The sequence below is a fragment of the Streptomyces monticola genome (assembly GCF_042665355.1).
Classification (GTDB): Bacteria; Actinomycetota; Actinomycetes; order Streptomycetales; family Streptomycetaceae; genus Streptomyces; species Streptomyces monticola.
Genome location: NZ_JBHTCF010000002.1, coordinates 1 through 454643, shown reverse-complemented (window position 1 = coordinate 454643; position 454643 = coordinate 1). Strand labels below are relative to the sequence as shown.

Sequence of the window (454643 nt, the reverse complement as noted above, 5' to 3'; positions counted from 1 at the left end):
GACAACGCCACCTGGGAAGAGCTGGTGATCATCCGTGCCGAACGCAGCTGAGCGCCCGCGCCGCGTCACGGTCGACCGCGACGGGCCGCTCCTGGTCGAAGGACCCGTCGAAGTGGTGGCCGATGACGGCAGTGTCGCCGTGTCCCGGCGCTTCACCGTCGCGATCTGCACCTGCCGCCGCAGCCGCACATACCCCTGGTGCGACACCAGTCACCGGCGGCGGGTGAAGGCCACAGACGGCGAACACCCTGACCGACCGTGACCACGACTGCCGCCCTGGAGGGAGGCCCTGCCATGACCACCCGAACCGAGCCGCCCGTGACCACCCGCCCCGAATCCCGCCGACGCAGCCCCCAACTCCCCCCTCCGCGCGGCGAGTTGTCCCGCGCCGTGATCGCCGCCCTGCGCGACGGCCGCCGTGCCCTGCCCGCACCGTCCCGGGCACAGCAGGCCGACCCGTACGGAGACGATCTCCAGCTCGCTCTCTACCTCCTCTACGAACTGCACTACCAGGGGTTCGACGGCGTGACCGACGAGCGGGAGTGGGACCCGGAACTGCTTGGCTTCCGGCGGGCACTGGAGCAGCGTTTCCTCACGGCCCTGCGCGCCGACGTACCCACAGGTGCAGGCGAGAGCGACGGCGAGGACGCCGACGAGGCCCTGGCCGCGCTGCTCGTCGAGCCCGTCGGGCACGACGAGGCGAGCGTCAGCCATCATCTGCGGCGCGACGGCGAGATGTGGCAGCTGCGCGAGTACGCGGCGCTGCGCTCCCTCTACCACCTCAAGGAGGCCGATCCGCACGCCTGGGTCATCCCCCGGCTGCACGGCCGGGCCAAGGCGGCGATGGTGGCCGTCGAGTTCGACGAGTTCGGAGCCGGCCGCCCCGAGGACATCCACGCGAACCTCTTCGCGGAGCTCATGGCCGATCTGGGCCTCGAGACCGATTACGGACGCTACGTCGAGATCGCGCCCGCCGAGGCCCTCGCCACCGTGAACCTCATGTCCCTGTTCGGTCTGCACCGCGCGCTTCGCGGTGCCCTTGTCGGGCACTTCGCCTTCGTCGAAGTGACCTCATCACCCGGTTCGCGGCGGCTCGCCGAGGCCCTGCGCCGGGTCGGCGCGGGGAGCGCCGCGCAGCGGTTCTACGACGAGCACGTGGAGGCCGACGCCGTGCACGAGCAGGTGGTACGCCGCGACGTCATCGGCGGCCTCCTGGCTGCCGAACCCGCTCTCGAAAGTGACGTCGCCTTCGGCGTCCGGGCCACCGGGTTCCTGGAGGACCGTCTCGGCGTGCGGCTACTGGACTGCTGGCGACAGCGGCGCAGCGCCCTGCTCGCGCCCTGCCCCGCCACCGTGAGCGGGCCGCCCGCCGCCTGAGGGTGATCTCAGGGACTCACCAAGCCGGCTGCGGGACAGTAGTGTCACGGGAGCGGCCTGAGACCGACCCAAGACCAGTCACGCCAAGTCCGGTCGCGCACAGCCCAGTTGTACGCGGTCCCGGAGGAGTCCTGTGGCGGAGGCGGAGAATGTCGAGGTCGTAGTCGTAGGGGCGGGCATGTTCGGTGCGGCGGCCGCCAAGTACCTCAGCCGCGCCGGGGCCGACGTCCTGGTCGTCGGTCCCGGAGAACCGGAGCGGCACGCGACGGCCGGACTGCGGGAGTTCGGCGCCCACTTCGACGAGGCCCGGATTGTCCGGCGCCTTGGCTGGGACCGGTTCTGGGGCACGGTGGACACGCGCTCCACGGAGCGGCTTCGTCACATCGAGGCCGAGTCGGGAACGGCCTTCTTCCAGGAATGCGGCGCTCTCGCGCTGATGGCGCAGTCGCACGCGGGCCAGGTGCAAACCATGCTCCGCGAGAGCGCGGACGACAGCGACAGCGGCAGCGGCGACGGCAACAGGAACGGGAACGGCGGCGGCAACGGCGTCACGGTGGAACGGATACCGGAAGCAGACTTGCGCCGGGAGTTCCCCCCGCTGGGACTGCCGCCGCTGCAGGGCGGCGTCGAGGGGCTGTTGGAGCGCAAGGGGGCCGGGTATGTGAGCCCACGGCGCCTTGTGCAGGCCCAGCTGGATCTGGCCGTGGCCGCGGGTGGACGCCTGCGGCGCGGTTCCGTGACCGCTGTGCGCAGGGACGAGTCAACAGGCCTGTGGCGCTTGTACGTTGAGGGCAGCGGCGCCACCGGATCGACGATCGGAGCCGAGAAGGTACTCGTCGCCGCGGGGTCCCTGGTGAACCAGAGCGGCGCCCTGCCCCCGGGCCACGCGCTCGATCTGCACGCCTTCACCGAGCCCAATGTGTTCTTCGAGCTGGACGGCACTCAGCTGGATCGGTTCATGGGCCTGCCCGCTGTGGTGACCATGGATCCCGAGGACCGGGGCGACGCCAACCTGTCGCACTATCTCCTGCCGCCCGTTCGCTACGCCGACGGCACATGGCGCATGAAAATCGGTCCGGGGATGCAGCCCATCGTGCGTGAACTGCGCTCCGCGCAGGAGATGCTCACCTGGTACGCCGAGCAGCGGATCACCCCTGAACAGCGCGATGTTCTCACCGAGTTGATGCGCCTGATGGCGCCCGGTCTGGAGCCGGTCTCCGTGCGCGAGGCCTGCTGCATCATCGACAAGACCCACTCCCACCACCCCTACATCGGGCATCTGGACGAGGACGGGACGCTCTCCGTGGCCGTCGGCGGCAACGGGCGTGGGGCCCGTGGTTCGGATGAGATCGGACGGCTCGCCTCGCGCGTGGTGCTGGGGCAGCGGTGGGACTTCCCCCTCCCCCAAGAGGTGGTCGCGCCGCAGCGCGCGGCGCCACTTCCGCGCGGCGCCGGCTCCCGGCCGGAGTTTTCCGTACCGCCCTTCGGGCTCTGCTGACACTTCAGTGGCGAGACGGCGGGCCGTCGCCTACTTCGCCTCCCTCCGATAGGCGCGCAGGCCCCGCTTCTCGTAGTTGGCGAGCGCGTGGGGATGATCGCGGGTGTCGGTATGCAGCCACACCCGGCGCACCGCCTCCGCTCCGACCGGCCGGGTCGCCCACGCCTGCCGCAGCGAGAGCGTCAGCGCGTAGCCGCCAAGGCCCTTGCCCACGTACTCGGGCAGCAGACCGAAGGCGGTGACCTCCACGTCCCCGCCCTGCTGGGGTTCGAGGTACGCGACACCGGCCGGCTCCGCACCGTGGACGACGATCCAGTACTGGCGCAGCGGATGGTCCCGGAAGTGGGTCTCCCATTGCGCCGCGGTACGGGTCGACTCCTGCCAGCCGTACGGATCACCCACCCGGGCATGCACCTCACGCACGAGCGGGGCATCCGACTCCAGGCGCCGCAGCGAAAGGTCCGGCACCGGGGCAGCGGGCCGCAACTGGGCTTCGTCGGTCATCTCAAGGTAGCTGACGACTCTCTCCATCGGCCCAACATACGCAACCGCTTCGGCGGGGCGACGGCCCTGACGGCCCTGACGGCCCTGAGGAATGATCAGTCGGGCAGAGCGGTTGGCACAGGCGCGGCCCTGACTCGGTGCGGTGCAGCGGCTGTTGAGAGAGCCCCCTCCACAAGGAGATACCGTTGAGCAGCCCTGACCCCCGGTTCATCACCTTCGACATGTACGGAACTCTCACGGACTTCGCGATCGGGCCCGCCGCCAGAGAGGTCATCAAGGATGTGGCCCCGCCTGCGAAACTGGACACCTTTCTCCACCGGTTCAGCAGTTACCAGCTCGACGAGGTGATGGGCGGCTGGCGGCCCTACGACGAGGTCGTACACCGGGCCTTCGAGCGGGCCTGCCGGAGCACCGGAGTGGAGTTCCGGCCGGGCGATCCCGCCAAGGTCTTCGCGGAGATCCCGGAATGGGGACCGCACCCCGATGTGCCGGAGCCTCTCGCGAAGCTCGCCGAGCGCTTCCCGCTCGTCATCATCTCCAACGCCGCGGACAGCCAGGTCGGTTCGAACGTCGCGAAGCTCGGCGCCCCGTTCCACGCGGTGTACACGGCGGAGATGGCCCGGGCGTACAAGCCGCGGCTGCGGGCGTTCGAGTTCATGTACGAGCAGTTGGGCTGCCGGCCGGAGGAGACGATGCATGTGTCGTCCAGTCCGCGCTACGACCTGCAGTCGGCGACCGACCTCGGTGTGCGGGACAGGGTGTATCTCAACCGGGGGACCGAGCCGTCGGCGCCCTTCTATCACTCGTACGAGGTCACGTCTCTCGCCGGAGTGGCGGAGATCCTGGGCGTATGACCACGTACGAAATCGTCATGGCCCAGCGGTCAGAGGCTTCAGAGACTGGCGAGCAGGCCGTCAAGCGGTGCGGGTACACGGTCGGGTTCGAGGGCCTCGACGAGAACACGGCCGTAATGGATCTTGCGGCCCTTCTTCGTACCGAGGAAGCGCCGCAACTGCTGCTGCGGGGCGCGGCCCAGTTGTGCGGGCTGACGCAGGAAGGTCTCCAGGGCGCGCACATCGCCCTGGGCCCGGACAAGCTCCTGCACCCGGGGCACGCCGAGGGCGCGGATGAGTTCGTCCTCCAGGTCCGCCGCGCAGACGAAGAACTCCTGCTGCACCGCGCCGGCCCGCTCCAGGCCGCGGGCGTAGTAGCGGCGTTCCGCCTCGTCGCACAGTCCCGCCAGGCGGAGGCCGAGGCCGGGTGGGCCGAGGAGCTGGGTGAAGCGCCCGACGCTCATCGCGCCGCCGATCGACAGGACGCAGACTCCTTCGGCTGCCAGGTCGCGGCCGCGGCTCGCGGCCAGCGCGTCGACCGCGGCGACGTCGCTCGGCCCTTCGAGCAGAACGACCGCCCGTACGGGCAGTCGTTCGGCCAGCTCGCGCGCAAGGTCGCCGGGGCCGCCGGCCGCCCATGCGGTGACCGCCTCCCGGAACGTCTCCATATCGTTCATGACAGGAGTCTCCGCTCTTTTCGGCCGCCGGGACAGGCAATTTCCGCCGCTGCGCCGGTCAGCCGTCACCGCCGGCAGAGGTCCAGGGGTGGAGCGCCGGGGTGCGGTCCTCGATGGCCTGTGCGGCGTCCAGGAGCAGGTCCTCCTCGAAGCGCCCGCCGATGAGCTGCGCTCCGATGGGCAGCCCGTCGTGGAGGGTGACGGGGAGGGTGACGGCGGGGAAGCCGAGGATGGGGACGGCTGTCATCGGCCACATGGCGGGGAAGAGGGCGAAGACCCGCTCCTGGCCGGCCAGGTCCGCGTCCTGTTCGAAGGGCGGCTCGGCACATACGGGAGTGAGCAACAGCCGGTCGGAGCCGAGGAGTTCCTGCAGGCGCGTGATGAGGGTGGCACGGCGGGCCCAGCCGTCGATGTAGGTCTGCAGCGAGGGCTGCTCGCCCCACAGCGTGGCCGCGGCGGCGAAGTGTCCGGCGAGGGCGGTACGGATCGCGTCGTCGCCGAGCTGGTCCACCACGGGGAGCAGGGAGCGGGTGTCCTCGGTGATGAGCAGGGACCACAGGCGGCTCGCCTCGGCGAGCAGCGGCATGTCGTCGCGCTCGTCGAGTTCGTAGCCGGCGTCCTCCAGGTGTGCGGCGGCCTCGGTGAGGGCCCGGTCCACGGCCGGGTGGTTCTTGACGGTGCCGATGCCACGTACGACCGCAACCTTCAACGGGCCTGTGGGGCGCGGCTGTTCGGTCCGCGCAGGCAGGACGGGCACGCCGTGCGGGGTGCGCAGGTCGGGTGTGCTCATCGCGTGCAGGATGAGACGGGCGTCGGCGACGGTCCTGGCGAGCGGGCCCTGCACCGCGCAGGAGTGCACGGTGGGCGGGAAGTCGAGCTCCCTGGGCCCGTGCGGGGTGTCGACCCGGGCGGGCGGCCCCCAGTCCGAGACCCGGCCGACTGTGGGGCGTACTCCCACCACTCCGCAGCAGGCTGCGGGGAAGCGGATGGAGCCGCCGATGTCGTTGCCCTGGGCCAGTGGCGTCATGCCTGCAGCAAGGGAGGCGGCGGCTCCGCCGCTGGAGCCGCCGGGTGTGCGGCTGTGGCCCCACGGGTTGAGGGTGCGTCCGTGCAGGTCGTTGGTGGAGAACCAGCGCAGCGAGAAGGCGGGAGCGTTGCTGCGGCCGAGCGGGATCGCACCGGCGTCGCGCAGAGCGGTGACGCAGGCGGCGTCACCTTCGGCGATGTTGTGGGCGAAGGCGGTGACGCCGTTGGTGGTGGCGTGGCCCCGCTGCTCGGTGTTGATTTTGATCGACACCGGAATCCCGTGCAGCGCTCCGAGTTCGGCACCGGCGGCGGCCTGTTCGTCGGCCCGGCGCGCGGCCCTCAGGGCTGCGTCGGGGCGGACGTCGACCAGCGCGTTCAGCTCCGGGTTCACCTCCTCGATGCGGCCGAGGCAGGAGCGCACCACGTCGACGGCGGAGATATCGCGCTTACGGAGGGCGGCGGCGAGTTCGGTGGCGGGGCGCTGCCACAACTCGCCGGACGGGGCGGGCTTGGCGGCGGGCTGAGCGGGCGTGTCTGGATGTCTCATCGGAACCTCTTCACGGGAGGGTGCCGGGCCGCGGCAGAACGCCGCCGGGTGTGCGCGGCGGTACCGGCCCGGCGGGGAAGCCAAGGGAGGACACGGGAAGGCAAAGGAGGGAAAGCAAGAGCGGGAAGGCAGGCGAAACAAGGAGGCGGAAGCGAGACAGGGAGGCGGAGGCGCGGCAGGCGGCGCGCGCCCCGCGAGCACCGTTATGCAACGGCGTTTCATCTCGGGCAGAGCCTGCTTCCACCCATCGCCGCCTGTCAACCCCCTCCGCACTCCGCTGAGTTGCCCAGCCCTCCGCCCCCCGACTTGTTCAGCCCTTCGTGCGCTTCTGCGGTGAGCCGTTCTGCAGGAGGTCGATGGCGGCGAGCGCGGCCCGCGCTCCGCGCTCGGCGGGCCAGCCCTCCGGGTCCTCCAGGGTGGCCAGCCAGTAGCCGCGGAACAGCAGGTGCAGGATGTCAGCGCCGAGCTCACCGGCGGGGAGTCCGGCCTCGCTCACCAGCTCGTTCAGCTCTTCGTGGCCGCGGCGGGCGGCTTCGCGCTTGGCCTCCTCCACCTCCGGTCCCGCACCGGGGCCCGCGCCGGCGATCTCCATCCGCAGGCGCCGCTGTACATGGTCGTCGCCCTCCGTGGTGCACATCCAGCGGGCGGCGGCGCGCAGCTTGTCCTGGCCGCTGAGGCCGTCGAGTTCGGCGTCCATCTGCTGCCCCCAGTCCTCCTCGGACCGGCGCAGGGCGTTGACCATGAGGGCGGCGCGGTTGGGAACGTAGTTGGTCACCATGGCCGTGGATCCGCCGAGTTGCTCGGCGACGGCGCGGATGGTGACGGAGCGGACGCCGCGCTCGCGGGCGACCTGGATGGTGGCGGCGGCGATCTCGTCGAGTCGCCGTGCCTCGTCTACCTCGATCGGCATGTCGCAGACCTTAACGCAGAGGGTTGACCCCGTTTACAAGGAGCTGCAATGTTGTCATACAACGCCGTTACATGACGCCGTTACATCTCATTCTCAGCCCGTTGGCAGCCCGTTGGCATCTCGTTGGACTCCCGTCGCCGAGCTCATCGGATCCCCTCTCCCCGCCTCCCGGAGGCCACCCACATGCCCCTTCGCCATGTCCGGACCGGCCCCGGTCCCGTACCCCAGCACGCGCAGCAGCATCTGGTGCGGATGCGCGACGGAGTACGGCTCGCCACCGACGTCTATCTGCCCGAGGCCACCGGAACCACCGGAACCACCGAGATCACCGGGACCACCGGGACCACCGGGACCACCGGGACCACCGAGGGCGACGCCGCGCACCTCGGCGCGGGTCCAGGCTTTCCGGCCGTCCTCGTGCGGCTGCCGTACGACAAGAACAGCCGGTACGTGTACTTCGACAAGATCGCCGCCCTCTTCACGGCCCGCGGCTACGCGATGGTCGTGCAGGACGTGCGCGGCAAGTTCCGCTCCGAGGGCCAGACCCTGCCGTTTCTGCGCGAGCCCGACGACGGGTACGACACCATCGACTGGATCATCCGACAGCCCTGGTCCGACGGCCTGGTGGGGATGTTCGGCGACTCCTACTACGGCTTCACGCAATGGGCCGCCGTCGCCGCCGAGCACCCCGCGCTGCGCGCGATCGTCCCCCGGGTGACCACCGTGAACTTCAATGCCACCGCACAGAGTTCACCCGACGAAGCGGTCGGGCGGCCGGTGTGGCTGGAGGGCATCGAGTACTACGCCCATTTCTGGGTGGACCAGGACGCGCACGAGTACGAACCGGACCGCTCGCTACGCCCCGTCATCGAGCAGTACGAGGAGGCCTTCCGCGTCATCGGGGCGCGCTCGGCCTGGTTCGACGCGGTCGCACCGCGCTACACCGATCTCCTGCCCGCCCTCGGCCGCCACCCTTTCGACGCCCGGCCGGTGCCGGTGCTGCACTGCATCGGCTGGTTCGACAACATCGTCATCCCGCATCTGCGGGACTATCTGGAGCTGGCGGCACGGCCGGGCTGGGACGCCGTGCAGTATCTGTGGGCCGGCGCGATGGACCACGAGAACTACCGCCTGGAGCACGCGCCGGTCACCGCGGAGAACGACCACGCCACCAACGAGGACGCACTGGCCCGCGCACTGCCCGATTACGCGCATCCGGCGCTCGACTTCTTCGACGTGTTCCTCAAGGGCACCCGGCCCGTCTCCACCCTGCCCAAGGTCAAGTGGCAGCTGGGGCACGGCGATTGGCGCACGGCGACCGCCTGGCCGCCGCCCGAGGCCCGGGAACGCACCTTCTGGCTGAGCCGGCCCGAGCGTGCCCCGGGGCCGCTGCCCGGAGGCACGCTCACCGACGCCCCCGATGCCCCCGACGGCGGGCAGAGCCGCGCGCAATGGGCCTACGATCCCGCGGCGCCGGTGCCCTCGCTCGCCCCCAACTCCTTCGCTTGCCTGCAGAGTTACCCCGACCTGGCGCCTGTCGCCGAGCGTGAGGACGTCCTCGCCTTCAGCGGTCCCGTGCAACGCGCGCCACTCGACCTGGCGGGGCCGATCACCCTGCACCTGTATGTCACCAGCACCGCCCCGCGGTACGACGTCTTCGCCAAACTCCTCGACCTCTCCCCCAGCGGGCAGGCCCATGTGATCGCCCGCGGTGAGGTGTCGGTACGCGGCGACCTGGCGCCCGAAGAAGTACGTATCGACCTCGGTCACACCGGCTACCGGCTGCGCTCCGGACACCGTCTCGCCCTGACGGTCGCGAGCAGCGACTACCCCATGTTCCTACCGGCCTCGGGCACCGACGACAACCCCTGGACCACGCTCACCGCGAAGCCCAGCACCCAGACGCTGCGCACCGGCGGGGCGAGCCCTTCCCGACTGACCGTCAGCGCCTTGTCACAGCGAGGCAGTTGAGCGACCACTCCCACTCCTGGCCCGCCTCCCCCAGCCGCTCTCAATGAGGAGCCACCCATGCATGCTCCCCGTACCACCACCGCCGCCCTGGCGTCCCTGACCTGCGCCCTCGCCCTGTCCGCGTGCAGCGGCGGCGGTTCCGCGGCCAAGGCGCCGCAAGAGGTGAAGCTCACCACCACCACACCCGCCGCGGGAAAGCCCCTCGACAGCGTCACCTGGAATCTGACGACGGGCGAGCCGACCACCCTCGACCCGGCCAGGGTCGGCGACTACTCCCCCAGCACCGTGGGCTCCAACCTGTGTGAACCACTGGTCAGACTGAAGGCCGACTACTCCTACAAACCAGGCCTCGCCACGTCGTGGCACCGCCCCGACAGCAGGACCCTGGTCCTGGAGCTGCGCAAGGGTGTCACGTTCTGGAACGGGCGCCCCATGACGTCCAAGGATGTCGTCGCCAGCCTGTTGCGCCAGCGCGACCCGGCCACTCAGGCTGTCACCCCGCAGGCCTTCACCGCCGTCTCCACCATCAAGGCCACCGGCAAGCACCAGGTCACCGTGCGGTTCAAGGCCTCGGACCAGCTGTTCGTGAAGTATCTGATCGGCGGCTTCGGACAGGTCAGCGAGGCCTCGTACCTGAGGAAGGCGGGCAAGGCGTACGGCACGGCCAAGGGCGGTCTGATGTGTACGGGCCCCTTCGAGCTCACCCGGTGGGAGTCCGGGGAGTCCATCACCGCCGTGCGCAACGACGCCTACTGGGACACCTCGCTGCGGCCGAAGGCCAAGAAGCTGACGTTCAAGTTCATCACGGACCAGTCGACCCTCACCAGCGCCCTATTGTCAGGCCAGATCGACGGCAGCTATGAGATCCCCTCCACCACCGCCAGGGCGCTGCGCGACTCGAAGGCCGGTCACCTCTATTACGGGCCCTCCGCCCAGACCGCGTACCTCTACCCCACCAGCGGTGCGTCGCCCCTCGCCGACCGCCGCATCGCACGGGCGCTCTCCCTCGTCCTGGACCGGGACGCCCTCATCAGGAACGTCTATGACGGCGCCGCGCAGAAGCTCAAGACGGTCATCCCGTCCATGGTCTGGAAGAACAGCAAGGCCGCCGATGTCTACGCCAAGGCCTACGACCGGCTGCCCGCCGTCCCCGCCGTCGATCTGGCCGGGGCCAGGAAGCTCGTCGGCGAGGCCGCGCCGAAACAGCGCACCATCAGCATCGCCATGCCCGCCGGCGACCAGCAGTCCCTGCAGACCCTCACCTTCCTCCAGGCCGGCGCCAAGAAGATCGGCCTGAAGGTGGATATCCGGCAGCTCCAGCCGACGCAGATGTCGAGCCTTTTCTACGACCCGTCGGTGCGCAAGGGACTGGACGCGACCGTGGTCGTCGGCTACGTCGAGATACCCGACCCCGTCACCTACGCGGAGCTGTTCACCGCCCCCGGCTCCCCGCTCAACTGGATCAACTACCGCAACCCCAAGGTCACTTCACTGCTTGAGCGGGCCAAGGCGGCGGAAAGCGTCGAGGAGAACGCGAAGTTGTTCGGGCAGGCCCAGGCCCTGTACTCGGACGAGCTGCCCATTGTGCCGCTGGCCTGCCCGTACGAGCGCGTGTTCCTCAACAAGCGGCTCAGCGGCGCCCCCGCCTCCTTCGCGTACATCAACATGCCGTGGGCGGCCCACCTCGGCGGCACCGGCGAGGGGTCGTCATGATCTGGCGCTTCGCCGCCCGCCGCACAGCGGCCCTGGTGGTGACCGCGCTTGTCGCCAGCGTCCTCGTGTACGGCGCGCTGTTCCTGGCACCCGGCGATCCGGCGACCCTTCTGATCGGCGGTGGCAAACCCCCGAGCGCCAAGCTCCTTGCGGAGATCCACCGCCAGTACCACCTGGATGATCCGTTCCTGCAGAGCTACTGGCGCTGGCTGACGCATCTGCTGCAGGGCGACGCCGGTCAGTCCCTCAGCTACAAGGACGCCGTCACGCATCTGATCTCCGAGCGCATCGGCAACACCCTCTTCCTCGTCCTCTACGCGGCCGTGCTCATCGTCGTGCCGGGTGTCGCCCTGGGCACGCTCGGGGCGCTGCGCGGCTCGGTCGGCGACACCCTCGTCACCGTGCTCACCACCGCCCTGATGGCGGTGCCCACCTTCGTGATGGCGGTCCTGCTGATCTGGGGGCTCTCCGTGCAGGCGGAGGTGTTCCCGGCGTACGGCACCGGCACCGGTTTCACCGGGCGCCTGCACCACCTCACCCTGCCCGCGCTCGCGCTCGCCGCGACCTGGCTCGCCTACGTCGCCCAGGTGACCCGTTCCGCGGTGCGCACCGAACTCGCCTCGGAACACGTCCAGACCGCCCGCAGCCGTGGCATTCCCGAACACTTCGTCGTACGCAGACACGTGCTGCGCAACGCCTCCGGGCCGATCTTCTCCGCGTCAGGAGTCGCCGTCGCGGGACTGATCGCCGGATGCTCCATCGTCGAGCAGGCCTTCGGTGTCAACGGCATCGGCGCACTGCTCATCCAGAGCGCCGCGAAACAGGATCTGGCCGTGGTCCAGGCCCTCGCCCTGATCACCGTGGTCGTCTTCGTCGGGGTCAACACCCTCGTCGATGTGATCACGGCTCTGCTCGATCCCCGTATCCCGCTGGGAGGCAGCGCGTGAGTACCTATCCACTCGCTTCCCTGGGCGGGGAGTCGCGTACGGGCCGGCTGCGCGCCCTGGCTCGCGGCCGTGGTGGGCTCATCGCCGCCGGGACGGTGGTCGCCCTGGTCGCGCTCGCCGCCGCCCTGGCGCCCGTCCTCGCGCCGTACGACCCCGACGCGGTGGATCCCGCCGCCGTCTATCAAGGCAGTACGCCCGCGCACTGGCTCGGCACCGACGACACCGGCCGCGACATCCTCTCCCGGCTCCTGTACGGCGCCCGCCTGAGCCTGCTCGCGCCTCTGGTGGTCACCGTCACGGCGGGCCTGGCCGGAACCGCCCTCGCGATCAGTTCCGCCTGGCTCGGCGGCTGGTACGACCGTCTCGTATCCGGCCTGCTCACCGTCGCGTTCGGCTTTCCCGGCCTGATCCTCGCGGTTGTCGCCGCGGCCGTGTTCGGCGCCGGGCTCGGCGTGGCGATGGTGACCCTGTCGATCGCGTATCTGCCCTATATGGCCCGCACCGTGCGCGCCGCCGCCCTGCGCGAGCGCCATCTGCCGTACGTCTCCGCGCTCGGCATGCTCGGCATGTCCGGATGGCGTATCTGCCTGCGCCATCTCGCGCCCAACCTGATGCCCCTCGTCCTGGTCCAGGTCACCACCGCGTTCGGCTACACCCTCCTGGACATCGCCGCGTTCTCGTTCATCGGGCTCGGCGCACAGCCGCCGGCCTCCGAGTGGGGCCTGATGGTCGCGGGCGGCGCCACCGGCATCCTGGCCGGACGGCCCGAACAGTCCCTCTACGCAGGCCTGGTGATCGTCGTCTTCGTCATCGCCTGCAACCTGCTCGGCAACGGCCTGTCCCGACGTCTGCTGGGAGACGAGCGTTGACCACTCCCCCGCCAACTCCTGTGCCTCTGCTCGTTGTTCGCGGTCTGCGCGTCACCCTGCCCATCGGGGGGCGGCCACGTCCCGTCCTGCACCACGTCGACCTCGACGTCCCGGCCGGGAGCGCCCTGGGCCTTGTCGGCGAGTCCGGCTCCGGCAAGTCCCTCACCGCCCGCTCGGTCCTGCGCCTGCTGCCGCCCGGAGCGGGCACCGACGGCGACATCCGCTTCGACGGCGCCTCCGTCACCACCATGGACTCCGCCGCGCTGCGCACGCTCCGCTCCCGTGACATCGCCATGGTCTTCCAGGACCCGCGTGCCCATATCAACCCCGTGCGCACAATCGGCGACTTTCTCACCGAGGCCCTGATCAGCGCCCGCGGCATCCGTCCGCGTACGGCCGAGGAGACCGTCACCGCCCTGCTGCGCGATGTCGGCATCGACGATGCCCCGCGCCGTCTTCGCCAGCACCCGGCCGAACTCTCCGGCGGCCTCCTCCAACGCGTCATGATCGCCGCCGCCCTTGCGGGCGAGCCGCGGCTGCTGCTCGCCGACGAACCCACCACCGCGCTCGACGTCACGACCCAGGCCGAGGTCATGGCCATCATCGACGAGGCCCGCGCGGAGCGTGGCCTTGCGATGCTGTTCATCACCCACGACCTGGCCCTCGCCGCCGCCGTCTGCGACCGTATCGCCGTCATGTACGCCGGTTCGGTGGTCGAGGAACTGCCCGCCGATCAGCTGCACAAGGCGGCCCGTCACCCCTACACCCGTGCCCTGCTCACCTCCCGGCCGCAGCCCGGACCCACCGCACAGCCCTTGCGCGCGATCGGCGGCCGCCCGCTGTCCGCGTTCGAGGCCGGACCGGGGTGCGCCTTCGCGCCCCGCTGTCCCTCCGCGCAGCCACTGTGCGACACCGAGCGGCCGCGACCGCGGCCGGTGGGCGACGTGGTGGCGGCGTGCCATTTCCCGGCCGAGTCCGACCCGACGGCCCGACAGGAGCACCTCACCCATGAGTGACCCATCGACGACCGCCACACCCTCTCAACCCGCCCTCAGCGTCAGCGAGTTGCGCAAGGCGTTCGGGGACTTCGTCGCCGTGGACGACGTCAGTCTCACGCTCGCCCCGGGCGGCTCCCTGGCCGTCGTCGGCGAGTCGGGCTCGGGCAAGACGACGACGGCCCGCATGATCGCCGGTCTGGAACGGCCCACCGCGGGAACCGTCCTCCTGGACGGGCGGGAACGAACCGGCGGCCGAAATCGTACCGCCGAGCGCAGGCGTTCCGCGCGGGAGATCCAGATGGTCTTCCAGGATCCGTACGCCTCACTCGACCGGCACCAGCGCGTCCGCGACTCCCTCGCCGAGGTGGTCGGGCTCCACACCGGCCTGCGCGGCGAAGCCCTGGCGGGACGGGTGGCCGAACTCCTCGACCAGGTGGGCCTGGACGAGCGGCAGGCCGCCGCGCTCCCCCGGGCCCTGTCCGGCGGGCAGCGTCAACGCGTGGCCATCGCGCGGGCGCTCGCGGTCCGCCCGCGCATCCTTGTCCTGGACGAGGCGGTCGCGGCCCTCGATGTCTCCGTACAGGCGCAGATCCTCACCCTGCTGCGCGAGATCCGCGAACAGACGCGGGTGGCCTACCTGTTCATCACCCACGACCTCGGGATCGTGCAGCACGTCTGCGACGACATCGTGGTCATGCGGCACGGCCGGATCGTCGAGCGCGGCGCGACCACGGCGGTCCTGTCCGAGCCCCGGGATCCGTACACCCGCACCCTCCTCGACTCGGTGCCGCGGCCGGGCTGGAAGCCGAGGCGGCGCAGCAGTACGCCGTCGGCCCTCGCCGAGACGGCCTGACCTGGCCGGACCTGACCTGGCCGGACCGACCCGGCCCGCACTGGCCCGGCGCGAATCGTCCTCAATTCACCTCAGCCGAAAGGCACTTCCGATGTCCCACTCCTCCGCTTCCTCCCGGCCCTTCGCCCCGTCCCTCACCTACGCCTTCGAGGTCTGGGCGGAGGTCGCCCCGCCGCTGCACATCGGGCACGGCGACGGCGAACGCACCGAGTTCACGCCCATCACGGGCGGCCGTGTCCACGGGCCCCGGCTGAACGGCACAGTGCTCGCCGGTGGTGGCGACTGGTCCAACACGCGCGGCAAGGTCATCGAGTTGGAGGCGAGGTATCTGATCCGCGCCGACGACGGCGCGGTCATCGATATCGTCAACCGCGGCTTCTACCACGAGGGCGGCGACACCTTCGACCAGTTCGACGGTGATCTGCAGGTTGCCGGAGCGGGCCACTACTTCCGCACGTCGCCCGCGTTCCGCACCGACGCCGCCGCGCACCGCTGGCTCGCCGAGACGGTCTTCGTGGGGCTTGCGCGCGAGGAGGACGGGCACGTCGTCATCCGCTTCTACAGCGTCGACTGACGGGGCAGGCCCTCTGGGCGGTACTTCAACTGCCCCTCGCTTTAGCGGTACTTCAGCTGTTCTTGTCGCCCCGGCCGGTCCCGGCGCCGCTGTCGTCGGGCCCGCCGCCGTGGAACTCGTCGCTGCGCTGCGCTTCGGCCTGGGCGAGCAGGGCCAGCAGAGAGGCCACCGTCAAGCCCGCCTCGGCCTCGGCCGGATGGCGCAGGACCTTGGCCGGCTCGATCCGGTAGGTATTGCCCCGTCCCTCACGCGTATGGGACAGGAAGCCGCTCTGCTCCAAGTCGAAGATGATCTTCTGGACGGCTCGGTCGGTGAGCCTGCAATGCGCGGCGATATCGCGGATGCGCGCGTTCTGGTCGTCGGCGATCGCCGCCAGCACGCGCGCGTGATTGGTGATGAACGTCCATCCTGTGTGCGGTTCCGGCACTCCACCCATGGACCAATCGTACGCCTAGCGGTTCGTGTCCTGAAACACACGAACTGGACTTCACGTATCTCTTGACGCACATTGCCTGCTGCGGCGACCCTGTATGCGGTGCAACTGCCCACGAACGCAGGGGGGATGGCCATGGCCGAGTCCGCAGACTCCGGAACCGAGCAGGTCGGCAGCTGCGGAAGAGGAGCCGCCGCCGACGCGCATCGGCTGCCCGGGCTGAGGATCTTCAGCCGTACCGTGGGCGACCGGACCGTGGTCAGCGTGCGCGGCGAACTCGAACTCGCCACGGACCACCGCCTGCAGCGCGCTCTGCGTACGGTGCCCGTCGGCTCGGACGGCGGCGTCGACCTGGATCTCCATGGCGTCGAGTTCTGCATCTGCTCCGCGGTCAACATCTGGTTCAGCACCAGACAGCAGGTTCTGGACGCGCCCCGGACGGCGGGCGCCGACGACACGAGCCCCCACGAGGCCCACGCCGTGGGCGGCGACGGCACCGAACGCGCCGCGGCACACCTCGACATGTCCGCGGAAGCCCTGCGACTCGAACTCGAGCAGCTGCGGCGGGCCATGCAGAGCCGCGGCACCATCGATCTGGCCCGCGGCATCATCATGGCCGCCTTCACGGTCAGCCCCGAGACCGCCTGGCAGGTCCTTGTCGCGACCTCGCAGAACACCAACACCAAGCTGCACCACGTGGCCCAGCAACTGGTGGACACCTCCACCGGAGGCACTCCCCTGCCCAAAGACATGCAGGATCAACTGTCCGCCGCCATCGAGCAGCTGGCCGCCGCCGAAGGTTCTTCGCAGCCCACCGCAGCAGCCCCCTGACCTGCGCGACGCGCCGGCATGCGGACACCTGTGCGCCCTGTGCGCATGGCGTGCACATCCCGTGCCCACTGCCCTCCCGGCGATCACTCACAGAGATCGTCTGACTAGCCTGATCTCACCAATCCATGCACGGGGGATCTCATGGCTCAAGGCTTCGGCGTACAGAGCGATGCGCTGCGTACGTACGCCCGCAACACCGAACCGGACGTCGGCCGGATCCAGCGGATCCGCAACCACATCACCCAACTCGAGCTGTCCGCGGGCACGTTCGGCAAGCTGCCCGAGTCCGACTCGCTGAAGTCCGACTACGACGCGAAGCAGGACGAGTCGCTCAGGGACCTGGAGAGCGCGGCCGAGGCCCTGCAGCGCATGGTCGACGCGGCGCGCGAGACCGCGGACCGCTACGACGGCACCGAAGTGCACACCGTCTCCACCTTCGGCGGCGAGTGATCGTGGACATACTCAGCCGCCTCGGCGTCAGCATCTCGGGGCCGTTCTCCGACACCCTCGACGAGATCATCCGGGGGATCATCAAGCAGTTCGGCCTCGAGGACGACCTGGAGAAGGTCAGCGGCGACAACGAGAAACTCGCCGAGACCGCCGCCGACTACCGGCAGGCGGCCCGGGATCTGCGCGGCGTCGTGCACGACCTGGAGGCCGAGCGGTCAACACTCCTGAAGGTGTGGACCGGTGAGGCCGCCGAGGCGTTCCGCCGCAAGTCGCTGGCGTTCGAAGAGGCGCTCACCGGCGAGGCCGAGGACATGGACACCATCGCCACGCTCCTCGAAACGGCAGCGGAATCCTGCGCCATGGCCGAGCAGCTGATGATCGACCTCATCGTCGAGATCATCGAGATGGCCCTCGCCGCGGCGGCCACGACGGCGATCCTGTCGCTCCTGACGGCCGGAGCCGCCGCGGCGATCGGACCGCTGATCGCCGCGGCCGGTATCGCCCAGAAGGCGCTGAAGGCCGTCAAGATCACTGCCAATCTGGCCGACAAGCTGAGCGATATCGCGCGGCGGCTGCAGGCGGTCAGGCGTGCCCGCAAGCTCGCGGAAGAGCTCAAGAAGCTGGGCGCGGGCAAGAAGAAGGCCGAGGACGCCTACCGCAGGGGCCTCGACCGCTACCGCGGCAAGGTCGACGGCGTCGAGGGCGGCAACCAGGCCGACTTGGCGCAGTACGCGGCCTACCAGGCGGCCAAGCGCGGCATCAAGAAGGGCATCGTCACACCCATCGTCGGCCAGGATGTCGGCGAACCCCTCGGGCAGGCGTACCAGGAGTACGGGCCGAGCGGCGCACCCGGCGTGGCACCGAAGGAACCGACGGCCTACGATCAGCGGCCCGCGTCGCAGAGTTTCGACCAGCGGATGGCCACGAACGAGACGGCCACCCAGCAGAGAATGCGCCAGGACTTCGGATGACCCGCGGCGGGGGCGAAGGCACAGGGCACGTGAGAGGACTCGTATGACATCGGCCAGGACGGACGCCGCACTCCGGGAGCGGGCGATGACCGTGCTGCAGGGGGACCGCGTGGCCCACCTGCAGCCCGTGGTCAGCCACTCCCAGATGCGCAGGACGCCGAGGCGGCTGCGGCCGCGCCCCCGCGTCCTGGCCAACGGCGGCCGCCCCGCGCCGCTTTCCGCGGGGCAGCGGACAGCGGCGGGCCTCGTCGGCTTCTTCTCCTGGGTCACCGCCCCGCTCGACTTCCTCGGCGATCTGCTCCTGATGCCCTTCCGCGGACTGGCGTGGCTGTGCCGGAGCAAGGAGAAGCGCCGCCGGGAGAAGCACCTCAACGGCGGCTGGGGCAGCGCGGCCGGAGGTCTCGCAGCCGCGGCGAGCGTCCGGGGAGGCCGCGTACTGGCCGTCGGCGAGCGGCAGGTCAGCCTCGTGTACGCCGGTGAGTACGAGGCGGAGACCGGCTGGTCCGTCCCGCGCGACCAACTCGCAGGCGTGGAGCACGCCGACTGGGACACCCACCACGAGCAGCGGGCCACGCTGCGGTTCCACTTCCGGGACGGGTCCTGGTGCGACGTGATCGCACAGGGCGGCGGCTGGAGGGCCCTGGTCGACGCCCGCTAGGCGTATCGGCCCGCAGGGGCGATCAGGAGCGCCTGCCGTGGACGGTCAACCGGGCAAGTCGCTGACGCCGGGCCCCACTTCCGGGTATCAGCGGCGTGGGGTCACAGGACGATGACGGTGCGCTCGCCGGGTGCGTCCTCGTGGGCCCAGGCGGCTTCGACCTCGGCGAGCGGGAACGGGTGCGGGCGCACGGCCATGGCACCTGCGGCGATCGCGGCGACGAGCTCGGTGAACTCCCGCTGCATCACGTCCATGGCGACCGCCCCGAAGCCGCTGCCCAGGACGCGGAACGCGTTGGAGCGCAGGGCGTGTCCGGACAGGGTGATCGCGTCGCCTCCCACGCCGCCGATCTGCACCCAGTCGAGCAGGCGGGTGTGCTGCGTACGCGCCCCGAGGACGGCGCCCATGGCGAGCTCGGTGGGCGGTCCCCACACATAGTCGAGGACCACGTCGACTTCTGCGGCGGCCCGGGCGAGCGCGGCCGTGGTGGCGTCCTCGTCGGGGGTGAGCTGGACGATGTCGTCCGCGCCTTCGGCCGTGAGCTCGTCGAGGCGGGTGCGGTTGCGCCCGGCGGCGATCACACGCCCGGCGCCGAGGTGCTTGGCGACCTTGACGGCCGTCGATCCGGCGTTGCCGGTCGCGCCGTGCACCAGGACCGACCGCCCGGCCTGGAAGGGCACCCGGGTGCGCAGCGCGGTCCACGAGGACAGGGCCGGGTTCATGGTGGCGACCAGCACCGCGGGATCGGCTCCGTCCGGGACGGGGACGGCGGTGGCCGGGTCGATGACGATGCGCTCGGCCAGGGAGCCGGCGCCCATCGGCATGACGAAGGCGAGGCTGCCGTCCGCCCGGCGGACGACGGCGTCGGCACCGGCCAGGGCGGGAAGCGTCTTGGGGCTCGTGTAGTGCTTGCCCGCGGCGATTCCCTTGGTGGCGCGGTGCACGCCGACGGCGAGGACGTCCACCACCTCCTGGCCGGGGGCGGCCTCGGGGGCGGGAACGGTACGGAAGTGCGGCGGCTCGTCGAAGGACTCCACGAGCGCAGCGTTGATCATGGACATGCGCGTTTCCCTTGCGTGATGCGTGCCTCCGCCAGGTGGACGGCACCGCAAACCGATTAGATACTATTCCGTATCTAATTGCTTCGAGCGTACGACGGCGGATTAAGATACGCAAGCGGATCTAATGATGGAGGAGAGCCTTGCCGAGCGAGGTATGGAGGCAGTGGTGAGCGAGCAGCACACGGCGGACACCGCCACCCGGCGCAGGGGGGCCGCCCTGGAGAACGCGATCACCGATGCCGCCTGGGACGTCCTGACCGAGCAGGGCTACAACGGCTTCACCTTCGAGGCCGTCGCAGCGCGCGCGGGCACCAGCAAACCGGTTCTCTACCGGCGCTGGCCGCGGCGCGAGGACCTTCTGATCGCCACACTCGCCCGGCACTGGAGCCCGCTCGACATTCCCGACACCGGCAGCCTGCGCCAGGACGCCCTCACCTTCCTGCGCACGGTCAACGCCGAGCGCAGCCGCATCGTGATACTCCTGCGCGTCCAGCTGGCGGACTACTTCCGCGAGACCGGCACCAACTTCGCCGGCCTGCGCAGCCGCCTTCACCCCACGGACCGGACACCCCCCTTCGCGCGGCTCGTCGACCGCGCGGTCGCACGCGGCGAGCTCGTCGATACGCCGCGGCCCCAACGCGTCGTGAACCTGCCCTTCGACCTGCTGCGCCACGACATGCTGATGAACATGGACGCGGTGCCCGACGAGACGATCGTCGAGATCGTGGACACGGTGTGGCTGCCCCTGCTGGGCCTGACACCTCAAGACGCCCCACGCGCCACCAGTAGGGCTCACAACTCATAAGGGCGACGGGGCAGTTGCGCGGACGCCGCATGTACAACGGTGGTTGTAATAAGTGCAACTACCGTTGTACTGTGCGGCTGTAGCCGTCGCAAGGAGCGCCGCCGATGCCGTCCCGTGAACGCGATCAGCCCAGCCCCCGCGAGGCCCTCTCGGCGAAGCGCCGGGCCACGCTGGCCGGGGCCCTCACCGTCTTCGCGAGAGACGGGTACGCCCGTGCGGGCATCGACACCATCGCCGCCGAGGCGAGGGTCTCCACGCGCACCCTGTACAACCACTTCGGCGGCAAGGCGGGGCTGTTCCAGGAAGTGATCCGGGACAGCGCCACCCGTTACGCCGAAGCCCAGATCGGCATCATCGACCGCCATCTGCGTGAAGTCACCGACCTGCAACGGGACTTGGCCGACTTCGCGCACGCGCTGCTCGCGCCGATGCCCGGGCACAGCGCGCACGAGGCGCTGGTACGGCAGATCAGTGCCGAGGCCGAGCACCTCCCGCAGGCCGCGGTGGAGGACTGGTGGCGCAGCGGCCCCGCCCGCTTCCATCACGAACTGGCCGGGAGATTCCGGGCGTTCGCCGGGCAGGGGCTGCTCCGTACCGCTGACCCGGAGCGGGCCGCCGAGCACTTCGCCCTGCTGGTCTCCGGTGGCACACCACCCTTCCGGAGAGCCGGCGGGCCGGCCGAGGCCGGGTCGGCGGAGTCCGTCGCGGCCGGTGTGCACGCGTTCTTGTACGGCTACGCGGGCTGACGTCCCGCGGAACAGGCCGCAAACCCGGCCGGCTCCGACTTCGACTCCGGCTCCGGCTCCGGCTCCGGCTTCGACACTTCCTCATCCGAGAAAGGCACACCCATGCGCACTCGGCTCTTCGGCAACACCGGCCTTCGTGTGTCCGAGTTCTTCCTCGGCACCATGTCCTTCGGCGCCCCCGATACGGGCACCGAAGGCCTCGACACCCACCGTCGCGTCCTGGACGCCTACGCCGAGGCCGGCGGCAACACCCTCGACACGGCCAACTTCTACCAGGACGGCCGCGGCGAGAGCACCGTCGGCGAACTCCTCGCAGGCCGCCGCGACGAGTTCGTACTCGCCAGCAAATACACCGGCCCGCGCAGCACCACGGACCCGAACGCCGCCGGCAGCCACCGCAAGAACCTGCGGCTCTCCCTGGAGCAGAGCCTGCGCCGGCTCGGCACCGACTACCTCGACATCTACTGGGTGCACATCTGGGACCGGCACACGCCCGTCGAGGAGACCATGCGCGCCCTGGACGACGCGGTGACCTCGGGCAAGGTCCTCTACGTCGGCATATCGGACGCCCCGGCGTGGGTGATCACACATGCCAACACCCTCGCCGACTGGCGCGGCTGGACCCCGTTCGCCGGCGTGCAGGCCCCGTACAGCCTGCTCCGCCGGGACGTGGAACGCGAACTCCTGCCCATGGCCGAGCGGTTCGGGCTGACCCTCGCCGCCTGGGGCGCCCTGGCCCACGGGGCACTCGCCGGCGCCGGGACCGCCGGCGGGCCCGAAGCCGGTGCCGGTCCCGGTGCCGATACCGGCCGGTGGCAGCGGGAGCAGCGGGTCCGGTACACCCTCAAGGTCGTCGCAGAGGAGCTCGACGTACCGCCGGCGCAGGTCGCCCTGGCCTGGCTGCACGGCCGGTCCCATGCGGTCCACCCCATCCTGGGCGCCGCCACTCCCGGCCAACTGGCGGAGAATCTGGAGGCTTTGGCCCTGGAGCTGCCCGCCGAGGCCCGGGCCCGCCTCGACGCCGCGTCGGACATCGCCCTGGGCTTCCCGGCCGACTTCATCACCACGGTCGGCCCGGACGTCTTTCCCCAGGACCATGCCCGTCTCGACGCCCGGGTCTGACTCCCTCCCTCATGCCACTGCGGGCCGGTCAGCCGGGCAGGCGCAGCGTGGCGACGGCGCCGCCGTCCGGGGCGTTGTCCAGGCTCAGTTCGGCGCCGAGCAGCCGGGCCTGCCCCAGCGCGATGGTCAGGCCGAGGCCATGACCCGAGCCGCGCTCCTTCGCACCCGTATGGAAGCGGCGGGGCCCTTCGCGCAGCAGGTCGGCGGGGAAGCCGGGGCCGTGGTCGCGTACGACGACGGTGTGGCCGTCGACGGTGATCCGCACCGGGACGCCGCCATGGCGGTGGGCGTTGACGACGAGGTTGCCGACGATCCGTTCGAGGCGGCGCGGATCGGTTTCGACGGTCCCGGCGGGGTCGGCGTGCCGCGTATCGGCGAGGGTGACCTCTGTGTCGAAGCCGGTGCGTGCCACGGCCTCGGCCACGACCTCGCCCAGCGGCACATGGGCGCGGACCGGCTGTTCGGCGCCGGCGTCGAGGCGGGAGATCTCCAGGAGGTCCTCGACCAGGCCGCGCAGATCGCGCACCCGGGCACGGAGCAGATCCTCCGTCTCGCCGGGCGGCAGCAGGTCGGCGGCGGCCAGCAGACCGCCGACGGGGGTGCGCAGCTCGTGGGCCACGTCTGCGGTGAACTGCCGCTCGGTGCGCAGCCGTTGGCCGAGGCTGTCGGCCATGAGGTCGACGGTGGCGGCGATCTCGGCCACCTCGTCGCCGCCCTTGGTGGGCCCGGTCCGTGCGTCGAGGTCCCCCGTGGAGATCCGCTCGGCGGTCTCGGAGACCCGCCGCAGCCGACGGGCGAGCAGCCCGGCCCCGTAGGCCGCCAGCGGCGCGGCCGCCGCCAGCGCGACCAGCGAGGCCACCGTCATGGTCGCGTCGAGCTGGCGCAGGGTGTGGAGGTCCGAACTCATGTTGACCTGGACGGCGAGCACCGGGCTGCCCGGGCCGCCGGTGCGCTGGGCGGCCCAGACACTCGGCCCCAGATTGTGGTGGATGCGCCCGTCGTAGGCCGTATGCCGGTCGCCGTCGGACAGGGTGCGCAGTGCGTTGGGCAGTCCGGCCGGATCGATCTTGGCACCGTCCGTGAGGGTTCCGGTGCGCCGGTAGACGTCCATGGCCGAGTAGACGGCGTTGCCGGCCTGTCGCACCGCGCGTTCACGGATGTCCATCGCAATCCACACGTGCACAAGGACGCCCACCGCCGCCGCGACCAGACAGGCCGTGGCCGCGGCCAGTGCGGCGATCTTCCAGCGCAGGGACGCGCGGACCGGCCGGAGCCGGCGGAACGGGCGCACCGGCGTCAGCGCCTGAGCTTGTAGCCGAAGCCGCGGACCGTCTCGATCCGCTCCCGGCCCAGCTTCCTGCGCAGCCGCTGCACACACAGGTCCACCACGCGGCTGTCGCCGTCCCAGCCGTACTCCCAGACGTCGCGCAGCAGCGTGTGCCGCTCCAGGACGACGCCCGGACGGGCGGCGAACTCGAGGAGCAGCTTCAGCTCGGTCGGGGTCAGCGCCACCGGGTCTCCGGCGACGAACACCTCCATGCCGGCCGTGTCGATGGACAGATCCCCGAAGACCAGGGTCTCCCCCTCGGACGGCGCGGGCCCTGTCGCCTGCTCGCCCCCGGCTCCGGCCCCAGGAACGGGAGCGGGCGCATACGTCGCCCGCCGCAGCAGCGAACGGATGCGGGCCACGAGGACGTACGTGTCCACGGGCTTGACCACGTAGTCGTCCGCTCCGGCCTCCAGACCGGCGACGACATCGAGTCCATCGCCGCGGGCCGACATCATGAGGACGGGCACCAGGCTCGTCTCCCGGACTCTGCGGCACAGGCCGATCCCGTCGAGACCGGGCAGCATCACATCGAGAACGAGCAGGTCGAAGCTTTCCCCGCGGAACAGCTCGAGCCCCGAGAGGCCGTCGGCCGCGGCCTTCATCTCGTAGCCGTAGCGTTCGAGGGCGACGGTGAAGGACCGACGCATCAGGTCGTCGTCTTCCACCAGCAGGACGCGCACGGGAGGCGCGGAGGCTTCGGCCGGGATGGACGAGGACACGGGCGGATGGCTCCTTTCGGATACGGCGGTTCGGGTGCGTGAGGGGCCCCGCCGCGCATCCGCGCAGCCGACGGCCTCAAAGGAACGATACGGCAGACACCGGACACGGCGACCGCGTCGCGCAGAGCGTCCCCCACCAGCCAACCCCAGGTCAGAGCGGTGACTCCGGCCAGGATGCCCGGCGGACGTGAGCACTGATCGACGGGCAACCAAGCGCTCCCTGATACCCACCCGATACAAATCCCGCGCGGTCACGGACAGGGGCTGCGCGTCAGCGCCGAGCCCGCGTCCGCGTCAGAGCCGAGCCCGCGTCAGAGCCGGGCTGGCGTCAGTGCCAGGCTGCGAGTACCGCCCTGATCGAGGCCTCCAGGATGTCGACGCCGGCGTGGAGCTCGTCCTCGCTCGTCGTGAGCGGCGGCGCGATCCGGAAGATGCCTCCCATGCCGGGCAGTTGGACGATGTTGAGGTGCAGTCCGCGTTCGAGGCAGGCCGTCGTGACGGCCTGGCCGAGCGCGTCGGCGGGGGTCCTGCTCTCCTTGTCGGTCACCAGCTCGATGCCCTGCAGCAGGCCGCGCCCACGGACGTCGCCGACGACCTCGTAGGTGTCGCGCAGTGTTGTGAGGCGGTCGGTGAGCTGGTCGCCCAGCTTCGCGGCCCGGTCGACGAGACGGTCGCGCTCGATGACGTCCAGGACGGTCAGGCCGACGGTCGCCGCGAGAGGGTCGGAGACATGGGTGGTGAAGAAGAGGAAGCCGCGGTCCCGGCAGACCTGCTCGATGTCGCCGCCGGTGACCACGGCCGCGACCGGCAGTCCGGCCCCCAGCGTCTTGGAGAGGGTGAGGATGTCGGGGGCGACCCCGTCGCGCTCGAAGGCGTACATGTCACCGGTGCGTCCGAGGCCGGTCTGCGCCTCGTCGAGGATCAGGAGCATGCCGCGCTCGGCGCACATCTCCTTGAGGCGGCCGAGGTAGCCGGGCGGCAGGTCGATGATGCCGCCGGACGACAGGATCGGCTCGACGATGCAGGCGGCGAGCGCGCCCGTCGACTGCTGGTCGACCGACGCGAACCCGTAGGCGAGCTCGGCCTCCCAGTCGTAGGAGCCGTCGGTGCGGCGGAACGGCGAGCGGTACGCGTTGGGCGTCGGCAGGGTGAGGTTTCCCGGCAGGGCCGGTCCGTATCCGCGGCGCCCGGCGGAGAAGGTCGCCGCCGCGGCCCCTGACGTCATGCCGTGCCAGGACCGGTCGAACGAGACGATCTCGTACTTGCCGGTGTAGAGCTTGGCCATCTTGAGGGCGGCTTCGTTGGACTCCGCGCCGGTCGTCAGGAGCAGCGTCTTGCTCAGGGTGTCGGGCAGGGTCGCCGCCAGCCTCTTGGCCAGGTTGACGACCGGCCGGCTCAGCATCCCGCTGAACAGATGGGACAGCGAGCCGACCGACTGGGAGACGGCCCGGACGATGTCCGGGTGCGCGTGTCCCAGGACCGCGCTCATCTGCCCGGAGGTGAAGTCGAGGATCCGCCGGCCGTCCGCGGTGAACACGGAGCTGCCGGCGGCGCGGTCGATGATCTCGCGGGTGAACTCGCCGCCGTAGCGCACGAGATGCCGGTCGGCTTCGGCCCAGAAGGACTCGTCGGGCGGCGAGGTGGGGGCGGACGGTACGGCGGGGGCGGAGGGCACGGTGGTCGTGGCCGGCACCGTGACGCCGGCCTCGTTCGGAGCGGGAGCAGCCATGCCATCGACCGTAGGCCGCGTCCGAGCGACACGTCCATCTCACAATTCCGGCTGTCCTGTTCGGTAAAACCGCACAACAATGGGGCAGATGATGAACCCCTGGAGGCTGCGGCTGCTGAGCCAGCTGGACACTCTCGGCACCGTCCGGGCGGTGGCACAGGCCGCCAACCTGAGCCCGTCGAGCGTGTCCCGGCAGCTCGCCGTGCTTGAGGCCGAGACACACACCCAGCTCCTGGAGCGGACGGGCCGCCGGGTCCGGCTGACCTCGGCCGGGCTGATCCTCGCGCGGCGGGCACGGGCGATCCTCGATCACATGGACGGCGTCGAGGCGGAGCTGCGCGGCTTCGGCGAAGAACCCTCCGGCCTGGTGCGGCTCGGGGCGTTCCAGAGCGCGATCCACACCATGGCCGTGCCGGCGGTGACCCGGCTTGCGCGTCAGCATCCGCATCTCGACATCGAGGTGCTGCAGCTGGAGCCGCACGAGAGCGTGCCCGCGCTGCGCGTCGGCGACGCGGACATCGTCATCACGACCACCGACTTCGACGAGCTGCCCCTCGGCCCCGACCTCGACCTCGTACCGCTGGCCACGGACCCGGTCCTGCTTGTGGTCCCGCCCGATCACCCGTCGGCCGGACGCGGCACCGTGGACCTCGCGGCCTGCGCGGACGAGCCGTGGGCGTTCGACATGCCCCAGTCGTACATGGCCAACCTCGCGCTACGACTGTGCCGTCAGGCCAGGTTCGAGCCGCGGGTGGTGGGCCGCTTCGGCAACTACATGATGACCCTGCAGCACGTCGAGGCCGGCCTTTCGATCGCGCTGCTTCCCGGCCTGGCGGTCGACCGCCGCTATCACGTCGCCACCAGGGAACTCGCGACTCCCGTGACGCGCACGATCACGGCTGCGATCCGCCGCGGTTCACCGCCCCGCGCGGCGGTGCGCGTCGTCCTGGACGCGCTGCGGCATCTCCCGGACCTGCCTCAGACGGAGTCGCCTTAGCACCTCCGCGCGCCTCCATACGGAGCAATACCGATACAAACGCACCTTTCAGCGGGTAGATGGTCCGCCAGAACACCTCGACCACCTCCCCGTCTGATCGAACCCAAGGTAGGCGTGATGCGCAGGTACCTCCTTCCGTGCGTGGCTGCCGCGATGTGTGCGTGCCTCGTGACCGTGCCGGCCACGGCGGCAGCCGCGGCCACGGACAAGCCGCTCGACGGCACCGCCGGAGTTCCCCAACCACCGGACCCACTGACCGAATTGGAGATGAAGAGACAGGCCAAGACGTTCCACACCTTCGGGAAGATGGGGAACGCGCACGCCGAGACCTCCAACTTCGCCGGCGATGTGTTCTCCGGTGAGAAGGATCCGCTGAAGCTGCGCGAAGGCCTCAAGAAGGCCGACGCGTCCCTTGACAACCTCCTGGCCATCGCACCCGGCGGATCCCCGGCGCACCGCGCCGCCTTCCCCGGTCTCGCCGAAACCGTGAAGGCCATCAAGGCGGAGAACCGCAAGCTGGCCGAGGCGCGCGCACGGGACGACTTCCCGGCACTCGTGGCGGGCGGCACGACCATCACGACCCAACTGAGCCTGCTCACGGCACAGGTCTTCACCGCGTTCGGCTTCGGTATCGCCCAGGGAGTCCTGGAGGGAATCTTCAAGCCCCCGAAACAGCAGACGCCGCAGACGCCTCAGGCACAGCAGCCACAGCAGACGCAGCAGCAGACGCCGCAATCACAGCAGCCGCCACAAACATCGCAGGCACAGCAGACACCGTAGGCGCGGCCGCCGCAGCCAACGCGACCGACGCAGCGGGCGCCGAGGTCCGCGGAGAGCTGTCGGTGGCGTATCGGCGGTGACGGTGTTCTGTCGGCCGCATATCGGTGAAGGTTGCGACTCTGGGCGGGTGGGGTGCTCTCCCTGAGCACCCCACCCGAGCGCAAGGAGCCCGTCACCGTGTCTTCCGCATCCCAGAGCCGTCCGTGGGACGTTCACCGGCTGCCGTCCGCCGAGGGCAACACCTTCCTGGTCACCGGGGGCAACACCGGGATCGGCTACTTCGTCGCGGAACAGCTCGCCGCCACCGGCGCCTTGGTCGTACTCGGCAGCCGGGATGCCGCGAAGGCCGGCGCCGCCATGACCTCGATCCGCTCGCGCGCGGCAGCAGCGCGCGTACGCCATCTGCAGCTGGACCTCGCCGACCTGTCGTCCCTCAAGAGCGCCGTGGACCGCCTCGGCCTCGATCATCTCGACGGCGTGGTCCACAATGCCGGGGTCGCGCTCGACCACCCGCCGCGCCGGGAGACCGCGGACGGCCACGAGCTGATGTTCGGCACCAATCACCTCGGCCACTTCGCGCTCACCCAGTGGCTGGCTCCCCTGCTGACCGCGGCGCCCGCGGGCCGCGTAGTGACAGTGGGAAGCTTCGCGGCCCGGTCCGAGCGACTGGACCTGGGCGATCTCCAGTCGACCCGGAACTACCGGCCCAAGCACAGCTACGGCCGGTCGAAGCTGGCCCAGATGAGCTTCGGCTTCGAACTCGACCGCCGGCTGCGGGCCGTCGGCAGCACGGTCCTCAGCGTCGTGGCCCACCCCGGCGGCGCGCTGGACGGCCTCACTCCCTCCCGCCCGCCGGTACACGTGACCACCACCGGCGAGCGGCTTCGCGCGCTGCCCGCCCGGCTGTTGGTGCAGGGCAAGGAGGCCGGAGCACGGCCCGTCGTACGTGCGGTCCTCGACCCGCGGGTGCGGGGAGGGCAGCTGTGGGGGCCGAGGGTCTTCGGCCTGCGCGGCACACCACGGCTTGAGCCCGTCCCCGCCCACATGGCCGACCCCGCCGTCGCCGCTCGCCTGTGGGCTGCCGGCGCTGAACTGGCCGGCACCGACCCCGACCTCGGGTTCCGGCAGTGAGTACGACGCCCCCTCAAGCCGTGCAGGCCTCGGCGATCGACAGGCTGTCCTCGTAGAGGTGGTGGCGGGTGATCCGGCCGTCCTCGACGGTGAGGTGCAGCGCGAACGGGCCCTCGAAGGACTTCCCCGTCGCGCGCACGGTGCCCGACACGTGCCCCATCAGGACGGCGTCGGTGCCATCGACGAGGAAGGTGTCGACGGAGGCACGTGCGTCCTCGGGCACGGTGTGCTCCATCAACTCCGTGAACTGGGCCGCGCATTCGGCGCCGGTGGACCGGGGGCGGATCCACGGGACGACGGGGTTCTCGGCGAGGAGCCAGTCGACCTCGTCGGCGAAGAGCTCGATGAGCCGCCCGGTGTCCCCGGCGAGACGGGCGGCAAGGAACTCCTGCACTCCGGCCCGGGTGGCATCCGCGACGGAGCCCGCATCGGTTGCCGAACCCGGCGTGGTGACAGTGGTGGCGGTGGACTTCAAAGACATGGCGCTCTCCTTGCGGCTGCGGCCGGACCCGGCGGGGGTTCCCGTCGATGTGCCCGATCGTGCCGCCGGAGAGGGAAACGGTCGATTACCCCGGGGGTAATGGGCGGCTACCCCGGGGGGATGCGCGCCCCTCACCCACCACGCGCACGCGGACCGCGAGTTGACCTTGTACCGGAACGCGTTCACTCCCTTCTGTGACGTTCCGTGAAGCCGTTGAACTCTGCACGGGAGATGTGCCGCATGGTCACATCAACGGGCCGTCCGGTGTGCGCGTCATAGGCGTATGCCCGTTTTCCGGCGGAGCGTCGGGCGGCGTTCCGGTGTGCGTTTCATGGGAGACGTGAAGGTCCCGCCGTATCTCTGCACGCGGGGCGCACGCGATGTGCGGGCTTCGCTCCAACTACACGTCGCACAGGGCGACTTGGCTCGCCAAGGCCCTCACGGACGTGCTTTCATCCAGCACGCAACGGGGGTCACAGCAGACTCCACGCGGTGCGACACGTACCCACGTACCCACATACGCGGTGACGAACGCACCGCGTTCCCTTTCACGGATCCACTTCGTGACCAGAATGCAGAAAGGCGCATCATCAACATGAGCATCGAGACCCGCGAGATAGCCGACGCCGACCTCGACAACATCGCGGGTGGCCTCAGCGTCACCGGCAGCGTGGACGGCCTGAAGATCACGGGCACTCCGGGCCCCGGCGGCGTGCCGGTCGTGACCGGCAGCGCGAAGTCCGCCTCCCTCACCGTGTCGGACATCCAGATCCCCGGCCTGGGCATCGGTGGCTGACATCAGGCAGCACCCGGGCTTCGCCGCCGCTCTGACACGGCGCTGAGCCGCTGGGCCCCGGGGGCCGTGCTTGCTCCCGGGGCCCAGCAGTGCAGCGCGTAAGGGCCAGGGGCGCACCTCGTGAGGGCCGGCAACGCAACTCGTGAGGGCCGGCAGCACAGCGCGTGAGGGCCTGGAATGTGCGTGACCTTCAGGCCGGCCGGGCACTCCTCTGCGGCTGCTCGGCCGTGGGCCGTGTGTCCGGCCCCGCGGCCGCGCCGGCCCCTTCTACCCTCGCCCTCATGGCTCCCCCTTCCGACGCCGCTGCCGCCCGCCTGACCCTTCCCGAGGAGTTGCTGCTGCTCGCCCTCGATCCCGGGTCGGGCCGTGTCCAGGGCCTCATGTGGGTGCGGTACGGGATGGCCGCCGCCGCCCTGATGGAGCTGGAGCGGGCCGGTGCGGTGCGGCCGGAGCACGGGGGCAAACGGTTCAGGGTGACCGGTGCGGCCCCGGCGTCCGACCCTCAACTGAGCGATGTACGGCGCGCCTTGGACCCGGCCGACCGGCCCCGCACCACCAGCTGGCTCGGCCGTCGGCCGCAGAAGGATCTGGTCGAGGTGTACGCGCAGCGCCTCGCGGCCCGCGGGGCGGTGCGCGTACACCCCCATCGCACGCTGCGTTTCTTCCCCTCCACCCGCTATCCCGTGACCGACCGTGCCCTGGCCGCCGCGGAGCGGGCGACGGTGGATGCGGCGGCGGAGTCGACGGCGAGCTCGGCGGCGGGCGGTGAGTCCGCGCCCGCCGACGCCCGTGCCCTGCGGCTCGCCGCGCTGGTCGGCGCCGTACAACTCGGTCGGCGCCTGTACCCCGGAGCCGGTCACCGTGCCGTGCGGCACCGCCTCACCGCCCTGGCCAAGGCGGACTGGGTGGCGAACGCGGTGCGCAGCAAGGTGACCAGCACTCAAGGGGCGATGGCGAGTTCGGGGGGTGGGGGCTAGGAGGTGCCCCTCGGCCGCCGGTTCAGAGCAGCTGCAGTGGCCGGATCGTCGAGCGTGTGGCCGCCGCCTGCCGGGCGGTGGGGCAGAACGCCGCCTGCATCACGTCGACGGAGATGCCGACCTGGTCGACCCAGTCGCCGTTGACGTTGGTGCTGACGGTCTTCGCCCCGTCACGAAGGCCCATGGTCCATGACTGCGAGCCGTGGATGGTGCCGACGTGACCCCACACCTGGACACCGCAGGACAGCTTCTGGCTGATCACGCCGAGTCCGTACCCGGTGTCCGGGATCCAGTTCTTGGTCGGGACGGTGGTGAACATCTCCTTCTGCTGCGCGGCGGGCAGCAGCCGGCCGCCGAGCAGCGCGCTGTAGAACCGGTTGAGGTCGCCCGACGTGGAGATCATGTTTCCGGCGGCGCCTGCCGATGTGGTGTTCATGTCGGTCACGTCATGGACCGGGGCCGCGGGGTCGGTGAGGAGCAGCTTGGAATAGTGCCGTGCGTGCGGCCCGTTGATGGTGGCGCTCTCGCCGGGCACATAGGTGTTGACCAGGCCGAGCGGCGAGGTGATCCGCCGGTTCACCTCGGTGGCGAGTGAACGTCCCGAGACCCGCTCGACGATCATCCCGGCGAGGATGTAGTTGGTGTTGGAGTAGGCCCACGAGGTGCCCGGTGCGAAGTCAGGTGCGTGCTTCATCGCCAGCGCGACGAGTTCGCCGGGCCGCATGCTGTCGTAGCGGTGATCGAGGAAGCCCTGGCCGACCAGTCTGGCCATCATGTCCGGGTCGTTGGTGTAGCTGAAGACGCCGCTGGTGTGGTTGAGCAGCTGCCTTACGGTGATCTTGCTGCCGTCGTGGCCGTTGCCCTTCACCACGCCGGGCAGCCACTTCTCGACGGTGTCGTCGAGGCGGAGTTTCCCTTCGCCCGCGAGCTGCAGGAGGACGGTGGCGGTGAAAGTCTTGGTCGCACTGCCGATCCGGTAGCGGTCGAAGGGCTGGCGCTTGCGTTCGGTCGCGGTGTCGGCGAAGCCGGCCGTGCCGAACCACGGGACGTTGCCGGCGCTGACCTCGGCGAGGATGCCCGGGGCTCCTCTCCCGCTCACCGCGCGGTCGAGCACACGCTGGACAGCGTCATTTCCCTGCACGGACGCCGCAGGTCCCTCCACGGGCGCCCCCGACGCGGCCGGTGACACGACCATGGTCATGACCGCGGCCATGACCATCGCCGAGATGCCCGCGATGAGGGCGGGGACGGTTATGGGACGACGGAACATAGGGCTTCCTTCCGTAGCGAGGCCGACGGCTGCATGCCCTCGGCCGGTGCTTGCGGGAAGCGTCATGGTCCCCAGTTGCGGCGCGTCATCGCTAAGGCGGGCAGCACGAAATCTCGTGCACCGATTGGTGTCCGGCACGAACCCGCATCGCCGGCATCGGCGTTCCGCAGGCGGGCTCGCCGGCAGCGGGCGGAGCCCCTTCAACACGCCGACAGCGTCAAATGTGGCCTACCACACCTTTTTTGGAGCAAATCGGAAACACTGGTAGATCTTGTACGCATGTTTCGAGCCGCATACATACCTCGCCACCGGAAGCCGAACCGCCGTGCGCCAAGGGCCGCGCTGCGCGCAGGAGTCACAGGCGGTGTCCTGAGCACCGCCGCGGCGATCGGCACCACCGGCTTCACCACCGCCGCACAGCAACCCGCCGCGAACGTCATCGAGATGGCCCCGCCCGCTCCCGCGCACGCCGACGAAGCCGGCCGGGTCCCCCACGCCCTCAGGGGCGCGGCCGCAGACATCGCTCTCCAGGCCGAGCAGAACGCCGCCACCCGGCACGCGGCCAAGACCGCCGAGCAGTCGAAGAACGAGGCGATACGCAAGCAGGCCGCAGCCGAGAAGGCTGACAAGGCCGAGAAGGCCAAGAGGGAAGCCGCTGAACAGAAGGCCGCTGCCGCACAGAAGGCGCGCGAGCAGAAGGCCGCCGATGCGAAGGCCGCCGCCAAGACGTCCGCGGCCGCCTCCTCGAAGGCCACCGAGCAGCCCACGCCCCGTCAGCGCCCCAAGCAGCACACCGGCAAGGCCACGGCCAAGTCGTACGGTGCCCATGGCGGCACCGCTGCCACACCGTCCGCCCCGTCGGCCTCCGCCCCGGCGAGCGGCAGCGCCGCTTCCGTCATCGCCTTCCTGCGCGCACAGGTCGGCAAGCCCTACGTCTACGGCGCGAGCGGCCCGTCCGCGTACGACTGTTCAGGCCTGACCCAGGCCGCCTTCAAGACGGTCGGCGTGAACCTGCCGCGCACCTCGCAGGCCCAGTCGTCGACCGGCACTTCCGTATCGCTCTCCGATATCCGGCCGGGCGACCTGTTGTACTGGGGCGGCAAGGGCTCCGCGTTCCATGTCGGTGTCTACATCGGCAACGGCCAGTACCTCGACGCCGCCAACCCCCGCTCGGGCATCTCCGTCAAGAGCCTCTCGGGGTACCCGGCAAGCGGCGCCGTCCGCCTCATCTGACCCGCCCCACCCGGACGCAAAGGCGCGCCCCCGCGTGGGCCGCGGGGGCGCGCTCCTGCTGTGACTTCACCACTTCCACGAAGGCCCCACCCGCATGTGCGGAGGTCCTGCGCTTACGCCCGCTTGCAGCCGAGCCCGCCGACCACCACGCTGTCGCCCGACTTCCCGCCGTAACCGCTCAGGCAGTGCCAGTCCTTGTCGTTGGTCAGGATGCGCGCGCCGACGAAGTGCCCTTCAGGGCCGCGGCAGTCGGTCGCGGTGACCGCGCCCTTGAGCTCGGTGTTCTCCTTGGCTTCCGCGCACGTCCACACACCGGGCACGTCGGCCGATGCCGCCGCAGCGGTTCCCGGGACGGCGAGGAGGCTCATTCCGGCGAGGCCAACAGCAACAAGGGTCTTGCGCATACACGTTCTCCCTCTGGATCGGACTGGATCGGACTGGATCGGACTGGATCACGATGGATTCAGACGACGGTGCGCATTGATCACAGCATCGCCCGCGGCGCCGTGCGAGCCGTGGCGGCCAAGCGGGTGGCCCCGGACGTCGTGGCGCTTCAGACGCCGCAGTGCCGGGTGAAGAAGGACCGTACGCAGTCGCGCACCAGCGGCACGGCTTCCGCCGGGTCGAGCGGGCCGACCAGCTCCGTCCGCGCGGCCGCGCTCATCAGGCCCGCGCGTTCCAACTGCGGGGCCATCGCGGCGTAGTCGGTGAAGACGCCGTGCGTGGCGTGCTCGATACGGCGCAGTTGCGTGCGGCCGCCTGGGCGGTTCAGGAGGGGTGACCAGGAACGCTCCATCGCCTCCCGGCCGGGGAAGCCGTCGGTGCCGGCCAGGAGCAGGGGCCGGTCCACGCCGTGGCGGGCGACGGGGAAGGGCTCGCCTTCCGTACCAGGAGCGGGCGGTGGGTGGTCCAGATAACCCTCCAGGTTGATGGCCGCGTTGACGCGGTGATCCTCGTACATCGCCTGGGCCGCCGCGGTGCCCCCGGCCGAGTGGCCGTACACGCCTGCACGCCGTAGATCCAGGACCCGGTCGAGGCCGTACGGAAGACCGCGGCCCGCCGCATCCTCGATGCGACAGCCTTCCAGGCGATGCAGTTCGTCCAGGACGAACCGCAGATCCGCCACCCGTGTTCCGATCATGGTGCGGAAGGTCTCGGGGTCCTGCCGTGGGTCGCTTCTCAGGGCGGTGCCTCGTACGGTCTCGTCGCGGTACTCCGTCGTACCGGGAAACTCCACCTCGCTGGCGTCGCCGGGGTGGTCGACGGTCACCACCACCCAACCGTGACTGGCCAGTTCCTCGGCGGTGATGGTGCCGAGGTTGCGGGAATCACCGCCGCCGGGGCTGTAGATGAGCACCGGCCGCCGCCCGGGCAGCGCGGGTGCGCCGCTGTGGGCGTGCGTCAGGGTCGCCGCCCAGTCCACGCCCTCCTTCGGCAACTGCGGGTGCAGATAGAAGGGGACGAAGTCCGCGAAGGCCCGGGCGGCACCCGGGGTCATCTGCGGCGCCCGCCTCCCACCGCCGCCACTGCGGGCCGGATAGAACACCGTGGCCATGACCTCCCGGAATGGAAGGGCGGCGTCCCAAGGATCGGGCCGTGCGCGGTCGACCAGATACAGCGAGGTGAGCCCGATGCGGTACGGCCCTGTCGGTTGCGGCAGGCGCACGGTCATGCCGCGACGCTTCCTCACCGCCGACCCGGCCGCCGTGCCCGTCTCCCCCACCGCGTGCGCCCCGCCCCGCAGCGTCATCGCCGTTGCCAGTACGGCCGAAGCGACAACGGACCGCCGCCTCAGCCTCGCCCGTCCCACGCCCGCGCGGCCCGCACCCGCGCGTCCCCCGTCTCGGGAACCATCCCGGTCACTCATCGAACCCCCATGGAATCGATCACGCAATTGATCGGCACGGGCGCATGCTGGCGCGACACCGGGCGTACGAGCGATGGTTGAGGCCAGGACCGAAACGATGGCACCGCCGGGAGAACCGTGATCCGGATCCACCTCAGCGCCGCCGACACCGCGCGCATACGGTTCGCTTCCCGGCCCGCTCCCCTCCAGGAGCTCAACACGGCCTTCATGGCGCTGTTCCGCCATGACGACGGTCTCCTCTTCGGGCACTGGAGACGCCGGGTCCTCAACAGCCTGCCGCAGGAGGTCGAAGCGCTGGGAGACCTGGTCCCCGCAGCCCGTGCACCCCGCTTCCTCGATGTGTTCAGCGACTCCCTGGAGGACGGCCTGGACACGGTCCGCGCCACGCCTCCCGCACTGGTCCGCGAGGAACTCACGCGTGTCTACGCCGGCCACCGCACCCCGGCCCCGCCCTGGATCCGCGATCTGCACAGGGGCGGTCCGGAGGCCTGGCTGGTGCTGCGCCGGGCACAGCACACGGCATTCGAATCGGTGCTGCGTCCGGTCTGGCCCCTCGTGCAGGATCTGCACCGGGCGGAGTTCACCCGGCACGCCCTCGCCGTGGCCGAACACGGCATCGGCGCCGCACTCAACGGCCTGATCCCCGGAGGCCAACTGGCCGACGGTGTCTGGCAGTTGCCCGCGCGATACGAGGGCAACGGAGAAGGGGACATCAAGCCGGCCGGCCGTGGCCTCCTGCTCCTGCCGACCTTCCACTGGACCGGTCATCCCCTCGTCGCCGATCTGCCCGGTCGCCCCGTCGTCGTCACGTACCCGGCAGGACCGGGGCTGCCGCTCCCCCGGTCCGGGACGGCGGATCCGCACGAGGCGCTGGCCGAGGTCCTCGGCGCCACCCGCCTCCGTATCCTGCTGCTCCTCACGGAGCCGCACAGCACCAGCGGGCTCGCCCGGCGCCTGGGCGTCAGCAACGCCACCGTGTCCGCCCACACGGCGGCGCTCCGCGGCGCCGGTCTGATCACGACGGCACGCGTCGGCAAGTCGGTCCTGCACGAACGCACCGCGCTGGGCGGCCTGTTGGCGCACGGCAACCACGCGTAGGGCCACCCGCGTCCATGGGTGATGACCTGAAGTGCCCGGGCGCCGGAAGCGACCGGGCGACCGCACGACCGAGCGGATGAGGAGCGCGCACCCGTGGCCACCGTCCCAGCGGACCGCGAGAGCACAGGAAACCGGGCCCTGCTGCTCGTCCTGTGCGGCACGATCTTCCTTGAGGGCAGCGATGTCGCCATGCTGGCCGTCGCCGTCCCCACCATCCGCGCCGAACTCGGCCTGACCACCGGCGCCGCGGCCTGGGTGATGAGCGGTTACGTACTCGGCTACGCCGGTTTCACCCTGCTCGGCGGCCGCGCCGCCGATCTCCTCGGCAGACGGCGGATGTTCCTCACCTGGCTCGGCGTCTTCCTGGTCTTCTCCATGCTCGGCGGCCTCGCGGACAACGCCTTGACGCTGGTCGTGGCCCGGTTCGTCACCGGTGTGGCGGCGGCCTTCATGACACCCGCCGCCATGTCGATCATCACGACCTCGTATCCGGCGGGGCCGCGGCGCGACAAGGCCCTCCTTGTCTTCGCCGGTGTCGGCGCCGGTGGCTTCTCGCTCGGCCTCGTCATCGGCGGGCTGCTGACCGGACTCGGCTGGCGCTGGGTGTTCTTCGCCCCGGTCTTCCTGGCCGGTGCCCTCCTGCTCGCGGCGCTCAGGCTGCTGCCCGCCGAGCCCCGGTCCGGCCCCGTCGAGCACGGCTTCGACCTGGCCGGTGCGGCCGTCGCCGCCGCCGCGATGCTGCTGCTCGCCTACGGCATCGTCCGCCTTGAGCACGGCGGCGAAGGGCTCGGCCTGACCGTGGGCGCGCTCGCCGCCGGGCTTGCCCTCGTGGGGGCGTTCATCGCGATCGAACGACGCGCCAAGGCACCGCTCATCCGCCTCGGGATCTTCCGCGAGGCCGCGATGGTGCGGGCCGATGCCGCCGCGCTGCTCTTCCTGGGCGCGTTCTTCGGCTTCCAGTTCATCGTCACGCTCTACCTGCAGGAGCTGCGCAACTGGTCCTCGCTGCAGACCGCGATCGCGCTGATCGCCATGGGCTGCGACGCCGTCCTGGCCCCCACCCTCACCCCGCGCCTGGTGAAGCGCTACGGCAACGGGCGGGTGATCTTCGGTGGCTTCGTCCTGGCGATCGTGGCGTACGGGCTCTTCCTGCCGGTCGGGGTGGAGTGGTCGTACGCGGCGATGTTCCCGACCCTGATCATCGCGGGCACCGCCTTCGCTCTCGCCTACGGTCCGCTCACCATCGCGGCGACCGACAGTGTGGCCAAGGAGGAACAGGGCCTGGCGGGCGGGCTGTTGTACACGTTCACCCAGTTCGGCTCGGCGGTCGGGATCTCCGCGGTGACCGCGGTGTACGGACTCGCCGTGGCCGGCGCCGACGGCTCGGCGGACTCGGTCCTCGACGCCTATCGCACCGCGCTGGTCGTACCGGTCGTCCTGGTGTTGCTGGGGGCGGCGGTCACCGCTCCCGGCCTGCGCGCCGCCGGGCCGCGCGCCTGAGTCGCGCACGCCCGACGGCTGACGCACCGACCCGCCCACCCGCCGGTCCTCACGGGAAGGCGGGGCGGCCGGCACAGGGCGCAGTCCTCTACGTCCTCTACCCGGGCCGATGCGGCCGCGGGTAAGGCCCCGGCTGGTAGCGGGCGTAGCGTGCCGGGGTCGTCGGGGAGGCCTCCTTGGCAGCGGAGTTGAGGGCCTCGGCCGAGGTGTCGGGCCAGTGGCCGGTGCGCACGCGGTCGTGCAGGGTGTGGACCGCGGCGGCGAACTCGCCGGTGGAGAAGGTGCAGTGGCCCGCGTGGTTCACATACGCCTGGCGGAGCAGGTGCGCGCTGCCCGAGCGGGTGGCGGCGCGCCGGTAGGCGTCCTCCGTCTGTACCGGGACGAGGGCGTCGCCGATGGTGTGGGTGTTCAGCTGAGGGCGGGTGAGGCGGCCGGTCAGGCCCGTCGTCCGGTCCATGTACGCCACCGCTTCACGGTCCGCGCTCAACCGCGGGGCCTGGCCGAGGGAGCGCAGATCGCCGCCGAGGGACAGCCCGGCCGCCTTGTAAAGCGCCTTGACCTGGCGGTAGTTGGCCGACTGGCGGAGCATACGGCCGTAGTCCACGCCGGTGTTCCAGGACATGCTGCCGCCCGCGCGGGTCTCGGCTTCCTGGCGCCATACGAAGGCGGGGGCCGCGACCAGGCCCTGGACAGCCGGGTACTGGGCGCGTTCCTGCGCGACGTGATCGTCCGGGTCGGGGCGCGGCTGTCCCGGGTCGTTCCATGCGGGGATGTTGTGCAGGGCCGCGGCGAGGGCGATACGGGCCCGGCCCGTTGCCGTGCCCTGTGCCTGTGCGGTGGCGCCTGCCAACTGCTGTGCGGCGTCGGCCGCTTGGCGCTGGTCCGTGAAGTCGGCCAGGGGCAGATCGGCCGACGGGGCGAGGAGGGTCTTCAGGGCGAAGGTGGCGTCGAGGGTGCTGTTCCAGTTGGCGACGCCGCCGTGCACGAGTCCGCACATCGACAGGGAGCCGTCGACGCGTCCGGGATGGCGTTCGGCGATGGCGGTGGTGACCAGACCGCCGTACGACTCCCCCCAGGCGAGCGTCGTCCGGGCCCGGCCGACCCGGCGCGTGAACGTGTCCAGGGTGTGCAGCTGGTCGGGCACGGCCTGCTCCGCGGCCCAGCCGGTACTGGCGTAGGAGGAACCGGCGAGCGCGTAGCCCTCGGCCATCAGCAGTGCGCGGGTGTCGGCGTCGGGTGCGTTCTCGGCCGGGTTCTCGCTGCCCGCCGGGCGGTAGCCGTGGCTGAACAGGAGCACGGTGCCGTTCCATGCGGCGGGCACGTCGATGACGTAGGACGCGCCGGAGTCCAGGGTGCCGGTGAGGTGACGGTCCTCGGGGGCGGCGGTCGCGGGCGGGGTCGCGGTGAGGGCGAGCAGTGTGGCGGCGGCCGCCACGGCGGCGTGCCGGGCCCGTGGGCGCGTACGGCGTCCGGCGGGGGCGCCGGGGGAAGTCGGAGTCATGCCGGGGAGGCTCCTTGGGCTCGGGGGCCGGGCGTGGCGGAGTCCGGATCCGTAGGGGTGGCGGTGGCGGTGGCCGTATCCGTGTCGGCGGGGCCTTCCGTGAGCCGGTCGCCGCTCGTCTCCTTGATCCGCCACAGGGCCGCAAGGGTGAGGACGGCAGCGGCGATGAGCAGGAAGGCGACCGGGGCGCTGCTGTCGTACGACGCGACCAGGGAGCTGGCGATGAGCGGCGAGAAACCGGCGCCGATCAGGGTGGCCGACTGGTAGCCGAGAGAGGCCCCCGTGTAGCGCACCCGGGTGCCGAACATCTCCGTCAGGAGCGGCGCGAGTGGGCCGTACATCGTGGACTGGGCGATGCCGTGGCCGATGACGCAGGCCAGGATCAGCAGGCCCGGTCTGCCGGAGTCGACGAGAGCCAGGAGCGGGAAGGCCGTGGCGCCCGAGAGCAGGGCGCCGACGGCGATGACGGGGCGTCTGCCGAAGCGGTCCGAGAGCAGGTTGGCGACGGGCAGCGCGATCAGGGCCGTGGCGGAGGCGAGGGTGACGCCGAGCAGGGCCTGGCCGCGGGTGTAGCCGTGGTCGGTGGCGTACGCGATGAGGAAGGTGGTCAGGAGCGACTGCGCGGCGAACGGGGCGATGCCCACGCCCGCGCCGAGCAGCACCGCGCGCGGCTTGCGCAGGATGTCGAGCAGCGGCGCCCTGTCCGTGGCCCCCGCGACCCCTGTCGCCTTCTTCGCCCCCGAGGCGCCCTTCGGCTCCTTGGCCTCAGTGGCGCGCTTCGCGGCGGCAGCCGTGAACAGCGGGCTCTCCGCGACGCTCAGGCGCACATACAGGCCCACGCCCAGCAGGACCACGCTCAGCAGGAACGGCAGCCGCCAGCCCCAGCTGCGGAACTGGTCGTCGGGCAGGGCGGACAGTGCCGTCACCACGCCAACGGAGACCAACGAGCCCAGTGGCGCACCGAGTTGGGTGAAGCTGGTCCAGCGGCCGCGGGGGCGGTCGCCGGCGTGTTCGGCGGCCATGAGGGTGGCGCCGCCCCACTCGCCGCCGATCGCGATGCCCTGCACGACACGGAGCAGGACCAGCAGGACGGGTGCCCACATGCCGATCGCCGAGTAGGTGGGCAGCAGGCCGATGAGGAAGCTGGCACCGCCCATGAGCAGCATGGTCAGGAGCAGCATCGACTTGCGGCCGAGGCGGTCGCCGAAGTGACCGAAGACGATGCCGCCCAGGGGGCGGGCGAGATAGCCGGCGGCGAAGGTGCCAAGGGCCGCGATGGTGCCGACGGCGGGGTCCGTGTTCGGGAAGAACAGGTCGTTGAAGACGAGGGCGGCGATGGTGCCGTAGACGAGGAAGTCGTAGAACTCCACGGCTGTGCCGAGCAGTCCGGACAGGGCGACTCTGCGCAGCTCCCGGTCGGAGGTCCGGGTGGGGCCCGGAGCGGTCATGGCCCGGCCCCCTAGGCGTAGAAGCGCGAGATGGCGCGCAGGACGGCGGCGGGCTTGGGTCCGTTCTCGATCTCGATGGCGCCGTCGACGGCGATCTGCACGCCGTCGCCCGCCACGTCGTCGGCGCTCGCGAGGTGCGCGCTCAGGCGGAGCCGGGAGCCGACGGGCACGGGAGCGGGGAAACGCACCTTGTCCAGGCCGTAGTTGACCTTGGTGGTGACGCCCTGGACGTCGAGGAGGTCGGTGAACAGCGGGATGAACAGGGACAGCGTCAGATAGCCGTGGGCTATGGGGGCACCGAAGGGGCCGTCGGCGGCACGTTGCGGGTCGGTGTGGATCCACTGGTGGTCGCCGGTGGCATCGGCGAAGGTGTCGATGCGCTCCTGGGTGATCTCGATCCAGTCGCTCACGCCCAGCTCGCTTCCGGCGAGCTTCTTGAGCGCGGCGAGACCGTCGACGGTCAGGGTCATGGAGGGCTCCTTGTACGGCTGTTGGGTGCGGGAGAGCGGTGGCGCTGGGTACGGAGGTACTGGCAGCACCGAGGTGCGGGGACTGCGGAAGCACTGGACGTACGGAGGTACGGGGACTGCGGAGGCACTGGAGGTACGGGAGTGCCCGGGAGTTCGTGGGGACGGCCGGCTCAGGGCGTGCCGTGGCGTTCGCGCAACAGCGGCTTGCGGAGTTTCCCCGAGGCGGTGCGCGGCAGCAGTTCACCGGCGATCACCAGGGACCGGGGGGTCTTGTACGAGGCGAGCCGTCCCGCGAGGAAGGCGCGCAGGTCGTCGAGGGTGGGCGGTTCGCCGGGGTCGGCGGGGACCACGACGATCCGTGGCACCTCGCCCCAGTCGGCGTCGGGTACGCCGATGACGGCGCACTCGGCGACGGCCGGGTGGGCGCCCGCCGCCTCCTCGACCTCGGCGGGGTAGATGTTCTCGCCACCGGAGATGATCATGTCCTTGAGCCGGTCGACGACGGTGAGATGGCCGTCGGCGTCGGCGCGCGCGATGTCGCCGGTGTGCAGCCAGCCGTCCCGCAGCGCGGCGGTCGTCGCTTCGGGCCGCCCCCAGTAACCGGCCATGACATGCGGCCCGTTGACCAGGACCTCACCCTCCTCCCCCACCCCGGCCTCGCTGCCGTCGGGGTGCGCGAGGCGTACATCGGTGAAGAAGTGCGGAACGCCCGCGCTGCCGGCCTTCCTTGTGGCGTCCTCGGCGTCCAGGAACAGGACACCGGGCGATGCCTCGGTCATCCCGTAGCCCTGCTGGAAGAGCAGACCGCGGCGCTGGTAGGTGTCGATGAGCGGCCGTGGCACGGGCGCGCCGCCGCACAGCAGGGTGCGGAGCGAGGACAGGTCGGCCGACGGCCAGCGCGCGCTGGCGGCCATGCGCTCGTACATCGTGGGGACGCCGAACATGGTGGTGATCCCGTGCCGCTCGATCAGGTCGAAGGCGTCGTCGGCGTCGAAGGACTCGACCAGGACACAGCTGCCGCCCTTGAGCAGCACGGGCAGGGCGAGCATGCCGAGCGCCGCGGTGTGGAAGAGCGGTGCGGACACCAAGGCCCGTTCGTCGGCGGCGAGTTCGGCGTCGACGAGGACGTTCACGGCGTTCCAGGTGAGATTGGCGTGCGTGAGCATGGCACCCTTGGCGCGGCCCGTGGTGCCCGAGGTGTACATGATCAGGCAGAGGTCGTCGGGCCTTACGGGCTCGTCGAGCGGAAACGGTACGTCAGCGGCTGTGGACGCAGACGTGGCTGTGGCGAGCAACTCCTCATAGGCCGGGCCGATTTCCACCGTGCGGAGTCCGGAATCCGGCGTGGGCACGAGCGGGGCGAGCGACGGCGCGTGCAGGAGCAGGCGCGCACCGCAGTCGTCGAGCTGGCTGCGGATCTCGTCCGCGGCCAGGCGGGTGTTGAGGGGGACGAAGACCGCGCCGAGCAGTCCGCAGGCGAAGAGCGTTTCGAGGTACGCGGGGTGGTTGGGGGTGAGGCAGGCGACCCGGTCGCCGCGCTCGATGCCGGCGCCACGCAGGGCGTACGCGAGCCGGGTGCTGCGCTCGTTGAGCTCGCGATAGGTGTACGAAGTGCCGTCGTGGACGAGGGCGGTGCGGTGCGGGGTCTTGCGGGCGCGGCGGGCCGGCCAGGAGCCGAGTCCCTCGTTGCGCATGGCGGTGCCCTCCCTTCTGGTGGGCTCTGATGGGCCGCTTCTGGTGGGCTCTGACGGGCTGATGCTCAGCCCGTCACAGGCCGAGGAGCCGGACCGCGTTCTCCTTGAGGATCTTGGGCCGGACATGGTCCTTGATGTCGAGCTTGGCGAAGTCGGCCAGCCAGCGGTCCGGGGTCAGGACCGGGAAGTCCGAGCCGAACAGGACCTTGTCCTGGAGCAGGCTGTTGGCGTACTTGACCAGCTGGGGCGGGAAGTACTTCGGGGACCAGCCCGACAGGTCGATGTGCACGCCCGGCTTGTGGGTGGCGACCGCGAGCGCCTCGTCCTGCCAGGGGAACGACGGGTGCGCCAGGATGATCTTCAGGTGCGGGAAGTCGGCGGCCACGTCGTCGACGTGCAGCGGATTGGAGTACTTCAGGCGGATCCCGCCGCCGCCTGGCAGGCCCGCGCCGATGCCGGTCTGCCCGGTGTGGAACAGGGCGATGGTGCCGGTCTCCTCGATCACCTCGTAGAGCCCGTACGCGAGGCGGTCGTTGGGGAAGAAGCCCTGGATGCTGGGGTGGAACTTGAAGCCCCGCACCCCGTACTCCTCCACCAGGCGCCGTGCCTGGCGCACCGCCGCCTTGCCCCGGAAGGGGTCGAGGGAGGCGAAGGGGATGAGGACGTCGGAGTGCGCCGCGGCGGTTTCGGCGATCTCTTCGTTCGGTACGGGCGGGGTGCCGGTGGCGGACTCGGCGTCGACGGTGAACACCACGGCGGCCATGTCGCGTTCACGGTAATAGGCCGCCATCTGCGCCACGGTGGGCTTGCGTTCACCCTCGACCTTGAAATACGCGCTGGAAGCGTCATGGAGGTCGTCGCCGAGCGAGGCGCCGCCGGAGGCCGAGACCTCGGCGTGGGTGTGGACGTCGATGGCGCGCAGCCCTGCGACGTCCATCGGGCCCGCACCGGCCGCGGGGTCCGGGGCTTTCCCAGTCGCGGTCATCGGGGTTCCACCGGTCGCGGGCATCAGGCCTCCACCGGCTGCGGAGCCGGGATGCCGACGGTCTGGGTGGCACCGGCCAGGCTGTGGCGCCAGGCGGCAGCGATGGTCTCCGGGCGCCAGCCGCCGTCCGCGTAGGCCGTGTTGACCTCCTGGGGGTGGGACCACAGGGAGAGCTTGTCGCCGCCGATGCCGATGCACTGCCCGGTCACCCCGCGTGCGGCGTCGGAGGCGAGGAAGGCGACGAGCGCGGCACAGTCCTCGGCCGTGCCGAAGCCCTCGCCCTTGCGCAGCGCGTCCGGCAGCGGCGTGCCCTGGCGCAACGCCTCGACGTACGGGGCGAAGGCGGGAATGGTCTCCGTCATGGCGGTGGCGGCGACCGGCACCACGGCGTTGACGGTGATGTCCGCCTTGGCCAGCTCCATCGACCAGGTGCGGGCCATGGCGGCGATCCCGGCCTTGGCCGCGGCGTAGTTGGTCTGCCCGAAGTTGCCGCGCTGCCCGGCCGGCGAGCCGACGAGGACGAGGCGGCCGCCCTCGCCCTGCTCGCGCATCCGCCGGGCGGCGGCGCGGGCGCAGGTGAAGGTGCCGCGCAGGTGGGTGCTGATGACGTCGTCGAAGTCGTCGTCGGACATCTTCCACAGCACCCGGTCGCGCAGAATGCCCGCATTGGTCACGAGGATGTCGAGGCGCCCGAACTCGGACACGGCCCGCTCCACGAGCAGGTCGGCGGCTTCGCTGCCGCCCACGGCAGCGGCCTGCGCCACGGCCCGTCCGCCCGCCGCAGGACCGGCGGCCTCGGAGACGGCCTTCGCCGCGCTCTGCGCGAGCTCCTCGTCGAGGTCGTTGACGACGACGTCGGCTCCGGCGCGGGCCAGGGCGATGGCGTAGGCGAGACCGAGTCCGCGCCCGGCTCCGGTGACCAGGGCGACCTTGCCGGTCAGGTCGACGGAGCTCGGACCGGAGCCGGGGGCGGCACCCGAAGCGGCACTCGCGTCGGAGCCTGCAACTGCACTGGTTTCAGCGGGAGTTGAGGGGGTGTCGGGGTGGGGCACAGCAGTCCTTCCGATGGCATGCGGGCCGTCGGGCCGACGCGGCTGCAAGCCGTCGCGGCGTCGAGGCGTCCAACGAGAAGGAAGCTAAGACCAATAATTGTTGTCGTCAATAGTTGTTGTGCGATGAGGATCTGGGGCATGCTGACCAGGGCGGCGGCCACCGGCCCCACCGCCCGCACCCTGCCCGCCGCCCGCCCGGCCACGACCTGGAGAACGTCATCAGCAGCGAACCCACCCCCAGGACCCCCTCCGCACGGCCCGTGGACGCGGACGAGCCATGGATGCGCGCGCTGCACACCGACACCGGCTATCTCCTCTACCGGCTCGGCCTGCGCTCCGGACAGCTCTTCAACGCCGCGCTGCAGGAGTCGGGTCTGCGGCTGCGGCACTACGCGCTCCTGCGTTACCTCGCGACCGTCGAGGGGGCGCTGCAGCGCGAGTTGAGCGCCGCGCTCGGCTACGACCCGAGCGCGATCGTCGGCCTCGTCGACGACCTGGAGGAGCTGACCTTCGTCGAGCGCGCCCCGTCGCCCTCCGACCGGCGCAGCCGCATCGTCGTCCTCACCGAGAAGGGCCGGGCCTTCCTGCGCGACACCGACGACGCGAGCCGCCGCGTCACGCAGGAGCTCACCGAACCGCTGTCCGCGCGCGAACGGGAGACATTGCAGGCGCTGTTGGCGCGGGTGGCCGAGCACGGACCGAGCTGACTCCGCGCCGGACCCACGTCAGCGCGGGTGAGCCGGATCCCTCAGGACCGGTGAGACCGGATCCCTCAAGACCGGTGAGCCGGATCCCTCAAGACCGGTGAGACCGGATCCCTCAAGACCGGCTGGCCTCGTACGCGGCCGAAGCCACCGCCAGGTCCTGCCACGCCATGCCCACGCCCTTGAACAGCCGGGGCCGGCCGGGCTCGACGGCCACCTTGCCGGAGACCAGACCGGCCAGGTCACCCGCGATGTGGTCGGTCCGGAACGCTCCTTCACCGAGCGGGATGATCACGTCCCCGGCTTCGTTCAGCGCCGCCGCCCGGCTCTCGACCACCAGGGTGGAGCGGCGCACCAGGCCGCTGTCGACCTCACGGGCCTCCGGTTCGTGCGAGCCCATGGCGACGACGGTGGCGTGGCCGGGCACCAGTTCTCCGGCGAACAGGGGCTCGCGGGCGGTGGTGCAGCAGGCGATGACATCCGCGTCCGCGACCGCGTCGGGCCCGACCGCCGAGGCTTCGAGACCGGCGCGGGCACACTGTTCGAGGAACGCGTCGCGGCGCCCCGCATGCCGTCCCACGACGCCGACATGCGTGATCGGCCGCACGGCCCGCACGGCCTCGACATGGCCCAAGGCCTGCGGTCCCGTGCCGAACACGACGAGGCGGGACGCCTCGGGCGCGGCCAGGTGGTCGACGGCGACGGCGGAGACGGCCGGGGTGCGCAGCGACGTCAGGGCCGTTCCGTCCATCAGGGCCACGGGGATCAGGGTCTCGGCATCGAGCAGGACGTAGATCGCGTTGATCCGCGGCAGGTTCCGGCTCGCGTTCCCCGGCGCCACGGAGGCAAGCTTGACGCCCGCGTACCGGCCGAGCTGGGCGGGCATGAACAGGAGCTGTCCGGCGGGGACTTCGGCGACGGTGCGGGGCGCGGACGCGTCGAGCCAGGACGTATCGCCCCGCAGGGTGTGATCGAGCACCTGGACCGCGCGGTCCATGGGCAGGAGGTGCGCCAGGGCATCCGCGTCGATCCGCGGCAGCGATCCAAGGTCCGATTCCATGGACGTAGCCTCGCATCCCGGGCGCGTGCCCCGATCACCCGGACCCGCGACTCGCGCCGTTACTCACAACCCGCGAATCACTACCCGCGACTCAGGACTCGCGACTCAGGACTCGCGATTCGCGCCGATCAGGGCCGCGCGTCCTCAGCCCTGGCGCTTGGCGACCGTGAGCAGCACGACGGAATCCTCGAGGGCGACGAGTCCGTGCATGGCGTCGGGCATCACCACAAGGTCGTACGGCGCGGCCTCCCAGAAGTCGTCGCCGACCGTGAGGCGGACCCGGCCGCGTACGACGATGACCGTCGCCTCCCCGGGATTCTCGTGCTCGGCGAGGGATGTCCCGGCGCCGAACGCCATCAGGGTCTGGCTCAGCACGTGCCCCCGACCGCCGACGACCGTCCTGGCGCTGCGGTCGGCCCGCGACTCGGCGGCTTTACGCAGCAAGTCCTCGGCGAGGGGCCCCAGCGAGGAGATCTCCGGGGCGTCGCCGGTGGCGGGTGCGGCACTCGTGTCATCGGCCATGAGGCCACCCTGCGCACCGCCTCCCGCGGCCGCACCCGGAGCATGCTCCAGACGGGGCAGGCCGGGAACCGTCGGACGGCGGCGCGAAGCGGGGCGCGAGCTCAGGCGCCCGGCGCCGGTACCTGCGCCTCGGCCGCCTCGAACGTCTCGCCGTTGCGCGGGACGCCGATACCGCGCCAGGTGAAGGGGGTGCCGTTGGCGGTGTTCATGTCGGCGCCGTCCATGAGCTGGAAGTGGACGTGGGGTTCGGTGCTGTTGCCGGAGTTGCCGCACTGGGCGAAGGCCTGCCCGGCGCGCACGCGGTCACCCTTGGCGACGGTGAGCGAACCGCGCTTCAGGTGCGCGTAGAGCGCGTACGTACCGTCGCCCAGGTCGAGGATCACATGGTTGCCGACCACCCGGCGGGCGCCGCCCAGGAAGCGGCCGACGGCCTCGACGACCAGGAAGTAGACGAGCGCGGGCCAGGACGTACGGCTGAGGTGGTCACGCTGGCGGTCGTCGGCGCTGACGACGGTGGCGTCGGCGACGGCGAGCACGTCCGTGCCGTAGGCGGGGAAGTCCTCGTTGCGCCGGGCCAACGGCCACCAGCCGAAACCGGGCCGGGCGCCCGTGGCCGGCTCCGCCACGATGTCGATGGCGTACGCCTGCCCCAAGGCGTGCGTGCCGTGGCTCGGCACCTTGTCGGCCGGGCTGTTCAGGGCCCGCCAGCGGCCGGTGACCGGCGCGGCGACCGCGGCCGCCGCGGCATCGGGCCCGGTCGCCGGGCGCACATGCGCGCCGGCCGGCCGGCGGTTCACGCCCAAGGTGAGCAGTACCCACAGGCCGAGCGGTACCCACGTCCACCCGTACGGAATCTCGACGAAGAAGCTCACGACGAGCAGCGCCAGGTAGACGAACAGGCAGACGCGGGCGGCGCGATGCGAGAACTTCCGCAGAGGCAAGGGCAGGCCCGGTGACTTGGACCCGGACGTGTTGGGCGCGGACTTGGACTCGGGCTTCATTGCTTCGTTCCCCCTCGGGTGGGCCGGGCGCGGTGGTCAGCGCCCGGCGGCGGTCAGCATCACCAGCAGCGGTACGACCCGTTCGGCCGGCACCTCGTAGCGGCCGCGGGCGGCCGCGCGGAGCCAGCCGGCGGCGGTCAACTGCCGTAGGTGGTGGTAGATCTGGCCGGTGGTGCCCGTTCCGTCGAGCCCGGCGAGTTCGGCGGCGGTGCAGCGGCCGCCGAGGATCTCGCGCAGCAGCCGCAGCCGTACGGGCTGGCCGAGCGCCGCGAACGACTCGGCCGCATCCGCCCAGTCACCCTCGAGAACGGCGTCCGTGACCAGGCCGTACTGCCATTCGTAGCGCTTCCCGGCGGGTGTCCTGACGGCGCCGGTGAACAGCACACCGCCGTTGTCGGCACCCAGCGCGGCGAGTTGCTCCTTGAAGCCGTTCAGGGCCCACAAGTCGTCGCCCGGGTCCCGCTGGGGCGAGGGTGCGGGACTCTCCCCGTCGGCCGCCCGCTCCAACGCGGCAAGCCGGCGCGCCAGCTCGTCGACACGCTGCTCAAGATCCACGAGTAGAGGTTACGTAATTACGTAATTCTTAGCAAGGGTCGGCGGAGCACCGCCCTCAACCGCCCTCAGGCCCCTTCCAGAGAACGGCAAGGTGGCGCGCATGCGTCTGTACGGGGCCGCGGGCACCGAGGAACTTGAGAACATGCGCCGAAGACCTCGCCACTACCGGTGGTACGAAGCCTTGACCAGTGACGGGCCGCCCGGGAACTGGGCGCAACAGTGGCCGTCGACCGTCACTTGGTGCCGCTACGAACACAAGGCTGTCCGGGAGAACCCGGCACTGCACATGGCCGCGTGCTCCCACTGCGGGTCCGGGGAACATGCGGCATGCGTGTGTCCGCGACTTGAGGTCCTGGACGTGAACACCCAGAGCACCGACACGAGTTGAGGCACCCCACTGCGGTGCCGTTCCCCTGAGGCGCCCCTACGCGTCGAGGACGAGGTCGGACGTCGGCACGGACTGGCAGGTCAGTACGGAGTCCTCCGGCAGCCCTTCGTCGGGCGTCACCAGATGCGCCGCCTTGCCGGAGAGCACCGGGCAGGCGCAGTTCTCGCACTGGCCGACGCGACAGCCGCTGGGCAGCGTGAGACCGGCGCTCTCGGCCGAGGTGAGCAGCGTGCCGGAGGGTTTGGTCCAGCGCACGGTGCGGCCCGAGCGGGCGAAGGTGACGGTGAACTCCGCGTCGTCCGGCAGGGTTATCTCCTGCGTGGCCGCGCGGAACCGTTCGCTGAAGATCTCGAAGGCGGGGACGCCGAGGGAGCGCAGGCCCGCGGTGAGGGAGTCGAGCATCGGGGCCGGTCCGCACAGGTAGAAGCGGGCGCGGCGGGCGATGAGGTCCGCGGGCAGGGCCTCGGCGGTGATGAAGCCTTCGTGGTCGTAGTCACGGCCCGGGACGTCGCCGGGTGCGGGCGCCGCGTAGTGGTCGATGACGCGCAACTGGCGGATACGGCCCTGGAGTTCGCGCAGGCGGTCACGGAAGGGGTGGTCGGCGGAGTTGGCGTTGCCGTAGTGCAGGACGACTTCGGGGACGGTGCCGCCGGTGGCCGCCAGGGTTTCCAGATAGCTCAGGAAGGGCGTGATGCCGATGCCGCCGGCGAGCAGGACCACGGGGGCGTCGGTGTGGGTGGGGATCACGAACGTGCCGCCGGGCGCGGCCAGGTGCAGACGGTCGCCGACTTTCAGGTCCTGGTGGACGTACGAGGAGAAGGCGCCCTCGGTGATGTGGCGTACGGCGAGGCCGTAGGCGCGGCGGCCGGGGTCGAGGGCCGCGCCGGTCAGGGAGTAGCTGCGGGCCCGCGCCGGTTCCTGTGGGGTTCCGTCCGCGTTCTCGGCGCGTACGTCGAGGTGCTGGCCCGGCCGGTAGTCGGGCAGGGGGCCGCCGTCCGCCGCCTCCAGGCGCAGGGTGCGCACGCCGGGCCCTTCGTCGCCGAGCGCGGTGACCGTGAAGGGGCGGGTGCCCGTCCAGGTGCCGTCGGCGGGCGCGGGGGCGATACGGCAGGCCGCGGAGCGCAGCGGCACGGAACCGCTGAGCGGATCGGAATCGGCGTGGTCGACAAGCCGGTTGAAGTTGCCGCCGGACGCGGACAGCGGGTCGGTGCCGGGCAGGCCCAGGTCGGTCGCGCCCTGCCACCAGCCGTACTCGCCGACCACCACCGACGGGTGCAGCGAGTCGTCGAAGCGGGCACGGAGGCGGATCGACCCGTTCCGGGTGGTCAGTTCCAGCCACTGGCCTTCGCCGATGCCGTGTGCGGCCGCCGTCTCGGGGTGCAGGTCCACCGAGGGGTCGGTGGCGCGGCGGCGCAGGGAGCTGACGGAGCGGTGCTGGCTGTGCAGGAAGTAGCCGTGCTTGGCGCAGGTCAGCACGAGCGGGAAGGAGGTGTCGGTGGGGGTGGGTTCGCGGTGTTCGGGCACGGCCGGGTAGCCGTGGTCGTGCAGCCGCTGCGAATACAGCTCGACGCGCCGGGTGGGAGTGTTGAAGCCGGTGACGAGCCCGGCGTCGTCCTGGGTGGCGTACTTGCGGTGGGCGAGCGGGCGCGGGATGCGCACTCCCCCGGGCTGCTCGCGCAGGTCCTCGACCGTCAGGCCGAGCGGTTCCAGCTGCCAGTTCCAGGCCGCCTCGATATCCCCGTCGAAGAACTGCTCGCCCATGCCGAGGCGGCAGGCCAGGTCGAAGACGAACTCCGTGTCGGAGCGTGACCGGCCCTGCGGCTCGACCAGCTGCGGCCGCAGCTGCACCTGCTCCTGGGCCCGGTGGCCGATCTCGAAGCCGAAGCGCAGCGCCTCGCGCTCGTAGGCGCTGTTCACGGGCAGGACGATGTCGGCGGTGGCGCTGGTCGGGTTGGCGAACAGGTCGAGGTGCACCTGGAATTCGAGCTGCCGCAGGGCTCGCGCGACCCGGTCCGAGTCCGGCTGCGCGACCACGAGGTTGGAGCCGAATCCGATCAACGCCCTTACCGCATAGGGCTGTTGGTCCTCGATGGCCCGGCACAGATCGCCTGCGTTGACATAGCCGAACGAGGGCGGCCCCAGGGGGTGCTTGTCCAGGCCGAGCGCCTTGGCGCGCTGCTCGGGGACGAACTGGCCGAAGTGTGTGGCCGCGTTGTACGGCGGCGGGGGCGCGACGTGGTTGCCGCCCTCGGCGTCGAAGGACCCGGTCAGCGCGTACAGGGTGGCAAGGGCCCGCTCGGTCTGCGAGGCGTTGGCGCTCTGGCCGACACCGGTCCAGCCGTAGTACGTCACCGAACGCGCGGCGCCGATCTCCGCCGCCAGCTCCCGGATCTCCCGCTCGGGTATCCAGGTGGTCCGCGCCACCCGCTCCGCGGGCCATTGCGCGCAGGCGTCGGCGTACTCCTGGAACGCGGGTACGCACTCGACGACGCCGCCGTCCGCGGTCTTCACGTCGACGGTGCCGAACAGCGCGAACCGCTCCGGCCGCTGTGCCGCCTGGCGGGTGTCGTACGCCTCGACGAGCCCGGTGTCCAGGTCATGGACGACGAACCCCTCCACGACCTCTCCGGCGCCCCCGGCCCTCTCGGTCCTCTCGGCCCTCTCGGCCAGCTCATCCGCGCGCAGGAAGCGGCCGGTGTCGCGGCGTACGAGGAGCGGGGCGTTGGTCCACGCGCGGACGAACTCCTGGTCGTACGTGCCCTGTTGGATCAGCAGATGGGCGAGGCCCAGGGCGAGCGCGGCGTCCGTGCCCGGCCGCACCCGCAGCCACTGGTCGGCCCGCAGGGCGCTGGTGGAGCGCCGGGGGTCGACCACGGCGAGTTTCATGCCGCGGGCCTGCGCGGCGGAGACGGCGGCGGACTGGGCGAGCCAGGTCTTGGCCGGGTTGAAGCCCCACAGCAGCGCCAGGTCGGCGTGGGCGTAGTCCGGCGGCGGCAGAGGCGCGCCGAAGGTGAAGGCGTGGGCGAAGTCCTTGTGCCAGTTGCAGATCTCGGCGCTGTAGACGGTGTTGGGGCTGCCGAAGTGGCGTACGAAACGCTCGATCCACTCGGTGGCGTCCGACACGGCGGTACCGCTCGGCGTGGCCACGGCGAAGGCGACCGCTTCGGGCCCGCTCTCGGCCGCGATGTCCGCGACGCGGCAGGCGATCTCGGCCATCGCCTCGTCCCAGGAGATCTCCTGCCAGCCCGGGTCCGGATCGGTCTTGGGGTTCGTACGCCGCAGCGGCGTGGTCAGCCGTCCCGTGCTGTGCGCGATCTCGGGCGCGGACCGTCCCTTGGGGCACATCGCGGCCCCCGTCGGATGCTCCGGGTCGGGACGCACTCCGGTCAGGCGGCCGTCCTCGACGGTGAAGATCGCCCCGCAGCGGGATTTGCAGAGCGTGCAGTATCCGCGCTTTTCCTCGACCGCCATGAGAGACCTCCGCATACGTCCGGCGTCGCTGCCTCCCCCATGAAACCTCCATTTGATCGATCATCTCGGCCGCAGAAGACCTGTATCGGGCGCGGAAGGTCCGCTGCGGAGGGCGCTGCCGGGGGCCCAAAGACCTGCGCGGCCCGGTCGCGGTCGGGCCGCCGCCGGGGCTTGCGAAGCGGACTAGTGGTCCGTTACGGTTCCGCTATGCGGACTGGCGGTCCGTTTCGAGTCGTCGACGTGAGCCATCGATCCGAGTGGTCGATGTGAGCAGTCGATGTGAGTCATCGAGCAGAACGGGGTCGTTCGACCATGCCCATACCCATGCCTGCGACGGCCGCGCCGGTGCCGACGGCACCGGCGGAGCTGTTCCGCCACGGACTGCGGCTGCTGCTGGAGAAGAACATTCCCGCCTGGGTCGACCTGTTCGACGAGGACTGTGTCTTCGAGTTCCCCTTCGCCCCACAGGACTGGCCCGACCGCCTCGAAGGCAAGCAGGCCGTCGCGGACTACATGCGCCACTATCCCGACCACATCGACCTCCACAACTTCCCGCGGGTCGAGATCCACCAGACCACCGCCCCGGAGACGATCGTGGTGGAGATGCGCGGAGTCGGGCGCCTGGTGCAGACCGGACGCCCCTTCGACATGACCTACATCGCCGTGGTCACGGTCGACGCCGGGCACATCACCTCGTACCGCGACTACTGGAATCCGCTCGCGGTCCAGGAGCCGGGCCTCGACTTCACGGAGAACCGTTGAGAACTCCCGCTATGCCCACTGCCTCCGCCGACTCCGCTGCCTCCGCCGACTCCGCTACGACGCTCGTCATCGGGGCCACTGGGACCACCGGCAGCCGTGTCACCGCCGGGCTTGTCGCCGCGCACCATCGCGTCAGAGCAGCGAGCCGGCGCGCCACCCCGGTCGCGGGCGCGCAGGCGGTGGCTTTCGACTGGTACGAGCCGTCGGGCCACGACAGCGTCCTCGACGGCGTCGGCCGCGTCTACCTCGTCCCGCCCGTCGGCGCCTCCGACCCGGCCGCGGTCATGCTGCCCTTTCTGCGCCGAGCCCGCGCGGCGGGCGTGCACCGTGCGGTGCTGCTGAGTTCATCGGCGATCCCCGCAGGCGGTCCGGCGGTGGGCCAGGTTCACGAGGCGCTGCCCGGCATGTTCGGGCAGTGGGCGGTGCTGCGGCCGTCCTGGTTCCTGCAGAACTTCACCGGCGCCATGCCGCACGCGCGCAGCATCCGCGAGGACGGGGCCATCCTCACCGCCACCGGAGAGGGCCGTGTCGGGTTCATCGACGCGGCCGACATCGCCGCCGTCGCCGTAACCGCGCTGACCACCGAGCAGGCCCCGAACACCGACCTGATCCTCACCGGCCCGCAGGCCGTGAGCTACGGCGACGTCGCCGCGACCATCACCGAGGTCACGGGGCGGCGCGTGGAGCACCGGCACCTGACGTTCGAGCAGCTGCGGGACCGCTGGGCGGCCGAGCTCCCCCTCGACTTCGCCACCATGCTGGCCGGGATGGACCGTGCCATCGCCGAGGGAGCCGAGGACCGCACCACGGACACCGTCCGGCGGATCACCGGCCGCGCGCCGGGCACGCTCCGCGCGTTCGTCGAGCGGGAGTTGCGCTGAGCGGGAGTTGCGCTGAGCGGGAGTTGCGCTGAGAGAGACGAATTCGACGGAGCCTCGGCTGACCTGCAATTCTTCAGCGCACCGCGTACAACGCCACAACGCCACAGGTGACGATAGGAGGCCCCCCGTGGCCCAGCGCTCCGAGCGGGCGGACGCCCTGCGCAACCGGGAAGCCGTACTGACCGCCGCCGACGCCCTCTTCGCCGCCAGCAGCAGCCCGCACAGCGTGTCGATGGACGACATCGCCGCGGCCGCGGGAGTGGGCAAAGGCACGCTCTTCCGCCGCTTCGGCGACCGGGCCGGCCTGATCGGCGCCCTCATCTCCGCCCGCCTCGAACCGCTCCAACAGGCCGTGCGGAAAGCGCAGGAAGCAGAAGGGGCCTCGCCCCGGCAGCGGGTGAAGGATCTCCTCGACGCCTCGTTGCGGTTCAAAATCGAGAACCGGCATCTGATGGCCGCCGCGGAGGACGCCGGGGTCAGCAGCCCGTACCAGGCCGGGCACTACGGATGGTGGCACGAGACCCTCCGCGCGGAACTGGACCAGGTACCCGGCGTCCACGACGCGGCGTTCACCGCGCACGCGCTGCTGGCCGCCATCCGCGCCGACCTGGTGGTGTACCTGGTCGACGAACAGGAGACGGCACCCGAAGACCTGCGGTCCTCACTCGCGGCCCACGTCGACGCCTTGCTCGGCACCAGCGGCACCGGCGACGAGTCCTAGCCGATCGATCCAGAGGGGTCCGACCGTCGCACCTCGAAGTGGAAGCATCCGTACTCCAGTGCCCTGACCTGCACGAGCACCACGTCCGGGTCGCTGAACGCAGCGTCGAAGGCCGCATCGAAGCCGGCCGTGGCGTCGGCCGGAATCTCCAGCAGGCGGCCACCGGCGATACGGCCCCGGGCGTCATAGCGACGCACGGTGCGCAAGGCGCTCGGCCGGGCGAAGGGGTACGTCGCGCCGGGGGTGAACCCTCCGCAGTCATCGGCGTGGATGAAGACGGGACCCTGCTCGTCGTAGGCGCCCGGATCCACCCCCCTCGCGGCGGCCCAACGACGCAACGGGGCATACGAGACAAGGGCGATCCGCTCGCCGAGCGCGATGGGGCGCAGGCAGCAGCGCAGCGGCGAGCCCACGTCGTCGTGGGTCGCGATGTACGGGGCGCAAGGGCGGCCCGCGTCATCGGCAATCCGTAGTTGCCTGAGAACGGCCGCGTCAATGGGGAGCACGGTGTACCTGGTCATGTGCCCATGCTGGTTCGGCGCACGTGCGGGTGCTGGCGGTAAACGGACGTCACACTGCCGCATGCCCGCGCAGCCCGGGACGACGACCCCATCCACCGACGCTCAGGCCACGGTCTTGCCGTCCTGCCGGCGCACCATCTCGTTGATCCAGGTGGGTGCGAACGGGGACGTGCAGCCCGGGGACGTCGGGTAGTCCTTGAGCACTTGCAGGCGCTCACCGATGCCGATGGCACGGGCACGGTGCTCGGGGTGCTCGATCCCGATCTGGGCGAGGCAGTGGTTCATGGCCCACTGCAGGCGATCAGGGGCGTCCTTCATCTCCGCCTCGATGAGGTCGAGCAGCCCGGCCAGATCGAGGCCCTCGGGCTTCTTCGCCACGCGTTCCGTGGTCAGTGCCCAGCCGGCGCTCGCGACCACCGGATCCGGATCGGCACACCAGGCCACGCGCAGCTCTTCGGCGTGCGGGCTCTTCTTGACCACGTAGTTCACGAGCCAGTCGTGGACCTTGGGTGTGCGGGCCTCGCGCAGCATGACATCCAGCTCGTCACGGCCGAATGCCTTCGGGCGGCAGATCAGGAGCGCGAGGAGCCTCGCCGCGGTGTCCTCGGACTCCCAGAGCCGGACTGCGAGTTCCTGCTGTGTCTTCAGCCGCTTCGCGAGCGCGCGCAGCTTGCCGAGGTTCACCCCGTGATCGTCACCGTGCTTCTCGTTCACCGCGCGGACCTTGGGGTCCTCGAGCCCGGCAAGCTCGGCCATCACTTCAGTCATCACCTCGGCCGGCGCCCCGGCCGGTGTCGTCCCGGTCACCTCTGCCTCCTGTCCCTTGCCCCCTGTCCCTCATGCGGGATCAGCCTATGACGGCGACCGGCTTCCGGCCCTGCGCAGCGGGCTGTCACGGCCCGCTGTGGCACGCGCCACGAGTACGTTCCTCGCCATGGACGAACTGGCGTCACTCAGGCGGGCCGACGGCCCCGTCACCCGCAGCCGGCTCGTGCGGGACCTGACCGCGCTCGGTCTCACCGTCGGCGACATCGTCATGTTCCACACGCGGATGTCCGCGATCGGATACGTGGCGGGCGGCCCGCAGACCGTCATCGACGCCCTTCGCGAAGTCGTGGGCGTGCAGGGCACGTTGATGGTGACCTGCGGCTGGAACGACGCCCCGCCCTATGACTTCACCGACTGGCCGCACGCCTGGCAGGGCGCCCTGCGCGCCGAGCATCCGGCCTTCGACCCCGCGCTCAGTGAGGCGGACCACGGCAACGGCCGTCTCCCCGAGGCGTTGCGCCGTCGGCCGGGCGCCGTGCGCAGCCGTCATCCCGACGCGAGTTTCGCGGCACTCGGAGCGGCGGCCACGACACTGATGGCCGATCACTGCTGGGACGCCACGACCGCGGCCGCCACCTGTGCCTGGTGCTGGGTCAGCGACTGCTCCAGGACGAACGGAACGCCGAGCGCCGGCAGGCTCTGGAAGCACTGCTGAGTGAGGTGGAGCAGCGCTAGGTCCTCTTTCGCGGCCGTTGGGGCCGGCCGTCCTGTACCGGGCCGCGGGGCCGGAGGGCGGGTCGGCCGGCCTTGGCGTGACGACGTACTTTGGGCGCCAACGGGAGATCGGAGGATCGATGGGCATCGGGGCCCGCCCATGATCTTGCACCGGCAAAGGACCGTCTCATGGATACACAGCAAGCTCGGGACGTACAGGTAGATCAGGACGCAGCGGACGCACCGGACGTACCTATCGCGCAGGACGCGCAGGACACCGCCAAGCGGCTGCGGGCGATCACCGACGAGCTGTCGGACCGTTTCTACGAACGGGCCGACGTGGTGCGGACACTGGTCGTGACACTGCTCGCCGGCCGGCACTCGCTGGTGCTCGGCCCGCCCGGAACGGCCAAGTCCGAAATGGCCCGGGAGCTTACGAGCCGGTTCGAAGGAGCGTCGTACTGGGAGATCCTCCTGTCGAAGTTCACCGCGCCGACAAGGATGTTCGGCCCCATCGACGTCGCCGCACTGGCCCGGGGCGAGTACCGCCAGGTCTACGACGGCCGCGCCACGACCGCACATGTCGCGTTCATCGACGAGATATTCAAGTGCTCCACCGCGGCGCTGAACGAGACGCTCGGCTACCTCAACGAGCGGATCTACCACCCCGAGAGCGGCGGCGAGCCGATCCACTGCCCCCTGATCGGGGCGATCACGGCGAGCAACGAACTGCCCGGCGGCGAGGACACGGCCGCGATCTACGACCGGCTCCTGGTGCGGATCGAGGTCGGCTACCTCACGGACCCATCGAACTTCGCCGCCCTCGTCCGCTCCGCCGTCAGCCGCCCGGCGCCGCCGCCACGGACCACTCTCGAACTGGCCGCGCTGCAGTCCGCCGTGACCGAAGGAGTTCCCGCCGTGCACGTCCCCGACGCGATCGTGGACGCGGTGTGCGCGCTGCGGGCCGCCCTGCGACGCAAGGAACTCATCGCCTCCGACCGCCGCTGGCGGCAGGCCGTCGGACTGCTCCAGGCGTCCGCGTACCTCGACGGCCGTCCGGCGGTCGCCGAGACCGACCTGTCGGTGCTGACCCACGTGCTGTGGGACTCCCCCGCCCAGCGCCCGGCCGTCGAGCGCGAAGTGCTGCAACTGGTCAACCCCGACGCCAAGGAGGCGCTCGACCTGGCCGACGCCGTCGATGAGCTGGAGGCCCAGCTCGACGCCATGGCCGGGCAGTCCCGCGAGGCGCTGAGCGACTGGGTCATCAAGAAGGCTCACAACCAACTCGCCGTGGCGGGCAAGCGGCTGGAGAAACTGCGCGAGGAGGCGGTCGTCACCGGCCGTTCCACCGCCACCCTCGACCGCATCACCGCCCGCCAGCGCGCCGTCCGCGCCCGGGTTCTCACCGAGGCCCTCGGCCTGGACGCGAGCATGGTGCAGGCCCAGCTCCAGACACGAGGGCACTAGGCGGAGATCAGAGCGTGAGGGGATCAGGGCGGGAAGGGAGCAGGGCGGGAGGGGATCAGGACGGGAGGGGATCAGGGCGTGAGCGAGACACAGACCAAGCTCGACAAGCTGGCGAGCGGGGCCGGGCCGTGGCTGAGCGTGTCCGCCGCCGCTCCCGAGCTGCACACCGCGGCCGTCGTCGCGGACCGGTTCGACCGGCTCACCTGGCGCGACACCTACGAACAGTCGGCGGCTCTGCGCGAGCTGGCAGAGGAGCTGGCCGAGCGCGACAACCACGCCGCCGACCAGTCCGCTGACGGCACCGGCGACAGCACCGTCAGCCCCATGACCGACCTTCTGACCGACGCGTTCCTCGCCGCCTACAAGGTCGCCCCGCGCGTGCGGGAGCGTACGGAGATGGACCCCTCACGGCTGGTCAACCACCAGGCCATCACCGCGCTGTTGGCCGCACCGGAGTTCGCAGGCCTGCGCCGGGAGACGGCAGGCGACCCCTACGCCGCCGCCATGGCCGTACTCGCCCAGGCAGGCACCCTGCGCCGGATCCTTGAGCGCTCCCAGGAGGCCGGGGAACAGGCCGAGCGGGCGCGAAAGGCGAAGCAGGACGCCGAGGACGCGGCGAGCGCCGTCGTCGAGGCGCTCCGGCAGGCCGCTGACGCGGCCGACGAGGACGGCACCGTGCCGGATCCCGCCTCCGACGCCGTACGACAGGCGATCGAGGACGCGAAGGCCGCCGAGGCCACCGAGCAGCGGGCCGCCCAGGGCGTCGCGCAGTTCCTCGCGGCGGCGGCCCCCGGTATCCGGGCCGGCGCGCGCGACGCGGCAGCCAAGGCCGCCGACGCCGTGCGCGAGGAGGCCGCGCTGATGCGGGCCTGGGGCGTCGGTCCCGGCGAACTGGAGCGCATGCCGTTCGACCGGCGCGCCCAGCTCGCCGAGCGGCTGCGCACCGGCCGTCTCGCGCAGTGGGCCGAACTGATCGGCCGCTTCCGGCAGATGGCCGACGGTGAGCGCGCCCACAAGGTGGAGAACGCCACCGGGGAACTGGTCGGCGTCACGCTCGGCAACGACCTCTCGCGCGTCATCCCCTCCGAGCTCGCCAACCTCGGACTGCCCGAGCTGCGTGCGGTGTTCGCCGTGCGGTACGCCGCCGGGGAGCTGATGCTCTACGACAGCCAGGGCGAGCAGACCACCGGGCGGGGCGCTGTCATCGCGTGCGTGGACACCTCGCATTCCATGTACGAGGCGGGGCCGGGCGGCATCACCCGGGAGGCGTGGGCCAAGGCGTGCGCGCTAGCGCTCCTCGACCAGGCCCGCCATGCCGGACGCGACTTCGTCGGCATCCTCTTCTCCGCCCCCGGCAAGATCCAGGTATGCCGCTTCCCGGCCGGCGAGCCCGCCGGCATCGACCGGGTTGTCGACTTCGCGGAGACCTTCCTCGGCGGCGGGACCAGCTATCAGACGCCGCTGTCGGCGGCCGGCGAACTCCTGGAGCGGGAGTTCAACGACGCCTCCCGCATGCGCGGCGACATCGTGATAATCACCGATGACGACTGCGGCGTCAGCGAGGAGTGGCTGCGCGGCTGGAACGACGCCAAGCACCGGTTGGGCTTCCGGGTCTTCGGCGTGGTCATCGGCGCCCCGCGCGCCGCCGCAGCCGACTCGGTCCTGGAGGCACTGTGCGACAACCTCCGCTCCGTGGAGGACCTCACCGACGTGCACGCCGCCGCCGACCTCTTCCGCGTCATCTGACCCGGGAGCCCCCAGGCAGCCCCGGCGCCCCGGGAGCCTGAAGAGGAGTCATCCCGTCAGTTCCGCCAGCACCTCCTCCAGCCACCGCACATGGGCCTCAAGGGCATGCTCCTTGCAGCCGTGGACGTGGTCGAGGATGCGGTTCATCCGGGCCCGGTCCACGCCGGGCAGCCATGGCTCGTCACGGATCTCCCGCGCGCGGAAGCGTTCCGTCTGGGCGCGCCGGGCCGCCAACTCGGTGCGGATCAGGGCGATCTGCTGCTCTTGGGTGCCGAAGATCGCGAAGGTGTAGCGCATGAGGAACTCGGGGTCGCCGAAGTCGGGAGCCGGGGTGTAGGGCTCGGCGAGCCGGGTGTGCAGCTCGCTCAGGCCCGCGTCGGTCGCGCGGTAGACCTTGGAGTCGGGGCGGCCCTCGTTGCGCTCCACCGTGTGGTCCACCCAGCCGTCGGCGGACATACGGGCCAGGGTGCGGTAGATCTGGCTGTGCTGATGCGGCAGCCGCACCATGCGGCTCATCTCGCTCTCCAGCCATCGCTTCAGGTCGTAGCCCGTGCAGGGGCGCATCGCCACGAAACCGAGCAGCACATGCTCGAACTTCATCTCTGTCCTGCCATCTCGTTCGGCCGTCTGGTCCGGCTGTCTGGTCCGGCCGTCTCGTTGTGCACGGCCCACGCCTATGACACTAGTCACCTATGGCACCGAGCACCTATGCTCGCTCCGCCCACATGGGCACCCTGCCATCAGGAGTCCTCATGATTCTCCCCGCGAGACTTCTCCCCCCGAGACTTCTCCTCCCGAGCCTTCGGCGCCGAGCACGCAGGCTCGGGCCGACGCTCGCCCTCGCCGCCGCGTCACTCGCCCTCGCCGCCCCCTCACTCCCCCCGCAGCCCGCCCACGCCGCGCCGCAAGAGCGGCCGACCCTGGTCCGCACGGCGGACGGCTGGGTCCGTGGCGAGCGCACCGACGAGGGCCGCCAGTTCCTCGGCATCCCCTACGCGCAGCCCCCGACGGGCCAGTTGCGCTGGCGCCCGCCGCGCCCCGCCGCCGCCTGGGACGGCGTACGGGAGGCGACCGCCTACGGCAACGACTGTGCGCAGAACACCTACTGGGCCCCGGGCCACGAGAAGCAGCGCACCACCGAGGGCTGTCTCGACGTCAACGTCTTCACCCCGGCCGCAGCTCACCGGACGTCGCGACTGCCGGTCATGGTGTGGATCCACGGCGGCGCGAACATCGGCGGCGCAGCGCGCGACATCCTGCCCGACACCTTCGCCCGCAGGACCGGCACCGTCGTCGTCACCCTCAACTACCGCCTGGGCGCCTCGGGTTTCCTCACCCTGCCCGGCACCACGGGCAACTTCGCGCTGCTCGACCAGCAGCAGGCACTGCGCTGGGTGCAGAACAACATCGGCCGCTTCGGCGGCGACCGGCACCGGGTCACCCTCGCGGGCGAGTCGGCCGGCGGCGGCGCCGTCTGCAGCCAGCTCGCCGCACCGGGCAGTCACGGCCTGTACCGGGCGGCCATCATCCAGAGCGGCGCCTTCGGCGACTGCGCGGGCCGGCCGCGCGACCGGGCCGAGGCTGCAGGCCTCGCCTTCGCCAAGAAGCTGGGCTGCACACAGCCCTCGACTGCCGCCGCCTGCCTGCGTTCCCGGCCCATCAAGGAGGTCCTGGACGCCCAGGAGGGCACCGGTGCCTCGGACTGGACGTACACCACCGGCACCCAGGCCCTGCCCGAGCCGCCCGCGGACGCCTTCGCCGCCGGCCGTGCCGCGCGGGTGCCCGTCATGAACGGTGCCAACAGCCACGAGGGCTTGGTCTTCGCGTACGACTCCTTCGACCGCTGGGGCCGCCCGCTGACCAAGGACGCCTATCCCGGTGCCCTGACCTCCGCCTTCGGTGAACACACCGGCGCCAAGGCCCTCAAGCGCTACCCGTCCGGCACCTACGAACGGCCCGGCTATGCCTACGCCGCCGCCTTCGGCGACCAGCTCTTCGCCTGCCCGGCACTGCGCGTGGACGCCGCCCTGGCGCGGCGCGGCCAGGTGTACGCGTACGAGTTCGCCGACCGCAGCTCGCCACTGTTCGCGTCACTGCCGCAGAACGCCGACTTCGACTTCGGCGCCACGCACGCCGCCGAGCTGAACTACCTGTTCAAGCCCTACGGCCGCGCCGCCGCCTTCGACGCCGGACAAAAGGCCCTGTCGGCCCAGATGACCGCGTACTGGGGTTCGTTCCTGCACGGCTCACCGCCCGGCGCACCCGGCCAGCGAGACATGCCCGAGCAGAGCCGCGAGCCGGGCCACGTACTGCAGCTGCGCACGACGTCAGCGGGCGGCACCACCACGACGCCCCACCTCGCCCAGGCCCACCACTGCGACCTGTGGGACGACGCGTCGGCTACGCCCTAACCCTTGCCGGTGCCGTCGGCCGCCGCCGCGCTCGCGAGGTTGGCGCGCTCGATCTCGGCCATGTGTTTCTCGGCCCAGACGCGAAGCGCGGCGAGCGGTTCCTCCAGGGTGAGGCCGAGTGCGGTCAGGCGGTAATGCACCCGCGGCGGCACCGCCGTCGCCTCCACCCGACGCGCGACCAGACCGTCGCGCACCAGGCTCTGCAGCGTCGTGGACAGCATCTTCTGTGAGACACCGGGCATCCGGCGCCGCAGCTCGGCGAAGCGGACCTCGGCCGGATCGGACTCCGCGAGGACCTTCACGGTCATCGACGTCCACTTCGTGCCGATGCGGTCGAGGAGGCGACGGGTCGGACAGTCGGGGTCGAACAGGTCACCCCGCAGCGCATCCGTCGTCTCCCGCGCCGCGGGGCCCTGAGGGGTGTTCACCTCGTCCTCACCACCTGTCGTGAGCGTGCGTCATCGGCACTGCCTCGGGAGTCACCTCGCCCTGCCTGGTCACCAATGGTTACCACAGGAGGCATACGCTTCTGCTGGCAATCCGTCAGCACCGGGCGTGCCGCCTGCCGCCCCGGGCCGCCCCCCCCCCGGCATTCAGGGGGCGAACACCTGGGTGTCGTCGGCGAACGCCTTGAACTCCAGGGCGTTGCCCGCCGGATCGAGCAGGAACATCGTCCACTGCTCGCCGCTCTGCCCCTCGAAGCGCACATACGGCTCGATCACGAACTCCGTCCCCGCCTCGCGCAGCCGGTCGGCGAGCCGGTGGAACGACGGGACCGCCAGGATCAGACCGAAGTGCGGTACCGGGACGTCATGGCCGTCGACCGGGTTGTGTATGCGCGGCGTGCGCTCGGGTGCGAGGTGGGTGACGAACTGATGGCCCTGCAGATTCCAGTCGATCCAGGTGTCCGCGCTGCGGCCCTGCTCCAGGCCGAGCACATCACCGTAGAACCGGCGGGCGGCGGCCAGGTCGTCGACCGGCATGGCCAGGTGGAACCGCGGGATCGGGGAGTCGAGAACGCTCATGGCGCTGCCTGCCTTCCTGCTTCTTCGCATGCTTCGGCTTCTCGGGTTCATCGAACTCTTCGGATTCTCGTCGTACTCGTCACCCAACGACTGTGACCCAGAACACAGTTGAGGTTGCGCTTAGGTCAGGGTGAACGCTCCTCGTATCGGCCCGGCACCGGACCGGGCACAACAGACCGAGGAGAGCGATATGTCCGCCACCGTTTCCACCACGACCACCACCGTTTCTCACCAGACGCACGACCGCCCGGAGCTCCAGAAGACGATCGAGGAGCTCGTCGAGACCGGTTTCGTCGGCATCCAGCTCCGGGTGAACGACGAGCGCGGCGAGTGGGTCGGCAGCGCCGGGGCCCGCGAGCTGGGGCAGAGCGGCAAGGCACTGGCCGACGGGCACTTCCGTATCGGCAGCACCACCAAGAACTTCATCGCCACCTCGCTGCTCCTGCTGGCGGCCGAGGGCAGGATCGGCCTGGACACCCCGGCCGGTGACCACCTGCACTGGTTCGGCCTCGACCCACGGATCACCGTACGGATGCTGCTGCAGCACACCAGCGGGATCTTCAACCACACCGGTGAGGTCAACGCGGACGGGACCCTTGAGCTGGGGGTCTCCATGCCCTACGGACCCGAGGGGAAAGCGTGGCCGGCCAACCGGTTCAAGACCTATCAGCCGGAGGAACTGGTACGCCTTTCGCTGTCCAGGCCGGCGCGGTTCGAGCCGGGGACGGACTGGAGCTACGCCAACACCAACTACGTACTCGCCCGCCTGGTGATCGAGAAGGTCACCGGCCGCTCGTTCGCCGAGGAGCTGCAGCGGCTGATCCTGGGACCGCTGGGGATGACCGGCACCGTGGCGCCGGGTGCCTCGCCGGAGATCCCGGAGCCGTACAACCACAGCTACTACCGCTACGAGGACGCCGGTCAGGAGAAGACGCTCGACATCAGCCGGCAGAACCCCTCCTGGGCTGCGGCCGGTGGTGACATGATCTCGACGACTCAGGATCTGCACACCTACTTCTCCGCGCTGATGGGCGGCAAGCTCCTGCCGGACGGGCTGCTTGCCGAGATGCGCACACCGGAAACGAAGGCCGGCTACGGCCTGGGGGTCTTCGTGCAGGACTTGGGCCCGGGCGGCGGCACCGTCTTCCACCACAACGGCGCCATGGGGGGTTCGGTGGCGCTGATGTACAGCACCGCCGACGGCAGCAAGACCCTGACCGCCGGACTGACCTGTGTGGACGACGCCGAGCTGTCCATCGGGGCAGCGTTCCAGAGCGCACAGGAAAGGCTCCTGGGTCAGGTCTTCGGCGGCGGGCAGACCGATGCGACCCAGCCGGCGGGCTGAACACCCGTGACCCGTACGCCCCGTGGCCACCGGAGCCGAGCACAAGGCAGGCTGAGCTGATGATGCACGGAGTCACGATCGGGCAGGCGGCGGCCTTCGTGGGCGTCACGGTGAAGACGGTGCGGCACTACCACAAGCTCGGCCTCGTCGCGGAGCCGGAGCGTGACAGCTCCGGCTACCGGCGGTACGGGTCGGAGACCCTGCTGCGCCTTGTGCAGGCCCGCACGCTGGCCGCCGCCGGGGTGCCGCTGGCCGAGATCGAGCCCCTGCTCGACGCCGACGCCGCGCAGTTCGCCACCGCGCTCGCCGACGTCGAGCGACAACTGACCGACCGTATCGAGGAGTTGACCGCGCGGCGGGACACACTGCACCGGCTCGCCGACGGCAATCGCGCTCTGCTGCCCGATCGTGCCGTGGCGCTCCTTGAGCGGATGGCCGACCTCGGCTTCCCCGCGGACGAGGTGGCGGCCACCAGGGAGGGCTGGGTACTGGCCAAGGCCCTGGTCCCGGAGGGCTTCGACGACTACCTCGGCGATGTCGAGCTCGCCCTCGAAGACCCCCGGGGCGTCGCCCTGATCAAGCGCGGCATCGAAGCCGCGTCCTGGGAGCCGGACGACCCGCGCATCGAGGAGCTCGCCACCGCCATGGCCGACCACTATCTCGCCAACCCCGCACAACTGAAGATCGTGACCGGCCTGCAGGCCCGCACCGAGGCCGCGACCCGCTACAAGATGATCGCCCACCACGGCGAGGAACCGGGATCGGCCGTGGCCCGCATGGCCGCGCTGATCGAGGCCAAGCTCCGCGCCGCCGGCATCCGTATCCCCTGACCTGATCCCCTGACCTGATCCCCTGAGCTGATCAACTGAGCTGATCCCCTGACCTGGTCCCCGTGACCTGTGCGCCCGACCCGTCAGCCACTGATCCGGCGCTGGAAGGCGAGGAGGCGCTCGCGGGTGCTCGGCAGGGTGAAGGACCACATCTGTTCACGGGTCTCCTCCCGCAGGACGTCCTCGTGACCGCGTCCGTCGCCCGCGGTGCGCAGGGTCTGCTTGGTGCGGCGCACGAGTTCGGGCTCCACGCCGTGCACACCCGCCGCCAGGGCGTGCGCGGCGGGCAGCAGCTCCTCGTCGGGTACGCAGCGCAACGCCAGGCCCGCGGCGGCCGCCGCCGCCCCGTCGAGCCGCTCGCCGAACAGCACCATGGCGGCGGCCCTCTGCGGCCCGACCAGGCGCTCCAGCATCCAGGTGTGCCCGCCCCCGGGATGCAGCCCGATCTTCAAGAAGCGGGTGTCGAACCAGGCCGAGGCCGCGGCCAGACGTACATCACAGGCCAGCGCGAGATTCAGACCGGCCCCGACCGCGGGCCCGTTGACCGCGGCGATGGTCGGCAGCGGCGAGCGCGCCACCCGCAGGAACCCGTCGTAGACCCGCCGCACTCCGGAGGCGTCGTCGCCCGCGGCGGCCAGGAGGTCCGCCAGATCGGCCCCGGCACAAAAGGCCTTGCCCGCTCCGGTGATGACCACAGCGGTCACATCGGATTCGGCCTCCAAGTGGTCGAAGGCATCGACGATACGGTCCACGAGCGCGCCGGAGATGACATTGCGCCGGCCGGGATCGTTCAGGGTCAGGGTGGCGGTGCCCTGCTCCACCGACATCTCCAGGAGATCACTCACGGCGTCCTGCCTTCCTCGCTGCGTCCCACGGACTCGTGATTCTCGCCCTGCGCGAGGCGGGGTGACCAGCGACTTCCTGGAGACATTCGCCACGGGGCGAGCTGCAGCCCGGTCACACGGCAGGGCGCCTCACCCGGAGCCGTCGCCCTTGAGGCCGTCGCCCTTCAGGCCATCATCCTTGAGCAGATCGAACTCCTCCAGGAGCGCTCCGATTTGCGTGGACTCAAGGCGGTGCAGCAGGCGCTTGCGTACGAACTCGGGGCCCGGGAGGGTCAGTTCGGCACCGTCGCGCAGTCGGCTGGTGGCGGCCAGCAACGCCCGTACGTCGTAGGTGGAGTTGAAGACCTCGGGCACACCGCGTTCGACGTCCAGAAGCCGGTAGGCGGCCTCCATTCCCGTGCGCACGGAGTACTCGGTGGTGAAGATCGTGTCCCGGGTGGTTTCGGCGAACTGGCCGATGAAGGCGAAGTTGACGGCGCCCTCGGGCACCACATCGGGGCGGTCGCCCGCTCGCCGGGGCGCGAAGAACGCCGTGACGTACGGCATCATCACCGGGACGCACCGGGCGCCGGTCTCCGCGAGTTCGGGGATCTCGTCCACGGGAACACCGAGGTGGTAGAGCCACTCCTGGGTGATCTCCGCGCCGGTGCACTCCTGCATCGGCTTGCGCACGTAGTCGCCGGGCCGGTCGACGAAGAGGGAGTAGAGCCAGACGACGATCTGGTCCGGCGGCTGCTGCTTGAAGTGCGGCTGCCGGTTGACCGTCCAGCTCATCAGCCAGGAGGAGTCCCTGGCGGTGACGATGCCTCCGGTGACGACCTTCCCGCTGAAGGGGTCCCGCTTGGCGATCTTCTGGATGTGGCGCGGGATGCGGGGGTCCAGGGTGGTGACCGTCGCCGACTCCCACTTGCTCTCCTGGATGTTCCCGCAGAACACCTCGGGGCGTCCGAAGGACGGGTCCTTGGCGGCGATGCGCCGCCACAAGTCCCAGGCAGGCGCGGGCCCTTCGTCCAGACGCGCCGCGGTGTGATGGTCCCCGTTGTCGGAGTTCTCGGTGAGCGAGCCGATCGTCGCGCAGACCAGATCGTCCTCGCCCAGGTCGACACCGCCGTCCTGGCCGTCGGCGGTCCAGTGGATACGGGTCGCCAGTTTGCGTCCGGGCGCGAGGTCGAAGTCGATGTCGGTGACCTCGGTGCCGAAGCGGAAGGTCACGCCCTGGTCCATCAGCCAGCGCGTCAGGGGCAGCACCATGGACTCGTACTGGTTGTACTTGGTGAACTTCAGCGCCGACAGATCCGGCAGCCCGCCGACGTGATGGACGAAGCGGTGCAGATACAGCTTCATCTCCAGCGCGCTGTGCCATTCCTCGAAGGCGAACATGGTGCGCCAGTACAGCCAGAAGTTGCTCATCAGGAAGTCCCGGCCGAAGACCTCGTTGATGCGCTTGCCCTCCAACTCCCCGCGGGAGGCGAGGAAGATCTTCACGAGATCCTTCTGCGCACGGTCGTTCAGGGCGAAGAGCCCGTCGGTGCCCGCGTCCTGGCCCTGGCGTTCGGTGACGCGCTGCAGTGAGGAGTTCGGGTCGTCCTTGTTCAGCCAGTAGAACTCGTCGAGGACCGACGCCCCCTCGACCTCGAGGGACGGAACCGAGCGGAACAGGTCCCACAGGCACTCCATGTGGTCCTCGAGCTCACGGCCGCCCCGGATGACGAAGCCCTTCTTCGGCTCCTTGATCCCGTCGAGCGCTCCCCCGGGCAGCTTCAGGCGCTCCAGGATCGTGATGCGTTCGCCGGGGACCTGCGCGTCGCGTACGAGGAAGGCGGCACCGGCGAGCGAGGCGAGCCCGGCTCCCACGAACCAGGCGGTCTTCCGGTCGGCTCCGGCCGGCTTGCGGGGCCGCGCGAACGCCTCGTAGTTCCCGTTGCTGTAGTACACGCGCGCTCCCTCGCTCACCGAACCGGCCCTGCCATGGCAGTTCCATTCACCTCTTGCGCGCCGCGCCCCGCACACCGCCGGGACCGAACGGGTGGCACCGCGGCCGCGCCGTCCGCCGCGGAACGACGGCCGCTTGTCGAACTTGAGAGGGGTGGCCGCAGCGGAGATCAGTGAGGCGGCTCGGAATCCGTGCCGAACAGCAGCGCCGCCACGGCCCGGAAGGCCTCGGCCGGATCACGGTCCCCGACCGGCCCCGCGAGTGAGCCGCTGAGCAGCAGGGTGGCGAAGCCGTGGGCCAGTGACCAGGCCGCGACACCCGCGAGCCGGGCGTCGTCGCCGCGGCCCGGCTCCGAAAGGCCGGCCACCCCCTGCCGCAGCCGCTCGCCCGCACGGGAGCGGGCCCGCACCAGGTCGGGGTCGTCGGCGTGCACCAGGTCCGGGCGGAACATCACCTGGAAATGGGCCGCGTGCCGCTCGGCGAAACGGACGTAGCCCACGCCCATCTCGCGGATCTCCGCGGACTCGGCGAGCGACGCCGCGAGCAGGTCGTACCCTTCGGCCGCGATGGCGGTGAGCAGTCCGGCGCGGTCCTTGAAGTGATGGGCGGGCGCGGCGTGCGAGACGCCGGCACGCCGCGCCAGATCGCGCATGCTCAGGGCGCCGGGACCGCTCTCGGCGATGACGTCAAGGGCGGCCGCGATCACCGCTTTCCGCAGGTCCCCGTGGTGATAGCTGCGCGCTGCGTTCATGGGGCCCAGCGTACGCAGAATCTAGTCATTGACAAGTTCGCGGCACGACGCGCAATCTAGCCACTGTAAAGATTGGTGGCAGGCGACCCAGGACGAGGAGTCCGACATGACCGTGGAACCGAGCAAGGCCAGGCAGATGTGGCACCTCCTTGAGCCCCTGCATGCCGTCCTCTACTACGCGCCGGAGAGTTTCGAGGAGGCCGGAAAGCTGGGGTACGGAACGCGGGAGCGCTGGCCCAGCTACGTCCCCTTCCGTGCCGCCCCCCTGGGACCCGCGAGCCCGGCGCTGGTCGCGGCCACGTTCTACAGCTTCAGCCCGCGGATGGTCACCGAGTACATGGCGGCCGCCTGGGACATCGCCTCGCCCGCAGAGGTCCTCGCCGCCCGCGAGCGTGCCGTCGACCGGGCCTACCGCTCCCTCTTCGGCGACTCGGTGCACGGGGGCGAGTTCGCCGAGGCGGCCCAACTCGCCCGGCGCGCAGCGGAGTCGGCGGATACGGCGGGCCACCCGCTGGCTGCGGCCAACCAGTCCCTGCCCTGGTCCGAACTGCCGCACGTACAGCTGTGGCAGGCCGCGACGATCCTGCGCGAGCACCGCGGCGACGGCCATCTGGCCACGCTGGTGACGTCAGGGCTCGACGGCGTGGAGGCGCTGGTCTCCTTCGCCGCGATCGGCGCCGCGCCGGAGCAGACGTTCAACAGCCGCCGGTGGAGCCCCGAGCAGTGGGCGGCGGCCCGCGCACGTCTCGGCGCGCGCGGCCTCCTGGCGGCGGACGGCACGGCGACCGAGGCGGGCCGGGCACTGCGCCAGGAACAGGAGCGGCGCACCGACGAACTCGCGGCGGGACCGTGGGAGGCCCTCGGCGCCGAGGACACCGAACGGCTCTCCGGCCTGCTCGGCACACCATGGGTCACGGTGATCGGCTCGGGTCTTCTGCCGCGGGAGACGACCCTGGGCATCGGCAAGGTGTAGGGCCCCGTCCGCCGCTGCGCGCCAGCTGCACCGCACTCCGGCGTCAGCGGCGGGCCCTGGGGCACCTGCAGGCGGTGTGCTACATTGCGGTTAGCACTTGTGTACGCCTCTTCGCAGGCGCCGGTGCCGGAATCATCTTCTTTCCCTCTGCACCCTGTACCGCTGACGCGGTATCGCTGATGCGCCCTCTTCTTCCGTCTCTCTGACGACCGGCGATCAGATCCAGCACTACTCGATTCCCCGGCACCCTCTGCTTCCCGGCTTCCCGGCTTCCCGGCTTCCCGGCTTCCCGGCTTCCCGGCTTCCCGGCTTCCCGGCTTCCCGGCTTCCCGGCTTCCCGGCTTCCCGGCTTCCCAAGTGTCCGGCTGCGGGCCCTCTTGCCCGGGCGTGATGTCACCGCCCGCGCCGAGCGCCGCAGCACACCATCCGCATGCCTTCTGTGCGCATGCCACATGCCCCTACCTGCGCATGTTTCCGAAAGGACTCCTCATCATGACCACCACACTTGAACACCCCGCAACCACCGAATCCACCATCACCACCACCACCGCCGACACCGCCACTGACACGGCCACAGCCACCGACACGGCCACAGCCACAGCCACCGCCACCGACACCGGCACCGCGAATTCCGTACCCGCGCAGCGGCAGGCCTCGTCGCACGCTCTCGCCGGGATCCTGGACCTGCCCCCGAAGGGACCCGGCTACCTGCGTGTGCAGGGCTGCCTGGCCGGATCCAAGGACGTACAGGTCTCCGCCGCGCTGATCCGCCAACACCGGCTGCGCAAGGGCGACTTCGTCGAGGGCGTCGGGGCGAAGCCGCGCGTTCTCGACCGCATCGAGCAGGTCAACGGCCGCCCGGCGCAAGCGCTCCGCGGACGGCCGCACTTCGGTGATCTCACCCCGCTCCATCCACAGCAGCGGCTGCGCCTCGAACACCCGGCGGGCCCGCTGACGACACGGATCGTCGATCTCGTCGCCCCGGTCGGCAAGGGCCAGCGCGGCCTGATCGTCGCGCCGCCGAAGACCGGCAAGACGGTGCTGCTGCAGCAGATCGCGGCAGCCGTCGCCGCCAACCACCCCGAGTGCCATCTGATGGTGGTGCTCCTCGACGAACGGCCCGAGGAAGTCACCGACATGGTGCGCTCGGTACGGGGCGAGGTGTTCGCCTCGACCTTCGACCGGCCCGTCAAGGAACACATCGCGCTCGCGGAACTCGCCGTAGAACGCGCGAAGCGCCTGGTCGAGCAGGGTCAGGACGTCGTCATCCTGCTCGATTCGCTGACGCGGCTGTGCCGGGCGCACAACAACGCCGCCGGTTCCGGGGGCCGCACGCTCTCCGGGGGCGTCGACTCCGCCGCGCTCAGCGGACCCAAGCGGTTCTTCGGGGCCGCGCGGAACACCGAGGAGGCCGGCTCCCTGACCATTCTCGCGACGGCTCTGGTGGAGACCGGGTCCCGCGCCGACGACTACTTCTTCGAAGAGCTCAAGAGCACCGGAAACATGGAGCTCCGCCTCGACCGGTCGCTCTCCGACAAGCGGATCTTCCCGGCCATCGACATCACCTCTTCCGGTACGCGCCGCGAGGAACTGCTGTTCCCTGCCGCCGAGTTGAGCGCCACGCGCGGACTGCGGCGGGCACTGGACTCCCGCGGCGGCGGCCAGGCCTCCCTTGAAGTGCTGCTCGACAAGCTCCGCCGCACACCGGACAACGCGACTTTCCTGCGCGAGATCCAGGGCACGGTCCCCGCGACGTCGTAACCCCGCCCGGCACACCGTCCGGCCTTCCTGCGGTGTCCGGCCTTCCTGTGGTGTCCGGCCTTCCTGTGGTTTCCGGTCAGCGCCCGGGGCCGAGCTCCGCGTCGATCGCCCCCTGCAGCAGCGCGCGGGCGCGCCCCCGCTCCAGGGAGCCGCTGTGCCAGCGCTCGCTGAGGCCTTCCACCAGTGCGGTCAGTCGCTCGGCGACCGCGTCCGGATCGGCGTCATGACGTGCGGTCCCTGCGGCCTGCGCCGCCCGTACGAGGTCGGCGATCTCCCTGCACCAGACCGTCGTCGCCTCGCCGAGGTCCTCTCTGAGGGCGGCGTCGAAGACGGCGCTGGCCCGCAACTCGCCCCAGGCGATGCTGTTCTCCCGCACCTCGTCGCTGTCCTGGAGTTCGAGGAGCAGCCGCTGTTCGAGCTCGCGGCGCGGGTCGTCGGGCGTTGCGACGGCATCGGCGTCCGTATAGGAGCCCGCCCGGTCGCTGACGAACTGCAGCGTGCGCCCGACCAGACCGGCCCGGTCCTTGAAGTGGTAGTAGATCAGCGCCGTGGAGACCCCCGCCTCGGCCGCGAGCTTCTCCACCCGCAGACCGCGCACCCCGTCGCGGGCGATGACCCGCACCGCCGCTTCCAGGATCGACACTTGCCGGTCGGCCATCTCGGCTCGCTTCACCTTCACTCGTACTCCCAGGCCCCGGCACGCACGCGTCGCGCGACGCCGCGAGGCCTCTGACTGCATTTTCAGTCAATACGCAGGATATCGAGCCCGTCGACCCGGTGCGGCGCGGCGGTCCTCTCCGCGTGTACCCCGCCGCCGGTGCCGGTGAGGTCACCGGGCGTGATCGAGCCTGATCTCCTCGCAGCCCCTGCTGCTCTCTTCCCGCATCAGCCCCTGCGCTGTCCCGCACAGGCCCTGCCGCTCCCCCGCATCAGCCCCCGCTGCTCTCCCGCACCACCAGTTCGTACCCCGCGGTGATCCTGCCGTGCGGGGCCTCCGGGTCGCCCCCACCCTCGCCGCCTACGGCGAGATATTCGACGCGGGCAAACTGCCCTACTGGTACGCCAACAGCTTCATCACCGCCACCCTCACCACCGCGCTCACGGTGCTCACCGCCTCGCTCGCGGCGTTCGCCCTGTCCCAGGCGCGCTTCCGGCTGCGCCGCGCCGCGTTCGTGCTGCTGCTGGCCGGGCTCATGATCCCCGGGCAGGTCCTGATGATCCCGCAGTTCCTCGCGCTGCAGTCGGCCGGCCTGCTCAACACGTACTGGGGTGTGGTCCTGCCCCAAGTGCCCAATGTGGTCGCGGTGTTCGTCTTCAAGTAGTTCTTCGACGGCATCCCTCGCGAGCTCATCGACGCGGCCCGCGCGGACGGCGCCGGCTGGCTGCGGACGTACGCACAGATCGTGATGCCGGTCTCCCGGCCCGTGATCTCCGCGGTGACGATCTTTGTGTTCGTGGGGGTCTGGAACAACTTCCTGTGGCCCCTCCTGGTCGTCACCGACCCGGAGATGATGACCCTGCCCGTCGGACTGAACTCCGTCCAGGACGTCTTCGGCGTCCCCTACGCACAGCTGATGGCCTCCGCCGTGCTCGCAGCGCTGCCGCTGCTCGCGGTCTTCCTGCTCTTCCAGCGCCGCATCGTCGAAGGCATCGCCGGCACCGGCCTCAAGTAGCCGTTCCCGTACGGCAGTTCACGCCACCCGTCAGTACGCCCGCACCCTGTCGCCCTCCGAGAAGGGCCCCCGCACATGCCGCACACCGCACGGTTCGTCATCGACCCCGAGTTCGCCGTCGGCGACGTGGACCCGCGTCTGTACGGAACCTTCGTGGAGCACATGGGGCGCTGTGTCTACACCGGCATCCACGACCCCGGGCACCCCACCGCGGACCCCGCCGGTTTCCGCGGCGACGTCGCCGACCTGGTCCGGGAACTCGGCACAGGCCTGGTGCGCTACCCCGGCGGCAACTTCGTCTCCGGCTACCACTGGGAGGACGGCGTGGGTCCCGCCGCCGACCGCCCGCGCCGCCTCGACCTGGCCTGGCGCTCGATCGAGACCAACCAGGTCGGCACCAATGAATTCCTCACCTGGGCCCGGCAGTTGGGCCTGGAGCCGATGATGGCCGTGAACCTCGGCACCCGCGGCATCGACGCCGCCCGCGCCCTGGTCGAGTACTGCAACCACCCCGAGGGCACCGCCTGGTCGGACCTGCGCATCAAACACGGGGTGCGCCGGCCGCACGACGTCAAGCTGTGGTGCCTCGGCAACGAGATGGACGGACCCTGGCAGACCGGGCACAAGTCCGCCACCGAGTACGGACGCCTCGCCGCCGAGGCGGGCAAGGCCATGCGCCAGGTCGATCCGGCCATCGAACTCGTCGCCTGCGGCAGCTCCAACGCCGGCATGGCGACCTTCGGCACCTGGGAAGGCGAAGTCCTCGAGCAGACCTACGACGAGGTCGACTACCTCTCCCTGCACGCCTATTACGAGGAATTCGACGGCGACCGCGCCAGCTTCCTCGCCTCCGGCGCCCACATGGACCAGTACATCTCCGATGTCGTCGCCACCGCCCACCATGTGCGCGCCGTGCGCCGCGCCAAGAAGCACATCAAGCTCTCCTTCGACGAGTGGAACGTCTGGTACGCGGCGCGCTTCCCCGGCGAGCGCAACCTCGCCACCGCCGAGACCCCGCGTCTCATCGAGGACACCTACAGCGTCACCGACGCGGTCGTCGTCGGCTCCCTGCTCATCACGCTCCTGCGGCACGCCGACCGGGTCGCCGTCGCCTGTCTCGCCCAGCTCGTCAACGTCATCGCGCCGATCCGCACCGAACCGGGCGGCGCCAGCTGGCGCCAGACCACCTTCCACCCCTTCGCCCAGGCCGCCCGCCACGCCCACGGCCGGGTGCTGCGCACCGAGAGCTCCGGGCCCCGCATCGAGACCGCCCGCCACGGCGAGGTGTCCGCACTCGACTCCGTGGTGACCTACGACGAGGACAGCGGGGCCCTGACCGTGCTCGCCGTCAACCGGGACCAGTCGCGGCCCCTGCATCTGGCGGCGGCGCTGCGCGGTGGCGCGGCGGGATACCGCCTCGTCGAACATCTCGTCCTGTCCGACGACGACCACGACGCCGTGAACACCGAGGCCGAGCCCGACCGTGTCGTACCGCGCCGGGCACGGGGCACAAGCGTCACCGCCGAAGGGACCCTGGAGGCGCAGCTGCCGCCGGTGTCCTGGAACGTGATCCGCCTCGCCCCCGCCGTATAGCCCCCACCTGCCCACCGACCCCATTCCCTACGAGACCGTCCCCCCCCTCACCCCTGGAGCGTCCGATGTCGGCACCGACCCGCGCACCCGCACGTCTGCTCCGCCCGACCGCCCTCCTCGTCCCGCTGCTCACGCTGCTCGCTCTCCTCGCGGCCCTGCTCACCGCGCTCACCCCGGATGCGGACGCCGCCACCGGCACCCCGCTGCGCGACGGCACCGCCCTGTACCCGAGGGCCGTCCGCCTCGCCCACACCCCGGGCGCCGAGGGTCGCGTCCTCGCCTCCGTCGTCACGTTCTCCGGCAACGACGGGATCGGCGCCGTCCACGAGAGCACCGACGACGGGCGCAGCTTGCGCGAAGTGGGCACGGTCCGTGACCCCGACGCCGCCGGCGGCCAGGGCCTGTGCTGCGCGACGCTGTACGAACTGCCGCGCCAGATAGGCGACTTGCCCGCCGGAACGCTGCTGTGGGCGGCGTCCGTCGGGCAGGACGAGGCGAACCGGCGGATGGCCCTGCGCGTCTTCAAGAGCACGGACGTGGGCCGCACCTGGAGTTATCTGTCCACCATCGCCACCGCACCGAACGACCGTGGCCTGTGGGAGCCGGAGTTCTCCGTCGACGCGTCCGGCGCGCTCGTCGCCCACTACTCCGACGAGACCGACCCCGGCCACAGCCAGAAGCTAGTGGCCGCGCGCACCACGGACGGCCGCACCTGGACCGGGCACCACGACACGATCGCCAGCAATCCCGCCTCCGACCGGCCCGGCATGGCGGTGGTCCGCAAGCTCGGCGACGGCACCTACTTCATGTCGTACGAGATCTGCGCGGCCGCGGGCCAGTACGTGTGCGTGGTGCACTACCGCACCTCGTCCGACGGCTGGAACTGGGGGGATCCCGCGCACCTCGGCTACCGGCCCGAGACCGCCGACGGCAAGTACTTCAAGCACGCCCCCAATCTCGCCTGGGCGCCCGAGGCGGGCAATCCCAAGGGCCGGCTGTTCCTGATCGGGCAGGTCCTGCACAACCGCGACGACAGCCGCGCCGAGGGCAGCGGCCGCACCGTATGGGTCAACAGCGCGGGCGGCGCCGGGCCATGGCGGGAGATCCCGGCCCCGGTGGCGGTGGAGTCGACGGTCGTGGACCACTGCCCCAACTACAGCTCCAGCCTGCTCCCTTCGGCCGACGGCAGCAGCCTCCTAGAGGTGGCCACCGACTGGGACGGCGGTGTCTGCCGCGCCTGCTTCGCCGCGGGAGCGGTGCCGCCCGGCCGGTGATGCCGTACGGACGGTGCTGCGGCACGGACAGTGGCCTGGGGCGCGGCGGTGCCACTCGTCCGGGCGAGTGTGCCCGGGTCCGGAGCGGGCAAGGTCGCTCGATGAGAATGATCACCGATCTTCGAGCGGCGGTACGGCGTGGGGGCGCCGCCCTGTGGAGCCTGCTGGCGCCCCGGTCGCGCCAGCAGGCCGAGATCGTCGCCGGCCTGTGCAGGGAGTGCGACGCCCGTGTCCGCGCCGGGGCCGCCACGGAGCACTCCGTCGCCCCGAACGCGTTCCTCGTCGACCTGCCCTCGCTCAGCCACCGTCAGCTCACGGCGACCGGCGGGTATCTGCCGCGGTATCTGGCCGCCGAGGTCCGCCGGCACGCGAACAAGCGGGGCTATGTCTTCACCGGGCCCGTGGGGATCGTGCTGCGGCCCGCGGACGGGGGCCGCACCGGCAGGTTCCGGATCCGCAGCCGGGTGGTGCCGGTGCGCCTGCCGAGGTGAGAAGACCCGCTCGCGTGCCGGGCCCCGAGCGGGACCTCGCGGTTTGAAGGGGCAGGTGGGGGGCACGCGGAAGACTCCCCGCCCCGCAGCCGGCGGAGAGCGGAACGGCGGAGAAAGGTGCAGCCACCATGCCCGCAGGATCGAACAAGAAGCGCGAGCGGCAGTACGAGCACGTCAAGGAAGGCGCGCAGGAGCGCGGCGAGTCGACCCGTCGCGCCGAGGAGATCGCCGCCCGCACCGTGAACAAGCAGCGCGCCCGCACGGGTGAAGCGCGCCGGGCGAGCAGGACATCCACGCAGGACCCGAAGTCGGCCCCCCAGCGGGGCGGCGAGCGCTCGCACTCCGGGGCACAGGGACCGACCAAGGACCAGCTGTACGCGGAGGCCAGGAAGCGCAACGTGAAGGGGCGTTCCTCCATGACGAAGCAGCAGCTTCAGAGCGCCCTCGGACGGTGACTTCCCCCGCGGCCGCCGGGCGAGCCGCGTGCGCCGCGTGAGCGACCGATGGGCGGTCTGCGGTGGCGCGTGCGCCCTGCCGCCAGTAGCCAGGAAGGGACCGTGAGGGTACGGCCCTTTCGCGGACCCGGCCGGTACGGACGTACGGCAGAAGGCAGCAGCAGGGCATGGCACGCGCGGCGCTCTTCGACGTGGACGGCACGCTCGCCGACACCAACCATCTGCATGTCGTCTCCTGGTGGGAGGCGTTCCGGCAGGCGGAACACACGGTCGCGATGCCCGCGATCCACCGGGCCGTGGGGCTCCCGTCGGAGGACCTCATCGAGCAGCTGCTCGGCGGACCGTGACCGCGGCCAGGACGACACGATCAGCGCCGCGCACAAGGCGCTGTACGGCCAGTACTTCGACCGGCTCATGGCCTTCCCGCGGGCCGGCGACCTCCTTCGCGCCCTGGCGGCGGACGACTGGCGGATCGTCCTGGTCACCTCCACCGGCGGGCCCGAACTGACGGCCCTGCGCCGGGCGATCGACGCCGACGACGTCATCCACGAGACGGCGAGCGCCGACGACGTGTCCGAGGGCAAGCCCGATCCGGAGCCGGTCGAGCACGCGCTCGAACTGGCCGGGGTCCCGGCCGAGCGGGCCGTCTTCGTGGGCGACAGCGTGTGGGACATGAAGGCCGCGGCCCGCGCCGGTGTCCGCCCTGTCACCCTTCTCTCGGGCGGCATCCCCCGGGCCGACCTGGCGGAGGCCGGTGCGGACGCCGTCTTCGCGGACCCCTGCGACCTGCTGTCCCGCCTGGCCGACAGCCCCTTCGGCGACGGAGCGTCCTGGTTGCCTTCGGCACAGGAGGGGAACTCCTCGCCCATGCCTTGGACCACAACCGAGCCCCCGTCCTGGAAGCTCTCGCCCGCTACCGCAAGGACGGACAGCTGGCCTTCACCCCGCCGGGACACAAGCAGGCCCGCGGCGCCGACCCCGAGGTCCGCGAGATCCTGGGCGACGCGGTCTTCCACGGTGACCTGCTCGCCTCGGGCGGCCTCGACGACCGCCGGATGCGCAGCAAGGTCCTGGTGCGGGCCGAGGAGCTGATGGCGGACGCCGTGCACGCCGAGCACACCTTCTTCTCCACCTGCGGCAGCTCCTTGTCCGTCAAGGCCGCCATGCTGACCGTGGCGGGACCGCACGAGCAGCTGCTGATCGGGCGGGACGCGCACAAGTCCGTCGTGTCGGGACTGATCCTGTCCGGCATCGAGCCGGTCTGGGCCGACCCGCGCTGGGACGCGCGGCGCGGCCTCGCCCACCCGCCCTCGGCCGCGGACTTCGAAGAGGCCTTCGCCGCGCACCCGGACGCCAAGGGAGCACTCGTCACCAGCCCGACGCCGTACGGCGGCAGCGCCGATCTGCGCGGCATCGCGGAGGTCTGCCACCGCAACGGCCGCGCTCTGATCGTCGACGAGGCGTGGGGCGCGCATCTGCCCTTCCACCCCGAACTGCCCTCCTGGGCCATGGACGCCGGTGCCGATGTCTGTGTGACGAGCATCCACAAGATGGGCAGCGGCCTGGAGCAGGGTTCCGTCTTCCATGTCCAGGGCGAGCTGATCGACCCCCGGGCTCTGCAGGCGCGCGCCGCCCTCCTGGACACCACCAGCCCGTCCACGCCGATCTACGCCGGACTCGACGGCTGGCGCCGCCAGATGGCCCTGCACTGATATGAACTCATGTCGGGTGCCCTGGAGTTGGCCACGGAGGTGCGTGCCGCCATCGAGCGGATCGACGGCCTGCACGTCAACGACCGCGCCGACTTCTGCGGCCCGGGGCTCGCGGACGCCTTCGACCCGCTGCCGGTGGTCGTCGACGTCAGCGGCCTGGGTACGACGGGCTACCGCGCCGCGGACCGGCTGCACGAGCGCCGCGGCATCGACACGCATCTGGCGGACCACCGCAGGATCAGCGCGCAGATCACCCACGCCGACGACCGGGAGACCACCGGCGCACTGCTCGCGGCGTTGCGCGATCTCGCCACTGCCGCCCCGCAGTTGAGGCCGGCACCGCGGGTGGACGTGCCCACGCCCGCGGAGCTGCGCCTGAGCAGAGCTGCCTGCCCCGCGACGCCTTCTTCGGCGCCACCGAGGACGTACCGGTCGCGGAGGCCGCCGGGCGTATCACCGCGGAGATGATGACGCCGTACCCCCCGGGCATCCCGGCGGTCCTTCCCGGCGAGCGCCTCAACGAACCGGTCCTGCGCTGTCTGCGCACAGGCCTCGCGGCCGGGATGAACGTGCCGGACACCGCCGACACCACGCTCACCACGGTGCGGGTGGTCGCCGAAACCTGAGTGTGCACCCGCCGTGGCGGCGTGGAACGGGCGGACAACCGGACGCTCTCGGACACGGCGCCCGCGGCGCGCTCCCGCCGCCAGTGGGCGGACCAGCGCCGTCCCCGGCAACGGGCGTGCGCAAGGGCCCAGTTCGAGACGCGGCGGTGGCGCCCGGTCCGGTTTGGCCGAGTCTGCGCGTAACGGACCCCGCGCGTCCTCCTAGGGTGAAACGGGAACTGCGGCGTTCCCAATGGGGAGGAACCCATGAGTGTCACCGCGCATGGTACGTACCTCATCAAGAATCAGAAGAGCGGGCATTACCTCACCGCCAAGGGCGCGAGCAAACAGGCGTCCGCGGACATCGTCCAGGAGGTGCTGCGCGACTGGCCGGGGCGTTCCTGCCAGGCCTGGCGCGTGGAGCCCGGCCCCGCGGGCCATGACACGTTCCGCCTGGAGAATCAGCTCAGCGGACGCTATCTGCAGGTCCGGCGGCTCAGCACGGAGCGCGGGGCGGCGATCGAGCAGGCGCAGCTTGAGGAGAACAGCCCGGCCTACAAGGGCCAGACATGGCGGCTCTCGGACACCGGCCGCGGCCTCTTCCAGATCGTCAATCTCCACAGCGATCTGCGGCTGCACATCCGTGACGACAAGGACACCTCGGGCGCCCCGGTCGACCAGTGGCCGGAGTCCCAGGGGGACAGCCGCGGCTACCAGCTGTGGCAGCTGGAACCGGTGGAGCCCCGCGGGATGGACACGGCGTTCGACGCCCTGGTCGGCACCGCCGTCGAACCGACCGGCAACCTCCTCACCGCCCTTTCCACCGGCGTCAAAGCCACCCTCGAAACCGTCGGCGGCGTCTTCGGCACCGTCTCGCGCCTGGTGCCGGGCATCGACCACACGCCGTTCGTGCGCTTCTCCGGTTTCCGCGGCGGCGAGTTCATCCGGTTCTCGCAGCGCCACCGCGTCGAGGCCGGGCCGCAGCGGATCATGCGGCGCTTCCCGCATCTGCCCGAGGAGTTCCGCGACGGCTTCCAGTTCGTCATGGCGGCACCGCGGCGCAGCCACCACGACTACATCGGTGTCGGCCACGAGCGCTATATCGAGTTCTCCGACCGGCGCAGCGGCCACCCGCACCCCTGGGACGAGCTGTTCCCGCCGGAGATCGTCAAGGGCGAGGAGCTGTCGAACCTGATCGCCGTGGTGCCGGCCGCGCACGACGACTCGCGCTATCTGGTGTTCACCCGTTCCGGGATGCTGACGATCGAGGGCCGGCTGCCGCTCGGCACCGGCCACACGCCGTTCGTCGAGCCCGTCAGTCTCGACTTCCTGCCGGGCGAGTTCCAGGAACCGGACTCCGTGACGTCCGCCGTCATCGGTGACGAGGTGCACTTCTTCGCCACCAAGGGCGACGAGTTCACCGTCTTCACCTGGGAGAAGGTCGTCCAGGGGCCGAGCAGCGTCCTTGAGGCCTATCCGTACCTGCTGGGGCTCTGGGTCTAGTACGACCCGAGGTCCGGTGCGCCGGGCCGGGCCCGCGCGACGCGTCGCCGCAGCGGCGCGTCGCACGGGTGCGTCACAGTTCCCGCAGCGCCGGCAGCAGCTCCTGCTGCGCCCACTTCATGAACGGCTCCTGGTGGTCGCCGCCGACCTGCACGAGGGCGATCTCCGTGAACCCCGCCTCCACATAGGGGCGTACGGCGTCCACGAAGGTGTCGACGTCGTCGCCACACGGGATCGCCTCGGCGATGTCCTCGCGCCGTACGTACTGCGTCGCGGCGTCGAAGGCGGCAGGCCCCGGCAGCTCGGCGTTGACCGGCCAGCCGCCGACCGACCAGCGGAACTGCTCGTGCGCCCGGGCCACCGCCGCCTCACGGTCCGTGTCGAAGCAGACCGGCAGCTGGCCCACGCGCGGCTTGCCCGAGCCGCCGTGACGGTCGAAGGCGTCCACGAGTTCCGTCTTGGGCTCGGTGGCGATGACCAGGTCGCCGAGGCGTCCCGCGAGCCGGCAGGAGTGCTCGCCCGACACGGCGATCCCGAGGGGCGGGGTCTTCTCCGGCAGGTCCCACAGCTCCGCGTTCTCCACGTCGAAGTACGTGCCGTGGTGGTTGACGTTGCCGCCGTCGAAGAGCGCCCGGATGATCTCGACGGCCTCTTCCAGCATGCCGAGGCGGATATGCGCCGCGGGCCAGCCGACGCCCACCACATGCTCGTTGAGGTTCTCCCCCGACCCGAGGCCGAGCCGGAAGCGCCCCTGCGAAAGGAGCTGCATCGTCGCGGCCTTCTGCGCGACGACCGCGGGGTGATAGCGGGTGGTCGGGCAGGTCACGTACGTCATCAGCGGGATGCGCGAGGTGGCCTGCGCCGCGGCTCCGAGAACGCTCCAGGCGTACGGGGAGTGCCCCTGCTCGCTCAGCCACGGGAAGTAGTGGTCGGAGGTGACGGAGAAGTCAAAGCCCGCCTCTTCGGCCTGCACCACGTGCTGTACGAGCTCACGCGGGCCGGCCTGCTCGGTCATCATCGTGTATCCGAAATCAGCCATGTTGTACACGTTGCGTGTGAGGCCGGTCTGAAACCTTCCGGTGGACCGTTCGGCGGTGACCCGGAACGCATTCCGGAACGCATGGAAGGGCGATGGGCCGGGCACCCGGCCCCTGAGCGACGGCACTGCCGATCGCTCGCCGAACGATCCGGAAACCGATCCGGAAACCGATGCGGAAACCCCGCCGAAGGAGGCTTTCCCGTGCTGCTGGCACACCCCGTCGTGCTCGAGGATCTGGTGGAGCGCTACAAGGCCCTCGCGCTCCTTGGCGCGGACCAGGGCGGCCCCGGCGGGCGGCAGGAATACGAAGACGTCGCCTACAGCCTCTGCGTGGCCACCGGCACCAGCGATGTCGACGCCGCCGTGGTCGCGGCCAGCCACCAGCTGCCCGGCGCGCGGCCCACGGACGACTCGATGGTGACGGCCTAGGCCCAAGGCCTCCGCCTCGGCCGGCGCCCACCGGGTCTCACCCCACGTCGCCGGTACGGCGCTTGCTGCGCCGGATACGCCACCACAGCGTGACGAGCAGGCCCCCGCCCAGCGCGACGAGGGCCATGAGTGCCTGCCGTGGGCCGTCGGACTCCGCCGACGCCGCGGCCGGGGCGGCCTTGCTCCCCGCGTCGCCCGTCACCGGCTTGCCGTCGCTGCTCGCGCCGCCACGGTTCGCGGCGGGCCCGGCGGCCCCCTGCTCGGCGGCGGATCTGTCCGCCTCGCGTGCAACGCCGCCGCAGCCGCTGAACCCGGCGTCCTGGTCGGCCCGTACGCACACCACGGGGTCCCACCGGAACTCCTCGCCGGCGCCGCCGCGCTCACTGGCGTCGGCCGCCGCGAGGGTCGAGCGCACCGTCGTACGGCCGTACCCGTCGAGGCTCGCGCCCCACATCATCCAGTCCTGCTCCACGTGGGCCAGGGGCTGTGAGTCCGAGGGCTTGGCCTCGCTGGGGAGCATCTGCACGATCTCGGCGTCCGGGTAGGCGCGGTCGGTGCGATTGCGCACCGTCACCTCGTAGGAGACGCCCTTGCTCCCGCCGGTGCCGGCACTCTGCTCGGAGGGGACGCGGCGCACCGTGACGGCGAAGGCGTCATCCACGGCGCCGACCCTGCCGGGCTCCGCGCCCTCGCCGCCGTCGTGGCCCGAGCCGTGGAGCCCGTCGGGTCCTGCGTCGTGGCCCGAACCATGGCCCGAGCCGTGCAGCGCGTCGGGTCCCGCGTCATGGTCCGAGCCGTGTGCTCCGCCGTCGTGAGGGGAGTCGGCCGCTGCCTGCCCGGCCCCGCCCGGGGCCGCCGTGGCCAGCGCGGCGGCCAACAGACCAGCCACCAGCATGTGTTGAGCCCGGCCGGGGTTCCTGCCCATCGGATCTCCGATCTCGTGTACGTCGTCGGCTGCTGGTCACACAACTACCGGCGCGCCCCCACGGCTCTGCGGCACCACGCTCCGGGGCGGGCTTGCTGCCCCTCGAATGCGCCCGGTCAGCGCACACGATCCGCACGACGTCCTCACGTGAAAGGGCTTGCTCTCGCGCCGCCGCCGAAACGAGAGTCGGCCTAAAGCTCACGCAGACCAAGGCAACGCGCATGGACCGGCCACAGGCCCGGCTTCCGGCCGACCCACGGCTCACCGTCGTACCGGTGGCCGACGGCGGTGAGGGGGCCCTCACCCTCGCCCTCAGCGGTGAGCTCGACGTGCACACCGTCGACACGCTCTGCGCCGTGGCCATCAGCCGGATTCACGAAGGCCGGCGCCATCTGCGGCTCGACTTCACTCAGGTGACCTGGTGCGACAACGCGAGCCTCTTCGCCCTCCTCGGCCTGCGCGCCGCGCTCCACGCCGCCGACGGCAGCCTGGGGTTCACGGCCTTCAGCAAGGCCATCGACGAGTCCATCACCCGCAACGGCCTCGGCCACGAGTTCCGCCCCTAGTCGTGAACTCCTTGGACCCTTGCACCCCATGAGCCCCATGCGCCCCATGCGCCCTTAGGACAACCGGACCTCTCCGTCACTTGTGCAGTACGGCGATGCCCAGGGGTCGTTCTCCGGCGGCCAGCCGGGAGGTCTTGCCGGTCTCGACGTCGACGACCGTGATGCCGTTCCAGTACCCGTCGCGGGTGAAGCCGCCGGTGACATAGGCGGTCCGTCCGTCCGGTGTGACGGCGACGTCCTCGTGCGGTCCGTCCAGCGGGATCACCCGCTCCTCGCCGTCCTTGTCGCGCACCGTGAGGGACGGGCCCTTGTCGGCCGACGGGTCGATGGGACCGGTGCCGACGGCGAAGAGAGTGCCCTCGGCGGTGATGGTGGCGCCGTGCTGGTGGGTGTTCGCGGTCATCCGCTCGATGGCCGACTCGCCCGTACGCGGATCGAGGACCACCAGGCGCTCGCCTTCGAAGGGCAGCAGCAGCTTGCCGTCGTCGGGGCGAACGGCGGCGTAGTGCGGCTTGAGCCAGGACCCGAGGCCGCCCTCGGTGCCGTAGGGGGCGACCTCGTACCGGCGCGGTGTGCCGCGTCCTTCGCCGTCGCCGTCCGTGGGGACGACCGTGACGTCGAAGGAGTCATGCCCGGTCGCGTAGACCTCGCGGCCGTCGCGGGAGACATCCACGTCGAACGGGCGGCGGCCCACGGCGGCCGTGTCCGTCACCTCGCGCGTACGGGTGTCGATGGTCTCCAACACGCCTCTCTCGCCCGGCACGTTGACACCCACGTAGACATGCCCGCCGTCCGGCGCGAGCGCTATGCCCATGCCGCCGCCGCGGTACTCCCCGGTGTCCGCCGGGCCGGAGTCGGTGGCGTACGGAACGAGGTCCTGGCGCTCGCGTGTACGGGTGTCGACGACGGCGACGCCCTCGGCGGTGGCGACCCAGGCCCGGCCGTCCGCGCCGACCGTCAGGCCGTAGGGGGCGGTGCCGACCTCGACGGTGTCCACGGGGCCCTTGTCCGGGTCGACGAACGTGACGGTGTCGGAGCCGAAGTCGGCGACGAGGAGGGTGCCGTCGGGGGTGCGTCCGGTGGGCTCCGCGTCCGGGGCGACGCGGGCGACATCGCCGCCCCCATGCCCGTCCCGGCCCGAACCGCCGTCGCCCGCCGGGCCGTTGGTGGTGGCGCAGGCCGAGAGCAGCACGAGGGCGGCGGCGGCCAGGGCGACAGGGGTGCGGGCCGCGCCGCGGACCGGCCGCGTCACCGGACGGCCCTCAGCAGACCCGCGATCCGGCCGAAGCCACGCCGCTCGGCGTGTTCGAGGGCCGTGACCCCGTCGCCGTCCGGCAGCGCGGGTGAGGCTCCGGCCGTGATCAGCAGCTCGATGATCTCTTCGTGCGCCGGGCCGCCGTCACCGAGGATCACCGCCTCCAACAGGGCCGTCCAGCCGAGGTCGTTGACATGGTCGACGTCGATGTCGGTCTCGTGCAGCAGCGCGCGTACGTAGGCGACATGGCCGCGCTCGGCCGCCGGGATCAGGGCGATGCCGCCGAAGCGGTTGCGCACCGTGAGGTCGGGCCCAGCCGGGAGCAGCGTGCGCATCATCGCGACGCTGCCGGTGACTCCGGTGACCAGCCAGGCGCTGTCGTTGCGCTCGTCCTGGGCGTTCGGGTCCGCACCGGCGGCGACCAGGACACCGGCCGCGTCGACGTGGTCGTCCGCGGCGGCGATGAGCAGGGCGGTGCGGCCACGCTCGTCGCGCGCTCCGATGCCCGCTCCCGCGTCGAGTGCGGCCCGCACGGCCGCCGCGTCGCCACGGGCGGCGGCGCCCAGGAGGGCCCGGTCGTGCTCGTTCATGCGCTTCTCCCCAACTTCTGCCGTGTCACAGGCTGCGGCCCGTGCGGCCCCTGCGTGATCCACCCCCTGTTGATCCATTCTGGCGGCCGCCGGGGTGCGGGCCGTCGCCGTAGCGGATGCACGGGGAGCGCGGAACGGCCGAGGCCGCCGTCGTCCGATCGGTTGATGCGGCGGGGCCACGGAACGTGCTCGACCAACGAGTTTCGGCTGCGCCCGAAAGAGATGGAGGGCCCGCCTCCCCCTGGCCAGCATCTCTCGTGGCAACTACGGACGTGAGTACGCGAGTACGCGAGTGCAGGGGGCAGCATGCCGATCAAGAAGAGGGTTGGGCGAGCCGTGGCCGTCGCGCTCATGGCCACGGCGGGTGTCGCGGTCGCGGGCGGTTCGGCGGCAGCGGACGAACCCGGGAGCGGTGGTCCCGGTGGCGGCTTCGCCGCAGCCGAGAACCAGGGTTCGCCAGGAGGGGGCCTGGCTCCCATGGGCGAGAGTGGTGGCAGTCCAGGAGGCGGCGTCGCTCCCGCCTACGACGACAACGGCGACGGCGTCTATGACCTGGTCACGCCCGCTGTCGAGCAGGGCGCGGAGACGATGGTCGAGAGCGCGGAGTCGCCGCCTGTGGAGAAGTGGGGAACCACGCCCAAGGGCGAGAACACGGGCGCACCCGGTGGAGGGCTGGCCCCCGAGGGCGAGAATGACGGCGCCCCGGGCGGCGGACTCGCGCCGACGGGCGAGAACGGCGGCTCACCGGGGGCCGGGGTCGCGACGGTCGGCAATTTTGCCGGTTCCTGAGCGGCTTGCGGGAAGTCCGGTGCGGTGCGCCCCGAAGGGGCGCGGGGAACTGCGCGACCAGCCACGACGCACCCGCAGGTGGCATACCGGACTTCCCGCGGAGCGCTTCGCGCACGAGAGCGGTGCCGAGCAGCCGGCACGCGCAGAGCGAGTTCGGCGCAGTGTTCCGCGAGGATGCCGAGGTCTTCGGTCACGTCACCGGGGCGCCTCCGCAGTGGATGCATCCGCCACCTCGGCCTCGATCGCCAGGAGCCGCGTGTGCCGGCGGACCCGCGAGTACTTCTGCCGCGTGCTGTGGCCGTCCCACTGCACCCGCGGATCCGCCACGTCGACGATCTCGACGTGCCGGAACAGCGGCAGATCGTGCGGCGCGATGTGCCACGACATCTGCCATCCGCCGGCCACCAGGAACAACACATGCCAGCCCTCGGCGTCCACGTCCGTGGCGGGCGTCATGACCGCGCTGTCCGGATGGAGAGCGGCGAGCCAGGCGAGAAGATGAGCGCGCTCGCGGTACGCGGCGTCCCGCTCACGGTCCGCGGTGGCGGCCTCGGCGGCGAAGCTGTCGGCGTGCCGCTTCCAGCGGGCCTCGGCTTCCTGCTGCTCCTGGAACTCGCGGGCGAGCTGGGCGACGTACACGGCTTCGGCCATCCCCGCGCTGGGACTCCTATGGGTCTTGAAGAGGCGGCGGACTGCGCCGATCACGCGCCTGCGCGCGGACCGGGCGGGAACCGGTTCTCGGCCGGGTGTGGACATGGGGTGCTCCTGGCGTGGTGCCGGGGTGGGTCCCTTGGTGGGCCCCTTGTCCGGAGTGGGGGGTTCCTGTGGTCTTCTGCCCTGCCGCATGGCCTATGCCACCGAGATGTGTCAGTTCGGTGGTTTGTGTACGGGGAGTTGGCCGATGTGTGATGCCGGAGCGGCTGGTTGTTGAGAGTGGGGCCTACGGCTGCCCAGGGATCCGCGACGAGCGGCACCACCGACGCGGCGACCCGCACCGGCCACCGGACCACCGGACCACCGGACCACCGGACCACCGGACCGCCGGACCGCCGGACCGCCGCAGCGGGACAGCGGGGCATCCGATGCGGCTTACGGACCGAGAGCCGCCCCCCCACATTGCATATTCATGCGCAGTGATGCATACTTTCCTCATGTCCAAGGTCCTCACCTCCCTGCCCGCCGGCGAACGCGTCGGCATCGCCTTCTCCGGCGGACTCGACACCTCCGTCGCCGTCGCCTGGATGCGCGACAAGGGCGCCGTCCCGTGCACGTACACCGCCGACATCGGTCAGTACGACGAGCCCGACATCGCGTCCGTGCCCGGCCGTGCCTCCGCGTACGGCGCCGAGATCACCCGTCTCGTCGACTGCCGTGCGGCGCTGGTCGAGGAGGGCCTCGCGGCGCTCGCCTGCGGTGCGTTCCACATCAAGTCCGGCGGGCGCGCGTACTTCAACACCACGCCGCTCGGCCGTGCCGTCACCGGCACGCTGCTCGTGCGGGCGATGCTGGAGGACGGGGTGCAGATCTGGGGCGACGGCTCCACCTTCAAGGGCAATGACATCGAGCGGTTCTACCGCTACGGCCTGCTCGCCAACCCGCATCTGCGGATCTACAAGCCCTGGCTCGACGCCGACTTCGTGACGGAACTCGGCGGCCGCAAGGAGATGTCCGAGTGGCTGCTCGCGCACGGTCTGCCCTACCGGGACTCCGCCGAGAAGGCCTACTCCACGGACGCCAACATCTGGGGCGCCACCCATGAGGCCAAGACCCTGGAGCACCTGGACACCGGCGTCGAGACCGTCGACCCGATCATGGGCGTGAAGTTCTGGGACCCGTCCGTCGAGATCGACACCGAGGACGTCACGATCGGCTTCGAGCAGGGCCGCCCCGTGACGATCAACGGCAAGGAGTTCGCCTCCCCCGTCGACCTGGTCATGGAGGCCAACGCCATCGGCGGCCGGCACGGTCTCGGCATGTCCGACCAGATCGAGAACCGGATCATCGAGGCCAAGAGCCGCGGCATCTACGAGGCCCCGGGCATGGCCCTGCTGCACATCGTCTACGAGCGGCTCGTCAACGCGATCCACAACGAGGACACCGTCGCCCAGTACCACAACGAGGGCCGGCGGCTCGGCCGTCTCATGTACGAGGGCCGCTGGCTCGACCCGCAGGCGCTGATGATCCGCGAGTCGCTCCAGCGCTGGGTCGGCGCCGCCGTCACCGGCGAGGTCACCCTGCGCCTGCGGCGCGGCGAGGACTACTCGGTCCTCAACACCACCGGCCCGGCGTTCAGTTACCACCCCGACAAGCTCTCCATGGAGCGCACCGAGGACTCGGCGTTCGGCCCGGTGGACCGGATCGGCCAGCTCACGATGCGGAACCTGGACATCGCGGACTCGCGGGCCCGGCTCGAGCAGTACGTGGGTCTCGGCCTGGTCGGCGCGGCCGGCCACCCGGCCACGATCGGCGCCGCGCAGGCGGCCTCGACCGGTCTGATCGGCGCCATGGACCAGGGCGGCGCCGAGGCCATCGCCTCGCGCGGCGAGGCCACGGAAGAGGACGTGATGCTGGACCGCGCCGCGATGGAGTTCGGCACGGACTAGGACCGGCAACCGGCCGTATACACCCGGGCGGCGGGCCCCGGCGGACTCTGTTCCGCCGGGGCCCGCCGCCGCGTTCCCGTCGCCCTTTCCCTCACCGTCCGACCGGGCTTGGCGCGACCGGGCTCGGCGCGACCGGATAGTCCGGCAGGGACACCGTGCTGCTGACCTTCTCCCCAACCCTGAGCATGGCGTTCAGGAGCAGCGGGCGGGAGAGCAGCGTGTTGCGCAGGCGTATGCCGGTGGCCGTACCGGGCGCGAGGAACCTGCCCGTGCGGTCGCCGCCCGTCTGACAGCCCTGGGCGTACTTGCGCAGCCTGTCCTCGTACCGGGCGAAGGCCGTGCGGTGGTCGCCCTGGGCGCGTGCGAGTTCACCGGCGAGCACATACGCGGCGACCACTGCCGTACCGGTGCCCATGCCGCCGATGGTGGCCCCGCAGGCGGCGTCGCCGACGAGGCAGACGCGCCCCTTGGACCAGGTGTCCACGTCCGCCCGGCTGATCGAGTCGAAGTACAGGTCGGGCGCCCGGCGCAGCGAGGCGAGCAGCTGGGGCACCTGCCAGCCGAGGCCGGAGAACGCCTCGTCGATCAACTGCTTCTGCCGGCCGACGTCGTGACGGTCGTACGACAGCTCCGGCGCGGCGAAGACGAAGAACGCGCCCGCCCGCGCCGGGTCGCGATGGTCGACGCCGACGGAGGCGAACCGTCCCGGGACGTTGAGGCCGACCGAACCCTCCGCCACGCCCAGGTCGTTGGGCAGCTGCCAGGTGGCGGCGTAGTAGCCGAGGTGGCTCACGTGGTCACGCTCCGGGCCGAAGGCGAGGCCGCGGATGTTGGAGTGCAGTCCGTCGGCGCCGATGACCAGGTCGAAGTCGCGCGGGGCCGCGTGCCGGAACTCGACCCGCACGCCCGTGGGGGTCTCGGTGAGGCCGGTGACCGAGTCGCCGAAGAGGTACTCGGTGCGCGGAAGGCTCCGCTCGTAGAGGATCCGGGCCAGGTCTCCGCGCAGGACCTCGATCTCGCCGCCCGCGAACTCGGCGGGAAGACGCAGCCGTGTCCGGCCCTGTTCGTCGACAAAGCGGATCGGGCTGCCGCCGGTCTGCACGGCGCGCAGCGCGGGGAGCAGGCCCATGCGGTCGAGGACGGTCAGATGTGTTTCGCCGCGGAAGTCGACGGCCTGACCGCCTTCGCGCAGGGCCGGGGCCAGTTCGACGACGGTGGGCTCGAAGCCGTGCTGTCCCAGCCAGTAGGCAAGGGCCGGGCCCGCGATGCTCGCGCCGGAAATGAGAACGGTCCTGGTCATGGATTCCTCCGCTCGAAAACTGTGTCCCTCGGACACTGATAATTACTGTGTACTCTAGACACAGTTAGTTGGGCAAGCCCTGCAGGACGCGGCACAGGAGGAGCGGCAGACATGAGTGGCGAGCGGGGCGAGCACACCGGCGTGGCGCGACTGCTGTGGGGGCCGCACCCCAAGCCCGCGCGCGGCCCCAGGCCGACCCTCGACCTGGAGCACATCGCGCAGGCCGGGATCGAGATCGCCGACTCGGAGGGTCTGGCGGATGTGTCCATGCAGCGCGTCGCCGCCCAACTGGGCGTGACCAAAATGGCGTTGTACCGCTACGTGCCGGGCAAGGCAGAGCTGGTGGCGCTGATGGTGGACACGGCGATCGGCCCGTACCCGGCACAGAAGACGCGACGTGGCGACTGGCGCACCCAACTGCAGGACTGGGCACGGCAGTTGGTCACCGTCTTCGGGCGGCACTCCTGGGCGATCGAGGCCACCGTGGGGCCGCGGGTCATGGGGCCGGGCGAGCTGTCCTGGCTGGAGGGCGCGGTCTCCGCCCTTGACGGTACGGGCCTGAGCGGCGCCGAACGGATGGACGCCGCCGCCCTCCTTGCCGGTCATGTGCGCGGCATCACGCAACAGGCCCGCGCGGCAGGGCCCGAGGGCAATCCGGAGGCCCAACTGGGCGCTGCCATGGGTGATCTGATGGCGGATCACGGTGAGCGCTTCCCCGCGCTCACCGCGGCCCTCGCCGAAACGGCCCGGTCCAGGGGCCGGGGCCAGGACCAGGCGATGGAGTTCGGCCTGCAGCGCATCCTGGACGGCCTGGCCGCCCTCATCGAGGAGCGCGCGACGCGCTGACCGGCGGCTCTCCCGCTCGGTGGTCAGCGTGTGCTGTCCACCTGGCGGTCCCCGCACCCGTACGGGCACCGCTGGAGCGACGTCAGCTCTTCGTGAGGCCTCGGCTCTCGGCGTAGGTCCGGGCCACGTCCTCCGGGTCCTTCTTGTCCTTGTCGACTTGACGGTTGAGTTCCGTGAGGTCGGCGGTGGTCAGGGTGGCGCCGAGACGGGCCAGGGCGCGGCGGGTCCTGGGGTCGGCCTTGCGGTCGGCGATGAGCGGCACGACGTGCTGGCCGGGGACGAGGTTCTTGGGGTCGCTCAGGACCACCCAGCCGTTGGCCTTGATGTCGGTGTCGGTGGTGAAGAGGTTCGCCACGTCCACGTCGCCCTTCTTCAGGGCGCCCTTGACCAACGGGCCGGAGGAGTCCAGGGACTTGAACTCCTTGAACTCCACTCCGTAGACCTCCTTCAGGCCAAGCGCGCCGACCGCGCGCTTCTTCACCTCGGGCGCGGCGCCGATGACGAGACGGTCACCGACCGGGGCCAGGTCGGCGAGGGAGCGCAGGTTGTACTTGGCGGCGGTCTCGCGGGTGACGGCGAACGCGTCGGAGTCCTCGGCCTTTCCGTACGAGAGGACCTGGAGGCCGTCCGGGAGGGCGACGGTGAGGGCGTTCTGCATGTCGCCCTCTTCCCTGGCCTTCGACTTGGGGGCGATGTAGTGCAGCAGGGCGCCCTGGTATTCGGGCAGCAGGTCGATGTCGCCGCCCTTGAGGGCCGGGATGAGGATTTCCCGGGTGCCGAGGTTGGGGCGGACGCTGGTCTTGATTCCGGCGGCGTCGAGGACCACGGCGTAGAGGTGGCCGAGGATCTGGTTCTCGGTGAAGTTGGCCGTTCCGATGGTGATGCCGCCCTTGCTGGAGCCGGCACCGGGCCCTGTGCCCTGGCCTTCGAGCGAGGTGATGCCGCTGCTGCAGGCGGCGAGGGCGGGGACGGACGCGGCGGCGGCGAGACCGGTGAGAAGAGTACGGCGGTTCATGGGGCTGTTCTTCAACGGGGGCTCCTAGGCGGGGCGGTGGCGGAAGACGATGCGCTGGACGGTGGTCAGCGCCAGGTCCAGGACGACGGCGACCAGGGCGACCAGGACCGCGCCGCCGAGTACCTGCACCAGGTCGCGCTGGGCGAGACCGTCGAAGACATAGCGGCCGAGTCCGCCGAAGCTGACGTACGCGGCGATGGTGGCGGTCGCGACGACCTGGATGAGCGCGAGCCGCAGTCCCGTCATGATCAGCGGCAGCGCGAGGGGCAACTCGACCTGGAACAGGACCTGGTGGCCGCGCATGCCCTGCCCGTAGGCCGCGTCCTTGACTTCGGGAGCGACGGCGCTCATGCCCGCGTAGGTGTTGGTGACGATGGCGGGTACGGCGAGTGCGACCAGGGCGATGTAGACCGGCCACATGGACAGGCCGCTGGCAAGGAAGACCAGGACGACCAGGCCGACGGTGGGCAGGGCACGCCCGAAGGACGCGAGGTTGACGGCCACGAAGGCGCCCTTGCCGGTGTGGCCGATGAGGAGGCCGACGGGCAGGGCGATGGCGGCGGCCACGAGCGTGGCGAGCAGGGAGTATTCGAGGTGTTCGGCGAGGCGGTGGGCGATCCCGTCGGGGCCGGTCCACTGCTCGGCGCCGGTCAGCCAGGCGGCGAGGTCGGTGAGGAGTTCGTACATGGTCAGGCGGCCCTCTGCTTCCGGCGGTTCCAGGGGGTCAGGGCGTATTGGAGGCCCACGAGCAGCGCGTCGGCGACGACGGCGAGCAGCAGGGTGAGCACCACTCCGGCGATCACGGGGGTGGGGAAGTTGCGCTGGAAGCCGTCGGTGAAGAGCTGGCCGAGACCGCCGTCGCCGATGTACGTGGCGACGGAGACCAGCGAGATGGACATGACCGTCGCGATCCGTACACCCGCCATGATCACCGGCAGGGCCAGGGGCAGTTCGACGGTGAGCAGCGTGCGCAGGGGGCCGGTGCCCATCGCGGTGGCGGCCTCCTTCGTGCGTGCGGGCACGGAGTCCAGGCCTTCGACCGTGTTACGCAGCAGGACGACCAGGGTGTAGATCGTCAGGCCGATGACGGTGGTGGTGCGGGTCAGGCCCGAGACCGGGAGCAGCAGCACGAAGACCGCGATGGACGGGATCGTGAACAGGACGTTGGACAGGCCGAGCAGCAGGCCGCGCAGGGCGCGGACCCGGTGGGCCAGGACGGCGAGCGGCAGCGAGATCAGCAGGCCGAACAGGACGGCCGACAGGGCGGCTTGGAGATGGGAGAGGGTCAGGGTGGTGAGGTCGCCCGCGTGGTCGGATATCCACGCCCATTCGATGGTCATGCGGCCACCCGTGCCCGGGTGTGGGCGCGGCCCGCGTGGTTCTGGATCTCCTCGCGGGAGGTGACGCCGGTGAGGACTCCGTCCGCGTCGACCCGGGCGACCAGGCCGGTGGGTGAGGCGAGGCTCTCGTCGAGGGCGGCGAGCAGGGAGTCGGTGTCGCGCAACGGCCGTACGGGTGTGGTCTGTTCGCCGTCCCGCCAGGCTGTGGGGCGGCGGTCCGGGTCGAGTTCGAGAGTCCAGCTGCCGCCTTCGGGTGCGGGTGCCTGCGGCAGATCGGCGAGGGTGGTGAGGGAGAGGAGTTTGAGTCCGCGTTCGGCGCCGAGGAAGGAGGCGACGAAGGCGTCGGCGGGGCGTGCGAGGAGTTCGGCGGGCGGGGCGCACTGGACGAGGTGGCCGCCGGTGCGGAAGACGGCGATGCGGTCGCCGAGGCGCACCGCCTCGTCGATGTCGTGGGTGACGAAGACGATGGTCTTGCCCAACTCCTTCTGCAGGGACAGCAGTTCGTCCTGCAGCTGGGTGCGTACGACCGGGTCGACGGCACCGAAGGGCTCGTCCATGAGGAGTACCGGCGGGTCGGCGGCGAGCGCGCGGGCGACGCCGACGCGCTGCTGCTGACCGCCGGAGAGCTGATGCGGGTAGCGCTTGGCGGTCTCGGCGGGCAGGCCGACGGTTTCGAGGAGTTCGGCGGCGCGCGCCCGCGCCTTGCGCCGGCCCCAGCCGAGCAGCAGCGGCACGGTCGCGACATTGTCGAGGACCGTGCGGTGCGGGAAGAGACCGGACTGCTGGATCACATAGCCGATGGCGCGGCGGAGTTCGGCGGCGTCCTGCTCCCGAACGTCACGGCCGTCGACGAGGACGGTCCCGCTCGTCGGCTCGACCATCCGGTTGATCATGCGGAGCGTGGTGGTCTTGCCGCAACCGGAAGATCCGACCAGGACGGTGACGCCGCCCGCCGGAAGGTCGAGGGTGAGGTCGTGAACGGCCGTGGTGCCGCCGGGGAAACGCTTGTGCACGGACTGGAACTGGATCATGGGTGGCACCCCTTGCCTGGGTTGCATAGTGTCATGCAGAGTTCTTGGTGCCTGAATAGATTGTCAATGGCCCGGCGTTAATCACTGGTTACGGATGGCCAACTGGCAAGACCCGGCGACCGAGTTGGGAGGATTTTGCACGTGTTTCCGTCTCACGTTGTGGATACTTCGGCCGATGCGGACACCACTGGAGCCGATGCGGACACCCCAGGAAAGGACGCCCCCATCGTCCTCGACGGGACCGCCCTGACCGTCGCGGACGTCGTACGCCTCGCCGACGGCGCCGGACATCCGGCCGCGGAGCCCGGTGCACTGCGCCGCGCCGGCCGGTCCCGGGACGCGGCCCGGCAGATCGCCGAGTCCACCCACGTCTACGGCCGTTCGACCGGAGTGGGCGCCAACCGGAACGAGGCGGTGCCCACCGGGGCGGCCGTCGGACACGGCCTCCGGCTGCTGCGCAGCCACGCCGGGGCCATCGGCGACGAACTGCCCGCCCGCCAGGTCCGCGCCATGCTCGCCGTGCGGGCCAACCAGATACTCGCCGGCGGCGCGGGCCTGCGCCCCGGCGTCGTCACCGCCCTCTGCGAGGCCCTCGCCGCCGGCGCCCACCCGGTCGTGAACGCCTACGGCTCCGTGGGCACGGGAGACATCGCGGCCCTCTCCCAGCTCGGCCTGGCCCTCGCGGGCGAACAACCCTGGCGCGGCGGTTCCGGCCCCGCCCCCGCCCCCGCTCCCCTGACCCTGGACAACAACGACGCGCTCGCCCTGATCAGCAGCAACGCCCTGACGCTCGGTCAGTCCGCCCTGGCACTCGACGAGTTGCGCCGGCTCCTGGCCGCCACCCAGGTGGTCGCCGCCCTCTCGCTGCTCGCGGTCGACGGCTCCTACGAGGCCTACGCCCTGCCGGTCCACCAGGCACGGCCGCACCGCGGCTCCACCGACACGGCCCGCACGATGCGGCTGCTGCTCGGGGCCCCCGACCGGCCGGGACCGCCGAGCGGCCGGATCCAGGACCCGTACGGCTTCCGCTGTCTGCCTCAGATCCACGGCCCGGCACAGGACGCGGCCGACACCCTCGAAGAGGTCCTCACCGTCGAGATCAACGCCGCCGCGGAGAACCCGCTGATCTCCGCCGACGACCTCGCCGCCTACCACCACGGCGGTTTCTACCAGGCCCAACTCGCCCTGTCCCTGGACCATTTCAGACTCGCCCTGACCCAGGTGGCACGGCTGTCCACCTCCCGCCTCGCCACGCTCAACGAACCCGCGTACACCGGTCTGCGCCCGTTCCTCGCGGGCGGCGAGCCCGCGTCGTCGGGCGTGATGATCCTGGAGTACGCGGCGGGCGCCGCCCTCGGCGACCTACGCGCCCACTCGGCACCCGCATCCCTCGGCCACGCGGTGCTCTCCCGCGGCGTCGAGGAACAGGCCAGCTTCGCCTCACTCGCCGCCAGCCAGACACAGCGCGCCTGCTCCGCGTACCGCCTCGTCGTCGGCTGCGAACTCGTCGCCGCGGTCCGCGCCCTGCGCCAGCGCACCCTGCGCCCCGACCCGCAACTCCCGGTCGCCCGCGCCTTGGCCCTCGCCGAGTCGGCCCTCGACCCGGACCACACGGACCGGCCCCTCACCGACGATGTGACGCGCGCGGCGGCGCTGCTGGACGAACTCGCGGGCATCGGCACCGTCGGCTGAGGCGGCCCGGAAGCGCTTCGGAGGCGATCCGAAACCGGTGCCGGTGGCCGTCCGAAACCGGTGCCGGTGGCCGCGCCGCGGCCCATAATGGGCAGCCGCACACGGACCATGAGGGACGGGGAACGAATGGCGCGGCTGCCGGATCCGCAGGGCTCACAGGCCATTTTGATCGGCTGCGACACCTACGCGGAACTCGACCCCATCCCGGCGATCGCCAACAACCTGTCGGACCTGTCCAAAGTCCTCGCAGAAGCCGGCGGATTCCGGCAGGACGCGATCACGGTCATGGCCAACCCCCGCCATGCGGGCATGGTCGGCCCGCCCCTTCAGGAGATGACGGAGCAGGCGACCGACACCCTGCTCCTGTACTACTCCGGCCACGGGCTCGTCGGCGAGGACGGGCAGCTGCACCTCGCCCTGTCGGACACCGCGCAACGCGAACTGACCACATCGGCCCTGCCGTTCGCGAGCGTACGCAACATTGTGGGCCGCAGTCCGGCACGGACCAGGGTCCTGATCCTGGACTGCTGCTTCAGTGGGCGCGCCATGAGCGGTTTCATGGGCACTCCGCTCCCCGACCTCGCCGCACTGAGCGAAGTCTCCGGTACGTTCACGCTGGTGTCGGCCGCCGGCAACGCCATGTCCCTCGCTCGCCCCGGCGAGCCGTACACGGCCTTCACCGGAGAACTGATCCGGCTGCTCAAGCAGGGCATCCCAGGTCCGGAGGAAGTGCTGACGCTCGGAGCCATCGCCGCCGAACTCCGGCACAGCATGGCCTCTTTGGGGTATCCGCAACCACAGGCGCGGGACGTCAACGGCGTCGGCTCACTTCTGGGCCTTGTCCGGAACCCCGCGTACGACCCGACAGCGACTCCGACGAGCCAGGACGTAGCCCCGGAACCGGTGAGCGAGGCCGTCGCCCAGGAACCGGCGGAAGCCGCCGCTGTTGCGCCGTCCCCCTCCGTCTCCACGCCCGTCGCCACATCCGTCGTCACGCCCGGCGAGGCGTCCACCGACCGCGACGTGGACGACACGGATGACGTCGAATGGTCCCCCGACGCCCCCGCCACAGTGGATCTGCTGCACCGCGCACCGGCGGCGAAGGTGCTCGCCCTGCGCCTGATGGAAACGCAGCACACCGAACCCGGCACGTCGTTCCTCGTGCATCTCGACGGCCCGTGGGGCAGCGGCAAGAGCAGCCTGCTGAACCTCCTGGAGGAACAGGTCGACGACCATTTCCTCGTCGTACGGTTCGACGCCTGGCAGCAGTCACGGCTCGCGCCCGCGTGGTGGTCCCTGCTCACCTGTCTGCGTCAGCAGGTGGCACACGGCCGAAGCCGGTGGCTGCGCCCCTTCGTCCGGATCCGGGAGACCGCCGCGCGGGCCCGCAGGACCGGGGCGCCCTACGCCATGGCCGCTGTCGTCGTGGCCCTGGTCGCCACTGTGCTCGGCTATCTCATCTGGCCGCAGAAGCCGGGCCTTGCCGGATGGGAACAACAGGTCAAGGCGGCCACGGCGCTGCTCGCCGCGCTGGCGACACTCGGTGCCGGGGCACTGCTCGCCGCCCGTCTGTTCCTGTGGGACTCGGTGCGCGGAGCCAGACTCTTCGAGCAGACCCAGGCCAATCCGATGGCGGACATCGCCGCCCACTTCCAGTGGCTGCTCGGGCGCGCGGGCAAGCCGGTCGTCTTCTTCATCGACGACCTCGACCGCTGCGAGCAGGCGTACGTCGTGGAGTTCCTGGACATGGTGCAGACCCTCGTACGCACCGTGGGGCCCTCACGGGACGGCGGAACACGCGCCGCGGCCTATGTCGTCGTCGCCGCGGACGGCACATGGCTCAGGCGCAGCTACGAGACCGCGCACGAGCCGTTCATCGACTGCATCAACGAACCCGGCAGGCCGCTCGGTTATCTGTTCCTGGACAAGCTCTTCCAGCTGTCCCTGCCGATGCCGGCCCTGTCGGCGTCGGCCCGTTCCGAGTATCTGGACCAGATGCTCAGGATCACCAACTCCCGGAGACCCACGGCTAGTTCACCCCTCCAGGCACCCCACGAACCCGACGCACCCGACGCACCCGACGCATCCCAATCATCAGAGGCGCCGCCGCGGCCGCGCGCCGGCGGGGACGTACTGGAGCGTCTGCGGCGATTCGAGGAGGGGCGTGCGCAAGCGGTGTACGAGGCGATGCAGAGCACGGCCGAGCGCAGCAGGACAAAGCACACCCTGCGGAAATTCGCGTCCGTACTCGGCGACAATCCGCGGGCGGTCAAGAAGTTCCTCAACACGTACAGCGTGCTGCGCCCCATCCGCTTCCTGGAGGGCATCCACGTGGATCCGGACGCGCTGGCACTGTGGAGTCTGATCCGGGTGCGCTGGCCCTACGTCGCGGACCACCTGTCGGCCTGCCCGGAGGCGGTCCAGGGCATCGTCGAACCGCTGTGGCTCACCGAGCACTTCCCCGAACCGCTGCGCGCCGCGGCGGAGTCACCCGAACTCCAGGCCGTCGTGACCTCACCGGACGGCGGACCGCTGACCCCGGAGCTGATCCGCCAGTGCTGCGGTGTACGCCGGGCGAGGGGCACGGGCTAGGACGGCCACCCCCTGTCCACGCCGTGCGTCACCCCGAGAGCAGCCGGGCGAGTACGGAGGTGTGGCTGACGTCCGGGTCCTTGGCCGCGGTCAGGAGCGTCACCTGCGGGTGGTCGCGGACCAGGGCACGCAGTCCGGCGAGTGCGTCGGCGGCGGGCTCGGCGGCAAGCTCGGCTTCGTAGCGCCGTACGAACTCGTCGTAGTCCCCCGCGTCGCTGTGGTACCAGCGGCGCAGTTCGGTGGAGGGCGTGAGGTCCTTGGGCCACTCGTCGACGTGGGCGTCGGCCTTGCTCAGACCGCGGGGCCACAGCCGGTCGACGAGCACCCGCACCCCGTCGTCCGCCGACGGCGCCTCATAAACCCGCCGCACCCGCACCCGTCCCGCTCCTGCCGCGGCCATCTCAGCTCAACTCCCTTACGCGCGCGCCCGGTAGGGCCTTCATCGCCAGTGGCCCATGCCCCCATGGTCCTCATCCTTCAGGCCCGAGGCGGACGGAGGCGCTTTTGGCTACGCCGAACGGGGCGCGGCGGCCCGGGGCCCGCCTCGTTGTGTCACTGATCACGATGACCGGCGGGACTGCCGGGCTCTACGATACGTGACCGCTGCACCTATCTCCGCGTCCCTGAACCCCGCACCCTGTCTGCCGAGGAGACGAATTCCGTGACCACCGGTGTCGCCGCGCGCGAGAGTTACTTCGAGCGGACGGGCGAGCATCTCTACAAGCCCACGGCTCACGCGGGAGGCGCGTGGAGCGCCGACGAACAGCACTTCAGCCCGCTCGCGGGGCTCATCGTGCACGCGATGGAGCGGCACTTGGCGACGCGCCCGGCGACGCAGCCCGGGAATTCGGCGCTCGCGCGGATCAGCTACGACATCCTCGGCCGCATCGCCCTCGACGAGTGCGAGATCAGCGTGGCCACCGTCCGCCCCGGCAGGACCATCGAACTCCTGGAGGCGACCGTGGTCATCGGTGGCCGCCCGGTCGTCCGCGCCCGCGCCTGGCTGCTCGCGTCCCTGGACACCTCGTCCGTGGCCGACAGCCCCGACGAGCGCCTCCCCGCCCCCGAGGAGTTCTCCCCCTGGGCGATGGGCGAGCAATTCCAGGGAGGCTACGTATCGTCCATCGACGTCCGCCGGAGCCTTCCGTCCCGCAGGGGTCGCGCGGCGGCCTGGGTGTCCTCGCTCGTCGACCTGGTCGCGGGAGAGCCGAGCAGCGCGCTCGCCTCGTACATCGCGCTGGTGGACACCGCGAACGGCATCGCCGTGCAGCAGGACCCCACCGCGTGGATGTTCCCGAATGTCGATCTGACGATTCATCTGCACAGGCAGCCGCAGGGCCCGTGGACCGGTCTGGACACCACGGCCACCTTCGGCCCGTCAGGACAGGGCCTCACCAGCAGCGTCCTGCACGACGTGAACGGGCCTGTCGGGCACGCGGAACAGATCCTCACGGTCCGGCCGCAGACGTCGCCCCCTTCCCTCGCTTGACCTCAAGCTTGGTTCAGCTCCTACCTTCATGGTCATCGGCACCAGCCGCCCGTCGTAAGCCAAGGAGGCAGTTCCCATGACCACGTCCACGACGACGTCCACGTCCACGTCCACCACCACCGTTCCCGAGAACTACCGCAACGCCGTGATCGCCCATGTGATGGTCGACGGCGCCGCATCCGCAATCGACTTCTACGCCAAGGCATTCGGCGCCGAAGAGCTGTTCCGTATCGACAGCCCGGACGGGCGTATCGTGCACGCCGAGGTGAGCATCCACGGGTCCACCATCATGCTGGGCGACGCCGACGGCCCGCTGTTCAGCGCACCAACCGCTCTCGGCGGCACGACAGTTGGGCTGCACGTCTTCGTCGAGGACGTCGACGCGCTCGCACAGCAGGCCACCGCGGCCGGGGCGGAGCTGCTGCAGCCGCCCGCCGACCAGTTCCACGGCGACCGTACGGCCATGCTGCGGGACCCCTACGGCCACGTCTGGGTCTTCCTCACCCACCTGGAAGACCTGACCTCGGACGAGGTGACGCGCAGGGCCCGGGAACTCTTCAGCTGAGCGTCGAACGGCCTGACGGCCTGACGGCCTGACCGGCGGGGGCCGCGAGGGCGGACGGGCTCCGGACCGTCTTGCGTAGGGACATCACCCGTTCCCTTGCCTGGAGTTGGGACATGGCACAGCGGAGCCGCCGCGCTACGACCCGCCGTGGTCGATGCCCGCCGGTTGCGGCACTGACGACCCACAACCGCTATTGGGCCCGGGAGTTGAGGGGCGCGACCGGTTGCGGCGTCCTGTTCGTCGCGGCCCTGCTGCTGCTCGACTGGGCCGTCGGCGACTTCACGGCCCTGCGCGCCTGCCTGTGGACCGGCCTCGGCGCCCTGCTCTTCGCCGTCCTGGCACCGGCCCGCATCAGCGCCGGACCGGATGTCTGCGAGTCCCGTGGACTCTTCCGCACCCGCCAGGTGTGCACGGCCTGCCTGGTGCCGGTCCAGGTCTCCCCCCCCGGTATCTCACAGCGCCTCGTCCTGCGGGATCTGCACGGCCGGCGCCTGGAGATCGATCCGCGGGTGCTCGTGGCCCAGCTGTGGCGGATCGACCGCTACGGCCTGCTGTTCACCCAGCACGAGCAGGCCACCGTCTGACGGTGCGACATGAACGGGCGCGGGCCGAGCAGTTGGTGACTGCTGTGCCCGCGCCCTCGGCCTCAGCTCGGCTCGGGCTCAGCTCGGCTCGACTCGGCTCAGCTCAGTTCGGCGAACGCCTCGACCGCACGGGTCTTGCCCGTGACCACGATGACATCGCCCTTCTCGACGACCGTCTCGGCGGTGGCGTAGGTGAAGTCCTCCCCCGGCCGTTTGATGCCGATGAGGCGTCCGTCCTTGGTGGTGAGCAGCAGGCTGCGTTCCCCGAACCGGGCGTGCAAAGACGCCTCCACCTGTCGTACGGCGGGGTCGGTCTCGCCGTACGACTGTGCCCCCTCGGCGACGGCCACCACGTGCGCGTGGGCGAGGCTGAGCCCGAAACGCTCGGCCCGTTCGGCGAGGCGTCCCAGGTCGCTGCGGCCGTGCAGCAGGTCGTCGATGAACTCCCGCCGGAAGGCCTCCTCCTGGCGTACGGCCAGGCGCTGGGCCCGTTCGTAGCCCTCGGCCAGCGCGTCGACGACCTGCTCGACCAGGGCGAGTACACGCTCGGCGGCACCGGCACCGGCCGCGGCTCCGGCCCTTGGCCAGGCCGCGCGGGTCGCCGCCACATGGACGTTTATCAGGGAGCGCAGGCTGTGCCCGGCCTCCGCGGCCGCTTCGCCCGCCGTCCTGCGGGCCTGGAGTTCTTCCCTGTTGAGGCGCCGCCCGGTGCGGGCGACTTCCGTCAGCAGCTCGCCGTACCCGTCGAGGTACTGCTCCGACGTCTCTTGCCCTGTCACTTCATTCTCCGGGTATCTGCTCCGGGCGACGGCAGGATGCCGCGCCCGCGGGACGGTTCGTGCGCGGGTCGTGCGGGGGCTTGTGCGAGGTGTGTGCGCGGTTCATGCGAGGGCGAAGTAGCGCAGCCACACGTACAGCAGGGAGATGCCGACGGTGACAGCGGTGACGACCAGACCGTACTTGGTGAACTGCCAGAAAGAGATGGGCTGTCGGTTGCGCTCGGCGATGCCGAGGACGACGACGTTGGCGGAGGCGCCGATGGCGGTGGCGTTGCCACCGAGGTCCGCGCCGATCGCCAGGGCCCACCACATGACGTGGCTGCCGCTGCCGCCCATCGCCTCGATCAGGTCGCTGGTGATGGGGGCCATGGTGGCGACGTAGGGGATGTTGTCGACGATGCCCGAGAGCCCGGCCGAGGCGCCGAGCATGAGCATCGAGCCGTCCAGTTCGTTGTCGCCGATCGCGCTCGCGAGGGACTTGGAGACCTCGCCGATCACACCTGTCTCGATCAGGCCGCCGATCATGATGAACAGGCCCGCGAAGAAGGCCAGGGTGGGCCATTCGACTTCCGCGAGGACCTCGCCCGTCTCCACGGTGGAGACCGCCACCAGCAGTCCGGCGCCGAGCAGCGCGACGATCGAGGGCTCGTAGTGGAGCACCGGGTGCAGCACGAAGCCCGTGACCACCAGGGCGAGGACGATCAGGCCCTGGATCATCAGCCTCGGGTTACGGATGGCCTCGCGCTCTTCCAGGGACATGACCTCGTCGGCGCGCGCCTCGTCGTGGACGAAGGTCTTGCGGAACATGAAGCGGCACAGCGCGATCAGCACCACGATCAGCACGGCCGACAGCGGCGCCATGTGGACCAGGAAGTCGTTGAAGGTCAGGCCGCCCCGGCTGGCGATGATGATGTTCGGCGGGTCACCGACCAGGGTGGCCGCGCCGCCGATGTTCGAGGCGAGCACCTCGGCGATCAGGAACGGCGCGACCGGGAGCGCGAGCCGCTCGCACACCAGGAAGGTGACCGGGGCGATCAGCAGCACGGTCGTGACGTTGTCGAGGAGTGCCGACGCGCAGGCCGTGATCACGATGAGCATGACCATGACCCGGAACGGTTTCGCGCGGGCCCGCTTGACCGACCAGATCGCCAGATACTCGAACATGCCGGTCTTCTTGAGGACCCCGACGATCATCATCATCCCCAGAAGCAGGAAGATGACGTTCCAGTCGACCCCGGAATGCTCCGAGTAGAACGCCGACTTGTCGTCGGTCGCCCCGATCGCCAGCATCAGCGCCGCTCCGCCGAGAGCGGCGGCGACGCGATGGATCTTCTCGCTGATGATCAGGGCGTAGGCGCCGACGAAAACGGCGATAGCGGCCCAGCTCTGCCAGTCGTTCACGATCCTCCGATGAGTTCTGCCATCAGGCGGGCTGCCGTGCCGGCGCCCACCGGACCGGCCTGGTCGCCGTCGCGTTCGATGACGGCGACCAGCGGTGTGTGCGTACGGGCCATCAGCGGAGGGGGCGCCTCCCTCGCGTCGTCATCCGTGGTCACGGACGGGTAGGGCCCGGCGAGTTCATGTGCGCGCATGGCCGTTGTCCTTGCGTGGTTCCGTCTGCGCGCCGGGGACGTCCGTCTGTGCGCCGGGCCCGGCGGCGGGGCCGGTGGCGTGTTCCGCCCCGGCGTCGCTGTGGCCGGAGGGGATACCGGCCAGCTCGTCGACGTGGAAGAGCCGGGCGATCGGCACGTCGGTGCTGCTGTGCGCGATGATCGACACGGCGATGCAGACCGCGATGAGGGTGAAGGCCTCCTCGCGCTGCGGGATTCCGGCCTGCAGGACGAGCAGCCCGTACACCACCGAGGCGAAGCCCTTGGGGCCGAACCAGGCCGCCACCAGCTTCTCGCGCCGGTCGAAGCGTGTGCCGATCAGCGAGAGCAGCAGCGAGGCCGGACGGATCAGAACGATCGCCAGGACGACCACGACATATCCGCCGACCGACAGGTCACCGAACAGCTGCGGGGTCAGCAGCGCGCCGAAGACCAGCAGCGCCGCGAACTTCGCCAGCTCCGCCAGCGCTTCGCCGAGCGGCTCGAACGCGCCCTTCGACTCCGGGGCCACGGCGGCGATGACCGCTCCGGCGGAGAAGGCCGCCAGGTAGGGGTTGGCGTGGGTGAGGTGGCACAGGGCGTACAGGATGATGCCGGTGGCGAGCGGCAGCAGCTGCTGCAGCTTGGGCTCCGCGCCGAGCAGCCGGAACCGCACGAGGCCGTTCACGAACAGCGGCAGCAGCACGCCGAAGCCCAGACCGAGCACCAGCTCCAGTGCGATCTTCCCGAAGGACGCCTCGGCGTGGCCGGCCGTGGGGCCTGCCGCCGCGATGAAGATGAGCACCACGGGCAGGGCGAGGCCGTCGTTGATCCCGGACTCGACATTGAGCAACTGCCGCAGCTTGGAGGGCACTTCTTTGCGTCCCACGATCGCCGAGGCGAACACCGGGTCGGTCGGCGCGAGCACCGCACCCACCAGGAAGGACGTCGTCCAGTCCAGGCCCGCGAGGTAGTGCGTGATCAGTGCCATGCCGATGAAGGCGAGCGGCATACCGAGGCCGAGCGCACGGGCCGGGTTCTTCCAGTTGGCCCGCAGTGCCTTGAACGAGACGTGCATGCCATCGGTGAACAGCACCGCGAACAGCGCCAGGTCGGCGGTGACGGACACGATCTCGCTGTCGGGCGTGACATGGATGAGGCCCAGGAAGCCATCACTGACGATCGCCCCGCCGACGAGGAAGAGGAGGGAGGTCGAGAGCACCGTTCGTGCCGCGAGTCCCGACAGCAGCACCGCTGTCAGCAGTGCCACCCCGAAGACAGCGATGAGCACCATGGCGTACGCCCCGTTCGACTGAGTCACCTAAGACCCCGGAGACGACTGTCCCCGGGATCGCCCGACCAGACTTCCCGGCACGCCACGGCGGACCTTACACGTTCAATACGCGGCATTGACAGGTTCCTGGCGGGCACCGACAGCGAGTTCGCCTTGCCGGAACCCGGCGATGACAAGTCGCCTACGCGTGGGGCGAGCCCGCTCCGGGCGTGCGCCAGACGAAGACCTCGGTGGCGGGCGGACGTTCGGAGAACCGGCCGGAAGGGGACGTCCAGCGCAAAAGGCTCCGCAGGTCCGCCTCGAACGCGTCGACGTGCGGGCCGAACAGGTGCGGCGCCGCATACGACATCGAGAACACCCCCGCCACGACATCGTCGCTCGTACGCTCCAGCGCCTGCCCGCCGGGGATGACATGGCGCGCAGGACCGGAGAACCCCGCGCGGGCGAACACCTCCGCCTCACCGCCGGGTGTGCCCTGCGGCAGCACTCCGCGGCCCGCTCGCCGTACGGGTCCCAGATAGTGCCGGATCAGTTCCTCCATGGCCGTGTACGGCACCGGCGGGTGCGGCAGACCACCGACGGCTCGCCTCTCCGTCCCCGCCTGCGCCTCCGCGTCCGTCCCGGTGCCCGGCTCCGAGCCCGGCTCCGTGTCCGGCTTCAGATCCGGCTTCAAGTCCGAGATGTGCACGAGCGCGCCGCCGGGCCCGAGCATGTCCCGGACCGTCGCCGCCACCAGGTCACGCTCCATCCAGTGGAAGGACTGGGCGAAGGCCACGACGGTGAACGTGCCGAGACCGGCGGGCAGTTCCTCGGCCCGGGCCCGCACCCATCGCGTCTTCCCCTCCGCCCCTGCCGCGGCTGCCGCACACCGGGCCTCGGTGATCATTCCTTCGTCCGGGTCCACGCCGACGACCTCGCCGAAAAGGTGGACCAGGCGCAGGGCGACCGTGCCCGGACCGCATCCCACGTCGATGAGACGTCCGCGCCCGTCGGTCTTCAGGACCTCGGCGAGCACGTCGGCGAGGCCGGGTGCGTACGGCAGCCGCCCACGCCCGTAGTACTCGGCCGTGCCCGCGAACAGCGTCTCGTCCCACTCCCAGCCCTCGCCCACACCCCCGCACCGCCTTCCGGTCAGTCCGAGAGGCCGCCGAAAGCGAACTCGTTGCCGTCCGGGTCCTGGTACGTGATCTTGCGCATGCCTTCCGCGAAGGTCTCGCGTCGTACGGGCGTCAGACCCCGGGCGGCGATCCCGGCGACGCGCGTGTCGAGGTCGTCGACGAGGACGGTGTGCAGGGCGCTGCCGGTCTGTCCGGGGCGCTCGACGATGTACACGTACCGGTGTTCCGCGAGTTCCCAGACGGCTTCCGTGTCGTGCGGGAAGAACGCGGGAGCGGCGCCGAAGAGCCGTTCGTACCAGGCGAGCGCCGGGGCGTAGTCGTTGACGGGGATGCCTGCGAAGAGGTCGACGGCCATGGCGCCCAGGGTAGTCGGGCCCGGGCGGCAGGGGCCGGTGCGGCGCCCGAAAGCCCCGTCTGAACTCTCAGCAGTGGGTGAAGACATGGCCCTTCGTGCCCGCGGGCCTGACGTCGCGGTCGCGCAGGGTCACGGAGAGGCGCGGGCCCCAGGTGCGGCAGGCGGCGGCGTAGTCCTTGCGCGTGTACTCGACGGCGAACACCTTGTCGTCGTAGGCGTCGGCGAAGTCACCGCACTCGTCGAAGGCCGCGCACTCTTCGACGACGGCGAAGTCGAATCCGATGCGGTCGCGCTCGGGCAGCAGGTCGGTGGTGTTCTTCTGCGCGATGGCCAGTCCGCGGGAGTGGGCCCGCTCGGCGAGCAACTCGGCGAAGGCTGCGGCATGCCCGGCGGTGAGGAGGCCGTCGGAGCGTTCGTAGGAGTCGAGATTGTCGGGCTCGACGGCGTCATGGCCCGCCTTGGCGCAGCCGTCGATCCAGGGGCCGACGATCTCCATCAGGGCCTGGCGTTTGCCCGGGGTGGACAGATCGAGGAGGGGCTCGTCCCAGTCCTCGTCGACGACCGGTGAACCGTCGGCGTCCTTCAGGAGCAGCTCGGGGTGGTGCTTTCGCCACCAGTCCACGGCGTCGCCCGGCTGTGACTGGAAGGCGTTGACGTAGCAGACGTTGTACAGACCCTGGGCGGGCTTCGCTGTGCGGTCGCGGGAGACCGCCCGGACGGCTTCGTCGGGCGGGTAGGGGCCGCCGAGCTGATAGTCGAAGACCATGTCGGCCCGGGGCGGACGGACGGCGTCCGGGCGCTGCGAGGAAGGGGCGTCGTTGCCGGAACCGGCGGCACAGGCGGAGACCAGGAAGAGGGCGGCTACGGAGGCGGTCAGGCGCCTGAGGCGGCCTGAGTGGCATGGTTCACGCGTTTTGAGTGATTCACACGGTTGATGCGATCGGTGCAGTCCTGGCAGTCGGTGCATGGGGAGCTTTCGTTCGGACCGGCCCGCCGCGGGTGCGAAGCTGATCTCCAGCACCTCGCGAGCAGGCACATCGCAAGTAAGCACATCATTGACGAGAACACCGTGAACAAGAACTTCGTGAACAGGAACAAGGAGCTGACGTGAGCGAGCCGACGTCCATCGCCCTGCAGCAGGAGATCGCCCGGGACCTGCAGGTCGCCGAGGCCTTCGAGGCCGCGCACGAGATCGAGCGCCGGGTGGCCTTTCTCACCGCGCAGCTGACCTCCACCGGTCTGCGCTCCCTTGTGCTCGGCATCAGCGGCGGCGTCGACTCCACCACCACCGGCCGGCTGTGCCAGCTCGCGGTCGAGCGGGCCAGGGCGGCCGGGTACGAGGCGTCGTTCTGCGCGATGCGGCTGCCGTACGGCGTCCAGGCCGACGAGCACGACGCACAGCTCGCGCTCTCCTTCATCCAGGCCGACCGGGTGCTGACCGTGGACGTCAAGCCGGCCAGCGACGCCGCGCTCGACGCCGCTCTGGCCGCCGGTGTGACCTTCCGCGACGCCCACCACCGGGACTTCGTGCACGGCAACATCAAGGCCCGGCAGCGCATGATCGCCCAGTACGCGGTGGCCGGCGCGCACGACGGCCTGGTCGTGGGCACCGACCACGCGGCCGAGGCGGTTTCCGGGTTCTTCACCAAGTTCGGCGACGGCGCAGCCGACCTGGTGCCGCTGACGGGCCTGACCAAGCGCCGGGTGCGTGCCGTCGCGGACGCTCTCGGCGCGCCCGCCGAGCTGGTGTGGAAGACCCCGACGGCCGACCTGGAAACCCTCGACCCCGGCAAGGCCGACGAGGACGCGCTCGGGGTCACCTATGACGACATCGACGACTTCCTGGAGGGCAAGCCGGTGGACGAGCGGACCTTCACCACGATCGTCCGCCGTTACCGCCTCACCGAGCACAAGCGTCAGCTCCCCGTGGCGCCTTAGGGCTCCTTGGGGCTCCCAGGAGCCCTGAGGCGCAGGATCAGTGGGCGCCGCTCAGACCCTGGGCGAAGCCGCCGTCGACGGGGAACTCGACGTTGGTGCTGAAGGTGGCGTCGGCGGCGAGGAACAGGGCGGCCGCGGCGACCTCTTCGACCGTGCCGTTGCGCTTGAGCGGGGTGGTCTGGCTGCCCTGCTCCTCGAACTCGCGGCGTTCTTCCTCGGTCAGCCCGGCGACGCCCATGGTGGGGGTCTTGATGTAACCGGGAGCCACGATGTTCACGCGGATCCGGCGGGGCAGGAACTCGGCCGCCAGGACATGGGCGACCGCGCGCACGGCCTCCTTGGAACCGGAGTAGGCGGCCAGGCCGGGGAAGATCAGGTCGTTGGCGACCGTGGTGAAGACGATCGCGCCGCCGTCGTCGAGCAGCGGCGACAGGCTCTGCACAGTGAAGAAGGCGCCCTTGGTGTTCACCGCGAAGGCACGGTCCCAGGCTTCCTCGGTGACCTCATCGAGGGTCTGTACCTCCGCGATGCCGTGGTTGACGAAGAGATAGTCGACCCGTCCGAGCTTTTCCCGGACGGTGTCGGCGAGAGCCCGGATGTCGGCCATGCTCGCCGCGTCGGAGCGGACGACATGTGCGGATTCCGACTTCAGCTCGGTCCGCGCCTCCTCGATCTTCTTCTCGTTGCGGCCTGTGAGGACAACCTCGGCACCTCCGTCCAGGAGCGCTTTGACGATGGCCAGTCCCATACCGTGGGTACCGCCGGTGACGACGGCCTTCTTGCCTGCGAACTTGCTCATGATGACTCCCTGATAAGTGGGTCTGCGGGGCTGTGGGTCTGCGGGGCTGTGGGTTTGCGGGGCTGTGGATTTGCGGGGCTGCGAGGGAATCGCGGTGCCTGGTTTCCCGGTGCCCACACACTGCGGGGCGGGGCTTGCGGTCCTCTGTCGATGCGCTTGCGAAGCCCTGGCGGGCCGACCGGTGATCGGCTGGCTTACGGTGACCGCATGCGTTTCGGGGTGCTGGGTCCGCTGGCCGTCTGGTCGGAGGACGGTGAACTGGTGGGGGTGCCGGAGTTCAAGGTGCGCTCGCTGCTCGCGGCTCTGCTCACGGTTCCGGGGCAGGTGGTTTCCGCGGACCGTCTCGTCGACGAGGTGTGGGGCGACGCTCCGCCCGCCAACTCCGCAGGCGCGCTGCAGACATTGGTGTCGCGGTTGCGCCGAGCGCTCTCGCAGGGCGGAGGACGCGAAGTCGTGCGGCGCCGGGCCCTGGGCTACGCCCTGGAGGTGCCGGACGAAGCGGTGGACGCCGGCCGTTTCACCGCACTCGCCGCCCGGGCCCGCACGACTGTGGACCCCCGGGAGCGGGCCGGTGTACTCACTGAGGCCCTCGGGCTCTGGCGCGGGCCCGCCTTCGCCGACTTCCAGGACGAGCCATTCGCGCGTGCGGCGCTCACCCGCCTCGAGGAGCAGCGGCTGCTCACTCAGGAGGAACTGGCGGAGGCACGCCTGGAGTTGGGCGAGCACGCCCTGGTGGCCGGAGAGCTGGGTGCCATGGTGGAGCGGCATCCGCTGCGTGAGCGGCTGCGCGCCGCCCATATGCGTGCGCTGTACGGAGCCGGCCGCGCGAGTGAGGCCCTGGACAGCTACCTGGATCTGCGCCACCGCCTGGACGAGGACCTGGGCCTGGAGCCCGGCCCCGAACTGGCCGCGCTGCAACGGGAGATCCTGCGTCAGGATCCGGCACTGCGGGCCGAGCCCACGCCGCCCGCGGCGCCGCGGCCGCGCACCAATCTGCCCACCCCGGTCGCCGGCCTGATCGGGCGGTCGGAATCCGTGGACGCGGTGCGCGGCCTGGTGGAGTCCCATCGGCTCGTGACCCTGACGGGGCCCGGCGGGGTGGGCAAGACCCGCTTGGCGCTGGAGGTGGCGGCCGGACTCGTCGCGTCCTTCGCCGACGGGGTGTGGCTCGTGGAGCTGGCGTCGCAGACGTTCTCGGACGAGTCCCAGGACACCGCGACGGGCGAGTCGCGGGGCGCCGCGACGAACGCCTCCCGAGGCGCCGCCACCGGCGAGAAACTGGCGGAAGTCGTGGCCGCGACGCTAGGAGTCCGGGATGACTCCGGCTCGGGCCCGCTGCCCGGCGAGCGGCCGCGCCCGCTGCTCGACCGCCTCACCGACGCCGTGCGCGGCCGGCGTCTGCTGCTGGTCCTGGACAACTGCGAGCATGTCGTCGGAGCGGCTGCCGGACTGACGCAGGCACTGCTCCACGGAGCACCGGACCTGCGGATTCTCGCCACCAGCCAGGAGCCGCTGGATATTTCGGGCGAGCGGCTCTGGCCGGTCCAGCCTCTCGATCTGCCCGAGGCGTCGGCACGGGCCGCTGAGTTGCGGCAGTCGAGCGCGGTGCAGATGTTCCTCGACCGGGCCGTGGCCGCCGCACCCGGTTTCGCGCTCACCGACGACAACGCCGCGGCCGTGGCCTCGATCTGCAGGCGGCTCGACGGGATTCCGCTCGCCCTTGAGCTGGCCTCCTCACGGCTGCGTGTGCTGGGTGTGGGCGAGCTGGCGGAACGTCTCGACGACCGGTTCAGGCTGCTCACCGGTGGACACCGCGAGGCCCCGGCGCGGCAGCAGACGCTGCGCGCGATGATCGACTGGAGCTGGGAGCTGCTGACCGCGGCGGAGCGGACGGTGCTTCGCCGCCTCGCCGTCCATTCCGACGGCTGCACTCTGGCGGCCGCCGAGGAGGTCTGCGCCGGCGACGGCGTGCGGCCCGGCGAGATCCTGGATCTGCTGACCCGCCTGGTGGACCGGTCCCTTGTCGTGGTCGCTCAGGACGCCGACGGGCCCCGCTATCGACTGCTCGAGTCGGTGGCGGCGTACAGCCTGGAGCGGTTGCGCGCCAGTGAGTACGAACGCGTGCGGCGCGTCCACGCGCGCTATTACGCGGCGTTCGCCGAGCGGGCCGACTCCTTCTTGCGCGGCGCCGATCAGATGCGGTGGCTACGGCGCCTGGACGCGGAGAGCGCCAATATCCGCGGCGCGATCGACGGGGCCGCGGCGGACGGCGACTGGCCGCTGGCCCGGAACCTGGTGCATGCGATGGTCTGGTACTGGTTTCTGCGCGGCCGCCTGACCGAGGCCGAGCGCTGTCTGTCCATGGTGCTGTCCCTGCGCCCGGCAGAGGGCTCGGGCCGTGGGGAGGGCTCGGGCCGAGCAGAGAATGCGGGCCGTTCGGATGGCCCGGGCCGTCCGCAGGACGCGGACCGTCCGGAGGACCCGGACCTCTGCGCGACCCTCGCCTGGCACACCGGGATCGGTCTGTTGTCCGGCGCCCCGGACACACCCGTGCGCGGCAGCCGGAAACCTCTTGAGCTGTACGACGACATCCGCGACCCGCGCGAGCGGACAAGGGCGGGCTGGCTCCTCGGGTTCGCGGTCACCAGGTTCGGTGACCTCGCGGTGGGTGAGGAACTGGTGGACCGGTTGCTGGCCGACTCCCGTGCCCTGGGCGACGGCTGGGCCAGGGCGGCAGCGCTCGCCACGCGCGGCATGCAGACATATGTGTGCGGGGATCTGGCGGCCTCACGCAGGGCGGGCGAAGTGAGTCTCGCGCTCTTCCAGGAGGTCGGTGACGCGTGGGGAGGGCTGCAGGCGACGGCGGTGCTCGGGCGGCTCGCGGAGATCGAGGGCGACTACGCCGAAGCCGCCCGGCAGCATGAGCAAGGGCTGCGCATCGCCGAGGACCTGGGCCTGTGGACGGATGCGTCGATGCGCTGGTCCGAACTCGGCCGGATCGCGCTGCTGACCGGAGAGCACGCCCGGGCCGACGAGTTGCATGAGCGGGGCCGGCGGCTTGCCGTCGAGCAGGGGGACAAGCCCGCCGAGGAGTTCGCGGAGCTCGGCCTTGCGCTCGGCGCACGGCGGCAGGGGCGGCTCGATGCCGCCGAGTCGTATCTGCGCAACTGGCTCGGGTGGAACCGGCAACTCGGCGCGGAATACGGGACCGCGCTGATCCTGGCCGAACTCGGCTTCGTCGCCGAGCTGCGCGGTGCCGCCGGTACCGCTCTGTCCCTGCATCGCGAAGGTCTGGCCGCGGCCCGGGAAACCGGTGACCCACGGGCGGTCGCGCTCGCCTTGGAGGGCCTCGCAGGGGCGCGAGCGCTGGCAGGTGACGCCGAGCACGCCGCGCGGCTGCTCGGGGCGGCGGCCTCGGGCCGCGCCTCGGTGGGTGCGCCGCTGCCTGCGGCCGAGCGTGGGGACGTGGACCGGGTGACGGCCGCGGTACGTGCGGCACTTGGCGAGGCGGGCTTCGCGGCGGCATTCGAGGAGGGTGCCGCCGCGGACGACGTGACTCAGGATCCGTCAGATCCCTGAGCACCGTCGAGACGCCGTGTCGGACCGCCGAAGGCCAGGACAAGGGTGCGGGTGGCAAGGAGCCAAGTGCCGTTCACCTTGCGGAAGGTGTCCTGGTAGTGGCCGACGTTCGCCGGTGCCGGGGGCGGCACCAAGGCGCCCGGCACATGGCCGTCGATTCGGTAGGTCGCGAAGTACGTGGTCGCCGACGCGGTGTCGGGGGAGTCGACGGTGACCAGGATGTTCGTACACATCCGCCGGGACAGTCGATCCGCCGGCCGCGACCCGAAGTACGCCCGCAGCGCCTGGCGCCCTTCGATACGCCGCTCACCGGACGGCCACTCCCACACCCCGTCGGGGATGAAGAGATCCGCGATCGTGCCGGGCTCTCCGAGGTCGAGCCGGTGGACAAGCTCCAGGATCAGGCGTTCGCACGCACGCTCCGCCAGCAGGCGTTCCGTCGGGTCAAGATCAGTAGTTGGCATACGGATTCCTACCAGCCCGGCCTGCGGGCCCGCGAGCCACAGCACCACCGGGCCACCGGACCACCGGGCCACCGGGCCACCGGGCCACCGGGCCGCAGCAGCACCACAGCCCTGGGCCTGCCCGGTCGGCGTGGGCAGGCCCAGGTCTCTGCTCAGAACCGGTGACGCGGGCAGGCCCGGGTCACCGCTCGGAACCGGTGCCTCAGAACGCGAGCGCCGCGCTCCCCGCCACCGCCGCGCGCAGCTCGCACGGGTTGCCGAAGGTGGTGGACCAGGAGACCGTGCGGCCCTCCCAGACACCGGCGACGGTGATCACCCTGGGGTTCCACTCCTTGGTGCAGACGGTGCCCGGGTCGGTGTCGACGAGTGCCGCCAACTCCCCGCCCACGCCGCGGACTTCCGTGCACGCGGCTTCGGCGGCCGGGTGGCTGCCGGCGGCGCGGGGTGCGCAGGTCAGGGTGACGGCGCGGTCGACGGTGGCCGTGGCGGCGTCCTCGCCGTACCCGACGCTGAGGACCAGGTCCGAGGGCGCGTAGAGCCCCTTGGTCTGCGGACTCGGGCTTTCCGCGCGCGGCGCGCTCCCGGCCTGCGCCGTGCCCGCCGTCGTGGCTAACAGGCAGGCCGCGACGGCGGCGGTCGTACCGAGGGCCTTGAGGGTGTGCTTCATGAGTCGACTCCGTTGCGTTGCGGGTGTGTTCCTTGCGGCACGGAGTCTTGCCTGCGCGGAGAGTGACCACCAACTCGATGTACCAATAACCGGACGGATGCGTTCGATAATCGGTGGCCGATTGCCGAACGGACTGCTCAGGCCGGGTTTACGGGACCCGCTCAAGTCGTCGCACCTGTGCCGGGAATGTGGTGGTTCAACCCAGAACTACCCCTGACCTGCATCGACGCACGGCCGGCGCGGGATCCAGGCAGCGCTCTTCGTCCGGAAACCACCCCTCACCCAGCTGGCACAACAGGCCCTGATCTCCTCATGATTGACGTTCTTCATCACCCTCCATGACGCTTCAAGGCTCTTCATGAGGGACCGCACGGCACTTAGGGGGACGGAGCGCATGGAGACACGGGAGCAGCTGCTCGGGGCGGTACGGGCGCGGGTGCGTCAGGCGGCGGAGGCGGGAGTCGCCGCCACCGTGCTCGACGCCGCCGCGACCGCGGAGGCGCACGGCCTCGCCCAACTCATGGACGGCGCGCGGGACTTGGCGGCCGGTTACGCCCTGGGCTGCTTTCACCTGCTGCGTGCGAACGCGCTGCCCGCCGCGGACGCCGGGCCGGACCGCGAGGCCGCGCTGCGGTACTTCCTGCCGCCCTTCATCGCCGGTGCGGGCGGCATCCCGGCGTCGCTGTACCCGCAGCTCGCCCAGCGCGCCGCCCCCACCGCACGGCAAGTCTTCCAGCGCGCCTGCGCCACCGGCGCCGATCCGGCGCTGCTCTCGACCGCCGTGACCCTGTGGCGGCGTATCGCGGGCAGCGTCGGCGACAGTCATTCCGGTTATGTCGCCTGGCAGTCCGCGCTCGCCGGGGCCCTGCAGACCCGGTTCGAGCGCAGCGGAGATCCGGCCGATCTGGACGAGGCCGCGACGGCCGCCCGGGCCGCACTGCACGCCGTGCCGCCCGGGGACGCCAACCGCGCGGGGTGCCTGTCCAATCTCGGCACCGTCCTGCGCACCCGGTTCGCCCACGGCGGTGACACGGCCGATCTGGAGGAGGCGGTCGAGGTGAACCGCGCCGCCGCCGGGTCCGTGCCGCCGGAGCACCCCGACCACCCCGGGCTGCTTTCGAATCTCTGCGTCGTCCTCAGGGACCTCTACGACCACTCGGAGGATCCGGCGGTCCTGGACGAGGCCGTGGAGGCGGGCCGCGCCGCCGTGCAGGCCGAGCCCCAGGGGCATCCCCAGCGGGCCGATGTCCTGTCCAACCTGCGCCGCGCACTGCGCAGTCGGTACATACGCACCCAGGATCCGGCGGACCTGGACGAGGCCGTGAGCTGCGCCCGCCAAGCCGTCGAGGCCGCTCCCCCCGGCCACCCCGATCACGCCGAACACCAGCAGTTGCTGAGCGGTCTTCTCTACCAGCGCCACGACCGTACGAAGGAGCCACGGGACCTCGACGAAGCCATCACGACCGGCCGCGCCGCCCTCCGGGCCACACCGCCCGGTCACGCCGACCGGGCCGCGAGCCTGTCGAACCTCGGCAACATGCTGCGTACGCGGTTCGCCCACACACAGGACCCGCGGGATCTGGCGGAGGGCGTCGAGTCGGCCCGTGCCGCCGTCGGCACCGCCTCCGCAGACGACCGCGGGCACGCCGGGCGTCTTTCCAACCTCAGCCTCGTCCTGGAGGAGCGGTTCGAGCAGACGGATGATCCGGCGGACCTCGACGAGGCCGTGGCCGTGGGCCGTGCCGCCGTCGAGGCCGCACCGCCCGGGCACCCGGACCGCGCCCTGTGTCTGGTCAACCTCAGCAGGACCCTGGACACGCGGTCCACGCGCAAGGGCACTTGGCAGGACCTGGACGAGGCGATCGAGCTGTCCCGTACCGCCGCCGGGACGGTTCAGACGGGCCACCGCGACGCGGCCGTTCCGCTGTCCCGCCTCGGCGTCCTCCTGGGCCGGCGATTCGAGCTCAAGGACGACCCCGACGACCTCGCCGAGGCACTGGCAGCGGCCCGCGCCGCGGTCCGGGCGGCCCCCGGGCACTACGCCCGCCTGGCCGACCTCGGGATCGTCCTGCATCAGCGATTCGCGCGTACGGGAGACCTCGCCCATCTGAACGAGGTGATCGAGGTGTGCCGTACCGCCGCGGGGCTCGTCAGGCCCGACGACCCCCAGCGCGTCGGCTGCCTCACCAATCTCGGCCTCGCGCTGCACGGCAGGTTCGAGCGCAGCGGAAGCCTGGCCGACCTGGACGAGGCCATCGAGCTGTACCGCGCCGCCGTCCGGTCCGCCCCTCAGGGCCGGCCGTCGGTCCCGGCCCTGCACAACCTCGGCGACTCCTTGCGGACCCGGTTCGCACGTACGGGAGATCTCACCGACCTCGACGAGGCCATCGAGGCGGGCCGTGCCGCCACCGGATCCATGCCGAAGGACCACCCCGACCGCGGGGCCGGGCTGACCAACCTGGGCCTCGCCCTGCGGGACAAGTACGGACGCACGGGCGACGCACGGCTCCTGGACACGGCGGTGGAGGCCTGCCGCGCCGCCGTAAGGGCCCATCCCGAGGGGCACCCCGTCCTCGCGGTCTGCCTGAACAACCTAGGCACCGTCCTGAGAACGCGGTTCCACAGCACAAGGGACCTGGTGGATCTGGACGCGTCCGTCGAGGCCGGCCGTGCCACCGTCCGGGCCACCCCGGGCGACCATCCCGACCACGCTCTGCGCCTGACCAACTTCGCGTCCGTCCTGCGGGAGCGCTTCGAGCTGACCGGCGACCCCGCGGACCTGGACGAGGCCGTCATGTCCGGGCGGACCGCCGCCGACAGCGTGCCGCCCGATCACCCCGATCACGCCATGTGCCTGCTCGACCTGGGCATCGCGCTGCGCAAGCGGTACGAACTCACGCGCCGGGCGGAGGATCTGCGCGAGGCGCTGTCCGTCTGTGAGCAGGTGACCGAGAACACGGCCACGTCACCGCGCCGACGCATCGGGGCCGCCCGGGTGGCCGCGGACCTCGCGGCTTCCGCGCAGCCCTCGCTCGCCGCCGCGCTCCTCGAGAAGGCGGTCCGCACACTGCCGGAGGTGGCGGGGCGCCGGCTGCGCCGCAGCGACCAGCAGCACGTACTCGGCAGCAGCACCGCGGGCCTCGCCGCCGACGCGACCGCACTGGCACTCGCGGACACCGAGGGCGACGCGCGGGAGCGGGCGGTACGGGCACTGCGCATGGCGGAGGCCGGGCGCGCCGTACTGCTCTCCCAGGCCCTCGACGCCCGCAGCGATCTGACCGAACTACAGCAGCGGCACCCGGAGTTGGCCGAGCGCTTCGTCCACCTCCGCGAGCGGCTCGACGAGGAGGGCGGGACGACCGGGGGCGCGTCCGGCGGGCACGACCTGACGGACACCGGGAGCACGGCCGGCGGCCAGAGCTCGGCCGGGACCGGAAACACGACCAACAGCCACGGATTCGCGCACAGCGCGAGCACAAGCGGCGGCCGCCGGTTCTCGGGGGCCGGACGTGAGCGGCACCGTTTCGCCACGGAGCTTGAGGAAGTCATCGGCCGTATCCGCGCCTGTACGGGCTTCGCCGACTTCGGTCTGCCGCCGAGCCTCGACACGCTGATGGCCGAAGCGGTGCACGGCCCCGTGGTGACGTTCAATGTCAGCCACTACCGCAGCGACGCCCTGCTGCTCACCCGGGACGGCGTCAGCGCGCTCCCGCTGCCCGCGCTCACACGCAGTGCGGTAGTCGAGCGGAGCAACACCTTCCATCGCGCGCTCGCGGAGGCGACGGCGCCGGCCGGTGACCGGATCGGCGCGCAGCGGGAGCTGTCCGGTGTGCTCGCCTGGCTGTGGGAGGCGGCGGCCGAACCCGTCCTGGCCGCACTGGATCTGACGGAGCCTCAGGGCGACGACGGTGAGCCGCTGCCGCGGGTGTGGTGGGCGCCGGGCGGACTGCTCGGGCAGTTGCCCCTGCACGCCGCCGGACACCACACCGACCCCGGCCCGCGGCGCCGTACCGTCATGGACCGGGTGGTCTCGTCGTACACCCCCACCATCCGCACCCTGCACCACGCGCGCGCACGGCGGCCCCGGCCCGCGAGCGACTCCCAGTCCCTGATCGTGGCCATGCCGACCACGCCCGGCCGGAGCCCGCTGCCGCACGTACCGGAAGAGGCCCGCCGCGTCCGGGCGCTGCTGCACCATCCGCTCCAACTCACCGGCGCCGCACCCACGTTAGAAGCATCCGGGGACGGCCAGATGAACGCGGCCGACGGTGACATCCCGACGACGGCCGGTGTCCTCGCCCGGCTGCCGCAGTGCGCCATCGCCCACTTCGCCTGCCACGGCGCCGACGACCGCACGGACCCCTCGCGCAGCCGGCTGCTGCTGCACGACCACGCCACCACGCCGTTGACCGTCGCCGCGCTCGCCCGTACCGATCTGGACCGCGCGCAGCTGGCCTATCTGTCGGCGTGCAGCACCGCGGCGGTCCGCAACCCGCTTCTGCTCGACGAGGCCATCCACCTGACCAGCGCCTTCCAACTGGCGGGTTTCCCGCATGTGGTGGGGACTCTGTGGCCGATCGACGACCGGCTCGCGGCCGAGATCGCCGAGTCCTTCTACCTCCACCTGAGCACCGGGACGCCGAGGTCCCCCGACCCCGGCCGGTCCGCCGTCGCCCTGCACCACACCATCCGCGCGGTACGCGACCGCTACCCGGCGACCCCCTCCCTGTGGGCGGCCTACCTCCACGCGGGCGCCTGAGCGCGACGGCACCCGCGCCGATACCCCCGCGCCGCACCCCCACAGCGGACGTCGCGCCGGTACGAGCGAGCCGGGTGCGCCCGGCGCGTACGGCCGACGCGCCGGTCCGTTCCGGGCGCTCGGCCGTCAAAACCCGTTCGTTACCCGGAAGTTGGCGTGCCGCCGTCTTCCCGTCCCGGTCATTTTGTGATGGCGATGCACCTTGTCGTGGCCGCGACCAGCGCGAACACTAGTGAATATGACGACCGTTGTGCTTGTCGGGACGCTGGACACCAAGGGCGACGAATACGGCTGGCTGAAAGAGCGCCTTCGGCGCCGGGGGGTCGAGGTGCTCCTCGTCGACGCCGGGGTCGTGGGGGAACCCCGGGTGGAGCCCGATGTCCCCAGAGCGACGGTGGCGGCCGCGGCGGGCGCCGACCTGGAGCGGCTGCGCAGCGAGGGCGATCGCGGGACGGCGGTGACGGCGATGGCCAGGGGCGCGGCGGAAGTCGTCGTGCGGCTGCACGAGGAGGGCCGACTGCACGGCGTCCTGGCCATCGGCGGCAGCGGCGGTACGTCGATAGCGAGCCGGGCGATGCGGGCCCTGCCGCTCGGCGTACCGAAGTTGATGGTGTCGTCCATGGCCGCCGGTGATGTCTCGCCGTATGTCGGGGCGGCCGACATCGCCATGATGTACAGCATCGTCGACATCGCCGGCATCAACCGGATATCGGCGCCGATCCTGGCCAACGCCGCGGACGCGATGGCCGGGATGGCCGCGGGCTATGCCTCCGCGCGGCCCACGCGGCAACCGGTCGAGCCGGCGGCGGGCGGGCGGCCGCTGGTGGCGGCGTCGATGGCCGGTGTCACCACGCCGGGTGTGGACGCGGCCCGCGCACGGCTGGCCGAACTCGGCTACGAGGTCCTGGTCTTCCACGCCTCCGGCTCCGGCGGCCGCTCCCTGGAGACGCTGGCCGAGCGTGGTCTGTTCGCCGGTGTCCTCGATCTGACGCTGAGCGAGCTGGCCGACGATCTGGTCGGCGGCATCCTGACCGCGGGCCCGGACCGGCTGCGGGCCGCCGGACGCGCCGGACTGCCCCAGGTGGTGAGCCTCGGGGCCCTGGACATGGTGAAGTTCGGCCCGCTCGACGCACTCCCCGAACGCTTCGCCGACCGCCTGATCCGGGTGCACAACCCGTCCATCACGGTCATCCGCACCACGCGCGCGGAGTGCGCGGAACTGGGCCGCCGGGTCGCCGCCAAACTCCGTGCCGCGACCGGCCCGACCGCCGTCCACATCCCGCTGCGCGGCCTGTCCACCCTCGGCCAGCCGGGCGGCCCCTACCACGACCCGCCGCTCGACGAGGCCCTGTTCACGGCGCTGCGCGAGGGGCTGCGCGGCAGCGCCGTGACCGTTTGTGAATCCGCCACCCACATCAACGACCCCGCCTTCGCACGGGCGGCGGCCGATCATCTGCACACACTGATCGGCAGCGCGCAGGCGACGCGCCTGAGCGACGCCTCGTAGTAATTCCTGCGAGAGGTCTGGACCGGCGCCGCGCGCGGTGCTGTCGTACGGGACGCACCAGCTCTCCAACGATGGAAAGAGGTGGGGATCCCATGCCGAACCCACGCCGAGCACCCCGATCACGCCGTCTGCTCACCGCCGCCGCCCTGACCCGGAGCACCGTGCTGACCCTCGGCTTCGGTTCCGCACCGGGCGCGGCCGCATCGGGCACCCAAGCCGCGATCGACACCCAGGGCATCCACACCGCACCCGGCGCCCGGGCCGCCGACTGGAAGCCCGAGCCGCCGCCGATGACGACCCCGTGGACCCATGACGTCCCGGTCGACCAGCCGCTGCCGGAGTATCCGCGCCCCCAGCTCACCCGCCCCGACTGGGCCAATCTCAACGGCATCTGGGACTTCGCCGTCACCGCTCGCGACGCCGGGCAGCCCACGGACTTCCCCGAGCAGATCCGCGTACCGTTCCCCGTCGAGTCCTCGCTCTCCGGCATCCAGCGCAAGGTGACCGCGAGTGACCGGCTCTGGTACCGGCGCACCTTCACCGTGCCCGCCGGCTGGGACGGCCGCCGCGTCATGCTCAACTTCGGGGCCTCCGACTGGGAGACCACGGTCCGCGTCAACGGCCGCCAGGCGGGCGGGACACACCGCGGCGGCTATGACTCCTTCGGCTACGACATCACCGCTCTGCTCACCCCGGGCTCCCCCAACACCCTGGTGGTCTCGGTCCACGACCCGACTCAGACCGGCGGTCAGGCGGTCGGCAAGCAGCGCATCAACGACGTCGCACCGCATCCCGGCGGCGGCATCTTCTACACCGCCGCATCGGGCCTGTGGCAGACCGTCTGGCTGGAGCCCGTCGCCCCCGCCCGTATCACCCGGCTCGATCTCGTGCCCGACCTGCAGCGCGACGCCCTCAAGGTCACCGTCCACGGCGCGGGCCTGTCCGGGCACGCCGCCCGGGTCACGGTCTCCGACGGCGCCACGGTGGTGGGCAGCGCGACCGGGCCCACCGGGAGCGAGTTCACCGTGTCCGTGCCCGAGCCCCGTCTTTGGTCCCCCGACGATCCCTTCCTCTACGACGTCAAGGCCGAGCTGCTCCAGGGCGGCAGCGCCGTCGACACCGTCGGCAGCTACGCCGGCATGCGCTCGATCGCCCTCGCGGACGTCAAGGGCGTCGAACGCCCGGTCCTGAACGGCGAGTTCGTCTTCCAGACCGGCCCTCTCGACCAGGGCTACTGGCCGGACGGCATCTACACCGCGCCCACCGACGCCGCCCTCAAGTACGACCTGCAGGCGCTCAAGGACCTCGGCTTCAACATGGTCCGCAAGCACATCAAGGTCGAACCGCAGCGCTGGTTCCACTGGGCCGACAAGCTGGGCCTCCTGGTGTGGCAGGACATGCCGTCGATGGACAGCGGCAAGACCCCCGACGCCGCAGCCCGCACCCAGTGGGAGGCCGAGTACCACGCCGTCATCGACCAGCACCGCAGCTCCCCCGCCCTGATCATGTGGGTCAACCAGAACGAGGGCTGGGGCCAGTACGACCAGGCCAGGCTCACCGACGAGGTGAAGGCCCGCGACCCGTCCCGGCTCGTGAACAACATGAGCGGCGTCAACTGCTGCGGCTCGGTGGACGGCGGCAACGGCGACGTGGTCGACCACCACATCTACGTCGGCCCCGGCAACACCCCGCCAAGTCCTTCCCGTGCGGCGGTACTCGGCGAGTACGGCGGCCTCGGCTACAAGGTGCCGGGCCACGAGTGGTACCCCGGCGGCGGCTTCAGCTACGAGGACCAGCCGAGCCTTGCGGCCCTGAACAACCGGTTCACCGGACTGCTCGGCACGCTGCGCACGCACTCACTGCCCGCGGGCCTTTCGGCCGCCGTCTACACCGAGACCACCGACGTGGAGAACGAGGTCAACGGTCTGCTCACCTACGACCGGCAGGTCATGAAGGTGGACACCGCACGCGTCCGCGCCGCCAACCGCGCGCTCATCGACGCCTCCCGCGACCCGGCGACGCCCGCCGCCCTGCCGGTGGGCCAGTATGTGTCGCTGCGCGTGACCACACCCGGCTACACCAACCGCTATCTGCGTCATTACGACGGCCTGGCGCGCACCGACGTCGTCGACGCCGCCAGCGGTGATCTGCTGAAGCGGGACGCCACCTGGAAGGTGGTCAAGGGCCTCGGAAACCCGCTGTGTTACTCCTTCGAGTCCCGCAACTACCCGGGCGAATACCTCCGACACCGCGACCACCGGGTGCGCCGGGAGGCGGGCTCCGGCGTGCTCTTCAGGGACGACGCCACCTTCTGCCCGCAGCAGGGCAGCGGCGGAGTGCGCCTGTCGTCGGCCAACTTCCCCGGCAGCTACGTCCGCCACATCGACGCGGAGGTCTGGCTCGCCACCCCCGGCGGCACACACGCCTGGGACAACCCCGCCTCCTTCACCGAGGACACGACATGGTCCGTCGCCTCCCCCTGGGCACCCTGAGTCCGGGCCGGGGCCGACGGCCGCTGCCCGCCGGGTGGCCTTGCTGACGTACTCAGGCAGGCGCGCTCAAGGCGCTGACGGGGACGGAGGCGGGCCCCGCGTCGGGGACTCATCGACGGCTTCCGGCCCGAAGGTCCCGCACTGAAGGGGACTTCCGGCCCCCGACAGCGCCTTTGCCCTGCCTTTACATTTCGCTTAGTCGCCCCACCGGGTGCGACGCACACGGACCGACGGAAGGCCCCAGTGAGCGCACCCAGCAAGCCCACCTCCCGTGGCAGGAAGATCGTCGTGACGGTGATGGCCGGCATCGTCGGCCTCGGCCTCCTGAGCTCCCTGTCCTGCAACGCCGACACGTCCGCGGCCGGCAAGCCCGCACCCGCGCCCGTGCCCGTCTCCGTCTCCGTCGACGCCGGTCCCTGAGTCCCGACCCGAGTCCCGACCCGAGTCCCGATCCAAGTCCCACGACGAGATCCAAACCGCCAACTTGCCGCCTATCGTGGTCGGTTGAGACGGACAGGGTGAGAGCGGCGAGGGCAGGGCCAACGCTGCGGGGGGCGGTATCCATGGGACGGCGCGAGGAACTGCTCGCCGCGGTGCGGGCGCGGGTGGAGCGGGCCGAGGCGGGAGACGCCTCGGCGGTCCTGGAGGCGGCGGCACATGCCGAGGCGCACGATCTGGCCGGGCTCGTCGGTGAGAGCCAGGCCGGCCCGGACGCCCTCCATGTCCTGGGCCGGCTGCACCATCAGCGTTCCCTCGCCCTGCCGGAGGCCGCCTCCGGCCAGGACCGTGACGAGGCCGTCCGGTTCTTCGCCCTCTGCTACGCCCGCGGGACCGGCGCTCCCCCGCCACCGCTTTTCGACGCCGTCTCCGAACGGGCCGCCGCGAGCGCCGGAGACCTGCTCCACCGTGCACTGCTGTCCACGGATCCGATGCTCCTGAAGTCCGCCGTGGCCCAGTGGGAACACATCACGGACGGCCTTCCGCCGGAGCACCCCAAGCGCGCCTCGTATCTGACCTTTCTCGGGCTCGCGCTGCAGGAGCGAGAAGAACGCACCGGAGAACTCGGCCGCCTCGACGAGGTGGAGGAAGCAAGCCACACCGCCACCTGGGCGCTGCCTCACGACTATCCCCAGCGCGCCTGGCATCTGCACGCCCTCGCGGTCGCCCTGACCAGACGCCATGAACGCACAGGTGAGTTCAAGGACATCGACCGGGCGGTCAGGGCGGGCCGTACCGCCGTCGACAGCGCCGCCCCGGACGACGACGACCGCGCCACCTATCTGTGCGACCTGCGCCTCGCCCTGCTGGAGCGGTACCACCACTCGGAGAGCCCCCTCGACCTGGACGAGGCGATCGAGGTGGCGCGTGCCGCCGTGTCGGCCACCGCGCCGGACGACCCGCGGCACGCCTTGTACCTGCTGCATCTCAGCTCCGCCCTGTCCGGGCAGCAGTTCCCCCGCACCTGGGACCTCGCGGACCTGGACGAGGCGATCGAGGTGGGTCGCGCGGCCGTGGAATCGGCCACCGGTGACGATCCGGGTCGCGCCTTCTATCTGGCCAGCCTCAGCAGCGATCTGGGCAAGCGATTCGAACGTACGGGAGGTCTGGCCGATCTGACGGAGGCGGTGGACACGGGGCGCGCCGCAGTGGAGTCGGCGCGCGCGGACGACCCCCACCGCACCTTGTACCTGGCCGGCCTCTCCTCCGTACTGGAGCAGCGATTCGATCGCTCGGGGAAGCTGGCGGACCTGGACGAGGCGGAGGAGGCGGGCCGGGCCGCCATCGCGGACACCCCGTACGACGATCCAGGTCTCACCACCTACCTGGACGCACTTGGCATCATCATGCGGCGGCGGTTCCTGCACACGGGACATCTCGAGGATCTGGCCAAGGCTGAGGAGGCCAACCGGGCGGCCGTGCGGGCCACCCCCGAGGACGACCCCGCTCATGCCGTGTGCCTGACCAACCTCGGCCGCACCCTTTTGAGCCGGTACCAGCACACGCAGGAGCTCGGCGACCTGGACAAGGCGGTGGAGACGAGCCGCGCCGCCACGCGGGCCGCTACGGCCGGCGATCCCCGCCATTCGGTGTATCTGTCCAATCTGGGCGCCGCCCTGTGGACGCGGCTGTTCCGCACCCAGCAGCGGGACGACCTCGATGAGGCGCTGACCGTGCTGCGGCAGGCTTCCGAAGACCCCATGGCGCCTGCCTGGCTGCGCGTCCGCGCCGCGCGTGTGGCCTCGTATCTGGCGGCGCCGCTGGACTTCGGCCATGCCGCCGATCTCATCGACCGGGCCGTGCGGCTGCTCCCTGAGATCGCGCCCCGCCGGCTCCTGCGTACCGACCAGGAGCACGCCCTCGGCAACACCTCCGGCATCGCCGCCGAAGCGATCAGCCTGGCCCTTGCCGACACGAGCGGCACCGCGGGCGAACGGGCCGCACGCGCACTGCGCCTCGCGGAGGTCGGACGCGCCGTGCTCCTGTCCCAAGCCCTCGACACCCGCACCGACTTGGCGGAGCTGCACGACCGCCACCCCGAGCTGGCACGGCGCTTCACCAGTCTGCGCGAGCGGCTCGACCAGGACCCCACCGCAGTCACCGCGACCGCCGGCTACGACCCCGGTGCGGCCTGGCGGGAGCGCCATCTCCTTGCCGCCGAGCTGGAAGACGTACGCGCCGCCATCCGCTCCCGCGAAGGGTTCGCCGACTTCGGCCGGGCGCCCACCACCGACGAACTGATCGCCGAGGCGGCGCACGGGCCCGTGGTGACGTTCAACGTCAACGGACTGCGCAGCGACGCGCTGCTGCTCACCCGGCACGGCATCACGTCCTGTCCGCTGCCCGATCTCACCTTCGATGCCGTCACCGAGCGCATCAGCGCGTTCTACGAGGCGTTGGCCGCGGCGACCGCGCCGGATCGCGACCGGATCGCCGCCCAGGGGCAGTTGAGCCGGATCCTGGAGTGGCTGTGGGACGCCGCAGCGGAACCCGTCCTGTCCGCGCTCGCCGAGCAGGGCGTGGCGCCGGCCCCCGAGACGCCCACCGGCCGCAGCGGTCGCTTGCCCCGGGTGTGGTGGGCGCCGGGCGGGCTGCTCGGCCAACTCCCCCTGCACGCCGCCGGATATCACACCGAGCCGGCGGGCGGCGGGCTCCGGCGCACCGCACTCGACCGGGTGGTCTCCTCCTACACGCCCACCGTCCGCGCCCTGCGCCACGCCCGCGCCCGCCGGCCCCGGCCCCTCGCCCACTCCCGTTCCCTCATCGTCGCCATGCCCGCCACTCCGGGCCATGCCCCTCTGCACCACGTCTCCGAAGAGGTCCGCCGCATACGGGCACTTCTGCACGGCCCGGTCCAGCTCACCGGTCCCGCCCGCGCGCACGCCGCCGGCGACGCGCGCACACCGCCCGCGATCGGCACCCCCACCACCGCCCGTGTCCTGGCTCAGCTGCCGCAGTCCGGTATCGCGCACTTCGCCTGCCACGGCACCAGTGACAGCGCGGATCCCTCACGGAGCGGGCTGCTCCTGCACGACCACGCCACCGCACCGCTGACGGTCTCCGCCCTCGCCCAGGTCGACCTGGACCGGGCGCATCTGGCCTACCTGTCGGCCTGCAGCACCGCGAACCCGGGCGACGGTCGGCTGCGCGACGAGGCCATCCACCTCACCAGCGCCTTCCAGCTCGCCGGCTTCCCCCACGTCGTCGGAACCCTGTGGCCCATCGACGACCGCCTCGCGGCCGAGATCGCCGAGTCCTTCTACACCCACTTGGCGCCCGGCCCACCCGGCACCCTCGCCCCCGACCGGTCCGCGGCCGCCCTGCACGCCACGATCCGGCAGGTACGCGACCGGTATCCCGCGACTCCCTCCCTGTGGGCGGCGTATCTCCATGCGGGCGCGTGAACGATCCCAAGTGACGTGCGGTGAGCGGCAGTTGAACCGCCGGGTGTCTGGTCCTACGCGTCGACGGCGCCGCCCGTGGGCGGATGCGCGGCCGTCGTCTGCTCCTTCGTCAGGGCGGCGGTGACCGTGCGCGCCAGGAGCGGGTCGGCCGGGAGCACGTGGGCGGCGAACCAGCGGGCGGCCGCGGGGTCGGGGGACGGCTCGACGAACTCGGCGCCCGCGTAGTCGTCGAGCGGAGGGTCGTAGACGTATCCGCAGACCACGCCGTGGCTCACCAGACGGTCCAGGAGCGTGTCACGGTCGTGGACCAGGAGCGGGACGCGGAAGAGGGCGTGAATCTGGTCGTGTGCCGTGCGGTCGCGCAGCGCCGGTGAGGCCCAGGTGGTGCCGGAAAGGAGCGTGACACCGGCGCGGCGCCGGGTGAGATCGCCGTCGATCCGGGCCAGGCGCAGCGCCAACGGCCCCCGCACCAGGGCCCCGTGGCGCGTCCTGTAGTCGTGCAGATCGACGCGTATCCATGGCTCGTACGCGGCCAGGCCCGGGGCCGCCTTCGCGCTGGCGGTCAGCATCGGCGCGTGCAGGGGCATCCGGAAGCCGTCGCGCTCGAGCAGGCCGAGGCGCTGCATGGTGCGCCACACGGGCCGCACCAGGCGCAGGGAGCGCACGGCGGAACGCGCCAGTGGCCGCAGTGTCGCGGACAGGTCGGCGCCGATGCGGCCGGGCACCAGGAGGTCGTCGCGCAGCAGTTCCAGTTCGCGCCGGGTGCGGGCGTCCTCGACGGCGAGGAAGCCGCCGGCCCGTGCCGCCACATGCTTGGACAGGCTGAAGGCGGCGGCCTCGCCGAAGGTCCCGATCGGCCGGCCGTCCACATGGGTGCCGATCGCGTGCGCCGCGTCCTCGAAGAGCGGGATCCCCAACTCGTCGCAGCGCCGCCGCAGTTCGGTCATGCGGTCCGGCATGCCGTACAGGTTCGTGGTCAGGACGGCGTCCACGCTGCGCCAGGTCGTTTCCGGTACGGCGGCCGGGTCGATGTTGCCGTCCCACACCGACACCGGCGCGTGCACCGGGCGGAGCCCTGCCGCGAGGACCACGAAGAGGATCACGTCGTCGTTCACCGGCGACATCAGCACCCGCGCGCCCGGACGGCACCAGCGCCGCAGGGCCAGATAGAGGGCGAGGCGGGCCGAGGGCGTGTAGACGCATTCGCGTCCGAGCCGACGCGCCATCAGTGTCGCGAGCCGTGTTCCGTACGACATCGTCACCTCGTCCTTCGAAGGGCGGTCGGATCACCGTGGAAAGGGGGTTCCTGAGGCGCTGCGCAGCGTGCCGGCCGCCTTCAGGAGCCGGTCCGCCGGCTGCCGTAGCGCGGGATGGGCCAGGACCGTGTTCCGCAGGCCGCGTACCGGCCTGCGCCACATGCGGTGGGCGAGGGCGACGGGGTGCGGGCGGGCGGCGAACCCTTCGCCCACGCGCAGTTCGCGGGTCTTGAGCCAGTCCTTGTACTGCTTCTCGCCGCGCCCCAGGTCCATGAGGGCCACGCCGTCACGGCCGGCCGCCGCCATGCGCAGATGCATGAGCAGCCCCGGTGAGTAGTAGCGGTACGCGGGGTCGTACGCGGTGAACCAGCAGGCGAACACGGTGCGCGAGCGCGGCCCGAAGTGTGCGGCCACCGGCTGCTCGCCCGCGTACAGGACGGACAGCACACCGGTGAAGTGCTCTTCGCGGACCTGGAAGAGATGCTCCACGAGGGCCACGATCCACGCGCGCGCGAACCGGTCCATACGGCCGGTGCGGCGGTACTGCGCGGACTTCCACCGCATGAGCGTGCGCAGGACCCGCGGGTCGCGCTCGTCGAAGACGAACCGCAGCTCCCCTGTGTCGCGCTCCGGGCGGCGTTCCTTCTTCAGGGTCGTCTTGGCGAGGCCGGGGTAGGCGCCGCGCAGCCACTGCGCGTATCCCAGCTCCTCGCTCTCGGGCTTCAGGTCGATCGCGGGCGAGGCGAAGGTTCCCGTGACGTAGTGGCCGAACGGCCTCTGGTCCTCGACGAGATGGTCGAACTCGAAGACGGAGAGCCCGCAGGCGCGCAGCAGTTCCTGGGCGTCCCAGGTGACTCCGGGGCGGTGCACCAGCGCCTGGAGGTCGGAGAGGCCGAGGCCCATGGCGCGGCCGATGCCGAGGGAGTTGCGTTCGTACGGGAAGAAGCCCACGGGTTCCGCGTGCTCGCGCAGGACGGCCACCTTCGCGCCGGCCCGGTGGCGGCCGATGCCGGCGGTGAACTCCGGTGCCAGAAAAGGGTTGGCGTAGTCGGGCGACTCGTCCATCGCCCGGTGCCAGGCGCGGCGCAGCGGCGCGCTCAGCGCGTCGGCCCCGTGGATGGTGATGTCCACCTCAGATCGACCGCCCGTCCGGCGTCGGCGCACGGCTCGCGCTACCGGCCGGAAAGGCGTGTGGACTTCTGCCCCCGGATCGCCTGCTCCTGGATCGCATCAGCGACCGCTCCCCCCATGACGCGCCGTTTCCGCACGGCAAGGACCAAACGTCGCGAAGCAGTACGCACGCTGTCAAGAGGTCCGGCCACAGCGCCGTGTCGCGACCCGAGGGGCGGCGGGGGCGGCGGGGGCGGCAGGGTTCCGGGGCCTCCACATGCAGCGGTGAGTGGCCGGTGCCACGATGGATGTAACGGTTAGTGAGCTCCGTGCGCCGGGGAGCGGCCATGAACAGCACTCACGTACGCGCAGCCACCGCCCTCACGGGAGCCCTGCTGGCGGGCGCACTCGTCGGCGGGTGTGTCAGCAAGAGCGATACCAGTTCCTCCACGGACTGCGACAACGACACGTGCAAGGTCACCTTGTCGGGCAGCGGTGCCGCGGCGGACGACGTCTTCGGGCACAAGCTCTCGGTCAGCGACGTCACGGACGACGCGGCGACGGTGCACGTCGGCTCCGACAAGGGCAGCGCACGCGAGGGCCAGTCCGTCGAGGTCGGCTCCTACCGGGTCCAGGTCGTCGACGCGGCTTCCAAGGACCACCAGGTCACGGTCGAAGTGACGCGCCGCTGACCGGATCCGGGCGATCTCCCGGACCGCACCGGGCCGCATCGGCCGCGCAGGCAGCGGGCTGTTCGTCAGGCTATTCGTCGATGACCGCGGTGGCCTCGACCTCGACCAGGAGGTCCGGTTCGCCCAGGGCCGCAACGCCGAGCAGGGTGATCGGTTTGACCGGATCGATGCCCAGCCGGGCCGCCGCCCGGCTCACGCCTTCACCGAGCAGGGGCATCTTCTCCGGACTCCAGTCGACGACATAGACGGTCAGCTTGGCCACGTCGTCGAAGGATCCGCCGATTCCGGCCAGTGCCGTGGCGATGTTGACGTAGCACTGCTCCACCTGAGCGGCGAAGTCGCCCTCGCCGACCGGCCGGCCGTCCGCGTCCCGGGCGACCTGCCCGGCGAGGAACACCAGTTTCGAACCGGTGGCGACCGACAGCTGGCGGTAGACCTCGGGCTTCGGCAGCCCATCGGGATTGACCAACGTCACGGTCACAGCCCCTCCTTGGGGTCACAGGCGACAAGATCGGCGTTCCGCGAAAACATCGAAAGCATAGCGCTGCTATGTATTGTGGCGCCATGGCGAGAACGAAAGATCCGGTGGTCCGCTCCCAACTCCTCGACCGGGCCGCGTACATGCTCCGGCAGCGGCAGCCGGTCACCCTGCGGACACTGGTCGCCGGCACCGGCGTATCGACGATGGCCGTCTACACCTACTTCGGCGGCATGGACGGCCTGTGGAAGGCGCTGCGGCAGGAAGGCTTCAGCCGCCTGGCCGCCAAACTGGCAGCCGTCTCGATGACTTCGGACCCGGTGCGCGACCTCGCCGCCCTGGGGGCCGCCTATGTGTCCAACGCCCTGGAGAGCCCCGACCTGTACCGGGTCATGTTCGACGCGAGCTTCGAACTCGAAGACGCCGACGCCGCGGACGAGGCGCTGCACTGCCTCGTCCGCGGCGCCGGACGGGCCAAGGCGGCCGGGCGCTTCCGCGACGACGTCGACCCCCTGGAACTGGCGACTCAGAGCTGGACCATCGGCCACGGACTGGCGTCACTCGTCGCGACGGGCCCTTTGCCGCATGAAGCACTCGCCCACGCCGTGCCGATGCTGACCGCGCTCTTCGTCGGCGCCGGCGACGATCCCGGCCGATGCCACCGCTCCGTCAAGCGCGGCTGGGGCAAGACGCCTGCGGCCACCACCAGTTGAGAGGGCGGGCCGCCGGAGCGGCGGCTACCGCTCCGTCAGCGGGCGGTAGACGGTGAGCGCCTCCGGGAGCTTGTCGACACGGAAGGCGCGGGGGGCCCGTGACACTTCTCCGTCGTAGGCCATCCTCGTGCCCTCGCGCAGTCCGGAGACATGGAGCCGGCGCGCGTGCGTCGCGGCGTACAGGCGGGTCCTGGCCACTCCTCCCGCGAGGGCGGTGGCGAGCAGGCGGGTGCGGGCGAAGCGGCCGCCGTGGGCGATCCGTACGTCGAGGAGGCCGTCGGCGAGATCGTCGCGGCGCACCGGGGCGATACCGAGGCTGCGGTAGGCGCCGTTGCCGGCGAAGAGCAGCCACATCGCGCGGCGGCGCCCATTGACCACCGCCTCCAGCGGGCGTGCGGTGCGCAGGATCCTCGCCGTGCCGTAGAGCGTCGCGGCCGGGCCGCCGATCTTCGGTGACCACTGCTCTCTGAACCGGACGAGATCGGGGTAGGCGCCCAGGCTGAAGGTGTTCAGGAAGTAGACGGGCTCGGGCCCCGGTGCGCCGGTGCCGCCTTCAGGCGATTCGGGCAGCGGCGTCACCCGGCCGACGTCGGCCCGTACCGCGACGCCGGCCGCGACCGCGGCACAGGCATCCGCCACCGTCTCGGCGCCGAGGTCGGCGGCGAAGTGGTTGAACGTGCCGCCGGGCATCACCATCAGCGGCACCTGGAACTCCAGGGCCGGCGCCACGGCCGCGTTGATGGTCCCGTCGCCGCCGCAGACGCCGAGCACTCCCCCGCGGCGGGCCGCGTCGCGCGCGGCCTCGGCGATCACCTTGGGCAGCGGGCCCGAGGCCGCCTCGTAGATGACAACTTCGGCGCGCGGCAGTGCGGCCTTGATCTGCCGTACCGGGTCCATGAGTTGGGGCTGCGCCCCGGAGGAGGGGTTGACGACGACATACAGGCCGTCGCCGTCGGGCAGTGCGGGCGCGTCGGTACGCGGCCGGGCCGGCGGTGGCAGTTGGGCTCGCGAGGGCACCAGGCCGCGTACGGCATACGCCGCTCCCACGCCGAGAGCGGCGCCCACCAGGACGTCGCTGGGGTAGTGCACGCCGGTGTAGATCCGGGAGAACGCCACCGAGGCCGCCACGGGTGCGAGCGCCGCTCCCCAGCGGTGCGACTCCAGGGCCGCACCGGCGGCGAAGGCCGCGGCGGACGCGGCGTGCCCGGAGGGGAAGGAGCTGGTGAGGGGCTGGCGCGGCAGGTGGCGTACGACGGGCACGGCGTCGAGGACGGGCCGCGTGCGGCGCACGGCCCCCTTGCCCAGGGTGTTCACGGTGGCCGAGGCGAGCGCCAGGGAGGCCACGCCGCGCACAGCCGCCCGCCGCCCACGGGAGCCGCCCACGGCCCACATGCCGACGGCGATGCCGCCCCACAGCAGCCCGTGGTTGGCGCTGCGGCTCAGCCGCGGAAGGACCGGCTCCGCACCCGGCCAGGAGCGCTCGGCGACGCGCCGGAACAGGGAGTGGTCCAGGGACCTGAGCAGCGTACGAGCCTGAAGCCTCGGCGTTTTGCGCATAATCCCCCTTTTATACCTGCACCGTCCGGCGGGGTCGCGGCGGGGGCCCGCCGAGGCTGGACGGGAGGGCCCGCCGAGGCTGGACGGGAGGGCCCGCCAAGGCTGGACGGAAGGGCCCGCCGAGGCTGGACGGAAGGGCCCGCCGAGGCTGGACAGGGGGGCTTGCGACTCACCGGTGCGGTTCGGCCGTGGCGCGCCACCCTCCCTCAGGGCCAGCCCAACTCCCCGCCAAAGGCGGCTTGTTGAGCGGCAAGGCTTGGGCAAAGTGGCGTACCGGACCTGGACAGTCCGGAGTGCCTGCGTGCTACATGTAACTCGCGCAGATCGTCGACTGTATGCAGTCCTGGTGCGGGTCTGGAGGCCCGCCCGCAGCTGTCCGCAGCCGACGGCGTCAAGGAAGCCGGACAGGGGGCGCACTGACCAGTCTTCCCGAGCTCCACGACAAGAGGGGCGACATGAGCACTGACGTAGCACGGCATCCGGCCGCCGCCGGATACCGGGAAGTGACCGACAGCAAGGGCCGCGTCTACCGCATCGGCGAGACCGACCGCGAGATCCTGGGGCACTCACGCCGGCTCATGGTGTGGCTGCCCTGGGCCGCGATGATGGCCATCAGCGTTTTCGAGTACGCCTACGGGTCGGCCGAGGACACCCTCTCGCGCGCCCATGGCTGGACGCAGAGCGACACCTTCTGGATCCTCAGCGTCTGGACGTTCTTCCAGGCCGGCGTCTCCTTTCCGGTCGGCTGGATGCGCGAACGCGGCATCCTTTCCGCCCGCAGCGCGATGCTGGCCGGTTCCGGGCTCGCCCTGGCCGGCTTTCTCTCCCTCTCCCATTTCGACAGCGTGTGGCCCGCCCTCATCGGCTTCGGCCTTTTCGGCGGCGTCGGCTCCGGATTCATCTACTCGACGTGCATCAACATGGTCGGCAAGTGGTATCCCGAACGCCGCGGCGGCAAGACCGGATTCGTCAACGGCGGATTCGCCTACGGCGCCCTGCCGTTCATCTTCGTCTTCAACTTCGCCTTCGACACCGGCAATTACCGCACCGTGCTCGATCTGATCGGCGTGTACGTGCTGATCCTGACCGCCGTCTGCGGCTGGTTCTTCAAGGATCCGCCCAAGAACTGGTGGCCCCACTCGATCGACCCGCTCACCGCAGGGCAGACGAACGCCAAGACCGCGCGCAGCCTCGCCAAGAACCCGCCCGCGGCCCGTCAGTACACCCCGATGGAAGCCATCAGGACCGGGCAGCTGCCGCTCATCTGGCTCCTCCTGGTCCTCACCGCGGGAGTCTCCATCTTCGGCATCTCCTTCCAGGTGCCCTTCGCCAAGGACGTCGGATTCGGGCCGCTGGTCGCGGCGCAGTCGGCGGGAATCCTCGCCGTGGTCAACGGCGTCGGCCGTGGTGTCGTCGGCTGGCTCTCCGACATCTGGGGCCGCAAGAACGCCCTCATCTTCGTCATCCTGGTCCTCGGCTTCTCCCAGTTCGGGGTGCTGTGGACCGGAAACATCAACAACGAAGCGCTGTTCCTGGTGTTCGCGTTCTTCTCCGGATTCGGCGGCGGCGCCTTCTACCCGATGTTCGCCGCGCTGACCCCGGACTACTTCGGCGAGAACAACAACGCCACGAACTACGGCATCGCCTACAGCGGCAAGGTCGTCAGCGGCCTCTTCGGCGGCGGGCTCGGCGCCACCGCCGTGGCGGCCTGGGGGTATGACGGCGCCTACCTCCTGGCGGGCGGAACCTCCCTGGTCGCCGCCGCACTCGCCTGCCTGCTTCGCCACCCGGGCCGGCCACGGGGCGGGGGCCAGGCAGCGCTCCCCTAACGGCTCCCGCGGCGGCCGGGATACGGCTCCCCCGATCCGCGCGGCCGGTCAGCCGCCCACACGACCGGCCGTGCGCCCGCCCCCCGCTCGCCGGGACCTCAGCGCGCGGCCGGCGCCACCAGCGACTCGGACCGTCCCGAGCGGCGCAGGGCCTCGGCGACGAAGCCGTTCGCCTTCAGCTCTTCGACCAGCTCGCGCAGGAAGGCGACGGTCTCCGGGCGCCGCTCCCTGGTGGTGCCCACGGCCTGCTGGATCTGCATGAACCGGTCCTCGATGAGGCGGACTTCGGGGTGCGCGCCGGCGAACTCGGTCATCGGCTGACGGATTCCGGCCGCGGCCTCCAGGCCTTCGGCCTGGAACACCGCCACGCCCTCGTCGCCGCGTACGACCGTCGCATGCCGCAGGGTCCGGGTGAGGAACAGATCGTAGGCGGATCCGCGCTTGACGCCGATGCGCACACCGGTCCGGTCGACATCGGCGGCCGTGGCGATGTCCGAGGCCCGGGGCACGGCGAACACGCCCTCGATCACCACATACAGCGCCGTGAAGGCGACCTCGGCCTCCCGCGCCGGATCGACCGCCAGAAAGCACAGATCGGCCCGGCCTTGGGCCATCGCCTCGTACGACTTGCGCGCCGCGTCGAAGCAGAGCAGCTCCACCGGCACCCCGAGCCGGGCGCCGATCTCGTGCGCGATGTCCACCGTCACCCCGCCCGGGTCCGCCGGTGTGCCCTGGGCGAGCACCGGGTTGCCGAGGTTGACGGAGACCCGCAGCGCACCGGTCGGCGCCAGGTCCTTGGCGAGGGCAGCAGTCGTGATCACGGGGCGAGTGTAGAGCGGCCGCCGCATCGTCACGCCAACCGGTGCCCCGCGGCCGCTCTCCGGTCCCCGGGTCCTAGGCCCATCGGCCCTCGCCGGCCCACTCCGTCCGACCGATATCAGCGTGCCGCGCGCTTCTTAGGATCAGCGCCATGGACACCACCGGCACCACCAGGGGCACGGTCGGCGACGGCACCGGCGGCACCAGTACGGGCGGCACCGGCGGCGCAGGCACAGAAACCGGTACCGGCACAGGCACCGGCAGCACCGACGGCACCCTCGACGAAGCCCTGCAGCGGTTGCATGCCACCGGGCCCGAGCGTCTGGGGCGGCTCACCAACCACGCGCCGATGGCTGTGGAGGCCCTGGCCGCACACGGCCGGGGCGCCGCGGTGCACCGCTGGCTCGATCTCTACTCACACAAGCTCGAGGACTTTCCCGCCCCGCTGGAGCCGGTCACCGGCGCCAACTGGCGGACCGCACTCGGTGATCCACGCCGGGCCGCCGACTGGATCGCCCACTTCGAGCGGCAACTGGCCGAGCAGCCCTGGCGGGAGGTGCTCGCCACGTGGTGGCCACGGCTGCTGCCCGGTCTGTACGGCGGCTCCACCCACCCCGTGATCCGCGTCGGTCACGCCGTACGCACCCTTTTGCGCAGCGAACCGGACACGGGACCGGGCAGCGAAGCGGAGGGCCGCCCCACGCCCCGCCTCGCCGAACTCGCCCACGGGCTCGGCTATTGGGCCGCCCGCCACCACCCCGTCACGGGGATCGCCCCGCGCCCGGGTGCGCGCACCGCGGCCGCCGCCCTCGACGCGGTCCCGCCCGTCGAGAATCCGCAGGGCGGCTTTCCTGACCGCCTCGGCAAGGTCACGGCCCTGCCGGTATGGCCCTCTGCGGTCACAGGTCCTGACGACGCGGCCGGACGTCTGGCCGAGCTCGTGCGGGCCGCGACCCACCGCTACGCCACCCACGGCCACGGCGACGCGGTGATGCTGGTGCACGCCGCGACGGCACCCAACGCCGTCCAGCGCACCCTGCCCGCGCTCCCCCACGCCCTGTGGGAGCCGAGTCTGCACGCGGCATGGACAGCGTCGGCCGCGGTGACCGCCATGTACGCGCCGCGAGAACCGGCCGCGTACGAACCGCCCGGCACGTTCACCGCCGAGGAGATCTTCGAGCGGGCCCTGGCCCACGGCGACGAACACGTCATCAAGTTCACGGACACGGCCCTCGACATCGGCGATCCGCCCGCCCTGGCGGCGGCGGCCCGCGCCATCGAACTCGGCGAACCTCTCGCCTAGCGCACCCGCAGGTGTCCTGCCGGACTTCCCGCGCAGCGCTCAGCCGGGTTTGATCGTGCCCAGCTGTACGAGGAGCAGGACGAGGCGGTAGGCCTGCGCGAAGTCGGCCGCGGTGAACGCGACCGTGCGGCCGCCCTTCGCACGCGTGACTCCCGGTACGAGCGTGGCCAGGTCGGCTGTGACCGGACTGTGCAGGTCGACCTCGACATCGAGCGGCCCCGCCAGGGTCAGCGGCGCCACCTGGGCCCGCCGGGTGATGGCCTCGGCGGCCGCCCGGCGCAGCCGCTCCCGGGCTTCTTCGGGGTGCAGGGCGACCGCGGCGGCCTGCCCGAGCGCCTGCTTCACCGCGACGGTGAGCGCCGAGGGCAGCAGCTCGTGCAGTTCGGCGCAGGCGACGTCGTCGCCGCTGAGCAGCACGACGGGAGCGCCGAGCGCTCCGGCCATGTGGGCGTTGAGACCGATCTCGCCCAGGGAACGCCCGGCCACGCGCACGTCGAGGATCGCGTCGCTCATGGTGTGGGCGAGGACGGCGGGACCGGCGCCGGCGCGGGCGTGGTAGCCGACGAGCACCACGGCGTCGGTGTGTTCGTCGAGCCCGCCGAGCATGCCCAGCGGGCGGGGTTTTCCGCGCACCAGATGGGCCCGCCGGTCGAGTTCCTCCGGCAGCAGGTTGCGAAAGGGGCCGTGCGCGTCGACGACCCATACCGCGGCCCCGGGTTCGGCGTCGAGGACGCCGGCGATCACGGCGTTCGCCTCGGCCGTCATCAGGGCCCGGCCGCGCTCGTAGTCGTAGCGATCCGGCTGCGTCTCGGCGCCATGTACGACCCCCGAGATGCCCTCCATGTCCACTGAGATCAGCACCTTCATGGGCCCGGGAGTCTAGGGGGCCCCGGCGGTCACGGCACGGGTCGTCCCGGCATGAGCCGGGACCATCCGGCGGGCACAACGGGCATATGACTGCAATGAGCCGCATAAGGCTACGTACAGATGTTTTACGGTATTCACATGCCAGAGCGGACTGATCAAGAGCACACGCGGACGTCGCACGGGGCCCATGGACGGGCACCCTCCAGGGGCGAGCGGTGGCAGCACTTCAAGGACTCGCCCTTTCTGCCCGCGACCGTGTTGCTGTTCATCCTGGCGGCCGCCGCCGGGCTGTTCGCCGGCAGCTACACGTACTCGATGGCGAACCCCACGCCCCGCCATGTGCCCACAGCCGTGGTGGGCGCGCACGATTCGGTGCGCGGCAAGGAGTTCCTGGCCGGGATGGAGAAGGCGCTCAACGCCTCGCTCGCGACGGAGCCGTACGGCACCTACGCCGAAGCCGAGCGGGCGGTCGACGAGCAGCAGGTCTTCGCGATCCTCGACGTGCACGGCCAGGACCGGGTCACGCTCGCCGTCTCCAGTGCCTCGGGCGCCTCGGTGGCGCAGCTGCTCGCGCAGGCGGGGCCCCAGGTGGGCCAGAAGGTCGGGGTGCCGGTCACGGTCAAGGACATCACGCCGATGCAGCCGGGCGACCCGCGCGGACTGGCGATCTTCTACATCTCGCTCGCAGCCGTGATCATCGGTTTCGTCGGTGCCATCCAGCTGAGCGTGCACGCCCGTGACCTCAACCCGCTCGAGCGGATCGGCTTCACGATGGCGTACGCCCTGCTCGGCTCCTTCACCATCGCCGCGGTCGTGGACTGGTGGCTGGGCGCGGTGGATCTGCCGTTCGTGGAGTCCTGGCTGATCCTCGCCCTGACGATGTTCACGTCGGGGATGGTTTTCACCATGTTCAACACCCTCTTCGGACGGTGGGCGATGCTGCCGACCTGGGGCCTGATGGTGCTCCTGGGCAATCCGTCGTCGGGCGGTGCCGTCTCCTGGCCGCTGCTGCCGTCGGTGCTCGGCCACATCGGCCGCTGGCTGCCGCCGGGCGCCTCGGTCAACGCCCAGCACACGGCGGTGTACTTCGGCGGCCACCAGCACGCCTTCCCCTTCCTGGTCCTGGCGGGGTGGGCGCTGGTGTCGTGTGCGGTGTTCTGGTTCTGGCGCCATCGCCACCCGGGCGGCCGCGCGGCGGCCCCCGCGCACGCCGCGGATGCCGCCGCGGCGGCCTGAGTTCGGCCGCTGAGCGAGGGCCTGGCGTTCAGCGGGGGCCGGGGGTGCCGCCCGGCCGTCGGCCCTGGGGTGAGGTGTCGTCGGGCGCCATGCTGTCCGCCCCCTTCTCGGCGGGGGCGAGCAGCATCGCGAACACGGCGCGCAGTTTGCCGGCGGTCTCGCGGGAGAACATGCCGACGAGCGCGCCGAGGGCGGTCACTCCGTACGGGTTGATGTCGCTGGAGGAGGCCATCGTGGTGGTCAGACCGCCGCGCAGCACGAAGTACACGATCAGTGCCAGGCCCGACCCGGCGAACGGTTCGAGCACGTACATCAGCACCCAGCTGCGTCGCAGGCCGCGGTTGCCCACGTACCAGTAGAGCGAGCGCAGGGTGTGGATGACCGCGCCCAGGCCGCCGACCGCGGCGACGACGATGAACAGCCGTGTCTCGCGCAGGAGATGGGGCGACCAGAACAACACCCGTACGCGTACCGCCTGTTCCGCTTTGTGGACGGCGCCGGGCTGGGCCGCGGGCGGCCATGCCTGGACGAGTGCGACGCCGAGCGTCAGCGCCATGAGGACCAGCAGGGCCGCCAGGAGGATGATGTCGCGCACCCCCGCGTACTGCTCGCCCACGGCCGATGGAGCAGGGGGCGGATCGTCGCCTTCCTCAGCACTCATGACGGCTCAAGCGCCGCTTGGCGACCGCCGCGGCGGCCTGGGCGCCGACCTCGGCGTCGTAGGGCTTGGCCGCGAGGGTGACATCGGAGCCCGCCGTCGAGAAGGACTGCTGCCGGACGGTGTTGCGGACGGCGGCCATGAACAGCCTTGCCGCATCGGAGTCCTCGTCGGAGACGAGGCGTGCGGGGCCGTAGAGCACGAGGCGGTCCGGGTTCGTCAGGTTGATCAGCGCCGACAGGCCGATGCCCAGGGCTTCGCCCGTTCTGCCGAGCACATGCTCGACGTGCTTGCGGCATTCGGCGCTGGACAGCAGTTCCAGAGCCGCGTCCAGGTCTTCGGCGGGCTGGTCGGTCAGACCGCGGATCTCGGCGGCGATGGCGTCGGTGCCGACGACGCTCTCCAGGCAGCCGCTGTTGCCGCAACTGCACGGCGGGCCGTCCGACTGCACCACGACATGGCCGAGTTCGCCCGCGCAGCCCGCCGCCCCGTGGTGGATACGGCCGTCGAGCATCAGACCCGCGCCGACGCCCTGGTCGAGGATCACCGCGGCATCCGTACGCCCCGGCCGGTGGCCGGTGTAGGAATGCTCCAGCTGAACGAGCGCGTTGGCGTCGTTCTCCAGGACGGTCGGCAGTCCGGTCGCCCGGCGCAGCGGCTCGGCGAGGGAGAAGCCCGACCAGCCCGCGCCCGCGGCGTAGTTGGGGGCGGAGACGATGTCGCCGCGGGCCGCGTCCACATGGCCGCCGATCTCCACTCCGAGGCCCACCCGGCCCGCCGCCGCCGGGGCCCGGGCGGCCGGGGCCTCATCGAGCAGGTCGCGGACGAATTCCGCGAGCACCGTGACCGCTTCGTCGGCGTTCCAGACGGGCTTCAGGTCGCACTGGACGCGGGCGAGTGAGGTGCCCGCGGCGTCGGTCACGACTCCCCAGAGCTGCTCGGGCCTGACCTTGACACCCAGGAAGTAGTCGAAGTCCGCGGGCTCGACGGCCTGGGGCTCCGGTTCGGGCTCGGGGCGGTAGAGGCCGGACTCCTCCAGATACCGCCGGCCGCGGGGAGTGACGTCCCAGGCGTTCTGCCGCCACTCGCGCCGCTTCCACACCACATCGGCATCGACGAGCTTGCGTCCCACCCGGCTGATCTCGGTGATATCGACATCGAGCCGGGCGGCGAGCTGGGCATTGCTCTGGCCCGGCTGCCGGGCCACCTCGACGAGAAACTGCGCGGCGTGCCCTTCGGGGTCGAGCGAGAGCTGCAGCGCGGACGGCAGCCGGTGCAGCGCCCAGTACGTCACATCGATCAGGCCGAGCAGGCGGCCACGCTGCTCGACTGCCAACTCACCCCTGCCGTCCCGTAATTGGCTTCCGTACCTGCGGCGCAGTCCTTCATGGGCCGCCTCAAGGGCCTCCTCGTCACCGGCGAGCGAGGCGTCCGTGACCATCATGCCCAGCGAACTGAACAGCCCTTCGGATATCTCTTCCGCAGATTTGATTTCATCGATCAAGCACTGGACCTCGGTCGCCCGGTCGTATCGCTGGCGCCTTCCGTCACTCATGCCACTCCCCCGTTCCTCGATCTCCAAATTGACCGACCTTTCCAGGGTGGAGGCATGCCAAGTGAGTGTCAAGTGATACCGACTTGATCCTTTCCAAGCGGCCATGATCCGCCCGCCCGCACTAGCCGTTCTCAAGTTCTCTACGAATATGCGGAGCGTTCCGTTAATATCTGGTTACACGGTACGGGCCCGGGGGGGACCATGAACGAAAACGTGGCAGGAAACAGTGGTGGGCATTCGATCAACGGCATTCTCCTGCCCACCGACCCGGCGGATCTCTTCATCGTTCTCTACGATCTCCTCCCGGACCGCCCGTTCCGCGGACTGACGGCGAACCAGTGGTACCGCGACGAGACCGTGCACCACCTGGCGGCCCAGATCTGCGAGGACGTGACGACCTACGGGAACGCCGACACCGCCCTGATCAAGGAGACGGTCCAGCAGTACGGCCACCAGGGCCTCTTCACCGCGCTCACCGGCCTCGACCAGGCACTGGCCACCACCAACCCCTTCAATGGAGCGCGCTGCGCATCCGCCCTGAACAAGATCGCCCGCAGATACAACGAAAAGAATCAGCTCAACGACCCGGACGGCCCGACCGCCGGCAAACTGCTGCCCCGTTGCACACGCCCGGGAAAATTGGTCGCGCAGCCCACGGGCAAACCCGATTTCTTCAACGTCCATCGCGTCACGGCAGAGAACTGCAGGAACGTACACCACGTCGGATTCAAGCAGCGAAACGGCGCACATTTCACGGGAAAGAAAGCGATTCCTATAGGCTCCGCCCCATTACTGGAGAGCTACCGCGACCTCCAGTTCGAATTCGACGTGAGAGACGGAATCACCTATTACAAGGTGTCGCCGGTGGACGAGCGACTGCGTGACCGCATCAACCACGTGGTCAAAAAGCTGGACGACTCGGGTGCGGAGATCGGCGTGATGCCCGAGAGCACCCTGTCCAACGCGCTCGCCGCCCACTGGGGCACCCACCTCGGCCAGACCCCCGAGGGCAGCCGGCTGCGCTGGATACTCCTGGGCACCGGACCGCTGGGCGAGGGCGACCCGCCCCCCAACCGCGCGGTCCTCGTGGACCGCTCCACCGGCGAGACGATCCTGACCCACGACAAGATGCACGGCTTCACCATGGGCCAGGGCCAGGCGGACCGGTGGCAGCTGCCCGAACGCCCGGAACACGAACTGGCCGCCGAGTACCTGGAACACGGCGGCACGGTCACCGTCGCCGAGACCGCCATCGGCAGGGTGGCGGTCCTGATCTGCGAGGACGTCAAGCAGTCCACCGACTGGGAGGCGCCACTGCGCGCCTTCGGCGTCTCCCATCTCTTCGTGCCGCTCTTCTCCTCACCGATCAGCAACCAGATGCCGCCGCGCTGGGACGTCCAGGCCGCGGCGCGCTGCGTCGAGGTCGTCGGCGCCTGGGTCGTCCTCGCCAACAGCCTCGCCGTGGGCGCCCACATGGAGCACCTCCCGCTGGAGACCTGCTTCAACACCCTTGTCATCGGCCCGCGTCTGCCCCGGCCTCTGGACAACGGCGACTGCGACGCCCAGTTCGGCCGCTCGGAGAACGGCACAGAGCTGGCCCGCGTCGTACGCCCCGACCACCAGGGCAGGGCCGCACGGGGCGACCCCGAGGAGGGGCCCCTGCCCACGGTCCAGCGGGGCGGAACCGGTTAGGGCGTGTCTGCTGTTCGGTCGTCCGGTCAGCGGTATACCCAGTCCGGCGCCCACACGTCGTGCGGGGTTCGCGGGCCTGCGGCGCGCAGATGGTCGCGCAGCGCGGTCAGCACGGGATGCCGGTCTCCGCTGCGGAACAGCAGCACGTGCGGGTAGACCGGGGTCGGGTCGTGCATCGGGATACGCCGTAGATCGTGGGTCTGGGGCCACAGGTACCGGTCCCCGCTGCCGACGAGGGTGGCCAGCGAGGGCGAGTCGGCCAGCGCGTCCATCAGGGCCTCGTCACCGAAGTTGGGGCCGAGCGCGTCGATGCTCAGGCCGAAAGCCTCGGACAGCGCCTGGTAGAACGCCGCCCACTCCGTGCTTGGCCTGATCCCGGGGATCCAGATGCGGTGGCCGGCCAGGTCCTCAGGACTGACCCAGGGCGCGTCAGCCAGCGGGTGACCGGGCCCGACCAGGAGTTCCAGGGGTGCGTCCAGGAGTCGCTCGGCGCTGATCCCGGCCGGGACCTGGTCTGCCGGCAGGGCACGGAAGGACGCGTCGACGGTCCCTTCGAGCACCGCCTGGGCGGCCTGGGCGGCGTTCTCCTTGCTCAGTGTGACCGTGTCCAGGTTCGTCTCGGGGTGGGAGCGGTAAAACCGGTAGACGGCCTGGGCCGGGGAGATGCGCCGATTGAGGACATCGACGCGCAAGGGACGGCTGCCGGGGCGCACGGCCTGCTCGGCCTGCTCGATGGCCGCCAGGACCTTCTTGGCGTGCGGCAGGAAGACCTGCCCGTCCAGGCTCAGCCGGGAGCCTCGGGAGGTCCGCACCAGGAGCGTCACCTCGATGTGCCTCTCCAGGGCCGCGATCCGCTTGGAGACCGCCTGCTGGCTGATCCCCAGCTCGTCGGCCGCAGCCTGGAACTGGCCGGTCTCAGCGACGGCCACGAACGTCCGCAGCGCTTCAACATCCACGCTTCCACCCTACTTTCACAACCGTTGGTTGTGTCTGGAGTGGTGCAGGGTTGTTTGATCGAGCGTTCTGCGCGGTGGTGGGATCAGCGCATGTCTACCCGCACAGAGCAGGTCATGTATGTCCAGACACCTGAGTTCGCGCGTCATGCGGAGCGAATCGTGGAGGTGACCGATGCGACGTCTCGACTGAACGTGCTTCCGTTCAGCGACAGTGAAGGTCGCGCGGCACTACTTTCTGTTGTGTTCGGCAACCCGCTGCCGGAATCGGTGATGATCTACCCGCCGTTCTTTACCGAGTTCGGGCTGAACACGACGTTCGGGGAGAACGTCTTCGTCAACCAGGGATGCACCTTCATGGACAAGGGAGGCATCCGTATCGGCAACGGCGTCATGATCGCCCCGAAGGTCAGCCTCATCACCGGAGGCCACCCACTGTCCCTGGCCGAGCGCCGCGAGTACCTCTCCTTCGCCCCGATCGTCATCGAGGACGACGTCTGGATCGGGACGGCTGCCGTGATCACGCAGGGGGTGACCGTCGGTGCCGGTGCGGTGGTCGGTGCCGGTGCGGTGGTCACTCGTGATGTTCCTGCCGGCACCGTGGTCGCGGGAGTGCCCGCCCGAGTGATCAAGACGATCGACTGAGCCCGGCCGGGCTGTCGGCCCGGGTGCGCCACACCTCTGCGGTCCGATCCTGATGCCTCGTCACGCTCGGCTGACCGACCAGCAGTGGGACCGTATCCGACCTCTGCGGCCCTCCAGTTCCGGTCTTCGTGGCAGGCCGTGGGCCGATCATCGCCGCAGTGCTGGTCTGGGCTCGCATCTGACGGACACGCCTTAGCGGCCCCCACGGGTGACGCAGCAGACGGGCCCCCGGCAGTGCCGGGGGCCCGTCGTAACACACGGAACCAGGGGGGGATCGATTCGCCGTGTCGTTCTGTTCAACGCGCACCGAGCAGAAACGTCACGGCCCGCACGCGGATCCCTCAACTGCGCCGTGCACAATGCCCCCATGGATCAGGGGTGGGCGGCCGTGGTCGCCGGAATCGTCGGTCTTGTGGCCGCACTTGGGGGCGCGGCGGTGGGCGGGCGAGCTGCCGTGCGAGGCGCCCAGGTCAGCGGGAACGCGGCGCACCGGCTCTGGCTGCGGCAGGAGCGGACCCGTATCTACGAGCAGGTGCATGCCGCGTATGCGGACGTGGCGATCGAGGTCCCGCGGGTGGAGCAGGCCCTTCGGCGTCGCGAGGCACCGAGTGACGCCGATACCGAGGAAATGCGTCGCGCGTGGGCCGCGCTGAGAATCGCCTGCGCCGGCACTCAGCTTTTCGGCCCCGGCGAAGTGGTCCTTGCCGCGATGGAGCTGCGGCGCCTGAGCACACGCTGCCGGAGCAATATCGAGCGCTGGCGGGAGGCCGTCGCGGACGCGTGCACGGACGAGGAGCACCGGCGGTTCTCGGACCGCGGCGACGAGCACCGCCTCGCACTGCGCCGCAGCCACGAGCTGTTCATGCAGCAGTGCCAGCAGGTGCTCCTCGGAAGCGTCCCCGAAGGGACGGCCGCCGACTGACACCGCGCGAGGTCCATGACTGTACTGTCACGGCCGTCCGTCACTGTCACCGCAGTCCGTCCCTCGTTCGGCGTCCGGGGATTGCGCCCGGCCGTGCTGCCTCACAGGCTCGGTCAAGTGGCCGCCCGTGCACGCCCGTGCACGTCCGTGGACAGTGACCCGAGGTGACCTCGTATGCCTGACGCAGTACGCCTGGCGCGAGCCGTGGCCGCCACCGCACTCACCCTGGCGGCGGCGAGCGCGTGCTCCTCCGGCGGCGCCGCCTCGTCGCCGGCCGCGACGCCCCCGGCCCGGGAACCGGCCGCGCGATTCGCCCCCACCGATCCCGCGAGCACCGGCGCGAGCCCTGGCGACGGCAGGCTGGAGGCGGTCTACGAGCCGGGCATGACCAAGGCCAATCAGCGCGAAGAGGCGACCCTGTCGAAGAACAAGGTCCTCGAAGGCATCGCGAAGTACGGCAACGACCGGATCCGCCTACCCTACGTGGTCGGCGTGACGGCGGCCAACTGCGGCGGTGACGGCGACGCGTCCTGGCGTTCGTTCCAGCACGAGATCCAGTTCTGCTACGAGTTCGCGGAGAGCGCCAGGAAGATCTACGAGAAGGCGGACGGACGAGGTGACGGGCAGGGCAAGAAGCCCAGTGCCGCCCAAGTCGACGACAGCGTCGCCGGATTCACCAACGGCATCGTCTTCCACGAGCTCGGACACGCCCTCATCGACATGTACGACCTTCCCGCCACCGGCAAGGAAGAAGACGCCGTCGACCAGCTGTCCGTGCTGCTCCTCGCCACCGGCGACGACCAGCACGCCCGCTACGCGCTCGACACCAGCAAGGCCTGGGGCGGCTTCGCCCAAGCCGACGAGGCCGACGGCAGCGCGTCCAAGCGCCTTGAGGCCTACGCCGCCGAGCACTCCCTCAACGCCCAGCGCCACTTCAACTGGGCCTGCTGGCTGTACGGCTCGAACCCCAGGGCCCACGCGGAACTCGTCCGGGACAAGGACCGTCCGGGCGGCGCGCTGCCCGAGAGCCGTGCCGGAAGCTGCGCGAACGAGTTCAACCGCATCAAGAAAGCCTGGACCACGCTGCTCAAGCCGTATGTGAAGTAGAGGGCGCCGCCCTGCCGTTGGTCTCCTGGTCGGCTCGGCGCGGCGGCCGTGATCACATAGCGCGGTGCCGACCGCGCCAGGAGCGGTGAGGTGGAGCACACACGGCAACTCCAGCAGGATGAACGCGAGTACGCCACGCGCCAGGCCCGGCTCGAAGCGCGGCGCGCGTACTACGCCACTCTCAGTGCCGTCACTTCCGCAGTGTCAGGCCCCGCTGTGCCAGGGTCTCCGTCAGGATGCGGATCGCCTTGGGGCCCACGCCGTGCAGGGCCAGGAGTTGCGACTCGGTGTGCTGTGCCACCTGTTCAAGGGTCGTCAGGCCCGCGCCGGACAGCGCCCGGGTGGCCGGGCGGCCGATGCCCGCGGGCAGGTCGCCCACCGGGCCGTCGGCCGCCGTCTCCGCCGCGGTGAGGGAAGCGGCGAGCCGCTTCGGGGCGCGGCTGGACCATGCCGCCCTGAGGAGGGCGTTCAGGTCCTTGCCGTTGATGTCGGCAAGCGGGACGCGGAAACCGATCGGCGTGCCCATCCGCACGAGGCGCTCACCGCTGGGGTGTGCGGCCACGGCCGCATCGGCCGCGTCGTCGGGCAGCTGCAGCTGGACGTGCCCGTCCTGGGTGAGCGAGACGAAGCCCTTGCCCCGTACGGAGAAGGCGACCATGCCGAAGTGCGTACCCTCCTCGACCTCCGGGAGGGCGAGGGCGGACTTGCGCAGGTGGGCCAGATTCGTCATGGGCGGAGTCTGGCACGGCTCTCGCGCCGGGTCCCGGCCGCGGCACGCGGTTCCCGCTCGGCCCGCCCCACTGCCTTGCCGCCGCCCGCACCGCGTAGCGCCGCCCGCGCCGAGTGCCGCCGCCGCGCGCCGCCGTCCGCGCTCACGGCCGGCCGAGCCGTCCCTGATCCTCGACCGGCTCGTCCTGCGGGCTGCGCGGCGTCGGCACCGTGGCCGTTCCCGTCGGCGTGGCCGCGGCGGCAGCGGCAGCGGTCCTGCGGTGGGTGAGACGGGTGGCGATGGGCTCTGTGTAGCGGGCCGTGAGCGGGCCGATGATCACCAGGATCAGGACGTACGCGGTGGCCAGCGGGCCGAGCGACGGCTCGATTCCGGCGCTGACCGCGAGTCCGGCGATGACGATGGAGAACTCGCCGCGTGCCACCAGCGTGCCGCCCGCGCGCCAGCGCCCCTTCTCGGACACCCCGGCCCGCTTGGCCGCCCAGTAGCCGGTGGCGATCTTCGTGCCGGCGGTCACGACGGCGAGGACCAGCGCCGGGAGCAGCACCGCGGGGATGCTGGAGGGGTCGGTGTGCAGGCCGAAGAAGACGAAGAAGACGGCCGCGAAGAGGTCCCGCAACGGGCTGAGCAGGTTGTGTGCGCCTTCGGCGACCTCTCCGGACAGAGCGATGCCGACCAGGAACGCCCCTACGGCGGCGGACACTTGCAGCTGCTGTGCGATACCCGCGACCAGGATGGTCAGGCCGAGGACGACGAGGAGCAGCTTCTCCGGGTCGTCACTGGAGACGAAGCGGGAGATGATCCGGCCGTAGCGCACCGCGAGGAACAGCACCAGGCCGGCCACGCCGAGTGCGATGCCCAGGGTGACGCTGCCCGCCGCGAGACTCACTCCGGCGAGCAGGGCGGTGATGATCGGCAGATAGACGGCCATGGCCAGGTCTTCCAGGACCAGGATGCTCAGGATGACCGGGGTCTCGCGGTTGCCGAGCCGGCCGAGATCGCCCATCACCTTGGCGATCACTCCTGAGGAGGAGATCCAGGTGACTCCGGCCAGGACCACCGCGGCCACCGGCCCCCAGCCCATGACGAGGGCCAGGGCTGCACCGGGCAGGGCGTTGAGGGTCGCGTCCACGAGACCGGCGGGATACTGGGTCTTGAGGTTGGTGACGAGATCGCTGGCGGTGTATTCGAGACCGAGCATCAACAGGAGCAGGATCACACCGATTTCGGCGCCGATCGCGACGAATTCCTCACTCGCTCCGAGGGGCAGCAGGCCGCCTTCGCCGAAGGCCAGACCGGCGAGCAAGTACAGGGGTATCGGGGAGAACTTGAAGCGTCCGGCGAACCGGCCGAGCAGACCGAGGCCGAGGATGATCGCCCCGAATTCGATGAGAAAGAGCGCGGAATGCATCGAATCAGTCCCGTCCCAGAATCGTGGCGGCGGCCTCGACGCCCTCGCGGGTGCCGATCACGATGAGGGTGTCGCCGCCGGCGAGACGGAAGTCGGGTCCCGGTGCGGGGATCGCGTCCGCTCGCCGCAGTACGGCCACGATGGACACCCCGGTCTCGGTGCGCATCCGCGTATCGCCGAGCACGCGCCCGTTCCAGTACGACTGTCCCGACAGTTCGACCCGCTCGGCCACCAGGCCCAGGTCGGTGGTGTGCAGCAGGTTCGGGCTGTGGTGCGAGGGCATCAACGCGTCCATCAGGGCCTCGCTCTCACCGGCCGTCAGCTTCAAGGAGAGCGCGCACTCGTCCGGATCGTCGTCGCGGTAGGCGTTCACGGTCCGTGCGCCGTCCCGGTGCGCGACCACCGAGACCCGGCGGCGCTCACGGGTGGTCAGGTCGTAGCGCACCCCTATCCCGGGCAGCGGTGTCTGGCTCAGACGTGGAATGGGCATGGTGAATTCCCCTGATATGGACGGCAGTTGCCCTGCCGGTACGTACGGCAGGCCCGGTGGGAAGGCTGTTGCCGTCTGCTCACCGGGCCCTGTTTGCCGTTACTTTACCGAGTGCCGGATTCCGCACTTTCAGGGGCCTTTCACCGGTACGGAGATGGCCTGGGCGAGCATCCGCAGTGGGGCGCCCGGGAGAACACTATGAACGCAATGGCCAGAGCGTGGGCTTTCCTCTCGCTCCTTCCTAGCATCGGCGCGGCCGCGCAACGGTGCGCCATCGAGGAGGAGCACATCCCATGGACCGTCAGCCTCATTCCCCCGTACCGAGCCCTCACGTACCGCCATGGCCCGCACCGGGCGCCCGCCCCCTTCGCAGACGGACCGCCGCCCGGCGCCGTACAGCGATAGCTGTAGGGGCAGCGGTCAGCGTGGCAGGGATCGTCGCCGGTACGCTCACCGGTCCCGCCTCCGCCTCATCCCCCGCCTCCGCGGACGCGGCCGGCGGGCCGGTATCCGCCGCCTGTCCCACGAACCTGACCGGCAAGGCCACTTGCTACACCGGCCGGGACGCCCAGGGCGCCCACTACGCGATCGCCGTCCCGAAGCGGTGGAACGGCTCGCTCGTCGTGCACGCCCACGGCGGGCCCGACCTCGGCGCGGGCTCCGACCCCGAACGCAGCACCGGCGATCTGGAACGCTGGTCGGTGATGGTCGACGAGGGCTACGCCTGGGCGGGTTCGTCGTATCGCCGCGGTGGCTACGGGACACGGATGGCGGCCGCCGACACCGAGAGCGTGCGGCGCCTGTTCGTTGCTGAGTTCGGCAGCCCGCGGCGGACCTTCGTGCACGGCCAGTCCTGGGGCGGCAACGTCGCCGCCAAGGTGGTGGAGACCTATGGGGCGAAGGCGGCGGACGCCTCCCCGTCCGGCTCACACAGGCGTGGCCCGTACGACGGGGCCCTGCTCACCAACGGCGTGCTCGGCGGCGGTTCGCGCGGCTATGACTACCGTGTCGACCTGCGCGCGGTCTACCAGTTCTACTGCCGCAATCACCCCCGGCCGAGCGAGCCCCAGTACCCGCTGTGGCAGGGGCTGCGCGCGGACTCGGACATGACCGCCGCAGGCCTCCGTGCCCGCCTGCAGGAATGCACGGGTTACGCCTCCGCGCCGCAGGAGCGGACAGCGCTGCAGCAGCGCAATCTGGACGACATCCTCGCCGTGACGGGAGTTCCCGAGCGGGCCCTCGCTTCGCATCTGCAGTTCGCGACGTTCACGTTCCGCGACATCGTGCACGACCGCCTCGGCGGCCGGAATCCCTTCAGCAATCGCGGTGTCCGGTATTCCGGGTCGCATGACGACGAGGCGCTGAACGCCGGTGTCGAGCGTTTCTCCGCGGACGCGAGCGCCGTACGCGATCTGTCGTACGACAGCGACCTCACGGGCAAGGTCGCGATTCCCGTGCTCACGCTCCACGCCATCGACGATCCGACGGCGTTCGTGGAGCACGAGGCGGCCTACCGCGACACCCTTCGGGGCGCCCACCGGGACGAGTGGCTGCTGCAGAGCTTCACGCGGGAGCAGGAGCACAGCGCGCTGAGCGACTCGGAGTACGCCAACTCCATGGCTGCGCTTGCCGGTTGGGTGCGCACCGGCGCGAAGCCCACTGCGCGGTCCCTCGCGGCATCGTGCCCGGCCTTCGACCGCACCTACGGCACCGGCTGCTTCCACGACGCGGACTATGTGCCCGGCTCCTACGCCTCGCGGGTCAACGCCCGCCCCGGCGGCCTTCGTTGGCCGGCGATGTCGGCCGCCCAGGAGCGGGCCTGGAGCCGGATCGAGGGGGTGGGCATCGCGCCCTGAGCCGTGCCCGCCGGGTTCGGGGCGCCGGGTGCGGGGGAACGGCTCCTGCGTGACCTCTCCCCGCACAAGCCCCGCCCGGCGCCCGAACGTCCTCGTCTTCTTCACCGACCAGCAGCGCTGGGACACCACCGGGATACACGGCAATCCGCTCGGCCTCACACCCGTACTTGACGGACTCGCCGGTGACGGGGTCGGCGTCGACCAGTCCTTCACCTGTCAGCCCGTCTGCGCGCCGTCCCGCGCGAGCCTGCAGACCGGGCAATATCCCACAACGGCAGGGGTGTTCCGCAACGGCCTGGCCCTGCCCCGCACCGCGCCCACGCTCGCCCGCAGTTTCCGGGACGCGGGGTACGCGACCGGCTATATCGGCAAGTGGCATCTGGCGGGCGACCACACCTCGGGCCCGGTGCCCGAGGAGGACCGGGCCGGCTACGAGTACTGGCTCGCCGCCAATCTCCTCGAGTTCACCTCGGACGCCTACGAGACCACGCTCTACGACCACGACGGCACCCCGCACCACTTCGACGGCTACCGCGCCGACGCGCTCGGCAGCGCGGCGATCGACTTCATCGAGCAGGGCCGGGGCCAGACACAGAGGCAGGACCAAGAGCAGGAACAGGGGCAGGAACAGGACCGGCGGCCCTTCTTCCTGTTCCTGTCGTTCCTGGAGCCGCACCACCAGAACTCCCGTGACGACTACCCCGCCCCGACCGGTTACAGCGAGCGCTACGACGACCCCTGGGTGCCGTCGGATCTCGCGGCGCTCGGCGGCGGCAACTGGCGCGAGCACCTGCCCGGGTACTACGGCATGGTGCGCCGTCTCGACGAGGTGCTCGGGCAGATCGTCAACGCCCTCGATGAACAAGGCGAGTTGGAGGACACGGTCATTCTCTTCACCTCGGACCACGGCTGCCACTTCAAGACCCGCAACGCCGAGTACAAACGCAGCGTCCATGACGCCTCGCTGCGGGTGCCGACCGTGCTGCGTGGTCCGGGGCTTCGCGGCGGCGTACGGCTGCCGGACCTGGTCAGTCATGTCGATCTGCCGCCCACCCTCCTGGACGCGGCCGGGATACCGGTGCCGGACCACATGCAGGGCCGCTCCCTGCTGCCGCTCCTGAGCGGCGCGGACCCCGACTGGCCCCCTGAGGTCCTCGTCCAGATCAGCGAGTCGGAGGTGGGCCGGGCGCTGCGTACCGACCGGTGGAAGTACGGCGCCACGGCACCCGGCCTCGACCCGTGGAACGACGCACGCGCCGACACCTACGAGGATGCCTGTCTCTACGACCTCCATGCCGATCCGGACGAGTTGACCAACCTCGTGGACGAGCACGCCCACGACCGCGGCCACGACTGCGCCCACGAAGGCATCCTGGCGGAGCTGCGTGAGCGGCTCGCCGAGCGCATCGTCGCCTCCGGCGAGCCCCGTCCCCCGATCACGGCCCGAAGGACCGCCGGCGCGGAGCGGCGGTGAGCACCCTGTCGTACCCGGTGCCGGCCGCCCCGTAGACTCGACGCCCGTGGCGGACACCCAGTACGAAGACCTGTTGCGACTGGTGCTCACCTCCGGGACGGCCAAGGCCGACCGGACGGGCACCGGCACCCGAAGTGTCTTCGGGCACCAATTGCGCTATGACCTCTCCCAGGGGTTCCCGCTGGTCACCACCAAGAAGGTGCACCTCAAATCCATCGTGTACGAGTTGCTGTGGTTCCTGCGGGGCGAGTCGAACGTCGGCTGGCTGCACGAGCACGGCGTCACCATCTGGGATGAATGGGCCGACGCGAACGGCGACCTCGGCCCGGTGTACGGCGCGCAGTGGCGCTCCTGGCCCACGCCGGACGGCAGGCACATCGACCAGATCAGCGAGATCCTCGACACGCTGCGTCACGACCCGGACTCCCGCCGGATGATCGTCTCCGCCTGGAACGTCGGCGAGCTGTCCAGGATGGCGCTCGCGCCGTGTCACGCCCTGTTCCAGTTCTATGTCGCCGACGGCAGGCTCTCCTGCCAGCTGTACCAGCGCAGCGCGGATCTGTTCCTCGGCGTCCCGTTCAACATCGCCAGCTACGCCCTGCTCACGCACATGGTGGCGCAGCAGGCCGGTCTCGAACCGGGCGACTTCATCTGGACCGGCGGCGACTGCCACATCTACGACAACCACGTCGAGCAGGTCACCGAGCAGCTGTCGCGCACGCCGTTCGAGTTCCCCGGGCTTCGGCTGCGCCGGGCGGACTCGCTCTTCGGCTACGCCTACTCCGACGTGGACGTGCACGGCTACGAGCACCACCCGGCGATCAAGGCTCCGGTCGCGGTATGAACGTCGGGCTGATCTGGGCGCAGACGCCCGCCGGCGTGATCGGCGCGGGGAACACGATTCCGTGGCGGCTGCCCGAGGACATGGCGCACTTCAAGGCGACCACCCTCGGCCGTCCGGTGGTGATGGGGCGCAGGACGTGGGACTCGCTGCCGCCGCGTTTTCGCCCGCTGCCCGGCAGGCCCAACATCGTGGTGACCCGCGATCCACAGTGGAGCGCCGAAGGCGCGCAGCGCGCCGGGTCCGTCCCCGAGGCGCTGTCACTGGCGGCCGGGAAGGCGATGGAGAAGGCGGCCGAGCCGGCGGCTCCGGCCGACACCGTGGCCGTATGGGTGATCGGCGGCGGAGAAATCTACCGTGCCGCCCTGGGGTACGCCACGACGCTCTCGGTGACCGAGGTCGACGCGGCGGTGGACGGGGACACCTACGCCCCGGCCCCGGACTCGGCATGGAAGATCGCAGAGGACCAGGGCTGGCAGTCCTCGGCCACCTCCGGCCTTCGCTACCGCATCCGCGGCTACATCCGGGTCGGTCAGCCCGCCGCCCTCATCGATACCTGAGGCACCGCAGTCAGGCAGACGGACGGGGCAGGATCCGCTCACGGCCCCTGCCCCGCATGAGCAACCAGCCGAGCAGTGCCGTCGACACGGCGCCTCCGCCCAGCGCAGCGAGCGTGGCCACGAACGTCGGCCCCCGCAGCGGTACGAGGACGGGCCCGGACGCGGTCTCGAGAAGGCAGCCCTCCGCGACCATGGACGTGCCGGCCCAGTCGGAGCGGCCGAGGCCGCTGTCGAGGCACTGCTTGGCCGTCCACGCGTCGTAGGCGCCCCACGCGACGAGCCCTGCGCAGCACAGGGACACCACAGCCAGGACCGCCACCTGCCACCGTAAGTTCCGCGTCATCCCGGCAGCGTAGTCACAGGCGAAATCGGAACTGTGAAGATTCAGATGTGCCGTCCCCATGGCTCCTTGTCGATGTCTGGTGCATCCTGCGCGCCATCAAGACAGCTCGGCCCGCAACCCGATGCACGCAGCGTGATGAACGCACAGTGATCAACAAGGAGGGCTCCTCGTGGAGTTCGGCATCTTCCTCAACGGATTCATTCCCGGACCTGCGGCCCACGACCGCCCGTCCGAGCATCTCGCGCTGATGCGGGAGATGGAGCTCGCGATCAAGGCCGACAAGCACAACTGGAAGTACGTCTGGTTCGGTGAGCACCACTCGCTGACCGAGTACAGCCATATGTCGGCGCCGGAAGTGATGATGGGCTACGTCGCCGCGCGTACCGAGCGCATCCATCTCGGCACCGGCATCAACAGCCTTTCCCCGCGCAAGGAGCACCCGGTGCGCTACGCCGAGCGCGCCGCGATGCTCGACCACATCACCGAGGGCCGGTTCGAGTGGGGCACGGGCCGCGGCGCCGGCAGCCACGAGGTGGCGTCCTTCAACATCATGGACACCTCGTCGACGAAGGCCGAGTGGGACGAGGTCGCGCCCGAGATCGTGCGCATGTGGGAGCAGTACGACTACTCCTTCCAGGGCGAGCACTTCACGGTCCCGACGCCGCACAACATCCTGCCGAAGCCGTACGGGCACTCGCACCCGCCGATCTGGATGGCGTGCGGCAACCCGCCGTCGTTCGCCAAGGCCGGTTCGCTGGGCATCGGTTCGATCGCCTTCAACTTCGAGCCGATCTTCGAGCTCAAGGGCCGTATCGACGCCTACAAGGAGGCCGCCGAGAATCCGGTCCAGATCCTCGGTGACTACCAGAACAACAACGTCATGATGACCAACACCGTCATCTGCCTCAACGACCGCAAGCGCGCCCGCGAGATCGCCATGAACGCGGGCCTCGGCTATCTGGTCACGCTGGTGAACCTCTACCACGACACCATGCCGAAGTCCCTGGACGCGATCACCTGGCCGCAGCCGCCGATCGCCCTCGGTTCCCTCGGCGGCGAGGAGATACTCGACCAGGTCATCGCCGCCGGGCTCATGCTGTGCGGTACGCCCGACGAGGTCTGCGAGCAGGTCGCCGCGTACCAGACCGTCGGCTGCGACCAGGTGGTGTTCGGTCTGACCGGCGGCATGACCTTCGAGGAGCACCTGGAGATGCTGGAGGTGTTCGGCGACAAGGTGATCCCGGAGTTCGACACCAACCCGGAGCACTCGACGGCCGTCTACCGCCGGGGCGCGAAGGGCCCGAAGTACCCCTCGCACAACCAGCCCGTCGCCGCGGATCTCAAGCACACCGTGCTCCCGGAGAACGCGATCCTTCCGATCAGGCCCTGACGCCTCTCGTCGTCGCCCGTGGTGCGGCCGCGCCCGCGGACCTCTTGACGAGGGCCGGCGCGGCCGTACGGAGCAGTGCGGGAGGTGGGGCGTACGGGCGCTGCCTAGCGTGAGGCCGTGCCGCAGAACCATGAGACGCCCGAGACAGCCCCCGCCGGGGTGCCCACCGCCGCGTACCGGAATCTGATCGTGGCGACGGTCGGGTTCACGCTGACCTTCTGGGCCTGGGATCTGATCGCGCCGCTCGGCAGCGCGTACAAGGACCGGCTGCAGCTGAGTTCCTTCCAGCAGTCGCTGCTGGTCGCGGTGCCGGTGATCGTGGGCTCGCTCGGGCGGATCCCGGTGGGGGCGCTGACCGACCGCTTCGGTGCGCGGCTGATGTTCCCGCTCGTCTCGGCCCTGACGATCCTGCCGGTGCTGCTGCTCATCCCGGCACGGGACTCGTACGCGGCGATGATCGGTGTCGGGTTTCTGCTCGGTCTCGGCGGTACGACGTTCGCCATCGGGGTGCCGCTGGTCAACGCGTGGTTTCCGCCCGCCCGGCGTGGCTTCGCCATCGGTGTGTTCGGCATGGGCACCGGCGGTGTGGCCCTTTCGGGTTACTTCACCCCGCGGATCGCGAAGCACGGCGAGAACCTGCCGTTCCTCGTCGTGGCGGGGGCGCTCGCCGTCTTCGTCGTCGTGGCCGTGCTGCTGATCCGGGACCGGCCCGACCGCAAGGCGCCGACGCTGTCGTTCGGCGCCCGCCTCGGGCAGGCCGGGAAGCTGCGGGTCACCTGGGAGCTGTCGGCGCTGTACGCGATCGGGTTCGGCGGTGTCGTCGCGTTCGGCGTGTATCTGCCGACGTATCTGAAGACCTGGTACGACCTGTCGCCGACGGACGCCGGGACGAAGGCCGCCGGGTTCGCGGTCGTCACCGTGCTCAGCCGGCCGGTCGGCGGCTGGCTGGCCGACCGCATCGCACCCGCGACCGTCACCGCCTGGAGCCTGGCCGTCGTCGCTCTCTTCGCCGTCGTCCAGGCCTTCGACCCGCCGCTCGCGCCCCTGGGCACGATCTGCTTCCTGACCATGGCGGCCGGTCTCGGCGCGGCCAGCGGCGCCGTCTTCGCCCTGGTCGCCCAGGTGGCCCCGATGGCTCAGGTGGGCAGCGTCACCGGGATCGTCGGCGCGGTGGGCGGTCTGGGCGGGTTCGTGCCGCCGCTCGTGATGGGGGCGATCTACAGCGCGAAGGACTCGTACTCGATCGGGTTCATGCTCCTGTCCGATCTGGCGCTCGCCGGCTGCGTCTACGCGTACGGGCGGATGCGCGGCCTCACTCGTGACGGTGATGTCCCGGGGGCCGCCGGCGGGCGCTGAGGTCCGCACCGCGTGCCACCGCCCTCCCGACGCCGGGCCGTTGGTCGGCTTCCGTCGCTTTCCGTCATCCGGGGGCATGTTCGGGCAATGTGACGTGGGGTGGTCGTCGATACGCAATAGTGGCGCGCTCACCGGCTGTGAGGGGAGGCGGTGGCGTGCTCCGCATTCGACGACGCGTGGCAGCCCCGCGGGAGGGGCTGCCGCTTGTTTTCGTTGTCGTTGCGACGGCAGTGGCGCTTGAGCACCTGGTGGCCGGTGTGGTTTCCGTGACGATGGGCGCGTTGCTGCTCGGACCGCTGTTCGCCGCTGCCCGGCTCGATGTCCGCGCCACCGCACGGGTGGGCGGCTGCGTTCTCGCCGTCGGGGTGATCACGGGTCTGGCCACGCTGCGGCTCGCGCCGCACGACGTGGCGGTGCGGGCGATGGTGCTCGCGGCGGGTGGGCTCCTCGCCGTGTACGCGGCGCGGCTGCGGGCGGCGCGCGAGGCGGCGCTGGTGCGGGTGGGACAGGCCGTGCAGCGTGCCGTGCTGCCGCCGGAGGCCGTGCGGACGGGCGGCATGGATATCGCCACCCGCTATGTGTCCGCCGCACGGGAGGCCGTGATCGGCGGGGATGTCGTCGTCGCCGCCAACTCCCCGTACGGACTTCGGGTGGTGGTCGGGGATGTACGCGGTCATGATCTGCACGCCGTACGCCTCGCGGCGACAGCGGCTGCCGCCTTCCGTGATCTCGCCTATGTGACACCACGGCTGCCCGATCTCGCGGCCCGTCTCGACGCCGCCATCGGGGCACATCTGACCACCGAGGACTTTGTCACCGGAGTCATCGCCGAGTTCGCCCCCGGCGAGGTACGCCTCGTCAACTGCGGCCATCCGGCGCCGCTGCGGATCAACTGCCGCCTCGAACCCCTCGAACCGGCCGAGCCCGCACCGCCGTTGGGCCTGCACCCGCGGCCGCGGCAGCAGCGCTTCCGCCTCGCGGACGGGGAGCGGCTGTTGCTCTACACCGACGGCCTGATCGAGGCGCGCAGCCCGCAGGGAGCCGCTTTCCCGCTGGACGAGCGGGTACGCGAGGCGCTCAGCCGCCCGGCACTGCGGGACTGTCTCGACGCCGTGCACGATCTGGCCGTCGCACACGCGGACGGCCCGCTCACCGATGATCTGGCCCTGGTGGTGTGCCAGCCGGTCCCGGTGGGCGCGCTGCCGGTACTGCCGTGCCCACCGGGCGCGCAGGCTCAGTTGCCGGGGGGCACCGAGGCGCACATGCCGCAGAGCGCGGCGGCTCACTTGCCGCAGGAGGACCCGCTCGGCCGGTGGCCCGGGGGCAGTGCCGTGCCGCGCGCGTAGGCGATGCCTTCGTCCCACGCCAAGGCGAAGCCCTCCTGGAAGGCCTGGTCGTACACGGTGTCGCCGAGGATGTCCCGGGCGCCCCGCTCGCAGGCCTGCCGGGCCGCGCGGAAGTGCGGTGACGCGGAGTGCGGGCTGCCGCCGACATGCCGCCACAGGCCGTGGGCGACGCCCTGGAGACGTGCCGCCCGCCGGGTGCCGCCGACGGCGAGCGTCGCCGGGGCCAGTACGTCCAGGATGACCGCGCTCATCAGGGTGTCGCGCAGGGCCTGCGGGCCTTCGAGGGCGAGCTGGGCGCTGGTGACGGCCTCGGCGTGGCCGCCGCTGCCCAACTTGCCGAGCGCGCACAGGTATTCGGCGATGGACGCGGCCCATACCTCGCCCTGGGCCGCGCACTCCGCGCGCAGTCCTCCCATGAGGTCGGCGACAGCGGCGAACTCGCCCTCCTGCGCCAGCGCGTAGCCGAGCGTGAGCCGCCCCATCACCCAGAACGGGTGCGCGTGCCGCCCGGGCGCATCGGCCGGCCACCCGGCCAGGGCGGCGACGGTGGCCCGCTGGTCGCCGTAAAGGGTGAGGCGGGCCGCGGTCAGCTGGGCGGCGGCCAGGGCCGCGCCGCTGTCGTCACCGGGGCGGGCGAGTGCGGCGCACTCGGCCGCGGCGCGCTCGGGCAGGTCCGGATCGCCCTGGACGTTGGCGAGATAGCCGCGCACCCACACCGCTTTGACCCGGTCACGCACCGCCTGCAGGTGCCCGCTTGCCGAGGCGGCCCCGGCCGGATCCGGTACGGGGGCGAGCGCCAGCGCGCGGTCGAGGAAGTCGCAGCCCTCGCGCAGAAATCCACAGCAGAACCAGAAACACCACAGGGCCCCGGCCATACCGACCGCGGCGCCGGCGTCGCCGTACCGCAGATGGCACTCCAACGCGGCCCGCAGATTGGCGTGTTCCACCGCGAGGCGCGCCGACCACTCCCGCTGGCGCGGCCCGATCCAGTCGTGGTCCACCTGCCGGGCGAGGCGCAGATAGACCTCCGCGTGCCGCAGCTGTACGGCCTTGTCCTCGCCGAGGCCCGCGAGCCACTGCGCCCCGTACTCACGCAGTGTGTCGAGCATCTGGTAGCGGCCGGCGCGGGCGACGACCACCGACTTGGAGACGAGTCCGGCGAGCACGGGGCCGATCCGCGCGGCGCTCAACGGGCCGCCCGCGCAGACCTGTTGTGCGGCTTCCTCGTCGAAGCCGCCGCTGAACACCGAAAGGCGCGCCCACAGCAGGCGTTCTTCGGGGGTGCACAGTTCCAGGCTCCATCCGATGGCCGCACGCAGGGTGCGATGGCGCGGGTGCGCGCCCTCGACCGGGTCGGCGGTATCGGCGGCACCGGCGGCACCGGCACCTTCCACTCCATCCGCTCCATCGGCGCCGAGGATCTCAAAGCGCTCGTGGATACGGGCCGCGAGCTCCGCGACGGGCATCTGACACAGCCGCGCCCCGGCCAGTTCGATGGCCAGGGGAATGCCGTCGAGCTTGCGGCACACCTCCGCGGCGGCCGTCCGCTCGGCCGCCGTGAAGGCAAGGCCCAGTGCGGCGGCCGCGGCCCGCTGCTCGAACAGCGTCAGCGCCTCGCACGCCTCGGCGGCCGTGTCACCGCGGGGGCCGGGGACGGTCAACGGCCCGAATGCGAGGAGCCGTTCACCGCTCACCCGGAGCGGCTGGCGCGAGGTGCACAGGAAGTGCACACCCGGTGCCGCGGCGGTCAGCCGGCGCAGCAGGCGGGCGCATGGCTGCACGAGGTGCTCGCAGGTGTCCAGGACAAGCAGCAGGTGTTTGTCCGCCAGCCATTCGGCGAGCACTTCCGGCATGGGCCGCACGGTCTGGTCGGTGAGGCGCAGCGCCTCGGACACCGTCAGGGCGAGGAGCTCGGGGTCCTGGCTGCGCAGCGGCGACAGCTCGGCGAGCCAGACCCCGTCGGGGAAGAGGCGGCCGGCATCGCGGGCGGCCCGCAGGGCGAGGCGGGTCTTGCCGATGCCGCCGCCCCCGGTCAGTGTGGTGATGCCACCGCGGGTCAGCGTGGTGATGCCGCCGCGGGTCAGCGTGGTGGTGCCGCTGCCAGTCGGCGTGGTGATGCCGCCCGGACGACCGGATGCGCCGACGGCGCCCGCGGCCGCCTGCCCGCCGCCGCTCAACAGCGCGCTCAGAGCATCGAGTTCACGCTCACGTCCGATGAGGCCCGTGGTCTCCTGCGGCAGGTTGCCCGCGCTGGGACGCCCCTTTCCCGTCATGCGCTCTCCCCCGCTCTCCGCCCCGGCCGGCCGCCATCCCAACAGCCGTCCCACAGCTTGCGCGGACAGTCTTCACGACCGCCCGGCCGGCCCGGAGCCTTGTGCGAGGGCTGTCCGGTGACCGGCCGCAAATGCGCGTACAGGACCGGTAGCGGGCGGATGCGGACTGCTCCTGCACGCTTCGAGGGCCGGTTACGGCGGCAGGGAGCGGCAGGGATCAGACCCCGGCAGCCGGTGCCGCGCCGAGCAGCCGGGTGCGGAACAGATCGAGGACCTCGTCGAGGGCCGCCCGGGTGGGCTGGCCCGGCTCGTCGACGAGATGCTCGGTGAGCACGGAGTGGGGTTTCATGACGCCCTCGGGGTTCGCGTCGGCATCGTCGAGTTCCACCGCGGTGAAGGCGTCGCCGAGTTGCTCGCGCAGAAAGGCGAAGCGGTCGCCCGGCACCAGGCCGTCACCGCGGAACCGTAGGCCGAGCACGCGCAGGCCGTCCCGCTCGCACCGGCCCTTGACCACGGCGAGTTCATCGGCGGAGATGTCGATGCCGCGAGCGGCCCGCCGCCGCCCGAGCGCGAGCGGCAGCGAGGGCTGGGACAGGACCGGGGCGAGCAGCCGGTCGTCGGTGGCCATCGCCAGGGCGAAGCCGCCGGTCAGGCACATGCCGACCGCGCCGACACCGGGGCCGCCGCAGCGCTCGTGCTCCTGGGCGGCCAGGGCCCGCAGCCAGTTCACCACGGGTGAGCTGCGCCCGGTGGCGAGCACGGTGAACTCCCGGCTCACGCACACCTTCAAGGCGGTCGAGGCCAGGTAGAGCCCGGACTTGACCCGGCCGTGGGCCTGCGGGTGGGCGTCACGCCCCGGCCTGCCGAACAGGACGGGAAGCACGGCGGTGCAGCCGATGCCGGCCACCTGCTCGGCGAAGCGCAGCACTTTGGGCGTGATGCCCGGGACTTCGGCGATGACGATGACGGCCGGCCCGCTGCCGCGCCGCAGGACGTCCCGGGTGGTGCCCTCGTGGGTGAACGTCGTCCGTTCGAAACCGGTCAGATCGTGATCGCTCATGGTTAGCCCCGCCCAAGTCGTCTGCTGCGTGCGGTCGCCACGAGTTCGCCGACCGTTGCCAGCTTCACACGTGGCCGGCCGTCACGGTGGCCTCTTGCCTCCTCCGCACGGTTGATCGCGGCAAGCCCGCGGGCGTCGACGACCTGGCGGTTGCGGCGCCGGGCGAGACGCGGAAACGCTTTGGGGGCGTACGCGGGTGTGGGCAGCGCACCGGCGACGGCGTCGGCGAGCAGCGTGCCGACCGTCTCGGCGGCGCAGCCGCGGTTGGTGCCGATGCCGCCCGAGGGGCCGCGTTTGATCCAGCCCACGACGTAGGTGCCGGGCCGGCCGAGAACGCGTCCGTCCTCGTGCGGCACGGTGCCGGTGGCCTCGTCGAAGGGCAGTCCCGGAATCGGGGCGCCGCGGTAGCCGACCGCCCGCAGGAGCAGCCCGGCCGGTATCTCGAACTCCGCCGCCGCGGTCGCGAGGTCCGCCTCCGCCGCTGCTTCCGCTGGCGCTGACCCCGCCTGCGCCGCTGCTTCCGCCGCGCCCGACGTGACGCGTACGCCGCGCAGGCCGTGTGCGTCGGCCGCCCCCGCGGGGTCGCCGTCGACCGCGGCCACCGGTGCGGAGTGGAAGCGGAAGACGATCCGCCGTCCCGGTGCGGGAGCGGGCGCGTAGTCGGGTGCCGCGCGGGTGACGCCCTGCAGGACGGCGGCCTTGTCCCCGGGTCCGGCGGCGTCGATGGCCGCTCCGATGCGCGGATCGTGGTCGTCCACGAGCAGTTCGACGCCGTCCAGGTGCTTGAGGGCGAGCAGTTCGGTGCGGGTGTAGGAGGCGTCCTCGGGGCCGCGGCGGCCGAGCAGCACCACCTCGCGGACGTTGCTCGTGCGCAGCGCCCGCAGCGCGTGGTCGGCGATGTCGGTGGCGGCCAGGGCGTCCGGGTCGGAGACCAGGATGCGGGCCACGTCGAGGGCGACGTTGCCGTTGCCGACCACGACGACGCGTTCCGCGGACAGGTCGACGGCGTCGGGGGCGACCTCCGGATGGGCGTTGTACCAGGCGACGAAGGTGGTCGCGGAGACGGTGCCGGGCGAGTCCTCACCGGGGATGCCGAGCCGCCGGTCGGTGGCGGCGCCCACGGCGTAGATCACCGCGTCGTGGTGCGCGGCGAGTTCATCGGCCGTCAGGTCGCGCCCCACTTCGAGTCCCAGCTGCAGCCGGACCCGGGGGTGGGAGTGGAAGCGGGCGAAGGTCTCGCCGACCTTCTTGGTGGCCGGGTGGTCGGGCGCCACGCCGTAGCGCACGAGACCGCCCGCGACCGGCAGCCGGTCGATCAGCGTCACCTCGGCCGAGGTGTGCAGGAGGAGGTCCTCGGCGGCGTACATGCCGGCGGGACCGGTGCCGACGACGGCGACCCGGATGGGCGCGAAATCGGACGGCAGGCTGCGCTCGAAGACCGGTGCGCCCCAGACGTGGAAGTTCGGCCCGGGGTCGGCCGGTTGAGGTGCGCGCTCCTCGGCGGCGCCACCGGCGTCCGCTCCGGTGCCACCGCCCTCGTAGTACGCCGCGTTGATCTCGGCGTACTCCCGCTGCGCGGCGGAGAGGCTGTCGGTCGGGAAGATCGCGTCCACCGGGCAGGCGTCCGCGCAGGCGCCGCAGTCGATACAGGCCTTCGGGTCGATGTGCAGCAACTCCGTGCTCCCGAAGGCCCGTTCCTCCGGGGTCGGGTGGATGCAGTTGACCGGGCACACCGCGACGCAGGTGGCATCGCTGCAGCAGTTCTGGGTGATGGCGTAGGGCATGGTGGCGTCGTCCGGTCCGCTCAGATCAGGTGGGCACGCTTGTAGAAGAACAGCGCCGGCTTGGTGAGCAGGCGGGCCGAGGCCAGGAAGTCCATCAGACCCGAACAGCTCGACCGCATCATGGACTTGTGGTGCTCGTTGGCCTCCGCCTCGGCGAGGGCGCGCTCCTGGTCGAGTCCGGCGTTCGCGTAGACACCCTTGTTCACCATGCTGGTGACGATGACGTACGACGCGATGGCGATCACAAAGGCGTTGATGTGGCGGCGCAGCGGGCCGGCCTTCGCCAGGCGCTTGCGGGTCTCGTCACGGGCGAACTTCATGTGCCGCGACTCCTCCACCACATGGATGTTGTTGATGGTGCGCACGAACGGCACGACCCGCTCGTCCCGCATCCAGTCGCGCTGCATGACGTCGAGGACCTCTTCGGCGACGAGGATCGCCGCGTACGCCGCCTCGCCGAACGCGAGGGTCTTGAAGGCCCGGCCGAGCTCGACGGCCACGCGGTGCGGGCGGTACGGCGGGGCGCCCAGCTTCCGGGCCCCGCGCGCGAACATGATCGAGTGCCGGCACTCCTCGGCGATCTCGGTCAGGGCCCACTGGAACTCGGCGCTCGTGGGGTCCTTGGCGTAGATGTCCCGCAGCACCATCTGCTGCAGGATCATCTCGAACCAGATGCCGGTGCTGGCGACGGAGGCGGCCTCGTGCCGGGTCAGCTCCTTGCGCTGCGCCTCGCTCAGTTCCTTCCAGTACGCCGTGCCGTAGAGGGTGCTCCACTCCGGGCTCGCGCCGTGGAAGTCCTTGTCCAGGGGTGTCTCCCAGTCGACCTCGGTGGCGGGGTCGTAGGAGAGCGTCGCGGCCGAGTCGAGCAGCCGCTGGGCGACGTCGTCCTGGGCGGGCGGGTTCTGTGCACCGGACCTGGGCCGGGTGTCGGGCCGAACCGTGCTGCTTGCCATGCTGCGGCTCCTCGCGTCGTGCGTGGGGGTACCTGGTTCGCTGCGGGGGTCGGGGCTGTGGCCCGCCGGAGGGGGGCGGCGGGCAGGGGTGACGGGGGGCGGCTCAGCACCCCGCCCCGCTTGTTAGACGGAATGTATAACAAGCCTCCCCGCCCGGCCTACCCCTCGGTAAGAAGTCCGTTCGCCCTGCCTCATCCGCCTCTGGCGAGCGGGGAGTTGGCGTCGTCTCCACAGGCACGCCGCACGCGCCCGGCCCACCGAGGGGAGCGGAAATCGGAATGCCTCAAAGAATGCGTGCGCACGCACTGAATTCCGCAGAATAATTCACCGGCCGCGGACCGGGATTCCGGAATAGGGGCCGACGTACGGCGGTTTGACCGAACGCAGGCAGCGTCTACGTACAAGGAGCTGCAACCCGATGTTCAAGAACCGAAACTCCACCAAACTCACGGCTGACGAGGCGCTTCCCGGACGCGCAGAGCTTTCTGTCGTCGTTCCCGAACGTCACGCGATTCTGGGCACCGCACTGCTCGGCCCCTATCCCGAGGGGTATGAAATCGCCGAATTCGGCGTGGACTGCTATTGGTCGGGCGAGGCCGCGTTCTGGGACGCCCCGGGCGTGTGGACCACGGTCGCCGGATATCAAGGCGGCGTGACACCGTTCCCCACCCCCGTCGAGGTGCTCACGGACCGCACGGGTCACACCGAGTCGGTACGAGTGGTGTTCGACCCCAGGGTCACTTCCTACGAGGCGCTCCTGGAGATCTTCTGGGAGCGGCACGACCCCACCCGGCCCTTCGGCCCGAACAGCCAGGCCAGGTCGTCGATCTTCACCCGGAGCCTCGCACAGCAGGCCGCGGCCGAGGCATCGCGTGAGGCGCTCCAGCAGCGTCTGAGGCGCCCGATCGCCACGGAGATCGTGCCCGCACAGGAATACCCCTTCTATCCGTCGGACGCCTACAACCAGCAGTATCTGGCGGGCAGCCGGGCGCGGCGGTGAGCAGCCGCTCCAGCTGCCTGCGGGCGGTTCTCGCGACGGTCAGCGCACCGGGGCCTTCCGCCACGCGCTGACCCCGAGCCTTCCCGTGGTCCCGAGGTCGAGTTCCGGTGTCACCGTCACGGCGGGGGCACCGGACTTGGCTTCGATCCGGACGTAGGGGACGTTCACCGCGGTGCCGGAGCCGGTGGTGTTGCGCCACATCAGACCGGAGGTCGCGGCCTCGCCCGGTATCAGGGCGAGCGGGCGGGCGGGGGCGTCGAAACCGCTCACCGTGGCGATACCGCCGCTGCCGCGCAGGATCTTCACGCCGGTGACGGGCTCGCGGTTCTCGTCGAGGAGCTCCAGGAGCGGATGGCCGTCGAGGTGGTACGCGCGGGTCCCGCAGTTCTCCAGGCGCAGCCCCACCACGCGCAGCCCCATGGCGGCATCTCCCTCATCTGCCGTGACACGGGCTCCGGACCGCGGGCAGCGGAAACCCTCGGCACCGGCCGCGACGAACTCCTCGACAAACTCCACTCCGCCCGGACAGCGACAGGCCACGGGGGCGGGAGGGGCGCATCCGGTTATTTCAGCAAGGATCGTGGCGTTACGGACGCGACGCCGGCCACACCACCGGTCACAGACACGTCACAAGTCCCGGACACTCGCCTCCCGTTCGGCCCTTGCGGCCGAACTTGCCCCACGCCGGTCACTTCCAGCCGTACGTGTACGCCGCGACCCAGGTGACCTCGAGCTGGGCGCTGCTCCCGGGCGCCGCTCCGGGCCCTTCCAGGGCGCTCTCGTTCTGCATCACCCAGGACAGCGCGGTGTCGGGGACGTTCCGGGTGTCGTGTCCGATCTGGCGGCCGTCGACGAAGAAACGCACATGGCCGGGGGTCCACTCGGTCGAGACGGTGTGCCATCGCGTCCAGTCCCCGGCGCCCGGGAAGTAGCCCTGTTCGCCCCCTCCGCAAGGGTGGTGAAAGGCCGTCAGCTCGCCCGTCCACTCGCCCTCGGGGTGGTCCATCTCGCAGCCGGCGCCGTAGTGCAGCCAGGCGGACTTGTATCCGGGGGCGGGCCTGGTGACCTTGATGCGCGCGCTGTACTTGCCGTACTTCATCTGCATCACCGCGCGGGGTACGACCGCGGCGGAGTGCACCGGCCCTCCGTCCTGGGGCCGCCACAGCCGGATACGCATCCGCCCGTCACCACTGGGCGCGGGTCCGACGCTCACGGTGTCCTCCGGGTGGTAGACGCCGACGACATCGCGGTCACGGTCGTTGGCCGTATCGCGCCACCCCGTGGGATACGCCCACCAGTTGTCGCGGTACTTCCCGCTGAGGCCACCGCAGTACGCGGCCTGCGTGTCGGGGGCGTGGTCGCAGTCGCTGAACGCTCCCAGCGGCACCCGGTCGCCGTTGAAGTCCTCGGCCACGACCTGCCAGAACGGTCCGCAGTCACCGCGCGGGAGGCGGGTTTCCGCGGTGCGGCACGCGTCGGCCGAGCGGGGCGCACCGTCGGCGGCGGGCGTGAACAGCAGGGCGGCGATGAGCGCGGCGCCCACCGTGCCGGCCAGGGCGGTCCTGCGTCGCTTGGGTACCGAGTGAGCGCCCATCGGGAGCCTCCCTTCCTGGAGGGCCGACATCCTTGCCCCACGGGCCCGGCCACCGCCAGAGGTGACGCACGGGGCGCCCGCCGGAAGTGACGCACGGACGCCCGCCGCGCGGATGGTCCTTATGGGTCAGGCCGAACGGGATGTTCGCACAGGCGGGCGACGAGTTCGGCGCGCACGGGTGACGGTGCGGCGGTGGTACGACGCGGGCGGCGCGACCGATGACTTGATACGGGGGCGGGGTTCCCCGGCTCCCGCCCCCGCTCACCCAGCTCACGCGCCCCGGAGTGCCGATGCCCTGTCGCCCGTCCCGTCCGTCCCGTTCGCCCCGTCTATCCCGTCTGTCCCGTCTGTCCCGTCTCTCCCCCAAGCCCCGCCTGTTCTCCAGGACTCGCCGCTCCCCCAGGACTCGGCTCACCGCTGCCGCTGTCGCCGGTCTGGCCCTTTTCGCCACCGCGCTGCCGGCCCAGGCGGCGGCACCCGGGCCCGGGGACAAGGACGGCAAGAAGTACCGGGAGTACGTCGCTCTCGGCGACTCCTGGTCCGCCGATGTCGCGCTCCTGATGAACGTGTCGAGCGAGCACACGCCGTACGCCTGCTTCCAGTCGACGTGGAACTACCCGAAGAAGGTGGCCAAGCGGCTCGATGTGGCGACGTTCCGGGACGCGACCTGCGGCGCCGCGACGTCCGACGACTTCACGCGCGCGCAGGAGATCAACCACCTGGGCATCGCCAAGGGCACCAACCCGCCCCAGTTCGACCGGCTCACGCCCACCACCGATCTCGTCACGATGGGCATCGGCGGCAACGACGCGGGGCTCGCGGGCGTGGCGGGTTCCTGCTTCAACCTGCTGCCCTCCCTTGAGCCGCTGCCGGGGCTCGCGCTGCCCGCGCCCTTCGGCGGCCAGTGCAGGAAGGGCTGGGTCAAGGGCGGTGTCGATGAGATGTCACGGCGCATCGCGGGCATGGAGGACAACGTGTACGCCGCCCTGAAGCGCACGCACACGCTGGCACCGAAGGCCACGGTCCTGCTCGTCGACTACCTGGCGGGGGTGCCGACCGACCACGGCTGCTATCCCTACGTACCGGTCAACGACGGCGACCTGATGTGGATCGGCGAGAAGCTGAAGGAGATCAACGCCTCGCTCGCCCGGGCCGTTTCGCGCGCGAAACGGGAGGTCAAGGGGTATGACGTACGACTCGTGGACACCTACTCGGGCAGTGTGGGCCACGACGTCTGCCAGTGGCCCGGCACCAAGTGGGTCGAGGGCTTCGTGCCGCTGACGGCCAATCCGCCCGGACTCGCGGTTCCGCTGCACCCCAACGAGCTGGGCGCGGACCACCAGGCGGCCATGGTGCTCAAGGAGGTGTCGGCGGGCAAGGCCTAGGCAGGGGCCTTGAGCTGCCCACCCCGCTCGCCGCGGCGCCGCGGCCGGACGCTAGCTTGTGGTGTTCATCAGTCGAGTTCGTCAGTCGCGGTCGAGTTCATCAGTCGCTTGGTCGCTGTCGAGTTCGTCAGTCACGCAAGCGGCGCCGCGGCGCCGTGATGTACGGGGGCCCCTTGTCCATACCTCCGCCGCCCCAGGGCGGCCACCCGCCTTTCGGCCCGCAGGGCCAGGTGCCGTACGGGCAGCCGGTTCGGCCGGGCCCCGGTCCCGTGCCCCCGCCGGCCTCCGCCTCCCCCTATGGCTATCCGTATCCCGCGCAGGCGCCGCAGCCCATGGCTCCGCCGCCGCGCCGCGGGCGTAACCCCAGCACCGTCATCGGCATCATCTGTCTCGTCCTGGGCCTCGGGTTCCTCGCCACGATGCTGCTCCTTGGCCGCGGCGGCGAGGCCGCCCGGGTCGGCCGGGACGCCAAGGTCGGCGAGTGCCTGGAGCACCGGGGCACCCGCGGTGACCCGGTGCTCTTCGTCATCGACTGCGGCGACGAAAAGGCCGACTTCCGGCTCGTGGAACGGCTCTCGTCCGTCGGTTCGGACGGAAAGTGCCGCGCGGGTCTCACCCGCTACGAGGAGAGCCGCAACGGGCGGGTCGTCATGACGCTGTGCCTGGCGCCGCCCGACGCCAAGTAGCGCCAAGTAGACCGGCGATCAGCGCAGTCCACGGAGCCCAGGCCCATGCCGTGCGTGCAGTCCATGCAATCCATGCAATCCATGCAATCCATGCAATCCACGCAGTCCGTGCAGGGCGACGCGGATCTCCGCGCCCTGCGGGTCGGCATGGGCCGTCCAGTGGGCGGACAGCCGCAGGGACCGCCCCGGCGAGGCCGTGCGGCGCAGTTGTTCGCGGTGCAGGACGCGGCCGTCCTGGGTGACCTCGATGAGCGCTCCCGCCGGCGCGGGCACGGGCGGTTCGAGGCGGAGCAGGAAGTGTCCGTCGGCGGGTTCGTCGGCGTGCGGGGACGGCAGCCGGTTGGGGGCGATCCAGCGCAGGGGCGGGGCCACGTCGATCGCGGGGCCCTCGCTCGGCGCGAGCGTCTCGTGGTGCAGCCAGCGTCGTACCGCCGCCGCGGCCGCGCGGCCCTCGGCTGCCGCGTACGTGGCGGGTTCGACGGCGTGCAGCAGATTGCCCGCGGCGAAGACACCGTGACCGGTGGTGCGGTACTCGGTGTCGATCTGGGGGCCCCGGGTGCCCGGGTCGAGGCGCAGGCCGCCGCGCCGCGCCAGTTCGTGGTCGGGGATGAAGTCGCCCGTGAAGACGACGGTGTCGCAGGGCAGATGGACGGTGGCACCGTCGCTGCGGCGCACGCGGACACCCGACAGGCGGCCGTGGCCGGTCAGTTCGGTCACGGTGGTCCCGGTGAGCAGCGGGACGAGGTGGTGCAGCCGGGTGGCGGCGGCGCGCAGGCGCGGTGCCTGGGCGGCGGGGGCGTCGGTGATTTGCGCCGCTACGGTGACGCCCGCGCGCCGCAGGGTGTCGATGGCCGCGTACGCCACTTCCTCGGCGCCTACGACGACGGCGCGGGTGCCGACGGGGTGCCCGAACAGGTGCACCGCTTGCTGGAGTTCACCGGTGGTGTAGATCCCGGCGGGCCTGCTGCCGGGGACGAGCCGGGCGCTGCGGGGGCGTTCGCGGGCGCCGGTGGCGAGGAGGACGGCGCGCGCGGTGATGCGCTCCAGGCCGTCGGGCCCGGTGACGTCCAGGGTGCGGGGTGCTGTGAAGGCGGTGGCCGTGACGCCCGTACGCAGCACGGCTCCGGCGTCGAGTGCCTGGTGGATACGGCGGAGCGTGAAGCGGGGTCCGCTGGTGAGCGGGGTGCCGAAGCCGCCGTGGTGACAGTGGCGCGGCACACCGCCGGCGTGCTGTTCGCGCTCCAGGACCTCGACGGTTCCGGCGTCCGCGGCGGCGAGATGAGCGGCGGCGGTCAGGCCGGCGGGCCCGGCGCCGACGACCAGGACATCCACGTGCCGCTCGGCGCGTCCGCTCACGTACTGGACTCCCTTTGCTGTTCGAAGAGTTCGCGTACCGCGGGGCCGCAGTAGAAGCCCTGGCAGCGGCCGGCGCGTGCCCGGGTGCGGCGGCGCAGTCCTTCGAGGGTGGTGGGCGGGACGAGGGTGTGCAGGGCGTCGCGGATCTCGCCGCGGGTGACGCGTTCGCAGTGGCAGACGATGCGGCCGTACTCGGGGTCGGCGGCGATGCGGTCGGCGTCCTGGTAGGGGCGCGGGAAGGCTTCGCCGAGGTTGGGCATGCGTAGGGGTGCGTGGTCGACGGGCGGGCTGAGGTGCAGGCCCGCCTCGGCCAGGAGTCCGGTGACGTGGGCGGCGATCGCCATGGACGCGGTGAGGCCGGTGGAGCGGATGCCGCCGACGGTGACATAGCGCTGCTCCCGCCGGAGCCGGATGCGGTAGTCGTCCTCGTCGGTGGCGGCGCGCAGGCCTGCGTAGCCGGTGGTGACCTCCTCGTCGAGCAGTCCGGGCAGGATGCGGCGGCCCTGGCTCCGCAGGGCGGCGAGACCGTCGGCGGTCGACTGCGTGGCTGTCTTGTCCCGCAGGTCTTCGGCGGTCGGCCCGAGCAGCACGTTGCCGTACACGGTGGGCGCCACCAGAACGCCCTTGCCGAGCGCGGTGGGTACGGGGAGCAGGATGTGCCGGACGAGGTCGCGGGCGAGCTTGTCGAAGACGAGCAGCTGCCCGCGGCGCGGGGTGACGGTGAAGGTGTCGTGGCCGAGCATCCGGTCGACGGTGTCGGCGTGCAGGCCCGCGGCGTTGATCAGCCAGCGGGTGCGCAGATGGCCCCGGCTGGTGTGCAGCAGGTGACAGCCGCCCTCACCATCACCGGCGCCGTCGCCCTCCCCGGCGCCCTCACCGTCATCGGCGCGAACGACCTGCTCCACCCGGCAGTTGAGATGCAGATCGACTCCCGCGCGTACCGCCTGGGTCGCGTAGGCCAGGGTCGTCGTCCAAGGGCAGATGATGCTCTCGTCGGGCACGACGAGCGCGCCGAGCGCACCCGGGCCGAGACGGGGTTCGCGGGAGCGCAGCTCGTCGGCGTCGATGAGGTGGGCGCGGTCGTAGCCGTTGCGCTCGGCCTTGGCCAACAGCCCTGGCAGGGCCGCGTGTTGCTCCTCGTCCCAGGCGACGAGGAGCGCGCCGACCGGTTCGACGGGAATGCCGCAGTCGGCGGCGTACGCGGCGAGGCGACGCTGCCCCTCGCGTACCAGCCGGGCTTCGAGCGTGCCGGGGCCGGCGTCGAAACCGGTGTGCAGGATCGCGGTGTTGGCCTTCGAGGTGCCCTCGCCGACGTCGCCCGCCGCCTCGACGACGGCGATACGGAGGCGGTGGCGGGCCAGTTCACGGGCGATGGCCGTGCCGACGACTCCGGCGCCGATGACGGTGATGTCGTAGGGGGCGGCCGCGGTACCGGCCTCGGGCAGCGGGCCGGTGGTCGTGACGGTGCCCGGGGGCGCAGTGCGCGTACTCATCACGGCTTACGGTCCAGGAGTGCGGCCACTTCCGTACGGAAGGCGCCCAGGCGGTGGGCCGCTTCGTCGGCGCCGATACGCGGTTCGTACACCGCGGCGGGGCGGCGGGCGGGGACGACATCGCCCAGGGAGAGGGACGGATCGAGGCCGAGGCGGGCCACGGCGGCCGCGCCCAGGGCGGTGGCGTCGGGCAACTCGGACACCTCGACGGGAAGTTGGAGCAGATCGGCCTGGGTCTGCATGAGCAGGGCCGAGCGGGTCAGACCGCCGTCGACGCGCAGCGTGCGCACGGGTTCGCCGAGGTCCGCAGCGACGGCGTCGGTGAGCTGGGCGACCTGGGCGGCGATGCCCTCGCACAGGGCGCGCACCAGGTGGCCGGGGCCCGTGTCCAGGCCGAGCCCTGTCAGGCTGCCGCGGATGTCGCCGCGCCACCAGGGGGCGGCGAGGCCGGCGAGTGCGGGAACGAAGGTGACGCCGCCGGTGTCGGGGACGGCCGAGCCGACCGGGTCGAGGTCTTCGGGTCCTGCGATGACGCCGAGGTCGGTGAGCCAGCGGACGGCGGATGCGGCCGTGTACACCTGGCCGTCCAGGCAGTAGCTGCTCTGTCCGGCGAGGCGCCAGGCGACACAGCTGACCAGGCCCGAGCCGCCGCGGCGTGGGACGGAACCGGTGGGGGCGAGCAGGAACGCCCCTGTTCCGTAGGTGCATTTGGCGCCGCCCGGCTCGGTGATGTCCTGGGCGAGCAGGGCCGCCTGCTGGTCGACGAGGAGTCCGGTCAGCGGCAGTTCGGGGCCGAAGGCGGTGGTGGTGCCGACGGGCTCGGTGGCGTCGACCACGCGCGGCAGCCGTTCACCGGCGAGCCCGAACAGGTCGAGCGCGCGGGGCGACCAGGTGACGGAGTCCAGGTCGAGGAGCTGGGTGCGGCCCGCGGTGGCGGCGTCGGTGACGAAAGCGCCGGTCAGCCGGTGCACCAGCCAGGCGTCGCTGGTGGTGACGACGCCGCGCCGGGTGAGGTGGCGGCGTATCCACATCATCTTGGGGGCGGCGAAGTACGGGTCCAGGGGCAGACCGGTGAGCTGCCTCAACTCTTCCGCGTATACGTCGAGTTCGGTGCACAGGGATTCCGCGCGGCGGTCCTGCCAGACGAGGGCGTCGGTGAGAGGTTCACCGGTGTCCGGGTCCCAGGCGAGCACGGTCTCACCCTGGTTGGCGAGACCCACGGCGACCACGGGTTCCCCGGCCTGGGCAAGGGCCAGCCGGCCGGCGTCGACGACGGATCCGAGGAGTTCGTCCGGGCTCACCTCGACGCGGCCCGCGGGCAGATGGCGGGGACGTACGGGTGCGGAGCCGGAGCCGATGACGCCGCGCTCCGGGCAGACGACCAGGGCTTTGGTGCCGGAGGTGCCCTGGTCGACGGCGAGCACCGGCCCGGTCACGGCCGAGCCGGTCACGGCCGAGCCGGTCACGGCCGAGCCGGTCATACGCGCACCGCACAGACAGCCGCCCACGCAGCGACACAGGCAGCCGCACAGTCAGAGGTGATCACCGCTGGAGCGTGCTACAGCGGCCGCGCGACCGTCAAGACCGGACACATCCTCGCCGCCGCCTCCGCGGAGGACCGACCCCGGTCCCACGGAGCGCCGGGCCCCAACTGCACTCCCTGCGCACCGGGTTGACCGCACTCCGTCACTAAAATGCAAACCGGCGCGCCAAAGTGCTACATCTCGATCAGGACAGATTCACAATCCTGGCCAGAATTGGAACCTTCCGCTCTACACTGATCGCCGACCAACAGCGTGACGCCATAGGCGAGTTGGGCCAGCAAACGTCCCCGCGGCGTCCATGGTCCCGCTCCGCCGTGCTCGTTCCAGGGGATCCATGCCAATGCCGCAAGCCCGCCCGGTGTACCACCCGGCGGGCCACGACGCTCCGCTCCGCGCCGTGCTGCAGGACCTGAAGGCGGGCCGGTGGGTCTCGACACGGAACCTGCTCACCGAGACGCCCGACTGGGGCCTGTGGACCCAGCGCACCCAGATTCTGGCGGCCGCCGTGGCCGGCTCCGACGTGGTGCGGACCTGGCGGCAGGAGGAGCCGCGCAGCGTCGTGGCGACGGTGCTGCACTGCCGGGTCGCCGTTGAACGGGCACTGCGCGCCCACCGCGCGGGCCACCGGCAGACACCGACGCTGTGGCGGGAGGCCGCCGACGCGTGCCGCCTCGCCTCCAGCACCTCGCCGGAGGACCCGGTCCCGTGGATCGGCCTGCTCGCGCTCGCCCAGCTCGACGAGGGCCAGCGCTGGGAGGAACACCGGCTGCCCGCGCCCGAACCCATGCTGTTCCCCGGGCCCTGGCAGCTGCTCGCACAGGCCGACAAGCGCGATCCCGGCAACCGGGAGGCGTTCCACCGGATGCTGCAGTTCGCCTACCAGCGCCGCCCCGGCGCTCCGCTGACCGCGGCGCTCAACTTCGTGCAGTGGGCGTCGGCTTCGGCCCCGGCGGGCTCGGCGCTGCACGTACTGCCGCTGTACGCGCATGTGGAGCGCTACCGCCGCGAGGGCGGCAGCGAGCGGGCGCTCGATCTGCACTGGATCACGGAGGACGCGACGCGCAACGCGCTGCGCGCCCTGCATCTGTGGTTTGACCACGCGATGCCCGGCTGGATGTCGCTGCTCGACCTGAACCATCTCGCGCACGCTCTCTGGGGCGCGCACCAATTCCACGACGCGTTAAGGGTGTTCGAGGCACTGGAGCCGTTCTTCACGGTCGTGCCGTGGACGTACCGCACCGCGGTTCCCGGTGACACGGAAGCGGCCACCGATCTGTTCGTGCAGGCCCGCGCCCGCTCCTACGGCGCCGCCAAGGGCCACCGTCGCCGCTCCTGAGCCACCTCCCCGGATGAACCACCTCTCCGAACGCACCCCACCACTCCCCCAGCCCCAACCCCCAGGAAACCCACCGGAGGTACGCGCGTGTCCCGCACCACCAAGTCGAGTCCCGCCCCCGCGGCTCCCGTCCAGGACGAGGAGCAACGGCTCAGAGAACTCGGCTATCAGCCGGTCCTGGCCCGCCGCATGGGCGGCTTCGGCAACTTCGCGATCAGCTTCTCCGTCATCTCCATCCTGTCCGGCTGCATGACGCTGTACGGCTTCGGCCTGGGCACCGGCGGACCCGCGGTGATGCTCTGGGGCTGGCTGGGCGTCGGCCTGTTCGTGCTCTGCGTCGGCCTGGCCCTGGCCGAGGTCACCAGCGCCTACCCGACCTCCGGGGCGCTGTACTACATGGCGGACCGGCTCGGCGGACGGCGCTGGGGCTGGTACACGGGGTGGCTGAATCTGCTCGGTCTGCTCGGCGCCATCGCGGGCATCGACTACGGCGCGGCACTGTTCACCGGGGCCGTGCTCGACCTGCAGTTCGGCTTCACCGCGACGCCCGGCTCCACCTTTCTGATCTTCCTGTGCATCCTGCTCCTGCACGCGGTCCTGAATCTCTTCGACGTCCGCCTGGTCAGCCTGCTCAACTCGGTCAGCGTGTGGTGGCATCTGGCCGGTGTGGCCCTGATCGTCGGCGCCCTCGCCATCGCCCCCGACAGCCACCGGACACCGTCCGAGGTCTTCGGTCACTTCGTCAACGACACCGGCTGGTCCAACCCGCTCTACGTCGCGGCCATCGGCCTGCTGCTCGCGCAGTACACGTTCTCCGGCTACGACGCGTCCGCGCACCTCTCGGAAGAGACCTCCAACGCGTCGGTGTCGGCGGCGCGCGGCATCGTACGGGCCATCTGGGTCTCCTGGATCGCCGGATTCGTGCTGCTCGCGGGCCTCACCTTCGCCATCAAGGACTACGCCGCCACGGCCGCGGCCGATGTACCGCCCGCCCAGATCATGATCGACGCCGTCGGCACATCGGGGGCCACGGCCCTGCTCCTCGTGGTGATCGTGGCCCAGCTCTTCTGCGGCAACGCCGAAGTGGCCGCCGCCAGCCGCATGGTGTTCGCGTTCAGCCGCGACAAGGCGCTGCCGGGATCGTCGCTGTGGCGCAAGGTCAGCACCCGCACCCAGGTGCCGGTGCCCGCGGTGTGGCTGTCGGTCGGCCTCGCCGGCGTGATCGCGCTGCCGTCTCTGTACTCCGCGACCGCGTACGGCGCGGTGACCGCCATCAACGTCATCGGCATCACTCCGGCCTACGCCATCCCGATCTTCCTGCGCCTGCGCGCGGGTGCCCGCTTTCAGCCGGGGCCGTGGAACCTGGGCCGCTGGTCCAAGCCGATCGGCTGGATCGCGGTGTGCTGGGTGGGCTTCGTGACCGTCCTGTTCTGTCTGCCGCAGTCGGCCCCGGTGACCGTCGACTCGATGAACTACGCCTCCATCGCCCTGGCGGTGGCCCTCATCCTGGCCACGGCCTGGTGGTTCGCGGCCCGTCGCAGCTACAGCACGCCGTCGGCGTACGGCTCGCAGCGGGAGCAGGAGGAGATCGCGGAGGGCATCGTCTGAGGAGCACGCGGGCTCACCGGACCACTGACCCCGCACCATTCACTGCTCACCATTCATTACTCACCACTGACCACTGAGCCGCGAAGTCACCCGGTCCTCCGATCGCCGCCCGGCCCATCCTTGGGCCGGGCGGCGTGCGTTGGGCCCGGCGGCGTCCGTTGGGCCGGGCAGCGTGCGGCGGACCGGACGGCGTGCGGTGGGTCACCACATGGCGCCGGACCACTGTCCGTGAACCCCGGGCATGGGGCCCGCGCCCATGTCGTAGGCCATGCGGTCCCGCCTAATCTCCAGCCGTCGCCGTGACTGGAGGGTCCCTGATGGTCCTGCCCACCGCACTTCCCGCGCTCAGCCTCGCCCTGGCCGCCGCCCTGACCGCGCCCGCCGCCCCCACCTCCCCACCTGCGGCGCCGGGCGGAGCGTGCGAGCGCACCGCCCCGGTGCTCCGCGTCCCAGGGGCCGAGCATCAACGCACCGCCTGCCTGGACGAGTTGACCACGGCGGGCACGGTCGCCTCCGGGCACACCGATCCGGCCGACTGGGCGGGCCTGACGCCCGCGGGCCTGGCCACTCCCAGCGGGGTTCCGGGTCTCCAGATCGACGGCTACTTCCCGGACACCTCGGCCACCAACACCAATCACGCCTGGAACCACGACGCGCAGTTCGTGCTGCGGCTTCCGGACCGCTGGAACGGCGGCCTGGTCGTCTCCGGGACGCCGGGCAACCGGGAGCAGTACGCCAACGACCGCGCCATCGGCGACTGGGCGCTCTCCCGCGGCTATGCCTTCGCCGCCACCGACAAGGGCAACACCGGTCCGGCGTTCCACCGCGACGGCGACCGGCCGGGCGACGCGATCGCCGAGTGGAACCGCCGGCTCACCCAACTGACCCGCGCCGCCCGCTCGGTGGTCACGCAGCGCTATGGGCGCCCGGCCACGCGCACCTTGGCGACCGGAATGTCCAACGGCGGCTATCTGGTGCGCTGGCAGCTGGAGCACCACCCGGAGCTGTACGACGGCGGCGTCGACTGGGAGGGCACGCTCTGGCGCATACAGGGGCCGAACCTGTTCACGTTCCTGCCTGCGGCACTACGGCACTACCCCTTGTACGCGGAGGGCGGCCCTGACGCGCCGCGCGCACGCGAAGCGCTGCACGCGGCGGGCTTCCCGGCGGGCTCGGAGTTCCTGTGGCCGTACCACCACCGCACGTACTGGGATCTGACGCAGCGGATCTACCGCGAGGAACTGGACCCGGGCTTCGACGGCGCGACCGAGGCGGGCACGCCCTTCTGCGCGCCGGGCACGACGGCCTGTGACGCTGACTACGACTACGCCGCGCGCCCCGATGAGGTACGTCGCGCCGTCGGCCGGATCGCGCTGACCGGCCGGATCGGCAAACCACTGATCACCGTGCACGGCACGCTGGACGTACTGCTGCCCATCGGGCGCAGCGCCGATGCGTACGCGGACATGGTGCGCGCGGCAGGACGTGGCGGCCTGCACCGCTCGTACCGCATCGAAGGCGGCACCCACACCGACGCCCTGACCGATGTCTTCCCCGACCGTCTGCGGCCGTTGGTGCCCTGCCACCGCTCGGCCTTCACGGCGCTCGAACGATGGCTCGGCGACGGCCGACGTCCCCCGGCAGGGCGCACGGTCCCGAAGCCGCCCACGGCGACCCCGGCGCAACTGCTCACCCACTGCCCGCTCTCCGGTGTGCGTTACCCGGCCCCCGCTCCGTGAGCCGACCACGGCCTGAGTGACCCGGGCTCCTGAGCGGCCGGGCCTCCTGAGCGGCCGGGGCCTCAACTCCTCGCCTCTCCTCCGCACTTCCGATCTAGCGCGGTTCCGAGATACGGAATATATTTTCCACGATGTCGCGATGCAGGTGACACAAATGACCGCACCTGATGCCATTCCGCGCACCCTCGGAGAGGAGAGACCTTGCTCAGCCCTGCCCCGCTGCTCCGTCGTGCCGCCGCCGAACTGACCGGCACCGCGGCCCTGGTGGCCATCGTCGTGGGATCCGGTATCCAGGCCGCCGAACTCAGCCCCGACATCGGGATCCAGCTGCTGGCCAACTCCCTGGCCAGCGCCATCGGCCTGGGGCTTCTCATCATCCTCTTCGGGCCGCTGTCCGGCGGCTATCTCAACCCCGTGGTGACGCTCGCCGCCTGGTGGGCGGGGCGACGCGACGGCTCGGGCCCGAGCGGGCGGGACGCGGGCGCCTATGTCGGCGCGCAGCTCGCCGGGGCGGTCGTGGGCGCGCTGCTCGCCGAGGCGATGTTCGGGCGCACGGTCATCGCCTGGTCGACACGGGAACGCATCGGTGACCGCCTGCTGCTCAGCGAAGTCGTCGCCACGGCGGGCCTGGTGCTCCTCATCTACGGCCTGACGCGCATCGGCCGGCCCCAGCTCACCCCGGTGGCGGTCGCGGCGTATATCGCGGCCGCCATCTGGTGCACCTCGTCCGGCTCGTTCGCCAACCCCGCGGCGACCGTCGGACGCGCCTTCACCGACTCCTTCACCGGTATCTCCCCGGCCTCCCTGCCGGGCTTCGTCGCGGCCCAGATCGCGGGCGGCCTGATCGGCCTCGGTCTCGGCGGCGTCCTGTTCGGGCGCTCGCGCCAGGTATCAGAGGGCCTGCGGCGCGTACCGCGCGAGGATGTTCCGGATCCGGTTCGACCGGTCGGACCGGGCGGGGATCGTCCCCAGGAATCGCCGCAGGCCGGCGGCGGACGCCTGGTCGAGTGCGAACGGGGAGAACGTCAGCTGCTTGTCGAGCGCGTTGAGAGCCCACAGCTGTCCGAAGGGCTTGTCCTCGCGGATGGCGAGATCGACCAGGCGCGGCACCAACTCCGGGTTGGCGCGCACGCAGAGGGCGGCATAACCGGCGAGCCGTAAACCGCGGTCCGTGGACTCCAGGTAGGGCACCGGGTCGAGTTCCGCACGCCCGCGCAGTTCGCCCTTCATACGCTCGACGATCTCCGTCATCGCCGTACTGCGTTTGCCTCCGCTCGGCATCGTGAGACGGGCGGCGTTGTATTCGTGGGCCAGCTGCCCGATGACGTCGGGGGGGGTTTCCTCGGGTCCGGGTCCGGGTCCGGGTCCGGCTTCGCTTTCGAGTTCTTCGGCGAGAACGCGCGTGAATCCCTCGTGCAGATCTGCTTCCGCTTCTTCGAGTGCCTCTTTGAGTTCTTCCGTCGTCCGGCCGCACTCCTCGACCTGTTCCTTCGCCTCTTCGGCCGCCTCCTGCACCGCTTCCAGCTGCCGCCGGAAGGTCACTCCGAAGGCGGAGACCTCCGAGAAGAACACCCCGGCCAGGAGCGCGATGACCGCCAGGCCGATGGCCACGATGGGCGGATCCGCACTCGATGAGTGGCGGCACACCTCCACCACTGTCCCCTTGCTCGTCAGCTTCTCGTCGCAGATCCGCACGGCGAAGAAAGTCACCGCGAGGCCCACGAGAAGGAGCAGGACGAGGAGACCGGCCAGGATTTTGGTCCGCCGGTGCGCGGCGGCTCTCTCCTGCGTCAGGGGACCCGGCGTCATAGGACTGGGAACCTGCGTCATAGGACCTCCCGAAGCGGGTGTCCCTTTTCGGGTGACGTCACGGTAGTCCGCGCCGGGCGAATTGGCGCCGCACGTGAATGCGTATTCCCCACCACTGGCCCGCAACTGTTGGCCCCGCCGGGCCGTGAAACGACGTAGGGAGTTCACTCACCGGCCAGGCACGCGGCGCATGACCGGAAACGGCCCCTCAGCCGGAAGCCGCCCGACCGCTTCATGCCGCCGCTTCATGCCGCCGATTCACGCACCGACTCACGCGGCCGATTCACGCAGTCGATTCACGCAGCGGACAGCTCGGCCGCATAAGGCGGTTGGGCCCCCGGCCGCGAGCAGGTGACCGCCGCCGCGCGGGCCGCGAAGGCGAGGACGTCGCGCCACTGCTCGCCGTCCAGGGCGCGGGAGCCGGTGAGGGCGCCGTGGGTGTCCAGGCGGTGCAGGAGGGCGGCGTTCACGGTGTCGCCCGCGCCGATGGTGTCCACGACCTCCACCCGCTCGCCGGGCACCGACAGTTCACGGCCGTCGCGGGTGAACACCGTCAGACCCGCGCCGCCCCGGGTGAGCACCACCGCGTCCGGGCCGTGCGCGAGCCACTCCTTGGCGGAGGCTGCGAAGTCGTCCGACTGCGCGAGCCACGCCGCGTCCTCCTCGGACAGCTTGAGCAGCGACACGGACGGCAGCCAGGAGCGGAACCGGGCCCGGTAGGCCGCGGGGTCCGCGATCAGTCCGGCGCGGATGTTCGGGTCGAGTGCCGTGAACGTGCCGCGTCCCGCCTCACGGTGCATCAGCTCCTCGTAGGCGCTCGCCCCGGGCTCCAGGACGAGGGAGCACGTGCCGAACGACAGCGCGCGCGTCGACTCCGGCAGCCGCTCGGGGAGTTCGAAGAGACGGTCGGCGGCGCCTTCGACATGGAAGCTGTACGCGGCGGAGCCGTCGGTGGCGAGATGCGCGACGGCCAGCGTCGTGGGCTCATCGCCGCGCTGCACCAGCGCGGTGTCGACGCCGTCGGCCGCGAGGGCGCCGAGCAGCGCCGCGCCGAAGTGGTCGGTGGAGAGCCGGGAGCAGAACGCCGCGGGCGAGCCGAGCCGGGCCAGGGCCACGGCCGTGTTGTAGGGGCCCCCGCCGCGCTTGGGCAGCAGCGCGGGCAGCTCGTTCTCGGCGGCGGGCCCCGCGGGGACGAGGTCGATGAGGGCTTCGCCGGCGACGACGATCATGAGGTGCCTCTTTCTGACGCGACTGGTGCGGCTGGTGCGGCTGGTGCGGCTGGTGCGGCTGTTGCGGCTGTTGCGGCTGTTGCGGCTGTTGCGGTTCGGGGGCGGGTGCAGGTCCGGGGACGGGTACGGCTCAGTTGCCGCAGCCGCACGACGAGCGGTGCACGAACGTGCACGGCAGCCGTACGGTGCGCGGCGCGCGGTCCGGTTCGGCGAGCCGGTCGAGCAGCAGCCGCAGCGCGGTGGCGCCGATGTCGCGGCCGGGCTGCGCGATCGCGGTCAGGCGCGGCTCGAAGAGATCGGCCCAGGAGAAGTCGTCGAAGCCGGCAAGGGCGATGTCACCGGGCACGGCGAGCCCGGCGGCGCGCAGGGCGCCGAGCGCCCCGATGGTCATGGTGTTGTTCCCGGTGACCAGGGCGGTGGGCGGCTCCGGCAGGCCGAGCAGCCGGTGTGTGGCCGCTTCGGCCCCCTCGGCATGGGAGTTGCCGCCGACGATGAGTCCGGGATCGTACGGCAGGGCGGCCCGCGCGAGGCCCGCGCGGTAGCCGGCGACGCGCTCGGTGGTGGTGGAAAGGCCCGGCAGCCCGGCGACCAGGCCGATCCTGGTGTGCCCCGACTCGGCGAGATGGCCGACGAGCCGGGCGACGGGCTCCTCGTTCTCGGCGCAGACCTGGTCGTGGCCGGCGTCGACGAGACGGTCCAGGAAGACGGCGGGAATCCCGTACCGGCCGAGATGGCCGAGCAGGGCGTCGGGCCGCGCCGACGGTGCGACGATCACGCCGTCGACACGGCGCTCGTGCAGCAGCCTGACCGCCTTCAGCTCGTGCTCCGGGTCGTCGTGCGGGTCGGCGATCAGCAGGCTGTAGCCGCGCTCCAGAGCGCTGGACTCGACTCCCTGAAGGATCTCCGTGAAGTACGGGTTGCTGATCGCGGAGACGGCGAGCCCTATCGAGTGGGTGCGCGAGGTCACCAGCGAGCGCGCCAACGTGTTGTGCGTGTAGCCGAGTTCGTCGATGGCGGCGCGCACGGCGTCGCGGGTGGCGGGGCGCACCGGCCGGGTCTCGTTGAGGACATGGGAGACGGTGGCCACGGAGACGCCCGCGCGCCGCGCCACATCGACCATCGTCGCCATCCGCCCGCGCCCTCCCCGCACTTGTGCCGCCGTACGCCCACTGCCGTACACCGGCCGCCGTCCACCGGCCGCCGTCCACCAGCTTCCGGCCGCCGAAGCTACCTCATCGGACACCGACACGTAAACGCTTACGTCGGCGATCGCGCCGGGTCCCCCGGTCACGGCGCGGGCACCCGTCACCGGGCCCTCTCCCGCGGCGCGACACAGAGGTGAGCCCATGCCCGCACAGCCGGCCACGCCCCGGCCCGAGCCCGGCACCGTCACCACCGACGTCCCCGCACGCCTTGACCGGCTGCCGTGGTCGCGCTGGCACTGGATGATCGTGGTGGGCCTGGGCACCGTACGGATCCTGGACGGCCTCGAAGTCACCGTCGTCGGCAATATCGCCGGGCGCCTCGCCGAGGAGGGCAGCGGCCTGGACATCAGCGCCGGGCAGGGCACCGGGATCGCCGCGGCCCTGTATGTGGCGGGCGCCTGCTGCGGAGCGCTGTTCTTCGGCCGGATGACCGACCGCTACGGCCGCAAGAGACTCTTCCTCATCACACTCGCCGTATATCTGGCGGCCACGGCCCTGACCGGGCTCTCCTTCCACTCCTGGTGGTTCTTCGCCTTCCGCTTCCTGACCGGGTTCGGGATCGGCGGCGAGTACGCGGCCATCAACTCGGCGATCGACGAGCTGATCCCGTCCGCCTACCGCGGCCGGGTCGACCTGATCATCAACGGCAGCTTCTGGCTGGGCGCGATCGGCGGCGCGCTTCATTCCGTCCTGATGCTCAACACCTCGGTCTTTCCCGCCCACTTGGGCCGGCGGCTCACTTTCGGCCTCGGCGTCGTCCTCGGCCTGGTGATCCTGCTCGTACGCCGCAACGTGCCGGAGTCGCCGCGCTGGATGTTCATCCACGGGCCGGGGCGATGGCGCCGACCGGCTGGTCTCCGATGTGGAGCGGCGGGTGACCGAGGAGACGGGGCACGCGCTGCCCGAGCCCGAGGGGACGATCACCATCCGGGAGCGGGAGTCGATCGGGCTCCTGACCGTCGCCCGCACCGTGTTCCGCTCCTACCCCCGGCGCACGGTCCTCGGGCTTTCCCTCTTCATCGGGCAGGCCTTCCTCTACAACGCCATCACCTTCGGATACGGCGCGATCCTCACGACGTTCTTCGACATCCCGCCCGACCGCACGGGCTATTACTTCGCGGTCATCGCGGCGGGCAACTTCCTTGGACCGCTGCTCCTCGGGCCGCTCTTCGACACCGTGGGGCGACGGCCACTGATCGCCGGCACCTATCTGCCCAGCGGGCTGCTGCTGTTCGGCACGGCGTGGCTGTTCGACGGCGGTCATCTGTCGGCCTCGACGATGACGGCCTGCTGGTGCGTTGTGCTGTTCTTCGCGTCGGCCGGGGCGAGCAGCGCGTATCTGACGGTGAGTGAGATCCTCCCGATGGAGACCAGGGCACTGGCCATCGCCTTCTTCTACGCGGTGGGGACCGCGGCCTGCGGCATCACCGGGCCCCTGATCTTCGCCCGGCTCACGGAGTCGGGGCGGGTCGTGGACACCGTGCTCGCCTTCCAGCTGGGGGCCGGGGTCATGACGGCCGCGGGTGTGGTCGCCGCGTTCCTGGCGGTCGCCGCCGAGCGCCGCTCCCTCGAATCGATCGCGCGACCCCTGTCGGCGGGCGGCGAGGCGTCGGGCCGGCTCGCCGCCCGCCCCTGAGCCACGACGGCACGAGCCGGGCACCGCCGCGGACCGCCGACCCATCAACCACGCCTGGGCCGACACCAGTTGATGCGGACCACCTTGATGCGGACCACCTTGATGCGTACCACCTTGATGCGGACAGCCTTGATGCGTACCACCGCACCCGGGCGGGGAGTAGGTGCCCCATGGGCCTCCCCGTGATCCTCGACTGCGACCCCGGGCACGACGACGCGTTCGCCATCATGCTGGCGGCGGCGCACCCCGCGATCGACCTCCTCGCGATCACCACGGTCGCGGGCAACCAGACCCTCGCCAAGACCACCCTCAACGCCCGCCGCGTCTGTACGGCCGCGGGGATCAAGGGGGTCCCGATAGCGGCGGGGCGCGACCGTGCGCTGCATGGAATCGCCCCGGTGGCGGCGGGAATCCATGGCGAATCAGGCCTCGACGGGCCCGACTTCGGGGAACCCGTCGTGCCGCTCGACCCACGCGGCGCGCTCGCCCTGACCCGCGACACGCTGCTCGCGCATCCGGTGCCGGTCACCCTGGTGCCGACCGGACCGCTCACCAACGTCGCCGCGCTGCTGCTCGCCCACCCCGAACTGGCCCCGCGGATCGAGCGGATCGTGCTGATGGGCGGCTCCACGGAACGTGGGAACACCACTCCGGCGGCGGAGTTCAATATGTTCTGCGACCCGGAGGCCGCGGACATCGTGTTCTCCAGCGGCCTTCCGGTCACCATGGTCGGGCTCAACGCCAGCCATCAGGCCCTGGCCACCACCGAGGTGGTGGCGCGGTTCGCGGCGCTCGGCACTCCCCTCGCCCGTATCTGCACCGATCTCCTCACCTTCTTCGCCGACCGCTATCACCAGGTCTTCGGCTTTCCCGTGCCGCCCCTGCACGACCCGCTGACCGTGGCCCACCTCATCGCCCCGCAGGTGGTCAGAACCGTTCCCGCCGCGGTCGCCGTGGAGTTGGCCGGCCTGCATACGCGCGGTGCCACGGTGGTCGATCTGCATGGCGTCACGGGCCGCCCGCCCAACGCGGATGTCGCGGTGGAGGTCGACGCGGACGCCTTCTGGGACCTGATCCTCGACGCGGTACGGGCGCTCGGGAGCGGTCCGCCGCACTGAGCGGCACCGTGCCCGCGCTCTCGCCCGCATCCACCCGCCTGCCCTCCCGCACACCCGCCCCCACATCCGCCGTTCTACCGTCCGTCACCCAACTGCCTTACGCTGCCGCCTCATTGGGGTGACAGACGGTGCCGCCCGGGCGGCCGTGACGGAGGAGCAGCATGAAGCGAACGGTGCGTACGACGCTCGCGGCGGTGGCCGTGACCGGACTTGCGGTGGGTGCGGCGGCCGGTGCGCGGGCCGAGGGCGCCGCCGACACCACCGCCCCCGCGGCCGCCACGTCGTACGGCACCACCACCGGTGTCGGTGTCCACAACGCGTACGAGAAGGACAAGTACCCGTACTTCGCCGACGCCCTGGACTCGGGCGCGGCCATGCTCGAACTCGACGTGTGGACCAATGTGTTCGGCTCGTCGTGGCGGGTCTCGCACAGCAATCCGCTCGGCAACGACAACAACTGCGAGAACGCCTCGTCCGCCGCCGAGCTGCGCACCAAACCGCGCAACCAGAACCTGGCGGGCTGCCTCTCCGACATCCGCGCCTGGCACGACGCGCACCCCGGGCACCGCCCGGTCCTCCTGAAGGTGGAGCTCAAGGACGGCTTCCAGGCCAACAACGGGCGCGGGCCCGCCGACCTCGACGCGCTCCTCGGCGCGAAGCTGGGCGACGCCCTGTACCGGCCCGCCGACCTGGCCGGCGGACACGCCACCCTCGACGCGGCCGTACGGGCCGGCGGATGGCCCCAACGCGCCGATCTGGCGGGCAAGTTCCTCGTCGAGCTGATCCCCGGCACCGTCGAGGAGGGCAACCCGGCGGACAAACTGTGGACCGACCGCGAGTACGCCACGCACCTGCGCAACCTGGCCGCGGCCGGCCGGCTGCGCCAGGCGGCCGCCTTCCCCGCGGTCCACAAGGCGCAGGCGGGCGATCCCCGCGAGCGCTACAGCGACGCGTCCCTGCGCCCCTGGTTCGTCCTTTTCGACGGCGACGCGTCCGCGTACGCGAACGGCACCGTCGACCCCCGCTGGTACGGCGAGCGCAACTACTTCCTGGTCATGACCGACGCCCACAACGTGCCGCCCGCCATCGACGCGGTCCGCCCGACCGAGTCCCAGGCCCGCGACCGCGTCACGCTCCTTGCGGGGCGGTACGCGAGCGTGGTGTCCGCGGACTGGTATCCGCTGCCGACGGTCCTTTCGATGGTCGTGCCGCGGGGTGGTGGGAGTGCGGCTCAGGGCTGAGCGATCGGGCGTGCGGCTCAGGACCGAGCGATGAGCTGGCGGGGCGGAGACGGTCTACCCCCGGCATGAGCGACCCCGAAATAGGAGACCACTCCCGCCCCGCACGAAAGCAGGCCCCCATGACCGCCACCGGCCTCCACGACTTCCTCAAGGCACATGTCAGCAGCGGATCGGTGCCCGGCGCCGTGGCGCTCGTCGCGCACGGCGACGACGTCGAGGTGCAGGCGGCCGGCTGGACCGACCTCGAGGACGGCACACCGATGGCACGGGACTCCCTCTTCCGGATCGCCTCGACCACCAAGCCACTGGTCGCGGCGGCCGTGCTGATGCTGGTCGAGGACGGCACGATCGCGCTCGACGACCCGGTGGAGAGGTGGCTGCCCGAACTGGCGTCGCCGGTCGTCGTGCGCACCCCGGACGGTCCGGTGGACGACGTCGTTCCGGCCGTACGCCCCATCACCGTGCACGATCTGCTCACCTTCCGCGCGGGATACGGATTTCCCTCCGACTTCTCGCTGCCCGCGGTCGCGCCGCTGTTCAGCGTGCTCAAGCAGGGCCCGGCCGAACCGCACTCGGTACCGGCGCCGGACGCGTGGATGGCGGCCCTGTCCCGGATTCCGCTGCTGCACCAGCCGGGTGAGAGCTGGCTCTACAACACGTGCTCGGACATCCAGGGCGTCCTGATCGCCCGGGCGTCGGGGCGTTCGCTGCCCGAGTTCCTCACCGAGCGGCTCTTCTGCCCTCTGGGCATGGACGACACCGGATTCACGGTGCCGGCCGGCAAGCGCGACCGGTTCACGGCCGCCTACCGCCCGGCCGGCGACGGCCTGGAACTGATCGACACCCCCGACGGCCACTGGTCCCGGCGGCCGGCCTTCCCGTCCGGCGCGGGCGGCCTCGTCTCGACCGTCGACGACTGGTACGCCTTCGCCCGCATGCTGCTCGCCGGCGGCAGCACGGCCTCGGGCCGCAGGCTCCTGTCGCCCGCGTCCGTACGGCAGATGACCACCGACCAGCTGACCCCGGCCCAGCGCGAGGCGAGCGCGCTGTTCATCGAGGGGCAGGGCTGGGGCTACGGCGGCTCGGTCGACGTGGCGCCCACACAGCCGTGGAACGTGCCCGGCCGCTACGGCTGGGTCGGCGGCACCGGCACCACGGCCCACATCGTGCCGTCGACGGGCACGGTCACGATCCTCCTCACCCAGCGCGAGATGACCGGCCCCCAACCTCCGGTGATCATGCGGGAGTTCTGGGGATTCGCGGCCGGAGCCTGAGGAAAGTTCCCCCTAAAACGTGCCGGAATTACCCCTATAAAGAACCTGATTCATTCCCCTTCGGCAAATGCCCATAAGAAGGTCGGCAGGTCGGTACGGAACGACCACCGAAAGGGAAGGCATGAGATCTCGCATACTCGGCGTGGCGGCCACCACCGCGGTCCTCGTCACCACCACCAGCATGGCCCAGGCCGTCGCGGCCCCCGAAGCCGCGACGGCCGCCGCCTGTTCCTGGACGAAGACCCTGCTGCCGTTGCCGGCGGGCAAGGCCTACGGCGAGGTGCAGGCGACGGGCCAGGGCGGCGCGGCCGGCGGGACACGGCCGGAGTCACAGACGAATGTGCTCCCGCAGGTGACCTCCTGGAAGGACGGCAAGGCCACCACGTACGAGCACTCGAACATCATCTACATGACGGTGATCGACCGGAACAGTGCCGGAGCCGTGGTCTCCAACGGATCCGTCAACTGGTTCGGCTATACGTCCAACCTCGTCTACGTCAACCGGGACGGCAAGATGGAGCCGCTGCCGCAGCCGGCGGGCTACAAGCGCTCCAAGGCCCTGGGTATGGCCGCCGACGGCGACATCACCGGCTACTCCTACGAGCTGAACGGCGACGCCAAGAAGAAGGTCCTCGTGCGCTGGCCGAGCGACCGCCCCGGCGAGGTCCAGGTCGTCACGACTCTGCCCGACGAGTCCTACGTCCGGGTCGGGGACGGTGACGGATCCGTCGTGTACACCGACGGCAACGGCAAGGACATCCTGCGGCGCCCCGACGGTGGCACGGTGGAACTCAAGAAGCCGGAGGGCGTGCTCTACGGCCTGCTCCCGGACGACATGTCCAACGGCCGGGTGGTCGCCGCCGGCGACTACAGCGGAGGCGGCCGCGTCGGAGTCCTGTGGGAGAGCGACGGAACTCCGAAACTGCTGCCGCAGTCGGTCGGCCCCAACTTTGAGTACCGCATCAACTCCAGCGGCATGATCGTCGGTTACACCACCAGCCTCAACTCGTACGAGCCGAACAACGACGGCTTCCAGGTCTGGCAGCTCGGCACCTATACCGGCCGGGTCGGCGCCAAGGGCGACATTCCCAGCGCGGTCGGCGACGACGGCACCGTCGGCGGCGTCAGCGTGAAGGACACCACCAACGGCATCGGCTACGGGCCTCCGGCCGTGTGGCGCTGCTCCTAGCCGCGGTTCAGCCGGCGGAAGGGCGGGCGCGTACGTGCATGCGCTCGCCCTGGGGGCCGTACAACGCGAGCCATTCCACGGGGTGTTCACCGGCGTTGGCGACACCGTGCGGGGTACGGGTGTCGAACTCGGCGGCCTCGCCCGCGGTGAGGATCAGATCGTGCTCACCGAGGGCCAGCAGGAGACGGCCGGAGAGGACGTACAGCCACTCGTAGCCCTCGTGACTGCCCTGGGCGGGGCGGCCGTCCGGGCCGTAACGGGTGGCGTTCGGGGCGGCGGGCAGGATCTGCTTGTACGCGTGCAGTCCGCCGAGATAGCGGGTGAGCGGGATCCAGGTCTGGCCGTGCCGGGTGAAGGGCTTGGCGTGGATACGGGGGTCGCCGGTCTGCGGGGCGCCGACCAGGTCGTCCAGCGGCACACCGTGCGCCTTGGCCAGCGGGAGCAGATGCTTCAGGGTCGGCTCGCGCAGACCCGCTTCGAGGCGGGAGAGGGTGCTCACCGAGATGCCGGTCGCCTCGCTGAGCTGAGACAGCGTGGTGCCGCGGGAACGGCGCAGGGCACGCAGGCGCGGACCCACTTCGCTCAGTACGTGATCCAGGTCGCCGCCGCCCTCCCCCGCGCCCATGTCCTGCTCCGCCGCGTCGTCGCTCATCGCACCTGTCCTTCGTCCGTCCGGCGTCCGCCCGGTCCGCCGGTCCCCCGGCCTCTCCATCCATTTGCCGCTCCGGCAAAGAACTTTGTCAAGGCGGGGAGAGCGGACGCACCGTTGGCGACATCGAACGGAGGTAGCGCGATGAGCCAGCGCAGAGATCGCAGAGATGCCGGGCAAGAGACCGGGCACGTGCAGGGCGGAGCGGGGCGGTACGACGTCGTGGTGGCCGGAGGCGGCGCCGCAGCCCTCAGCGGCGGCCTCACTCCGGGCCGGGCCGTCGCGGCCCGCCGCGCGGCCGGTGCTGCGGGAGACCCGCTCTCCGTGATCTTCTCCCCCGCGAATGAACGCGCCGTGTGCGACAAGGTCATCGGCGTCGGCCGCCACGGCCTCTAGCCCTCGCCCGCACACTCACCGCCCCTTCCGCCTCTGACGCCCTCTCCCTTTCCCCATCACTTAAGGAAAGCCATGACCCACGCCCACACGGAATCCGGAACCACCCCCGCCCCCACCGACACCCCCTCCCCCAAGGACTTCTGGGAGGCCCGCTACCAGGCCGGCGGCGATCGGCTCTTCAGCGGCCGCCCCAACTCCGCACTCGTCCGCGAGGTGTCCGGGCTCGCTCCGGGCCGGGCCCTCGACCTGGGCTGCGGCGAGGGCGGCGACGCGCTCTGGCTCGCCGCGCAGGGCTGGCAGGTCACCGCCACCGACATCTCCTCCACCGCCCTGCGGCGGGCCGCCGCCGCCCTTGAGGAGGCTGGCGTCGCCGACCGCGTCACGCTCGAAGAGCACGACCTGGGCCGGACGTTCCCGCAGGGCCGCTTCGACCTGGTCTCGGCCCACTTCCTGCAGTCCCCCGTCGAGCTTCCCCGCGAGGAAGTGCTGCGCAGGGCGGCCGCTGCGGTCGCGCCGGGTGGTGTGCTCCTCGTCGTCGGCCACGCGGCCTGGCCCGCCTGGGTGACCGAGCCCGACCCGTCCGTCCACTTCGCCACTCCGGAAGAGGTGTACGAGTCGCTCCAACTGCCCCCGGGAGACTGGGAGATCCTCGTCAGCGAGACCTACGACCGACCGGCGACCGACCCCGACGGACAGCCCGCCACACGCTCGGACAACACCCTCAAGCTGCGCCGCCTCTGAAGGCCGGAGCACCCCATGGGTCGCTCACCCGCCGGCCGCGCCGGGCGCCAGATCCCCGCAGGCCGGGGGCAGGACCGGGGTACCGCCGGGACCGCTCGGGCCGCGTTCGATGTCGGTGAGCAGCCGCTCGATGGCACGGGTCGCGGAGGGGCTGCCCAGGGAGGTGGCGAGGGCCAGGGCCCGGTTGGCCCGGCGCCAGGCACGGCTGCGGCGGCCCTTCAGGTGGTCGACGAGAGCGAGGCCGTACTGGCCGAGGGAGCGGATCAGCAGGTCACGGCGTGCGGCCGGCTGGCTCAGGGCGCAGCGGATGCACTGCAGGGCCTCGGCGAGTTCGCCGCCACGGGCGTGCGCGATGCCGAGGGCAAGGTGGCTCAGGGCGGCGGGCGGGCCGTGCACGGGGTCGGCGGGCACCATGTGGACGGCCTCCCTGAGCAGCCCGAGGGCACGCTCGGCGTCGCCCGTGCAGAGCGCCACCATGCCCTGGACATGGGCGACATGACCTACGGTGGCGACGTCTCCGGCCATGACGGCGGCCGTCCACGCCTGCCGGAGGAGGCCCTCCGCACCCTCGGCCCCGGTGCTGGCGGCCAGCCAGCCGGTCAGGCACAGCACCCGGGCCCGCAGCGGGCTCGTTTCGTCGGACAGCGGCAGCAGCCGGTCGAGTACGTCACGGCCGTCGGCGGCGTTGCCGCACACCGCCCACCAGAACCACAGGTCGAGGGCCATGCTCACGGCGAGATCGGCCTGTGTCGCGTCCCGCGGTGAACGGCCGAGGGCGGCCTGGATGTTGGCGGCCTCGTCGCGTATCAGGAGCGTCGCGCGGGCGTGCTGTCCGCCGCGCCACAGATCGTGGGCGGTGGTGGCCAGGCGGCTGTACCAGAGCAGATGCCGGTCGTCGGCCGCGCCGCTCTCGGCGGCCGCGTGCAGCCGTTCGGTGCCGAAGTCGCGGGCCACGCGGGTCATCCGGTAGCGCGGCGGCAGCACGCCGCCCGCCTCCCGCACGGGTTCCAGGATCGCTGCGGCGGCGAGCCTGGCCAGACAGGCCGGCACGTCGTGGGGCAGGACACCGCCTCCCTGGCAGAGGAAGACGGCGGCGTCGAGCGCGAAGTCGCCCCGGGCGACGGAGAGCCGGGCCCACACCAGGCGGGCGGTGCGGTCGCACAGCGCGTACTGCGCCTCCATCGCGGCCCGCAGCGAGCGGTGCCGGCGTACCGGCAGTTCATCGGCGCGCAGCCAGCACTGCCCCGCCTCGATGAGCTGCGCCAGGCGCACCGGCGCCATCCGCGGCACCTGGGCGGCCGCCAGGACGAGGGCGAGCGGCATCCCTTCCAGATGTACGCACAGGGCGCGCACGGCGTCGCGGTCCGCGCCCTCTGCGGTGAAGCCGCGGCGGGCCGCACGGGCCCGCCGTAAGAAGAGCTCGACGGCCGGTCCGTCGCCGCCGTCGGGCGCCGTCACCGGCAGGGCCCGCAGGCGGAGTACCTGTTCGTCGCCCAGGCCGAGCGGCTGGCGTCCGGTGGCGAGGACACGTAGGCCCGGCACGTGCAGCAGCAGAGTCTGGACCAGGTGGATGCACTCGGCGTGCACGGGGTCGAAGTCGTCCAGGAGGACCAGGACGCGCCGGCCGCGCAGCAGGCCGACGGCCGCGGGCAGACCGGCCTCCGGGTCGGCGCCGAGCGCCTCGTTCAGGGCGTGCAGGGTGGGGCGCCGCTCGGGCCCCTCCTCCCAACAGGCCACCCGCACCACGTTCTTGAACCGGGAGACGGCCGCAGCGGCGAGGCTGCTCTTGCCGACCCCGGCCGGGCCCACGACGGTGACCAGGCGGCCCGCGGCGAGGAGTCCGCGCACCGCCGCGAGTTCACCGTCCCGGCCCACGAGAGCCCTGCGGGCCCCCGCTCGCCCTGTCCTGCGCCCCTTTGCCCCCTGCTGGTGCTTGCGCACTCCCCTGCTCCCGCTCGACACATGCTCCGCACGGCGCTGTCCACGCCGGCCAGGACCGACTCACCATCCCCTGCAGAATCGTCACTGCGGTAGAAACGGCGAAACGTCCAACTCCGTTTCGCCTCATGCGGTATCGAGCGGCCGCCGCGTTCCACGCAGCACAGCGACGTCCAGGCACTGTGTGCGATTTCCAGGTGTGCGGCTGCGGCTGCCGGTCGGCGCGAACACCGCCCGGACTCCTCACCCTCCGGGACGTGTGCGAGGCTTCGGACCGACCGGAGGCACGCACAGGCGAGACAGGGGAGATCCGCAGATGTCGCAGCAGCCGCAGCGCGTTCAACCGCCCGTGAACAAGCGTGTGGTGGCGGTCGGGCTCGATCCGCGCACACTGGACTACAGCAAGATGTCTCCGGAGATCGACAGGGAGACGCTGATCGCCCGGGTCGACGCCGCGGGCGACGCGATGCGCGAGGCCGGGTTCGACGGAGTGCAGTGTCTGGTCGAGCCCTCGCCCGACGCCGCCGAAGCGGTACTGCGCGAGTGCCTGGAGAAGGAGTCGTTCGGTCTGGCGATGATCGGCGGCGGGGTGCGGATGATGCCGGAGCACACCCTCCTCTTCGAGCGGCTCGTGAACGTTCTCACCGAGGTCGTCCCGGGCATCCGCTTCTGCTTCAACACCTCCCCCGAGGACACTCTCGCCGCCGTACGGCGCTGGATGGACAGCTGACCCGTCCGGTCCGGCCGCACCACCGCCCGACCCGGTCCTCATTCCCGGCCTTCTGTGACGGGTGCGACATGCATGGCCCGGGTTCCATGGGGTAGCCACGGCTCACCAGCACATTGAGACCGCTCAGCCACGCTGTGCGGCGCCGGGGAACTCAGAGGAGGGGCCGCGACCATGACGACGGGGATCAGCACCTACGCGGGTGCGGCCTTCGAAAGCCGTGCGTACACCGCCGCGAGCGCCAGGGAGCTGGTCTCCGAGTTCCTCGAGCACCTCGATTCGGCCGCCGCGCTCACCGTCACTGCCGAGGCCCTGGGCGCGGCCCGGCTCGTGGTCACCGAGCTCGTCACCAACGCGATCAAGTACGCCGCCGGCCCCTGCGTCCTCGAACTGGAGCTGACGGGCGACGCCCTGACCATCAGCGTGTGGGACACCGACCCCGGCCTGCCCGCACCGACCCGCCCCGACGCGACTCGCCCCACCCGGCACGGCCTGGAGATCGTCCAGGCCCTGTGCCGCGAAGTGACCGTGGAGCAGCTCGCCGGCGGCAAGCGGGTACGGGCCCGGCTCGCCCTCGCCTGATCGCTTGGTCGCCCGAGCGCGGCACGCGCGCGTGGGGCGAAAAACCCGTACCGGTGCCCGGCGGACCGGGCATAGCATCCGCCCATGCCCCGCCCTCACGGATTCACCTACGACTCACGCGCCGACGGCACCGTGCTCATCACCCACCACGGCCGGACGGCGGCGACACTGCGGGGTGCCCGCGCCGAGCAGTTCCGGGCGGAGGTGCGCTCGGGCGACGCCCAGCTGGTCATGGCCCGCTGGACCGGGGCCTACAAGCACGGAAATGAACGTATGGCCCGTAATCACCCCCGTAACCACCGCTGAGTGCACCCGCCTCCGGGTACGTTCCGCTCAGGGGCGGGTGAACGCGCGCTCCGGGCCCGCCGACGGGCCCGCGCGAAGGAGGAGATGACTCGTGAGCGGGTACGCGGAGGCACTGTTGGAACGCGTCGAGCAAGCACGGGCCAAGGTGGCGGCCGCGGTCGCGAAGGACGATCCGTACGCCCTGGCCGTGGCCCAGGACGACCTGGAGGACGCCCTGCGGGTGGCCCGGCGGCACGGGCTCAACGTGCGGGACGAGGACGAGGGTTGAGGGCCACAGTCCGCGGGCACGGCTGAGGACGGCGACGGCCTGGATCACCGGCTTGGGCAACGGGACCGGGCGTGAGCGAACCTGACTTCCCGACCGCCACCCGAGTGTTCTACGACACCGTCGCCGCCGACACCGTCAGGCTCGTGGCCTGCCACTCGGTCATCCATCCGCCGTACAGCCAACTGCGGCGCGCCCTCGCCGAGTTCCACCGGGCCCTCGCACCCTGCGGGTATCTGCTGCTCGGGTTCCAGGCGGGCGTTGGCCTCAGAAGTGGGTGCCGCCGTCGACGCGGATCTCGGTGCCGGTGATGAACGCGCCGTCCTCACCGGCCAGCATCGCGACCACACCGGCCACCGACTCGGGCCCGGCGAAACCCTGGCCGATGGCCGGGGCCAGCTTGGCGAAGAGGCTCATGTCGGCGTCCTCCGGCAGACCGGGCCCCGCGTTCGCGGCGCTGGTGCCGCTGGCGTCGGTCATCCCGCTGGCGATGGACCCGGGTGCGACGCACACCGCGCGCAGCCCCTGCTTGCTGTATTCGCTCGCGATGGCGTGGGTCATCGACTGGATGCCGCCCTTGGACGCCGCGTACGCCGCCATGTAGGGGTGGGCGAAACTCGCCGACGTGGACGAGAAGTTGACGATCACCGGCTTGTCGCCGCGCAGGAGCGGCGCGAGCGCCTCGCGGATCACCAGGAACGTGCCGGTGAGATTGACCGCGATGACCTGGTTGAAGAACGCGAGGCTGGTGGCGTGGGTGTGCGAGGAGCGCAGGATGCCCGCCGCGTTGACCACCACGTCCAGGCCGCCGAGGGTGTCGACGGCGGCGGCCACACCCTTCTTGACCGAGCCCTCGTCCGCGATGTCGAGCAGCGCCGTGGTGAGGCGGTCCGCGCCGCCGGCCTCGGCGGCCGCGGCGAAGGTCGCCTTCAGGCCCGCCTCGTCGATGTCGGCGGCGACGACACGGCCGCCCTCGGCCAGGACACGGTGAACGGTGGCCTGGCCTATGCCCGAACCGCCGCCGGTGATGAGGACGCGGCGGCCTTCGAAGCGGTTCATGATCTCTCCCGGTGGTGCATGCGTGCCATGTGTGGGGCCGGACGGCCGACCGGCTGCCACCGTACGCCCGGATGGCACATTTTGCCATCACGACAGATTGCGCCATTCTGGCGTGCGCGGCGTAAACTGCGGGCCGTGAGCAGTCACCGTCCGACGCCCCCGAAACAGCCGCCCACGCCCCCCAAGCCCTCCCTCACCGAGCGCCGCAAGGCCGCCACGCAGCTGGACATCGCCCGCGCGGCCGCCGCGCTGTTCGCCGAGCGCGGCCCCGACGGCACCACGGCCGAGGAGGTCGCCCAGGACGCCGGCGTCGCCCTGCGCACCTTCTACCGCTACTTCCGCAACAAGCAGGACGCGATCGGCCCCCTGCTCGCGGGCGGCGCGGACCGGTGGCGGGCCCTGCTCGCGGCCGCCGACCCCGGCGTACCGCTCGCCGAGTCCCTGGAGAACGCGGCCACCGAAGCCCTGTCCGTACCGGATGAGCGGGCGAAGGAGGGACTGCTGCAGACCCGCGGGCTGCTCCGCGCGGCCGCGGGCGACCCGGCGCTGCGGGCCGTCTGGTACCGGGTCAACCAGGAGTCGGAGGAGCAACTCGTGCCCGTGGTCGCACGCCTGGCGGGTACCGGAGCCGACGCCCTCACCACCCGTCTCGCCGCGGCCGCCGCCACCGACGCGATCCGGATCGCCCTGGAGACCTGGGCGCACACGAACGGCCCGACGACCGGCACCGGCTCCCCCGCCGATCTCGCGGTGCGCTGCCTGCGTGAACTCATGGGCGGAATGCGACTGTTGGACGGCAAGGGCCGCGGCAAGGACGAGCGCAACCGCTAGGCGGTTCGCTTCGGATCGGCCGGCGGACCAGAGGCGGCGATCTGGGCGGCAAGGCGGTCGGCGGCGCTGCGGGGCTCGCGGCCGAGGAGTTCGGCAAGGAGCGGGTCGGCTTCGGCGAAGTAGCCCGCACAGCCGGCCTCGTACCAGCCGCGCAGGAACCGGGCCACCTGCTCCGGCACACCGGCCGCGATCTGGTCGGCGATCCACTGTTCGTCGTCCACGACGATGCGCTTGACGGTGCTGCCGGTGAGATCGGAGGCGATCCGGGCGAAGTCGTCGAAGGTGACGGCGGTCGGTGCCGTCAGGTTGACGGGGCCGTCGAAGGTGCGGTCACCGGCGAGCACGACGGCAGTGGCTTCGGCCACCTCGTCACGGTCGACGTAGGGGACGGGGCCGTCCTTCGGCTGAGCGATCACACCGGTCCGCTGCCACGGTCCGAGTACCTGGTCCAGGGTGCCGTAGGCGCCATTGCGCAGGGCGGTCCAGGCGACTCCGGTCCCGGCGAGGATCGCTTCGGTCGCGATGTGGATCTCCGACGGCGCGTACGGGTTGCCGGGGACGGCGCCGTGCTGGCTCGTGTAGAGGATCCGCCGGGCACCGGCCGCCACCGCGGCTTCGATCGCGTTGCGGTGCAGGCTGACGATGTCGTCGCCCGGGGCGCCGCCGGAGACCACAAGGACCTGCTCGGCGCCCTCGAAGGAGTGCCGCAGCGCGGCCGGATCCTCATAGGAGCCCTGGCGCACCCGCACGCCGCGGTCGGCGAAGTGCCGCGCCTTGGCGGTGTCGCGGACGCTGACACCGATCTGGTCGGCGGGTACGCGCGTGAGGAGGCGCTCGACGGTGGCGCCGCCGAGCCCGCCGGTGGCACCGGTGACAACGATCATGGCTGGGCCCTTCGCTTAAGTTGACCCGTGGGGTCAGTTTCGTATCCGATCACGACCGTAGGTAAACTGACCCGGTGAGTCAAATTACGCCCCGGCTGCGCGCCGACGCCCGCCGCAATTCCGAACAGATCCGTTCTGCCGCGATCGGCGCCTTCCAGGGACAGGGCCTGACGGTGCCGCTGGATGAGGTCGCCAAGGCGGCAGGGGTGAGCAAGGCCACGATCTTCAACCGGTTCGGCGGGCGGATCGGCCTCATCGAAGCCGTCATCGAAGAGGTCGTGGCGAGTGAGCTGTTCGCCCTCATCGACCGCACTCGCACCATCGACGGCATCGGCGAGCGGATCGCGTACTACCTCACCGCGATCCGCGACCTCCAGTACCGCCAGCCCGCCTTCAACGACGTCCTGTTGCAGACCTATCCGGACTCGCGGCAGCTCATGGAGATCTGCCGGGTCGGAAGCGAGGCCAACGAAGAGCTCGTCGCGGCGGCGCGGGCCGCCGGCGTGCTGCGGCCGGAGTTCACGGCGGGCGACCTCTACGCACTCGTCGTCGACAACGCCCTCGCCCTCAAGCACGGCGAGCGGCCTCACCGGGACGACTACGACCGCCGCACCGTGTATCTCCTGGACGGAATCCGCGGGCGCTCGTCCGCTTCCGGGGAGCGCTCGTCCGCTTCCGGCTGACGCTGACAGCGCCCTGCGGGGCGGGGCCGCCCCGAGGCGTCATGGACGGCGGCGGCCGGGGTGCGTCACGATGGCGGGCAGACAGCTGATCAGTACGTCACGCCCTCCGGCGCCGACGTCGTGCATCGGCCGCGCGCATCGGTCTGTTGCACGGGCCGCGGCGTCGGTCTCTGGAAGGGACCTGCCTCGTGTTCCCGTCCCAGCCGACCCCGCCCAGGCCCCGGCCCGCTGCGCCGCCGGACACGCGTTCCGCCCCACCGGGTGCGCCTCCCCCGGCCGCCGACGTCGTCGTCATAGGCGGCGGTGTGATGGGGACGAGCATCGCCTTCCATCTGGCCGAGGCCGGAGTGCGCGACATCGTCGTGATCGAGCGCGACGAACTCGCCTGCGGAAGCTCCGGCAAACCCATCGGCGGCATCCGCGCCCAGTTCTCCGACCCCCTCAACATCCAGCTGGGAAGCCGCAGTCTGCGCGCCTTCCAGGACTTCCCGCGCCGCCCCGGCGCCGACATCCGGCTCGACACCGTCGGCTATCTGTTCCTGCTCACCAGCGAGGAGCAGGCCGCCGAGTTCGAGACCGGCGTCGGGATCCAGAACGATCTGGGAGTTCCCAGCCGCATGGTCGATCCGGCCGAGGCGCGGCGCCTTTGCCCGTATCTGAGCACCGAGGGCCTTGTGGCCGGTACGTACTCCCCCGCCGACGGCCATGCCCGCCCCGGTCTGGTCGTGCACGGCTACGCGGACGCGGCGGCCCGTGCGGGTGTCCGGCTCATCACCCGCACGCGCGTGACGGACATCGAAACAGCCGGAGACCGGATCACCGCCGTGCGTACCGACGGCGGGCCGATCGCCTGCTCCACGGTGATCTGCGCGGCGGGCGCCTGGTCGGGGCAGATCGGCGACCTGGCCGGTGTCGACCTGCCGGTACGCCCCGTGCGCCGCCAACTCGCCTTCACCAGGCCCCTGTCGCCCCCGGCGCCCCGGATCCCCTTCACCATCGACTTCGCCTCGACGGCCTACTTCCACAACAGCGACGACGGGCTCCTCTTCGGCCTCGCCGACCCGGGTCAGGCCGAGGGCTTCGACACCGCCTGGACCCCGGAGTGGCTCACCCTCTTCCGGGACGCCGTACGCCGACGCGCCCCCGAACTGGCCGGGTTGGAGACGGCGGGCGGCTGGGCCGGACTGTATGAAGTCACCCCGGACCACAACGCGCTGATCGGCCGCAGCGGCCAACTGCCGGGCTTTCTCTACGCGACCGGGTTCTCGGGACACGGCTTCCTGCAGGCCCCCGCGGTCGGCGAGATCGTGCGTGATCTGTATCTGGGCCGTACGCCCTTCGTAGACGTATCCCCGCTCAGCGCCGACCGGTTCCGGGCCGGCGCCGGGCTCCGCCCCGAGGCGCATGTGGTGTGAGACCCGCCGAGGAACAGCCCGAGGCGCACGACGGCCCGGGTCCATCCCAATCCACCCCGGTTCGACCAAGGCCCACCCAGGGAAGAGGCAGATCCGTCGATGATCAGTCAGTGGCAGCTGCGTGCCGCCTTCGCCGCGCGGCTCTCCGACATGTACGGGCGGGAGGTCCCCGCCTACACCACGCTCGTGGACGTCTCGCGCGAGGTCAACGAGGAGGCCCTGCGCGCGCGTGGTGCGGATGCCGAACGGCTCGGCTCCATCGGCCGGGTGACCGCGGAACGGCACGGCGCCATCCGCGTCGGCACCCCCGCCGAACTGCGGCAGGTCGCCCGGATCTTCGGCGCGCTCGGTATGCGTCCGGTCGGCTTCTACGATCTGCGGGAGACGAAAGGCAGCGCGGTGCCCGTCGTCTCGACCGCGTTCCGCCCGGTGGACCACGACGAGCTGGCCCGTAATCCGTTCCGTGTCTTCACCTCCCTGCTCACCCCCGCGGACCCCCGGTTCTTCGACGCCGGACTGCGTGCGCGTCTGGACCGGTTCCTCGCGGACCGTGAGCTGTTTCCACCGGAGCTGCTCGCCCTGGCCGACCGGGCCGAGGCGGAGCGTGAGCTGCCGGACGCCGAGGCCGAGCGGTTTCTGCAACTCGCCGTCGAGGCCTTCGCGTTGTCGCCCGAGCCGATCGACAAGGCCTGGTACGAGACGCTGGAGCGGGTCTCCGGCGTCGCCGCGGACATCGGGGGCGTCCGCAGCACCCACCTCAACCACCTCACCCCGCGCGTCCTGGACATCGACGAGCTGTACCGGCGGATGACCGGGCGCGGTATCGAGATGATCGACACCATTCAGGGGCCGCCCCGCTGGAAGGGCCCCGATCTGCTGCTCCGTCAGACGTCGTTCCGCGCACTCGCCGAGCCGCGGGCCCTGCGCACCCCGGACGGCCGGGTGACCAGCGGCGCACTGCGGGTGCGGTTCGGTGAGGTCGAGGCCCGCGGTATCGCCGTCACCCGCAAGGGCCGCGCCCTGTACGACCGGCTTCTCGCCCTCCTCGACGAACAGACGGCTCTCCGTCCCGGGGCCGACCGGGGCGAACTCGCCCGCGCCCTGTGGACCGAGCACGTGCCGGGCAGCGAACACGAGCTTGCCGCACGGGCGTTGGCGTACTTCACCTTCCGGGTCGCCCCCGAGCGGCCACGGGACGGCGGCCGCCCGCCCACCGGCATCGCGGATCTGCTCCGGGACGGCTGGATACGGGCCGAGCCGATCGTCTACGAGGACTTCCTGCCCCGGTCCGCGGCGGGCATCTTCCAGTCCAACCTGAGCGGCGAGGGATCCAGGGACAACGCCAAGGAAGGCGCCGCCTACGACAGCGCCTGGCTCTCCGGAGCCCTGGGCCGTGAAGTCCTCGACCCCTACGCCCTGTACGCACGCCGCCAGCATGTCTCGCTCGCCCAGGTGGCCCGCGAACTCGGCCTGGGCGACGCCCCCGGCTGACCGGCCGCCCCGTCTCTGTCCCACGCACCTGTCCGCTGCCCCTTCCCACCCCCAGGGAGCGTCATGACCCGCACCGTCCTGCCCGCCACCGCGGAACTGCGCGACCGTGCCCGCGCCGGTCTGGAGCGCATCGGCGCGAGCGTCCCGGAGGGCAGCGGCCTCCGGGCGCGCACGCCCATCACCGGCGAGGACCTCTTCGGCCTCGCCGCCACGACGCCCGCGGCCGCCGAGGCTGCCGTCGCCGCCGCCCACGAGGCGTTTCTGACCTGGCGCACCACCCCGGCACCGCGCCGCGGTGAACTGCTGCGCCGCCTGGGCGAGTTGCTGCGCGAGCACCAGGGAGACCTGGCCGACCTCGTCACCGTCGAGGCGGGCAAGATCCGCTCGGAGGCGCTCGGCGAGGTGCAGGAGATGATCGACATCTGCGACTTCGCGGTGGGCCTGTCCCGGCAGCTCTACGGGCGCACCATCGCCTCCGAGCGGCCGGGGCACCGGCTCGCCGAGACCTGGCATCCGCTGGGTGTCGTCGGTGTCATCTCGGCGTTCAACTTCCCCTGCGCCGTGTGGTCGTGGAACACGGCCGTGGCCCTGGCCTGCGGGGACACCGTGGTCTGGAAGCCGTCCGAGTTCACTCCGCTGATCTCGCTGGCCTGCGACCGGCTGCTCGCGCGGGCCGCCGACGAGGTGGGCGCACCGCGCGATGTGCACCGGCTGCTGCTCGGCGGCCACGACATCGGTGAGCGCCTCGTGGACGATCCGCGCGTCGCCCTGGTCAGCGCGACCGGCTCGACCCGGATGGGCCGTGCGGTCGGGCCGCGCGTCGCGGCCCGCTTCGGCCGCAGCCTGCTGGAGCTGGGCGGCAACAACGCGGCCGTCGTGGCACCGTCGGCGGATCTCGATCTGGCGGTCCAGGGCATCGTCTTCGCGGCCGCGGGCACGGCGGGCCAGCGCTGCACCACCTTGCGCCGTCTGATCGTCCACCGCGATGTCGCCGACCGCCTCGTGGCACGGCTGAGCGCCGCGTACGCGAAGCTCCCCGTCGGCGACCCGTTCGACCCGGACACCCTGGTCGGGCCGCTGATCAGCACCGGGGCCCTGGACGGAATGCTGGACGCGCTCGCCCGGGTGCAGGCCCTGGGCGGCAGGCTTCTCGCGGGCGGACAGCGGCGCCTCGCGGATGCCGCGCCGCAGGCGGCGTTCGTGGAGCCCGCCCTCGTCCGTGTCGACGAACAGAGCGATGTCGTACGGGAGGAGACCTTCGCGCCGCTGCTCTACGTCCTGACGTACGACACCTTGGAGGAGGCCATCGCCCTGCACAACGGTGTCCCGCAGGGCCTGTCGTCGAGCATCTTCACGCGCGACCAGCAGGAGGCGGAGTTCTTCCTGTCCGCCGAGGGCTCGGACTGCGGGATCGCCAACGTCAACATCGGCACGTCGGGGGCGGAGATCGGCGGGGCCTTCGGCGGCGAGAAGGAGACCGGGGGCGGGCGCGAGTCGGGCTCCGACGCCTGGCGCGCCTACATGCGCCGGGCCACCAACACGGTCAACTACTCCGGCCGGCTTTCCCTGGCCCAGAACGTCAGCTTCCTGTAACGCGGCACCGCTCGCGCCGGAGGAGTCGTCAGTCGAATCGCGTCAGTTCGAGCGCTCGGACGCGATCACGGATCTCGATGGCGTCGACGAGTGCCGTATGCCGTTCGCACCGCTCCTGTAGCTGCTCGGCGGCGTCGGGCTCGGCGACGGGCAGGAGCGTCGCGTACAGGGAGCGCAGCAGTGTGTTGGGACTGAGGGCCGCAAGGCGCGTACGGAACCGGTGGTCGGCGGCGGCGAAGGCGGCCGGGTCGGGTTCGCGGGCGGCCTCGGCCAGGTCCGCCAACTCCCCCCGGAGCTCGGCGATCTGGGCCGGTGACGCGTGCCAGAGGGCGTCCTCGGCCAGGAGCGGGTCCAGGGCGTCGCGGATCCGCCGGGCCTCCTGGGCTCCCGCGCCGTCCGGCTGGTGAGCGTCAAGGGCGAGCACGGAGTTGCCCAGGCGGCGCATGGGTGACTGCGCGGCGGCGAACAGGCCGCCGCCCGGACCGGGGCGCACGGTGACGAGGCCGCGTGACTGCAGCAGCCGCAGGGTTTCGTTGAAGGTGCCGACGGACACCCCGCAGGCGGTCCGGAGCTCCTCCTTGGTGCCCAGGCGTGCACCCTGGTCCGCTTCCGCGACCATCGCCGCGATGCGGTCGGCGGCGACCTCGGCACGGGAGGCCGCGCCGCGTTCCCAGTCGCCGCGGCGCAGGGCGGGCGGCTCTGTGCCCCCTCTGGTGTCGTCTGCGGCTCCCACAGCGCCTCCCCTCCTCAGAGCTATTGATTATGGCCAATAGCATCGCACCTCTTGACGTTCTTTGGAACCCTCCTACATGATCACCGTAATCATCATGATGAATGGGAGGGACGCCATGATGACCGAACAGGACTTCCGGGATCTGATGGCCGAGGTCTGCGCCCCGGTGACCGTCGTGACCACCACCGAGGACGGGTCGCCCCATGGGGCGACCGTCAGCGCGTTCGCCTCACTGTCCCTGCGCCCGCCGATGGTGTCGGTGGCCCTGGACCGCGGCTCGGGGCTCCTTGCCCGCATCCTGGCGACCGGCCGCTTCGGGGTGAACGTGCTCGGCGCGCAACAGGCCCCGCTGGCGCTGCGCTTCGCCCGCCGGCCGGCCGACCGCTTCACCGGCATCCGGTGGGAGTACGACCACGGGCTGCCGCGACTGCCGGACGCGCCGGGCTGGCTCGCGTGCGAGCTGACCTCGACGGTCGGGGGCGGCGACCACCTCCTGCTGTTGGGCACGGTCGTCCGCGCCCGTACGGCCACGGCGGCGCCACTGGTCTACGGCCACCGCACCTTCGGCACGCACTCCGCGTTCACCTCGGTCGCCTGACTCCCGCCAACCCTCTGCCTGTTCCACCTGTTCCACCTGTTCCACGCGCTCTACGTGTTCCACGTGCTCAAGACCATGGAGACAGACATGACCATCACCGACACCGCCGCCCCGACCGCCACCGAGCTGGTGGCACGGGCCACCGCGCTGCAGCCGCTGCTGCGCGAGCACGCCGCCCGGATCGAGACGGACCGCAGGGTCACCGACGAGGTGATCGACGCACTGACGGACGCCGGGCTCTTCAAGCTGACCGTGCCCCGGCGCTTCGGCGGGTACGAGGCCGACATGCGCACCCAGCTGGACGTGTCGACCGCGCTGGCGGAGGGCGACGGTTCCACGGCATGGGTGGTCGCCGTGATCAACACCTCCAACTGGCTGGCCGCCCTGTTCCCCCTGGAGGCCCAGGAGGAGGTCTTCGGCACCGACCCCGACGCACGGACCACCGGTGTCTTCAGCCCCACCGCCACCACCCGCAGGGTCAAGGGCGGTTGGCGCGCGTCAGGGCGCTGGTACTACAACTCCGGCTCCTGGCACGCCACTTGGGCCGTCCTCGGGATGCCGCTGACCGACGAGGCCGGCGAGGTCGTCGACCAGGCGATGGTCCTGGTGCCGCGTACCGACCTGGAGATCGAGGACGTCTGGTACGTCGCCGGGATGCGCGGCACCGGCAGCAACTGCGCGATCGCCGAGGACATCTTCATACCCGAGCACCGTGTCATCTCCGTACCGCGCGCGATCGACGGCGAGCTGCCCACGGTGCACGGACCGACGGGGCTGTACCGCTCGCCGTTCGCACCGCTCCTCGCCCTGGGCCTCGCAGGGCCCCAAGTGGGCCTGGCGCGCGCCGCGTTGAAGCTGGTCACCGGGAAGGCCGCGACCAAGCCGATCTCGTACACCTACTACGAGACGCAGGCCGATTCGGTGGCCGTGCAGCTCCAGATCGCCGAGGCGGCCCTGCAGATCGATACCGCGCAGCTGCATCTGCACCGCGCCGCCGCCGATATCGACGGGGCCGCCGCACGCGGCGGCGACCTCGACACGCTGACCCGCGCCCGCGTCCGGGCCGACAGCGGTCACGCCATCAAGAACGCGCTCGACGCCATCAACACCCTGCTCAACGCGCATGGCGCCGGCGCCTTCGCCGACACCAGTCCCCTGCAGCGCATCTGGCGGGACGCGAGCACCGCCGGTCGCCACGCGGCCTCCACGCCTGCCGTGGGCATGGAGATCTACGGCAAGTTGCTGCTCGGCATCGAAGAGCGGATCACGCCGTTCGTCTAGGACACCGGCCCGGCAGTCACCCGGAGACGGTCCCGTCGCACCGGGCCCCACAGCGGGACCGCTTGCGGCTCAGCCGATGCCCTGGCGGTCCGCGTGCAGCGCGAACTCACGCCGCTCCACGTCCGGTTGACTGCGGCGGACCGCTTCTTCGAGCCGTGCGCGGCGGGCGGCGAGCGCGGCGCGGCGGCCGTCGGGGACAGAGCGGTCGAGAGCGTCGAACAGCGCGGCGAGACGGCGGGTGACCTGGGCCGAGTCGATGCCGTAGTCCTGGATCTCGGACAGGGCGAGATCCAGGAGTTCGGGCCACTGGGGCGTGGTGACGACCAGGCGCACCACGCCCTCGCCGTCGCGGTGCACGAGCATGCCGAGGGGACGGCGGGCGAGTGCCGCGAGCAGCACCTGGATGCGGTCGAGTGACTGGACCGCGGTGGTGGGGTCGTTGACGGCCGCGGACAGGGCGCGGACGGCGATGTCGACGAGCTGGCGCAGACCGAATCCGACGTCCTGCTCGGTGGTGCGCTCCACCCCGATGTCGACGACCGCCTGCTGCAGGTCCGGGCCGGGGTCCGGACCTCCGCCGCAGACCAGGAAGAGCGGCTCCCCCGGGCACAGGTAGTCGCCGGCCTGCGGCACCAGGTGCAGGGTCAGGCCCTGGCGCTCGGCGAGGCGGACGGCCCGGTGCTCGTGCACCGCCTGCAGCACTCCGGGGCGTCCGCGGTGGGCGAGGACGGCGGCCTGCGACAGGTCGCAGGTGTGCGCCGGCTCCTCGCCGGCGCCGTCGGCGCCGGGCAGCGTCTCGATGAGGCGCAGGCTCTCGCGTGTGACCCGGTCCATGACGTGGGTGACGCGCATCAGGCGGACCGTCGAGTTCACATACACCACGAAGAGCACCAGGCTGGCGACCATGAAGCCCATGGCCAGGGAGGCGCCGACGTAGGGGACGACGGTGTCGTTCGCGTCGTTGCCCGACGCGTACTCCTTCTGCACGCGCAGCGTGTACAGGAAGGTGCACAGGAACACCGCGAGGGTCGTCTTGGTGACCCAGCTCTCGATGTAGATGCGCACCACGCGCGGGGTGAACTGCCCGGCCGCCATCTGCAGCGCCACGAGGGAGATGGAGAAGACGACACCGATGAAGGTCAGCATGGCCGAGCTCATGGTGCCGAGGGCGGCCTTGGCCGCCGCTCCCAGGTCGGCGGCGGTCCGCAGGAACCACAGGTCGCGCAGGTCCACGTCCTGCCAGCGCTCGTCGAGCTCGTAGATGAAGGTGTCGAGCTGGATGGCGCCCGACGCGAGGGCCCAGCCGCCGATCAGGCCGATGAGCGGGACGATGAGCAGCGAATCGCGCAGGCGCTTCCGCAGCCTGGGCAAGAACTTTCTGGGCGTACGCGGCATATCGCCCATTATGGAAGCCTGTTCATCGACGGCGTAAGCGACATGCGCACCCCGCACACCTCCAGCCCCGCCCCGGACTCAAGGCTTCCCACGCACCGCGTGTGGCATCTCATACACCCCTAGTCACAGGGGCCCCTCGCACCCTAGGGAGCGTGCCTCGTACACTCGACTGCCGCTGTCACCCGACAGCCTCTTACGTACCCGAAGGAAAAGGACCGCACGGTGAGCCCCGCAGACACTGCCGACGCCCCGATCTACGCCGACCTCGTGGAGGAACGCGGCGACATACCGACCGAGGCGCGCGAAGCCGCCGAGGAGACCCTCCGCGAGGCCGACCGCGTCCTCGACTTCAGCACCCTGGAAGTACCCGCGGCCTGATCCGCACCGGCACGCGCGCGTGCCGTCGACGGGGGTCGGCGCAAGGCGCCGAAGCAGAAGAACGAGAAGCACGAGAAGAAAAAGAAGAGAAGCAGAAGGACAAGAAGACCGACCAGAGGGGTCGAGGCCCGCACAGCAGGGCAGCTCCTCCTCCGGCGGATCGGGGGCCCAGACCACCAAGAGCGCCGGGCGGCCGCGTGTGAGCACGCGGTCCGCCCGGCGCTTTCGTCTGCCTGGCGCTTTCGGCTGCCCGGCGCCCCGCACCCGGCTCCCTCCACCCCGTCACCCCCACCCTGTCGCCCGCATTATTGGCAATGGTTTTCATGTGCTAGTTTCACTGCCTGCCCGCTTTGCCAGGCCATTACCTCTGGACTGCCGTGAACCTGCCTGCCATATTCCCCGCCGCGCTTTCCCGGCGACGGCTCCTCGCCGCGCTCACCGCAGCGGCCGCCGTACCCCTCATGACCGGATGCTTCGCGCCCTCTGCGGGGAGCGAGGGCGGGGACGGCGGCAAGCGCATCCGCGTGGCGATGATGCAGCCGCCGCGCTCGGGGCTCTCGCCGCTCAGCGACGACGCCTTCAAGCTGTCGCGCTGGTCGGCCGCCGAGACGCTCGTACGTCTGGACGCCGACGGGGACCCACAGCCGCTGCTCGCCACCAAGTGGACGCAGAACGACCGGACTTGGACGTTCACGCTCCGCAAAGGCGTGACGTTCCACGACGGCACCGCGCTCACGCCCCGCGCCGTGGTCCGTTCCCTGGAGCGGGCCGCCGGGGCCTCACCCAAGCCGCGCATCCTGGACGGTGTGCGCCTGAGCGCCAAGGCCGTCGGGGACAAGGTCGAGATCACCACCTCCCAGACCGACCCTCTGGTCCCGCACCGGCTCTCCTCGCCCCAGTTGTCGATCCTGGCGGCGAAGGCGTACCACACCAAGGCCGTCGACCCGGTCGGCGCCGGCACCGGGCCGTTTGTGATCTCGAAGGTCAACGGCACCGCGTCCGCCGCCCTCGACCGCTACGACGCGTACTGGGGCGGCCCGGCCAAGGCCCCGGGCATCGATGTGAAGTTCGTGCCCGACGGCACCGCGCGGGCGGCCGCACTGCGCAGCGGCGAGGCCGACATCGTCGAGGCCGTACCCGTCGCCCAGGCCTCCCTCCTGGAAAAGAACCAGATCACCGAGGTGCCGATGCCGCGCACCAACACCCTTTACCTGAACACCACTTCGGGCCCGTTCCGGCAGGCGTCCCTGCGCGCGGCCGCGCGGGAGGCGCTGGACACCGAGGCGCTCGTGCGGGGTGTGTACGAGGGCCGGGCCGACCGGGCCGACGGTCTGCTCGGGCCCGCCCTGCCCTGGGCGGCGCAGCTGCGCGACACCGCCGAGGGCCGCGCCGAGGCCGCGGACCCGGACGGTGCGAAGATCACGATCGGTACGTTCACCGACCGCGCCGAGCTGCCCGAGGCGGCGGCGCTGCTGCAACAGCAGCTGGAGAAGGCCGGGTTCGAGGTCGAGCTCGACGTGCGCGAGTACTCCGCGATCGAATCCGACGCCCTGGAGGGGAAGTTCGACGCCTTCGTGCTCTCGCGCGCCACCGTCCTGGACTCCGGTGACCCGGCGGCCTATCTGTACAGCGACTTCGCGTCGGACGGTTCCTTCAACATCTCCCAACTCGGCGACAAGGGCGTCGACTCGGCTCTGCGCGCGGCCGCTGCCGCACCGGCGGGCGAGGAGCGGCGCGAGAAGGTCATGGCGGCCGAGGAAGCCGTCCTCGGTACGGATGCCGCGCTGCCGCTGCTGCACGAGCGGGTCGTCCAGGGCGACGCCGTCGGCGTGGTCGGCTCCGTGAAGGACCCGCGCGAGCGTGAGCTCGTCACCCGCTCCACGTACATCAAGTGAGGCTCTGGTGAGGCGAGTCGGCACACAAGTGCTCGCGGCCGCCGGCGGCCGTGCCGGTGCGCTGGTCGTGGTGGTGGGTCTGGTGGGACTCCTCCCCTGGCTGTCGGGCACAGATCCGGCCCTGAGCGTGCTCCGGGCCCGCTCGGCCGAACAGGAACCCACCGCCGAGGCGTTGCAGGCCGTACGCGACGACCTGGGCCTGGGCGAGGGACCGCTGACGCTGCTCGGGCACTGGCTGTCCGGCCTTCTGCGCGGGGACGCGGGCACCTCGTGGGTATCGGGCACGGAGGTGCTGCCGGGCGTGCTGTCAGGACTCGCCGTGTCCCTGACCCTGATGGGCGCCTCGCTCCTGGTGGCGCTGCTGATCGCGACGGCGCTGTGTGCCCGCATGGTCGTACGCGGAGCACGCGGCGCGCTGCCCCAGGGCGCCGGCGGCGGTGCGGGCGCGGCGATGCTGGCCTCCGTACCCGAGTTCCTGATCGCGCCGGTCGGACTCCTGGTGCTCGGAGTGTGGGCCGGGCTGCTGCCCACGTCGGGGTGGACCGGTCCGCGCGACATGGTGCTGCCCGCCCTGGCGATGGGAATTCCCGCCGGCGGGCTGCTCGGCCGCCTGGTGGCCGACGCGCTGCCCGGGGCGTTCGCCGAACGCTGGGCCGAACTGTGGCGCGTGGCCGGGGTGTCCACCACACGTATCGCCCTCGGTGGTCTGCGCCGCGCCGTGCCCGCCGTGGCGCCGCAGCTCGGCCTGGTGGCGGTCGGTCTGACCGGGGGCGCGGTGGCCGTGGAGACGGTGTTCGCCGTTCCCGGCATCGGGCGCGCCGCGCTCGGCGCCGCCAAGTCGCAGGATCTGCCGCTGCTGCAGGGCTGTGTCCTCGCCCTCCTGGCACTCGGCCTCATCGCGGGCGCCCTCGCCCAGCTGCTTCGCCGCAGGCTGCTCGGGCCCTCTCTTCGTGACGCGGCACTCACGCTGCCCGCGCCACGGCCCGCCGCCGCCACCGCCCTTCGCGTCCTCGTGCCCGCCGTGCTCGCGGCCGCGCTGCTCGCCATGACGGTGTGGGGACTGCTGCGGGACCCCTTCACGGTCGACACCGCCGCCCGCCTCGGAGCACCGTCCGCGGCCCACCCGCTGGGGACCGACGCCCTTGGCCGTGATGTCCTCGCCCGCCTGGGGCACGGCGCCGCGGCCACCGTCGGCACCGCCGCCGCGGTCACGCTGGCCGCCGGGCTCATCGGCCTGGCGCTCGGCTTCCTGCCCGCGTTCAGCGCGGGAGTCGCCGATATCGCCAACGCCGTGCCGCCCGTCCTCGCGGGGCTCCTCGTCGCAGCGGTCACGGGGCCCGGCACCACGGGCGCCGCCCTGGCCGTGGCCGCGGTGTCCTGGCCGCCGCTCGCCGCGCATGCCGCGACGCTGGTGCAGGAGGTACGGGCCTCCCGGTTCCTGGCCGCGCAGCGCGCGATCGGCGCCACCCCGTCCCGGATCCTGCTGCGGCACGTACTGCCCGCCGTGGCCGCGCCGGTGGCCCGGCACGCCGTCCTGCGGCTGCCCGGCACGGCCCTCGCACTCGCCGCGCTCGGCTTCCTCGGCCTGGGCGCGCAGGCACCATCCCCCGAGTGGGGGCTGCTGCTCGACGAGTCCCGCTCCTATCTGGAACGCGCACCCTGGGCCGCGCTCGCACCCGCGGCGGCGCTGGCCGCCCTTGCAGGGCTCGCCGTGTCGTTGGCTTCGCTGAACCTTGCGGGAGCGAGGACGGCGGCGGGCACGGGGACGGGGGCGGAGACGGGGGCGGAGACGGGGGCACGTTGGGGAGTTCGCTCGTGGGTGCGTGGCGCGCGGGTGCGTGGCGCGCGGGTGCGTACGGGGACCGCTGTGACGGTCACGCCGAGTGCGGAGGAGGGTGTCGGTGGACGGCTCTGACGGTCTGAGTTCTCTGAGTACTGCGAGTACTGCGAGTACTGCGAGTACTGCGAGTGCACTGAGTTCTGGTACCGATGACGCCGCGCAAGGTGCCGCCCCGGCGCTGCTGTCCGTGCGTGATCTGTGCATCACCCTGCCCGCGCCGCGCGGCCGACAGGGCGGAACTGCGGTACGCGGGGTCGAGTTCGCTCTGCCCCCGGGCCGGGTCCACGCGCTGGTCGGTGAGTCGGGCGCCGGGAAGTCCCTGACCGCGCGGGCCCTGCTCGGGCTGCTGCCGCACGGGGCCGTCGCCTCGGGCAGCGCGCGTCTGGACGGTACGGAGCTGCTCGGCGCGGGGCGGCGGGTGCGGTCGCGGTTGTGGGGGCGCGCCATCGGCTACGTACCGCAGGACTCCCTGTCGGTGCTCTCCCCCGTGCACACCGTGGGGGACCAACTGGCCGCGTCCCTGCGGTCGGTGGCCGGTCTCGGGCGGCGCACCGCCTGGGAGGGTGCCGTCGCCGCGCTTGAGCGGGTGGGGATCGCGGATGCGGCCCGGCGTGCCCGCTCGCATCCGCACGAGTTCTCCGGCGGTATGCGCCAGCGTGCCGTGATCGCCCTGGCCACCCTGCACCGGCCGTCGCTCCTGGTCGCCGACGAACCGACCACGGCGCTCGATCCGCTCGTACAGGAGCAGGTCCTCTCGCTGCTCGCCGAACAACGGGCCGTTTCCGGCGCCGCTCTGCTTCTGATCACCCACGACCTGCCGCTGGTGGCCCGGCACGCCGACACGGTGACAGTGCTGCACGCCGGCCGGGCCCACGAGTGCGGTCCGGTCGCGGACGTGCTGCGGGCGCCGGAATCCGCGCACACGGCGGCGCTGCTCGCCGCTGCGCGCGGCCATCGTCGCCCGTCTGCGTCGCCGCTGCCGTCGCAGTCGCCGTCGCCGTCGCCGTCGACCGCGAGTGAACCGCTCTTGCGTGTGCGGGATGTGACGGTACGTCATCGTCCACGGCGGCGTGGTGAGGAACCGGTGCGCGCGGTGGACCGGGCGTCCTTCGAGGTCGCGCCCGGCGAGACGCTGGCCCTGATCGGGGCCTCGGGTTCAGGCAAGACCTCCCTTGCCGAGGCCGTGCTGCGGCTGCGTGAACCGGCGGCCGGTTCGGTCGAGTTCGCCGGTCAGGAGCTGACCGGCCTGGGCGGGGCGGCGCTGCGCCGGGTGCGGCCGCTGCTGCAGCCCGTCTTCCAGGACCCGTTCGGCTCGCTCAGCCCACGGCAGCGCATCCGGGACGCCGTCGCGGAGCCGCTGCGGGCACAGGGCCGCTGGGACGCCGCCGGCGGGCCCGCGCGCGTCACCCGACTCCTCGAACAGGTGGGCCTGGACGACTCGTACGGCGACCGCCGCCCGCACGAGCTGTCCGGCGGGCAGTGCCAGCGGGCGGGGATCGCCCGGGCCCTGGCCTGCGAGCCGCGTCTCATCGTGCTCGACGAGGCCGTCTCCGGACTCGATCCGACCATCCGGGCCGGCATTCTCGGCCTCCTGACCGATCTGCAGCGCGAGTTGGGCCTCGCCTATCTCTTCATCACCCACGACATGGCTCTCGTCCGCGGCTTCGCCCACCGGGTGGCTGTTCTGCGCGAGGGCAGGATCGTCGAGGAACTGGAGGCCGCCGACCTGACCGTCCACGGCGCTCAACACCCGTACACCCGGGCCCTCCTGGCAGCAGTACCCGAGCTGCCCACGGCCACCGGACCCCGGACACCCACCACCGCGACGGCCACCCACCCTCAACCGCCCGGCACCCGCACGGCCACCCACCCTCAACCGCCCGGCACCCGCACGGCCACCCACCCGCAGCCGTCCGGCACTGTGGCGGTCACCGACTCGCAACCGCCGGGGCGCGGGGCGGAGGCCGAGCCGCACCAGCCCAGTGCCGACATGGACGCGGGCCCGCAGCCAAACCCGGACCGACCCGGAGCTGACACCAGTCCGCAGCCGCGTCCAGGCCCAGTCGGGGCAGCCGCCAGTCCGCAGACGTCCTGGACCCGACCGAGCGAGTGATCCGTATGCCCCCGACTCCCGCCGATACCGACCCCGTTCCCGATACCGACCCGGTGCCGGCGCGTCGTCCGCGTCGGGTGCCCGGTGCCGCAGCTGTGCGTGACTACCGGGCGCTGTCCGCCGTGTCGCGGCTGCTGGTGTGGAGCCAGTTCACGTTCAATGTGGGCTTCTTCGCCGTACTGCCCTATCTGGCCGGGCACTTGAGCGGTGCCCTGGGGCTGGCCGGCTGGCTGGTCGGGTTCGTCCTCGGTCTGCGCACCTTCAGTCAGCAGGGGCTGTTCGTGGTGGGCGGCGCGCTCACCGACCGCTTCGGGGCGCGCCCCGTGGTCCTTGCGGGGTGTGCCCTGCGCATCGTGGGCTTCGTCTGGCTCGGCCTCGCGGAACAGGCCTGGAGCGCGGTGGGAGCGGTACTGCTCGTGGGGTTCGCGGCGGCGCTGTTCTCCCCGGCGGTGGAGACGGAGATCGCCCGGCAGGCGGTACGTCATGAGACCGCCGACGGCGTCCCCCGTACCCGGGTCCTGGCACTGTTCTCCGCAGGCGGCCAGGCGGGCGCGCTGCTCGGTCCGCTCCTGGGGGCGGTGCTGCTCGCGCTGGGCGGGGCGCAGCACTTCCGGCTTGCGTGCGGGGCTGGCGCGGTGGTCTTCGCCGTGGTCCTGGCCGCCCACTGGCGGCTGATGCCGTCGTCCCCGTCGTCCCTGTCGAGCCCACCTCGGAACGCCCCTCCCGGCACACTGCGCGAAGGGCTTGCCCAACTCCCGCGCTCCCGTGGCTTTCTGGCCCTCACCACGGCCTACGGCTGCTATCTGCTCGGCTACAACCAGCTCTACCTCGCACTGCCCGAGGAACTGCACCGCGCCACGGGTTCGCAGGCGGCCCTCGCCTGGCTCTTCGCGCTGTCCTCGGTCCTGGTGGTCGTCGGCCAGCTGCCGCTGTCCCGCTGGGCGGCGGCCCAGCTGACCTGGGCCGCGAGTGTACGCCTCGGACTCGCCCTGATCGCCGCCTCGTTCGCGCTTCCCGGCCTGCTGGTGCTGCTGGTGCCGGCGAGAGGCCCCTGGGGCGCGGTCGTCTTCGTCGTACTCCTCACCCTCGGGCAGATGCTGGTGGTGCCCGCCACCCGGGCCTGGTTGCCGGATCTGGTCGGCGACCGTCACCTGGGCCTGTTCACCGGAGCGTTGTCCTCCCTGTCCGGACTGCTCGTGCTCGCCGGCGGCGCTCCGGCGGGTGCGCTGCTCAGCGTGAGCGGCGCGGCGCCGTGGCTGGCCCTCGCTGTCGTGCCGGTGGTCGGGGCGTGCTGTGTGCCCCGCCGACGGGACCGGCGTACCGGCACAGGCACGCCCACGCCTACGGAGCCGCTCATCGGGGCGCAGGCACGGGCGGAGAAGCGGACCGACGCCTGACCGGCCGACCTCTGACCGGCCGATCCCTGACGGACCGACCCTTGTCACACCGACCGCTGTCAGACCGACCGCTGTCACACCAACCCCTGTCAGACCGACCCCTGTCAGACCGACCCCTGTCCATGATCGTGTCCGGCTGTCATGATGCGTCACGGACAGCGGGCCAGTATCCGGCCCGGATCCCACGCTTCGGGAGCGCGAGTTGTGACGGGCGACAAGCGGGTCTTCACCGTGGGCGGGCGGCCGCTGCACGAGCGCCTCGCCGAACAGCTGCCGCGCCATACGGAGTCGGTGCTCGCCGAGCTCACCCGGCGGATCCCCGCGTACCGGCTGTTGCCCGGCGAGCAGCTCGCCGGGGACATCACCCGGATCATCCAGCACACCCTGAAGTCCTTCATCGGCGTGCTGCGCACCCAACGCCTGCCCGAGCAGGGCGAGGTGGACCACCTGCGGGAGTCCGCGGCGCGGCGGGCGGAGGAGGGCATTCCGATCGACATCGTGCTCACCGCCTACCACGTCGGTTTCCAGGTGGTGTGGGAGTCGGTGACCCCCGAGGTGCGGCCCGACGAGGTCGCTGACGTCCTGGCCGTCAACTCCCTCATACTGCGCTACTTGGAGCGGGTGACCCCGGCGGTCGGAGCGGGCTACCTGGACGAGCGGCAGACGATGTCCGACGACGAGCACTCCGCGCGCTACACCCTGTTGTCCGCGCTGCTCGACGGCGCGCCCGCCGACGCGGAACGGACCGGTCTTCCCCTGCCGCCCTGCTATCTCGTCCTCGCGGTCGCCATGGCCGAGCACCCGGACGAGCAGCGCGAAGGCGTCGATCCCACGGTGGCGGGTCGGCGCAAACTGCGCCGTCTGCGCGTGGAGTTGGAGCGCCAGACAGGCGGGCCCGTGCTCGCCTCACTCACCCCGCGGGGCGGCATCGCGCTGCTGCCCGCCGAGGGCCCGCCCGAGGAGCTCGGCGGGCGCGACTGGGAGCGGCTCGCGCGGACCGTCACCGATGTCGGGCGCGCGGCCGGGGCCCGGGTGACGGCGGGTGCCGTCGCCGCCGCGCCGCACGGGGTGGCCGCGGCCGCCGCCACGGCGCGTGAAGTCCTGGACGTGGCCCTCGACTTCGGCCGCCCGCCCGGTCTCTACCGGCTCGACGACGTCCTGCTCGAGTATCAGCTGTCCCGGCCCAGCGTGGCACGCGACCGGCTCGCCGCGCTCCTGGGCCCGCTCGACGGCAACGAGGAACTCCTGCAGACCCTCACGGCGTATCTGCGCCACGGCGGCCGCCGCCCCACCGCGGCCGCCCTGCACATCCACCCCAACACCGTGGACTACCGGCTTCGCCGTATCACCGAACTGACCGGCGCCGATCCGACGCGGGTCACGGACGTCGCGCTGCTGCGTGCGGCCCTGGCCGCCCGGGCGTCGTCGGAGTGACGGCGCCCGGGAGCCGGGAGCCGAGAGCCGGGAGCCGCAAGGCCCACAACCGTCACCCGTTCGTTCAACGGGCCGCCGCCGCGACCGCCTTGCCGAAGGCGACCATGCCCCGCTTATTGGGGTGCAGCGGTGCGGCCACCTGCGCGGGGATCAGTCCTTCGAGGTAGCGGTCCTCGCGCGGGGCGCAGATGTCGTGGCCGACGGTGAGCTCGGCGAAGTCGACGAAGCGGGCGCCGCGCGCGGTGGCCTGCCGCTCGGCCGCCGTACTGATCTTGTTCATGACGCTCTGCAGATAGTCCGCGTCGCGGGGCCACACGGGCTGGGCGGGGTGGCAGCCGCCGGGACGGATGTAGGTGCCGTACCCGGTGACGACGATCTTCGCTTCGGGTGCGCGGCGCCGGATCTCGTCCAGTGCGGCGCCGAACTTCGGGGCCCACTGGGCGACGGCCTCGGCGAGCTGGTCCCGGCCGCCCGCGGTGAGCCGGTCGGCGCAGGAGACGCCGGCCGGTTCGGGCAGGACGTTCATACAGCCGAGCGCCTGCTGGAAGAGCCCCGAGTCGTTGGCCCCGATCGTGACCGATACCAAGTCGGTCCCAGGGTTGAGCGCGTCAAACTGCGGGTCCAGGACGCCGAGCCTGCGCCCCGCCAGGTCGGCCGTGGTGGCGCCGGAGCAGGTGACGTCGGTGAGCCGGGCGCCGAGCTGTTGTGCGGCGACGGCCGGGTAGTTGCGGTCGGAGCGCAGGCACAGCAGGTTGGGGTCCTGGTTCGGCACCAGCGGTCCCGCGGCCGCGGAGTCGCCCAATGCCACGTATTCCAGGGCTTCTTGGGCCCCGGCCCCGCTGTCGTCCTGTGCTCCCGCCGGCGCCACGGGCCCGGCCATCGCCGCCCCCGCCGCGACGGCCACGATCCCGGCCCTCAGTCGCCTGCCCAGCTTCATCCGCTGACCTCCGCCTCGTTGTTACCCGCAGGTACTCACCCCACATCTTGGCGGCGCGGGGCCCGGCGGGAGGTGGGACGACGTCCAGAGTCGGGTGGAGGTGTTTGTGAGAGTTCACAAGACGCGCCGCCCGCAGCCACCTAGTTGAGGCCCTGGCCACGTCCCACCTCGGTCACCCCGCCGACCCCACCGGCCGCCGGAAGAGCGCCGTCAGCAGGAACGTCTCCCCGAAGGCGTCCGAGTCCGCGGACTGCTCCCGCATGGGGCGCAGCTCGATCTCCCGGTAGCCGGCGACGGAGTCGGCGGCGTCCCCGAAGAGTCCGCGCAAGGTGTCGGGCGAATAGGCGAGGCCGCCCTCCAGGCTGCCGCGGCGGTAGAACTCCTCGTCGTCCAGTTCGGATCCCATTCCGCCTGCGGCGAAGCAGGTGAGGGCGAAATGGCCGCCGGGGGCGAGCACACGGTCCAGGAGCGCCAGGTAGCCGACCCGGCGGTGCGGCGGCAGATGGTGCAGGCAGCCCGAGTCGTACACCAAGTCGTAGGACCCGGGCGGCAGTTCGGCGCTGAAAATGTCGGCGCAGTGGAAACGGACGTCGACGCCCGCCGCGCGCGCCCGCTCCTCGCCCCACCGCAGGGCCGCGGGCGACAGGTCGACGGCGTCCACGGTGAAGCCGCGGGAGGCGAGGTGGACCGCGTTGCGGCCCGGCCCGCAGCCCAGTTCGAGGACGCGTCCCGGTGCGACGATCCGGCCCGCCTCAAGATGGTCCACGAGGTTCTCATCCGGTTTGTCGACGAAGAACGGCACCTCGCGGGAGCGGTCGCCATAGAACCGGTCCCACCAGGCGGAGCCGTCCCGCGTCCACCGGTCCGCGTCCGGCGTGAAGAGCCGGTCCAGCATGGCCAGGACATCTTCCGTGGTGCGGATGTTCCGGTTCATTCATGACCTTCCCGAGAGTCGAGAGCCGATATCCGAGAGCCGAGAGCCGAGGGCGTTTCCCGCGGTCGGGATTTTATCGGCGATACGGACATCAGCGCAGGTCAGGAGCAGTTGAGCGGGTACTCGGGAGAGGCCGGAAAGTCCCACGCCTGCGTCTTCGGCGGGCTCTCGCGCGCACCGCTGCCCAGCACCCCGCGACCGCGCCGGACTTCCCTCCGCGCCCCCGCCACGGACGCGCACGGCCCCTTCCCGGATCACCGCCGGGTCTCTGTTTTCCCCTTGGGCGGGTGGCTGTTCCCCTCCTTGGGCGGGTGGCTGTTTCCCTCCTCGGGCGGGTGGCCGTTTCCCTCCTTAGCCATGGCCCGCGGTCCGCCCTACGCTCGGCCCCACCGAGCCGGAGCCGGGGAGGGCGCATGCAGTCGGTGGCGATCGTGGGAGCCGGGTTCAGTGGTCTGTGCATGGCCCTTCAGCTCAAGCGGGCGGGCCGGGGGAAGTTCACGGTCTTCGAGAAGGCCGGGGACATCGGGGGCACCTGGCGCGACAACACGTATCCGGGGTGCGGCTGCGATGTCCCCTCACAGCTCTACTCGTACTCCTTCGAGAAATACACCAGTTGGAGCCGGCGGTATCCGGGGCAGCCGGAGATTCTGGGCTATTTGCGGTCACTGGTCGACAAGCACGGACTGCGCCCGCATATCCGTCTGAACACCGAGGTGACCAGGGCCCGTTACGACGAGGGCGGCGCGCGCTGGGAGGTGCTGACCGCCGATGGGCGCCGTGAGTTTTTCGACGTGGTCGTCTTCGGTGTGGGGCAGCTCAACCGGCCCCGGCTGCCCGATATTCCGGGCCGCGAGGAATTCGCGGGCACCGCCTTTCACTCCGCGCGCTGGGACCACGGTCATGACCTCACCGGGAAACGCGTGGCGGTGATCGGCAACGGATCGAGTGCCGCCCAGCTCATCGCCCCCGTCGCCCGGCAGGCGGGCCGGCTCGAAGTCTTCCAGCGCACCCCGAACTGGGTACTCCCCAAGGCCGACGCCGAGTTCCACCGGGCGACGCGGCTCGGCCTGCGGTGGCTGCGGCCCCTGCAGAAGGCGTACCGGAGCCTGATCTATCTGCGCGCGGAGTCACTTCTCTACCCGGCACTGAAGAACGGCTGGAGCGCCCCGCTCGTACGACGGATGGCGCTCAGGCATTTACGGCAGCAGATAGACGATCCACGGCTGCGCGCAAAACTCACCCCCGACTATCCGGTGGGCTGCAAACGGATCGTGATCGACAGCACCTTCTATCCGGCGCTCAACCGGCCCGATGTCGATGTCGTGACCGAGCGGATCACACGGATCACGCGCACCGGAGTGGAGACGGCCGACGGCCTTGAGCACCCCGCCGACACCGTCGTATACGCCACGGGATTCGAGACCACCCGGTTTCTGGCCCCGGTGGAGGTGTACGGGCGCGACGGGCGGCTGCTGCGGGAGGAGTGGAAGGACGGGCCGGAGGCCTATCTGGGTGTGGCGATGCCCAACTTCCCGAACCTCTTCTTCCTCTATGGCCCGAACACCAACCTCGGGCACAACTCCATCGTCCTCATGATCGAGTGCCAGGTGGGTTATGTCCTGGCCTGCCTGCGCGCGCTCTCCGCCCACTGCGCCCGCTCGGGCCGGGCCGGTATCGAGATCAGGCCCGAGGCCATGGCGGCCTACCGGGCCCGCCTCGAACGCGCGCTGCACGACACGGTGTGGGAGGCGGGGTGCGACAGCTGGTACAAGAACGCAGCCGGCCGGGTGACCAACAACTGGCCGATGTCCACGGTCCGTTACCGCCGTCTGCTCCGCACTCCCCACCCCCGGGCCTTCCGCTTCACGCCCGCGCGGGCGTGAGCCCGGCCCGGCAGATGTGACCGGCTGGCGCGGCGGGCAGATGTGGCCGGCAGATCTGGTCGGCAGATCTGGTCGGCAGATCTGGTCGGCAGACGTGACCGCCAGACGTGACCGGCTACGCCGACGGCTTCGTCGCGCGGATGATCGCCGAGTGCATACCGTCGGCGACTTGATGGGTCGGGACCAGTTCGATCCCCTCGAATCCGGCCGCCCGGAGGCCGCTGCGGTACTCGGCGAAGGACAGCGCGCCCGCGATACAGCCGACCAGGCTGCCCCGCTCGGCGCGCTGAGCCGGGCTGAGGCCGTCCTCGGCGACCACGTCGGAGACGCCGATACGGCCGCCGGGCGTCAGCACCCGGAACATCTCGGCGAAGACGGCGGGCTTGTCCACGGACAGGTTGATCACGCAGTTGGAGATCACGACGTCGACGGTCTGCGCGGGCAGCGGCACGGACTCGATGGTGCCCTTGAGGAACTCGACGTTGGCGGCTCCGGCCTTCCTGGCGTTGGCCAGGGCGAGGGCGAGCATCTCCTCGGTCATGTCGAGGCCGTACGCCTTGCCGGACTCCCCCACCCTGCGCGCGGAGAGCAGCACATCGATGCCGCCGCCCGAGCCCAGGTCAAGGACCCGTTCCCCCGCCCGCAGTTCGGCCACGGCCAGGGGGTTGCCGCAGCCGAGTGAGGCCGCGACGGCATCGGCGGGCAGTGCGTCCCGGTCGTCCGGCTCGTACAGGCCGGACCCGAAGCTCTCGTCGATCTCCACCGCCTGCGGACCGCAGCAGGCCGCGCCACTCCCTTCGGTGACCTTCAGCGCGGCCGCGGCGTATCCGGCCCGGACGGTCTCCAGGACCTCGGACTTCTCGTTCACGTCAGCCATGGTCGGTTCCCCAGCTTTCACTGTATCGACAACTGTGGAATTAAGAATGCCACTGATTCGACGTCTGTCAACATAGAGGATTGCCGAATCAAGAGCCCGAGCCGCCGACGGCCGCCGTGGCACGCCTACGATCGCGCCCATGAGCGGAGAGCAGAACGCGGGAGGTCACAGCGCCGGAGGCGACGGCGCGGGAGGCCATGGCGCACGCGATGCGGCAGGTGACGCGGAGGAGTTCTGCGCGCGCGTCCAGGCCGCCGCGGGCACGTCGTACCGGTCGCGGCGGACGGACCGGGGCTTCGACCTGGCGGTGGACGTCCCACAGCCGGGCCGGCACTCCCAGAAGGTGCACACCTACCGGGTCGGGCTGCACGCGCAGGAGAAGACGTTCGAGATGACCGACGTCTCCCGTACCGACGAACGCGGTCCGGGCGGGCTCAAGGGGCGGACGGTGGAGTCAGGACGGTTCCGGTCCCGGACATGGAGCCGCTCCCTGGACGGCTCGGAACGGCACTCCTTCTCGACCGCCGACGGCCATCGCCTGATCCGGGGCGTGGCCGAGGAGCTGGGCTGGCAGGAGAGCAGGCCCGCCGGCGCAAAGGCCGGCCTGGCCTTCGGAGTGATCGGCGGCCTGTGGCCCTCGGCACGCTGATCGCCCTTGCCGTTGTCTTCTGGCCCTGACCTTCTCGCCCTGATCTCCGAGGTCGCGCAGGTCAGGCAGTCGGCTCAGCAGCCACTACCACCCATGCCGTACCGCGAAGGTGGCAGGAACCGGGAACGTACCGTGAGGGTTTCGGCGGTGATCAAACCAGCGCGGGACGACCCCCGCACGGCCCACTTTTACCTTCTTTGTCAGCGCCGCTCGCCGCTCGGATCCACCAGTGCCACCGGTGCCCGACGGCGAGGGAGCGTCTGAACGCGACCACGACAAAAGAGGGGAACATCATGCGTATGCGACACGCACTGGCAGGTGCGGTTCTGGGAGGGGCGCTCGCCCTCGGAGGCGCGGCCGTGACGGCTCAGGCGGCCGAGCCCGCGCCGTCACCGGCGGTTTCCGTCAACGAAGCGAAGGCCGTTCCGGCCAGCTGGCACTTCTACAAGGCCTACTGGACCGCGAACAACTGCCACAACGCTGGCAAGGCTCTCGGCGGCACCTACAAGTGCACTCCCGGAACGGGCCATGACGGCGAGTACAAGTGGTTCCTGTACCGCTGGTACTGAGCCGCTGGTGATGTCGGGGGTGCTGGCTCCGGTCCCGCCGGGGCCCTGAATCCGGCGCCTGCGTGCCAAGAGGCCGGGTCGCCCGGGAGTGAGAGTCCCCGGGCGACCCGGCCCTCAACTTCCCAGCGGCGCAGCCGTATACCCGAGAGCGGCGACGGCCTCGATGATCCGCGCGGGTGCCACGGGGCCGTCGAGGACGACCACCGTGCGGCCGCGGAGGGTGTCGGTTGCGCTGGCGGCGACACCGGGCAGGTCCTCGACACGGTCGTCAACGAGCAGGCCGCAGCCCGGGCAGTCCATCCCGGTGACGCTGAACTCCAGGCGGGCAGGGGTCATTTGGCGCCCTGCCCCGCCCCGGCGCCGGACCCCGCGCCGGACCCGATCCCGGTCCCGGCGTGGGTCCTGTCCCCGTCCCCGCCCCCGTCACCCGTGAACCGGATGCGGCCGCCGTACATGCCCATCCCGCAGCTGAACGACATGGTGCCCGCCTTCGGAGAGCCCAGGTCGACGGTGGTCTCGCCGGTGACGGGGAGGATCTTCCGTACTCCCAGGCCGGGCACCACGAAGGCGCGCACACAGCCGCCGCTGTCCTTCGTGGCCACGACGAGTTCCGTCCGTACTCCCGCCTTTGCGGTGATCGAGGACGGACGGTAGGAGTCCGTGCGCGCCTGCACGGTGATGGTCTGGCTGCCGTCGGCGTGAGTGCGCACGGGCTGCGCGGGCTCGGTGGCCGCCGACGCGGGGCCGCCTCCCGCGGGCCACCAGCCGCCGAGCCGCAGCCCGGAGCCGAGCGTCCACACGGCGACGAGCAGCACCAGCACACCCGTGACCAGGGTCAGCCGCCCCTGCCAGAGCCGCGCGGCGGAGCGCAGGAAGAAGCCGAGCAGCGCGAAGAGCGGACCGGTGCCGAGGACGAAGCCCGCGAGAACCGCGGCGCCGCCGGTCACGGACCCGGAGGTGACCGCGATCAACTCCACGCTGAGCGTGACCCCGCAGGGAATCAGCACGGTCAGGAATCCGAGCACGGCGGGCGTGGTGACGGAGGCGGACTTGGCGCTGCGCCGCACCCGCCGGCCCCACGCGGCGGGCGGCCGGGGCACGAAGCGGCGTACGAACGACACCCCGAGCATGTCGAGGGCGAAGAGGACCATCAGGGCCGCCGCCAGGACGAGCAGCACGGCCTGGGTACGCGGACCCGGCTGTACGGCCGCACCCAGGAGCCCGAGGGCCGCACCGAGCAGGGTGTGGGAGACGAGCTTGGCGCCGAGGAAGGCGACCACAGGGGCGAACAGGCCGCCGCCCGGCGGGTGCTGGGCGGGACCCTCCTTGGTCCGGCGGCCGACGGCTCCGGCGAGGAGCCCTCCTTGTACGGCGGCACAGGAGGCGCCGCCGGCGAACAGGCCGGTGGTGACACCGGTGACGAACAATGCGGTGGTAGAAGCCATTGAAGTCTCTCGTGGTGGTGGCCGGAGAGCACTGCGCGCGCAGTGCGTGCGGGCATGCCGAGGCACCCGCGGCCCGAACGTGCGGGGCGGGTGCGGGAGTTCGGCCTAGGTCCGGCTCACACCGAGAGAGAGCGGGTCGGGCGCCCGCGGCCGCGCACAGTCGTCGCACGCGGCGGCCCGGGTGCGTACGAGGAAATCGGCGCCGGCCGACGGGAGTTCGGACGGCGCCAAGGCGGGGGCGGCCAGCGGGGCGGGCGACTGCGCGGTGGCCAGCGGACACGCCTCGCTGTGCAGGGTGCAGCCGTCACCGGTGCCGGCGCCATGGGCGTCGGCGTGCTGGTGGGGTGCGGGAGCGTGGGCGGCGGCGTCGACGTCGGCGTCGGCAGGAACGCGGGCAGCGGCGGGCGTGTGCGCGGCGGCACCATCGGCGTGACCCGTCGCGCTTCCGGAGCCCCGGACGTGCCCCGTCATGTCCCCGTCGTGACCCACGTCGTGGCCCTGGGCCACGACGCCCATGGAGCCATGGGCCCCGCTCACCACACCCTCGTGCCCGTCACCGCCCAGCAGATACCCGCAGGCCAGCAGCACGCCGACCACCAGGGTGGCGAGCGCGGGGCCGGGGCGGCGGGTGCTGCGGGGCTCCATGGGCGCGATGCTAGCCAGCGGTCGCGGCAAGGTCCCGGCAGACCTCGGGAAGTAGCCGCGAACCTCACGGGCGACGTACCCGACGCACCGCCCCACGTGCCGGTCGCCGTACCGCCCCAGGCACCGGTCGCCCTACCGCCCGGCGGATCGGCCCCGTTCCCCTCCCACGGGACCGGCCGCCTACGATGGCGGGGCAACCGCGCTCACACGACGGGGTTGTCCCGGACCGGGAGGGGCTGCCAGTGATCATCTTTGGTACCAAGGGCTACGTCTACCAGCTGGCCATGCTCACGCTGGTATGCGGCAACTGCGGCAATCCCGCCGCCCATTCGCTGCGCAAGCACGTCACGAAGTTCACGCTGTTCTTCGTGCCGCTGCTGCCGATCTCGACTTCGTACCGCACGCAGTGCACGTTCTGCGGCACCGAGCACAAGGTCCCCAAGGATCAGGCCGACGGCATGATCGCCCAGGGCACGGGCACGGGCCAGCAGAACCAGGGTGCGTACGCGCCGCCGCAGCAGGGACAGTCGCACGGCAACAACCCCTACCAGTGAGCGCGGCGCCGGCCCGCGTCGGCCAGGGCCGGTAGACGCACGCCGTGAGCGGTGTGCGCACCGACCAGCCGAGCGTCTCGTACAGCGCGCAACCCTCGTCCGTGGCACCCAGGACACTGGCTGGAGCAACGTCCTGGTGGGGCCCTTGGGCGGGGCGGTACGCGGCCGGAGCCAGGCGAGCCGGTACGCGGCCAGGCCTAGGCGAGCCGGTACGCGTCCAGGGCCAGGGTCACTTCGATCACGTCGCGCGGCCGTGACAGCGAGCGTGCCGTCAACTGCTCCACGCGGCGCAGCCGGTTGAAGACAGTGTTGCCTCCTTCGCCGCCGCCCTCGCGCACCTCTCCGACCGTGGGGCCGCTCTGCCCGCGGGCTGCAGGTAGCGCAGCACCCCCGGCCCGTGACGTCGGACCTCGGCCGACGGCTACGGGCCCAGTACGGCTGTGCAGTCCTGCCAGGCCCCCGGGGTCAGCAGCGGCCGGATCCTGGTGAACAGGGTCAACAGGCCGGCCCCGCAGCGCTCGCGGAAGTCGTCATCGATCCGGGCGATGTCGAGTTCGTTCGCCGCGGTGAGTTCCGCGAAGTCGCGCTTCTCCTGGAGCGTGGGGGTGTGGCTGCGGCCGGTGAACCGGTCCCTCAAGCGCATGTCGGGAGCGGTGAGCACGGGGTACGTGGCCCGGCGGTCGCAGCTCGCGTAGAAGTAGACGACAGTCTCGGCTTCGGCACCTATCGCACTTCTCAGGCGCCCTCGCTGGTCCCATGGCAGCAGGGCGGGGGCGAAGCCGTCGGTTCCGTAGAACGCGTGGCACAGACCGGCGAGTTGCAGGGCCGGGCGTGCGCCCCAGAGGGAGAGCTGCCGGGCTACGCGGTCCAGGTGGGACAGGAGGGTGCCGCCGGGGTGGGCGAGCGTATCGGCTCCCTGTTCGCGCAGGAGTCGCCGCGCGGCTTCCGATGTCCGGGCTGATATCCGGGCTGATTCCACGGTCACGCTCCTCACACGGTGACGGCGACCGCCGCCGTGACGCCCACCGCGACGATCACGCCGCGCAGCACAGCGGGCGGGAGGCGTCGGCCCACCTTGGCGCCGAGGAGGCCGCCGAGCGTCGAGCCGAGGGCGATCACGCCCGCCGCCGCCCAGTCGACCTCGGCCACCACGACGAAGAAGACGGCCGCGACGCCGTTGACGAGAGCGGCGAGAACGTTCTTGAGGGCGTTCAGACGCTGGAGGTCCTCCCGCAGGAACGTGCCGAACAGGCCCATGAGCAGCACACCTTGGGCCGCCCCGAAGTAGCCGCCGTAGATCCCTGTGCCCAGGACCCCGGCCCACACCGGGACACCGCCGTCCCTGTCCCCGCGTATGTCCTGGCGGCGCGCGAGCCACTTGCCGAGACGGGGCTGGAGCAGGACGAGAGCACAAGCCAGCAGGATGAGCACCGGCACGGCCGCGCGGAAGGTGTCCGCGGGCAGGGTGAGGAGCAGCACCGCCCCGACGATCCCGCCGACGAGCGCCGCGGCACCGAGCCGCAGCAGCCGCGGCAACTGCCCTTTGAGTTCACGGCGGTAGCCGTAGGCCGCGCTGATCACACCCGGCACGAGTCCGATGGTGTTGGAGACATTGGCCATGACCGGCGGAACACCGAAGGCCAGCAGGGTGGGGAAGGTGATCAGGGTGCCGGAGCCGACGACGGCGTTGATGCCTCCGGCCGCAACGGCCGCCGCGGCCAGGGCCACTGCCTCAAGTGATTGCACAGGTCGCCTTCGAGATCGTTTACGAGTGCTTGCGGGTGCTTGCACGTACGGGGCTTACAAATACGGGGCTTACAAATACAGGCGGTGGCAAGTGCGGGGACTTACAAGTACGTGCGGGTGATCACGGGTGGGGTCGGCACCCGGCGGGCATTTCCGCTCGCCGTCCGGAGCGGCGGGCGGGGGCCGGCCGGGTTGCCGCCCCGGCGCCCGGGCGGCCAGAGAGATCGTCCCGCCGTCCAACCACCCAGTCAATCCTCAGGTTTTCTTACCCACCTCCAAGCTATACCTTTAACCGGCATGACCCTCGACGACCTCCGCGTCTTCATCGCCGTATGCCGCAGCGGCAGTCTCAGCGCCGTCGCCCGTGAGCTGACCTGCACCCAGTCCGCGGTGAGCCAGCACATCAAACGCCTGGAGCGCGAGACCGGGATCGCGCTGCTCGAGCGCCATCCGCGCGGAGTGATACCGACCTCGGCGGGGCAGCTCCTGCACAGCGCGGCGGCAGGCGGTCTGGGCGATATCGACCAGGCGTTGCGCCGCCTGCGGGACCTGGCGAACGGCGAGGGCGGCGCGGTGCGGATCACCACCGGCGCGACCACCGTCCGCCACTTCATGTCCGAGGCGGTGGTCGCCTTCCGCCACCGCTACCCCAAGGTCAGCCTGGAGTTTCAGACCGCGCACTCCAGCCGCAGCTGCTTCGACGCGCTCCTCGCCGGCGGCCTCGATCTGGCCTGGATCACACTGGGCGAGCCGGTGCGCGGTATCGAGCAGCGGCCCGTCGTGGAACTGCCCTGGGTCCTCGCCGTCGCCGCGGACGACCCGCTGGCCGGCAAGTCCCGTATCGACATCGCCGACCTGGCGCGCATCCAGTTGATCGGTCTGCCCGAGAACGCCACTTCCCGCCGCCGTCTGCACGCCTGGCTCGCGGCGTCCGGTATCGAGCCGGCCTCGGACACCAGCGTCGCCGACTGGGACACCGCGATCCTTCTGGCCGAACTCGGCCTGGGCCACGCCCTCGTCCCCGACCTGCCCGGCTGGCACGGCCCCGCCCACCCCGGCCTGCGTCTGATCCCCGTCCCCGAACTCCCCACCCTCTGGACCGGCTGGGCGGTACGCCGCTGGGACGCCATGTCCCCGCTCGCGCGGGCCTTCGCCGACACGGTGGAGGAGAACTGCGACAAGGTCTTCCCGGCCGGAACCGCCCTTAACGAGGCGTGACGAGCGGTTCCGACTCGCCTGGGACTTGGGGCCGGACCGCGCTCACAGCATCCGGCGCCACGCCCCAACCGGCCTCCCGTACAACGCACTTGGTCTGGACATGGCCGTACCGCCTCTCCTATGCTCCGCCCCGACTGGTCTTGAGAGCGCTCTCACCCACCCTGTTCCACCCCCACATCACTGGAACGACGAAAGGGTCGCCACCGTGAGACGCAATACCGCCACACGTATCGCCCTGTCCTCCTTACTCCTCGTCGGCACCTGGGCGGGCGCCGTGCTCGCGCCCACCGCTGCCGCCGCCCCCGCCCCCGAGCCGACCGCTCCCCCGGCCTCCGCCGCACTGCTCGGCGCCATGCAGCGCGACCTGGGCCTCGACCCGGCGCAGGCGCGGGCCCGGCTCGCCGCCGAACGTACGGCGGTCACCACCGAGCGCACCGCGAAGAAGGCGGCCGGGGATGCCTTCGCGGGCTCCTGGTTCACACCGGCCGCCGACGGGGGCCGTCTGACCGTCGCCGTCGCCTCCCGGGACAAGGCCGCAGCCGTACGGGAGACCGGTGCCGACGTGCGCGTCGTCGAGCGCGGCGCCGCCGAGCTGGCGGCCGCGAAGCGACGTATCGACGCGCTCAAGGCCCCTGCCGCCATTGCCAGTTGGCATGTGACACCCGAGGCGAACCGCGTCGTCGTGAACGTCGTCGCAGGCCACCACGACGACAACGATGTCCGCCGGTTCCTCGGCGAGGCCCGCGCCACCGCACCCGTGCGGGTGGCGACCGTCGCCGCGGCGCCGCGCACCTTCGCGGCCGGGACCGTGGGCGGCGACCCGTACTACACCGGCAATGTGCGCTGCTCCATAGGCTTCTCCGTGCACGGCGGGTTCGTCACGGCCGGGCACTGCGGACAGGCGGGCGCGGGCGTACGCGGCTGGGACGGCTCGGACATGGGCACCTTCCAGGGCTCGTCCTTCCCCGGCGACGACTACGCGTACGTCAGCATCGGCCACGGCTGGTGGACCGTTCCCGTGGTGCTCGGCTGGGGCACCGTCTCCGACCAGCTGGTGCGCGGGTCCAACGAGGCGCCCGTCGGAGCGTCCATCTGCCGCTCCGGGTCCACCACCCACTGGCACTGCGGCACGCTCCTGGCCAAGAACGAGACGGTCAACTACAGCCAGGGCGCGGTGCATCAGATGACCAAGACCAGCGTCTGCGCCGAACCCGGTGACTCCGGCGGCTCGTTCATCAGCGGCGACCAGGCCCAGGGCGTGACGTCCGGGGGCTGGGGCAACTGCGGCGGGGGCGGCGAGACCTGGTTCCAGCCGGTGAACGAGATTCTCGGACGGTACGGGCTGACGCTGCACACGGCCTGACGCCCTGCTCGCGCCCCTGCCTCAACTCCTGGTACCCGGGGGCCGGTTCACACCCGGCCGGCCCTTCGGGCACCTCGGCCCCCGTGGTCTGCCACTCCCGCCAGACGGCAGACGGCGTCCAGGCCGCGCACCGCGCCGGGTGCCGCGCCCGCGGGCAGCACATAGGAACGCAGGCCCGCCCCGGCCGCGCCACCGTCCTTCGCCGGGTGGTCCCCCACCATCAGCGTCTCGCCCGGAGCGACGCCCAGCTCGGCGCAGGCATGATGGAACATACGCGGATCGGGTTTCTCGCTCTCGTGCTCGTACGAGTGCACCCAGGCGGAGAAGTAGCCGTCGAGGCCGTGCCGGGCGAAAGTGGGGCGCAGATCCCAGCCCACGTCGCTGAAGACTCCCAACACGAGCCCCGCGCCCGACAGTTGCTCCAGTGTGGCCGCGCTGTCCGCGTAGGGCACCCAGTGGTCCGGGGAGCGCAGCTGGCCGTAGAGGGCGTCGGCGGCCGGCGCGAGGGCGGGCACCGAGGCGTACCAGGCGGTGAAGGCATGCCGGTGCGCATTCGCGGATACGTCGCGGGCCTGCTGCGCGGCGATCACCTCCGGGTCGGCGAGGCCCGCTTCAAGTCCGTCAAGCAGGGCGTCCATCTCCATATCGCCGACAGGCCTGTTCAACGCGGCCCGGATCCTGTTCGCGTACGAACCGATCTGGAACAGCGTGCCGGAGAAGTCGAAGAGCACCGCCCGCACCGGAGCCGAAGCCGGAGCCGTAGTCGGCATCCCTCGCCCGGGGTCGCGGAGCGGGCCTTCGGGGCCGCAGACGGGGATCTCGTACATGCGTCGTTCCTATCGCACGGCGCGGTCCGGAAGAGGGCCCGGACGGGAACCGTGACGATCACCACGCCCGGCGACGGCACCCGGCGCGCACCGGGGCGGCCGCGTGGCCGTGCGGCGTCGTGCCGTGTATCCACCCTCCGCCGCGGGCAGGTACGGGCCGATCGGACACAGCACACAGCACACAGCACACAGAGCACCGCACACAGAGCACCGCACACCGCACACCGCACTCGGCGGCACGGCACACCGGGAGGTCACGATGGGGAACACGACGGGCTGGGAGTTCACCGACGACCGGGGCCACCTGGTCACGGCGTTACGGCGGCCCGCCCGCGTCGTGGCCTACATACAGGCCGCGGCTGCCCTGTGGGACCACGGCCTGCGCCCCGTCGGCGCGTTCGGCTCGGCCCATGACCGCGCCGACTCCCTGGACCGCGCGAAGGCGGGCGAACTACCCCTGGACGACCCGGACTTCGCCTACTTCGGCGCGGGCGGCGCACTGGACGTGGATGCCCTGCTCGCGTCCGGCGCCGACCTGGTGGTCTGTGTGACCTACGGCGGCGGCCAGCTCTACGGCATCGGCCCCGAGGCGGCCAAACGCCTGGAGGAGCAGGTGCCGTTGGCGGCGCTCGACATCGGGCAGGGACGCTCCCTCGACCAGGTCAGGGAGCGTTGCACGGAACTCGCCCGGGCGCTCGGCGCCGCCCCCGATCCCGCCGCCGACGCGGAACTCCGCGACGCCGAAGCACAGGTACGGGCCGCCGCCTCGTCCCCGACGAGCCCCCGGGTGCTCGCCCTGTCCGGTGCGGACCAGGACACGGTGCATCTGGCCAGGCCGCACGCCTGGCCCGATCTCGCGGCCCTCGCCTCCCTGGGGGTACGGCTGTGCGAACCGCCCGCGGAGGGCGGCGTCAACTGGGCGACGACTCCATGGAGCGAGGCGACGGCACTCGCCCCCGACGTGGTGCTCAGCGACGCCCGCGGCAACGCCGCCCCGGGCCACAACCCCCTGGCCGCGACGGTCACCACCGTCCCGTGGAACCCCGAACTGCCGCCCAGCGCACGCGCCCACGCCCGCTACCTGCGTGCGGTCGCGGCCGCCCTTGACACGACAGGTCGGACGGGAACCGTCTGACACCCCCGGGAGTCGCATTCGCTCGCGCTCCGCGGCACCCACACCGGCCGGCCGACGAAGGCGGCGAGCCGGGTGTAGGCGTCGGCGTCACCGGCGACGGCCACAACGGGTGCGAACGGGCCGCTGTCGCTGCGGTCCTCCGCTGAGCTTGTTCTTCAACTTCTTGGCCAGTCATCCCAACAGGGCGGACTGAACATCTCGTGGTGAGCCTCCAGCCACTGCTGGATGCGGTCCCAACGCTGCCAACCACCGTGCTCGGACAGCGCCCGGGTGTAGACGGGGTCACCAGCCGTCATCTCGATCACGCTGTCGTTCAGGTCGGTCGTGTGCGGGACAGTCCCGAAATGCGCTTCGAACCAGGTCGCTCACCTGGGCATTCGCCGGACGTCGAGGCGGCCTTCGTCTGATCAGGTGCTCCGACCAAGGATGCGCGTGACCACGACGAAGGCCGTGAAGGTGGGTCTGCTCCCTGATCATGTTCGGGGGAGGCGTTCGCGAAAGCGTCCCGCTTCCGGGAGGACTTTGCGTCCCGCACGGGAGCAAGGGGGCCCCGCACACGTCCGGAGCCCCCCCCGGCACGCGGATGCCGGCCCAGCCGCGGCCGGCATCCGGGGGGTTCGTCAGACCCGCTCGTCCCCACCTCGAGCGTCCTCCGGTCATCGGATCCGACGGCAGTTTCACAGCATCGACATAAGGGCGGCAATTGACCTATTGCGCCACAAGGGTGGCCTCGGACATGGATCGGATGAACACCAGTCGCTTCAGGCTGTAATCAGTCCAGGTCAACTCGGCGCCGGCCGCAGGGGAATTCGGGTACCGCATTCGAACGAACCGGTCGAAGATCCAGCGATCGTGCGTTGACCGTACGGGGGTGTGTCGGCGCCCCCACCGGCCTGCAGCTACCGTTCCGGCATGCCAGAACTCCAGCTCCTGCGCCCCGACCACGCCCCCGCCCTGCTCGCCTTCGAGCGGGAGAACCGGGCCTACTTCGCCGCGTCGGTGCCGGACCGCGGGGACGCCTACTTCGCCGAGTTCGAGCAACGGCACGCCGCCCTGCTCGCCGAACAGGCCACGGGGCTCTGCTACTTCCATGTGCTCGTCGACGGCGACGGCGCCGTACTCGGCCGGATCAATCTGATCGATGTCACCGACGGTGAGGCCGAGTTGGGCTACCGGATCGCCGCAAGCGCGGCCGGCCGCGGCCTCGCCACGAGCGCGGTCCGCCAGGTCATCACCCTGGCGGTGCGGGACTACGGCCTGACCTCGCTGCGGGCGACGACCAACCTCGACAACCCCGGCTCGCGCGCGGTCCTTGAGAGGTCCGGTTTCGTGCCCACCGGGGAGCTCATCGCCCACGGGCGTCCGGCGATGAGTTTCGTACGGGATTTGAGGGTGGGGGTTGCCGGTGCGGGCGGCTAGCTTGCCCATGACGCACCTCTCCTACGAACCGTCTGCCCGTCCCACGTGAGCCGCCCGGCCGCCGCCCCTCAGGCGACCGCCCCACAGGAAGACCCGCGCCGTGCCTCGCAGAATCCCCGAACCACCCTTTGAACTGGCGGACCTGATACCGGAGTTCGCCGAACTCGCCAGGGAGACGACCCTGCTCTACCCGCGCAGCGGCGACCCCGATGTGCGCGAGAGCTCCATCGGCGGGCCGCTGCTTTGGCCGGCCGCCGAGTCCTGGCCGTACTGCGGGCAGGTCGGGCACTGGGCCCCGGGGCCCGGCCTCGTCGCGGGCGGTGTGATCACGCCGGGTGTGGTGCCGATGGTGCCGGTCGTCCAGCTGTACGCACGCGACGTACCGCGTCTCGTCTTCCCCGAAGGCAAGGACGTACTGCAGCTGGTGTGGTGTCCGCTGCTGCACCCGGAGGACCCGGCAGGGGCCGCGCTGCCACGCCTCTACTGGCGTACGGAGGCGGAGGTCGACGCGGTGGAGGTGCTGCGGGACGTGCCCGAGTCCGGTGAGGACGAGTGCGACGAGGACTTGATGCCGCGGCCCTGCACCGTCTGCCCCACACCCGCGGTCGACTACCCCAAGCGGGATCTGCCCAGGGAACTCGAACTGGCCCTGGGCCCCCGCCTGCGCGAGATCGAGAACCGCTTCGGCTGCCACTACTCCGATGTGGCCTCCGCGCTGCAGAACAAGGTCGGCGGCTATCCGGCCTGGGCCAAGGCCCCGAACTGGCCGCACTGTTCCCGCGGCCATCGCATGGAGCATCTGCTCAGCATCACCGGCGAGCCCCGCAGCGGCCGCTGGCTCCCGCTTGACGAACACCACCCGCACTCCACCGAACCCCTGTGGCGCTCCCCCGCGGACCCGGCGGTGATGGATTCCCTCGGGCCCGATATGCATCTCGGCGACGAGGGCGGCATCTATCTCTTCCTCTGCCGCGCCTGCCCCGAACTGCCGTACGCTCACCGCTTCGACTGCTACTGACACCGCTGCCGGCGGTGAACGCAATTGCGCAAGGGAGAGGCACATGGCGGACGCCAGTCCGTTGAGCTGGATCGCGCGGGACTTCGAGGCGCACTGCCTGACACTCGCCCGTGGCCTGAGCGGACGGGAACTGCTCCTTCGCCTCGGATGCTCCGCCGAAGATCTGCTGGACGTCGGGGACCACGGACAGGCCGACGCCCTGCGGTGGGACGGCGACCACTACTGGGACTGGGGCATCGCGCACTCCGGCGAGAAGGAGAGCTGGGCCTTCGCCCTCGAACCGGCCAGCGTCTGGGCGTCCGACTCCGCACGCCTCGCTGCCGCCTCCCGGGACACCGCGGTCCTGTGCACCTCCAGCGCCGACGCGATGACCTGCGTCGCGTACTGGGAGAACGGTGAACTCGTCACCGCCTTCGAGGACATGGCCGCGGAAAAGCGGCACGAGGGGGGCGGCGTCGACCCCGACCGCCTGGTGGACCAGATGCGCCGGGTCGGCCTCTTCGATCCCGCGCGCGCCACCCGTCTCGGCGTGGGTCTCGACCTGCTGTACGAGGTCACGGGCGTGACCCTCACGCCCGACGATGTCTCGATCGGCCTCGCGGGAAAACTCCCGGCCTTCGACGACGACTCCGACGAGTCGGATGAGTCGGATGAGTCGGACGGGGCGGACGGGGCCGATGAGCCGGGCCAGATTGCTGCCACGGATGGCGCCGGCGCCGGTGGCGGCGTCGTGATCGGGCCCGTCGGCGGGCCGCCCACCACCGGCAGATGGGTATCCGGCGGCCGCGTCTCCCACGGCCTCGGGGGACAGCTCGACTCGGCGTTCTGACGGCAGGGGCGGTGGTGTTCAGGCGCCTTCTGCGGTGTCCGGCGCAGGAGGCAGCATGATCTCCACCGCCGCCGGCACCAGAGCCACCTGCTGCGGCGTCCAGCAGTCCGACTGTTTCGTGGCCACGAACGCCCGGCACCAGCGGCACTCCAGGTTGGGGCCGTCCATGCCGTCCAGGCCGCAACAGCCGTTGGTACGGCTGCGCTTGGCGGTCGTCTCGACATCCCGCACGTCCGCCTCGGCCAGGACGATGCCGGTGAGTCCATGGCGCGGGGAGATCGTCACGGGCTCCCACTCGGAAGGGGGCCGGACATGGGCGAGGCTCTCGGCGGGCGGCTCGTAGGCGAAGGTGCCGGGCGTCATGCGAGGCGGGCACTCCTTGTCGCCCCGCATCTCGTACGGCGCGGGCGCCTCGTCGATATCGGGCAACGGCACCTCGCGCACCGGGCGGGTCACTTCGCCGTGGCAGCGACGGCAGCGGAAGATGAACACCGGCCCATCTTCACGCCGGGCCCGGACCCGGCGCACCCGAATTCTTCCGCCCGGGGTGGCGTCGATATTCGTTCGCCTCGCACACCGCACCCCCGTACCGTGACCCGGTCGATCTAGAAAGCCGACACCAGCACCAGCACCAGCACCAGGCAAGCGAAGGACGGGACCAGCGGTGGAGCAGCACAACGGATGGGCGGACGAGGGCTTCGGCGCGGTCGCCGACACCTTCGCGCGGAACTTCACCGACTTCCCCGAACTGGGCGCCGCCGTCACGGTGTTCGCGGGTGGCCGCAAGGTGGCCGAGCTGTGGGGCGGGGTCGCGGACGAGCGCACGGGCAGGCCTTGGGAGCAGGGTACGGCCGTGCCGGTCTTCTCCTGCGCCAAAGGCCTCGTGGCCGTCTGCGCCCATCTCCTCGCACAGCAGGGGCAGCTCGACCTCGACGCCCCGGTGAGCCACTACTGGCCCGAGTTCGCGCGACACGGCAAGGAGGACATCACCTGCCGTATGGTCCTCGCCCACCGCGCCGGGATCCCCGCGCTCGACGCGACGCCGGATTTCAGGGAGATCGCCGCCTGGACGCCGGTGGTCCGCGCCATGGAGGAGCAGAAGCCGCTGTGGGAGCCGGGCACGGCGTACGAGTACCACGGGCATGTCCTCGGCTTTCTCGTCGGCGAGGTGATCCGGCGTATCACCGGCCTCACCCCTGGCGCCTACTTCCGCCGGGCCGTGGGCGATCCGCTGGGTCTGCGCGCCTGGATCGGCCTGCCCGCCGAGGAGATGGAGGGGCGGGCCCGCCTCGTGGAGGCCGAGGGGCGCCCCGCGATGCCGGGCCCCGAGCACCTGCTGACGCGCATCGTGACGATGAACGGCTCGCTCGCCTTCCCCGGCCTGGACGAGCCGCACGGCTGGAACGATCCGGCGCTGCTGGGCATGGAGCTGCCCGGTGCGGGCGCCGTCGCATCGGCGAGCGGCCTCGCGGGGCTGTACGCGGCGGCCGTGACCGGAGTGGACGGCGGCTCCCGGCTGCTGTCCGAGGCGACGGTGACCGACGCGGTGCGTGAACTGTCCTCCGGCAAGGGCTGGTTGGGCTTCGACGCGGGTGCCCGCTGGGGCTCGGGCTTCCTGCTCGACTCGGAGTCCTTCCGCCCGCTGCTCGGCGCGCGCAGCTTCGGCAACGACGGTGCGGGCGGCCAGTTCGCCTTCGGTGACGACGAGTTCGGCGTGGGCTTCGCCTATGTCGCCAACCGCATGATCGGCCACGGCGACGCCCGGGCCAACCGGCTGATCGCGGCGGTGCGGGAGAGCCTGGTCGGCTGACGGCCCACTTCAAGGGGAGGGTTTCTCTATGGGACCCACCCACTAGAGTGTGCCGCCGAAGCAGTCAGCTCCCGCGGAGGAGGCCGAGTTGGCCACGTACGAAGAGCTCGTCGACAGCGCGGACACGCCCGCCGCACAGGCAGTGGCCGGCCCGCGGCCACCGCAACAGCCGCCCTCGACGGGCTGCTTCACGTCCGTGGACGACGTCGCGGCGCGCCTCGCGGAGACCGGCTATCTGGCCTCCGCGGCCGTCGCCACGACCGTGTTTCTCGCGGACCGGCTCGGCAAGCCTCTGCTCGTCGAGGGCCCCGCCGGGGTCGGCAAGACCGAACTGGCCAAGGCCGTGGCCCAGGTGGCGGGCGCGCGCCTCGTACGGCTGCAGTGCTACGAGGGCGTGGACGAGGCGCGGGCGCTGTACGAGTGGAACCACGCCAAGCAGCTCCTTCGGATCACCGCGGGCCGCGACGAGAGCTGGGACGAGACGCGCACCGACATCTTCAGCGAGGAGTTCCTGCTCGCCCGCCCTCTCCTGACCGCGATCCGGGGCAACGACCCGAAGGTTCTGCTCATCGACGAGACCGACAAGGCCGACGTCGAGGTGGAGGGGCTGCTCCTCGAGGTGCTCAGCGACTTCCAGGTGACCGTGCCCGAGCTGGGCACGGTCACCGCGGCGCGGCGCCCGTTCGTGGTGCTCACGTCCAACGCGAGCCGCGAGCTGTCCGAGGCGCTGCGCCGCCGCTGCCTGTTCCTCCATATCGGCTTCCCCGACGAGGAGTTGGAGCGCCGTATCGTCCGTCTGAAGGTGCCGGGGCTCGACGCGGCGCTCGCCGAGTCGGTGGTACGCGTGGTCGGCGCGCTGCGGGCGATGGATCTGCGCAAGGCGCCGTCGGTGGCGGAGACCGTCGACTGGGCCCGCACGTTGCTCGCCCTGGGTGCGGACACCTTGGACGAGACGGTGGTACGCGACAGCCTCGGCGTCATCCTCAAGCATCAGGAGGATGTGGTGAAGGCGGCCGCCAAACTCGACCTGGGCGGAGTATGAGCAGGCCGTCCGCGGCCGGCGATCCCACGGCCGAAGCCGCCGCGGCCGACGTCGAAGCCGATGTTCCCGCAGCCGATGCCGCCGCAACCGATGCCGCAACAACCGGTGTTCCCGCGCGCCTGACCTCCCTTGTCCAGGCCCTGCGGGCGCACGGCATCCGTATCGGCACCGGTGAGAGCGTGGACGCGGCACAGGCCATGGCGGCGCTCGGACTCACCGAACGCGAGCTGCTGCGCGAGGGCCTGGCGGCGGCACTGCTGCACCACCAAGGGCAACGAGCCGTCTTCGATCCGGTCTTCGACCTGTACTTTCCCCGAGCGGTCGGCGCCCCGGGGCGGGCCTCCGACGACGACAGGGACACCGGCCCCGCGGACTCGGACGCCACGGCGCCCGGCCTGCACCCCGACCGCGAGGCCCTGCGCGAGCGCCTCGCGGCCGCGCTCGCCGCCGACGACCAGGCGCTGCTGGCCCGGTTGGCGGCCGAGGCGGTGGACGCGCTCGGCGGTTACGGCGCCACTCCCGGCTCGGACGGCTGGTCCTCGTATCAGACCCTCGACCGCCTTCGCCCCCAGACCCTGCTGGCCCGTGTCCTCGCCGCACTGCGCGCGGGCGCCGCTCAGGACGAGTCGTTCACGGACCGTCTGGAGGCCGATGAGATCCGTGGCCGGATCGAGGGCTTCCGGCGGCTCGTGGCGCTCGAAGCGCGCCGCCGGGTGGCCGAGCGGCGCGGCGCCGACGAGATCGCGCGCCGTGCGGTGGCCCCGACGGCGGACCGGGTCGACTTCCTGTTCGCGCACCGCGACCAACTGGCCGAACTGCGCCGGACGGTGCAGCCCCTGGCCCGCAAACTGGCCACGCGGCTGGCCGCCCGCCGCCGACGTGCCGCGCGGGGCCAAATCGATCTGCGGCGCACCTTGCGCGGATCCCTGTCGACAGGCGGGGTGCCCATCCGCCCGGTCCTGCGCCGCCGCCGGCCGGCCCGGCCCGAACTGGTGCTGCTGTGCGATGTGTCCGGTTCGGTGGCGGGCTTCGCGAACTTCACGATGCTGCTGATCCAGGCGCTGCACGACCAGTTCAGCAAGGTGCGGGTGTTCGCGTTCGTCAACCGTGTCGACGAGGTGACCGGTCTCCTCGGCCACGGCCGGGCCGACCCCGAGGGCCTCGGCACCCGCATCCTGACCGAGGCGGCGGTGACGGGCTGGCACGACAGCAGCGACTACGGCAGCGCCCTCGGCGAGTTCACCGAGCGCTACCCGGACGCGGTGGGCTCCCGCACGTCGGTGTTCATCCTCGGCGACGCCCGCACCAACATGGCCCCGCCCAACGCCGAGGCTCTGCGCACCCTTCGCGACCGGGCCCGCCGCGTGTACTGGCTGAACCCCGAGCGGCGTTCGCTGTGGAACACGGGTGACTCGGCGGCAGCGGCGTACGAGGAGGTCGTCGGCATGTACGAGTGCCGCACGGTGGGCCAACTCAGCGCGCTGGTGGGACGGTTGCTGCCGATCTGACGAGCCCCCCGCGAGCGCCTGCGGCCGAGGCGGGGCGCCTGTGTGCCGTCAGTCGGCGGCGCCCGCCGCCCGGCACACCGCGCACGAGTCCCTGCCGCCCCATTCCGCCCAGCCGAAGTCGGCGGGGACCAGTGGGCGGCCGTCCAGTTCCTCGCGCACAGCCGCGCGGTAGCCCCACACGGCGGCGAGGTAGGGGTGGTAGACGGCGTGGTAGGCGGGCGAGTCCTGCGCGGCGCCGGTGGCCACCACCCGGCGCAGCGCGCGCAGTTGCACGAACATCGCCTGCCCGGCGCCGGCCACGGTGGTGGAGCCCTCGATGAACAGCCGCTCGCGTACGTCGTATATCCCCGCGTCGGTCAGCGCGGCCCGGCTCGCCGTCTCCAAGTCCCCCTGTTCGCCCCGGCCTTGGGCGAGTTCGCGCAGGCGTGTGTGGCAGGTTCCGGTGGCGACGATGAACTCGTTGTAGACGGCGCGCCGCCGCGCCTCGACGGTGCGGTCGTTCTCGTGCCGGTGGCGCAGGAAGTCCGCGAGGACGGTGCCGGAGATGGCGATCAGACCGCCACTGCCCGTCGCGATGAGCGTCCCCCAGTCCACCCTGCCCCCTCCCGTACCGGCCCGCACCGCTGCGGCGGTGACGCAATCTAGCCTGCGCGTGCGCTGCCGGGACAGGCGGGGTCCCGGCACAATGAACGGATGCGCGCTCACCGCACCGTGACCGTGGTTCTCGTCCTGCTGTGCGCCTGGCTCCTGGCCCCGCAGACGGCCTTGAGCCGCGCGGCCGTCGAAGTGCGCGGCGGCGACCGTATCTACAGCGACCGCGGCGGCCGCTGCACCGTCGGCTTCAACGCCCGTGGCGGGGAGCACCTTTACGCCCTGGTGTCGGGCCACTGTGTGCAGGGCGCCGCCACCTGGTTCGCGGATCCCGCCCTCACGGTGCCGATCGCCGAGACCGGGAAGGTGAGCTTCCCCGGCGACGACTTCGCGGTCCTCCGCTACACGAATACGTCGGTGTCGTACCCCGGCGAGGTCAGCCTCGGCCCCGCGGGCGTACGGGACATCACCGGCGCCGCCGCCCCGTCGGTGGGCCAGGGCGTATGCCGCACCGGCGGCGCGACGGGCTACCGCTGCGGCACCGTCAGATCCCTCAACGTCACGGTCTCCTATCCCGAGGGCACGGTGTACGGACTGTTCCAGGCCACGCTCTGCGCCGACCCGGGCGACGGCCACGGCCCGGCGTTCAGCGGCACGAAGGCCCTCGGCCTTGCCGCGGGCGCGAGCGGCAACTGCGCGTCCGGCGGCTCGTCCTTCTACCAGCCGGTTACGGAGGCCCTGTCGGCGCACGGCCTGACGCTGTACTGAGCCCCCTCCCGGAAACCGCGCCCCCGGGCCCCCGAACGGACGGCTGACCCCGGACTCCCTCAAGGACGACTGCCCCTGGGCTCCCTCAAGGACGGCCGACGACGTGCACGCGCAGTGCCCTGCCGGTGGCGGGATCGGCCGTCTCCCGCTCAAGGCGCATCCCCAGCTTCGCCATGATCCGTTCGGAGGCGTCATTGCCGGTCTGGGCGATGCTGACCACGCGTGACAGGCCGCGCTCCTCAAGGCCGAAGCGGAGTGCGGCGCGGGCCGCCTCGGAGGCGAGTCCCTGGCCCCAGTGGGCGCGGCCCAGGCGCCAGCCGATCTCCACGGCGGGCAGCACCTCGGGCAGGAAGTGCGGCACGGTGAAGCCGGTGAAACCGGCCAGTTCACCGGTGGCCCTGACCTCGACGGCGAACAGGCCGAACCCCTCGCTCCGCCACTCCCTCTCGATCGCCTCGATGCGCTGCCGCGTCTCGGTCTCGTCGCGCACCGAGCCGTCGGCGATCCACCGCATGACCTCGGGGTCGGCGTTGATCGCGGCCATGGGAGCGACGTCTTCCGGGCGCCAGCGCCGCAGGATGAGCCGGGGGGTGTCGAGCGTGATCACCCGGCCATCCTGCCGCACTGCTCCGTACGGTGCCCTGCACATGCGTACCTCCGCCGCGCGGGCCAGCGTGGCAGGCATGGCAGATGAAACCTCCACGTCCGGCACCGCACCGTCAGGGCCCGCGGGCCCCGTCGACCTCCGGGCGCTCGCCGACGAGCACCTGACGAAGGCCCGCAACGCCGCCCACGAGCGCAGCGCCCATCTGGTGCTGCGTTCCGGACCGCTGCGGCAGAGCGTCATCGCGCTGCTGCGGGGAGCCGCCCTGGGCGAGCACGAGTCACCGGTGGCCGCGAGCCTGCAGGTGCTGCGCGGGCAGGTCCGGGTGACCGCCGAGTCCGGCACCGAACTGACCTTGAGCCAGGGCCACTTGGGCCCGGTCCCGGCCGAGCGGCACGACCTGGTGGCGATCACGGACGCGGTGGTGGTTCTCACCACGGTCACGAACGTCTCGTAACGCCACCAGGGCGCCGTAGTCACAACGCCGTAGTCACGACGCCGTGGTCACAACGCCGTAGTCACGACGCCGTGGTCACAGCGCCATCGTCACAACGCCGCAGTCACAGCGCCGTAGTCACGCACCCTCACCCGGCGACCTCGCGCCGGAAAACCTGCCGCGAGCCGCCTTCCGGGCCCGCCTCGGCGGGCTCGGCGGGTGTGAAGCCGAGCCGCTCGTAGAAGGCGCGGGCTCCGCTGGTGACCGCGCCTGGGTGGTCGGCGCCGAAAGTGATGACTTCGACCGTGCCGGGAGCGCGCACCCAGCGCCGTTCCGCCTCCGCCATCAGGGCACGCCCGGCGCCGTGTCCGCGGATCCGCTCGGACACGACGAGCCAGTGCACGTGGTACGCCGAGGGCTCGGCGCCGAAGAGCAGCCCGCCGAGCAGCTCTCCTCCCCCGCCCGTGCTCTGTGAACTCGTCTCCGCCACCAGGGCCTTGCCCTCCTCGATGTGCTGCGTGACGGCCTTGTGGAAGCCCGGTTCGCGGACCATCGGCCCGAACCAGTGCTCCACTTGCGCGGCGAGGTCGAGGAAGCCCCGGAGGTCGTGGGCGCGGGCGAGTCTGACGGTGGCGGTCATGGGGGCACCTTCTCAAGCGCACCCCACGAGCATGCACCGCCCCCCTGCGCGGGGATCGCCGCCCTCACGTCACCGCCGCGCCCAGCGCCACGAATCCGCAGATCAGGACGAAGAGAATGGCGAGCAGGGGCCAGACGAACCGCAGGTACTTGTCGTAGCCGACCTTCGCCAGGGCGACGCCGCCGATGGTGACGGCCGTGGTGGGCACCCACAGGTTCATCCAGCCGCTGGCGGCCTGCCAGGCCGTGACGACGACCGCGCGGGAGACGCCCGCGAAGTCGGCGAGCGGGGCCAGGATCGGCATGGCCAGGGTGGCGTGCCCGGAGGTGGAGGGGATGAGGAAGGCGAGCGGCAGGTTCACCAGGAACACGATGACCGCGAAGAGACCGGACGACGTGCCCTTCACGATGCCCTCGATGGAGTGCAGGACCGTGTCCGTGATCTTGGAGTTGTTCATGATGACGGTGACACCGCGGGCCAGCATGATCACCAGCGCCGGGGAGATGAAGTCCCCCGCACCCTGGATGATCGTCGAGCTGAGCTTCTGCTCACCGAAGCGCGCCACGAGCCCGACCAGGACGGCCGCGCACAGGAAGAGGGCCGCCAGCTGCGGGAAGGACCAGTCGAGTTCGAAGCCGTACGGCTTGGCGTCGGCGTCCCCGGTGAGCGCGCTCGACCACGGCACCACCGAGAAGATCATGAAGGCGAAGACCAGGCAGAGCATGACGAGGACGGCCTTGTGCAGACCGGTGAGCTCGGGCACCTCCTCGGTCTTGGCGGCGGACTGCTCACGGTCGCCGGGCAGGAAGCCGCACACCGAACGGCCCGGGTCCTTCTGCACGCGGGTCGCATAGCGCACGACGTAGGCGATGGTGACGGCGGTGAGGACGATCCACATCACGAAGCGCAGGACGATGCCGTCGCCGAGGGAGATATCGGCCGCCGATGAGGCGACACCGGTGGCGAAGGGGTTGACGGTGGAGCACAGGACGCCGACGCCGGCGCCGAGGATGGACGCGCCGACGGCCACCATCCGGTCGTAGCCGAGGGCGAGCATCATCGGTACGAGCAGGCCGTAGAAGCCGAGGGTCTCCTCGGCGAAGCCCTCGACGGTGCCGAGGACGGAGAACGCGGCCATCACGCCCGCGATCAGCAGGGCACCGCGGTTGCGAAGCCGGTGCGCGAGCCGGGCGATGCCGCGGTCCAGGGCGCCGGTGGCGAAGACGACGGTGATGAACGCGCCGATGGCGAGGACGAACAGGAACACGCCCGCGCTGCCGTACAGCGCGCCCGACATATCGGGCCCGACCACGCCGCTCTTCTCGTCCTGCACGCCGTACAGGCCGTTGACCGGGGAGAGGAAGAGATCGTTGAGACGGTCGACGAAGCTCTGGTCCGAGTGGACACGGTGGTAGGTGCCCTGGACGGGCGCGCCCTGGTCGTTGCGTTCGTACTGTCCCGGCGGGATCAGGAAGGCGAGCAGCCAGACGGCGACGGTGACGATCGCCAGGACGGTCAGCGCGCTGGGGAAGGTGAACTTCTTCTTCCCCTCGGGCCCTTCGGGCGACAGGGACTCGTCGGCCTTCGTGGTGCCGCCGTCGGCCGGGGTGCTCACCGCTGGGCTCCCTTGCCGAAGTCATCGGCGTACTCGCGTACGAAGGCGCACATCGCGTAGACGGTGTTGCGCAGTTCGGAGAACAGGACGCGTTCGTTGGGGGCGTGCAGGTTGCACATGCCGTCCTGGGCGCCGAACAGCAGCACTTCGGCGTCGGGGGCGGCCTTGGCGAGACCGTTGACCAGCGGGATGGAGCCGCCGGTGGCGACATACCCGCAGTCGGTGCCCCAGGCCTCCTTGAGGGCGGCGCGGGCGGCCGCGTAGGCGGGCCCGCCGGTGGCGGCCTCGTAGCCGGGTCCGGTGTCGCCGGGGGTGACAGTGAGGGGGACGCCGAAGGGCCGCAGGGAACGCAGATGGTCGACCAGCTTGGCCTGCGCCTCCTTGGGGTCCTGCAGGGGATGGAAGCGGAGGTTCAGTTTGGCTCTGGCGTACGGGACGACTGCGGACGCGGCGTTGTCGACGCTCGGGGCGTCCAGGCCGATGACGGTGATGGCGGGTCCGCTCCACAGCCGCTCGCCCAGATCGCCCGAACCGAACAGCGGCAGCTGGCCCTGGATGCCGGCGAGGGAGCGGAACTCGTCCTCGGTGTAGCCCGCACCGGTCCAGGGCTCACGCCGCAGACCCTCGACGGCGACGTCTCCGTGGACGTCGTGCAGGGTGGCGAGGGCCTTGATCAGGACGAGCAGGGCGTCCGGTGCCGCGCCGCCGAACTCACCGCTGTGGCGCGGTTCGTCGAGGGTGCGGACCTCCACGACGAGCTCGCTCGCACCGCGCAGGCCGGTGGTGAGGGTGGGGGTGCCGGGCCGCAGATTGCCCAGGTCGGCGATGACCATGGCGTCGCAGGCGAAGCGCTCGGGGTCGCTGGGCGGATAGTCGTCGAAGGGGCTGCCGTACTCCTCCTGCCCCTCGAACACGATCTTGACGCCGACCGGCGGGCGCCCCTGGAAGGCCCGCAGCATGCCCAGATGGGCGATCACATTGGACTTGTCGTCCGCGATGCCGCGGGCCCGCAGACCGCCCTCGACCGGGGTGGGTTCGAAGGGCGGTGACAGCCACAGCTGTTCGTCGCCGGGGGGCTGTACGTCGTAGTGGCTGTAGAGCAGGACCGTGGGCGCGGCGGGGTCGGGGGGCGGGATCTCGGCGTAGACGACCGGCGCGGTGTCGGGCAGGTCGATGCTTTCGATGTGCTCGACCCCGGCCTCGCGCAGCAGCCGCACCAGCAGGTCATGCGCCTGCTGCACCGGCTCCTTCGGGTAGCCCGGGAAGGAGATGGACGGGATCGCGGCCAGCCGCTCCAGGTCGGCGCGCAGGCCGTCCATGAGTGCGTCGACCGTGGCGGCGAGGTCCTCGGTGTCGTCCTGCATCGGATGCGGCACACCTCTCGTCCGGCGGGATGCTCTGGTGCGTACGCACCCTTAGTGGGTGCACGTGGCTATACGTACGCGTTTGTGAGCATCGCGGAACTCGGGCGCAGTCGCATCCGGGCGGACCGGCCCCGGACTCCGGGCGCCCGCAACGAGCTGGACTGGCGAGGTCGCCGCGTGCGCGGCGCTCCGGCCGTACGGGTGAACGGGGGCACGGGTGAACGGGGGCACGGGGGCGCGGGTGCACGGGGGCACGGGTGCACGGGTGCACGGGGCAATCGAGGTGAGTGCGGCGATCGGGGTGGTCGGAATCTCAGCGTCCGCGGGCCGCCCGCAGCAGATGCAGGGCCGCCTCGGGCAGCTCGCGGCCCTTCGGCCAGACCGCGTGCAGCAGCCGCCGCAGCGGTACGGCCGGGTCCACCTCGACCTCCACGAGACGGCCCGCGTCCACGTCTTCTCGGACGGCCAGGGCGGAGAGCACCGCGGGGGCGACGCCGCGGGCGGCAGCGCTGCGCAGCGGGGCGGTGGAGCCGAGTTCCAGGACGGGCACGGAGACACCGTCGTAGGGGCGCAGCGCCTTCTCCAGGGTTTCGCGGGTGCCGGACCCGGATTCGCGCAACAGCAGCGGGGTGTCGGCCAGTTCGGGCCCGGACAGCGGCCGTCGCCGCCGTGTCCAGGGGTGGTCGGGGGCGACGACGACCGCGAGCCGGTCCCGGCCGACGACGGAGCGGTGCAGGTCGTCGGGGACGCGGGGCCCCTCGACGAAACCGAGGTCGGCCTCGCCACGGCGCAGCGCCTCGACGACGCCCCAGCTGTTGGTGACGCTCAGACCGACATGGGCGGTCGGCGCCTCCTCGCGCAGGGTCACGAGCCAGCCGGGGACGAGTTCCTCGGCGATGGTCAGGCTGGCGGCGACGTGCAGCTTGTTCGACTGGCGTGAGCGCAGCGCCGCCGCGCCCTCGACCAGGGCGACCGCCTGCTCCAGTACCGCGCGCGCCCAGTCGGTGACGACCGCGCCGGCCGGGGTGAGCCGTGAGCCGGAGGTGGAGCGGTCCAGGAGGTGCAGGCCCAGACGCCGCTCCAGGGTCCGCATCCGCGCGCTGGCCGACGGCTGGCTGATCCGCAGCCGGGCGGCGGCCCGGCCGAGGCTGCCGGTCTCGGCGACGGCGACGAGCAGCTCCAGGGCGTGCAGATCGGGCAGGGGGCGGTGGGCGGTCGCGCTGTCGCGGGCGGCGCGCGGTTCGCGTTCGGTCCGGTCGGTCCGGTCGGTCCGTTCGGTCATCGGGACACTCTCATAGAGGAACTCTATGGCCTGCCCCCAAGATCGCCTCTACCGGCGTCACCTGCACCGGAGCAGGCTGAGGACCATGGCCCTCACGACGGAACGCAGCAGGTCGCAGTCGGCGGACGGCTCCGGCGACGGGGCGGCGGACGGATGCGGCGACCCGTCGTCACCGGTCGCCGCTCGCCCTGCCCCCGCGCCGGGAGCCATCCGCCGCAACGCCCCCGGACTCGCCCTCGCCGCCGGCGGCGTCCTGGCCGCCGCGACCGTGCATGCCGTGCTGCCGGCCGTGCCGATGCTCACCGCCGCCGTGGTCCTGGGTATCGCCGCCGCACACCTGCCGGGTCTGCGGGCGACGGTACGCGGCCGGGCCCGGGGCGGCCTCTCGACGGCCGGCAAGCGCCTGATGCGCGTGGGCATCGTGCTGCTCGGCCTCAAGCTCGGCGTGGGCGATGTGCTCGGCCTGGGCTGGGTCACTCTGGTGATGGTGCTCGGCGTGGTGTTCGCGACGTTCTTCGGCACGCTGTGGCTCGGCCGCAGGCTCGGCCTCCCCGGTGACCAGCCGCTGCTCGTCGCCACCGGCTACGCGATCTGCGGGGCCTCCGCGATCGGCGCGGTCAGCGGGGTGCTCGGCAAGGACGAGAAGGACGAGCGGCACGGCTCGGATGTGGCCGCCTCGGTGGCCCTGGTCACCCTGTGCGGAACGCTCGCCATCGCCGTACTGCCGCTGCTGCAGCCCGTACTCGGCCTGGACGCCACCCAGTTCGGGCGCTGGGCGGGGGCGAGCGTGCACGACGTGGGGCAGGTCGTGGCCACCGCACAGTCGGCCGGTCCCTCGGCCCTGACGGAAGCGGTGATGGTCAAGCTGATCCGAGTGGCGATGCTGGCCCCGCTGGTCGCGGGAGTCGCCCTCAACTACCGGCGCCGCCGCCCCGCCGCGCAGACCACCGGGGGCCGCCGCCCCGCCTTGGTGCCGCTGTTCGTCCTCGGCTTCCTCGCGATGGTGGGCCTGCGCAGCACCGGCGTGCTGCCGTCCGCCGTACTGAACGGCGCCGACACGGCACAGCAACTCCTCCTCGCCGCCGCCCTGTTCGGCCTCGGCACAGCCGTGCACCTGCCCACCCTGGCCCGCTCCGGCGCCAAGACGGCCGCCCTGGGCCTGGGCGCATGGGTGGTGGTCGCCTCGGCGAGCTACGCGGGCGTGCTCCTGACGACCTGACGGCGGGACGGGGGCGGCGGGGCGACGGGGATGCAGACGGCGGTGACGTTGTCGGCTCCCCCGGCGTGCAGCGCATGGCCGACCAGGGCGCGCGCGGCGCTCAACTGGTCTTCTCCGTGGCCCGGTCCGGCGCCGTGGCGGGTGAGCGTCTCGCGCAGGGCGGTGGCGTCCGGGAGATACCGGGTCAGGCCGTCGGTGCACAGGAGCAGCCGCCCCGGCCCCGACGGCCGCAGGCTGCGGATCCGGGGTTCCGGGTCCGGTGCTCCGGCGCCGAGCCAGGCCGTGAGGGCGTCGTGTTCGCCCCGGTCGTCCTCGGACAGGGCCGCCGCCGGCCCTTCTTCCGGCAGCCAGTAGGCGCGGCTGTCACCGATCGAGGCGGTCCACAGGCCCTGCGGCCCCGCGATGCCCGCGAGGTACGTACAGGCCGGGGCGCCGTCCGCCGCGGCGAGGGCGGCCACGGCCCGGCCCGCACGCGCGGCCGCCTCTTCGAGCGCATGCTCCGGCAGGCGTCCCTCGTCGAGCCGGGCCACGAGTACGCCCGCGCCGGCCTCGGCGGCGACCTGGGCGGCGCGTTCGGCCCTGGGCGCCATGGACACGCCGTCGCAGACGACGCCGACCGTCCAACTGCCGGTGACCGTCAGGGCCATGGCGTCCGCGTTCACACCGCGCCGCAGGCCGCGGTCACTGACTCCGGCGGCACCACAGGGCGCCGTGATCTCCATATGCGCGCGGAACGCGGGCCGCGCCGCGCCGCAGTCCCAGCAGTGGCCGTCGGGGGCGACGGTCCCGCCGCACTCCACGCAGTTCGGGGTATCGGTCATCGACCCCGGATCCTCTCAGACCCGGCCGCCTCCGGACCACCGGGAACGAACTCTCCGCCTCCCGCCCGGCGTCGGGGGATCACCACCAACCGCAGCCGGTCCACCGCCGCCACACTCACCCAACAGCCCCCCGTTATGTTCTTCGCGGTCCTGCATTGAAGTCTCCGCCTAGGAACGGATTCCGCAGCCCGCAGGCGGCAGGCTGTCGGTGATGAAGGCTCTGACCAAGCCGGCGACGGCACCGGGCCGTTCCATCAGCAGCATGTGATCGCAGTCGGGCATCGTGACAAAGCGGCTGCCGTCGATGGTCTCGGCGAACGCGCGTTGCAGGTCGGGCGGGGTGAGGGTGTCGTGCTCGCCGGTGAAGACCAGGGTGGGCACACCCGCCAGGCCGCCGGTGAGGGCGGTGCGCGTTCCCAGGGCGCGGGCCAGCATGTACTCGGCGTGCGGCCGTTGGGCAACTCTCAGCAGGGAGCGCCGGAAAGAGCGCAGGGCCAGGTCACGGCGGTGGACCCGGCGGCTGTCGTCCAGGCAGAACATCTCCGCGGAGACAGCCGCGACGAAGCCCTCCGTGTCACCGTTCGCCAGGAGTTCGCTGGCTTTGCGGTAGCGGGCGAAGGGGGTGTCGGTGAGGTGGGCGGGAACGCCCCCCAAAAGGAGGCGGGCGCAGCGCCGGGGACGGCGCTGGGCGTAGCGGAAGGCGAGGACCGCGCCGTGGGAGTAGCCGAAGAGGTTGACGCGCGGTACGTGCAGGTCGTCGACGATGGCGTCGAGCGCCGCGTCGAGCAGCGTGAGGGTGTGCTCGGGTCGGGGCACGTCGGAGTCGCCCGCGCCGGGCAGGTCCGCGGTGAGCAGGCAGGACACGTCCGTCAGGGCGTCTTCGAGCTGCACCCAGTCGTACATCCCCTGGAAAGCACCGCCCAGCGCGATCAGCGGTTCGGACCGGGCAGCGGTGGGAGACACCAGGCGATAGCTGCAGGACAGGCCGTCCACGATCAAAGTGCGTACGCATTGCATGGGCCGGTCCCCCGCCTCAGGCCCTGGTGAGGACGAGTACGGCGTTGTGGCCCCCGAACCCCAGCGAGGAGCTTGCCGCGCACGCAAACCGTGCGGGGCGGGCGGCGCGGGCCACCACGTCGACAGGCACGTCCGGATCCTGCACGTCCAGGTTGACTGTCGGGGGCACCAGCTGCTCCTCCAACGCCAGGGCGGTCAGGGCGGCTTCGATGCCGCCGGTCGCGCCCAGGGCATGTCCCGTCATGGCCTTGGTGGACGTGACGAGCGGACGGTCGCCGAAGACGCGGTGCAGGGCCGCGCTTTCGACGAGGTCGTTCATGACCGTGGAGGTGCCGTGGGCGTTGACGTGGCCAATGTCCCCGGCAGCGACCTCGGCGTCGGCCAGTGCGGCCCGCAGGGCCGCTTCGATGCCCTGTCCGCTCTCGTCGGGGGCCACCGGGGACAGGGCGTCACTGGTGGAGCCGTACCCGGCCAGGTGCGCGCGGACGGTGGCACCGCGGGCCCGGGCGTGCTCCGGGCGTTCCAGGACCAGCAGTCCGGCGCCCTCGCCGACGACGAAGCCGTCCCGGCCGGCGTCGAAGGGCCGGCAGGCGGCGGCGGGGTTGTCCACCCGGGTGGACAGGGCCCGCATCCGGCAGGTGCTGGCGAACATCAGCGGTGAGCGCAGGGCCTCCGCCCCGCCGGCCACGGCGATGTCGCAGCGGTTGGCGCGCAGCCAGCCCAGAGCGGTGCCGATCGCGTCGGTGCCGGAGGCGCAGGCCGTGCTGACCGTCAGGCTGGGCCCTCGCGCGCCGAGGTCCTGGCAGATGCCGCCGGTGGCGTTGTTGGGCATGCTCAACGGCGCGACCTTGGGGGCGACCCGGCGGGCCCCGCGCTCGCTCAGGACGGCCTGCTGCTCGTCGTAGTAGAGCAGGCCGCCGTGCGCCGTGCCCACCACGACCGCGACGCGGGCACCGTCCCAGGTTTCGGGGTCGAGCCCCGCGTCGGCGACGGCTTCACGGGCCGCGATCACAGCGAACTGGGCGAAACGGTCCAGAAGCAGGGTGGCCCGGCCGAGTCTGCCCTCGAGGTCGAGCCCTTCCACCGTGTACATGAAGTCACAGGGCAGGTCGCGCAGGGATGCCAGGCTGCGCACGCCCCGGGGGGACAGGGCGGTGGTGACTTCGCGCCAGGTCTCCTTGGCGCTGTGCCCCGCCGCCGTCACCAGACCGATACCGGTCACCGCGGCGGACCAGGAGCCGCAGCTCTGCGCCATCAGGCCACCGCTGCCTTGGCGCACACCGCGTCCACCAGCTGTCGCACGGTGCTGCGCGACGTCAGCTGCACATCGTCCAGGTCGACGTGCAGTTCGTCCTCGAGAACCAGCCGCAACTCCTCCAGGGCCAGGGAGTCGATGTGCAGCCGGTGCAGCGGCTGGTCAGGGTGCACCGCCTCCGGAGCAAGCCGGTACATCCTTACCAGTACGGCGATGACCCGCTCTGCGACATCCATCAACTGCTGCTCCTTCTGGCGCTGGTCGCGGTCCTATATAGGTTTAACGCCAACCCGTACGCGAAGTGACGCCCACCGGCCCCGATCAACCGATCGGGACAGCACTTCGGGGGGACCACGCGGCTGCCGCGCCCCAGAAGAGCAGCCGCGCGAAGACGCACGACAAGCCGGGGGACGCATCCGACAAGCCGACGGACCGCGTCACGGAACCTCATGGACCCACCAGTTCCCCCGGGCCCTCCCCTCCCTTTGACCTCATGGCCAACAGCACGCGTATCTGCTCCCCACCGCCGCGCCCAGGGGCTGACACGTTCACCCGCGTCCACTCACACTCTGCTCGTGAGCACGGGACAAGTCGCGCCTCTCGGTGCGGTAGCCGCGTTACTGGGGACGATTGTCGGGGCAGCCGGGGCGATCCTGGCCGCTCTGGCCGGCGGCAGGGTGCAACTGCGCGGGCAGCATCAGCAGTGGCGCCGGGAGATGCGCCGCGACGCCTACGCCGGGACCTCGATCCATGGCGAACACGCGCCCAGGGGCGGAAACCGACAGCTCGAACGCGCGATGTTCCTGTCCGCGTTCGCCGCCCTCCACGTCCCCGCATCCTGCACCCACTACGACCACTGCCGAACCAGAGGAAAGACCCACACGCAAGCCCTCCTCCGCCTAGCCCGACACCGCATCAGCGTGCTCTTCGCGATGCTCCGCGACGGCACCTTCTACGAACACCGAACACCGAACGCCTCGCCTCGCTTCGCTTGACGAAGGACATAGAAGCACCCCCCCGCTACCGCCCCCGGCGCCGCCCAAGACCCCGGTGGAGGTACTCGCCCCGCTGTGCCGCCTCCCGTAGTTCCGTCTCCTCGGCCTGGCGGCGGCGCAGCCGGTCGGCTTCCTGGTGGCGTGCGCGGGCCGCCGCGGACTCCTCGCGTCGGCGTGCCCGCTCCGCTTCCTCCACCGCGTGCCGACGCGCGCGCTCGGCTTCCTCCGCGGCTTCCCGGCGGGCCTGCTCGGCGTCCGCCGCCTCGCGCTGGCGCACCACGCGCTGCCGGTAGTCCTCCACCACGTCACGGTGGTGTTCGTAGGCGACATCGGAGCGCAGTCCCGACTCGCGGACGAGGTCTCTGATGGTCGGTCCGCCCGGCGCCCCGGGCGCGTGCCCGGAAAGGAGCCGGTCGGCCGCCTCGATCAGTGCCGCGCGCTGCGGCGCCCGGTCCACCCTGCCCACGCCCACCTGCCGCTCACCACTTTCCCTCGGCTGCGGCCCGTGCGGCCGCAGATGCGGTCGGTACGGGCGGCGGGGCCGCCGTGCATCGGCGTCACCACGGCGCCACCGACACCGTGGGGCACAGACTTACCAGCCGTGCGGGACGGCTCTCAGCGTTTCGCCGATCAGTACCACTGACGTGTGACACGCGATGACGCGCGACCGCTTCACGAGCCGGTTCCGTCCCGTTCCGACCGCTTCCCACCGCGTTCCCGCCCCGTTGCCATCGCCTTCCCGCCCCGTCGCCATCGCCTTCTCATCGCCTTCTCATCGCTTACGCCCCACCACCAGACGGCACTTGGGGCTGCCGTCGGGGCGGCGGCCGAACTCCTCGAGCGGGTACAGCTCGACCGCGAAGCCGGCCCGCTCCAAGTCGCCCCGTACGCCGGACAGGGCGAACGTGCGGTAGTACATGACGAAGGGCGGGCGCCACACGAGGTTGCGTACCCGCATCACCGCGTCGAAGCCGAGCAGGGACCAGTGGAGCGGTGAGCCGAGCGGCGGCGGGGCGCCCAGCGGGAACGCGAACAGGCCTCCGCTGCGCAGCGCGCGGTGCACCTCGCCGAACAGGACGGGGCGCTCCTCGGGCAGGAAGTGCCCGAACGCGCCGAAGCTCACGGCAAGATCGAAGGCGTCACGGAAGGGCAGCGCGCGGGCATCGGCCCGCACCCACCGCACCTCAGGACCCGCCGCGCCCGCCTGCTCCCCTGCCGCACCGCGGGCCTCCTCCAGCATGCCGGCGCTGAAGTCGACCCCGGTGACCTGCTGTTGGCAGACCGTACGCAGGACCCGCAGACCGGCGCCGGTGCCGCAGCACACGTCGAGGCCGGAGCCGAAGTGGCCGAGGCGGGTCAGGGCCGCGCCGGTCGCGTCCAGGTAACGGTCCGGCGTACGGAAGGGGGTGTGGTCAAACTTCGGGGCGAGGAGGTCGTAGCCGCGCTCGACGGAGGACAGCGCCTGCACGGTGAGTTCGCGGAGGGTGGGCCCCTGGGAGGTGAACATTCCACCCACCCTAGCCAGCCGCGGGCACCGGCCACGGGCATCGACCACGGGCATCGACCACGGGCAACGGCCACGGCACCGGCCGCCGATCCCGCGGGGGCCCTCACCCCGCTACTGACTCTCCGTCAATTTTCCTGACGCGTAGCTTCCCTCCCTCTGCTACCCATGCGTAATTTGGCATGAGCACAACTTCTTGTGGTCCGGGCCGCAGGGCGTACCACCGTCTCCCACCCATGAACTCCCTTGAGCCGCAAGGAGATCGCCCGATGCTGCCCAAGTCCCGTGCCACCCGCGGGCTCCGCCCCCTCGCCGCCCTTCTGCTGGCCGCCGCGGCCACGCTCGCCCCCGCCACCGTCGCGCAGGCCGATTCCGCACCGAGCAGCGGCTGGAACGACTACGCGTGCAAGCCGTCGGCCGCCCATCCGCGCCCCGTCGTCCTGGTGCACGGCACCTTCGGCAACTCCGTCGACAACTGGCTGGCCCTGGCCCCGTATCTGGTCAAGCGCGGCTACTGCGTCTTCTCGCTCGACTACGGCCGGCTGCCCGGCGCCCCGCTCTTCCACGGGCTCGGCCCGATCGACAAGTCGGCCGAGCAGCTGCGCGCCTACGTCGACAAGGTCCTTGCCGCGACCGGTACGCGCGAGGCCGATCTGGTCGGGCACTCGCAGGGCGGCATGATGCCGCGCCACTACCTGAAGTTCCTCGGCGGCGCCGACAAGGTGAACGCCCTGGTCGGTATCGCGCCCGACAATCACGGCACCACTCTGCTCGGTCTGACCAAGCTGCTGCCGTACTTCCCCGGCGCGGAGGACGTGATCGACGAGCACACCCCGGGCCTCGCCGACCAGGTGGCCGGATCGGAGTTCCTGACCAGGCTCAACGCGGGCGGCGACACGGTGCCCGGCGTCAAGTACACCGTCATAGCCACCAAGTACGACCAGGTCGTGACGCCCTACCGTGCACAGTTCCTCGACGGCCCCGACGTGAACAACGTCCTGATCCAGGACAAGTGCGCGGCCGACTTCTCGGAGCATGTGGCGATCGGCCTGGCCGACCGGATCGCCTATCACGAGGTGACCAACGCGCTCGATCCCGCCCACGCGACCCCCACCACCTGCGCCTCGGGCGGCAGTTGAGCCGCGACTGCCGATGGCGCGACGGGCCACGACGCACCCGCAAGTGCCCGGGCGGACTTCCCGCGGAGCGCTCAGCCGTGTGCGGTGTCGATGACACAGAACCGGTTGCCGTCCGGGTCGGCGAGGACGACGAAGTCGGCGTCCGGCGGATAGCGGTCCCAGTCCACGCGCCGGGCACCGAGTGAGACCAGGCGCTCCACCTCGGCCGCCTGGTCGGCGGCGTCACCGGCGTACAGATCGAGATGGACCCGCGGGTGCGGCTGCACCGGCGTCTCGCTGTGCCCGAGCGAGAGCCGGGGGCCGCTCCCCGCGGCGGGGACGAGGACCACCCAGTCGTCCTCGGGCTCCTCTCGCGGTACGTATCCCAGGGCCCGCGTCCAGAAGGCCGTGGCGCGCGCCACGTCCGTGACGCCGAGGACGATCGATCCGATGGTCAGCATGGGGCGAGTGTGCCGCAGGGCCTCCCGGCCGCCCGGGAGGCCCGGGCGCGGGAGGCTCGTTCAGCGGGTCGCTTCCACCCGGTCCACCGCGTCCTTGGCCTCCTTGAGGCCCGCGCCGGTGACCTCGCGGTACACCTTGATGGCCTCGATCTTCCTGCCCCGGTCCAGGAGGTCGGTGACGCGGCTCAACTCCGTTCCGAGCGGGTCGGGTTCGCTGATCCCCAGGTGCGCCATGACGGCGTCGAGCTTGCGCTCCACGCGGGCGACGCGGCGGTCGGCCCGCTCGATCTTCCGCTCGATGAGGCCACTGCACAGCAGGGCGGCGACGAGCACGAAGAAGAACGCGGAGGAAAGGGCGGTCATGTCCATGGCCGACGATCTTAGTTCAGCACTGGCGCCGGCGCCGCCCTCGCCCCCGACGCCGGTTCAGGTGCTCACAGCCATACGTTGTCGTTGACGGAGCCGAGACCCGTACCGGACAGGCGGCGGTGCAGGGCGATGGCCTGGTCCTCGGTCAGGGACGAGACATGGTCGGCGGCGGCGCGCAGTACGTCGCCGTGGTCGTCGAGCTCCTCGGCCCGGTCGGGCGGCAGCAGTTGGGGCGACTCGTGGGTCCAGCACAGCAGCTCGCTCACGATCCGGCGCTTGCCGTGCTGCTGGGTGGCGAGGGCCGGCCGGTCGATGACGTAGGCCCACACCAGCTCCTTGAGCAGGTCGCAGGCGGCCCGCCGCTCGGCGGGGATGACCAGGCGGGCCCCGTAGCGGATCGCGGCGCCGCCGCCGACCTCCAGGGTGATGCCGCGCGTGAAGTAGTCGATGAGGTCGGCGGTGCGGCGGTTGACCGCGACGGCGTCGGTGTGGCTGCCGGTGTAGGGGGCGGGCACGGTCAGTCGCTTGCCGATCTCGGCCATCAGCTCCTGCGCGGCCGCCCGGTCGAAGTGCTCGCCGGTGCGGGCCCGCTTGTGCTGTACGTAGTCCAGGAAACGGCGCAGTTCGCGTTCGGTGTCGCCGCCCGCGGTGCCCGGCGGCGGGAACAGCGAGGCCAGCGGGATATGGCCGGTGCGGTAGAAGTCCTCCACGTCGTGGCAGGCGTAGGTGACGTCGTCGGCCCAGTCCATCACCTGTTCCTCGACGGGCACGGCGGCGTTCTCACGCCCGGCCCGCACCCAGGTGAAGGCGGCCAGATCGGCGTCGTAGACGCCCCACTTGACGTTGCGTGCCGGGTTCTCCTCGTACGGGGCGCGCTCCCAGGGGTACTTGGTGGAGGCGTCGAGGCAGGCGCGGGTGAGGTGCAGCCCGCGGTGGCCCGGGTATTTGTGCGCGGCGAGATAGGTCAGCACGCGGAACGTCTGCGCGTTGCCCTCGAAGCTGTCCAGCTGCCGTTCGGGGCCGCGCAGTTCGTCCATGGTGGCGCGCAACGCGGTCTCGCCCGCGTGGCCGAAGGGCGGGTGCCCGATGTCGTGCGCCATGCAGGCCGCCTCGACGAGGGCCGGGCTCGGCCCGCCGTAGCGTCGTTCCAGGCGTTCGGCCATCCGCCGGCCGAGCTGGGCCACCTTCATCGAGTGGGTGAGCCGGGTGTGGTACGCCCCGAGTTCACCGCTCGCCACGACCTGGCTCTTTCCCGCCAGGGCCCGCCACTGCGTGGAGTACAGGATGCGGTCCACGTCGTGCTCGAAGCCGGAGCGCTGCCCGACATCGGACACGCGGCGGTTCAGGGAGTGCTGTTCGAGGTCGTCGTCACTGTATTGGGCGGGGCGCATGGCCGGATGGTACGCCGCCGCGATGGATCACGGGAGATAGCGTTCGACTGCGGCCGCACCCTCTTCTTCCAGAGCGCGCCGGGCCCGTTCCAGCCGCTCCGGAGTGGGTTCACGCCCGGACAGGCGCACCAGGTCCTCCGGGTCCACGGGGTGCTCGGACCCCGTGTGCAGCCTGTCGTCGGGGGTGTGGGATTCGTTCATGATGCCTCCTTCACCCTCACGTCCGTCTTCCCTCCACGGTACGGCTTTCCTCCCGAAGAGGACCCTTATCCGCCCCTCACCCCGGTCCACGCACAATGCGAGCAGGAGGTTCGCACCATGGCACCGGAACCGACACCGCAGAACGGAAACGGCAAGGCCGGAACCCCGCAGCACCACGGCCGGGACTCCGGCTCGGACGGCAGCGGGCACGACCGCCGGGACACCGACTCGTACGACAGCCGGTACGACAGCTCGGACGGCACCTGGGACGACAGCTGGGACGCCATCGAGCTCGATGAGGACTTCGTGCGCTCCGCCCCGGCCGCCGAGCCGGCGGCCCGCACCCGGATGCTGGCCGCCCGCTGGCGCCGCGAGGGCGCACCACAGCCGGAGCCATGGCGCTCGGACGAGCCGCCTGCGGGCTGGTTCTGGAGCCGGGCCCGCAAGCGCCGGTGGCGGCGCTAGGCGCTCCGCGGGAGGTCCGGTGCTTCAGCTGCGGGTGCGGGTGCGTCGTGGCTGGTCGCGCGGTTCCCCGCGCCCCTTCGGGGCACGACTGACCCCGCCGGGGCTTCGTTAACGCCCGTCGGCGTCCAAGGTGCGGACGAATTCCTGGACCAAGGAATTGAAGGCCTCCGGGCGCTCCATGTTGGGGTAGTGCGCGGTGCCCTCGATGCTGGTGGCGCGGCCTTCGGGGACGATGCGGGCGAGGCGTTCGGCCATGGCGAGGTGGTCGTCGGAGTCCAGGGCCCCGTTGACGGCGAGCACCGGGACCGTGATCTTCGCGGCGCGGCTCCAGGTGTCGGCCACGGGCACCTGCCAGTCCGGTTCCGCGGCGGTGTGCTTGCCGATCGTCCGGGCCTCCATGTCCCGCAGCAGGCGTACGACGTCCTGGTCGACGTCGTCGAGGGTGCGGTGCGGTCCCGCCGCGAACCGCGTGAAGGAATTGATCCAGGCCGGTACGTCACCGGCCGCCAGAGCCCGGCCCTGCTCCTCCTGAAGGCCGGTGTTCCAGGGGTCCACGAACTCGGGTTCGCTGGTGCCGACGCCGCTGACGATCACCGCGCGGACCAGGCCCGGGTGTTCGAGGGCGGTGTCGACGGCGATGGCCCCGCCCATCGACACCCCCACGAGCACGGCCGGGCCGACGTCCAGGTGCCGGAGGAGCGCGGCGAGGTCGTCGGTGTGCCGGAAGGGCCGACTCGCGTTGGCGGAGCCGCCGTGGCCCCGCGCGTCCGGGGCGATCACCCGGAACCGGCGGGCGAGGAACGGCACTTGGCGCTCCCACATGCGGTGGTCGACGAATCCGCCGTGCAGCAGCACGAGCGGGCGGCCGGTGCCGCCGGTGTCGCGGTAGACGAGCGGTCCGTCCTCGGTCGCGAAGGAGTGCATGTCCGCGGCGTCGAGAGGACGCCCTTCGAAGTCGGTCGTCGAGGTCGTCACGGGCGCATCGGGCGTCACTGAGTCCGTCATGACAACCAAGGTGCCATCCGCTTGGGATTTTGACAACCAAGGTGTCATCATGGCCGGGTGACCGACACCGACCCACCCCTCGCACCCGACGCCCTCGCCCATCGCCTGACCGAGGTGTTCACCTTGGTGGGCCCGCTCTACCGGCGCGTGCAGCGCAAGGTCGAACAGGCCGAGCCGATCGAGGGCATCTCCGTCGGCGTACGCGCGGTACTCGACCTGCTGCGCGGGCACGGCCCCATGACCGTCCCGCAGATGGGCCGCGCGCAGGCGCTGAGCCGCCAGTTCGTGCAGCGCATGGTGAACGACGCCGCCGCACAGGGACTGGTCGAGGCCGTGCCCAACCCGGCGCACCAGCGCTCCTCACTGATCCGGCTCACGGCCGAGGGCGAGGCCGCCATCACCGCGGTCACAAGCCGCGAACACACCCTGCTGCGCGAGGTGGGCGGCGACCTCACCGATGCCGAAGTGACCGCCTGCCTGCGGGTGCTGCGCGAGATGCTGGCGCTCTTCGATCATGTCGATGTGAACTGAGTCGGCTTGAACTGGGTCCAGATGAACTGAGTCCAGGTGAACTGGGTCCAGATGGGCTGGGTCCAGATGGGCTGGGTCCAGATGGGCTGGACCGAGGTGAAGCATGGAGCGGGGCTGCCCCGCTGAAGCCCGCACCCTGGGCGGAGCGCTCAAGCCCATACCCCCGGCGGGGCGCTGACGCGGGTACGGCTCAAGCCAAGCGATGACGCCGCTGCCGCTCAGGCGGGGCGCTCCGCCCGACGCTCCTTCCCGGTGCCCGCCTTCCTCCTGGGCTCCGGCTCGGCCCTTCCCGTCCCCGTCCCCGCGTTCTCACCCGGCCCCGGCTCAACCGGCGCCTCCGTCACCGCCTGCAGAGCGCGAGCCGAGCGGACCGTGCCGGACGAGGGGCTCCAGGTGGTGGTGCCGTCCTCGATGCAGCGCAGCAGGATGCCCTCGCGCAACCCCCAGGGGCAGATGGCCACTTCGTCGACGCCTGTGAGTTTCATCGTGGTGTGGGCGACGATCGCGCCCGCGAGCGACTGGCCGGCGCGGGCGGCGGAGATCCCCGGCAGGGCGGAGCGCTCGGCGCTGGGCAGCTCCGCCAACTCGTCGATGGCGCGGCGCAGTTCGCGGCGGTCGAGGGTGCGGGGCGTGAACGGGCCGTAGCGCCCCGGCGGCGCCCCGCACAGGCGGGCCAGCTGCTGGAAAGTGCGCGAGGTGGCGACCGTCGTACGCGGAGCTTCCCACCGTATGCGGGCCGCGGTGTCCCGCAGCTGGTGGCGTACATGGCGGCGCAGCGCCTTGATCCGCCGCAGCGGGGGCGGGTCCTGGGCGCCGAAGAACTCACGCGTCAGGCGTCCCGCGCCCAGCGGGAGTGACAGGGCGAAGTCCGGCAACTTGGAGCGTCCGAAGGCCACTTCGAAGGACCCGCCGCCGATGTCGAGCATCGCGAGGGGCCCGGCACGCCAGCCCATCCAGCGGCGCGCGGCCAGGAAGGTCAGCTCCGCCTCCACCTGGCCGGGCAGCACATGAAGCTCCACTCCCGCGCGCGAGGCGACCTGGCGGAGGATCTCCGTCCGGTTCGGGGCGTCCCGCACGATCGCGGTCGCGAAGGCGAAGGGGTCGTCCACGCCCCAGCGCCTTCCTTCCGCCCGCGCGGCGCTCACGGCGTCGACGATGCGCGCCACTTGCGCTTCGGGCACATGCCCGCCGCGGTCGACGTGTTCCGCCAGGCGCAGTGGCCGCTTCGCGGTGTGCACCGGTAGTGGCACGGCCCCATCGGTGTCCGCGATGACCAGGCGAGCGGTGTTCGATCCGACGTCCAGCACTCCCATACGCATTCCTACCCGGTACCCGGGAAGCGCGCCGTCATGCGGACGGCGGGCGTGCGGTCGTGGTTGCAGCAGCAAGTCCACGTTCTCCCAGACAGCTCCCGGACACCGTCCGGACGACTCCCGGACATCTTCCATACGTCTTCCGGACGCCTCCCGGACACCTCCCGGACGTCTTCCAGGTTCGCCAAGTGCCGGGCACAGAGTGCGAGTCGGTGGCGCTACCTCGCGGAACGGATGCGCAAGCGGGACCTCATCTCGCGGCGTTCCTCGCTCGCCGCACCGCCCCACACGCCTTCGGACTGGCCGGTCTCCAGGGCCCAGTCCAGGCAGCGTTCGGCGACCGGGCAGCGCCGGCACAGCTCCTTGGCCCTGCGGGTCTGCTCGACGCTCGGGCCACCGTCCCCTACGGGGAAGAACAGTTCGGGATCGACTTCAGCGCATGCCGCGTCCTGCAGCCAGTCCAAGGTGTCCAGAGTGCGCACGGTCACTCCTCGCACAGGCAGAACGGGTGGCCTACGGGCTCGGCGTAGACACGGAAGCCGCGTTTGCCGCCCTCGTCGTCGGTGTCGAGCGCCGTGGCACCGAACACGAGCACCTGTTCCTCGGCGGAGTCCAGGTCCGGGACGTGGAAGTCCAGGTGCAGCTGCTGCGACTGGTCGTCCGCGCGCGGCCAGTTGGGGGCGCGGTGGCCGGGCGCGCGCTGGAAGGCTATGCGGTGGCCGCCGGGTGCGTGGAGGTCGTACCAGCCGTCCGTGTCCGGGTCGGGTTTCGCCTCGCCGCCGATGACGGCGGCGTAGAACGCGGCGAGCTCCGGCGGGTCGGGGCAGTCCACGGCCACGAGGCAGTACTTGGCGATGGGCATGAAAGTCCTCCGTAGGGTGCTGAGTTGTCCGGCGGGGGCGCGTCAGGCGGGCGACTCCTCGGTCCCCGTGCCGTCGGTGTCCTGCCTGCGGGCGGTGCCGCCCTCGTCCGTGTCGGGGACGTCACGGGTGTCGTCGTCCGTCTCCTCGTCGGCGCGCTCCTCGGCGCGTTCGGTGTCCCCTTCCCAGGGGTCCTCGTCGAGCCCTGCCTGCTGTTCGGGCAGGTCGCGCGGGACCGGGTCCGGCGGCGGGTCGGCGCTGTAAGTGCGCTCGGGGTGCGCGGGCCGTGCGGTATCCGCGGGCCGTGTGTCGGCCATGGTGTCCTCCGGGTCCTTCGATACGAATACGGCGATCTGTCCGTGGCCCGGTACCCCGCATCGGCGCGGGGATGCGTCGCGGAGTTGTGCTGACTTCAACCACGGGTGGCCTGCCGCACAGGCGGTCCCGGGCGGTTCATGTCTTCGACGCGGTCACGTTCCACGGGGCCGGGCGGCGCCGCCGGGGACGCCTCCGCGGCGCGCAGGACCGGACCCCGGCCCCGGCCCCGGCCCCGGCTCCGGCTCCGGCTCCGGTCACTCGTAGGCGTCTGTGACGCAGTCCGCGCGGCAGCCCGCGTGGTCGTAGCACGTGCGCAGGGCGAGGGCGGCTTGGTGACGGGGTACGTGCCCGTGGCCGAAGTGATGGTTCATGATCCGTACGACATCGGCGACCAGGACGATGGCCGGCTCGTCCGCGGCAGCCGACCTGCGGGCGGACACGATCGCCATGTCCGCGGCGCGCAACAGGTCCCTGCGGTAACGGTCCGCCAGATACCGGTGCGCACGGCGCGGCGAGAAGGGCAGCCGGATCCAGCCCCGCCACAGCACCCCCGCCGCGATCAGGGCCATGCCCGTCGCCACGACCACCAACTCCCCCACGGCTCCCCCGCCCACCGGGCGGCGCGCCCACGGCGCGCCCGTCGGCCGCGATTGTCCCAAGGGTCGGCGGATGCCCCAAGGGGGTCGGCCGGGTGGGAACGCGCCGCCGGACTCCAGCACGGGGGCGGGCCCGCAGCGCACACCGGGTTCACCTCGCCGCCGCCCGGGAGGAGCCCTGCTCCTCCGCCACGGTTCCGCCCGCCGTCACCAGTACCTCCCGGCGGGCCCCTCGCACGGGGCGGGCCAGGAGGGGTGCCACTGCCAGGGCGGCCGTGAGCAGGAAGGCCGGGCCGAGGCCGTGGTGGTCGGCGAAGGCGCCGAGGGCCGCAGGGCCCGTGAACGTGCCGAGGCCGAGGAAGAAGACGGTGGCGGTGAAGCCGGTGGAGGGGCGCTCGGCGAAGACGTGGTAGCTCCCGACGGCGAACGGGCCGGCGCCCATCACGCACCGGGCGGCCTGCGTCCGGAGACCGCGCAGGGACTCGACGCGCTCGCCGGCGCGGATCTCGTCGTGGTCCCGGCCTGCGTCCTCGACGGGTACGAGCCGCCGCACCTTCCGCGGCGTGCCGGAAGGGCCTGCGTAATCGCCGTGCCTCGCCCCCCCCGCGTCCCCCGCATGAACCGCATGAACCGCATGAACCGCGTCACCCGCATGACCCGCGGACTGCCTGTGCCTGCCGCTCAGGGGCCGACGGCCCGCAGTGAGACCCACAGGGCGAGCGTCGACAGGGCCAGCGCGGCGGGAGTGGTCAGGAGACCGAGCCGGGTGAACTCCTTGAGGTCGATCTCGTGGTCGTGCTGGTGGGCGATGCGGCGCCACAGCAGGGTGGCGAGGGAGCCGGTGTAGGTGAGGTTGGGGCCGATGTTCACGCCGAGGAGCACGGCGAGGACCGCGCCGGGTCCGGACGGCGCCGCCAGCGGGGCCAGGGCGAGCACGGCGGGCAGGTTGTTGATCAGGTTGGCGAGGAGCGCGGCCACGACGGCGGTGCCGAGCAGCGCCGGCAGGGAGGTGCCGTCGGGCAGGACGTGGCCGAGCCCGTCACCGAGGCCGTTGTCGATGACGGCACGGACGACGATGCCCAGGGCGAGGACGAAGGCCAGGAACGGCAGCTGGGCGGAGCGCACGATGCGGGCCGGTGTGGTGTGCCGGCGGGCGAGGGCGCGAACGGCCATGACGGTGGCCCCGGCCGCGGCGGCCCAGGCCGGGTCGGCGCCGAAAGCGGAGGCGACGGCGAACCCGGCGAGGGTTGCGGCCACCGTCACGAGCGCGAACAGCGGGGTTTCCGGCCGCTCTTCGGGAGTGCCGCCGGAGTCCGTGAGGGCAGTGGCCGCGCCGAGGTCGGTCGTGAGGTCGGCCGCGAAGAAGCGCCGGAACACGCCGTACTCGACGGCGATCGCGACCAGCCAGGGCAGCAGCATCAGCAGGGCGAAGCGGGTGAAGGTCAGTCCCGTCACGGTGAAGGCGAGCAGGTTCGTCAGGTTGGAGACGGGCAGCAGCAGCGAGGCCGTGTTGGACAGATGGCCGGCGGCGTAGACATGGGGCGTGGGCCGGGCGCCCATGCGTGCGGCCGTCGCGAAGACCACCGGGGTCAGCAGGACCACGGTGGCGTCCAGGCTCAGGGCCGCTGTGATCACGGACGCGAGGGCGAAGACGGCGCCGAGCAGCCGGTGCGGGCTGCCGGCCGCCCAGCGCGCCATCCTGGTACCGCAGGCGTGGAAGAGCCCTTCGTCGTCGCAGAGCCTGGCGAGAACGAGGACGGCCGCGAGGAAGCCCACCACCGGTCCGAGCCGCGCGGCCTCGTCCCGCACGTGTTCCAGCGGGATCGCCCCGGCCACGATCACCACTCCGGCGGCCGGCAGGGCGAAGGCCGCTTCCGGCCACCGGAAGGGGCGTACGACGGCACAGACCAGGACGACGACCAGCGCGACGGCGGCCAGGGCTTCCATGAGCATGATCCCGATCATGCCCGTACGGCACCCGTTCCCCTGGGACCGGCCCCGTCGCCCCCCCCCCCGGCGGGGAGCTCAGTCGGCGGCGGGGAGCTCAGTCGGCGGCGGGCGCCGGGGCCTTGGCCGGAGGCGGGTCGTCGGCGGTCGTGGTGTGGGTGGGAGCCGAGTCGTCGACCGGGATGTGCACCCACGCCGCCTCAGACGGCACACCGCGGTCGTCGACGGCCATGACCATGTACCAGCCGGGCGGCGCGAGGGCGGGGCTCTTCGGGAGCGTGACCTTCACGCCGTCGGATGTGCGTGTGAAGTCCAGGGCGATCGAGCGCTGTTCGACGTTGGTGACATGCGTGAAGGCGCCGGGGCGCATCAGCCGCATCTTCTTGATGGACGCGGCGTTCTTGCTGCGGTAGCTGAGCGAACCGCCCAGCTTGACGCTGTTGCGCCCGCCGTCCGGCGAGCGCAGCTCGGGGCGCTCGCCGCCCTTGTGGAGATAGGGCGGCGTGTAGATCTCGATGCGCTGCTCGAAGGTGGACAGCTTCGAGTTGGCCTTGTCGGCGAAGAGGGAGTCGGAGCCGAAGGTCATCACACGCCCGTCGGGCAGGAGCAGCCCGCCGGAGTGGTAGTTGCGGCCCACGAGCGGGTCGGCCGCCTCGTCGAAGGCATTGCGCTCGGGGTCGTAGAGCGCGGCCTTGAGGACGTTGGTGGCGCCCTTGCCGCGGTAGTCACCGGAGCCGTTGGTGGTGAGCACCTTGTCGTCGGGCAGGATCACGCTCGTGGGATAGCGGGCCTTGGCGTACAGCGAGGGTCCTTCGGTGAAGCGGGGCGACTTCGCTTTCAGATCGGCCAGGCGGGTGCGGTCGGTGGACTTCTCGGACTCGCCGACCCCGCCGCCGCCGAGCACCAGGTACTTCTGCCGCTGCGCGGGCGGCAGCAGCACGGACATGGAGGTCTCCAGGACGTCCGGGTCGCTCATGCCGGGCACCTCGGTGAACTCGTTGCTGTCCAGGTCCCACAGGCCGGGCTCGCGGCCCTGGTCGTCCGGGCCGTACCCGGCGTTGGAGCCGGTGTAGAACAGCCGGCCGTCCGAGGCCAGGAACAGGGCCGGGTAGGTGGGAAAGAAACGGGACTTGGGCAGGTAGCGCCACTTCTTGGTCTTCGGGTCGTAGATCTCGTTCTTGCCCGGGACGACCTGTCCGATCTCGTCGAGGCCCGACACGGACAGGACCTTGCCGTCCTCCAGGGTGGTCAGCGTCGGATACCAGCGCGCCTCGCCCATCGGGTCGACCTTGATGTACCGCTCGGCGACCGGGTCGAACTCGTAGGTGTCCTTGATCCCTTGGAAGTCCTTCTTGTCGAAGGACAGCTTCTGGGCGATGCCGTAGATGTTCTGCTTCTCCTCGCCCTTGAGGCCGGAGATGTCGTACTGGTCCTGGGCGCCGGTCTGGTGCTCCTCGCCCTTTTCGAGGGCCTCCACATAGACGCGGGCACTGCTGGCGGTGACCTTGGCCTTGCCGGTGACGGGGTCGATCTTCTTCTTCGCGCGCGGTACGAGCACGCTGCTCTGCGAGGCGAAGGTCTTGTCGCTCTCCTGGCCGGTGAAACGGGTGCCCTTGGGGAGGGTCTTGGGCTCGTCCGGGTTCTCGTTGTAGACGATCATGAGGCCGCCGGCCTTCTGCACATCGCCCTTGAGGGTTTCGTAACGCTGCGTACCGCCTGCCACCAGCAGGTTTCCGTCCGGGAGTTGGGTGTGCCCGGCACAGAACAGGTCGTTGGGCGTGGAGACGTTCTCGAAGGTGTTCTTCACGGGGTCCCACAGGACCGTGCGGAAGGTCTTGGCGTCGAACATCTTGGCGTTGTTGCCGGAGCCCGCGATGAGCAGCACCTTGCCGGTGTGCAGGAGAGCCGCGTGGATGGTGTTGATGCGGTACTGCTCGGGGACGTCGACCGTCCTCCAGTGGCCGTGCTCCTGTTTGTACTCCGGCTGGTCGATCTCGTACGCGTGATACTGCGTCGACGCGAAGTCGTAGACCGCCGGGGCGTTGGTCGCGGCGAGGACCAGCACGACGCCGCTCCCCAGCAGGACACGGGCGGTACGACGGCTCGGGCGGTATCCCATCAAACGGCTCCCCATACGGCGTGCCCCATACGGCGTGCGGCACTCGGCATACGACGGTCAACGCCCCACCCCGGGGACGTTATGTGCGTTTTGCACTCTAAGCCGCTATAGGGACTTTAGCCCTCGGCGACAGTAGGGACTTTCGTCCCTTCTTGGCCGTGGATGCGTCGCCCCACCCACCCCATGAACCCCAATCACCCCTGGCGCCACGGATGTTGGGCAGATCTCACCCGCACGATGGAATGTGCGAAGGGTGACACCGAAATTACCGTAGGTACATGACAGGACGATCGCGTGCCGTCTCGCGGCACGCAGCACGCGCGGCCGCTTCGGCGTGGGTCGCCCTGCTGCTCGTCCTGGGCGGCGCGGAGCCCGCCGCGTCCGCGCCGGTCGCCGAGCCCGCCGCCGAGAGCGCCACCACACTGGCGCCGGAGTGCGAAGGCGAACCGGCCCCCGCCTCGGGAGCACCCCGGCGCACCCTGCGCCCGGCCCGCACCGTGCACGTCCGCACCACGTACACGGCGCTGTTGCTCCGGCCCGCCACGCGCGCCTCGCACCCTCGTCCGCCGTGGCCGGGGCACCCGTCCATAACGCCCGCTCCCGCACCCGACTGCGCCGCCGCCCGCGCCCGCCACACGGCCCTGCGCTGCTGACCGGACCGGCGCCCCGCCCCTCTCGGGCCGGCGCTTCCGGACCCCCCACTCAGTACGGCAGCGAAGGTGCCTTGCCATGCCCATCGACCCTCAGCGCGCGATCGAAGCGTACGTACGCGCCCAGACCCAGCCCCTCCAGCGCCGGACGGCCACGCCCGAGCCCGCTCGCCCACGACTCCCGCAACCCTCCGCCCCTGACACCGCCGCGGTCCGGGAGGCCGCCCCCTCGGCCGTCCCGCAGGCCGCCACGGCCGCGCGGCGCCGCTCCCGGCGCCGCGCGGGAACCCGTATGCGGGCACACGGCCCCGGCCTCCTCGTCCGCCTGCTGTCCCTGCTGCGCCATCTGACCACGGCACGCAGGAGAGAACCGACGGTGTGAGGGGTACGGACCTCGGGTGCCCGGCTGCTCGGGCGCTCGGCTACTCGGGTGCCCGCCCACTAGGGCGCTCCGGTCAGGAGCTCCGTGGCGTTCCGCTCAGCACCCGCACCGCACGGTCGAAGGCCGAGTCGCGGTGCCGGCTGAACTCCTCGTCGGTGAAGACCGGTTCCGGCAGGTGGGGCGGGATGCCACGGCCGTCGAAGGTCTCGCCGGTGCGGGTGCTGAACTCCTCGTTGGGCAGCAGGATCCGCCAGCCGTTCGGCAGGCGGCGTGACAGCGTGTCCGAGAAGACGCCCTGCGTGGACCGGCCGATCCGCACCGTGCGGCCGGGCCGGTCCATGAGCGCCTGTGTGAACGTCTCGCCGGCGCTGACCGTGGATCCCCCGGTGAGGAGCGCGACCGGTCCGGTGTAGCGCGGTGCGGCCGCGGGGTGGACGTACAGGCGCTGCGGCACCGTGAAGCGGGTCGGGTCCGCGGGGTCGTTGCGGGCGCGCTTGGCGTAGGCGAGGTGGGGGCGGTCCGTGAGGCGGGCGGCGAGCCGCAGCCCGAGGGCGTCCGAGCCGCCGCCGTTGATCCGCAGATCCACGATGAGGCCGCGCAGGCGTGCGGTGCGGGCGGGCGTGAGGATCTCGTCCAGGGCCCGGTCGAGCTCCGCGCTGTCCGCGGCGAAGGTTCCGCTCTTCGTGTAGCCGCTGAAGCCGGAGATCCGCAAGTAACCCCGGCCGTGCGGGAGATCGGCGTACGCGATCCGTCCCCGGGCGAAGTCCCGCAGCTCACGGCCGCCGAGGTCACGGCCTTCGACATACGTCTTGACGCGCCGGTCCAGGGCCTCGCTCGGAGCCTGCGTGCCGGGCCGCACCTGGGTGAACGTACGCGAAGGCCGCCCGCCGAGTACGGCCACATGCGCGTCGTGCAGCGGACTGAGCATCTCCTTGAACACGGAGAAGAGTTCGTCCTCGGTCGTCGAGGCGTCGATCCGCGGCCGGTGGCGCTCGCGCTGCGCGGCCCAGTCGACGCCCTTCGCGCGGAAGAACGGGTAGTTGTCCTGGAACGTCTGCCAGAAGACATCGAAGGCCGCCACCGGCCCGGTGGGTTCCGATCGCGTGCAGGCCGCGGGCAGCCGCCCGGCGCGCCGCAGCGAACGGTGGCCGGTCGAGCCGTCCACCTGCAGCGAGGCGCGGGCCGGGTCGGCGGAGACGCGCAGCGTGAAGGCCTCGCCGTCGTCGCCGCGGTAGCGCACCGCCCCGCCCTGCCCGCCGGTGCGGTGCGCCACCATCCCCTTCAGACAGCCGACTTGGGTGACCTGGTACTCCTGCAGCCGGTCGGCGTCGCGCACCAGCACCGTGCCGTAGCCGTCCATGCGCCACACCTCCGGCGGTGAGGGCCGGGGCGCGGTGAGCCCGGTGGGGGCGGCGAGTCCGGCAGCGGCCACAAGGGCCAGGAGGAGTCCTTTGGTCATGGACTCCACGGTGCGGGCTGCGTCGGCGCCGCACCATGGGGACGTCCGCCACGTGGACCTGGGGTTTTCCCCACCTCCACCGCGCACACATGGCCATCTCCGCCCCCCCCGCCCGCCCCCTTGGCCAGATACTTGCGTTACCTGTCCATCTGGCCAGTGGTTGCCGCCGCGGCGGTCCCGCAGGATCGAGGACATGAACATTCTCTGGATCTTCGCCCACCCCGAACAGCGCTCCCTGAACGCCTCGTTGCTCACCGAGGGGCTGACGGAACTCGACGAGCTCGGGCACGAGCACGAGGTGTCCGACCTGTACACCATGGGCTGGAAGGCCGTGGTCGACCGCGAGGACTTCGAAGGACAGGACTCCCAGGGCGCGAGCGAGGAGCGGCTGTTCGTCGGGGACGCGCAGGAACAGGCGTACAGCAGCAGCCGGTTGAGCGCCGACATCCGTGCCGAGCAGGCGAAGCTGGCCCGCGCCGACGTGGTCGTCTTCCAGTTCCCGCTGTGGTGGTTCGGGCCGCCCGCGATCCTCAAGGGCTGGTTCGACCGCGTCCTGGTCCAGGGCTTCGCGTTCGGCGTCAAGGACGAGGCGGGCGCGACACGGCGCTACGGCGACGGCGGGCTCGCCGGGAAGCGGGCGCTGATCGTCACCTCGGTGGGCGCGCGCGAGTCGTCGTTCGGGCCGCGCGGCATCCACGGGCACATCGACGAGGTGCTCTTCCCGCTCCTGCACGGCACGTTCTGGTACACCGGTATGGCCCCGCTCGCGCCCTTTGTCGTGTACGGCGCCGACCGGATGACCGAGGAGGGCACCCGCCTCACCGCCAAGGCGCTGCGCGAGCGGCTGCGCACCCTGGAGCAGGAGGAGCCCCTCGCCTACCGCTACGAGCAGGGCGGCGACTACGACGAGGACCTGGTCCTGCGTCCCGGCGTGGCGCCCGGCCTCAGCGGGGTCGCGGCGCACCGGGCGGGCCCGCACGAGGACCCGCCCGGCGCACCCGGCGCACGCCGGGCTCAGGCCGCGGAGACGCAGAACGCGGAGTCTCAGCCGACGGAGTCCTCGAAGGCCGTGCCCGCGGCCCGGTAGCCGGCCACCTTCGCCTGGACGTCGGCGGGGCTGAGGACCTGGTCCTTGACGTGCAGGACATAGTCCACCTGCTGGTCGTACGAGCGCGGCTCGGTGCTCGGCTGGCCGTTGAGGTCGATCAGCCACTGGTTGAAGTAGATGCCCATGGGCCGCTCGGGCAGGTACTTCGCGTCATGGGTGCCGAACAGCTGCCCGTCGACGTAGTACTTGATGCTCGTCGCGTCGATCGTGAAGACCAGGTCGTGCCAGCCCGCGAAGCTCGTACGCGACTCGGTGTGCTGGTTGACCGCCTCCCACGGGTCGGGACGGTAGGTCTCCCATGAGGTGGTGTAGAGGATGTTGGCGGGCTCGCCCCAGCCTCCGTTCGGGAGGTACTCGAAGTCGTACTCGGAGTAGTCGTCGGCCATCGGGGCCGTCAGGTCGTTGAGGGCGAAGAACGTCTGCACCACACGGTCGCCGTCGGGCCCGGACCGCGGGCCGTCGGTGAACTGCACGCGGGCCGCGTAGGTGCCGTTCTTGAACTTCATGGATTTGGTGAGGAGTTCGGTCTGCTTCGTCGACGCGGCGGTGCCCGCGGTCGATGTCTCCAGGTTCATCAGGGAGTTGTCGCCGTCCTTGGTGAACGTGATGTTCTCCGGCGCCCAGGTGGCGCCCGGCACACCGGGGCCGCCCGCGTTGCCGCGCACGGTCCAGCCGTGGGCGGCTATCTGCGGGTCGGTGTGGGAGGTGTAGGCGAAGTCGTCGAAGAGCGTCTCGCCCGCGGCGTTCGGTGCGGGCGCGGGCGCGGCGTCGGCGCTCGCGGCCAGGCCGGTCACGACGAGCCCGGTGGCCGCCACGACGGATACGGCGGTGCGCAGCCTCCGTGCGGCGGCGCGGTGGGTTGCGGTCATGGTGTCTTCTCCTTTGTGGGGGTGCGTTCCTCTGTGGGGGCCTCGGCGTCGAGGGGGCGGTGGGGCACGCCGAGGGCGTCGAGCCGTGCGCCGTGGGCGCGCAGCCGGGGCAGGAAGTCGTCGCCCCAGTCACTGGGCCCGGTCCAGGTGCGGTCGGCAAGGGCACACAGACGCGGGAAGGAGAGGTACTCGATGTGGCTGGGGTCGGTGACGAACTCCGTCCACACGTTTCCCTGGGCGCCGATCACCCGGGCGCGCTCCTGGGGGTCCCAGTGCGGTGGCGCCGGGTCGTGGCCGTGCACCGCGCGCAGACCGACGACGGCGCCGGGCTGTGCGGGCGGCTCGCTCGGCTCCGTGGACTGGGCGTAGTCGAAATAGGTGGCCCGGTGGTCGCCGGTGATCACGGCGTGACCGCGGCGGGCCGCCGTGCGCGCGTGGGCCGGGTCGCGCCAGGTCATCACCGTGAACCAGGGCGGCAGTTCGGCCCCGGTCTCGGCCCAGGCCGTGGGCGTACGGCCGTGTTCCCTCAGGTGCCGCCCTGCCCGGGTCAGGAACCAGGCCCGCAGCGCGCCGGGGCCGTCGAGCCCCTCCGCCCGGATGCGGTCGTACGCCGTGGGGGTGCGGGCCCACTCGGTGGTGGGGCACTCGTCGCCGCCGATATGGACATGCCGGGAGGGGAAGACATCCATGACCTCGTCGAGGACGTCGCGGCAGAAGGCGAGGGCGCGGTCGTGAACGCCGAGGACGTTCTCGCACACACCCCAGTCCGTCCACACGCCGAGCCGGGCACCCGGGTCGTTGCCGAGCTCGGGGTAGGCGGCGAGTGCGGCCCGGGTGTGGCCGGGCAGCTCTGTCTCGGGGACGACGGTGACGCCCCGTTCCGCGGCGTAGGCGACCAGGCCGGTCAGCTCGGCGCGGGAGTAACTGCCCTCGTGCGGCGTCGGGTCGTAGGTGGTGCTGCCCGCGGGCCCGGCCATGGAGCGCGGCCGGCGCGAGCCGATCTCGATCAGGCGCGGGTAGGCGGGCACGGGCATGCGCCAGCCCTGGTCGTCGGTGAGATGCAGATGCAGCACGTTGAGTTTGTGCAGCGCCAGGAGATCGACGTACCGGCGCAGATACGCGGCCGGCTGGAAGTGCCGGGCGACGTCCAGCATGGCGCCGCGCCAGGGGTGCCGGGGCCCGTCGGTGATCTCCGCACACGGCAGCGGCCAGGTGTCGCGGCGCTGCGGAGTGCCCAACAGGGCCTCGACGGGCAGGAGCTGGCGCAGGGTCTGGACGCCGTGCAGGAGTCCGGCGGGGCGGCGGGCGCGCAGGAGGATGCGGTACGGGGTGACGCTCAGGTCGTAGCCCTCGTCTCCGGGCCCACCAGCACCCACGAGCCGGGGGTCGAGGGCGAGGACCACATCGCCGGTCTCGGCGGGGGTCAAGGGCAGCCCGGTGGCGGGGGCGAGCAGGGTGCGCAGCAGGTCGAGGGCGGCCTGCGCGCCGGGGTCCGCGCGCACCGTGGTGCCGTGGTCGAGCGTGAAGTGGCCGGGGAGCGGGGCGAGTCGGGCGGGGCGTGGCACGAGGTGCGGCGGTGCGGGCAAAGCAGCCTCCTTCGTGTCGGCCGGTGGTCGTCACTCGGCCCGTGGTCGTGACTCGGCCCGTGGCCGTCACTCGGCCCGTGGCCGTCAGCCTTTGACGGCGCCGGCCGCGAAGCCGGCGGTGACATGGCGCTGGAGCAGCAGGAAGACCACCAGGGCCGGCAGCGCGAAGAGCGTGGAGGCGGCCATGGTGGCGCCCCAGTCGGTGCCGAAGGTGTTCTGGAAGGACGACAGCCACACGGGCAGCGTGCGGCTGTCCTGCTGTTTGATGATCAGGAAGTTGGCGTAGGCGAACTCGTTCCAGGCCGTGATGTAACCGAACAGGGAGGTCGCCATCAGGCCCGGGGCGAGCAGCGGGAAGGCCACCCGGCGAAAGGCGCCGGCCCGGGTGCAGCCGTCGACCTGGGCGGCCTCTTCGAGTTCGGGCGGGATCGCGGCCAGGAAGCCGCGCAGCACCACCACCGTGAACGGCAGCGTGATCATGAAGTAGACCAGGGTGAGGGTGGGGAGGCGGTCCAGCATGCCGGTGTCCCTGGAGATGATGTAGACGGGGATGATCAGTGACTCCCAGGGCGCCATCTGGGCGAGGAAGACCATGAGCAGGAACGCCCGCCGCCCCTTCCAGCGAAGCCGGGCCACCGCGAAGGCGGCGCCGAGCGCGACGAGCAGGGAGAGCAGTACGGCGCTGAGGGTGACCAGGAGGCTGTTGCGCCAGAACAGCGCGAAACCGTCGGCGCCGACGGCGCGCCGGAAGTGGTCGAGGGTCCAGTGGGCGGGCAGGAGTTGGAGGCTCGCCGACTGGATCTCACGGGTGGGTTTGAAGGCGGTGGCCACCATCCAGTAGACGGGGAAGAGACAGAGCAGGACGGTCGCGGCGGCGGCCGCGTGCAGGGGAAACCGCCGGATCTGCGTACGGGTACGGCCGCGGGTCACTGTTCCGCCTCCTGTCGGAGGAGTTGGCGGAAGTAGACGATCAGGACCACGGACATCAGTACGACGGTGACCATGGAGGTGGCGGTGCCGAGGTCGTAGCGCTGGGCGGACAGCGCGGTCTGCACGGCGTAGACCGGCAGGATCGTGGTGGCGTCGCCGGGGCCGCCCCTGGTCATCACCCAGATCTGCACGAACGCCTTGAACGTCCAGATCACTTCGAGCGAGACGACGAGCAGGAAGACGGGGCGCACGATCGGAAAGGTGACGGAGCGGAAGATCCGCCCGGCGCCCGCGCCGTCGAGCCGCGCCGATTCGTACAGCTCGCCGGGGACGGTCGTCAGCGCCGAGTACAGCGTGATCGCGGCGAACGGCACGGACTGCCACACGATGAGGAGCACCAGGATCGCGAAGGACGCGGGGCCGTTCGCGAACCAGGCGTAGCGCTCGAAGGACTGCCATCCCAGGCCTGTGAGGGTCTGGTTGACGATGCCGAACTCCGAGTGGAACAGCCACTGGAACACCGTGGTCGCCGCCACCACGGGCATCGCCCAGGCGAGGACCAGGGAGCTGAGGACCGCGATACGGAAGCGGCGTCCGAGGCGCTCGGTCATCAGCGCCACCAGGGTCGCGATGACGACGATGAGCGCGACGTTGACGGCCATGAACAGGAAGGTGCGGCGCACCACCTCCCAGAAACGGGGATCGCCGAGCAGGGCCCGGTAGTTGGCGAGCCCGACGAACTCGGCGTCACCGAGGATGAGTTGGCGCAGGCCGAACTCCTGGAAGGAGATCACCAGTGCCCGCACGAGCGGATAGACCAGGAGGTAGAGGGTGCCGAGGACGGCGGGGGCGATGAGCAGATAGGGCCAGGGGTCGCGGCGCCGTCCGGCCCGTGGGCCCGGTCCGCGGCCGGTGGCGACGGGCCGGGTCCGGGCGGTGGGCCGAGGGAGGAGTTCCCTGGCGGTCATGAACTGCCCTTCATCGCCCGGGTGATGGCGGCCGACGCCGTGCGGGCCTCGGTGCGCGGGTCGCCGCCGGTGAGGACGGCGGTCATGTAGTCCTTGACCGGGTTCTCCGCCTCGACCGCGGCCCAGCCGGGGGTGTTGGGCGTGGCGTGGCCGTTCTTGGTGGCGCCGACGGCCATGGCGGCGGCGCCGGGGTCGTCGGCGACGGCGTCGGCGAGGGTGGTCTTGTTGGGTACGTAGCTCATGGCGGCGGCGAGCTTCTTCTGCCAGCGGTCGCCGGTCAGTTCCTTGATGAAGGTGTACGCGGCGTCCTGCTTGCCCGACGCCGCGGGCACGATCAGGTCGGAGCCGCCGGTGAAGACCGCTCCGGGCTGCCCGGCGCTCTTGCCGGGGATGGGGAAGAAGCCGAGCTTGCCCTTGAGGGCGGGGTTGGCCTCGGCGATGACTCCGGCGCCGCCGGGGGTGGCGATGACCTGGGCGACCTTGCCCGCGGCCATCACGTCGGCCTGCGGCGGGTCGTCCTCGTCGGAGTCCTTGGGGCCCTTGCCGAGGTCCTGGAGCCGTCGGTAGAACTCCATGCCGCGCAGGGCCTCGGGGGTGTCCAGGGCGCCGGTCCAGGTGCCGCCGGACTCGGTGGCGAGGTCGCCGCCCTCGTCCCAGATGAACCCGGCCAGGGCGTACCACATCTGGCCCGGCAGATATATCCCCTGGATGTCGCCCCGGTTGAGCTTCTTCGTGGCGGCGATCCACTGCTCGCGGGTCCTGATGTCCTGTGCGTCGACGCCTGCCTTCTTGAACAGGTCGGTGCGGTAGATGACGACGCGGTTCGCCGCGTAGTAGGGGATGCCGTACTGCTTGCCCTCGTACGCCCCGGGCTCGGCGAGGCCGTCGAGCCAGTCCTCGCCGCCGAGTTCGGCGACCTTGTCGCTGAGGTCGGCCAGGCCGCCGCTCTGTGCGTACTGGGCTACCTGCGTATTGCCCGCCTCGATCACATCGGGGGCGTCCTCACCGGCGAGGGCGGCGGTGACCTTCTGGCCGATGCCGTCCCACTCCTGGATCTGGATCTTCACATCGATATCGGGGTGCGCACGCTCGAAGCCGGCGGTGAACTCCTTCTGGAAGGCGGCCGAGACGCTGTCACGCATCAGCCATACGTCGAGGGTGGTGGCACCGCCGGAGCCGTCGGCGGAGTCCGGGGCGCCGCAGGCACCGAGCGCGACGAGCGCCAGGAGGGCGGTGGGAGCGGCGAGCAGGCGGAGATTCACGGTGCACCTCTATGGGATCAGACCTGACCTCTACTTGACCAGTTAAGCCAACTGGATAGCTCACCTGTTGGCGAGGGAAGAAAGTGGCATAGACCAATGAGGTCGTCAAGTACCCGCGCACACACGCCTTTTGAGGCGGAGCGGAAGCGATCACGCGCTCCCATCCCTCCGTACCAGTGGTTAAACTCCCCTTGACCAGCAGCCCAGTTGGGGACCTGACATGGCACACTGGTCAACAGCAGCGCACCGACGGCACCGGGCGGGGAGAGGGCGGCACATGGACACAGAAGCACCGGGGGCGGTTCTCAAGCGGGAGCGGGTGCGCGAGGTCATCCTGGAGCTCATCGAGTCCCGGGGCGCCGGTGACCCGATCCCCTCCGAACGCAGCCTGTGCGCTCAACTCGGCGTCTCACGGCCCACGTTGCGCGCCGCCGTCGACGAACTCGTGGCGTCCGGTCTGCTCGTACGCGAACACGGCCGCGGCATGTTCGTCGCCCCTGCCAAGATCACCCAGGAGCTGGTCTCGCAGCAGCACACCATGAGCGTCCCCCAGGCCACCGGCGCCTGGACCAGCCGGCTCCTCGAGTTCACCACCGTGCCCGCGGGCGCCCGGGTCGGCCGCAAGCTGCGCCTTTCCCCCGCGGCCGGCATCGTCTACGTCGCGCGCCTGCGTCTGGTCGACGGCGCCCCGATGGCCATCGAGCATCTGCACATACCCGCCGCCCTGGTGCCCGGTCTGACGGCGGAGGAGCTGGAGGGCGGCGATCTGTACGAGCATCTGCGGGAGCGGCACGCGGTGCGGGTGCATGAGGCGGTGCAGGCCATCGAGCCCACCGTCGTGACCCGGGCCGAGGCGGATCTGCTCGACGTGCCGGAGCTGTCGCCCGCGCTGCTCTTCGAGCGCCTGACCACCGACACCGACGGCAGGCCGGTGGAGTATGTGCACTCGCTGTACCGCGGCGACCGCTACCGCATCGTCTCCCGCCTCTCCCTCGACCCGGCGCCCGCCGCCGGAGCCTCCGCGCCGCCGCCGCGCGAGGGCCACCACCCGGGCATCCCGCCGGGCGACTTCGCCCACCGCGACCCGATCAGGTCCTCGACGGTCGGGGACGTCCAGGAGGCCGACCGCTGACACCGGGCGCGTGCGCCCACCTTGTGGGCGCCGGTCACACCCGTCACTGTGGCCCCATGGATCGCTCCGTCTCGAACTCCCCCCACGCCTCCCGCCCCCACGACGGACCGGGCCGCCCGGCGGCCGGTCTCGGCAGGCGCCGCTTCCTCGGCGCCCTGACCACCGCGGCCGCGCTCGCCACCCTGCCCGCCGCGAGCCCCGCACCCCGCGGGCCTTACACGGCGGGGGACGCCCGGCCGCTGCCCGGCGGAACGCACAAGAAGCGCGCCGCCCGCCCCCTGTTCATCGGCACCTACACCTCACAAGCGGGCGGCGGCACGGGCATCGCGTTCGCCACCTACGACCCGGGCAGCGGACGGATCACCGCGGGCTCCACCCTCACCGGGGTCGACGACCCGTCCTACCTCGCCGTGCACCCCTCGGGCGACACCGTGTACGCCGTCAACGAGCAGGAAAAGGGCGGTGTCACCGCGATCCGCCTCTCCCCCGACGGCCCTGGCGAAGTGCTCGGCCGGCGCGACACCGGCGGCGGTGGCCCCTGCCATCTGTCCGTGCACCCCGGGGGCCGCTGGCTGCTGAGCGCCAACTACCTCTCCGGCAGCGTGGCCGTGCACCCCATCGCGCCCTCCGGCGAACTGGGCGAGCGCACCGCGCTTGTCACCCACAGCGAGCCGGCGCCCGGCCCCGACCAACAGGGGCCGCACGCCCATCAGTTCCTCACCAGCCCGGACGGCGGCCATGTGCTGGCCGTGGATCTGGGTACGGACACGGTCTACACGTACCGCCTGGACACCACGGCGGGCACCCTTGAGCGGGTCTCGTACGCGACGCTGCGCCCCGGCGCCGGGCCGCGTCATCTCACCTTCCACCCCTCGGGCCGGTTCGCGTATCTGGCCGACGAGCTCGACAACACCGTCACCGTCTGCGCCTACGACCCCGCGAGCGGGCGCCTGACCCCCGGCACACCGCAGGAGACCGGCACGGGCCCCGGCACCAGCTACCCGGCCCAGCTCCTGGTGACCGCCGACGGCGCCTTCGCCTACCTCGCCAACCGCGGCCACAACAGCCTGACCCGCTACGCCGTCGAGGACGACGGCGCCCGCCTCCGCCTCCTGGACACGGTCCCCGTGGGCGGTGACTTCCCGCGCCAGCTCGCTTCCTCCCCCGACGGCGGCCTGCTGTTCGCGGCGAACCAGAAGTCCGGCACCGTCACCGCCTTCCACGTGGCGGCCGAGAGCGGTGAACTGCGGCCCGCGGGCGAGGCGTTCAAGTCCCCCATGGCGGTGTGCGTCCTGCCGCTGTGACCCGGCGCCGGAGGACCGCTCACCCCTTGGCCGCGGACCGGTGCGCGAGGCGGGCCACCGCCGTGCGGCCGCGGCGCTCCAAGGGCAGGGCGCCGGCTGCGGCCGCGAGCCCGAAGGGCGGCATGTCGAAGTAGACCGACTCGTACGAGCCCTCCGGCACGATGTACGTCTCGTGCCAGAGGCCCACGTGCCCGCGCAGCTTGCCCGCCCGCTGCTTGCGGTTGGCGATGCCCCACACGGTGTGGAGGAAGCCGTCGGGCGCCGACGCGTAGCCGTAGAGCTGCTCCTTGGACTCCCAGTGCTGGACCACGTGGTACGTGCGCGCCGACGCGGTGAGCAGGATGTGGCTGAGCAGTCCGCGGCCGCGCTGCCGCTTGAGTTCGCTGAGCATCCGCAGCATCGCGTAGAACACCGGCATCCAGTGGTGCACCGCCCAGAAGCGGTTGACGCGCATCCCGATCAGCAGGGCCACGACATCGCCTTCGGCGGCGGCGGTGGTGTATCCGGTGTTCGGCCGGGGGACATCGTGCCTCCAGGTCAGTTGGCTTCGGTGGGCTCGGGCCGCGCGGAGGCCCCTTCAAGCCGGGACTTGAGGCGTTGCAGGGTCGTGTTGATGTGGCTGCGGTTGACCCCGGGCCGGTTGAGGACACCGGTGATCAGCACGGCCGCCGGAATGAACCACAGGGGCACCCGCAGCCAGTTGGTCTCGGTGACGGTGCAGCCGCCGTCCGCCGCGGGCTCGATGTCGTACTGCCAGCGCGAGATCGGGATCCGCAGCGGGGACGCGGTCACCTCGTAGGCGAAGCGCCGCCCCGGCTCGACGTCGGTGATGCGGCAGGTGGTGACCCAGCGGCGCACCCCGTGCCGGTTGTAGCCGCGAAAGCGCGCGCCCGGCACGGACGTCGCGACGCCGCCGAGCCAGCGCGCCCGGTAGGTCTCCTCGGCGAGCCCTGCCATCACGAGCGGATCGCTGACGGTGCCGTACGCGGTCTCAGGGTTGGTGCGTATCTCCACCGATCCGCGGGCCGCCGCTTCGGGGAAGCGCGGGATACGCGGGATGCGGGCTGTGTCCATCCGGTTCTCCTTCGCTGCTGCCGCCATCAGCAATGTAAGCGGCGATTACATCAAGGGGGAGGGCACCGGTCAAGGCCTGACGGGGCCCCAAGTAACCCGCGGTAAGCCGAGGTTGGGGCTGCCAAGCGGATGGGAGGAAGTCCGGTGCGGTTCGTCGTGCCCCCAAGGGGCGCGGGGAACTGCGCGACCAGCCACGACGCACCCGCAGGTGTCATACCGGACATCCCGCGGAGCGTTCAGCTGCCCTCAGGGGAGGTTGGCGACGCCAAGACCGAACGTGTCCAGGACCCGCTCGGCCAGCTCCTCGGCCCGGTCCGCGGGCAGATAGCCGTCGACGATCATCTGCGAGAGTCCGTACACCAGGGCCTGCCCGGCCAGACCGATCAGCACCGGGTCGCCCGGCCGCAGCTTGCCGGACTCCTGGTCGGCGACGATCATCCCGGTGAAGGCCTCCTCGATACCGGCGAGACGGCCACGCAGTTCGCTGGGCTGGGACGGGGTGAACACCCGTGACCTGATGAGCTCGAAGCGGCGCGGATGCCGGATCGCGTACCGCACGAAGCCGAGGCCGAAGGCGCGCATGGCAGGCCCCTGGGCGGCCGTGACCTCGGCGAGCTGCCACCGCTCGTAGTCCGCCAGGATCCGGTCGGCGACCGCCGTCAGCAGCGCCTGCCGGTCGGCGAAGTGCCGGAAGGGCGCCCCCGGCGACACCCCCGCCCGGCGCGCCACCTCGCGTACCGTGACCCGCTCGACGCCCTCCTCGTCCAGGAGCTCGAGCGCCGCAGCGGTGAGGGCCTCAGGCAGCGAACCATGGTGATAGCCGGGGCGTTCGACGGGCTTGTCCTTCATGCCAGCAGTGCTATCACAGGGCCGCGGAGCCGGGCAGCGGCCGGGCGGACTGGCGCAGCCCGCTCCCTTGCCGACACAGTGATGGGTCAGGGCCACAGCAGCGATCGGAGGGCCCATGGCCAAGCTGATCTACTCGGTGATCGCGTCGCTCGACGGCTTCGTCGAGGACGCGAGCGGCGCCTTCGACTGGGCCGTGCCCGACGACGAGACGCATGCGTTCATCAACGGCCTGGAGCGGCCGGTCGGAACGTATCTGTACGGGCGGCGGATGTACGAGGTGATGGCCGCCTGGGAGAGCGCTCACGACAGCCCCGGCCGGCGCCCGGTGATGCGGGAGTTCGCCCGCCTGTGGCAGGCCGCCGAGAAGGTCGTCTACTCACGGACGCTGTCGACGGTCTCCACGGCCAGAACGCGCATCGAGCACGATTTCGACCCCGAAACGGTGCGGGAACTCAAGGACTCGGCCACCGCCGAGCTCTCCGTGAGCGGCCCCGATCTCGCCACCCATGCGTTCGCGGCCGGACTCGTGGACGAGTGCCACCTCTTCGTCGCCCCGGTCGTCGTCGGCGGCGGCAAACGCGTCTGGCCCGACGGCATCCGGCTGCCTCTGGAACTCCTGGACGAGCGCCCTTTCGGCGGCGGTATGGTCTACCTCCGCTACGGTGCGCGCGGTTGACCATGGCCCCCATGTCCGGGGCAAGGGCCGATCGGAGGCGTCAACTCCGGTTCCGTTCCGAAAGGTTCGCGACACCTGATCACGCCCCTGAACGCCCGCCATAGCGCGCGTATCGGGACATCCCGCGATCAAGGACCATGGCATATGCCTCAAGCACCACCGGATCGTGTGTTGCCAAATCCCTTACGGGGCACGGCTCCCTGTGCGACAGTCATAACCGGTCCTTCCGTCAGTCTTGGTCGTACCGCGCCTGCATCGGAGTACGTCATGCCGTCCCATCTCTTTGCGGACCGCCCCGCAGCCCAGCCGCCCGAGCGGGGTACGGTCGACGCGCTCATCTCCCAGACGCGCCAGCTGCGCGGTGGAGTGGACGCCGTACGCCGCGAGGCCGTCCTCGACGACGACGACCCCCAAGGCCGCTGGCAGCGCGCCCTGTACGAACTCGCCACGCGTCAACTCGACGACCTGGACGAGCACTTGGGGCAGCTGCGCGAGGGCCTGCCGCCCGAACCTCTCGACGACGCCCTCGTCATCGACGAGCCGCAGCCCGCGTCCCCGTCCGCCGCGGTGGCCGCCGAGCACCCGCGCGGCTCCCTGCTCAGCCGGGTCGGCAGCGCCGAATGGAATCTCCTCACCGACGAAGTGACCTGGTCCGGTGAGCTCTACCAGATATTCGGATGGGACCCGGCCAAGCAGCCGCTGACCCTGGACGAACTGCCCGCCCTCGTCCACGAAGAGGACCAGTCTTTACTCACCACGATGGTGACGGACTGCCTCATCGACGGCAGGCCCATCGACGGCGAGTTCCGCATCGTGCGCCCCGACGGCGGTGTGCGCACCGTGCACATGATGGGCGAGCCCGTACTCGACGCCGACGGCTCCACCGCCTCGATGTGGGCGGTGCTGCGCGATGTGAGCGAACTGCGCCGCAGCCAGCTCGCGGTGCGCGAACACCGTGACTCGCTGCAGCGCCAGCGCCATATCGCCGAGACGGAGCACCGGCTCGCGGTCGAGCTGCAGGAGGCCGTACTGCCGCCCTGGCGCGGCTCCCTGCGCTTTCCGCACGGCGGCCCCGACGCCCTGGACCTGGCCGCGCACTATCTGCCGTCCTCCTCCAGCGCCCTGATCGGCGGCGACTGGTACGACGCGCTCGAGCTGCCGGGCGGCGAATCGCTGCTCAGCGTCGGCGACTTGACGGGGCACGGCGTCACCGTCACCTCGGGTATGGCGATGCTGCTCGGCGCGCTCCGCGGCATGGCCGTCGCGGGCGCCCAGCCGGGCCCGCTGCTCGGCTGGCTGAACCAACTCCTCGACACCTCGGTGCAGCCCGCCCTGGGCAGCGCGGTGTGCTGCCGTTACAACCCGTCCACCCACACCCTCACCTGGGCCCAGGCCGGCCACCCCGCCCCGCTGCTGTTCCGCGGCGGGACGGGCCGGGCGCTCTCGCCCCCGGACGGCGTGCTCCTCGGCGCCACCTCGGGCGCCTCTTACGAACAGGCCGAAGTACACCTGGAACCAGGCGACTTGCTCGTCCTGCACACCGACGGCCTGGTACCGGGACGCGACGGCGAGAGCGCCACGGAACAGCTGCTCGACCTCGCCCCCCGGTTCGCCGGGGCACGCGGCGCCCAGGACTGCGTCCGCACGGTCGTCGAGGCGTTCGGACAGACCGAGCGCGCTGACGACGCGTGCGTACTGATCGCCAGGATCGGGACGCAGTAGGGCGGGGCGGCCCGCAGGTACAGGTACGAGACGGCGACGTAAAGCGTAAAAGCGCGCGCGAAAAGGCTGTACGTGAAGGCTCAGCAGTCACGTACAGCCCGGCTCACGCCTTGAGGCCGCCTCCCTTCGACCTGGCGGGGGCCTTCGGCAGGGCGAGCTGGATCTCTTCGCGGAGGTCCTGGATCTTCGGATAGCCGGAGTACTGGCCGGTGAGCCGGTACATCTCACGCAGCCGGTCCCAGGTGCGGTGCGAGGAGGTCTCGCCCATGGACACCAGGGCCAGGCGGGCGTAGCGGTCGGCCTGTTCGGGGTCGTCGGCGATGAAGCAGGCCGAGGCAAGCGAGATGTAGTCGAAGATCTTTGAGCGCTGACGGCCGCCCTCGCGCAGCTGGAGTGCCTCCTTGGCGTGCCGCTGCGCGGTGCCCGACGCCGACGGGTCGTGCTCGGCGAGGGTGCGGTAGGCCAGGGCCTGCATGCCGTGCATATCGGCCTCGTCGAACATCTGCATCCAACTGGGCGGCGGCACATCGCCCTTGTCCGACACGAAGAGGTCCTCCGCCTCGCCGAGGGTGCGGCGCATGGCCTGGCCCTTGCCCATGGAGGCCTGCGCCCAGGCCTCGATGGTGTGCAGCATGGCCTGGGTGCGGGGCAGGACCTCGTCCCCCGAGCCGGACTTGGCGAGCTTCATCAGGTCGAGCGCGTCGTCCGGGCGGCCGAGGTGCACCATTTGCCGGGCCGCCCGGGAGAGGGCTTCGCCGGCGCGTGGCCGGTCGCCGCCCTCGCGTGCGGCGTGCGCGGCGATGACGAAGTACTTCTGAGCCGTGGGTTCGAGGCCGACGTCGTGGGACATCCAGCCCGCGAGTACGGCGAGGTTGGCAGCGACGCCCCACAGGCGGCGCTGGAGATGGTCGGGGTGGTGGTAGGAGAGCATGCCTCCCACCTCATTGAGCTGGCCCACCACTGCCTTGCGCTGCAGCCCGCCTCCGCGGGCCGCGTCCCAGGCGCGGAAGACCTCCACGGAACGCTCCAGCTCTTCGATCTCCTGCGACCCGATGGGGGCGGCCTCATAGCGGTCGTACCCAGCGGGGTCGGCGTGCAGGGGGTCTTCGAAGCGGGGAGCATCTGCGGAGAGGGCCGGATCGGTGTGCAGCCAGTCGTGCATGGCGCCCGTGAGTGCTGATCCTGCGGCGAGCGCGGCGCCCGCGCCCACCAAGCCGCGTCGGTTGAGCATGAGGTCCATTCCCGTGAATTCGGTGAGGACCGCAGCAGTCCGCTCGGGCGCCCACGGCAGACCTTCGGGGTTGTCCAGCTCCCCTTTTCGCTGCCGCTTTCCCGCACGCCCGTGCCGGACCAGACCGAGGTCCTCGATGGTCACGACACGGCCGAGTCGCTCGGTGAACAGCGCCGCCAGGACGCGCGGTACGGGATCGCGCGGGATCTCTCCCATGTCGATCCAGCGCCGCACCCGCGAGGTGTCGGTCGCCAGCTGGGGGTGGCCCATGGCCGCCGCCTGCCGGTTCACCAGTCTCGCCAGTTCGCCCTTCGACCAGCCGGCCAGGCCGAACAGGTCTTGCAGGCGGGTGTTGGGTTCGCTGTTCACATCAAGCCCCCAGGTTCTCGGCTGAGTTGACAGTAACCCCGCGTCAGATGCGGTGCGACTATTCGCCAGGGTTCGCCAGGGTGCGCCAGATGGTGTGCCACACGCCGGGAGGTGTCAGGTAGATATGCGCCACCCCGACCCGGCGGCCGGACGGCATTCCCCAGGGTGCAGCACGGCAGCCGGGCCGGGTAGCGCATGTAACTCGTCGGCACACGAAGGGATCTGTATCGCCCATGTACGCAGCATCGTCCTCCGTGTCCGCTCCGCCCCGGCCGCCCGTTCCCCGACAGGGCAGCGGCCCGTATCTGGACCCCACCCGGCAGGGAGGCTCGGCCCTCGGGCCGGGACGGGTGCGGCGTACGCCGGGGCAAGGCACCCAACCGCTCAGCGGGAGACTCGACTTGTCCGGCCCTCAGGGCGCTCAGCTGCGCACCGCGATCGCCTCGGTGCTCCGTATCTGCCCGGAGTTCAATCCGGTCCAGGTCCTGCGGCGCAGCGGACGCTCCGTGCTCCTGGTCGGCACGACCGGGCGCTCCACCGCGGTGGCCAAGTGTTTACTGGACCACTCCCCCGTGTGGTCGGAGCGGATCCAGCACGAAATAGCTGCTTATCGCGCGTTCGTCCGGCACCGGCCGCCGGTACGGGTTCCCCGGCTGATCGCCGCGGACCCGGAGAACGGCACGCTGGTGGTCGAGCGGATGCCCGGCCGGGTGGCGGCCCTGCAACGCCACCCGGCCGAGGCTCCGCCGCGGGCCGACATCAGGGCCGCGCTCGGCGCCATCTGCCGGCTGAACGCCTGGCGTCCGCCGGCGGGAATGTTCGACGCCCCGCTGGACTACGCCTCCCGGATCTCCCGCTACCACGAGCTGGGTCTGCTCACCGACCGTGATCTGGGCGATCTGCAGAAGCTTCTGCACGGCATCGCGCACTCCGCGGGGCCCGGCGGCATGGGCCAGTTCTGCCACGGCGACGCGCTGCTGCAGAACGTGCTCCTGTCACCGGCGGGGCCCGTCCTGGTCGACTGGGAGCACGCGGGCTGGTACCTGCCGGGATACGACCTGGCGACGCTGTGGTCCTGCCTGGGCGACGCCCCGGTGGCGCGCCGTCAGATCAGCCAGCTCGCCCAGTCCTCGGGGGCCGCGGCACGTGACGCGTTCCTCGTGAACCTGATGCTGGTCCTGACCCGGGAGATCCGTACGTACGAAACGGCTGTGCAGCGCACCATGCGCGATACGGCCCCGGTGGCACCGGGCCCTGCCCAATCCGGTGCTGCGCCGTCCGGCGAGGAACAGCGCCTGCTTCTCAGGAGGCTGCACGACGACTGCGCCCTGGCCCGCCGGGCCGTGCGCGCCGCGGTCGGAACTCGCTGACGGGGAGCGGAGGCCCACGGCGCGCGTTGGGGTTGGGCGCGCCGTGGGCCTCCGGCTTGTCCCGAATGCTCAGGCCTGAATGGTCAGGCCTGAGCATTCAGGCCTGAGCTGAGCGCCGCGGAAGAACGCGAGTGGTGCAGGATCTGTCCGCCCACCGTGGCGGCAAGGAGCCACACCAGTACAGGAGTCGGCAGCTGCTGCCCGGCGGCCGCGAGGACGACCGGCACCAGGGCGCACGGCACGGCCACCCTCAGGAGCCGGCCGCGGCCGTGACTGCGGGTGAGGGCGGCGCCGGTGCCGATCAGGAAGTACAGGGTCATGGCGCCGCAGAGCAGCATCCGGGTGCCGGCCGGCAGCGGGCCGTCGGCGTGCGCGACCGCGAGCCCGAGGGCCGCGGCGAGTGCGGCCAGGGTGGCGGTGAGCAGGGCGTGCAGGAACAGGGCGTAGCGCGGGGCGAGGGTGCTGGCCTGGAGGCCGGGGACGCCGTCGTAGCCGTAGCGGAGGCTGAGGGTCCAGATGGCGGCGAGGAGGGCGAAGGCTCCGAGGCCTGTGGCCGCGAGCGGCAGGTTCCAGTGCTCTTCGTCGGCGGCGGCGTCGATGACCTGGATGAGGCCCTCGCCGAGCACGATGATCACGTAAAGGCCGAGGCGTTCGGCGAGATGGGCGCTGTCGGTGTGGGCCGCGGCGACGACGGGCTGCTGTCCGTCACGGGGACTGCCCGGCGGCGGGCCGCGGTGTTCCACGGCGCGGCGGTAGCGCTGGGCGGCATTGCGCACGGTGGCGTCGGACGACGCGGTGAGCAGCACCACCAGATCGATGGCGATGCCCAGGGCCCACAGCCAGGGGCGCCAGGGCTCCGGAGTGAGCAGGGAGATCAGCCAGGGTGTCGCGCCGAGGCCGAGCTGGGCGAGGGGCCAGTCCGTGACGATCTGTCCGCGCTTCCAGACCCGCCCGGCGAACCAGCGCAGCGCGACGTATGCGGCGACGAAGGCGACGGCTTGCACGTCGCCCGATGCGTGCAGGCCCGACACGGAGGCCGCCATGACGGCCATACCGAGCATGGCGAGCAGCAGATTGCGGGTGCGGGTCTGCTCGGCGGCGATGTTGCCGTAGACGGCGAAGGAGGACCAGACGACCCAGAACGCCAGGTAGAGGACGAGGTACAGGGCGAGGTCCGCGGGGTCCGGGCCCTCGTGCAGGAGGTGCGCGAGGCGGCTGACGCCCGCGACCACGACCAGGTCGAAGAACAGCTCGTTCCAGCCGGCGTGCCGCTCGGCGACGGCCTCGGCCTGGGTCTGGGTCTGGGTCTGCGGGGCGGCGGCCTGGGTCTGCGGGGCGGCGTCCTCGGCCTGCGGAGCGCCGTCCTTGCCACCGTCGCTCGGGTCCATGACGTGATCATCCATCGGGGCCCCGCCGCTCGCAGCCCAAGCGGCGATGGATTAATGCCGCAGTAGGCGATTGGTCAGGTTTGGGTAAAGCGCGGAACCTCGTCCCCTGTGCGGGGCTCTCCCAGGGCGCACCAGCCGTCATGCCCTCCGGGGCAGCAGCACCGGAACGACGTGATGAGCCACTTCTCCGCCCCGCCCCAGGCTCCCCGGGGTCACCGCCGCCCCGCCCGCGGCCGCCGCCTGCTCCTGGCCGTGGCCTCGGTGGCCGCGCTCGCGCTGATCGCCTGGCCGGTGATGAGCCACTTCGACATTCCGCCCTTCACGGACAAGGGCGAGCCGGTCAGCTTCGGGCCGGGCGGCACGGACCCCGGTGCGGATTCCGGTACGGGCACCCGGGCCGCGGGCGCCAAGGCGCTCATGCCGACCGGCCCGGCCGCCGCCTTCAAGAACGCCGAGACCCTCGACAACGGCACGCACGTGGCCGTGGTCGACGTGGACGGAAAGAAGTCCGGCTTCAAGGGCAAGGTGTGGGTGTGGGCACCCAAGGAGTACAGCGACCCGAAGTACGCGAAGAGCGGCTTCCCCGTGATGATCGCGCTCCCGGGCGGTCCGGGCTTCCCCACGAACTACTGGATGTCCGACAGCGGACTGCACCTGGAGTCGTCCATCGAGAAGTGGGTGCAGGAGGGCAAGAGCAAGCCGTTCCTGCTCGCCATGCCGGTGCTCAACCCGCACACGGACGAGGGCGGCCTGTACTGGGACGGCAGTGACATCCCCGGCCAGCCGAAGATGGGCACCTGGCTGACCGAGGACGTACCGGACCTGATGAAGCAGAACTTCCGCACGCTCAAGTCGCGCGACGGCTGGTCGTTCATGGGTTCCTCGTCGGGCGGCTTCGCGGGCCTGAAGGCGGTGCTCAAGCACCCCGACAAGTTCAAGACCGTCATCGCCTCGGGTCCTGACATCGTGCCGGACTCGCCGCTGTGGCACGGCGACCGCCAGGCGATGGCGGCGAACAACCCCGAGGAGCTCTCCAAGAAGCTGATCGCGGCGAAGGGCCCCGACGTCTATCTGGCGTTCCAGTACGGGACGAACGAGAAGAACGAGAAGAAGAAGGTCGACAAGTACCTCGCGACGTACGGCAACAAGGGCCCCGTCCACACCCATCTGCAGGTCATCCAGGGCGGCGACCACAACGCCAAGTCGTATCTGCGGGGCATGGACGAGAGCAGCATCAAGTGGATCAGCGACCACATGGCGGGGCCCGAGGCCTGAGGCCCCGGGCCGCGCGTGCGGTGCGGGTCAGCCGCCCGCGTGGAACTGCACCGCGTCCACGTCGAACGCGTTGTTCTGCGGTGACGTGAACACCAGATACAGCTTGTGGCCGCCGCCTGCCAGGGCCTCCACGGGCACCTTCGGGGTCTCCTGGTAGGTGTCCCAGCCGCCGGTGTTCGGGATGGGCGTGGTGGCGAGGAGCTTGCCGTCGGGGGCTCCGGAGCGCAGCTCTATCGCACCGCCTCCGTACGGGGATGACACCTTGTGGCTCACGGTGGCGATGCCGTCCAGGCTCATCGGCGAGAAGGCGATCCAGTCGCCGTTGCTGATGTCGCCGATGCGTTTGCCGTTCTCCGCGCCCGCCTGGGAGACGATCCGGGTGCCCGACTGGTCGTCGTGGTACTCGGCCTGCTTGTGCCGTGGCTGTAGCACGGAGCGTCCGTAGCCGGTCAGGGCGGAGGTCCCGTCGCCGCCCTTGTCCGTGTACTTGGCGTTGAGGACGTAGGTCAGGTCCGCGCCCTCCGGGTGGCCGCCGAGGTCGCCGGTGTCGACGGTGCCTTCGCAGCCGGGGATGTCGGTGGTGGGGTGCTCGTGGTCGTCATGGCCGAGGGCCGGGTTGACGGTGACCTTGGCGCAGTCGACGGGGCCGTCCTCGGGGTCGGTGACCGTGACCTTGTACGGGATCTTGTCGCCGAAGGTGATGAGCTTGCCGTCGAGCGGGGTCTCCACCTTCACCGTGGGCGCCGTATTGCCCGCCGTGACGGGGATGTTGGCGTAGCCGGACTTGCCGGTGGAGTCGGTGACCTTGAGCTGTGCGGTGAAGTCGCCCTTCGTCGTATAGGTGTGGGAGGGATTGGGGTCGCTCGAGTCGGCGGTGCCGTCGCCGTCGAAGTCCCAGGAGTAGGTGATCGGATCGCCGTCGGGGTCCTTGCTCCCCTCGCTGGAGAAGTCGACCTTCAGCGGTACCGGGCCGTTGGTCGCCGATGCCGTGGCCTTCGCGAGCGGGCTGCGCTGACCCTGGGCGTAGTCGATGCGGTACAGACCCGAGTCGTTGTTGCCGCCGCCGAACTCCGAGCCCCATTCGAGGACATAGAGCGAGCCGTCGGGGCCGAAGGTCATGTCCATGGGTTTGGTGAACTTGACCGACTTCATGAAGTCATTGATTTTCAGGAGCTTTTCGTCCTGGTCGAAGCGGATCTCCTTCACGGAGTTCCGTGCCCACTCGTAGAAGAAGCTCGCGCCCTCGAAGTACGCGGGGAACTTCGTCTTCGACGGGTTCTTCGCGTCGTAGTGGTAGACCGGGCCGCTCATCGGCGCCGAGCCGCCCGAGCCCATCTCGGGGAATTCCTCGGACTCGCCGTAGCCGTACCAGATTTCGGGCTGTACGAGCGGCGGCAGGTCCTTCAGGCCCGTGTTGTTCGGGGACGGGTTCACCGGCTTGGCGCAGTCGAATTTCGCGCCGACTTCCTGGGTGTCCGGGTTGTAGGGGGCATACGCCTGGTTGTTGCCGTGGCAGAAGGGCCAGCCGTAGTTGCCCGCCTTCTTGATGACGTTGTACTCGACCAGTCCTTCCGGGCCGCGTGGGGTCGTCGGGGCGCCGCGGTCGGGGCCGTAGTCGGAGGCGTGCACATAGCCGGTCTTGGGGTCGACGGTGAAGCGGAACGGGTTGCGGAAGCCCATCGCGTAGATCTCGGGTCGGGTCTTGGCCGTGCCCTGCGCGAAGAGATTGCCCTTGGGGATGGTGTAGCCGCCGGCGTCCGTCGGCTTGATGCGCAGGATCTTGCCGCGCAGGTCATTGGTGCTGCCCGCGGTGCGGGCCGCGTCGAGCATCTGCTTGCCCGGACGCCAGTCGAGCGGCGCGTAGCCCTGCCAGTTGGGGTCGAGGTTGGGGGGTACGTCGTCGCCGGTGGACAGATACAGGGTGCCGTTCGGGCCGAACTCGACGGCGCCGCCGGTGTGTCCGGGCTCGGGGAAGGTGCGGTCGCGGTAGGCGGGCACGTCCAGGAGCTTCTTCTCGCTCGCCTTGTCGAGCTTGCCGTCGGTGACGGTGAAGCGGGAGAGGCGGTTGATGTCGTCCGTGGCGCCGGCGGGTGCGAAGTAGAGGTAGATCCAGTGGTTGTCCTTGAACTTCGGGTCGAGTTCCAGGCCGACCAGACCGTCCTCGCCGCCGGTGTAGACATCGAGCTTGCCCGCCTCGGCGGTCTGGTGCGTGGCCGGGTCGAAGATCTTCACCTCGCCGCTGCGCTGTGCGTAGAAGACCCTGCCGTCGGCGGCGACGTCCAGTTCCATCGGGTCGGCGGTGTTGTCGTCGAGGGTGATCTTCTCGTAGCCGTTCCAGACGGTGCCCCCGCAGTCGCCGGGCTCCTTGCCCGCGGCCCACTTGACGCCGCCCACGACGTGGTCGCGGAAGTACGCCTCGCTGTAGGACGCCTTGTCGTGGCCCATCGCGGTGGCCCAGACCCGGCCGCCCTCGGTGTTGCGGCACCAGGAGATCGGGTGGTCGGCGCCCATGGCCGCGCCGCCCGGGTCGTAGGTCGTCTCGTCGGCGGTCACGAGAACGTGCACGTCACCGCGCGGATTCTTGTCGAAGTTGTACCACTCCTCGGGGCGCTCCCAGCGCTCGGGAAGGGACTTCGTGGAGGGGTGCACACGGTCGGCGACCTTCGCGGTGCCCTTGAGGACGCCCGGCGAGTGGGCGGGCATATGGGCGCCGCCGTTGATGGTGTCGTCCCACCACGGGAACTGCTCCTCGACGCCCATGTCGAGGGTGTTGTGGAGGGCGACGACGCCCTTGCCGGAGCGCACGTACTTCTGCATCGCCGCGCGCTGGGTGTCGGTGTCCCAGACCATGCCGGAGTTCTGCAGCATGACGATGACGTCGAAGTCCTTGAGCTTGTCGTCGGCGAAGACGGTGGCGTCGTCGGTCTGGACGACCTCGAAGTCGTTCTCGGCCGCCTCCTCCTTGAACATCTGGATCCCGGCGGGGATGGAGTCGTGGACGTATCCGACCGCCTTGGTGAAGAGCAGGGCGCGGAAGGCCGGGGCCTTGTCGACGGCTGTGGCGGGCAGCGCGGTCAGCGCGAGCGCCAGGGCGGCGAGCAGGGCGACGACGGCTCTTCGTAGGTCACGAGGTATGGCATGAAGTAGGGCACGACGTAAGTCACGAGGTATGGCACGGGCATGACAGTCCATGGGCTGGTCCTGGTCCTTCCTCGTCGTACGGATGAAGTGGTACGAGGGGTGCCGGAGTCAGAGGGCCGCGAGGGTGCGGCGCAGGAAGCCCAGGCCGTCGGTGGCGAGTGCGTCCTGGGTGTCGGCGAGGGGGCGCCATACGGACGCGGCGACCGCGATGGCGTCGTTGTGCGCGGTGAACGACTCGATGCACAGGGGGCCTTGGTAGGCGGTGGCGTTCAACTCCCGCAGAAGGCCCGGCCAGTCGAGATGGTCCGCGCCGGGGGCGCCGCGGTCGTTGGCGCACACCTGGACGTGCACGATGCGGGATCCGGCGGCTCGCACCGCGGCCGGCAGGGAGCGTTCCTCGATGTTCTGGTGGTACGTGTCCAGAGCGATGCCGATGGCGTCGGCGGGCAGTCCGTCGAGGGCGTCGAGGGTCTGGGCGACGGTGTTGAGCAGGCTGGTCTCGTACCGGTTGAGCGGCTCCACGGCCAGGCGCACCCCGGCGCGCCGCGCGTAGTCGGCGACCGGTGCGATGTGCTCGCGCCATTCGGCGTACGCGGCGGACCGCGCCTTCGCGTCCATGCGCCAGGTCCGCCCGACCGCGGTGTAGAGGGGCCCGGCCACCACCGGTGCGCCGATGGCGTGTGCGGAGTCCACACAGCGGCGCAGATAGTCCTGGGTGGTGCGCACGGTGGCCGGGTCGGCGGCGACCAGGTCACGTCCGGGCGTCATCACGGCGATCACCGCGGCCGGGGAGAGGCCGGTGGCGTGGAGGAGCTTGGCGCAGCTCGCCGGGTCCCAGTCGTCGGGCTGTTCCAGGGGCAGTTCGGCGCAGTCGAAGCCCCAGCCCGCCAGGCGCGGCAGGACGGTGCGCAGGGCTTCGCCGGTGACGGGCGAGTGCCAGATCCACGGGTTGGCGCCCACCTTGCGTACGGGCGGCCTGCCGGGCATGCGCGAGGGCGCGGTCATTTCCTGCCGCCCCAGTCCTTGGGGAACCCGGGCAGCTTCTCGCAGCCGCACATGGCGTAGTGCAGCGGCGGCATGCCGTCCTTGAGGTAGTCGTCGAGGTTGTCCTGCGTGACGGTGGGCTGGGGCAGCTTCCACTCCTCGGGGACCTGCTTGCCCGCGAGGACGCGCAGGGCCGCGATGACGGGGGTGCGCCACTGGAAGGTGGGATAGGTGGGGGCTACGGCGGTGAGTTTCTTGTCCTTCCAGGCCTGCAGGAAGTCCTGCTGGTCCTCGCCGGTGATCGGCGGTACGTCCACGCCCGCGTCCTCGAAGGCCTCGACGGCGGCCACGGCGGTGGCCCCCGAGTCCATCCACACCCCGTCGATGGAACCGTGCCGGGAGAGGGCGTCGGCGACGACCGACTTGGTCTTGGCGGTGTCGCCCTCGGTGAACTTGACGTCCACGACGTCGAGTTCGCTCTTGTCGAAGGCGACCTTCGCCGCGGACCAGCGGTTCTCCAGGACGTCCACGCCGGGTGAGATCCGCAGGGCGAGGATCTTGCCCTTGGGCTCGACCTTGTCCACGAGGAAGTCGGCGGCGACCGCGCCGTAGCCGTAGCCGCCGATGGGGTTGATGAAGGTGACGGCGCAGTCGGTCTCGACGCCGCGGTCGAAGACGATGACGGGGAGTTTGCCGCAGGCCTCCTTCACGGCGGGTGTGAGGGTGGCGGTGGTGTTGGGCGAGACGATCAGCGCGTCACAGCCCCTGCCGGTGAGTTCCTGGATGTCGGAGATCTGCTTGTCGTCCTTGCCCTGGGCGTCGAGGACGGTGAACTCCTCGATCTCGTCGTGCAGTTTCACCTCGGCCTTCATGTTCTTCAGGCCGACCTGGCGCCAGGGGTTGAAGACTCCGGCGTTGGAGAAGCACAGGTGGATGCCGCCGGAGCCCTTCTTCTTGTAGGCCGCGGTGTCGGCCATCTTTGGTTCGATCATCTGCTCCCAGGGCTTGCCGTCCGGTCCCTGGGGGGTGGCTTTGGCGAGTTCCAGCTGCCGTTCGTACTCGGCCTGCTGGAAGAACTTGGACTGTTTGCCGTCGCCGGCGCCGGACGCGCTCGGGGAGGCGCCTGCAGGGCCGTCGGGCGGGGCGTCGCTGGTGCAGGAGGTCAGCAGGGCGGCGGCGAGGAGCACGGCCGCGCCGGGCAGCAGGGGACGGTGGCGGCTCATGAGGGGGTTCCTCCCGAGGAGTGCGTACGTCGGCGGCGGCGCAGGCGCGCGAAGTCGGCGGCTCCGATGCCGACGGCGGCGATGACGATCACGCCCTGGACGGTGGATTCGAGGGCGCCGGAGACGCCCTGCAGGTTGAGCAGCGTGAACAGGGCCTGCAGCGAGAACGCCCCGGCCATCGCGGCGAGTACGGAGCCGCGCCCGCCGCCGAGCGCCACACCGCCGAGGACGACGGCGGTGATGGCCTCGAACTCGTAGCCCCGGCCGGCCTGCGCGGACACCCCGGAGAACCCGCCGACGAGGACCGCGGCGAGCGCGGCGGCCACCCCGGACAGGACGAACGCGAGGACGCGCACACGGTGGACGCGCACCCCGGAGAGCGCGGCGGTGCGTTCGCTGTCGCCGGTGGCGATGAGGGTGCGGCCGAAGTCACGGCGCATCAGCCACACCGCGAACACGGCGGTGGCCGCGCAGGCGAGCACGGCCCAGGGCAGCCAGCCGAGGGCGGTGCCGCGGCCGAGGGCACGGAAGTCCTCGGGCAGGGAGCCCTGCGGGGAGCCGCCGGTCCAGTAGAAGACGGCGCCTTCGAGGATCAGCGTCATGCCCAGGGTGGTGATGAACGACGGGACGCGCAGGGCCGTGGAGATCAGCCCGTTGGCGAGCCCGACGACCGCCCCCGCGAGCAGCAGAGCGAGGGTGACGAGCAGCCAGTGGGCTTCCGGATAGGAGCCGTACAGCTCGGCGGCGACGACCACGCCCGCCGTCACGATCGCGCCCACCGACAGATCGAACTCGCCGCTGACGATGACCAGATACTGCCCGGCGGCGAGGATCACCAGGGGCGCCGCGCGCTTGACGAAGGCGAGGAAGCGGTCGGGTTCGTAGAAGCCCGGGTCGGTCAGGGCGAGCGCGGCGAGCAGCACCACGAGGAGCGCGTAGACGGGGGCGCCGGCGCCGAGCGCGACCCTGATGCGCTTGCCCGCGACGGCGGTTGCGGTGGTCATGCGGGCCTCCTCGCGCCGCGGCGGGCGTACAGGGCGACGGCGGCGATGATGACGACGCCGCGCACGACGTTCTTGAAGAACGGGTCGACGGAGAGCTGGTTGAAGACGCTGTCGAGGACCGCGAGGACCAGGACGCCGCCGAGGGTGCCCGCCACTCCCCCGCGCCCGCCCGCGAGTACGGTGCCGCCGAGTACGACGGCGGCGATGGACTCCAGGTCGTAGCGCGCCTCGGTGCCCGCCCACGGCGCGCCCGCGCCGAGCCGCGCGGCCAGGAACAGGGCGGCTGCCCCCACGCACAGGGAGCACAGGACGTGCGCGGCGACGACGGTGCGGCGGGTGCGTACGCCTGAGAGGCGGGCGGCGTGTTCGTCGCCGCCGGTGGCGTACATGTGGTGGCCGAGCCGGGTCCTTCTGGTGAGCAGCCATACGGCGGCGGCGACGGCGGCGAGCAGGAACAGGGAGACGGGCAGGGGGCCGATGCGGTCGTAGCCCAGGCGCTGGAAGCCGGCGGAGACCTTGCCCGCGGGCCCGGTGTAGTTGTCCTCGATCCAGCCGCGCAGGATGAACGCCGTGCCGAGGGTGGCGATGAACGCGTTGACCTTGAGTCCGGTGACGACCAGGCCGTTGGCGAGGCCCACGGCGGCCGACAGGGCGAGGACGGCGAGGATCGCGGTCAGGACACCGCCGTTCTCCATGGTCTCGGCGGCGACGAGGGTGCCGAGTCCGATGAGGTAGGCGACGGACAGGTCGAGGGAGCCGGTGAGGATGACGGCGCTCTGGCCGACGGCGACCAGGCCGAGGGCGACGCTGTTCTGCAGGATGCCGGTGATGTTGGCCTGCGTGAGGAAGGAGCCGCCGTCGAGGGTGACGACGAGCCAGCCGAGCAGGGTGACGACGGCGGCCGCGAGCCAGACGCCGACGGCCGGGTCGGTGAGCCGGGAGACCTTCTTCACCGGGGGTTTCACGGGGGCGGGGGTGAGCGTCGTGGGGGTCATGCCGCCCCCTGTCCCGCCGAGGTGGCCAGGCGCATGATGTCCTCCTCGCCCGCGCCCGCGGGCAGTTCACCGGCGATCCGGCCTTCGGACATGACGAGGATGCGGTCGCTCATACCGATCAGCTCGGGCAGTTCGGAGGTGATCAGGAGGACGGCGAGTCCGTCGCGGGCCAGTTCGCGCACCAGGATGTGGATGGCGGCCTTGGCGCCGACGTCGACGCCGCGCGTGGGCTCGTCGAAGAGCAGCACCCGGGGGTGGGCGGCGAGCCATTTGGCGATGACGACCTTCTGCTGGTTGCCGCCGGACAGGTACTGGGTCTCCTGGTCCTCGCCGCGTGCCTGCAGCCGTACCCGGTCGAGGAGCGCGGTGAGCCCGCGGCCTGCGGGCGGCCGGCCGCGCGCGGGCACGGCCCGGGTGACGAGCAGGGCGTTGTCGCGCACGGACTGGCGCAGGGCCAGGCCTTCGCTCTTGCGGTCCTCCGAGACCAGGGCGATGCCCGCGCGGATGGCCTGGCGCGGGCTCGTGGGGCGCAGGGCGCGGCCGCCGACGGTCATGGTGCCGTGGGTGAAGGCGGCGGCGCCGAACAGGGCGCGGGCGAGAGAGGTACGGCCCGAGCCCTGCAGGCCCGCGATACCGGTGATCTCGCCCGCCCGTAAGTCCAGGTCGACGCCGTGCAGCCGGGTGTTGCCGGCGCCGGTGACGGTGAGCGTGAGGTCGCCGAGCTCTTCGGGGCGTGCGCGCGGCGGGTAGTAGGCGCTCAGCTCGCGGCCGACCATGGCGCGCACCACCTGGCCGGTGTCGGTGTCGGCGGTGGGGACGGTGGTGACGTGCCGTCCGTCCTTCAACACCGTGATGCGGTCGGCGAGTTCGAAGACCTCGCGCAGCCGGTGCGAGATGTAGAGGATGCCCAGGCCGCGCCGGGCGAGACGGCGCACCAGGTCGTGCAGGAGGCCCGCTTCGTGGTCGGCGAGGGGCGCCGTCGGCTCGTCCATGACCAGGACGCGTACGTCGGAGGCGAGCGCCTTGACGATCTCGACGGTCTGCTGGCGTGCGACGGACAGATCGCGCACCCGGGTGTCGGGGGTGAGTCCTTCGGTGGCGTCGATACCGAGCTCGGTGAGGAGTTCCGCGGTGCGCTCGCGCATGGCGCGCCGGTCGACGAGTCCGCGGCGGGTCGGTTCGCGGCCGAGGAAGACGTTCTCGGCGACGGTGCGGTGCGCGAGCAGCGCGAACTCCTGGTGGATGATGCCGATCCCGGCGGCCTGGGCCTGCGCGGGATGGCTGAACCGACGTGTGGCGCCGTCGAGCCGGATGGTTCCGGAGTCGGGCACGTGCTCCCCGGCGAGGACCTTCATCAGGGTCGACTTGCCCGCGCCGTTCTCCCCGACGAGGGCGTGCACCTCGCCCGCGTGCAGGTCCAGGTCGACGTCGTGCAGGACCCGCACCCCGAGAAAGCTCTTGGACACACCGTGCATCGTCAGCATCACCGGCATACGTACGGCTCCTTCGGCAGCGGAACTGCGTAGCGCACCGCGGAGCAATGTCCTGGCACCGCTTTGCCCTGTCAAGGGTTCAAGCACCCTTCTTCACAAGGGAACTGACGGGTACTTATGCCGATGACCGAACAGGATCGGCCTTGTGAGCAGCAGAAGTCGTCCCTAAGGTTGCGGGCATGTCCTCAGCGTCGGAGCAGGCGATATTTCCGCCGGGTGCGGGTACTGGTGCGGGTACTGGCACGAGTGCGGGCCCGGGTGCGGGCCCGGGTGCGGGCCCGGGCGCGGGGTCCACACCGCATTCGTCCGGCGAGGTGCTCGCCCTGATCCGTACCGGCGCCGCGTCGACCCGCGCCGACATCTCCCGGCTCACCGGCCTGGCCCGCTCCACGGCGTCGCAGCGCGTCGACGCCCTGATCGCGCACGGCTTCGTCGACGAGGACAACGCCGACGGCGGCTCCACCGGCGGCCGCCCGCCGCGCCGCCTTCGCCTCCGTACCCGTGAACACGCCGTCGCCGGCGTCGACTTGGGCGCTTCGCACTGCCGGGTCGCCCTCCTTGACATCGGCGGCGCGACCCTGGCCCTGCGCGAGGACCCGCTGTCCATCGCGGACGGCCCGCAGGCGGTGCTCGGCCATGTGGAGCGCACCCTGAACGCCCTGCTGAAGGAGGCGGGCCGTGAGCGCCACAGCCTGCAGTCGATCGGCGTGGGCGTGCCAGGTCCTGTCGAGTTCTCCACGGGGCGCCCCGTGGACCCGCCGATCATGCCGGGCTGGCACCAGTACCCCATCCCGGAGTTCTTCGCGGGCCGCTTCGGCGCCCGCGCCCTGGTCGACAACGACGTGAACGTGATGGCTCTGGCCGAGCAGCGCCGCGCCTTTCCGGACACCCGCTATCTGCTGTACATCAAGGTCGGTACGGGCATCGGCTGCGGCATCGTCGCGGACGGCCGGCTGCACCGGGGGGCGCAGGGCAGCGCCGGGGACATCGGCCATATCCGGGTCGGCGACGAGGAGGCGCCGTGCCGCTGCGGCAACTCCGGCTGCCTGGAGGCGGTGGCGGGCGGCGCGGCCCTGGCCAGGCGTCTCGCGGAGCTCGGTCTCGACGCGGCCTCGGGCAGTGATGTCGTGCGCCTGGTGAAGTCCGGGAACCGGGACGCGGTGCGCATGGTCCGCGAGGCGGGCCGCGCCGTCGGCGAGGTCCTGGCCGGCCTGGTGAACTTCTTCAACCCCGACACGGTGGTGCTCGGCGGCGCCATGGCCGCCGTGCACGACCAACTCCTCGCCGGGGTACGCGAGGCCGTGTACCGGCGCTCGCATCCGCTGTCCACCCATGTGCTGCGGATCGAGCCGAGCCGTACCGGCGAGAACGCGGCGGCCATCGGCGCGGGCATCCTCGCCATCGAGCACGCCCTCTCCCCCGAACAGGTGGACCGGGCCCTTTCGGGCGCCGCGGGCTGACCTCGACCGCCCGCGGGGCGGGACCCGGGTCCGCTGTGTTCCCGCTGCTCAGCGGCGTTCAGTGGTCCACTCCACTGACGCGGCGCAGGCGGGCGGACCTGCACCGGGGAAACCCGCCGGGAACCGTCCTGACATGGGAAATCCCGGTGGTGTAGGCATGATTGACGGATCGTCGGAGAGCCGATACCACTGAACGCACGTTCGGCACCGCACGCCCCATCGCGCCCACACGCCCCGGGAGGCTGCATTGCGAAGGTCCGCCCTTGCCAGAGATATGACCGTGCGCAGACGCCTGTACAGGACGTCGGGTGCCGTGGCATCGGCCGCCCTGCTGCTGCCCCTGCTCGCCGCGGCACCGTCGACTGAAGCCCAACTCGCCCCGTCCGCACGGCTGCAGAGCGCCTTCGCGACCGCGGCCGCCGAATACCGGGTGCCGCAGAGCGTGCTGCTCGGTGTCTCCTATCTGCAGTCCCGCTGGGACGCCCACGCCGGCGCCCCGAGTGTCAGCGGCGGCTACGGCCCGATGCATCTGACCGACGCCCGCACCGCACTCGCCGAGGCCCCGCACCACAGCCACGGCGACGAGGACCCGCGCGGCGACACCGCGCGCCCCGCCCGGGTGCCGGAGGCCGGGGTCCCGAAGGCGGCCCAGCTGCCCGAGCGGCTCAAGACCCTGCCGAAGGCCGCGGAGCTGACCGGTCTGAGCCCCGACGAGCTGCGCACCGACCCGGCGGCCAACGTCCGCGGCGGGGCGGCGCTGCTCGCCGCCGCCCAGAAGGAGTCAGGACGCGGCGTCGCCAGTAACGATCCCGCGGACTGGTACGGCGCCGTCGCGAAGTTCTCCGGCGCCGACGACCGGGCCACGGCGGCGGCGTACGCGAACGAGGTGTTCGCCGTCATCCGCGACGGCCAGACCCGCACCACGGACGCGGGCCAGCACGTCACCCTCGCCGGCGCCCCGGCCCTTGAGCCGGACGCCGCGCAGCTGGAGAAGCTGGGTCTGCGCCGGGCCGCGGCCGGGGAGACGGACTGCCCCGAGACGGTGTCGTGCGAGTGGATTCCGGCGCCGTACGAGGAGTTCGGCGACAAGGACTACGGCAACCACGACAAGGCGAACCGGCCCAAGGACCAGAAGATCGAGTACATCGTGGTGCACGACACGGAGGGCACCTGGGACACCGCCCTGAAGCTGGTGCAGGACCCGGAGTACGTGTCGTGGCAGTACACGCTGCGCTCCACCGACGGCCATATCGCCCAGCATCTGAACCTCAAGGACGTCGGCTGGCACGCGGGCAACTGGGCCGTGAACTCCAAGTCGGTCGGCCTGGAGCACGAGGGTTTCCTGGCCCGGCCGGACGCCTGGTACACGGAGGCGATGTACCGCTCGTCGGCGCGCCTGGTGAAGTACCTCGCCAAGCGCTACGGCATCCCGCTCGACCGGCAGCACATCCTCGGCCATGACACGGTGCCGGGCACGACGCCGGCGACGATCCCGGGTATGCACACCGACCCGGGCCCGTACTGGGACTGGCAGCACTACTTCACGCTGATGGGCAAGCCCTTCAAGCCGACGGCGGGACCGTCCGGCGGGCTTGTGACGGTGGCGCCCCGATACGCCAGGCACAGCCCGGAGTTCACGGGCTGCGCCAAGCCGGGCGAGAAGTGCCCCGCGCACGGTTCGAGCGCGGTCCGCGTGCACACCGCGCCCAGCGACGACGCCCCGCTGGTCAAGGACATCGGTCTGCGTCCGGGCGGCGGTGACTCCACCATCGGCGTCAACGACCTCGGCTCACGGCTCTCCACGGGTCAGCAGTACGCGGTCGCCGAGCGCAAGGGCGACTGGACGGCCGTCTGGTACCTGGGCCAGAAGGCCTGGTTCAAGAACCCGAAGAAGCAGCCGACGGCACTCGACGCGAAGGGCCTGACGGTCACGCCCAAGTCCGGCGCCGACGACATCCCGGTGTACGGCCGGGCGTACCCGGAGAAGGAGGCCTACCCCGCGGGCATCAAGCCGCAGCCGGTCATCACGCTCCCGTACAGGCTGCCCAAGGGGCAGAAGTACGCGACCGGCGGCAAGGTGGCCGGCGAGTACTACTACGCGACGACCTTCGACACCTCCGACCACCAGGTGGTGCGCGGCAAGGACACGTACTACGAGATCCAGTTCGGCCACCGGGTGGCGTTCGTGCGCGCCGCCGATGTGCGGGTGGTGCCGTCCGGCTCGTAGCCGCAGCGGGCCCGGGGGCGCGGGCCGGGGGCGAAAGTCCCTGGAGCGCCCCCGGGCACCGCGGCTATCCTGAACTCCATGACCTGTACGCCTTGTCTGTGCTGGTGGCGCTCTCCGTAGAGCGGCCACCCCCAAGGCATACCCCACGGGCCGTTCGACTTCGGACGGCCCGTTTCTCATGCGCTCCCGCCACCCGGATCGCGGCCGTCCGGCGACGACGAGCCCCTGATCCGACAGCAGGAGAGCCATGACCACCGAAACGAGCACCACGGGCCTCGATGCGCAGCTGCTGCGCGATCCCGGGAGCTTCCGGATGCTCACCGGCGACCGTCCCACGGGCCGCCTTCACCTCGGCCACTACTTCGGCACGCTGCGTAACCGGGTACGTCTGCAGGACCTGGGCGTCGACACCTTCGTGATCGTCGCCGACTACCAGGTGCTCACCGACCGTGATGTCGCCGACCGGCTCGGGGAGCATGTCGAGGACCTGGTCCTGGACTATCTGGCCTGCGGTATCGACCCCGAGCGTGCCACCGTCTTCGCGCACAGCGCGCTGCCCGCCCTCAACCAGCTGATGCTGCCCTTCCTGTCTTTGGTGTCCGTGGCGGAGCTGGGCCGCAATCCCACGGTCAAGGACGAGATCGCCCACTCGCGGCAGGCCTCCGTCAGCGGCCTGATGTTCACCTATCCCGTGCACCAGGCCTGCGACATCCTCTTCTGCAAGGCCAATGTGGTGCCCGTGGGCCAGGACCAGCTGCCGCACCTGGAGGTCAGCCGCACCGTCGCCCGGCGCTTCAACGAGCGCTACGGCGCCGTCTTCCCCGAGCCGCAGGCGCTCCTGTCCCAGGCACCGCTGCTGCTCGGCACCGACGGCACGAAGATGAGCAAGTCGCGCGGCAACGCCATCGCCCTGGCCGACACCGCCGACGAAACGGCCCGACGGATCAAGGGCGCCAGAACGGATGCCGAGCGGCACATCACGTACGACCCCGAGCACCGTCCCGAAGTGTCGAGCCTGGTCCTGCTCGCCGCGCTCTGCCAGGACCGCGATCCGCACGCGGTGGCGGCGGAGATCGGCGACGGCGGCGCGGCGGCCCTGAAGCGCACCGTGACCGAGGCGGTCAACGAACACCTCGCGCCGCTGCGGGCCCGCCGGGCCGCCTACGCGCAGGATCTGGCCTACGTACGCAAGGTGCTGCGGGCGGGCAACGAGCGCGCCGATGCCCTGGCCGATGAGACGCTCGCGCAGGTGCGGGAGGCGATGGGCACGCATTACTGAGGCCCGACAGGCCCCCTGAGAAGATCTTCCACGTCACGTAAACATCACGCCATGCCCGCGCACGGAAACGGATACGCACATGCAGTCTCAGCCCGCCGCCGACTCCCCGGTGCTGCTGCGCAAGGACGGCCACGCCGGCCGTATCACCCTCAACCGGCCCCGGGCCCTGAACTCCCTCACCCACGAGATGGTGCGCCTCGTCGACGAGGCGCTCGGGCGGTGGGAGCACGACGACGAGGTGGCCGTGGTGGTCATCGAGGGCGCGGGCGAGCGCGGCCTCTGCGCCGGGGGCGACATCCGGTTCATGCGGGAGTCCGCGCTCGGGGACCGCTCGGCGGCCCGTGCCTTCTGGTGGGACGAGTACCGGCTCAACGCCCGGATCGCCGCCTACCCCAAGCCGTATGTCGCCCTCATGGACGGCATCGTGATGGGCGGCGGCGTCGGGGTGTCCGCGCACGGCGGCGTGCGGGTCGTCACGGAGCGTTCGCGCGTGGCCATGCCCGAGGTCGGCATCGGCTTCGTTCCGGACGTCGGCGGCACCTGGCTGCTGAGCCGCGCTCCCGGAGAGCTCGGCACCCATCTCGCGCTGACAGCGGACGCGATGGGAGCGGGCGACGCCCTGGCGTGCGGGTTCGCCGACCACTACGTGCCGCAGGCCCGTCTCGCCGACTTCGCCGCGGCCCTTTCCACCGCCGGACCGGCCGATGCCGTACGGGACTTCGCGCAGGCCCCGCCCGCCGGAGCGCTCACCGGGCAGCGGGAGTGGATCGACTCCTGCTACGCCGCCGACACCGCCGAGGAGATCGTGCGGCGTCTGACGGACTCGGGTGTACCGGCCGCGAAGGAGGCCGCGGAGCGCATCCTCGGCCACTCCCCCACCGCTGTGAAGGTCACCCTGCGCGCGCTGCGCCGGGCGCGGCGGCTCGCCTCCCTCGATGAGGCACTTGAGCAGGAGTACCGCGTCTCGTGCGCGGCACTCGCCGGCCCCGATCTGCCGGAGGGCGTCCGCGCTCAGGTCATCGACAAGGACCGCAGGCCCCGTTGGTCGCCGAGCACTCTGGGAGCCGTCGAAGAGGCGGACGTGGAGCGGCACTTCGCCAGTGTGGAGAAGCCCTCCTCCTGAGGCGCCCGCCGTCCGGGGCTCACCCCGCGAACGCCGTCAGGGTCACCCCGCGAACGCCGTCCCCCGCAGCCCCTGTCCCGCGTCCGGCAGGACCAGTACCGAACCGGACAGCGGGTGGGGCCGTTCCAGGCCGACGCGGGCCGTCGTGATGTAGAGGTCGCGCAGGTCCCGGCCGCCGAAGGCGCAGGCCGTGGGGCGCGGTACGGGCAGTTCCACGATCCGGTCGAGGTCGCCGCGCGGGGTGTAGCGGCGGACCTGGGCGCCGTCCCAGAGGGCGACCCAGACACAGCCTTCGGCGTCGACGGTCAGGCCGTCGGGGAAGCCCGCACCCTCCTCGATGGTCACCAACGGCCGCCGATCGGACGGGAGTTGGCCGTCCATGCGGCATACGTCGATACGGCGTGTGGGGCTGTCGATGTAGTAGAGCAGCTCGCCGTCGGGGCTCCAGGCCGTGCCGTTGCTGACGGCGACCGAGCCGAAGATCTCCGTCGTCGCGCCGTCGGGCGCGAAGCGGGTGAGGCTGCCGCCGCCGGGTGCTTCGTCATAGCGCATGGTGCCCGCCCACAGGGTGCCGTCGGGGGCCACCGCCGCGTCGTTGCCCCGGCGGCCGGGGACGGGGTCGCGCACCAGCCAGGAGAAGGCGCCCTGCGGGTCGTAGAGCCCGATGCCGTCGCGGAGGTTGACGACCAGGCCGCCGCCCGCGCGGGGCTTGGCCGCGCCGACGTGCTGTTCGGTGGCCATGATCGTGCGCCGCCCGCTCGCCGGGTCGTACGTGTGGACGCGGGAGCCGAGGATGTCGACCCAGATGAGCCGGCCGGCCACCGGGTCCCAGGTGGGGCCCTCGCCGAGTTCGGCCTCCGCGCGGACCGCGGCCTCGGCCCTCACCGCGTGCCGCCGCGGTAGCCGAGCCGCACGGAGAGGTCGGCGGCGCCCTTGCCCGCGAGCTCGGAGAGTTCGTCCTCGCGCTCCTCGCTCCAGCGGATCATCGGCACGGAGATCGACAGGGCGGCGACGATCCGGCCCGCGCTGTCGCGCACAGGGGCGGCGACACAGCTGACGTCCGGGTTGGACTCGCGGTGCTCGGTGGCGACACCGCGCTCGCGGATCTCGGCGAGGGCGGCGCGCAGCGCGTCGGGGTCCGTGATGCTGTTGTGCGTCAGGGCGGCGAGCTCGCCCTCTTCCTCGATCCGGATGTCCAACTCCTCGGCGGGCAGCGCCGCGAGGAGCATCTTGCCGACGGAGGTGCAGTGCGCGGGCAGCCTGCGCCCGGCGGCGGAGACCATACGGACGGCGTGGGTGGAGTCGACCTTGGCGATATAGATGACGTCCATGTCCTCAAGGATCGCCACGTGCACCGTCTCGTCGCAGGTCTCGGCGACCTGGCGGGCCACGTCCTTGCCCTCGGCGGCGAGGTCGAGCTGTTCCTCATAGCGGCTGCCGAGCTGGTAGGTGCGCACGCCGAGGCGGTAGCGGCCCGGCTGATCGGGCAGCGGCACCAGGTAGTTGCGGGCGGCGAGCGTGGTCACCAGCTCGTGCACCGTCGTGCGCGGCAGCTGCAGCTTGCGGGTGATGTCCGGCGCCGAGAGGGTGCCGTCGCCCTCAAGGAACAGTTCGAGTATGTCCAGTGACCTGGTCACCGCCGGGACAAGACGCCCCATTTCCCTCACCCACCCTCGTTCGAAACTCCGGCCAACGACCGGTATCACGAACATAGGCTAGCCACAGCTCTGTTCGCCGGGCAATGGTCCCTCGAAATCCGGCCTTGCGCGACCCATTGACACCCCCTGCGGGGGCTGATTACGGTCACGCCAACATTTCGAACGTGTGACGAAATCTCGAACGCGCTCGATGCACTTCAACGGACTTCAGGGGCAACCACCGTGCGCATCACGGGAATCAGCACTCATGTCGTCGGGACGCCCTGGCGCAATCTCACCTACGTACTGGTCCACACCGACGAGGGTCTCACGGGAGTCGGCGAGACCCGCATGCTCGGCCACACCGATGCCCTGATCGGCTATCTCCGCGAGGCGGAGGCCAATCACATAGCGGGCTCCGACCCGTTCGCGGTGGAGGATCTCGTCCGCCGCATGAAGTACGGCGACTACGGCCGGGCCGGCGAGATCGTCATGTCCGGTATCGCCGTCATCGAGATGGCCTGCTGGGACATCAAGGGCAAGGCGCTCGGCGTACCGGTGTGGCAGCTGCTCGGCGGCAAGGTGACCGACCGGGTCAAGGCGTACGCCAACGGCTGGTACACCACCGAGCGGACGCCCGAGGCTTACCACAAGGCCGCCCAGGAGGTCATGGCGCGCGGCTACCGCGCGCTGAAGATCGACCCGTTCGGGACCGGGCACTTCGAGCTCGACCACGAACAGAGCCTGTACGCCGTGTCGTTGATCGAGGCGGTGCGCGACGCCATCGGGCCCGAGGCCGAGCTGATGCTGGAGATGCACGGCCGGTTCAGCCCCTCCACGGCGGTGCGCCTGGCCCACGAGCTGGCGCCGTTCAGGCCCGCGTGGCTGGAGGAGCCGGTGCCGCCGGAGAACCTCAAGGCCCTGGAGAAGGTGGCCGCCAAGGTGGACATGCCGGTCGCGACCGGTGAGCGGATCCACGACCGGATCGAGTTCCGTGAGCTCTTCGAGTCCCAGGCCGTCGACATCATCCAGCCCGACCTCGGCCATATCGGCGGCATCCTGGAGACCCGTAAGCTCGCGGCCACCGCCGAGACCCACTACATGCTGGTGGCGCCGCACAACGTCGGCGGTTCGGTGCTCACCGCGGCCTCGCTCCAACTGGCCGCCTGCACCCCCAACTTCAAGATCCTGGAACACTTCAACGACTTCGCCGACGCCGAGATCAAGAAGGTCGTCAAGGGCGCGCCCCGGGTCGACCCGGAGACGGGCTGCTTCGAGGTCTCGCACGCGCCCGGCCTGGGTGTCGAGCTCGATGTGGACGCGGCGGCCGAATTCCCGCAGCAGCGGGCCCGGTTCGACCTGTGGGCCGAGGGCTGGGAGCAGAGGTCCCCGAAGTGAGCCGCTCCCTCGTCGTCGACCGGCCGGGGGCGCATCGCCTGGCCGACGGGCCCGTGCCCGAGCCGGGGCCCGGCGAGGTCCTGGTGCGGGTCGCGGCGGCCGGGATCTGTATGAGCGACCGCGAGGTGTACGACGGCCACCGCGACGCGGCGTATGTGCGCTACCCGGTGGTGCCCGGACACGAGTGGTCGGGGACCGTCACGGCGGCAGGCGACGGCGTCGACCCCGCTCTCGTGGGACGCAAGACCGTCGCGGAGGGCTTTCGGGCCTGCGGCACGTGCGAGCGCTGCCGGTGCGGTGAGACCAGTCTGTGCACCGGCGGCTACGCGGAGACCGGCTTCACCGAGCCGGGCGCGTTCGCCGACCATCTCACCGTGCCCGCCCGGCTGTTGCACCCCCTGGCCGACGACGCCGATCTGCGCGCGGCGGCCCTGCTCGAACCCTCCGCGGTGATCGCCGCGGCGGTACGGGCCGGCCGACCGCGCCCCGGCGAGCGGATCGCGGTGGTCGGCGCGGGCACCCTCGGGCTGCTCGCGGTGCAGCTGCTCGCCGCGGCCTCCCCTGCCGAGCTGACGGTGATCGACCCGCGCGCCGCACGCGGCGAGCAGGCCCTCGCCTTCGGCGCGAGCGGCCACTGTTCACCGGCGGATGCGGGTGAACTGAGCGGCCGTTTCGACCTCGTGGTGGAGACCGCGGGCGCCCCGTCCACGGCGGCGTCCTCCCCTCTCCTCGCCCGCAGGGGCGGCCGGGTCGTCCTGACCGGCATGTTCACTCCGGGCGCGGCCGGGATCGATCCGGTGCATCTGTCGCTGAGCCAGCTGGAGATCCGCAGCGTGTTCGGCGCGCCGTCATCGGCCTGGACCGACGCGGTCCGGGCGTTCGGCCTCGGCCTGCTCGATCCCGGGCCGTTGATCACCCATGAGTTTCCGCTCGAGCGGTTCACCGATGCCATCGCGCTGGTGGGCGGGGGCGATCCGAAGACCGGCAAGGTGCTTCTACGTCCCTAGGGGGGTGCGTCCGGATGGCGATCGGCACCGCCGACCCGCCGACCCGCCGACCCGCCGACCGCCCTCCGGGCTCGTCCTCAAACGCCGGACGGGCTGAATTTTTCCCCATCGATCCGACCGATGTCCGAAATACCGAACAAACCTGGGAGTCCAGTGACCGCCCCGTCAGAACCCCGTCGTCCCGGCGCCGATGCCCTGGCCCGTATCGGCCATCCCACGCCCCGGGTCGACCCCGACGACGCCTCACCGCACGCGTTTCCCGACGGCGGCACCTGGCGTACCGAGATCCCTTCCGTGGAGGGGCCCGAGGCCCTGTCCGTGGTGCTCAAGGAGAGCGCGCGCCTCGATCTGCCGATCCACCGGATCAGCCAGGGCAGCGGCGTCTGGATGCTCACCGACGACGAGATCACCGACATGGTCGAGGCCTGCGCCGAGCGGGACATCGAGCTGTGTCTGTTCACCGGGCCGCGCGGCACCTGGGACATCGGCGGGTCGACGCGCAGCGACTCCGGCGGCGCAGGCCTGCGGGCCCGTGGCCACGACGGGCTCGCCGGCTGCGTCGAAGACGCCCTGCGCGCCGCCGCGTTGGGGGTGCGCTGTCTGCTCGTCGCCGACGAGGGCGTGCTGTGGACGCTGCACCGCCTGCGCGCCTCGGGACTGCTGCCCGCGGAGACCACCCTGAAGCTGTCCGCGCTCACCGGGCCGGTCAACCCGGCCGCATACTCCGTGTACGAGCACCTGGGCGCCGACTCCCTCAACGTGCCGTCCGACCTCACCCTCGACCACCTCACCGAGATCCGCCGGGTCAGCCGGGCCCCGATGGACATGTACATCGAGGCGCCCGACGACCTGGGCGGCTATGTGCGGATGTACGAGGCGGCCGAGCTCATCCGGCGCGGCGCCCCGCTGTACCTCAAGTTCGGTCTGAGCAAGTCGCCCGGGATCTACCCGTACGGCGCCCATCTGCGCGAGCACACCCTCGCCACGGCCCGTGAGCGGGTCAGGCGCGGCCGTCTCGTCCTCGACCTCCTGGCCCGGCACGGCGCGGACGGCGGCATGTCGCCGCTCGGCTCACGCCTTCCGGGCGAGCTGAGCCGTTTCCCCGTCCCGGAAGGCGACTGACCCCGCATGAAGCCCACCCGCACACACCGCACCCGGCACACCCGCACCCTCCTCGTCACGGCGAGCGCCGCCCTGCTCGCGCTCTCCCTCACCGCCTGCGGCCAGGAGGCCAGGGGCGGCAGCCGCTACAAGGCGGACGACGGCAAGGGCGGCACCGTCGGCATCGCCATGCCCACCAAGTCGTCCGAGCGCTGGATAGCCGACGGCCAGAACATGGCCAAGCAGTTCCAGAAGTCGGGCTACAAGACCGATCTGCAGTACGGCGACGACAAGGTCGAGAACCAGGTCGCCCAGCTGGAGAACATGATCACCAAGGGTCACCGGCTGCTCGTGGTCGGCGCCATCGACGGCTCGGCTCTCACCGACGTCCTGCAGCGGGCCAAGGACGCGGGCATCCCCGTGATCTCCTACGACCGGCTCATCATGGGCACCGAGAACGTCGACTACTACGCGTCCTTCGACAACGAGAAGGTCGGCGAACTCCAGGGCCGGTACATCCTGGACCGCCTCGGCCTGAAGAAGCCCGAGAAGGGCGGCAAGTCCTACAACGTCGAGCTGTTCGCGGGCTCCCCCGACGACAACAACACCAAGTACTTCTGGAACGGCGCGATCAAGGTTCTCAAGCCGTATCTGGACAGCGGCCAGCTCGTGGTGCGCAGCAAGCAGACCAAGATGAACCAGGCCACCACGCTGCGCTGGGACGGCGGCACCGCGCAGAAGCGGATGGACGACCTGATCAGCAAGAACTACGGCGAGCAGAAGGTCGACGCGGTCCTGTCGCCGTACGACGGCATCTCGATCGGCATCATCTCCGCGCTGAAGAGCGCCGGTTACAGCGGCAAGGACCTGCCGGTCGTCACCGGGCAGGACGCCGAGCTGGCCTCGGTGAAGTCGATCATGCGGGGCGACCAGACGCAGACCGTCTTCAAGGACACCCGCAAGCTGGCCGCGCAGGCGGTGCAGATGGGTGACGCGGTGCTCAACGACAAGAAGCCGAAGGTCAACAACACCAAGGACTACGACAACGGCAAGAAGGTCGTGCCGTCGTATCTGCTCAAGCCCGTCAGCATCGACAAGAAGAACACCCAACTCCTGGTGGACGAAGGCTACTTCACGGCGGGACAGCTCCGGTGAGCGCCGCCGCGGCCCTGCTGGAAATGCGGGGCATCACCAAGACCTTCCCCGGCGTCCGCGCCCTCTCCGACGTCACGCTCAGCGTCAGGCCCGGTGAGATCCACGCCATCTGCGGCGAGAACGGGGCCGGCAAGTCGACGCTCATGAAGGTCCTGAGCGGCGTGCACGCGCACGGCACGTACGACGGGGAGATCCTCTTCGACGCGGAGCCCGTCGCCTTCAAGGACATCAGGGCCAGCGAGCAGCGCGGCATCGTGATCATCCATCAGGAACTGGCGCTGGTCCCGTACTTGTCGATCGCCGAGAACATCTTCCTCGGCAACGAGCAGACGGCGGCACGTGGTTTCGTCGACTGGAACGGCACCCTGCGGCGCGCTTCGGAGCTGCTCAGGCGGGTGGGTCTGCGCGAGAACCCGCAGACACCGGTCGCCGACATCGGGGTCGGCAAGCAGCAGCTCGTGGAGATCGCGAAGGCGCTCTCCAAGGAGGTGCGCCTGCTGATCCTCGACGAGCCGACCGCCGCCCTCAACGACGACGACAGCGCCACGCTCCTCGATCTGATCCTGGAGCTGCGCGAGCAGGGCATCGCCTCGATCATCATCTCCCACAAGCTGGGCGAGATCCGGAAGATCGCCGACTCGGTGACCATCCTGCGCGACGGCCGCTCCATCGAGACCCTCACCGTGCGCGAACACGCCGACGCCGCACCGGAGTTGAGCGAGGAGCGGATCATCCGGGGCATGGTCGGGCGCGACCTCGACCACCGCTTCCCCGAGCGCACGGCGTACGAGGGCGCGCACGAGACGGCGCTCGAAGTGTCCGGGTGGACCGTGCGGCACCCCGTCGACCACCAGCGCAAGGTCGTCGACGACGTGTCCCTCACTGTGCGGCGCGGTGAGATCGTCGGCATCGCCGGGCTCATGGGCGCGGGCCGCACCGAGCTGGCCATGTCGGTGTTCGGCCGGTCCTACGGGCTCTACGAGTCCGGGAGCGTGGCGGTGAACGGGCGCCCGGTGCGCACCAAGACCGTCCCGGCGGCCGTCGAGGCCGGCATCGCGTATGTCACCGAGGACCGTAAGCAGTACGGCCTCAACCTCATCGACAACATCAACCGCAATGTCTCCCTGGCCTCACTGACCGGGATGACCAAGCGCGGAGTCGTCGACGAGCACCACGAGCGGTCCGTGGCGGAGCGCTACCGCAGGACCATGAACATCAAGGCCCCCACGGTCTTCGAGGAGGTGGGGCGCCTTTCCGGCGGCAATCAGCAGAAGGTCGTCCTGAGCAAGTGGATCCACGCGGACCCCGAGGTGCTGATCCTCGACGAGCCGACGCGGGGCATCGACGTGGGCGCCAAGTACGAGATCTACACCGTGATCGACCAGCTCGCGGCGCAGGGCAAGGCGGTCCTGTTCATCTCCTCCGAGCTGCCCGAACTGCTCGGGATGTGCGACCGGATCTACACCATGGCCGAGGGCCGGCTCACCGGTGAGCTCACCCGCGCCGAGGCCACCCAGGAATCCCTGATGCGCCTGATGACCCGCGACACGACCATCACCAGAAGCTGAGGCCCCGCCATGACCACCACGACCACACCTCCCAAGGACGCGACGGACACGCCACCCGCTCAGCCCTCGGCCGGTGGACTCCTGCTGCAGTCCATGCGGTCCAACATGCGCCAGTACGGCATGCTCGTCGCCCTGGCCTTCATCGTCGTGCTGTTCCAGATCTGGACCGACGGCACGCTGCTCCTGCCGAACAACGTCTCCAACCTGATCCAGCAGAACGGTTACATCCTCATCCTGGCCATGGGCATGATGATCGTCATCATCGCCGGCCATATCGATCTGTCCGTCGGCTCACTGGTGGCCTTCGTCGGCGCCATGTCGGCGGTGATGATGGTCAAACACGATATGCCGTGGGTGCTCGCGCTCGTCCTGTCGCTGCTGATCGGCGCGGTCGCGGGTGCGTGGCAGGGCTTCTTCATCGCGTATGTCGGCATCCCGTCGTTCATCGTGACGCTCGCCGGGATGCTGGCCTTCCGCGGCCTGACCCAGATCGTCCTTGAGGGCCAGTCCCTCGCGCCGTTCCCCGACGGCTTCCAGAACATCGCCAAGGGCTTCATTCCCGAGATGGGCCCCTACACCCAGTACCACAACCCGACGCTCGTGCTCGGCCTGGTCGCCGTGGTCTTCCTCCTGCTTCGCGAATGGCGCGACCGCAAGCGGCAGTTGGCGTACGAGCTGGACGTCCTGCCCACCAACCTGTGGGTGACCAAGTGCGTCGCCATGACCGCCGCCGTCGTCGCCTTCACCCTCACCCTGGCCAGCTTCCACGGCGTGCCCGTCGTGATGCTCATCATGTGCGTCCTGCTCATCGGTCTGGGCTATGTGATGCGCAACGCCGTCATCGGCCGCCATGTGTACGCCCTGGGCGGCAACAAGGCCGCGGCCAAGCTGTCCGGCGTCAAGGACAAGCGCGTCACGTTCCTGGTCTTCGTGAACATGGGCGTCCTCGCGGCGCTCGCGGGCTGTGTGTACGCCGCCCGCCTCAACGCGGGCACCCCGCAGGCCGGCCTGAACTTCGAACTCGAGGCCATCGCCGCGGCGTTCATCGGCGGCGCGTCCATGAGCGGCGGCGTCGGCACGGTGATGGGCGCGGTGATCGGCGGCCTGGTCCTCGGCGTCCTCAACAACGGTATGTCCCTGGTCGGCATCGGGACCGACTACCAGCAGGTCATCAAGGGGCTCGTCCTGCTCGCGGCCGTCGGATTCGACGTCTGGAACAAGCGCAAGGTCGGCCGGTAGCAGCGCCGCCCTGTCCGGTTACACCAACACACTGACTTGGAGCCGCACATGGAAACCAGCAGACGCACCGTGCTCGCCGCCGCAGCCGCCGCGGGCCTGACCGCGAGCGCCACCGGCGCCGCGCACGCCACCCCCACCCGTACCGCCCCCGCCAAGGAGCTCTTCGGCCGGATGCCCGACGGCACGAAGGTCGAGCGGTGGACGCTGCAGAACGGCGGGACCCGGATGAAGGTCCTGTCGTACGGCGGGATCGTGCAGTCCCTCGAACTCCCCGACCGCCACGGCCGGTACACCAATGTGTCGCTCGGCTTCGACAACCTCGACGACTACCTCACCGCGACCACCTACTTCGGCGCGCTGATCGGCCGCTACGGCAACCGCATCGACAAGGGCCGCTTCACCCTCGAAGGCACCACGTACCAGCTGGACGTCAACGACGGCGACAACAGCCTGCACGGCGGCGCCAAGGGCTTCGACAAGCGGGTGTGGGACGTCGAGCCGTTCAGCGGCGCGAGCGGTGTCGGCCTGGTCCTGCGCTACACCAGCGCGGACGGCGAGATGGGCTACCCGGGCACACTGAAGGTGAAGGTCACGTACACCCTTGACGCGCGCGGCGACTGGCGGATCGACTACGAGGCCACCACCGACAAGACGACGGTGGTGAACCTGACCAACCACACCTACTACAACCTCGCGGGCGAGGGCAGCGGCACCGTCCTCGACCATGAACTCGCCCTCGCCGCCCGGCGGTTCACGCCCACCGACAAGGGGCTCATCCCCACCGGGGAGCTGGCCCCGGTGTCCGGTACGCCCTTCGACTTCCGCCGCCCCAAGACGATCGGCCGGGACATCCGCACCGCGCACCCGCAGCTGGTGACGGGCCAGGGCTACGACCACAACTGGGTCCTCGACAAGGGCGCCACCAGCGCCCCCGAGCCCTTCGCCACGCTGCGCGACCCGGGCTCGGGGCGCACGATGAAGATCGCCACCACCGAGCCCGGGGTGCAGTTCTACTCGGGGAACTTCCTCGACGGCACCCTCACCGGCACCGCGGGCCGCGTGTACCGGCAGAGCGACGGCCTGTGCCTGGAGACCCAGCACTTCCCGGACTCCCCGAACCAGCCGGAGTTCCCCTCCACGGTGCTGCGCCCCGGGCAGACCTACAGGTCGGCGACGGTGCACCAGTTCTCGGCACGCTGATACAGGTACAGGTACGTCGCGCCTGCGGCGGGCTTCATCCCCAGTCCCGCCCCTTCCCGCAACTGGGGCTCCGCCCCAGACCCCGCTCCTCAAACGCCGGAGGGGCTGATCTTTCAGCCCGCGGGGCGGGGAAGAAGCCCGCCGCAGGCGCCCACAACGAAGACGGAGTGCGTGCATGGGCGTGACCAACTGGGCCGGCAACATCACCTTCACCGCGCCACACGCGCACCGCCCACGCACCCTGGACGAGCTGCGCACCCTCGTCGCGGCCGGCCGTCAGGTGCGCGTCCTCGGCAGCGGTCACTCCTTCAACCGGATCGCGGACACCGACGGCCCCGAGGGCACCCTCCTCTCGCTCGCCGCGCTCCCGCAGACCGTGGACGTCGACCCGGCGGCGCGCACGGTGCGCGTCGGCGGCGGCGTGCGGTACGCGGAGCTGGCCCGTCAGGTGCACGCGCACGGTCTGGCGCTGCCCAACATGGCCTCGCTCCCCCATATCTCCGTGGCCGGCTCGGTCGCCACCGGCACCCACGGTTCGGGCAACTCCAATCGCCCCCTGTCGTCCGCCGTGCGCGCCGTGGAACTGGTCACCGCCGACGGCGAGACCCGCACCCTGCACCGTGGTGACGAAGGCTTCGACGGCGCGGTGGTCGCCCTCGGCGCCCTCGGCGTGGTCACCGCCCTCACCCTCGACCTGGAGCCCGCCTTCGAGATCAGCCAGCACGTCCACACCGAACTCCCGCTCGTGGACCTGGACTTCGCGGCGGTGAGCGCGGCCGCGTACAGCGTGAGCCTGTTCACGGACTGGCGTGCCCCGCGCTTCACTCAGGTGTGGCTCAAGCACCGCACCGCCCAGCCGTTCTCCGACTTCCCGTGGGCGGATCCCGCCGCCCGTCAGCACCATCCGGTGCCGGGTATGCCCGCGGAGAACTGCACACCGCAGCTGGGCGCGGCAGGGCCCTGGCATGAGCGACTGCCGCACTTCCGGGCCGAGTTCACCCCGAGCAACGGCAAGGAGCTGCAGTCGGAGTATCTGCTGCCGCGCGCCGACGCGACCGCCGCCTTGGCCGCACTCGACGCGGTGCGCGACACGCTCGCGCCTGTGCTGCAGATCTGCGAGGTGCGCACGGTCGCCGCCGACGACCAGTGGCTCAGCCCCTGCCACGACCGTGACTCGGTCGCCTTCCACTTCACGTGGGTGCCGGACGCGTCGGCGGTGCGGCCCGTGGTCGCGCTCGTCGAGCGGGCACTTGCCCCGTTCGCGCCCCGCCCGCACTGGGGCAAGGTCTTCGGCGTCGCGCCCGCGGAGCTGCGCGCCCGCTATCCCCGGCTCGCCGACTTCGCGGCGCTCGCGGGCGAGCTCGACCCGGCCGGAACCTTTCGCAACACGTTCGTACGCGATCTCCTGGGTTCGTAGCGCCGCGTACGCGATCTCGCCCCCGTCGTAGAGAGGTACCCGAGTGTCCCTTCCGTACTTCGAAAGCGTCTCCCCCGGCTCCGGCACCGTCCCGCCCCGGTCCTGGTACGCCACCTCAAGCGCCGCCTCCCTCTCCCTGAACGGGAGTTGGCGCTTCCGGCTGTCCCCGACGGCCGAGGCCGAGGACGACTCGTTCGCCCGGCCCGGGTACGACGCGTCCGGCTGGGGCGAGATCACCGTCCCCGGGCACTGGGTGCTCCAGGGCGACGGGGCGCACGGCTCGCCCGCGTACACCAACGTCAACTATCCCTTCCCGGTGGACCCGCCGCGCGTGCCCACCGAGAACCCCACCGGTGACCATCTGCGCGTCTTCGACCTGCCGGACACCTGGCCTGCCGACGGCGAGAGCGTGATCCGCTTCGAGGGCGTCGAGTCCTGCGCGAAGGTCTGGCTCAACGGCACGGAGCTCGGCGACTTCAAGGGCTCGCGCCTGCCGCACGAGTTCTCGGTGGGCGGACTGCTGCAGGAGCACGACAACGTCCTGGCGGTACGCGTGCACCAGTGGTCGTCGGGCTCGTACCTGGAGGACCAGGACCAGTGGTGGCTGCCCGGCATCTTCCGCGAAGTCAGCCTGCTGCACCGGCCCGACGGCGCGGCCGCGGACTTCCGGGTGCACGCCTCCTACGACCACCGCGACGGTCTCGGCACCCTGCGCGTGGAGACCACCACCCCGGCCGCCCGTGTCAGCGTGCCCGAGCTGGGTCTCGATCTGGCCTCCGGTGAGCCCGCGACCGTGCCGGTGCAGCCGTGGACGGCGGAGACGCCGCGCCTGTACGACGGTGAGATCCGTACCGCCGCGGGCGAGACCATCCCCTTCAGGGCGGGCTTTCGCACGGTCGCCCTGGAGGACGGCCTCATCAAGGTCAACGGCACGCCCGTGCTGTTCCGCGGCGTGAACCGGCACGAGTTCCACCCCGAGCACGGCCGGGCCGTCGGCCTGGACACCATGCGCCGCGATCTGCTCCTGATGAAGCGGCACAACGTCAACGCGGTACGCACCTCGCACTACCCGCCGCACCCCGCCTTCCTCGACCTCTGCGACGAGCTCGGCCTGTGGGTGATCGACGAATGCGACCTGGAGACCCACGGCTTCGTCTTCGACGACTGGCGGCGCAACCCGGTCGACGACGAGCGCTGGACCCCGGCTCTCCTCGACCGGGCCAGGCGCATGGTGGAGCGCGACAAGAACCACCCGAGCGTCCTGCTGTGGTCCCTCGGCAACGAGTGCGGCACCGGAGCCGGTCTGACCGCCATGGCCCGCTGGATCCGCGACCGCGACCCGTCGCGCCTGGTGCACTACGAGGGCGACCCGTCCTGCGCGGACACCGATGTCTACTCGCGGATGTACCCGCCGCACGACGAGGTCGAGACCATCGGCCGGTACGAGGACGAAGGCCCGGCCAAGCGCCGCCAGCTGCCGTTCATCCTGTGCGAGTACGGGCACGCCATGGGCAACGGACCGGGCGGACTCGCCGACTACCAGCGCCTGTTCGAGGCCCATGACCGCCTCCAGGGCGGATTCGTCTGGGAGTGGATCGACCACGGCCTCAACCATCCCGGGTACGGCTTCGGATACGGCGGCGACTTCGGCGAGGAACTGCACGACGGCAACTTCGTCTGCGACGGCCTGCTCTTCCCCGACCGCACGCCCTCACCCGGCCTCGTCGAGTACAAGAAGGTCATCGAGCCCGTACGGATCCACGGCGACGGCAACGGTGACAGCTCGGCGGACACCGTCCGCGTCACCAACGGCCATGACTTCACCGACCTCACCCATCTCGCCTTCACCTGGTCCTACGAGGTGGACGGCGAGAGCGTCGCGACGGGCCCGCTGACCGTGCCACCGCTCGCGCCCGGACAGAGCGCCGAGGTCAAACTGCCCGCACCGCCCGCCGACGCCCGGGGCTCCGAGGCCGCGTGGACGGTACGCGCGGAACTGGCCGAGGACACCGCCTGGGCGCCGGCCGGACACCTGGTCGCCTGGGGTCAACTGACCGCAGCGCCAAGGGCGGTGACCGCCGCCGCCACCGGGGCCGCCCCCGTGCGCGACAGGGACACGATCACGCTCGGCCCCGCCGTCTTCGACGCCCGCACGGGCGCGCTGCGCAGCCTCGGCCCCATTCAGGTGCCGGCCGACGGCGAGCCCCGGCTCGATGTGTGGCGGGCGCCGACGGACAACGACGACGGCGCGCCGTGGCAGCCCGACGCACGCTACGGCCTGCTGTGGCGCGAGGCGGGCCTGCACCGCGTGCGCCACCGCCGTGACCAAGTCGCTCTGGACGACGGGGCGTTGGTCGTACGCTCCCGGGTGGCGCCCGCCGCGTCGCAGCTGGGCCTCGCCACGGAGTACCGGTGGACGGCGGACGACTCGGGGCGTCTCACGCTGTCCGTGACGGTCACGCCCGAGGGCGACTGGCGCATCCCGCTGCCCCGGCTCGGCATCCGCTTCGGCATCCCCTCGACGTACGGCGAGACGGCGACGTGGTTCGGCGGCGGCCCCGGCGAGGCCTACCCGGACACCCGGGCGGCGGCACGCCTCGGCCGCTGGCAGTCCCCGGTCGACGCCCTGCAGACGCCCTACGTGCGCCCGCAGGAGAACGGCGCCCGCGCGGATGTCCGCTGGGCCGAACTCACGGGCCCTGACGGCGGGGGCCTGCGGATCACGGGCGAGCCCGAGTTCTGGTTCACCGCGCGCCGCTGGACGACGGAGCAGCTGGACGCGGCGGGACACGGCACGGATCTCGTGCCGGGCGACACGGTGTGGGTGAACCTCGACCACGCCCAGCACGGCATCGGCTCCCAGTCGTGCGGACCCGGCCCGCTGCCGCAGTACCGCCTCGAAGCGGCGCCGGCGACGTTCTCGTTCACGTTCTCCGCCCTCGGGCGAATCGGTCACTAAGCCCCGGGACACCCCCCACCGTCGCTACGATACGGAGAGTGAACAGACAGGCACAGGTGGGGGGTTGGACCGCATGAGCCCTGGACGACGTTCCCGCAGAAACGCCTCCGCGTTGCGCATGGTCGGCGCCCTGCTCGCGCTGCACCGGGAGCGCGCGGGCTATACGCAGAAGACCCTCGGTGAGCGGTTCGTCGTCGGCGAGGCGATGATCGCGGCGATCGAGCAGGGCAGGCGGCCGCTGAAGATGGACCTGGCGGTCCAGTTGGACGAGCTGTTGGGGACGGGAGGAGTGCTGGAGACTGCCGTCGAGAACCTGCCCGAGGTGGACCTGGTGCCTCGGTGGGCGGAGGAGTATCTGGACCGGGAGCGGGAGGCCATCGTCATCCAGTGGTACGAGGGCCTCGTACTGCCCGGCCTGCTGCAGACCGAGGACTACGCGCGGGCACTCTTCCGCAGCCGCGTCCCGGCTTACGACGACGACGAAGTCGCACAACTCGTGTCAGCACGCATCGAGCGCGAGGCGATCCTGCAGCGGAAGGTTCCGCCCACCACCAGCTTCGTGATCTGGGAGGCCGCGCTGCGGGACCGCCTCGGCGGACCAAAAGTCTACGAGGAACAGCTGCGCAAGCTACGTGATTACACCGAACTGCCGGGCCTGGCCCTACAGATCATGCCGTTCGGGCGCACCTCACACGCTGGGCTCAACGGCCCGTTCATCCTCCTGGAGACCCCTGACTACCAGCGACTCGCCTACACCGAGAACCAACGCGGCAGCCAGCTGATCGCCGATCCGGACGAAGTGGCGATCCTCGCTCAGAAGTATGCGATGCTGCGAACCCAGGCCCTCAACACCGAGGATACGAGGGACCTGTTGGACGATTTGCTAGGAGAGCAATGAGCAGCAGCGCGCTTGAGTGGTTCAAGTCGAGCTACAGCGGCGACGAGGGCGGGGCCTGCCTCGAAGTCGCCTACACCTGGCGCAAGTCGAGCTACAGCAGCGAGGAAGGCGGCGCCTGCGTAGAGATCGCCGCGCACCCCGCCGCCGTCCACGTCCGTGACTCCAAGATCCCGGAAGGCCCCCGGTTCGCCGTCGCCCCGGAGGCCTGGGACGCGTTCCTTACGCTCGCGCGTCGCTGACCGGGACGCCGAAGTCCGGCGTCCCGTCGGCCTTCCAGCCGAGGCGCTGCACCCGCGTGTGCCGGTTGGGATCGTTCAGCGGGTCGCCGGTGATCTCCTTGTACTGGCGCGCGTGATAGACGAGGACGTCGGTACGGCCGTCCTCGGCCACGGTGAAGCAGTTGTGGCCCGGCCCGTACTGCTTGTTGGCCTCGCTGCTGGTGAAGACCGGCGTCGGTGACTTCGTCCAGGACGCCGGGTTCATCAGGTCACTGTCCGCGCGGGCCGTCAGCAGGCCCATGCAGTAGTTGTGGTCGGTGGCGCTCGCGGAGTACGTCATGAAGACCCGGCCGTTGCGCTGGATCACCGAGGCGCCCTCGTTCACCTTGAAGCCGATGACCTCCCAGGGCAACTCCGGGGTCGTGAGGCGTATTTGGGGGCCGGTCAGGGTCCAGGGGTTCGCCATCCGCGACAGGAAAAGCCCCGTGTTGTTGTCCATGCCGGGCTCGTGCTGTGCCCACGCGAGGTACCGCGAGGTGCCGTGGGTGAACGTGGTGGCGTCCAGGGAGAAGGTGTCCCAGGCGGTGGTCAGCTGCCCCTTCTCGACCCAGGTGCCCTTGAACGGGTCGGAGTTGGCGTTCTCCAGGACCCAGATGCGTATCTTCCATACGTCCTCGGCGGGCGCGGCGGCGAAGTAGATGTACCACTTGCCATCGACGCGGTGCAGTTCCGGCGCCCAGATGTGGGCGCCCATGTCACCGCTGGCGTGCTTGCGCCAGATCACGGACTCGGCGGCCGTGGACAGGCCCTGGATGGTGCGCGAGCGGCGCAGGATGATCCGGTCGTACTCGGGGGCCGTCGCCGTGAAGTAGTAGCGGCCGTCGGTGTGGCGGGTGATGTGCGGGTCGGCGCGCTGGAGCACCAGGGGGTTGCGGTAGCCGGGGGCGGCGGCGTGGGCCGTGGTGGCGGGCAGAGCGGTGAGCGCTCCGGCGGCGATGGCTCCCTTCAACACGGTTCTGCGGGCGGGGAGTCGGGGATCGCGGCTCATGCGGGCGGGCGTCCTCTCGGAGCAGTAAGTTCGATATCTCGAACGTCATCTGTAATCCCGAACGCCGAAAAGGTAAGGCGGCGCCACGGCCAGGTCAACAGATCGGACCGGATGAAGTCGCCCCTGGACGGGCGCCGTTCACCCGAGGACCATCGGATACGGGCGGATCGGCCGCAGAGGGAGGGCCTCATGCACACTGCCGGTGAGGACGATTTCGACGACGATTTCGAGGACGACCTCGACGAAGACAGCACTGAGCCCCGGGGCCAGAGTACGTCCGGCGGCATCACCATCGGCTTCATGTCCGGCGGGGCGGCGGCCCAGGGCAGGGGCGCACGCGCCGAGTCCCGCGCACCGAGTCCCGGCGCGGCACCGCCCGCGTTCCCCGAGGGCATCCCCACGGCGGCGCCCGTGCCCGGCGGCGGCATCGGCATCGGCGCGATGACCGGTGGGGCGGTCGCACAGGGCGCCGAAGCCCAGGCACTGCACGACCCCACCCAATTGTTCACCGCGACACCGGAGTTGATGCGGTCCCTGCGCGATCTGCGGGCGCAGCTGCCGCTCCTCGCGCGCCACGAGGGCGACGGTCTCGACGAACTCGAAAGCGGCCTTGACGAGACGGAAGAGGAGATCGTGCAGACCCAGCAGGTACAGCGCGGACGGCTGCAGTGGCTGCGCGAGCGCCTGGAGGTCGGCGCCACGGCGGCCGCCGGGCTCGCCTCGGCGGCGGCGGTCACCCAGGCCATCGCCACCCTGCTCGGCTGACACCGCGCTGCACTACGGCCGGATCCGTACCCGCGCACGCCCCGACTCCCCGCGCTCCCCTGTCCACGCCCACCCGCCGCCCGCATACTTGTCGGCACCCGAAACACCGTTCAACACCCTTGTCGCTCACGGCAGTTCGCGCCTTCAAGCAAAGGTGGGCAGCGTGACCACGGCTGCGGAACATCCGTCCCTGTACCGGACAGAGGCCACCCGGCTGCTGTGCGCCGGTATGTACTTCGACGCCGAGTACCGCCGCCGCGTCCTCGAAGAGCTGGTCGAGCACGAGGAACGGCCCGTGGCGCCGTCGCTCGGCATCGACGCCGTGCCGGTGTTCGCGCACGCGCTGCGCGCCCGGCAATGGGAGGCGGGCACGGGCCTGGCGCTGCTCGGCCTGTGGGTGGCGTTCCTCTGGATCGACCTGAGCGGGGCGGGCGGCGGCGGTCTGCTGCCCTTCCTGCCGCTGCCCTGGTCCCTGGCGTACGCCGGCGTCTGCTTCGCCATGTGGGCGGGGCGGGCCGGCTCCGGGCGCAGCGTCGCCGTCTACACCCTGGACCGCTCGACGCTGCGCAAGGCGCTGATCGGCAGGACCGGACGGCTCGCCGCGGTACTGCCGCGTTTGGTGCCGCTGCTCGCTATCGGCTACTGGGTCACCGCGCTGGTGACCGTGTTCGTGCGCGGCCACGGCTGGGTCGCGGTGCTTTTCCCGCTGCTCCTGGTGGTGCCGGTGTGGGTGCACCGTACGCATGTCTCGACCGTGATGCGCGAGGAGCTGGGCCGCGCGGCCTTCCCGACGAGGCCGCGCGCGGAGCCGCCCGCGCACCCGAGGTACCGCCGGATCGCCTACGCCATCGACCGGGAGCAGCACGCGGCGCTCACCATCTACGATCCGTTCCGGCCGTTCATCGGCGCCGGGGAGCCCTACGGTCCGTGGTCGCTCGCCCTGGAGCTGAAGGCCAAGAAGAAGACGGACTTCACGGCCCCGGCCGACGGGCAGGCGCCACGGGCCGCGCTGACGAGCCAGGAAATCGTCGCTCTGATCCGGCCACGTCTGGAACGCCTGCGTGAGTCCGCGGCGGCGACCAGCCGGGACCGGCTGCGCGGCCTGGAGATCGAGGAGTGCGTGTATCTGCCGGTCGGCGCGCCGCGCGGCGCGGTCTCCTACGAGCACGGCGAGATCCTGACGCATCTGCGGGACTCGGTCGACGAGGGCGGTGAGGCCCGGCGGCACTTCCTGCGCATCCGGGTCGGGGCGTGGGACGAGCAGGTGGTGGTGTCGGTGCTCGTGCGGGTGCACACGCAGGGCGAGATGCTGGTCCTGGAAGTGGCGCCGCATCTGCTCAAGCCGATCCGCCCGGAGTTCCGGGCCGTCGACGTGATCTCCGCACGCGGCCCGGAGGACTGGGTGCGCGACGGCCTGCGGGCCATCCTGACCAGCCCCACGGCCTCGTACGCCTCGGGCGTCTCCCTGGTGCGTACCGCCATCGCGGTCTTCCGCGTATGGCTGGCCGACCCCGAGCACGGCCAGCCCGACGGTCCCGCCGCCTCCATCAGGGAGCTGGCGAGTGTGGACGATGTCTCGCTGATGCAGGAGATGGACGTCAGCCGGTATGTGAAGACCGTGCAGGACCGGATCGCGAGCGGGGTCCGCGAGGCCCTGCGCAGCAAGGGTTTCGAGACCGGGGAGTTCGAGCAGCAGATTGTGCAGGTGAGCAACGAGGGCGTGTTCATCGGGTCGATGAGCGGCGGCGCGGTCGCCATGGGCGAGGGCGCCACCGCCAAGAGCACGACGGGCAAACGCACCTCGGGCAAGGAATCGTCCGCCAAGCGCACGACGGGCGGCTGACGGTGCCACGGCGGTGCGGTGCCGTGGCGGCCGCGCCGGAGAGGGGGCGGTGCGTGTGAGCAGATGGGACGCGGACCGGCAGGAGTGGGTGCCGGACCCGGGCGAGGACGGGCGCACGGGAGCGGCGGGGACACGGCGGCTGCTGCTCGTCATCCTCGTGGCCGTCGTGCTGTGCGGCGGGATCGGCGCCGGGATCTGGGCGCTCGTACGGGACGACGGCGGCCCGGACGACGACCGGGTCCTGCCGGGTCCTGACGTCACGTACAGCTCGACGTTCGACCCGGGTGGCGAGACCCCCACCGACGACCCGGCCCCGACGCCCGGGCCGACGGACACCGGGACGGACACGGACACCGGCACCGGCGGCGAAGCGCCCGCCGGATACGAGCGGGTCGAGGACCCGGCGGGCTTCCGTATCGACGTACCCGAGGGCTGGGTGCGCTCGGAGGAGACGGACGGTGTCTTCTACCGCTCGCCCGACCAGCGCAGCCTGCTGCAGATCTTCTCCCTGCGCGGCCCGGAGACCACGCCGTACGAGTCCCTGACCGCCACCGAGAAGCAGGTGTCCCAGAACCCCGGATACCGCTTCTACCACCTGGAGCGGCTCGACTGGCAGGACGCGGCGGAGCTCCAATACGCCTACGACCACGCGCAGTTCGGGCCCCGGCGAGTCATCGACGTGGCGTTCACGGCACCGGACGACGTCCAGTACGCGGTGCTCGTCGCCGGCCCCCAGGAGAACTGGCCGCTGCAGGCAGAGCAGGAGCAGGCCGCCATCGACGCGTTCTGTCCGACGGCCTACTGCTCCTGACTCAGTAGGCGACGGGCCAGCCGGTGCTCCAGTTGAGGAGGTTGACGCCGAGCTTGGGAGTGCCGTTGTCCTGGGCGTCGTAGTAGTGGTAGACGAGCAGGTCGCCGTCCACGTCCTTCAGCACCGACTGGCCGCCGGGCCCGATGAAGCGCCCGTGCGACTCCAGGACCGTGGTGCCGCCGTTGTTCATCATCGCGACGCCGTTCTTGTCGACGTAGGGACCGGTGACCTTGGTGGCCCGGCCCACCTTGATCTTGTAGGTGGAGCTGGTGCCCGCGCAGCAGGTGTCGTAGGAGGCGAACAGGTAGTAGTAGCTGCCGCGCTTGACGATGGTGGGGGCTTCGACGGCCTTGGTACCGGTGGGGCGTGACGCCAGCGAGTGCCGGGTGGTGTCGCCCGCGTACTGCTTCCCGGTGGCCGGATCGATCCGGATCATCTTGAGGCCTGTCCACCAACTGCCGAACGACAGCCACCACTTGCCGTCGCCGTCCACGAACAGGTTCGGGTCGATGGCGTTGTAGTCGCTCGCGGAGGACGAGGTGTAGACGGTGCCCTGGTCGGTCCAGCTGCCCGGCTCGCCGGTGGTGGAGGTCGCGAGGCCGATGGCGGAGGTGTTGGAGCCGAACTTGGAGACGGAGTAGTACATCAGGTACTTGCCGCCGTGCTGTGAGATGTCCGGCGCCCAGGCCTCCGGCACCGACGAGTACTTCGACCACCAGCTCGGCCGGGCCCCGAAGGCGTCGGCGCCGTTCTTGAAGGCGGTCCGGTCGCCGGACGCCTTGTTGCTGATGCCGCCGCCGGTGGCGTACAGCAGATACTTCCCCGCCGGTGTGCGCACCATCGACGGATCGTGCACGACGGTGTCGCCCGTGACGGTCCCGGGATTGGGATAGGCGGACGCCGTGGACGGCATCAGGGTCAGCAGGGCGGCGGCGGGCAGCACGAGCAGCGCTTTGCGGCGCCTGCCGGTGGGGCTTTTGGTGCGGGTGCGGCTCATACGGCCTCCTCGGCCGGGGGATACGGGAAGGGGTCGGCCCCGAACCGGTGTCCCTACCGGCCCGGGGGCTCGATGCAGGGTCGCCGCCGCATCCGGAAGGGTTGCCGCTCACTTCACTGTGGCCCCATGTGGCTGAATACGCATCAACTCTTGGCCGAACAACGCTACTTGAACATTGAACAGGTGGCGCTACAGTCAGCGGTTCGCAAGACCGTAAGGCGTTCGACATACCGACTGCACCATCCCCAGTCCGTCATGCCAAACAGCCAGGAGGTCTCCCGTACATGCTGCGTCACCTCTCCCCCCGCGACCGGCGGCTCTTCTGGGAGTTCGGCCGCGGCCCCGCCGCCCCGCTCCCGCACCAGCTGGTCCACCGGGCCTTCGAGCGGCAGGCCGCGCTCACCCCGCACGCCGTCGCCGCCACCCACCAGGGCGCGACGATCACTTATGGCGCACTCGACGCCCTGGCCGGGCAGCTCGCCGCCCGGCTCGTCCGTGAAGGCGTCCGGCCCGGCGACCGCGTCGGCCTGTTCGTACGCCGCTCCCTGCCGATGCTCGTCGGCCTGCTCGGCACGCTCAAAGCCGGTGCCGCCTACGTCCCGCAGGACATCGGACTCACCCCGCCCGCCCAGCTGCGGCATGTCATCGCCACCGCCGGGACCCGGGTGATCCTCACGCAGGCCGCCCACCGCGCACGCGTGCCCCTGCCCGACGGCCAGGTGTGCATCGCGGTCGACGAGCTGCCCGCGGAGTCCGCCGACCCGCCGCCCTTGCGGCTCGCCCGCCCGACAGACCCGGACGACCCGTGCTACGTCCTGTTCACCTCCGGCACCACCGGCGCCCCCAACGGCGTCGTCGTCACCCATCGCAATGTCTGCAACCTGCTGCTCACGGCGCCGGGCAACCTCGGCATCGGCCGCGGGCAGCGCGTGGCCCAACTCCTCAACATCGCCTTCGACATGGCCGCCTGGGAGATCCTCGGGACGCTCACCGCCGGCGCCACCCTCGTCATCCGCGGCAAGGACATCGCCGCGACGGCCCGCACCGCCGACGTGCTGATCGCCACGCCCACCGTCCTGGCCGGCATCGACCCGGCGGCCTGCCCGCGGGTGCGGACCGTGGCGGTCGCCGGTGAGACCTGCCCCCGGCCGCTCGCCGACCTCTGGGCCCGGCACGCGGCCTTCCACAACTGCTGCGGCCCCACCGAGACCACCATCGTCAACACCATGCAGCGCCATCGCATCGAGGCCGCCCGGCTCACCATCGGCCGCCCCACCCCCAACAACACGGTGTACGTACTAGACGAGCGGCGCCGCCCGCTGCCCATCGGCGAGAGCGGCGAGATGTGGGCGGGCGGCGACTGCGTCTCCGCCGGCTACCTCGGCAATCCCGCCCTCACCCGGGAGCGCTACGCCCCCGATCCCTTCCTCGGCGACGGCCGCCTGATGTTCCGCACCCGTGACCTCGGCCGCTGGACCCCGGACGGCGAACTGGAACACCTGGGCAGGACCGACGACCAGGTGAAGATCCGCGGCTTCCGGGTCGAGCCCGGCTCGGTCTCCGCGGTCCTGGAGTCGGTGCCCGGCTGCGCCCGCGCCATCACCCTCCCGCACGACGACGCCCGCAGCCTGGTCTCCTTCGTCTGCCCCCAGGAGGTCGACCCCCTGGCAGCGCGTGCCGCCGTGGCCGCCCAGCTCCCCTACTACTGCGTCCCGTCGGCGGTCCTGCCGGTCGCCGCCCTGCCCGAGACCGACCGCGGCAAGATCGACAAGGCGGCGCTGCTGCGGCTCGCCGAGGGGGTGACCCGGTGACCACATCGCCACCCGCTCACCGCGCCACGGCCCAACTGCCCGCATCAACCAGGCACTTCGAGGACGGGGTCGAACTGCCTCCGCTCACCTCCCGGCCGCGCCGCCTCTTGAAGCACCCGCGTCTGATGCACTACAACCGGCTCGCGGCCCTCGTCCTCGCCGTCAACGCGGGTCTTCTCGTCGCCGCAGGAGGGCTGCCCTCCGCCCAGGGCCTCGGGCACGCCGCCCTCGCCAACCTCGCCCTGGCCGTCGTCGTGCGCCAGCAGTACGTCATCAACGCCCTGTTCAGGCTTGCCACTTGGGCGCCGGTGACCTGGCCGCTCAAGGTGCGCTGGACGCTGGGCAAGGTGTACCACTTCGGCGGGCTCCACGTGGGCGGTGCGCTCGCCGGATCCCTGTGGTTCCTCGCCCTGACGGTCACCCTGACAACGGACGCCGGCCCCGTGTCACCGGCCCTCCTGTCCGTCTCGTACGCCCTTGTCGCGCTGCTCGTGCTGATCGTGGCCACGGCCCTTCCGCCGTTCCGGGCCCGCTTCCACGACCGCTTCGAGAAGATCCACCGGTTCGGCGGCTGGACCGCGCTCCTGCTGTTCTGGGCGCACACCCTGCTCCTGGCGCGCGGGCCCGGCGACCCGGCCCCGTGGATCCTCGCGCTCGTCACCTTCAGCGTGGCCCTGCCCTGGCTGCGTCTGCGCAAGGTGGACGTGACCATCGAACGGCCCTCCGGGCATGTGGCGCTCGCCCGCTTCGACCACGGAGTGACACCCTTCGCCGGGTCCTCCACCGCGATCAGCCGCAGCCCGCTCACCGAGTGGCACTCCTTCGCCAACGTGCCCTCGCCCGGCCGCTCCGGGTTCCGCCTCACCATCTCCCGGGCCGGCGACTGGACGGGCTCCTTCATCGACGACGCGCCCGCGCAGGTGTGGGTCAAGGGCATCACCACCGCCGGGGTCGCCAATATCGAGACCCTCTTCACGAAGGTGGTCTACGTCGCCACCGGCAGCGGCATCGGCCCCTGCCTGCCCCACCTCCTGGCCGCCGAAGTGCCCTCGCGCCTGGTGTGGGCGACCCGGGACCCGCGCCGGACGTACGGGGACGGCCTCGTGGACGAGATCCTCGCCGTGCAGCCGGACGCGGTCATCCGGGACACCGGCAGGGACGGCAAGCCCGACATGGTGCGCCTCGCCTACGCCGCCTACCGGGACTTCGGTGCCGAGGCCGTCATCTGTATCTCCAACAAGAAACTCACCTGGCAGGTGGTGCACGGCCTCGAACGCCGCGGCATCCCGGCGTACGGCGCGATCTGGGACTCCTGACACACCGAGGAAGGGCACGTTCATGAACCTCAAGACCGAACGGGACGGCCGGGTGGTGACGGTGCGCCTGCACCGGCCCGCCGTCCGCAACGCGCTCAGCCACGACCTGATGACCGAACTCCTCGACACCCTGCGCCCCTTGGACCGCGACCCCGCTGTGGGCTGCTTCGTCGTCACCGGCTCGGACGAGGTCTTCGCGGCCGGCGCCGACATCAAGGAGATGGCGAACTGGGGCGCGGCCGAGATGGCCGCGGCGGACTACTTCTCCGGCTGGGAGGAGTTCGCCGCATTCCGCACCCCGAAGATCGCCGCCGTCAACGGCTACGCCCTGGGCGCCGGTTGTGAGCTGGCGATGATGTGCGACTTCGTCGTCGCGGGCGAGTCGGCCCGCTTCGGGCAGCCGGAGATCAAGCTCGGTGTGATCCCCGGCATCGGCGGCACCCAGCGGCTGACCCGCCTCGTGGGCCGCGCCAAAGCCATGGACCTGGTCCTCACCGGCCGCACCATGGACGCCGCGGAGGCCGAGCGCTGCGGCCTCGTGGCCCGCGTCGTCCCCGACGAGCGAGTCCTTCCGGAAGCCATCGAAGCGGCCGCGACGATCGCGTCCTACGGCCGGGCGGCGGTCACGGCGGCACGCGAATGCGTGGACCGCGCCCTGGAGACCGGCCTGCGCGAGGGGGTCCTGTTCGAACGGCGGGTGTTCCACGCCCTGTTCGCCACCGACGACCAGCGCGAGGGAATGCACGCCTTCCTGGAGAAACGCCCGCCCCGCTTCACCGGCAGGTGACGACACCAAGCGCGGGGTGACCCGCCCGGGACCCTCGACCCGGGCGGGTCACGTTTCAGGCGAGCCGGATCATGTTCCAGGACATCGGCTCAAGGGTGGCGTGCAGCACGCCGTCGCGCAGGGTCGTGCCGGTCGCCGCGTGCGGCGTGACCCGCTCCGGCTCCTCCAGGGTGTTGCGGGCCTCCGGGTCGCTGTCGGCCAGGGCGCTGTGCTCGATGACCGACTCCACCTCCAGTCCTGACAGGGTGACTTCGAGCGGCAGAGGCGCGCTCCGGTCGCGGTTGACGGCGAAGACGGTGACCGTGCCGTCGTCCGCGCGGACCGCCGTGGCGTGCAGCAGCGGCACCTCGCCGTACTTCGCGGTCTCGTACGTGGGCGCGTCCACGCGTACGTCCAGGACCTGGCCGCGGCCGTGCCGGGAGGCCTGCGCGAAGGGGAAGAAGGTGGTCTGGCGCCAGGCGGGGCCGCCGGGCTCGGTCATGATCGGGGCGATCACGTTGACCAGCTGGGCGAGACAGGCCACCGTCACCCGGTCCGCGTGCCGCAGCAGGGCGATCATGAGGGAGCCGAAGACGACGGCGTCCGTGACGGTGTAGTTGTCCTCCAGCAGGCGGGGCGCCTCGGGCCAGTTGAGGGCGGCGACCTGCGCGGACGACTTGGACAGGTACCAGACGTTCCACTCGTCGAAGGACAGATTGATCCGCTTCTTCGACTTCAGGCGGGCGCCCACGTGGTCGCAGGTCGCGATCACGTTCTCGATGAAGGACTCCATGTCGACGGCGGAGGCGAGGAACGAGTCGCGGTCGCCGTCGAGTTCCTCGTAGTAGGCGTGCAGGGAGACATAGTCGACCAGGTCGTAGGCCTCGGCGAGTACCGTCGCCTCCCAGCTGCCGAAGGTGTCCATGGCCTGGCTCGACGAGCCGCAGGCCACGAGCTGCACGGACGGGTCGATCTGGCGCATGGCGCGGGCGGTCTCGGCGGCGACGCGGCCGTACTCCTCGGCGGTCTTGTGCCCGGTCTGCCAGGGCCCGTCCATCTCGTTGCCCAGGCACCACAGCTTGATGCCGAAGGGCTCCTTGTCACCGTGCGCGGCCCGCAGGTCCGAAAGGGCCGTGCCCGAGGGGTGGTTGGCGTACTCCTGCAGCTCCAGGGCCTCGGCCACTCCCCTGGTGCCGAGATTGACCGCCATCATCGGTTCGGCCTGCGGGCCGAGCTTGCGCAGGAAGGCGACGTACTCGGACAGGCCGAAGCGGTTGGACTCCGTCGACCGCCACGCCAGGTCGAGGCGGCGCGGCCGCTCATCGACAGGGCCGACGGAGTCCTCCCACTTGTAGCCGGACACGAAGTTGCCGCCCGGGTAGCGCACGGTGGTGACGCCGAGCTCCCGCACCAGGCCGAGGACGTCGCCGCGCAGGCCCGACTCGTCCGCGGTGGGGTGCCCCGGCTCGTGGATGCCGGTGTAGACACAGCGGCCCAGATGCTCCACGAACGAGCCGAAGAGCCGTGGGTCGACGTCGCCGACGGTGAAGTCCGGGTGCAGGGTGAAGCGGGCGGGACGGGTCATGACGCCTCAACTCGATTCATGGTGACAGCTGTTGCCGTGGGGCTCGGTTGCGCCCCAAGGGGCGCGGGGCTGTGTCGATGTGCGGCTCCGCCGCGTGGGCACGACCAGCCACGACGCGGCCGCAGATGGATTGCACCGCGGGGCGGTGTGCGGGGCGCTCCCACGCGGGCGCGCCCCGCACTGCGCCGGGTCACTCCTCCTTGATCCGCAGGAAGGTGACGGAGTGGGCCGGGAAGGTGTACGAGAACGTGGTGTCGACGCCGTCGAAGGTGGAGTCCTTCGGCTTCACCGGCTGGGCGTCGGCGGTGTTCTCGGCGTCGGGGGCGGCCGCCAGGGTGGTGACCTCCGCGGTCGGTGCGGGCTTGCTGCCCGCACCGAGGTCGATCCGGGTGCGGGCGGCGTCGGACTGGGCGTTGACGACCTTGACGATGAGGTCGCCGGTGGCCTTGTCGCGGGTGACGACCTGACGGAAGGGCTCGGCCTTCTTGTCGTCGGTGAACTCGCCCCACTTCTCGCCGTCGAGGTAGAGGGCGACCTGCCGGCCGCGCACCTTGACCTCCAGGTCGTAGCTGCGACCCGTTTCGATCTTGGTGTTGTCCTGGATCAGGGACTGCTTGGCCCCGTCGGCGGTCTTCTCCACGGCGGACTGGGTGTTGTTCCAGCCGCCGAGGTTCCACCAGTACAGGTTGCCGGTGTCCTTGACCCCGAAGGCGACCATGAAGCCCTCCTTCCCGGACTTCTTGGTGGCCTTGACCTTGAGGTCGTAGTTCTGCCAGGCCTTGTCCCCGGCGGTGACCAGGGTGTTCTCGGCCGTCTCGTCGGACTGGACGAACGCGCCGTCCTGCACGGCCCAGCTGCCCCGCCCTGCGGCCCGGGTCCACTGGCTGTCGCCGTCCGTGAAGTCGTCGGTGAGCAGGCTCGTACCGTCGGCGGCTGTGACCCGCACGTCGTCGTAGGCGGCGGAGGTGGCCCAGGTGGACAGGCCGACGGCGCCGGTGATGGGCCCCGAGGTGGCGGGGGTGGTGGACGCCTTGGAGGGCACGACCTGGTCGCCGGTGTTCCGCATGAACAGCTTCTGCGTCTCGTAGCTGGCCGAGCCCCAGGATCTGGCGTTGTCGAACCAGATCATGTCGGGCTTCCACTGCACGTAGTCCTTGTTGGCGAGCAGCGGCGCGTACGAGGCGAGCTTGACCACGTCGGCGTTGCGTTCCAGGCCGGTCATGTAGGCCGCTTCGGCGAGGGCGTTGGAGAACTTGTTGTCGAGTGAGGCGTACTCACCGAGGAAGACCTTGGGCCCGCTGCGGTCGTAGGAGTCGTAGCGGTCGTTGTTCTCCAGGAACCACTGGGGGCTGTTGTAGTAGTGCTCGTCGACCATGTCGACCTTGGCGTCGCGGTTGAGCTGCCACAGCCTGTCGAAGGTCGAACCGGTGTCATCGGGGCCCGAGTTGGAGACCACGGTGATGTCGGGGTACTTGGCCTCGATGGCCGCCCGGAACTCCTTGAAACGGGCGAAGAACTCGTCGGGGAGGTTCTCTTCGTTGCCGACGCCGAGGTGGGTCAGACCGAAGGGCTCGGGGTGACCCATCTGCGCGCGCTTCTTGCCCCACGCGCTGGTCACCGGTCCGTTGGCGAACTCGATGAGGTCGAGGGTGTCCTGGATGTGCCGCTTGAGCAGGGCCGGGTCGTCGGTGGCCTGGTTCTGGCCGCAGCCGGTGACCAGGGCGGGCACCACGGGCAGCGGCATGGCGCCGATGTCCTCGGCGAACTGGAAGTACTCGTAGTAGCCCAGGCCGTAACTCTGGTTGTAGCCCCAGAAGTTGGCGTTGGTGGCGCGCTGCTCGACCGGGCCGACGGTGTCCTTCCACTGGTAGGAGCGCTTGCGCTGCCAGTTGGACTGTGCGTCGTACGCCTCGTGGCTGCCGGTGTTGACCAGACAGCCGCCGGGGAAGCGCAGGAAGCCCGGGTTCAGGGCCTCGATCTTCTCGGCGAGGTCCTTGCGCAGGCCGTTGGCACGGCCCTTGTAGGTGTCGCGCGGGAAGAGGGAGATCATGTCGAGGGCGGCGGGGCGCTCGGCGGCGACGGTGAGGCGGCCGGTGGTGGAGGTGCGGGCGGCGGTGAACGTCGCCGTGTACTTGGCCCAGCCGCCGCGTGCGGTGACCCGGCGGGCCTGGGCGAGGCTGCCGGTGGCGTCCTGCAGGGTGGCGGTCAGTGCGGCCGGCTGCTCGGCCCGTGCCCACAGCGAGAAGTCGTAGCGCTTGCCCTTCTGGACGGCGATGCCGGTGTTGTAGCCGGAGTTGGTGACCGACGCACCGGCGCCCAGGGCGAGGTAGTTGCGGTTGCGGGTGTGCAGGCGGCCGGCGTCGTCCTTGACGTCGGCGGTGCCGCTCGCCTTCCAGGAGGTCAGCGGCGTGTAGTCCTTGTGGTCAGCGGTGCTGTACTCGAAGGACCGGTTCTGTACGAGTTCGGCGTAGAGGCCGCCGTCGGCGGCGCGGTTGATGTCCTCGTAGAAGACGCCGTACATCGAGTCGTCGATCTGCGCTCCGGTGCGGGTGCGGTCGACGTCGATCGTGTAGTCGGTGGGCTCGGCCGCCGCGCCGGGAGTGACGGCGAGCGTCCCCGCGAGCAGCGCCCCCAGGGTGAGTCCGAGTCTCCATCGTCTGCGTGCCATGAGTGCACCCCTCAATGGGTGTTCGGTATTTCGGTCAATGGCCAGAGCTTCGAACGGCAACCTAGGAAGCGAAGGGATCACCCGTCAACGCCTGGGGCTGCAACGGCCGTGATTCATGGGTGAGTTGGTCCGAACCGTTGACGCGGAAAACGTTCGACTCTACGGTCCGTTCGGAGTTACGAGCGATCTACGAAATCTCGAACGTCTGGGGTCGGTAATGAGTCACTCCGTGAGCCTGAGACACTCCCTGAGCCGTCGAAGGGTCCTCACCGGCCTCGGCGGCCTGGCCGCCACGGGCACCCTCGCCGCCGGTTGCGCCGCGCCCTCCTCCGTGGCCGCGGGCAAGACCCGCCTGCGCTACTGGCATCTGTTCGGCGGCGGCGACGGCGTCAACATGCAGTCGATGCTCGCGGCCTTCGGCAAGGAGCACCCCGATATCGCCCTGGACGCCGCGCAGTTGGAATGGGGGCCGCCGTACTACACCAAGCTGGGCATGGCCGGTGCGGGCGGCCGGGCGCCCGAGGTCGCGGTCCTCCATCTGGCCCGGCTCGCGGGCTTCGGGCCCGGCACCCTGCTCGACCCCTTCGACCTCGATCTGCTCGCCGAGTACGGGGTCCGCCCCGGGGACTTCCCGCCGGAGATATGGCGGCGCGGGACGATCGACGGCAAGCAGTACGCAGTCCCCCTCGACACGCACCCCCTGGTGCTCTACTACCAGACCGAGATCTGCGCCGAAGCCGGGCTCCTCGACAGCGACGGCAGGCTCCAAACCCTGCGCGGGGAACGGGAGTTCCTCGACGCGCTGCGCGCCATCAGGAAAGTCACCGGGCGGCCCGCGCTCGTCGCCGAGACCCTCGGCTCCAGCGCCGTCGGACCCTGGCGGGTCTTCGCCGCCCTCTACTCGCAGACCGGCGGCTCCCTCATCGACGCATCCGCCCGGCACATCACCCTCGACGACGCCAAAGCCCTGCGCGTCCTGGAGTTCATGCGCCGCCTCGTCGAGGAGGGGCTCTGTGTGCGCCGGGCCGACTACCAGGGCAGCGTCGGCATCTTCAACGCCGCACAGACCGGCCTGTTCCTGAACGGCGAGTGGGAGGTCTCCACCTTCCTCACCAGCAAGATCCCCTTCTCCATGACCCGGCTGCCGAATCTGTTCGGCCGCCCCACCACCCAGGCCGACGTGCACTCCTTCGTCCTGCCCCACCAAAGCAGCCGCGGCGGCGCCGGCAACCGGGCCGCGCACCGCCTCGTGGCCTGGATGCTGCGGCACTCCGCCGACTGGGCCAAGGGCGGCCACGTGCCCGCGTACACACCGACCCTCAGTGAGCCCGCCTATCTGAAGCTCGAGCCACAGTCCGAGTACCGCGACGTCATCGACGACGTGTGGCTCGACCCGCCCGCCTGGTTCGCCGGCTCCGCGTCGCCCATGCAGCTGGAGCTCGGCTCGGTGTTCTCCGGGGTCTTCACCGGCTCGCGCACCCCGCGCGGCGCCCTCACCGAAGCCACCGCGCGCCTGCGCAAACTCCTCGACACACCCAGCCCTCTCGGCGGAGGTGCGCCCGCATGACCACGACGGCACCGGCCAAGACCCGCGCGCCCGCCGCCGCAACCGCGGCGACGCGGCCGGCGGTCATCCGCCGCCCCTGGACCGAGCACGGCCTCGTCTTCACCGCCCCCTTCCTCGCGCTGTACGCCCTCTTCCTCGTCTGGCCGGTGGTCCTCGGCCTCAAGATGAGCCTCGGCAGCGACAACATCACCGGGCGCGGCGGCGAGTTCGTCGGACTCGACAACTACGCCGAGGCCCTGACCGACCCCGGCATGTGGAACTCACTGTGGAACACCGTCTGGTTCACGGTCCTGTCCACCGTGCCCCTGGTCCTGACCGGCCTGGTCTTCGCTCTGCTCGCGCACGGCCTGCGGTTCGTGGAGTGGCTGTGGCGGCTCAGCTGGTTCGCGCCGTTCCTGCTGCCCTCGGGTGTGGTCGGGCTGCTCTGGCTGTGGATCATCTATCCGGCCGACTTCGGCTTCGCCGACCAGCTGCTCGCCGTCTTCGGCCTCGAACCGGGCATCGGCTGGCTCACCGACGAGCGCTACGCGATGCTCTCCATCGTGGCCACCACCGTGTGGTGGACGGTGGGCTTCAACTTCCTGCTCTATCTCGCCGCACTGCAGGCCATCCCCCAACACCTCTACGAAGCCGCCGAGTTGGACGGCGCCGGCGCCTGGCAGCGGCTGCGGCACATCACCCTGCCCATGCTGCGCCGCACCACCGGCGTGGTCGTCGTACTGCAGCTGCTCGCCTCGCTGAAGATCTTCGACCAGGTGTACATCATGACGCAGGGCGGCCCGGACGACTCGACCCGGCCGATCCTGCAGTACGTCTACCAGCAGGGCTTCACCGGCTACCGGATCGGCTACGCCTCCGCCGTCTCGTACATCTTCTTCGCCCTGATCGTCCTGGTGTCACTGATCCAGCTGCGCCTGGCCCGCCGCTCACGTCAGGAGAACGCACGATGACCGCCGACGCCCTGCGGGCGGGCCGCCGCGCCCGCTGGACCCGCGGCCGTATCGCCCTGCTCGCCCTGGCGCTCACCCTCGCCGTGATCTGGGTCCTTCCGCTCGCCTACGCCTTCGCGACCTCGCTCAAGCCGATGGGCGAGGAGGTCAGGACGCCGCTGACGTGGATCGGCTCGACGCTCACCCTGGACGCGTACGACCAGGTGTGGGCGGCCGGTGACATCCCGCGGTGGATGTTCAACACCGCCTATATCTCGGCCATGACGACACTCCTGACCGTGCTGCTCTGCGCCATGGCGGCCTACGGGTTCGCGCGCACCGAGTTCCATGGCCGCAAGGTGCTCTACGGCCTGGTGCTCGCCGGGATCATGGTGCCGCCGCAGGTCCTGATGGCGCCGCTGTTCGCGCAGATGACGGCGTTCGGTCTGGTCGACACGTACTGGGGTGTGATCCTGCCCCAAGTCGCCGTGCCCGCCATGGTGTTCATCCTGGTGAAGTTCTTCGACGGGGTGCCGCGCGAGCTGGAGGAGGCGGCGTTCTGCGACGGGGCCGGGCGCTGGCGGGTGTTCTGGACGATCGTGCTGCCGTTGTCCCGGCCCGTGCTCGCCGCCGTCGGCATCTTCACGTTCATCTCGACCTGGAACAACTTCCTGTGGCCGTTCCTGGTCACCACCGACCCGAACGGCATGACGCTGCCCGTGGGCCTGGTCAACGTCCAGTCCACCTACGGCGTGCGCTACGCGCAGGTGATGGCGTCCCTGGTGATCGCGGGCCTGCCGCTCCTGATCGTCTTCGCCCTGTTCCAGCGGCAGATCGTGCGCGGTGTGGCCCATACGGGGCTCGCCGGGCAGTAGGCACTGCCGGCCGGGACTGAACAGCCCCGCCGGTGGTACCCGGCATCGGACGACGCCCCCGCCGGTGGGACCCGGCGGGGGCGTCCGCGTGCGCTTGGTGCGGGCGGGTCAGGCCGTCGACTTGAGCTGCTTCGCGAAGCGGTTGGTGCCGGGCAGCCAGCACACGACGAGCGCGGCCAGGGTCGCGAACAGCGCGAGCAGGCTGGTCAGGAACACCGAGTCCGGCTCGTAGTCGCCGAGGATGAGGATGTGCGGGAAGACCGCCACCACGGCCGACAGGGTGACAAGAACCCGGGCCCAGACGGCCGCGCTCTTACGGACGCACAGCGCGAACACCAGCACACACACGGCCGTGAACAGGGCGAAGACGGCGCGCGCGGTGAGCGTACCGGCCCGGTCATCGATCATCGCGTCCCATATGGGCCCGGTCAGCTCCTTGATGTCCGCCGCGGTGGTGCCCGCGGGCAGGCCCACCACATCGGGCTGCTCCTCGATGACTTCCTTGACGTTCTCCTCGGCGAGGCCGGTGCCGCCGGCGAAGACGATGAGCGCGCCGATGGCGGTGGCGACCGCGGACAGCACCGACGTCACCAAGAGCGCGGTCAGGGTTCCGGGACGCTTCACCGCGCCGCCCATGGGGTCGTGGGCGGGCGTGGGCGCGGTGGGGGGAGCGGCCTGGTTCAGCGGCGCGATGCTCGTCACGCGCGGTATCGGCGAAGCCGCCGAGCGGGGCAGTCGGCCCGAGGCCGGCGGGCTTCGGCGCCTGGACATCGTGGGCGACATCGGGCCGCGCACGGAGGTTCTCGTGGGGGTCTTCACCCGGCGCGGCGAGCGCGGCTCCTACGCTCCTGGCCATCCCCTGAACCTCCTGTGGGAGGCGCTCTCCAAGGACAACGACCGGTGGTGGCTCGACCGTTGACGGCAATCCGCCGTACGGGAATGGAGAAAGGGCGGACGCACCGCGTCCATTTGCGGACGCGGTGCGCCGGTTCGGGGAATTCTCTTACCTTCCCCTGCCTTCCCTTACGGGTCCCTTTCCGTCCCTTACTCGTTCACTCGTAACTGATGTCCGACTCGGTAAAGAGGCAGTTCTTGCCATCGGGGCCGCTGCCGGTCTCCTCGGGCTCGTCGCCCGAGTCGTTGCCCGTGAAGCGGACACAGGTCTCGATCTCCTTGTCCGGGTCACCGTGGATCCGGATGGCGCGCAGCGTGGCCGTGTCGCCGTAGTTGGTGTTGATGCCGACGATCGACTTGCCGGGCGCGGTGATGTCCACGTCGTCCACGGTGATCGTGCGCTTGTACTGCGTCGAGCAGTTGCCGCAGGAGCGCACCAGCTTGCCGAAGTCGGAGACCTGGAAGCCGCTGATGGCCAGGGTGCCCGCGCCGTTGAACTGGAAGACCTTGTCGTCGGCCTTCCGCGCGCCGCCGCCGACCACCGAGTACTTCGCGGACGACGAGGTGCCCTTGAACGTCGCCGCGTCCTCGCCGACGTCCTCCCACCAGACGTTCTCCAGGGTGCAGCTGCCCGAGCAGTGGATGCCGTCGGCGGCCGGGCTGCCGAGGACCACGTTCTTCAGTACCGCGCCGTCCGCCAGCTTGAAGACCGGGTCCTGGCCCTCTTCCTGGTCGCCGCCGCCGAGGTCACCCTCGCCGTAGAAGCGCTTGAGCTTGCCGTCGTACTCACCCGAGACCTCGATGGTCTTGGACACGGCCTGCTCGCCGGAGGGCGTGGGCCAGGCGGGCGCCGCGCCCGCGGACGAAAGCGAGAGGTTGGTGACGACCGCGGCGCCGGTCAGGCCCACCGCGGCGGCCAGGGCGCCGAGGGCTCGGCGGCGGGTGAGGCGCCGCTTGCGGTCCTGGCGCAGTTCGGCTCGTTGACTCATGTGTCCCGTTCCTTTGTGGGGGTGAGCTGTGGGGGTTGAGATCTTGCGCTCAGTGGTCGCCACCGCCGGGGAACAGGTTGCCGCCTACTCGAAGTCGCCCTTCCAGTCGTCGCGTTGGCCCGGGGTGCGGGCCTGGACGGTGTACGTGTCGCCGCCCGCGTCCCGCTCCCCCTCGGCATGGTCGTACTGCCCGGCGAAGACATGCTCGCCCGCGGGCACGGTGCGGCCCTGCTTCAGGGTCCAGCGGTAGACCAGAGTGCCGTGGTCGACGCGGACCGTGACGTCGAAGTCGTCCGTTGAACGGGACTGCCAGTGGCCGGTGTTCTCGGGCCGGTCGCGGGGCGCGACACGCAGCTCGACGGTGAGCGCCGTGAGCGCCTTCTTCGTCTTCACGGTGATGTTGCTCTGGCTCCAGTACGCGGAGCTGCCCGGGTCGATGGAGCCGTCGGCCCACAGCAGGCCGGTGGCCACGGGGGTGCGCGGGGACCGGCTTCCGGTCTGCGCGGGCGGCTCGGAGGGGCCGGTGCGGCGCGGCGTGGGAGTCGGGTCCGCGTGGTCGGGTCGCCCCGTGGGCGTGGGCGGTACGGGGTCGGGGCTCGGGGTCGTCGCCACCGTCTGCGGCTGCGGGGCGTCGTCGCGCACGGCGGAGGCGACGCCGTAGCCGCCGGCGGCGAAGACACCGGCCACCGCGGCGGTCGCGCCGACCACGCGCAGCCAGGGCGCGACCGGCCGGCGCAGGGCAGTCCGCCGCTGCGCGGGCGGCCGCTCCATGCCCCGCTCGATCCGCGCGAGCATCCGCTCACGGTCGGGGCGGTGCGCGGCCGCCGCGTGCCTGAGGCGACGGCGCAGCTCCTCCCGCTCCCCGGCGCCCTCGTCGTCCTTGTGTTCCATCACAGTCCCCCGCACGTCACTGGCCCCGGGCGTCGGCGACGCTCATCTGGATGCGTTCCAGGGCCGGCTGCGGCCCGAGCAGCCGCTGCAGTTCGGCCATCCCCTTCGACGTCTGGCTCTTCACGGTACCCACCGAGATTCCCAGCGTGTGCGCGGTGTCCTTCTCGGAGAGGTCGAAGGCATGCCGCAGCACGACGCAGGCCCGCTTGCGGAACGGCAGTCCGCGCAGGGCCTCCTGGACGTCCACCACGGCCGGTATGTCGGGGTCCTCGGTGTTCTCGCTCTGCCCGGACCAGAACAGCGTGACCCGGCGGCGTTCGCGCACCGCGCTGCGGATCCGGCTGCGCGCCATGTTGGCGACCACGCCGCGGGCGTAAGCCGCCGGATGCTCGGCGGCCCGCACCCGGTCCCAGCGGTCCCAGAGCGCGAGCAGCGCGTCGGCCGCCAGGTCGTCGGCGCCGTCCGCGTCACCGGTCAGCAGATGGGCGAGGCGGGCCAGGCCCGCGTAGTGCTGCTCGAAGAAGGCATGGAACTCGTCGGCCGCGTTCCTCCCGGCGGCGTCATCGATGACCTGGTGCATGGCCTCCCTCACTGGCCGTCGAGACCGGTCCGGGCCGGCATGGTCGGCGCATCCGGGTGCACGTTCGGAATCTCGTACGATGTTTACGATTCCGAACGCGTACGTTAAGCGCGCCTCGCCCCGCGGTCAACAGAGGCGCAGCACCGCCTTGCCCGCGACCGCCGGCGCCGATGCCGACGCATCACCCACCACCCGCACACAGAACGGCAGTTGAGGATCATCGGCCGTCACCGTGAGGCGGTCGCCGGTGCGCGCCGTGCGGAAGACGGCCGCGGCCGCGCCGTCCTGGCCGGGCACCGTGACCTCGCCGTCGCCCGTGTCCGGGGTGACGAGCAGCGTGAGGCCGTCGAGCCAGTCGCCGTCGGGGCGGGTGTCGTCGGCGCCCCACGGCAGGACGGCGCCGGGGCGTACGTACAGCGGCAGGCTGTCGAAGCCGTGGGTCTCCCGCCGCCAGCACGGCCCCTGCACCCGCTCACCGGTGAGCAGATGGGTCCAGGTCCCGTCCGGCAGATAGAACTCGACCTCGCCCTCGACGCTGAAGACGGGCGCGACCAGGAGGTCCGGGCCGAGCATGTACTGGCGGTCCAGGGAGCGGCAGGCGGGGTCGTCCGGGAACTCCAGGAGCATGGGGCGCATGACGGGCACCCCGGTGCGGTGGGCCTCGGCCGCCGCACCGTACAAGTAGGGCATCAGGCGGTGCTTGAGCCGGATGAACACCCCGGCCACGACGACCGCTTCATCGCCGAAGGCCCACGGCACCCGGTACGAGACATTGCCGTGCAGGCGGCTGTGCGAGGACAGCAGGCCGAAGGCGAGCCACCGCTTGAAGACGGCCGGCTCCGGGGTGCCCTCGAAGCCACCGATGTCATGGCTCCAGAAGCCGAAGCCGCTCAGCGAGAGGGAGAGGCCGCCGCGCAGCGACTCGGCCATGGCCTCCAGGGACGCGAAGCAGTCGCCGCCCCAGTGCACCGGGAACTGCTGGCCGCCCGCCGTCGCCGAGCGGGCGAAGAGCACCGCCTCGCCCGGCCCCCGCTCCTCCCGCAGGAGTTCGAAGACCGCTTCGTTGTAGAGGTGCGTGTAGTAGTTGTGCATCCGCTCGGGGTCCGAGCCGTCGTACCAGACGACGTCGGTGGGCACCCGCTCGCCGAAGTCGGTCTTGAAACAGTCCACTCCCTGGTCCAGGAGGGTGCGCAGCCGGTCCGTGTACCAGATGCGGGCCGCCGGATTGGTGAAGTCGACCAGGGCCATGCCCGGCTGCCACAGGTCCCACTGCCAGATGTCGCCGTTGGCCCGCCGCACCAGGTAACCCGCCTCGGCGGCCTGCGCGAACAGCGGCGACTTCTGGGCGATATAGGGATTGATCCACATGCTGACTTTCAGGCCGCGCTCGCGCAGCCGGCGCAGCATGCCCTCCGGGTCGGGGAAGACATCCGGGTCCCAGGCGAAGTCCGACCACTGGTACTCGCGCATCCAGAAGCAGTCGAAGTGGAAGACGCTGAGCGGCAGTTCGCGCTCCGCCATGCCGTCGACGAAAGAGGTGACGGTCTCCTCGTCGTACGGCGTGCAGAACGAGGTCGTCAGCCACAGTCCGAACGACCAGGCGGGCGGCAGCGCGGGGCGGCCGGTCAGGGCGGTGTAGCGGGTGAGCACCTCCTTGGGTGTCGGCCCGGCGACGACATAGAACTCCAGGGACTGGTCCTCGACGCTGAACTGCACCTGCCCGACCGACTCCGAGCCGATCTCGTACGACACCTTCCCCGGGTGGTTGACGAAGACGCCGTAGCCGCGCGAGGAGAGATGGAAGGGGATGTTCTTGTACGCCTGCTCGCTGCTGGTGCCGCCGTCGGCCTGCCAGATGTCCACGCTCTGGCCGTTCTTGACGTACGGCGTGAAGCGCTCGCCCAGTCCGTAGACGGATTCACCCACGGCCAGGGCGAGTTGGGCGATCATGTGGTGCGCGCCGTCGGGGGTGGTGGCGAAGGCGGTGCCCTTGCGTTCGACGGCGGTCAGGCGTCGCCCGCCGGCGTCGAGGAACTCCAGGCCCCAGGGTCCGGCGGTGTCCAGGCGCAGGGTGAGCGGGCCGCTGGTCAGCTCGGTGACGGTGCCGTCGCGGCGCACCTTGGCGGAGCCGGGTGCGGTGCTCACGCCCGGCAGGGCGAAGTCGGGGCCGCGGCGCGCCTTGCCCGCGTGGTGGGTGGCGCGGACGCCGATGACGCCCTCGGCGGGGGCGAAGCACTCCACCGTGATCAGCGGGGAGTTGAGGGTGTCACCGCGTTCGCGCACGCGGTGGACGGCGGCGTACGCCGTGAAGTGGTCGTCGCCCGCGCGCAGATCGCGCACTTCGGTGGCGTAGGAGGCCTGGACGCCGTCGCGCATCAGCCAGAAGCCGTCGGTGAACTTCATCGGGTACTGCCCCTCGGGTTCGGTGCGGACGGGGCGGTCCCCGACGGGTGGAAGGTGAGCCGGTGCAGCCGGACGGTGCCGCGCAGCCGCAGCCGCAGATCGCGCACACCCGCCGCGGTGAAGCCGGCGGTGCGGCTGGTGTAGGCGTAGGGGCCGCCGGTGGGCGGGACGGTGAGAAGGGGCCCGCCCATGATCTGTACGCTGCCCGCGCCCGCGGCTTCGATGGTCACGGCGTCGACGCCGGGGCCGAAGTCGCAGTGGCGGTAGAGCAGTTCACCGGCTGCGGCGACACCTGCCTCGACGCCCGCCCCGGACCCGGCCCCTTCCCCGGCGCCCGTCTCGCCGCCCGCCGGGGTCACCGAGTCGCCCGCTGTTCTGCTGCGGTCGACGATCTCGGTGCCGTACTGCTCGTCGTAGCCGACCGCGGCGAGTCCGGACTCCCGCACCGGTCTCGCCGCGGCCGGGGCACCCTCTATTCGCACGGTCGCGGTCCGGCGGATGTCCCTGCTGGAGGCACCGGCCATGACTTCGTACGCGCCCGGGGCCACGGTCCAGCGCTCGTGAGCGACGTCCCAGAACCCCAACTCCTCGATGTCCAGCTGGAATTCGAGACGCCGGGCCTCCCCGGGCAGCAGGTGGACCCGGCGGTGGGCGGCCAGCTGGCGGGCCGGCCGGACGACGGGCGGATCGACGGCGCGGGTGTAGATCTGCGCCACCTCGTCGGCGGCGACCGGACCGGTGTTGGTGACCGTGACACCGACCGTGAGCCGCGTGCCGTCGAGGATCCCGGCCGTCAGGTCCTCGTAGCGGAAGGCGGAGTAGCCCAGGCCGTGCCCGAACGCGTAGAGGGGCGGGTCCTCGGCGTACTGGTAGGTCTGGCGCGAGCCGATGATGTCGTAGTCGAGCAGGTCAGGCAGCGCGTCGTCACCGGCGTACCAGGTCTGCGGCAGCCGGCCGCCCGGACTGACATCGCCGGCCAGGACCCGGGCGAGCGCGCTGCCCGCGGCCTGGCCGCCGTGCGCGGTCCACAGCAGCGCGGGCAGCTGCGCTTCGGCCTCCCGCACGGCGTACGGATAGCTGCTGACCAGGGCGAGCACGGTGCGCGGCTGCACGGAGCGGGCCGCGCGCCACAGCCGTTCCTGGTGCGGGGGCAGGGCGAGCGTCGTGCGGTCCTCGGTCTCGCGGCCGTTGATGTGCGGGTCGTTCCCGGCGACGACGAGCACGACGTCGGCGCCGGTGGCGGCGCGCGCCACGGCGTCCTCGCCCCGCTCCACCACCGTCAGCTCGAAAACCTCGGCCATCTCGGCCATCGCAGCCATCTCGGCGGGGGCGGCAACCTTCAGGCCTTCGGTGGCGACGGACACGTATCCACCCGTCCCGATGTGCTTGAGGAGGAAGCCGTCACCGTGTCGCTCCAGGCCGAAGGTCTCCTGGACCACCCAGCCGCCCGGCCGGTCCGCGGACGCCCGGACGAACCCGTCGTCGGCGACCGACAGATACCGGCCGTCGGGGGCGCGCAGCGTCAGCACGCCGTCGCCCCAGTCGACGAGGTCGAAGTCGGTGGGCTCGGTGCCGACGGTCAGCGGAGGCAGGTCGGTGCGGCCGGTGAGCAGCGCCGGGTCCAGGGCACCGGCGCTCTCCCGGGCGCTCGCGCTCTCCTGGCCGCCCACGCTCTCGTGGTCGGCCGCACCGGGCCCCGGCTCACCGGGGCCCGGCGGCACGTGCAGCCAGCCCGCCCGGCACTTCAGGCGTATCCGGTCGGCGCCCTCGGCGTAGCTGACGTACGCGGCGCCGAAGCGCTCACGCAGACCGTCGAGCGGGGTGGACGTCCGGATCAGGGTGCCGCTGTACCAGTCGCTCTTGCAGGTGTCGGCGAGGAGCCCGACCACCGCGATCCGGGTGCCCTCGGCGAGCGGCAGGACCCCGTCGTTCTTGAGCAGCACGATCGCCTGCTCGGCGGCCTCCCGGGCCAGGGCCCGGTGCGCGGGGGTGTCGAAGTCGCGCAGGGAGATGTCCGCGTACGGATCGAGGCCGGAGTCGAACTCGCCGAGCCGGAAGCGGACATGGAGCTGGCGGCGTACCGCCGTGTCGATGTCCGTCTCCGAGATCAGGCCCTGCTCCAGAGCGCCGCGCAGACGTGCCGTGGTGGGCGCGGAGTCCGTGCCGTGGTCGGTGAAGCTGTCCACGCCCGCGATCAGCGCGGCCGCGAGGGCCTCCTCGTGGGTGTCGAAGTACTTCTCGGAGTCCGTGAGGTTGCTGGGGGCGCCCGCGTCCGAGCAGACCAGGAGTTCCTCGTCGCTCCAGCGCCGCAAGTGCTCGCGCAGGTAGGGCGATACGTGGTTGGGGCGGCCGTTGACCAGGTTGTACGCAGGCATCACCCCGGCGACCGTGCCCGCCTCGACGGCCCCTCGGAAGGCGCGCAGATCGTACTCGTGCAGGACGCGGGGGCGCACCGAGGCCGACGAAGTGTCCCTGGCGGTCTCGTTGTTGTGGGCCAGCCAGTGCTTGAGGACGGGGGCGGTGCGCCAGTAGACGGGGTGGTCGCCGCGCAGGCCGCGGGTGTAGGCGACGGCGGTCGCGGAGGTGAGGTGGGGGTCCTCCGAGTAGCCCTCCTCGTTTCTGCCCCACAGCGGGTTGCGCAGCAGATTCACCGTGGGCGCCCACACGTTGAGGCCGACGCGGTCGTCCCGGGTGCGCATGGCGCGGGCCTCGGTGGCGACGGCTTCACCGACCCGGCGCACCAGATCCTCGTTCCAGGTGGCGCCGAGGCCGAGCGCCTGCGGGAAGACGGTGGCGGGCCCCATCCACGCGACCCCGTGCAGGGCTTCCTGCCCGGTGCGGAACGCGCCGATGCCCAGACGCTCGACGGCGGGGGCGAACTGGTGCAGGAGCGCGAGGCGTTCGTCGAGGGTCAGCCGGGGCAGGAGGTCGTCGACGCGCTCGGCGAACGACAGCTCCTCGTCCCGGAACGTCTGGAGCGGCAGCGGGCTCGGGGTCACGTACGTCATCCCTCGGCAGCGGCGGACGGGGTCGGTGCGGGTCCTTCGACGGTCGATGCGAGTCTTTCGACATTCGAAGCGCTTCGATGGTCGACCCGCCCGGGATACGTGTCAAGTGACCGCAAGGCGCCGCCTCTTGGGCACTCCGGTTCTCCCGCCCCCTCTCAACTCCGTTACTGGGCAGAGAAACCTGCGCACCGCCCTTGTTACGGCCCCGGGGTACACCTACTCTCTCAGCGATATCGAAGCGCTTCGAAAGCGACCGGCGATGTTTCGCCCTGTGTCCAGGCGCGCCACGAAGGGTTGACGCAATGACGCCGAACTCCCCCTCCCCGAGAACCTCTTCCGGAGCCGCCCGGGGATCCGCCTCCCCGGCCGCCCCGAGCCGCAGGAGTGTGCTCTCCGCCTCGGCCCTGGCCGCGCTCGCGGTGACCGGTGGCGTGCCGCTGCTGTCCGCCTGCGGGGGCAGCGGGTCGAAGAACGAGGGCACGACGACGGGCAAGAAGCTCAAGGACCTGCTGCCCGCCTACGCCGCCACGCAGCCGCTGACCCCGGACCTGCCGTCGAAGAACGGCTCGGCGGCCGGTTTCACCAGGGCCCTGCCCGCCGACGAGCTCAAGGCCTCCGTGCCCGAGAAGCTCGGCAAGGGCTCCGAGTTCACCGTCATGGCGCCGATCTGGGGAAACATCCCGAAGCAGGGCAACCCCTACTGGACCGCGATGGACAAGGCCGCCGGCGTCCGGGTCAAGTGGCAGAACCAGGACGGCAATGTGTACGGCCAGAAGCTGGGCGCCGTCCTCGCCTCCAGCAGCGTCCCGGACGCCGTGGTCGTCCCCGGCTGGGAGCTGAACGGCAAGATACCCAGCGCCATCGCCAACAAGTTCGCCGACCTCGGCCCCTATCTCACCGGCGACAAGGTCAAGGAGTATCCGAACCTCGCCGCGATCCCCACCGGGGCCTGGCAGCGCTCCATCTTCGGCGGCAAGCTGCGCGGACTGCCGTTCCCGGCGCCCACCACGCCGAACATCGCGCCCCTGTACCGCGCCGACCTCTTCGAGAAGGAGGGGATCGAGCCGCCGAAGACCATCCAGGAGTTCTACGACCTGTGCAAGCAGCTCAACGCCCCCAAGAGCAAGGTGTGGGCGTGCGGCGACATGTCCTGGGCGGCCTACGCCATCTTCGGCGTCCTGCCCGAGAAGCCGTACTACTGGAAGCTCGTCGACGGCAGGCTCGTCAACCGCTACGAGACCGACGAGTACCTCGAGGCCCTCGAGTGGTCCCGCAAGCTCTACTCGGCGGGCTTCGTGCACCCCGACGCCAAGTCCGAGACCGGCAACACCGGCGATCTGTGCGCCGCGGGCAAGGTGTGGATGTACTGCCACGACGTGTCCGACTGGTACGGCAAGAGCGTCGTACAACGCGTGGACGACAAGAAGTTCCGGATGGGCGCCTTCGACTACTTCGCCCCCGACGGCGGCGCCCCCACCCTGTACGCGCGCCCGCCCGCCGACATCTGGACCTTCGTCAGCAAGAAGGCCGACGAGAAGACCGTCCGCGACATCCTCGCCCTGGCCAACTTCTGTGCCGCTCCCTACGGTTCGACGGAGCAGCGGCTTCGCGCCTACGGCGTCGAGGGGGTCCACCACACCTTCAAGGACGGCGTGCTCGCCAAGAACGGCCGGGGCAACAACGAGGTCTTCTCGACCTACGAGTACCTCGCGTCGCCCGCCCCCTACGTCGCCTACACCGACCAGCCGGACATCGTCGAGGGCATCGTGGAGTGGCAGCAGCGCCAGGGAGCGCACACCAGGAAACCCCTGTTCCACGGCATGATGATCATCGAGCCGACGCGGTACACCGAACTGAACGCCGAGTTCGAGGACCTGGAGAAGGACATCGTCCGCGGCCGCAAGAAGGTCTCCGACATGCAGCAGGCGGCCGCCGACTGGAAGTCACGCGGCGGCGACAAGCTGCGCGACTGGTACAAGAAGCTCCTCGACGAGACCGGCGATTCGGCGTCCTGACATGGCACACGGCACGACCGAAGCCACCGACACCCCCGGCGCGTCCGGCACCACCGGCGCGTCCGGCACGACCCGCGCCGGGGCGCCGCCGCGCACCCCGCCGGTGAACTCCCGTACGGCGAAACGCACTTCGGACCGGGTCCCGCTGCGGCACCGGCTGCGCCGCGACCGCGTGCTGCTCCTGATGGTGCTGCCCGCGCTGCTGCTCCTGCTGGTCTTCAACTACGTACCGCTCATCGGCAACGTCGTGGCCTTCCAGGACTACGACCCCTACATCGCCGACAACGCGTTCCAGGCGATCTCACAGAGCCCCTGGATCGGCTTCGAGCACTTCCAGTCCATGGTCGAGGACCGGCTGTTCTGGCAGGCCGTCCGGAACACCCTGGCGATCTTCCTGATCCAGCTGACGCTGTTCTTCCCGCTCCCGATCCTGCTCGCGCTGTTCATCAACAGCTTCGTGCGGCCCCGGGTGCGCGCCGTCGCCCAGGCCGTCCTGTATCTGCCGCACTTCTTCTCCTGGGTGCTCGTCATCACGATCTTCCAGCAGATGTTCGGCGGCGCGGGCCTGGTCGCACAGGTGCTTCGCGACCACGGGCACGAGGGCTTCGACCTGATGACCGACCCGGGCCTGTTCAAGTTCCTGATCACCTTCGAGATGGTCTGGAAGGACGCGGGCTGGGGCGTCATCGTCTTCCTCGCCGCGCTCGCCGCCGTCAGCCCCGATCTGTACGAGGCCGCGGCGATGGACGGGGCGAACCGCTGGCGGCGCATGTGGCACATCCAGCTGCCCGCGCTGCGCCCGGTCGTGGCCCTGCTCCTGGTCCTTCAGGTGGGCAACGCCCTCACGGTGGGCTTCGAGCAGATCCTGCTGCAGCGCACCGCCGTCGGGCCATCGGCCTCCGAGGTCCTGGACACCTATGTGTGGAACGTCGGCCTCGACAACGGCAACTTCAGCTACGCGGCCGCCGTCGGCATCGTCAAGGGGATCTTCGGGCTGCTCCTGGTGCTCGCGGCCAACAAGGTCGCCCACCTGATGGGCGAGCAGGGGGTGTACAAGCGATGAGTCTGCTCACCTTCGGCCTCGCCCCGGGCAGCCGCACCGGTCTGCGCCCGGCCTGGGAGGAACAGCCGACCCGGACCGGGCTCGCCACGAAGGGCGTGACGCTGACCCTGGTCTGCCTGGCCGTGCTCTTCCCGGTGTGGGTGGTGATCGTCACCAGCCTGTCCTCGGTACGCACGATCACCGAGACCGGCGGCCTGGTGGTGATCCCCCGGGGCATCACCTTCATCCACTACCAGGAGCTGCTCAGCGGCGGACAGGTCACCCGGGCCGCACTCGTCAGCGTGGGCGTGACCGTCGTCGGCACCCTGTTCAGCATGGCGGTGTCCGTCCTGTGCGCCTACGGCCTCTCGCGCTCCGGATCCGTCCTGCACCGCCCGATCCTGATGGTCCTGATCGCCACGATGTTCTTCGGGGCCGGTCTGATCCCGACGTATCTCGTGGTCCAGGGGATCGGCCTCACCGACACCTATCTCTCGCTGATCCTGCCGAGCGCCCTGAACGTCTTCAACATCCTGGTCCTGCGGGCGTTCTTCATGAGCACGGCACAGGAGCTGATCGAGAGCGCCCGGATCGACGGCGCCGGGGACCTCCGCATCCTGTGGCAGATCGTCATGCCCCTCTCGCGCGCCGTCATCGCCGTGATCACGCTCTTCTACGCGGTGGGCTACTGGAGCGCCTGGTTCAACGCGTCGATCTACATCAGCGACCCGGACATGCTGCCGCTGCAGAACGTGATGCAGCAGCTGGTGATCAAGCAGCAGAAGCCGACGGGCCTGTCCCAGGCCATCAACACCGGCCATCTGTCACCGCTCGCCATCCAGATGGCGGTGATGGTGCTCGCCCTGATCCCGGTCGCCTTCCTGTCCCCGTTCGTCCAGAAGCACTTCAAGGCCGGGATGCTCACCGGCGCCGTCAAGGGGTGATGGAACGGATGAGCTCTCCTCCTTCCCTGGCCGACACCACCCGTGGCCGGATCCTCTTCGGCGGCGACTACAACCCCGAGCAGTGGCCCGAAGAGACCTGGCACGACGACATCCGCCTGATGAAGGCCGCCGGGGTCAACTCCGTGACGCTCGGCGTCTTCTCCTGGGCACGGATCGAATCACGCCCCGGCGCCAGGGAGTTCGGCTGGCTCGACCGCCTGATGGACCTGATGCACAGCCACGGTATCGGCGTCGTCCTGGCCACCCCCACCGCCGCCCCGCCCGCCTGGCTGGGCCGGCTGCACCCCGACACCCTGCCGCGCGACGAGCACGGCCAGGTCGAATGGTGGGGCTCACGCCAGCACTTCTCGCACTCGTCGGCCACCTACCGCCGCTACGCCGCCGCCATCACCGAGGACCTCGCCGCCCGCTACGCCACCCACCCGGCCCTGACCATGTGGCACATCAACAACGAGTACTGCACGCATGACTTCGGCGACGAGGCCGCCGAGGCCTTCCGTGGCTGGCTGCGCGCCAAGTACGCCACCCTGGACGCCCTCAACGAAGCCTGGGGCACGGCCTTCTGGGGCCAGGGCTACGACAGTTGGGGCGAGATCCTGCCCGCCCGCCGCACGCACTACCTGAAGAACCCCGCGCAGGTGCTCGACTTCCGGCGCTTCACCTCCGGCCAGCTCCTGGGGTGCTACCTCCTGGAACGCGACATCGTGCGCCGCCACACCCCGCAGCTCCCGGTCACCACCAACTTCATGGCCCTGTTCGCCGGCGTGGACGGCTGGGCCTGGGCCCCGCACACCGACGCCGTCTCCGTCGACATCTACCCCGACCCCAAGGACCCGCTCGGCGGCCAGTTCAACGCCATGATCGGCGACCTGACCCGCTCCCAGGCGCGCGGCCCGTGGATGGTGATGGAACAGGCCGCGGGCCCGGTCAACTTCCGTGGCGTCAACCACCCCAAGCCGCCCGGCCTCAACCGGCTGCTCTCCCTGCAGTCGGTCGCGCACGGCGCCGACGCGATCTGCTACTTCCAGTGGCGCCAGTCACGGCAGGGCGCCGAGAAGTTCCACTCCGGGATGGTGTCCCACGCGGGCGCGGAAGGCCGTACGTATCAGGAGGTCAAGCAGCTCGGCGCGGAACTGGCCCGGCTCGGCCCCGAGGTCACCGGGCGCCACCGCCCCGCCCGGATCGCCGTCCTGCACGACTGGGACGCGTGGTGGGCGGGCGAGCAGGACGGCCGGCTCTCCCGCCTGGTGCGCTACGAGGAGGTCCTGCGGGCCTGGCACCGGGCCCTGTGGGAGGCCCACCTCGCCACCGACTTCGCCCACCCCGAGGCCGAGTTGGGGCACTACGCGATGGTCGTCGTACCGCATCTGTATCTGCTCACCGACACCGCGATCGAGGGCCTCCTGGCCTATGTACGCGACGGCGGCACCCTGGTGTGCGGCTTCCACACCGGGGCCGCCGACGCCGACGACCGGATCCGCCCCGGCGGCATGGACGAGCGGCTCCGCGAACTGTTCGGCATCCGCACGGTGCACGAGTGGTGGCCCCTGGACGCGGGCGAGTCCGTGGCTCTGGACGCGCCCGAGTCCGTGGCGTCCGGCGCGTTCCGCGGCACCCTCTGGTCGGAGGAGCTGCAGATCCGCCCGGACGCCGATGTGCTCGCCGCGTACAAGGGCGGTGAACTCGACGGCCTGCCCGCGGTGCTGCGCAAGGGCCGGGCCTGGTATCTCTCCACCCTGCCGGAGCCCGACGCGCTGCGGGAGCTGCTCGCCGGGGCCGCCGCCGGGGCCGGGGTGCGCCAGGAGCTGGCCGGCCTGCCGGCGGGCGTCGAGGCGGTACGCCGCGGCGACCTGCTCTTCCTCCTCAACCACGGCCGCGAACCGGTCCGGGTGCGGGTGCCCGGCATCCACCACGACGTGCTCACCGGCGCCGCGGTCCGCGACCGGATCGAACTCGCCCGCTACGACGTGGCCGTACTCAAGCAGTAGTCCGCCGTACGGCCCGCTCCCCACCCCCCACCATGGAAGGGACGCACCATGGCACGACACACCCTGCCCGGTTTCCTCCTCGCCCCCGCGCTGGCCTTCGGCGCCGTCCTCGGCCTCGCCTCCGCCCCCGCGCACGCCGCCGTCTGGAACTCCTGCGACCAGTGGGGCAACACCAGCCTCGGCGGCTACACCCTCTACAACAACATCTGGGGCTCCGGCGCGGGCCGCCAGTGCACCTGGGCCGACTCCGGCACCAACTGGGGTACATGGGCCGACCACCCGAACACGGGCGGCATCAAGTCCTACCCCAACGCCAAGAAGGTGATCAACAAGCCGATCGACTCCCTGACGTCGCTGTCCAGCACCTACAACGTCAAGGTCCCGGCGGCGGGCGCGTACAACACGTCGTACGACATCTGGGACACGGACTACGACTACGAGATCATGCTCTGGGTCAACTACCACGGCGCGGTCGGCCCGATCGGCAGCCACCAGGGCGATGTCAGCCTCGGCGGCCACACCTGGTCCGTCTACAAGGGCTCCAACGGCGCCAACGAGGTCTTCTCCTTCCTGCGCACCTCCGACTCCTCGTCCGGCACCGTGAACATGCTGCCGATCCTGAAGTGGATCAAGGACACCAAGGGCTGGATGGGCAACGAGACCATCGGTGACGTGCAGTTCGGCTACGAGATCACCTCGTCGTCCGGCGGCCTCGACTTCACCACCGACAACCTGACGATCTCGGGCGGCTGACGATCCCGGACGCCTGAAGGGGCAACCCCGGCGGGGGCGGCGGCGACCAGGAGACGCCACCGTCCCCCACCGAGAAGGCCCCGATGAGCCGCAGATACCCGTCATCCCTCTCCCTCTCTCCCCCGTCGCCCTTGTCCCCCCGCACCCCACGCCGCCACCGCCGGCCGGGCAAGCTCGCCTCGGCGCTGCTCGCCGCCTCCCTGGCCGCCGGTGGCGGCACCCTCACCGCGCATCAACTCGCGGGCGCCGCCGAGGAATCGACGCCCGCGGCACTACCCGCGTCACTGCCCGCGCCCGCCAACAGCGCGGCCAAGGCACTCGCCGCGGCCCGCGTCGCCGAGAAGCTGGACCGCGGCCTGGTCGCGGTGCCCGCCGACGGCGGTGTCCTGGTCACCTGGCGCATGCTCGGCGACGACCCCGATGACGTGTCCTTCGAGCTGTACCGCGACGGCACCCTCGTCGAGGAGACCCGGAAGACCAACTTCCTGGACACCGGCGGCGCCACGAATGCCACGTACGAGATCCGGGCCGTCGTGAACGGCGCCGAGCAGCCCGGCGAGAAGGCCGGCGTATGGAGCGAAGGACGCCTGGACATCCCGCTGCAGAGACCCCCGGGCGGCACGACCCGCGACGGCGTCGCCTACACCTACGCCGCCAACGACGCCTCCACCGCCGACCTCGACGGCGACGGCCGGTACGAACTGGTCCTGAAGTGGGTGCCGTCCAACGCCACCGATGTCGCCAACTCCGGTACCTGCACCGGCCCGACGGTCTACGACGCCTACGAGCTGAGCGGCAAGCGGCTGTGGCGGATCGACCTCGGCACGAACATCCGCAGCGGCTCGCACTACGACTCGTTCCAGGTGTACGACTACGACGGCGACGGCAGGGCCGAAGTCGCGGCGCGCACCTCAGACGGCTCCGAGGACGCCGCGGGCACCGTCATCGGCGACGCGGACGCCTCCCATCTCGCCGACAACTGCGCCGTGTTGAGTGGTCCCGAGTACCTGTCCGTCTTCAACGGGCAGACCGGCGAGGTGATGGACTCGGTGCCCTTCGAGCCCGCGCGCGGAGCCGTCTCCGACTGGGGCGACACCTGGGGCAACCGGGAGGGCCGGCTGCTCTCGGCCACCGCCTACGTATCCGGTTCCCGACCGAGCATGATCTTCAGCCGTGGCATCTACGAACGCGTCGCCCTGGCCGCGTACGACTGGAACGGCACCGATCTGACCCGCCGCTGGAAATTCGACTCGCACTCCTCGACCAACTACGGCAAGGGCTACGACCAGCAGGGCAACCACAACCTGGCGGTGGCCGACGTCGACGGCGACGGCAGGGACGAAGTCCTGTACGGCGCGATGGCCGTGGACGACGATGGCAGCGGCCTGTGGACCACCAAGCTCGGCCACGGCGACGCCCTGCACGTCGGCGACCTCGACCCGGCCCGCCCCGGCCTGGAGTCCTTCAACGTCCATGAACACACCGGCTCCGCCTACGGCTACGAGATGCACGACGCGAAGACCGGCACGGTCCGGTGGGGCGCCAGGACCGGCACGGATGTCGGCCGTGGCCTGTGCGCGGACCTGACGAGGTCGTCCGCGGGCGCCGAATGCTGGTCGTCCGGCGGCGGACTGTTCGCCGCCGACGGCACGAAGATCAGTGACAGCGTCCCGTCCTTCAGCGGCGCGGCCTCCTACAACGCGGCGATCTGGTGGGACGGCGACGCCCATCGCGAACTCCTCGACCACCGCTGGTCCGGCACGGCCGGCTCCGGCTACGGACAGATCCTCAAGTACGACGGGGACAGCGAACTGACCCGTATCTGGTCCGACACCGAGGCCCGCTCCAACAACTGGACCAAGGGCAACCCGGCACTCTCCGCTGATCTGCTCGGGGACTGGCGCGAGGAGATGCTCTGGCGCAACGCAGACTCCACACAACTGCGCCTCTACACCACCCCGCACCCCACCGAGCACCGGCTGCCGACCCTGATGCACGACCCGGTCTACCGCCTCGGCGTCGCCTGGCAGAACACCGGCTACAACCAGCCGCCGCAGGTCGGTTACTACCTCGGCAGCAAGTGAGCGAGGGTGTTTGCGTGACATGATCACGTCTGGATACGCTGCGTCTGCTCTCCGTGCGTTTGACCGCGTACGGGACGAAAGGGCGCGTGCGGGTGTCAACTCGGCCGCGCCACACGCACGTTCACCATCTTGGGGGTACTCCACCAGATGACATCCGGTTTCCAGCGTCTCCTGACCATCGCGTGCACCGCGTCCCTCGCCCTCGGCGGGGCCCTGGTCACCGGGCCCCAGGCCCAGGCACAGGAGCAGAAGTGCGGTGGCGACACCTTCCTCAAGGAATTCGACACTCCGAACGAGAACATAGACGTCGAGTACGCGTACTGCGTGACGTACGAGAACGGCGTCTACAACGCGAGCGGATACGGCCGCGTCACCGACGGCGGCGGCGCGCGCAAGGTCGATTCCTTCGTGGTCAGGTCACGGCTCGAGAAGAACAACCACACCGTTCAGTCGACCCGGTGCAACTACACCAAGGCCATCAACAACGCCGAGACGACGAACATCGACTGCGACTCGTCGGGCGCCGTCGGCCCGGGTTCCTTCGCCGGTGACGGCGAGATCTGGGTCGACCTCGAAGGCGACGGCAAGGGCGGCCGCTGGTACGGCGTCGAGGGCTCGGCCCCGATGTCCTGACCCCGGCGCCACCGCGAAGAGCCTGACCATCCCGCCCTGCTACGGCAGCGGCACCGCGGGTCAGCCGGGCACAGGTCCCGTGCTGGCCCGCACCGTCAGTTCGGGGGCGATCAGTTCGACGCCGTCCGTGCCCCGGGCCGCCAGCTTGGCGACGGTGTGCTCGACCGCCTGCCGGCCCATCTCGTGGGCCGGTATCGACACCGACGTCAGCCGCACCGAAGCGCTCAGGGCCAGCTGGTCGGGGCAGATCGCCATCACCGAGACATCCTCCGGCACCGCGCGCCCCTGCTGGCGCAGCAGGGCGAGCAGCGGTTCCACCGCGGCTTCGTTCTGCACGACGAACCCCGTGGTGCCGGGCCGCTCGTCGAAGATCCGGGCCAGCGTGGCGGCCATCGCCCCGTAGCCGCCCTCACTCGGCCGGTGCAGCAGCCGCAGGCCGAGCTCGCGGGCCGCGCCGCGCAGACCGTCGAGGGTGCGCTCGGCGAATCCGGTGTGCCGTTCGTACACGGCGGGCGCCTCACCGATGACAGCGATGTCACGGTGGCCGAGCCCGCCCAGGTGTTCCGCGCACAGCGCACCGGTCGCCGCGAAGTCCAGATCCACGCACGTCAGCCCCGTGGTGTCGGCCGGCAGCCCGATCAGGACCGCGGGACGCTCACTGGCGCGCAGCAACGGCAGCCGCTCGTCGTCGAGTTCGACATCCATCACGATCATGGCGTCGGCGAGACCGCTGCCGGTGACACGGCGCACGGCCGCCGGACCCTCCTCGCCGGTCAGGAGCAGGACGTCATAGCCGTAGGCACGGGCCGTGGTGGTGACGGCGAGCGCTATCTCCATCATCACCGGCACATACATGTCGGTACGCAGCGGCATCATCAGGGCGATCACATTGGACTTGCTGCTCGCCAGCGCGCGGGCACCCGCGTTGGGGTGGTAGCCGAGCTCCTGGATGCTGCGCTCGACCCGCTCCCGGGTACCGGTGGAGATGGACCGCTTGCCGCTCAGCACATAACTGACGGTGCTGGCCGAGACTCCGGCGTGCTTGGCGACCTCGGCTAGGGTGACCATGCGGCTCTCCTGGGCTTGGCGGCCCCGGCGACGAATCGCTTCGATCTTCGTCGCCGGGCGGTGCTCCGGTGTGAAAGTGCAGTTGAGGGCTCCGACCCTAGTTGGATGGTTCTGAGACTGTCCAGGGGTTTGTCGAAGCGCTTCGATTGGCGCTGCGACCCTCCGCCCACCGCCCCGACTGCCCTTGCGGGCAGCCCACTTGGACGATGGTGCGGGGGTGAGCCGAAGCGCTTCGGCTCACCCCCTACTGCTGCCGCCGGGTGCGCCCGCGCTCTACAGCGCCGGGTGGGCGTTCTTCATGAGCTCCTGGAACTGCGCGGAGAACCAGTTCCCGGACAGCGGCGCGTCCGGCAGCGCGCCCGACTTGTTGTAGTTGTTGCGCGGATTGCCCTCGTAGGTCGGGTCACACATACGGTCGAAGCCCTTGCCCTCGTCGTTGGGGATCTCCTTGCTGGCCCCGTCGGACTCGCCGGGCGGCTTGACCCACACATAGGCGTCGATACCGGCCTCGGGTGCTGCCTTGGGCCGTTCACCGAGGCCCGCCCCCGACTGGTTGCACCAGTTGCCGACGTGGATACGGCGGTCGTAGCGCCCGCCGTCCACGTAGGTGTCGACGCTGGTCTGCGGGCCGGGCCCGGCCGGGCGTGCGGCGCCGCCCCAGCCGTTGCGGGAGGTGTCGATGAGCATGCCGATGTCGGACTTGAAGCCGGCGGTGACCAGCTGGTTGCGGAAGGCCTGCGCGTAGGACACCTCGTCGGTGTAGCGGTTCCAGTCGACCCACTTCGACTCGCGCACGGACTTGCCCGCCACGGTGTCGCCGATCTTGAAGTTCTCCTCCTTCAGGGCGCTGTAGTTGGCGGTGTTGGTGATGAAGCCGTGCACCTTGTCCACCGTGCTGCCCTCGGCGGTCGCGCCCTCCTTGAGGATCTGCGCGGTGGCGGCGAAGTTGTCGTCCCAGCCGATCCAGCCGTGGTGTCCGGCGTCGACGTAGTTGTAGACGTTGGGCACGGCGCCCAGCTTGTTCAGGGCGTAGCCGACGCCCTTCACGTAGTTGCCGTTGGCCTTCATCACGTCGCACTGCGGAGTCGCGGTGGGGCGGCTGCCGGTGTTGGTGACGAGGTTGGGCAGGGAGTCGATCTCGACGGTGGTGACGATCCGCAGATTCGCGTACTTGGAGTCGCCCATGATCGCGGCGATCGGGTCGATGTACTGGGTCTTGTACTTGTCGATCTCCGTGGGGCCGAGTTCACCGTTGGAGGCGAGCGCGGAGCAGTCGCGGCCCGGCAGGTTGTAGATGACCACCTGGATGACTCCGGCGCCCTGGGCGAGGGCGGCGTCGAGGTGGGCGCGCAGGCCCATCTTGCCGTTCGCGCCGTTGATCGCGGCGGTCCGGTCGAGCCATACGGCGGTGGGCTGATTGGCGATCCTGCTGCCGCCCGGCTCGGCGGCCGCGTTCTTCGACCAATCGGGGTTCACATACACCTTGGCGCCTGCGTAGGGGTTGTCCACGCGGGTGCCGGGCTGCGGATCGGTCGGGTCGGGGTCGGGATCGCCGCCGCCGTCGTCGACGTTGCAGGTCACCCCGTTCAGCTTGAAGGTGGCGGGCAGCGCGTTGGTGCCGTCGTAGGAGGCGTTGAAGCCGAAGCTGACCGAAGCGCCGGTGGCGAGCGAGCCGTTGTAGGACTCGTTGGCCGCGGTGACGGCGCTGCCGCTCTGGCTGATCTTGGCGTTCCAGCCCTGGGTGACCTTCTGGTTGCCGGTGTAGGACCAGTTCACGGACCAGCCGCCCTTGGCGGCCCCGTGATTGGTGAGGGTGACCGCAGCGGTGAAGCCGGAGCCCCACTGGTTCTGCACTTTGTAGTCGACGGAGCAGGGGATCGCGGCGGGGCCGACGTCGCTGACCGCGGCGGCGGTTCCGCCGGCGCCGGTGGTCAGCGCGAGGGCGGCGAGTAAGGCGATTCTCTTGCGGCTCATGGGTTGGGGTCCACTTCGTCGGTGACGGGATGACGGTTACTGCTGCCGGGCTGCGAGACCGCGCAAGTGGTCGCGCAGCCCGATTCCGTACGACGTGGGGGTGCCGTCGTAGGACGAGATGAGGGCCGGCCCCGAGTTGCAGTTCCAGGTGTTCCAGGTCCAGCCGAGGTAGGAGAGGCCGCGGTCGTCGAACCACTTCATGACGCGGTCGACGAAGGCGTGCGCGCAGGTGTTCTCGCCGATCTCGCCCGCCACGAGGGGGACTTGGGCCGCGACCGGCGCGAGCTGGGCGTCCCAGCAGCTTTCGCCCGCGCAGGCGTTGAAGTTGTACACGTGCCAGGCCGCGGCGAGATTGCCCGCCGGGTCGCTCGGCCGGTACTTGAGCCACTGGCTCAGGTCGTTGGAGTACGCGACGCCCGGGACCAGGACCAGGTTCTGGGCACCGGTGGCGCGTACCGCCTCCAGGAGGTCCTGCATGCCGGCGACCTCGTAGCCGATGCCGGGGCAGTCGCCGCCGTCGCGCCAGCAGGCCCAGGCCTGGTCCGCGGTGGAGGTGGCGCGGTCCGGATAGGGCTCGTTGAACAGATCGAAGACAACGGCCTTGTCGTCCTTGAAGGTGTTCGCCACCGAGGTCCAGAACGACGGTGTGTACTGCATGTTGGGCATCGGCTTCTGGCAGCTGGCGTGCACATCGGAGCAGCCGGCCGAGTTGCCGGTGTACTGGCCCCAGGACCAGTGCAGTTCCAGGACCGGGGTCATGCCGTGCGCCTCGATCCGGGTGACCAGGTCCTTGACCGCGTTGATGTAGTTGGCGCCCGCGTACTCGGGTTTGATGTTGGACAGGCCCAGCCAGCACTCCTCGTTGAGGGGGACTCGGACGGTGTTGGCCTTCCAGTCGGCGATCGCCTTGACCGCGGCGTCGTCGACGGGCCCGTCCCAGATGCCGTAGCCCTGGACGCACATGAACTCGCCGCCGGAGCGGTTGACGCCGAGCATCCGGCGGGTGGCGCCGTTCTGGTCGACCAGCTTGTTCCCGGCGGCCTTCAGCTGCGGCGGGTTACCGGCGGGCGGCGGGTCGGTGGGGTCGGGGTCCGGATCGCCGCCGCCGTCCACGTTGCAGATGGTGCCGTTGAGCTTGAAAGCCGTGGGCTGGCTGTTGCCGCCCGAGCGGGAGGCGAGGAATCCCGCGGTGACGCTCTGGCCGGTGCCGAGTGCGGCGTTCCAGCTCTCGTTGGCCGCCGTGACGGCGGTGCCGGACTGGGACCACTTGGCGTTCCAGCCCTGGGTGACCTTCTGGCCGTCCGCGAAGCCGAAGGACAGGCTCCAACTGCTCATCGCGGACGTGTTGTTGGTGATTTTCACCGATCCCTGGAAGCCGCTGTCCCACTGGTTGGTGACGGAGTACTCCACCGTGCAGGCGGGGGCGGCCCCCGAGGCCGTGACAACCGGCACCAGTACGGCCCCGACAAGGGCGACCGCACCGGTGACGGCTAAAAGTACTGAACGCGGGGGGTGTCGCATGAGCGACTCCTTGCAGATCAGGCACGCCGGGGCGGCATGCCGACTGATGGAATCGCTCCCACTGGTGGCCAAGAAGCTAGCGCCAAAAGGGGCGGCTGGGAACAGGGCGGCACCGGCTTCCTGACGGCCGGTGGCGTTTCGACCCGTTGTGCTCCCTGTCGAATAACTTCGACTCTTTAAGAACCTTGACCCCCTCTTCCCCTCTCCCCATGATGGGAGCGCTCCCACTGGTCAAGGCTTGTCTGCGTTCTTGTACGCCTCTCTTCTCGCCCCCTGCTCCTCCCTGCTGCACCCCCGCTTCACCCCCTGTTCCCCTCTCCCTCCCTTCCTGCCTCCGAGCCGCAAGGAGAGCCAAGGACATGAACCGCAAGGGCAGACGGAGCGCCGCACGGCGGTTATGGACCGCAGTCGCCGCGGCACTGATGCTCCCGCTCACCACCCTGGCCACCGGCCACTCCCCCGCACAGGCGGCGGCCGTCGCCTGCAGCGTCGACTACAAGACCAACGACTGGGGCTCCGGCTTCACCGCCGAACTCACCCTCACCAACCGGAGCACCGACCCCCTCGACGGCTGGACCCTCGGCTACGCCTACACCGGCGACCAGAAGCTCACCAACGGCTGGAACGGCACCTGGTCACAGTCCGGCAAGAACATCACCGTCAAGAACGCCGACTGGAACGGCAAGGTCGCCGCAGGCGCCGCCGTGACCACCGGCGCCCAGTTCTCCTACACCGACCGCAACGCCGCCCCCACGGCGTTCACCGTCAACGGCACCGCCTGCACCGGCGCCCACAAGGCCCCGGTCACGGTCCTGACGAGCCCCGCCGCGGGCGCCGTCTACAGCCAGGGCGACAGCGTGCCGCTCGCGGCCACCGCGGCCGCCGCCGACGGGGCGACCATCGAGAAGATGGAGTTCTACGACGACACCACTCTCCTCGGCACCGACAGCAGCGCGCCGTACACACTCGCCAAGGACGACCTGGCCACCGGCACCCACTCCCTGTACGCGAAGGCGTACGACAGCATGGGCGCCGTGGGCGAGTCCGCCCCGGTCGGCATCACCGTCGCCGCCGGTCCCGCGATCGTCGCGACGCCCGCCCAACTCGGCCTCCAGCAGGGCAAGTCGGGCACCTTCGACGTGAAGCTGTCCACGCAGCCGGCCGCCAACGTGACGGTCACGACCGCGCGCACCGCGGGCAACACCGGCCTTTCCGTGACGGGCGGGTCGAGCCTGACCTTCACCCCGTCGAACTGGAGCACCGCGCAGAAGGTGACCATCGGCGCCGACTCGTCGGGCACCGGCGCGGCGACCTTCACCGTGACCGCTCCCGGACATGCCAAGGCCACCGTCACGGTGACCCAGCTGGCCGCGTCCAAGCAGTACGACGCCCGCTTCCTGGAGCTCTACGGGAAGATCACCAACCCGGCGAACGGCTACTTCTCGCCCGAGGGCATCCCGTACCACTCGGTGGAGACGCTGATCGTCGAGGCCCCCGACCACGGCCACGAGACGACGTCGGAGGCCTACAGCTATCTGCTGTGGCTGCAGGCGATGTACGGCAAGGTCACCGGCGACTGGTCGAAGTTCAACGGCGCGTGGGAACTCATGGAGAAGTACATGATCCCCACGAAGGCGGACCAGCCGACCAACTCCTTCTACACACCGGGCAAGCCCGCCACCTACGCGCCCGAGCACGACCAGCCCTCGCAGTACCCGGCGCAGCTCGACCCCGGTGTCTCCGTCGGCCAGGACCCGATCGCGGCCGAGCTGAAGAGCGCGTACGGCACCGATGACGTCTACGGCATGCACTGGCTGCAGGACGTGGACAACGTCTACGGCTACGGCAACGCGCCGGGCAAGTGCGAGGCGGGCCCGACCGACACCGGACCGTCCTACATCAACACCTTCCAGCGCGGCCCGCAGGAGTCGGTGTGGGAGACCGTCCCACAGCCCACCTGTGACGCCTTCAAGTACGGCGGAAAGAACGGGTACTTGGACCTGTTCACGGGCGATGCCTCGTACGCGAAGCAGTGGAAGTTCACCAACGCCCCCGACGCCGACGCCCGTGCCGTGCAGGCCGCCTACTGGGCGGATGTCTGGGCCGAGCAGCAGGGCAAGGGCTCCCAGGTCGCGGGCACCCTCGCCAAGGCAGCGAAGATGGGCGACTATCTGCGCTACTCGATGTACGACAAGTACTTCAAGAGAATCGGCAACTGCACCAGCCCCTCCTCCTGCCCCGGCGCCACCGGCAAGGACAGCTCGCACTACCTCATGTCCTGGTACTACGCGTGGGGCGGCGCCACCGACACCTCGGCGGGCTGGGCCTGGCGCATCGGATCCAGCCACACCCACGGCGGCTACCAGAACCCCCTGGCCGCCTACGCCCTCAGCTCCTACGCCGACCTGAAGCCCAAGTCGGCGACCGGACAGGCCGACTGGGCCAGGTCCCTCGACCGGCAGCTGGAGTTCTACCGCTGGCTGCAGTCCGACGAGGGCGGCATCGCGGGCGGCGCGACCAACAGCTGGGCGGGCCGGTACACCACTCCCCCGGCCGGGACACCGACGTTCTACGGCATGTTCTACGACGAGAAGCCCGTGTACCACGACCCGCCGTCCAACCAGTGGTTCGGCTTCCAGGCGTGGTCCATGGAGCGCGTCGCGGAGTACTACCAGCAGAGCGGCGACGCCAAGGCCAAGACGGTCCTGGACAAGTGGGTCAAGTGGGCCCTGTCCAAGACCACCGTCAACCCGGACGGCACCTACCGCATCCCGTCCACGCTGCAGTGGTCCGGCAAGCCCGACACCTGGAACCCGTCAAGTCCCGGTGCGAACACGGGACTTCATGTCACCGTCGCCGACTACACCGACGACGTCGGGGTGGCCGCCGCGTACGCCAAGACGCTGACGTACTACGCGGACCGCTCCGGTGACACCCAGGCCGCGGCCACCGCCAAGGCGCTCCTGGACGGCATGTGGAACCACCACCAGGACGCCCTGGGCATCGCCGTGCCGGAGACCCGCGCCGACTACAACCGCTTCGACGACGCCGTGTACATCCCCAGCGGCTGGAGCGGCACCATGCCGAACGGCGACGCCATCAACTCCTCGTCGACGTTCGACTCGATCCGCTCCTTCTACGAGGACGACCCCAACTGGTCGAAGGTCGAGGCATATCTGCAGGGCGGCGCGGCGCCCACGTTCACCTATCACCGGTTCTGGGCGCAGGCGGATATCGCCCTCGCCCTGGGTGCGTACGCGGAGCTCCTCGAGTAGGTCCCGCCTCCCGCTCCGCGTGCCGGGCCGGACGGTCCTCCGCCAAGAGGCCCGTCCGGCCCCTCCCCATGCCCACCGCCCCGCCCCGATCACAGGCCCCTTCCCCCCCTCGCCCCCACGAAGGACACACCATGCGTTCGCTGCTGCACGCGCCCAGAGCACGCACCCTGCCCGCCCTTGTCGCCCTGACCGCCGGCGTCCTCGCCGCGGGGCCCGTGACCGACGCGGCCCCGGACACCGCCGTGGCCGCCGTGAACGTGGCCGCCGAGCCGTACCGGTGGAAGAACGTCCGTATCGACGGCGGCGGCTTCGTGCCGGGCATCGTCTTCAGCCGCACCGAGAAGAACCTCGCCTACGCCCGCACCGACATCGGCGGGGCCTACCGCTGGCAGCAGGCCACCAAGTCCTGGAAGCCGCTGCTCGATTCCATCGGCTGGGACGACTGGGGGCACACCGGTGTCGTCAGTCTCGCCAGCGACTCCGTCGACCCCAACCGGGTCTACGCCGCCGTCGGCACGTACACCAACAGCTGGGACCCGAAGAACGGCGCCGTCCTGCGCTCCGCCGACCGGGGCAGGACCTGGAAGAAGGCCGAGCTGCCGTTCAAGCTGGGCGGCAACATGCCGGGCCGCGGCATGGGCGAGCGCCTGGCCGTCGACCCGCACGACAACCGGATCCTGTATCTGGGCGCGCCCAGCGGCAAGGGCCTGTGGCGCTCCACCGACTCCGGCGCCACCTGGAGTCAGGTCACCTCCTTCCCCAACCCCGGCGACTACCAGGAGAATCCCGCCGATTCGAGCGGCTACGCCTCCGACAACCAGGGCGTCGTCTGGGTCACCTTCGACGAGTCCACCGGCGGCCCCGGCACCACGAAGACCCGGACCGTCTACGTCGGTGTGGCCGACAAGGACAACGCCGTCTACCGCTCCACGGACGGCGGCGCCACCTGGTCACGGCTCGCGGGCCAGCCCACCGGATTCCTGGCGCACAAGGGCGTCCTGGACGCGAAGAACGGCTACCTCTACCTCGCCTACAGCGACAAGGGCGGCCCCTACGACGGCGGCAAGGGCAAGGTGTGGCGCTACGCCACCAGAACCGGGCAGTGGCAGGACATCAGCCCGGCCGCCGAGGCCGATACGTACTACGGCTACAGCGGCCTGACCATCGACCGGCAGCACCCCGGCACGGTCATGGTCACCGGCTACAGCTCCTGGTGGCCCGACACCCAGATCTTCCGCTCCACCGACAGCGGCGGCAGCTGGACACCGGCGTGGGGATACGGGTCGTACCCCGAGCGCGACAACCGCTACACCATGGACATCTCCTCGGTGCCCTGGCTGTCCTGGGGCGCCGACCCGTCACCGCCCGAGCAGAGCCCGAAGCTGGGCTGGATGACGGAGTCCCTGGAGATCGACCCGTTCGACTCCGACCGCATGATGTACGGCACCGGCGCCACGGTGTACGGCAGCGAGAACCTCACCAACTGGGACGACGCCGGCGGCAAGTTCACCGTCAAGCCGATGGTGCGGGGCCTGGAGGAGACCGCAGCCCTCGATCTGGCCGCGCCCCCGTCCGGCGCCCCGCTGCTCAGCGCGCTCGGTGACATCGGCGGCTTCCGGCACACCGACGTCACCCAGGTGCCGCCGCTGATGTACACCCGGCCGAACCTGTCCAGCACGACCAGCCTCGACTACGCCGAGTCCCGCCCGGACACCGTGGTGCGGGTGGGCAACGCCGACGCCGCGCCCCGGATCGGCTTCTCGGCCGACAACGGAGCCAACTGGTGGGCGGGCCAGGAGCCTTCGGGCGTGACGGGCGGCGGGACCGTGGCGGCCGCCGCCGACGGCAGCCGCTTCGTGTGGAGCCCCGAGGGCACCGGCGTCCACACCACCGCCGGGTTCGGCACCTCATGGACCGCCTCGACGGGAATCCCGCAGGGCGCGACCGTCGAAGCCGACCGCAGCGACCCGAAGGTGTTCTACGGCTTCAAGTCCGGGACTTTCTACGTGAGTTCGGACGGCGGATCGACCTTCACGGCGAAAGCCACCACCGGACTGCCCGCCGATGGCCCCGTCCGCTTCCAGGCGGTGCCCGGCAAGATGGGCGACATCTGGCTCGCGGGCGGCGCACCGGACGGGGCGTACGGCCTGTGGCACTCCACCGACGCGGGCGCGAGCTTCACGAAGGTGCCGGGCGTCGAGCAGGCCGACACCATCGGCTTCGGCAAGGCCGCGCCGGGAGCCGCCTACCCGGCCCTCTACAGCAGCGCGAAGATCGGCGGAGTGCGGGGCATCTTCCGCTCCACGGACACCGGGAAGAGCTGGGTGCGCGTCAACGACCAGGCGCACCAGTGGGGTTGGACCGGTGCGGCCATCACCGGCGATCCGAAGGTCTACGGCCGGGTGTACGTGGCGACCAACGGCCGCGGCATCGTCTACGGCGACACCGCGGCCAAGTAGCCGGAAGCCTCAGGAAGAGCACCTCGGGAAGCGGCGTCAGGGAGTGGTGACCGCGGGACGGGGAGCGGTCGCCATTCCCGCACCGATGTGGAAGCTCGGGTGCGGCGGCTGGTTGTAGGCGGTGTTCTGCCAGGCGAGCCCCGTGCGGTACATCGTGTCGTGCAGGAGCGTGGTGATCCGCCGGTCGGTCTGGTGCGGCGTCGAGTAGATCCGCAGCGCCCGGTTGTCGCTCGTCGCCCAGACCACCTCTTCGCGCCAGTCGCCCAGGATGTCCCCGGACAGCGCCGGAGTGGCCTTGGTGCCGTTGTTGGAGTGCACCGAAGCCCCGGTCAGCAGTCGGGTCTCCCCTGACGTGCCGTACTTGTCGATGCGGGTGCCGTCGAGGAGCTCACGGCTCGGGTCGCCGTCCCACCAGTTCAGGAAGTTCACGCTGGACGGCTCGCGGCCCTTGGCGGCGCCGGCCTCGTCACGGACCGCTGTGTCCGACGCGGACCAGACCTCGGCGCCGTCGTTGCCCGCCCAGATGTCACCGGCCACCCCGCGGCCGTTGTCGCAGCAGGCGGCCAGCTTCCAGCGCACGGCGCCGTTGGCGGGGTTCAGATACACCTCGGAAGGCTGCGAGGCCGACTCGGAGACCTTGAAGTACTCCAGGCCCGCCGTGCCCGGGTCGAGGTCGCCCAGGTGCTGGGCGTCACCGTGTCCCGTCCGCGCGGTCCACAGGCCGCTGCCGTTGTCGTCCACGGTCATCGAGCCGTACACGATCTCGTCCTTGCCGTCACGGTCCACATCGCCCACGGACAGACTGTGCGAGCCCTGCCCGTCGTAGCCCTTGCCCACGTTGGTCGAGGAGTTGGTGTCGAAGGTCCAGCGGCGGGTGAACCTCCCGTCCCGCCAGTCCCAGGCCGCGAGCACGCTGCGCGTGTAGTAGCCGCGCGCCATGATCAGCGAGGGCCTGGTGCCGTCCAGATAGGCCGTCCCCGCGAGGAAACGGTCCACGCGGTTGCCGTAACTGTCGCCCCAGGAGGCGACGTTGCCGCGGGCCGGGACATAGTCGACGGTGCCCATCGCGGCGCCCGTCCGGCCGTTGAACATGGTCAGGTACTCGGGCCCGGTGAGGACGTAGCCGGAGGAGTTGCGGTGGTCGGCCGCCGCGTTGCCGATCGCCTTGCCCTGGCCGTCCACCGTCCCGTCGGCGGTCTTCATGGCGACCTCGGCCTGGCCGTCGCCGTCGTAGTCGTACGCCTGGAACTGGGTGTAATGCGCGCCGGAGCGGATGTTGCGGCCCAGGTCGATCCGCCACAGGCGGGTGCCGTCCAGCTTGACGCCGTCGACGATGGTGTTGCCGGTGACACCGGACTGCGAGTTGTCCTTGGCGTTCGTGGGCTGCCACTTGAGGACGAAGTCGAGCGCGCCGTCGCCGTCCAGGTCGGCCACGGACGCGTCGTTGGCCTCGTACGTGTAGCCGGAGCCGCCCGCGGGCGGCGTGATCGGCACGTCCTTGTAGCCGGAGCGGAACTGCACGGCGTGCACCGAGTCGCCCTGCTCCTGGCCGTCGACCACGGCGCGGACCGTGTAGTCGGCGGAGTTGGGGGCGCCGGAGTGGAAGTAGTTCGTGGAGCCCGTGACCGGCGTCGAGTTGACCTTCGTACCGGCCCGGTAGACGTTGAAGGACACCTGGTCCGGGTCGGTGCCCAGCCACCGCCAGCTGACCAGGTTGCCGCTGCTGGTGTGGACGCTGACGACACCCCGGTCGAGGCCTTCGACCTGGCGGGCCGCCGCCGCGTTCGAGGTGTCGGGAAGCGTCACGAGGAAACCGGCGGCGAGCGCGCCCGCCATGGCCGCGCCGAGGGTCAGCCGGACGGGTGCGCGTCTGCGGTGGAGCGGTAAGCGGGGCATGGTTCCTCCTGTGCGGGTGCGGGTGGGTTTCGGTACGTCAGTTTCTTTCGGGAGAAGGGAAGTTGCAGGTGGGATCGGCTGCCGCCGGGTCGGGGCCCCGGTGTCGCGGGCTTCCTGAGCGCGGCGTCGTCCTACCTGTCACCGCCGGGGGCCCGGAGGTTGCCGGGCAGCGCGGCCCGGACGAGGGCGGCGAACTCGGTGGCGCCGCGCTGCGAGGTATGGGTGTTGTCGCGGGCCTCCGCGTACAGATACAGCGCCTTGGAGGCCTCGGGTCCGAGCTCCTCCACGCGCCGCTTGGTCAGCGCGGTGAGGTCGATCAGCGGGATGCCGCGCTCGGCCGCCAGGGCGCGCAGCTGTCCGGGCAGGTCGACACCGAGGCCGTTGACGTGCAGGGCGGTGCCGTTGTCGAGGGTGCCGTCGGCGTTGAACCAGCGCCGCACGACCGGGGTGACGAGCACGGGCCGGCCGCCGCGCTCACGGATCCGCTCGACCATCGTGGTGAGGTTGGCGCGGTAGACGGCGGCCGGGGTCTGCTTGTCGTTGTGGCCGAGCTGGACAAGCACCGTGTCGCCCTTACGGACCCTGGCCAGCAGCGCGGGGAACAGCTCCGGCTTGTCCAGGAAGGACTGCGAACCCTCGCCGGAACCGGCGTAGTTGGCGACCGCCGTGCGGCCGTCGAGGAACTGCGGCAGCTCCTGGCCCCAGCCGGTGTACGGGGCGGCGGCCTGATCGCAGACGGTCGAGTCGCCGGCCAGGAACAGCCGCGGGGCCCGGGGCGCCGGGGTGACCGTGAGACCCGTCAGGAGCGGGGCGGCGCCGCCTGCATACAGGTCGAGGCCAGGGCTTCCGGCCGGTCCTGTCGGCTCGCCCTCGGGGTCGCGGACGTCCACCGTGAAGGTACGGCGCAGCGTCTGGCCCGCGGTGGTCCTGGTCGGTGCGAGCAGTGTTCTGCGGGCCTCCGCGGTGAGGCCCGTCTCGCCCGCCGCCGCTCCCCCGATGACGGCCGAGACCCGGTACGTGCCGGGGGCGAGGTCGAAGTGGCAGGTGACGGGAGCCGTGCCGGTGCAGGGGCCCGGTCCGGGGCTCGCGTGGGCGGCGGGCAGGGTGACCGTGCTCGCGGCCAGTGCGGCCAGGGCGATCACGGCGGTGCGTCTCACGCGTACGGTGCGTCTCATGCGCAAGGTGCCTCCGTTCACGGCTTGGCGGGAATCTTGTCGCCCACGAGGGCGAGGTTCTGGATGGCCGCGAGGCCGAACAGGGCGGTCTCGTTGGTGCTGATCCGCGGGTGCTCGTAGCCGGGCTCCAGGACGGCCGGGCCCTCGACCTCCGTGCGCTCCCAGGTCCAGGAGCGGGTGAAGCCGTCACTGTCGTAGAACTTCTGCCAGGCACGCGCGGCCAGCTTGTCGTCCTTCAGCTGGGCCGCGGCGTAGGCGTCCTGGCGCGAGTGGCCCTGGAAGAGCAGCAGGCTGCCGAAGTCCTTGCCGTAGCGTGCGCTCTGCTCGGCCTTGGTGGCGTTGAAGTAGCGGCAGTAGTCCAGCCAGGCGTCCTTGAACTCCGGCAGGTCGATCAGGCCGATCAGCTCGGCGCACATCTCGACCAGGCCGAACATCGCCGACAGATGGGAGACCTCCACCTTCGGCGCGGAGGCGACGGCGAACCTGCCGGTGCTCAGGTCGTAGAGGCCGCTGCCCTGGATGAAGCCGTTGGGCTGGGCGGCGATGGTCTCCATCGTGGAGCGCAGCCGGGCCTCGGCCTTCTCGGCCTTGGGTCCCTTGCGTTCCCACTCGGTGAGCCACGCCGCGGCGAGACCGCTCCAGTCGGTGCCGAAGCCGATGGACAGGGCGTGCGGGTCCGGCTCGTACGGCTCGATGCGGACCTTGCGCAGCGGGTCGATGGCGAGGAAGGTCTCGTCGGAGTCGACCAGGGAGCGCATCAGGTCGCCGACGCGTTCGTCCGCGGTGAGGTAGTAGTAGGGGCGGCGGTAGACGGCGGTGGAGATGCGCTGCTGCTTGGCGCTGTCCGCGAAGTGCTGGACACCGTGGCGGGTGCCGAGGCCCGCCCATTTGCCCAGGTGGTAGACGTCGACTTCACCGGTGTGCCGGGTCATGGCCTCGGCGAAGCGGAAGATGTCGGAGCGGCCCGAGCGCAGATACGCGTACCAGAGCCACAGGTCGGGCGAGAGCTCGGAGTTGTCCCAGGCGTAGCCGCCGATGTCGTAGCGCCACTGGTGCCGGTCGGGGTCGTAGGTGTGCATGATGTCGCCGTAGTCCCAGAAGCCGTACCAGCGGCGCTGTTCGGCCTGGTCCTTGTAGTACGTGAAGAGGAAGTCGAGCTGGTCCTCGATCTTCGCCTTGGCGGGGTCGGTGCGGTCGACGGGCGCGAAGAGCCCGCCGAAGACTCCGGCGCGCGCCAAGTCCTGTGGAGCTGCGACAAGTTGGGCCGGGGTGCGGACGGTGTCGCACTGGGCGACGAGGGCGTCGGCGGACGGTGTGGCGGCGTTGGCCCAGAACATCAGCTCGCTGGTGCGGGCGATGCCATAAGGGGTGCCGAAGCCGGGCTCGTGGTCCTCGTAGGTGATGTTGAGGCCTTCGAGCTGCTTCGGGTAGGTGTCCTGGCCCAGGCCGTCGTGGTAGAAGCGCAGGTCCATGGGCTGCGCCTCGGGCGACCAGAGCCAGAGGGTGACCTCGGCCTCGTCGCCGGCGGCGCCACGGATGTCCAGCTGGGCGGGGTGCTTCTGCCAGAAGTCGCGCAGGCCGAAGGAGAGTCCGCCGCTGACACCGCCGACATAGCCGAAGCCGCCCGCACGGCCGCCGCCGCCCGCGGGAATCCAGCCGTGCCCCGGCTTGGTGCGCTTGCGCAGCGCGAAGCCGTCGGCCGACAGCTGCGTGAGCGTGTAGTCGCCCCAGGCGGGGATGTACTGCAGCCTGCTGGTGACCCGCTGGTCCCACGTCGAGGGGTCGGGCAGCTTCTGGCCCTTGACCTGCGCGGCGCGCACCGCCGCCCCCGGGTCGCGGCGAAGGCCTGTGACGCCCTTGACCGCCTCGGTGAGGAACCCCTTGCCCGCACCCGCGATCCGGATGTGCCGGTCGTAGGCCGCATCGCGCATCGGCACGGCGAAGCGCACGCCGATGCCGCGGATGAAGTCCTTGTCCTGGTCCCCGTCGAAGGTGAAGGTGTGCACCATACGGAACGACTCGGCGCCCGCGTAGAAGTAGAGCCGCACGCTGAACGGGAGCCAACTTCGCGCGCCCTTACGGTGTTTGCCGTCGATCCGGACCACGGCCCGCACCGGGCCTTCCTGCTCGACCTCGGCGCCGGAGATCTCGCCGTCGAACCGTTCCCACTTGGCGCTGCCCGTGTCGCCGTCGTCGGGCTCGCCCTGGCGCAGGACCACCAGGCGGCCGTCAGTGGCGACCGGGGTGGAGCCGCGACGCACGGAGCGCACCAGATGCTTGCCGTCGGTGCCGAGTTCGGCGGTGATGACACCGGTGTCGACGGTGATGCGGCCACCGGACCGGCCGACGGTGAGCTTCTTCTCCGGCGGGGCGGGGGTGCCGGCGGCGAGCCTGAACCGCTCGGCGTCGGCGCCGGGGCCGACGGCATGGGCCGTCCACTTCAGGGTGCCGTCCGGCCAGTAGGCGAGGGGCCAGCTCTGGACGGGCACCTCCTTGCCGTCGGCGGCGGTGATCGCGAAGTCCGTATCCGGCTCATGGACGCCCTTGGGCCAGGGCACGCCGAGGGTCGATCCGGGAGCGGCACCGAGGCGACCGTCCTCCAGCCAGCTGACGGTGACGGGTTCGGCCCTGGCCGCGCGCGGTGCGGCCTGGGCCGATCCGGCACCGGTGAGAGTCCAGCTGAACTGGGCGGCGGCACCGGCCGCGGCGGCCGCCTTGAGCAGGGTCCTGCGGGGAATCGGAGACATCGGCCATACCTTTCATGGACATGACATACGAGTAGAAGGGGGCGGCCCCGCCGCGCGCCGCCACGCCCGGCAGGAGCCGCGCTCAGTGCCTCAACGGTGCTGCGGCTGCCGCCGCTCCACCGCGAGCGCCGCCGCCGTGACCATCCCGAGGGCGGGTGCCGCCAGCGGCACCGAGAACCAGGCGGACGCCGCGACGACGGCGAATCCGCAGATCACGACCAGGGACCCGGCGGGATCCCGGACCGTGCGCCGGCCGGCGGAGGCGAGCAGCGCCCGCCACGAGCCGCCCGGGCGCCAGCACACGGCGGCCCGCACCACGGCCACCAGGGCGCCGAGCGTCGCGAGCACCCCGACCGCGCCCACGAACGGGCCGCCGGGCAGCACTCCCGCCCGTATCACCGTCAGGTCGACCCACAGCACGGCCAGCGCGCCGAGCGAGCCGAGCCCGACGAGCCAGCCGCGCCGGGCCGCGGCCCGCAGATCAGAGGTGAACTGCCGCCACCCGCCCCGCTCGTGGGCCAGGTCGCGGCGCAGATGCCCGGCCCCGGCGGCGAGGGCCGCGGGCAGGGTGACCAGAGGCAGTGCGGCCAGGGCGATCCACACGCCGGTGAGCAGACACTCGGCGAAGACGCCGAAGCGCTCCCCGAAGGTCCGCCGCGCCATGGCCCGCCCGGAGCCGGGCTCCGCAGCTCCGGCCTCCGCGGTACCGGCCTCCACAGCCCCGGCCTCCACAGTCCTCACGCTCATCGTCAGCCCCTCAGCCCTTCAGCCCGGAGGTGGCCATGCCGTCGATCAGATAGCGCTGGAAGGCCAGGAAGAACGCGAGCACCGGCAGCAGCGCCACCAGGGACATCGAGATCATGCCGCCGTAGTCGGCGACCCCTTCCTGGTCGACGAACATCTTCAGGCCCAGGGCGACGGTGTACTTGTCCGGGGTGTTGAGGTAGATCAACGGCCCCATGAAGTCGTTCCAGGCGTTGATGAACGTGAAGATCGCGCTGGTGATCAGGGCGGGGCGGCAGAGCGGCAGCATGATCGACCAGTAGATGCGCAGATGCCCGCAGCCGTCGAGCCGGGCCGCCTCGTCCAGTTCCTTCGGCAGGTTCCGCATGAACTGCACCATCAGGAACACGAAGAACGCCTCGACGGCCAGGTACTTACCGAGCAGCAGCGGCGCGTAGGAGTCGATCAGTCCCAGCTTCTGGAACAGCACGTACTGCGGGATGAGCAGCACGTGGTACGGGAGCAGCAGGGTGCCGATCATCAGCGTGAACATCAGGTTGCGCCCCGCGAACCTGATCCGCGAGAAGGCGTAGGCCGCGAGCGAGCACGAGAACAGCACGCCGAGCACCGAACCACCCGCGACGAGCACCGAGTTGACGAAGAACGTGGAGATCGGGATGTCCGCGATGCCCTCGGTGAGCCGGGTGTAGTTCTCGGTGACGACTTCGGTGGGCAGCAGATCCAGACTGCCGATGATGTCCTCGCCCGGCTTGAACGAGGCCCCGATCACCCACACGACGGGATACAGCACCACCGCGAGCACGGCGAGCGCGCCCACGTGCCACGCCAGCGAACGGGCGCCGCGCGTACGGAAGTTGGTGACGGCCGTCATCGGGCGCCCTCCTCGTAGTGCACCCAGTGCTTCTGGGACCAGAACAGGACCGCCGTGACCAGGGCGACGGCGAGCAGCAGCAGCCATGCCATCGCGGAGGCCAGCCCCATCCGGCTGTTCTCGAAGCCCTGGACGTACAGATAACAGGTGTAGACGAGCGAACCGTCCGCCGGACCGCAGGCGTTGCCGCCCGCGCCGCCGCCGACGATGTACGCCGAGGCGAAGATCTGGAAGGAGTGGATGGTCTCCAGGAGCACATTGAAGAACAGCACCGGGGAGATCATCGGCAGGGTGATGTTCCAGAACCGCCGCCAGGGTCCCGCCCCGTCCACCTCGGCCGCCTCGTACAACTCGCGCGGCACCTGCTTGAGCCCGGCCAGGAAGATCACCATGGGGGCGCCGAACTGCCAGACGGTCAGTGCCACCAGGGCGTACAGGATCAGATCGGGGTCGCCGATCCAGCCGCCGAGGTCGAGGCCGACGGCCCGCTGCACCCGGTCGACCACCGCGTCGTCCGAGAAGATCGCCTTCCATACGATGGCGACCGAGACGCTGGCGCCGATCAGCGAGGGCGCGTAGAACGCCGCCCGGTAGAAGCCCTGTGCCCGCCGCTTCTGGGCGAGCAGCAGGGCCACACCGAGGGCGAGCCCCAGCTTGAGCGGGGTGCCGATGACGACGTACCAGAGCGTCACCGAGACCGAGTGGCGCCAGCGCGGATCGGCGAACATCTCGCTGAAGTTGTCCAGGCCGATCCAGCGCGGGGCGTCGAAGAGGTTGTAGTCGGTGAACGCGAAGTACAGCGAGGCCACCATGGGGCCCGCCGTGAGCAGCAGGAAGCCCGCGATCCACGGCGACATGAACAGATATCCGGCGAGGTTCTCGCGCCGGCCGCGGCGCCGCGCGACGGGGTCGGGCGGAGTGGCCGCGGCCCGGCGGCGCCGTGGCCCGGCGTCCTCGGCGAGCGGCTCGGCCGCGGGAGCGTGTGTCACTGCGGTGCCCATCAGCCGCCGAGCGCCGTCTTGCACTCGGTGAAGAACTGCTCGACCGCCTCGTCCACGGACCGCTTGCCGAGGGTGAGCTCCTCGGCGATCCGCAGGAACGCCGACTCGCAGACGTCCGCGCCCGCCGGGTGCGGGGTGATCTGCTCCAGGACACCGGCGTCGACGAGGGACTTCTCGTACGCGGCTATCTCCTTGTTGACCGGGTCCTGCGGCTTGTAGGCCTCGTACTGTTCGGTGGTGGCGAGCACCCCGCGGTCATAGCCCATGATCTTGCCGACCCCGGGGTCGTGCACCATGAAGTCGATGAACTGGGCGACTTCCTTGGGGTGTTGGGTGCGCTTGGAGCCGCTGAGCATGAGCGAGCCCAGGTACTGGCCGGTCTTCTTGCCGTCGGTGGTGGGGATCGGCGCGAGGCCGTACTCGCTCTTGCCCTCGGCGCTGTAGCGGTTGGTGAAGTTGTCCCAGGTGAACTCGCCGGCCGCGAGCTCCGCGGTGACGGCGGACTTCGGCTTGTTCTGGACCACCTTCTCGGTGTCGGCGACGATGCCGGACTTGACTCCCCGCTCGGCCTTGGTCCACCACTTCGTCAGATCGGCCTCGGTGAAGCCGAGGCCCTTCTCGGTGAAGAACGCCTTGCCCTGCTGGCGCAGGACGAGGTCGTAGAGGTACATCACGCCGTACATGCCGCTGTCCGCCGCGCGGCCGCCCTTGTCGCGGATCTTCTTCGCGGCGGCGTCGAACTCGTCCCAGGTCCAGCCCTGCTCGGGCGTGACACCGGCCTTGGCGTACACCTTCTTGTCGATGACCAGGCCCATGGAGTTGGAGCCGACGGGCACACCGAGCAGCTTGCCGTCGACGACGCCGAACTTGTCGAGGCCCGCACGGAAGTTGTCCATGCTCAGGTTGCCCGCCTTGACCTGGGCGTTCAGATCGAGGAGCACATTGCGCTCGTCGTACTTGCGCAGAAAGCCGACCGCGTTCTGGAAGACGTCCGGCGGGTTGCCGCCGGAGGCCTGGGTGTTGAACTTCTTCCAGAAGTCGGGGTACGGCTGGAAGTCGGTCTTGACCTTGATCTTCGGATGCTTCTTCTCGAACAGCCGGATCGTCTCGATGATCCGCTTGGAGCGGTCCTCGGCACCCCACCACGCGTACCGGATCGTGACCGTGCCGTCCCCGGACCCGCCGCCGGCACCGCAGCCCGCCGCCAAGAGGCCGAGCGCGGCGACCGACGCACCGGTCACTTTCAGCAGGCGACGCCTGTCAACACCCTTTTTCGAACCCATAGTCCAGCCTCCAGGCGTGCGCGAAACAGTCGTTGAAACGTTTTAGGAAAGCGCTTGCCGAGCAAAACTAAGGAGCGTCGAGGGGTACGTCAACGGTTCGGACAGCATCAATCGAAGCGCTTCACAGCAGCTGCCGGACAGCCCAGTTCAGAGGGCTGCCCGGCAGTCATGTGCCGCGCAGTTTCCGCGCAGCGTGGTGAATCGATTCATCAACTCCCGGGCGCCTGGCTCTTGGACGCCGGTGTCCCGTAGGTGCTGAGCAGTCGCGCGTACTCCGCTCCCGTCACCGGGAGCACCGTGCCGTGCCGGGGCCGTGCGGGCAGTTCGGCGCCGACGGAGGGCGTCCACGCGCCGGAGTCCAGGTCGGTGGTCTCGAAGGGGACGTAGCCCCGGCCGCCGAACTCGTCGATGAACAGATACCACTTGTCCTCGGTGTTGGACTTGAACACGGTCGGGCCCTCGCCCCGCTCGATGGCGCCCTTGCCGATGCAGTCGCCCACGAAGTCGTACGCGGGGGCGCGCAGCTCCGTGGACTTCTCGGCGGTGATGAACTTCGAGCAGGGTGTGCCGGAGTCCGGGCCCCGTTCGTCCTTGGTGAACCGGTAGTGGACGCCGCCCTCCTCGACGACCGTGGAGTCGATCACCGAGTAGCCGGGGTCGTGCCACACCTTGGCCTCGCTGAAGGTGCGGAAGTCCTTCGTCGTCGCGTACAGCATCTTGTTGTACGTGGTGCCGGTGTGCTCCGGGTCGTCGGCGGCGTAGAGCTTGGACGCCCAGAAGACGAGGTACTCCCCGCGCTTCTCGTCCCAGACGGCCTCGGGCGCCCAGGTGTTGCCCGCGGTGTCGGGGGCGACCTTCACCAGGCGCCGGTCGGTCCAGTGCACCAGGTCATCGGACTCCCACACCACGATCGACTTGCTGCCGGTGCGCTGCACCTGGTCCCAACTGCCGCCGCCACCCCCGTACATCCGCAGGTCGGTGGCGATCAGATAGAACTTGTCGCCTTCCGGCGCGCGGACCACCTGCGGGTCCCGTACCCCCTTGGTGCCGAGGTCGGAGGTCAGTACGGGGTTGCCGCCGTTCAGCTCCCGCCAGTGCAGCGGATCGTTGCCGCGGCTGAGCGCCATCCTGATCTGCTCGCCGTCGGCCGTGCCCTCTCCGGTGAAGTAGACGAAGAGATATCCGGCGTAGTCGGGTCCGGCCGCGTGGGCGCGGGGCGTGGGGGCGGCGGTGAGGCCCAGGAGGGCGATCAGGGTGGTGGACAGGGCGATGAGGAGCGTGCGTGTGCGTGGGGTGCTCGGTCTGCGTACGGCAGGGCGCATGGCATGTCCCGGGGGCTCGCGGCGGGTTGTTGTCGGACGGCAGTGATACGGCAGTGGTGTACGGCAGCGGCTCGGGGGCCGGGGGCAGTCGGCCGGGTGGCCGGTCAGTCGGCCAGCAGGTGGGCGGGGAGCAGTTCCGCCGGGAAGTCCTGGAGGACCAGGGGCACTTGGAAGCGGCGTACCGACTCGGTGCCGATCGAGGTGTGCTGGGCGCCGGTGGTGGCGGGCCAGGGTCCGCCGTGGTGCATGGTCCGGTTCACGGTCACTCCGGTCGGCCAGCCGTTCCACACCAGGCGGCCCGCCTTGCGGCTCAGGGTGGGCAGCAGGCCCGCCACCAGCGCGGCGTCGTCGGGCTCCGCGTGCAGGGTCGCGGTGAGCGAGCCCGGTACGTGGGCGGCCAGGGCGGGCAGTTCGTCCTCGGTGTCGTACTCCACGACCACGGACGCGGGTCCGAAGCACTCCTCGGCGAGGTCGAGGCCGTCCAGGAACTGCTTGGCGGTGGCCCGGAAAAGGTGCGGCCCGTCGGGGGTGGCGAGCAGCACTTCGGCCGTTCCGGCCAGGCGTCCGGTGCGCTCGCGGTAGGCGTCCAGGATGCGCTGGTTGAGCATGGGGGCCGCGGGGGCGCCCGCCAGCGCTTCGGCGAGGGCCTCGGCGAGGCCGTGGCCCGCGGGCACGAACAGCAGGCCCGGGTTGGTGCACAGCTGGCCCGCATAGCGGGTGGCGGCCGTGGCGTACCCGGACACAATGGTGTCGCGGCGCGCTGCCAGGGCGGCCCGGGTGATGAACACCGGGTTGACGCTGCCCAGTTCGCCGTAGAACGGGATCGGCTCCTCGCGTGCGCTCGCGGCATCGAACAGGGCGCGCCCGCCGGCCTGCGAGCCGGTGAAGGAGGCGGCCTTGACGTGCGGGTCGGCGATCAGGGCCCGGCCCGCCTCCATGCCGTGCACGACGGTGAAGCTGCCCTCGGGCGCGCCGTGTTCGCGCAGGGCCGCCTCCACGACGTCGGCGGTGCGCTGCGAGGCGCGGGGGTGGCCGGGGTGCGCCTTGACCACGACGGGGCAGCCGGCGGCCAGGGCGGCGGCGGTGTCCGAGCCTGCGACGGACAGGGCGAAGGGGAAGTTGCTCGCGGCGTAGACGGCGACGGGGCCGATGGGTACCAGGGTCCGGTGGAAGGCGGGCGCCTTGTCGGTGGCTTCTTCACGGCGTACGGCGAGGAAGTCCGGGCGTATGACCTCGTCGGCGAGCAGCCTCAATTGGCCGGTGGTGCGGGCGAGTTCGGCGCGCAGGGCGTCGGACCCGAGGGCCGTCTCCGCGTCGGTGAGCCGGATCAGCTCCTCGCTATCGGCGTCGAGGCCGTCGGCGACGGCCCGCAGAAGGGCGGCCCTGGTGGTGCGCGGCAGCGCGGCGAGGGCGGGGGCCGCGCGGTCGGCGGTGGCGCACAGGGCGGCCACCTGGTCGGGGGTGGTTTCGGTCACGGGCGGGTCGAGCCGTTCGCCGGTCCGGGCGTCGACACCGTACAACTCGGTCATGTTCATCCTTGCTGTGTGCGTGCTCGTTGCTGTGCGCGCGCTCATTGCTCTGCGCGTGCCCACCATTCCTCAACGTCCGATATTTCGAACGGCGTTCACTTTCTCGAACATCGTAGGCAAGGGCCGTCAGGAGGGTCAATGGATCGTCCCGGCCCCGGGCTCGCCGCTCAGGGCGCCCAGCCAGGGCGGGGCTCTCGGTACGTCAACACTTCGCGCAGGGGGGGAGATTGAGAGTGGTGGGGAGGGCGGGCGCTATGGCTTCCGGCGGAGAAGGGCGTAGGCCGCAAGCGCCAGTGCCTGCACCCCGGCCGCGGCCACCAGTGCTCCCGTCAGGGAACGGCTCGCCAGGGAGCCGGCGAGTGCGGCGCCCAGGGAGTAGCCGGTGATCTTCAGGCTGGCGCCGGTGGTGAAGACCTGGGCGCGCAGGCGTTCGGGCGCCTCGCGGTGGCGGATCGCGAACAGGGCCGCGAGCTGGGGCCCTTCACCGGCTCCCGCGACCAGGGCGGCGGCCACCACCAGCGCCGGGTGGCCGGTGGCGGCGAGCAGCAGGGCGACGGCGAGCAAGGTCGTGCCGCACCAGAGAACCGTGTCCGGGCCGGGCCTGGGCGGGCAGGGCGTGTGCGGGCAAGCCGGGTGCGGGAACCGGGCGAGCAGCGCGTTGGCGGTCAGCGCCGAGGCGGCGACACCGGACAGCAGCAGCGCACCGTGCCCGGCCGCGCCGAAGGTCCGCTCCCCCAGCAGCGGACTGCAGGCGACCAGCATCCCCGCGCCCGCACAGGAGATCACCGATACGACGGTCGCCCGGGCAAGGGGTCGTACGCGGATGATGGCGCGGAAGCCCGCGGTCAGGTCGGCGGCGAGCGAGGTGCCGCCCTGCCCGCGCGCTGCGGGGCGACGGGCGGGCAGCGTCCACGCCGCGGGCACGGCCAGGAAGATCAGCGCGGCGGACAGCACCACGGCGGCCGGTGCGCCGAGGGCGGCGGCCACGGCGCCCGCGAGTGCCGGGCCCACGAGGCCGGAGATGTTGTACGTCATCGCGTCCAGGCCGTTGGCGCGCGGCAGGGCCTCGGGCAGTACGACAGCGGGCAGTTGCGATGTCCAGCCGCCGGACAGCGCCGGGCCGAGCAGGCCCGCACCCACCGCGACCAGGACGAGGACCGCGAACGGGAGACGGCCGAGCGCGCCGAGGATCGCGGCGAGCGCCAGAGCGTACAGCGCGAGGGCGGCGGCGAGCAGGCGGCCGGGGCGTGCGCTGCGGTCGAGCAGCGCGCCGACGACCGGCCCGCCCACCGCCGCCGAGACGGTCAGCCCGGCCAGCAGTGCCGCCCCGGCCGTGACCGAGCCGGTGGCCGCGAGGCCCGCGAGCAGCAGGGCGGGCTCCGCCATCTCGTCCCCCGCGCGTGCCGTCGCCGCACCCGCGAGATAGGTCCGCAGACCGGACCGCTTCTCCCCGGGGGACGGTATGCCGCTCTTCCTGCCGCCCGTCCCGCCGCCGTCCGTCCTGCCCCGGGCCTCGTCTCGTGCCTTCGCCATGTCCGGCGACGGTAGACACGTAACTCAATCCTTCGCTACTTGCGTTACATTCCACGTATGCCCACGTCCATGCCCACGCCACCACCTTCCGCGGACGGACTGGGGGTCCCGGCCATGGCCCGGCGCACGGTCGCGCTCCTCAACGCCCTCGCGCAAGAGGCCGGTTCGGAACATCCGCCCTCGCCTTCGGCGGTCGCCGAGGTGCTGCGCGAGCACGGCGAACCGGGGCCCGTCGAGCTGAGCGCGCACGACGTCGAGGAGATGTCCGCCGCCGCAGTGTCCCTGCGCGAGGTCTTCACCGCCGATGACGTCGACCTCGCCGCGAGCCGCCTGAACCGGCTGCTCGCCCGCAGCACGGGCCGGCTGCGCCTCACCTCCCACGCCGGGACGACGCCCTGGCACCCCCACCTGGACAGCGCCGACGACGCACCGTGGGGCGAGTGGTTCCTCGCCTCCTCCTGTCTGGCCCTGGCCGTGCTGATCTGGGACGGCCGGCGCCCGCCCGGCGGACACTGCGCCTCTCCCGGCTGCCCCCATGTCTACCTCGCCCACGGCAGCGGCCCGACAACCCGCCGCTACTGCTCACGCCGCTGCGCCACTCGTGAGCGGGTGGCGGCCCACCGACGCGCCCGCGCCCGCCGTTGAGCCGCCGCGCCGCACCGTGCGCGCAGAATCTGTCGGTGAATCACGAAGTCGCAGCCGAGCGGTGGAGTCGCGATGTGGCATGACCTGATGGACGTGGGGATCTCGTACGGCGAGAAGGCGGTACGTACCGTGCTCGTCTACCTCGTCGTGCTCGTGCTGCTGCGGCTCGCGGGCAAACGGGACATGGCCCAGCTCAACACCTTCGACCTGGTGGTGATGCTGCTCCTGTCGAATGTCGTGCAGAACGCGATCATCGGCCCCGACAACTCCGTGACGGGTGCCGCCTTCGGCGCGGCCGTCCTGATCGCCGTGAACGCCGTTCTCGTACGGTGGATGACCGTCTCCGAACGCGTCGGCCGCCTCCTGGAAGGCACCCCGGTCACCCTCGCACGCGACGGCGCCTGGCTCCCCGCGGTGATCCGCAGGGCCGGCCTCCGGCGCGCGGACCTGGATGTCGCGGTGCGCCGCCAGGGCGGCGACGACGTGGCCGAAGCGGCGGAGGTGAGCCTGGAGCCGGGCGGCACGCTCCTCGTGACCCTGCGCGACGGCGACCAGGCCGCCGACAAGAACGACGTCGCCGCCCTGCGAGCGGAGATCGCGGCCCTGCGACGGGAGCTTGGCCGCGGCGCGTCATGAGCTGCGATCCGTTAGGGGCATGAGCTCCCATCGACCGGCGCCCACTCGCGCATCTCGCCAACCAGGCCTGCTTCAGGGCTTTCTGACGTACTGACAGATCCGCATACGCCCGCTATTGTCGCGCCAAAACCTCTCTTTGAGGTCTCATCAGCCCCGAAAGGGGGCGCGCGATGAATGAGCTGTTCCCCATCGCCTCCGGTCTCGTCCTCGGCGCGGTCCTCGCCCTCGTCCGGCCCGGACTCCGCCTCCTCGCCGGTCTCGCCGGGGCCGTGCTCTTCGGAGTCCTCGCCACCTTCGTCAGCGGTGAGTACCTGATCGGCTGGGAGTTCCTGCTGGTCGACGTGCCGCTGGTGGCCCTCTGCGCGGCGGCCGGGCTGCTCGCCGTACGGGCCGTGCTGCGCGGCACCGGTCAGCAGCGGCAGCCACGCGGCTGACCCGGGCGGTGGCAGTCATGATGACCCTGCCGAGCGTGTCGCTGGCCCGCGAGAGCTCTTCGCGGCAGGCCTTCCTCGTGGTGGGCGACACCAAGTTCCCGCTGACCGGCGACGACTTCACCTCGCTCATGCTGCAGAGCGACAAAGTGCGTGTCGTCGAGGACGGCACGCTCTCCCGCTACACCGAGCGGCCGTCGCGGGCGAGCCCGTCCGTGCGGGCCACCGATGTCTTCTTCGGCTGCCCCGACGACTTCGTATCGTTCACCGGGAAATGGCACTACAACTGCCAGGACCGCAGGAACCGCGTACTCCCCGACGTGCTCGTGGCGGGCTGGCTCTGGCAGCCGAGCGGCGAGACCCCGCCGCAGCCGTTCGTCAACGAGTACTGGCACGGTATCGAGGACATCCACTACGAAGTGCGCTACGACAGCGTCTTCCTGGAGCGGATGTACGGCCCCGGCGGCCTGTGCTCCTATCTGTCCGTCGTCTCCTATCCGGGGAACCCGGCCGACCAGCCACGCCTGTCGTTCGCCGCCGGTCCCCCGTTCGTCGCCGGGCGGCCCACCACGGTGACCCTGGACTCGTGGATCCTGCCGGGCAATCTGCAGGGTATCCACGGCGAGATGAACAGCTGGCACGTGCACAACACCGGAGGGCTCTTCACCCGGCACTTCGTGGGCCGCGGGCCCGCGCCCGACGGTTGGGTCAACCCCTTCTCCGGCGACACCGGCGCCTACTTCCCCTTCCACCCGTTCCACCCCGACGGCCGCGGGCCCCTGCGCACCGGGGACTACGTCCTGATGCGGGGCGCACTGTGGGAGGACCGCTGGCACGGCGACCCGGCGGCCGTGCTCGACCCCTGGGACACACCGCCCACCCGGCACCACGCCTGGCTCGAGATGCATCCCGTCGACTGGATCGTGAAGATCCGTGAGCCCGGCCCCAACCTGCGTACCACCACGGCCTGTTGCGCCCTGTGCACACCGTCCACCACCGGCGATCAGGCCGACTGGGGCATGTCCGTACGCCCGGACTTCGCGCCCTCCTCGTCCACCCGGCGGATCGAGGTGCGCGGCGTACGCCGCCTCGAGGACCGGCGCAACGGCATGATCAACCCGGCCGGTGTGCGCGCGGTGACCACCCAGGCGCACCCCGACCGGGTGGACGTGGCGGTCTCGGTGGCGCCCACGGGCAACGAACAGGGCCGCTACAAAGGCAGCTGGATCGTCGAGTGGCGCGAGCTCGACAGCCGCGATCGGATCTGGATCGACGACCGGCTGCCCGCCGGGGCGCAGCAGTACACCGACACCGACACCTGGCTGTGGACGGCCGAACCGGCGCCGTTCCACGGTGCGCTGCTGCACCGTTCGGTCCGCGCGGACGGCATGCACCAGCATTACTTCCTCGGCGCCACCGAGCGGCTGCGGGTCGCGGACGACGACGTCCTCTTCGCGTACGTACTCCTCGACCCGGACGCCCCGCCCGACGAGGTCATGCTGCAGTGGCGGACCACGGAGTGGCTGCACCGGGCGTACTGGGGCGCCGACCGGCTGCCGTGGGGCACGCCGGGCACGGCTGAGCGCCGCCACCTGGGCGCCCTGCCGCCCTCGGGCGAGTGGGTGCGCCTTGAAGTCCCCGCCCAGGCCGTCGGGTTGGGCGGTGCGGAGATCAACGGGATGGCCTTCACACTGTCGGGCGGTGCGGCGGTCTGGGACTACGCCGGGGCATGGAGCCCCGTGCCGAAGTCGGGCGTCCTGCGGACTTCGGTGAGGCCCGCGAGCGTGCGGGAGGGCGAGCGCTCGGTGACCGTCCTGGCCCACGACTCGGGCGACGGTTCACCGGTGGCGGGCCGGGTGCTGCTCGAAGGCACCGACGTGGCCGCCACCAACACCCGCTTCACCGGCGTCTACGACCCCGATGTCCACACGTTCACGATCGTCTGCCCGAACTACCCACAGGCCACGGCCGAACTCCGCGTATCCGCCCTCCCGAAGCCGCCGCCGGACCGCGCGTGACGAGCCCGCAACCCTCAGTCCTCAGTCCTCAGCCCTCAGCCGCCCCAGACGTACGTCCGGCCCGCCCGCGCCCTGAACTTCAGCTCACCGCCCTCCAACAGGCCGCTGCGCACCGTGAGTTCACGGGTGCGGGAGGCGGTGAGCGCGATCCGGGACGCCTTGCCGTCCGACCAGTCGATGTCGATCGTCGCGCCGCCGCGGGCGCGCAGTCCGCGCACCGAACCGGCCGGCCAGGAGGCGGGCAGGGCGGGCAGGATCTCGATGGCGTCGTACTGGCTCTGCAGCAGCATCTCCACGACGCCCGAGGTCGCGCCGAAGTTACCGTCGATCTGGAACGGCGGATGGGTGTCCCAGAGGTTCGGGAGCGTGGAGCTCTTCAGCTGCTCGGCGAGCATGGTGTGCGCGTGGTCGCCGTCGCGCAGGCGCGCCCAGAAATTGACCTTCCAGGCCTTGGACCAGCCGGTGCCGCCGTCGCCCCGCGCGGTCAGGGACACCTTGGCGGCCTCGGCCCACTTGCTGCCCGGCTCGATCTGCCGGCCGGGGTGCAGGGCGTAGAGGTGGGAGACGTGCCGGTGGTCGTCGTTCCGGTCGTCGAGGTCGGCCTTCCACTCCTGCAGCTGGCCCCAGGAGCCGATCCGCAGTCCGGGGTCCAACGTGCCGAGCGCCGCGGTGAGTTCGGCACGGAAGGCGGGGGCGTCGCCGAGGGTGGCGGCGGCCTCCAGGGTGTTGGTGAACAGCTCGTGCACGATCTGCTGGGACATGGCGGCACCGGCCGTGAAGTCGCCGTGCTCGGGCGAGTAGCTGGGTGAGACGACCAGGGTCCCGTCGCGTGGATCGGTGTGCAGGTTGTCGAGCCAGAACCGGGCGGCGCCCTTGAGTACGGGATAGGCGGTGGCCCGCAGATAGGCGGTCGAGCCGCCGAAGCGGTAGTGCTCGTAGAGCTGGGCGCTCAGCCAGGCCGCGGCCTCCGGGAACCAGAAGGCGGTCGCCCAGTCGTGCACGCCGGTGAAGCCGTACGGGTTGGTCTCGTTGTGCACCACCCAGCCGCCGGAGCCGAACATCTCCTTCGCGGTGTGCTCCCCCGGTGCGAGCAGCGCGGTCACGAAGCGGTCGTAGGGCTCTGTCGTCTCGGCGAGGTTCGCGGCCTCTGCGGGCCAGTAGTTCATCTGCAGGTTGATGTTGACGTGGTAGTCGGCCGCCCAGGGCGGGGTCGTGGAGTGGTTCCACACGCCCTGGAGGTTGGCGGGCAGGGACCCTGGGCGCGAGGACGCGATCAGCAGGTAGCGGCCGTACTGGAAGAACAGTGCCTCCAGTGCCCGGTCGGCCGCGGTGGTGCCGCCCGCGTACTGCTTGAGCAGCTGGTCGGTGGGCACGTCGGCCGGGGTGGTCTGGCGGAGGTCGAGGGAGACCCGCTCGAACAGGGCACGGTGGTCGCGCAGATGGCGCCCGCGCAAGGTCCCGTGACCGGCGGCGGCCGCGGCGTCGACGGTGTCCGTCACCCGCTGGTGCGGGTCGGCGCCGCGGTAGCCGGGGTGGGTGTCGGCGTAGTCGGTGCCGGCGGCGAGGACGAACCAGGCGCTGTCGGCGCCGCTGACGGTGAGCGTGCCGTCCTTGGTCGCGGTGACGGTGCCGCCCTCGGCCCGTACGCGTATCTGCGCCTCGAACCGCAGCCCGTTGTCCTCCAGGGTGCCGCGTACGGTGAGCCGGTCGCCGTCGGCCGTGGCGGTGAAGTCGCTGCGCGGTGAGGCGTAGCGCAGGGTGCAGGTCAGCGCGCCCTTGCGGTCGGCGGCGAGCCGTCCGACGAGCACCTTGTCGGGGCAGGAGGCGAAGAACTCCCTTGTGTGGCGCACTCCTTGATGGATGTACGTGACGCTCGCGAGGGCGCTGCGCAGGTCCAGGTCACGGCGATAGGAGGCATCGGGAGCCTCGGGCGCACCCTGCATGTCCACGTACAGGTCGCCGAAGGTCTGGTACGCGCCGTACCCGCGCTTCGCCTGGCCGAGGCGCCCCGCCACCGTCTCCGGGTCGAGCCGGCCCTGCTCGTCGAGCTGCTTCTGGACGTCGGCGAGCACGCCGGGCCTGGGCGCCGTCCAGTCGCCGTGGTCGTAGCCGCCTTCGGCACCGGGACCGCCGGTCCACAGGGTCTTCTCGTTGAACTGCAGGCGCTCGGCCGCGAGAGTGCCGTGGACCATGGCGCCGAGCGCGCCGTTGCCGATGGGCAGCGCCTCCCGCTCCCAGTCCACGGCGGGTGAGCGATACCAGAGCCGCAATTCATCGGAGGTATCTACGCCACGTGGGCCGGGAGCTGTGGCGGCCTCGGCCTGGTCACCGAGCCCGCCCGCCCCTACGGCAAGCGCTCCGACACCGCCGATGGCGGACTTCATGGTGGTTCTGCGCGAGATCCCATGAGACATGACCCTGGACGCTAGAGGTCCGATGACCTCCTCGACAAGGGGTATGCACGGAGTGGGGGCAGGGAGGCCGCCCCGGAGGCGCGGGGCGCGAGGCGCCCTGGGGCGCGCGATGGCCCTGGGGCGCGCGATGGCCCTGGGGCGCGCGGTGGCCCTGGGGCGCAGGGCTGCGCGGCGGGGTCGGCACGGGAAGCTGCGCGACAGAGTCCGCACGAAGACTGCGCGACAGGGTCCGCACCTGGCCTGCACGGCGGGATCGACGTGGGGGTGCGCTGCGGCGTCGGCTCTGCCGACTGCCCGGTCAGCTCGGCCAGGAAGCCGGCCGGCCCGGGGCTCGATGACCTTGCTCAAGGCGTGGGCCGCCCGAAGGTGCCGGTCCACCCGAAGGCGCAGGTCCGCCCAGCCGTCGGGCGGGGTCGCCCCGGTCGGATGCTCCGTGCGTTCGGCCCGGTCAGCAGCCCCGTGGGCGGGACCTGTTCGGTCGCCCGGCGGATTCGGGATCGGCGGACGCGGCGCCGACGCTCGGCCGAGCCCTCACCGGGCCGCCCACCGCGGCCGACCGCGCAGACGCAGGCTCAGCCCTGCTGGAACAGCTCCGCGGGAAGGGGCTTCAGGAGGGCGTACAGGTCGTCCGTGATGGGGCGGTCCCAGGCGGCGATGGTCACCAGGACGTTGTCGCTGCGGTCGAACTGGACGCAGGAGATCCGGCTCTCCGAAAGCTTCAGGCGGCGCACGATCAGCAGGTTGTCGCCCTGCATGACCGGGACGTCCTCGCTCTCGACGACCTCGATCTCCTCGTCGTTCTCCAGGGCGAGCAGCAGCTGCGCCACCTCGAACGGCACGTCCTTCTCGCCGATCTCCCGCGCCGGGGAGCCCTCCGGCAGATTGCCGATGACCATGGCGGGGCCACGACCCCCGAACAGGTCGTAGCGCAGGAAGACGCCCTGGCAGCTGCCGTCGGGCGCGGGCAGCAGGCCCGCGCCGAGGTTGCCGGGCCAGTCCCCCGGGTCCATGGCCAGGACGTCGAAGTCCGGACCAGCGGGGGTAGGTGCGCTGCGGCGGCGGAGGAAGGACATGCCGCCATGGTACGTGGCTTTCCGCGCCGCGAGCCCCCGGGCCCCGCGCTGCACCGTGCGAGGTCAGAGAGGCGGACGCCACCTGCCGGGCGGTCCTGCGCGACCCGGGGACCACTGCCGCGCGCCCCGGCGTGCGGGGACGTTCGGCACCGGGCACCATGCGCCGTCCGCTCTCGGCAGAAACGTCCCAACTCCACTTACGGGCGCGGCCACCCGGAGACCGGGACAGGACCGCGACAGGACCGCGACAGGGGCCTCACCGACAGCGGCGAACCGAGCCGCGCCGCACCATCCCACGCCCACTCCGCCGAGCCGCACCATCTCATCGACCGCAGCGCCCAGTTGCTGTCCGGCGAGGGCGCGGACATCCTCGTCGTCATCACGCCTGCCGTCGAACGCTTCGCCTGCTTAAGGCACTTGGAGCCCAATCTCCGCGCACCCCCTACCCCCCACGCGCGCTACGCGGACCGTCGCGCCAGTCGCTCCAGGACCGCGACGGCCTCCTCGGCCCGGTCGTACGCCACGAAGAGATGGTCGTGGTGGAAGCCCGCGACGACGTTGCAGGACATGCCCTCGGCCGCCAGTTCCGCGGCGACGGCGGCGGTGAGGCCGACCGCGTCGAGGGCCGAGTGGACCCGCAGCGTGATCAAGGCGGCGACGAAGTCGTACGCGAGCCCGGCGGCGTCGGCCTCCTCCTGGCGTACGACCAGCGTGCGACCCTCGGCCTCGGCGACCGTGACGACCGGGTCGACACCGGCCGGGACCGCGCCGGTGACAGTGGCGTACACATAACGGCCGGGGGCGAGCTGGGGGCGCAGACCGGTGAGAAGCCGGCCGAGATCCCGTTCGGGAGTCACGGCGGATCCGGTGGTCATGGCGGGTTCGGGGGTCACAGCGAGTTCCGTTTCCGAGGGCAGGGCGAATTCCGTTGCGGAGGACAGGACGGGTTCCGTTGCGGAGGACAGGACGGGTTCCGGGGGCGCGGGTCGAGGCTGACCGCCGCGGTCAGGAGCGGTGCCGCTCGTGGTGGCGGGCGACGCGGGCGCGGTTGCCGCAAGAGGGTTTGCACCACTCCTGGCGAGGGTGCTCCTTGAGGAAGTAGAGCACACACCGTGGCGCGTGACATGCGCGCAGCTTGGCCCGCCCGGGGCTCGCGAGGAAGGCCATGGCGGCGCGGGCCAGCGCGGAAACGAGCAGGTCAGCGGGGGGTGCCGGGGCGGCCGCGGTGTGGCGCACGACGGGGTCGCCGTCGGCGGGCCAGGTGAAGCGGGGCGTGACGGGGACGCGGGCGGCAGCCGCGTCGAGCCGGGCCAGGGCTTCGGGCAGGGGCAGCAGCCGGCGCGCGTCGGCAGGGCTCGGCTCCTGGGGGCGGACCGCGCGGGCGAACAGGGCGCGCACCGCCTGGCGCAGCTCGCGTACCGCGGTGAGCGCGGCGGCGTCCGCCGTGAAGCCGGCAGCCGGCACACCGGCGGCGGTGAGCGCGGCGGACTGCTCGCGCACCCAGCGCGTCAGGCCCTCCGGATCCGCCAGACCGTCCGCGATGCCGCCATGGCCGTCGTGGCGGATCGTGAGGGCGAGGGCGAGGGCCAGCTGGGCATCCGACATGAAGCTAATGATAACTTTCCCGCCAACCATTAGCCGCGGGAGGGAACGAATGGCGGGCCGACCGGACGAACCGCGTCAACTGCCGCGGGAACCCGAGGTGTTCCAGGGCGATCTCCCCGTATTCGATCCGTACGACGTACCCGATACGCCCGCCGGACCCTTCACCGACCGGCAGGGCGGCAAGGATCGGCGGCGGACCCTCCGAAGGCCGTCCCCGTGAACGCGGGCCCCCGGAAGGCCGATCCCCGGAAGAACACCGTCAGCCACTGGAAGGCGGGGCTCAGGGAAGTCCCGCCGGACGTATGGGAACACATGGACGCCGAGGAGCTGATCCTCGCCGACAACGCGCTCACCACACTGTCCCCGCGCATCGGCCGTCTGACCCGGCTTCGCACCCTAGACCTCGGCCACAACCGCCTCACCGCGCTGCCGGAGGAGATCGGAACCCTCACCGCCCTCTCGGGCTGCCTGTACGTCCACGGCAACCGCCTCACCCACCTCCCCGACTCGCTTGGCGACTTGGAGCGGCTGACCTATCTGAACGTCGGCGAGAACCCGCTCGGCGCCCTGCCGCCCCGGATCGGCGCCCTGCGTTCCCTGGTCGAGCTGCGGGCCCAGGACTGCGGCCTCACCGCCCTGCCCGACACCCTCGGCGGCCTGGTCGAGCTGCGCGAGCTGTGGCTGCGCGGCAATCTGCTCGCGGACCTGCCCGCCGGCGTACGGCAGCTGCGGCAGCTGCGCGAGGTCGAGCTCCGCGAGAACCGCTTCACCGCCGTACCGGAGGCGCTGCGCGGCCTGCCGCTGCTTCGCCGCCTCGACCTGCGCGGCAACGGGCTGCGCGAACTGCCGCCGTGGCTGGCCGAGTTGCCTTCCCTGGAGAAGCTGGATCTGCGCTGGAATCCGGTCGGCCCCGAGACGGATGCGGTACGGGAGTTGACGGAACGGGGGTGTGTGGTCCTGCGTTGACTCCGTCCGCCCCGGGCCTGGCGGGCGCAGACGTGAGGAGGCGCAAGGTGAGCACCCTGGACATCCTGTCGGAGGCCGAGCGGGACATCGTCGGTGTCGTACGCGACTTCGTCGACAAGGAGGTCAGACCTGTCGTACGGGAACTGGAGCACGGCGACATCTACCCCGAGGCCCTCATCGCGCAGATGAAACGGCTCGGCGTGTTCGGCCTCGCCGTCCCGGCCGAGTACGGCGGCACCCCGGTCTCCGCACCGTGCTTCGTCCTGGTCACCGAGGAACTGGCGCGGGGCTGGATGAGTCTGGCCGGGGCGATGGGCGGGCACACCGTGGTGGCCGAACTGCTGCTGCGGCACGGCACCGAGGAGCAGAAGCGCCGCTTCCTTCCGCCGATGGCGAGCGGCGAGATCCGGGCGACGATGGCCCTGACGGAACCCGGCGGCGGCTCGGATCTGCAGGCGATGCGCACGGTCGCGCGCAGGGACGGCGAGGGCTACCGGGTCGACGGCACGAAGACCTGGATCACCAACTCCCGCCGCTCCGGCCTGATCGCGCTCCTGTGCAAGACGGACCCGGCCGCGAGCCCGCCGCATAAGGGCATGTCGCTGCTCCTGGTCGAGCACGGGCCCGGTCTGACCGTCTCCCGTGACCTGCCCAAGCTGGGCTACAAGGGCGTCGAGAGCTGTGAGCTGTCCTTCGACTGCTACCGCGCGGGACCCGACGCCGTGCTCGGCGGGGTCGAGGGCCGGGGCTTCGCGCAGATGATGCGGGGCCTGGAGACCGGCAGGCTGCAGGTGGCCGCCCGCGCCCTGGGCGTCGGCCGCGCCGCCCTGGAGGACTCGCTCGCCTACGCACAGCAGCGTGAGGCGTTCGGCCGGCCGATCTGGCAGCACCAGTCGATCGGCAACTACCTGGCGGACATGGCCACTTCACTGTCGGCGGCACGTCAGCTCACCCTGCACGCGGCCCGTGAGGCCGACGCGGGCCGCCGGGTGGACATGGAGGCGGGCATGGCCAAGCTGTTCGCCTCCGAGACCGCGCTGCAGATCGCGGTGAACGCCGTCCGCATCCACGGCGGCCACGGCTACTCCACCGAGTTCGACGTCGAGCGCTACTTCCGCGACGCACCACTGATGATCGTCGGCGAGGGCACCAACGAGATCCAGCGCGATGTCATCACCCGCCGCCTCATCGAACGCGGCGGCCTCGACACCTGAGGTCCGCGTCGGCCCCGACCCCGACGAACGCGCGGCCGGGGCCGCCGGTGACGGCGCTACTTCAAGTACGGCCCGGCCTCACCCACCTGGCCCGGTGCGGGATTGCCCGGCAGGTCGAGGACGTAGGCGCGCAGATTGCCCTTGCCCGGAGCGGCGACGGACAGCGTTCCGTCGCTCACCGTCTTCTTGTCGCCCGTGACGGCGTCGGTGTAGGTGCCGTTCGGGATGCCGGTGAAGGAGGCCTGTCCGGTCACGGTGACCAGGACGAAGCTGTCGGTGTCGCCGGAGGTGTAGCGCCGCTTGTAGGCCATGGAGCCCTCGACGCCCTGGGTGGAGTACTGACCCGACTGCAGCGCCGGTACCGCGCGGCGGATCTGGTAGAGCCGCTGCACATGCTTCACCAGGGGCTGTTCGAGGGTCTCGGCGACCTTGCCGGTGGCGCTGTCCACCGTGCCGAATTCGGACACCGTCACCACGCCCGCGAGATGGTCGCCGTAGTAGGCGCGGCCCGTGCCGGCGAGCGGGCACTTGGGTCCGCAGTCCATCTGTTTGCCCTTCTGGAACTCGATCTCCGAGCCGTAGTAGAGCGTGGGGATGCCGCGGAAGGTCCACATCAGGGACATGTTCTCGGCCCAGGCGCCGGTGCCTCCGGCATAGCGGGTCGAGGACTTGTTGGGGCCGTAGTCGTGGCTGTCGACGTACACCGCGTTGTACGTGGCGTCGTTGACGGAGTCGTCGGAGTCCTTGCCGTTGGAGAAGGCGTTCTGAGCGTCACCGAAGTTCATGTGCGTCCGCATGTCGATGATGTTCATGCCGGAGAACTTCGTGCAGTCCGGGGCGTGGTACTCATTGCCGTCGAGGAACGCGTTGGTGCTGGTGGGCTGGTTGGCCGGGCCCTGCGCCTGCTCGTACTCGTACATCTCCAGGTACGCCTTGGCATCGTCGGCGCTGTACTCCTTGCGCTCCTTCCATGTGTAGAACCGCGCGGAGTGGTTCACCGAACGGCGGTTCCCCTTGTCGTTGACGAAGGCCGCGACCTCACCGAAGACATAGAAGTCGTCCGCCTTGTCCGCCCCGTACTTCGCGACCAGCTTGTCGTGCAGCGCGGGCAGGAAACGGCGGTTCCAGGTGGTACGCGGAATGTGCACGGCGGTGTCGATGCGGAAGCCGTCCACCCCCAGGTCGATGTACTTGTTGTACGCGTCGATCAGATACTTCTGCGCACCGGCGCCTTCGGTGTTGAAGTCCGCCAGGTCGTCGTGCAGCCAGCAGCTGCGCGAGTCCTCACCCTCCGAGGAGCCGCCGGGCAATACCTGCAAGAACTGGGGGGGGCGCCCGCAGGCACGGCCCCGGACGGCAAAAAGCTCTACCAGTGCCAGTGGTGGCCCTTGGCGTCCTCCTCCAGCGGGTTGTACTCCTTGCCGGCCACCTTGTCGTCGTAGTAGTCGCCCCGATCCGCGTCCTGGACGCCGAACGCGGTCGGCGTGAACAGGTCCTTGGCGCCCCACCGGGAGCTGTGGTTGTAGACCACGTCCTGGTAGATCTTGATGCCCTTGGCGTGGGCCCGGTCGATGAGCTGCTGGTAGGAGACGCCCTCGGACTCCAGGCGCGGGTCGATCGCGTAGAAGTCCCGGCCGTGGTAGCCGTGGTAGTCGTAGTCCGAGCGGTTCAGCACCACCGGCGTGATCCAGATCGCCGGGAAGCCGAGGCCCTTGATGTGGTCGAGCTTCTCGGCCAGGCCCTTGAAGTCGCCCTGGAACATGGGGTCTTCATTGGCCGCGTTGCCGGAGGAGGTGTGCTGGTTGCCGCCTCTGTTGTTGGCCGCGTCACCGTCGCTGAAGCGCGCGGTCATCGCGAAGTAGACGGAATCCTTGCGGGGGTCGCCGCCCAGCATCGTCGCGGGCTCGGCGGCGGCCACCGCTGTCGTCGCGCGCCGCGCGCCGTCCGCGCCGTTGCCGACCGAGGGCAGCAGCACGAGGTGCAGCGCGGCGAGAGCGGCCGCGAGCAGCGCATGGCGCCATCGGGGAATGCGTGAAGCGCGCATGGAACCTCCTGTACGTAGGGGGGTACGTGGAGGGCTGACGCGCCATCGGCCCAGGTCTGTCACTTCCGCTGGAAGACCGCGACCGTCCGCGCCGGGACGGTGAAAGTGCCTGAACTCCCTTCGTACGACGATGACTTCACGACCGGGTCGGAGCCCCTCGCCTGCACCGGGTGCAGGGTGTACGCGGTGTTCTCGAGTGCGTCGACGCGCTGGGACTGCCGCTGCGGGCTCGCGTTGAAGACGACGACCAGGTCCCCGGCGCGCATGGTGATCACGCCGGGGGTCTCGGCGGCCGTGCCGGAGAGGGGGAAGGACAGTTCGGACTGCACCCGGTCGGACGTGGCCAGGGAGAAGGCGGGCTCGGAGGTGCGCAGGCGCAGCAGGTCGCGGTAGGCGGCGTCGGTGCCGTTGATCTCCGCGCAGCCGGGCGTCAGGGTGGCGGCGGAGGCCAGCAGGGGCTTGGCGTGGGGCCACTTGTCCTTGTTGTCGGCGGCCGGAGGCAGTCCGCGCCCGAAGCCGTTCCCGTCGCGGCAGTCGTAGTGCAGGGCGTTGAACCAGTCGCCGCTGTCGTAGGAGTTGCGGTCGAGGGACTTGGAGCGCAGCAGCTCGGATCCGGCCTGGGACAGGGCGGGGCCCTGCGACAGGGCCGCGGTGGCCATGGCGAGTACCTGCATCCGGGCCCGGTCCGCGGCAGCCGTGTCCTTGGGGAGTTTGAAGGCGAGCGCGTCGAAGAGGGTCTCGTTGTCGTGGGCGTCGGCGTAGTTGAGGGCGTCGCCCGGCTGTGCGGCGTACCCGGCAGGGGCGCCGTTGTAGTCGACCTCGGAGCCCTTCACGGTACGTCCGTCGCTTGCGGTGAAGGTGTAGCCGGCGAGGCTCCCGGTGAGCCCGACCTTGATGAGGTCCTGGTAGTGCAGCAGGCGGGCCTTCTGCTCGGCCGGAGTGCCGTTCGCCTTCGAGGAGTTGGGGTCGGTGTACAGGCCGCTGGCGAAGCCCTGGACACCGGGGTCCTCGTCGAAGGGACCGCCGCCGCGTACGGCGTCGCGGGCCCGGTCGGAGAAGGTGGCGATGCCGGTGCCCGCCATGTTCTTCTGCGTGGCCTGCTCGAAGCGGGCGTCACCCGCGACCTCGCCGAAGTCCCAGCCCTCGCCGTAGAGCAGGATGTTCTTGCCGTCGACGCCGTCCTTGCCGACGGTCAGCGCGTCCAGGGCCTTGCGTACGGCCAGGATGTTGGCCTTGGGATGGTGGCCCATGAGGTCGAAGCGGAAGCCGTCGACCTTGTACTGCTTGGCCCAGGTGACGATGGAGTCCACCACGAGCTTGCCCATCATGGCGTTCTCGGGCGCCGTGTTGGCGCAGCAGGTGGAGGTGGTGACCGCGCCGTCGGCGTCAAGGCGCTGGTAGTAGCCGGGCACGATCTTGTCGAGGACCGACTTGCCGGCCTGGCCGCTCGCCACGGTGTGGTTGTAGACGACGTCCATGACGGTGCGCAGTCCGGCGCGGTTCAGGCCCTGCACCATCTTCCGGAACTCGACCGTACGGCCGGGGCCTTCGGGGTCGCTCGCGTAGGAGCCCTCGGGCACGGTGTAGTGCACCGGGTCGTAGCCCCAGTTGTAGGCGTCGTCGGCGGCGCTCTTGGTGACGCACTTCTGCTGCTCGTCGGAGTCGGGGGCGAGAGCCGCCAAGTCGCAGTCGGGGCGCGTCTGTTCGGCGGGGCGCTCCGGGACGGTGCCGAAGTCGAAGGCCGGCAGGAGATGGACGTACGACGTGCCGGCGCGGGAGAGCCTGCGCAGCTGCCGCATGCCGTCGGAGCCGCTGTCCGTGAAGGCGAGATACCTGCCCGGGTGCCGGGACGTACGGTCCTCGACGGAGAAGTCACGGATGTGCAGCTCCTGGATCTGCGCGTCCCGGGCCGGTACGGGCGCCGGCTTGCGCAGGGACGACCAGCCTTCGGGGGCGAGCCGGGGGTCGTCGAGGTCGACGAGGAGGCTGCGGCGCGAGTCGGCGGTGAGGGCCGTCGAGTAGGGGTCGGTGACCTTGTTGGTGACGACCTTCCGCACGCTCGGGGCCCAGACCCGCACGACGTAGCGGTAGGCCTTGCCCGTCCAGCTCTTCGGCCCGTAAAGGGACCACACTCCGGAGGCCGCGGCGCGGCGAAGCGGCACGGTGCGGCCCTCGATCTCGACGTCGACCTGCTGTGCCGTGGGCGCCCACAGGGCGAGCGAGGGGCGGCCGTGGGTGAAGTGCGGGCCGAGCGCGGCCTTGGTGGCGGCGGCGCTGTACAGGTCGTCGAGCGCGCCCTGGGTCTGTACGCCGGTGGCGGCGTCGAGCGTGCCGTCGGCGCCGCGCCGGGTGGCGACGATCTGCCCGGTCAGGGCCGCCCGCACCTGGTCACGGTCGCGCGGGTCGACACTGTACGCCGCGTACTCCTTCAGATGCGGGTACTTCGCGCGCTGGCTCTCGGTGAGCCCGCCCTCGACCGGGGCGAGGCGGATCCGCCGGCCCTCGCCGGACAGCGCGCCGTCCTCGACGCCGAGGCCGCCGCCGCGTGCGTACACGAGGTCGTGGGTGGCGGCGGGGCTCGCGCTCGGCCAGACGACGGTGTCGCGGTCGATCCACTGGGCCCTGGACTTGGACAGATCGAGCGGGGCGGGCGCCTCGGTGGCCGCCGCCGTGCGGGGCTCGGCCGCGGCCGAGTACGTCAGGGGCGCCGCCGCGGCGAGCACGGCGAGTGCCAGGGCCAGGGCGGTACGGCGCGGGGAGCCGGTCAACGTGTTTCTCCTTGTGGGCGGTGCGCTTGGAGGGCCGCCCGGCAGCGGGGACTGGACAGGAGCCGGGCGGCCGGTATGGGGGATGCTCTGGAGCGCCGGTCAGCAGGTTCTGGCCCCGGTGTGCAGCGCGAGAGCCGTGTTCGGCGCGACGGCGGCGGTCAGCCGCCCGGAGCCGCCGACCGTGACGTTGTGACCGCTCTGCACATCGCAGTAGGTGCCCGCGGCCAGGGAGGTCTGGAAGGTGCGGCTGACGGTCGTGCCCTCGTGGTTGACCACCACGTATCCCTTGCTGCCGCGGCCGAACGCGATGGCGTCGTTGCCGTTGTCCCACCAGTTGGTGACGCCCTGTCCCCTGGTGTTGTTGCGGAACGCGACCATGCGGCGGATCTCGGGCCAGGCGTGCTGGCACTTCCAGCCGTCGCTGTAGCAGGCGTTCACCTGGCCGCCGGCCGGAGGGCCCGCGTCACGGTCGCTGAACTCGTAGCCGGAGTGCACATCCGGGGCGCCGTACGGCCAGGCCAGCATGAACACATGGGCCAGGGTGTGGTCGGCGCCGTCCTTGTAGGTGAGCGTGTCACCGCCGCGCTCGGTGTCGTGGTTGGCGACGAAGACCGCGGACTTCCCGGACTCCATATAGCCCCAGCCCTCGCCGTAGTTCTTCAGGTACGCGAGCTTCTCCGCGGTGAAGACCCGCTTGAGGTCACGTGCGTAGCGGAACTCCTGGACGTCACCCGAGCCGAGGTACTCGGTGGGCGACACGGCCTCGCCGGCGCCGTAGATGGCCTCGTGCTTCCAGTACACGTAGGGGTTGCTCAGCCGGGACTTGATGTTCGCGAGGTCCGCGGCGGCCATGTGCTTGGCCGCGTCCACCCGGAATCCGTCGACGCCGAGCGAGAGCAGGTCGTTGAGGTACGCGGCGATCCGGCCGCGGACGTAGTCCTCGCCGGTGTCCAGGTCGGCGAGGCCGACGAGTTCGCACTCCTGGACGTTGAAGCGGTCCTGGTAGTTGCTGATCTGCGCGGTGCAGTTGTCGAAGTCCCAGACCGCGTAGGTGCCCGGGTAGTCGTACTTCGTGTACGAGGAGCCGCCGGTGCCGGTGCCGTTCCCGGCCGACATGTGGTTGATCACCGCGTCGGCGACGACCTTGACGCCCGCCGCGTGGCAGGTGTTCACCATGGACGCGAAGGCGGCACGGTCACCGAGCCGGCCGGCGATCTTGTAGCTGACGGGCTGGTACGAGGTCCACCACTGGGGGCCCTGGATGTGCTCCTGGGGCGGTGACACCTGGACGTAGCCGTAGCCGTCGGGGCCGAGCCGCTCGGTGCACGCCTTGGCCACCGAACTGAACTTCCACTCGAAGAGGACGGCGGTGACGTCCTTGCCGCCGGGCGGCGCGGCCTGCGCCTGCGGGGCCGTACCGGCGAGGGTGCCGCCGACCGCCGCGATCAGGGCGGCGGTAGCGGCGATGGGTCTGTGGCTTCGCTTCGTTCCACGGGCCATGGGATCTCCAGAGGATGCGGGGGTGTGGAGCAGCCTCAGTCGGCAACGCGCCGTGCCCGTAAGGCCGTTGAATGTTCTTGCTGCAAGAAACAGCGTGTGATTGCGGTGGTGACCGTACGACCCCCACCAGGAGCGGTCAACCCTCTGGACACAACGGCGTGATGGCACGGACATCTCTCAACTCCGGGACGCGCAAGGGCTTCCACAAGAGATTGCAGCGGTGTTACGTTCAACCACGTCTCCGGTCCGGCCGGCCGGGGGTCACCGCTCGCGGAGACCCCACGCGCCCGGCCGGTCGGACCGGTCCTCGGCCGTACGAGGACGCCCGCCACCGGACGCGCGCCACCAGACGTCCGCCGTCACACACGCGCCTGCGCCGTGGAGCCACGCACCACCAGTTCCGGCTGGAACACGAACTCCGTCTTCCCCCAGCCGCCGCCGGGAGATACCCCCGGCGCGCTCCCGTGCATCTCCTCGAGCAGGGCGCCCACCGCGGCGGTCGCCATCGCCTGCACCGGCTGCCGCACCGTGGTCAGCGGCGGGTCCGTGAACGCGATCAGCGGCGAGTCGTCGAACCCGACCACCGACACGTCACCCGGCACGGACAGGCCCCGCTCTCGCACCGCCCGCACGGCGCCGAGCGCCATCATGTCGCTGCCGCAGACCATCGCCGTACAGCCCGCGTCGAGCAGCCCGCCCGCCGCGGCATGGCCGCCCTCGACCGAGAACAGGGTGCGCCGCACCAGGCCTTCGGCCTCCCGCGGGCTGCGGCCGAGCATGTCCTGCACGGCCGCGGTGAACCCCTCCGCCTTGCGCCGTGAGGGCACATATCTGGTCTGCCCGATGGCCAGGCCGATCCGTTCGTGTCCCAGGTCGACGAGATGACGTACGGCCATCCGCGCCGCGGCCCGGTCGTCAGGGGAGACGAAAGGGCCCGGCAGGTGCTCGTTGAAGCCGTTGATGAGGACGAACGGCATGCCACGGCCCGCGAGTTCGAGATAGCGGGCCGGGTCGGCGGTGGTGTCGGCGTGCAGGCCCGACAGGAACACGATGCCGCTGACCCGGCGCTCCTCCAGCTGTTCGACCAGCTCGTCCTCGGTGGCGCCGCCCGGCATCTGGGTGCACAGCATCGGGGTGTAGCCGTGCCCGGCCAGGACCTGCTCGATGACCTGAGCGAAGGCCGGGAAGATCGGGTTGCCGAGCTCGGGGACCACCAGGCCGACCAGGCCGGCGCTGCGCCGTTTCAGGCGCAGCGGACGCTCGTAGCCCAGGACGTCGAGTGCGGCCAGGACCCGCTGCCGGGTGCCGGTCGCCACCCCCGCCTTGCCGTTGAGCACCCGGCTCGCGGTGGCCTCGCTGACTCCGGCCTGCGCCGCGATGTCCGCGAGCCGCGGGCCGCCGCGCTCGGCGGCTTCCCGCGGCACGGGAACGGTCACATCGCCCACCATACGGTGGTGTCGCCCGCCAACTCGGCGTCATCGGGGCCCAGTCGGACCTCACCGGCGGTGAGCAGGACCCGGCCGGGCAGCGGGATGCGCACCCGTTCCCCCGTGGTGTTCGCGGTGCACACGAAGTCCCCGCGGCGGAAGGCGAGGACGCCGTCGGGGGCGGTCAGCCACTCGATCCGGTCGCCCGCGCCGAGTTCGGGCCGAGCACGGCGCAGGGCGAGGGCGCTGCGGTACAGCTCCAGGGTCGAGTCGGGGTCGCCGCTCTGCGCCTGGACGCTGAGTTCGCCCCAGCCCTGCGGCTGCGGAAGCCAGCTGCCGCCACCGCCGAAGCCGTACGAACTGCCCTCCTGTGTCCAGGGGATGGGGACCCGGCAGCCGTCACGGAAGCCGTCCTGTCCGGCCGCGCGCCAGAACGACGGGTCCTGGCGTACCTCGTCGGGCAGGTCGGTGACATCGGGCAGACCGAGTTCCTCGCCCTGGTAGACGTAGGCGGAGCCGGGCAGCGCCAGCATCAGCAGGGTGGCGGCGCGGGCCCGGCGCAGCCCGAGCGCGCGGTCGCCGGGGGTACGCAGCTGGGTGCCGAGTCCGGCCGGGTTGGCGAACCTGGTGGCGTGCCGGGTGACGTCGTGGTTGGACAGCACCCAGGTGGCGGGGGCGCCGACCGGCCGCATCGCGGCGAGCGAGGCGTCGATCACCGCGCGCAGTTCGGCGGCGTCCCAATGGGTGCCCAGATACTGGAAGTTGAAGGCCTGGTGCATCTCGTCGGGGCGCACATAGTGGGCGGTGCGCTCGACGGTCGGCGTCCAGGCCTCGGCGACGAGAATGCGCCCGCCCGTCTCCCGCCCCCGCCCTTCCAAGGAAGGCCCTTCGGGCCCGATTCTATTTTCGGGGTATTCGCCGAGGATCTCCCGCCAGCTGCGGTAGATCTCGTGCACACCGTCCTGGTCGAAGAACGGCATGGTGTCGTTGCCGAGGAGCTTCAGCTGCCCGCTGCGGCCGATGTCGGGCAGGCCGGCGGCCTTGACCAGGCCGTGGGCGACATCGACCCGGAAGCCGTCGACGCCCATGTCGAGCCAGAACCGCAGGATCGAGCGGAACTCGTCACGTACGGCGGGGTGCTCCCAGTTGAAGTCGGGCTGCTCGGGCGCGAACAGATGCAGATACCACTCGCCGTCCTCGACGCGGGTCCAGGCGGGCCCGCCGAAGATGGACTCCCAGTCGTTGGGCGGGAGTTGTCCGTGCACCCCCTTGCCGGGCCGGAAGTGGTAGCGCTCGCGCAGCGCCGAGCCGGGGCCCTCGCGCAGGGCGCGCTGGAACCAGTCGTGCTGGTCCGACGAGTGGTTGGGCACCAGGTCGACGATGATGCGCAGGCCCAGTTCGTGGGCGTCGCGCAGCACCGCGTCGGCGTCTAGCAGGGTGCCGAACATCGGGTCGATGGCGCGGTAGTCGGCGACGTCATAGCCGCCGTCGGCCTGTGGCGACGCGTAGAAGGGGCTGAGCCAGACGGCGTCGACGCCGAGCTCCTTGAGGTACGGGAGCCTGCTGCGGATGCCTTCCAGATCGCCCGTGCCGTCGCCGTTCCCGTCGGCGAAACTGCGCGGATACACCTGGTAGATCACCGCGCCGCGCCACCATTCCGGGTCGGTGCCGGTGGGGGCGACGGTCACGGCCGGAGCGGCGAGATCCTTGGTCATGTCTTCCCTGGAGATTGAGAGGAACGGGGGGCGGCCGTCACTGCACGTCAGGACTTCGTGGCGCCCGCGGTGAGGCCGGCCACGAGGTGGCGCTGCGCGAATCCGAAGATCACCGCGGCGGGTACCGCGACGATCACGGCCGCCGCGGTCAGCGACCCCCAGTCGCTGGTGTACTGGTTGACGAAGGTCTGCAGACCCCCGGCGAGCGTGAGGTTCTCCTCGCCGGTCATGAAGGCCGTGGCGTAGGCGACTTCGGCCCAGCCGGTGATGAAGCTGTAGAAACCGGTGACGGCGAGGCCCGGCTTGGCGAGGGGCACGACGAGCCGCCAGAAGGTGCCGAACGGATTGAGCCCGTCCACCCGCCCCGCCTCGTCGATCTCGACCGGAATGGTGTCGAAGTAGCCCTTCATCATCCAGGCGGAGAACGGCACGGCGATCGTCAGATACGTCAGGACCAGACCGACGGGCTGATTGAGCAGGCCGAGGCTCGCCAGCAGGTTGTAGAGGGGCACGATGAGCACGGCGACGGGGAACATCTGGGTGACCAGGAGCAGCCACATCAGCGGGCGCATGCCGGGGAAGCGGAAGCGGCTGACGGCGTATCCGGTGGTCGCGGAGACGAAGACACCCAAGGTGGTGGTCAGTCCGACGACGAGCAGGGAGTTGCCGAGCCAGCTCAGGAACTCGGTGTCGGCCACGACGTGGTCGTAGTTGGCGAAGGTGAAGTCCTTCACCAGGGCGGTGGAGAAGGCCTCGCTCTGCGGCTTGAACGAGGTGACGAGCAGCCACAGCGGCGGCAGCACCGCGATGGCGCCGGCGATCAGGAGGGTGGTGTGCAGGGCGACGGAGGCCACAGGGCCCCGCTCGCCGCGCAGCCTCGGCTTGCCCTTGGTCATGGCGGTCACCACACCTCTCCCTGCTTGCGCAGCGCACGGCGGTAGATCACCGCGAAGAACGTAAGGAGCAGCAGGATGAGCACGCCCCAGGCCGCGGAGCCCGCGAAGTCACGTGGGCTGACCACGAAGGAGAGCCGGTAGGCGTACGTCACCAGGATCTCCGTGGCGTCTCCCGGCCCACCGCGGGTGAGCAGGAAGATCACCGGGAACATGTTGAACGTCCAGATGCCACTGATCAGGATCACCGTGCTGCTCACGGAGCGCAGTCCGGGCAGGGTGATGTGGCGGAAGCGCTGCCAGGCGTTCGCGCCGTCCATCTCGGCGGCTTCGTACAGATCGCCCGGGATGGACTGCAGTCCGCCGAGCATGGCGACGAGCATGAAGGGCACGCCGAGCCACACATTGACGGTGATCACCGAGAGCTTGGCCCAGGTGGGGTCGTTCAGCCAGGGGATGGCGTCGATGCCGCCGCCGGCGAGGAGCTTGTTGAGGATGCCGTTCTTCTCGTTGAAGAGCAGCCGCCAGGTGAAGACGGAGACGAAGGCAGGCACCGCCCACGGCAGGATCAGCGCCATCCGGTAGAGGGAGCGTCCCGCGAGCCTGCGGTTGAGCATATTGGCCAGGGCGAGGCCGAGACCGAAGGACAGCGCGACACAGGACACCGTCCACACCACGGTCCAGCCGAGCCGGTCCCAGAACACGCCGTCGGAGAGGACGGCCGTGTAGTTGTCCAGGCCCACCGACTCGTAGGTCGCCGGGATGTGGTTGACGCCGATGGTGCGCTCGACGTTGGCCTCGTTGGCGTCGGTCGTCGACAGATAGACGCCGCGCGCCAGCGGATAGCCGATGATCACGCCGATGACGATCACCACGGGGGCGACCATGCTCCAGGCGTACCAGTGGGTGGACAGTGCCCTGCGCAACCGCCCGGGGTTACGGCCGGTCCGGTGGCCCCGGCCGCGGACGCCATCGGCGTCCGCGGCCTTCATCACCGGCCGGCTGCTCTCGACAGCCATCTGTCGGTCAGCCTTCCAAGTCGGGTGGCCCGTGGGCTACTTGTAGTCCTTGAGCAGCTTGCGGTAGGCGTCACCGACGCCCTTGGCCGCGTCCTGCGGCGAGCTCTTGCCGCTGAGCACCTTGCCCATGTGCAGCCGGATGGGCTCGAAGAGCGAGTTGGCCTCGGGGATCCAGGGGCGCTCCACGGCCTTGGCGATGGCCGGCTTGAAGAACTGCACCATCTGGTTGCCGCTGACCGAGGGCTGCTCGTACACGGAGGTGCGGGTCGGCAGCAGGCTGAGCTTCTCGGTGGTCTGCTGCTGCACCTTGGCGGAGCTCATGTACTTCACGAACTCGTATGAGGCTTCGAGGTTCTTGGATCCGGCGTAGACGCCGAGGTTCCAGCCGCCCTGCGGCGCGCCCTGGGCGACGCTGCCCGCGGGCACGGGCGCGACACCGAGGTTGTCCTTGTCGCCCTTGAACTCCCTGCCCTGCAGGGCGCCTTCGATCGACCAGGGCCCGTCGAGCGCCATGGCGACCTCGCCGTCCTTGAAGGCGTTGAGCTGGTTGTTGTAGCCGTCGCTTGCGTCGGTGACGGCGGCCTTGGAGTCGACCAGGTCCTTCATCACCGAGAACGCCTTGGCTCCCTCGGCGTCATCGACGGTGATCTCGGCGTTCTTGGTGTCGAGGAGGTCGCCGCCCTCGCCGTAGAGATAGGGCAGGTAGTAGTAGGGGTCGTCGCCGCGCAGATACAGACCCGTCTTGCCGCTCTTCGACTTGATCTTCTTCGCGGCGGCCTTCACCTCGTCGACGGTGGTGGGCGTCTTGACGCCCGCGGCCTTGAGCATCTTCTTGTTGTAGAAGAGCGCCAGGGTGTCGATGGTCTGCGGCGCGGCGTAGGTCTTGCCCTTGAACTTGGTGCTGGCGACGGCCTGTTCGAGGTAGTCCGACGCCCCTTCGAGGGCCGGGGTGCCCTCGAGCGGCGCGAGGTAGCCGAGGTTGGCGAAGTCGGCCACCCAGGCGACCTCGGTGCGCATCACGTCCGGCGCGCCGGAGCCGCCGCCCGCCGCGTTCTTGAACTTGGCGTTGGCCTCGCCGAAGGGGACGTTGACGTACTTGACCTTGACGCCGGGGTGGATCTTCTCGAAGCCCTGGGCGAGTTGCTTGTACGTGCCCTTCTCGGCGTCGTTCGAAGTGTCCCAGAACGTCACGGTTCCGGAGATCTTGCCCGAACCCTTCGTGTCCCCGCCGTCATCCCCACCGCACGCTGCCGCTGTCATGGCCAGAGCCGCGACCAGCGCGGTGGCCGCTATGCCACGCCGCATGTGAACTCCTTCAACTGATCCCGGAAACAAGGGAGGCACGGCCTGGGAAGGGCCGCCGCCTGCGAGCCGCACTCGACGCGGCGCCGGGATGCCAGGGAACGTAACAGGATTGAAAAGCGACGGAAAGACCTTGCGACAACTTTCTGCAAGCTCTGGTGATCGTTACCGCCGCGTGTCCGAAGAGTTGCCGCAAGGAGTGGCTGCAAGGCCTCCGCAAGCTGTGTGCACCACGGCGTATGACGGGTACAGTCCAAGCCATGACCGCACGGCTCGTACAGATCAAGCCATGAACGCACGGCTCGTCGACATCGCGGCGCAGGCGGGGGTCAGCGAAGCCACCGTCAGCCGTGTGCTCAACGGCAAACCCGGGGTGGCCGTGGCCACCCGCGAGGCCGTCCTCGCCGCATTCGATGTGCTCGGCTATGAACGCCCGGTGCGGCTCCGCCGTCTCAGCGCGGGCCTGATCGGCCTGATCACACCGGAGTTGGACAACCCGATCTTCCCGGCCCTCGCCCAGGTGATCGGCCAGGCCCTGACCCGCCAGGGCTACACCCCGGTCCTGGCCACCCAGACCCCGGGCGGCTCCACCGAGGACGAGCTGACCGAGATGCTGGTGGACCGCGGCGTCGCCGGGATCATCTTCGTCTCCGGACTGCACGCCGACACCACGGCGGACCTGGAGCGCTACGAACGGCTGCGCGGCAAGGGCGTCCCCTATGTCCTGGTCAACGGCTTCTCGCCGAAGGTGCAGGCCCCCTTCGTCTCCACCGACGACCGGGCCGCGGCCCGGCTCGCGGTCATGCATCTCGCCTCGCTCGGGCACACCCGGATCGGACTCGCCGTGGGCCCGCGCCGGTTCGTGCCCGTCCTGCGCAAGATCGAGGGCTTCAAGCTCGGTATGCGCGAGCGCCTCGGGCTCGGCCCCGAGGAGTGCGAGAAGCTGATCGCGCAGTCGCTCTACACCCTGGAGGGCGGGCAGGCGGCCGCGGCCACGCTGATCGGCCGGGACTGCACGGCGATCGTCTGCGCCAGCGACATGATGGCACTCGGCGCCGTACGGGCCGCCAGGGAACGGGAGTTGGACGTGCCGCGGGACATCTCGGTGGTCGGCTTCGACGACTCCCCGCTGATCGCGTTCACCGATCCCCCGCTGACCACGATCCGCCAGCCGGTCCCCGCGATGGGCCAGGCCGCGGTGCGGGCCCTCCTGGAGGAGATCGGCGGCACCCCCGCGCCGCCCAGCGAGTTCGTCTTCATGCCGGAACTGGTCGTACGCGGATCCACGGCGTCCGGACGGCGCTCCGGCGACGACCGCTGAGCCGCGGGGCCGACGACGACCGGACCACGGGCGGAGCACTGACAACGGGCGGAGGACCAACGAGGACGGGACCGCGGCTTCGACGGCCGGCGTCATGCGAACAACCGGCCGCCCGGCGCGTGTGCCGTGCGAACCGGCCGCCCGGCGCTGTGCCGGACGGCCGGATGTCACCGATGCTCCGTCAGCTCCCGCTGCCCGAGCAGGACTTGGCACCCACATGCACCGCGAGCGCACTCTTCGCCGCCACGGTGGCCTGCAGCTTGCCCCCGTCCGCCACGGTCACGGGCCGGTCGGACTGCACATCGCAGTACTCCCCCGCGGGCAGCGAGGTCTGGAACGTCTCCTTCAGCTCGCCGTCACCGCCGTTGATGGCCACGTACGCCTTGTCTCCGCGCCCGAAGCCGATGGCGCTGCCGCCGTTGTCCCACCAGTCGCTCACCTCGGCGTCCCCCGCGGCGTTGCGGAAGCCGACCATGCCCGCGATCTCCCGCTGTGCGTGCTGGCACACCCAGGCGTCGGTGGCACAGTCGGCGGCGCCGCCGCCGGGCGCGCCCGCGTCCTTGTCGTCGAAGGCGTACCCGGAGTGCACATCGGGCTGCCCGTAGGGGTGAGCGAGCAGGAAGACATGGGCGAGGGTGTAGGCGGCGCCGTTCTTGTAGGTGAGGGTGTTGCCCTGCCGCTCGGTGTCGTGGTTCGTGACGAACGTCGCCGCGGACGCGCTCGGCAGCTTGCCGTCCGTGACGTTCTTCAGTCCTGCCAGGGATCCGCCCTCGAAGGCGGACTTCAGCTGATACGCGAGATTGAACTCCTGGACATCGCCCGTGCCCAGGTACTCGTCCTGCTTGACCGGCTCGTTTGCGGCCGGGATGACCTCCTGCTTCCAGTACACATCCGGCTCGGTGAGCTGCGCCTTGATGGCCTTGAGGTCATCCGCGGGCATGTGCTTCGCGGCGTCCACGCGGAATCCGTCGACGCCGAGTGCGAGCAGGTCGTTGAGATAGCCCGCGATGGCGCCGCGGACTCGCTCCTCGCCGGTGTCCAGGTCGGCGAGGCCCACGAGTTCACAGTTCTGCACCTGGGCACGGTCGGTGTAGTCCTTGATGTCGGACTTGCAGTCGTCCAGATCGGCGGCCTGATACAGCCCGGGGTAGTCGTACTTGGTGTACGCGGTGCCGCCGGTGCCGGTGCCCGAGCCCGCCGTCATGTGGTTGATCACCGCGTCGGCGACCACCTTGACGCCCGCCTCGTGGCAGGCGCCGACCATGGCCTTGAAGGCGTCGAGGTCACCGAGTGAGGAAGCGACCTTGTAGCTGACCGGCTGGTATCCGGTCCACCACTGCTCGCCCTTGATCCGTTCCATCGGCGGCGAGACCTGGACGGAGCCGTAGCCGGCCGGGCCGAGAGTGTCGGTGCACGCCTTGCCTATGGAGGCGAAGTTCCACTCGAACATCACGGCGGTGACATCCTTGGCTGCCGCCGCCGACGCGCCCGCCGCCTTCGCGGATGCCGGCTTTGCGGGTGCCGCCTCCGTCCGCTGCTGGGCACCGACGTACAGGCTGCCCGCCGTGCCTGCGGCCAGGGCCACGGAGAGAGCGATCAGTTTGCGGCCGTGCGGCGCGTGCTTCGCGCGCATGGAAGCCTCCTTGGTGGTGGGGGAAAACGTGGGGGGGAACCGCGGGGCAACGCACCACACCTGACGGCTCGTTCAATGCTGCGATGACTTTCTGCTGCCTTGCAGAAAGTTATTGCGGCGAACGGGTCGGACACTAAGACGGCCGTTGTTCAAGGGTCAACCCCCTGGACAGCGCGAAGTCCCCAACCGGACGCACCAGTTGGGGACTTGTCGGGAAACCTCAGCCGATGGCCCAGGCGACCGGCAGCGCACGCGGTCCCCGGATCAGGGCCCGGCTCCGCCAGGGCACCTCATCGGCCGGTACGGCGAGGCGCAGTTGCGGCAGCCGGTCGAGTACGGCGTCCATGAGCAGATCGATCTGCATCCGGGCGAGCAGCCCGCCGACGCAGTAGTGCGTGCCGTGGCCGAAGGAGACATGCGCCTGCGCGGCCCGGTCGAAGTCGATCTCCTCGGGCCGCGGGAAGACCTCCGCGTCGCGATTGGCCGCGAGATAGGAGACGTAGACCGCGTCGCCCGCCTTGATGGTGTGGCCGTGCAGCTCGACGTCCTCCTCCGCGATCCGCGCCAGGCCGACGGCGCTGCGGTGCGGGATGTAGCGCAGGAGCTCATCGATCGCGCGGGGGCGCAGCTCGGGCCGCTCAGTGAGGGCAGCCAGCAGTTCGGGGCGGGTGAGGAGCAGATAGAGCATCTGTCCGGTGTTGTTGGTGACGGCCTCGCCGCCGATCTGCAGCGGTCCGGCCACCCCGGCCGCCTCTTCCTCGGTGAGCTCGCCGCGGCTCACCCCGGCGCCGAGCAGTGACAGGACGTCCTCGCCCGTGCTGCCGCGCCGGGCCCGCACGGCCTCGCCGAGCCAGCCGTAGAGGCGCTCCTTGACCTGTCCGGTGGCGGACGCGTCGGCGGCCGGGAAGACGATCTGGTCCGTCCACTCCTTGAGCTGTGCCCGGTCCTCGGGCGGTACGCCCATGACCTCGCAGACGAGGTCGACGGGGAACGGCGCGAGCAGCCGCTCCACCAGGTCGGCGGGCGGCCCGTCGCGCAGCAGACCGTCCATCAGACCGTCGATGAGCTCCTGGGCACGGCCGCGCCGGCCCTCCACCGCCGATGCCGAAAGGGCGGGCCACACCACGCGGCGCAGCCGGTGGTGGTCACCGCCGTCGGCGAAGGCCAGCGAGCCGGGCTTCGGCTTGAAGTGCGGGGCGAGCCGGGTGATGTCACGCCCGGGGACCTGGCGGCGGGTGAACCGGGCGTCGTTGGTGACCATCCGTACGTCGTCGTAGCGCGTCACGAGCCACGCCCAGCCCTCGCCGTGCGGCAGCCGGATCCGGTGCAGCGGCCCCTGGTCCATCAGCCCTGCCAGGACCGGGTCGAAGCGGGTGCCCGTCAGATCCTGCGCGGGCCACTCGCACACCGGCGGCGGCGCACCGGGGGTCCCCGCCGTCTGCGTGCGTGCCCCCGCGCCGGAGATCCCCGCCGTCCCCGTCCGTGCCGCCACGTCCTCGCTCATGCCGCTGTCCTCCACCCGTCGGGTCCACGCCGTCCCTTCACCGTCGGGGCTGAGACGCGGGGGCTCGCGCTGGGGTGGGCCGGATGGGGGGACGGTGACGCGCCGGTGGCGCCACACCGTGCAACGATCACCGAGTCGGTGACGGGTACGACCTGAGCGAGCGGCTGGCACTGATGGTGAGCGGCGAGAAGCGGGGCGACGGGGCCGGGCCGGGAACGACAGCGGCCCCGCCGGTGCCATTCGTGCGGGCCGGGCGGCGCCCCGTCGACCGCGCCAGGTTCGTGCTCGGCGCGTTCGGCATCGTCGCCCTCGTCGGTGTCGCGCTGCTGCTGCAGGCCGCGCCCGGCCTGCTGCTCGGGCCCATCGTCCTCGCCGCCGGTGCGGTCATGGCGGTGGTGCCCGCGGTGGTCGCCGTCGACCAGCTGATCCGGCGCGAGACCCGCAAGGTGATCCTCGGGGTGCTCGCCGCGCTGCTCACCTATCTCACCGCGCTCGGCATCAACCTCTACGTCCTCGGGCCCGCCCCGTCGGTCCTGCGCCGGGCGCTCGCCCAGACGCACACGGACGCGGGCGCCGTCGCCCCGGTGCATCTGTATGTCGCCACCGTCGTCGCGTTCATCACCGTCGTCGGCTTCGGAGACCGGCTGCTCCTGCGCAACGCCGCCTGGGGCAGCGTCGCGGTGACGGCCGCCGCGGCCCTCGTCACCCAGGGCGCCACCCTCGTCGGCATCCTGATCACCTTCGCCCTCGGCCGCACGGTGGCGCTCGGCCTGCGCTGGTGGATGGGCGCGGGCACACCACCGCCCACCGACGCCGAAGTGGCCGACGGGCTCAGGCAGGCAGGGCTCGCGCCGCTGTCGTGCCGCCGGCTTTCCGACAGCGGCGACGGCAGCAGGCGGTACGCGGCGCAGACCGGCACCGGCACCGGCACAGACACCGGCAGCGGCAGCGGCAGCGGCAGCGGCAGCGGCAGCGGCAGCGTCGACGTGTCCGTCCTGGGCCGCGACCGGCTCGCCATCGGACTGACGTACCGCCTCTATCAGCGCCTCCGCCTTCGCCGCCCGGCACAGAGCCAGGGGTTTCTGTCGCTGCAGCGCGTGGTGGAGCGGCGCACCCTGCTGTCCCTCGCCGTGCACGACAGCGGTATCCGCACCCCGCGTCTGGCCGCGGTCCGCAAGCTCGGCCCCGACGCCGTCCTGCTCGCCCACGAACACATCGAGGGCCGCACCCTCGACCGGCTCGCGGCGGACGAACTCACCGACAACCTCCTGCGGGACGTATGGCGGCTCACGGCCCGCCTTCACCGGCACGAGCTCAGCCACCGGCGGATGTCGGCCGACGCGTTCCTCGTCGACGACGCCGGCGAGGTGTGGCTGCTGCGCCTGGAAGCCGGCGAGGTGGCCGCCACGACGCTCCAGCAGCGCCTCGACGATGTCGAACTCCTCGTCACGCTCGGCCTGTTGACCACACCGGAGCGCTCGGTCGAGGCCGCCCGCGACATCCTCGGCGACGAGGCGGTGGCGGGCCTTGTGCCGCTCCTGCGCCCGGCGGTGCTCAGCCAGGGCACCCGGGCCCGGCTGCGCAAGGACAAGGGAGTGCTCGCCGCGGTCACCGAAGCGCTCACGGCCCTGCGGCCGCAGACGCCCGCGGCCCGCCCTGTCGCCCTGGAGCGGCTGCGTCCGCGCACCATCCTGTCCGCGCTCGGCGGTGTCATCGCCGTGTACTTCCTCATCGGCCAGTTCGCCGACAAGCCGCTCGGCAGTCTGTTCACGGGGGTGTCCTGGCCATGGGCGCTGCTCGCCCTGCTCGGCTCGGCTCTCACCTATGTCGCCGCCGCGATGGGCATCGGCGGCTTCGTGCCGGTGCGACTGCCCAAGCTACGGCTCCTGCTCGCCCAACTCGCGGGCTCCTTCGTGACGTTGGTGACCCCCGCGGCCGTCGGCGGCGTCGCGGTCAACACCCGCTTCCTGCAGAAGGCCGGGGTCGCGTCGGGGCTCGCCCTCACCAGCATGGCCGCCTCCCAAGTGATCGCCCTGGCCGCGTTCCTGATCCTGGTGATGCTCTTCGGCTCGCTGTCGGGCTCGTCCCAGGGCGCCCATCTGCCACCGTCATCGGTGATCATCACGGTGCTGCTCGCCGTCGCGGTGCTCGCCGTCGTCGTGGCCACGGTGCCACCGCTGCGGAAGTTCGTCGTCACCCGCGTGAAGCCGTACTTCACGGACGTACTGCCGCGGATGCTGGATCTGCTGCGTGACCCGGGGAAGCTGAGTGTCGGCGTGGCCGGGGCGTTTCTGCTGCCCCTCGCCGGATCGGTCGCCCTGTGGGCCTCGGTCCGCGCCTTCGCGCCCGACCGTGCCATCGACTTCGCCACCGTCGCGGTGGTCTTCCTGATCGGGAAGTCGGCCGGTTCCATCGTGCCGACGCCGGGCGGTCTCGGCGCCGTCGAGGCGGTCCTCTCCGGTGGCCTCGCCGCGGCCACCGGCATCAGCGGCTCCACCGCGTTCTCGGCGGTGGTGCTGTTCCGGCTGCTCACGTTCTGGCTGCCCATCGCGCCGGGCTGGCTGGCGACGACATGGCTGCAGCGGCGGGACGCGCTCTGACCCTTCCCGGATCTCCCGCGGGACCCGCTGCGGCCGCGCGGTGACTGCCCGCGCCCCTGCGGATCACGGCTCCGCGTCCTGTACCCCACCCGCCCACGTCCGGCAAGGCGCAGACGCCCGCGGGAGCGGTCGATTGCCCTTGGTGGAGTAGTCCAGGGCGCCGTCGGCCGGGTGCTGTGTCCAGGGTGAGGCTACGACCTTTCCCGTCGGAGGGGTCCGCCGCGTACGAGAGAGGGGTCCCATGCCCACCCTGTGCAAGCCCGCCGTCAGCGTCCCCGAGCATGTGATCACCCTCGAGGAAACCCTCGACCTCGCCCGCGACCTGCACGCAGAGCATCCCCAACTCCCCCTGGCCCTGCGGCTGATAGAGAACACCGGAGTACAGACCCGGCACCTCATACAGCCGATCGAGGAGACCCTCCGCCACCCCGGCTTCGAGGACCGCAACCGGCTCTACGAGGCGCAGGCGAAGGCCAGGGTCCCGGCGGTGGTCCGGGACGCCCTCGCCAACGCGGACCTCTCCCCCGCCGACATCGACGTGATCCTCTACGTCTCGTGCACGGGCTTCATGATGCCGTCGATGACCGCCTGGCTGATCAACTCCATGGGGTTCCCCGGCGACACCCGGCAGATACCCATAGCCCAGCTCGGCTGCGCGGCCGGCGGCGCCGCCATCAACCGGGCCCACGACTTCTGCACCGCGTACCCGCAGGCCAACGCCCTCATCGTGTCCTGCGAGTTCTGCTCCCTGTGCTACCAGCCCACCGATCTCGGCATCGGCTCGCTGCTCTCCAACGGCCTGTTCGGCGACGGCATCGCGGCCGCGGTGGTCCGCGGCCAGGGCGGCACCGGCATCAGCCTCGAACGCAACGGTTCCCACCTGGTGCCCGCCACCGAGGACTGGATCTCCTACGACGTCCGCGCCACGGGCTTCCACTTCCTGCTCGACAAGCGGGTGCCGACCACGATGGAGCCGCTCGCACCGGCCCTCAAGGACCTGGCGGCCGCGCATGGCTGGGACGCGTCCGACCTGGACTTCTACATCGTGCACGCGGGCGGCCCGCGCATCCTGGACGACCTGAGCACCTTTCTCCACGTGCCGCCGGAGGCCTTCCGGTTCAGCAGATCGACGCTCACCGAGTACGGCAATATCGCCTCCGCCGTCGTCCTGGACGCGCTGCGCCGGCTCTTCGACGAGGGCGGGGTGCCCGAGTCGGCCCGCGGTCTGCTCGCGGGATTCGGGCCCGGCATCACGGCCGAGATCTCCCTGGGCCACTGGACGTACGACACCGCGTCCGCGCCCGCGCACACCCTCGACACCGCGCAGGTGCCCCGGGGTCTGGAGCCGGACAGCGAAGCGGAGGCCCTGGTATGAGCGGCGGCCCCGCCACCGGCACCACGACGACCGCCACCGACGCCGTGACGGCCACCGACGCCGCGCCCGCTTCCGCCGAGCCCGCCTCCATGTGCCCCGCCGGGCTCCCGCCCGTGCGCGACTGGCCCGCACTCGATCTGCACGGTGTCGACTTCGACCCGGTGCTGCGCGAGCTGATGGACGCCGGGCCCCTCACACGGATCCGGCTGCCCAACGGCGAGGGCTGGGCCTGGCTCGCCACCCGCCACGCGGACGTGCGCGCGCTGACCAACGACCCCCGCTTCAGCCGGGCGGCCATCGTCGGCCGCCAAGTGACGCGCCTCGCCCCGCACTTCATCCCCATGCCGGGCGCGGTCGGCTTCGTCGACCCGCCCGACCACACCCGCCTGCGCCGCGCCGTCACCGCCGCGTTCAGTGCCCGCGGCGCCGAACGCGCACGGGCCAGGGCGCGGGACGAACTCGACCGGCTCTGCACCCGCCTCCTGGCGGCCGGGCCGCCGGCCGACCTGACCGCGCAGCTCCTCGAACCCTTCCCCATCGCCGTGGTCAGCGAGGTCATGGGCATCCCGGAAGAACTGCGCGCCGACATGCACGCGTGGACCCAGCGGATCCTGTCGTCCACCGAGGGCGCCGAGCGCAGCGAGGAGGCCAAGGCCGCGATGGCCGCCGCCTTCGTCCGCCTCATCGGCGAGCACACCGGGGGCGGCGAGGACGGGGAGAGTGTCGTCGCGCTCCTGGGCGCAGCGGTGGACCGCGGCGACCTCAGCCGGGAAGAGGCGGTCGGCTTCGCGGTGCTGCTGCAGATCGGCGGCGAGGCCGTCACCCACAACACCGGCAACATGCTGTACGTGCTGCTCACGCGCCCGGATCTGTGGGACCGGCTGCGCACGGAACCCGGTGTACTGCCGGGCGCGGTCGACGAACTCCTTCGCTACGTGCCGCACCGCAGCTCCGTCGGCCTGTCCCGGATCGCCCTCGAGGACGTGGAGCTGCACGGCCACACCATTCGTGCGGGCGACCCCGTCTATGTCTCCTATCTGGCCGCCAACCGCGACCCCGATGTCTTCGCCGACCCGGAGACCATCGACTTCGACCGGGCCCCCAACCCCCATGTCTCCTACGGGCACGGCCCGCACTACTGCGCCGGCGCCCTGCTCGCCCGGATGCAGGCCGAACTGCTCGTCGGCGCCCTGGTCGAGCGCTTCCCCGGCCTTCGCCTCGCCGTACCGGCCGAGCAGGTGCCCTACCGCCGCGGCGCCCTGATCCGGGGGCCCGAGGCCCTGCCCGTCACCTGGTGAGCGCGGCATGACGGCGCTCACCCCACCCCAGGGCCTGCTCATCCCGCCCGGCCACGGCCGGTCACTGCGCACCCCGGCGCAGGAGGTGACCTTCAAAGTCACCGGCGCGCACTCCCGGATGGCGTCCAGCTTCGAGGTCACGGTGCCGCCGGGCTTCGACGTCGGCGCGCATGTGCACACGCGCAGCGAGGAGCTGTTCTACGTACTCGAAGGCGAGCTGGACGTCCTCGCCTTCGAGCCACGGGTGCGCACTTCCGACAACTGGCGGCGCTGGCAGTCCCGTTCGGGGCAGAGCGTCACCCGTGCCACGCCCGGCACCGTCATCGCCGTACCGCCGGGCTGCCCGCACGCCTTCGCCAACCCCACCGCGGCGCCGGCCCGGATGTTCTTCCTGGCCTCACCGCCGCCCGACCACGAGCGCTACTTCGAGGAGCTCCTCGAGCTGCTCGACGGCACGGCGGAACCCGACGCGGCGGCCATCGCGGAGCTGCGCGTGCGCTACGACACCGAGCAGCTCACCCCGCTGCGCCACCACCGCGGCGGCTGACCCCGGCCGGACACCGGTCCGCGCCTGCCGTGCGGACCGGTGTCGCGGGCCGGTGTCCCGCGCCGTGCGCGCCCCGGTTCAGCCCTTGCTCGCCTGCCACTCCGCCGCGTAGTCGGCGAAGATGGCCCGCAGTTGATGGCCGATCTTGAGGTAGTCGAGGTCGTCCAGATTGGCGAGCGAGACGCGCACGGACCACTCGGGGCCGTCGAAGCCGCCGCCGTTGAGCAGCACGATGTGGGTCTGCTCGGCGAGCCGGAAGAGCGCGTCCACGGGCTCGTAGTTCTTCTCCAGGAAGTCCGCGAAGTCCTTGCCGTGCACGCGCTCGGCCTCGGCGAGGAGATCGAGTTCGATGTAGTAGCCGGCCCGCTGGGGATCATCGCTGATCTTCATCTGGGCGCCTTCGAGGAGCAGTTGGAGGCGCTGCTGCACGATGGAGCGGACCTTGGCCTTGTACGCCTGGCCCTCGTCCAGCATGTCGAAGAGCGAGAACAGCACCATCTGCACCTGCTGGGGCAGGGACAGGCCCGCGGTGTGGTTCAGGGCGACCTGCCGGGAGTCGGCGACGAGCCGGTCGATGAACTTGATCTTCTCTGGCTCCAGGGTGAGCGTGCCGTACCGCTTGCCGAGCCGGTCCTTCTCGTCCTGGGGCAGCTGCGCGATCATCTCGTCGATCACGTTGTCGTCGTGCAGTCCGATGACGCCGAGCCGCCAGCCGGTGCAGCCGTAGTGCTTGGAGTACGAGTACACGAGCAAGGTGTTGCGCGGCAGGTCGGCGGCGAGGGAACGGAAGCCCTCCACGAAGGTGCCGTAGACGTCGTCGGTGACGAGCAGGAGGTTCGGGTTCTTCGTCGCCACGATGTCCTTGATCTGGTTCGCGACGCGTTGGCTGACGGCCAGGGACGGCGGGTTGGAGGGGTTGACGATGCACACCAGCTTGACGGCGGGATCCTCCAGCTTGGCGACCTCTTCCGTCGGGTAGCGCCACTCGCGCACACCGGTCTCGGCCAGCATGTTGGCCTCGATGTTCACGACGTCGAACTCGTAGGTGTCGAGCTCGGGGATCTCGATGTACGGCGTGAACACCGGCACCATCAGGGCGATCTTGTCGCCCTTCTTCAGCAGCCCGTTCTTCATCAGGGAGTCGAAGATGTAGCACATGGCGGCGGTGCCGCCCTCGGTGGCGAAGAGGCTCAGCCGGTTGCCCTCGGGCGGCTCCTTGCCGAACATCTCGTCGCCGATGTATCCGCGCACGATGTGCTCGGCGTGGGTCAGCATGCGGTCGGGCACCGGGTAGTTGTCGGCGGTGATGGAGTCGGCCAGTTCGTGCAGGAAGCCGTCCCGGTCGAAGCCGAACCGCTCGAGCGCCAGATCCACACAGGACTTGAGCATCTCCGTGCCCGGCAGGTCGGGGTGCGCCCGCAGCCAGCGCTCGAAGCGCTCACCGATGCCGTTCTTCTCGGGCATTCCGCCGAGGTTGTCCGCGGTCCACACCCGCCGGGACTCGGACAGGGCGAAGTAGCCGAGGGCGTAGAAGGCCTCGCGCGGCCCGGTGGCGACCCAGTTGGGGTTGCCGCGGCCCGCGTTGAGCATCTGCACCGACGACGTGTCCTTCTGCCCGGGCTTGCTCTCCTGGACGGCCTGGGCGAGCTGGATGAACTTGTCCTTGAGCTCGAAGGGGCTCAGCTGGGCGAGGGATTTGATCTCTTCGCGGCTGAAGGTGGTCTTGGGCATGGCTGCTCCGGGTGCTCGGGAGGGGCTCAGTGGTGGAGGAGGACGATGACGGCGCCCCAGATGGTCAGGAGCACGTTCGAGATCGCGTACGGGATGGTGTAACCCAGGGTGGGGATCTGGGACTTGGACGATTCGTTGATGGCGCCGATGGCGGCGGTCGTCGTCTGGCCCCCGGCCAGGATGCCCATCAGGATCGGGAAGCGGATCTTCTGGATGTGGTGGCCGACGAGGAAGCCGACGATCAGCGGCAGGACCGTGGCGACGGCACCCCAGATCAGCAGCCCCCAGCCGGCCTGCTTGAGGCCGTCCACGAACGACGGGCCCGCGTTCAGGCCGACCACCGCGACGAACAGACACAGACCGAGCGTGTCCATGATCCACTGCGCGCCGGGCGGAACGTTGCCGTACGTCGGGTACTTGCCGCGGATATAGCCGAAGACGAGGCCCATGATGAGCGCGCCGCCCGAGGTGGACAGGGAGATCGGCACGCCGCCCGCGGTGAGCGCGGGGATGCCGATGCAGCCGCCGAGGAAGATACCGAGGCCGACCCAGACCATGTCGGTCGCGAAGGAGGTCGGCACGGGCTTTCCGAGGGCCTGGGCGGCCGGGTCGACCAGACGCCTCGGGCCGGACAGGATCACGGTGTCACCGCGCTCCACCTGGGTGCTGAGGCGGTAGGGGAACTGGGCTCCGGCGCGGTACAGCTTGTCGACGTACACGCCGACCATGAAGGGCTCACGCCGCAAGTCGCCGATGGACTTGCCCAGTTGCTCCTTGTCGGCGACCACGACGTGCATCGTCTCGGTCTGGTAGCCGAGAAGTTCCACGTCGTCGGCCTCCGCGCCGATGTGGGTCCGCGCGTCGTAGTCGACCAGGTCGTGCCGGAGCGCGCTGACCGCGACCACGTCGCCCTCGGCCAGGGCGGTCTCCTGTGCGTGGTCGAGGATCTGCCCGTCGCGGCGCACCCGGGTGATGTAGATACGGCGGCCGAGTTCGCGCTGCTGGTTCTCGAAGTCCTCGATGGTGCGGCCCACCAGGTCGGGCCGCTGCACCGTGAAGGCCCGCAGGACCGCCTCGTAGTAGCCCTCGTTCAGGTCGGGGTTGTCGCCGGGCGCGTCCAGCTCTTTGGCGAGGCGGGCGGATTCGGCGGCCAGGTCCTTGCGGTAGAGCCTGGGCAGGACGGCCGACAGGAGCAGGGCGCACAGGATGGTGCCCAGCGGGTAGCACACCGCGTAGCCGACGGCGACGAGGTTGGACTGGTCCTTGATCTGCGCGCTGGACAGGCCGGGCAGATTGGCGATGGCGTCGCCCGCGGTTCCGATCACGGCCGACTGGGTGAGCGCCCCGCCGAGCAGTCCGGCGCTGAGGCCGGGCCCGTAGCCGAGCATCGCCGCGAAGCCCCAGCACACGAGGAGACCCGTGACCGCCACGATGACGGCGTTGAGTACCTGCGGCAGCCCGTCTTTCTTCAGGCCGCGGAAGAACTGCGGGCCGACCTTGTAGCCGAGGGCGAACAGGAACATGGTGAAGAACAGGTTCTTCACGGTGCCGTCGATCTCCACCTTCAGCTGCGAACCGAGGAGCAGCCCCACGATCAGACAGCCGGTGACGGCGCCCAGGGCGATGGCCTTCCAGCGGATCTTGCCGACCAGGAAGCCGAGCGCCACGGTGATGAAGACCAGCAGTTCGGGGTGCGGCGTGAAGATGTTCCGGTTGAGGAAGTCGTACACCGGCGTGCGCCTCTCTGTGGGGGGAAGTCAGGCGCCGAGCACCCCGACGAGAATGGGCCCGGTCAGGGGCAGCAGGAAGTTCGAGAGCGCATACGTGATCGTGTAGCCGAGCATCGGCACCGAGCTCTGCGCGACCTGCGTGATGGAGGTGATCGCGGGCGTGGAGCACTGCTGTCCGGCGATGGCTCCGACCAGGAGCGGTTTCTCGATCTTCAGCAGTTTGCGGCCGACGATCAGTGAGATGGTCGCGGGTACGAGCACCATCACGATCCCGGCGAACGGCAGCAGCACGCCGTACTCCTTGAGCATCGGCCCGGCCTGCGGCCCCGCCGCCAGACCGGTGCAGGCGATGAACACCGCGAGCCCCAAGTCCTTGATGGTGGAGGCCGCTTGCGGCGGGAACGCGCCGAAGGTCTGCCGCTGTGAGCGGAACCAGCCGAAGAGCAGTCCGGAGACCAGACAGCCGCCGCCGGTGCCCAGGGAGAGCGGAACGTCACCGGCGCGCACCACGACCTGCCCGAGCAGGGAACCGGCGACGATGCCGAGGCCCAGGTAGATGTAGTCGGTGGTGTTGTTCTTGACCACGGCGCCGAGCTTGGCGACGAGCTTGTCGAGGCCGGAGCGGGCACCGACGAGGGTGAGCACGTCGCCGCGGTGCACCACGGTCTCGGAGGCGGCCGGCAGCCGCTGGTCAGTGCTGCGCAGCACTTCGGTGACGTAGACGCCCGATGCCCCGAACTCGGGGTGGTCCTGCTGCAGTTGGGCGATGGTCTTGCCTTCGGTGGCGCGTTCGGTGACGGCGACCTGGCGGGTGGCGAGCGGGGTGTCCACACCGGGGATGCCGGGGGTCTCGGGGCCGATGACCCGTCCGGCGCCGATGACATGGGCCCGCTGTCCGACCACGAGGACCAGGTCGGACAGGGTGAGGCGGAGTCCGGCCTGGGGCGTGAGGAGCTTGCTGCCGCGCTTGACGGCCTCGAAGGTGACCTCGCCGTCGAGTTCGGCCTCGACTTCCGCGACGCTGCGGCCGTCGGCGGTGGTGACGAGATAGGTGCGGCCCACCAGGGCGGGCAGCGCCTCACGCTCGTCGGCCTCGATGGAGGAACCGCTCGCGCCGCGCATCTTCTCCCACAGCTGCCGGGAGGCGTCGGCGAGGTTGATCCGCATCAGCATCGGCATGATCTGGCTGGTGTAGATCACGATGGTGACGAGGCCGAAGAGATAGCAGACGGTGTACGCGGTGGCCACGTGCCCCTGGTACTGGGTGATCTGCTCCTGCGTCAGGTCTCCGAGCTTGGCGATGGACTCGGTGGCGGTACCGACGACCGCGGACTCGGTGGCCGCGCCCGCGAGGATGCCGGACGCGGTGCCGACGTCCAGGTCGAAGGCCTTGGCGAGGCCGAAGGCGATCCCGAGGACGCAGACCAGCTCGATCAGGCAGAGCGCGAAGAAGCGCAGGCTCTTGCGGTTGAGGTTGGCGAAGAACTGCGGCCCCGCCATATAGCCCAGGGAGAAGATGAACAGGGCGAAGAAGACGGTCTTCACGTCGTCGTTGACGGAGACGTGCTGGGTGCCGATGAGGAGCGCCACGATCAGCGTGCCGCAGATGCCGCCCAGGGTGATGGGGCCGACGCGGAGCTTGCCGAGGAGATAGCCGCCCGCGAGGCAGAGGAAGACGGCCAGCTCGGGGTGGTCACGCAGTACGCCCATGCCGACCTCTCACCAGGACATCCCCAACGGATACACAGGACATAAAGGGCAAACTAACAGCGTGATCGTCGGGTCACACTCCGGGAGCGGTCCCTCGTCCGCGCACGGAGCCGAGGAGCCCGGCGCACGTCAGCAGCCAGGCGGCGACGGCGACCCACAGCAGTACCTGGCCCGGCCCCCTGAGCCAGGAGAGCTGCGCGGCCGTCGAGGTCGTCAGGGTCGCCACCGCCGTCATCCCCATCGGGAAGACCGTGGCCCAGCGGCGTACGTCGTAGCGCGGCCGGGGATGGCGCACCTCGGACACCAGCAGGACGGCGTACCAGAGCGCCACGAGCGCGAGCAGCACGAGCGTCGCGATCCGCAGCACCTGGTGCGGGCCGCCGTGCCACTGCGGTGCGGCGACCAGCTTGGCCCCGGCGAGCGCCGAGATGGCGAGCGCGCCGCCCGCGACCCACTGGTCACCGGCGCCGGCACGGACATGGCCCAGGTCGAAGTGCGGCAGGCACGCGGCGTACAGCACCAGGCCCAGACAGAAGAAGACGAGGGCGGCGTACGCGAGCCAGGCCGCGGGCAGGGCCGGGGCCAGGGTGGCGGCGAGGACCGCGATGCCCTGGGTCGCCACACAGGACAGGAACACCGCGCCCGGCATATGGCGGCCCCAGTGGCGTACCACCGACACCATCAGGGCGGGCCACAGCACGACGGCGAGCACGAGCAGCACCACCGCCACCGGCTGCGGGCCGAGCAGCGAGAGCCGGGTGCCGATGACCGTCGTGGCGGCCACAGCGGTGAGCGCGGCCGGGGTGTCCGCGTCCCGAGCCCAGCGCGAGCGGTCCCGCAGCAGCCGGCGCGCGAAGAGCGCGGCGAGCGCGGCCCAGGCGAGGACCGCCAGGGCTAGGGCCATCCGGGAGAGCGTCTCGTGGCCCGCCAGATGCAGACCGACCGAGACGATGCCGGTCGCCATGACCGCGGAGCCCGAAGCGGGCGTCAGGCCCTGCCACCAGCCGAGTACGCCGCGCCGCGCCGCGTCCAGGGCCGTCCGTCCGCCGCCCTCGCTCATGCCGTCGGCTCGCCGTCGCTCATACCGCAAGCCTGGGCACCGGCGCCGGCCCGCGCAGCCCGGGAAGGTCCGGACGGTGCCCGTGACGGGGGCCTCCCGATGGCAGCACGGCGCCGGTGTCCCGATCATGGCCGTATGAACCATGCAGCGGGCCAAACCCCGCAGGGCACACCGCGCGGCGTCGACTGCAGCGGGATCGCCCTGGAGGAGGACATCAACCGCTACGACCCCGAGTACCGCGCCTGGCTGCGCGAGGCGGTGCGCCAGGTGCAGGCCGACGGCAACCGCTCGGCGGACACCCATCTGCTGCCGGTGCCGCTGCCCGAGGCGTGGGGCATCGACCTCTACCTCAAGGACGAGTCGACCCATCCCACCGGCAGCCTCAAGCACCGCCTGGCGCGCTCCCTGTTCCTGCACGCGCTGTGCAACGGCTGGATCCGTCCCGGGCGGCCGGTCATCGAGGCGTCCAGCGGTTCCACGGCCGTCTCGGAGGCGTACTTCGCGCATCTGATCGGTGTGCCGTTCGTCGCGGTCATGGCGCGCACGACGGCACGCGCCAAGATCGAGCTCATTGAATTCCGGGGCGGCACCTGCCACTTGGTGGACGACCCCGGCTCGGTGTACGCGGTGGCCGCGGAGCTGGCCGAGCAGACCGGCGGGCACTACATGGACCAGTTCACCAACGCCGAGCGCGCCACCGACTGGCGCGGCAACAACAACATCGCCGACTCCGTCTTCTCGCAGCTGGCCCAGGAGCGCTATCCGGAACCCGCCTGGATCGTGGCCACGGCGGGCACCGGCGGCACGTCGGCCACCCTCGCCCGCTATCTGCACTACACCCGGCGCGCGACCGGCATCTGTGTCGCCGACCCGGAGAACTCGGCGTTCATGCGCGGCTGGCGCGACCAGGACCACGCGGTGACCACCACGATCGGCTCGCGGATCGAGGGCATCGGGCGCGAACGCGTGGAACCCAGCTTCGTGATGGAGGCCGTGGACCGCATGATGCGCGTCCCGGACGCGGCGAGCGTCGCCACGATCCGTGTCCTGGAACGGCTCCTTGACCGTAAGTGCGGGGCCTCCACCGGCACCGGCGTCTGGGCCGCCTTCAAAATCATCTCCGAGCTGCGCGCCACCGGCACCCGCGGCAGCGTCGTCACGCTGCTCTGCGATCCGGGCGAGCGCTACCTCGACAAGTACTACTCGGACGCCTGGCTGGCCGGGCAGGGCCTCGACATCGGGCCGTACGAAAAGCGCGTCGAGGACTTCCTGACCACCGGCGAACTGGCCTGACCGCCTACCCTGACCAGGTACGACAGCGCGCCCCTGCCGGTTGGGGCAGGGGTCAGGAGCAGCAGTGCCGAAGCGGTCACCGGGCCTCGTCGCGGCCATGGAACGCCATCAAGTCGCCGTCTATCTGGCCGCGTTGGCGCTCGGCGCGGCCCTCGGACTCGCCGCGCCCGGTGCCGGGCCCGGCCTGGAGCGGGCCATCAACCCGGTGCTCGGCGCTCTCCTCTACGTGACGTTCCTGCAGGTCCCCGCGGCCGATCTGGTGCGCTCGGTGCGGGCGGGGCGGTTCCTGGCGGCGGTCCTGGTGGTCAACTTCGTGGTGGTTCCCCTGGTGGTCGCCGCGATGTTCGTGTTCCTGCCTGCCGAGCAGGCCGTACGCCTGGGTGTGCTGCTCGTGCTGCTCTGCCCGTGCGTGGACTACGTCATCGTCTTCAGCGGCCTGGCCGGCGGCAGCAGCCGGCGGCTGCTCGCGGCGACTCCGCTGCTGCTGCTCGCGCAGATGGTGCTGCTGCCCGGGTTCCTGTTGCTGTTCCTGGGCCCCGGGCTCGGCGACGTGGTCGAGGCAGGACCCTTCGTCGAGGCCTTCCTCGGTCTGATCGTCGTGCCGCTGGCCCTTGCCTGGCTCACCCAGGCCTGGGCGGCGCGGCACCGCTCCGGCGTGCGCCTGAGCGACGCGGCGGGTACGACGATGGTGCCGCTGATGGCCGCGGTCCTCGTCACGGTGGCCGCCTCGCAGCTGCCCGAGCTCGGCGGCGCGCTCACCGACGTGGCCCAAGTCGTCCCGTTCTACGTCCTGTTCCTCGCCGTCATGGCCGCGGCGGGACGGGCCGTGGCCCGGCTCTTCCGGCTCGGCGCGGCGGACGGGCGCGCGCTCGTCTTCAGCGGTGCGACCCGAAACTCCCTCGTGGTGCTGCCTCTTGCCCTCGCGCTGCCCGACGCGCTGGCCGTCGCCGCGGTGGTGGTGGTGACGCAGACCCTCGTCGAGGTTGTGGGCATGGTGGTCTACGTACGGGTGGTGCCCCGGCTGCTGCCCTGACCCGGCCGTGGACCGGCGACGGGCGTCAGGCGCCCCCGCCCGTGACGTCCGTGGCGCCCCTGACATCCCCGACGTCCCTGACGTCCCTGACGTCCTGGACATCCTTGACGTACCGGTGCGCGGAGACGTTGATCGGCCCGGTCGCGCTGGGAGCGCGGTGCTCGAACGGGCCCTCGTCCAGCCAGCCCTGGCGGTCGTAGAACCTGCGGGCCCTGCCGTTTCCCGCGACCACGGCGAGCCAGGCACGGCGGTGCCCGGCCGCCCTGACGAGGCGTTCGGCCTCGGTGAGCAGGGCGGCGGCCGCGTTGGTGCCGCGGTGCCGGGCGTCCACGTAGAGCTGCTCGACCTCGTCGCCGACGACCATGGTGAAACCGGCCACTGCGCCGTCGACGACCGCTACCACCGTGTCTCCGACGCCCTGCGCTGCGCGCGTGGTGAAGGACTCTTCGGTCCTGGCCTCGGTGAGGACGTCCGGCACGTGCCCCAGGTGGCCGTCCTGCCAGCCCGCGTACCAGATCCGCGCGATGTCACCCACGTCGGCCGGGCGGGCGGGGCGCAGGGTGAGGCTGGAGCCATCGCCGGCACCAACACCAGGGCCTGTGCCTGTTCCGGAGCCGGGGGCGCCGCCCGGGTGGCCGCCGCTCACGCGACCGCCTCGTCGAGCAGGGGCCCCAGTTCCTTCGCCACGGTCGTCAGGGCGCGCGCGTCCCGTTCCGCGCGAGCGATGAGCAGGGCGCCCTCCAGCGCGCTGACCATGAGAGTGGCGAGGGCCTTGGACCGCCTCGCCGGTACGCCGAGCCCGGTGAGCGCCGCGGCCAGCGGACCCGTCCAGTGGGCGAACGCGGCCGCCGCCGCGGCCTGGTGGGAGTCGGTGCCCGCCGAGCAGTCGACCGCCGCTGCGGCCACCGGACAGCCGCTGGTGAAGCCGTCGCGCTCGCAGTCGTCGGCCCACCGGCGCACCATCGCGGTGAACAGCGCACTGGGCGAGGGCTCGTCGAGCTCCGCGAGATGGCGCTCGACCCGCCGGGCGGCATGTCCGCCCGCCCACTCCAAGGCCTCGTTGACGAGCTGTTCCTTGCCGCCGGGGAAGTAGTGCTGCAGCGAGCCGCGCGGCGCCTCCGCGTGCACCGCTACGTCACGCATCCCGGTCGCGGTGACCCCGTCGCGCCGGATGAGCTGCGCCGCACTGATCACCATCCGCTCGCGCGGGCCCCGTTCGGGAGCAGCCATCGCGGACCTCCACCTCCTGGCTTGCGTACGGGCGCCGGTCTCATCGCCCTCCGAGCGGCCCCAGCCTATAGACGCCGGTCAGGCCGTCCTGGTCGCGGGAGGCGGACTCCGTCTCCAGGCGCCTGGCCAGCGCCGCCAACAGCCGTGCCCTGCCCGGGAGTACGGAAGCCGTCACCCGTCGCACACCCCGCTGCCGCGCCCGGTCGAGGAGCACGTCGAGCATCGCACCACCCAAGCCCTGCCGTTGCCAGGCGTCGGCGACGAGGACGCCGAGCACAGCCGGTCCGTCCGGGCCGTGCGGCCCGCGCGTGCCGTTCGGCCCGTCCTGTTCCGCGGCCAGGCTTGCGAGGCCCGCGAGGTGGCCGCGGTCGCCGTGGCGGACCACGACGGCGTCGTGGACCTCGGGTCTGCACGCCAGGACGGCAGCCGCGTAGTCGGCGGGCAGCTCGTGCAGTGGCGCGAAGAAGCGGCGCCACACCGTGTCCGTGGAGCAGCTCTCGAAGAGTGCGGTCAGGGCGGGGCCGTCCGTGGGCCGGATCGTGTCGATGCACCAGGGGCTCCACCGGGTACCGGGCGGGCCGCCGACGGCCGGTGTGGGCGCGGCTGTTGTGCCGTACTGCTCTATGACCATTGTCATAGCGACCAGTATTATGACCGGCGTCATAGGCGGCAAGAGGGCGGCGCGAACGTCTCGTCATGTCTCACGGCGCCTCGTCCCATGTCCCGCATCTGCCCGTCGTCGAGCACGTCCCCGCAGGTCACCGCCGTCCGGCGGGATGAGACGTCCCACGGCACAGGGCAGCGCCCGAATCCCCCTCGTCACGGGCCAACCATGGTTCCCGTAACCGAGAGCCGTCCGGCACCGACCGCCGGACGGCCGGCCAGCCGAAAGACCAACTGGGGGACGTCACATGACGAACAGCTCGCACAGCGAATACAGCGAATACAGCGAATACAGCAGCAGGAGCGCGCGCCGCACCGTTCTCCGCCGCGTTCTGCCCGCCGTCGCCGCGGCCGGTATCGGAATCGCCGGCGTCACCGGATGCTCGGGCGGCGCGGCGGCCGCCGACGCCAAGGCGGATACGGAGGCGGCCGCGAAGGCGACCGTGAAGACCCGGGACACCAAGGCCGACACGAAGTCCGGCGTCAAGTCAGCGGCGGCCGCCGACGCCATCAGGACGACCGCGGCCGGCGCCCAGTTCCCGACCTGGGGCACCCGCTGGGTCGTGCACGCCACCCCCGACGTCAACTCGCCCTCCGTCGGGATGATCAACAAGAACGCGGCGGGCGCGGACCGTATCACCGCCGACTTCCAGGTCAACACCGGCAAGAAGGTCTGCGAGGGCAGCGCCTGCTCGACGTACATGGCACATATCACCGGGCCCGTCACCGGCTACCTCAGCGTGATCGCCGTCGACATCCCGCAGGACAAGCTGCCCGGCGTGCCCGAGCAGGGCGGGCAGAACCCGCCGCCGGCCCCGGGCGGCACCCGCGGCGAAGCGCTCAAGCGGGCGGCGACCTGGCTGACCGCGAACGGCGGCGGGCCCGTGCCGTACAGCCAGAGCTCCAACTGGAAGGACGGCTACCGGCAGGACTGCTCGGGCTATGTCTCCATGGCGCTCGGCCTCGGCGCACCCGGCACCAACACCGTCGGGCTCACCAGCTCCAGGATCACCCGGCCGATCGCGGTGAACGACCTGAAGCCCGGTGATCTGCTCATCGACGCCGACGGCAACAGCAACACCCGGCACGTGGTGATGTTCGAGCGCTGGGACGACGCCGCGCACACGTCGTACACCGCCTACGACCAGAACGGCGACCACGGCACCGAACACCGCTCGCGCACCTACGGCCTGACGAGCAGTCAGTACAAGCCGTACCGGCCGGTGAAGTTCACGGACTGATCCGGGTCCCATCCGGATTCTGTCACCAGTGGTCCTTCCGCCGCAGGGGAGCGGAAGGACCACTGGTTCTGTGGGCCGGGCCTGTGCTGCAATCGGCCTGTGCACGGGAACACGAACCCTTCCGACTCCTCCGGCGCCCGTGATCCTGCGGGCGCCAACCGACGCAAGCCGCTCGCGCCGCTGCCGCCGGATCTCGCCGGCCCGGTGCGTGACTTCGTGACGGGGCTCCGGCACATGCACGGCGAACTGGGGCTCAGCCTCAAGGAGTTGGAGGAGCGGCTGCCCGCGAGCAGATCGTCGCTCTCGCGCTATCTCAACGGCCGCAGCCTGCCCGACGAGCGGCTGCTCGTGCAGTGGTGCAAGCTCTCCTTCACCGGCGAGGACCGGCTGCCACGGCTCGTAGGGCTGCTGCACGCGGCCAACGAGGCTGCGGCGGCAGGCGAGTTGGACGACACCACCGAGGCCACCGAGGAGCCCGCGGTGACGGCGGCGGCTCCTGCCCGCCACACCCCCGCTCCCCGCCTGAAGTTCGCCCTGGCCGCCGCGGGCACGGTCGCCGCCATCGCCACGGCGGCGGTCCTCACCCTGCTCCTGACCGACTCCGGCGGCGGCGATCCCGGCGCCTCGGGCACACCGGCCGCGGACGAGCCCGCGCCGAGCGGCGAGGTGCAGAACATCACCGTGCACAACGTCGAGAAGAACTGCCGTGACAACCGGCGCCGGGAGTGCGCCCTCGGCATGGCCCTGGACCCTTACGTCCCCTACCGCCCGTCCAACATCGGCGGGCGCGCGTGGCACGGCGACATCCTCAAGGCCGACTGCCGGATCGCCAACGGGGTCACGGTCACCGACGAGTCCGGTGGGCACAGCAGCATCTGGTACCGGGTCGAGCAGAAGGGCAAACGCCTGTGGATGCCCGGCATCCGTATCTCGCCGGGCCAGCTGCAGTACTCCGACCTGAGGAACTGCCCTTGACCCGCTTGACCGGAACGCCCGATGAGGCTTTCACCGCCCGGCTGCCCGCCGCGTTCTGGACGGTGCCCTACGACGGCTCGCGCCATCCGGGCTCGGCGGCCACGCGCGCACGGCCCGGACTCGCGGCGGGCGCCAACTGCCAGCTGTTCGCCTACGAGGTGCTCCGGCAGTTCGGCCTGACCGTGCCGCCCCTGCGTTCCAGCGACTTGTGGGCCGACACGGCGGCGACAAGCCGGGTGCCGGTACCGCGCCCCCTCGACCTGCTCCTCTTCAACCGCACCGACGATCCCTACGGCGCGCACGTCGGCGTCTGGGCGGGCGACGACGCGATCCTGCACCTGTGCGCGGAAGCCGGCCGCCCCGCCGTCTGGCACCCCGCGGACTTCGGCGCCCGTGAGCGCTACGGAGTCCTGCTCGGTATCAAACGGGTTCGGCACCGTCAGGGCGCCTAGCGCTCCGCGCGAAGTGCGGTATGACACCTGCGGGTACGTCGTGGCTTGTCGCTCCCCCAGCTACCGCCGGGGGTACCCCCAGCGCGGCGGAGCCGCATATCGACACAGCCCCGCGCCCCTTTGGGGCAGGGCGAACCGCACCGGACTTCCTCCAAGCCGCTCACGCCGCCGACGTGTCCGCGGCCGCCCGACGGCCGAGGAGTTCCGCGAGTCCGCGGCGGGTGGCCGCGACGACCACGCGGTCCTGGGGGCTGAGCACATAGCCGGGGTGCAGCTGCCACACCAGGCCCGGCGGGCGCTGCTCGGCGTCCTCCTGGGGGGCCGCCAGGTCCGGGGTCCGTTCGGCGGGATCGGCGGCGTCGAGGGCGATGACCCGCCAGCGGCCCGGCTGGAACGCCTGGGCGACCGTGCGGCCCGCGAGCGCCGGGTGGGCGGCGACGTCCACGGCGGCGAACAGCAGCACCTTGCGCTCCACCGGCATGGCGCCCAGAATCTGACGGCCCATCATGGCGCAGGCGAAGGCGGGCGCCGCGAGATGCGTGACGCTGCGGCTGCGGGTACGGGCGTGGGGGTGGGCGGCGCGCAGGGTGCGGTAGACGGCGGTGGCGAACTCGTCGTCGTACAGGCGCAGGGCGACGCGCAGATCGGCCTTGATGGAGCGTGCGTACAGGGCCGCCTCGAGGTTGGTGGTGTCGGCGCTGGTGAGGGCGAGCAGCGAGTGGGCGCGATGGATCTTCGCGGCTTCCAGGACGCCTTCCTGGGTGACGTCACCGAGGACGACGGGCACGCGCAGGCGCCGGGCGAGCGCGATACCGCGGGCCTCGGGGTCCTCCTCCACGCACACCACCGGGACGTCGAGCTCCCGCAGCCGCGCCAGGACACGGGTGCCGATCTTGCCGAGGCCGAGCAGCACGACATGCCCGGACAGACCGCGCGGCGGGCGGCGCAGCGCGGAGGCGGTACGGAAGGTGCCGAGGGCTTCGAGCCCGGCGGCGAGGAGCACCGGCATCAGGAGCAACCCCGCGAAGCCGGACAGGAGTTGGAGCACCTGACGGACCGGTGACTCGCCGGTCGCCGGGTCCCCGATCGCGAACAGGTCGAGCAGGGTGAGATACGTGGCGTGCAGCGGGTGGTCTCCCGTGGTGACCCAGCTGACGACGGCGAGGGCGAGCACACAGCCCACGAGCCCGGCGCTCGACCAGCGAAGCCTGCGCGAGAACAGCTGGCGCAGCGGGATACGGGCGGCGAGGCGGCTGGGGACGGGCGCGGGCGGGGCGGTTCCCTCCGCGTTGTAGGAGACGGCCTCCAGGAACAGGGCGCCGCGGTCGTGGGCGGCGGCCACCGTCGCGTCGTCGGGCAGCAGTTGGGGCCCGTCGTCACCGGTGTCCGGGCCGTCCGTACCCACCGTGTCGTTGTTCGTGGGCGAGAGCAGCGCCAGGGCGCACAGGCCGCCGCCCGCGCCGCCGTGGTGCGGCGGCGTGCGCTCGGCGGCGCGCAGCAGCAGCCCGTCGGCCTGGACGACCCGACTGGAGGCGGCGATCGCGGTGGCCGCGAGCGCGGGGGCCGCGGTGTCGGCGTCGGACAGGACCGAGGTGGAGATATCGGCCCGGCCGGTCCCGTGAGCGGTCAGGTGGGATGCCTGGTCGAGGAGTTCCTCCAGGTGCTGGCCCAGCTTGCGGTTGTAGAGCCGGATCACCAGGCGCAGCCGGGGGTTGAGGCGCCGGGCGGTCAGGGCGGCGCGGATGTTCGTCTCGTCGTCGTCATGGACGAGGGCGAGCGCCGCGGCCTGTTCCACGCCCGCCTCGATCAGCACCTCGTCGGTCAGCTCGGCCGCCTCGATCAGCCGCTCGGAGCCGGGTTCGTCGGACGCGTCGTCCGCGCCGTTGCCCGAGGCACGGCTCATGGCGGCGGTCATCCGGCCGAGCAGTGTGGCGGCGCGGGAGAGCCCGGACAACGGCATGGACCGGCGCCGTCCCGCGGGCGGTACGACGAGCGTCACGCGTTCGCCGTACAGCTCGCGCAGTTCGGTGGCCAGGCGCTGGGCGAGGGCGTCGTCGCCCACCACGACCATGCGGGTGGCGGCGGCGTTCTGCTGGGGCTGCTGCTGCGGTACGGAGGGCACGCAACGGAAGAGTGCCGCAGGCACGGGTGCGGTTCCAGCTTCTGTGGATCAACAGCCCGACGGGAACAGCACCTTCACCCGGGCGGCACACGCCTCGCACGAGGTCACGGTGCGCGCCTCGCACGAGGTCACCGTGCGCGCCTCGTACGCGGTCACCGTGCGCGCCTCTCACGCGGCCACCGTGCGCGGCGCCCAGAGGAAACCGGCCGCCCGGGCGTCGCACTCCTACAGCCGGCTGAAGACCGATGTGTACGACCACACGTACGACGTCCTGAACGCCCTCAAGGCGCAGGGCACCACCGCGGACACGGTGCAGATCGGCAATGAGATCAACACCGGGCTGCTGTGGCCCGAGGGGTCCACGGACAACTGGACCCAGCTCGCGGGCCTGCTCAAGTCCGGTTTCTCCGCGGCCAAGGCGGTCTCCTCCTCCACCCGCATCGCGCTGCACCTGGCTGATGGCGGCGACAACTCCCTCTACCGCTGGTGGTTCGACAACGCCACGGCGCAGGGCGTCCCGTACGACGTCATCGCCCTGTCGTTCTACGGGTACTGGCACGGGGACCTGTCCGATCTGCAGGCCAACATGGATGACATCGCGGCCCGTTACGGCAAGCAGGTCCTGGTCGCCGAGACCGCCCATCCGTTCCGTCTGGACAGCGAGGACGGCCACGAGAACAGCATCGACAAGGCCGACGAGCTGTCGGCCGGCTATCCGGCCACGGCGGCCGGGCAGGCGGCCTGGCTGCGCGACATCATGAACGTCGTCGAGGCCGTGCCCGGCGGCCGCGGCCTGGGCGTCGTCTACTGGGAGCCCACCTGGACCGCGGTCACCGGCAACGGCTGGGACCCGGCCGACCCGTCCTCGGGCAATGCCTGGGAGAACCAGGCCCTGTTCGGCTACGACAGCAGACTGCTCCCGGCGGCCGACTGGTTCAGGCGCCGCTGCGGCGTACGGCACTACGGCACCACGACGCCTGGGTGTCCGGGTCCCCCGGCAGTTGGCCGGATGCGATCCGTCCGAAGCGTTGACGCGCAAGCGCTTCGACTCTACGTTCCGTTCAGAAACATGACCCGTATACGGGATCTCATATATGAGGCGGGTGGCCACGACTCCCCTGTGACCAGGGGCAGTCGACCTCCCCGGCCGCCCGCCTTCCCGTATCGGGCCGCACTGCGCACGTCATGCGAAACGCCATCTCAGACGCCATCTCGAATGCAGTTCACGGACATGAAACGGGCCTCATGAAGCGCGGCCCATGAAGCGCGAGCCAGGAAGCGCTCGCCTCATGAAAGGTGCCTCATGTCCGAGGACAGCGCGAAGGGACTACACCCGCATGCGTACTCGCTCCCGCAGACTCACCCTCACGGCGGCCGCCGTCGCGGCCGCCGCCACCGCCGCCCTGATCCTGCCGCAGTCCGCCGGCGCCGCCGAGACCTCACCGGTCGGCTTCGGCTCGGGCACCACCGGCGGCGGCAGCGCCTCCCCCGTCACCGTCAGCAGCCTCTCCGCCTTCAAGACCGCCGTCACCGGCAACAGCGCCAAGGTCGTCCGCGTCAACGGTCTGCTCTCCCTGTCGGGGCAGGTCGACATAGGCTCCAACACCACGGTCCTGGGGGTGGGTTCGGGCTCCGGATTCACCGGCGGCGGCCTTCGCATCAAGGAGGCCAGCAATGTCATCGTCCGCAATCTGAACATCAGCAAGCCGGTCGCCCCCGCCGACGGCATCACCGTGCAGAAGTCCACCAAGGTGTGGATCGACCACAACTCGTTCTCCGCGGACCGTACGCACGACAAGGACTACTACGACGGCCTGCTCGACATCACCCACGCGTCGAACAACGTCACGGTCTCCTGGAACACCTTCAAGGACCACTTCAAGGGCTCACTCGTCGGCCACAGCGACAACAACGCCAGTGAGGACACCGGGTACTTGAAGGTGACGTACCACCACAACCACTTCAGCAACGTCTACTCACGCATCCCCAGCCTACGCTTCGGCACCGGGCACTTCTACGACAACTACGTCCAGGGCGCGGACACGGCCGTGCACTCCCGCATGGGCGCCCAGATGCTGGTGGAGAACAACGTCTTCCGCAGTACGAAGATCGCCGTCACCACCAGCCGCAGCAGCGACGTGGACGGCTACGCCAACCTGCGCGGCAACGACCTCGGCGGAGCCGCCACCGAGATCTCGCGCACAGGCTCCTTCACCACCCCGCCCTACAGCTACACCGCCGAACCCGCCTCCTCTGTCGTCTCCTCGGTGACCGCGGGCGCGGGCGCCGGAAAGCTCTGAGCCTCGGCCTCCGAGCTCACACAGACAGCTGATCCCCGGCTGATCCCCGGCTGATCAGCAGCTGCCGCTCTCTCGCGAACGCCCCACCATGCACGGCAACCTCACGCGCCCCGGCGGCAACCGCCGTATGTCATCCACCTCCCCCCATGGAACGGAACACGGCATGACCGCAGAGCGCAGCAGAGATCGGCAGGCACGGTACGGGGCGCACCGCAGGCGCAGGGCAGGTGCCCTCGCCATGGTCCCGGTCGCGGCTCTCGTCGCGGCCGGGGCCACCTACGGCGGCGGCTTCGGCCTGTTCGGCGAGGACGCGGGGGACCGGGCCGCGGCAGCACCCGCGCCCGCGCCCGCGGCGACCGCGGAGTCGGCCGACGGCTTCGCCTCCGTCAACGCCCGCGGCCAGAACGGCACTTACGGCGGCCGCGACGGCAAGACCGTCACGGTCAGCACCCTCGCGGACCTGGAGAAGTACGCGACGGCCGCCGAGCCGTATGTCATCGTGGTCGACCGCGCGATCACCATGGACCCCAAGGGCAAGGAGATCAAGGTCGCGTCGGACAAGACGATCGTGGGTGCCGGCACCTCCGGCGAGATCGTCGGCGGCGGCTTCTTCCTCGGCCAGGGCGTGCACAACGTCATCATCCGCAACCTGACCATCCGCGACTCCTACGCGGGTACCTGGAACGACAAGGAACACGACTGGGACGCCATCCAGATGGACGGCGCGCATCACGTCTGGATCGACCACAACGACCTGCGGCACATGGCCGACGGCCTGATCGACAGCCGCAAGGACACGACGTACGTGACGGTGTCCTGGAACAAGCTGAGCGACAACAACAAGACCTTCGGCATCGGCTGGACCGAGAACGCCACGGCGGATCTCACGGTGCACCACAACCGGTTCCGCGAGACCGAGCAGCGCAACCCCTCGACGGACAACGCCGCCCACGCCCACCTCTACAACAACTACCTGCAGGACGAGCCGGGCACCGACATCACCACGTCCTACGGCAACTACGCGCGCGGCCGCACCGCGATGGTCCTGGAGAACAGTTACTTCGAGGGCCTGGCGAACCCGGTCACGAAGGACGCCACCGCCGCGCTCGTGCAGCGCGGCAACGTCTTCAAGAACACCTCGGGGCGCAACGAGAGCGGCGGCAGCGCCTTCGACCCGAAGAAGTTCTACGACTACTCCCTCGACCCGGCCGCCGAGGTCCCCGCCCTCGTCAAGTCCGGTGCGGGCCCGCGCAGTTCTGACGGCACCGGCACCGGCACCAAGGCACAGGCGGCCACCACCCTGACCGTCGCCAAGGACGGCAACGGCCAGTTCCGTACCGTGCAGGCCGCCGTCGACGCGATCCCCGCGGGCAACACCGAGCGCGTCGTCGTCGCCGTCGCACCCGGCACCTACCGGGAGGCGGTGAAGATCCCGGCTGACAAGCCGCACGTCACCCTGCAGGGCACCGGCGGCCAGGCCAAGGACGCGGTGATCGTCGAGGGCCGCTCGGCCGGCACCGCCAAGCCGGGCGGCGGCAGCTACGGCACGTCGGGCAGCGCTACCGTCGCCGTGGAGGCCGATGACTTCCAGGCCCGCAATCTGACCTTCACCAACGACTTCGACGAGGCCGCGCACCAGGGCCAGGAGGGCCACCAGGCGGTCGCTCTGCGCACCGCCGCCGACAAGGTGTTCCTCGACCACGTCGTCGTGAACGGCGACCAGGACACCCTGCTCCTCGACAGTGCCGCCAAGGACAAGCGGGGCCGCGTGTATGTGCGCGACTCGTTCGTCGTCGGCAACACCGACTTCGTCTTCGGCCGCGCCACCGCCGCCTTCGACCGCTCGGTGCTCACCCTCAAGAAGCGCTGGGACGGCAGCTCGCAGGGCTATGTGACGGCGCCCTCGACCGCGGCCGGACAGAAGGGCTTCCTGATCGCCAACTCCACGGTCAACGGCGAGGTGTCCACGCGCAGCTTCCACCTGGGCCGGCCCTGGCACGCGGGCGGTGACGCGTCGCTCGACCCGCAGACGGTCGTACGCAACACCGTGCTGCCCGCCGCGATCAAGACCGCGCCGTGGACGGACATGGGCGGCTTCTCCTGGAAGGACGACCGTTTCGCGGAGTACGCCAACACCGGCCCCGGCGCGGGCCCCGCGAGCGAGGACCGCCCCCACCTGACGGCCCAGCAGGCCGCGGACCACGAGGTCGCCGACTGGCTGGGCGACTGGACCCCGACGGCGTCCTGAGGCCGGGGGCCGGACGGTTCGGGGGCCTGGTGGCCCGGGTGGCCCGACGGCCGAGTGGCCCGGGGCCGGGCGGCTCGGCGGCCCGGGAACCCCGGCGGCCGAGGACCGAGGACCGGGCGGCTACGACCGTCTGGCCCGCGGCCGGGTGGCCCGGGGACCTGGAGCCCCGGGGACCCGGGCGGCTGCGGCCATCCGGCCGGGGACCCGGCGGTCCGGCGGTCCGGCGGTTCGGGCGGAAGTCCGGGGACCCGGAGGTCCAGAGGGCCGGGGACCGGGCGGCTGCGGCCGGGTGGCCCGGGGACCCGGCGGTCCGGCGGTTCGGGCGGCAGTCCGGGGACCCGGCGGCCGGGGGGGGCCGGGGACCGGGCAGCTGCGGCCATCCGGCCTGGGACCCGGAGGTCCGGGGGTCGGGCGGTCGTGGGGGTCGGGGGCTACTCGGTTCCGGATTCGCCGACGATCGCGCGCAGGGCCACGAGGTGGCCGTTGTAGGCCTTGCGGCCCCGGGGGGTCAGGCTCAGCCAGACTCGCTGGCGGGTGTCGCGTACGGCCTTGCGCTGGGTGGCGTACCCGGCGTCCGTGAGTGCCGCCACCTGCTTGCTCAACGCGGAGGCGGAGAGGCCGAGTTGATCCTGCAGGGCCCCGAACTCGGCCTCGCCCGCGGTGTCGAGCAGGGCGCAGATGCGCAGCCGGTGCGGTGCGTGGATCAGGGTGTCGAAGCCGTCCATGGGGTCGCCGTGCCGGGCGGTCACGAGGCCTTCCGGTGCAGTCGTACGAAGGCGAGGTGGAAGCCGACGGAGATGAGGGCCCCCAGCACCGAACCGGCCAGGAGCCAGCCCACGTGCCCACTGGCGCGGAAGGCCGCCACCGAGCCGACCAGGACCACCGGAAGTCCGGCCATCAGCGGCAGCGTGGCCTTCTTGGGCAGGACGTCGAAGCGGAGCGCCACGCCGGTGCGCCGCCGCCAGGAGCGGGCGGCCACCGCGAACAACACCAGGTACGCCCCGCTCACGACAAGGAGCAGCAGGCCCCGGACAGGCTCGTCGAACGGCCAGTCCTCCCCCGCCGAGACGCCGCCGAACAGGAAGGGCAGCGCGGCCAGATACCCGGTGAGGACCGCCGCGAACCACGTCGGCCACGGGGTGGCCGACAGCGCCGCCGTGGAGGCCTGGACACGGTCCGCCTCGGCCAGCGCGGCGCGCGCCTCTTCGGGGCTCGGCGGGTGGTGGGCGAAGTGCGTGTCTGTTGCCATGACGGAAACAGTAGCCTTGAGTTTCCATCATGGCAACAGTCAACTTTCCGGTTCGGAAAGCGTCCTCACATGCCGGTACGCCAGGTCCGCGGGCCCTGGAAGCCCTGGGCGCGTTCCGGGCGGCGCCAGGGGGCCACCGCTCGTGCGCGGCGTGTGGTGTCATCCGCGGGACCGGATCCGGTCCCGGTCCCGGTCCCGGTTCCGGCCCCGGCGGCCCTGCGGGCCATGAGTACGGCCGTGATCGCGGCCAGTTCCTCCGGGCTCGGGCTGCCCTTCACGACGCGCAGCAGGGATGCGTCCGGCATGATCTGTCCTCCTGTCACTGGGGCTGTTACTGGTGCTGTCACTGGGGCGGGTTTCCGTGCTTGCGGCGCGGCAGGTCGCAGTCCTTGGCGATCAGCATGGACAGCGAACGGATCAGCACCGCGCGGGTCTCACGGGGGTCGATGACGTCGTCGACGAGGCCGCGTTCGGCCGCGTAATAGGGGTGCACCAGCTCGGTCTTGTACTCCTCGATCTTCTGGGCGCGCATCGCCTCGGGGTCCTCGGCGGCCGCTATCTCCCGGCGGAAGACCACATTGGCGGCGCCTTCCGCGCCCATGACGGCGATCTCGTTGCTCGGCCAGGCCAGGGCGATGTCGGCGCCGATGGAGCGGGAGTCCATGACGATGTACGCGCCGCCGTAGGCCTTGCGCAGGACGACCGAGATCCGCGGCACGGTGGCGTTGCAGTAGGCGTAGAGCAGCTTCGCGCCGCGGCGGATGATGCCGTCGTGCTCCTGGTCGACACCCGGCAGGAAGCCCGGCACGTCGACCAGGGTGACCAGGGGGATGTTGAAGGAGTCGCAGAACTGCACGAACCGCGCGCCCTTCTCACTGGCCTTGATGTCCAGGACCCCCGCCATCGCGGACGGTTGATTGGCCACGACCCCCACGGTGTGCCCGTCGAGCCGCGCCAGGGTGCACACCAGGTTGGGCGCCCAGGTGGCGTGCACCTCCATGTGCTCCCCGTCGTCGACGAACTCCTCGATCACCGAGCGGATGTCGTAGGAGCGGTTGGCGTCGTCCGGCACCAGGTCGAGCAGGGCCTCGCCGGAGCGGTCGGCCGGGTCCTGGTTCGGTACGGCGGGCGGCAGTTCACGGTTGTTGGACGGCAGCATCGACAGCAGATACCGCACCTCTGCGATGCAGGTCTCCTCGTCGTCGTACGCGAAGTGCGCCACGCCGCTGGTCTGCGCGTGCGCATCGGCGCCGCCCAGACCGTTCTGTGAGATCTCCTCGCCGGTCACGGCCTTCACGACATCCGGGCCTGTGATGAACATCTGCGAGATGTCGCGGACCATGAACACGAAGTCCGTGAGCGCGGGACTGTAGGCCGCGCCGCCCGCGCACGGGCCGAGCATCACGCTGATCTGCGGGATCACGCCGGATGCCTTGGTGTTGCGCTGGAAGATCCCGCCGTAACCGGCCAGGGCGCTGACACCCTCCTGGATCCGCGCTCCCGCACCGTCGTTGAGCGACACCAGCGGAGCACCCGCCGCGATCGCCATGTCCATCACCTTGTGGATCTTCATGGCGTGCGCCTCGCCGAGCGCGCCGCCGAAGATCCGGAAGTCATGCGCGTAGACGAAGACCGTGCGGCCCTCGACCGTCCCCCAGCCCGTGACGACACCGTCGGAGTACGGCTTCCTGTGCTCCAGGCCGAACCCGGTCGCCCGGTGCCTGCGCAGCGGCTCCACCTCGGCGAAGCTGCCCTTGTCCAGGAGGAGTTCGATGCGCTCGTGGGCGGTCAGCTTTCCTTTGGCGTGCTGGCGTTCGGTGGCTTTCGGATCGGGCCCGTTGCGGGCCAGTTCCTTGAGTCCGGCCAGCTCACCGAGGCGGTCCGGGCCGGTGGTGAGGGTGGAAGGGGACGGGGTCGGGGTCGGGGAAGGGGTCGTCGTGGTCATGGGATCACCCGTTTCGTTGTGTGTCCGTGGCGTACTCCGGTGCGTACTCCGCGGCGGCCGGGGCCGGCAGGTCGGTGTGCCGGGCGGGACCGGCGCCGGTGATCAGTGCGGTCGCGTCGTCCGCGTACAGGCACCGCACGGGCAGCGTCCGTGTCGTGGCCGTGTGGCCGATGCCCGTCAGCAACGCGGCCGCGGCGACATGCGCGGGGCCGCCCGGCACATTGGCGACGGCCCACCCGGCGGGCCTGGCGTCCAGGTCGCCGCCCAGGTAGTCGGCGGTGAGTTCACGGCCGAGGCCACTGCCGAGTCCCTTGAGGTAGGCCTCCTTGCGGGTCCACAACTCGGCGAATCCACGCGGCCGTTCGGCCAGGGGCAGGGCGGCGATCTCCTTCTGCTCCCACAGATGCATGTCGGACAGGCACAGATCGGTCGAGTCGAGCGACGGCAGCCGCTGAACGTCGACGCCCACCGGTACCCCGGCGACGCCGATCAGCGCGAGGCCCTGGCTGTGCGAGAGGGAGAAGTGCAGAGGCACGGGGGCACCGAGCAGCACCGGCCTTCCGTGCGGGCCGTCACAGCACGGGCACGGGGCCCTGCCGAAGGCCACCCGGGCGGGGTCGGTCGCGAGGTAGAGGGCCAGGACACGGCGGAGCGCGAGATGCGCCGACACGTACAGCGCCCGGTCTCGCGGGCGTACGAAGGAGGCCGCCCTTTCGCGTTCGTTCGCGTCGAGTTCGCCGGTCGCCATCGGCGGCGGTTCCTCGCCCGTCCAGGGCCGGTGCAACGCCCACAGATGCAGCTCGCCGGGGCGGACGGTGAGGGCCGGAGCTTCAACTGCCATGGGACCTTCAACTGCCATGGGAACTCTGCCTCTCGTGTGGGATCGGGGGCTCGTCGCCGCGGATCGCAGGGGGTGGTTCGCCGGCCCGGCGGCCGCGCCGGGACCTCCGGGCCCCGGCCGCCACGGCCGCCGCCACGAGGGACACGGTCCCCCCGGCGTACAGGCCGGAGCGTGCGCCGAACTCCTGTGAGAGCCGGCCGATCAGCAGGGCGCCGAGCGGTGTGGAGCCCTGCAGGACCAGGGTGTAGAGGGCCATGACCCGGCCCCGATAACTCGGGTCGCTGCCCAGCTGCACGCGATGGTTCGCCGCCTGGGCGAAGTACAGGGCGGCGAAGCCCGTGAGGGCGAGCAGCAGCGCGGCGGTGAGCGGCCCGGGTGCCAGTCCGGACGCGAGGGTGAGCAGGCCGAAGGCGAACGCCGCGTTGATCACCGTACGGCTGGAGGGGCGGCCCCGGCGTGCGGTGGTCGCGAGCGCCGCGAGCAGGGAGCCCGCCGCGAACGCGGTGGTGAGGAGCCCGAAGGTGGAGGCGTCCGTGTGGAAGACGGTCTTGGCGAGAAGGGGCAGCGTCAGCTGGAAGTTGAGGCCGAACAGGCCGATCACCCCGACGAGCGCCATCGGCAGGAGCAGATCGGAGCGCCCGGTCACATGGCGCAGTCCGTCGACGATCCGGGGCCGCTCGGCCGGTCTTGCCGTCCGGTGCAGTTCGGCCGGGCGCATCCGGCGCAGGGCGAGGACCGTGGCCAGATAGCTGACGGCGTTGAGCAGCATCACGGGTCCGGTGCCTGCCGCGCTGATGAGCAGTCCCGCGAGCGCCGGGCCCACGACCCGGGCGATGTTGAAGTACGCGGCGCTCAACGCGGAGGCGTTGGGCAGCAGTTCGGGTCCGACGAGTTCGCTGACGAAGGACATCCGGGTGGGTACCTCGACGGCGTTCACCGTGCCGAGGCCGAGGGCGAACAGGTAGACGTGCCAGAGCTGCACCGCGCCGGACAGAACGAGGGCGGTCAGGAGGGCGGCGAGGGTGCCGGACACCACGTTGGCGGCCATCAGGAGGCGGCGTTTGTCGTGCCGGTCGGCGAGCCGTCCGCCATGCAGCGTGAGCAGCAGCAGCGGCGCGAACTGCAGGGCGGTGACGGCGCCGAGCGCGGTGCCGGAGTCGTCGGTGAGCGACAGGACGAGCCAGTCCTGGGCCATGACCATCATCCAGGTGCCGGCCACGGACACCACTTGTCCGGCGGCGAAAAGCCGGAAGTTGCGGACGGACAGGGAGCGGAGGGGGTGAGGGGTTCGGAGAGTTCGCAGGGCTCGGGGAGTCCGGGGAGCACGGGGGGTTCCGGTGGGGTTCTTGTCCATGGTCAGCAGGGCGCGGTGGCCGTGGGCGGCACCTGCGCCGCGAGGCGCGGGCTCGTGAGGTCCTGACACGTGCCGTGCCGGCCCGTGCCGGGCTGACCCGTGTCGTGCCGAGTCGCGACATGCCGGGTCGTGAGGCACTCCTCCAGGAAGGCGAGAGCCCGCAGGTGATAGGCGCGGGCCGCCCAGCCGAGGCTGATGTTGTGCCCGGCCCCGCGCTGCCGCTCGACGACGGCGCCATGCGATCGAGCCGCGCCGAACAGCGCACGGATCTCGGCCAGGGCCTCGTCGTCGTGCCGCCACAGCGACTCGTACTCCGAGAAGGTCAGCCGGACCGGGACCCTGATCCGGGCGGCGAGGCCGGGCAGCCGGTCCGGCCAGCCGACGAGTTCCCGCCGTTCACGGAGCGGCATCGGGGCGACCACGTCCTGGCTGCAGCGGAAGGTGCCCGGCGGGTAGAGCCGCAGCGGCCCCCAGCTGCGTCGCCGGTCCACCCGGCCGTGGGAGCCCGGGAGTTCGTCGGCGGTGACGGCGTAGCGGTGGCCGCAGCCGGACACGTCCAGGCCGGTGAACCGCTCGCCGCGGCCGTCGTCGGCGGCGGCGGTCAGGGCCAGTTTGCCGCCGTAGGAGTGGGCGAGGAGGAACAGTCCCGCGCCCGTCTCGTAGCGGTCGGTGAACGTGTCGAGCGCCGCGTGCAGGGTGTCCGACTGTTCGGCGAGCGACTGTCCTTCGGGCAGCGCCGGGGCGGAGCGCCCGTAGCCGGGGCGGTCGACGGCGAGCACCGTCAGGCCCAGGCTCGCGCCGAGGGTGAGCAGGGACAGCTGTGGTTCGGCCTGGCCGTCGAAGTAGCCGGCCGTCATGCCGCCGCCGTGCAGGGCGACCACCACGGCACGGGGCGCACCGCCCGCGGGTTCGGCGAGCAGGCCCGACAGGGTCAGGCCCGCGGCGTCCAGGGTGATCCGGCGGACACGGGAAGAGTGCGGTGCGGTGCGGGACATGGCTCTCCAGCTCTCCTGGCTCTTCTGGCTCTCCTGGTGGGAATCGGCGCCGCCGGTGGTCACGCGCTCCGCGCGGGAGGCTCTCCGCTGGACCACACAAGGCCGAAGGAGAGCCGCCGCAACCGCCATCCGGCGGCTACGAGCCGGGCCTCGCCCCGGGCGAAGGTGCCCGTGGTGAACAGCGCCCCGGACGGCAGCACCTGAGTGGAGATCAGATTGGCCCGTACGGTGGCGTGCTCCCCCTCGATGTCCACGACCGCACCGGAGTTCAGATGCTGGGTGCGCGCGAACTTCGCGAGAGCCGTGTGGTGGAAGGCCACCAGGCCGTCGATCCCGTCGTGCCGGCCCACGGGGAACTCCACCCGGGCGTCGGCGGTGAAGAGCGACTCGGCCCAGCTCTCGTCGAGCTCCCGCTCGTGGTGTTCGTCGAGGCCGATGAGATAGCGGTCGAGCAGGGCACCGACCTGGGTGCGATGGACGAGCTCTTCGACGGCTCCGGTCGCGGCGCGCAGCTCCGGCATGGACAAGGACATGGGGTATCTCCAACTGCCGTACAGGGCACGGCGCTTGAAAAGGTCAGGGTGGGGTGCGCACTACACGTGCGTGCTACGCGCGCGTCGTACTCGTACGTGCTACGCGCGCGTCGTACTCGTACGTGCTACGCGTGGGTGCTAGGCGTGCCTACCGCAGGTACAGAGCCGGGCGGCTCTCAGGAGCCGGCCGCGCCCGCCGCGCTCCGTTCCTCGGGGACGGCGTCCGTGCGTACCCGGCGCAGTGTGGCCGCCGCCACCGCCGCACCGGCCACGAGGGCCACCGCACCCACCGCCGCCGCCACCCGCAGACCGTCCGTGAACGCCTGTCCGGCCGCGGTCAGGATCTCGTCGGACAGTTCACCGGCCGCGCCCCGGGCGCCGCCGAGGGTGGACCTGGCGGCCTCCGCCGCCTCCGACTGCCCCGCCTCGTACGGGAGTACGGCGTCCATGCCGCGCCGGTAGACGAAGCTCGCGCTGCTGCCCAGCAGGGCGATACCGAGGGCGATACCGAGTTCCTGTGTGGTCTCGGTGATCGCGGACGCCGCGCCGGTGCGGGCGGGCGGTGCGGCCTCCACCACGAGGTCGACGCCGAGCGCGAGCACGGGCATCAGACCGCCGAAGAGACAGACCAGGGCACAGATCACCAGGGCGAGTTCACCGCCGCTGCCGCCGAGCAGCGCCAGTACGGTGAGGCCGACCGCGGCCACCGTCATTCCGCCCGCGATCAGCGGTGCCTGGCCGAGCCGCTTCGCGAGGTTCGGCACGAGCACGGTGGTGACGGCCCCGGCGACGAACGGAGGCAGCGTCCACACTCCGGCCTCGAACGGCGTGAGCCCGACGACGAGTTGCAGATGCTGCAGGGTCAGATAGCCGATGCCGCCGATCGCGACCGCGCCGACGGTCAGCGCGAGCAGCGAGACCCGGACCGTGCGGCGGTGGAACAGGGCGGGGTCGATCAGCGGGTTCGTGACGGTGCGCTGGCGGCGCACGAAGAGCAGACAGCCGAGCACACCGGCGGCCATGGCGGCGACCGGCACGGGACCGAGTCCGCTTTCCGCTGCCTTCTTGAGGCCGTACATCCCGCACAGCACCGCCACGAGCGCGACCAGGGCGCTCGTCAGGTCGAGCCGGCCCGGCGCCGGGTCGCGGTGTTCCGGCAGCACCGCGGGGCCCGCGACGAGCAGGAGCAGCATCACCGGCACACCGATCAGGAACGCCGCGCCCCACCAGAAGAACTCGAGAAGTGCGCCGCCGATGAGCGGTCCGATGGCCGAGCCCGCCATGAAGCTCATGAACCACAGGGAGATGGCCCGGGTGCGCTGCTGCGGGTCGTGGAACATATGGCGGATGAGGGCGACCGTCGACGGGGCGAGCGTGGCGCCGGAGACGCCGAGCAGGGCACGGGCGGCGATGAGCAGCTCCGCGCTGGTGGCGAACGCGGCGAGCACCGAGGCCACTCCGAATCCGGCGGCTCCGATGAAGAGCAGCCTGCGGCGGCCGATACGGTCGCCGAGTGTGCCCATCACGACCAGAAAGCCCGCGATCATGAAGCCGTAGACATCGACGATCCACAGCAGCTGGGAGCTGGTCGGTCCCAGCTCCGCGCTGACCGCGGGCACCGCCAGGTGCAGGACCGTGAGGTCCATCGACACGAGCATCGCGGGCAGGGTGAGCATCGCGAGGCCGAGCCACTCCCGCCTGCCGGCGCGGGACTTGGGTGCTGGTGCGGGTGTGGGCGTGGACACGTGATGTCTCCTGTCAGGCCTCTGTGTGGATGGCCTCGGTGCGGAGGTCAGGCCTCGGTGCGGATGGGCGGCGCGCTCAGAGCGGTGCGGGTCTCGGACCAGGTGGCCCTGCGGGCGATGGCGGTACGCAGCCGGACGACGGCGCGCCGCTGGTTCAGGCCGAGTGCGCCGATCAGGCGCTCGCCGCGCCGGTAGAGCGCGAGGAAGCTGTCGGAGCCCGTGTCGCCCTGGACGACCTCGACCTCGTCCGCGGCGGGATCGCCGACGAACTGGATACGGTGCTTGCCCCAGTCCGACCAGAAGTACGGCACGGTCGAGCAGTCGGCGGCGGCCGCGGGGTCGAGCGCGTTACGGGCCGCGAGCGCGCCCTGTTCGGCGGCGGTCGTCCAGTGTTCGAGCCGGACCGTGCGGTCGAGGGCGGGGTTGAACCAGCGGGCCACATCGCCCGCCGCGTAGACCCCGGGGGCGGTGGTGCGAAGGCGGCGGTCACAGACCACACCGTCGTCGAGCTCGATGCCGGACCCGGCCAGCCAGCCTGTGGCCGGCTCCGCGCCGATGCCGACGACGACCAGGTCGGCGGGCAGGGACGTGCCGTCGGCGAGGCGCACCGACGTGACCCGCCCGGTGCCCTCGAGCGCCTCGACCCGGACTCCGCAGCGCAGTTCGATCCCGCTGCGGCCGAGCAAGGCGCCGAGCGCCCCGCCCATCTCGCCGCCCACAGCGCGCACCAGCGGTGTCGGCGCGGCTTCGAGCACGGTGACGTCGAGCCCCGACTCCTGTGCGGTGAAGGCGACTTCGGCCCCCACGAAGCCGGCGCCGATCACCACGAGCCGGGCCCCGGGCACGAGCGCGGCTCGGATCTGCCGCGCGTCGTCGAGGGTGCGCAGGGTGTGCACACCGCCGAGGCCCGCCGAGCCCGGCAGCGTTCGTGCCCGGGCCCCGGTGGCGAGTACGGCGGCGGTGTAGGCGAGCTCTTCGCCGCCGACGGTGACCGTTCTTGCGCCGGTGTCGAGTGCGGTCGCCGGGGCGCCCAGGCGCAGGTCGACGTCGAGTTCGGAGCGCAGTGAGTCCGCGCCGCGGAACGTGGGAGCCGGTTCGCCGTCGTCCGCGCGCAGGAACTCCTTCGACAGCGGCGGCCGGTTGTAGGGCGGATGCGGTTCCGCGCCCACGAGGGTGACGGCGCCGTCGAACCCGGCCTGCCGCGCCGCTTCGACGGCGCGAAGCCCGGCGACATTGGCCCCGACGACCACGAGGCGGCCGCGGTGGGCGCTGCGGCTGTGCACGGATGCGGTCCTTCCGGTTCGGTGTTCAGGGTTCGGTGCTCAGTGCTGCGGTTCGGGCACGAGGCCGAGCTGGGTGAGAATCCCGAAGTCGTCGATGAGGCCCCAGCGTTCGACGGCCTGTCCGGCGGCGAACCGGAAGATCTCCACTCCGCTGACCTCGAAGTGCCGCCCTGTGGGTGCGATGCCGTTGAACTCGCCGCCGTGGGTTCCCGACACGGTGAACGCCATCGACACATGCTCCTCGTCGGCGGAGATGTGCCGGGGCACGAGCCGCAGATCGGGGAAGCCCGCGGTGAGCGCGCCGAAGAACTCCAGGAGTCCCTGCCGGCCGGGGCCCTGCCCCGGGGCGAGGTCGTGGTCGACGGCGTCCTCGGCGAACAGCACCCGCACACCGCCTTGTGCGTCACCGGAGTTGATGAGTTCCACCGCCCGCTTCAGGACGGCGAGATGGTCCTCACGTGTGTGTGACATGTCTTCTCCTCGGTCGTTCCGGCCGGCCTTCCGGCTCTAGCGGGCGCTGGGCGCGGGCTGTGCCGAGCGGCTGTGCACGACGCGGTAGGTGTTGGCGCGCCGGGCCGTCACGAGCTTGTCCACGGCGGCCCGCATCTCCTGCTGATCGGCGGGGCGCTCCGTCTCGGGCATGTGGTGGTAGGCGTCGTACGCCGCTTCGCTCGCCCACTGGGCGTAGAGGATGATGAAGGTGCCGTCGATGCCGCGGCAGATGCAGTGCGAGCGGTAGCCGGGCACGGTCGGCAGCCAGTCGTCGCGGCGGCCCAGGAGATCCACCAGGGCCTGCTGGTCCTGCGGAGCGCACTCCATGACGATGATGACCGTCCAGTCGTCACGCTCCGGAGAGATCTCGATCCGGTCGAGGTCCGGGTGGTGCTGGGAGAAGACCACCTCGGTCTTGAGCAGGTTGACGGAGGTCGAGATCTCCTGGAACAGCGGCACCGTCTCGTTCTTGTAGTCCTGGCCCGCGTAGCGGTTCTCCAGGTCCTCCAGGCTGCGCCACTGGATGTAGTTGGCGGTGCCGAGGGCGGCCTGTCCCGCGTGCAGCGTCGAGGACAGCCAGCCGGTGAAGTCACGGCCGCCGTTGCCGTTGTCGATGATCTTCTGCATCTCTTCGAGGAGCCGGTCGTGGTGCTCCTCGCTGTCCGTCGTGAACATGTTGAACACGGTCAGATATCCGTCGTGGGCCTTGATGAGCGGCATGGTCGTCCTCGTTTCACTGTGGCTGGCTGTGGCGGGTGTGGCCTCGGCGTCAGGCGCGGACGGCTTCGACGTCAGGCGCGGACGGCCTCGGCGTCAGGCGCGGACGGCTTCGACGACGCTGCACAGGCCGCCGTCGACGACCCGGGAGAGCTTCAGTCCCGCCTGCTGGAACAGTGCGTCGAACTGCGCCGCGGAACGCTGGTGACCACCGCTCAGGACCAGCATGTCCAGGTCCATCAGCTTGATGGCGGGCGCGGGTTCGGCGCCGTCCGGGAGCACCGCCTCGATCAGCAGGACCCGGCCGCCGGGCGCCATGGCGCGCTCGATGTTGGCCAGGATCTGCACCGACGGCGCGTCGTCCCAGTCGTGGATGATGTTCGACAGTACGTAGGCGTCGGCGCCGTCCGGCACGGCCGCGAAGAAGTCTCCGCTCTCCATCTCCACGCGGTCGCGCACCCCGGCCGCGTCGAACACACTCCCCGCCCCTTCGATCACCTCGGGGCGGTCGAAGAGCACACCGCGGATGCCCGGGTTGGCGCCGAGGATCTGCGAGAGCAGCGTGCCGTGACCGCCGCCCGCGTCGACGAGCCGGCCGAAGGAGGTGAAGTCGTAGGCGGCGACGGCCTGTCCGATCACCTGGCGCGACAGCTCGGTCATGGCGTCGTCGAACACCGAGGCCGTGTCGGGGTGGTTGTTGAAGTGGTCCCAGATCTCCGTGCCGTGCACCTTGGCGAAGGCGGGCTCACCGGTGCGCACCGTGTCGGCGAGCCCCGACCAGGTCCAGCGGTCGGCCGGCTTTCCGACCCAACGGGCGAAGTTGCGCAGGGAGTTGGGGGCGTCACTGCGCAGCGCGTCGCCGAGCTCGGTGGCCGCGAAGACCCGCCCTTCCTCCTCACGGAAGAGCCCGAAGTCGGCGCAGGCGCGCAGCAGCCGGTACAGCGTGGGGGCGTCGGCGTCGAGCGCGTCGGCGAGATCGGTCACCGAGCGCGGGCCGTCGGCCAGGTGGTCGGCGACGCCGAGTTCGGCGGCGGCGCTGACGGCCGCGGCCATCCAGCCCGCCATGGACAGCTTCAGTATCTGCATCGGGGGCGGCACGTCGCTGGTCTCAGTGAACATGGTCGGCACTTCCTTCTCGTGGGAGCGGGGGCGGGCGTAGCAGCAGCGAGCGGCAAACGGTGCGCGGTGAACGGTCAGGAATGCGCCGGCTGCGCGGGCGCCTTTGCCGCGTTCCGCACCTGCGGGCGGGCCGCCCGGCCGATGAGGAGCCGGCTCAGACGCGGCAGCTTGTCGTGCAGCAGCCGCCCGATCGCGTAGCGGTAGATCATCAGCGGGGTGATGCCCCGGGTGCCGGTGCGCAGGCGGTCGGCGAGTTCGCGCAGGTCGTCGCGGTCCGCGGCCACCCGGTGCCGGATGGCGAGCAGCGGCATGTACACCCCGCAGCGCTGGTGGATCAGGTCCGACAGGGCGAGGGTCAGCAGGGTGCCGGGCCCGGAGCCGTGCGGGAACGACAGGAGGCGGTGCCCCATCGTGAGTTTCAGATGGGCGTGCGTACCCGACACCCCGCCCAGGACCTTCGAGGTACGGCAGAGCCGCTCCAGGGAGGCCTTCAACTCGGCGTAGGCGGCGAGCTGTTCGGCACGTACGGGCTCCTGGTCCACGGCCTCGACGGCGTGCAGCGAGATATGTGCACCGAGGTTGTGGCGGAACTCGGTGCGCAGCCTGGCGACGTGTGCGGGGTCCCGCTCCTCGGCCCTGGCGAGTACCTCGTCGGAGACCATGACGGCCGCGGCGGGCAGGGTCATGTCGCTGATGGTCTTGCCGAGCGTCACGATGTCGGCGCGGCGCAGCACGTCCTGGTGGGCGAGGTAGTGCTCGCCGGTGCGCCAGCCGCCGGTCAGGACCTCGTCCACACCGACGAGATAGCCGTACTCATCGCGGTGTTCGTCGATGGCGCGCACAAGCTCCGCGGGCAGCGGCCTGCAGGCGGCGCCCTGCACCAGCTCGAACCAGACGAGCGCGACGTCCCCGGTACGCAGGAGCGTGCGCAGCCGGTCCACCGCGTCGGGGGCGAACGGATCGACGTAGGCGAGATGCGCGTAGTACGGACGGAACGCGTCCTCGTCGGACTCGGTCTTCTGCGGGCCGTGCTTGCTCAGGTTGAGCGAGAAGAGGGTCTTGCCGCCGTAGTTGCCGGAGAAGGTGACGACGGTCCGCCGCTTCGGGGTGGCGAGCGCGGCCAGGGTGACGGCGGTGTGGTTGGCGACGGCGCCGCTCACCGAGGGGAACGCGTGCGGCAGGCCGGTGAGTTGGGAGAGCTTGTGCTCCAGGTCGGCGAAGTAGTCGTGCCCGGGGTCGTGCCGCCGCAGGACGTCGGGCACCAGGTCGGGCGGGTTGTGACCGCGCAGGTTGCTGCCGAAGCCGCCGGCGCAGTCGATGACGTCCCGGCCGTCGCGGGTGGTGAGGCGGCCGCCCGCGGCGCGCACGGCGTCGATGTTGAGGTGGAAGACCTGGGCCATGCCGGCGATATCGGGGTTGATGTGCCGCCCCCAGTACGCGACGGCCGTCTGCGGGTCGGCGTCGATGGCGCGCAGCACCTCGCGGTGCGCCTCGGTGACATGGCCCGTGCGCTCCAGGGCGTCGCGCACCGCGGAGGCGCACAGTGCGTTGCCGCCGTAGGTCGAGGTGTGGGCGAAGCAGTCGACCCTGTTGTGCCACACCTGGTGTGCGGCGGGTGACATGGTCAGGGCGCCGAACGGCAGTTGGCGCTCGGCGAGGCTCTCACCGAAGACCATGACGTCGGCGCCGATGGGATTGGTGAAGATCTCGGGGTCGGTCAGTTCGAGCTCGGTGGCGGACAGCACCACCAGGCCGCCCCGCTCGTGGCACTCGCGCGTCAGGTCGAGCAGCGTCGTGTCCCCCAGGTCGGTGTGGCGTTCACGGACGACGACCACGGCCTCCCAGGCGACGGAAGGGTGCCGGTGCGCGGCCTCCTTCGCCGAGGGCACGGCGAGCACATGCGGGATCAGGGCGTCTTCGCTGCCCGCCCCCGCCGGGTCCATGAACTCCTGGTACGTGCCGTGCTCGTCGATGAGCAGCACCCAGCCGCCCTCGTCGCGGCCGGCGCGGACGGCGGAGTGCCGGGCCAGCTTGATGGCGCCCGACAGGGCTTCGAGGCCCGAGCTGAGCAGATAGCTGACCCGGGGTTCTTCCGGGCCGACGGGCACGAGTCCGCTGAGCAGGTGCCCGAGCCCGGCGGCCGCGGCGTTCACGTAGTTGCTCGCCATCAGGAAGGTGCACCGCTGGTCCTGGTTGTACGCGGTGAGCAGGGCGAGGGTGTCCGGCGAGACCGGCCGGAACACGGACCGCGCGGGCTTGGTCCTGGTTTTCTCCATGGGCTCAGTTCTCCATCCGCAGTGCGGCCACGGGGCAGATGGCCACCGACTGCGCCGCCGGGTCGTGCTGGTCGGCCGGGAGGTCGGCGTTCTCTTCGAGGAGCAGCACCAGGTCGCCCTGGTCGTCGAGTTGGAGGAGGTCGGGGGCGACCGCCTCACACACCCCGTGTCCCTCGCATCGCTCTCGGTCAACGGTCAGCCTCATCGTGGGCCCCCTCTGGGTGTCGTGCCGGTGTCGTGCCGGGTGTCGTGGCGAAAGTCGTCGGACGTGCGGCGCCACCGGACGTGTGGCGCGGACGTACGTCGTCAGACGTGCAGCGTGGTCGGCAGGGACTCGATGCCGCGGATGGTGTTGTGGCGGCGCCAGACCGGCTCGTCGACCTCGATGTGCTCGACGCGCAGGGCGAGTTCCGTGAGCAGGGCGTGCGCCTCCATGCGAGCCAGGCCCTGGCCCACGCAGCCGTGCAGCCCGTGGCCGAAGGCGAGATGCGCGGCGACGTTGGGGCGGGCGATGTCAAAGGCGTCCGGGTTCTCCCAGAAGCGTTCGTCGCGGTTGGCCGAGGCGTAGAGCAGGAACACCCGTGAGCCGGCCGGGAGTTCCACGCCGCCGAGGTCGCGGTCCCGGGTCGTCAGGCGGCAGAAGCCCCGTGCGGGCGTCTCGTAGCGGACGATCTCGTTGAAGGCGTTCGGGATGAGCGTGTGGTCCTCGCGGATCCGCCGCCACTGCTCGGGGTGGGTGCCGAGCAGCCAGACGGCGGCGGACAGCGCGCTGACCGTGGTGTCGAGTGAGGGGACCAGGAAGTCGCCGAGCAGCGTCGGCAGCCGGTCCTTCGGCAGCTCACCGGCGTCGACCGCCGCCACCAGGTTGGCGCCCCAGCTGTCCGGGCGCAGATCACGTGAGGACGCGAGTTCGCCCAGGAACTCCCACAGGCCCTTGAGGACCGGCATCCCGGCGAGTGTCCGCTCGTTCATGGGGCCCAGGGCGTTGAAGCCGGCCGCGGCCCACTCCAGGAGGTTGTCGCGCTCCGCGTCCGGCCAGCCGAGCAGATCGGGCACCAGGCCCACGGGGAAGGCCTGCGCGAAGTCGGTGACGGCGTCGAAGCTGCCGCGCTCGACGAGCTGGTCCACGAGGACCGCGGCCCGTTGCCGTACGTACTCCTGGTGTCCGCGCAGCGCCTTCGGTGTCAGCTGGCGGCCGAGGACCCGGCGGATCCGGTCGTGCTCGGGCGGGTCGCTGGCGATGGTGCCGCCCGCCATGACCTGGTTGAGTTCCTCGCTCAGGCCGACGCCGGACGCGGACGAGAAGGAGTCGTGGTCGTGCAGCGCCTCGTACACCTCGCGGTAACGCGGCACCGCCCAGGCGTTGTAGGCCTCCATCCGGACGGCGGGCCCGATGCCGCGCAGCGTCCGGTAGTTCTCGTACGGGGCGAGCACGGACTCATCCGTATAGAGATCCATATCGGTTGCGAGCGTTGTCACCGTCACGGCAGGCAGCCTTTCTCGTCGGGGCTTTGCTGAGGGCTTTCCACGGCACGCGAAAAACACGGAATTCTTCCGGGCTGCCCGAACACAGGAGGGGGACGCCTTGCATCGAAGCCAACTGCGCCTGCGTTTCTCGGGTTCTGCGCTCTCTCGGTTCCTGTGTTTCTCGGGATTCGGCAGCGCACTGCACTGGAAATGCCCTGCCATTCTTGGGCGGGCCGCATACGGGGGTCAAGAAGCGCTGTTACAGGTCTTCGCAAACTTGTGTGGTGCCGATGTCAACTCAGCGCAGGGCGCGGTCTGTACGGGCCGCACCGGGATGCGGCCCGTACCCGCGGCGTCGGCATCCCGACGCAGGCCCCGGGCGTCCGCGGCCTCAGAACCCCGGGAAGACCAGGCGCAGTTCGTCGAGGGTGAGGCCGCCGCCGGTGAGCCGGGTGCCGGCCGGGGTGTACCGCTCGGCGAGCCGTCCGACCGCGAGGCGGAGCGCGGCCTCGGCGGGAATCTCCAGTACGGCGTCGGGGTCCGCGGGCGCCTCGGTGAGCGCGACGCCATCGCCGAGCTCAAGGCCCGGCGAGAGGTCCGGGCGTTCGGCGCGCACGGCGAGGCGGAGCCGCCGGTCACCGAGCGGTGTCGTGTCGCCGAGGAAGCCGATCAGCATGCCGAGGGGCTCGAAGAGGTGCGCCACCGCCGTGGGGGCGAGGACCGCCGCGGGATCGAAGGCCGCCTCGATGTCCCAGGTGTGGTACGTGAATTCACCCAGACGAAGGGCCGCGAAGGCGGCGATGTCGAGCGGCTGCGGCAGGAACCCGAGATCCACGGTGAGTTCGGCCCGTGCCGTCTCGTCGAGCTCTTCGAACCGCGCGACCAGCGCCTCGTTCGCCCCCGGGAAGCTCTCCGCCTGCTCCGGCGCGGACATCGCGTCCCAGCCGGCCCACACCTTCTCGTTGAACTCCGCGCCGGGCGCACCGGATCCGGCCCGTGCGGCGTCGAGGGTGGCGAGACCGATCTCGGCGCTGCTGCCCAGGTGGCTCAGCACCTGGGCGACGGTCCACTCGTCGGCGGCGGACATCCGTTCCAGGTCCTGCGGCGCCAACCGCGCCACGTAAGAGGTGAGTTGCTCATGACCGGCGCGCAGCGCCTCGATCGGCCCATCGGCTCGGCTGCCCATCTGTTACCTCCAGAAATAAGTGCTGTGTCGTGCCGGCCGCCATGCTCTGACGGAATTTGACATTGATCTGACGGGCCGGCCGTTGAAATCCGGCTGCCCGGCCGAGAGGCTGGACCACAAGGCCGCGATTCGGCCGGATTCGCCGAATTCCCGGTGACAGGAAGGCACACCATGAATTCGGCCGGCTCAGGCGCACAGCGTGCGCTCCGCGGTCGTCACCAGGGTGTCGGCGACCTGCTCCACGGCCTGGCCACGACCGGTGTACAGCAGGTCGAAGCTGTCGAAGCCGGTCAGCAGCCACAGCAGGTCCGCGGCCTGCTCGGCCCCGCTGTCCGGGCGCAGCAGTCCCTGCTCGGCGAGGCGCTCCGCGAGGTGTGTCATGCCGGCCTCCCTGCCCTGCTCCAGGCGCTGGATGGCGCCGCCGACGGCGGCGGCGTCCAGGAGCGCCATCGAGTGCAGGGCGCGCAGCACGTCCCGGTGGGCGGCATACATCTCGACCACGCCGCGGATGCATCCGCGCAGGCCCTGCCGGGCGTCGGGATGGTCCGCGATCTCGATCATCGACTCGAAGCCGCCGCGCTGCAGGAGGTCGGCACCGACCTCGTCGAACAGGCCGGCGCGGGAGCCGAAGACCAGATACACGGTGGGGCGCGCCACCCCTGCCGCCTGGGCGATGGCGTCGATGCTGACCGGCTTCGACGGGGCCTTGCGCAGCTGCTCGCAGACCGCGTCGAGGATGCGCCGCCGGGTGGCCTGGGCCGACTCCGCGCGCAGTCGCTGCTCGTACTTACGGGTTGCCATGAGCCCACCATAGTTCACTTGACAGAGTGTTTTCCAGAAGACAGAGTGTTTTTCGAAATTGGTTCGTAAGCCGGTGACGACGCCCCGGCCTGCGGCGGAGGGAGAGGGAGAAGAGTGGCCTCGCAACAAGTGATGATCCGCTGGAAGGTCCGCCCCGATGCGCTGGAGCGGCACCAGGAGCTGCTCCAGACCGTCTACGAGGAGCTGAAGTCGATCCGGCCCGAGGTCCCGCGGTACGACACGTACCAGCTGGAGGACAAGGTCACCTTCGTGTCGTTCGTGGAGCTGATCGACGGTCCTGGCGTGCTCGGCGGCCTGCCGGCCTTCGGGCGCTACCGCGGAGAGCTCGACGCGATGTGCGACGAGGCCCCGTCGGTCACCCCGCTGCACTGCGTCGGCGAGTACGCCGCGCAGCTGTGACCTCGCGCCCCACCGCCGCACCGGGCACAGCCCCGCACCAGGCAGTGGCCCCGTACCAAGCACCAGCCCTGTACCGCGTATTCGCCCCGTACACAGCATCCGTTCCGGAGAGGCAGAATCACCATGGCTTCAGCGCTCGAGCAGAACCCCCTCAAGGTCGCGATCATCGTCGGCGCCACCCGTCCCGGCCGTAAGGCCGACACCGTGGCCGACTGGGTCCGCGGTATCGCCGCGGGACGTGACGAGGCGGTCTTCGAGATCGTGGACATCGCCGACTTCGCCCTGCCGCACTTCGACGAGGCCATGCCGCCCCTCTACGGCCAGTACGCCAACCCGCACACCCTCAAGTGGGCGGAGAAGATCGGCTCGTTCGACGCCTTCGTCTTCGTGACCCCCGAGTACAACGCCTCGATCCCGGGCGTACTCAAGAACGCCATCGACTACCTCGCCGCCGAGTGGAACGACAAGCCCGCCGGCTTCGTCGGCTACGGCATGGAGGGCGGCGTGCGCGCGGTCGGGCACCTGCGGGTGATCCTGGAGGACCTGAAGGTCACCTCCGTGCAGCCCGCCGTGGAGCTGACCCTGCCGGTGGACTTCGAGGACTTCACCGTGTTCAAGCCCAGCGAGGGCAAGGACAAGCAGGTCCTCGCCATGCTCGACGCGCTCGTGACCGAGGCCCGGCGCCCGAAGGCCGACGCGGAGGCGGAGGCCGCCTGAGGCCGTCCCCTTGCGTAGCGGCAGACGCACCGGGGCCCGGCCCGCCACAACTGGCGGGCCGGGCCTCCTTCGCGCGGTCGGCGTGGTCGGCATGACCGGCGTGGCCGGGGAGCCGCCCACGCGTAACGCCCCGCACACGAGGTACGGGGCGTCAGGCGCGGGCGCGGCGTCCGTCAGGCGACGTCAGGGGTGCCGAACCAGCAGTGCAGCGCGTCCGGCAGCTCACCGGCATCCGACGCGGTCCACACGACATGGCCGTCGGGCCGTACGAGAACGGCGGCCGCACCGGCGAAGGGCGCCGCGTTCTCCGCGGTGGCGGTCACCGTCGTGACCCGGTCCTTCCAGGGCGCCGCCGTCTCCCGCACACCGGCGTCGTCGGCCAGGTCGAGCAGTACGCCCTGCGCGCTGTGCAGCAGTTCCGTCGTACTGCTGCGACCCGCGACGCCGTGCAGGACGTGGTGGCCGATCCGGGCGCCGAGCAGCGGATGGCCGCCATCGCCGACGTCGTAGCGGATGTCGAGGTGGCTCACCGCGCCCGCGAGATGCCGCTTGACGTCGTCGTGGGCGAGGAGTTCGGCGAACAGGGCGCGCAGCGGATCGGCCTCGGCGCCACCGAGGAACACCGCGCCCTGGGCCCGGGTGTTCATCAGGAGCCGCGCGCCCACCGGGTGGCGCTCGCCGTGATACGTGTCCAGGAGACCCGCGGGCGCCCGGTCCTGCACCGCGGCGGCCAGCTTCCAGCCCAGGTTGACCGCGTCCTGCACCCCGGTGCTCAGGCCCTGTCCGCCGGCCGGCAGATGGATGTGCGCCGCGTCCCCGGCGAGCAGGACCCGGCCGCGGCGGTACTCCGTGGCCTGACGGGTGGCGTCGGTGAACGAGCTGACCCAGTCCGCGCCGCCGCCGCTGATGTCCTCGCCGGTGAGCCGCTGCCAGGCGGCCGCGACCTCGGCGAAATCGGGGCTCTCGCTGCGGTCCGGCGGCGGGGCGCCGTGCTCGCACACGATGATGCGGTCCACACCTTCGGCCAGCGGTGCGGCCATCACCATGCCGCCGGGCAGCCGCTCCCCCAGGAACCTCGGCTTCAGGCCGCAGCCGACGACATCGGCGAGATACATCCCGCGGGTCGCGTCCGTGCCGGGGAAGTCGAAGCCCGCCGCCTTGCGCACCGGGCTGTGGCCGCCGTCGCAGCCGACCAGATACGCGGCCCTCAACTCCCGTACGCCCTGCGGTGTTCCGACGGTGACCGTCACACCACCGGAGTCCTGGGCGAGCTCCAGGAACTCCCAGCCGCGCCGGATGTCCGCGCCCATGGAGGCCGCCCACTGTTCGAGCACGGCCTCCGTCTGCGACTGCGGAATGCCACGGGCACCGAAGTGGGCGCCCTCCAGGACGGTGTAGTCGAACTGGATACCGCCGAAGTGCCCCATCGGGCTGGTCTCCAGGCCGCCGAAGCGCGGCAGCAGACCCCGCTGGTCGAACACCTCCATGGCCCGTGCGGTGAAGCCGAGTCCGCGCGACTGCCCGGTGGGCTCGGCGAGACGTTCGGCCACGATCACACGGGCACCGGCGAGGCGCAGCTCACCGGCGAGCATCAGGCCCGTGGGGCCCGCGCCGACGATCACGACATCCGCGTCGAAGTCACCTTCCCTCTGTGTCCCCGTATCCCTCTGCGACTCCGTGTCCATGCCTGTCTCCGTCCTCTGTCTGGTGATGGGTCCGCCGGTCCGGTGCGCCGAACCAGCGGCGCAGCGCACCGGGGAACGGGGCATCCGCGGCGCCGGCGCACACGATGTGTCCGTCCGGGCGTACGAGTACGGCCTCGACTCCGCGCAGAGGCCCCTGGAGGACCGGCTCGGCCGCCACGGTGTCGACCCGGCCGGCCCACGGTGCGGCCAGGGAGCGCAGCCGTGCGTCGCCGCCCTCGGTGCCGGTCAGGTCCAGGAGCAGGCCGCGCCCGGTGCGCAGCAACTCGGCTGTGCTGCACGCCTGTTGAGCGGTTGTCAGCGGTACGAGTGGCAGCCGGAGCCCGAGCAGCGGGTGCCTCCCGGTCTCCGGATCGGCCCCACCGTGGGCCTCGCCGTGCGCCTCGCCGTCGGTACGGCCGTCGCCGACGTCGTAGCGGATATCGAGCCCGGAGATCATCCCGGCCAGTTCCGTACGGGTCTGCTCATGGGCGATCAGATCGGCGAACACCTCGCGCAGCGGCTCCACTTCGGGGCCGCCGAGCAGCAGAGCCGCCTGGGCGCCGATGTTGCCGAGCACACGGCGGCCCACGGCGTGCCGTTCGTCGTGGTAGCTGTCGAGCAGCCCTTCGGGGGCGCCGCCCCTGACGGTCGCGGCCAGCTTCCAGCCGAGGTTGACCGCGTCCTGGAGGCCGAGGTTGAGGGCCTGCCCGCCGATGGGCATCTGCTGGTGGGCGGCGTCACCGGCGTACAGGACACGTCCGTTCCGGTAGTGCGTGAGCTGCCGGGAGGCATCGCCGAAGGCGTTCACCCACAGCGGGGTGCCGTGGCTGATGTCCTCGCCGGTGACGCGTTTCCAGGCGTCGACGACCTCGTCGAATCCGGGTCCTTCGGCGCGGGGGCGGGCCCCGCTTCCGAAGGCGTGCACCATGACGCGTGTGACGCCGTCGCCGCGCCGGGCGGCGATGGCAAGGCCGTCCGGGAGGCGCTCGAAGCGCCGGTCGCGGATCCCGATGCCGGCGACATCGGCCCGCAGCAGTTCCCGTCGCGCGTCGCGGCCGGGGAACTCCGCCCCGGTGAGGCGGCGCAGGGTGCTGTCCTCACCGTCGCAGCCGACTACGTACCGGCTGCGGATGCGCACCGGCCCCCTCGGGCCCGCCACCTCGGTCACCACCTCGTCGGCGGTGACACTGACGGCGCGCAGCTCGTGCTCGCGGCGCAGATCCGCGCCCAGCGTGCGGGCCCGCTCCTGCAGCAGTTGCTCGGTGCGGGTCTGCGGCACCTTCCACTGGCCGGGGTAGGGCCCGGGCAGGGTGAGGTCGAGGGGGATGCCGCCGAAGTGGCCGCGGGGCTCGTCCGGCGGGGTGCCGAGGGCCGCGAGCAGCCCCCGGCAGTCCAGGATCTCCATGGTGCGGGCGTGCAGCGTGGACGCCCGCGACTCCGCCGTCGGGGCGCCGCGCCGGTCCACGACCACCACGTCCGCGCCACCGATGCGGAGTTCACCGGCGAGCATGAGCCCGACGGGCCCCGCCCCCACGACCACGACCTGAGTGTCCAGGCGCTGCACGGCACCGGTGTCCCAGCGCTGCACGGCACCGGTGTCCAGGCTCTCCGCCGCCATGGTCAGCGCCGGTTCTCGGCGTAGCTCTTGGCGTGGCCGAGCGTGGCGCGGCTGTTGGTGCTCAGGGCGCCGCGCACATACTCCTTGGCGTCGGCCACGGTCGTGTCGGCGCCGAGCACCTTCGCGATGTTCGCCGTGTTGAGCACGACGGTGTGCTGCGAGGAGGCCGCCACGGAGTCCGCGCCGGTCTCCTCGAAGGTCCAGTAACCGGTGTGCAGGGTCATCAGGGCGGGCAGCGTGACCTGCTTGTACGCGATCTTCTGGTGCGGGAAGGTCACACGGTACGACTTCGTGGTGTGCGTCGAGCCGTCCTTGGCCCGGGTGTCCATCTGCAGGGTCTGCAGCCCCGGGGTGCCCTCCTCGAGGCGGACCTCGGCCACATGCGGCAGCCGCTCCTGCCACAGGTCCGCGCGGTCGATGAAGTCGTAGAGGTCCTTGGCCGCACCCTCGACGTGCACCGTGTCCTCGAAGGAGAACGTCAACTCCTCCGAGGCATGGGCCAGTTCGACGTTCTGCTTCAGGGCCGCGAGCTCGGAACGGGAGTTGCGGTCCACCGCCTCGTCGATCCACTTGAGGCTCTCCGGGTCGTCGTCGACGGCGCGGTAGTCGTGCAGCAGCCGCAGCCTCGACCCACCGTCCGACAGGGGCTCGATCACCCAGGCTCCGCCCATGGACGCGACGGGCGGCGCCGACACCTCCTGGCGGAAGTCGATCCGCAGGCCCTCGGGGTCGAGAACGCGGCGCGACGTCCAGTTCTTGGCCTCGCCGTTGGCGGTGGCCCAGATGCGTATCCGCTCCTCGTTGCCGCTCTGCTCGACCTGGTCGACATAGATGGTGGGCGGAAAGATCCGCGGCCAGTTCACCACGTCGGCGATCAGCCGGTAGACGGCGGTGGCGGGGGCCGCGACGGTGATCTCGTGCTCCACCTCGCGCGGGCCGTGCTGCAGCATGCTTCTTCTCCTGCTCAGTCGGGGACGGCTGTCTCTCTCAGCTGTCGCTTCCAGCTGTCTCTTTCAGCCTCAGCTGTCGCTTCCAGCTGTCTCTTTCAGCTCGCGGCAGGGCCCGGCTCAGAAGTTGCCGAGGCCGCCGCAGACGTTGAGCGCCTGCGCGGTGATGGACGCGGCGGTGTCGGACGCCAGGTAGCCGACCAGGCCGGCCACTTCCTCGGGGGTCGAGTAGCGGCCGAGCGG

Annotated in this window: 388 protein-coding genes and 15 pseudogenes (1 of these 403 running past the window's edge); 197 read left to right on the top strand and 206 right to left on the bottom strand. The window is 71.2% G+C overall.

Annotated elements, in window-relative coordinates; genetic code table 11:
* The 4 genes from ACFQVC_RS07535 to ACFQVC_RS07520 all read left to right on the top strand — a co-directional run.
* Positions 1–51: the end of a HemK2/MTQ2 family protein methyltransferase gene (locus tag ACFQVC_RS07535; protein WP_381827882.1), read on the top strand. The gene continues 666 nt to the left of window position 1, outside the view; the window shows 51 of its 717 coding nt (coding positions 667–717); its start codon lies off the left edge, out of view; its stop codon occupies positions 49–51.
* Positions 35–262 carry a CDGSH iron-sulfur domain-containing protein gene (locus ACFQVC_RS07530; protein WP_381827880.1) on the top strand — a complete coding sequence of 76 codons (228 nt, stop codon included), beginning with the start codon at positions 35–37 and terminating at the stop codon, positions 260–262. The genes ACFQVC_RS07535 and ACFQVC_RS07530 overlap by 17 nt, the downstream gene beginning before the upstream one ends.
* 32 nt (positions 263–294) lie before the next feature.
* Entirely contained in the window at positions 295–1377 is a 1083-nt protein-coding gene (locus ACFQVC_RS07525; RefSeq protein WP_381827878.1) for an iron-containing redox enzyme family protein, read from the top strand.
* A 133-nt stretch (positions 1378–1510) separates the two neighbouring features.
* A complete protein-coding gene (locus tag ACFQVC_RS07520; RefSeq protein ID WP_381827876.1) occupies positions 1511–2875 on the top strand; it encodes an NAD(P)/FAD-dependent oxidoreductase in 1365 nt (454 codons plus the stop codon).
* 30 nt (positions 2876–2905) lie between these two features.
* Here the strand turns inward: ACFQVC_RS07520 and ACFQVC_RS07515 are convergent, their stop codons facing one another.
* Positions 2906–3406 carry a GNAT family N-acetyltransferase gene (locus tag ACFQVC_RS07515; protein ID WP_381827874.1) on the bottom strand — a complete coding sequence of 167 codons (501 nt, stop codon included), beginning with the start codon at positions 3404–3406 and terminating at the stop codon, positions 2906–2908.
* A gap of 158 nt (positions 3407–3564) precedes the next feature.
* On the opposite strand from ACFQVC_RS07515, the gene ACFQVC_RS07510 reads away from it, so the two are divergent.
* A complete protein-coding gene (locus tag ACFQVC_RS07510) occupies positions 3565–4233 on the top strand; it encodes a haloacid dehalogenase type II (RefSeq protein WP_381827872.1) in 669 nt (222 codons plus the stop codon).
* A gap of 38 nt (positions 4234–4271) precedes the next feature.
* Here the strand turns inward: ACFQVC_RS07510 and ACFQVC_RS07505 are convergent, their stop codons facing one another.
* The 3 genes from ACFQVC_RS07505 to ACFQVC_RS07495 form a co-directional block, all read right to left on the bottom strand.
* Positions 4272–4889 (bottom strand): TOPRIM nucleotidyl transferase/hydrolase domain-containing protein, encoded by a 618-nt coding sequence (locus ACFQVC_RS07505; RefSeq protein ID WP_381827870.1) that lies wholly within the window; start codon positions 4887–4889, stop codon positions 4272–4274.
* 58 nt (positions 4890–4947) lie between these two features.
* Positions 4948–6462, bottom strand: coding sequence for an amidase (locus ACFQVC_RS07500; protein WP_381827868.1), 1515 nt, complete (start codon positions 6460–6462; stop codon positions 4948–4950).
* A 310-nt stretch (positions 6463–6772) separates the two neighbouring features.
* The gene (locus ACFQVC_RS07495; protein WP_381827866.1) at positions 6773–7372 is read right to left on the bottom strand and encodes a TetR/AcrR family transcriptional regulator; all 600 of its coding nucleotides are present in this window, start codon (positions 7370–7372) and stop codon (positions 6773–6775) included.
* A gap of 183 nt (positions 7373–7555) precedes the next feature.
* Here ACFQVC_RS07495 and ACFQVC_RS07490 point away from each other — a divergent pair, with 183 nt between their 5' ends.
* From ACFQVC_RS07490 to ACFQVC_RS07460, 7 genes are all read left to right on the top strand, one after another.
* A complete protein-coding gene (locus tag ACFQVC_RS07490; RefSeq protein ID WP_381827864.1) occupies positions 7556–9343 on the top strand; it encodes a CocE/NonD family hydrolase in 1788 nt (595 codons plus the stop codon).
* Positions 9344–9400: 57 nt separating this feature from the next.
* Positions 9401–11056: an ABC transporter substrate-binding protein gene (locus tag ACFQVC_RS07485; RefSeq protein WP_381827862.1), complete on the top strand. Its 1656-nt coding sequence runs from the start codon at positions 9401–9403 to the stop codon at positions 11054–11056.
* Positions 11053–12003: an ABC transporter permease gene (locus ACFQVC_RS07480; RefSeq protein WP_381827859.1), complete on the top strand. Its 951-nt coding sequence runs from the start codon at positions 11053–11055 to the stop codon at positions 12001–12003. Before ACFQVC_RS07485 ends, ACFQVC_RS07480 begins: the two co-directional genes overlap by 4 nt.
* Positions 12000–12872, top strand: a complete 873-nt coding sequence (locus ACFQVC_RS07475; protein ID WP_381827856.1) for an ABC transporter permease — start codon at positions 12000–12002, stop codon at positions 12870–12872. Before ACFQVC_RS07480 ends, ACFQVC_RS07475 begins: the two co-directional genes overlap by 4 nt.
* Positions 12869–13888 (top strand): ABC transporter ATP-binding protein, encoded by a 1020-nt coding sequence (locus ACFQVC_RS07470; RefSeq protein WP_381827853.1) that lies wholly within the window; start codon positions 12869–12871, stop codon positions 13886–13888. The genes ACFQVC_RS07475 and ACFQVC_RS07470 overlap by 4 nt, the downstream gene beginning before the upstream one ends.
* Positions 13881–14723 carry an ABC transporter ATP-binding protein gene (locus tag ACFQVC_RS07465; RefSeq protein ID WP_381827851.1) on the top strand — a complete coding sequence of 281 codons (843 nt, stop codon included), beginning with the start codon at positions 13881–13883 and terminating at the stop codon, positions 14721–14723. Before ACFQVC_RS07470 ends, ACFQVC_RS07465 begins: the two co-directional genes overlap by 8 nt.
* Positions 14724–14814: 91 nt before the next feature.
* Entirely contained in the window at positions 14815–15297 is a 483-nt protein-coding gene (locus tag ACFQVC_RS07460) for a DUF3237 domain-containing protein (protein ID WP_381827849.1), read from the top strand.
* A 52-nt stretch (positions 15298–15349) separates the two neighbouring features.
* Here ACFQVC_RS07460 and ACFQVC_RS07455 read toward each other — a convergent pair whose 3' ends face one another.
* Positions 15350–15733 carry a MarR family transcriptional regulator gene (locus ACFQVC_RS07455; protein ID WP_381827847.1) on the bottom strand — a complete coding sequence of 128 codons (384 nt, stop codon included), beginning with the start codon at positions 15731–15733 and terminating at the stop codon, positions 15350–15352.
* 132 nt (positions 15734–15865) lie between these two features.
* On the opposite strand from ACFQVC_RS07455, the gene ACFQVC_RS07450 reads away from it, so the two are divergent.
* From ACFQVC_RS07450 to ACFQVC_RS07435, 4 genes are all read left to right on the top strand, one after another.
* Positions 15866–16561, top strand: a complete 696-nt coding sequence (locus tag ACFQVC_RS07450; RefSeq protein WP_381827844.1) for an ANTAR domain-containing protein — start codon at positions 15866–15868, stop codon at positions 16559–16561.
* Positions 16562–16702: 141 nt separating this feature from the next.
* Positions 16703–17011, top strand: a complete 309-nt coding sequence (locus ACFQVC_RS07445; protein ID WP_381827842.1) for a hypothetical protein — start codon at positions 16703–16705, stop codon at positions 17009–17011.
* A gap of 2 nt (positions 17012–17013) precedes the next feature.
* The gene (locus ACFQVC_RS07440) at positions 17014–17982 is read left to right on the top strand and encodes a WXG100 family type VII secretion target (protein WP_381827840.1); all 969 of its coding nucleotides are present in this window, start codon (positions 17014–17016) and stop codon (positions 17980–17982) included.
* A gap of 43 nt (positions 17983–18025) precedes the next feature.
* Entirely contained in the window at positions 18026–18640 is a 615-nt protein-coding gene (locus ACFQVC_RS07435) for a hypothetical protein (RefSeq protein ID WP_381827838.1), read from the top strand.
* A 101-nt stretch (positions 18641–18741) separates the two neighbouring features.
* Here ACFQVC_RS07435 and ACFQVC_RS07430 read toward each other — a convergent pair whose 3' ends face one another.
* Positions 18742–19701, bottom strand: coding sequence for a zinc-binding dehydrogenase (locus tag ACFQVC_RS07430; RefSeq protein WP_381827836.1), 960 nt, complete (start codon positions 19699–19701; stop codon positions 18742–18744).
* A gap of 154 nt (positions 19702–19855) precedes the next feature.
* Here ACFQVC_RS07430 and ACFQVC_RS07425 point away from each other — a divergent pair, with 154 nt between their 5' ends.
* From ACFQVC_RS07425 to ACFQVC_RS07415, 3 genes are all read left to right on the top strand, one after another.
* A complete protein-coding gene (locus ACFQVC_RS07425) occupies positions 19856–20506 on the top strand; it encodes a TetR/AcrR family transcriptional regulator (protein WP_381828313.1) in 651 nt (216 codons plus the stop codon).
* Positions 20507–20610: 104 nt separating this feature from the next.
* Entirely contained in the window at positions 20611–21252 is a 642-nt protein-coding gene (locus ACFQVC_RS07420) for a TetR/AcrR family transcriptional regulator (protein WP_381827834.1), read from the top strand.
* A gap of 102 nt (positions 21253–21354) precedes the next feature.
* Positions 21355–22374, top strand: coding sequence for an aldo/keto reductase (locus tag ACFQVC_RS07415; protein ID WP_381827831.1), 1020 nt, complete (start codon positions 21355–21357; stop codon positions 22372–22374).
* A 28-nt stretch (positions 22375–22402) separates the two neighbouring features.
* Here ACFQVC_RS07415 and ACFQVC_RS07410 read toward each other — a convergent pair whose 3' ends face one another.
* From ACFQVC_RS07410 to ACFQVC_RS07400, 3 genes are all read right to left on the bottom strand, one after another.
* On the bottom strand, positions 22403–23665 hold the full coding sequence (locus tag ACFQVC_RS07410) for a sensor histidine kinase (RefSeq protein ID WP_381827829.1): 1263 nt from the start codon (positions 23663–23665) through the stop codon (positions 22403–22405).
* Positions 23666–23670: 5 nt separating this feature from the next.
* Entirely contained in the window at positions 23671–24351 is a 681-nt protein-coding gene (locus ACFQVC_RS07405) for a response regulator transcription factor (protein WP_381828311.1), read from the bottom strand.
* Between the two features lie 400 nt (positions 24352–24751).
* Positions 24752–26152, bottom strand: coding sequence for an aspartate aminotransferase family protein (locus ACFQVC_RS07400; protein WP_381827827.1), 1401 nt, complete (start codon positions 26150–26152; stop codon positions 24752–24754).
* A gap of 88 nt (positions 26153–26240) precedes the next feature.
* On the opposite strand from ACFQVC_RS07400, the gene ACFQVC_RS07395 reads away from it, so the two are divergent.
* The 3 genes from ACFQVC_RS07395 (at position 26241) to ACFQVC_RS07385 (ending at position 29060) form a co-directional block, all read left to right on the top strand.
* Complete coding sequence (locus ACFQVC_RS07395; protein WP_381827825.1) at positions 26241–27149, top strand: LysR family transcriptional regulator; 909 nt, start codon at positions 26241–26243, stop codon at positions 27147–27149.
* Between the two features lie 117 nt (positions 27150–27266).
* Positions 27267–27929 (top strand): hypothetical protein, encoded by a 663-nt coding sequence (locus ACFQVC_RS07390; protein ID WP_381827822.1) that lies wholly within the window; start codon positions 27267–27269, stop codon positions 27927–27929.
* 177 nt (positions 27930–28106) lie between these two features.
* Positions 28107–29060 (top strand): SDR family NAD(P)-dependent oxidoreductase, encoded by a 954-nt coding sequence (locus ACFQVC_RS07385; RefSeq protein WP_381827820.1) that lies wholly within the window; start codon positions 28107–28109, stop codon positions 29058–29060.
* A 13-nt stretch (positions 29061–29073) separates the two neighbouring features.
* On the opposite strand, the gene ACFQVC_RS07380 is transcribed toward ACFQVC_RS07385, so the two are convergent.
* Positions 29074–29541 carry a nuclear transport factor 2 family protein gene (locus ACFQVC_RS07380; protein WP_381827818.1) on the bottom strand — a complete coding sequence of 156 codons (468 nt, stop codon included), beginning with the start codon at positions 29539–29541 and terminating at the stop codon, positions 29074–29076.
* 595 nt (positions 29542–30136) lie between these two features.
* Here ACFQVC_RS07380 and ACFQVC_RS07375 point away from each other — a divergent pair.
* Positions 30137–30337, top strand: coding sequence for a hypothetical protein (locus tag ACFQVC_RS07375; RefSeq protein WP_381827817.1), 201 nt, complete (start codon positions 30137–30139; stop codon positions 30335–30337).
* Positions 30338–30618: 281 nt separating this feature from the next.
* Complete coding sequence (locus ACFQVC_RS07370; RefSeq protein WP_381827814.1) at positions 30619–31314, top strand: GOLPH3/VPS74 family protein; 696 nt, start codon at positions 30619–30621, stop codon at positions 31312–31314.
* A 22-nt stretch (positions 31315–31336) separates the two neighbouring features.
* On the opposite strand, the gene ACFQVC_RS07365 is transcribed toward ACFQVC_RS07370, so the two are convergent.
* On the bottom strand, positions 31337–32584 hold the full coding sequence (locus ACFQVC_RS07365) for a serine hydrolase domain-containing protein (protein WP_381827811.1): 1248 nt from the start codon (positions 32582–32584) through the stop codon (positions 31337–31339).
* 279 nt (positions 32585–32863) lie between these two features.
* On the opposite strand from ACFQVC_RS07365, the gene ACFQVC_RS07360 reads away from it, so the two are divergent.
* Positions 32864–33817 (top strand): C40 family peptidase, encoded by a 954-nt coding sequence (locus ACFQVC_RS07360; RefSeq protein WP_381827809.1) that lies wholly within the window; start codon positions 32864–32866, stop codon positions 33815–33817.
* A gap of 113 nt (positions 33818–33930) precedes the next feature.
* Here ACFQVC_RS07360 and ACFQVC_RS07355 read toward each other — a convergent pair whose 3' ends face one another.
* Together ACFQVC_RS07355 and ACFQVC_RS07350 are read right to left on the bottom strand one after the other, a co-directional pair.
* Positions 33931–34221 carry a hypothetical protein gene (locus ACFQVC_RS07355; protein WP_381827806.1) on the bottom strand — a complete coding sequence of 97 codons (291 nt, stop codon included), beginning with the start codon at positions 34219–34221 and terminating at the stop codon, positions 33931–33933.
* A gap of 149 nt (positions 34222–34370) precedes the next feature.
* Complete coding sequence (locus tag ACFQVC_RS07350) at positions 34371–35489, bottom strand: alpha/beta hydrolase family protein (RefSeq protein WP_381827804.1); 1119 nt, start codon at positions 35487–35489, stop codon at positions 34371–34373.
* 312 nt (positions 35490–35801) lie between these two features.
* Here ACFQVC_RS07350 and ACFQVC_RS07345 point away from each other — a divergent pair, with 312 nt between their 5' ends.
* Both ACFQVC_RS07345 and ACFQVC_RS07340 read left to right on the top strand, forming a co-directional pair.
* The gene (locus ACFQVC_RS07345; RefSeq protein WP_381827801.1) at positions 35802–36782 is read left to right on the top strand and encodes an ArsR/SmtB family transcription factor; all 981 of its coding nucleotides are present in this window, start codon (positions 35802–35804) and stop codon (positions 36780–36782) included.
* Positions 36783–36875: 93 nt separating this feature from the next.
* Positions 36876–38282: an MFS transporter gene (locus tag ACFQVC_RS07340; protein ID WP_381827799.1), complete on the top strand. Its 1407-nt coding sequence runs from the start codon at positions 36876–36878 to the stop codon at positions 38280–38282.
* 97 nt (positions 38283–38379) lie between these two features.
* On the opposite strand, the gene ACFQVC_RS07335 is transcribed toward ACFQVC_RS07340, so the two are convergent.
* The 6 genes from ACFQVC_RS07335 to ACFQVC_RS07310 all read right to left on the bottom strand — a co-directional run bounded on the left by ACFQVC_RS07335 (position 38380) and on the right by ACFQVC_RS07310 (position 45321).
* Positions 38380–39783 carry a DUF6351 family protein gene (locus ACFQVC_RS07335; RefSeq protein ID WP_381827797.1) on the bottom strand — a complete coding sequence of 468 codons (1404 nt, stop codon included), beginning with the start codon at positions 39781–39783 and terminating at the stop codon, positions 38380–38382.
* Entirely contained in the window at positions 39780–41231 is a 1452-nt protein-coding gene (locus tag ACFQVC_RS07330) for an MFS transporter (RefSeq protein ID WP_381827794.1), read from the bottom strand. Before ACFQVC_RS07330 ends, ACFQVC_RS07335 begins: the two co-directional genes overlap by 4 nt.
* Before the next feature lie 11 nt (positions 41232–41242).
* The gene (locus tag ACFQVC_RS07325; protein WP_381827792.1) at positions 41243–41701 is read right to left on the bottom strand and encodes a MaoC family dehydratase; all 459 of its coding nucleotides are present in this window, start codon (positions 41699–41701) and stop codon (positions 41243–41245) included.
* A 170-nt stretch (positions 41702–41871) separates the two neighbouring features.
* Positions 41872–43395 (bottom strand): acyl-CoA synthetase, encoded by a 1524-nt coding sequence (locus ACFQVC_RS07320; RefSeq protein WP_381827790.1) that lies wholly within the window; start codon positions 43393–43395, stop codon positions 41872–41874.
* Between the two features lie 73 nt (positions 43396–43468).
* The gene (locus ACFQVC_RS07315) at positions 43469–44332 is read right to left on the bottom strand and encodes an amidohydrolase family protein (RefSeq protein WP_381828308.1); all 864 of its coding nucleotides are present in this window, start codon (positions 44330–44332) and stop codon (positions 43469–43471) included.
* A gap of 71 nt (positions 44333–44403) precedes the next feature.
* Positions 44404–45321, bottom strand: coding sequence for an SDR family NAD(P)-dependent oxidoreductase (locus ACFQVC_RS07310; protein ID WP_381828305.1), 918 nt, complete (start codon positions 45319–45321; stop codon positions 44404–44406).
* 392 nt (positions 45322–45713) lie between these two features.
* Between ACFQVC_RS07310 and ACFQVC_RS07305 the strand changes: the two genes are divergently transcribed.
* Positions 45714–46139, top strand: a complete 426-nt coding sequence (locus ACFQVC_RS07305) for a MarR family winged helix-turn-helix transcriptional regulator (protein ID WP_381828302.1) — start codon at positions 45714–45716, stop codon at positions 46137–46139.
* Positions 46140–46251: 112 nt separating this feature from the next.
* On the opposite strand, the gene ACFQVC_RS07300 is transcribed toward ACFQVC_RS07305, so the two are convergent.
* From ACFQVC_RS07300 to ACFQVC_RS07280, 5 genes are all read right to left on the bottom strand, one after another.
* Complete coding sequence (locus ACFQVC_RS07300; protein ID WP_381827787.1) at positions 46252–47196, bottom strand: ornithine cyclodeaminase family protein; 945 nt, start codon at positions 47194–47196, stop codon at positions 46252–46254.
* Positions 47197–47340: 144 nt separating this feature from the next.
* Positions 47341–47718 carry a cupin domain-containing protein gene (locus tag ACFQVC_RS07295; RefSeq protein WP_381827785.1) on the bottom strand — a complete coding sequence of 126 codons (378 nt, stop codon included), beginning with the start codon at positions 47716–47718 and terminating at the stop codon, positions 47341–47343.
* Between the two features lie 101 nt (positions 47719–47819).
* Positions 47820–48659, bottom strand: a complete 840-nt coding sequence (locus ACFQVC_RS07290) for a M23 family metallopeptidase (RefSeq protein WP_381828299.1) — start codon at positions 48657–48659, stop codon at positions 47820–47822.
* A gap of 96 nt (positions 48660–48755) precedes the next feature.
* Positions 48756–49274 (bottom strand): ArsR/SmtB family transcription factor, encoded by a 519-nt coding sequence (locus ACFQVC_RS07285; RefSeq protein WP_381827783.1) that lies wholly within the window; start codon positions 49272–49274, stop codon positions 48756–48758.
* Positions 49275–49698: 424 nt separating this feature from the next.
* Entirely contained in the window at positions 49699–53133 is a 3435-nt protein-coding gene (locus ACFQVC_RS07280; RefSeq protein WP_381827781.1) for a molybdopterin-dependent oxidoreductase, read from the bottom strand.
* A gap of 324 nt (positions 53134–53457) precedes the next feature.
* Here ACFQVC_RS07280 and ACFQVC_RS07275 point away from each other — a divergent pair, with 324 nt between their 5' ends.
* From ACFQVC_RS07275 to ACFQVC_RS07265, 3 genes are all read left to right on the top strand, one after another.
* On the top strand, positions 53458–53895 hold the full coding sequence (locus tag ACFQVC_RS07275; protein WP_381827779.1) for a nuclear transport factor 2 family protein: 438 nt from the start codon (positions 53458–53460) through the stop codon (positions 53893–53895).
* Between the two features lie 11 nt (positions 53896–53906).
* Positions 53907–54776 (top strand): Rossmann-fold NAD(P)-binding domain-containing protein, encoded by an 870-nt coding sequence (locus ACFQVC_RS07270; RefSeq protein WP_381827776.1) that lies wholly within the window; start codon positions 53907–53909, stop codon positions 54774–54776.
* 127 nt (positions 54777–54903) lie between these two features.
* On the top strand, positions 54904–55497 hold the full coding sequence (locus ACFQVC_RS07265; protein ID WP_381827774.1) for a TetR/AcrR family transcriptional regulator: 594 nt from the start codon (positions 54904–54906) through the stop codon (positions 55495–55497).
* On the opposite strand, the gene ACFQVC_RS07260 is transcribed toward ACFQVC_RS07265, so the two are convergent.
* Entirely contained in the window at positions 55494–56018 is a 525-nt protein-coding gene (locus ACFQVC_RS07260) for a DUF1203 domain-containing protein (RefSeq protein WP_381827772.1), read from the bottom strand. The genes ACFQVC_RS07265 and ACFQVC_RS07260 overlap by 4 nt on opposite strands.
* 102 nt (positions 56019–56120) lie before the next feature.
* Positions 56121–56786 carry a DNA alkylation repair protein gene (locus ACFQVC_RS07255; protein WP_381828297.1) on the bottom strand — a complete coding sequence of 222 codons (666 nt, stop codon included), beginning with the start codon at positions 56784–56786 and terminating at the stop codon, positions 56121–56123.
* Positions 56787–56952: 166 nt separating this feature from the next.
* Here ACFQVC_RS07255 and ACFQVC_RS07250 point away from each other — a divergent pair.
* The 3 genes and pseudogenes from ACFQVC_RS07250 to ACFQVC_RS07240 form a co-directional block, all read left to right on the top strand.
* Positions 56953–57402: pseudogene (locus ACFQVC_RS07250) on the top strand (AAC(3) family N-acetyltransferase); the annotation flags it as partial.
* A gap of 353 nt (positions 57403–57755) precedes the next feature.
* A complete protein-coding gene (locus ACFQVC_RS07245) occupies positions 57756–58967 on the top strand; it encodes an AAA family ATPase (RefSeq protein ID WP_381828295.1) in 1212 nt (403 codons plus the stop codon).
* A 78-nt stretch (positions 58968–59045) separates the two neighbouring features.
* Positions 59046–60713 (top strand): VWA domain-containing protein, encoded by a 1668-nt coding sequence (locus ACFQVC_RS07240; RefSeq protein WP_381827769.1) that lies wholly within the window; start codon positions 59046–59048, stop codon positions 60711–60713.
* 48 nt (positions 60714–60761) lie between these two features.
* Here ACFQVC_RS07240 and ACFQVC_RS07235 read toward each other — a convergent pair whose 3' ends face one another.
* Positions 60762–61313, bottom strand: a complete 552-nt coding sequence (locus ACFQVC_RS07235) for a PadR family transcriptional regulator (protein WP_381827767.1) — start codon at positions 61311–61313, stop codon at positions 60762–60764.
* A gap of 152 nt (positions 61314–61465) precedes the next feature.
* On the opposite strand from ACFQVC_RS07235, the gene ACFQVC_RS07230 reads away from it, so the two are divergent.
* Positions 61466–63124: a carboxylesterase/lipase family protein gene (locus ACFQVC_RS07230; protein WP_381827765.1), complete on the top strand. Its 1659-nt coding sequence runs from the start codon at positions 61466–61468 to the stop codon at positions 63122–63124.
* On the opposite strand, the gene ACFQVC_RS07225 is transcribed toward ACFQVC_RS07230, so the two are convergent.
* Together ACFQVC_RS07225 and ACFQVC_RS07220 are read right to left on the bottom strand one after the other, a co-directional pair.
* Positions 63121–63552, bottom strand: a complete 432-nt coding sequence (locus ACFQVC_RS07225; protein WP_381827763.1) for a winged helix-turn-helix transcriptional regulator — start codon at positions 63550–63552, stop codon at positions 63121–63123. The two genes, ACFQVC_RS07230 and ACFQVC_RS07225, sit on opposite strands and share 4 nt — an antisense overlap.
* A gap of 165 nt (positions 63553–63717) precedes the next feature.
* Positions 63718–64149 carry a VOC family protein gene (locus ACFQVC_RS07220; RefSeq protein WP_381828293.1) on the bottom strand — a complete coding sequence of 144 codons (432 nt, stop codon included), beginning with the start codon at positions 64147–64149 and terminating at the stop codon, positions 63718–63720.
* A gap of 190 nt (positions 64150–64339) precedes the next feature.
* Between ACFQVC_RS07220 and ACFQVC_RS07215 the strand changes: the two genes are divergently transcribed.
* Positions 64340–65494: a serine hydrolase domain-containing protein gene (locus ACFQVC_RS07215; RefSeq protein ID WP_381827760.1), complete on the top strand. Its 1155-nt coding sequence runs from the start codon at positions 64340–64342 to the stop codon at positions 65492–65494.
* Between the two features lie 59 nt (positions 65495–65553).
* A complete protein-coding gene (locus tag ACFQVC_RS07210) occupies positions 65554–66324 on the top strand; it encodes a MerR family transcriptional regulator (protein ID WP_381827758.1) in 771 nt (256 codons plus the stop codon).
* Between the two features lie 83 nt (positions 66325–66407).
* Here the strand turns inward: ACFQVC_RS07210 and ACFQVC_RS07205 are convergent, their stop codons facing one another.
* The 3 genes from ACFQVC_RS07205 to ACFQVC_RS07195 all read right to left on the bottom strand — a co-directional run bounded on the left by ACFQVC_RS07205 (position 66408) and on the right by ACFQVC_RS07195 (position 69853).
* The gene (locus tag ACFQVC_RS07205; RefSeq protein ID WP_381827755.1) at positions 66408–67169 is read right to left on the bottom strand and encodes an enoyl-CoA hydratase; all 762 of its coding nucleotides are present in this window, start codon (positions 67167–67169) and stop codon (positions 66408–66410) included.
* 129 nt (positions 67170–67298) lie between these two features.
* Positions 67299–69104 (bottom strand): oleate hydratase, encoded by a 1806-nt coding sequence (locus ACFQVC_RS07200; RefSeq protein ID WP_381827753.1) that lies wholly within the window; start codon positions 69102–69104, stop codon positions 67299–67301.
* 167 nt (positions 69105–69271) lie between these two features.
* Positions 69272–69853 carry a TetR/AcrR family transcriptional regulator gene (locus ACFQVC_RS07195; RefSeq protein ID WP_381827751.1) on the bottom strand — a complete coding sequence of 194 codons (582 nt, stop codon included), beginning with the start codon at positions 69851–69853 and terminating at the stop codon, positions 69272–69274.
* A 106-nt stretch (positions 69854–69959) separates the two neighbouring features.
* Between ACFQVC_RS07195 and ACFQVC_RS07190 the strand changes: the two genes are divergently transcribed.
* Together ACFQVC_RS07190 and rho are read left to right on the top strand one after the other, a co-directional pair.
* Positions 69960–70826: an SCO6745 family protein gene (locus tag ACFQVC_RS07190; protein ID WP_381827749.1), complete on the top strand. Its 867-nt coding sequence runs from the start codon at positions 69960–69962 to the stop codon at positions 70824–70826.
* Between the two features lie 492 nt (positions 70827–71318).
* The gene (rho, locus tag ACFQVC_RS07185; RefSeq protein ID WP_381827747.1) at positions 71319–72587 is read left to right on the top strand and encodes a transcription termination factor Rho; all 1269 of its coding nucleotides are present in this window, start codon (positions 71319–71321) and stop codon (positions 72585–72587) included.
* A gap of 76 nt (positions 72588–72663) precedes the next feature.
* Here rho and ACFQVC_RS07180 read toward each other — a convergent pair whose 3' ends face one another.
* Complete coding sequence (locus tag ACFQVC_RS07180; RefSeq protein ID WP_381827745.1) at positions 72664–73245, bottom strand: TetR/AcrR family transcriptional regulator; 582 nt, start codon at positions 73243–73245, stop codon at positions 72664–72666.
* A gap of 325 nt (positions 73246–73570) precedes the next feature.
* On the opposite strand from ACFQVC_RS07180, the gene ACFQVC_RS07175 reads away from it, so the two are divergent.
* From ACFQVC_RS07175 to ACFQVC_RS07135, 9 genes and pseudogenes are all read left to right on the top strand, one after another.
* A complete protein-coding gene (locus ACFQVC_RS07175; protein WP_381827743.1) occupies positions 73571–73909 on the top strand; it encodes an ABC transporter permease family protein in 339 nt (112 codons plus the stop codon).
* A 12-nt stretch (positions 73910–73921) separates the two neighbouring features.
* Positions 73922–74260: a carbohydrate ABC transporter permease gene (locus ACFQVC_RS07170; protein WP_381828291.1), complete on the top strand. Its 339-nt coding sequence runs from the start codon at positions 73922–73924 to the stop codon at positions 74258–74260.
* A gap of 75 nt (positions 74261–74335) precedes the next feature.
* Entirely contained in the window at positions 74336–75853 is a 1518-nt protein-coding gene (arfA, locus tag ACFQVC_RS07165; protein WP_381827741.1) for an arabinosylfuranosidase ArfA, read from the top strand.
* 65 nt (positions 75854–75918) lie between these two features.
* A complete protein-coding gene (locus tag ACFQVC_RS07160) occupies positions 75919–77127 on the top strand; it encodes an exo-alpha-sialidase (RefSeq protein WP_381827739.1) in 1209 nt (402 codons plus the stop codon).
* Between the two features lie 101 nt (positions 77128–77228).
* Positions 77229–77618, top strand: a complete 390-nt coding sequence (locus ACFQVC_RS07155; RefSeq protein WP_381827737.1) for an FhaA domain-containing protein — start codon at positions 77229–77231, stop codon at positions 77616–77618.
* A 128-nt stretch (positions 77619–77746) separates the two neighbouring features.
* The gene (locus ACFQVC_RS07150) at positions 77747–78073 is read left to right on the top strand and encodes a plasmid stabilization protein (protein ID WP_381827735.1); all 327 of its coding nucleotides are present in this window, start codon (positions 77747–77749) and stop codon (positions 78071–78073) included.
* A 167-nt stretch (positions 78074–78240) separates the two neighbouring features.
* Positions 78241–78889 (top strand): annotated as a pseudogene (locus tag ACFQVC_RS07145) (HAD family hydrolase); the annotation flags it as partial.
* A 56-nt stretch (positions 78890–78945) separates the two neighbouring features.
* Positions 78946–80411 (top strand): annotated as a pseudogene (locus ACFQVC_RS07140) (aminotransferase class I/II-fold pyridoxal phosphate-dependent enzyme).
* Between the two features lie 246 nt (positions 80412–80657).
* On the top strand, positions 80658–81893 hold the full coding sequence (locus ACFQVC_RS07135; RefSeq protein WP_381827733.1) for an RICIN domain-containing protein: 1236 nt from the start codon (positions 80658–80660) through the stop codon (positions 81891–81893).
* A gap of 73 nt (positions 81894–81966) precedes the next feature.
* Here ACFQVC_RS07135 and ACFQVC_RS07130 read toward each other — a convergent pair whose 3' ends face one another.
* Complete coding sequence (locus ACFQVC_RS07130; protein ID WP_381827730.1) at positions 81967–82932, bottom strand: LLM class F420-dependent oxidoreductase; 966 nt, start codon at positions 82930–82932, stop codon at positions 81967–81969.
* A gap of 201 nt (positions 82933–83133) precedes the next feature.
* On the opposite strand from ACFQVC_RS07130, the gene ACFQVC_RS07125 reads away from it, so the two are divergent.
* Positions 83134–83361, top strand: coding sequence for a DUF5133 domain-containing protein (locus ACFQVC_RS07125; RefSeq protein ID WP_381827727.1), 228 nt, complete (start codon positions 83134–83136; stop codon positions 83359–83361).
* Positions 83362–83398: 37 nt separating this feature from the next.
* Here ACFQVC_RS07125 and ACFQVC_RS07120 read toward each other — a convergent pair whose 3' ends face one another.
* A complete protein-coding gene (locus tag ACFQVC_RS07120) occupies positions 83399–84250 on the bottom strand; it encodes a hypothetical protein (RefSeq protein ID WP_381827724.1) in 852 nt (283 codons plus the stop codon).
* A gap of 257 nt (positions 84251–84507) precedes the next feature.
* Between ACFQVC_RS07120 and ACFQVC_RS07115 the strand changes: the two genes are divergently transcribed.
* Complete coding sequence (locus ACFQVC_RS07115) at positions 84508–84852, top strand: STAS domain-containing protein (RefSeq protein WP_381827721.1); 345 nt, start codon at positions 84508–84510, stop codon at positions 84850–84852.
* A gap of 76 nt (positions 84853–84928) precedes the next feature.
* Here ACFQVC_RS07115 and ACFQVC_RS07110 read toward each other — a convergent pair whose 3' ends face one another.
* Together ACFQVC_RS07110 and ACFQVC_RS07105 are read right to left on the bottom strand one after the other, a co-directional pair.
* Positions 84929–86104 (bottom strand): YncE family protein, encoded by a 1176-nt coding sequence (locus tag ACFQVC_RS07110; RefSeq protein ID WP_381827719.1) that lies wholly within the window; start codon positions 86102–86104, stop codon positions 84929–84931.
* The gene (locus tag ACFQVC_RS07105) at positions 86101–86697 is read right to left on the bottom strand and encodes an ankyrin repeat domain-containing protein (protein WP_381827717.1); all 597 of its coding nucleotides are present in this window, start codon (positions 86695–86697) and stop codon (positions 86101–86103) included. Before ACFQVC_RS07105 ends, ACFQVC_RS07110 begins: the two co-directional genes overlap by 4 nt.
* 306 nt (positions 86698–87003) lie before the next feature.
* Here ACFQVC_RS07105 and ACFQVC_RS07100 point away from each other — a divergent pair, with 306 nt between their 5' ends.
* Positions 87004–87486 carry a hypothetical protein gene (locus ACFQVC_RS07100; protein WP_381827715.1) on the top strand — a complete coding sequence of 161 codons (483 nt, stop codon included), beginning with the start codon at positions 87004–87006 and terminating at the stop codon, positions 87484–87486.
* 195 nt (positions 87487–87681) lie between these two features.
* On the opposite strand, the gene ACFQVC_RS07095 is transcribed toward ACFQVC_RS07100, so the two are convergent.
* On the bottom strand, positions 87682–88137 hold the full coding sequence (locus ACFQVC_RS07095; protein ID WP_381827713.1) for a hypothetical protein: 456 nt from the start codon (positions 88135–88137) through the stop codon (positions 87682–87684).
* A 500-nt stretch (positions 88138–88637) separates the two neighbouring features.
* Between ACFQVC_RS07095 and argG the strand changes: the two genes are divergently transcribed.
* A complete protein-coding gene (argG, locus tag ACFQVC_RS07090) occupies positions 88638–90089 on the top strand; it encodes an argininosuccinate synthase (RefSeq protein ID WP_381827710.1) in 1452 nt (483 codons plus the stop codon).
* A 91-nt stretch (positions 90090–90180) separates the two neighbouring features.
* On the opposite strand, the gene ACFQVC_RS07085 is transcribed toward argG, so the two are convergent.
* Positions 90181–91389, bottom strand: a complete 1209-nt coding sequence (locus ACFQVC_RS07085) for an FAD-dependent monooxygenase (protein ID WP_381827707.1) — start codon at positions 91387–91389, stop codon at positions 90181–90183.
* Positions 91390–91500: 111 nt separating this feature from the next.
* Here ACFQVC_RS07085 and ACFQVC_RS07080 point away from each other — a divergent pair, with 111 nt between their 5' ends.
* Positions 91501–92235, top strand: a complete 735-nt coding sequence (locus tag ACFQVC_RS07080) for a TetR/AcrR family transcriptional regulator (RefSeq protein WP_381827704.1) — start codon at positions 91501–91503, stop codon at positions 92233–92235.
* An 82-nt stretch (positions 92236–92317) separates the two neighbouring features.
* Here the strand turns inward: ACFQVC_RS07080 and ACFQVC_RS07075 are convergent, their stop codons facing one another.
* From ACFQVC_RS07075 to ACFQVC_RS07060, 4 genes are read right to left on the bottom strand one after another with little or no spacing between them, the layout of a single operon-like run.
* Positions 92318–93250, bottom strand: a complete 933-nt coding sequence (locus ACFQVC_RS07075; RefSeq protein WP_381827702.1) for an ABC transporter substrate-binding protein — start codon at positions 93248–93250, stop codon at positions 92318–92320.
* A gap of 24 nt (positions 93251–93274) precedes the next feature.
* Positions 93275–93937 (bottom strand): ABC transporter permease, encoded by a 663-nt coding sequence (locus ACFQVC_RS07070; protein ID WP_381827699.1) that lies wholly within the window; start codon positions 93935–93937, stop codon positions 93275–93277.
* 2 nt (positions 93938–93939) lie between these two features.
* Complete coding sequence (locus ACFQVC_RS07065) at positions 93940–94590, bottom strand: ABC transporter permease (RefSeq protein ID WP_381827696.1); 651 nt, start codon at positions 94588–94590, stop codon at positions 93940–93942.
* Positions 94587–95621, bottom strand: coding sequence for an ABC transporter ATP-binding protein (locus ACFQVC_RS07060; RefSeq protein ID WP_381827694.1), 1035 nt, complete (start codon positions 95619–95621; stop codon positions 94587–94589). Before ACFQVC_RS07060 ends, ACFQVC_RS07065 begins: the two co-directional genes overlap by 4 nt.
* Before the next feature lie 159 nt (positions 95622–95780).
* Between ACFQVC_RS07060 and ACFQVC_RS07055 the strand changes: the two genes are divergently transcribed.
* Together ACFQVC_RS07055 and ACFQVC_RS07050 are read left to right on the top strand one after the other, a co-directional pair.
* Positions 95781–97313 (top strand): aromatic amino acid ammonia-lyase, encoded by a 1533-nt coding sequence (locus ACFQVC_RS07055; protein WP_381827692.1) that lies wholly within the window; start codon positions 95781–95783, stop codon positions 97311–97313.
* 126 nt (positions 97314–97439) lie between these two features.
* Entirely contained in the window at positions 97440–99905 is a 2466-nt protein-coding gene (locus tag ACFQVC_RS07050) for a caspase, EACC1-associated type (RefSeq protein ID WP_381827691.1), read from the top strand.
* Positions 99906–99933: 28 nt separating this feature from the next.
* Here the strand turns inward: ACFQVC_RS07050 and ACFQVC_RS07045 are convergent, their stop codons facing one another.
* Complete coding sequence (locus ACFQVC_RS07045; RefSeq protein ID WP_381827689.1) at positions 99934–100305, bottom strand: DUF488 domain-containing protein; 372 nt, start codon at positions 100303–100305, stop codon at positions 99934–99936.
* A 261-nt stretch (positions 100306–100566) separates the two neighbouring features.
* Here ACFQVC_RS07045 and ACFQVC_RS07040 point away from each other — a divergent pair, with 261 nt between their 5' ends.
* The 3 genes from ACFQVC_RS07040 (at position 100567) to ACFQVC_RS07030 (ending at position 102543) form a co-directional block, all read left to right on the top strand.
* Positions 100567–101394: a thioesterase family protein gene (locus ACFQVC_RS07040; RefSeq protein WP_381827687.1), complete on the top strand. Its 828-nt coding sequence runs from the start codon at positions 100567–100569 to the stop codon at positions 101392–101394.
* Positions 101395–101470: 76 nt separating this feature from the next.
* The gene (locus ACFQVC_RS07035) at positions 101471–101959 is read left to right on the top strand and encodes a VOC family protein (RefSeq protein WP_381827685.1); all 489 of its coding nucleotides are present in this window, start codon (positions 101471–101473) and stop codon (positions 101957–101959) included.
* A gap of 113 nt (positions 101960–102072) precedes the next feature.
* Positions 102073–102543: a hypothetical protein gene (locus tag ACFQVC_RS07030; protein ID WP_381827683.1), complete on the top strand. Its 471-nt coding sequence runs from the start codon at positions 102073–102075 to the stop codon at positions 102541–102543.
* A 98-nt stretch (positions 102544–102641) separates the two neighbouring features.
* Here the strand turns inward: ACFQVC_RS07030 and ACFQVC_RS07025 are convergent, their stop codons facing one another.
* From ACFQVC_RS07025 to ACFQVC_RS06995, 7 genes are all read right to left on the bottom strand, one after another.
* A complete protein-coding gene (locus tag ACFQVC_RS07025) occupies positions 102642–103322 on the bottom strand; it encodes a TrkA C-terminal domain-containing protein (protein ID WP_381827680.1) in 681 nt (226 codons plus the stop codon).
* Positions 103323–103424: 102 nt separating this feature from the next.
* Entirely contained in the window at positions 103425–104723 is a 1299-nt protein-coding gene (locus ACFQVC_RS07020; protein WP_381827678.1) for an ArsB/NhaD family transporter, read from the bottom strand.
* The gene (locus ACFQVC_RS07015) at positions 104720–104914 is read right to left on the bottom strand and encodes a CBS domain-containing protein (RefSeq protein ID WP_381827675.1); all 195 of its coding nucleotides are present in this window, start codon (positions 104912–104914) and stop codon (positions 104720–104722) included. Before ACFQVC_RS07015 ends, ACFQVC_RS07020 begins: the two co-directional genes overlap by 4 nt.
* The gene (locus ACFQVC_RS07010) at positions 104901–106205 is read right to left on the bottom strand and encodes a cation:proton antiporter (RefSeq protein ID WP_381828288.1); all 1305 of its coding nucleotides are present in this window, start codon (positions 106203–106205) and stop codon (positions 104901–104903) included. Before ACFQVC_RS07010 ends, ACFQVC_RS07015 begins: the two co-directional genes overlap by 14 nt.
* Positions 106206–106386: 181 nt before the next feature.
* Positions 106387–107316, bottom strand: a complete 930-nt coding sequence (locus ACFQVC_RS07005; RefSeq protein WP_381827673.1) for a class I SAM-dependent methyltransferase — start codon at positions 107314–107316, stop codon at positions 106387–106389.
* A 20-nt stretch (positions 107317–107336) separates the two neighbouring features.
* Complete coding sequence (locus tag ACFQVC_RS07000; RefSeq protein ID WP_381827671.1) at positions 107337–107678, bottom strand: VOC family protein; 342 nt, start codon at positions 107676–107678, stop codon at positions 107337–107339.
* Between the two features lie 67 nt (positions 107679–107745).
* Positions 107746–108444: an endo alpha-1,4 polygalactosaminidase gene (locus ACFQVC_RS06995; protein WP_381827669.1), complete on the bottom strand. Its 699-nt coding sequence runs from the start codon at positions 108442–108444 to the stop codon at positions 107746–107748.
* A 341-nt stretch (positions 108445–108785) separates the two neighbouring features.
* Between ACFQVC_RS06995 and nadE the strand changes: the two genes are divergently transcribed.
* Positions 108786–109616 (top strand): ammonia-dependent NAD(+) synthetase, encoded by an 831-nt coding sequence (gene nadE, locus ACFQVC_RS06990; RefSeq protein WP_381827666.1) that lies wholly within the window; start codon positions 108786–108788, stop codon positions 109614–109616.
* A 37-nt stretch (positions 109617–109653) separates the two neighbouring features.
* On the opposite strand, the gene ACFQVC_RS06985 is transcribed toward nadE, so the two are convergent.
* Positions 109654–110415 carry an SDR family oxidoreductase gene (locus ACFQVC_RS06985; protein WP_381827664.1) on the bottom strand — a complete coding sequence of 254 codons (762 nt, stop codon included), beginning with the start codon at positions 110413–110415 and terminating at the stop codon, positions 109654–109656.
* A gap of 207 nt (positions 110416–110622) precedes the next feature.
* Here ACFQVC_RS06985 and ACFQVC_RS06980 point away from each other — a divergent pair, with 207 nt between their 5' ends.
* Positions 110623–113994 (top strand): AfsR/SARP family transcriptional regulator, encoded by a 3372-nt coding sequence (locus tag ACFQVC_RS06980; protein ID WP_381827662.1) that lies wholly within the window; start codon positions 110623–110625, stop codon positions 113992–113994.
* Here ACFQVC_RS06980 and ACFQVC_RS06975 read toward each other — a convergent pair.
* Together ACFQVC_RS06975 and ACFQVC_RS06970 are read right to left on the bottom strand one after the other, a co-directional pair.
* Complete coding sequence (locus tag ACFQVC_RS06975) at positions 113973–114458, bottom strand: nuclear transport factor 2 family protein (RefSeq protein WP_381827660.1); 486 nt, start codon at positions 114456–114458, stop codon at positions 113973–113975. The genes ACFQVC_RS06980 and ACFQVC_RS06975 overlap by 22 nt on opposite strands.
* Positions 114459–114660: 202 nt before the next feature.
* Positions 114661–115125: a subtilase-type protease inhibitor gene (locus tag ACFQVC_RS06970; protein WP_381827658.1), complete on the bottom strand. Its 465-nt coding sequence runs from the start codon at positions 115123–115125 to the stop codon at positions 114661–114663.
* A 394-nt stretch (positions 115126–115519) separates the two neighbouring features.
* Here ACFQVC_RS06970 and ACFQVC_RS06965 point away from each other — a divergent pair, with 394 nt between their 5' ends.
* The 5 genes from ACFQVC_RS06965 to ACFQVC_RS06945 all read left to right on the top strand — a co-directional run bounded on the left by ACFQVC_RS06965 (position 115520) and on the right by ACFQVC_RS06945 (position 127785).
* The gene (locus tag ACFQVC_RS06965) at positions 115520–119884 is read left to right on the top strand and encodes a CHAT domain-containing protein (protein ID WP_381827656.1); all 4365 of its coding nucleotides are present in this window, start codon (positions 115520–115522) and stop codon (positions 119882–119884) included.
* 238 nt (positions 119885–120122) lie between these two features.
* The gene (locus ACFQVC_RS06960) at positions 120123–121391 is read left to right on the top strand and encodes a Tm-1-like ATP-binding domain-containing protein (protein ID WP_381827654.1); all 1269 of its coding nucleotides are present in this window, start codon (positions 120123–120125) and stop codon (positions 121389–121391) included.
* A gap of 92 nt (positions 121392–121483) precedes the next feature.
* Entirely contained in the window at positions 121484–123883 is a 2400-nt protein-coding gene (locus ACFQVC_RS06955) for an AbfB domain-containing protein (RefSeq protein ID WP_381827651.1), read from the top strand.
* Between the two features lie 243 nt (positions 123884–124126).
* Positions 124127–124303, top strand: a complete 177-nt coding sequence (locus ACFQVC_RS06950) for a hypothetical protein (protein ID WP_381827649.1) — start codon at positions 124127–124129, stop codon at positions 124301–124303.
* A gap of 143 nt (positions 124304–124446) precedes the next feature.
* The gene (locus tag ACFQVC_RS06945) at positions 124447–127785 is read left to right on the top strand and encodes a CHAT domain-containing protein (RefSeq protein WP_381827646.1); all 3339 of its coding nucleotides are present in this window, start codon (positions 124447–124449) and stop codon (positions 127783–127785) included.
* A 53-nt stretch (positions 127786–127838) separates the two neighbouring features.
* Here ACFQVC_RS06945 and ACFQVC_RS06940 read toward each other — a convergent pair whose 3' ends face one another.
* Together ACFQVC_RS06940 and ACFQVC_RS06935 are read right to left on the bottom strand one after the other, a co-directional pair.
* Positions 127839–129041: a DegT/DnrJ/EryC1/StrS family aminotransferase gene (locus ACFQVC_RS06940; protein WP_381827644.1), complete on the bottom strand. Its 1203-nt coding sequence runs from the start codon at positions 129039–129041 to the stop codon at positions 127839–127841.
* Between the two features lie 30 nt (positions 129042–129071).
* Positions 129072–130172, bottom strand: a complete 1101-nt coding sequence (locus ACFQVC_RS06935) for a GNAT family N-acetyltransferase (protein ID WP_381827642.1) — start codon at positions 130170–130172, stop codon at positions 129072–129074.
* 326 nt (positions 130173–130498) lie between these two features.
* On the opposite strand from ACFQVC_RS06935, the gene ACFQVC_RS06930 reads away from it, so the two are divergent.
* Positions 130499–130843 (top strand): hypothetical protein, encoded by a 345-nt coding sequence (locus ACFQVC_RS06930; protein ID WP_381827640.1) that lies wholly within the window; start codon positions 130499–130501, stop codon positions 130841–130843.
* A 70-nt stretch (positions 130844–130913) separates the two neighbouring features.
* Here the strand turns inward: ACFQVC_RS06930 and ACFQVC_RS06925 are convergent, their stop codons facing one another.
* Positions 130914–131324, bottom strand: coding sequence for a RidA family protein (locus ACFQVC_RS06925; protein WP_381827638.1), 411 nt, complete (start codon positions 131322–131324; stop codon positions 130914–130916).
* A gap of 83 nt (positions 131325–131407) precedes the next feature.
* Here ACFQVC_RS06925 and ACFQVC_RS06920 point away from each other — a divergent pair, with 83 nt between their 5' ends.
* On the top strand, positions 131408–132034 hold the full coding sequence (locus ACFQVC_RS06920) for a TetR/AcrR family transcriptional regulator (RefSeq protein WP_381827636.1): 627 nt from the start codon (positions 131408–131410) through the stop codon (positions 132032–132034).
* Positions 132035–132058: 24 nt separating this feature from the next.
* On the opposite strand, the gene ACFQVC_RS06915 is transcribed toward ACFQVC_RS06920, so the two are convergent.
* Positions 132059–133591 (bottom strand): bifunctional phosphatase PAP2/diacylglycerol kinase family protein, encoded by a 1533-nt coding sequence (locus ACFQVC_RS06915; protein WP_381827634.1) that lies wholly within the window; start codon positions 133589–133591, stop codon positions 132059–132061.
* A gap of 455 nt (positions 133592–134046) precedes the next feature.
* On the opposite strand from ACFQVC_RS06915, the gene ACFQVC_RS06910 reads away from it, so the two are divergent.
* Complete coding sequence (locus ACFQVC_RS06910) at positions 134047–135420, top strand: OFA family MFS transporter (RefSeq protein WP_381827632.1); 1374 nt, start codon at positions 134047–134049, stop codon at positions 135418–135420.
* 98 nt (positions 135421–135518) lie between these two features.
* Here ACFQVC_RS06910 and ACFQVC_RS06905 read toward each other — a convergent pair whose 3' ends face one another.
* The gene (locus ACFQVC_RS06905; RefSeq protein ID WP_381827629.1) at positions 135519–136241 is read right to left on the bottom strand and encodes a transporter substrate-binding domain-containing protein; all 723 of its coding nucleotides are present in this window, start codon (positions 136239–136241) and stop codon (positions 135519–135521) included.
* Between the two features lie 149 nt (positions 136242–136390).
* Here ACFQVC_RS06905 and ACFQVC_RS06900 point away from each other — a divergent pair, with 149 nt between their 5' ends.
* Positions 136391–137542: a questin oxidase family protein gene (locus tag ACFQVC_RS06900; RefSeq protein WP_381827627.1), complete on the top strand. Its 1152-nt coding sequence runs from the start codon at positions 136391–136393 to the stop codon at positions 137540–137542.
* 39 nt (positions 137543–137581) lie between these two features.
* On the opposite strand, the gene ACFQVC_RS06895 is transcribed toward ACFQVC_RS06900, so the two are convergent.
* A complete protein-coding gene (locus ACFQVC_RS06895; RefSeq protein ID WP_381827625.1) occupies positions 137582–138409 on the bottom strand; it encodes a M55 family metallopeptidase in 828 nt (275 codons plus the stop codon).
* A 138-nt stretch (positions 138410–138547) separates the two neighbouring features.
* Between ACFQVC_RS06895 and ACFQVC_RS06890 the strand changes: the two genes are divergently transcribed.
* The gene (locus ACFQVC_RS06890) at positions 138548–139645 is read left to right on the top strand and encodes an ABC-2 transporter permease (protein ID WP_381827623.1); all 1098 of its coding nucleotides are present in this window, start codon (positions 138548–138550) and stop codon (positions 139643–139645) included.
* A 28-nt stretch (positions 139646–139673) separates the two neighbouring features.
* Here ACFQVC_RS06890 and ACFQVC_RS06885 read toward each other — a convergent pair whose 3' ends face one another.
* Positions 139674–140306, bottom strand: coding sequence for a hypothetical protein (locus ACFQVC_RS06885; protein WP_381827621.1), 633 nt, complete (start codon positions 140304–140306; stop codon positions 139674–139676).
* A complete protein-coding gene (locus tag ACFQVC_RS06880) occupies positions 140296–141858 on the bottom strand; it encodes an ROK family protein (protein ID WP_381827619.1) in 1563 nt (520 codons plus the stop codon). The genes ACFQVC_RS06885 and ACFQVC_RS06880 overlap by 11 nt, the downstream gene beginning before the upstream one ends.
* Positions 141859–142059: 201 nt before the next feature.
* Here ACFQVC_RS06880 and ACFQVC_RS06875 point away from each other — a divergent pair, with 201 nt between their 5' ends.
* Positions 142060–143550, top strand: a complete 1491-nt coding sequence (locus ACFQVC_RS06875) for a nitrilase-related carbon-nitrogen hydrolase (protein WP_381827617.1) — start codon at positions 142060–142062, stop codon at positions 143548–143550.
* A 26-nt stretch (positions 143551–143576) separates the two neighbouring features.
* Here ACFQVC_RS06875 and ACFQVC_RS06870 read toward each other — a convergent pair whose 3' ends face one another.
* Complete coding sequence (locus tag ACFQVC_RS06870) at positions 143577–144506, bottom strand: LysR family transcriptional regulator (protein ID WP_381827614.1); 930 nt, start codon at positions 144504–144506, stop codon at positions 143577–143579.
* Positions 144507–144620: 114 nt separating this feature from the next.
* On the opposite strand from ACFQVC_RS06870, the gene ACFQVC_RS06865 reads away from it, so the two are divergent.
* From ACFQVC_RS06865 to ACFQVC_RS06855, 3 genes are all read left to right on the top strand, one after another.
* Positions 144621–145148, top strand: a complete 528-nt coding sequence (locus tag ACFQVC_RS06865) for a DapH/DapD/GlmU-related protein (protein ID WP_381828285.1) — start codon at positions 144621–144623, stop codon at positions 145146–145148.
* 367 nt (positions 145149–145515) lie between these two features.
* On the top strand, positions 145516–146070 hold the full coding sequence (locus ACFQVC_RS06860; protein ID WP_381827612.1) for a hypothetical protein: 555 nt from the start codon (positions 145516–145518) through the stop codon (positions 146068–146070).
* Positions 146071–146244: 174 nt separating this feature from the next.
* Complete coding sequence (locus tag ACFQVC_RS06855) at positions 146245–147177, top strand: DUF4344 domain-containing metallopeptidase (protein ID WP_381827610.1); 933 nt, start codon at positions 146245–146247, stop codon at positions 147175–147177.
* 190 nt (positions 147178–147367) lie between these two features.
* On the opposite strand, the gene ACFQVC_RS06850 is transcribed toward ACFQVC_RS06855, so the two are convergent.
* From ACFQVC_RS06850 to ACFQVC_RS06840, 3 genes are all read right to left on the bottom strand, one after another.
* On the bottom strand, positions 147368–147907 hold the full coding sequence (locus ACFQVC_RS06850; protein ID WP_381827607.1) for an MmcQ/YjbR family DNA-binding protein: 540 nt from the start codon (positions 147905–147907) through the stop codon (positions 147368–147370).
* A gap of 142 nt (positions 147908–148049) precedes the next feature.
* Positions 148050–149315, bottom strand: coding sequence for a cation:proton antiporter (locus ACFQVC_RS06845; protein ID WP_381827606.1), 1266 nt, complete (start codon positions 149313–149315; stop codon positions 148050–148052).
* A 4-nt stretch (positions 149316–149319) separates the two neighbouring features.
* Positions 149320–149805, bottom strand: a complete 486-nt coding sequence (locus ACFQVC_RS06840; RefSeq protein ID WP_381827604.1) for a cation:proton antiporter regulatory subunit — start codon at positions 149803–149805, stop codon at positions 149320–149322.
* Positions 149806–150098: 293 nt separating this feature from the next.
* Between ACFQVC_RS06840 and ACFQVC_RS06835 the strand changes: the two genes are divergently transcribed.
* Genes ACFQVC_RS06835 through ACFQVC_RS06820 form a run of 4 tightly spaced genes read left to right on the top strand, consistent with a single transcriptional unit; the run spans position 150099 to position 154536 of the window.
* Positions 150099–151661, top strand: coding sequence for a hypothetical protein (locus ACFQVC_RS06835; protein WP_381827601.1), 1563 nt, complete (start codon positions 150099–150101; stop codon positions 151659–151661).
* A gap of 49 nt (positions 151662–151710) precedes the next feature.
* The gene (locus ACFQVC_RS06830) at positions 151711–153135 is read left to right on the top strand and encodes a sulfatase family protein (protein WP_381827599.1); all 1425 of its coding nucleotides are present in this window, start codon (positions 151711–151713) and stop codon (positions 153133–153135) included.
* 46 nt (positions 153136–153181) lie between these two features.
* Positions 153182–153979 (top strand): thymidylate synthase, encoded by a 798-nt coding sequence (locus ACFQVC_RS06825; RefSeq protein WP_381827597.1) that lies wholly within the window; start codon positions 153182–153184, stop codon positions 153977–153979.
* Positions 153976–154536 (top strand): dihydrofolate reductase, encoded by a 561-nt coding sequence (locus ACFQVC_RS06820; protein ID WP_381827595.1) that lies wholly within the window; start codon positions 153976–153978, stop codon positions 154534–154536. The genes ACFQVC_RS06825 and ACFQVC_RS06820 overlap by 4 nt, the downstream gene beginning before the upstream one ends.
* A 10-nt stretch (positions 154537–154546) precedes the next feature.
* Here ACFQVC_RS06820 and ACFQVC_RS06815 read toward each other — a convergent pair whose 3' ends face one another.
* The gene (locus tag ACFQVC_RS06815; RefSeq protein WP_381827592.1) at positions 154547–154879 is read right to left on the bottom strand and encodes a hypothetical protein; all 333 of its coding nucleotides are present in this window, start codon (positions 154877–154879) and stop codon (positions 154547–154549) included.
* A 169-nt stretch (positions 154880–155048) separates the two neighbouring features.
* Between ACFQVC_RS06815 and ACFQVC_RS06810 the strand changes: the two genes are divergently transcribed.
* The 3 genes from ACFQVC_RS06810 to ACFQVC_RS06800 all read left to right on the top strand — a co-directional run bounded on the left by ACFQVC_RS06810 (position 155049) and on the right by ACFQVC_RS06800 (position 158971).
* Complete coding sequence (locus tag ACFQVC_RS06810; RefSeq protein WP_381827589.1) at positions 155049–156269, top strand: LLM class flavin-dependent oxidoreductase; 1221 nt, start codon at positions 155049–155051, stop codon at positions 156267–156269.
* A 117-nt stretch (positions 156270–156386) separates the two neighbouring features.
* Positions 156387–157625 carry an MFS transporter gene (locus ACFQVC_RS06805; RefSeq protein ID WP_381827587.1) on the top strand — a complete coding sequence of 413 codons (1239 nt, stop codon included), beginning with the start codon at positions 156387–156389 and terminating at the stop codon, positions 157623–157625.
* A gap of 230 nt (positions 157626–157855) precedes the next feature.
* Complete coding sequence (locus ACFQVC_RS06800; protein ID WP_381827585.1) at positions 157856–158971, top strand: PP2C family protein-serine/threonine phosphatase; 1116 nt, start codon at positions 157856–157858, stop codon at positions 158969–158971.
* Here ACFQVC_RS06800 and ACFQVC_RS06795 read toward each other — a convergent pair.
* The 4 genes from ACFQVC_RS06795 to ACFQVC_RS06780 form a co-directional block, all read right to left on the bottom strand.
* Positions 158908–161244 (bottom strand): ATP-binding protein, encoded by a 2337-nt coding sequence (locus ACFQVC_RS06795; protein WP_381827583.1) that lies wholly within the window; start codon positions 161242–161244, stop codon positions 158908–158910. The genes ACFQVC_RS06800 and ACFQVC_RS06795 overlap by 64 nt on opposite strands.
* A gap of 217 nt (positions 161245–161461) precedes the next feature.
* Positions 161462–162304, bottom strand: coding sequence for a dienelactone hydrolase family protein (locus ACFQVC_RS06790; protein ID WP_381827581.1), 843 nt, complete (start codon positions 162302–162304; stop codon positions 161462–161464).
* A gap of 2 nt (positions 162305–162306) precedes the next feature.
* Positions 162307–164088, bottom strand: a complete 1782-nt coding sequence (locus ACFQVC_RS06785) for an FAD-dependent oxidoreductase (RefSeq protein WP_381827578.1) — start codon at positions 164086–164088, stop codon at positions 162307–162309.
* A 20-nt stretch (positions 164089–164108) separates the two neighbouring features.
* Positions 164109–165041, bottom strand: coding sequence for an AurF N-oxygenase family protein (locus tag ACFQVC_RS06780; protein ID WP_381827576.1), 933 nt, complete (start codon positions 165039–165041; stop codon positions 164109–164111).
* 418 nt (positions 165042–165459) lie between these two features.
* On the opposite strand from ACFQVC_RS06780, the gene msrA reads away from it, so the two are divergent.
* Positions 165460–166041 carry a peptide-methionine (S)-S-oxide reductase MsrA gene (msrA, locus tag ACFQVC_RS06775; protein WP_381827574.1) on the top strand — a complete coding sequence of 194 codons (582 nt, stop codon included), beginning with the start codon at positions 165460–165462 and terminating at the stop codon, positions 166039–166041.
* Between the two features lie 39 nt (positions 166042–166080).
* On the opposite strand, the pseudogene ACFQVC_RS06770 reads toward msrA, so the two are convergent.
* Positions 166081–166530 (bottom strand): annotated as a pseudogene (locus tag ACFQVC_RS06770) (DUF4232 domain-containing protein); the annotation flags it as partial.
* Between the two features lie 199 nt (positions 166531–166729).
* Positions 166730–167635, bottom strand: a complete 906-nt coding sequence (locus ACFQVC_RS06765; RefSeq protein ID WP_381827571.1) for a glycoside hydrolase family 16 protein — start codon at positions 167633–167635, stop codon at positions 166730–166732.
* A 290-nt stretch (positions 167636–167925) separates the two neighbouring features.
* Here ACFQVC_RS06765 and ACFQVC_RS06760 point away from each other — a divergent pair, with 290 nt between their 5' ends.
* The gene (locus ACFQVC_RS06760; protein ID WP_381827569.1) at positions 167926–169020 is read left to right on the top strand and encodes an SGNH/GDSL hydrolase family protein; all 1095 of its coding nucleotides are present in this window, start codon (positions 167926–167928) and stop codon (positions 169018–169020) included.
* Between the two features lie 173 nt (positions 169021–169193).
* Positions 169194–169706 (top strand): LppU/SCO3897 family protein, encoded by a 513-nt coding sequence (locus ACFQVC_RS06755; protein ID WP_381827566.1) that lies wholly within the window; start codon positions 169194–169196, stop codon positions 169704–169706.
* 18 nt (positions 169707–169724) lie between these two features.
* Here ACFQVC_RS06755 and ACFQVC_RS06750 read toward each other — a convergent pair whose 3' ends face one another.
* From ACFQVC_RS06750 to ACFQVC_RS06740, 3 genes are read right to left on the bottom strand one after another with little or no spacing between them, the layout of a single operon-like run.
* Positions 169725–171062: an NAD(P)/FAD-dependent oxidoreductase gene (locus ACFQVC_RS06750; RefSeq protein WP_381827564.1), complete on the bottom strand. Its 1338-nt coding sequence runs from the start codon at positions 171060–171062 to the stop codon at positions 169725–169727.
* A complete protein-coding gene (locus tag ACFQVC_RS06745; RefSeq protein WP_381827562.1) occupies positions 171059–172555 on the bottom strand; it encodes an FAD-dependent oxidoreductase in 1497 nt (498 codons plus the stop codon). Before ACFQVC_RS06745 ends, ACFQVC_RS06750 begins: the two co-directional genes overlap by 4 nt.
* Positions 172555–173991 (bottom strand): FGGY family carbohydrate kinase, encoded by a 1437-nt coding sequence (locus ACFQVC_RS06740; RefSeq protein WP_381828283.1) that lies wholly within the window; start codon positions 173989–173991, stop codon positions 172555–172557. Before ACFQVC_RS06740 ends, ACFQVC_RS06745 begins: the two co-directional genes overlap by 1 nt.
* A 442-nt stretch (positions 173992–174433) precedes the next feature.
* Between ACFQVC_RS06740 and ACFQVC_RS06735 the strand changes: the two genes are divergently transcribed.
* The 5 genes from ACFQVC_RS06735 (at position 174434) to ACFQVC_RS06715 (ending at position 180417) form a co-directional block, all read left to right on the top strand.
* Entirely contained in the window at positions 174434–175435 is a 1002-nt protein-coding gene (locus ACFQVC_RS06735; protein ID WP_381827560.1) for a hypothetical protein, read from the top strand.
* An 87-nt stretch (positions 175436–175522) separates the two neighbouring features.
* Positions 175523–177043 (top strand): amino acid permease, encoded by a 1521-nt coding sequence (locus ACFQVC_RS06730; RefSeq protein ID WP_381827558.1) that lies wholly within the window; start codon positions 175523–175525, stop codon positions 177041–177043.
* 317 nt (positions 177044–177360) lie between these two features.
* Entirely contained in the window at positions 177361–178782 is a 1422-nt protein-coding gene (locus tag ACFQVC_RS06725) for a 3-hydroxybutyrate oligomer hydrolase family protein (protein WP_381827555.1), read from the top strand.
* 201 nt (positions 178783–178983) lie between these two features.
* Entirely contained in the window at positions 178984–179943 is a 960-nt protein-coding gene (locus ACFQVC_RS06720) for an aquaporin (protein ID WP_381827553.1), read from the top strand.
* Between the two features lie 144 nt (positions 179944–180087).
* Positions 180088–180417 (top strand): hypothetical protein, encoded by a 330-nt coding sequence (locus tag ACFQVC_RS06715; RefSeq protein WP_381827551.1) that lies wholly within the window; start codon positions 180088–180090, stop codon positions 180415–180417.
* Positions 180418–180887: 470 nt separating this feature from the next.
* On the opposite strand, the gene ACFQVC_RS06710 is transcribed toward ACFQVC_RS06715, so the two are convergent.
* Both ACFQVC_RS06710 and ACFQVC_RS06705 read right to left on the bottom strand, forming a co-directional pair.
* Positions 180888–181820, bottom strand: coding sequence for a carbohydrate kinase family protein (locus tag ACFQVC_RS06710; RefSeq protein ID WP_381827549.1), 933 nt, complete (start codon positions 181818–181820; stop codon positions 180888–180890).
* 130 nt (positions 181821–181950) lie between these two features.
* Complete coding sequence (locus ACFQVC_RS06705; protein ID WP_381827547.1) at positions 181951–182949, bottom strand: LacI family DNA-binding transcriptional regulator; 999 nt, start codon at positions 182947–182949, stop codon at positions 181951–181953.
* 217 nt (positions 182950–183166) lie between these two features.
* On the opposite strand from ACFQVC_RS06705, the pseudogene ACFQVC_RS06700 reads away from it, so the two are divergent.
* The 5 genes and pseudogenes from ACFQVC_RS06700 to ACFQVC_RS06680 all read left to right on the top strand — a co-directional run bounded on the left by ACFQVC_RS06700 (position 183167) and on the right by ACFQVC_RS06680 (position 189483).
* Positions 183167–184661: pseudogene (locus ACFQVC_RS06700) on the top strand (MFS transporter).
* A 170-nt stretch (positions 184662–184831) separates the two neighbouring features.
* Positions 184832–185779, top strand: coding sequence for a nucleoside hydrolase (locus tag ACFQVC_RS06695; RefSeq protein WP_381827545.1), 948 nt, complete (start codon positions 184832–184834; stop codon positions 185777–185779).
* 161 nt (positions 185780–185940) lie between these two features.
* Positions 185941–187020 carry a phosphatidylinositol-specific phospholipase C domain-containing protein gene (locus ACFQVC_RS06690; protein WP_381827543.1) on the top strand — a complete coding sequence of 360 codons (1080 nt, stop codon included), beginning with the start codon at positions 185941–185943 and terminating at the stop codon, positions 187018–187020.
* Between the two features lie 119 nt (positions 187021–187139).
* Complete coding sequence (locus ACFQVC_RS06685; RefSeq protein WP_381827541.1) at positions 187140–188294, top strand: serine hydrolase domain-containing protein; 1155 nt, start codon at positions 187140–187142, stop codon at positions 188292–188294.
* Positions 188295–188415: 121 nt separating this feature from the next.
* Complete coding sequence (locus ACFQVC_RS06680; protein ID WP_381827539.1) at positions 188416–189483, top strand: hypothetical protein; 1068 nt, start codon at positions 188416–188418, stop codon at positions 189481–189483.
* A 7-nt stretch (positions 189484–189490) separates the two neighbouring features.
* Here ACFQVC_RS06680 and ACFQVC_RS06675 read toward each other — a convergent pair whose 3' ends face one another.
* Positions 189491–190108, bottom strand: coding sequence for an XRE family transcriptional regulator (locus ACFQVC_RS06675; RefSeq protein ID WP_381828280.1), 618 nt, complete (start codon positions 190106–190108; stop codon positions 189491–189493).
* Between the two features lie 168 nt (positions 190109–190276).
* Between ACFQVC_RS06675 and ACFQVC_RS06670 the strand changes: the two genes are divergently transcribed.
* Positions 190277–190528: a hypothetical protein gene (locus ACFQVC_RS06670; protein WP_381827537.1), complete on the top strand. Its 252-nt coding sequence runs from the start codon at positions 190277–190279 to the stop codon at positions 190526–190528.
* Between the two features lie 72 nt (positions 190529–190600).
* Entirely contained in the window at positions 190601–191269 is a 669-nt protein-coding gene (locus ACFQVC_RS06665; protein ID WP_381827535.1) for an SAM-dependent methyltransferase, read from the top strand.
* 24 nt (positions 191270–191293) lie between these two features.
* Here the strand turns inward: ACFQVC_RS06665 and ACFQVC_RS06660 are convergent, their stop codons facing one another.
* Complete coding sequence (locus tag ACFQVC_RS06660) at positions 191294–193210, bottom strand: ATP-binding protein (protein WP_381827533.1); 1917 nt, start codon at positions 193208–193210, stop codon at positions 191294–191296.
* Between the two features lie 313 nt (positions 193211–193523).
* Between ACFQVC_RS06660 and ACFQVC_RS06655 the strand changes: the two genes are divergently transcribed.
* From ACFQVC_RS06655 to ACFQVC_RS06640, 4 genes are all read left to right on the top strand, one after another.
* Positions 193524–193937, top strand: coding sequence for a hypothetical protein (locus ACFQVC_RS06655; RefSeq protein WP_381827531.1), 414 nt, complete (start codon positions 193524–193526; stop codon positions 193935–193937).
* A 171-nt stretch (positions 193938–194108) separates the two neighbouring features.
* A complete protein-coding gene (locus ACFQVC_RS06650; RefSeq protein ID WP_381827529.1) occupies positions 194109–194516 on the top strand; it encodes an ATP-binding protein in 408 nt (135 codons plus the stop codon).
* Between the two features lie 84 nt (positions 194517–194600).
* Positions 194601–194822 (top strand): hypothetical protein, encoded by a 222-nt coding sequence (locus tag ACFQVC_RS06645; RefSeq protein ID WP_381827527.1) that lies wholly within the window; start codon positions 194601–194603, stop codon positions 194820–194822.
* 91 nt (positions 194823–194913) lie between these two features.
* The gene (locus tag ACFQVC_RS06640) at positions 194914–195090 is read left to right on the top strand and encodes a hypothetical protein (protein WP_381827526.1); all 177 of its coding nucleotides are present in this window, start codon (positions 194914–194916) and stop codon (positions 195088–195090) included.
* 264 nt (positions 195091–195354) lie between these two features.
* Here ACFQVC_RS06640 and ACFQVC_RS06635 read toward each other — a convergent pair whose 3' ends face one another.
* Positions 195355–196146 carry an SDR family NAD(P)-dependent oxidoreductase gene (locus tag ACFQVC_RS06635; protein ID WP_381827524.1) on the bottom strand — a complete coding sequence of 264 codons (792 nt, stop codon included), beginning with the start codon at positions 196144–196146 and terminating at the stop codon, positions 195355–195357.
* 135 nt (positions 196147–196281) lie between these two features.
* Between ACFQVC_RS06635 and ACFQVC_RS06630 the strand changes: the two genes are divergently transcribed.
* On the top strand, positions 196282–196977 hold the full coding sequence (locus ACFQVC_RS06630) for a TetR family transcriptional regulator (RefSeq protein ID WP_381827522.1): 696 nt from the start codon (positions 196282–196284) through the stop codon (positions 196975–196977).
* On the opposite strand, the gene ACFQVC_RS06625 is transcribed toward ACFQVC_RS06630, so the two are convergent.
* Complete coding sequence (locus ACFQVC_RS06625; RefSeq protein WP_381827520.1) at positions 196974–197861, bottom strand: NAD(P)H-binding protein; 888 nt, start codon at positions 197859–197861, stop codon at positions 196974–196976. The two genes, ACFQVC_RS06630 and ACFQVC_RS06625, sit on opposite strands and share 4 nt — an antisense overlap.
* Positions 197862–197935: 74 nt before the next feature.
* On the opposite strand from ACFQVC_RS06625, the gene ACFQVC_RS06620 reads away from it, so the two are divergent.
* The 4 genes from ACFQVC_RS06620 to amaB all read left to right on the top strand — a co-directional run bounded on the left by ACFQVC_RS06620 (position 197936) and on the right by amaB (position 203043).
* Positions 197936–198544 (top strand): TetR/AcrR family transcriptional regulator, encoded by a 609-nt coding sequence (locus tag ACFQVC_RS06620; protein ID WP_381827518.1) that lies wholly within the window; start codon positions 197936–197938, stop codon positions 198542–198544.
* A 293-nt stretch (positions 198545–198837) separates the two neighbouring features.
* Complete coding sequence (locus ACFQVC_RS06615; RefSeq protein ID WP_381828278.1) at positions 198838–199959, top strand: NAD(P)/FAD-dependent oxidoreductase; 1122 nt, start codon at positions 198838–198840, stop codon at positions 199957–199959.
* Between the two features lie 99 nt (positions 199960–200058).
* Positions 200059–201450: a 2-oxoadipate dioxygenase/decarboxylase gene (gene hglS / locus ACFQVC_RS06610; protein ID WP_381827516.1), complete on the top strand. Its 1392-nt coding sequence runs from the start codon at positions 200059–200061 to the stop codon at positions 201448–201450.
* Between the two features lie 63 nt (positions 201451–201513).
* Entirely contained in the window at positions 201514–203043 is a 1530-nt protein-coding gene (gene amaB, locus ACFQVC_RS06605; protein ID WP_381827514.1) for an L-piperidine-6-carboxylate dehydrogenase, read from the top strand.
* Positions 203044–203071: 28 nt separating this feature from the next.
* Here the strand turns inward: amaB and ACFQVC_RS06600 are convergent, their stop codons facing one another.
* Positions 203072–203776, bottom strand: coding sequence for a FadR/GntR family transcriptional regulator (locus ACFQVC_RS06600; RefSeq protein ID WP_381827512.1), 705 nt, complete (start codon positions 203774–203776; stop codon positions 203072–203074).
* Positions 203777–203870: 94 nt separating this feature from the next.
* Between ACFQVC_RS06600 and ACFQVC_RS06595 the strand changes: the two genes are divergently transcribed.
* Both ACFQVC_RS06595 and ACFQVC_RS06590 read left to right on the top strand, forming a co-directional pair.
* Positions 203871–204374 (top strand): flavin reductase family protein, encoded by a 504-nt coding sequence (locus ACFQVC_RS06595; RefSeq protein ID WP_381827510.1) that lies wholly within the window; start codon positions 203871–203873, stop codon positions 204372–204374.
* An 87-nt stretch (positions 204375–204461) separates the two neighbouring features.
* On the top strand, positions 204462–205655 hold the full coding sequence (locus tag ACFQVC_RS06590; RefSeq protein ID WP_381827508.1) for an acyl-CoA dehydrogenase family protein: 1194 nt from the start codon (positions 204462–204464) through the stop codon (positions 205653–205655).
* A 69-nt stretch (positions 205656–205724) separates the two neighbouring features.
* Here the strand turns inward: ACFQVC_RS06590 and ACFQVC_RS06585 are convergent, their stop codons facing one another.
* Positions 205725–207050, bottom strand: coding sequence for a DUF2254 domain-containing protein (locus ACFQVC_RS06585; RefSeq protein ID WP_381827506.1), 1326 nt, complete (start codon positions 207048–207050; stop codon positions 205725–205727).
* Between the two features lie 222 nt (positions 207051–207272).
* On the opposite strand from ACFQVC_RS06585, the gene ACFQVC_RS06580 reads away from it, so the two are divergent.
* The 6 genes from ACFQVC_RS06580 to ACFQVC_RS06555 all read left to right on the top strand — a co-directional run bounded on the left by ACFQVC_RS06580 (position 207273) and on the right by ACFQVC_RS06555 (position 216107).
* Positions 207273–207428, top strand: a complete 156-nt coding sequence (locus ACFQVC_RS06580; protein ID WP_381827504.1) for a hypothetical protein — start codon at positions 207273–207275, stop codon at positions 207426–207428.
* Positions 207429–207889: 461 nt separating this feature from the next.
* Positions 207890–209323: an ABC transporter substrate-binding protein gene (locus ACFQVC_RS06575; protein WP_381828276.1), complete on the top strand. Its 1434-nt coding sequence runs from the start codon at positions 207890–207892 to the stop codon at positions 209321–209323.
* A gap of 7 nt (positions 209324–209330) precedes the next feature.
* The gene (locus ACFQVC_RS06570) at positions 209331–211238 is read left to right on the top strand and encodes an ABC transporter permease subunit (protein WP_381827502.1); all 1908 of its coding nucleotides are present in this window, start codon (positions 209331–209333) and stop codon (positions 211236–211238) included.
* A 112-nt stretch (positions 211239–211350) separates the two neighbouring features.
* The gene (gene nikE, locus ACFQVC_RS06565; RefSeq protein WP_381827500.1) at positions 211351–213276 is read left to right on the top strand and encodes a nickel ABC transporter ATP-binding protein NikE; all 1926 of its coding nucleotides are present in this window, start codon (positions 211351–211353) and stop codon (positions 213274–213276) included.
* Between the two features lie 5 nt (positions 213277–213281).
* Positions 213282–214673 carry an MFS transporter gene (locus ACFQVC_RS06560; protein WP_381827498.1) on the top strand — a complete coding sequence of 464 codons (1392 nt, stop codon included), beginning with the start codon at positions 213282–213284 and terminating at the stop codon, positions 214671–214673.
* 204 nt (positions 214674–214877) lie between these two features.
* Positions 214878–216107: a PucR family transcriptional regulator gene (locus ACFQVC_RS06555; protein WP_381827496.1), complete on the top strand. Its 1230-nt coding sequence runs from the start codon at positions 214878–214880 to the stop codon at positions 216105–216107.
* Positions 216108–216171: 64 nt separating this feature from the next.
* Here ACFQVC_RS06555 and ACFQVC_RS06550 read toward each other — a convergent pair whose 3' ends face one another.
* Both ACFQVC_RS06550 and ACFQVC_RS06545 read right to left on the bottom strand, forming a co-directional pair.
* A complete protein-coding gene (locus ACFQVC_RS06550; RefSeq protein WP_381827494.1) occupies positions 216172–217044 on the bottom strand; it encodes an SGNH/GDSL hydrolase family protein in 873 nt (290 codons plus the stop codon).
* A 172-nt stretch (positions 217045–217216) separates the two neighbouring features.
* A complete protein-coding gene (locus ACFQVC_RS06545; RefSeq protein WP_381827492.1) occupies positions 217217–217978 on the bottom strand; it encodes a class I SAM-dependent methyltransferase in 762 nt (253 codons plus the stop codon).
* A 413-nt stretch (positions 217979–218391) separates the two neighbouring features.
* Here ACFQVC_RS06545 and ACFQVC_RS06540 point away from each other — a divergent pair, with 413 nt between their 5' ends.
* Positions 218392–219861 (top strand): flavin-containing monooxygenase, encoded by a 1470-nt coding sequence (locus ACFQVC_RS06540; RefSeq protein ID WP_381827490.1) that lies wholly within the window; start codon positions 218392–218394, stop codon positions 219859–219861.
* A 115-nt stretch (positions 219862–219976) separates the two neighbouring features.
* Here the strand turns inward: ACFQVC_RS06540 and arsM are convergent, their stop codons facing one another.
* Positions 219977–220738: an arsenite methyltransferase gene (gene arsM, locus ACFQVC_RS06535; RefSeq protein ID WP_381827488.1), complete on the bottom strand. Its 762-nt coding sequence runs from the start codon at positions 220736–220738 to the stop codon at positions 219977–219979.
* Positions 220739–220877: 139 nt separating this feature from the next.
* Here arsM and ACFQVC_RS06530 point away from each other — a divergent pair, with 139 nt between their 5' ends.
* Complete coding sequence (locus ACFQVC_RS06530) at positions 220878–221387, top strand: hypothetical protein (protein ID WP_381827486.1); 510 nt, start codon at positions 220878–220880, stop codon at positions 221385–221387.
* Positions 221388–221686: 299 nt separating this feature from the next.
* Entirely contained in the window at positions 221687–221956 is a 270-nt protein-coding gene (locus ACFQVC_RS06525; RefSeq protein WP_381827484.1) for a hypothetical protein, read from the top strand.
* A 114-nt stretch (positions 221957–222070) separates the two neighbouring features.
* On the opposite strand, the gene ACFQVC_RS06520 is transcribed toward ACFQVC_RS06525, so the two are convergent.
* The 3 genes from ACFQVC_RS06520 to ACFQVC_RS06510 all read right to left on the bottom strand — a co-directional run bounded on the left by ACFQVC_RS06520 (position 222071) and on the right by ACFQVC_RS06510 (position 224046).
* Positions 222071–222292, bottom strand: a complete 222-nt coding sequence (locus ACFQVC_RS06520; protein WP_381827482.1) for a heavy-metal-associated domain-containing protein — start codon at positions 222290–222292, stop codon at positions 222071–222073.
* A complete protein-coding gene (locus ACFQVC_RS06515; protein WP_381827480.1) occupies positions 222289–223401 on the bottom strand; it encodes an urease accessory protein UreH domain-containing protein in 1113 nt (370 codons plus the stop codon). The genes ACFQVC_RS06520 and ACFQVC_RS06515 overlap by 4 nt, the downstream gene beginning before the upstream one ends.
* A gap of 105 nt (positions 223402–223506) precedes the next feature.
* Entirely contained in the window at positions 223507–224046 is a 540-nt protein-coding gene (locus tag ACFQVC_RS06510; RefSeq protein ID WP_381827478.1) for a hypothetical protein, read from the bottom strand.
* Positions 224047–224288: 242 nt separating this feature from the next.
* Between ACFQVC_RS06510 and ACFQVC_RS06505 the strand changes: the two genes are divergently transcribed.
* A complete protein-coding gene (locus ACFQVC_RS06505; RefSeq protein ID WP_381827476.1) occupies positions 224289–224600 on the top strand; it encodes a zinc ribbon domain-containing protein in 312 nt (103 codons plus the stop codon).
* A 197-nt stretch (positions 224601–224797) separates the two neighbouring features.
* Here ACFQVC_RS06505 and ACFQVC_RS06500 read toward each other — a convergent pair.
* The 3 genes and pseudogenes from ACFQVC_RS06500 to ACFQVC_RS06490 form a co-directional block, all read right to left on the bottom strand.
* Positions 224798–224911: pseudogene (locus ACFQVC_RS06500) on the bottom strand (helix-turn-helix domain-containing protein); the annotation flags it as partial.
* 110 nt (positions 224912–225021) lie between these two features.
* Positions 225022–225585 carry a DUF6817 domain-containing protein gene (locus ACFQVC_RS06495; RefSeq protein ID WP_381827474.1) on the bottom strand — a complete coding sequence of 188 codons (564 nt, stop codon included), beginning with the start codon at positions 225583–225585 and terminating at the stop codon, positions 225022–225024.
* Between the two features lie 5 nt (positions 225586–225590).
* A complete protein-coding gene (locus ACFQVC_RS06490) occupies positions 225591–226346 on the bottom strand; it encodes a sulfite exporter TauE/SafE family protein (protein WP_381827472.1) in 756 nt (251 codons plus the stop codon).
* Between the two features lie 297 nt (positions 226347–226643).
* Between ACFQVC_RS06490 and ACFQVC_RS06485 the strand changes: the two genes are divergently transcribed.
* Positions 226644–227564 carry a LysR family transcriptional regulator gene (locus ACFQVC_RS06485; protein WP_381827470.1) on the top strand — a complete coding sequence of 307 codons (921 nt, stop codon included), beginning with the start codon at positions 226644–226646 and terminating at the stop codon, positions 227562–227564.
* A 205-nt stretch (positions 227565–227769) separates the two neighbouring features.
* Entirely contained in the window at positions 227770–228927 is a 1158-nt protein-coding gene (locus tag ACFQVC_RS06480; RefSeq protein WP_381827468.1) for a S1 family peptidase, read from the top strand.
* Positions 228928–228974: 47 nt separating this feature from the next.
* Here the strand turns inward: ACFQVC_RS06480 and ACFQVC_RS06475 are convergent, their stop codons facing one another.
* A complete protein-coding gene (locus ACFQVC_RS06475; RefSeq protein ID WP_381827467.1) occupies positions 228975–229754 on the bottom strand; it encodes an HAD family hydrolase in 780 nt (259 codons plus the stop codon).
* A gap of 259 nt (positions 229755–230013) precedes the next feature.
* Here ACFQVC_RS06475 and ACFQVC_RS06470 point away from each other — a divergent pair, with 259 nt between their 5' ends.
* The 4 genes from ACFQVC_RS06470 to ACFQVC_RS06455 all read left to right on the top strand — a co-directional run bounded on the left by ACFQVC_RS06470 (position 230014) and on the right by ACFQVC_RS06455 (position 234155).
* Positions 230014–230889: a substrate-binding domain-containing protein gene (locus tag ACFQVC_RS06470; protein WP_381827465.1), complete on the top strand. Its 876-nt coding sequence runs from the start codon at positions 230014–230016 to the stop codon at positions 230887–230889.
* Positions 230890–231801: 912 nt separating this feature from the next.
* Positions 231802–232308, top strand: a complete 507-nt coding sequence (locus ACFQVC_RS06465; RefSeq protein ID WP_381827463.1) for a GNAT family N-acetyltransferase — start codon at positions 231802–231804, stop codon at positions 232306–232308.
* Positions 232309–232408: 100 nt separating this feature from the next.
* Positions 232409–233326 (top strand): hypothetical protein, encoded by a 918-nt coding sequence (locus ACFQVC_RS06460; RefSeq protein ID WP_381827461.1) that lies wholly within the window; start codon positions 232409–232411, stop codon positions 233324–233326.
* Positions 233327–233369: 43 nt separating this feature from the next.
* Positions 233370–234155, top strand: a complete 786-nt coding sequence (locus ACFQVC_RS06455) for a DUF6461 domain-containing protein (protein ID WP_381827459.1) — start codon at positions 233370–233372, stop codon at positions 234153–234155.
* Positions 234156–234173: 18 nt separating this feature from the next.
* Here ACFQVC_RS06455 and ACFQVC_RS06450 read toward each other — a convergent pair whose 3' ends face one another.
* Positions 234174–234647: a hypothetical protein gene (locus ACFQVC_RS06450; RefSeq protein ID WP_381827457.1), complete on the bottom strand. Its 474-nt coding sequence runs from the start codon at positions 234645–234647 to the stop codon at positions 234174–234176.
* Positions 234648–234819: 172 nt separating this feature from the next.
* Between ACFQVC_RS06450 and ACFQVC_RS06445 the strand changes: the two genes are divergently transcribed.
* The 3 genes from ACFQVC_RS06445 (at position 234820) to ACFQVC_RS06435 (ending at position 238515) form a co-directional block, all read left to right on the top strand.
* Positions 234820–235965, top strand: coding sequence for a serine hydrolase domain-containing protein (locus ACFQVC_RS06445; RefSeq protein WP_381827455.1), 1146 nt, complete (start codon positions 234820–234822; stop codon positions 235963–235965).
* Positions 235966–236107: 142 nt separating this feature from the next.
* Entirely contained in the window at positions 236108–237007 is a 900-nt protein-coding gene (locus ACFQVC_RS06440; protein WP_381828273.1) for an AAA family ATPase, read from the top strand.
* Positions 237004–238515 carry a vWA domain-containing protein gene (locus ACFQVC_RS06435; RefSeq protein WP_381827453.1) on the top strand — a complete coding sequence of 504 codons (1512 nt, stop codon included), beginning with the start codon at positions 237004–237006 and terminating at the stop codon, positions 238513–238515. Before ACFQVC_RS06440 ends, ACFQVC_RS06435 begins: the two co-directional genes overlap by 4 nt.
* Before the next feature lie 48 nt (positions 238516–238563).
* Here the strand turns inward: ACFQVC_RS06435 and ACFQVC_RS06430 are convergent, their stop codons facing one another.
* On the bottom strand, positions 238564–239109 hold the full coding sequence (locus ACFQVC_RS06430; protein WP_381827451.1) for a CchlQ: 546 nt from the start codon (positions 239107–239109) through the stop codon (positions 238564–238566).
* 99 nt (positions 239110–239208) lie between these two features.
* On the opposite strand from ACFQVC_RS06430, the gene ACFQVC_RS06425 reads away from it, so the two are divergent.
* Positions 239209–239874, top strand: a complete 666-nt coding sequence (locus ACFQVC_RS06425) for a S1 family peptidase (RefSeq protein ID WP_381827449.1) — start codon at positions 239209–239211, stop codon at positions 239872–239874.
* An 85-nt stretch (positions 239875–239959) separates the two neighbouring features.
* Here the strand turns inward: ACFQVC_RS06425 and ACFQVC_RS06420 are convergent, their stop codons facing one another.
* On the bottom strand, positions 239960–240481 hold the full coding sequence (locus ACFQVC_RS06420; RefSeq protein WP_381827447.1) for a GNAT family N-acetyltransferase: 522 nt from the start codon (positions 240479–240481) through the stop codon (positions 239960–239962).
* 76 nt (positions 240482–240557) lie between these two features.
* Between ACFQVC_RS06420 and ACFQVC_RS06415 the strand changes: the two genes are divergently transcribed.
* Positions 240558–240935 (top strand): cupin domain-containing protein, encoded by a 378-nt coding sequence (locus ACFQVC_RS06415; protein ID WP_381827445.1) that lies wholly within the window; start codon positions 240558–240560, stop codon positions 240933–240935.
* A gap of 127 nt (positions 240936–241062) precedes the next feature.
* Here the strand turns inward: ACFQVC_RS06415 and ACFQVC_RS06410 are convergent, their stop codons facing one another.
* The 4 genes from ACFQVC_RS06410 to ACFQVC_RS06395 all read right to left on the bottom strand — a co-directional run bounded on the left by ACFQVC_RS06410 (position 241063) and on the right by ACFQVC_RS06395 (position 245815).
* Positions 241063–241554 carry a GNAT family N-acetyltransferase gene (locus ACFQVC_RS06410; RefSeq protein WP_381827443.1) on the bottom strand — a complete coding sequence of 164 codons (492 nt, stop codon included), beginning with the start codon at positions 241552–241554 and terminating at the stop codon, positions 241063–241065.
* A 64-nt stretch (positions 241555–241618) separates the two neighbouring features.
* Positions 241619–243124 carry a YfcC family protein gene (locus tag ACFQVC_RS06405; RefSeq protein ID WP_381828270.1) on the bottom strand — a complete coding sequence of 502 codons (1506 nt, stop codon included), beginning with the start codon at positions 243122–243124 and terminating at the stop codon, positions 241619–241621.
* A gap of 41 nt (positions 243125–243165) precedes the next feature.
* On the bottom strand, positions 243166–244533 hold the full coding sequence (locus tag ACFQVC_RS06400) for a M20/M25/M40 family metallo-hydrolase (RefSeq protein ID WP_381827441.1): 1368 nt from the start codon (positions 244531–244533) through the stop codon (positions 243166–243168).
* A gap of 313 nt (positions 244534–244846) precedes the next feature.
* The gene (locus ACFQVC_RS06395) at positions 244847–245815 is read right to left on the bottom strand and encodes a LysR substrate-binding domain-containing protein (protein ID WP_381827439.1); all 969 of its coding nucleotides are present in this window, start codon (positions 245813–245815) and stop codon (positions 244847–244849) included.
* An 85-nt stretch (positions 245816–245900) separates the two neighbouring features.
* Between ACFQVC_RS06395 and ACFQVC_RS06390 the strand changes: the two genes are divergently transcribed.
* Positions 245901–247034 (top strand): YeiH family protein, encoded by a 1134-nt coding sequence (locus ACFQVC_RS06390; RefSeq protein WP_381827437.1) that lies wholly within the window; start codon positions 245901–245903, stop codon positions 247032–247034.
* Here ACFQVC_RS06390 and ACFQVC_RS06385 read toward each other — a convergent pair.
* The 4 genes from ACFQVC_RS06385 to ACFQVC_RS06370 all read right to left on the bottom strand — a co-directional run bounded on the left by ACFQVC_RS06385 (position 247007) and on the right by ACFQVC_RS06370 (position 250363).
* Entirely contained in the window at positions 247007–247855 is an 849-nt protein-coding gene (locus tag ACFQVC_RS06385; RefSeq protein ID WP_381827435.1) for a PP2C family protein-serine/threonine phosphatase, read from the bottom strand. The genes ACFQVC_RS06390 and ACFQVC_RS06385 overlap by 28 nt on opposite strands.
* Before the next feature lie 168 nt (positions 247856–248023).
* Positions 248024–248872: an alpha/beta fold hydrolase gene (locus ACFQVC_RS06380; protein ID WP_381827433.1), complete on the bottom strand. Its 849-nt coding sequence runs from the start codon at positions 248870–248872 to the stop codon at positions 248024–248026.
* A gap of 16 nt (positions 248873–248888) precedes the next feature.
* On the bottom strand, positions 248889–250127 hold the full coding sequence (locus ACFQVC_RS06375) for a beta-ketoacyl-[acyl-carrier-protein] synthase family protein (RefSeq protein ID WP_381827431.1): 1239 nt from the start codon (positions 250125–250127) through the stop codon (positions 248889–248891).
* A complete protein-coding gene (locus tag ACFQVC_RS06370; protein WP_381827429.1) occupies positions 250127–250363 on the bottom strand; it encodes an acyl carrier protein in 237 nt (78 codons plus the stop codon). Before ACFQVC_RS06370 ends, ACFQVC_RS06375 begins: the two co-directional genes overlap by 1 nt.
* Before the next feature lie 498 nt (positions 250364–250861).
* Between ACFQVC_RS06370 and ACFQVC_RS06365 the strand changes: the two are divergent.
* Positions 250862–251122 (top strand): annotated as a pseudogene (locus ACFQVC_RS06365) (IS110 family transposase); the annotation flags it as partial.
* A gap of 25 nt (positions 251123–251147) precedes the next feature.
* On the opposite strand, the gene ACFQVC_RS06360 reads toward ACFQVC_RS06365, so the two are convergent.
* Both ACFQVC_RS06360 and ACFQVC_RS06355 read right to left on the bottom strand, forming a co-directional pair.
* Entirely contained in the window at positions 251148–251594 is a 447-nt protein-coding gene (locus tag ACFQVC_RS06360; RefSeq protein ID WP_381827427.1) for a hypothetical protein, read from the bottom strand.
* 300 nt (positions 251595–251894) lie between these two features.
* Entirely contained in the window at positions 251895–252629 is a 735-nt protein-coding gene (locus tag ACFQVC_RS06355; RefSeq protein WP_381827425.1) for a class I SAM-dependent methyltransferase, read from the bottom strand.
* 266 nt (positions 252630–252895) lie between these two features.
* On the opposite strand from ACFQVC_RS06355, the gene ACFQVC_RS06350 reads away from it, so the two are divergent.
* On the top strand, positions 252896–253765 hold the full coding sequence (locus ACFQVC_RS06350) for an esterase/lipase family protein (protein WP_381827423.1): 870 nt from the start codon (positions 252896–252898) through the stop codon (positions 253763–253765).
* Between the two features lie 71 nt (positions 253766–253836).
* On the opposite strand, the gene ACFQVC_RS06345 is transcribed toward ACFQVC_RS06350, so the two are convergent.
* The 4 genes from ACFQVC_RS06345 to ACFQVC_RS06330 form a co-directional block, all read right to left on the bottom strand.
* Positions 253837–254205 carry a VOC family protein gene (locus ACFQVC_RS06345; protein ID WP_381827421.1) on the bottom strand — a complete coding sequence of 123 codons (369 nt, stop codon included), beginning with the start codon at positions 254203–254205 and terminating at the stop codon, positions 253837–253839.
* Between the two features lie 60 nt (positions 254206–254265).
* Positions 254266–254574, bottom strand: coding sequence for a ribosomal protein L7/L12 (locus ACFQVC_RS06340; RefSeq protein WP_381827419.1), 309 nt, complete (start codon positions 254572–254574; stop codon positions 254266–254268).
* 65 nt (positions 254575–254639) lie between these two features.
* Positions 254640–255965, bottom strand: coding sequence for a deoxyguanosinetriphosphate triphosphohydrolase family protein (locus ACFQVC_RS06335; RefSeq protein WP_381827417.1), 1326 nt, complete (start codon positions 255963–255965; stop codon positions 254640–254642).
* A gap of 27 nt (positions 255966–255992) precedes the next feature.
* A complete protein-coding gene (locus ACFQVC_RS06330) occupies positions 255993–256166 on the bottom strand; it encodes a hypothetical protein (RefSeq protein ID WP_381827415.1) in 174 nt (57 codons plus the stop codon).
* Positions 256167–256421: 255 nt separating this feature from the next.
* Here ACFQVC_RS06330 and ACFQVC_RS06325 point away from each other — a divergent pair.
* A pseudogene (locus ACFQVC_RS06325) lies at positions 256422–256631 on the top strand (SGM_3592 family protein); the annotation flags it as partial.
* 108 nt (positions 256632–256739) lie between these two features.
* Here ACFQVC_RS06325 and ACFQVC_RS06320 read toward each other — a convergent pair.
* On the bottom strand, positions 256740–257555 hold the full coding sequence (locus tag ACFQVC_RS06320) for an alpha/beta fold hydrolase (RefSeq protein ID WP_381828266.1): 816 nt from the start codon (positions 257553–257555) through the stop codon (positions 256740–256742).
* Positions 257556–257693: 138 nt separating this feature from the next.
* Between ACFQVC_RS06320 and ACFQVC_RS06315 the strand changes: the two genes are divergently transcribed.
* Positions 257694–258167: a MarR family winged helix-turn-helix transcriptional regulator gene (locus ACFQVC_RS06315; RefSeq protein ID WP_381827413.1), complete on the top strand. Its 474-nt coding sequence runs from the start codon at positions 257694–257696 to the stop codon at positions 258165–258167.
* 326 nt (positions 258168–258493) lie between these two features.
* Here the strand turns inward: ACFQVC_RS06315 and ACFQVC_RS06310 are convergent.
* The 8 genes and pseudogenes from ACFQVC_RS06310 to glxA form a co-directional block, all read right to left on the bottom strand.
* Positions 258494–259486 (bottom strand): annotated as a pseudogene (locus ACFQVC_RS06310) (Ppx/GppA family phosphatase); the annotation flags it as partial.
* Between the two features lie 212 nt (positions 259487–259698).
* Positions 259699–259944, bottom strand: coding sequence for a WhiB family transcriptional regulator (locus tag ACFQVC_RS06305; RefSeq protein ID WP_381828264.1), 246 nt, complete (start codon positions 259942–259944; stop codon positions 259699–259701).
* A 20-nt stretch (positions 259945–259964) separates the two neighbouring features.
* Positions 259965–260342 (bottom strand): VOC family protein, encoded by a 378-nt coding sequence (locus tag ACFQVC_RS06300; RefSeq protein ID WP_381827409.1) that lies wholly within the window; start codon positions 260340–260342, stop codon positions 259965–259967.
* Positions 260343–260384: 42 nt separating this feature from the next.
* Positions 260385–260657 carry a hypothetical protein gene (locus ACFQVC_RS06295; protein ID WP_381827407.1) on the bottom strand — a complete coding sequence of 91 codons (273 nt, stop codon included), beginning with the start codon at positions 260655–260657 and terminating at the stop codon, positions 260385–260387.
* A gap of 255 nt (positions 260658–260912) precedes the next feature.
* On the bottom strand, positions 260913–261257 hold the full coding sequence (locus ACFQVC_RS06290; RefSeq protein ID WP_381827405.1) for a hypothetical protein: 345 nt from the start codon (positions 261255–261257) through the stop codon (positions 260913–260915).
* Between the two features lie 148 nt (positions 261258–261405).
* A complete protein-coding gene (locus ACFQVC_RS06285; protein WP_381827403.1) occupies positions 261406–261807 on the bottom strand; it encodes a hypothetical protein in 402 nt (133 codons plus the stop codon).
* 128 nt (positions 261808–261935) lie between these two features.
* Entirely contained in the window at positions 261936–263219 is a 1284-nt protein-coding gene (locus tag ACFQVC_RS06280; RefSeq protein ID WP_381827401.1) for an SLC13 family permease, read from the bottom strand.
* 79 nt (positions 263220–263298) lie between these two features.
* Positions 263299–265320: a radical copper oxidase GlxA gene (glxA, locus tag ACFQVC_RS06275; RefSeq protein ID WP_381827399.1), complete on the bottom strand. Its 2022-nt coding sequence runs from the start codon at positions 265318–265320 to the stop codon at positions 263299–263301.
* A gap of 278 nt (positions 265321–265598) precedes the next feature.
* Between glxA and ACFQVC_RS06270 the strand changes: the two genes are divergently transcribed.
* Both ACFQVC_RS06270 and ACFQVC_RS06265 read left to right on the top strand, forming a co-directional pair.
* On the top strand, positions 265599–265973 hold the full coding sequence (locus ACFQVC_RS06270; protein ID WP_381827397.1) for a hypothetical protein: 375 nt from the start codon (positions 265599–265601) through the stop codon (positions 265971–265973).
* Between the two features lie 76 nt (positions 265974–266049).
* Entirely contained in the window at positions 266050–266352 is a 303-nt protein-coding gene (locus ACFQVC_RS06265) for a hypothetical protein (RefSeq protein WP_381827395.1), read from the top strand.
* Positions 266353–266425: 73 nt separating this feature from the next.
* Here ACFQVC_RS06265 and ACFQVC_RS06260 read toward each other — a convergent pair whose 3' ends face one another.
* The gene (locus ACFQVC_RS06260) at positions 266426–267811 is read right to left on the bottom strand and encodes a S41 family peptidase (RefSeq protein ID WP_381827393.1); all 1386 of its coding nucleotides are present in this window, start codon (positions 267809–267811) and stop codon (positions 266426–266428) included.
* 193 nt (positions 267812–268004) lie between these two features.
* Here ACFQVC_RS06260 and ACFQVC_RS06255 point away from each other — a divergent pair, with 193 nt between their 5' ends.
* Positions 268005–268898, top strand: coding sequence for an NAD(P)H-dependent oxidoreductase (locus ACFQVC_RS06255; RefSeq protein WP_381827391.1), 894 nt, complete (start codon positions 268005–268007; stop codon positions 268896–268898).
* Here ACFQVC_RS06255 and ACFQVC_RS06250 read toward each other — a convergent pair.
* The 5 genes and pseudogenes from ACFQVC_RS06250 to ACFQVC_RS06230 form a co-directional block, all read right to left on the bottom strand.
* A pseudogene (locus ACFQVC_RS06250) lies at positions 268856–269668 on the bottom strand (glycoside hydrolase family 16 protein); the annotation flags it as partial. The gene ACFQVC_RS06255 and the pseudogene ACFQVC_RS06250 sit on opposite strands and share 43 nt — an antisense overlap.
* A gap of 116 nt (positions 269669–269784) precedes the next feature.
* A complete protein-coding gene (locus tag ACFQVC_RS06245) occupies positions 269785–271374 on the bottom strand; it encodes a beta-N-acetylhexosaminidase (protein WP_381827389.1) in 1590 nt (529 codons plus the stop codon).
* Positions 271375–271458: 84 nt separating this feature from the next.
* A complete protein-coding gene (locus ACFQVC_RS06240) occupies positions 271459–272304 on the bottom strand; it encodes a carbohydrate ABC transporter permease (protein WP_381827387.1) in 846 nt (281 codons plus the stop codon).
* The gene (locus ACFQVC_RS06235; protein WP_381827385.1) at positions 272301–273272 is read right to left on the bottom strand and encodes a carbohydrate ABC transporter permease; all 972 of its coding nucleotides are present in this window, start codon (positions 273270–273272) and stop codon (positions 272301–272303) included. Before ACFQVC_RS06235 ends, ACFQVC_RS06240 begins: the two co-directional genes overlap by 4 nt.
* Entirely contained in the window at positions 273269–274534 is a 1266-nt protein-coding gene (locus ACFQVC_RS06230; protein WP_381827383.1) for an extracellular solute-binding protein, read from the bottom strand. The genes ACFQVC_RS06235 and ACFQVC_RS06230 overlap by 4 nt, the downstream gene beginning before the upstream one ends.
* Before the next feature lie 277 nt (positions 274535–274811).
* Here ACFQVC_RS06230 and ACFQVC_RS06225 point away from each other — a divergent pair, with 277 nt between their 5' ends.
* Positions 274812–275666 carry a GntR family transcriptional regulator gene (locus ACFQVC_RS06225; RefSeq protein WP_381827381.1) on the top strand — a complete coding sequence of 285 codons (855 nt, stop codon included), beginning with the start codon at positions 274812–274814 and terminating at the stop codon, positions 275664–275666.
* Between the two features lie 56 nt (positions 275667–275722).
* Positions 275723–276970 carry a lactonase family protein gene (locus tag ACFQVC_RS06220; RefSeq protein ID WP_381827380.1) on the top strand — a complete coding sequence of 416 codons (1248 nt, stop codon included), beginning with the start codon at positions 275723–275725 and terminating at the stop codon, positions 276968–276970.
* 19 nt (positions 276971–276989) lie between these two features.
* Here ACFQVC_RS06220 and ACFQVC_RS06215 read toward each other — a convergent pair whose 3' ends face one another.
* The 3 genes from ACFQVC_RS06215 to ACFQVC_RS06205 all read right to left on the bottom strand — a co-directional run bounded on the left by ACFQVC_RS06215 (position 276990) and on the right by ACFQVC_RS06205 (position 278893).
* Positions 276990–277442: a monooxygenase family protein gene (locus tag ACFQVC_RS06215; protein ID WP_381827378.1), complete on the bottom strand. Its 453-nt coding sequence runs from the start codon at positions 277440–277442 to the stop codon at positions 276990–276992.
* A 65-nt stretch (positions 277443–277507) separates the two neighbouring features.
* The gene (locus tag ACFQVC_RS06210; protein ID WP_381827376.1) at positions 277508–278044 is read right to left on the bottom strand and encodes an SRPBCC family protein; all 537 of its coding nucleotides are present in this window, start codon (positions 278042–278044) and stop codon (positions 277508–277510) included.
* 246 nt (positions 278045–278290) lie between these two features.
* Positions 278291–278893, bottom strand: a complete 603-nt coding sequence (locus ACFQVC_RS06205; protein WP_381827374.1) for a TetR/AcrR family transcriptional regulator — start codon at positions 278891–278893, stop codon at positions 278291–278293.
* Between the two features lie 115 nt (positions 278894–279008).
* Between ACFQVC_RS06205 and ACFQVC_RS06200 the strand changes: the two genes are divergently transcribed.
* Together ACFQVC_RS06200 and ACFQVC_RS06195 are read left to right on the top strand one after the other, a co-directional pair.
* Entirely contained in the window at positions 279009–279569 is a 561-nt protein-coding gene (locus tag ACFQVC_RS06200; RefSeq protein WP_381827372.1) for a dihydrofolate reductase family protein, read from the top strand.
* Between the two features lie 267 nt (positions 279570–279836).
* Positions 279837–281291: a PP2C family protein-serine/threonine phosphatase gene (locus ACFQVC_RS06195; protein ID WP_381827370.1), complete on the top strand. Its 1455-nt coding sequence runs from the start codon at positions 279837–279839 to the stop codon at positions 281289–281291.
* 103 nt (positions 281292–281394) lie between these two features.
* On the opposite strand, the gene ACFQVC_RS06190 is transcribed toward ACFQVC_RS06195, so the two are convergent.
* Positions 281395–282891, bottom strand: coding sequence for a DNA-binding protein NsdB (locus tag ACFQVC_RS06190; RefSeq protein WP_381827368.1), 1497 nt, complete (start codon positions 282889–282891; stop codon positions 281395–281397).
* Positions 282892–283124: 233 nt separating this feature from the next.
* Here ACFQVC_RS06190 and ACFQVC_RS06185 point away from each other — a divergent pair, with 233 nt between their 5' ends.
* Complete coding sequence (locus ACFQVC_RS06185; protein WP_381827366.1) at positions 283125–284261, top strand: aminoglycoside phosphotransferase family protein; 1137 nt, start codon at positions 283125–283127, stop codon at positions 284259–284261.
* Positions 284262–284344: 83 nt separating this feature from the next.
* Here ACFQVC_RS06185 and ACFQVC_RS06180 read toward each other — a convergent pair whose 3' ends face one another.
* Positions 284345–285649 (bottom strand): low temperature requirement protein A, encoded by a 1305-nt coding sequence (locus tag ACFQVC_RS06180; RefSeq protein ID WP_381827364.1) that lies wholly within the window; start codon positions 285647–285649, stop codon positions 284345–284347.
* Between the two features lie 174 nt (positions 285650–285823).
* Here ACFQVC_RS06180 and ACFQVC_RS06175 point away from each other — a divergent pair, with 174 nt between their 5' ends.
* Positions 285824–286924 (top strand): alpha/beta hydrolase, encoded by a 1101-nt coding sequence (locus ACFQVC_RS06175; RefSeq protein WP_381827362.1) that lies wholly within the window; start codon positions 285824–285826, stop codon positions 286922–286924.
* Positions 286925–286951: 27 nt separating this feature from the next.
* Here the strand turns inward: ACFQVC_RS06175 and ACFQVC_RS06170 are convergent, their stop codons facing one another.
* Genes ACFQVC_RS06170 through ACFQVC_RS06145 form a run of 6 tightly spaced genes read right to left on the bottom strand, consistent with a single transcriptional unit; the run spans position 286952 to position 295755 of the window.
* On the bottom strand, positions 286952–290116 hold the full coding sequence (locus tag ACFQVC_RS06170; RefSeq protein WP_381827360.1) for a ThuA domain-containing protein: 3165 nt from the start codon (positions 290114–290116) through the stop codon (positions 286952–286954).
* A gap of 57 nt (positions 290117–290173) precedes the next feature.
* Positions 290174–291070, bottom strand: a complete 897-nt coding sequence (locus ACFQVC_RS06165; RefSeq protein WP_381827358.1) for a sugar phosphate isomerase/epimerase family protein — start codon at positions 291068–291070, stop codon at positions 290174–290176.
* Positions 291067–292272: a substrate-binding domain-containing protein gene (locus tag ACFQVC_RS06160; RefSeq protein WP_381827356.1), complete on the bottom strand. Its 1206-nt coding sequence runs from the start codon at positions 292270–292272 to the stop codon at positions 291067–291069. Before ACFQVC_RS06160 ends, ACFQVC_RS06165 begins: the two co-directional genes overlap by 4 nt.
* Positions 292269–293276 (bottom strand): ABC transporter permease, encoded by a 1008-nt coding sequence (locus ACFQVC_RS06155; RefSeq protein ID WP_381827354.1) that lies wholly within the window; start codon positions 293274–293276, stop codon positions 292269–292271. The genes ACFQVC_RS06160 and ACFQVC_RS06155 overlap by 4 nt, the downstream gene beginning before the upstream one ends.
* Positions 293273–294271, bottom strand: coding sequence for an ABC transporter permease (locus tag ACFQVC_RS06150; protein WP_381827352.1), 999 nt, complete (start codon positions 294269–294271; stop codon positions 293273–293275). Before ACFQVC_RS06150 ends, ACFQVC_RS06155 begins: the two co-directional genes overlap by 4 nt.
* Positions 294268–295755, bottom strand: a complete 1488-nt coding sequence (locus ACFQVC_RS06145) for a sugar ABC transporter ATP-binding protein (protein WP_381828261.1) — start codon at positions 295753–295755, stop codon at positions 294268–294270. Before ACFQVC_RS06145 ends, ACFQVC_RS06150 begins: the two co-directional genes overlap by 4 nt.
* Positions 295756–295943: 188 nt before the next feature.
* On the opposite strand from ACFQVC_RS06145, the gene ACFQVC_RS06140 reads away from it, so the two are divergent.
* From ACFQVC_RS06140 to ACFQVC_RS06125, 4 genes are all read left to right on the top strand, one after another.
* On the top strand, positions 295944–297224 hold the full coding sequence (locus tag ACFQVC_RS06140; RefSeq protein ID WP_381827350.1) for an ROK family transcriptional regulator: 1281 nt from the start codon (positions 295944–295946) through the stop codon (positions 297222–297224).
* A gap of 274 nt (positions 297225–297498) precedes the next feature.
* Positions 297499–299451, top strand: coding sequence for an N-acetylmuramoyl-L-alanine amidase (locus ACFQVC_RS06135; RefSeq protein WP_381827348.1), 1953 nt, complete (start codon positions 297499–297501; stop codon positions 299449–299451).
* Between the two features lie 247 nt (positions 299452–299698).
* Positions 299699–300730, top strand: coding sequence for a tryptophan--tRNA ligase (trpS, locus tag ACFQVC_RS06130; RefSeq protein WP_381827346.1), 1032 nt, complete (start codon positions 299699–299701; stop codon positions 300728–300730).
* A gap of 79 nt (positions 300731–300809) precedes the next feature.
* A complete protein-coding gene (locus ACFQVC_RS06125) occupies positions 300810–301853 on the top strand; it encodes an enoyl-CoA hydratase/isomerase family protein (protein ID WP_381827344.1) in 1044 nt (347 codons plus the stop codon).
* 42 nt (positions 301854–301895) lie between these two features.
* On the opposite strand, the gene ACFQVC_RS06120 is transcribed toward ACFQVC_RS06125, so the two are convergent.
* Together ACFQVC_RS06120 and ACFQVC_RS06115 are read right to left on the bottom strand one after the other, a co-directional pair.
* On the bottom strand, positions 301896–302738 hold the full coding sequence (locus ACFQVC_RS06120; protein WP_381827342.1) for an SMP-30/gluconolactonase/LRE family protein: 843 nt from the start codon (positions 302736–302738) through the stop codon (positions 301896–301898).
* The gene (locus ACFQVC_RS06115; protein WP_381827340.1) at positions 302735–303511 is read right to left on the bottom strand and encodes an IclR family transcriptional regulator; all 777 of its coding nucleotides are present in this window, start codon (positions 303509–303511) and stop codon (positions 302735–302737) included. The genes ACFQVC_RS06120 and ACFQVC_RS06115 overlap by 4 nt, the downstream gene beginning before the upstream one ends.
* Positions 303512–303733: 222 nt before the next feature.
* Between ACFQVC_RS06115 and ACFQVC_RS06110 the strand changes: the two genes are divergently transcribed.
* The 11 genes from ACFQVC_RS06110 to ACFQVC_RS06060 all read left to right on the top strand — a co-directional run bounded on the left by ACFQVC_RS06110 (position 303734) and on the right by ACFQVC_RS06060 (position 317671).
* A complete protein-coding gene (locus tag ACFQVC_RS06110) occupies positions 303734–304888 on the top strand; it encodes a mandelate racemase/muconate lactonizing enzyme family protein (RefSeq protein WP_381827338.1) in 1155 nt (384 codons plus the stop codon).
* Positions 304885–305895: a zinc-dependent alcohol dehydrogenase gene (locus tag ACFQVC_RS06105; RefSeq protein WP_381827336.1), complete on the top strand. Its 1011-nt coding sequence runs from the start codon at positions 304885–304887 to the stop codon at positions 305893–305895. The genes ACFQVC_RS06110 and ACFQVC_RS06105 overlap by 4 nt, the downstream gene beginning before the upstream one ends.
* 153 nt (positions 305896–306048) lie before the next feature.
* Entirely contained in the window at positions 306049–307017 is a 969-nt protein-coding gene (locus ACFQVC_RS06100) for a hypothetical protein (protein WP_381827334.1), read from the top strand.
* Between the two features lie 6 nt (positions 307018–307023).
* Positions 307024–308151 carry a multiple monosaccharide ABC transporter substrate-binding protein gene (chvE, locus tag ACFQVC_RS06095; RefSeq protein WP_381827332.1) on the top strand — a complete coding sequence of 376 codons (1128 nt, stop codon included), beginning with the start codon at positions 307024–307026 and terminating at the stop codon, positions 308149–308151.
* A gap of 23 nt (positions 308152–308174) precedes the next feature.
* Positions 308175–309719 (top strand): multiple monosaccharide ABC transporter ATP-binding protein, encoded by a 1545-nt coding sequence (gene mmsA / locus ACFQVC_RS06090; RefSeq protein WP_381828258.1) that lies wholly within the window; start codon positions 308175–308177, stop codon positions 309717–309719.
* Between the two features lie 9 nt (positions 309720–309728).
* Positions 309729–310958 (top strand): multiple monosaccharide ABC transporter permease, encoded by a 1230-nt coding sequence (mmsB, locus tag ACFQVC_RS06085; RefSeq protein WP_381827330.1) that lies wholly within the window; start codon positions 309729–309731, stop codon positions 310956–310958.
* A gap of 48 nt (positions 310959–311006) precedes the next feature.
* A complete protein-coding gene (locus ACFQVC_RS06080; protein WP_381827328.1) occupies positions 311007–312158 on the top strand; it encodes an aldose epimerase family protein in 1152 nt (383 codons plus the stop codon).
* Positions 312159–312333: 175 nt separating this feature from the next.
* Positions 312334–313575 carry an FAD-binding protein gene (locus tag ACFQVC_RS06075; protein WP_381827326.1) on the top strand — a complete coding sequence of 414 codons (1242 nt, stop codon included), beginning with the start codon at positions 312334–312336 and terminating at the stop codon, positions 313573–313575.
* A gap of 43 nt (positions 313576–313618) precedes the next feature.
* Positions 313619–316534, top strand: a complete 2916-nt coding sequence (locus tag ACFQVC_RS06070; RefSeq protein WP_381827324.1) for a glycoside hydrolase family 2 TIM barrel-domain containing protein — start codon at positions 313619–313621, stop codon at positions 316532–316534.
* A 73-nt stretch (positions 316535–316607) separates the two neighbouring features.
* Complete coding sequence (locus ACFQVC_RS06065) at positions 316608–317432, top strand: helix-turn-helix domain-containing protein (protein WP_381827322.1); 825 nt, start codon at positions 316608–316610, stop codon at positions 317430–317432.
* Complete coding sequence (locus tag ACFQVC_RS06060; RefSeq protein ID WP_381827320.1) at positions 317429–317671, top strand: DUF397 domain-containing protein; 243 nt, start codon at positions 317429–317431, stop codon at positions 317669–317671. The genes ACFQVC_RS06065 and ACFQVC_RS06060 overlap by 4 nt, the downstream gene beginning before the upstream one ends.
* On the opposite strand, the gene ACFQVC_RS06055 is transcribed toward ACFQVC_RS06060, so the two are convergent.
* Positions 317652–318698: a glycoside hydrolase family 43 protein gene (locus tag ACFQVC_RS06055; protein WP_381827318.1), complete on the bottom strand. Its 1047-nt coding sequence runs from the start codon at positions 318696–318698 to the stop codon at positions 317652–317654. The genes ACFQVC_RS06060 and ACFQVC_RS06055 overlap by 20 nt on opposite strands.
* Positions 318699–318887: 189 nt before the next feature.
* Between ACFQVC_RS06055 and ACFQVC_RS06050 the strand changes: the two genes are divergently transcribed.
* The 3 genes from ACFQVC_RS06050 (at position 318888) to ACFQVC_RS06040 (ending at position 322117) form a co-directional block, all read left to right on the top strand.
* Positions 318888–319463, top strand: a complete 576-nt coding sequence (locus ACFQVC_RS06050) for a hypothetical protein (protein WP_381827316.1) — start codon at positions 318888–318890, stop codon at positions 319461–319463.
* 163 nt (positions 319464–319626) lie between these two features.
* On the top strand, positions 319627–321306 hold the full coding sequence (locus ACFQVC_RS06045) for a hypothetical protein (RefSeq protein ID WP_381827314.1): 1680 nt from the start codon (positions 319627–319629) through the stop codon (positions 321304–321306).
* 55 nt (positions 321307–321361) lie between these two features.
* Positions 321362–322117 carry a hypothetical protein gene (locus ACFQVC_RS06040; RefSeq protein WP_381827312.1) on the top strand — a complete coding sequence of 252 codons (756 nt, stop codon included), beginning with the start codon at positions 321362–321364 and terminating at the stop codon, positions 322115–322117.
* Between the two features lies 1 nt (position 322118).
* On the opposite strand, the gene ACFQVC_RS06035 is transcribed toward ACFQVC_RS06040, so the two are convergent.
* Positions 322119–323114, bottom strand: coding sequence for an arabinan endo-1,5-alpha-L-arabinosidase (locus tag ACFQVC_RS06035; RefSeq protein WP_381827310.1), 996 nt, complete (start codon positions 323112–323114; stop codon positions 322119–322121).
* Positions 323115–323398: 284 nt separating this feature from the next.
* Between ACFQVC_RS06035 and ACFQVC_RS06030 the strand changes: the two genes are divergently transcribed.
* The 3 genes from ACFQVC_RS06030 to ACFQVC_RS06020 are packed head-to-tail and all read left to right on the top strand — an operon-like array spanning position 323399 to position 327028.
* Positions 323399–324925 carry an amino acid adenylation domain-containing protein gene (locus ACFQVC_RS06030; RefSeq protein ID WP_381827308.1) on the top strand — a complete coding sequence of 509 codons (1527 nt, stop codon included), beginning with the start codon at positions 323399–323401 and terminating at the stop codon, positions 324923–324925.
* 35 nt (positions 324926–324960) lie between these two features.
* Positions 324961–326241 (top strand): ferredoxin reductase domain-containing protein, encoded by a 1281-nt coding sequence (locus tag ACFQVC_RS06025; protein ID WP_381828256.1) that lies wholly within the window; start codon positions 324961–324963, stop codon positions 326239–326241.
* Between the two features lie 22 nt (positions 326242–326263).
* Complete coding sequence (locus ACFQVC_RS06020; RefSeq protein WP_381827306.1) at positions 326264–327028, top strand: enoyl-CoA hydratase-related protein; 765 nt, start codon at positions 326264–326266, stop codon at positions 327026–327028.
* Positions 327029–327083: 55 nt separating this feature from the next.
* Here the strand turns inward: ACFQVC_RS06020 and arfA (ACFQVC_RS06015) are convergent, their stop codons facing one another.
* Both arfA (ACFQVC_RS06015) and ACFQVC_RS06010 read right to left on the bottom strand, forming a co-directional pair.
* Complete coding sequence (gene arfA / locus ACFQVC_RS06015; protein ID WP_381827304.1) at positions 327084–328592, bottom strand: arabinosylfuranosidase ArfA; 1509 nt, start codon at positions 328590–328592, stop codon at positions 327084–327086.
* Between the two features lie 190 nt (positions 328593–328782).
* On the bottom strand, positions 328783–331260 hold the full coding sequence (locus ACFQVC_RS06010) for an alpha-L-arabinofuranosidase C-terminal domain-containing protein (protein WP_381827302.1): 2478 nt from the start codon (positions 331258–331260) through the stop codon (positions 328783–328785).
* A 235-nt stretch (positions 331261–331495) separates the two neighbouring features.
* On the opposite strand from ACFQVC_RS06010, the gene ACFQVC_RS06005 reads away from it, so the two are divergent.
* Genes ACFQVC_RS06005 through ACFQVC_RS05995 form a run of 3 tightly spaced genes read left to right on the top strand, consistent with a single transcriptional unit; the run spans position 331496 to position 334631 of the window.
* Complete coding sequence (locus ACFQVC_RS06005) at positions 331496–332827, top strand: extracellular solute-binding protein (RefSeq protein WP_381828253.1); 1332 nt, start codon at positions 331496–331498, stop codon at positions 332825–332827.
* Complete coding sequence (locus tag ACFQVC_RS06000; RefSeq protein ID WP_381827300.1) at positions 332824–333777, top strand: carbohydrate ABC transporter permease; 954 nt, start codon at positions 332824–332826, stop codon at positions 333775–333777. The genes ACFQVC_RS06005 and ACFQVC_RS06000 overlap by 4 nt, the downstream gene beginning before the upstream one ends.
* Positions 333774–334631 carry a carbohydrate ABC transporter permease gene (locus ACFQVC_RS05995; protein ID WP_381827298.1) on the top strand — a complete coding sequence of 286 codons (858 nt, stop codon included), beginning with the start codon at positions 333774–333776 and terminating at the stop codon, positions 334629–334631. The genes ACFQVC_RS06000 and ACFQVC_RS05995 overlap by 4 nt, the downstream gene beginning before the upstream one ends.
* Before the next feature lie 108 nt (positions 334632–334739).
* Here ACFQVC_RS05995 and ACFQVC_RS05990 read toward each other — a convergent pair whose 3' ends face one another.
* Positions 334740–335333: a hypothetical protein gene (locus ACFQVC_RS05990; protein ID WP_381827296.1), complete on the bottom strand. Its 594-nt coding sequence runs from the start codon at positions 335331–335333 to the stop codon at positions 334740–334742.
* Between ACFQVC_RS05990 and ACFQVC_RS05985 the strand changes: the two genes are divergently transcribed.
* Entirely contained in the window at positions 335323–335550 is a 228-nt protein-coding gene (locus tag ACFQVC_RS05985) for a hypothetical protein (RefSeq protein WP_381827294.1), read from the top strand. The two genes, ACFQVC_RS05990 and ACFQVC_RS05985, sit on opposite strands and share 11 nt — an antisense overlap.
* A gap of 133 nt (positions 335551–335683) precedes the next feature.
* Here the strand turns inward: ACFQVC_RS05985 and ACFQVC_RS05980 are convergent, their stop codons facing one another.
* The 5 genes from ACFQVC_RS05980 to ACFQVC_RS05960 form a co-directional block, all read right to left on the bottom strand.
* Positions 335684–336514, bottom strand: a complete 831-nt coding sequence (locus ACFQVC_RS05980) for a pectate lyase (RefSeq protein ID WP_381827292.1) — start codon at positions 336512–336514, stop codon at positions 335684–335686.
* Positions 336515–336598: 84 nt separating this feature from the next.
* Complete coding sequence (locus tag ACFQVC_RS05975) at positions 336599–337405, bottom strand: hypothetical protein (protein WP_381827291.1); 807 nt, start codon at positions 337403–337405, stop codon at positions 336599–336601.
* A gap of 16 nt (positions 337406–337421) precedes the next feature.
* Positions 337422–337985, bottom strand: a complete 564-nt coding sequence (locus tag ACFQVC_RS05970; RefSeq protein WP_381827289.1) for a SigE family RNA polymerase sigma factor — start codon at positions 337983–337985, stop codon at positions 337422–337424.
* A 126-nt stretch (positions 337986–338111) separates the two neighbouring features.
* A complete protein-coding gene (gene yicI / locus ACFQVC_RS05965) occupies positions 338112–340388 on the bottom strand; it encodes an alpha-xylosidase (protein ID WP_381827287.1) in 2277 nt (758 codons plus the stop codon).
* Positions 340385–343396, bottom strand: a complete 3012-nt coding sequence (locus tag ACFQVC_RS05960; RefSeq protein ID WP_381827285.1) for a glycoside hydrolase family 3 C-terminal domain-containing protein — start codon at positions 343394–343396, stop codon at positions 340385–340387. The genes yicI and ACFQVC_RS05960 overlap by 4 nt, the downstream gene beginning before the upstream one ends.
* 302 nt (positions 343397–343698) lie before the next feature.
* Here ACFQVC_RS05960 and ACFQVC_RS05955 point away from each other — a divergent pair, with 302 nt between their 5' ends.
* From ACFQVC_RS05955 to ACFQVC_RS05925, 7 genes are all read left to right on the top strand, one after another.
* Positions 343699–345411 carry an extracellular solute-binding protein gene (locus tag ACFQVC_RS05955; protein WP_381827283.1) on the top strand — a complete coding sequence of 571 codons (1713 nt, stop codon included), beginning with the start codon at positions 343699–343701 and terminating at the stop codon, positions 345409–345411.
* 1 nt (position 345412) lies between these two features.
* Positions 345413–346474, top strand: a complete 1062-nt coding sequence (locus tag ACFQVC_RS05950; protein ID WP_381827282.1) for an ABC transporter permease — start codon at positions 345413–345415, stop codon at positions 346472–346474.
* Entirely contained in the window at positions 346471–347397 is a 927-nt protein-coding gene (locus ACFQVC_RS05945) for a carbohydrate ABC transporter permease (RefSeq protein WP_381827280.1), read from the top strand. The genes ACFQVC_RS05950 and ACFQVC_RS05945 overlap by 4 nt, the downstream gene beginning before the upstream one ends.
* A gap of 8 nt (positions 347398–347405) precedes the next feature.
* On the top strand, positions 347406–349406 hold the full coding sequence (locus ACFQVC_RS05940; protein WP_381827278.1) for a beta-galactosidase: 2001 nt from the start codon (positions 347406–347408) through the stop codon (positions 349404–349406).
* A gap of 48 nt (positions 349407–349454) precedes the next feature.
* Positions 349455–350159, top strand: coding sequence for a glycoside hydrolase family 12 protein (locus tag ACFQVC_RS05935; protein WP_381827276.1), 705 nt, complete (start codon positions 349455–349457; stop codon positions 350157–350159).
* Between the two features lie 83 nt (positions 350160–350242).
* Positions 350243–352243 (top strand): rhamnogalacturonan lyase, encoded by a 2001-nt coding sequence (locus tag ACFQVC_RS05930; RefSeq protein ID WP_381827274.1) that lies wholly within the window; start codon positions 350243–350245, stop codon positions 352241–352243.
* A 129-nt stretch (positions 352244–352372) separates the two neighbouring features.
* Positions 352373–352876, top strand: coding sequence for a hypothetical protein (locus ACFQVC_RS05925; protein ID WP_381827272.1), 504 nt, complete (start codon positions 352373–352375; stop codon positions 352874–352876).
* A gap of 60 nt (positions 352877–352936) precedes the next feature.
* On the opposite strand, the gene ACFQVC_RS05920 is transcribed toward ACFQVC_RS05925, so the two are convergent.
* The 3 genes from ACFQVC_RS05920 to ACFQVC_RS05910 all read right to left on the bottom strand — a co-directional run bounded on the left by ACFQVC_RS05920 (position 352937) and on the right by ACFQVC_RS05910 (position 357439).
* Positions 352937–353944, bottom strand: a complete 1008-nt coding sequence (locus tag ACFQVC_RS05920; protein ID WP_381827270.1) for a LacI family DNA-binding transcriptional regulator — start codon at positions 353942–353944, stop codon at positions 352937–352939.
* Between the two features lie 273 nt (positions 353945–354217).
* Positions 354218–355918, bottom strand: coding sequence for a glycoside hydrolase family 6 protein (locus ACFQVC_RS05915; protein WP_381827268.1), 1701 nt, complete (start codon positions 355916–355918; stop codon positions 354218–354220).
* 36 nt (positions 355919–355954) lie between these two features.
* Complete coding sequence (locus tag ACFQVC_RS05910) at positions 355955–357439, bottom strand: cellulase family glycosylhydrolase (protein ID WP_381827266.1); 1485 nt, start codon at positions 357437–357439, stop codon at positions 355955–355957.
* 359 nt (positions 357440–357798) lie between these two features.
* Here ACFQVC_RS05910 and ACFQVC_RS05905 point away from each other — a divergent pair, with 359 nt between their 5' ends.
* Positions 357799–360714, top strand: coding sequence for a glycoside hydrolase family 48 protein (locus tag ACFQVC_RS05905; protein WP_381827264.1), 2916 nt, complete (start codon positions 357799–357801; stop codon positions 360712–360714).
* Positions 360715–360845: 131 nt separating this feature from the next.
* The gene (locus ACFQVC_RS05900; RefSeq protein ID WP_381827262.1) at positions 360846–363173 is read left to right on the top strand and encodes a WD40/YVTN/BNR-like repeat-containing protein; all 2328 of its coding nucleotides are present in this window, start codon (positions 360846–360848) and stop codon (positions 363171–363173) included.
* Positions 363174–363209: 36 nt separating this feature from the next.
* Here ACFQVC_RS05900 and ACFQVC_RS05895 read toward each other — a convergent pair whose 3' ends face one another.
* The 10 genes and pseudogenes from ACFQVC_RS05895 to ACFQVC_RS05850 all read right to left on the bottom strand — a co-directional run bounded on the left by ACFQVC_RS05895 (position 363210) and on the right by ACFQVC_RS05850 (position 377175).
* The gene (locus ACFQVC_RS05895; protein ID WP_381828250.1) at positions 363210–365009 is read right to left on the bottom strand and encodes a rhamnogalacturonan lyase; all 1800 of its coding nucleotides are present in this window, start codon (positions 365007–365009) and stop codon (positions 363210–363212) included.
* 191 nt (positions 365010–365200) lie between these two features.
* Entirely contained in the window at positions 365201–366244 is a 1044-nt protein-coding gene (locus ACFQVC_RS05890) for a rhamnogalacturonan acetylesterase (RefSeq protein ID WP_381827260.1), read from the bottom strand.
* A 17-nt stretch (positions 366245–366261) separates the two neighbouring features.
* A complete protein-coding gene (locus tag ACFQVC_RS05885) occupies positions 366262–368991 on the bottom strand; it encodes an exo-rhamnogalacturonan lyase family protein (protein ID WP_381827258.1) in 2730 nt (909 codons plus the stop codon).
* Between the two features lie 90 nt (positions 368992–369081).
* Positions 369082–369654: a hypothetical protein gene (locus ACFQVC_RS05880; protein WP_381828248.1), complete on the bottom strand. Its 573-nt coding sequence runs from the start codon at positions 369652–369654 to the stop codon at positions 369082–369084.
* Positions 369655–369748: 94 nt separating this feature from the next.
* Entirely contained in the window at positions 369749–370606 is an 858-nt protein-coding gene (locus tag ACFQVC_RS05875) for a carbohydrate ABC transporter permease (protein WP_381827256.1), read from the bottom strand.
* Positions 370603–371607, bottom strand: a complete 1005-nt coding sequence (locus ACFQVC_RS05870) for a carbohydrate ABC transporter permease (protein ID WP_381827254.1) — start codon at positions 371605–371607, stop codon at positions 370603–370605. Before ACFQVC_RS05870 ends, ACFQVC_RS05875 begins: the two co-directional genes overlap by 4 nt.
* Positions 371607–372890: an ABC transporter substrate-binding protein gene (locus tag ACFQVC_RS05865; RefSeq protein WP_381827252.1), complete on the bottom strand. Its 1284-nt coding sequence runs from the start codon at positions 372888–372890 to the stop codon at positions 371607–371609. The genes ACFQVC_RS05870 and ACFQVC_RS05865 overlap by 1 nt, the downstream gene beginning before the upstream one ends.
* A 233-nt stretch (positions 372891–373123) precedes the next feature.
* Positions 373124–374212, bottom strand: a pseudogene (locus ACFQVC_RS05860) (glycoside hydrolase family 43 protein); the annotation flags it as partial.
* Between the two features lie 104 nt (positions 374213–374316).
* Positions 374317–375741, bottom strand: a complete 1425-nt coding sequence (locus ACFQVC_RS05855; protein WP_381827250.1) for an aldehyde dehydrogenase family protein — start codon at positions 375739–375741, stop codon at positions 374317–374319.
* Positions 375742–375993: 252 nt separating this feature from the next.
* A complete protein-coding gene (locus tag ACFQVC_RS05850) occupies positions 375994–377175 on the bottom strand; it encodes an MFS transporter (protein WP_381828246.1) in 1182 nt (393 codons plus the stop codon).
* Positions 377176–377331: 156 nt separating this feature from the next.
* Here ACFQVC_RS05850 and ACFQVC_RS05845 point away from each other — a divergent pair, with 156 nt between their 5' ends.
* From ACFQVC_RS05845 to ACFQVC_RS05830, 4 genes are all read left to right on the top strand, one after another.
* Positions 377332–377919, top strand: coding sequence for a CGNR zinc finger domain-containing protein (locus ACFQVC_RS05845; RefSeq protein ID WP_381827248.1), 588 nt, complete (start codon positions 377332–377334; stop codon positions 377917–377919).
* A 72-nt stretch (positions 377920–377991) separates the two neighbouring features.
* Entirely contained in the window at positions 377992–378555 is a 564-nt protein-coding gene (locus tag ACFQVC_RS05840; protein ID WP_381827246.1) for a DUF421 domain-containing protein, read from the top strand.
* Positions 378556–378725: 170 nt separating this feature from the next.
* Complete coding sequence (locus tag ACFQVC_RS05835; protein ID WP_381827245.1) at positions 378726–378989, top strand: hypothetical protein; 264 nt, start codon at positions 378726–378728, stop codon at positions 378987–378989.
* A 17-nt stretch (positions 378990–379006) separates the two neighbouring features.
* Complete coding sequence (locus ACFQVC_RS05830) at positions 379007–381004, top strand: hypothetical protein (protein WP_381827243.1); 1998 nt, start codon at positions 379007–379009, stop codon at positions 381002–381004.
* Positions 381005–381039: 35 nt separating this feature from the next.
* Here ACFQVC_RS05830 and ACFQVC_RS05825 read toward each other — a convergent pair whose 3' ends face one another.
* The 4 genes from ACFQVC_RS05825 to ACFQVC_RS05810 all read right to left on the bottom strand — a co-directional run bounded on the left by ACFQVC_RS05825 (position 381040) and on the right by ACFQVC_RS05810 (position 386096).
* A complete protein-coding gene (locus tag ACFQVC_RS05825) occupies positions 381040–383388 on the bottom strand; it encodes a glycoside hydrolase family 95 protein (protein WP_381828244.1) in 2349 nt (782 codons plus the stop codon).
* Between the two features lie 602 nt (positions 383389–383990).
* Positions 383991–384491: a hypothetical protein gene (locus tag ACFQVC_RS05820; RefSeq protein ID WP_381827241.1), complete on the bottom strand. Its 501-nt coding sequence runs from the start codon at positions 384489–384491 to the stop codon at positions 383991–383993.
* Positions 384492–384949: 458 nt separating this feature from the next.
* On the bottom strand, positions 384950–385348 hold the full coding sequence (locus tag ACFQVC_RS05815; RefSeq protein ID WP_381828242.1) for an ACT domain-containing protein: 399 nt from the start codon (positions 385346–385348) through the stop codon (positions 384950–384952).
* 148 nt (positions 385349–385496) lie between these two features.
* On the bottom strand, positions 385497–386096 hold the full coding sequence (locus ACFQVC_RS05810) for a CGNR zinc finger domain-containing protein (protein ID WP_381827239.1): 600 nt from the start codon (positions 386094–386096) through the stop codon (positions 385497–385499).
* A 312-nt stretch (positions 386097–386408) separates the two neighbouring features.
* On the opposite strand from ACFQVC_RS05810, the gene ACFQVC_RS05805 reads away from it, so the two are divergent.
* Both ACFQVC_RS05805 and ACFQVC_RS05800 read left to right on the top strand, forming a co-directional pair.
* Complete coding sequence (locus tag ACFQVC_RS05805) at positions 386409–387062, top strand: leucine-rich repeat domain-containing protein (RefSeq protein WP_381828239.1); 654 nt, start codon at positions 386409–386411, stop codon at positions 387060–387062.
* A gap of 47 nt (positions 387063–387109) precedes the next feature.
* Positions 387110–388276: an acyl-CoA dehydrogenase family protein gene (locus ACFQVC_RS05800; protein WP_381827237.1), complete on the top strand. Its 1167-nt coding sequence runs from the start codon at positions 387110–387112 to the stop codon at positions 388274–388276.
* A 56-nt stretch (positions 388277–388332) separates the two neighbouring features.
* Here ACFQVC_RS05800 and ACFQVC_RS05795 read toward each other — a convergent pair.
* The 8 genes and pseudogenes from ACFQVC_RS05795 to ACFQVC_RS05760 form a co-directional block, all read right to left on the bottom strand.
* Positions 388333–390173: pseudogene (locus ACFQVC_RS05795) on the bottom strand (alpha-amylase family glycosyl hydrolase); the annotation flags it as partial.
* Positions 390174–390379: 206 nt separating this feature from the next.
* A complete protein-coding gene (gene pulA, locus ACFQVC_RS05790) occupies positions 390380–393088 on the bottom strand; it encodes a pullulanase-type alpha-1,6-glucosidase (RefSeq protein WP_381827235.1) in 2709 nt (902 codons plus the stop codon).
* 102 nt (positions 393089–393190) lie between these two features.
* Positions 393191–394588 (bottom strand): annotated as a pseudogene (locus ACFQVC_RS05785) (alpha-amylase); the annotation flags it as partial.
* A gap of 359 nt (positions 394589–394947) precedes the next feature.
* Positions 394948–396036 (bottom strand): LacI family DNA-binding transcriptional regulator, encoded by a 1089-nt coding sequence (locus tag ACFQVC_RS05780; RefSeq protein ID WP_381827233.1) that lies wholly within the window; start codon positions 396034–396036, stop codon positions 394948–394950.
* Positions 396021–397730 carry a glycoside hydrolase family 13 protein gene (locus ACFQVC_RS05775; RefSeq protein WP_381827231.1) on the bottom strand — a complete coding sequence of 570 codons (1710 nt, stop codon included), beginning with the start codon at positions 397728–397730 and terminating at the stop codon, positions 396021–396023. Before ACFQVC_RS05775 ends, ACFQVC_RS05780 begins: the two co-directional genes overlap by 16 nt.
* 47 nt (positions 397731–397777) lie before the next feature.
* Complete coding sequence (locus tag ACFQVC_RS05770; RefSeq protein ID WP_381828236.1) at positions 397778–398626, bottom strand: sugar ABC transporter permease; 849 nt, start codon at positions 398624–398626, stop codon at positions 397778–397780.
* Positions 398627–398631: 5 nt separating this feature from the next.
* Positions 398632–399642, bottom strand: coding sequence for a carbohydrate ABC transporter permease (locus tag ACFQVC_RS05765; RefSeq protein WP_381827229.1), 1011 nt, complete (start codon positions 399640–399642; stop codon positions 398632–398634).
* Positions 399643–399678: 36 nt separating this feature from the next.
* The gene (locus ACFQVC_RS05760) at positions 399679–400947 is read right to left on the bottom strand and encodes an extracellular solute-binding protein (RefSeq protein WP_381827227.1); all 1269 of its coding nucleotides are present in this window, start codon (positions 400945–400947) and stop codon (positions 399679–399681) included.
* A 286-nt stretch (positions 400948–401233) separates the two neighbouring features.
* On the opposite strand from ACFQVC_RS05760, the gene ACFQVC_RS05755 reads away from it, so the two are divergent.
* Positions 401234–402265, top strand: coding sequence for a LacI family DNA-binding transcriptional regulator (locus ACFQVC_RS05755; protein WP_381827225.1), 1032 nt, complete (start codon positions 401234–401236; stop codon positions 402263–402265).
* 187 nt (positions 402266–402452) lie between these two features.
* On the opposite strand, the pseudogene ACFQVC_RS05750 reads toward ACFQVC_RS05755, so the two are convergent.
* Together ACFQVC_RS05750 and ACFQVC_RS05745 are read right to left on the bottom strand one after the other, a co-directional pair.
* Positions 402453–403898, bottom strand: a pseudogene (locus tag ACFQVC_RS05750) (alpha-amylase); the annotation flags it as partial.
* Positions 403899–404118: 220 nt separating this feature from the next.
* Positions 404119–405402, bottom strand: coding sequence for a cytochrome P450 (locus ACFQVC_RS05745; protein ID WP_381827223.1), 1284 nt, complete (start codon positions 405400–405402; stop codon positions 404119–404121).
* Between the two features lie 242 nt (positions 405403–405644).
* On the opposite strand from ACFQVC_RS05745, the gene ACFQVC_RS05740 reads away from it, so the two are divergent.
* The 4 genes from ACFQVC_RS05740 (at position 405645) to ACFQVC_RS05725 (ending at position 411222) form a co-directional block, all read left to right on the top strand.
* Positions 405645–408002: a lysylphosphatidylglycerol synthase domain-containing protein gene (locus ACFQVC_RS05740; RefSeq protein ID WP_381827221.1), complete on the top strand. Its 2358-nt coding sequence runs from the start codon at positions 405645–405647 to the stop codon at positions 408000–408002.
* A gap of 241 nt (positions 408003–408243) precedes the next feature.
* Positions 408244–409377, top strand: coding sequence for a type III polyketide synthase (locus ACFQVC_RS05735; RefSeq protein ID WP_381827219.1), 1134 nt, complete (start codon positions 408244–408246; stop codon positions 409375–409377).
* Positions 409378–409466: 89 nt separating this feature from the next.
* The gene (locus ACFQVC_RS05730; protein WP_381828233.1) at positions 409467–410675 is read left to right on the top strand and encodes a cytochrome P450; all 1209 of its coding nucleotides are present in this window, start codon (positions 409467–409469) and stop codon (positions 410673–410675) included.
* Between the two features lie 7 nt (positions 410676–410682).
* Complete coding sequence (locus ACFQVC_RS05725) at positions 410683–411222, top strand: cupin domain-containing protein (protein ID WP_381827217.1); 540 nt, start codon at positions 410683–410685, stop codon at positions 411220–411222.
* A 78-nt stretch (positions 411223–411300) separates the two neighbouring features.
* Here the strand turns inward: ACFQVC_RS05725 and ACFQVC_RS05720 are convergent, their stop codons facing one another.
* The 4 genes from ACFQVC_RS05720 to ACFQVC_RS05705 form a co-directional block, all read right to left on the bottom strand.
* A complete protein-coding gene (locus tag ACFQVC_RS05720; protein ID WP_381827215.1) occupies positions 411301–412953 on the bottom strand; it encodes a bifunctional aspartate transaminase/aspartate 4-decarboxylase in 1653 nt (550 codons plus the stop codon).
* A gap of 26 nt (positions 412954–412979) precedes the next feature.
* Positions 412980–414683 (bottom strand): aspartate-alanine antiporter, encoded by a 1704-nt coding sequence (aspT, locus tag ACFQVC_RS05715; protein ID WP_381827213.1) that lies wholly within the window; start codon positions 414681–414683, stop codon positions 412980–412982.
* 27 nt (positions 414684–414710) lie between these two features.
* Entirely contained in the window at positions 414711–416393 is a 1683-nt protein-coding gene (gene aspT / locus ACFQVC_RS05710; RefSeq protein ID WP_381827211.1) for an aspartate-alanine antiporter, read from the bottom strand.
* 73 nt (positions 416394–416466) lie between these two features.
* The gene (locus tag ACFQVC_RS05705; protein ID WP_381827209.1) at positions 416467–417453 is read right to left on the bottom strand and encodes a tellurite resistance/C4-dicarboxylate transporter family protein; all 987 of its coding nucleotides are present in this window, start codon (positions 417451–417453) and stop codon (positions 416467–416469) included.
* A 135-nt stretch (positions 417454–417588) separates the two neighbouring features.
* On the opposite strand from ACFQVC_RS05705, the gene ACFQVC_RS05700 reads away from it, so the two are divergent.
* Together ACFQVC_RS05700 and ACFQVC_RS05695 are read left to right on the top strand one after the other, a co-directional pair.
* Complete coding sequence (locus ACFQVC_RS05700; RefSeq protein ID WP_381827207.1) at positions 417589–418746, top strand: PLP-dependent cysteine synthase family protein; 1158 nt, start codon at positions 417589–417591, stop codon at positions 418744–418746.
* 97 nt (positions 418747–418843) lie between these two features.
* Positions 418844–419779 (top strand): bile acid:sodium symporter, encoded by a 936-nt coding sequence (locus ACFQVC_RS05695; RefSeq protein ID WP_381828230.1) that lies wholly within the window; start codon positions 418844–418846, stop codon positions 419777–419779.
* Positions 419780–419804: 25 nt separating this feature from the next.
* Here ACFQVC_RS05695 and ACFQVC_RS05690 read toward each other — a convergent pair whose 3' ends face one another.
* Genes ACFQVC_RS05690 through ACFQVC_RS05680 form a run of 3 tightly spaced genes read right to left on the bottom strand, consistent with a single transcriptional unit; the run spans position 419805 to position 421646 of the window.
* Positions 419805–420425, bottom strand: coding sequence for a GNAT family N-acetyltransferase (locus tag ACFQVC_RS05690; protein WP_381827205.1), 621 nt, complete (start codon positions 420423–420425; stop codon positions 419805–419807).
* A complete protein-coding gene (locus tag ACFQVC_RS05685) occupies positions 420422–421009 on the bottom strand; it encodes a TetR/AcrR family transcriptional regulator (protein WP_381827203.1) in 588 nt (195 codons plus the stop codon). Before ACFQVC_RS05685 ends, ACFQVC_RS05690 begins: the two co-directional genes overlap by 4 nt.
* A 40-nt stretch (positions 421010–421049) precedes the next feature.
* Positions 421050–421646 (bottom strand): GNAT family N-acetyltransferase, encoded by a 597-nt coding sequence (locus ACFQVC_RS05680; RefSeq protein WP_381827201.1) that lies wholly within the window; start codon positions 421644–421646, stop codon positions 421050–421052.
* Between the two features lie 274 nt (positions 421647–421920).
* Here ACFQVC_RS05680 and ACFQVC_RS05675 point away from each other — a divergent pair, with 274 nt between their 5' ends.
* From ACFQVC_RS05675 to ACFQVC_RS05665, 3 genes are all read left to right on the top strand, one after another.
* Positions 421921–422913 carry an NlpC/P60 family protein gene (locus ACFQVC_RS05675; RefSeq protein WP_381827200.1) on the top strand — a complete coding sequence of 331 codons (993 nt, stop codon included), beginning with the start codon at positions 421921–421923 and terminating at the stop codon, positions 422911–422913.
* A 99-nt stretch (positions 422914–423012) separates the two neighbouring features.
* A complete protein-coding gene (locus ACFQVC_RS05670; protein WP_381827198.1) occupies positions 423013–423888 on the top strand; it encodes a helix-turn-helix domain-containing protein in 876 nt (291 codons plus the stop codon).
* Complete coding sequence (locus ACFQVC_RS05665) at positions 423885–424340, top strand: NlpC/P60 family protein (RefSeq protein ID WP_381827196.1); 456 nt, start codon at positions 423885–423887, stop codon at positions 424338–424340. Before ACFQVC_RS05670 ends, ACFQVC_RS05665 begins: the two co-directional genes overlap by 4 nt.
* A gap of 160 nt (positions 424341–424500) precedes the next feature.
* Here ACFQVC_RS05665 and ACFQVC_RS05660 read toward each other — a convergent pair whose 3' ends face one another.
* Positions 424501–426411 (bottom strand): potassium channel family protein, encoded by a 1911-nt coding sequence (locus tag ACFQVC_RS05660; protein ID WP_381828228.1) that lies wholly within the window; start codon positions 426409–426411, stop codon positions 424501–424503.
* Positions 426412–426649: 238 nt separating this feature from the next.
* Here ACFQVC_RS05660 and ACFQVC_RS05655 point away from each other — a divergent pair.
* From ACFQVC_RS05655 to ACFQVC_RS05645, 3 genes and pseudogenes are all read left to right on the top strand, one after another.
* Positions 426650–427408 (top strand): annotated as a pseudogene (locus tag ACFQVC_RS05655) (glycoside hydrolase family 53 protein); the annotation flags it as partial.
* 391 nt (positions 427409–427799) lie between these two features.
* Complete coding sequence (locus ACFQVC_RS05650) at positions 427800–428762, top strand: pectate lyase family protein (protein WP_381827194.1); 963 nt, start codon at positions 427800–427802, stop codon at positions 428760–428762.
* A 163-nt stretch (positions 428763–428925) separates the two neighbouring features.
* Complete coding sequence (locus ACFQVC_RS05645) at positions 428926–431010, top strand: pectinesterase family protein (RefSeq protein WP_381827192.1); 2085 nt, start codon at positions 428926–428928, stop codon at positions 431008–431010.
* A 431-nt stretch (positions 431011–431441) separates the two neighbouring features.
* Here the strand turns inward: ACFQVC_RS05645 and ACFQVC_RS05640 are convergent, their stop codons facing one another.
* The 18 genes from ACFQVC_RS05640 to ACFQVC_RS05555 all read right to left on the bottom strand — a co-directional run bounded on the left by ACFQVC_RS05640 (position 431442) and on the right by ACFQVC_RS05555 (position 449013).
* Entirely contained in the window at positions 431442–431759 is a 318-nt protein-coding gene (locus ACFQVC_RS05640) for a transcriptional regulator (protein WP_381827190.1), read from the bottom strand.
* Positions 431756–432259 (bottom strand): hypothetical protein, encoded by a 504-nt coding sequence (locus ACFQVC_RS05635; protein ID WP_381827188.1) that lies wholly within the window; start codon positions 432257–432259, stop codon positions 431756–431758. The genes ACFQVC_RS05640 and ACFQVC_RS05635 overlap by 4 nt, the downstream gene beginning before the upstream one ends.
* A 65-nt stretch (positions 432260–432324) precedes the next feature.
* Complete coding sequence (locus ACFQVC_RS05630) at positions 432325–432564, bottom strand: acyl-CoA carboxylase subunit epsilon (protein ID WP_381827186.1); 240 nt, start codon at positions 432562–432564, stop codon at positions 432325–432327.
* Positions 432565–432602: 38 nt separating this feature from the next.
* Positions 432603–434204: an acyl-CoA carboxylase subunit beta gene (locus ACFQVC_RS05625; protein ID WP_381827185.1), complete on the bottom strand. Its 1602-nt coding sequence runs from the start codon at positions 434202–434204 to the stop codon at positions 432603–432605.
* Between the two features lie 4 nt (positions 434205–434208).
* The gene (locus tag ACFQVC_RS05620; RefSeq protein WP_381827183.1) at positions 434209–435045 is read right to left on the bottom strand and encodes a 4'-phosphopantetheinyl transferase family protein; all 837 of its coding nucleotides are present in this window, start codon (positions 435043–435045) and stop codon (positions 434209–434211) included.
* 7 nt (positions 435046–435052) lie between these two features.
* Positions 435053–436348 carry an MFS transporter gene (locus tag ACFQVC_RS05615; protein WP_381828225.1) on the bottom strand — a complete coding sequence of 432 codons (1296 nt, stop codon included), beginning with the start codon at positions 436346–436348 and terminating at the stop codon, positions 435053–435055.
* Between the two features lie 53 nt (positions 436349–436401).
* Positions 436402–437394: an alpha/beta hydrolase gene (locus ACFQVC_RS05610; protein ID WP_381827181.1), complete on the bottom strand. Its 993-nt coding sequence runs from the start codon at positions 437392–437394 to the stop codon at positions 436402–436404.
* Positions 437395–437453: 59 nt separating this feature from the next.
* Positions 437454–437927, bottom strand: a complete 474-nt coding sequence (locus ACFQVC_RS05605; RefSeq protein ID WP_381827179.1) for a nuclear transport factor 2 family protein — start codon at positions 437925–437927, stop codon at positions 437454–437456.
* Positions 437928–438103: 176 nt separating this feature from the next.
* Entirely contained in the window at positions 438104–439603 is a 1500-nt protein-coding gene (locus tag ACFQVC_RS05600) for an MFS transporter (RefSeq protein ID WP_381828223.1), read from the bottom strand.
* Positions 439604–439719: 116 nt separating this feature from the next.
* Positions 439720–440955 carry an NAD(P)/FAD-dependent oxidoreductase gene (locus ACFQVC_RS05595; protein WP_381827177.1) on the bottom strand — a complete coding sequence of 412 codons (1236 nt, stop codon included), beginning with the start codon at positions 440953–440955 and terminating at the stop codon, positions 439720–439722.
* Between the two features lie 39 nt (positions 440956–440994).
* Complete coding sequence (locus ACFQVC_RS05590) at positions 440995–441426, bottom strand: ester cyclase (RefSeq protein ID WP_381827175.1); 432 nt, start codon at positions 441424–441426, stop codon at positions 440995–440997.
* 36 nt (positions 441427–441462) lie between these two features.
* On the bottom strand, positions 441463–442167 hold the full coding sequence (locus ACFQVC_RS05585) for an antibiotic biosynthesis monooxygenase family protein (protein WP_381827173.1): 705 nt from the start codon (positions 442165–442167) through the stop codon (positions 441463–441465).
* Positions 442168–442260: 93 nt separating this feature from the next.
* On the bottom strand, positions 442261–443283 hold the full coding sequence (locus tag ACFQVC_RS05580) for a methyltransferase (protein ID WP_381827171.1): 1023 nt from the start codon (positions 443281–443283) through the stop codon (positions 442261–442263).
* A 74-nt stretch (positions 443284–443357) separates the two neighbouring features.
* A complete protein-coding gene (locus ACFQVC_RS05575; protein WP_381827169.1) occupies positions 443358–445559 on the bottom strand; it encodes an aminotransferase class III-fold pyridoxal phosphate-dependent enzyme in 2202 nt (733 codons plus the stop codon).
* Positions 445560–445563: 4 nt separating this feature from the next.
* Complete coding sequence (locus tag ACFQVC_RS05570) at positions 445564–445764, bottom strand: ferredoxin (RefSeq protein ID WP_381827167.1); 201 nt, start codon at positions 445762–445764, stop codon at positions 445564–445566.
* Between the two features lie 101 nt (positions 445765–445865).
* Positions 445866–447044 (bottom strand): cytochrome P450, encoded by a 1179-nt coding sequence (locus ACFQVC_RS05565; RefSeq protein ID WP_381827165.1) that lies wholly within the window; start codon positions 447042–447044, stop codon positions 445866–445868.
* A 373-nt stretch (positions 447045–447417) separates the two neighbouring features.
* Complete coding sequence (locus tag ACFQVC_RS05560) at positions 447418–448212, bottom strand: maleylpyruvate isomerase N-terminal domain-containing protein (RefSeq protein ID WP_381827163.1); 795 nt, start codon at positions 448210–448212, stop codon at positions 447418–447420.
* Positions 448213–448398: 186 nt separating this feature from the next.
* Complete coding sequence (locus tag ACFQVC_RS05555) at positions 448399–449013, bottom strand: TetR/AcrR family transcriptional regulator (RefSeq protein WP_381827161.1); 615 nt, start codon at positions 449011–449013, stop codon at positions 448399–448401.
* Between the two features lie 114 nt (positions 449014–449127).
* Here ACFQVC_RS05555 and ACFQVC_RS05550 point away from each other — a divergent pair, with 114 nt between their 5' ends.
* Together ACFQVC_RS05550 and ACFQVC_RS05545 are read left to right on the top strand one after the other, a co-directional pair.
* Complete coding sequence (locus ACFQVC_RS05550) at positions 449128–449433, top strand: hypothetical protein (RefSeq protein WP_381827159.1); 306 nt, start codon at positions 449128–449130, stop codon at positions 449431–449433.
* Positions 449434–449556: 123 nt separating this feature from the next.
* Complete coding sequence (locus ACFQVC_RS05545; RefSeq protein ID WP_381827157.1) at positions 449557–450150, top strand: NADPH-dependent FMN reductase; 594 nt, start codon at positions 449557–449559, stop codon at positions 450148–450150.
* A 173-nt stretch (positions 450151–450323) separates the two neighbouring features.
* Here ACFQVC_RS05545 and ACFQVC_RS05540 read toward each other — a convergent pair whose 3' ends face one another.
* The 4 genes from ACFQVC_RS05540 to ACFQVC_RS05525 form a co-directional block, all read right to left on the bottom strand.
* Positions 450324–451835, bottom strand: coding sequence for an FAD-dependent monooxygenase (locus ACFQVC_RS05540; RefSeq protein ID WP_381827155.1), 1512 nt, complete (start codon positions 451833–451835; stop codon positions 450324–450326).
* Positions 451789–453345, bottom strand: coding sequence for an FAD-dependent monooxygenase (locus ACFQVC_RS05535; RefSeq protein WP_381828220.1), 1557 nt, complete (start codon positions 453343–453345; stop codon positions 451789–451791). The genes ACFQVC_RS05540 and ACFQVC_RS05535 overlap by 47 nt, the downstream gene beginning before the upstream one ends.
* A 110-nt stretch (positions 453346–453455) precedes the next feature.
* On the bottom strand, positions 453456–454403 hold the full coding sequence (locus ACFQVC_RS05530) for an aromatase/cyclase (RefSeq protein ID WP_381827153.1): 948 nt from the start codon (positions 454401–454403) through the stop codon (positions 453456–453458).
* A 117-nt stretch (positions 454404–454520) separates the two neighbouring features.
* The coding region (locus tag ACFQVC_RS05525; RefSeq protein WP_381828218.1) for an SDR family oxidoreductase at positions 454521–454643 on the bottom strand (123 nt) is incomplete at its 5' end.

Bases quoted from the DNA above. Each gene is read 5' to 3' on its own strand.
- ACFQVC_RS06815 (WP_381827592.1), bottom strand. From the start codon at position 154,879: ATGACGCGGAACTTACGGTGGCAGGTGGCGGTCCTGGCTGTGGTGTCC.
- ACFQVC_RS07180 (WP_381827745.1), bottom strand. From the start codon at position 73,245: ATGGCCGACCGGCAAGTGTCGATCCTGGAAGCGGCGGTGCGGGTCATC.
- ACFQVC_RS06140 (WP_381827350.1), top strand. From the start codon at position 295,944: ATGTCCTCAGCGTCGGAGCAGGCGATATTTCCGCCGGGTGCGGGTACT.
- ACFQVC_RS05730 (WP_381828233.1), top strand. From the start codon at position 409,467: ATGTGCCCCGCCGGGCTCCCGCCCGTGCGCGACTGGCCCGCACTCGAT.
- ACFQVC_RS06635 (WP_381827524.1), bottom strand. From the start codon at position 196,146: ATGAACCGCTTCGAAGGCCGCCGCGTCCTCATCACCGGCGGCGGTTCG.
- ACFQVC_RS07045 (WP_381827689.1), bottom strand. From the start codon at position 100,305: ATGGCCGCGGCAGGAGCGGGACGGGTGCGGGTGCGGCGGGTTTATGAG.
- ACFQVC_RS05545 (WP_381827157.1), top strand. From the start codon at position 449,557: ATGGCTTCAGCGCTCGAGCAGAACCCCCTCAAGGTCGCGATCATCGTC.
- ACFQVC_RS07515 (WP_381827874.1), bottom strand. From the start codon at position 3,406: ATGGAGAGAGTCGTCAGCTACCTTGAGATGACCGACGAAGCCCAGTTG.
- ACFQVC_RS07500 (WP_381827868.1), bottom strand. From the start codon at position 6,462: ATGAGACATCCAGACACGCCCGCTCAGCCCGCCGCCAAGCCCGCCCCG.
- ACFQVC_RS07065 (WP_381827696.1), bottom strand. From the start codon at position 94,590: ATGACCATCGAATGGGCGTGGATATCCGACCACGCGGGCGACCTCACC.
- ACFQVC_RS06650 (WP_381827529.1), top strand. From the start codon at position 194,109: ATGACGACGGGGATCAGCACCTACGCGGGTGCGGCCTTCGAAAGCCGT.
- ACFQVC_RS07480 (WP_381827859.1), top strand. From the start codon at position 11,053: ATGATCTGGCGCTTCGCCGCCCGCCGCACAGCGGCCCTGGTGGTGACC.
- ACFQVC_RS07430 (WP_381827836.1), bottom strand. From the start codon at position 19,701: ATGTCCATGATCAACGCTGCGCTCGTGGAGTCCTTCGACGAGCCGCCG.
- ACFQVC_RS06345 (WP_381827421.1), bottom strand. From the start codon at position 254,205: ATGCTGACCATCGGATCGATCGTCCTCGGCGTCACGGACGTGGCGCGC.
- ACFQVC_RS07380 (WP_381827818.1), bottom strand. From the start codon at position 29,541: ATGTCTTTGAAGTCCACCGCCACCACTGTCACCACGCCGGGTTCGGCA.
- arsM (WP_381827488.1), bottom strand. From the start codon at position 220,738: ATGGCTGACGTGAACGAGAAGTCCGAGGTCCTGGAGACCGTCCGGGCC.
- ACFQVC_RS06380 (WP_381827433.1), bottom strand. From the start codon at position 248,872: ATGCAATGCGTACGCACTTTGATCGTGGACGGCCTGTCCTGCAGCTAT.
- ACFQVC_RS06185 (WP_381827366.1), top strand. From the start codon at position 283,125: ATGTACGCAGCATCGTCCTCCGTGTCCGCTCCGCCCCGGCCGCCCGTT.
- ACFQVC_RS05600 (WP_381828223.1), bottom strand. From the start codon at position 439,603: ATGCTCACCCTGCCCGCGATGCTCGTGTCGATGGACCTCACGGTCCTG.
- ACFQVC_RS06795 (WP_381827583.1), bottom strand. From the start codon at position 161,244: ATGACGGGAAAGGGGCGTCCCAGCGCGGGCAACCTGCCGCAGGAGACC.
- ACFQVC_RS06785 (WP_381827578.1), bottom strand. From the start codon at position 164,088: ATGCCCTACGCCATCACCCAGAACTGCTGCAGCGATGCCACCTGCGTC.
- ACFQVC_RS07135 (WP_381827733.1), top strand. From the start codon at position 80,658: ATGAGTGTCACCGCGCATGGTACGTACCTCATCAAGAATCAGAAGAGC.
- ACFQVC_RS07420 (WP_381827834.1), top strand. From the start codon at position 20,611: ATGCCGTCCCGTGAACGCGATCAGCCCAGCCCCCGCGAGGCCCTCTCG.
- ACFQVC_RS06725 (WP_381827555.1), top strand. From the start codon at position 177,361: ATGGTCCTGCCCACCGCACTTCCCGCGCTCAGCCTCGCCCTGGCCGCC.
- ACFQVC_RS06425 (WP_381827449.1), top strand. From the start codon at position 239,209: ATGCGCGCTCACCGCACCGTGACCGTGGTTCTCGTCCTGCTGTGCGCC.
- ACFQVC_RS07115 (WP_381827721.1), top strand. From the start codon at position 84,508: ATGGACCGGCCACAGGCCCGGCTTCCGGCCGACCCACGGCTCACCGTC.
- mmsB (WP_381827330.1), top strand. From the start codon at position 309,729: ATGACCACCACGACCACACCTCCCAAGGACGCGACGGACACGCCACCC.
- ACFQVC_RS06395 (WP_381827439.1), bottom strand. From the start codon at position 245,815: ATGACCGAACGGACCGACCGGACCGACCGGACCGAACGCGAACCGCGC.
- ACFQVC_RS06080 (WP_381827328.1), top strand. From the start codon at position 311,007: ATGGAAACCAGCAGACGCACCGTGCTCGCCGCCGCAGCCGCCGCGGGC.
- ACFQVC_RS06160 (WP_381827356.1), bottom strand. From the start codon at position 292,272: ATGAGCCGCCACCGTCCCCTGCTGCCCGGCGCGGCCGTGCTCCTCGCC.
- ACFQVC_RS06220 (WP_381827380.1), top strand. From the start codon at position 275,723: ATGGATCGCTCCGTCTCGAACTCCCCCCACGCCTCCCGCCCCCACGAC.
- ACFQVC_RS06735 (WP_381827560.1), top strand. From the start codon at position 174,434: ATGCCAATGCCGCAAGCCCGCCCGGTGTACCACCCGGCGGGCCACGAC.
- ACFQVC_RS05695 (WP_381828230.1), top strand. From the start codon at position 418,844: ATGGAACGCCATCAAGTCGCCGTCTATCTGGCCGCGTTGGCGCTCGGC.
- ACFQVC_RS05865 (WP_381827252.1), bottom strand. From the start codon at position 372,890: ATGGGTTCGAAAAAGGGTGTTGACAGGCGTCGCCTGCTGAAAGTGACC.
- ACFQVC_RS06920 (WP_381827636.1), top strand. From the start codon at position 131,408: ATGGCGAGAACGAAAGATCCGGTGGTCCGCTCCCAACTCCTCGACCGG.
- ACFQVC_RS07490 (WP_381827864.1), top strand. From the start codon at position 7,556: ATGCCCCTTCGCCATGTCCGGACCGGCCCCGGTCCCGTACCCCAGCAC.
- msrA (WP_381827574.1), top strand. From the start codon at position 165,460: ATGTTCAAGAACCGAAACTCCACCAAACTCACGGCTGACGAGGCGCTT.
- ACFQVC_RS07485 (WP_381827862.1), top strand. From the start codon at position 9,401: ATGCATGCTCCCCGTACCACCACCGCCGCCCTGGCGTCCCTGACCTGC.
- ACFQVC_RS05885 (WP_381827258.1), bottom strand. From the start codon at position 368,991: ATGTCTCCGATTCCCCGCAGGACCCTGCTCAAGGCGGCCGCCGCGGCC.
- argG (WP_381827710.1), top strand. From the start codon at position 88,638: ATGTCCAAGGTCCTCACCTCCCTGCCCGCCGGCGAACGCGTCGGCATC.
- ACFQVC_RS06145 (WP_381828261.1), bottom strand. From the start codon at position 295,755: ATGCTGACGATGCACGGTGTGTCCAAGAGCTTTCTCGGGGTGCGGGTC.
- ACFQVC_RS06845 (WP_381827606.1), bottom strand. From the start codon at position 149,315: ATGCATTCCGCGCTCTTTCTCATCGAATTCGGGGCGATCATCCTCGGC.
- ACFQVC_RS07325 (WP_381827792.1), bottom strand. From the start codon at position 41,701: ATGACCCTGACCGTCGACGGTCTCGCCGCGCTCAAGAAGCTCGCCGGA.
- ACFQVC_RS07270 (WP_381827776.1), top strand. From the start codon at position 53,907: ATGCCCACTGCCTCCGCCGACTCCGCTGCCTCCGCCGACTCCGCTACG.
- ACFQVC_RS06280 (WP_381827401.1), bottom strand. From the start codon at position 263,219: ATGATCGGGATCATGCTCATGGAAGCCCTGGCCGCCGTCGCGCTGGTC.
- ACFQVC_RS05610 (WP_381827181.1), bottom strand. From the start codon at position 437,394: ATGTCCCGCACCGCACCGCACTCTTCCCGTGTCCGCCGGATCACCCTG.
- ACFQVC_RS05935 (WP_381827276.1), top strand. From the start codon at position 349,455: ATGGCACGACACACCCTGCCCGGTTTCCTCCTCGCCCCCGCGCTGGCC.
- ACFQVC_RS05585 (WP_381827173.1), bottom strand. From the start codon at position 442,167: ATGCCGCTCATCAAGGCCCACGACGGATATCTGACCGTGTTCAACATG.
- ACFQVC_RS05910 (WP_381827266.1), bottom strand. From the start codon at position 357,439: ATGCGACACCCCCCGCGTTCAGTACTTTTAGCCGTCACCGGTGCGGTC.
- ACFQVC_RS05830 (WP_381827243.1), top strand. From the start codon at position 379,007: ATGATGACCCTGCCGAGCGTGTCGCTGGCCCGCGAGAGCTCTTCGCGG.
- ACFQVC_RS05580 (WP_381827171.1), bottom strand. From the start codon at position 443,283: ATGTTCACTGAGACCAGCGACGTGCCGCCCCCGATGCAGATACTGAAG.
- ACFQVC_RS06235 (WP_381827385.1), bottom strand. From the start codon at position 273,272: ATGACCGCCAGGGAACTCCTCCCTCGGCCCACCGCCCGGACCCGGCCC.
- ACFQVC_RS05625 (WP_381827185.1), bottom strand. From the start codon at position 434,204: ATGACCACGACGACCCCTTCCCCGACCCCGACCCCGTCCCCTTCCACC.
- ACFQVC_RS06690 (WP_381827543.1), top strand. From the start codon at position 185,941: ATGAAGCGAACGGTGCGTACGACGCTCGCGGCGGTGGCCGTGACCGGA.
- ACFQVC_RS05770 (WP_381828236.1), bottom strand. From the start codon at position 398,626: ATGACCAAGGGCAAGCCGAGGCTGCGCGGCGAGCGGGGCCCTGTGGCC.
- ACFQVC_RS06050 (WP_381827316.1), top strand. From the start codon at position 318,888: ATGCACACTGCCGGTGAGGACGATTTCGACGACGATTTCGAGGACGAC.
- ACFQVC_RS07080 (WP_381827704.1), top strand. From the start codon at position 91,501: ATGAGTGGCGAGCGGGGCGAGCACACCGGCGTGGCGCGACTGCTGTGG.
- ACFQVC_RS07370 (WP_381827814.1), top strand. From the start codon at position 30,619: ATGGCTCCCCCTTCCGACGCCGCTGCCGCCCGCCTGACCCTTCCCGAG.
- ACFQVC_RS06975 (WP_381827660.1), bottom strand. From the start codon at position 114,458: ATGCCAACTACTGATCTTGACCCGACGGAACGCCTGCTGGCGGAGCGT.
- ACFQVC_RS05820 (WP_381827241.1), bottom strand. From the start codon at position 384,491: ATGTCCTTCCTCCGCCGCCGCAGCGCACCTACCCCCGCTGGTCCGGAC.
- ACFQVC_RS06710 (WP_381827549.1), bottom strand. From the start codon at position 181,820: ATGATCGTCGTCGCCGGCGAAGCCCTCATCGACCTCGTCCCCGCGGGG.
- ACFQVC_RS05955 (WP_381827283.1), top strand. From the start codon at position 343,699: ATGACGCCGAACTCCCCCTCCCCGAGAACCTCTTCCGGAGCCGCCCGG.
- ACFQVC_RS07105 (WP_381827717.1), bottom strand. From the start codon at position 86,697: ATGAACGAGCACGACCGGGCCCTCCTGGGCGCCGCCGCCCGTGGCGAC.
- ACFQVC_RS06940 (WP_381827644.1), bottom strand. From the start codon at position 129,041: ATGTCGTACGGAACACGGCTCGCGACACTGATGGCGCGTCGGCTCGGA.
- chvE (WP_381827332.1), top strand. From the start codon at position 307,024: ATGAAGCCCACCCGCACACACCGCACCCGGCACACCCGCACCCTCCTC.
- ACFQVC_RS06055 (WP_381827318.1), bottom strand. From the start codon at position 318,698: ATGAGCCGCGATCCCCGACTCCCCGCCCGCAGAACCGTGTTGAAGGGA.
- ACFQVC_RS07060 (WP_381827694.1), bottom strand. From the start codon at position 95,621: ATGATCCAGTTCCAGTCCGTGCACAAGCGTTTCCCCGGCGGCACCACG.
- ACFQVC_RS05880 (WP_381828248.1), bottom strand. From the start codon at position 369,654: ATGGCGCGGCGGACCTTCGGGGAGCGCTTCGGCGTCTTCGCCGAGTGT.
- ACFQVC_RS06930 (WP_381827640.1), top strand. From the start codon at position 130,499: ATGAACAGCACTCACGTACGCGCAGCCACCGCCCTCACGGGAGCCCTG.
- ACFQVC_RS05875 (WP_381827256.1), bottom strand. From the start codon at position 370,606: ATGACGGCCGTCACCAACTTCCGTACGCGCGGCGCCCGTTCGCTGGCG.
- ACFQVC_RS06855 (WP_381827610.1), top strand. From the start codon at position 146,245: ATGCCTGACGCAGTACGCCTGGCGCGAGCCGTGGCCGCCACCGCACTC.
- ACFQVC_RS05945 (WP_381827280.1), top strand. From the start codon at position 346,471: ATGAGTCTGCTCACCTTCGGCCTCGCCCCGGGCAGCCGCACCGGTCTG.
- ACFQVC_RS06180 (WP_381827364.1), bottom strand. From the start codon at position 285,649: ATGGACCCGAGCGACGGTGGCAAGGACGGCGCTCCGCAGGCCGAGGAC.
- ACFQVC_RS06410 (WP_381827443.1), bottom strand. From the start codon at position 241,554: ATGACCGCCACCGTCAGACTCGCCCGCGCCCACGACCTCCGGGGCTTC.
- ACFQVC_RS05725 (WP_381827217.1), top strand. From the start codon at position 410,683: ATGACGGCGCTCACCCCACCCCAGGGCCTGCTCATCCCGCCCGGCCAC.
- ACFQVC_RS05705 (WP_381827209.1), bottom strand. From the start codon at position 417,453: ATGAGCGAGGGCGGCGGACGGACGGCCCTGGACGCGGCGCGGCGCGGC.
- ACFQVC_RS06545 (WP_381827492.1), bottom strand. From the start codon at position 217,978: ATGAACCGGAACATCCGCACCACGGAAGATGTCCTGGCCATGCTGGAC.
- ACFQVC_RS07220 (WP_381828293.1), bottom strand. From the start codon at position 64,149: ATGAGCGTTCTCGACTCCCCGATCCCGCGGTTCCACCTGGCCATGCCG.
- ACFQVC_RS07315 (WP_381828308.1), bottom strand. From the start codon at position 44,332: ATGGACGTCGCAGGGCTGCGCGCCATCGACGTCCACACCCACGCCGAG.
- ACFQVC_RS06590 (WP_381827508.1), top strand. From the start codon at position 204,462: ATGACCATCACCGACACCGCCGCCCCGACCGCCACCGAGCTGGTGGCA.
- ACFQVC_RS06850 (WP_381827607.1), bottom strand. From the start codon at position 147,907: ATGACGAATCTGGCCCACCTGCGCAAGTCCGCCCTCGCCCTCCCGGAG.
- ACFQVC_RS05810 (WP_381827239.1), bottom strand. From the start codon at position 386,096: ATGTCGGATGCCCAGCTGGCCCTCGCCCTCGCCCTCACGATCCGCCAC.
- ACFQVC_RS06200 (WP_381827372.1), top strand. From the start codon at position 279,009: ATGGCCAAGCTGATCTACTCGGTGATCGCGTCGCTCGACGGCTTCGTC.
- ACFQVC_RS05890 (WP_381827260.1), bottom strand. From the start codon at position 366,244: ATGAGACGCACCGTACGCGTGAGACGCACCGCCGTGATCGCCCTGGCC.
- ACFQVC_RS07280 (WP_381827781.1), bottom strand. From the start codon at position 53,133: ATGGCGGTCGAGGAAAAGCGCGGATACTGCACGCTCTGCAAATCCCGC.
- ACFQVC_RS06265 (WP_381827395.1), top strand. From the start codon at position 266,050: ATGCCCATCGACCCTCAGCGCGCGATCGAAGCGTACGTACGCGCCCAG.
- ACFQVC_RS05845 (WP_381827248.1), top strand. From the start codon at position 377,332: ATGCCCACGTCCATGCCCACGCCACCACCTTCCGCGGACGGACTGGGG.
- ACFQVC_RS07295 (WP_381827785.1), bottom strand. From the start codon at position 47,718: ATGGCCGATGACACGAGTGCCGCACCCGCCACCGGCGACGCCCCGGAG.
- ACFQVC_RS05745 (WP_381827223.1), bottom strand. From the start codon at position 405,402: ATGAGCGAGGACGTGGCGGCACGGACGGGGACGGCGGGGATCTCCGGC.
- ACFQVC_RS07355 (WP_381827806.1), bottom strand. From the start codon at position 34,221: ATGCGCAAGACCCTTGTTGCTGTTGGCCTCGCCGGAATGAGCCTCCTC.
- ACFQVC_RS06390 (WP_381827437.1), top strand. From the start codon at position 245,901: ATGGCCCTCACGACGGAACGCAGCAGGTCGCAGTCGGCGGACGGCTCC.
- ACFQVC_RS07095 (WP_381827713.1), bottom strand. From the start codon at position 88,137: ATGGCCGAAGCCGTGTACGTCGCCCAGCTCGCCCGCGAGTTCCAGGAG.
- ACFQVC_RS05720 (WP_381827215.1), bottom strand. From the start codon at position 412,953: ATGCCCAAGACCACCTTCAGCCGCGAAGAGATCAAATCCCTCGCCCAG.
- ACFQVC_RS05970 (WP_381827289.1), bottom strand. From the start codon at position 337,985: ATGCACCAGGTCATCGATGACGCCGCCGGGAGGAACGCGGCCGACGAG.
- ACFQVC_RS06835 (WP_381827601.1), top strand. From the start codon at position 150,099: ATGGACCGTCAGCCTCATTCCCCCGTACCGAGCCCTCACGTACCGCCA.
- ACFQVC_RS07415 (WP_381827831.1), top strand. From the start codon at position 21,355: ATGCGCACTCGGCTCTTCGGCAACACCGGCCTTCGTGTGTCCGAGTTC.
- ACFQVC_RS07030 (WP_381827683.1), top strand. From the start codon at position 102,073: ATGGCACAGCGGAGCCGCCGCGCTACGACCCGCCGTGGTCGATGCCCG.
- ACFQVC_RS06880 (WP_381827619.1), bottom strand. From the start codon at position 141,858: ATGAGTGACGGAAGGCGCCAGCGATACGACCGGGCGACCGAGGTCCAG.
- ACFQVC_RS06655 (WP_381827531.1), top strand. From the start codon at position 193,524: ATGTCGCAGCAGCCGCAGCGCGTTCAACCGCCCGTGAACAAGCGTGTG.
- ACFQVC_RS06270 (WP_381827397.1), top strand. From the start codon at position 265,599: ATGACAGGACGATCGCGTGCCGTCTCGCGGCACGCAGCACGCGCGGCC.
- arfA (WP_381827741.1), top strand. From the start codon at position 74,336: ATGCCGCACACCGCACGGTTCGTCATCGACCCCGAGTTCGCCGTCGGC.
- ACFQVC_RS07395 (WP_381827825.1), top strand. From the start codon at position 26,241: ATGATGAACCCCTGGAGGCTGCGGCTGCTGAGCCAGCTGGACACTCTC.
- ACFQVC_RS05660 (WP_381828228.1), bottom strand. From the start codon at position 426,411: ATGGTCGTGGTGGGCGACGACGCCCTCGCCCAGCGCCTGGCCACCGAA.
- ACFQVC_RS06115 (WP_381827340.1), bottom strand. From the start codon at position 303,511: ATGGGGCGTCTTGTCCCGGCGGTGACCAGGTCACTGGACATACTCGAA.
- ACFQVC_RS05700 (WP_381827207.1), top strand. From the start codon at position 417,589: ATGAACCATGCAGCGGGCCAAACCCCGCAGGGCACACCGCGCGGCGTC.
- ACFQVC_RS05825 (WP_381828244.1), bottom strand. From the start codon at position 383,388: ATGAAGTCCGCCATCGGCGGTGTCGGAGCGCTTGCCGTAGGGGCGGGC.
- ACFQVC_RS06175 (WP_381827362.1), top strand. From the start codon at position 285,824: ATGAGCCACTTCTCCGCCCCGCCCCAGGCTCCCCGGGGTCACCGCCGC.
- ACFQVC_RS05635 (WP_381827188.1), bottom strand. From the start codon at position 432,259: ATGGCAACAGACACGCACTTCGCCCACCACCCGCCGAGCCCCGAAGAG.
- ACFQVC_RS06745 (WP_381827562.1), bottom strand. From the start codon at position 172,555: ATGAGTACGCGCACTGCGCCCCCGGGCACCGTCACGACCACCGGCCCG.
- ACFQVC_RS06135 (WP_381827348.1), top strand. From the start codon at position 297,499: ATGACCGTGCGCAGACGCCTGTACAGGACGTCGGGTGCCGTGGCATCG.
- ACFQVC_RS07160 (WP_381827739.1), top strand. From the start codon at position 75,919: ATGTCGGCACCGACCCGCGCACCCGCACGTCTGCTCCGCCCGACCGCC.
- ACFQVC_RS06980 (WP_381827662.1), top strand. From the start codon at position 110,623: ATGCGTTTCGGGGTGCTGGGTCCGCTGGCCGTCTGGTCGGAGGACGGT.
- hglS (WP_381827516.1), top strand. From the start codon at position 200,059: ATGATCAGTCAGTGGCAGCTGCGTGCCGCCTTCGCCGCGCGGCTCTCC.
- ACFQVC_RS07210 (WP_381827758.1), top strand. From the start codon at position 65,554: ATGATGCACGGAGTCACGATCGGGCAGGCGGCGGCCTTCGTGGGCGTC.
- ACFQVC_RS06670 (WP_381827537.1), top strand. From the start codon at position 190,277: ATGAGCCAGCGCAGAGATCGCAGAGATGCCGGGCAAGAGACCGGGCAC.
- ACFQVC_RS05735 (WP_381827219.1), top strand. From the start codon at position 408,244: ATGCCCACCCTGTGCAAGCCCGCCGTCAGCGTCCCCGAGCATGTGATC.
- ACFQVC_RS06465 (WP_381827463.1), top strand. From the start codon at position 231,802: ATGCCAGAACTCCAGCTCCTGCGCCCCGACCACGCCCCCGCCCTGCTC.
- ACFQVC_RS07130 (WP_381827730.1), bottom strand. From the start codon at position 82,932: ATGGCTGATTTCGGATACACGATGATGACCGAGCAGGCCGGCCCGCGT.
- ACFQVC_RS06075 (WP_381827326.1), top strand. From the start codon at position 312,334: ATGGGCGTGACCAACTGGGCCGGCAACATCACCTTCACCGCGCCACAC.
- ACFQVC_RS06525 (WP_381827484.1), top strand. From the start codon at position 221,687: ATGCGACACGCACTGGCAGGTGCGGTTCTGGGAGGGGCGCTCGCCCTC.
- ACFQVC_RS06335 (WP_381827417.1), bottom strand. From the start codon at position 255,965: ATGCGCCCCGCCCAATACAGTGACGACGACCTCGAACAGCACTCCCTG.
- ACFQVC_RS06685 (WP_381827541.1), top strand. From the start codon at position 187,140: ATGACCGCCACCGGCCTCCACGACTTCCTCAAGGCACATGTCAGCAGC.
- ACFQVC_RS07360 (WP_381827809.1), top strand. From the start codon at position 32,864: ATGTTTCGAGCCGCATACATACCTCGCCACCGGAAGCCGAACCGCCGT.
- ACFQVC_RS05950 (WP_381827282.1), top strand. From the start codon at position 345,413: ATGGCACACGGCACGACCGAAGCCACCGACACCCCCGGCGCGTCCGGC.
- ACFQVC_RS07365 (WP_381827811.1), bottom strand. From the start codon at position 32,584: ATGTTCCGTCGTCCCATAACCGTCCCCGCCCTCATCGCGGGCATCTCG.
- ACFQVC_RS07275 (WP_381827779.1), top strand. From the start codon at position 53,458: ATGCCTGCGACGGCCGCGCCGGTGCCGACGGCACCGGCGGAGCTGTTC.
- ACFQVC_RS07320 (WP_381827790.1), bottom strand. From the start codon at position 43,395: ATGCGCAACGAGGGACTCGGCTCCTGGCCGGCCCGCCGCGCCCGCAAG.
- ACFQVC_RS05920 (WP_381827270.1), bottom strand. From the start codon at position 353,944: ATGGTCACCCTAGCCGAGGTCGCCAAGCACGCCGGAGTCTCGGCCAGC.
- ACFQVC_RS06510 (WP_381827478.1), bottom strand. From the start codon at position 224,046: ATGGAGCCCCGCAGCACCCGCCGCCCCGGCCCCGCGCTCGCCACCCTG.
- ACFQVC_RS05995 (WP_381827298.1), top strand. From the start codon at position 333,774: ATGACCGCCGACGCCCTGCGGGCGGGCCGCCGCGCCCGCTGGACCCGC.
- ACFQVC_RS06645 (WP_381827527.1), top strand. From the start codon at position 194,601: ATGCCCCGCCCTCACGGATTCACCTACGACTCACGCGCCGACGGCACC.
- ACFQVC_RS07405 (WP_381828311.1), bottom strand. From the start codon at position 24,351: ATGCGTCGGTCCTTCACCGTCGCCCTCGAACGCTACGGCTACGAGATG.
- ACFQVC_RS05755 (WP_381827225.1), top strand. From the start codon at position 401,234: ATGAACGCACGGCTCGTCGACATCGCGGCGCAGGCGGGGGTCAGCGAA.
- ACFQVC_RS06320 (WP_381828266.1), bottom strand. From the start codon at position 257,555: ATGCACTCCTTCGCGACCGAGGACGGACCGCTCGTCTACCGCGACACC.
- ACFQVC_RS07455 (WP_381827847.1), bottom strand. From the start codon at position 15,733: ATGGGTGGAGTGCCGGAACCGCACACAGGATGGACGTTCATCACCAAT.
- ACFQVC_RS06915 (WP_381827634.1), bottom strand. From the start codon at position 133,591: ATGCGCAAAACGCCGAGGCTTCAGGCTCGTACGCTGCTCAGGTCCCTG.
- ACFQVC_RS06530 (WP_381827486.1), top strand. From the start codon at position 220,878: ATGAGCGGAGAGCAGAACGCGGGAGGTCACAGCGCCGGAGGCGACGGC.
- ACFQVC_RS07015 (WP_381827675.1), bottom strand. From the start codon at position 104,914: ATGCGCGCACATGAACTCGCCGGGCCCTACCCGTCCGTGACCACGGAT.
- ACFQVC_RS07445 (WP_381827842.1), top strand. From the start codon at position 16,703: ATGGCTCAAGGCTTCGGCGTACAGAGCGATGCGCTGCGTACGTACGCC.
- ACFQVC_RS06885 (WP_381827621.1), bottom strand. From the start codon at position 140,306: ATGAGTGCTGAGGAAGGCGACGATCCGCCCCCTGCTCCATCGGCCGTG.
- ACFQVC_RS05780 (WP_381827233.1), bottom strand. From the start codon at position 396,036: ATGGTGGGCGATGTGACCGTTCCCGTGCCGCGGGAAGCCGCCGAGCGC.
- ACFQVC_RS05905 (WP_381827264.1), top strand. From the start codon at position 357,799: ATGAACCGCAAGGGCAGACGGAGCGCCGCACGGCGGTTATGGACCGCA.
- ACFQVC_RS05555 (WP_381827161.1), bottom strand. From the start codon at position 449,013: ATGGCAACCCGTAAGTACGAGCAGCGACTGCGCGCGGAGTCGGCCCAG.
- ACFQVC_RS05985 (WP_381827294.1), top strand. From the start codon at position 335,323: ATGCTCGTCACGCGCGGTATCGGCGAAGCCGCCGAGCGGGGCAGTCGG.
- ACFQVC_RS05915 (WP_381827268.1), bottom strand. From the start codon at position 355,918: ATGAGCCGCAAGAGAATCGCCTTACTCGCCGCCCTCGCGCTGACCACC.
- ACFQVC_RS06400 (WP_381827441.1), bottom strand. From the start codon at position 244,533: ATGCAGGACGACACCGAGGACCTCGCCGCCACGGTCGACGCACTCATG.
- ACFQVC_RS07465 (WP_381827851.1), top strand. From the start codon at position 13,881: ATGAGTGACCCATCGACGACCGCCACACCCTCTCAACCCGCCCTCAGC.
- ACFQVC_RS06705 (WP_381827547.1), bottom strand. From the start codon at position 182,949: ATGGCGACGATGGTCGATGTGGCGCGGCGCGCGGGCGTCTCCGTGGCC.
- ACFQVC_RS07400 (WP_381827827.1), bottom strand. From the start codon at position 26,152: ATGGCTGCTCCCGCTCCGAACGAGGCCGGCGTCACGGTGCCGGCCACG.
- ACFQVC_RS06865 (WP_381828285.1), top strand. From the start codon at position 144,621: ATGTATGTCCAGACACCTGAGTTCGCGCGTCATGCGGAGCGAATCGTG.
- ACFQVC_RS05685 (WP_381827203.1), bottom strand. From the start codon at position 421,009: ATGGCTGCTCCCGAACGGGGCCCGCGCGAGCGGATGGTGATCAGTGCG.
- ACFQVC_RS06955 (WP_381827651.1), top strand. From the start codon at position 121,484: ATGCCGAACCCACGCCGAGCACCCCGATCACGCCGTCTGCTCACCGCC.
- ACFQVC_RS06765 (WP_381827571.1), bottom strand. From the start codon at position 167,635: ATGGGCGCTCACTCGGTACCCAAGCGACGCAGGACCGCCCTGGCCGGC.
- amaB (WP_381827514.1), top strand. From the start codon at position 201,514: ATGACCCGCACCGTCCTGCCCGCCACCGCGGAACTGCGCGACCGTGCC.
- ACFQVC_RS06900 (WP_381827627.1), top strand. From the start codon at position 136,391: ATGGACACCACCGGCACCACCAGGGGCACGGTCGGCGACGGCACCGGC.
- ACFQVC_RS06550 (WP_381827494.1), bottom strand. From the start codon at position 217,044: ATGAAGCTGGGCAGGCGACTGAGGGCCGGGATCGTGGCCGTCGCGGCG.
- ACFQVC_RS06560 (WP_381827498.1), top strand. From the start codon at position 213,282: ATGCCCCCGACTCCCGCCGATACCGACCCCGTTCCCGATACCGACCCG.
- ACFQVC_RS06965 (WP_381827656.1), top strand. From the start codon at position 115,520: ATGGAGACACGGGAGCAGCTGCTCGGGGCGGTACGGGCGCGGGTGCGT.
- ACFQVC_RS06150 (WP_381827352.1), bottom strand. From the start codon at position 294,271: ATGACCCCCACGACGCTCACCCCCGCCCCCGTGAAACCCCCGGTGAAG.
- ACFQVC_RS07035 (WP_381827685.1), top strand. From the start codon at position 101,471: ATGACCACGTCCACGACGACGTCCACGTCCACGTCCACCACCACCGTT.
- ACFQVC_RS06540 (WP_381827490.1), top strand. From the start codon at position 218,392: ATGCAGTCGGTGGCGATCGTGGGAGCCGGGTTCAGTGGTCTGTGCATG.
- arfA (WP_381827304.1), bottom strand. From the start codon at position 328,592: ATGACCCGTCCCGCCCGCTTCACCCTGCACCCGGACTTCACCGTCGGC.
- ACFQVC_RS06210 (WP_381827376.1), bottom strand. From the start codon at position 278,044: ATGGACACAGCCCGCATCCCGCGTATCCCGCGCTTCCCCGAAGCGGCG.
- ACFQVC_RS05605 (WP_381827179.1), bottom strand. From the start codon at position 437,927: ATGTCCTTGTCCATGCCGGAGCTGCGCGCCGCGACCGGAGCCGTCGAA.
- ACFQVC_RS07085 (WP_381827707.1), bottom strand. From the start codon at position 91,389: ATGACCAGGACCGTTCTCATTTCCGGCGCGAGCATCGCGGGCCCGGCC.
- ACFQVC_RS07505 (WP_381827870.1), bottom strand. From the start codon at position 4,889: ATGAACGATATGGAGACGTTCCGGGAGGCGGTCACCGCATGGGCGGCC.
- ACFQVC_RS07215 (WP_381827760.1), top strand. From the start codon at position 64,340: ATGTCCGCCACCGTTTCCACCACGACCACCACCGTTTCTCACCAGACG.
- ACFQVC_RS07010 (WP_381828288.1), bottom strand. From the start codon at position 106,205: ATGGTGCTCATCGCTGTCTTCGGGGTGGCACTGCTGACAGCGGTGCTG.
- ACFQVC_RS06340 (WP_381827419.1), bottom strand. From the start codon at position 254,574: ATGGACATGACCGCCCTTTCCTCCGCGTTCTTCTTCGTGCTCGTCGCC.
- ACFQVC_RS06970 (WP_381827658.1), bottom strand. From the start codon at position 115,125: ATGAAGCACACCCTCAAGGCCCTCGGTACGACCGCCGCCGTCGCGGCC.
- ACFQVC_RS06945 (WP_381827646.1), top strand. From the start codon at position 124,447: ATGGGACGGCGCGAGGAACTGCTCGCCGCGGTGCGGGCGCGGGTGGAG.
- ACFQVC_RS06995 (WP_381827669.1), bottom strand. From the start codon at position 108,444: ATGGTCTTCGACTATCAGCTCGGCGGCCCCTACCCGCCCGACGAAGCC.
- ACFQVC_RS05980 (WP_381827292.1), bottom strand. From the start codon at position 336,514: ATGAGTCAACGAGCCGAACTGCGCCAGGACCGCAAGCGGCGCCTCACC.
- ACFQVC_RS06860 (WP_381827612.1), top strand. From the start codon at position 145,516: ATGGATCAGGGGTGGGCGGCCGTGGTCGCCGGAATCGTCGGTCTTGTG.
- ACFQVC_RS07075 (WP_381827702.1), bottom strand. From the start codon at position 93,250: ATGAACCGCCGTACTCTTCTCACCGGTCTCGCCGCCGCCGCGTCCGTC.
- ACFQVC_RS06225 (WP_381827381.1), top strand. From the start codon at position 274,812: ATGGACACAGAAGCACCGGGGGCGGTTCTCAAGCGGGAGCGGGTGCGC.
- ACFQVC_RS07195 (WP_381827751.1), bottom strand. From the start codon at position 69,853: ATGAACGCAGCGCGCAGCTATCACCACGGGGACCTGCGGAAAGCGGTG.
- ACFQVC_RS07260 (WP_381827772.1), bottom strand. From the start codon at position 56,018: ATGACCAGGTACACCGTGCTCCCCATTGACGCGGCCGTTCTCAGGCAA.
- ACFQVC_RS06010 (WP_381827302.1), bottom strand. From the start codon at position 331,260: ATGGCACGCAGACGATGGAGACTCGGACTCACCCTGGGGGCGCTGCTC.
- ACFQVC_RS06385 (WP_381827435.1), bottom strand. From the start codon at position 247,855: ATGACCGATACCCCGAACTGCGTGGAGTGCGGCGGGACCGTCGCCCCC.
- ACFQVC_RS07425 (WP_381828313.1), top strand. From the start codon at position 19,856: ATGGAGGCAGTGGTGAGCGAGCAGCACACGGCGGACACCGCCACCCGG.
- ACFQVC_RS07330 (WP_381827794.1), bottom strand. From the start codon at position 41,231: ATGACCGCTCCGGGCCCCACCCGGACCTCCGACCGGGAGCTGCGCAGA.
- ACFQVC_RS07525 (WP_381827878.1), top strand. From the start codon at position 295: ATGACCACCCGAACCGAGCCGCCCGTGACCACCCGCCCCGAATCCCGC.
- ACFQVC_RS05630 (WP_381827186.1), bottom strand. From the start codon at position 432,564: ATGCCGGACGCATCCCTGCTGCGCGTCGTGAAGGGCAGCCCGAGCCCG.
- ACFQVC_RS07300 (WP_381827787.1), bottom strand. From the start codon at position 47,196: ATGGAATCGGACCTTGGATCGCTGCCGCGGATCGACGCGGATGCCCTG.
- ACFQVC_RS06695 (WP_381827545.1), top strand. From the start codon at position 184,832: ATGGGCCTCCCCGTGATCCTCGACTGCGACCCCGGGCACGACGACGCG.
- ACFQVC_RS07450 (WP_381827844.1), top strand. From the start codon at position 15,866: ATGGCCGAGTCCGCAGACTCCGGAACCGAGCAGGTCGGCAGCTGCGGA.
- ACFQVC_RS06205 (WP_381827374.1), bottom strand. From the start codon at position 278,893: ATGAAGGACAAGCCCGTCGAACGCCCCGGCTATCACCATGGTTCGCTG.
- ACFQVC_RS05805 (WP_381828239.1), top strand. From the start codon at position 386,409: ATGGACGCCGAGGAGCTGATCCTCGCCGACAACGCGCTCACCACACTG.
- ACFQVC_RS05675 (WP_381827200.1), top strand. From the start codon at position 421,921: ATGACGAACAGCTCGCACAGCGAATACAGCGAATACAGCGAATACAGC.
- ACFQVC_RS06060 (WP_381827320.1), top strand. From the start codon at position 317,429: ATGAGCAGCAGCGCGCTTGAGTGGTTCAAGTCGAGCTACAGCGGCGAC.
- ACFQVC_RS06000 (WP_381827300.1), top strand. From the start codon at position 332,824: ATGACCACGACGGCACCGGCCAAGACCCGCGCGCCCGCCGCCGCAACC.
- ACFQVC_RS05775 (WP_381827231.1), bottom strand. From the start codon at position 397,730: ATGACCAAGGATCTCGCCGCTCCGGCCGTGACCGTCGCCCCCACCGGC.
- ACFQVC_RS07235 (WP_381827767.1), bottom strand. From the start codon at position 61,313: ATGAAGTTCGAGCATGTGCTGCTCGGTTTCGTGGCGATGCGCCCCTGC.
- ACFQVC_RS06260 (WP_381827393.1), bottom strand. From the start codon at position 267,811: ATGACCAAAGGACTCCTCCTGGCCCTTGTGGCCGCTGCCGGACTCGCC.
- ACFQVC_RS06165 (WP_381827358.1), bottom strand. From the start codon at position 291,070: ATGACCGCGCCCTCGCGCATGCCCGGCAGGCCGCCCGTACGCAAGGTG.
- ACFQVC_RS05895 (WP_381828250.1), bottom strand. From the start codon at position 365,009: ATGGCGGGCGCGCTCGCCGCCGGTTTCCTCGTGACGCTTCCCGACACC.
- ACFQVC_RS07100 (WP_381827715.1), top strand. From the start codon at position 87,004: ATGCCGATCAAGAAGAGGGTTGGGCGAGCCGTGGCCGTCGCGCTCATG.
- ACFQVC_RS06125 (WP_381827344.1), top strand. From the start codon at position 300,810: ATGCAGTCTCAGCCCGCCGCCGACTCCCCGGTGCTGCTGCGCAAGGAC.
- ACFQVC_RS06470 (WP_381827465.1), top strand. From the start codon at position 230,014: ATGGGGAACACGACGGGCTGGGAGTTCACCGACGACCGGGGCCACCTG.
- ACFQVC_RS05870 (WP_381827254.1), bottom strand. From the start codon at position 371,607: ATGGGCACCGCAGTGACACACGCTCCCGCGGCCGAGCCGCTCGCCGAG.
- ACFQVC_RS07190 (WP_381827749.1), top strand. From the start codon at position 69,960: ATGACCGTGGAACCGAGCAAGGCCAGGCAGATGTGGCACCTCCTTGAG.
- ACFQVC_RS06170 (WP_381827360.1), bottom strand. From the start codon at position 290,116: ATGGACTGTCATGCCCGTGCCATACCTCGTGACTTACGTCGTGCCCTA.
- ACFQVC_RS05570 (WP_381827167.1), bottom strand. From the start codon at position 445,764: ATGAGGCTGACCGTTGACCGAGAGCGATGCGAGGGACACGGGGTGTGT.
- ACFQVC_RS06985 (WP_381827664.1), bottom strand. From the start codon at position 110,415: ATGAGCAAGTTCGCAGGCAAGAAGGCCGTCGTCACCGGCGGTACCCAC.
- ACFQVC_RS06350 (WP_381827423.1), top strand. From the start codon at position 252,896: ATGCTGCCCAAGTCCCGTGCCACCCGCGGGCTCCGCCCCCTCGCCGCC.
- ACFQVC_RS06035 (WP_381827310.1), bottom strand. From the start codon at position 323,114: ATGAGCCGCACCCGCACCAAAAGCCCCACCGGCAGGCGCCGCAAAGCG.
- ACFQVC_RS06195 (WP_381827370.1), top strand. From the start codon at position 279,837: ATGCCGTCCCATCTCTTTGCGGACCGCCCCGCAGCCCAGCCGCCCGAG.
- ACFQVC_RS07155 (WP_381827737.1), top strand. From the start codon at position 77,229: ATGAGAATGATCACCGATCTTCGAGCGGCGGTACGGCGTGGGGGCGCC.
- ACFQVC_RS05930 (WP_381827274.1), top strand. From the start codon at position 350,243: ATGAGCCGCAGATACCCGTCATCCCTCTCCCTCTCTCCCCCGTCGCCC.
- ACFQVC_RS06255 (WP_381827391.1), top strand. From the start codon at position 268,005: ATGAACATTCTCTGGATCTTCGCCCACCCCGAACAGCGCTCCCTGAAC.
- ACFQVC_RS07390 (WP_381827822.1), top strand. From the start codon at position 27,267: ATGCGCAGGTACCTCCTTCCGTGCGTGGCTGCCGCGATGTGTGCGTGC.
- ACFQVC_RS06300 (WP_381827409.1), bottom strand. From the start codon at position 260,342: ATGCCCATCGCCAAGTACTGCCTCGTGGCCGTGGACTGCCCCGACCCG.
- aspT (WP_381827211.1), bottom strand. From the start codon at position 416,393: ATGGGCGTACTGCGTGACCACCCCGAGCTGGCCGTCTTCCTCTGCCTC.
- ACFQVC_RS06675 (WP_381828280.1), bottom strand. From the start codon at position 190,108: ATGGGCGCGGGGGAGGGCGGCGGCGACCTGGATCACGTACTGAGCGAA.
- ACFQVC_RS06875 (WP_381827617.1), top strand. From the start codon at position 142,060: ATGAACGAAAACGTGGCAGGAAACAGTGGTGGGCATTCGATCAACGGC.
- ACFQVC_RS06475 (WP_381827467.1), bottom strand. From the start codon at position 229,754: ATGTACGAGATCCCCGTCTGCGGCCCCGAAGGCCCGCTCCGCGACCCC.
- ACFQVC_RS07375 (WP_381827817.1), top strand. From the start codon at position 30,137: ATGAGCATCGAGACCCGCGAGATAGCCGACGCCGACCTCGACAACATC.
- ACFQVC_RS06415 (WP_381827445.1), top strand. From the start codon at position 240,558: ATGGCAGATGAAACCTCCACGTCCGGCACCGCACCGTCAGGGCCCGCG.
- ACFQVC_RS06155 (WP_381827354.1), bottom strand. From the start codon at position 293,276: ATGACCACCGCAACCGCCGTCGCGGGCAAGCGCATCAGGGTCGCGCTC.
- ACFQVC_RS06595 (WP_381827510.1), top strand. From the start codon at position 203,871: ATGATGAATGGGAGGGACGCCATGATGACCGAACAGGACTTCCGGGAT.
- ACFQVC_RS05960 (WP_381827285.1), bottom strand. From the start codon at position 343,396: ATGACGTACGTGACCCCGAGCCCGCTGCCGCTCCAGACGTTCCGGGAC.
- ACFQVC_RS05940 (WP_381827278.1), top strand. From the start codon at position 347,406: ATGAGCTCTCCTCCTTCCCTGGCCGACACCACCCGTGGCCGGATCCTC.
- ACFQVC_RS05575 (WP_381827169.1), bottom strand. From the start codon at position 445,559: ATGGAGAAAACCAGGACCAAGCCCGCGCGGTCCGTGTTCCGGCCGGTC.
- ACFQVC_RS05855 (WP_381827250.1), bottom strand. From the start codon at position 375,741: ATGACCGAGTTGTACGGTGTCGACGCCCGGACCGGCGAACGGCTCGAC.
- mmsA (WP_381828258.1), top strand. From the start codon at position 308,175: ATGCGGGGCATCACCAAGACCTTCCCCGGCGTCCGCGCCCTCTCCGAC.
- ACFQVC_RS05900 (WP_381827262.1), top strand. From the start codon at position 360,846: ATGCGTTCGCTGCTGCACGCGCCCAGAGCACGCACCCTGCCCGCCCTT.
- ACFQVC_RS06680 (WP_381827539.1), top strand. From the start codon at position 188,416: ATGAGATCTCGCATACTCGGCGTGGCGGCCACCACCGCGGTCCTCGTC.
- ACFQVC_RS06780 (WP_381827576.1), bottom strand. From the start codon at position 165,041: ATGGCAAGCAGCACGGTTCGGCCCGACACCCGGCCCAGGTCCGGTGCA.
- ACFQVC_RS07070 (WP_381827699.1), bottom strand. From the start codon at position 93,937: ATGTACGAACTCCTCACCGACCTCGCCGCCTGGCTGACCGGCGCCGAG.
- ACFQVC_RS07460 (WP_381827849.1), top strand. From the start codon at position 14,815: ATGTCCCACTCCTCCGCTTCCTCCCGGCCCTTCGCCCCGTCCCTCACC.
- ACFQVC_RS06485 (WP_381827470.1), top strand. From the start codon at position 226,644: ATGACCCTCGACGACCTCCGCGTCTTCATCGCCGTATGCCGCAGCGGC.
- ACFQVC_RS05540 (WP_381827155.1), bottom strand. From the start codon at position 451,835: ATGGACACGGAGTCGCAGAGGGATACGGGGACACAGAGGGAAGGTGAC.
- ACFQVC_RS06665 (WP_381827535.1), top strand. From the start codon at position 190,601: ATGACCCACGCCCACACGGAATCCGGAACCACCCCCGCCCCCACCGAC.
- ACFQVC_RS06520 (WP_381827482.1), bottom strand. From the start codon at position 222,292: ATGACCCCTGCCCGCCTGGAGTTCAGCGTCACCGGGATGGACTGCCCG.
- ACFQVC_RS06515 (WP_381827480.1), bottom strand. From the start codon at position 223,401: ATGGCTTCTACCACCGCATTGTTCGTCACCGGTGTCACCACCGGCCTG.
- ACFQVC_RS07000 (WP_381827671.1), bottom strand. From the start codon at position 107,678: ATGGCCGTCGACCTCTTCGCAGGCATCCCCGTCAACGACTACGCCCCG.
- ACFQVC_RS07495 (WP_381827866.1), bottom strand. From the start codon at position 7,372: ATGCCGATCGAGGTAGACGAGGCACGGCGACTCGACGAGATCGCCGCC.
- ACFQVC_RS05835 (WP_381827245.1), top strand. From the start codon at position 378,726: ATGAATGAGCTGTTCCCCATCGCCTCCGGTCTCGTCCTCGGCGCGGTC.
- ACFQVC_RS06760 (WP_381827569.1), top strand. From the start codon at position 167,926: ATGCCCTGTCGCCCGTCCCGTCCGTCCCGTTCGCCCCGTCTATCCCGT.
- ACFQVC_RS06960 (WP_381827654.1), top strand. From the start codon at position 120,123: ATGACGACCGTTGTGCTTGTCGGGACGCTGGACACCAAGGGCGACGAA.
- ACFQVC_RS05760 (WP_381827227.1), bottom strand. From the start codon at position 400,947: ATGCGGCGTGGCATAGCGGCCACCGCGCTGGTCGCGGCTCTGGCCATG.
- ACFQVC_RS06585 (WP_381827506.1), bottom strand. From the start codon at position 207,050: ATGCCGCGTACGCCCAGAAAGTTCTTGCCCAGGCTGCGGAAGCGCCTG.
- ACFQVC_RS06575 (WP_381828276.1), top strand. From the start codon at position 207,890: ATGACCGGATGCTTCGCGCCCTCTGCGGGGAGCGAGGGCGGGGACGGC.
- rho (WP_381827747.1), top strand. From the start codon at position 71,319: ATGACCACCACACTTGAACACCCCGCAACCACCGAATCCACCATCACC.
- ACFQVC_RS06625 (WP_381827520.1), bottom strand. From the start codon at position 197,861: ATGATCGTTGTCACCGGTGCCACCGGCGGGCTCGGCGGCGCCACCGTC.
- ACFQVC_RS05840 (WP_381827246.1), top strand. From the start codon at position 377,992: ATGTGGCATGACCTGATGGACGTGGGGATCTCGTACGGCGAGAAGGCG.
- ACFQVC_RS06030 (WP_381827308.1), top strand. From the start codon at position 323,399: ATGCTGCGTCACCTCTCCCCCCGCGACCGGCGGCTCTTCTGGGAGTTC.
- ACFQVC_RS06295 (WP_381827407.1), bottom strand. From the start codon at position 260,657: ATGGCCGACACACGGCCCGCGGATACCGCACGGCCCGCGCACCCCGAG.
- trpS (WP_381827346.1), top strand. From the start codon at position 299,699: ATGACCACCGAAACGAGCACCACGGGCCTCGATGCGCAGCTGCTGCGC.
- ACFQVC_RS06890 (WP_381827623.1), top strand. From the start codon at position 138,548: ATGCCAGAGCGGACTGATCAAGAGCACACGCGGACGTCGCACGGGGCC.
- ACFQVC_RS05590 (WP_381827175.1), bottom strand. From the start codon at position 441,426: ATGTCACACACACGTGAGGACCATCTCGCCGTCCTGAAGCGGGCGGTG.
- ACFQVC_RS07435 (WP_381827838.1), top strand. From the start codon at position 18,026: ATGACATCGGCCAGGACGGACGCCGCACTCCGGGAGCGGGCGATGACC.
- ACFQVC_RS06910 (WP_381827632.1), top strand. From the start codon at position 134,047: ATGAGCACTGACGTAGCACGGCATCCGGCCGCCGCCGGATACCGGGAA.
- ACFQVC_RS05765 (WP_381827229.1), bottom strand. From the start codon at position 399,642: ATGGCTGTCGAGAGCAGCCGGCCGGTGATGAAGGCCGCGGACGCCGAT.
- ACFQVC_RS06455 (WP_381827459.1), top strand. From the start codon at position 233,370: ATGGCGGACGCCAGTCCGTTGAGCTGGATCGCGCGGGACTTCGAGGCG.
- ACFQVC_RS06065 (WP_381827322.1), top strand. From the start codon at position 316,608: ATGAGCCCTGGACGACGTTCCCGCAGAAACGCCTCCGCGTTGCGCATG.
- ACFQVC_RS06840 (WP_381827604.1), bottom strand. From the start codon at position 149,805: ATGCCCATTCCACGTCTGAGCCAGACACCGCTGCCCGGGATAGGGGTG.
- yicI (WP_381827287.1), bottom strand. From the start codon at position 340,388: ATGAAGTTCACCGACGGCTTCTGGCTGATGCGCGACGGCGTCCAGGCC.
- ACFQVC_RS05620 (WP_381827183.1), bottom strand. From the start codon at position 435,045: ATGGCAGTTGAAGCTCCGGCCCTCACCGTCCGCCCCGGCGAGCTGCAT.
- ACFQVC_RS06020 (WP_381827306.1), top strand. From the start codon at position 326,264: ATGAACCTCAAGACCGAACGGGACGGCCGGGTGGTGACGGTGCGCCTG.
- ACFQVC_RS06435 (WP_381827453.1), top strand. From the start codon at position 237,004: ATGAGCAGGCCGTCCGCGGCCGGCGATCCCACGGCCGAAGCCGCCGCG.
- ACFQVC_RS05530 (WP_381827153.1), bottom strand. From the start codon at position 454,403: ATGCTGCAGCACGGCCCGCGCGAGGTGGAGCACGAGATCACCGTCGCG.
- ACFQVC_RS05535 (WP_381828220.1), bottom strand. From the start codon at position 453,345: ATGCTCGCCGGTGAACTCCGCATCGGTGGCGCGGACGTGGTGGTCGTG.
- ACFQVC_RS07305 (WP_381828302.1), top strand. From the start codon at position 45,714: ATGCGCGCGCTGCACACCGACACCGGCTATCTCCTCTACCGGCTCGGC.
- ACFQVC_RS05975 (WP_381827291.1), bottom strand. From the start codon at position 337,405: ATGGAACACAAGGACGACGAGGGCGCCGGGGAGCGGGAGGAGCTGCGC.
- ACFQVC_RS06820 (WP_381827595.1), top strand. From the start codon at position 153,976: ATGAACGTCGGGCTGATCTGGGCGCAGACGCCCGCCGGCGTGATCGGC.
- ACFQVC_RS06355 (WP_381827425.1), bottom strand. From the start codon at position 252,629: ATGTTCACCTCCCAGGGGCCCACCCTCCGCGAACTCACCGTGCAGGCG.
- ACFQVC_RS07150 (WP_381827735.1), top strand. From the start codon at position 77,747: ATGCCCGCAGGATCGAACAAGAAGCGCGAGCGGCAGTACGAGCACGTC.
- ACFQVC_RS06790 (WP_381827581.1), bottom strand. From the start codon at position 162,304: ATGAGCGATCACGATCTGACCGGTTTCGAACGGACGACGTTCACCCAC.
- ACFQVC_RS07335 (WP_381827797.1), bottom strand. From the start codon at position 39,783: ATGACTCCGACTTCCCCCGGCGCCCCCGCCGGACGCCGTACGCGCCCA.
- ACFQVC_RS06330 (WP_381827415.1), bottom strand. From the start codon at position 256,166: ATGAACGAATCCCACACCCCCGACGACAGGCTGCACACGGGGTCCGAG.
- ACFQVC_RS07350 (WP_381827804.1), bottom strand. From the start codon at position 35,489: ATGACCGTGCGCCTGCCGCAACCGACAGGGCCGTACCGCATCGGGCTC.
- ACFQVC_RS06370 (WP_381827429.1), bottom strand. From the start codon at position 250,363: ATGGATGTCGCAGAGCGGGTCATCGCCGTACTGGTAAGGATGTACCGG.
- ACFQVC_RS05680 (WP_381827201.1), bottom strand. From the start codon at position 421,646: ATGACAATGGTCATAGAGCAGTACGGCACAACAGCCGCGCCCACACCG.
- ACFQVC_RS05650 (WP_381827194.1), top strand. From the start codon at position 427,800: ATGCGTACTCGCTCCCGCAGACTCACCCTCACGGCGGCCGCCGTCGCG.
- ACFQVC_RS07255 (WP_381828297.1), bottom strand. From the start codon at position 56,786: ATGACTGAAGTGATGGCCGAGCTTGCCGGGCTCGAGGACCCCAAGGTC.
- ACFQVC_RS07230 (WP_381827765.1), top strand. From the start codon at position 61,466: ATGATTCTCCCCGCGAGACTTCTCCCCCCGAGACTTCTCCTCCCGAGC.
- ACFQVC_RS05645 (WP_381827192.1), top strand. From the start codon at position 428,926: ATGACCGCAGAGCGCAGCAGAGATCGGCAGGCACGGTACGGGGCGCAC.
- glxA (WP_381827399.1), bottom strand. From the start codon at position 265,320: ATGGGATACCGCCCGAGCCGTCGTACCGCCCGTGTCCTGCTGGGGAGC.
- ACFQVC_RS06895 (WP_381827625.1), bottom strand. From the start codon at position 138,409: ATGAAGGTGCTGATCTCAGTGGACATGGAGGGCATCTCGGGGGTCGTA.
- ACFQVC_RS07050 (WP_381827691.1), top strand. From the start codon at position 97,440: ATGGCGCGGCTGCCGGATCCGCAGGGCTCACAGGCCATTTTGATCGGC.
- ACFQVC_RS05560 (WP_381827163.1), bottom strand. From the start codon at position 448,212: ATGGGCAGCCGAGCCGATGGGCCGATCGAGGCGCTGCGCGCCGGTCAT.
- ACFQVC_RS06375 (WP_381827431.1), bottom strand. From the start codon at position 250,127: ATGGCGCAGAGCTGCGGCTCCTGGTCCGCCGCGGTGACCGGTATCGGT.